General features: G+C 69.6%; 336 protein-coding genes, 6 tRNA genes, 2 pseudogenes and 1 riboswitch. Of the genes and pseudogenes, 92 read left to right on the top strand and 252 right to left on the bottom strand.

Annotated features, from left to right (window positions below):
* The coding region (locus JKG67_RS18515; RefSeq protein ID WP_238998260.1) for a hypothetical protein at positions 1–180 on the bottom strand (180 nt) is incomplete at its 3' end.
* An 84-nt stretch (positions 181–264) separates the two neighbouring features.
* Between JKG67_RS18515 and JKG67_RS11190 the strand changes: the two genes are divergently transcribed.
* Positions 265–954 carry an aspartate/glutamate racemase family protein gene (locus JKG67_RS11190; RefSeq protein WP_203337372.1) on the top strand — a complete coding sequence of 230 codons (690 nt, stop codon included), beginning with the start codon at positions 265–267 and terminating at the stop codon, positions 952–954.
* A gap of 73 nt (positions 955–1,027) precedes the next feature.
* On the opposite strand, the gene JKG67_RS11185 is transcribed toward JKG67_RS11190, so the two are convergent.
* From JKG67_RS11185 to rsmI, 9 genes and pseudogenes are all read right to left on the bottom strand, one after another.
* Positions 1,028–1,804, bottom strand: coding sequence for a formate dehydrogenase accessory sulfurtransferase FdhD (locus tag JKG67_RS11185; protein ID WP_203337371.1), 777 nt, complete (start codon positions 1,802–1,804; stop codon positions 1,028–1,030).
* Positions 1,795–4,095 carry an FdhF/YdeP family oxidoreductase gene (locus JKG67_RS11180; protein WP_203337408.1) on the bottom strand — a complete coding sequence of 767 codons (2,301 nt, stop codon included), beginning with the start codon at positions 4,093–4,095 and terminating at the stop codon, positions 1,795–1,797. The genes JKG67_RS11185 and JKG67_RS11180 overlap by 10 nt, the downstream gene beginning before the upstream one ends.
* 127 nt (positions 4,096–4,222) lie before the next feature.
* Positions 4,223–4,675: pseudogene (locus JKG67_RS11175) on the bottom strand (ribonuclease H family protein); the annotation flags it as partial.
* Positions 4,676–4,696: 21 nt separating this feature from the next.
* Entirely contained in the window at positions 4,697–5,731 is a 1,035-nt protein-coding gene (locus JKG67_RS11170) for an ABC transporter ATP-binding protein (protein ID WP_203337369.1), read from the bottom strand.
* Positions 5,728–7,359: an ABC transporter permease gene (locus JKG67_RS11165; RefSeq protein ID WP_203337368.1), complete on the bottom strand. Its 1,632-nt coding sequence runs from the start codon at positions 7,357–7,359 to the stop codon at positions 5,728–5,730. Before JKG67_RS11165 ends, JKG67_RS11170 begins: the two co-directional genes overlap by 4 nt.
* A 136-nt stretch (positions 7,360–7,495) precedes the next feature.
* A complete protein-coding gene (locus JKG67_RS11160; RefSeq protein ID WP_203337367.1) occupies positions 7,496–8,392 on the bottom strand; it encodes a TatD family hydrolase in 897 nt (298 codons plus the stop codon).
* Positions 8,393–8,491: 99 nt separating this feature from the next.
* A complete protein-coding gene (locus JKG67_RS11155) occupies positions 8,492–8,863 on the bottom strand; it encodes a VOC family protein (protein ID WP_203337366.1) in 372 nt (123 codons plus the stop codon).
* Between the two features lie 19 nt (positions 8,864–8,882).
* The gene (locus JKG67_RS11150; RefSeq protein ID WP_203337365.1) at positions 8,883–9,179 is read right to left on the bottom strand and encodes a DUF1905 domain-containing protein; all 297 of its coding nucleotides are present in this window, start codon (positions 9,177–9,179) and stop codon (positions 8,883–8,885) included.
* Positions 9,180–9,271: 92 nt separating this feature from the next.
* Complete coding sequence (gene rsmI / locus JKG67_RS11145) at positions 9,272–10,108, bottom strand: 16S rRNA (cytidine(1402)-2'-O)-methyltransferase (protein WP_203337364.1); 837 nt, start codon at positions 10,106–10,108, stop codon at positions 9,272–9,274.
* A 32-nt stretch (positions 10,109–10,140) separates the two neighbouring features.
* Between rsmI and JKG67_RS11140 the strand changes: the two genes are divergently transcribed.
* Positions 10,141–11,724 (top strand): dolichyl-phosphate-mannose--protein mannosyltransferase, encoded by a 1,584-nt coding sequence (locus JKG67_RS11140; RefSeq protein WP_307816523.1) that lies wholly within the window; start codon positions 10,141–10,143, stop codon positions 11,722–11,724.
* A gap of 80 nt (positions 11,725–11,804) precedes the next feature.
* On the opposite strand, the gene JKG67_RS11135 is transcribed toward JKG67_RS11140, so the two are convergent.
* The 9 genes from JKG67_RS11135 to JKG67_RS11095 form a co-directional block, all read right to left on the bottom strand.
* Positions 11,805–12,653: a metal-dependent hydrolase gene (locus JKG67_RS11135; RefSeq protein ID WP_203337362.1), complete on the bottom strand. Its 849-nt coding sequence runs from the start codon at positions 12,651–12,653 to the stop codon at positions 11,805–11,807.
* 38 nt (positions 12,654–12,691) lie between these two features.
* A complete protein-coding gene (locus tag JKG67_RS11130) occupies positions 12,692–13,096 on the bottom strand; it encodes a homing endonuclease associated repeat-containing protein (RefSeq protein ID WP_203337361.1) in 405 nt (134 codons plus the stop codon).
* Positions 13,097–13,106: 10 nt separating this feature from the next.
* Entirely contained in the window at positions 13,107–14,186 is a 1,080-nt protein-coding gene (cds1, locus tag JKG67_RS11125) for an L-cysteine desulfhydrase Cds1 (RefSeq protein WP_203337360.1), read from the bottom strand.
* A 38-nt stretch (positions 14,187–14,224) separates the two neighbouring features.
* Positions 14,225–14,890 (bottom strand): (2Fe-2S) ferredoxin domain-containing protein, encoded by a 666-nt coding sequence (locus tag JKG67_RS11120; RefSeq protein ID WP_203337359.1) that lies wholly within the window; start codon positions 14,888–14,890, stop codon positions 14,225–14,227.
* Positions 14,883–15,659 (bottom strand): ABC transporter ATP-binding protein, encoded by a 777-nt coding sequence (locus JKG67_RS11115; protein WP_203337358.1) that lies wholly within the window; start codon positions 15,657–15,659, stop codon positions 14,883–14,885. Before JKG67_RS11115 ends, JKG67_RS11120 begins: the two co-directional genes overlap by 8 nt.
* Positions 15,656–16,633, bottom strand: coding sequence for an iron chelate uptake ABC transporter family permease subunit (locus tag JKG67_RS11110; protein ID WP_372442072.1), 978 nt, complete (start codon positions 16,631–16,633; stop codon positions 15,656–15,658). The genes JKG67_RS11115 and JKG67_RS11110 overlap by 4 nt, the downstream gene beginning before the upstream one ends.
* Positions 16,634–16,719: 86 nt before the next feature.
* Positions 16,720–17,706 (bottom strand): ABC transporter substrate-binding protein, encoded by a 987-nt coding sequence (locus tag JKG67_RS11105; RefSeq protein WP_203337356.1) that lies wholly within the window; start codon positions 17,704–17,706, stop codon positions 16,720–16,722.
* Between the two features lie 21 nt (positions 17,707–17,727).
* Positions 17,728–17,917: riboswitch (cobalamin riboswitch) on the bottom strand.
* A gap of 205 nt (positions 17,918–18,122) precedes the next feature.
* On the bottom strand, positions 18,123–20,336 hold the full coding sequence (gene katG / locus JKG67_RS11100; protein WP_203337355.1) for a catalase/peroxidase HPI: 2,214 nt from the start codon (positions 20,334–20,336) through the stop codon (positions 18,123–18,125).
* A gap of 42 nt (positions 20,337–20,378) precedes the next feature.
* Entirely contained in the window at positions 20,379–20,810 is a 432-nt protein-coding gene (locus JKG67_RS11095) for a Fur family transcriptional regulator (RefSeq protein ID WP_203337354.1), read from the bottom strand.
* Between the two features lie 119 nt (positions 20,811–20,929).
* On the opposite strand from JKG67_RS11095, the gene JKG67_RS11090 reads away from it, so the two are divergent.
* Entirely contained in the window at positions 20,930–21,598 is a 669-nt protein-coding gene (locus tag JKG67_RS11090; RefSeq protein ID WP_307816522.1) for a lysophospholipid acyltransferase family protein, read from the top strand.
* A gap of 32 nt (positions 21,599–21,630) precedes the next feature.
* Here the strand turns inward: JKG67_RS11090 and JKG67_RS11085 are convergent, their stop codons facing one another.
* Positions 21,631–22,083, bottom strand: coding sequence for an Rv1443c family protein (locus JKG67_RS11085; RefSeq protein WP_203337353.1), 453 nt, complete (start codon positions 22,081–22,083; stop codon positions 21,631–21,633).
* A 139-nt stretch (positions 22,084–22,222) separates the two neighbouring features.
* Between JKG67_RS11085 and JKG67_RS18885 the strand changes: the two genes are divergently transcribed.
* Entirely contained in the window at positions 22,223–23,455 is a 1,233-nt protein-coding gene (locus tag JKG67_RS18885) for a PucR family transcriptional regulator (RefSeq protein WP_203337352.1), read from the top strand.
* Between the two features lie 4 nt (positions 23,456–23,459).
* Here the strand turns inward: JKG67_RS18885 and JKG67_RS19215 are convergent, their stop codons facing one another.
* Together JKG67_RS19215 and JKG67_RS11070 are read right to left on the bottom strand one after the other, a co-directional pair.
* Positions 23,460–24,869, bottom strand: a complete 1,410-nt coding sequence (locus JKG67_RS19215; protein WP_203337351.1) for a fatty acid desaturase — start codon at positions 24,867–24,869, stop codon at positions 23,460–23,462.
* A 136-nt stretch (positions 24,870–25,005) separates the two neighbouring features.
* Complete coding sequence (locus JKG67_RS11070) at positions 25,006–26,121, bottom strand: FUSC family protein (RefSeq protein WP_203337350.1); 1,116 nt, start codon at positions 26,119–26,121, stop codon at positions 25,006–25,008.
* A 156-nt stretch (positions 26,122–26,277) separates the two neighbouring features.
* Here JKG67_RS11070 and trxA point away from each other — a divergent pair, with 156 nt between their 5' ends.
* On the top strand, positions 26,278–26,649 hold the full coding sequence (trxA, locus tag JKG67_RS11065; RefSeq protein WP_203337349.1) for a thioredoxin: 372 nt from the start codon (positions 26,278–26,280) through the stop codon (positions 26,647–26,649).
* Position 26,650: 1 nt separating this feature from the next.
* Here trxA and JKG67_RS11060 read toward each other — a convergent pair whose 3' ends face one another.
* A complete protein-coding gene (locus JKG67_RS11060; RefSeq protein WP_203337348.1) occupies positions 26,651–26,935 on the bottom strand; it encodes a hypothetical protein in 285 nt (94 codons plus the stop codon).
* Between the two features lie 91 nt (positions 26,936–27,026).
* Here JKG67_RS11060 and JKG67_RS11055 point away from each other — a divergent pair, with 91 nt between their 5' ends.
* Together JKG67_RS11055 and JKG67_RS11050 are read left to right on the top strand one after the other, a co-directional pair.
* Positions 27,027–27,758, top strand: a complete 732-nt coding sequence (locus JKG67_RS11055; RefSeq protein ID WP_203337347.1) for a helix-turn-helix transcriptional regulator — start codon at positions 27,027–27,029, stop codon at positions 27,756–27,758.
* A gap of 79 nt (positions 27,759–27,837) precedes the next feature.
* On the top strand, positions 27,838–29,139 hold the full coding sequence (locus JKG67_RS11050; protein WP_203337346.1) for a lipase family protein: 1,302 nt from the start codon (positions 27,838–27,840) through the stop codon (positions 29,137–29,139).
* Between the two features lie 55 nt (positions 29,140–29,194).
* Here the strand turns inward: JKG67_RS11050 and JKG67_RS11045 are convergent, their stop codons facing one another.
* From JKG67_RS11045 to JKG67_RS11020, 6 genes are all read right to left on the bottom strand, one after another.
* Positions 29,195–30,148, bottom strand: a complete 954-nt coding sequence (locus JKG67_RS11045) for an acyl-ACP desaturase (RefSeq protein ID WP_203337345.1) — start codon at positions 30,146–30,148, stop codon at positions 29,195–29,197.
* 119 nt (positions 30,149–30,267) lie between these two features.
* The gene (locus JKG67_RS11040; RefSeq protein ID WP_101523180.1) at positions 30,268–30,471 is read right to left on the bottom strand and encodes a cold-shock protein; all 204 of its coding nucleotides are present in this window, start codon (positions 30,469–30,471) and stop codon (positions 30,268–30,270) included.
* A 280-nt stretch (positions 30,472–30,751) separates the two neighbouring features.
* Complete coding sequence (locus tag JKG67_RS11035; RefSeq protein ID WP_203337344.1) at positions 30,752–31,249, bottom strand: VOC family protein; 498 nt, start codon at positions 31,247–31,249, stop codon at positions 30,752–30,754.
* On the bottom strand, positions 31,246–31,923 hold the full coding sequence (locus tag JKG67_RS11030; protein ID WP_203337343.1) for a nitroreductase family protein: 678 nt from the start codon (positions 31,921–31,923) through the stop codon (positions 31,246–31,248). The genes JKG67_RS11035 and JKG67_RS11030 overlap by 4 nt, the downstream gene beginning before the upstream one ends.
* Before the next feature lie 47 nt (positions 31,924–31,970).
* Complete coding sequence (locus JKG67_RS11025) at positions 31,971–32,627, bottom strand: hypothetical protein (protein WP_203337342.1); 657 nt, start codon at positions 32,625–32,627, stop codon at positions 31,971–31,973.
* Positions 32,628–32,643: 16 nt separating this feature from the next.
* Entirely contained in the window at positions 32,644–33,054 is a 411-nt protein-coding gene (locus tag JKG67_RS11020; protein WP_307816521.1) for a MarR family winged helix-turn-helix transcriptional regulator, read from the bottom strand.
* Between the two features lie 102 nt (positions 33,055–33,156).
* Here JKG67_RS11020 and JKG67_RS11015 point away from each other — a divergent pair, with 102 nt between their 5' ends.
* The 3 genes from JKG67_RS11015 (at position 33,157) to JKG67_RS11005 (ending at position 35,792) form a co-directional block, all read left to right on the top strand.
* Entirely contained in the window at positions 33,157–33,591 is a 435-nt protein-coding gene (locus tag JKG67_RS11015; RefSeq protein WP_203337341.1) for a DUF6069 family protein, read from the top strand.
* A 124-nt stretch (positions 33,592–33,715) separates the two neighbouring features.
* Positions 33,716–34,516 (top strand): SDR family NAD(P)-dependent oxidoreductase, encoded by an 801-nt coding sequence (locus JKG67_RS11010; protein ID WP_203337340.1) that lies wholly within the window; start codon positions 33,716–33,718, stop codon positions 34,514–34,516.
* A 577-nt stretch (positions 34,517–35,093) separates the two neighbouring features.
* Positions 35,094–35,792 (top strand): hypothetical protein, encoded by a 699-nt coding sequence (locus tag JKG67_RS11005; protein ID WP_203337339.1) that lies wholly within the window; start codon positions 35,094–35,096, stop codon positions 35,790–35,792.
* A gap of 58 nt (positions 35,793–35,850) precedes the next feature.
* Here JKG67_RS11005 and JKG67_RS11000 read toward each other — a convergent pair whose 3' ends face one another.
* The 3 genes from JKG67_RS11000 to JKG67_RS10990 all read right to left on the bottom strand — a co-directional run bounded on the left by JKG67_RS11000 (position 35,851) and on the right by JKG67_RS10990 (position 38,845).
* A complete protein-coding gene (locus JKG67_RS11000) occupies positions 35,851–36,741 on the bottom strand; it encodes a Gfo/Idh/MocA family protein (RefSeq protein WP_203337338.1) in 891 nt (296 codons plus the stop codon).
* A 48-nt stretch (positions 36,742–36,789) separates the two neighbouring features.
* Positions 36,790–36,942 (bottom strand): GYD domain-containing protein, encoded by a 153-nt coding sequence (locus JKG67_RS10995; protein ID WP_203337337.1) that lies wholly within the window; start codon positions 36,940–36,942, stop codon positions 36,790–36,792.
* Between the two features lie 82 nt (positions 36,943–37,024).
* Positions 37,025–38,845 carry a hydroxysqualene dehydroxylase gene (locus JKG67_RS10990; RefSeq protein WP_203337336.1) on the bottom strand — a complete coding sequence of 607 codons (1,821 nt, stop codon included), beginning with the start codon at positions 38,843–38,845 and terminating at the stop codon, positions 37,025–37,027.
* 106 nt (positions 38,846–38,951) lie between these two features.
* Between JKG67_RS10990 and JKG67_RS10985 the strand changes: the two genes are divergently transcribed.
* From JKG67_RS10985 to JKG67_RS10970, 4 genes are all read left to right on the top strand, one after another.
* Entirely contained in the window at positions 38,952–39,587 is a 636-nt protein-coding gene (locus tag JKG67_RS10985) for a TetR/AcrR family transcriptional regulator (protein WP_203337335.1), read from the top strand.
* 173 nt (positions 39,588–39,760) lie between these two features.
* Positions 39,761–40,339, top strand: coding sequence for a TetR/AcrR family transcriptional regulator (locus tag JKG67_RS10980; protein WP_203337334.1), 579 nt, complete (start codon positions 39,761–39,763; stop codon positions 40,337–40,339).
* Positions 40,340–40,371: 32 nt separating this feature from the next.
* Positions 40,372–40,659 carry a YciI family protein gene (locus tag JKG67_RS10975; RefSeq protein ID WP_203337333.1) on the top strand — a complete coding sequence of 96 codons (288 nt, stop codon included), beginning with the start codon at positions 40,372–40,374 and terminating at the stop codon, positions 40,657–40,659.
* 17 nt (positions 40,660–40,676) lie between these two features.
* Positions 40,677–41,279 carry a DNA-3-methyladenine glycosylase I gene (locus JKG67_RS10970; RefSeq protein ID WP_203337332.1) on the top strand — a complete coding sequence of 201 codons (603 nt, stop codon included), beginning with the start codon at positions 40,677–40,679 and terminating at the stop codon, positions 41,277–41,279.
* Positions 41,280–41,513: 234 nt separating this feature from the next.
* Here the strand turns inward: JKG67_RS10970 and JKG67_RS10965 are convergent.
* The 7 genes from JKG67_RS10965 to JKG67_RS10935 all read right to left on the bottom strand — a co-directional run bounded on the left by JKG67_RS10965 (position 41,514) and on the right by JKG67_RS10935 (position 46,690).
* Positions 41,514–41,589 (bottom strand) — tRNA-Ala (locus tag JKG67_RS10965).
* A gap of 52 nt (positions 41,590–41,641) precedes the next feature.
* Positions 41,642–42,484, bottom strand: a complete 843-nt coding sequence (sepX, locus tag JKG67_RS10960; RefSeq protein ID WP_203337331.1) for a divisome protein SepX/GlpR — start codon at positions 42,482–42,484, stop codon at positions 41,642–41,644.
* A gap of 61 nt (positions 42,485–42,545) precedes the next feature.
* Positions 42,546–43,106: a GNAT family N-acetyltransferase gene (locus JKG67_RS10955; protein WP_307816520.1), complete on the bottom strand. Its 561-nt coding sequence runs from the start codon at positions 43,104–43,106 to the stop codon at positions 42,546–42,548.
* A 35-nt stretch (positions 43,107–43,141) separates the two neighbouring features.
* Complete coding sequence (locus tag JKG67_RS10950) at positions 43,142–43,612, bottom strand: MogA/MoaB family molybdenum cofactor biosynthesis protein (protein ID WP_203337329.1); 471 nt, start codon at positions 43,610–43,612, stop codon at positions 43,142–43,144.
* On the bottom strand, positions 43,609–44,079 hold the full coding sequence (gene moaC, locus JKG67_RS10945) for a cyclic pyranopterin monophosphate synthase MoaC (RefSeq protein WP_203337328.1): 471 nt from the start codon (positions 44,077–44,079) through the stop codon (positions 43,609–43,611). Before moaC ends, JKG67_RS10950 begins: the two co-directional genes overlap by 4 nt.
* Positions 44,079–45,308, bottom strand: coding sequence for a molybdotransferase-like divisome protein Glp (gene glp / locus JKG67_RS10940; RefSeq protein ID WP_307816519.1), 1,230 nt, complete (start codon positions 45,306–45,308; stop codon positions 44,079–44,081). The genes moaC and glp overlap by 1 nt, the downstream gene beginning before the upstream one ends.
* Complete coding sequence (locus tag JKG67_RS10935) at positions 45,308–46,690, bottom strand: UTP--glucose-1-phosphate uridylyltransferase (RefSeq protein WP_203337327.1); 1,383 nt, start codon at positions 46,688–46,690, stop codon at positions 45,308–45,310. Before JKG67_RS10935 ends, glp begins: the two co-directional genes overlap by 1 nt.
* 23 nt (positions 46,691–46,713) lie before the next feature.
* On the opposite strand from JKG67_RS10935, the gene JKG67_RS10930 reads away from it, so the two are divergent.
* Positions 46,714–47,325: a 5-formyltetrahydrofolate cyclo-ligase gene (locus JKG67_RS10930; RefSeq protein ID WP_307816518.1), complete on the top strand. Its 612-nt coding sequence runs from the start codon at positions 46,714–46,716 to the stop codon at positions 47,323–47,325.
* A gap of 9 nt (positions 47,326–47,334) precedes the next feature.
* Here the strand turns inward: JKG67_RS10930 and JKG67_RS10925 are convergent, their stop codons facing one another.
* Complete coding sequence (locus JKG67_RS10925) at positions 47,335–49,917, bottom strand: penicillin acylase family protein (protein ID WP_203337326.1); 2,583 nt, start codon at positions 49,915–49,917, stop codon at positions 47,335–47,337.
* Positions 49,918–50,024: 107 nt separating this feature from the next.
* On the opposite strand from JKG67_RS10925, the pseudogene JKG67_RS19080 reads away from it, so the two are divergent.
* Positions 50,025–50,117 (top strand): annotated as a pseudogene (locus JKG67_RS19080) (FmdB family zinc ribbon protein); the annotation flags it as partial.
* 62 nt (positions 50,118–50,179) lie between these two features.
* Here JKG67_RS19080 and JKG67_RS19075 read toward each other — a convergent pair.
* Positions 50,180–50,431 carry a hypothetical protein gene (locus JKG67_RS19075; RefSeq protein WP_307816527.1) on the bottom strand — a complete coding sequence of 84 codons (252 nt, stop codon included), beginning with the start codon at positions 50,429–50,431 and terminating at the stop codon, positions 50,180–50,182.
* Positions 50,432–50,501: 70 nt separating this feature from the next.
* Between JKG67_RS19075 and JKG67_RS10915 the strand changes: the two genes are divergently transcribed.
* Positions 50,502–51,194, top strand: a complete 693-nt coding sequence (locus JKG67_RS10915; RefSeq protein WP_203337324.1) for an SAF domain-containing protein — start codon at positions 50,502–50,504, stop codon at positions 51,192–51,194.
* On the opposite strand, the gene JKG67_RS10910 is transcribed toward JKG67_RS10915, so the two are convergent.
* Genes JKG67_RS10910 through JKG67_RS10900 form a run of 3 tightly spaced genes read right to left on the bottom strand, consistent with a single transcriptional unit; the run spans position 51,170 to position 54,453 of the window.
* On the bottom strand, positions 51,170–51,799 hold the full coding sequence (locus JKG67_RS10910) for a TetR/AcrR family transcriptional regulator (protein WP_203337323.1): 630 nt from the start codon (positions 51,797–51,799) through the stop codon (positions 51,170–51,172). The two genes, JKG67_RS10915 and JKG67_RS10910, sit on opposite strands and share 25 nt — an antisense overlap.
* A gap of 4 nt (positions 51,800–51,803) precedes the next feature.
* On the bottom strand, positions 51,804–52,937 hold the full coding sequence (locus JKG67_RS10905) for a hypothetical protein (protein ID WP_203337322.1): 1,134 nt from the start codon (positions 52,935–52,937) through the stop codon (positions 51,804–51,806).
* Positions 52,938–52,947: 10 nt separating this feature from the next.
* On the bottom strand, positions 52,948–54,453 hold the full coding sequence (locus tag JKG67_RS10900) for an FAD-dependent oxidoreductase (RefSeq protein ID WP_203337321.1): 1,506 nt from the start codon (positions 54,451–54,453) through the stop codon (positions 52,948–52,950).
* 180 nt (positions 54,454–54,633) lie between these two features.
* Between JKG67_RS10900 and JKG67_RS10895 the strand changes: the two genes are divergently transcribed.
* Positions 54,634–54,969 carry an MscL family protein gene (locus tag JKG67_RS10895; RefSeq protein WP_203337320.1) on the top strand — a complete coding sequence of 112 codons (336 nt, stop codon included), beginning with the start codon at positions 54,634–54,636 and terminating at the stop codon, positions 54,967–54,969.
* A 98-nt stretch (positions 54,970–55,067) separates the two neighbouring features.
* Here the strand turns inward: JKG67_RS10895 and JKG67_RS10890 are convergent, their stop codons facing one another.
* Together JKG67_RS10890 and JKG67_RS10885 are read right to left on the bottom strand one after the other, a co-directional pair.
* Positions 55,068–55,238 carry a hypothetical protein gene (locus JKG67_RS10890; RefSeq protein WP_203337319.1) on the bottom strand — a complete coding sequence of 57 codons (171 nt, stop codon included), beginning with the start codon at positions 55,236–55,238 and terminating at the stop codon, positions 55,068–55,070.
* Positions 55,235–56,422 carry an LCP family protein gene (locus JKG67_RS10885; protein ID WP_203337318.1) on the bottom strand — a complete coding sequence of 396 codons (1,188 nt, stop codon included), beginning with the start codon at positions 56,420–56,422 and terminating at the stop codon, positions 55,235–55,237. Before JKG67_RS10885 ends, JKG67_RS10890 begins: the two co-directional genes overlap by 4 nt.
* Before the next feature lie 213 nt (positions 56,423–56,635).
* Here JKG67_RS10885 and JKG67_RS10880 point away from each other — a divergent pair.
* The 3 genes from JKG67_RS10880 to JKG67_RS10870 all read left to right on the top strand — a co-directional run bounded on the left by JKG67_RS10880 (position 56,636) and on the right by JKG67_RS10870 (position 58,663).
* Positions 56,636–56,708, top strand: a tRNA-Arg gene (locus tag JKG67_RS10880).
* Between the two features lie 330 nt (positions 56,709–57,038).
* Positions 57,039–57,221: a hypothetical protein gene (locus JKG67_RS10875; protein WP_203337317.1), complete on the top strand. Its 183-nt coding sequence runs from the start codon at positions 57,039–57,041 to the stop codon at positions 57,219–57,221.
* Positions 57,218–58,663, top strand: a complete 1,446-nt coding sequence (locus JKG67_RS10870; protein ID WP_203337316.1) for a multicopper oxidase family protein — start codon at positions 57,218–57,220, stop codon at positions 58,661–58,663. Before JKG67_RS10875 ends, JKG67_RS10870 begins: the two co-directional genes overlap by 4 nt.
* On the opposite strand, the gene JKG67_RS10865 is transcribed toward JKG67_RS10870, so the two are convergent.
* The 3 genes from JKG67_RS10865 to JKG67_RS10855 all read right to left on the bottom strand — a co-directional run bounded on the left by JKG67_RS10865 (position 58,660) and on the right by JKG67_RS10855 (position 62,591).
* Complete coding sequence (locus JKG67_RS10865) at positions 58,660–60,750, bottom strand: heavy metal translocating P-type ATPase (RefSeq protein ID WP_203337315.1); 2,091 nt, start codon at positions 60,748–60,750, stop codon at positions 58,660–58,662. The two genes, JKG67_RS10870 and JKG67_RS10865, sit on opposite strands and share 4 nt — an antisense overlap.
* Before the next feature lie 52 nt (positions 60,751–60,802).
* Positions 60,803–61,975, bottom strand: a complete 1,173-nt coding sequence (locus tag JKG67_RS10860; protein WP_203337314.1) for a saccharopine dehydrogenase family protein — start codon at positions 61,973–61,975, stop codon at positions 60,803–60,805.
* 109 nt (positions 61,976–62,084) lie between these two features.
* Complete coding sequence (locus JKG67_RS10855; RefSeq protein ID WP_203337313.1) at positions 62,085–62,591, bottom strand: hypothetical protein; 507 nt, start codon at positions 62,589–62,591, stop codon at positions 62,085–62,087.
* A 276-nt stretch (positions 62,592–62,867) separates the two neighbouring features.
* On the opposite strand from JKG67_RS10855, the gene JKG67_RS10850 reads away from it, so the two are divergent.
* Together JKG67_RS10850 and JKG67_RS10845 are read left to right on the top strand one after the other, a co-directional pair.
* A complete protein-coding gene (locus tag JKG67_RS10850) occupies positions 62,868–63,623 on the top strand; it encodes a hypothetical protein (RefSeq protein ID WP_203337312.1) in 756 nt (251 codons plus the stop codon).
* Positions 63,624–63,744: 121 nt separating this feature from the next.
* Complete coding sequence (locus tag JKG67_RS10845) at positions 63,745–65,277, top strand: TetR/AcrR family transcriptional regulator (RefSeq protein WP_203337311.1); 1,533 nt, start codon at positions 63,745–63,747, stop codon at positions 65,275–65,277.
* A gap of 21 nt (positions 65,278–65,298) precedes the next feature.
* Here JKG67_RS10845 and JKG67_RS10840 read toward each other — a convergent pair whose 3' ends face one another.
* Positions 65,299–69,087 (bottom strand): DUF7927 domain-containing protein, encoded by a 3,789-nt coding sequence (locus tag JKG67_RS10840; RefSeq protein ID WP_203337310.1) that lies wholly within the window; start codon positions 69,085–69,087, stop codon positions 65,299–65,301.
* A 312-nt stretch (positions 69,088–69,399) separates the two neighbouring features.
* On the opposite strand from JKG67_RS10840, the gene JKG67_RS10835 reads away from it, so the two are divergent.
* The 3 genes from JKG67_RS10835 to JKG67_RS10825 all read left to right on the top strand — a co-directional run bounded on the left by JKG67_RS10835 (position 69,400) and on the right by JKG67_RS10825 (position 72,527).
* On the top strand, positions 69,400–71,340 hold the full coding sequence (locus JKG67_RS10835) for a beta-propeller domain-containing protein (protein ID WP_203337309.1): 1,941 nt from the start codon (positions 69,400–69,402) through the stop codon (positions 71,338–71,340).
* 75 nt (positions 71,341–71,415) lie between these two features.
* Positions 71,416–71,685: a DUF2277 domain-containing protein gene (locus JKG67_RS10830; protein ID WP_203337308.1), complete on the top strand. Its 270-nt coding sequence runs from the start codon at positions 71,416–71,418 to the stop codon at positions 71,683–71,685.
* Positions 71,682–72,527 carry a Sir2 family NAD-dependent protein deacetylase gene (locus JKG67_RS10825; protein WP_203337307.1) on the top strand — a complete coding sequence of 282 codons (846 nt, stop codon included), beginning with the start codon at positions 71,682–71,684 and terminating at the stop codon, positions 72,525–72,527. The genes JKG67_RS10830 and JKG67_RS10825 overlap by 4 nt, the downstream gene beginning before the upstream one ends.
* Positions 72,528–72,548: 21 nt before the next feature.
* Here the strand turns inward: JKG67_RS10825 and JKG67_RS10820 are convergent, their stop codons facing one another.
* Positions 72,549–73,232 carry an iron-dependent transcriptional repressor DtxR gene (locus JKG67_RS10820; RefSeq protein WP_203337306.1) on the bottom strand — a complete coding sequence of 228 codons (684 nt, stop codon included), beginning with the start codon at positions 73,230–73,232 and terminating at the stop codon, positions 72,549–72,551.
* A gap of 148 nt (positions 73,233–73,380) precedes the next feature.
* Here JKG67_RS10820 and JKG67_RS10815 point away from each other — a divergent pair, with 148 nt between their 5' ends.
* Positions 73,381–74,013 carry a response regulator gene (locus tag JKG67_RS10815; protein WP_203337305.1) on the top strand — a complete coding sequence of 211 codons (633 nt, stop codon included), beginning with the start codon at positions 73,381–73,383 and terminating at the stop codon, positions 74,011–74,013.
* A 4-nt stretch (positions 74,014–74,017) separates the two neighbouring features.
* Here the strand turns inward: JKG67_RS10815 and JKG67_RS19070 are convergent, their stop codons facing one another.
* Together JKG67_RS19070 and pdxH are read right to left on the bottom strand one after the other, a co-directional pair.
* The gene (locus JKG67_RS19070) at positions 74,018–75,484 is read right to left on the bottom strand and encodes a sensor histidine kinase (protein WP_203337304.1); all 1,467 of its coding nucleotides are present in this window, start codon (positions 75,482–75,484) and stop codon (positions 74,018–74,020) included.
* 405 nt (positions 75,485–75,889) lie between these two features.
* Positions 75,890–76,606: a pyridoxamine 5'-phosphate oxidase gene (gene pdxH, locus JKG67_RS10805; RefSeq protein WP_203337303.1), complete on the bottom strand. Its 717-nt coding sequence runs from the start codon at positions 76,604–76,606 to the stop codon at positions 75,890–75,892.
* Between the two features lie 152 nt (positions 76,607–76,758).
* Here pdxH and JKG67_RS10800 point away from each other — a divergent pair, with 152 nt between their 5' ends.
* From JKG67_RS10800 to JKG67_RS10790, 3 genes are read left to right on the top strand one after another with little or no spacing between them, the layout of a single operon-like run.
* The gene (locus tag JKG67_RS10800) at positions 76,759–77,865 is read left to right on the top strand and encodes a citrate synthase 2 (protein WP_203337302.1); all 1,107 of its coding nucleotides are present in this window, start codon (positions 76,759–76,761) and stop codon (positions 77,863–77,865) included.
* 26 nt (positions 77,866–77,891) lie between these two features.
* Positions 77,892–78,896: a permease gene (locus tag JKG67_RS10795; RefSeq protein ID WP_203337301.1), complete on the top strand. Its 1,005-nt coding sequence runs from the start codon at positions 77,892–77,894 to the stop codon at positions 78,894–78,896.
* Complete coding sequence (locus tag JKG67_RS10790) at positions 78,893–79,579, top strand: TIGR03943 family putative permease subunit (RefSeq protein WP_203337300.1); 687 nt, start codon at positions 78,893–78,895, stop codon at positions 79,577–79,579. Before JKG67_RS10795 ends, JKG67_RS10790 begins: the two co-directional genes overlap by 4 nt.
* Here JKG67_RS10790 and JKG67_RS10785 read toward each other — a convergent pair.
* Entirely contained in the window at positions 79,567–80,475 is a 909-nt protein-coding gene (locus JKG67_RS10785; protein WP_238998258.1) for a GNAT family N-acetyltransferase, read from the bottom strand. The two genes, JKG67_RS10790 and JKG67_RS10785, sit on opposite strands and share 13 nt — an antisense overlap.
* Before the next feature lie 94 nt (positions 80,476–80,569).
* Here JKG67_RS10785 and serC point away from each other — a divergent pair, with 94 nt between their 5' ends.
* Entirely contained in the window at positions 80,570–81,691 is a 1,122-nt protein-coding gene (serC, locus tag JKG67_RS10780) for a phosphoserine transaminase (protein ID WP_203337299.1), read from the top strand.
* Between the two features lie 9 nt (positions 81,692–81,700).
* Here the strand turns inward: serC and JKG67_RS10775 are convergent, their stop codons facing one another.
* From JKG67_RS10775 to JKG67_RS10690, 18 genes are all read right to left on the bottom strand, one after another.
* Positions 81,701–82,201, bottom strand: a complete 501-nt coding sequence (locus JKG67_RS10775) for an O-acetyl-ADP-ribose deacetylase (RefSeq protein WP_203337298.1) — start codon at positions 82,199–82,201, stop codon at positions 81,701–81,703.
* Between the two features lie 20 nt (positions 82,202–82,221).
* Positions 82,222–82,938 carry a cation diffusion facilitator family transporter gene (locus tag JKG67_RS10770; protein ID WP_203337297.1) on the bottom strand — a complete coding sequence of 239 codons (717 nt, stop codon included), beginning with the start codon at positions 82,936–82,938 and terminating at the stop codon, positions 82,222–82,224.
* The gene (locus tag JKG67_RS10765) at positions 82,935–83,303 is read right to left on the bottom strand and encodes an ArsR/SmtB family transcription factor (protein ID WP_203337296.1); all 369 of its coding nucleotides are present in this window, start codon (positions 83,301–83,303) and stop codon (positions 82,935–82,937) included. The genes JKG67_RS10770 and JKG67_RS10765 overlap by 4 nt, the downstream gene beginning before the upstream one ends.
* 57 nt (positions 83,304–83,360) lie before the next feature.
* Positions 83,361–84,422 carry a hypothetical protein gene (locus JKG67_RS10760; RefSeq protein ID WP_203337295.1) on the bottom strand — a complete coding sequence of 354 codons (1,062 nt, stop codon included), beginning with the start codon at positions 84,420–84,422 and terminating at the stop codon, positions 83,361–83,363.
* On the bottom strand, positions 84,422–85,651 hold the full coding sequence (locus JKG67_RS10755; protein ID WP_203337294.1) for a class I SAM-dependent methyltransferase: 1,230 nt from the start codon (positions 85,649–85,651) through the stop codon (positions 84,422–84,424). Before JKG67_RS10755 ends, JKG67_RS10760 begins: the two co-directional genes overlap by 1 nt.
* Before the next feature lie 146 nt (positions 85,652–85,797).
* A complete protein-coding gene (locus JKG67_RS10750) occupies positions 85,798–86,880 on the bottom strand; it encodes an ABC transporter ATP-binding protein (RefSeq protein WP_203337402.1) in 1,083 nt (360 codons plus the stop codon).
* Positions 86,877–87,890, bottom strand: coding sequence for an ABC transporter ATP-binding protein (locus JKG67_RS10745; protein WP_203337293.1), 1,014 nt, complete (start codon positions 87,888–87,890; stop codon positions 86,877–86,879). Before JKG67_RS10745 ends, JKG67_RS10750 begins: the two co-directional genes overlap by 4 nt.
* A gap of 7 nt (positions 87,891–87,897) precedes the next feature.
* The gene (locus JKG67_RS10740; RefSeq protein WP_203337292.1) at positions 87,898–88,866 is read right to left on the bottom strand and encodes an ABC transporter permease; all 969 of its coding nucleotides are present in this window, start codon (positions 88,864–88,866) and stop codon (positions 87,898–87,900) included.
* A complete protein-coding gene (locus JKG67_RS10735; protein WP_203337291.1) occupies positions 88,863–89,867 on the bottom strand; it encodes an ABC transporter permease in 1,005 nt (334 codons plus the stop codon). Before JKG67_RS10735 ends, JKG67_RS10740 begins: the two co-directional genes overlap by 4 nt.
* A gap of 70 nt (positions 89,868–89,937) precedes the next feature.
* Positions 89,938–91,563, bottom strand: a complete 1,626-nt coding sequence (locus tag JKG67_RS10730; protein ID WP_203337290.1) for an ABC transporter substrate-binding protein — start codon at positions 91,561–91,563, stop codon at positions 89,938–89,940.
* A 220-nt stretch (positions 91,564–91,783) separates the two neighbouring features.
* Positions 91,784–94,054 (bottom strand): leucine-rich repeat domain-containing protein, encoded by a 2,271-nt coding sequence (locus JKG67_RS10725; RefSeq protein ID WP_203337289.1) that lies wholly within the window; start codon positions 94,052–94,054, stop codon positions 91,784–91,786.
* Positions 94,055–94,210: 156 nt separating this feature from the next.
* Entirely contained in the window at positions 94,211–94,462 is a 252-nt protein-coding gene (locus JKG67_RS10720; RefSeq protein WP_203337288.1) for a hypothetical protein, read from the bottom strand.
* A 22-nt stretch (positions 94,463–94,484) separates the two neighbouring features.
* The gene (locus tag JKG67_RS10715) at positions 94,485–95,138 is read right to left on the bottom strand and encodes a response regulator (RefSeq protein WP_203337287.1); all 654 of its coding nucleotides are present in this window, start codon (positions 95,136–95,138) and stop codon (positions 94,485–94,487) included.
* A complete protein-coding gene (locus JKG67_RS10710; protein WP_203337286.1) occupies positions 95,135–97,162 on the bottom strand; it encodes a sensor histidine kinase in 2,028 nt (675 codons plus the stop codon). Before JKG67_RS10710 ends, JKG67_RS10715 begins: the two co-directional genes overlap by 4 nt.
* A complete protein-coding gene (locus tag JKG67_RS10705; RefSeq protein ID WP_203337285.1) occupies positions 97,159–97,827 on the bottom strand; it encodes a hypothetical protein in 669 nt (222 codons plus the stop codon). The genes JKG67_RS10710 and JKG67_RS10705 overlap by 4 nt, the downstream gene beginning before the upstream one ends.
* Positions 97,828–97,940: 113 nt before the next feature.
* Entirely contained in the window at positions 97,941–100,718 is a 2,778-nt protein-coding gene (locus JKG67_RS10700; RefSeq protein ID WP_203337284.1) for an FAD-binding and (Fe-S)-binding domain-containing protein, read from the bottom strand.
* On the bottom strand, positions 100,715–101,602 hold the full coding sequence (locus JKG67_RS10695) for an NUDIX hydrolase (protein WP_203337283.1): 888 nt from the start codon (positions 101,600–101,602) through the stop codon (positions 100,715–100,717). Before JKG67_RS10695 ends, JKG67_RS10700 begins: the two co-directional genes overlap by 4 nt.
* A 116-nt stretch (positions 101,603–101,718) precedes the next feature.
* Positions 101,719–102,981 carry a geranylgeranyl reductase family protein gene (locus tag JKG67_RS10690; RefSeq protein WP_203337282.1) on the bottom strand — a complete coding sequence of 421 codons (1,263 nt, stop codon included), beginning with the start codon at positions 102,979–102,981 and terminating at the stop codon, positions 101,719–101,721.
* Between the two features lie 146 nt (positions 102,982–103,127).
* Between JKG67_RS10690 and JKG67_RS10685 the strand changes: the two genes are divergently transcribed.
* From JKG67_RS10685 to JKG67_RS10675, 3 genes are all read left to right on the top strand, one after another.
* Complete coding sequence (locus JKG67_RS10685; protein ID WP_203337281.1) at positions 103,128–103,421, top strand: ArsR/SmtB family transcription factor; 294 nt, start codon at positions 103,128–103,130, stop codon at positions 103,419–103,421.
* Positions 103,418–103,735, top strand: coding sequence for a hypothetical protein (locus JKG67_RS10680; RefSeq protein ID WP_203337280.1), 318 nt, complete (start codon positions 103,418–103,420; stop codon positions 103,733–103,735). Before JKG67_RS10685 ends, JKG67_RS10680 begins: the two co-directional genes overlap by 4 nt.
* Before the next feature lie 211 nt (positions 103,736–103,946).
* Positions 103,947–104,954 carry a CobW family GTP-binding protein gene (locus tag JKG67_RS10675; protein ID WP_203337279.1) on the top strand — a complete coding sequence of 336 codons (1,008 nt, stop codon included), beginning with the start codon at positions 103,947–103,949 and terminating at the stop codon, positions 104,952–104,954.
* On the opposite strand, the gene JKG67_RS10670 is transcribed toward JKG67_RS10675, so the two are convergent.
* The 21 genes from JKG67_RS10670 to JKG67_RS10570 all read right to left on the bottom strand — a co-directional run bounded on the left by JKG67_RS10670 (position 104,925) and on the right by JKG67_RS10570 (position 128,899).
* On the bottom strand, positions 104,925–105,728 hold the full coding sequence (locus tag JKG67_RS10670) for a methyltransferase domain-containing protein (RefSeq protein ID WP_203337278.1): 804 nt from the start codon (positions 105,726–105,728) through the stop codon (positions 104,925–104,927). The genes JKG67_RS10675 and JKG67_RS10670 overlap by 30 nt on opposite strands.
* 166 nt (positions 105,729–105,894) lie before the next feature.
* Positions 105,895–109,779 carry a DNA-directed RNA polymerase subunit beta' gene (locus JKG67_RS10665; protein WP_203337277.1) on the bottom strand — a complete coding sequence of 1,295 codons (3,885 nt, stop codon included), beginning with the start codon at positions 109,777–109,779 and terminating at the stop codon, positions 105,895–105,897.
* Between the two features lie 20 nt (positions 109,780–109,799).
* Entirely contained in the window at positions 109,800–113,291 is a 3,492-nt protein-coding gene (rpoB, locus tag JKG67_RS10660; RefSeq protein ID WP_238998257.1) for a DNA-directed RNA polymerase subunit beta, read from the bottom strand.
* Between the two features lie 232 nt (positions 113,292–113,523).
* On the bottom strand, positions 113,524–114,309 hold the full coding sequence (locus JKG67_RS10655; RefSeq protein ID WP_203337275.1) for a J domain-containing protein: 786 nt from the start codon (positions 114,307–114,309) through the stop codon (positions 113,524–113,526).
* Complete coding sequence (locus JKG67_RS10650) at positions 114,306–115,040, bottom strand: hypothetical protein (RefSeq protein WP_203337274.1); 735 nt, start codon at positions 115,038–115,040, stop codon at positions 114,306–114,308. The genes JKG67_RS10655 and JKG67_RS10650 overlap by 4 nt, the downstream gene beginning before the upstream one ends.
* A complete protein-coding gene (locus tag JKG67_RS10645) occupies positions 115,037–116,299 on the bottom strand; it encodes an MCE family protein (protein ID WP_203337273.1) in 1,263 nt (420 codons plus the stop codon). Before JKG67_RS10645 ends, JKG67_RS10650 begins: the two co-directional genes overlap by 4 nt.
* Positions 116,296–117,729: an MCE family protein gene (locus tag JKG67_RS10640; RefSeq protein WP_203337272.1), complete on the bottom strand. Its 1,434-nt coding sequence runs from the start codon at positions 117,727–117,729 to the stop codon at positions 116,296–116,298. Before JKG67_RS10640 ends, JKG67_RS10645 begins: the two co-directional genes overlap by 4 nt.
* 1 nt (position 117,730) lies before the next feature.
* A complete protein-coding gene (locus JKG67_RS10635) occupies positions 117,731–118,861 on the bottom strand; it encodes an MCE family protein (protein ID WP_238998256.1) in 1,131 nt (376 codons plus the stop codon).
* Positions 118,862–118,863: 2 nt separating this feature from the next.
* Positions 118,864–119,826 carry an MCE family protein gene (locus JKG67_RS10630; protein ID WP_203337271.1) on the bottom strand — a complete coding sequence of 321 codons (963 nt, stop codon included), beginning with the start codon at positions 119,824–119,826 and terminating at the stop codon, positions 118,864–118,866.
* Positions 119,823–120,854, bottom strand: a complete 1,032-nt coding sequence (locus tag JKG67_RS10625) for an MCE family protein (RefSeq protein ID WP_203337270.1) — start codon at positions 120,852–120,854, stop codon at positions 119,823–119,825. The genes JKG67_RS10630 and JKG67_RS10625 overlap by 4 nt, the downstream gene beginning before the upstream one ends.
* Positions 120,851–122,143: an MCE family protein gene (locus tag JKG67_RS10620; RefSeq protein WP_203337269.1), complete on the bottom strand. Its 1,293-nt coding sequence runs from the start codon at positions 122,141–122,143 to the stop codon at positions 120,851–120,853. Before JKG67_RS10620 ends, JKG67_RS10625 begins: the two co-directional genes overlap by 4 nt.
* A 4-nt stretch (positions 122,144–122,147) precedes the next feature.
* The gene (locus tag JKG67_RS10615; RefSeq protein ID WP_238998303.1) at positions 122,148–122,975 is read right to left on the bottom strand and encodes an MlaE family ABC transporter permease; all 828 of its coding nucleotides are present in this window, start codon (positions 122,973–122,975) and stop codon (positions 122,148–122,150) included.
* 13 nt (positions 122,976–122,988) lie between these two features.
* Positions 122,989–123,777, bottom strand: a complete 789-nt coding sequence (locus tag JKG67_RS10610; protein WP_203337267.1) for an MlaE family ABC transporter permease — start codon at positions 123,775–123,777, stop codon at positions 122,989–122,991.
* Between the two features lie 8 nt (positions 123,778–123,785).
* Entirely contained in the window at positions 123,786–124,742 is a 957-nt protein-coding gene (locus tag JKG67_RS10605; protein ID WP_203337266.1) for an ABC transporter ATP-binding protein, read from the bottom strand.
* A 275-nt stretch (positions 124,743–125,017) separates the two neighbouring features.
* Positions 125,018–125,407, bottom strand: a complete 390-nt coding sequence (gene rplL / locus JKG67_RS10600) for a 50S ribosomal protein L7/L12 (protein ID WP_203337265.1) — start codon at positions 125,405–125,407, stop codon at positions 125,018–125,020.
* Between the two features lie 78 nt (positions 125,408–125,485).
* Positions 125,486–126,019 (bottom strand): 50S ribosomal protein L10, encoded by a 534-nt coding sequence (rplJ, locus tag JKG67_RS10595; protein ID WP_203337264.1) that lies wholly within the window; start codon positions 126,017–126,019, stop codon positions 125,486–125,488.
* Between the two features lie 286 nt (positions 126,020–126,305).
* Positions 126,306–127,019 carry a 50S ribosomal protein L1 gene (gene rplA / locus JKG67_RS10590; RefSeq protein ID WP_203337263.1) on the bottom strand — a complete coding sequence of 238 codons (714 nt, stop codon included), beginning with the start codon at positions 127,017–127,019 and terminating at the stop codon, positions 126,306–126,308.
* A gap of 85 nt (positions 127,020–127,104) precedes the next feature.
* Entirely contained in the window at positions 127,105–127,533 is a 429-nt protein-coding gene (rplK, locus tag JKG67_RS10585) for a 50S ribosomal protein L11 (protein ID WP_203337262.1), read from the bottom strand.
* A gap of 172 nt (positions 127,534–127,705) precedes the next feature.
* Complete coding sequence (gene nusG / locus JKG67_RS10580) at positions 127,706–128,491, bottom strand: transcription termination/antitermination protein NusG (RefSeq protein ID WP_203337261.1); 786 nt, start codon at positions 128,489–128,491, stop codon at positions 127,706–127,708.
* A gap of 34 nt (positions 128,492–128,525) precedes the next feature.
* Positions 128,526–128,786, bottom strand: a complete 261-nt coding sequence (secE, locus tag JKG67_RS10575; protein ID WP_203337260.1) for a preprotein translocase subunit SecE — start codon at positions 128,784–128,786, stop codon at positions 128,526–128,528.
* Positions 128,787–128,826: 40 nt separating this feature from the next.
* Positions 128,827–128,899 (bottom strand) — tRNA-Trp (locus JKG67_RS10570).
* Between the two features lie 180 nt (positions 128,900–129,079).
* On the opposite strand from JKG67_RS10570, the gene JKG67_RS10565 reads away from it, so the two are divergent.
* The 5 genes from JKG67_RS10565 (at position 129,080) to JKG67_RS10545 (ending at position 132,951) form a co-directional block, all read left to right on the top strand.
* Entirely contained in the window at positions 129,080–130,381 is a 1,302-nt protein-coding gene (locus JKG67_RS10565; RefSeq protein WP_203337259.1) for an aspartate aminotransferase type Ic, read from the top strand.
* Positions 130,382–130,390: 9 nt separating this feature from the next.
* Positions 130,391–131,416 (top strand): adenosine deaminase, encoded by a 1,026-nt coding sequence (locus JKG67_RS10560; protein ID WP_203337258.1) that lies wholly within the window; start codon positions 130,391–130,393, stop codon positions 131,414–131,416.
* A 22-nt stretch (positions 131,417–131,438) separates the two neighbouring features.
* On the top strand, positions 131,439–131,756 hold the full coding sequence (locus JKG67_RS10555; RefSeq protein WP_203337257.1) for a DUF4190 domain-containing protein: 318 nt from the start codon (positions 131,439–131,441) through the stop codon (positions 131,754–131,756).
* A gap of 11 nt (positions 131,757–131,767) precedes the next feature.
* Positions 131,768–132,244, top strand: coding sequence for a DUF4190 domain-containing protein (locus JKG67_RS10550; protein ID WP_203337256.1), 477 nt, complete (start codon positions 131,768–131,770; stop codon positions 132,242–132,244).
* A gap of 74 nt (positions 132,245–132,318) precedes the next feature.
* Entirely contained in the window at positions 132,319–132,951 is a 633-nt protein-coding gene (locus JKG67_RS10545; protein WP_203337255.1) for a PaaI family thioesterase, read from the top strand.
* Positions 132,952–132,955: 4 nt separating this feature from the next.
* Here the strand turns inward: JKG67_RS10545 and JKG67_RS10540 are convergent, their stop codons facing one another.
* Genes JKG67_RS10540 through JKG67_RS10530 form a run of 3 tightly spaced genes read right to left on the bottom strand, consistent with a single transcriptional unit; the run spans position 132,956 to position 134,776 of the window.
* Positions 132,956–133,978 (bottom strand): UDP-N-acetylmuramate dehydrogenase, encoded by a 1,023-nt coding sequence (locus tag JKG67_RS10540; protein ID WP_203337254.1) that lies wholly within the window; start codon positions 133,976–133,978, stop codon positions 132,956–132,958.
* Entirely contained in the window at positions 133,971–134,372 is a 402-nt protein-coding gene (locus JKG67_RS10535) for a MaoC/PaaZ C-terminal domain-containing protein (protein WP_203337253.1), read from the bottom strand. Before JKG67_RS10535 ends, JKG67_RS10540 begins: the two co-directional genes overlap by 8 nt.
* On the bottom strand, positions 134,369–134,776 hold the full coding sequence (locus JKG67_RS10530) for an FAS1-like dehydratase domain-containing protein (RefSeq protein ID WP_307816516.1): 408 nt from the start codon (positions 134,774–134,776) through the stop codon (positions 134,369–134,371). Before JKG67_RS10530 ends, JKG67_RS10535 begins: the two co-directional genes overlap by 4 nt.
* 33 nt (positions 134,777–134,809) lie before the next feature.
* On the opposite strand from JKG67_RS10530, the gene JKG67_RS10525 reads away from it, so the two are divergent.
* Positions 134,810–135,148 carry a hypothetical protein gene (locus tag JKG67_RS10525; protein ID WP_203337252.1) on the top strand — a complete coding sequence of 113 codons (339 nt, stop codon included), beginning with the start codon at positions 134,810–134,812 and terminating at the stop codon, positions 135,146–135,148.
* Between the two features lie 57 nt (positions 135,149–135,205).
* Here JKG67_RS10525 and rpmG read toward each other — a convergent pair whose 3' ends face one another.
* The 11 genes from rpmG to JKG67_RS10470 all read right to left on the bottom strand — a co-directional run bounded on the left by rpmG (position 135,206) and on the right by JKG67_RS10470 (position 141,563).
* Complete coding sequence (gene rpmG, locus JKG67_RS10520; protein WP_203337251.1) at positions 135,206–135,376, bottom strand: 50S ribosomal protein L33; 171 nt, start codon at positions 135,374–135,376, stop codon at positions 135,206–135,208.
* Between the two features lie 31 nt (positions 135,377–135,407).
* Positions 135,408–135,484: transfer RNA gene (locus JKG67_RS10515), tRNA-Met, on the bottom strand.
* 57 nt (positions 135,485–135,541) lie between these two features.
* A tRNA-Thr gene (locus JKG67_RS10510) sits at positions 135,542–135,614 on the bottom strand.
* Positions 135,615–135,708: 94 nt separating this feature from the next.
* On the bottom strand, positions 135,709–137,112 hold the full coding sequence (locus JKG67_RS10505; RefSeq protein ID WP_203337250.1) for an amidase: 1,404 nt from the start codon (positions 137,110–137,112) through the stop codon (positions 135,709–135,711).
* A 33-nt stretch (positions 137,113–137,145) separates the two neighbouring features.
* A complete protein-coding gene (locus JKG67_RS10500) occupies positions 137,146–137,874 on the bottom strand; it encodes an LrgB family protein (RefSeq protein WP_203337249.1) in 729 nt (242 codons plus the stop codon).
* Complete coding sequence (locus JKG67_RS10495; RefSeq protein ID WP_307816515.1) at positions 137,871–138,242, bottom strand: CidA/LrgA family protein; 372 nt, start codon at positions 138,240–138,242, stop codon at positions 137,871–137,873. The genes JKG67_RS10500 and JKG67_RS10495 overlap by 4 nt, the downstream gene beginning before the upstream one ends.
* Entirely contained in the window at positions 138,239–138,802 is a 564-nt protein-coding gene (locus tag JKG67_RS10490) for a DNA-3-methyladenine glycosylase I (protein WP_307816514.1), read from the bottom strand. The genes JKG67_RS10495 and JKG67_RS10490 overlap by 4 nt, the downstream gene beginning before the upstream one ends.
* A gap of 16 nt (positions 138,803–138,818) precedes the next feature.
* The gene (locus JKG67_RS10485; RefSeq protein ID WP_203337248.1) at positions 138,819–139,832 is read right to left on the bottom strand and encodes a pirin family protein; all 1,014 of its coding nucleotides are present in this window, start codon (positions 139,830–139,832) and stop codon (positions 138,819–138,821) included.
* 56 nt (positions 139,833–139,888) lie between these two features.
* Positions 139,889–140,626 (bottom strand): sterol desaturase family protein, encoded by a 738-nt coding sequence (locus JKG67_RS10480; protein ID WP_203337247.1) that lies wholly within the window; start codon positions 140,624–140,626, stop codon positions 139,889–139,891.
* Complete coding sequence (locus tag JKG67_RS10475) at positions 140,623–141,345, bottom strand: FadR/GntR family transcriptional regulator (protein WP_203337246.1); 723 nt, start codon at positions 141,343–141,345, stop codon at positions 140,623–140,625. The genes JKG67_RS10480 and JKG67_RS10475 overlap by 4 nt, the downstream gene beginning before the upstream one ends.
* A gap of 136 nt (positions 141,346–141,481) precedes the next feature.
* Positions 141,482–141,563 (bottom strand) — tRNA-Tyr (locus JKG67_RS10470).
* A 100-nt stretch (positions 141,564–141,663) separates the two neighbouring features.
* On the opposite strand from JKG67_RS10470, the gene JKG67_RS10465 reads away from it, so the two are divergent.
* The 3 genes from JKG67_RS10465 to JKG67_RS10455 all read left to right on the top strand — a co-directional run bounded on the left by JKG67_RS10465 (position 141,664) and on the right by JKG67_RS10455 (position 145,361).
* Positions 141,664–142,155 (top strand): YajQ family cyclic di-GMP-binding protein, encoded by a 492-nt coding sequence (locus JKG67_RS10465; protein ID WP_203337245.1) that lies wholly within the window; start codon positions 141,664–141,666, stop codon positions 142,153–142,155.
* Between the two features lie 174 nt (positions 142,156–142,329).
* Positions 142,330–144,270 carry a 2-oxoacid:acceptor oxidoreductase subunit alpha gene (locus JKG67_RS10460; RefSeq protein ID WP_203337244.1) on the top strand — a complete coding sequence of 647 codons (1,941 nt, stop codon included), beginning with the start codon at positions 142,330–142,332 and terminating at the stop codon, positions 144,268–144,270.
* Positions 144,267–145,361 carry a 2-oxoacid:ferredoxin oxidoreductase subunit beta gene (locus JKG67_RS10455; RefSeq protein ID WP_203337243.1) on the top strand — a complete coding sequence of 365 codons (1,095 nt, stop codon included), beginning with the start codon at positions 144,267–144,269 and terminating at the stop codon, positions 145,359–145,361. The genes JKG67_RS10460 and JKG67_RS10455 overlap by 4 nt, the downstream gene beginning before the upstream one ends.
* A 9-nt stretch (positions 145,362–145,370) precedes the next feature.
* On the opposite strand, the gene JKG67_RS10450 is transcribed toward JKG67_RS10455, so the two are convergent.
* From JKG67_RS10450 to JKG67_RS10420, 7 genes are all read right to left on the bottom strand, one after another.
* Positions 145,371–146,378: a LacI family DNA-binding transcriptional regulator gene (locus JKG67_RS10450; protein WP_203337242.1), complete on the bottom strand. Its 1,008-nt coding sequence runs from the start codon at positions 146,376–146,378 to the stop codon at positions 145,371–145,373.
* A 47-nt stretch (positions 146,379–146,425) separates the two neighbouring features.
* A complete protein-coding gene (locus tag JKG67_RS10445) occupies positions 146,426–147,871 on the bottom strand; it encodes a GH1 family beta-glucosidase (protein WP_203337241.1) in 1,446 nt (481 codons plus the stop codon).
* Positions 147,868–148,740, bottom strand: a complete 873-nt coding sequence (locus JKG67_RS10440) for a carbohydrate ABC transporter permease (protein ID WP_203337240.1) — start codon at positions 148,738–148,740, stop codon at positions 147,868–147,870. Before JKG67_RS10440 ends, JKG67_RS10445 begins: the two co-directional genes overlap by 4 nt.
* Complete coding sequence (locus tag JKG67_RS10435; protein ID WP_203337239.1) at positions 148,737–149,696, bottom strand: carbohydrate ABC transporter permease; 960 nt, start codon at positions 149,694–149,696, stop codon at positions 148,737–148,739. Before JKG67_RS10435 ends, JKG67_RS10440 begins: the two co-directional genes overlap by 4 nt.
* Complete coding sequence (locus JKG67_RS10430) at positions 149,693–150,973, bottom strand: ABC transporter substrate-binding protein (protein ID WP_203337238.1); 1,281 nt, start codon at positions 150,971–150,973, stop codon at positions 149,693–149,695. The genes JKG67_RS10435 and JKG67_RS10430 overlap by 4 nt, the downstream gene beginning before the upstream one ends.
* A 130-nt stretch (positions 150,974–151,103) precedes the next feature.
* Positions 151,104–151,583 (bottom strand): hypothetical protein, encoded by a 480-nt coding sequence (locus JKG67_RS10425; protein WP_203337237.1) that lies wholly within the window; start codon positions 151,581–151,583, stop codon positions 151,104–151,106.
* A 79-nt stretch (positions 151,584–151,662) separates the two neighbouring features.
* Positions 151,663–152,409, bottom strand: coding sequence for a hypothetical protein (locus JKG67_RS10420; protein WP_203337236.1), 747 nt, complete (start codon positions 152,407–152,409; stop codon positions 151,663–151,665).
* Between the two features lie 184 nt (positions 152,410–152,593).
* Here JKG67_RS10420 and rarD point away from each other — a divergent pair, with 184 nt between their 5' ends.
* Positions 152,594–153,499, top strand: coding sequence for an EamA family transporter RarD (gene rarD, locus JKG67_RS10415; RefSeq protein WP_307816513.1), 906 nt, complete (start codon positions 152,594–152,596; stop codon positions 153,497–153,499).
* A gap of 6 nt (positions 153,500–153,505) precedes the next feature.
* Here the strand turns inward: rarD and JKG67_RS10410 are convergent, their stop codons facing one another.
* The 16 genes from JKG67_RS10410 to soxR form a co-directional block, all read right to left on the bottom strand.
* Positions 153,506–154,513, bottom strand: coding sequence for a polyprenyl synthetase family protein (locus JKG67_RS10410; protein WP_307816512.1), 1,008 nt, complete (start codon positions 154,511–154,513; stop codon positions 153,506–153,508).
* Positions 154,510–156,105 (bottom strand): NADH-quinone oxidoreductase subunit NuoN, encoded by a 1,596-nt coding sequence (gene nuoN / locus JKG67_RS10405; RefSeq protein ID WP_203337235.1) that lies wholly within the window; start codon positions 156,103–156,105, stop codon positions 154,510–154,512. The genes JKG67_RS10410 and nuoN overlap by 4 nt, the downstream gene beginning before the upstream one ends.
* The gene (locus tag JKG67_RS10400; protein WP_203337234.1) at positions 156,102–157,622 is read right to left on the bottom strand and encodes an NADH-quinone oxidoreductase subunit M; all 1,521 of its coding nucleotides are present in this window, start codon (positions 157,620–157,622) and stop codon (positions 156,102–156,104) included. Before JKG67_RS10400 ends, nuoN begins: the two co-directional genes overlap by 4 nt.
* Positions 157,619–159,550: an NADH-quinone oxidoreductase subunit L gene (gene nuoL / locus JKG67_RS10395; RefSeq protein WP_203337233.1), complete on the bottom strand. Its 1,932-nt coding sequence runs from the start codon at positions 159,548–159,550 to the stop codon at positions 157,619–157,621. The genes JKG67_RS10400 and nuoL overlap by 4 nt, the downstream gene beginning before the upstream one ends.
* Before the next feature lie 13 nt (positions 159,551–159,563).
* Positions 159,564–159,857, bottom strand: coding sequence for an NADH-quinone oxidoreductase subunit NuoK (nuoK, locus tag JKG67_RS10390; protein ID WP_203337232.1), 294 nt, complete (start codon positions 159,855–159,857; stop codon positions 159,564–159,566).
* Positions 159,854–160,600 carry an NADH-quinone oxidoreductase subunit J gene (locus JKG67_RS10385; protein ID WP_203337231.1) on the bottom strand — a complete coding sequence of 249 codons (747 nt, stop codon included), beginning with the start codon at positions 160,598–160,600 and terminating at the stop codon, positions 159,854–159,856. Before JKG67_RS10385 ends, nuoK begins: the two co-directional genes overlap by 4 nt.
* Positions 160,597–161,124 (bottom strand): NADH-quinone oxidoreductase subunit NuoI, encoded by a 528-nt coding sequence (gene nuoI, locus JKG67_RS10380; RefSeq protein WP_203337230.1) that lies wholly within the window; start codon positions 161,122–161,124, stop codon positions 160,597–160,599. Before nuoI ends, JKG67_RS10385 begins: the two co-directional genes overlap by 4 nt.
* Complete coding sequence (gene nuoH, locus JKG67_RS10375; RefSeq protein WP_203337229.1) at positions 161,117–162,427, bottom strand: NADH-quinone oxidoreductase subunit NuoH; 1,311 nt, start codon at positions 162,425–162,427, stop codon at positions 161,117–161,119. The genes nuoI and nuoH overlap by 8 nt, the downstream gene beginning before the upstream one ends.
* On the bottom strand, positions 162,424–164,841 hold the full coding sequence (locus JKG67_RS10370) for an NADH-quinone oxidoreductase subunit G (protein WP_203337228.1): 2,418 nt from the start codon (positions 164,839–164,841) through the stop codon (positions 162,424–162,426). Before JKG67_RS10370 ends, nuoH begins: the two co-directional genes overlap by 4 nt.
* Positions 164,838–166,148: an NADH-quinone oxidoreductase subunit NuoF gene (gene nuoF, locus JKG67_RS10365; RefSeq protein WP_203337227.1), complete on the bottom strand. Its 1,311-nt coding sequence runs from the start codon at positions 166,146–166,148 to the stop codon at positions 164,838–164,840. Before nuoF ends, JKG67_RS10370 begins: the two co-directional genes overlap by 4 nt.
* Positions 166,148–167,017 (bottom strand): NADH-quinone oxidoreductase subunit NuoE, encoded by an 870-nt coding sequence (gene nuoE, locus JKG67_RS10360; RefSeq protein ID WP_372442071.1) that lies wholly within the window; start codon positions 167,015–167,017, stop codon positions 166,148–166,150. The genes nuoF and nuoE overlap by 1 nt, the downstream gene beginning before the upstream one ends.
* Positions 167,018–167,041: 24 nt before the next feature.
* The gene (locus JKG67_RS10355; RefSeq protein WP_203337225.1) at positions 167,042–168,406 is read right to left on the bottom strand and encodes an NADH-quinone oxidoreductase subunit D; all 1,365 of its coding nucleotides are present in this window, start codon (positions 168,404–168,406) and stop codon (positions 167,042–167,044) included.
* On the bottom strand, positions 168,406–169,098 hold the full coding sequence (locus JKG67_RS10350; RefSeq protein ID WP_307816511.1) for an NADH-quinone oxidoreductase subunit C: 693 nt from the start codon (positions 169,096–169,098) through the stop codon (positions 168,406–168,408). Before JKG67_RS10350 ends, JKG67_RS10355 begins: the two co-directional genes overlap by 1 nt.
* Entirely contained in the window at positions 169,095–169,649 is a 555-nt protein-coding gene (locus tag JKG67_RS10345) for a NuoB/complex I 20 kDa subunit family protein (protein ID WP_203337224.1), read from the bottom strand. Before JKG67_RS10345 ends, JKG67_RS10350 begins: the two co-directional genes overlap by 4 nt.
* 9 nt (positions 169,650–169,658) lie before the next feature.
* Entirely contained in the window at positions 169,659–170,018 is a 360-nt protein-coding gene (locus JKG67_RS10340) for an NADH-quinone oxidoreductase subunit A (RefSeq protein ID WP_203337223.1), read from the bottom strand.
* 141 nt (positions 170,019–170,159) lie between these two features.
* Entirely contained in the window at positions 170,160–170,600 is a 441-nt protein-coding gene (gene soxR, locus JKG67_RS10335; protein ID WP_203337222.1) for a redox-sensitive transcriptional activator SoxR, read from the bottom strand.
* A 51-nt stretch (positions 170,601–170,651) separates the two neighbouring features.
* Here soxR and JKG67_RS10330 point away from each other — a divergent pair, with 51 nt between their 5' ends.
* Positions 170,652–171,227 carry an NADPH-dependent FMN reductase gene (locus JKG67_RS10330; RefSeq protein ID WP_203337221.1) on the top strand — a complete coding sequence of 192 codons (576 nt, stop codon included), beginning with the start codon at positions 170,652–170,654 and terminating at the stop codon, positions 171,225–171,227.
* 140 nt (positions 171,228–171,367) lie between these two features.
* On the opposite strand, the gene JKG67_RS10325 is transcribed toward JKG67_RS10330, so the two are convergent.
* Both JKG67_RS10325 and JKG67_RS10320 read right to left on the bottom strand, forming a co-directional pair.
* The gene (locus JKG67_RS10325) at positions 171,368–171,697 is read right to left on the bottom strand and encodes an HPF/RaiA family ribosome-associated protein (protein WP_203337220.1); all 330 of its coding nucleotides are present in this window, start codon (positions 171,695–171,697) and stop codon (positions 171,368–171,370) included.
* Positions 171,698–171,712: 15 nt separating this feature from the next.
* A complete protein-coding gene (locus JKG67_RS10320; RefSeq protein WP_372442070.1) occupies positions 171,713–172,414 on the bottom strand; it encodes a demethylmenaquinone methyltransferase in 702 nt (233 codons plus the stop codon).
* A 58-nt stretch (positions 172,415–172,472) separates the two neighbouring features.
* Between JKG67_RS10320 and JKG67_RS10315 the strand changes: the two genes are divergently transcribed.
* Positions 172,473–173,729, top strand: a complete 1,257-nt coding sequence (locus JKG67_RS10315; RefSeq protein ID WP_203337218.1) for an isochorismate synthase — start codon at positions 172,473–172,475, stop codon at positions 173,727–173,729.
* 54 nt (positions 173,730–173,783) lie between these two features.
* On the top strand, positions 173,784–175,301 hold the full coding sequence (locus JKG67_RS10310; RefSeq protein ID WP_203337217.1) for a flavin-containing monooxygenase: 1,518 nt from the start codon (positions 173,784–173,786) through the stop codon (positions 175,299–175,301).
* On the opposite strand, the gene JKG67_RS10305 is transcribed toward JKG67_RS10310, so the two are convergent.
* Positions 175,265–175,897: an MBL fold metallo-hydrolase gene (locus JKG67_RS10305; protein ID WP_203337216.1), complete on the bottom strand. Its 633-nt coding sequence runs from the start codon at positions 175,895–175,897 to the stop codon at positions 175,265–175,267. The two genes, JKG67_RS10310 and JKG67_RS10305, sit on opposite strands and share 37 nt — an antisense overlap.
* 61 nt (positions 175,898–175,958) lie before the next feature.
* Here JKG67_RS10305 and JKG67_RS10300 point away from each other — a divergent pair, with 61 nt between their 5' ends.
* The gene (locus JKG67_RS10300; protein ID WP_203337215.1) at positions 175,959–176,441 is read left to right on the top strand and encodes a GNAT family N-acetyltransferase; all 483 of its coding nucleotides are present in this window, start codon (positions 175,959–175,961) and stop codon (positions 176,439–176,441) included.
* Positions 176,442–176,454: 13 nt separating this feature from the next.
* Here the strand turns inward: JKG67_RS10300 and menD are convergent, their stop codons facing one another.
* From menD to JKG67_RS10285, 3 genes are read right to left on the bottom strand one after another with little or no spacing between them, the layout of a single operon-like run.
* The gene (gene menD / locus JKG67_RS10295; protein ID WP_203337214.1) at positions 176,455–178,101 is read right to left on the bottom strand and encodes a 2-succinyl-5-enolpyruvyl-6-hydroxy-3-cyclohexene-1-carboxylic-acid synthase; all 1,647 of its coding nucleotides are present in this window, start codon (positions 178,099–178,101) and stop codon (positions 176,455–176,457) included.
* Complete coding sequence (locus JKG67_RS10290; RefSeq protein WP_203337213.1) at positions 178,098–179,054, bottom strand: o-succinylbenzoate synthase; 957 nt, start codon at positions 179,052–179,054, stop codon at positions 178,098–178,100. Before JKG67_RS10290 ends, menD begins: the two co-directional genes overlap by 4 nt.
* Positions 179,051–180,082, bottom strand: coding sequence for an AMP-binding protein (locus JKG67_RS10285; protein WP_307816510.1), 1,032 nt, complete (start codon positions 180,080–180,082; stop codon positions 179,051–179,053). The genes JKG67_RS10290 and JKG67_RS10285 overlap by 4 nt, the downstream gene beginning before the upstream one ends.
* Before the next feature lie 64 nt (positions 180,083–180,146).
* On the opposite strand from JKG67_RS10285, the gene JKG67_RS10280 reads away from it, so the two are divergent.
* Both JKG67_RS10280 and JKG67_RS10275 read left to right on the top strand, forming a co-directional pair.
* The gene (locus JKG67_RS10280; protein ID WP_203337211.1) at positions 180,147–180,632 is read left to right on the top strand and encodes a GNAT family N-acetyltransferase; all 486 of its coding nucleotides are present in this window, start codon (positions 180,147–180,149) and stop codon (positions 180,630–180,632) included.
* A gap of 9 nt (positions 180,633–180,641) precedes the next feature.
* Complete coding sequence (locus JKG67_RS10275) at positions 180,642–181,520, top strand: 1,4-dihydroxy-2-naphthoate polyprenyltransferase (RefSeq protein WP_203337210.1); 879 nt, start codon at positions 180,642–180,644, stop codon at positions 181,518–181,520.
* 24 nt (positions 181,521–181,544) lie between these two features.
* Here JKG67_RS10275 and JKG67_RS10270 read toward each other — a convergent pair whose 3' ends face one another.
* Positions 181,545–182,912, bottom strand: coding sequence for an FAD-binding oxidoreductase (locus tag JKG67_RS10270; RefSeq protein WP_203337209.1), 1,368 nt, complete (start codon positions 182,910–182,912; stop codon positions 181,545–181,547).
* Positions 182,913–183,088: 176 nt separating this feature from the next.
* On the opposite strand from JKG67_RS10270, the gene JKG67_RS10265 reads away from it, so the two are divergent.
* Positions 183,089–184,267 (top strand): helix-turn-helix transcriptional regulator, encoded by a 1,179-nt coding sequence (locus JKG67_RS10265; RefSeq protein ID WP_203337208.1) that lies wholly within the window; start codon positions 183,089–183,091, stop codon positions 184,265–184,267.
* A gap of 49 nt (positions 184,268–184,316) precedes the next feature.
* On the opposite strand, the gene JKG67_RS10260 is transcribed toward JKG67_RS10265, so the two are convergent.
* Positions 184,317–185,597 carry a GNAT family N-acetyltransferase gene (locus JKG67_RS10260; protein WP_203337207.1) on the bottom strand — a complete coding sequence of 427 codons (1,281 nt, stop codon included), beginning with the start codon at positions 185,595–185,597 and terminating at the stop codon, positions 184,317–184,319.
* 86 nt (positions 185,598–185,683) lie between these two features.
* The gene (locus JKG67_RS10255; RefSeq protein WP_203337206.1) at positions 185,684–185,941 is read right to left on the bottom strand and encodes a DUF4229 domain-containing protein; all 258 of its coding nucleotides are present in this window, start codon (positions 185,939–185,941) and stop codon (positions 185,684–185,686) included.
* Between the two features lie 64 nt (positions 185,942–186,005).
* Here JKG67_RS10255 and JKG67_RS10250 point away from each other — a divergent pair, with 64 nt between their 5' ends.
* Positions 186,006–186,245 (top strand): hypothetical protein, encoded by a 240-nt coding sequence (locus tag JKG67_RS10250; protein WP_203337205.1) that lies wholly within the window; start codon positions 186,006–186,008, stop codon positions 186,243–186,245.
* Between the two features lie 39 nt (positions 186,246–186,284).
* Here JKG67_RS10250 and ccsB read toward each other — a convergent pair whose 3' ends face one another.
* From ccsB to hemL, 6 genes are read right to left on the bottom strand one after another with little or no spacing between them, the layout of a single operon-like run.
* A complete protein-coding gene (ccsB, locus tag JKG67_RS10245; RefSeq protein WP_203337204.1) occupies positions 186,285–187,229 on the bottom strand; it encodes a c-type cytochrome biogenesis protein CcsB in 945 nt (314 codons plus the stop codon).
* Positions 187,229–188,788: a cytochrome c biogenesis protein ResB gene (gene resB / locus JKG67_RS10240; protein ID WP_307816509.1), complete on the bottom strand. Its 1,560-nt coding sequence runs from the start codon at positions 188,786–188,788 to the stop codon at positions 187,229–187,231. The genes ccsB and resB overlap by 1 nt, the downstream gene beginning before the upstream one ends.
* A complete protein-coding gene (locus tag JKG67_RS10235) occupies positions 188,785–189,549 on the bottom strand; it encodes a cytochrome c biogenesis CcdA family protein (RefSeq protein ID WP_203337203.1) in 765 nt (254 codons plus the stop codon). The genes resB and JKG67_RS10235 overlap by 4 nt, the downstream gene beginning before the upstream one ends.
* Complete coding sequence (locus JKG67_RS10230; protein WP_203337202.1) at positions 189,542–190,114, bottom strand: TlpA family protein disulfide reductase; 573 nt, start codon at positions 190,112–190,114, stop codon at positions 189,542–189,544. Before JKG67_RS10230 ends, JKG67_RS10235 begins: the two co-directional genes overlap by 8 nt.
* Entirely contained in the window at positions 190,111–190,782 is a 672-nt protein-coding gene (locus JKG67_RS10225) for a histidine phosphatase family protein (RefSeq protein ID WP_203337201.1), read from the bottom strand. The genes JKG67_RS10230 and JKG67_RS10225 overlap by 4 nt, the downstream gene beginning before the upstream one ends.
* A gap of 1 nt (position 190,783) precedes the next feature.
* Positions 190,784–192,091 carry a glutamate-1-semialdehyde 2,1-aminomutase gene (gene hemL / locus JKG67_RS10220; RefSeq protein ID WP_307816508.1) on the bottom strand — a complete coding sequence of 436 codons (1,308 nt, stop codon included), beginning with the start codon at positions 192,089–192,091 and terminating at the stop codon, positions 190,784–190,786.
* A gap of 299 nt (positions 192,092–192,390) precedes the next feature.
* On the opposite strand from hemL, the gene JKG67_RS18880 reads away from it, so the two are divergent.
* Complete coding sequence (locus JKG67_RS18880) at positions 192,391–193,644, top strand: lytic transglycosylase domain-containing protein (protein ID WP_203337200.1); 1,254 nt, start codon at positions 192,391–192,393, stop codon at positions 193,642–193,644.
* A gap of 227 nt (positions 193,645–193,871) precedes the next feature.
* Here JKG67_RS18880 and hemB read toward each other — a convergent pair whose 3' ends face one another.
* The 6 genes from hemB to JKG67_RS10185 all read right to left on the bottom strand — a co-directional run bounded on the left by hemB (position 193,872) and on the right by JKG67_RS10185 (position 199,769).
* Complete coding sequence (gene hemB / locus JKG67_RS10210) at positions 193,872–194,867, bottom strand: porphobilinogen synthase (protein ID WP_203337199.1); 996 nt, start codon at positions 194,865–194,867, stop codon at positions 193,872–193,874.
* A 7-nt stretch (positions 194,868–194,874) separates the two neighbouring features.
* On the bottom strand, positions 194,875–196,479 hold the full coding sequence (locus JKG67_RS10205; protein WP_203337198.1) for a bifunctional uroporphyrinogen-III C-methyltransferase/uroporphyrinogen-III synthase: 1,605 nt from the start codon (positions 196,477–196,479) through the stop codon (positions 194,875–194,877).
* Positions 196,476–197,420, bottom strand: a complete 945-nt coding sequence (gene hemC, locus JKG67_RS10200; RefSeq protein WP_203337197.1) for a hydroxymethylbilane synthase — start codon at positions 197,418–197,420, stop codon at positions 196,476–196,478. Before hemC ends, JKG67_RS10205 begins: the two co-directional genes overlap by 4 nt.
* Entirely contained in the window at positions 197,417–198,706 is a 1,290-nt protein-coding gene (locus tag JKG67_RS10195; protein WP_203337196.1) for a glutamyl-tRNA reductase, read from the bottom strand. Before JKG67_RS10195 ends, hemC begins: the two co-directional genes overlap by 4 nt.
* Positions 198,703–199,365 (bottom strand): redox-sensing transcriptional repressor Rex, encoded by a 663-nt coding sequence (locus JKG67_RS10190; protein WP_203337195.1) that lies wholly within the window; start codon positions 199,363–199,365, stop codon positions 198,703–198,705. The genes JKG67_RS10195 and JKG67_RS10190 overlap by 4 nt, the downstream gene beginning before the upstream one ends.
* 164 nt (positions 199,366–199,529) lie before the next feature.
* A complete protein-coding gene (locus JKG67_RS10185; protein WP_203337194.1) occupies positions 199,530–199,769 on the bottom strand; it encodes a glutaredoxin family protein in 240 nt (79 codons plus the stop codon).
* 107 nt (positions 199,770–199,876) lie between these two features.
* Between JKG67_RS10185 and JKG67_RS10180 the strand changes: the two genes are divergently transcribed.
* The 3 genes from JKG67_RS10180 (at position 199,877) to JKG67_RS10170 (ending at position 202,914) form a co-directional block, all read left to right on the top strand.
* Positions 199,877–200,758 carry an HAD family hydrolase gene (locus tag JKG67_RS10180; RefSeq protein ID WP_203337193.1) on the top strand — a complete coding sequence of 294 codons (882 nt, stop codon included), beginning with the start codon at positions 199,877–199,879 and terminating at the stop codon, positions 200,756–200,758.
* A gap of 76 nt (positions 200,759–200,834) precedes the next feature.
* On the top strand, positions 200,835–201,641 hold the full coding sequence (locus tag JKG67_RS10175; protein WP_307816507.1) for a sigma-70 family RNA polymerase sigma factor: 807 nt from the start codon (positions 200,835–200,837) through the stop codon (positions 201,639–201,641).
* A gap of 115 nt (positions 201,642–201,756) precedes the next feature.
* Entirely contained in the window at positions 201,757–202,914 is a 1,158-nt protein-coding gene (locus JKG67_RS10170) for a DUF5667 domain-containing protein (protein ID WP_203337192.1), read from the top strand.
* Between the two features lie 37 nt (positions 202,915–202,951).
* Here the strand turns inward: JKG67_RS10170 and JKG67_RS10165 are convergent, their stop codons facing one another.
* The 12 genes from JKG67_RS10165 to JKG67_RS10110 form a co-directional block, all read right to left on the bottom strand.
* Complete coding sequence (locus tag JKG67_RS10165; protein WP_203337191.1) at positions 202,952–204,115, bottom strand: lysophospholipid acyltransferase family protein; 1,164 nt, start codon at positions 204,113–204,115, stop codon at positions 202,952–202,954.
* On the bottom strand, positions 204,112–205,179 hold the full coding sequence (locus tag JKG67_RS10160) for an NAD-dependent epimerase/dehydratase family protein (protein WP_203337190.1): 1,068 nt from the start codon (positions 205,177–205,179) through the stop codon (positions 204,112–204,114). The genes JKG67_RS10165 and JKG67_RS10160 overlap by 4 nt, the downstream gene beginning before the upstream one ends.
* 16 nt (positions 205,180–205,195) lie before the next feature.
* On the bottom strand, positions 205,196–205,297 hold the full coding sequence (locus JKG67_RS10155) for a 30S ribosomal protein bS22 (protein WP_203337189.1): 102 nt from the start codon (positions 205,295–205,297) through the stop codon (positions 205,196–205,198).
* Positions 205,298–205,457: 160 nt separating this feature from the next.
* Positions 205,458–205,661 (bottom strand): helix-turn-helix domain-containing protein, encoded by a 204-nt coding sequence (locus JKG67_RS10150; protein ID WP_203337188.1) that lies wholly within the window; start codon positions 205,659–205,661, stop codon positions 205,458–205,460.
* Between the two features lie 157 nt (positions 205,662–205,818).
* Positions 205,819–207,018: an acetoin utilization protein AcuC gene (locus JKG67_RS10145; protein WP_307816506.1), complete on the bottom strand. Its 1,200-nt coding sequence runs from the start codon at positions 207,016–207,018 to the stop codon at positions 205,819–205,821.
* 7 nt (positions 207,019–207,025) lie between these two features.
* Positions 207,026–207,853: a pyrroline-5-carboxylate reductase gene (proC, locus tag JKG67_RS10140; protein ID WP_203337390.1), complete on the bottom strand. Its 828-nt coding sequence runs from the start codon at positions 207,851–207,853 to the stop codon at positions 207,026–207,028.
* A 26-nt stretch (positions 207,854–207,879) separates the two neighbouring features.
* Positions 207,880–208,809 (bottom strand): proline dehydrogenase family protein, encoded by a 930-nt coding sequence (locus JKG67_RS10135; protein ID WP_238998255.1) that lies wholly within the window; start codon positions 208,807–208,809, stop codon positions 207,880–207,882.
* 166 nt (positions 208,810–208,975) lie between these two features.
* The gene (locus JKG67_RS10130; RefSeq protein WP_203337187.1) at positions 208,976–209,713 is read right to left on the bottom strand and encodes an ABC transporter permease; all 738 of its coding nucleotides are present in this window, start codon (positions 209,711–209,713) and stop codon (positions 208,976–208,978) included.
* Positions 209,710–210,423, bottom strand: coding sequence for an ABC transporter ATP-binding protein (locus tag JKG67_RS10125; protein WP_203337186.1), 714 nt, complete (start codon positions 210,421–210,423; stop codon positions 209,710–209,712). Before JKG67_RS10125 ends, JKG67_RS10130 begins: the two co-directional genes overlap by 4 nt.
* 49 nt (positions 210,424–210,472) lie before the next feature.
* Complete coding sequence (locus JKG67_RS10120) at positions 210,473–211,072, bottom strand: TetR/AcrR family transcriptional regulator (protein WP_203337185.1); 600 nt, start codon at positions 211,070–211,072, stop codon at positions 210,473–210,475.
* The gene (locus JKG67_RS10115) at positions 211,069–211,893 is read right to left on the bottom strand and encodes a sugar phosphate isomerase/epimerase family protein (RefSeq protein WP_238998254.1); all 825 of its coding nucleotides are present in this window, start codon (positions 211,891–211,893) and stop codon (positions 211,069–211,071) included. The genes JKG67_RS10120 and JKG67_RS10115 overlap by 4 nt, the downstream gene beginning before the upstream one ends.
* A 1-nt stretch (position 211,894) precedes the next feature.
* On the bottom strand, positions 211,895–212,848 hold the full coding sequence (locus tag JKG67_RS10110; RefSeq protein WP_203337184.1) for a Ppx/GppA family phosphatase: 954 nt from the start codon (positions 212,846–212,848) through the stop codon (positions 211,895–211,897).
* A 42-nt stretch (positions 212,849–212,890) separates the two neighbouring features.
* Between JKG67_RS10110 and JKG67_RS10105 the strand changes: the two genes are divergently transcribed.
* The 3 genes from JKG67_RS10105 to JKG67_RS10095 all read left to right on the top strand — a co-directional run bounded on the left by JKG67_RS10105 (position 212,891) and on the right by JKG67_RS10095 (position 215,101).
* Entirely contained in the window at positions 212,891–213,652 is a 762-nt protein-coding gene (locus tag JKG67_RS10105; RefSeq protein ID WP_203337183.1) for a DUF3109 family protein, read from the top strand.
* 100 nt (positions 213,653–213,752) lie between these two features.
* On the top strand, positions 213,753–214,391 hold the full coding sequence (locus tag JKG67_RS10100) for a VOC family protein (protein ID WP_203337182.1): 639 nt from the start codon (positions 213,753–213,755) through the stop codon (positions 214,389–214,391).
* Positions 214,392–214,396: 5 nt separating this feature from the next.
* Positions 214,397–215,101 (top strand): class I SAM-dependent methyltransferase, encoded by a 705-nt coding sequence (locus JKG67_RS10095; RefSeq protein ID WP_203337181.1) that lies wholly within the window; start codon positions 214,397–214,399, stop codon positions 215,099–215,101.
* Positions 215,102–215,152: 51 nt separating this feature from the next.
* On the opposite strand, the gene JKG67_RS10090 is transcribed toward JKG67_RS10095, so the two are convergent.
* Positions 215,153–216,109, bottom strand: coding sequence for a type IV toxin-antitoxin system AbiEi family antitoxin domain-containing protein (locus JKG67_RS10090; protein ID WP_203337180.1), 957 nt, complete (start codon positions 216,107–216,109; stop codon positions 215,153–215,155).
* 140 nt (positions 216,110–216,249) lie between these two features.
* On the opposite strand from JKG67_RS10090, the gene radA reads away from it, so the two are divergent.
* Positions 216,250–217,626 carry a DNA repair protein RadA gene (gene radA / locus JKG67_RS10085; RefSeq protein WP_203337179.1) on the top strand — a complete coding sequence of 459 codons (1,377 nt, stop codon included), beginning with the start codon at positions 216,250–216,252 and terminating at the stop codon, positions 217,624–217,626.
* Here the strand turns inward: radA and JKG67_RS10080 are convergent, their stop codons facing one another.
* The gene (locus JKG67_RS10080; RefSeq protein ID WP_203337178.1) at positions 217,627–218,334 is read right to left on the bottom strand and encodes a 5'-methylthioadenosine/adenosylhomocysteine nucleosidase; all 708 of its coding nucleotides are present in this window, start codon (positions 218,332–218,334) and stop codon (positions 217,627–217,629) included.
* A gap of 155 nt (positions 218,335–218,489) precedes the next feature.
* Between JKG67_RS10080 and disA the strand changes: the two genes are divergently transcribed.
* Positions 218,490–219,563: a DNA integrity scanning diadenylate cyclase DisA gene (disA, locus tag JKG67_RS10075; RefSeq protein WP_203337177.1), complete on the top strand. Its 1,074-nt coding sequence runs from the start codon at positions 218,490–218,492 to the stop codon at positions 219,561–219,563.
* Positions 219,564–219,569: 6 nt separating this feature from the next.
* On the opposite strand, the gene JKG67_RS10070 is transcribed toward disA, so the two are convergent.
* The gene (locus tag JKG67_RS10070) at positions 219,570–220,328 is read right to left on the bottom strand and encodes a hypothetical protein (protein WP_203337176.1); all 759 of its coding nucleotides are present in this window, start codon (positions 220,326–220,328) and stop codon (positions 219,570–219,572) included.
* Between the two features lie 123 nt (positions 220,329–220,451).
* Positions 220,452–222,179, bottom strand: coding sequence for a S8 family peptidase (locus JKG67_RS10065; protein WP_203337175.1), 1,728 nt, complete (start codon positions 222,177–222,179; stop codon positions 220,452–220,454).
* A gap of 149 nt (positions 222,180–222,328) precedes the next feature.
* Here JKG67_RS10065 and JKG67_RS10060 point away from each other — a divergent pair, with 149 nt between their 5' ends.
* Positions 222,329–223,201: an HhH-GPD family protein gene (locus JKG67_RS10060; RefSeq protein ID WP_307816505.1), complete on the top strand. Its 873-nt coding sequence runs from the start codon at positions 222,329–222,331 to the stop codon at positions 223,199–223,201.
* A gap of 334 nt (positions 223,202–223,535) precedes the next feature.
* Positions 223,536–224,162, top strand: coding sequence for a hypothetical protein (locus tag JKG67_RS10055; protein ID WP_203337174.1), 627 nt, complete (start codon positions 223,536–223,538; stop codon positions 224,160–224,162).
* A 115-nt stretch (positions 224,163–224,277) separates the two neighbouring features.
* Here the strand turns inward: JKG67_RS10055 and JKG67_RS10050 are convergent, their stop codons facing one another.
* The 10 genes from JKG67_RS10050 to JKG67_RS10005 all read right to left on the bottom strand — a co-directional run bounded on the left by JKG67_RS10050 (position 224,278) and on the right by JKG67_RS10005 (position 238,297).
* Positions 224,278–225,330 carry a glycosyltransferase family 2 protein gene (locus JKG67_RS10050; protein WP_203337173.1) on the bottom strand — a complete coding sequence of 351 codons (1,053 nt, stop codon included), beginning with the start codon at positions 225,328–225,330 and terminating at the stop codon, positions 224,278–224,280.
* Positions 225,330–227,882, bottom strand: coding sequence for an ATP-dependent Clp protease ATP-binding subunit (locus JKG67_RS10045; RefSeq protein WP_203337172.1), 2,553 nt, complete (start codon positions 227,880–227,882; stop codon positions 225,330–225,332). The genes JKG67_RS10050 and JKG67_RS10045 overlap by 1 nt, the downstream gene beginning before the upstream one ends.
* A 121-nt stretch (positions 227,883–228,003) precedes the next feature.
* The gene (locus tag JKG67_RS10040; protein WP_203337171.1) at positions 228,004–228,333 is read right to left on the bottom strand and encodes a histone-like nucleoid-structuring protein Lsr2; all 330 of its coding nucleotides are present in this window, start codon (positions 228,331–228,333) and stop codon (positions 228,004–228,006) included.
* Positions 228,334–228,520: 187 nt separating this feature from the next.
* The gene (locus tag JKG67_RS10035) at positions 228,521–232,336 is read right to left on the bottom strand and encodes a hypothetical protein (protein WP_203337170.1); all 3,816 of its coding nucleotides are present in this window, start codon (positions 232,334–232,336) and stop codon (positions 228,521–228,523) included.
* 180 nt (positions 232,337–232,516) lie between these two features.
* Positions 232,517–233,335 (bottom strand): type III pantothenate kinase, encoded by an 819-nt coding sequence (locus JKG67_RS10030; RefSeq protein WP_203337169.1) that lies wholly within the window; start codon positions 233,333–233,335, stop codon positions 232,517–232,519.
* On the bottom strand, positions 233,335–234,252 hold the full coding sequence (gene nadC / locus JKG67_RS10025) for a carboxylating nicotinate-nucleotide diphosphorylase (RefSeq protein WP_203337168.1): 918 nt from the start codon (positions 234,250–234,252) through the stop codon (positions 233,335–233,337). The genes JKG67_RS10030 and nadC overlap by 1 nt, the downstream gene beginning before the upstream one ends.
* Entirely contained in the window at positions 234,252–235,964 is a 1,713-nt protein-coding gene (locus JKG67_RS10020; RefSeq protein WP_238998253.1) for an L-aspartate oxidase, read from the bottom strand. The genes nadC and JKG67_RS10020 overlap by 1 nt, the downstream gene beginning before the upstream one ends.
* Positions 235,961–236,377: an aspartate 1-decarboxylase gene (gene panD, locus JKG67_RS10015; protein ID WP_203337167.1), complete on the bottom strand. Its 417-nt coding sequence runs from the start codon at positions 236,375–236,377 to the stop codon at positions 235,961–235,963. Before panD ends, JKG67_RS10020 begins: the two co-directional genes overlap by 4 nt.
* Positions 236,378–236,382: 5 nt before the next feature.
* Positions 236,383–237,300, bottom strand: a complete 918-nt coding sequence (panC, locus tag JKG67_RS10010; protein ID WP_203337166.1) for a pantoate--beta-alanine ligase — start codon at positions 237,298–237,300, stop codon at positions 236,383–236,385.
* Positions 237,293–238,297 (bottom strand): Rossmann-like and DUF2520 domain-containing protein, encoded by a 1,005-nt coding sequence (locus JKG67_RS10005; RefSeq protein ID WP_203337165.1) that lies wholly within the window; start codon positions 238,295–238,297, stop codon positions 237,293–237,295. Before JKG67_RS10005 ends, panC begins: the two co-directional genes overlap by 8 nt.
* 217 nt (positions 238,298–238,514) lie before the next feature.
* Between JKG67_RS10005 and JKG67_RS10000 the strand changes: the two genes are divergently transcribed.
* Positions 238,515–239,903 (top strand): bifunctional cytidylyltransferase/SDR family oxidoreductase, encoded by a 1,389-nt coding sequence (locus JKG67_RS10000; protein WP_238998252.1) that lies wholly within the window; start codon positions 238,515–238,517, stop codon positions 239,901–239,903.
* A 26-nt stretch (positions 239,904–239,929) separates the two neighbouring features.
* On the opposite strand, the gene JKG67_RS09995 is transcribed toward JKG67_RS10000, so the two are convergent.
* From JKG67_RS09995 to JKG67_RS09975, 5 genes are all read right to left on the bottom strand, one after another.
* Positions 239,930–242,107 carry an acyltransferase family protein gene (locus JKG67_RS09995; RefSeq protein ID WP_203337163.1) on the bottom strand — a complete coding sequence of 726 codons (2,178 nt, stop codon included), beginning with the start codon at positions 242,105–242,107 and terminating at the stop codon, positions 239,930–239,932.
* 75 nt (positions 242,108–242,182) lie between these two features.
* Entirely contained in the window at positions 242,183–243,331 is a 1,149-nt protein-coding gene (locus JKG67_RS09990) for a hypothetical protein (protein ID WP_203337162.1), read from the bottom strand.
* A 69-nt stretch (positions 243,332–243,400) separates the two neighbouring features.
* On the bottom strand, positions 243,401–244,660 hold the full coding sequence (locus JKG67_RS09985; RefSeq protein WP_203337161.1) for a hypothetical protein: 1,260 nt from the start codon (positions 244,658–244,660) through the stop codon (positions 243,401–243,403).
* Positions 244,657–245,352: a hypothetical protein gene (locus JKG67_RS09980; protein WP_203337160.1), complete on the bottom strand. Its 696-nt coding sequence runs from the start codon at positions 245,350–245,352 to the stop codon at positions 244,657–244,659. Before JKG67_RS09980 ends, JKG67_RS09985 begins: the two co-directional genes overlap by 4 nt.
* 197 nt (positions 245,353–245,549) lie before the next feature.
* The gene (locus JKG67_RS09975; protein ID WP_203337159.1) at positions 245,550–249,089 is read right to left on the bottom strand and encodes a bifunctional glycosyltransferase/CDP-glycerol:glycerophosphate glycerophosphotransferase; all 3,540 of its coding nucleotides are present in this window, start codon (positions 249,087–249,089) and stop codon (positions 245,550–245,552) included.
* A 378-nt stretch (positions 249,090–249,467) separates the two neighbouring features.
* Here JKG67_RS09975 and pseB point away from each other — a divergent pair, with 378 nt between their 5' ends.
* Together pseB and JKG67_RS09965 are read left to right on the top strand one after the other, a co-directional pair.
* Entirely contained in the window at positions 249,468–250,457 is a 990-nt protein-coding gene (pseB, locus tag JKG67_RS09970) for a UDP-N-acetylglucosamine 4,6-dehydratase (inverting) (RefSeq protein WP_203337158.1), read from the top strand.
* Between the two features lies 1 nt (position 250,458).
* Complete coding sequence (locus JKG67_RS09965; RefSeq protein WP_203337157.1) at positions 250,459–251,625, top strand: DegT/DnrJ/EryC1/StrS family aminotransferase; 1,167 nt, start codon at positions 250,459–250,461, stop codon at positions 251,623–251,625.
* A 27-nt stretch (positions 251,626–251,652) separates the two neighbouring features.
* Here the strand turns inward: JKG67_RS09965 and JKG67_RS09960 are convergent, their stop codons facing one another.
* Complete coding sequence (locus JKG67_RS09960; RefSeq protein WP_203337156.1) at positions 251,653–251,952, bottom strand: hypothetical protein; 300 nt, start codon at positions 251,950–251,952, stop codon at positions 251,653–251,655.
* On the opposite strand from JKG67_RS09960, the gene JKG67_RS09955 reads away from it, so the two are divergent.
* Positions 251,947–254,229 (top strand): hypothetical protein, encoded by a 2,283-nt coding sequence (locus tag JKG67_RS09955; protein ID WP_203337155.1) that lies wholly within the window; start codon positions 251,947–251,949, stop codon positions 254,227–254,229. The genes JKG67_RS09960 and JKG67_RS09955 overlap by 6 nt on opposite strands.
* 36 nt (positions 254,230–254,265) lie before the next feature.
* Here the strand turns inward: JKG67_RS09955 and JKG67_RS09950 are convergent, their stop codons facing one another.
* The 10 genes from JKG67_RS09950 to JKG67_RS09910 form a co-directional block, all read right to left on the bottom strand.
* Positions 254,266–255,222 carry a putative sugar O-methyltransferase gene (locus tag JKG67_RS09950; RefSeq protein ID WP_203337154.1) on the bottom strand — a complete coding sequence of 319 codons (957 nt, stop codon included), beginning with the start codon at positions 255,220–255,222 and terminating at the stop codon, positions 254,266–254,268.
* 37 nt (positions 255,223–255,259) lie between these two features.
* Positions 255,260–256,306, bottom strand: coding sequence for a pseudaminic acid synthase (gene pseI / locus JKG67_RS09945; protein ID WP_203337153.1), 1,047 nt, complete (start codon positions 256,304–256,306; stop codon positions 255,260–255,262).
* Positions 256,303–256,560: a hypothetical protein gene (locus JKG67_RS09940; RefSeq protein ID WP_203337152.1), complete on the bottom strand. Its 258-nt coding sequence runs from the start codon at positions 256,558–256,560 to the stop codon at positions 256,303–256,305. Before JKG67_RS09940 ends, pseI (JKG67_RS09945) begins: the two co-directional genes overlap by 4 nt.
* 49 nt (positions 256,561–256,609) lie before the next feature.
* Positions 256,610–257,467 carry an NAD-dependent epimerase/dehydratase family protein gene (locus JKG67_RS09935; protein ID WP_203337151.1) on the bottom strand — a complete coding sequence of 286 codons (858 nt, stop codon included), beginning with the start codon at positions 257,465–257,467 and terminating at the stop codon, positions 256,610–256,612.
* Positions 257,464–258,591 (bottom strand): ATP-grasp domain-containing protein, encoded by a 1,128-nt coding sequence (locus JKG67_RS09930; protein WP_203337150.1) that lies wholly within the window; start codon positions 258,589–258,591, stop codon positions 257,464–257,466. Before JKG67_RS09930 ends, JKG67_RS09935 begins: the two co-directional genes overlap by 4 nt.
* A 26-nt stretch (positions 258,592–258,617) precedes the next feature.
* Entirely contained in the window at positions 258,618–260,048 is a 1,431-nt protein-coding gene (gene pseG, locus JKG67_RS09925; protein ID WP_307816525.1) for a UDP-2,4-diacetamido-2,4,6-trideoxy-beta-L-altropyranose hydrolase, read from the bottom strand.
* A gap of 14 nt (positions 260,049–260,062) precedes the next feature.
* Positions 260,063–260,185, bottom strand: a complete 123-nt coding sequence (locus tag JKG67_RS18875) for a hypothetical protein (RefSeq protein WP_275403331.1) — start codon at positions 260,183–260,185, stop codon at positions 260,063–260,065.
* Between the two features lie 170 nt (positions 260,186–260,355).
* Positions 260,356–261,204 (bottom strand): GNAT family N-acetyltransferase, encoded by an 849-nt coding sequence (locus tag JKG67_RS09920; RefSeq protein ID WP_203337148.1) that lies wholly within the window; start codon positions 261,202–261,204, stop codon positions 260,356–260,358.
* A 16-nt stretch (positions 261,205–261,220) separates the two neighbouring features.
* Entirely contained in the window at positions 261,221–262,369 is a 1,149-nt protein-coding gene (gene pseI, locus JKG67_RS09915) for a pseudaminic acid synthase (protein WP_307816504.1), read from the bottom strand.
* Entirely contained in the window at positions 262,312–263,322 is a 1,011-nt protein-coding gene (locus JKG67_RS09910) for a PseG/SpsG family protein (RefSeq protein WP_203337147.1), read from the bottom strand. The genes pseI (JKG67_RS09915) and JKG67_RS09910 overlap by 58 nt, the downstream gene beginning before the upstream one ends.
* A gap of 121 nt (positions 263,323–263,443) precedes the next feature.
* Here JKG67_RS09910 and pseF point away from each other — a divergent pair, with 121 nt between their 5' ends.
* On the top strand, positions 263,444–264,175 hold the full coding sequence (pseF, locus tag JKG67_RS09905; protein WP_203337146.1) for a pseudaminic acid cytidylyltransferase: 732 nt from the start codon (positions 263,444–263,446) through the stop codon (positions 264,173–264,175).
* Here the strand turns inward: pseF and JKG67_RS09900 are convergent.
* The 13 genes from JKG67_RS09900 to JKG67_RS09840 all read right to left on the bottom strand — a co-directional run bounded on the left by JKG67_RS09900 (position 264,151) and on the right by JKG67_RS09840 (position 277,757).
* A complete protein-coding gene (locus JKG67_RS09900; protein ID WP_203337145.1) occupies positions 264,151–266,682 on the bottom strand; it encodes a tetratricopeptide repeat protein in 2,532 nt (843 codons plus the stop codon). The two genes, pseF and JKG67_RS09900, sit on opposite strands and share 25 nt — an antisense overlap.
* Before the next feature lie 321 nt (positions 266,683–267,003).
* On the bottom strand, positions 267,004–268,068 hold the full coding sequence (locus JKG67_RS09895) for a hypothetical protein (RefSeq protein ID WP_203337144.1): 1,065 nt from the start codon (positions 268,066–268,068) through the stop codon (positions 267,004–267,006).
* A gap of 169 nt (positions 268,069–268,237) precedes the next feature.
* A complete protein-coding gene (locus JKG67_RS09890) occupies positions 268,238–269,467 on the bottom strand; it encodes a GNAT family N-acetyltransferase (RefSeq protein WP_307816503.1) in 1,230 nt (409 codons plus the stop codon).
* A gap of 48 nt (positions 269,468–269,515) precedes the next feature.
* Positions 269,516–270,088, bottom strand: a complete 573-nt coding sequence (locus tag JKG67_RS09885; RefSeq protein ID WP_203337143.1) for a hypothetical protein — start codon at positions 270,086–270,088, stop codon at positions 269,516–269,518.
* 96 nt (positions 270,089–270,184) lie between these two features.
* The gene (locus JKG67_RS09880) at positions 270,185–270,685 is read right to left on the bottom strand and encodes a DUF3180 domain-containing protein (RefSeq protein WP_307816502.1); all 501 of its coding nucleotides are present in this window, start codon (positions 270,683–270,685) and stop codon (positions 270,185–270,187) included.
* Positions 270,682–271,251: a 2-amino-4-hydroxy-6-hydroxymethyldihydropteridine diphosphokinase gene (gene folK / locus JKG67_RS09875; RefSeq protein WP_203337142.1), complete on the bottom strand. Its 570-nt coding sequence runs from the start codon at positions 271,249–271,251 to the stop codon at positions 270,682–270,684. Before folK ends, JKG67_RS09880 begins: the two co-directional genes overlap by 4 nt.
* Positions 271,248–271,628, bottom strand: coding sequence for a dihydroneopterin aldolase (folB, locus tag JKG67_RS09870; RefSeq protein ID WP_203337141.1), 381 nt, complete (start codon positions 271,626–271,628; stop codon positions 271,248–271,250). The genes folK and folB overlap by 4 nt, the downstream gene beginning before the upstream one ends.
* A gap of 11 nt (positions 271,629–271,639) precedes the next feature.
* A complete protein-coding gene (folP, locus tag JKG67_RS09865; RefSeq protein ID WP_203337140.1) occupies positions 271,640–272,440 on the bottom strand; it encodes a dihydropteroate synthase in 801 nt (266 codons plus the stop codon).
* Positions 272,437–273,009: a GTP cyclohydrolase I FolE gene (gene folE, locus JKG67_RS09860; protein ID WP_307816524.1), complete on the bottom strand. Its 573-nt coding sequence runs from the start codon at positions 273,007–273,009 to the stop codon at positions 272,437–272,439. Before folE ends, folP begins: the two co-directional genes overlap by 4 nt.
* 38 nt (positions 273,010–273,047) lie before the next feature.
* Positions 273,048–275,117, bottom strand: a complete 2,070-nt coding sequence (gene ftsH / locus JKG67_RS09855) for an ATP-dependent zinc metalloprotease FtsH (RefSeq protein WP_203337139.1) — start codon at positions 275,115–275,117, stop codon at positions 273,048–273,050.
* A gap of 90 nt (positions 275,118–275,207) precedes the next feature.
* A complete protein-coding gene (gene hpt, locus JKG67_RS09850) occupies positions 275,208–275,762 on the bottom strand; it encodes a hypoxanthine phosphoribosyltransferase (RefSeq protein ID WP_203337138.1) in 555 nt (184 codons plus the stop codon).
* A complete protein-coding gene (tilS, locus tag JKG67_RS09845; RefSeq protein ID WP_307816501.1) occupies positions 275,749–276,729 on the bottom strand; it encodes a tRNA lysidine(34) synthetase TilS in 981 nt (326 codons plus the stop codon). Before tilS ends, hpt begins: the two co-directional genes overlap by 14 nt.
* Positions 276,726–277,757 (bottom strand): Rv3626c family coenzyme F420 biosynthesis-associated protein, encoded by a 1,032-nt coding sequence (locus JKG67_RS09840; RefSeq protein ID WP_307816500.1) that lies wholly within the window; start codon positions 277,755–277,757, stop codon positions 276,726–276,728. Before JKG67_RS09840 ends, tilS begins: the two co-directional genes overlap by 4 nt.
* Before the next feature lie 319 nt (positions 277,758–278,076).
* Here JKG67_RS09840 and JKG67_RS09835 point away from each other — a divergent pair, with 319 nt between their 5' ends.
* Positions 278,077–278,925: a putative endonuclease domain-containing protein gene (locus JKG67_RS09835; RefSeq protein ID WP_203337137.1), complete on the top strand. Its 849-nt coding sequence runs from the start codon at positions 278,077–278,079 to the stop codon at positions 278,923–278,925.
* A gap of 98 nt (positions 278,926–279,023) precedes the next feature.
* Entirely contained in the window at positions 279,024–279,962 is a 939-nt protein-coding gene (locus JKG67_RS09830) for an oxidoreductase (protein ID WP_307816499.1), read from the top strand.
* 4 nt (positions 279,963–279,966) lie between these two features.
* Here the strand turns inward: JKG67_RS09830 and JKG67_RS09825 are convergent, their stop codons facing one another.
* The gene (locus JKG67_RS09825; RefSeq protein ID WP_203337136.1) at positions 279,967–280,113 is read right to left on the bottom strand and encodes a DUF1059 domain-containing protein; all 147 of its coding nucleotides are present in this window, start codon (positions 280,111–280,113) and stop codon (positions 279,967–279,969) included.
* A 48-nt stretch (positions 280,114–280,161) separates the two neighbouring features.
* On the opposite strand from JKG67_RS09825, the gene JKG67_RS09820 reads away from it, so the two are divergent.
* Positions 280,162–281,232, top strand: coding sequence for an NAD-dependent epimerase/dehydratase family protein (locus JKG67_RS09820; protein ID WP_203337135.1), 1,071 nt, complete (start codon positions 280,162–280,164; stop codon positions 281,230–281,232).
* 39 nt (positions 281,233–281,271) lie between these two features.
* Here JKG67_RS09820 and JKG67_RS09815 read toward each other — a convergent pair whose 3' ends face one another.
* From JKG67_RS09815 to JKG67_RS09805, 3 genes are read right to left on the bottom strand one after another with little or no spacing between them, the layout of a single operon-like run.
* Entirely contained in the window at positions 281,272–282,297 is a 1,026-nt protein-coding gene (locus tag JKG67_RS09815) for a phosphotransferase family protein (protein ID WP_203337134.1), read from the bottom strand.
* The gene (locus JKG67_RS09810) at positions 282,294–283,379 is read right to left on the bottom strand and encodes a TIGR03857 family LLM class F420-dependent oxidoreductase (RefSeq protein WP_203337133.1); all 1,086 of its coding nucleotides are present in this window, start codon (positions 283,377–283,379) and stop codon (positions 282,294–282,296) included. The genes JKG67_RS09815 and JKG67_RS09810 overlap by 4 nt, the downstream gene beginning before the upstream one ends.
* Positions 283,376–284,104 carry an SDR family NAD(P)-dependent oxidoreductase gene (locus JKG67_RS09805; RefSeq protein ID WP_203337132.1) on the bottom strand — a complete coding sequence of 243 codons (729 nt, stop codon included), beginning with the start codon at positions 284,102–284,104 and terminating at the stop codon, positions 283,376–283,378. The genes JKG67_RS09810 and JKG67_RS09805 overlap by 4 nt, the downstream gene beginning before the upstream one ends.
* Before the next feature lie 84 nt (positions 284,105–284,188).
* Between JKG67_RS09805 and JKG67_RS09800 the strand changes: the two genes are divergently transcribed.
* The 4 genes from JKG67_RS09800 to JKG67_RS09785 all read left to right on the top strand — a co-directional run bounded on the left by JKG67_RS09800 (position 284,189) and on the right by JKG67_RS09785 (position 288,478).
* Positions 284,189–285,547 carry a flavin-containing monooxygenase gene (locus JKG67_RS09800; RefSeq protein ID WP_203337131.1) on the top strand — a complete coding sequence of 453 codons (1,359 nt, stop codon included), beginning with the start codon at positions 284,189–284,191 and terminating at the stop codon, positions 285,545–285,547.
* Positions 285,544–286,155: a TetR/AcrR family transcriptional regulator gene (locus JKG67_RS09795; protein WP_203337130.1), complete on the top strand. Its 612-nt coding sequence runs from the start codon at positions 285,544–285,546 to the stop codon at positions 286,153–286,155. Before JKG67_RS09800 ends, JKG67_RS09795 begins: the two co-directional genes overlap by 4 nt.
* The gene (locus JKG67_RS09790; protein WP_203337129.1) at positions 286,152–287,108 is read left to right on the top strand and encodes an alpha/beta hydrolase; all 957 of its coding nucleotides are present in this window, start codon (positions 286,152–286,154) and stop codon (positions 287,106–287,108) included. The genes JKG67_RS09795 and JKG67_RS09790 overlap by 4 nt, the downstream gene beginning before the upstream one ends.
* 149 nt (positions 287,109–287,257) lie before the next feature.
* Positions 287,258–288,478 carry a hypothetical protein gene (locus tag JKG67_RS09785; RefSeq protein WP_203337128.1) on the top strand — a complete coding sequence of 407 codons (1,221 nt, stop codon included), beginning with the start codon at positions 287,258–287,260 and terminating at the stop codon, positions 288,476–288,478.
* A gap of 79 nt (positions 288,479–288,557) precedes the next feature.
* On the opposite strand, the gene JKG67_RS09780 is transcribed toward JKG67_RS09785, so the two are convergent.
* The 10 genes from JKG67_RS09780 to JKG67_RS09735 all read right to left on the bottom strand — a co-directional run bounded on the left by JKG67_RS09780 (position 288,558) and on the right by JKG67_RS09735 (position 297,105).
* Entirely contained in the window at positions 288,558–288,926 is a 369-nt protein-coding gene (locus tag JKG67_RS09780; protein WP_203337127.1) for a carboxymuconolactone decarboxylase family protein, read from the bottom strand.
* Complete coding sequence (locus tag JKG67_RS09775; protein ID WP_203337126.1) at positions 288,923–289,813, bottom strand: NAD(P)-dependent oxidoreductase; 891 nt, start codon at positions 289,811–289,813, stop codon at positions 288,923–288,925. Before JKG67_RS09775 ends, JKG67_RS09780 begins: the two co-directional genes overlap by 4 nt.
* On the bottom strand, positions 289,810–290,559 hold the full coding sequence (locus JKG67_RS09770; protein ID WP_203337125.1) for an SDR family oxidoreductase: 750 nt from the start codon (positions 290,557–290,559) through the stop codon (positions 289,810–289,812). Before JKG67_RS09770 ends, JKG67_RS09775 begins: the two co-directional genes overlap by 4 nt.
* 154 nt (positions 290,560–290,713) lie before the next feature.
* Positions 290,714–292,240 carry an aldehyde dehydrogenase gene (locus JKG67_RS09765; protein ID WP_238998249.1) on the bottom strand — a complete coding sequence of 509 codons (1,527 nt, stop codon included), beginning with the start codon at positions 292,238–292,240 and terminating at the stop codon, positions 290,714–290,716.
* The gene (locus tag JKG67_RS09760) at positions 292,237–292,887 is read right to left on the bottom strand and encodes a nuclear transport factor 2 family protein (RefSeq protein ID WP_203337124.1); all 651 of its coding nucleotides are present in this window, start codon (positions 292,885–292,887) and stop codon (positions 292,237–292,239) included. The genes JKG67_RS09765 and JKG67_RS09760 overlap by 4 nt, the downstream gene beginning before the upstream one ends.
* A 1-nt stretch (position 292,888) precedes the next feature.
* Positions 292,889–293,089, bottom strand: a complete 201-nt coding sequence (locus JKG67_RS09755) for a ferredoxin (protein WP_203337123.1) — start codon at positions 293,087–293,089, stop codon at positions 292,889–292,891.
* Between the two features lie 5 nt (positions 293,090–293,094).
* Positions 293,095–294,501 (bottom strand): cytochrome P450, encoded by a 1,407-nt coding sequence (locus JKG67_RS09750; protein WP_307816498.1) that lies wholly within the window; start codon positions 294,499–294,501, stop codon positions 293,095–293,097.
* Positions 294,498–295,274 (bottom strand): SDR family oxidoreductase, encoded by a 777-nt coding sequence (locus JKG67_RS09745; protein ID WP_238998248.1) that lies wholly within the window; start codon positions 295,272–295,274, stop codon positions 294,498–294,500. Before JKG67_RS09745 ends, JKG67_RS09750 begins: the two co-directional genes overlap by 4 nt.
* Positions 295,274–296,518 (bottom strand): cytochrome P450, encoded by a 1,245-nt coding sequence (locus JKG67_RS09740; protein WP_203337121.1) that lies wholly within the window; start codon positions 296,516–296,518, stop codon positions 295,274–295,276. The genes JKG67_RS09745 and JKG67_RS09740 overlap by 1 nt, the downstream gene beginning before the upstream one ends.
* Positions 296,515–297,105 (bottom strand): TetR/AcrR family transcriptional regulator, encoded by a 591-nt coding sequence (locus JKG67_RS09735; protein WP_203337120.1) that lies wholly within the window; start codon positions 297,103–297,105, stop codon positions 296,515–296,517. The genes JKG67_RS09740 and JKG67_RS09735 overlap by 4 nt, the downstream gene beginning before the upstream one ends.
* A 79-nt stretch (positions 297,106–297,184) precedes the next feature.
* Here JKG67_RS09735 and JKG67_RS09730 point away from each other — a divergent pair, with 79 nt between their 5' ends.
* Positions 297,185–298,171: an LLM class flavin-dependent oxidoreductase gene (locus JKG67_RS09730; protein ID WP_203337119.1), complete on the top strand. Its 987-nt coding sequence runs from the start codon at positions 297,185–297,187 to the stop codon at positions 298,169–298,171.
* 4 nt (positions 298,172–298,175) lie between these two features.
* Here JKG67_RS09730 and JKG67_RS09725 read toward each other — a convergent pair whose 3' ends face one another.
* On the bottom strand, positions 298,176–298,973 hold the full coding sequence (locus JKG67_RS09725) for a crotonase/enoyl-CoA hydratase family protein (protein ID WP_203337118.1): 798 nt from the start codon (positions 298,971–298,973) through the stop codon (positions 298,176–298,178).
* 119 nt (positions 298,974–299,092) lie between these two features.
* Here JKG67_RS09725 and JKG67_RS09720 point away from each other — a divergent pair, with 119 nt between their 5' ends.
* Both JKG67_RS09720 and JKG67_RS09715 read left to right on the top strand, forming a co-directional pair.
* A complete protein-coding gene (locus JKG67_RS09720; RefSeq protein WP_203337117.1) occupies positions 299,093–299,464 on the top strand; it encodes a hypothetical protein in 372 nt (123 codons plus the stop codon).
* Positions 299,465–299,581: 117 nt separating this feature from the next.
* Positions 299,582–301,513 (top strand): acyl-CoA dehydrogenase family protein, encoded by a 1,932-nt coding sequence (locus JKG67_RS09715; protein WP_203337116.1) that lies wholly within the window; start codon positions 299,582–299,584, stop codon positions 301,511–301,513.
* A gap of 32 nt (positions 301,514–301,545) precedes the next feature.
* Here JKG67_RS09715 and JKG67_RS09710 read toward each other — a convergent pair whose 3' ends face one another.
* Together JKG67_RS09710 and JKG67_RS09705 are read right to left on the bottom strand one after the other, a co-directional pair.
* Positions 301,546–302,790 (bottom strand): fatty acid desaturase family protein, encoded by a 1,245-nt coding sequence (locus tag JKG67_RS09710; protein ID WP_203337115.1) that lies wholly within the window; start codon positions 302,788–302,790, stop codon positions 301,546–301,548.
* 61 nt (positions 302,791–302,851) lie between these two features.
* Positions 302,852–303,958, bottom strand: a complete 1,107-nt coding sequence (locus JKG67_RS09705; protein WP_203337114.1) for a ferredoxin reductase — start codon at positions 303,956–303,958, stop codon at positions 302,852–302,854.
* A gap of 96 nt (positions 303,959–304,054) precedes the next feature.
* On the opposite strand from JKG67_RS09705, the gene JKG67_RS09700 reads away from it, so the two are divergent.
* Genes JKG67_RS09700 through JKG67_RS09690 form a run of 3 tightly spaced genes read left to right on the top strand, consistent with a single transcriptional unit; the run spans position 304,055 to position 307,311 of the window.
* The gene (locus JKG67_RS09700; protein WP_307816497.1) at positions 304,055–305,248 is read left to right on the top strand and encodes a PucR family transcriptional regulator; all 1,194 of its coding nucleotides are present in this window, start codon (positions 304,055–304,057) and stop codon (positions 305,246–305,248) included.
* Between the two features lie 10 nt (positions 305,249–305,258).
* Positions 305,259–306,545: an MFS transporter gene (locus JKG67_RS09695; protein WP_307816496.1), complete on the top strand. Its 1,287-nt coding sequence runs from the start codon at positions 305,259–305,261 to the stop codon at positions 306,543–306,545.
* A 31-nt stretch (positions 306,546–306,576) separates the two neighbouring features.
* Complete coding sequence (locus tag JKG67_RS09690; protein WP_203337113.1) at positions 306,577–307,311, top strand: glutamine amidotransferase; 735 nt, start codon at positions 306,577–306,579, stop codon at positions 307,309–307,311.
* 51 nt (positions 307,312–307,362) lie between these two features.
* Here JKG67_RS09690 and JKG67_RS09685 read toward each other — a convergent pair whose 3' ends face one another.
* The gene (locus tag JKG67_RS09685; protein WP_203337112.1) at positions 307,363–308,868 is read right to left on the bottom strand and encodes an amidohydrolase; all 1,506 of its coding nucleotides are present in this window, start codon (positions 308,866–308,868) and stop codon (positions 307,363–307,365) included.
* Between the two features lie 10 nt (positions 308,869–308,878).
* Complete coding sequence (locus JKG67_RS09680) at positions 308,879–309,598, bottom strand: hypothetical protein (protein ID WP_203337111.1); 720 nt, start codon at positions 309,596–309,598, stop codon at positions 308,879–308,881.
* A 164-nt stretch (positions 309,599–309,762) separates the two neighbouring features.
* Between JKG67_RS09680 and JKG67_RS09675 the strand changes: the two genes are divergently transcribed.
* On the top strand, positions 309,763–311,244 hold the full coding sequence (locus JKG67_RS09675; protein WP_203337110.1) for a carboxyl transferase domain-containing protein: 1,482 nt from the start codon (positions 309,763–309,765) through the stop codon (positions 311,242–311,244).
* Positions 311,245–311,295: 51 nt separating this feature from the next.
* A complete protein-coding gene (locus JKG67_RS09670) occupies positions 311,296–312,861 on the top strand; it encodes an NHL repeat-containing protein (protein WP_203337109.1) in 1,566 nt (521 codons plus the stop codon).
* On the opposite strand, the gene JKG67_RS09665 is transcribed toward JKG67_RS09670, so the two are convergent.
* The 16 genes from JKG67_RS09665 to JKG67_RS09590 form a co-directional block, all read right to left on the bottom strand.
* Positions 312,847–313,446, bottom strand: a complete 600-nt coding sequence (locus JKG67_RS09665) for a DUF998 domain-containing protein (RefSeq protein WP_203337108.1) — start codon at positions 313,444–313,446, stop codon at positions 312,847–312,849. The genes JKG67_RS09670 and JKG67_RS09665 overlap by 15 nt on opposite strands.
* A gap of 33 nt (positions 313,447–313,479) precedes the next feature.
* On the bottom strand, positions 313,480–314,244 hold the full coding sequence (locus JKG67_RS09660) for a hypothetical protein (protein WP_203337107.1): 765 nt from the start codon (positions 314,242–314,244) through the stop codon (positions 313,480–313,482).
* Positions 314,245–314,495: 251 nt separating this feature from the next.
* On the bottom strand, positions 314,496–315,260 hold the full coding sequence (locus JKG67_RS09655; RefSeq protein ID WP_203337106.1) for a hypothetical protein: 765 nt from the start codon (positions 315,258–315,260) through the stop codon (positions 314,496–314,498).
* Positions 315,261–315,508: 248 nt separating this feature from the next.
* Positions 315,509–316,306 carry a hypothetical protein gene (locus JKG67_RS09650; protein WP_203337105.1) on the bottom strand — a complete coding sequence of 266 codons (798 nt, stop codon included), beginning with the start codon at positions 316,304–316,306 and terminating at the stop codon, positions 315,509–315,511.
* A 212-nt stretch (positions 316,307–316,518) separates the two neighbouring features.
* Positions 316,519–317,283, bottom strand: coding sequence for a hypothetical protein (locus JKG67_RS09645; RefSeq protein WP_203337104.1), 765 nt, complete (start codon positions 317,281–317,283; stop codon positions 316,519–316,521).
* A gap of 257 nt (positions 317,284–317,540) precedes the next feature.
* Positions 317,541–318,335, bottom strand: a complete 795-nt coding sequence (locus JKG67_RS09640) for a hypothetical protein (RefSeq protein ID WP_203337103.1) — start codon at positions 318,333–318,335, stop codon at positions 317,541–317,543.
* A gap of 212 nt (positions 318,336–318,547) precedes the next feature.
* Positions 318,548–319,309: a hypothetical protein gene (locus JKG67_RS09635; protein ID WP_203337102.1), complete on the bottom strand. Its 762-nt coding sequence runs from the start codon at positions 319,307–319,309 to the stop codon at positions 318,548–318,550.
* 1,666 nt (positions 319,310–320,975) lie between these two features.
* Positions 320,976–321,503: a hypothetical protein gene (locus tag JKG67_RS09630; RefSeq protein WP_203337101.1), complete on the bottom strand. Its 528-nt coding sequence runs from the start codon at positions 321,501–321,503 to the stop codon at positions 320,976–320,978.
* Between the two features lie 88 nt (positions 321,504–321,591).
* Positions 321,592–321,888: a WXG100 family type VII secretion target gene (locus tag JKG67_RS09625; protein WP_238998265.1), complete on the bottom strand. Its 297-nt coding sequence runs from the start codon at positions 321,886–321,888 to the stop codon at positions 321,592–321,594.
* A gap of 34 nt (positions 321,889–321,922) precedes the next feature.
* Positions 321,923–322,234 (bottom strand): WXG100 family type VII secretion target, encoded by a 312-nt coding sequence (locus JKG67_RS09620; protein ID WP_203337099.1) that lies wholly within the window; start codon positions 322,232–322,234, stop codon positions 321,923–321,925.
* Positions 322,235–322,444: 210 nt separating this feature from the next.
* Positions 322,445–323,845, bottom strand: coding sequence for a dihydrolipoamide acetyltransferase family protein (locus tag JKG67_RS09615; RefSeq protein ID WP_203337098.1), 1,401 nt, complete (start codon positions 323,843–323,845; stop codon positions 322,445–322,447).
* Positions 323,846–323,855: 10 nt separating this feature from the next.
* Positions 323,856–324,878 carry an alpha-ketoacid dehydrogenase subunit beta gene (locus JKG67_RS09610; RefSeq protein ID WP_203337097.1) on the bottom strand — a complete coding sequence of 341 codons (1,023 nt, stop codon included), beginning with the start codon at positions 324,876–324,878 and terminating at the stop codon, positions 323,856–323,858.
* Positions 324,875–326,068: a pyruvate dehydrogenase (acetyl-transferring) E1 component subunit alpha gene (pdhA, locus tag JKG67_RS09605; protein WP_372442064.1), complete on the bottom strand. Its 1,194-nt coding sequence runs from the start codon at positions 326,066–326,068 to the stop codon at positions 324,875–324,877. Before pdhA ends, JKG67_RS09610 begins: the two co-directional genes overlap by 4 nt.
* Positions 326,069–326,237: 169 nt before the next feature.
* Positions 326,238–327,206: a glutathione S-transferase C-terminal domain-containing protein gene (locus JKG67_RS09600; protein ID WP_203337096.1), complete on the bottom strand. Its 969-nt coding sequence runs from the start codon at positions 327,204–327,206 to the stop codon at positions 326,238–326,240.
* A 38-nt stretch (positions 327,207–327,244) separates the two neighbouring features.
* Complete coding sequence (gene hisC, locus JKG67_RS09595; RefSeq protein WP_238998247.1) at positions 327,245–328,336, bottom strand: histidinol-phosphate transaminase; 1,092 nt, start codon at positions 328,334–328,336, stop codon at positions 327,245–327,247.
* An 11-nt stretch (positions 328,337–328,347) separates the two neighbouring features.
* Positions 328,348–329,232 carry a dimethylarginine dimethylaminohydrolase family protein gene (locus tag JKG67_RS09590; RefSeq protein WP_203337095.1) on the bottom strand — a complete coding sequence of 295 codons (885 nt, stop codon included), beginning with the start codon at positions 329,230–329,232 and terminating at the stop codon, positions 328,348–328,350.
* Between the two features lie 100 nt (positions 329,233–329,332).
* Between JKG67_RS09590 and JKG67_RS09585 the strand changes: the two genes are divergently transcribed.
* The 6 genes from JKG67_RS09585 to JKG67_RS09560 all read left to right on the top strand — a co-directional run bounded on the left by JKG67_RS09585 (position 329,333) and on the right by JKG67_RS09560 (position 334,083).
* Positions 329,333–330,022: a GntR family transcriptional regulator gene (locus JKG67_RS09585; RefSeq protein ID WP_203337094.1), complete on the top strand. Its 690-nt coding sequence runs from the start codon at positions 329,333–329,335 to the stop codon at positions 330,020–330,022.
* Complete coding sequence (locus JKG67_RS09580) at positions 330,019–330,417, top strand: phage holin family protein (protein WP_203337093.1); 399 nt, start codon at positions 330,019–330,021, stop codon at positions 330,415–330,417. The genes JKG67_RS09585 and JKG67_RS09580 overlap by 4 nt, the downstream gene beginning before the upstream one ends.
* Complete coding sequence (locus JKG67_RS09575; protein WP_203337092.1) at positions 330,417–330,929, top strand: low molecular weight protein-tyrosine-phosphatase; 513 nt, start codon at positions 330,417–330,419, stop codon at positions 330,927–330,929. Before JKG67_RS09580 ends, JKG67_RS09575 begins: the two co-directional genes overlap by 1 nt.
* Positions 330,926–331,789, top strand: coding sequence for a fructosamine kinase family protein (locus tag JKG67_RS09570; protein WP_203337091.1), 864 nt, complete (start codon positions 330,926–330,928; stop codon positions 331,787–331,789). The genes JKG67_RS09575 and JKG67_RS09570 overlap by 4 nt, the downstream gene beginning before the upstream one ends.
* 210 nt (positions 331,790–331,999) lie before the next feature.
* Positions 332,000–332,695, top strand: coding sequence for a response regulator transcription factor (locus JKG67_RS09565; protein ID WP_203337090.1), 696 nt, complete (start codon positions 332,000–332,002; stop codon positions 332,693–332,695).
* Complete coding sequence (locus JKG67_RS09560; RefSeq protein ID WP_203337089.1) at positions 332,692–334,083, top strand: HAMP domain-containing sensor histidine kinase; 1,392 nt, start codon at positions 332,692–332,694, stop codon at positions 334,081–334,083. Before JKG67_RS09565 ends, JKG67_RS09560 begins: the two co-directional genes overlap by 4 nt.
* 77 nt (positions 334,084–334,160) lie before the next feature.
* Here the strand turns inward: JKG67_RS09560 and JKG67_RS09555 are convergent, their stop codons facing one another.
* From JKG67_RS09555 to JKG67_RS09535, 5 genes are all read right to left on the bottom strand, one after another.
* Positions 334,161–335,399, bottom strand: coding sequence for an anthranilate synthase component I family protein (locus JKG67_RS09555; protein WP_203337088.1), 1,239 nt, complete (start codon positions 335,397–335,399; stop codon positions 334,161–334,163).
* Entirely contained in the window at positions 335,393–335,962 is a 570-nt protein-coding gene (locus JKG67_RS09550; protein ID WP_203337087.1) for an anthranilate synthase component II, read from the bottom strand. Before JKG67_RS09550 ends, JKG67_RS09555 begins: the two co-directional genes overlap by 7 nt.
* 23 nt (positions 335,963–335,985) lie before the next feature.
* Positions 335,986–336,639, bottom strand: coding sequence for a hypothetical protein (locus tag JKG67_RS09545; RefSeq protein WP_203337086.1), 654 nt, complete (start codon positions 336,637–336,639; stop codon positions 335,986–335,988).
* A gap of 57 nt (positions 336,640–336,696) precedes the next feature.
* Positions 336,697–338,412, bottom strand: a complete 1,716-nt coding sequence (locus JKG67_RS09540; protein WP_203337085.1) for a sulfatase-like hydrolase/transferase — start codon at positions 338,410–338,412, stop codon at positions 336,697–336,699.
* Positions 338,413–338,634: 222 nt separating this feature from the next.
* Positions 338,635–340,548 (bottom strand): anthranilate synthase family protein, encoded by a 1,914-nt coding sequence (locus tag JKG67_RS09535; RefSeq protein WP_203337084.1) that lies wholly within the window; start codon positions 340,546–340,548, stop codon positions 338,635–338,637.
* Between the two features lie 312 nt (positions 340,549–340,860).
* Here JKG67_RS09535 and JKG67_RS18490 point away from each other — a divergent pair, with 312 nt between their 5' ends.
* Entirely contained in the window at positions 340,861–341,103 is a 243-nt protein-coding gene (locus tag JKG67_RS18490; RefSeq protein WP_238998246.1) for a nucleotidyltransferase family protein, read from the top strand.
* 89 nt (positions 341,104–341,192) lie between these two features.
* Entirely contained in the window at positions 341,193–341,420 is a 228-nt protein-coding gene (locus tag JKG67_RS09525; protein ID WP_203337083.1) for a ribonuclease HepT family protein, read from the top strand.
* Between the two features lie 21 nt (positions 341,421–341,441).
* On the opposite strand, the gene JKG67_RS09520 is transcribed toward JKG67_RS09525, so the two are convergent.
* Positions 341,442–343,667, bottom strand: a complete 2,226-nt coding sequence (locus JKG67_RS09520; RefSeq protein WP_203337082.1) for a HelD family protein — start codon at positions 343,665–343,667, stop codon at positions 341,442–341,444.
* Between the two features lie 63 nt (positions 343,668–343,730).
* Between JKG67_RS09520 and JKG67_RS19210 the strand changes: the two genes are divergently transcribed.
* On the top strand, positions 343,731–344,063 hold the full coding sequence (locus tag JKG67_RS19210) for a helix-turn-helix domain-containing protein (RefSeq protein WP_372442062.1): 333 nt from the start codon (positions 343,731–343,733) through the stop codon (positions 344,061–344,063).
* Here JKG67_RS19210 and JKG67_RS09510 read toward each other — a convergent pair.
* From JKG67_RS09510 to JKG67_RS09490, 5 genes are read right to left on the bottom strand one after another with little or no spacing between them, the layout of a single operon-like run.
* Positions 344,009–344,242 carry a hypothetical protein gene (locus tag JKG67_RS09510; protein WP_203337080.1) on the bottom strand — a complete coding sequence of 78 codons (234 nt, stop codon included), beginning with the start codon at positions 344,240–344,242 and terminating at the stop codon, positions 344,009–344,011. The genes JKG67_RS19210 and JKG67_RS09510 overlap by 55 nt on opposite strands.
* Positions 344,239–344,529 carry a hypothetical protein gene (locus JKG67_RS09505; protein WP_203337079.1) on the bottom strand — a complete coding sequence of 97 codons (291 nt, stop codon included), beginning with the start codon at positions 344,527–344,529 and terminating at the stop codon, positions 344,239–344,241. Before JKG67_RS09505 ends, JKG67_RS09510 begins: the two co-directional genes overlap by 4 nt.
* A gap of 35 nt (positions 344,530–344,564) precedes the next feature.
* Positions 344,565–345,323, bottom strand: a complete 759-nt coding sequence (locus tag JKG67_RS09500; RefSeq protein WP_203337078.1) for a polymorphic toxin type 50 domain-containing protein — start codon at positions 345,321–345,323, stop codon at positions 344,565–344,567.
* Positions 345,302–345,598 (bottom strand): hypothetical protein, encoded by a 297-nt coding sequence (locus JKG67_RS09495; RefSeq protein ID WP_203337077.1) that lies wholly within the window; start codon positions 345,596–345,598, stop codon positions 345,302–345,304. The genes JKG67_RS09500 and JKG67_RS09495 overlap by 22 nt, the downstream gene beginning before the upstream one ends.
* Positions 345,599–345,625: 27 nt before the next feature.
* The gene (locus JKG67_RS09490; protein WP_203337076.1) at positions 345,626–345,886 is read right to left on the bottom strand and encodes a hypothetical protein; all 261 of its coding nucleotides are present in this window, start codon (positions 345,884–345,886) and stop codon (positions 345,626–345,628) included.
* Positions 345,887–346,160: the final 274 nt, after the last annotated feature.

The raw sequence follows: 346,160 nt of genomic DNA, 5'->3' as shown, positions 1-346,160 counted from the left end.
GATCGGGGCCCCGGCGACCAGGGTCAAACCGGTCAGCGCCGCAGCGACCAGCACCAGCCCGAGCCCGGTCCAGGTGAGCGCAATGACAGCGAGGTGGTCGCGATCCAAGCCCACCCGCGCCGCGACGAACGCGGCAAGCCAACAGAGGCCTCCGAGGAGGCCGCACCAGACTGCTGGCAATCGAGGACTCAACGTCATCACTCCCGGGACACGGCACTAGGCAACCGTCTGTGAGTATGCCGTAGGACGTGCAAGACTGCTCAGATGCAGACGATCGGGCTCATCGGCGGGATGAGTTGGGAAAGCAGCGCCGAGTACTACCGTCTCCTCAACCAGCGGGTGGAGAGTCGCCTGGGAGGTCTCTCCTCGGCCCGCACCGCGATGGTGTCGGTGGACTTCGCCGAGGTCACCGCCCTCCAGGAGGAGGAGCGCTGGGACGAGGTGGCCGAGATCCTGGCCGCCGCCGGCCGCTCGGTGGAGCAAGCCGGGGCCGACTTCCTGATGTTGTGCACGACCACCTTCCACCGGGTCGCGGAGCAGGTGGCGGACGCGGTCCAGATCCCGCTCCTGCACCTGGGCGACGTGGTGGCCGAGGCCGCCACCGAGCATCGGATCGACACCGTCGCCCTGATCGGCACCACCTTCGCGATGAGCCGCCGGTTCTTCACCGACCGGATCGCCTCCCACGGACTCAAGGTGGTGGTCCCCGAGGAGCAGGAGCACCCGGAGATCAACCGGATCATCTACGACGAACTGGTCCACGGGCACGTCACCGATGCCTCCCGGCGCACCGTGGTCAAGCTGATCGAGCGACTGTGGGAGGGCGGCGCCGGCGGCGTGATCCTCGGCTGCACCGAGTTGGAGTTGCTGGTCGGACAGTCCGACGTGGAGGTCCCGGTGTTCCCCTGCACCACCTTGCACGTCGAAGCAGCGTTGGACCGGGCGCTGGGCTGACGAGGACGCGCTACGCGTCGGGCGCAGTCGCGCTTGTGACTGAGCACGAGGCGAGCTGTCCCTGCCAGCCGCCTCAGTTGACCCGGTCGGTGCCGGCGTACAGGTTCAGGTCGCCGTCACGGACCATGCCGGCCAGCAGCAGCCCGTGTTCGCGAGCCAGGTCCACCGCCAGCGACGACGGCGCCGAGACCGCGACGATGCCGGCGACCCCGGCGGCGACCGCCTTCTGCACGATCTCGAACGAGACCCGGCCGCTGGTCACCAGCAGCAGATCCGAGCCTGGCAGTCGGCCGTCCAGGAGGGCCCGGCCGACGACCTTGTCCACGGCGTTGTGGCGCCCCACATCCTCGAAGACCCCGATCAACTCCCCGCCGAAGGTCGCCAACGCCGCCGCGTGCACACCGCCGGTGCGGTCGAACGTCCGCTGCCGGGCCCGCAGCGCGTCCGGCAGCCCGGTGAGTACGTCGGCGGGCACCGTCCAGTCCGGCGTCGGCGCCGCCCCCCGCAACGGGGCAAGATCCAGCAGGTCCGCCGAGCACACCCCACAGGCGGCCGTCGTCAGATAGGCGCGCGGCCGAGGCGGCCGCACCCCCGCAGCAAGGGTGAGGTGCACCCGGTCCAAGTCGTCCTCACGGCAGGCCCGCAGTTCGACGATGTCGGTGGCGCGGCGTACCCCCGACTCGACACAGAGCCAGCCCGCAGCCAACTCGAGGTCATGTCCCGGAGTGCGCATCAAGGTGGCGACCGTGACCCCGTCCAGGGCCAACAGCAGGGGCGCCTCCACGGCCAGGTCGTCGGTGGTCGGCCGACCCCGCCGCACGATCGCCCGCCGGGTGCTCGTCACGGCCATCGCTGCACCAGCGGGGTCTGATCGGCGGCTGCGGTGAGCCGGATGATCACCGACTTCGACGTCGGCGTCTGACTGCCCAACGCCACCGACTCCAGGGGCACCAACGGGTTGGTCTCGGGGTAGTAGGCGGCCGCGCAGCCGCGGGGCTGCTGGTAGGAGACGATCCGGAAGGACGGCGCGCTGCGTTCGCTGCCGTCGAGCCACTCCGAGGTGAGGTCGACCAGGTCGCCGTCGGCGAAGCCGAGGGCGGTGACGTCGTCGGGGTGCACGAAGATCACCCGGCGGCCGCCCTTGACGCCGCGGTAACGGTCGTCGAGACCATAGATGGTGGTGTTGAACTGGTCGTGGGAACGCAGCGTCTGCAGCAGCAGCCGCCCCTCGGGCACGTCCAGGATCTCCACCGGGCTGGCGGTGAAGACCGCCTTGCCGAGCGCGGTCGGGAAGGTGCGGGTGTCCCGCGGCGGATGCGGCATCACGAAGCCACCGGGGACGTCCACCTTCTCCGCGTACGCCGCAGCGCCCGGGACCACCCGGCCGATGCTCTGCCGGATCCGGGAGTAGTCGGCACGGAACTGTGACCACGGCAGCGACGAGTCGTCGCCCAGGGTCGCCTCGGCGATCGAGCAGACGATGTCGACCTCGGACCGCAGGTGCGGCGAGGCCGGCGTCAGCGGACCCCTGGACGCGTGCACCGCCGACATCGAATCCTCGACGGTGACCCGCTGCTCCCGACCTCCGGTGAGGTCCCGCTCGCTGCGCCCCAGGGCGGGCAGGATCAGCGCGGTCCGGCCGGTGACCACGTGCGACCGGTTCAGCTTGGTCGAGACATGCACGGTCAGGTCGGCCCGAGCCATCGCGGCCTCGGTGGCGACGGTGTCCGGGGCGGCGGCGACGAAGTTGCCGCCCATCCCGATGAAGACGCGCGCCCGGTCGTCACGCAGCGCCGCGATCGCCTCCACGGTCGAGTACCCATGCTCGCGCGGGGGCTCGATGCCGAACTCGGCGGCCAACGCGTCCAGGAACGCGGCCGGTGGCCGCTCCCAGATGCCCATCGTCCGATCCCCCTGGACGTTGGAATGGCCACGCACCGGGCAGAGCCCGGCACCGGGCTTGCCGATGTTGCCCTGCAGCAGCGCCAGATTCACCACCTCGGCGATCACCGCCACCGAGTTGCGGTGCTGGGTCAGCCCCATCGCCCAGCACAGCACCGTGGCCTTGGAGTCGCGGAAGAACTCGGCCACCTCGGTGATCTGCTCGACGCTCAACCCCGAGCCACGCTCCAGCTCGGCCCAGTCCACGGCCCGCAGCAACTCGGCGTACTCGTCGAAACCGTGGGTGTGGGTGTCGATGAACGCACGGTCCAGCGCGTCCCACTCCAGCAGTCGGGCCGCGATGCCCCGGAACAGTGCCAGATCCCCGTTGACCCGGACCGGCACGTGCAGATCCGCCAGCACGGTGCCCCGACCGACGACGCCGCGGGGGTGCTGCGGGTTCTTGAACCGGACCAGTCCGGCTTCGCGGAGCGGGTTGATCGAGACGATCCGGGCGCCGTTGCGTTTGGCCTGCTCCAGCGCGCTGAGCATCCGCGGATGGTTGGTGCCGGGGTTCTGGCCGGCGACCACGATCAGTTCGGCGGTGTGCACGTCCTCCAGGCTCACCGACCCCTTGCCGATGCCGATCGTCTCGCCGAGGGCGACCGAGGTGGACTCATGACACATGTTCGAGCAGTCGGGGAGGTTGTTGGTGCCGAAGGCCCGGGCGAAGAGCTGATAGCAGAAGGCCGCCTCGTTGGATGTCTTGCCGGAGGTGTAGAAGATCGCCTCGTCCGGCGAGGCCAGCCCGCGCAACTCCTCCCCGATCAACGCGAAGGCGTCGTCCCAGGTGATCGGCGTGTAGTGGCTCTCCCCCGGCCGCAGCACCATCGGCTCGGCCACCCGGCCCTGCTGTCCGAGCCAGTGGTCGGTGCGGGTGCGCAGCGACTCCAGCGGATGTGCGGCGAAGAACTCGGCGCCGATCAAGCGCCCGGTGGCCTCCTCGGCCACCGCCTTGGCGCCGTTCTCGCAGAACTCGGCCTTGTGCCGGTGCTCGGGGTCGGGCCAGGCGCAGCCCTGGCAGTCGAACCCGTCGACCTGGTTCAGCGCGGTCAGCGCCCTCGTGGCCCGAGCCGGACCCATCTGGGTAGCGGCCCGTTTCAGAGCGATGGCCACCGCCTTCGGACCGGCCACGTGGTCGGTCGGCTGGCCCACCACCAGGTCGGCCTCGTCGATGTCGGTCTCCGGCGCTCCGGTCACTGCTGACTCCTGTGTGTGGAGGCGGCGCTCAGAAGAGTGCCGGCTCGTCCTCGAACGGCCCCGGCTCGGGGGTACGGCCGGCCTGAGCAGGGTGGGACCGGGGCTGTGCGGGCCGGGCTCCCGGCCAGCCCGGTCCAGCGAGCAGGGCGGCGCCGTCGCGGAACGAGACGGCGGCGGCATTGGCCAGTCGGTCGGCGGCCTCGTTCAGCGGATGCCCGGCGTGCCCCTTGACCCACTCGAAGCTGACCCGACGGCCGACCATCGCGGCATCCAGCGCCTGGACGATGTCGAGGTTGGCCACCGGCTTCTTGTCCGCCTTGCGCCAGCCACGGCGCTTCCAGCCCGGCATCCACTCGGTGATCGTCTTGATCGCATAGGTGCTGTCGCAGATGACGTGCAGGTCCTCGTCCAGGTGCGCGGTCTGCTGCAACAGGTCGAGTACGCCGGTCAGCTCACCCATGTTGTTGGTGCCGTGTGGCCAGCCACCGGCAGCCCACCGCTCGTCGTCGGCGTACCAGGCCCATCCGGCCGGGCCGGGGTTGCCGAGAGCGGATCCGTCAGCAGCAGCGATGATCGTCACCCGACCATCCTGCCACCCGCCTCAGCGAGGGAACCAGGCCACCGCTCCGTCGACCCGGATCGCCACCTCACTGGCCTCGGGGAGCGCACCCTGGATCCGGCACACCAACTCCACCGCGTCCACCATCGGCGGCGAGACGCTCAGGTGCACGGTGGTGTCGTGGCCGTGGAAGACCGCGCGCTGCACCGTGGCCGGGATGCCGTCACCGACCTTGACGAGGTGCACCTGCTCGGGGCGGATCATCACCTGACCGGTGGCCCCCCGTTCGGCGCTGCCGCGCAGCTTCAGCTCACCCAACGCCGTCGAGGCCATCGACGCGTCGCCGCGCGCCTCCAGCACGATCGCCTCGCCGACGAAGCGGGCCACCGCCAGGTCTGCGGGCTCGAGATACACCTGCTCGGGGGTGCCGTGCTGGACCACCAGCCCGTCCCGCATCACCGCCACCTCGTCGGCGATGCTCAGCGCCTCCTCCTGGTCGTGGGTGACCAGCAGGGCGGTGGCGCCGACCTCGTGCAGGGCGTCGCGCACGTCGTCGCGGACGGCGTGCCGCAACCCGGCATCCAGGGCGCTGAACGGTTCGTCCAGGAGCACCACCTCCGGGCCGGGGAGCAGGGCCCGGGCCAGCGCGACCCGCTGCTGCTGGCCGCCGGAGAGTTCATGGGGGCGGCGCTGCTCGAAGCCGGCCAGACCGACCAGCTCGAGCAGTGTGCTGATCCGGGTGGCCCGTCCCGGCGCCCTGCGGGACGCCCCGAAGCCGACGTTCTCGGCCACACTCAGGTGCGGGAAGAGGCTGCCCTCCTGCGGCACCACACCCACCCGGCGCTTCTCCGGGGGCACCGTGCGGCCCCTGCCGCACACCTCGACGTCGCCGAGCCGGACCGACCCGGCATCCGGTCGTTCGAAGCCCGCGATCACCCGCAGCAGAGTGGTCTTGCCGCACCCGGACGGGCCCAGCACCGCGGTCAGCGACCCCTGGGCGACCGACAGGTCGACACCGCGCAGCACCGGAGTGTCGCCGAAGGCCTTGTACAGGCCGGTGACACGCAGTTCGCTCACGTGGATGCCTCCTCGGGACGGGGGGCGCGGGGCCCTCGGACGGGGCGCAGGCCGATCTGCTCCCGGGCCAGCATCAACGTCGGGATCACCGCAAGCACCACCAGCACGGCAGCGTACGGTGCCGCTGCGGCGTACTCGGCAACGGCCGTGTGCGTCCACAGCCGGGTGGCCAGGGTGTCCATCCCGGTGGGCCGCAGCAGCAGCGTCGCCGGCAGCTCCTTCATGCAGGTCAGCATCACCAACGCAGCGCCGGCGCCGATGCCGGGCGCGGCCAGCGGGATGGTGACGCTGCGCAGCACCCCGAGTTGGGACTTGCCCAGCGATCGGGCCATCTCCTCGGTGCGCGGGCTGGACAGGGCCACCGAGGCGCGGACCACCCCGACGGCCGCCGGCAGGAAGAGGATCGCGTAGGTGATCACCAGCAGCGGCACCTGCTGATAGATGCCCGGCACCACCCGGATGCCGAAGAAGACCATCGCCAGCGCCACCACCAGGCCGGGCAGCGCGTGGCCGGCATAGGTCGCGTGCTCGGTGACCCGCACCAGCCGGTGCCGGGACCGGGCCGCGAGGATGCCGACCGGCAGCGCCATCAGCACCGCGACCAGCGCCCCGAGCGCGGAGACGTAGAGCGTCGACCCGGCGGCCGGCACCAGTCGCCCGACGTCGATGCCGGCACTCTGGCCGCGCAACAGCCAGCCGGTCAGCACCACCGCGGGGAAGCCGAGCGCCAGCCCGGCCACCACACCGACTCCGGCGAGCGCGGCGACCCGTTGCCTCAACGACAGCGTGGCCATGGTCGGTGGTCGGTTCACGCCGGCCCCGACCCGAGCCTGCTCGGCACGGCCACGGCTGCGGGACTCGGCCACCGTGATGGCGACGGTGATCACCACCAGCAGCAGGGCCAGCACGGCGGCGGGGGTGCGATCGAAGCTTGCCCGGTAGGAGGTGTAGATCACCCGGGTGAACACGTCGTACCGCAGCAGCGAGACGGCACCGAAGTCACTGAGGGTGTAGAGCGCGACCAGCAGTGAACCGGCGGCCATCGCCGGCCGGGCCTGGCGCAGGGTGACGGTGAAGAAGGTGCGCGGCCCCGACCGGCCGAGCGAACGGGCCACCTCCTCCAGGCCGGTGTCGGTGCGGCGGAGCACCGCCGCGACCGGGAGGAACACGTAGGGGTAGGTGCACAGGGTGAGCACCAGCAGCGCCCCCCAGTAGCCGGCGCTCTGACTGAAGGTGGAGATCCAGGCATAGGCGGCGACGTAGCTGGGGACGGCCAGCGGCAGCGCGGCCAGGACGGTGATGCTGCGACGGAACGGCAGGTCGGTGCGGGTGACCAGGGCGGCCAGGCCGACCCCGATCACCAGGCAGCAGAAGGTCACCGAGAAGGTCAGCCACAGGCTGCGCAGCACCAGGTCCAGCGTCCGTTCCCGCCACAGGATCTCGAAGGCCCGGGCCCAGCCGGCGTCGCCGGCGCGGATCACCAGGTAGGCGACCGGGATCAGCGCGAACAGCGCCACCAGCACCGCGGGCAGCACCAGGATCGGGTGTGGGAGCGGGGCACGACGGCCACGGCGGCTCGGCGGGGCCGTCGCGGCCGGCACTGCCGAGAGCTCGGGGGTCGCAGACATCGTGACTCCATACTAAGGCCAGCCTTGCCTCAGCCCACATCCCGCCCAGGGGCGGGCGGGTGCCGGGGCCGGTGTCAGGTGGGTGCCGGGGCCGGTGTCAGGTCGGTGCCGGGCCGGCGACAGGCCCGGCGTCAGGTCACCAGGCGCCGCCGAAGGCGGCGAAGGTGTTCGCCTCCACGGCCGCGCAGAGCTCGGTCAGATCCTGGGTGCGCAGGTCGGCGAGGAGCCGCAGCGTGTGCGGCATCAGGTACGACGCGTTGGGGCGGCCGCGGTAGGGCATCGGCGTCAGGAACGGCGCGTCCGTCTCCACCAGGAGCCGATCTCCGGGCGTCACCGCGGCGGCCTCACGCAGGTCGGGGGCGTTCTTGAAGGTGACCGTGCCGGCGAAGCTGAGGTACGCGCCCGCATCGAGGCAGCGTCGGGCGAAGTCCGCGTCCCCGGAGAAGCAGTGCATCACCCACCGGTCGGGAGCTCCCTCCTCGTTGACCACCCGGAGCACGTCCTCGTGGGCGTCGCGGTCGTGGATGACCAGGGTCTTGTCGAGGCGCTTGGCCAGCTCGATGTGCCGCCGGAAGCTCTCCTCCTGGGCGGCGCGTCCGTCCTCGCCGGTGCGGAAGGTGTCCAGGCCGGTCTCCCCGACTGCCCGGACCCCGGCGGCGGTGGCGAGCTGCTCGATCTCGGCGAACGCCTCCTCGAAGTCGCCGGCGGCGGCATGCTTGGGCGCTTCGTTGGGGTGCAGAGCGACGCCGGCGACGATCTCCGGGTGGGCCTGGGCAGCAGTCACCGACCAGCGGGAGGAGACCAGGTCGTAGCCGATCTGGACCACCCGGGTGACGTTGACCCGGGCAGCCTCGTCCAGGGCGGCGCGAGTGTCCAGCCACCCGTCGGCCGGACCGTCGGCGATGTCGAGGTGGCAATGGTTGTCGATCACCGGGTGCGGCAGCGGCTCGGGAGCCGGCGGTCGGGACCGATCCCGGCTGCTGCCGCTCTTCTCCTCAGTGGCCGCGCGGGCTCGGGTGGGCTGGTCGTTCACCCACCCACCGTATCCACCGACTTGGGCCCCATCCGCGCCGACATGGGCCCCATCCGCGCCGACTTGGGCCGTATCCGCGCCGAGTTGGGCCGTAACGGTTCAGTCCTCGAAGCAGCAGAAGGGATGCCCTGCCGGATCGATGAGCACCCTGACTCCGGCTTGAGGCTGCCACCGCGCCAACCGGGCCCCACAGGCCACCGCGTGCGCCACCGCTGCTTCGAGGTCGTCGACGAGGAGGTCCAGGTGCATCTGCATCTGGGGTTCGCCGGCCGCTGCCGGCCACACCGGGGGAACGTAATCCGCCTCAGCCTGACAGGAGATGCCGGTGTGACCCTCGGGATCTCGCAGCAGCACCCAGTGCGGCTCGGTGCGGGTGATCGGCCAGCCGAGGAACGCGGACCAGAACCTCCCCAACTCGTGCGCATCGGCGCAGTTGAGGCACACAGTGGCCAGCGAGACTCGGGGCCGCATGAGAGCACGGTACGACGGGTCAGGCGGAGTCGACCACCGTCAGGGCGACTTCGACCCGATCGCCGACATCGATCCCCTCGGCACGGCGTACCGCCTTCTTGACCGGGAGCAGAAAGCCGTGCTCCTTGTCCGGAAAGACCGAGGTCCGCCAACTGGTCGCGCCTACGTTCACCTCAACCCGCACCGATCCGAATCCGCGGGGTGGCCCGGCGAGCATCCGGATCTCCTCACCGACGTCACCTGGCACGGTGAGGAACACCCAGGCCGCTTCGCCGTCCCAGAGCCAGAGGTCTGCGTCGAAGATGAGGGGTTCCACGGCTGCGATCCTGCCGCACAAGGCCCAACTCGACACGTTCAAGGCCCAACTCGACGCGGATACGGCCCAATTCGACGCGGATGGGGCCCAACTCAGCGGTGGACGGCGTCGTACACCTCACGCTTGGGCAGCCCGGCCCGCCTCGCCACGTCCCTGATCGCCTGCTTCCGCTCCACTCCGGTCGCCTCCAACGCGGCCACCGCGGCCCGCAACGAGTCCGGGTCGGAGTCGACCGTCGGCGCCCCGTCGGCCCCGGCGACCACCAAGGTCACCTCACCGCGGACCCCCTCGGACGCCCAGGCCACCAACTCCGCCAAGCCGCCGCGGCGCACCTCTTCGTGGGTCTTGGTCAGCTCCCGGCACACGGCCGCGGCCCGATCGGCTCCGAACGCCTCGACCATCGCCGTCAACGCCGCCTCCGTCCGGTGCGGCGCCTCGAAGAAGACCATCGTGCGGGCTTCGTTCGCCAGGTCGGCCAACCGCCGCGACCGCTCACCGGCCTTGCGCGGCAGGAACCCCTCGAAGCAGAACCGGTCCGAGGCCAGCCCGGAGACAGCCAACGCGGTCAGCACCGCTGAGGGGCCCGGCACCGCGGTCACCCGGATCCCGGCCGCCACCGCAGCCGCCACGATCCGGTACCCCGGGTCCGAGACGCTCGGCATCCCGGCGTCGGTCACCAGCAGCACCCGCTCCCCCGCCTGCAGCGCCGCCAGCAGGTCCGGTGTCCGGGCCTCCTCGTTGCCCTCGAAGTACGACACCACCCGCCCAGACAAGGTGACGCCCAGGTCACCGAGCAACCGCCGGAGCCGCCGGGTGTCCTCGGCCGCCACCACGTCCGCCGTCGCCAACTCATCGGCGAGCCGGGCCGGCGCATCGGCGGTCCGTCCGATCGGAGTGGCCGCCAGCACCAGGACACCGGTTGTCTGCATGGGCCGATCATCGCAGTCGTAGGGTGGCGCTCGTGAGCGCCGTACGCAGTTGGTCCGCCGCCGCGGCAGTGGGCCTGCTCGCGTTGGCGCTGCGTCTGAAGGACCTCGGCACGCCGGCGTCGTTCTCGTTCGACGAGACGTACTACGCCAAGGACGCCTGGTCGATGCTCAACCACGGCTGGTCACGCCGGTACGTCGACGACGCCAACGAGCTGATCCTGCACGGGATCACCACCGGCACCGGGCCGGACGGGGTCTGGACGGACACGCCGACGATGGTGGTGCACCCCGAGGTCGGCAAGTGGATGATCGCGTGGGGCGAGTGGGCCTTCGGGATGACGCCCTTCGGCTGGCGGATCAGCGCGGCGATCACTGGGGCGCTGATGGTGGTGGTGATGGTCCGGCTGGCCCGCCGCCTCACCGGGTCGGACTGGTTCGGGGTCTTCGCCGGGCTGCTGCTCTGCTTCGACGGACTCCATCTGGTGCTGTCCCGGCTCGCGCTGCTGGACATCTTCGCGGCGTTCTGGCTGCTGTGCGGCGTGCACTGTGTGGTCGCGGACCGGCAACGCACCCGGGCCCGACTCGCCGTCCGGGTGGCCGCCCGCGAGCTCGACACCCCCTGGCGGATGGGTCCGCTGGCCGGCGAGTGGTTCCGCCCCTGGCTGCTCCTCGGTGGCGTCGCCTTCGGTCTGGCGGTGGGCACCAAGTGGAGCGCGTTGGTGCCGTTGGCCGGCTTCGGCCTCCTGGTCTGGGCATGGGACTCGGGTGCTCAGCGTGCGATCGGAGTGCGATGGGCGATCTGGAAGAGCGCGGTGGTCGGCGGCGTACCCGCGTTCGTCCAACTCGTCGGCGTCGCCTTCGTCGTGTACGTCGCGTCCTGGGGTGGCTGGTTGGCGCACGCGGAGAAGTACGAGGACGCCTATTCGGCGACCCAGTACGCCACCTTCCAGGACCGGGAGCCCTGGCCGACCGCCGACCTGCCGCCGGCTGAGGGCGTCGAGCGGCTGGCCAGGTCGCTACGCTCGCTGGCCTACTACCACCGGGACGTGTACACGTTCCATGCGCACTTCCTCGACGACTCCGAGCACACCTACCAGTCCCATCCGGCGGGGTGGTTGATCCTGGAGCGGCCGGTGGGCGTGGAGGTGCATCTCGACATCCAGCCCGGCGAGCAGGGCTGCTCGGCAGCGGCCGAATCGACCTGCCTGCGCCAAGTGCTGCTGATCGGCACACCGGTGCTGTGGTGGGTGGGGGTGGGGGCTCTGCTCTTCGCCGTGGTCTGGTGGGCGGCGCGCCGCGATTGGCGGTTCGCGGTGCCGGTGGTGGGGCTGGCCACCACCTGGCTGCCCTGGTTCGGGTACGACGACCGGCCGATCTTCTACTTCTACGCCATCACGATCCTGCCGTTCACCGTGATCGCATTGACGCTCGCGGCAGGGGTGCTCATCGGGCCCGCCCGGGGGCCGAGTCTTCGACGTACGGCGGGCACGGTCGCGGTCGGCACGTTCTTGGTGCTGGTGGTGATCAACTTCGCGTGGTTCTGGCCGATCTGGACCAACGGACTGCTCACCCACAGCCAGTGGCTGGAGCGGATCTGGTTCCGGGGCTGGATCTGAATTCTCACACCTCGACCGCCCAGATGTGACACCTCGGCGGACAAGATCTCACACCTCGACCGACCAGATGTGAGACCTCGTCAGGTGAGGTGATCGCGGAGGCGGCCGTCGGGGCCGAAGAGTTCAGTGCGCCACCGCTCCACCAGTTCGGTGTTGTCGAAGTCGTCGGGGTGGAAGCCGTCACGGGTGTAGGCCCGCAACTGCTCCCGCACATCCCTGGCCAGGAACGGTGAGCGCCGCAGCGCCCACAGGCTCCGCAACAACCGGACCGGGTTGTAGGAAGCACGGTCGGTGAACGCCATGGACAACTTGGTGGCCCCGATCACCAGCCCGATCAGCCCCACGGACATGATCCGGAAGCCCCACCGGCGCATCCGCTCGGTGCCGCCGACCGCCCGGTAGACGTCGAAGGCGACCGCCTTGTGCTCGGACTCCTCCAGGGCGTGCCAGAGCAGGATGTTGCGGACCTCGGTGTCGCCGAGCAGCCGCTGCGCCTCGGGCTTGCTGAGCAGGCACTCGGCGATCGTTGCGGTGTAGTGCTCCAAGGCGGCGGTGTAGGCCAGGCAGAGCCGGCCCGGCACCCGCTTCTCGGCATCCTCGAGCGCCCACTTCACGAACGCGGAGACCTTCCGGGTGGGGTAGCCCATCTCCTGCAGCCGCTCGTTGAGCTCCACATGCTCGCGGCCGTGGGTGACCTCCTGGCCGATGAAGCCGCGCACCTGCGCCTGCAGTTCCGGGTCGGTGACCCGGTCGGCGTACCGGCGTACCGACCGGACGAAGAAGTCCTCCCCCGGCGGGAAGGTCGCTGACAGCACTGCCACCACGTGGCTCATCACCAGGTCACCGTCGACGTAGTGACGGCGCAGCGAACCGGCCGGATAGGTGAACCGGATCCGGCGGGTGTGTACGTCGCGGTGTGGGACCTCCATGGATCGAATCTAGGCTGCCGAGTCCCGCCGCGCCAGCCTCAGTCGGACAAGCCCTGGGCGCGCGCCTTGATCTCGCTCCACTTCGGGAAGCGTTGCCGCAGGGTGGCGCCACTGGGCACGCCTTCGCGGCCCTTCGCCCAGGCGGAGTAGCCCGCGAAGCTGCCACTGCCTTCTGACCAGGCCAGGTACTCCGCCACCAGGTCGACCAGGTCCTCGTCGGACCAGCGCCGCGTGGTGGAGCGGGTCTTGTTGGTGGCCACACCGGCAGCGGCGCAGGCGGCGTTCCAGGAGCCGAAGCGGCGGATCAGCAGCGCCGGCGAGGCGGCTGCCCGCGGCCGCTGCCACGCGTCGTACGCCGTGCTGGTGAGCGGTTCTCCCAGCTCGGCGGCGGCTGCGCTGAGCCCGTCGAGCAGTTGTTGTTCGCTGAAGTCCGGCGTCCGCACGGCCACCACGCTACGCCCAGCGGCCGGTGTCGTCGTACTCGGCCAACTGCGCCAGGTGAGGGCCGATGTCGATGCCGTGCGCCCGCAGCCAGTCGTCGTCGTAGTAGGTGGAGGCGTAGCGCTCTCCCCCGTCGCAGATCAGGCTGATCACGCTGCCGCTCTCGCCACGGCTGCGCATCTGCTCGATCACCCCGAGCGCGGCCCACACGTTGGTGCCGGTGGAGCCGCCGACACTGCGACCGAGCCGGCCGCTCACCCAGCGCATGGTGGCGATCGAGGCGGCGTCGGGGACGCGGACCATGTCGTCGACCACGCCGGCAACGAAGGACGGTTCGACCCGTGGCCGGCCGATCCCCTCGATCCTGGAGTCGGTGTCGAGGTGGACGTCGGTCGAGTCGGTCAGCCAGCCGTCCAGGAACGCCGATCCCTCCGGGTCGGCGACCAGCAGCCGGGTGGGGTGCCGGCGGTAGCGCAGGTAGCGGCCGATGGTGGCGGCGGTGCCGCCGGTGCCTGCCGAGACCACGATCCAGGTGGGCACCGGGTGCGGTTCGGCGCGCAACTGTTCGAAGATGGACTCGGCGATGTTGTTGTTGCCCCGCCAGTCGGTGGCCCGCTCGGCGTAGGTGAACTGGTCCAGGTAGTGCCCGCCGCAGTCGGCGGCGAGTCGGCGGGCCTCGTCGTACACCTGCCCGGCGTGGTCGACGAAGTGGCAGCGGCCGCCGTGCCACTCGATGAGCGCCACCTTCTCCGGGCTGGTGGTGCGCGGCATCACCGCCACGAAGGGCAGCCCGATCAGTCGGGCGAAGTAGGCCTCGGAGACTGCCGTGGAGCCGCTGGAGGCCTCGACCACCACCGAGTCCGCGTGCAACCAGCCGTTGCACAGGGAGTAGAGGAAGAGCGAGCGGGCGAGCCGGTGTTTGAGGCTGCCGGTGGGGTGCACCGACTCGTCCTTGAGATAGAGCTGGACGCCCGGCTCGCCGGGCAGGGGTACGACGTGCAGGTGCGTGTCGGCGGACCGTTGCGCGTCCGCCTCCACCCGGCGTACCGCCTCGTCGATCCAGGCCCGGTGGGCTGCGCTCTGGTGCGGCATGCCGCAAGAGTAGGCGCTGCGCACCCGTGGGGCGTTGCTCAGCGGATCCGCCGGTCGGCCAATCGACCGCCGGCGATCAGGTGCCCGGTGACGAGCCGGTCGGTCTCGGCCGCCTCCATCCGGCCGTACCAGGTGTCGTCGGGGTGCACGCTGACCACCGGCGCGTGGTTGCAGGGGAACTGGCAGCCCGTCTGGGTGACCAGCACGTCGTCGTCGCCGAGGCCGTGGCGGATCAGGGCCGACGTCAACGCGGCGGCCGTCTCCCCGGCCCCGCGGGCGGCACACCGGGGCCCTCGACAGACGAAGACCTGATGCCGGAAGCCGGGCACCTCCTCCCAGGCGGGGTTGGTCAGTCCGGGCGCGTCGTCGGTCAGTGGCCGGGTCCGGGTGAGCGCCGCGGCGAGCTGTTCGGGGTCGGCGTCGGTGAGCACATCCACGGCCATCGCGACTTCGGGGAGCGGGCCGTCGTACTCACGCAGCCAGTGGCTGGCCACCCGCCGCAGCCACGACCGCAACGACTGCCCGGACGCGGTGAACCCGACCAGCACGACCCGCTCGGCGCCGGTGTCCGCGAGCTCGGTGAGCACGTCGACCAGCGCGGGTCTGGCCAGTTGCAGGAACGCGACGTGCCCGTCGAGTCGCCGCAACGCCGACGCGTGCACCGGGTCCGAGACGGCGAGCCCGACCACGACCACCTCAGTCATCGACGCCTCCGGGGTGCCAGCAGATCTGCGGCCTGCCGGTGTGCGGATGCGCCTGCACGGTGGCTCGTACGCCGTAGACGTCGGCGAGCAGCTCCGGGGTGAGCACCGCGGCGACGTCACCGTCGGCGACGATCCGGCCGGCCTGGAGCACCACCAGCCGGTCGCAGTAGGCCGCAGCCAGATCCAGATCGTGGAGCGCGGCGATGGTGGTGATGCCGAGCCCGCGGACACAGGCCAGGAAGTCGAGCTGGTGACCCAGATCGAGGTGGTTGGTGGGTTCGTCGAGCAGCAGCACCTGCGGCTGCTGGGCCAGCGCCCGGGCCAGGTGGGTCCGTTGCCGTTCGCCGCCGCTGAGGGTCTGCCAGCTCCGGTCCGCCAACTCGCCGACCCGGGCCAACTTCATCGCTTCGGCGACGATGCCGGCGTTGTCGATCCCGCGACCCGCGTGCGGCACCCGGCCGAGCTCGACGACCTGCCGCACCGTCAACTCCAGGCCGGTGGCGGCGTGCTGCTCGACGAGGGCGATCCGGCGGGCACGCTCGCGGGGTCGCAGCCGGTGCAGGTCGTCGTCGCCGAGGCGCACCGTGCCGCGGGTGGGGCGGCGTAGCCCGCTGACCACGCTGAGCAGGCTGGACTTCCCCGATCCGTTGGGGCCGAGCAGGCCGGTGAACGAGCCCGGCGCGACGTCCAGGTCGACCCCGTCGATGATCATCCGGCCGCCGTGACGGCCCGGGAGTTGCCAGCTGAGGCTGCTGGCTCGGAGCCTCATGAGAGCCTCGCCTGGCGACGCAGCAGGATCGCGAAGATCGGCGCTCCGACTGCGGCGGTGACGACGCCGATCGGGATCTCCTGGCCGGCGACGACGCTGCGGGCGAGCGTGTCCGCCCAGACCAGCAGCACCGCACCGGCCAGTGCGGCGACCGGGATCAGCCGCTGGTGCAGCGGTCCGCAGATGATCCGGACCACGTGCGGCACCACCAGTCCGACGAAGCCGATGGCGCCGGTGTAGGCGACCAGGCAGGCGGTGACCAGGGCGGTGCCGACCAGCAGCAGCCAGCGCAGCCGCTCGGTGGCGACCCCCAGTGACCGGGCCGAGGAGTCCCCGAACGCGAACGCGTCCAACTGTCGGGCACTGGACCGGATCACCAGCACCGCGAGCACCGCGACGACGGCCAGGAAGATCGCCGAGGGCCAGCGCAGGCCGGCCATGGAGCCCAGCGTCCAGGAGAGCACGCGGCGTGCTGCGTCGCCCTGGCCGGAGGCGATCACGATGAATGCGGTGGCGGCGGCGCAGATCTGGCCGACCACCACGCCGGCGAGCACCGTCCGGGTCGGCGGCAGCGATCCGGACCGTCCGGTCGCGAGCGCGACCACCACGACCAGCGCGGCGATCGCGCCGATGAAGGCACCCACGGTCAGCATCGCGCCACCGGCCAGCCCGGCGATCGAGAAGCCGAGGATGAGCACTGCCACCGCTCCGACGGTCGCTCCGCTGGAGACGCCGAGCAGGAACGGGTCGGCCAGGTCGTTGCGGGTCAGGGACTGCAGCACCGCACCGACCACCGCGAGCCCGGCGCCGGTCGCGGCCGCGCCGAGCACCCGCGGCATCCGCAACTGCCAGACGATCTGGTCCTCGAGCACGGTGACGGCGTCGAAGGAGCCGAGCCCGAGCCGGCGGGCCACGACCGAGAAGACGGTGTCGAGGGGGATCGAGACTGCGCCGACTCCGGCGGCGACGGCCATGCTGAGCAGCAACGCGCCGGTGAGGACGACCACGGCTGCCGTCGTACTCACCTCGCGACGAGCCCGGCGTACCTGGGCGAGGGAGGTCATCGGCCCAGGTCGGCCAGTTGCGCGGCGACTCGCTCGACGCCTTGCAGCATCCGGGCGCCCGGGACCGTCTCGGAGAACGGCACGATCACGAAGGCACCCGCCTCGACGGCCCGCAACTGGGAGAGCACCGGGTCGTTCCCGAGGTGCGTGATCTTGTCCTGCGCCGAGGACCAACCGGCGTCGGCGAGCACGATCACATCGGGGTCGGCGGCGACGACCCGCTCCCAGGAGACGTCGGCCCAACTGCCGGGCACGTCGGCGAAGATGTTGGTCCCTCCGACGGCGTCGATGATGATCTGCGGGCCGCCGTCGCCGGTGCCGGCGTACGCCGACTTGTCCCCGGAGTCGTACCAGAACATGTTGAGGCCCGCGCCCGGCGCCTGGTCGGCCAGTCGTGCCAGGGCGTCCTGCTGGTCGGCCTTGAGCTGCTCCGCCCGCTCGGGTACCCCGAGGGCGGTGGCGATGTCGGCGATCTCGGCCCAGACGCTGTCGAAGTTCACTGCGGCCCGGGCGTCGGGGTCCTCGCAGCTGAACGGGGACAGGTAGGAGGCGATCCCGCTGTCGCGCAGCGCCTCGCGGCTGCCGGCCGCCTCGTCGCTGAAGGCACTGATCCAGGAGCCGATGACCAGGTCGGCGCCGGCGGCAAGGATGGTCTCGGAGTCGGCGTACTGGTCCGCGAGCACCGGCACCGCGTCGTAGGCCTCCTGCCACTGCTCGGCGATCTCGTCGTCGAGGTAGGCGGTGCCGGCCAGTTGATCGGCGGCGTCGAGGGCCAGGACGATCTCGGTGGCGGTCTGATTCATCGTGACCACCGCGGTGGGCGGGCTCGGCAGCGTCACGGTGAAGCCGCACGAACTCAGCTCGTGCGGGAACCCGCTGGCCTCGATGCTAGCCGCGGCGGGGCGCTCGGGCGCTCCTGCGCATCCGGCCAGCACGGCGGCGACGGTGACCGAGACGACGGCATGCAGGGGTCGACTGCGCAATTTCTTCTCCAAACCCTCGTGGATGTGCATTCCGTCGTGATCGGTCTCCTGGCTCCCGCGTCATCACCCTCCGACCGGCCTTCCCAGGTCTGCACCCAGTGGCCCCGCTGCCTTTTCAGCACCGGTGAGGTCGTCGGACTCGGCGGTCACAGTGGCGAGGGCCGCGCCGGCTTTGCACCGGCTTCCCGTCACCACGACGTGCGGGGAGGCTATCAGCACCCTCCCCGACCTGCCCGGCGAGGACGGAGCACTCGGCGCCCTGGAGAAGAAGCCTGCCTACCCCCCCGGGTGGCGACGCCACCCAACTCGATGCGAACAAGACCCAACTCGGCGCGGATAAGGCCCAACTCGGCGGGGAAATGGGGAAGGGCCCGTGACGCGTGCTGGCGCACGCGTCACGGGCCCTTCCCCATTTCTCAGGTGAGGTCGTAGCGGTCCAGGTCCATCACCTTGGCCCAGGCGGCGACGAAGTCGGCCACGAACTTCTCGGAGGCGTCGTCGCTGGCGTAGACCTCGGCGAGTGCCCGCAGCTCGGAGTTCGAGCCGAAGACCAGGTCGACCCGGCTGCCGGTCCACAGGGTGGCGCCGGTGGCGTCGTCGGTGCACTCGTAACGGGTCGCGTCAGACCCTGCACCGTCGACCGGCTTCCAGGTGCGCCCCAGGTCGAGCAGGTTCACGAAGAAGTCGTTGGTCAACGTGCCCGGACGGTCGGTCAGTACGCCGGTGTCGGAGCCGTCGTAGTTGGCCCCGAGCACCCGCAGCCCGCCGACCAGGGCGGTCATCTCCGGGGCGCTCAGCGACAACAGGTTGGCCCGGTCGACGAGGTGGTACTCGGCCGGCAGGTCGGCGTGCTTGCCGACGTAGTTGCGGAACCCGTCGGCCACCGGCTCCAGGTAGGCGAACGACTCCACGTCGGTCTGCTCCTGGCTGGCGTCGACCCGGCCCGGGGTGAACGGGACGGTGACGGCGTGGCCGGCGTCACCGGCAGCCTTCTCGATGGCCGCAGCACCGCCGAGGACGATCAGGTCCGCCAGCGACACCGGCTTGCCGAAGCCCTCCTGGATGCCCGTGAGGGCGTTCAGCACGGTGGCGAGCTGGGCCGGGTTGTTGACCTCCCAGCCCCGCTGCGGCTCGAGGGCGATCCGAGCGCCGTTGGCACCGCCACGCATGTCGCTGACCCGGTGCGTGGACGCGGAGGCCCAGGCGACCGAGACCAGCTGCGACACCGTCAGGCCCGAAGCCAGGATCTGCTCCTTGAGGGCAGCCACGTCGGCGTCGGTGAGCGTGTAGTCGCCGGCCTCGGGGAGCGGGTCCTGCCACAGCAGCACCTCGTCGGGCACCTCGGGGCCGAGGTAGCGCTGGATCGGGCCCATGTCGCGGTGGGTCAGCTTGAACCAGGCCCGGGCGAACGCGTCGGCGAGCTCTTCGGGGTGGTCGAGCCAGCGTCGGGTGATCTCGCCGTAGGCGGGGTCGAACCGCAGCGACAGGTCGGTGGTCAGCATCGTCGGCAGGTTCATCTTGCCGGGCACGTGGGCGTCCGGGATGGTCGCCTCGGCGTCCTTGGCCACCCACTGGTTGGCGCCGGCCGGGCTCTCGGTGAGCTCCCACTCGTAGCCGTAGAGGTTCTCCAGGAAGCCGTTGCTCCACTGGGTCGGCGTAGTGGTCCAGGTGACCTCCAGCCCGCTGCTCACCGTGTCCGCGCCGTGGCCGGTGCCGTAGCCGTTGGCCCACCCGAAGCCCTGGGCCTCCAGGGGTGCGCCCTCCGGCTCGACGCCGACCTTGTCGTCGGGGTGCGCGCCGTGCGCCTTGCCGAAGGTGTGGCCGCCGACGATGAGTGCCGCGGTCTCCTCGTCGTTCATCGCCATCCGGGCGAAGGCGGTGCGGATGTCGTGGGCTGCGGCGAGCGGGTCCGGGTTGCCCTCGGGGCCCTCGGGGTTCACGTAGATGAGACCCATGTGGTGGGCGCCGAGCGGCGCCTCCAGGTCGCGCTCCTCGTTGAGGATGCGCTTGCCGCTGCCGAGCCATTCGGTCTCGGCACCCCAGTAGACGCCCTCGGGCTCCCAGACGTCCTCGCGACCACCGGCGAAGCCGAACGTCTCGAAGCCCATCGACTCCAGGGCCACGTTGCCGGCGAGGATGAACAGGTCGGCCCAGGAGAGCTTCTTGCCGTACTTCTTCTTGACCGGCCACAGCAGTCGGCGGGCCTTGTCGAGGTTGACGTTGTCGGGCCAGGAGTTCAGCGGCGCGAAGCGCTGCTGGCCGGTGTTGCCGCCGCCGCGACCATCGGTGACTCGGTAGGTGCCGGCGGCGTGCCAGGTCATCCGGATCATGAACGGGCCGTAGTGGCCGAAGTCGGCGGGCCACCAGTCCTGGGAGGTGGTGAGCACCTCCTCGATGTCCTGCTTCACCGCCGCCAGGTCCAGGCTGCTGAACTCGGCGGCGTAGTCGAAGTCCTCGCCCATCGGGTCGCCCACCGCGGGGTTGGCGGCCAGCGGCTTCAGGTTGAGTCGGTTCGGCCACCAGTGGCTGTTGGCGTCACCCTGGGTCGGGTGCGGCAGGGCATGGGCGACGGGGCAGCCGCCGCCCGCGTTGGGCTCGTTGACCTCGAGGGCTTCTGTGTTCTCGGACATGGTTCCTTCCGGTTGGGCGCTGATCGGTTCGGACGATGGGGGTCAGGTGGGCGGGTGTGTCGCACAGCGGGGGCACAGCCCCCAATAGACGACCTCGGCCTCGTCGAGGCTGAAGCCGTGGTCGTCGGAGGCGGTCAGGCAGGGGGCATGACCGACGGCGCAGTCGACGTCGGCGATCGCACCGCAGGCGCGGCAGACCACGTGGTGGTGGTTGTCACCGGTCCGCGACTCGTAGCGGGCCACCGACCCGGACGGCTGGATCCGGCGTACCAGACCAGCCGCGGTCAGCGTGCGCAACGAGTCGTAGACGGCCTGGTGGGAGACCTCGGGGAGGTCGGCCCGGACCACTTTGATGATCGCGTCGGTGTCGGCGTGTGGGTGACTGTGTACGGCGGTCAGCACCGCGACCCGGGGCCTCGTCACCCGCAGCGCGGCACCGCGCAGCATCTCGGTGAGGTCGGGGGTCTCGGCCATGCCCCCACCCTAGCCCTTTTCTTGAACGAGTCAAGAAAAGCCTTAGGCGTGTCGTGGCCGGCCAGCGCGACACCCGCGTCGAATAGGCCGACCCATCGGTAACCCCTAACGTCCTCGACGTGATCTACCGTGCCCTGCACTCCGTGGTTCCACCCGTGGCCAAGGCTCTCTGGCGGCCGCGGGTCACTGGCCTGCACCACCTGCCGCGGACGGGTCCGGTGATCCTGGCCAGCAACCACCTCAGCTTCGTCGACTCGGTGGTGATCCCGATCGTGGTGCCACGCAAGGTGGCCTTCCTGGCCAAGTCCGACTACTTCACCGGAACCGGAGTCAAGGGAGCCCTGTCGCGCGCCTGGTTCGAGGGACTGGGCATGCTGCCGGTCGATAGGGCGGACTCGGCGGCGGCGATGGAGTCGCTGCAGACCGCGTTGCAGGTGCTCGACCGCGGCGAGGCGTTCGGCATCTACCCCGAGGGCACCCGCTCCCGAGACGGCCGGCTCTACCGGGGCCGCACCGGCGTCGGGCACCTCGCGCTGACCTCGGGCGCACCCGTCGTCCCCGTCGGCCTGGTCGGCACCGAGAAGCTGCAGCCGATCGGTTCGCGGCTGCCGCGCCTGGTCAAGGTGTCGATCAGCTTCGGTGCGCCGATCACGGTCAGCGAGGAGCACCGCGCCCTCCCGCGTGGCCGGGCCCGCCGCGAGCTCACCGACCAGATCATGGCCTCGATCCACGAACTCACCGGGCAGGAGTGGGCCGGGGTCTACAACGACCTCCCGATGGAGGTGTAGCCCACCGGTGCCGTGTCGTCACCGGTGGCTGGTCAGCTGAAGAACCTGCGCAGCCGGCGATGCCGGTGACCGAACAGCGCGCTGATCACCCGAGCCATCAAGGCCCCCGTGCCGGGGATCCGTGGCGCGAAGGTGAGCCGGTCACTGACCAGCGTTACGGGACCCTCGGGAGCCAGGCTCCGCTCATGCTCCCAATGCCGCATGCTGAGCATCGTCGACCGCTCGTGGAAACTGCGGCCCGGCTCGATGGCGACGATGGTCAGGTCGTCGTAGTCGAAGGGGATCAGCCCGAAGAGCCGAAGCCAGGCGCGGCCCAGGGGCCGGCCCACTACGACGGTGTCGATGTTGACCCCTTCGGAACCACGGGGCATGCCCATCGTCATCACCGGCCGGAGTTCGTCGTTGATCCCCTCCGGAGTCACCACCCGGGCCCAGACCGCCTCGATCGGAGCATCGACCCGGGTCTGCCTTTCGACGACCCTCATCGCCACTCCCCCGGCAACCTCGGTCCACGTCGCACGCCCCTCATGGCGGCGACGATAGCGCCTCGTCCTCCCGCCACGACGTTGACGTTGTCGGCCGACTCTCCCCTGACTGTTGTACGTTGCGCCCAAGGAGGTCGCCGTGGCGGAGACGACGGAGTTGAGCCGACGGGTGCAGGAGTTCGTGGCCCGGGAGTCGCAGGCAGGCTCAGTGGACTCGTGGGTCGACGGCATCGCCACCGCAGTGCTGGCACAGAGCCCGGAGGTGGCCGACGACGCGGCGTTGGCCCAAGCGGTGCACGCCGCGGTCCGGGCGCACTGGGTGGCCTTCCTGAACAGCCTGGGCGAACCGCCCCGCGAGGTGCACCTGGTCCAGGCGGCGATCGACCTGGCCTCGGAGCTGGCGCATCGGGGGCACGAACTGACCCTGCTGTTCCGGGTGTACCGGATCGCACAGCAGGCCGTCTGGGACTACATCGCCTCGAACGTGGGTCGGGCCGGGGAGCAGAGTCAGGACGATGCGAGATTCCTGGTCCTCTTCTGGAGTCGCGCCAGCGCGTGGCTCGACGCCTCGATCGAGGCTTCGGTGGGGGTGTTCCAGACCGAACGGGACCGGATCCGCCAGGGCGCGGCCGCCCAACGCCTCGACGCGGTGCGCGCGATCCTCGCCGGCAGTGACAAGGAGCCGCGTGAACTCTCGGCGATGCTCGGCGGGCACCCGCTCTCGTCCTACAACACCGCGCTGCTGCTCCACGTCGAGCACGTGGAGCACATCGCCGACCTTCGCGAATCAGCGAACCGGGTGGCCCGCGCCGTGGGCGCCAAGAACCCGCTGATCGTGAGCCCGGGCGGCCGCGACCTGTGGTGTTGGCTGGCCACCAGGTCCGCCCCGGATCTCTCCCGGGTGCACGGGTGTGCCTCCTGGTTGGCCGAGGCGGGCATGAGCGTGGCGGTCGGCACGCCACTGGCCGGAATCGACGGCTTCCGGGTCAGCCATCAGGAGGCCCAGCAGGCGCAGAAGGTCGCGTTCCGGGCCGCGAGCATCCGGTCCGTGGCGTTGTACTCGGAGGTGGAGCTGCTGTGTCTGCTGGCCGAGTCGGGAGAGGAGACGCGCCGATTCGTGCTGCGCACCCTGGGCGACCTCGCCGGCGAAGGTGAGGGACCCGCCCGGTTGAGGCAGACCCTGCACGCCCTGCTGTCCACCGGCAGCGTCGACGGGGCCTCGAAGTTGCTGATGGTGCACAAGAACACGGTGCGGTACCGGGTGAACCAGGCCGAGGAACTCCTCGGCCACCCGGCCGGCCGCGCGCCGACGGAGCTGGAGTTGGCGTTGCGGTACTACGACGCGTTCCTGGCTCCGCCGACGGGCGGGTGAGGCGTCACACGGCTGCGCTGGACAGCGGGACGAAGTCGACCTTCTCCCGCACTCCGCAGTCGGGGCAGCACCAGTCGCCGGGGATCTCGGCCCAGGCGGTGCCGGCCGCGAATCCCTCCAACTCGTTGCCGACCTCGACCTGGTAGGTGTAGCCGCAGCCGGGGCAGCGGGCGGCAAGCACCTCACTGGTGAAGGTGTGTGCGGTCGGGTCGTCGGTGAGGTCGAGTTCGCGGTGCCGGGCGGGCGGAGGGAACCTCCGCTGCAACTTCTCCAGCTTGCCGGGCTGCACGTTGGCCAGCGTCAGGTCGCCGTCGTAGTGGGCGACCACCCGCTTGTCCATGATCCGGCGGAACCAGAACGGGAAGAGCGCGACCACGATCATGCCGGTGTAGCCGGTGGGCAGCACAGGGGCCTCGGGGAAGTCACGCAGCGTCTGGTAGCGCCTCGTGGGATTGGCGTGGTGGTCGCTGTGCCGCTGCAGGTGGTAGAGCAACACGTTGGTGGCCACGTTGTTGGAGTTCCAGCTGTGGCTGGGGTTCACCCGCTCGTAGCGCTGCCGGCCCTCGGGGCCGACCTTCTGCCGGAGCATCCCGTAGTGCTCCATGTAGTTGACCACTTCGAGCAGGGAGAAGCCGACGAACGCCTGGATCAGCAGGTAGGGCAGCACCCCGGGGCCCAGCCAGACCACCAGCGCACCCCACAGCAGCACCGACATCAGCCAGGCATTCAGCACGTTGTTGCCGAACCGGAACGGGTGTTGGCCAGCCCGCTTGAAGCGCTTGGCCTCCGACTCCCAGGCGCTGACCAGGGAGCCCTTCACGGTGCGCGGCCAGAACCGGTAGAGGCTCTCCCCGATCCGGGACGAGGCCGGGTCCTCGGGGGTGGCCACCCGGACATGGTGGCCGCGGTTGTGCTCGATGTAGAAGTGCCCGTAGAAGCTCTGCGCCAACGCGATCTTGGAGAACCAGCGCTCGTGACTCTCCCTCTTGTGTCCGAGTTCGTGGGCGGTGTTGATGGCGACGCCGGCCACGGTGCCGATGGAGACGGCCAGGCCCACCTTGGCCACCAGACTCAGGTCGGCGGTGGCCAGGTACCACATCGCGACCACGAAACCGCCGTACTGGACCGGCAGGTAGGCGTAGGTCACCCAGCGGTAGTAGCGGTCCTGCTCGAGGGCGTCGATGACCTCGTCCGGCGGGTTGGTGTCGTCGTACCCGGCGATCAGGTCGAGCAGCGGGATCAGGCCGAGGAAGACGACCGGTGTGAGCCACAGCCACACGCTCAGTCCCGTGCCCTGGTGGAGCGCCATCCCGGTCAGCGGAAGCAATGGGACCACCAGTCCCAGCACCCACAGGTAGCGCTTCTTGTCCCTCCACCTCGGTGCGGCGTGTGCCGCCTCACGCACTGTCTCCATGGCTCCTCCTGATGATGGGAACGGGCCACCGGCTCATGGCCACCCCTAGAGGTTCCTCCAAACGAAGGCACCGAATCTTGCCCTCGTGGGCCAACATCGGCCGAGAGTGTTGTGCGATCATCCAGTCCGGAACTGGTCAGCTCGGCGGCGGAGGCAGCGAGTCGGTGGATTCGAGCTGATCCATCCCGGTGAGCAGCAGCAGATCGACGACCACCGACCGCAGTTGTGCCAACACCACCTCGGCGCTCATCTCCTCGGCTCGCTCCACCGACCCGGTGGCCTCGCCGACGGTGAGCAGCACGGTTCGGGCCGCGGTGGCCATCCGTTCGGGGGATGACTCGGCGACCACGAGCTCGGCGGCGACCAGGTCGGCAGCGTCCGCGAGGTCCCGGGCCAACCGGGCGTAGCTGGCCGGCACCTCGCGGTGGTGGTAGGCCGCGACCGCGGTCTGCCGGACCAGCACCCGAGTGCTGCGCAGCGCCCGGTCCAGCGGTTCGATCAGGTCGCCCATCCGCCTGATCGCGGGCGCGTGCCGGATCCGGAACGGGGACGAACGAACCACCGCCATGCCTTCGGCGGCAGCGTCCTGGAGTTCGCGGATCAGCGGGTCGGTGGCCCGCGCCTCGGCGAGCAGATCCAACCCCTGCTCGGCCTCCGCCTCGACCATCACCTCGGCCGCGCCCCGCAGCAGCGCAGCGATCTTGCGGACCACCACGGCGGCCTGCTCCCGTGGCCGACGCAACGGGGCGGCGGGCACCACGGTCGCCGCGACCAGGGCCACCGCCCCACCGATCACCGCGTCGGTCCACCGGATCAACGCATCACCGGGCGCGGGCACCAGCGCGGCGACCACGATCGACTGGACCGCCGCCTGGATGACGAAGAGCTGGCCGCCGTTGAGCAGGAAGGCGGCCGACATCGCCAGCCCCACGATCAGGCCGAGCTGCCACCATCCCGACCCGAGTTGCAGCACCAGCAGGTCGGCACAGAAGACACCGATCGCCACCCCACACGTCACTTCCAGCACCCGGCGCAGCCGCTGGCCGTACGACGTACCCAGGCTGACCACTGCTGCCACCGGCGCGAAGAACGGCGTCGGGTGACCGAGCAGGTCCGCGGCGATGAGCCAGGCCACGCCGGCCGCGACCGCGCACTGGAGGATCAGCCACCCCTTCGACCGCAGCCGGGTCACCCGGGTGTGGAGCGAGTCGCGCCCCCGTGCCCGGGCCTGCTCCAGCGAGCTCAGGTCCATGGCCTGATCCTCTCAGAGCGAGGCGGCGAGTGACCGCGGCCGGGGTCGAGGGTGCCGAGCGGGTCGACACGCGTGCACGTGGCGCCCCAGTGGCCGGAATAGTCGATCCCCCTAGGGGGTTATGTCGTCACCCGATCGTCGAACCAGGAGGACCGCATGACCCTCAACCTGACCTCAGAGAACTTCGAGCAGACCATCGCCGAGCACGAACTGGTGCTGGTGGACTTCTGGGCCGCGTGGTGTGGCCCCTGCCGCGCCTTCGCCCCGATCTTCGAGGCAGCCGCGGAGCGACACCCCTCGATCGTCTTCGGCAAGGTCGACACCGAGGCCGAGCGTTCGCTCGCCGCAGCGGCCCAGATCACGTCGATCCCGACCCTGATGGCCTTCAAGAAGGGTCACCTGGTGTTCAGTCAGCCCGGCGCCCTGCCCCCGGCCGCACTCGAGCAGCTCGTCAACGGTCTGGTCGATCTCGACATCGACGCGGCGCTGGCCGAGGCGACCGGAGCAGGCGACGCCGTGAGGGGCTGACTCAGGCGCCGACGATCTCTGCATGCTCCATCGAGACGAACTCGGTGATCAGGGCGAGGTAGGCGGCCGCTTCGGGCATCTGCGGCAGCCCCTCGGCGGCAGCCCCTGCCTCCTCCATCGAGGCCCAGACAACCTCGTCGGCCAGGACATCCCCGTCGAAGCGGACGAGTCGACTCGACAGGAAGCCGGGGTAGGTCCTCGCAACGGCCGCCATCGCCTGGGTGCGGGCCGCAATGAACTCCGCGGTCACCTCGGCCTTGAACTTGGCGATCTCCAGCACGGTCATGCTCACTCCTTCGGTGGTGGGTTCCTCTGTAGCTCCGACCCTAGAGACGAATACGACACTATTCGTCGTATTCGTGTGCCAGGGTGTGCGCATGGGCCGGAGCACCGTCGACCGCGTCGGGCGGCTCGATGCGCTCAAGGCACTCCTCGCCGAGCGGGACTCCGTCACGGCGGCAGACCTGGCGCGCGAGCTCGACGTGAGCATTCGCACCATCGGGCGCGACCTTGTCGCGCTGCGCTCTCTCGGCGTACCGATCGAGGGGGACCGCGGCGCAGGCGGAGGACTCCGCCTGGAGCAGGGCTGGTCCCTGGGACGGGTGCACCTGACCGAGAGCGAGGCGATCGGGATGCTGCTGAGCCTCGCGATCGCCGAGAAGGTCGGCTCACCCCTGCTGCTCGGCGACATCCGCTCCATCACCCGGAAGGTGCAGGCTGCCTTCGCACCTGCCCAGGCCAGACGCATCCGCACTCTCAGGAACCGCATCCTGATCGGGGATGCCGCCGCCGGACCAGCACCCTCCGACCATCAGAAGGCAGCCGACAGCATCACGGATCACACCCTCCAAGGGTTCGCGCAACAGCGCCTCCTGCAGATCCACTATCGGGATCGCGCGGGAACCAGCACCGACCGCCGGATCGAACCCCACTACCTCTTCTACAGCCTGCCGGTGTGGTACGTGCTCGCCTGGGACCACCTGCGCGTCGGTGCCCGCGCGTTCCGACTCGACCGGATCACCGCGGTCGAGGTCCTCGACGACAGGTTCCGCCTCAGACCGGCGAAGCACTTCATGACCGACGGCACCCCGACCGCTCGACTCCTCTAGGCGCGATGCGCAGCCGGGTAGGGGGCCCACCCTTCGACCCTCGGCCCCGGCACGGCCCGGCACCTGCTTCTATGGACAGGTGCGCCCCCTGCCCGAACAACCCGCGGCCCCTGCGGCCGACGCGAATCCGGCACGCCCGCTGCTCCCCCGCGAGGACCCGTTCCTGGAGGCTCCGAAGAAGCTCCGCCTGCTGGCCCCGGGCACGATCATCCGATCCCGCGAGGTGGAGTTGGCCTTCCTCGGCCTGATCCCGCAACAGGTGTCGGCCTGGCAGGTGGTCTACCGAAGCACCGATCTCAACGGGGAACCCGAAGCAGCCACCACCACCGTGGTGCTGCCCTCTGGCGCCGACCCCTCCGAGCCACGACCGTTGCTGGCCTACCAGTGCGCCATCGACTCCCTCTCCGACCGGGCGTTCCCGTCGTACGCCCTGCGCCGCGGGTCCCGCTCGTGGGGCTCCATCCCATCCCTGGAGTTCGCGTTGCTGGCCGGGATGCTGCGCAAGGGGTGGGCGCTCTCGATCGCCGACCACGAGGGCCTGCTCGGCCGGTTCGGTGCCGCGCGCGAACCCGGCCACCGGGTGCTGGACGGCATCCGGGCCGCGCTGGCCTTCGAGCCGCTGGGACTCCGACCTTCGACCCCCGTCGGGATCATGGGCTATTCCGGCGGCGGGATGGCCTCGTCCTGGGCCGCCGAGATGGCGCCCGGCTACGCCCCCGAACTGAACATCGTGGGCGCTGCCCTCGGTGCGCCGGTCGGCGACCCCGGGGAGACCTTCATCCGGCTCAACGGCACCTTCTTCGCCGGCCTGCCGGCGATGGTGGTCAGCGGACTGCGCAGCGGCTACCCCGGGCTGGCCCGCGTCGTCCACGAGCACGCATCCTTCGAGGGCAGGAGGCGACTGGAGCGCCTGGAGGAGTTCAGCACGGTGATGGCCGTCATCCGGCACCGCGGCGACGACTTCGACGACTTCCTGGACGCCCCACTCGCCGACGTGCTGGCCACCCCCGAGATCCTCCACGTCTTCGAGGACCTACGTCTGGGGCAGCATGTGCCGACCTGCCCGATCCTGATGACCCAGGCCACCCACGACCAGATCATCCACATCGAGGACGTCGACGCCCAGCATCGTCGCTACCTCGAGGGCGGGGCAACGGTCCACTACATCCGGGACCGGACCAGCGAGCACCTCACCCTGCACCCGCTGGCACTCCCGGTGATGATCGACTGGATGGCCGACCGCTTCGCCGGCCGACCCGCCCCCAGCGGCACCCACACAGTGACCTCGGTGGCGTTGTCACTGCGCACCCTGTGGGGGTACGTCTCGATGGCGACCGCCGCCGCCCGCACCGTCGCCGGCCGAGCGCTGACCGAGCGCTGACCGGCCTCGCCCAGGACGCCGCCGAGTTGACGGCGTACGACGAATTGATGCTGGTTCAGGAGGCTATGTCCGGCGTCTCGCCACTGTCGGACCGGGCGGCTGAGCGCGCGCGGTGCTCCGCGCGGCGCTCGACGAAGCGGGACGCCTGGGCGTCGAGCCCCTCGAGGAAGGTCGCGAGTTCGTCGCGGGCCTGGTCGCCGACCCCACCGAAGTTGGTGCGATCGAAGACGTCCCAATGCCGCAGGATCGGCATGATCACGTCATCGTGGTGAAGCCGCAGGTCATAGATGCCTGCCTTGGCGATCATCATTGAGTTGCGACGGAAGCCGGCCATCGTGGCGCCGGGCATCTCGAAGCCGATGACCTCATCGGCGATCGCACGCATGGTCTCGTCGGGGGCGATCTCCAGCGCAGCCGCCACGATGTTGCGGTAGAAGACCATGTGCAGGTTCTCGTCCTTGGAGATCCGGGCGAGCATCCGATCGGCGATGGGGTCATGGGTGACCTTGCCCGTGTTGCGGTGCGAGACGCGGGTGGCGAGCTCCTGGAAGGACACATACGTGACCGCCTCCAGCGATGTCTTGTCGCCGGAGTCGTAGCCGGACGTCATGTAGTCCATCCGGGCACGCTCGAGCTCGACCGGGTCCACCCCGCGGGTGACGACCAGATAGTCGCGCATCGCGATGCCGTGGCGATTCTCCTCGGCGGTCCAGCGCCCCACCCAGGTGCCCCAGGCGCCGTCACGACCGAACCGGGTGGCGATCTCGCGGTGGTAGGACGGCAGGTTGTCCTCGGTCAGCAGGTTGGTGATCATCGCTGCCTTGGCGGTCTCAGAGAGCCGTGACTGCTCGGGAGACCAGTCCTCGCCGCCCAACAACGCGAAGTCTCGGCCCTCGCTCCACGGGATGTAGTCGTGGGGATGCCACTCCTGCGCCAGCCCGAGGTGGCGATCGAGGTTCTCGGCAACAACCGGCTCCAGCTCTTCCAGCAGATGGTTCGCAGTACTCACGGGTACTCCCTTGCTCGGTTGTTAGCGAGCGTACGCCTCCGTCCGGAACAGTCACTTCCGTCCCCGAAATGCCGATGAGCCCCGGCCGCGTGTGCGGCCGGGGCTCATCGAAAGTCACATCAGGAGACGCGGACGTTCTCTGCCTGGGGACCCTTGGGGCCCTGGGCGAGGTCGAACTCGACCTTCTGGTTCTCGTCGAGCGACTTGTAGCCGCCGGACTGGATAGCGGAGAAGTGCACGAACACGTCCTCACCGCCACCATCCTGCGCGATGAAGCCGAAGCCCTTGTCAGCGTTGAACCACTTGACGGTGCCCTGAGCCATGATCTGTTCCTTTGTTCGGTGCTGAGAGCACTGTGCCCTCACACTGCTGAAGACATCCACCTGTGCTGATGTCCAGCGAACCGAAAACCAGGAGTACGAGATACAAGCCGCAACTTCTTGTGCGGCGAGGACGGCTTACAGAGCCGTCCCTTCAACACCACTACGGTAGCGCATCAATGCCGCAGACGCCGCTTCGCCGAGCCTGCGCCGGCGTGCATGACCCCCCGACAGCGTCTCCGCGACCCGTCCGGGACAGCCCCTCGACCCGACCGGAACACCCTTAGAGCACCTTGGTGCCGTACATCTCTCCCAGCTGGTCGGCGATCAGTTCGACCCTGGCGCCGTTGGGGTCCCTGAAGTACATCGACGTGCCACTCTCGAGCTGGTACTCCACGCCTGCCTCGTCGAGTCGACCCTTGAGTCGCTGCCACTGCTGCGGCTCCACCGAGATCGCGATGTGGTGCAGCCCGCCCACCACCTCGGCGTACTCGGCCAGCTCCAGACCGGGGAAGTCGAAGAAGGCCAGCAGGTTGCCGTGGCCGATGTCGAAGAAGAAGTGGCTCGACCCCTGGTAGTCGCGGTTCTCGAAGATCTCCGTCAGCGGGAACTCGAGCACCCCCTGATAGAACCTGACCGTCTCCTCGACATCCCGGGCGACCACCGCGACGTGGTGCAGGCCGCGGGCGCTCGACGGCGGGCGGCCCTCGTCGGACTGCAGGTACGTCGTACGGATGCGCTCACGGTCGGCTGCCAACGCGGCCTGGTCGATCGGTGTCATGCTCGCCTCAGTTCCTGAAGGGGACCACCCTCCCAGTGTTCCAGGTGGGTCAGCTCCGCGACCTCGGCCCGCCCCAGCCTGGTCAGTTGTTTCACCGGCTTGCCCAGTGGCACCACCGCCGCCACGGCGTACTGGTCGGGGATGCCGAGCAACTCCTTCAACGCCGGCTCCTGCGCGACGGCCATCGTGGTGATCGTCCCGCCGAACCCTTCGTTGCGTGCCGCAAGCAGGACGTTCCACACGAACGGATAGACCGAGGCTCCGGCAACGACCCCGACCCGGTCCAGGTCCTTGTCCAAAGCGGCCACCGCGCTGAGGTCGACGCACATCACCAGCACCACCGCGGCCTTGCGGATCGGCTCGGTGACCGCGGCCGGGACCGGGGTCACCGCAACCTCCTCGTCGGTGACGCGGCTGGGGACCAGAGCACTCCAGGGCGTCTCGCCGACACGCTTCTGCGCGTGATAGCGACGCGCACCCGGCTCGGTGATCTCCACGAGCCGCGCCCGGGTCGCGGCGTCGCGGACGATCACCACCCGGGTGCCCTGCCGGTTGCCGCCGCTGGGGGCGAAACGGGCGTTGTCGAGGATGGTGTGCAGCACGCTGTCGGGCAGTGGGTCGTCAGTGAACTCACGCACTGCCGCAGTGGTCCGCATGACGTCGTACAGGTCCATGACCTGACCCTACGCGCGGGATCTCCGAGGGACCGGCGTCGAACGCCTCACGGGCAGCTCCCCGGCTGACGCCGCGGAGGCACAACAGGGCCACCTCCGCTGTCACCAGGGTGTGCCTGGACCCGTCGGTCGACGAGGTGACGCGGGAGTCGGCTACCGACAACGGAGTCGTCGCCCTCGACCAGCAGATCGATCACGATCGTCGTACCACTCTCGTCGACGACGGTCACTTCCCCACCGCCGAACTCCATCGCGACGGCCGCACCCAGCGCCCGCAGGCTGTCCTGAGGGCCGACGCCGGACACGTCGGCGGTCCGATCCTCCGCCTCACCGAGGTAGGCGAGGTAGGCGGTGTTCACCCACCCCGAGACTTCCTGGTGCTCGATCTCCACCCAGATACCGGAGTCGACCGCCCGACTGTGGCCGGTCGAGACGACCCCCTCGGCCAGCGGCAGAGAGATCGAGCCGCGCGTGTCGGCCCCCGGGTCGGGCAGACGCCGCACATTGAGAACGTCGCCTGCGGCGACGCCGACCACGACCAGTTCAGCGCCCTGGGGCCAGAAGAGGTCGAGCCGCTCACCAGGAACCTCGGACTCATCGACGGCGCCGGCCGGAACCCAGGGAGAGGACCAGGAGCGCGGCAGCGGAGACGAGCGGGGTACGACGAAGCGTGCTGGATCACCATCGAGTGCGCGTACTGCCACCGCCGGCCGGCGGCTCCTACCCCAAGAGTTTGTCGAGCAGCCCCTTGAGTTGGCCACGTTCGGAGGGCGTGAGCCTGGCGACAAGCATCGAACCTTCAACCAGCGCCTCGGCCAAGCGCTCTCGGCGGCGACGGCCCTCGTCGGTGAGTTCGAGCAGCGTGACCCGCCGGTCGCGTGGGTCGGGGACTCGAACGATCAGGCCGAGTCGTTCGAGGCGGTCGGCGAGGCCGGTGACGTTCGAGGGTCCACAGGTCATCGCCCCGGCGACCTCGCTCATGCTCTGGGGTTCGGCCAGCGTCAACAGGGTCCTCGCCTGGAGGTCGGTGAGGCCGTGCTGACCGGCAACGGTGTCGAAGTCAGCCCGCAACTGCTCGCTGACACCCATCACCTTGCCGGCCAGATCACCGACGTCTTCTACGCGGACCACAGTCCCGATGATAGTCCTCGAACTCAATAGTTGAGGAGCTGGAATATCTGGCAAGGCCTGGACGATTACTTCATATCATCAACTATTGAGGAGCCCGAACACATGACGACATCCATCGCCACCCCGACCACCACCTTGACTGCCCGCCGCGCGCTACGCACCGGCGGCATCGTCCTCGCCATCTCCGTCCTGGCCAACGTGACAGCCTGGGGGATCGCCCGGATGGCCGGCGTCAGCCTCCTCGTCACCGAGCCCGGAGCTACCTCGCCCACCGCCATCGGTCTCCCGGCTGTCGTCGCCGCCACCGTCATCCCACTCATCTTCGGCACGCTCGCACTGACCATCGCCTCCCGATGGGGCCACACCGCCTGGTCGGCATTGGCCTGGCTCGGACTCGCACTCGGCGTAGTCACCGTGTTCATGCCGTTCACGGTCGACACCGACTCCGCGACCGCCGCCGTTCTGGCCGCCATGCACGTCGTACTCGGCGTGGTCTGGTTCACCACGATCCGACGCGAAGTCACCGAGGCCGCCTGAGTCGAAACTCCACACCCGGCCTGGGACCGGTCCCGGTCAACCAGTGACCTTCTCCCGTGGGAGCACGGCGCGATTCCGCCTAGCGTTGACCACGTTCCCTCGCACGTCCCACTCCGAGGCCCCGATGACATTGCTGCCACCGACCGTCGATGACCTGCTCGATCTCACCGGACGGACCGCGATCGTCACCGGGGGCGCTCTGGGGATCGGACGGGGCATCGTCGAACGTCTCGCCGCCGGCGGCGCCTCCGTGGTCATCGCCGACACCGACCTTGCCACCGCCCAGGCGTTGGCAGACACAGTGATGGCCGAGGGCCATCAGGCGCTGGCCAGCCACTGTGACGTGAGCGACGAGGACGACGTACACCGACTGATCGCCGATGCGATCGGCTGGCGCGGCCGAATCGACATCCTGGTCAACAATGCCGGCATCTTCCCCGTCGTGAACGTCTTGGAGATGAGCGCAGCCGACTTCGACCGGGTGATCGCGGTGAACCTGCGCGGCGCCTTCCTATGCAGTCGGGAGGCTGCCAAGCGGATGCGCGACGGCGGGGGCGGCCGGATCATCAACATCACCTCGATCGACGCCCTGCACCCCTCGATGACCGGTCTCGCCCACTACGACGCGTCCAAGCACGGCCTGTGGGGATTCACCAAGAACCTCGCGCTGGAGTTGGCGCCGCACCGTATCTGGGTCAACGCGATCGCGCCCGGGGCCATCGCCACCCCCGGGGTGGCCGCCATGCAGGAGCCGGGCAACGAGCAACCGAATGACACGCTCGAGCAGTTCGTCAACAGCATCCCGATGCACCGGATCGGCACACCCGACGACATCGCCCGGGTGGCTCTCTTCCTGGCCAGCGACCTGTCGTCGTACCTGACCGGATCCCAGATCGTCGTCGACGGCGGCGCGCTGCTCACCTAGGAGGACGCATGCACGACCTGATCCGCTATCACAGTCAGCGCCGCGCCCTGATCGAGGAGCGACTGCCCGCCTGCGAACGGCTGGCGCACCGTCGGCTGGACGCCCTGATCGACGCGTGACCACCGGGTGACACCCCCAGACCAAGGCAAAGTGGAGCGGTTCCACCAGACCCAGACCACCCACCGGCAACGACATCGTCGAGCACCACCGCCTGCGTCTCGCCTGCCGCAGCAGACGGTAGACGTCGTGGGCATCCTTGTTGTCCTGCCTCGACGGGGTCTCAAGCCGGTCGTGGATCTTGTGAAGCTTGGCCCTACGCCCTTCAAGTACTCACATCATCAGGCCACTGCGCAATCGCAAGGCGAACACCCCGGAACTGTCACCGATGTCCTGACACAGAACTGTCACCAATGTCCTGCGAGATAACAAGATCAGTCTGGGACACCCCTCGAACTGCACATGGGCACCGCTTCCGGCTTCGGGGGCCAGGCCCTCAACATCACCGCCACTCGGGGTGTGTGCGCTTGGGTGACCTGTCAGGATGCGTCGCAGACACCCGATCCGAAGGAACTCGTCGATGCACCGTCGCCTCGCCCACCTGATCACGGCGCCACTTCTGGTGATCGCCGCGGCCTGCACCGGCGAAGGGCCGGGCGGCACGCCATCGCGCGCCGATGGGGACGCTTCAGGTGGAGGTTCTCTCGACGATGCGCTAGGTATGACTGGGGGCGGCAGCCGGATCGCCGGCATCGGGGCGTGCTCCGAGATCGAGCAGGCGGTCAGGCCGCTCCTGACCGCCGAGCACACTTTGTACGGCGAGGAGGTCAACGATCTCTCCTATCCCCCGGGTCCCTACTCGTTCACCTGTTCGTGGGGCGTCGAGGATGCCACCGACACGATCACCGTGAATGCCCACGCCGACTGGGAACAGGAAACACCCCAGCAGATCCGAGCACAGTGGGCCGAGGAGCGTGAACTCGAGGCCGCCGCGTTCGCCCAGGGCAACGCGACGAACACGCTGGTGTTCGAGAACAGCCACAACACCGCATTGAACGGCTCCTACACACTGGTGATCATCTCGCCCAACCTGCCGAACAGCGGCCTTACCGGACAGATCCATGTCGGCTACTCGTACGGCGGTGGCTCCTTCAACAGCGACGGGACACCCGCGAACGGCATCACTCAGCAACAGGTCGACGCCTCACGGGGTGTCCCATCCGACAACGCCGTTCTCGAGACGTTGTACGGACTCCTCGAGGACGCCGACGAACGCTGACGCCTCTGGGCTCGACGTGCGCGACGTGGAGTGCCGGAGGCACTGGGTGCACTGGGCCTCAACGGGATCGCTCACCTGCCAGGACTGCCTCGCAGCGAGCCAGCACCTCGACCACGTCACGGCCAAGGCGTACGTCGCATCGGTGCTGGGTGACCCCGGCGCGGATGCAGTCGGCGAACTCCGACACCGCCTGCGCATAGGCGGCCCCGGCCGGCCGGCCGGGAACCTCCGGGCGAGCCCAGGTGCGGTGGCCGTCCCCGAACTCGACGGCCTCGTCTCGGGCCCCGTCGGCGGCGGTCAGGCTGAGTGACATCCGGCTGGTTGAGCCGTCGGCGTGGGTGAGGTCAAGATCAACGAAATCCCCCTCCCCCGCACGTCCGGAGACGTCACGGACGGGGCCGAGCACCGGCAGCAGGGAGGCGAGCGCATGCGGCCCGAGGTCCCACAACGCGCCTCGCTGCTGACGCCACAACGAATCGCCGTTGGGACCGTCGGGGTCGAGGTAGGCGAGCCAGTCGACCCGGCCGCTGCGGGGACGGTGGTCAGGCATGCCCATCAACCAGTCCTCCCACTGCGGGATGAACCGGTCGGTGAAGAAGACCAGACTGGTCACCCCGGCCGCTGCCTCAGCCAGCTCGGTCGCAGCGGCGAGATCCGTCGCGATCGGCTTCTCCAGCAGCAGGTGCTTCCCGGCAGCGGCGGCTCGCAACGCCAGCGGCGCCTGGACGTCGGGTGGCACCGCGAAGGTGAGGGCGTCCACCCGCTCCATCAGGTCGTCGACGTCGTCGTACGCCGGGATCCCGAACTCGGCGGCCACCCCCGCGGTCCGCGCCGTGTCCCTGCCCCAGACACCGGCGAGTTCGACGCCGTCGTGGGCCAGCACACCGGGTCCGTGCACGGTGCGGGCCCAGTGACCGGTGCCGACCAGGCCGATCCGGATCGCGCCCATCTCTCCCCCTTCGTGGTGCTGTTCAGACTGACGGAAGGCGAGGCCGCACTACTCGCCGGCCGGCGGTAGTCCACGTCCTTGCCGGCCGCCCACGCTCTCGATCATCTCCTCGATCGCGGCGCGACGGCCCGATCCACCTTCGGTCGCGAGGCCCTGGGCCCCCTCGACGGTGTAGCTGACCTGCCACAGGAACTTCTGCATCACGCCTCCATGCGCTGGGGTGCCTGCGGCCACTCTGCCGCAGCCGGGAGGTCAGGTAAAGCAACAGCCCGATGACGCGAAGTCAGATCCCGAGCCCCTCGGGGACGATGTCCAGGGTGTTAGGCAACCCCAGGCGGTACTGGGCCTGGTCCAACTGTCGGGCGAGCATGAGCTCCTTCGGCTTCCACAGTTCGTGGATGACGGCCGGGCTCTGCAACGACCATGACGCCTCCAGGATGCCGTTGACTGCGGCCCGGCCGGCCTCGTTCGCACCCTCCATCGTGGCCAGGTCGATGCCGGTGCGCACGTAGTCCGAGGCGAGGAACAGGTTGCCGATGCCGGTGACCGCCTCGGGCCGATCGACCCAGGAGTTGGCGGTGTTGATCAGCAGTGGCTCACTGTTGGCGGCGCGACGGTGCGGTCCGTCGGGCCAGTGGATGGCCGGGTCCAGGAAGTACCGCACCAGCATGTCGTCGGTGAGGATCTCCTGATCGACGTTGAGGCCGAGCTTCATCTGCTCCCAGGTCTCCCGGGCGATCTCCTCGGGCGTGCAGTCGGCCGCGGGCTTGCCGTAGAGGATGCCGGGGGTGAACCAGTCTGAGATGTCGACGGAGTAGACGTCGGCGACCCCGCCATCGCCGTAGGTGCTGGCGATCTCGGTGCGCCAGAAGGCGCCCTGGTCGATCGCGGTGATGGCCCAAGGGCTGTCCAGGAAGGCGACATGTCCGGGGATGACGATGTTGGGCGGACGGTTGAGGAAGTACTGGATGCCGTTCATCCAGTCGGTCTGCAGCTTGCCGATCCGGCCCAACTGCGGGTCGGCGCCGACCACGTCCGGCGTCAGGAGCTTGGTCATCTGCTCGGCCGGCATCGCGCAGATGAACCAGTCCGAGGTGACGTTGAGAGTCCCCTGACCGTTGGGGAAGCCGCCGTCGCCAGTGGTCTCCAGGACGACGGACTCGATCGACTTGTTCCGGACCCGCAGTTGCTTCGCCCGATAGCCGGAGACGAACCTGACCCCCCTGGCTCGCAGGTAGTCCAACCACGGGTCGATCCAGGCCTCGTTCGTCGGCAGGTCGAGAAGCCGGTCGGCGGCCCCGTAGCCGCTCTCGTGCCGGATGTAGCCGTTGTTCTCACCGAGCAGGGCATAGATGAAGTGCTCCCCCATCAAGGCCACCGTCCGAGCCGAGGCGTACTCCCCCTTGGCCGCGACCAGGGTCTTGGTGAGCCCGGAGCCCAGCACCTGCTGGTACATCGGCGAGAAGTTGTCGGCGTTGGTGAACTGCGTCCACGACATCTTCTCCCATTGGCCGAGGCGGCGCTCGTCGCAACTGGTGATGAAGACCAGCATCTTGCGGACGAAGTACTCGATCTCGTTGGGCGGGATCCCGGCGGCGATCCCCATCAGCGTGAGCAGGCTGCGGAAGCCCTGGATGAGCCCATCTTCGTTCGGCGACGGCAGGTACCACAACTGTCCTTGCCCGGGCATGCACAGCAGTTGCTGATGGGCGTCGACGAGGTGGTCCATCACGCTGCTGGAACCGCCGACGGTCGGGATCCGGGAGAAGGTGTCCGGACTGCTCTTGTAGAAGCCCGGGAAGAAGCGGAAGCCGTGCTCGCCGGGCAGATCCTGACGTCCGCCATGGCCGGTGCCGGCGACCGGGATGCTGCGCGCCTTCCCACCCCAGGCCTTGGGCTCGATCACGGTGACCTCGAAGCCCCGCTCGATCAGTTCGTGGGCTGCGGTCAGACCTCCCACGCCACCACCGAGGATGGTGACCCGTCGACGTTGGCGCAACAACGCGGCTGCGGGCGCCGAGGATGCCAACACCAGGCCGCTCGCCGCGGTGGCACCCGCTGCGAGCCCGAGGAAGCCACGCCTACTGGTCGGCAGATCGCTCACGTCAGCACATCCTTAACTTTGACACCGCTCGGGGTCACATTTGACACAGCCGACCGTAGAATATGACCCTGATCAGTGTCAACAACGAGTCCGCGAGGAGGCCAGCATGACCACCCGGCCCTATCGCGGCGTACCCGCGGACGAACGTCGTACGGCGCGACGCGAGCAGTTCCTCGAAGCCGGCCTCGAACTCTTCGGCACCCGGGGCCCGGCCGGCACCCGGCTCGACGACCTCTGTGCGGAGGCCGGCCTGACCAAGCGCTACTTCTACGAGAGCTTCGCCTCGATGGACGACCTGCTGGAGGCCGTCTTCGACCAGGCGATCGCAGACCTGGCCGAAGCCTGCCTGCCCGCGATCGCCGCCGGCGGCTGGCGCAATCCCGGCCCCGCGCTTGACATCATCACCAGGCGGATCGTTGCCGACCCGCGGCTGGTGCATCTGCTGCTGATCGAGACCCAGGCCCCGCCGCTGCTCACCAAACGCCGCCAACTCCTCGACCTCGCCGTCGACACCTGGCTCGGCGTCGACCCGCACGTCGAGAAGGACCCCCGCTTCATCGCCGAGCAGCGATTCCTGGCCCACGCGATGGCCGGCGCGTGGGGCGAGACGGTGGCTGCGTGGACCACCGGCCGGATCGAGTTCAGCGTCGACGACCTGGTCGGGCAACTGGTCCGGATCTTCGAGCGGATCACGCCACGAAGGCGCTACTCCGCAGGGGAGAGCGCCGAGCCGCGGTCCTGAATCACAGTGGACGACTGACGAGCACTCTCGCACAACACTTGAGAACACCAGACCGCCTTCACCGCTCCCAACCCCGGCATCCGCCCCCTTGCAATCAGTAGGACGCCAGTCCTAAAGTACGGCCCTAGGACGATTGTCCTACCTAGTCACTGACCACCAGTAAGAGGTTCTTCGTGGGCACTCGTGAGCGCATCATCGATACGGCCAACCGGTTGTTCTATGAACAGGGGTACGAGCAGACGTCGTTCGCATCGATCGCTCAGGCCGTGGGTATCTCGCGGGGGAACTTCTACTACCACTTCAAGACCAAGGACGAGATCCTCGACGCGGTGATCGAGGCCCGGCTCTCCAGTACACGCGAGATGCTCACCACCTGGAGCGACGAGTCTCCGGACCCGCTGGAGCGGGTGCGCCGATTCGTCGAGATCGTGATCACGAACCAGCGCGATATCGAGAACTACGGATGCCCGGTCGGGACGCTCACGAACGAGCTGGCCAAGTTGGATCATCCTTCCCGCGAGCACGCGGTGGGCGTCTTCGACGTGTTCCGCACCTGGCTGGGAGGGCAGTTCGAACTGCTTGGGGCACCAGATGAGGCCGACGCGCTCGCCATGCATGTGCTGTCGTTCAGCCAAGGAGTGGCGGCCGTCTCGAATGCGTTCCATGACCGCGACTTCGTGGAGCGAGAGGTCGCCCGCATGAACACCTGGCTCACCGAGCAACTGCGGCAGAGCAGCTCTCCCACCCGATGACTTCTACCCACCCGACCGATCGGAGAGTCCCGTTGTACGTCATCCTGCTCCGCTTCTCGTCGAACAAGGCCCGCGCCGCCGACCACATGGCCGGCCATCAAGAGTGGATCAGCGCAGGCGTCGATGAAGGAGTCTTCCACCTCGTCGGCAGTATTCGACCCGACCTCGGTGGCGCCGTGATCGCTTCCGGCGTCAGTCCTGAAGACCTCCAGGCACGAGTCGACGCGGACCCCTTCGTCGTCCATGACGTCGTCACCGCCGAGATCATCGATATCGCTCCGAACCTGACCGATTCACACATGTCCTTCCTCACCCACTGACACCCGCGGAGGCACCAGTGCAGACGTTCATCGCCCCCGACGGCCAACCTCGCTGCCACTGGGCAGGCGCAGCCCCCGAGTTCCTCAACTACCACGACACCGAGTGGGGCTTCCCCGTCACCGACGACCAGAGACTCTTCGAGAAGCTCAGCCTGGAAGGGTTCCAATCCGGGCTCAGCTGGCGCACCATCCTGGCCAAGCGAGACAACTTCCGGAATGCCTTCGCCGGATTCGACTTCCACGCCGTCGCCGCGTACGACGACAGCGACATCGAACGCCTACTCACCGACACCGGCATCGTCCGGCACCGCGGCAAGATCGAGGCGGTCGTCAACAACGCCCGTCGAGCGATCGAGATGCAGCACACCGAGGGGTCACTCGCCGCCTTCTTCTGGCGCTACGAACCACCCAGCGACCAACTGGATCCACCACAATCCGTGTCCACCTCCCCCGCCTCGGCAGCGATGTCGAAGGAACTGAAGAGGCGCGGCTGGCGATTCGTCGGCCCCACCACCGCGTTCGCGTTCATGCAAGCGATGGGCCTCATCAACGACCATGTCTATGGCTGTACCACTCGTCCCGAGGTTGCGGCCAGCCGCGAAGCATTCACGAGGCCCTAGACACACCCGTACGGGAGCCGACGAATGCGCGGGGCCGCGCCGAACACGCATGAACCAGCCGGGGGGTACCGGCAGCCCGCAAAACGCACACATGCACCGCTCGCAGGGGCGGATCAGGCTGGGGCACCCCTCGAACTGCACATGTGCACCGTTTCGGGCGGCGGGCGACCCCCAGAAACACGCTGAGGCGGGCCGATTGGGCCCGCCTCAGGAGTGGTTCGAACATCGAACCTTTGGTGGAGCTGAGGGGACTCGAACCCCTGGCCTTCTCATTGCGAACGAGACGCGCTACCAACTGCGCCACAGCCCCAAGCGTGCGTGGAAACGTTAGCACCCGCCGCCGGGCGGGTCGTAATCGAGGTTCAGGCCCCGGTCGCGCGGGAGCGGCGCTCGTCGGCGTCGCGGCGGGCCTTGCGGTCGGCCTCCGCCTGCCGAGCCAGGTCGGCGTCCTCGTCGGTGCGTGCCGAACTCCACACCCCGGTGGCATCCAGGTCGATGGTGCGCACCGTGCGCGACGCCTGATCCTTCGTGACGTACGTCGGCAGGGTGGTCGGCACCGGGTCCCAGCCACCGACAGCGGTCTCGGCCATCGGCGACGGCTCGTCGAAGCCCTGCGGGTTCCGGACGACGTCGTACTCGTCGGGGGCCTCGACCGGCGAACGGTCAGGGGTCCCGAGCGGACCGTCGACGGGCTCGGCCTCGGAAGGGGCAACCGACTCAGCCAACGAGGACGGGGAGCCGAGCAGGCGAGCATCGTCGCGCAACTCGCCCTTGACCATCACCCGGCAGAGCACCAGCCAGACGACGACCAGGCCGGCGGGGATGGCGAGGTACCACCAGGAGAAACTCCAGTACGCGGCCGCGCCGGCGGTGGCGCCCACCGCGGTGAGCAGCGTGAGCAGCACCCGACGTCGCCGCCGGGCAGCCACCCGGGCTGCGGCGCGGCGCGCCCGGATCTGAGCCGGAGTCGGGCCGGGACGCTTGCCGGTCACCACCGGGGCGCTCGCCTCGCGGGCGGGCGTCAGCACCACCCGCTCGTCCAGCCGGGCCCCCGGCTCGCGCCGGGAGAGCACCCGCATGGTGTGCGAGAAGCGGTCTACCGAGCGGCTCTTGGCGACCTCTTCGTGATGCTTGACCGCCTTGGGAAGCAGATAGGCCGCCCACGCGATCGCAAGAGCGGCGAAGATCAGCCCAGACACGTCCACGAGTCAGAGCCTAGGATCCGGCACCGCTCCCGTGGCGCATGTCGTCTGGTGTGTCGCAGAACTACTCGTGTGACTGAAGGAGTCGGTCGACCATCGACACCGGGCACTCCTCGACGGTGACCGCGAAGAGGCGGTGGTCGCGCCACGCCCCATCGATGTGCAGGAACCGCGGCGCCAGCCCGATCTCCCGCATCCCCAGCTTCTCCACCACCCGCAGCGAGTTCGAGTTCTCCGGCCGGATGGCGATCTCGATCCGATGCAGCCCCACCGTCGAGAAGCAGTGGTCGATCACCATCGCCACCGCCAGCGGCACCACGCCACGGCCGGCATGCCGCTGATCCAGCCAGTAGCCGATGGACCCGAACTGCGCCGATCCCCGCACCACGTTGCTGACCGTCACCTGGCCGGCGAACTCGCCGTCGACCTCGATCACGAACGGCAGCGCCTCACCCCGACGCGCCGCCCTGACCAGTCGCCTGGCCAACTGCCGCAACGTGGTCGGCGAGTACGTCGACTCACTCGCCGGCAGCGACGCCTCCCAAGGGCTGAGCCAGAGCCGGTTCTGCTCCCGGACCCGATCCCAGGTCGGCGCATCCCGGGTGGTCAACGGCCGCAGACGCACGTTCCCGTGACTGAGCCGGGCCGGCCAGCCCGGTCTCAATGGTCGCTCCCCACGATCTGCTCCACCGCATGCACCAGCAGCGGCTCCAGCACCGCCAGCCCGTCCTTCACCCCACCACCGGACCCGGGCAGATTCACCACCAGTGCCTCACCGCACACCCCGGCCAGCCCACGCGACAGCGCCGCGGTCGGCACCCCCTTCGCGGCGCCGTGGGCGCGGATCGCCTCGGCGATGCCGGGCACCTCCCGGTCCAACAGTGGCCGGGTCACCTCCGGGGTGCGGTCGGTGGGGGTGAGCCCGGTGCCGCCGGTGGTGAGCACCACCCGGGCGCCGTCGCCCACCGCCGCCCGGATCGCCTCGGCCACCGGGTCACCGTCGGGGACGACCATCGGCGCGGGGGTGTCGAAGCCGAGCCGGGTCAGCGCGGCGACCATCAGCGGGCCACAGGTGTCGTCGTACACACCGGCCGCGGCCCGGTTGGAGGCGACCACCACCGCGGCCTTCATCGGGTCCAGTCCCCCGACTTGCCCCCGGACTTGGCCTGCACGCAGATGTCGCTGATCACCGCGCGCTTGTCGACGGCCTTGACCATGTCCACCACGGTCAGCGCCGCCACCGACACCGCGGTGAGTGCTTCCATCTCCACGCCGGTCCGGTCCGCGGTGCGCACTGTCGCGGTGATCTCCACGGCGTCATCGAGCACTGTCAGGTCGACCTCGACCCCGGACACCGCCAGCGGGTGGCACAGCGGGATCAGCGCCGGGGTCTGCTTGGCACCCATGATCCCGGCGATCCGGGCCACCGCGAGGGCATCCCCCTTGGGCACCCCCTCGCCGCGCAGCAGCGCGACCACCTCGGCCGAGACCAGCACCCGGCCGGTCGCGGTCGCGGTCCGGGCGGTGACCTCCTTGCCGGTGACATCGACCATCCGGGCCGCCCCGGACTCGTCCACATGGGTCAACCTGTCCGCCATCAGAACTCCTCGTCCAGCGCCAGCACCGCGACCCGGTCACCGGCAGCGAGTGCGGCCGTCTCCTCGGCGACCACGATCAGCGCGTTCGCCGCCGCCAGGTCACCGAGCAGGTGCGACCCGACGCCGCCGACGGGCCGCACCGTCGGACCGTCCAGGCCCAGCTCGTAGTGGCCACGCAGGAACTGCCGCCGTCCCACCGCGGAGCTGATCGGCTCCGTCAGCCGGGCCCGGCGCACCGGCCGGGTGTGCGGTGTCTTGCCCATCATCTTCCGCAGCGCCGGCAGCACGAACGTCTCGAAGGAGACGTACGACGACACCGGGTTGCCGGGCAGCGTGAAGATCGGGATCCGGTCGTCGCCGACCAGGCCGAACCCCTGCGGCTTGCCGGGCTGCATCGCCACCGGCCCGAACCAGACCGAGCCGAGTCCGCTCAGCGTCTCCTTGACGACGTCGTAGTCGCCCTGGCTGACGCCGCCGCTGGTGACCACCAGATCGGCCCGCACCAGCTGGTCCTCCAGCGTCTCGGCGAACTGCCGCGGGTCATCGGGCACCACGCCGACCCGATAGACCACCGCCCCGGCCCGGCGGGCAGCCGCGGCGAGCAGGTGCGAGTTGGCGTCATAGATCGAGTCCCGGCCCAGCGGGGTGCCGGGCTCCCGCAGCTCGGTGCCGGTGGAGATCACCACCACCCGCGGGCGCGGCCGGATCAGCACCGTCGCCCGGCCGACACCGGCGAGCAGACCGATCTGTCGCGGGCCGAGCACGGTCCCCGCGGCGATCACCCGCTCCCCTGCGGCGACGTCCTCGCCGGCGCGGCGGATGTGCTGCCCCTGGCTCGGCTGGCCCTCGACCCGGACCCGGGCCACCCCACGGTCGGTCCACTCGTAGGGCACCACCGCGTCGGCCCCCTGGGGCACCGGCGCGCCGGTCATGATCTTGGTGGCCGTCCCCGGCGACAGCGCCAGGTGGTGGGACCGGCCGGCGCTGATCTCGCCGACCACCGGCAGCGTCACCGGCGCCTCGGCGGTGGCACCGGCCAGATCGGCGCGGTGTACGGCGTACCCGTCCATCGCGGAGTTGTCGAAGCCGGGCAGCGAGATCGTCGCGGTGACGTCCTCGGCCACCGCCTGGCCGAGCGCCTCAGCGAGCGGCTGCGGCAGTGGGGCCAGCGGGGTGACGGTGTCGAGGATCCGGGCCAGGTGCTCGTCGACGCTGATCGGGTCGGCCACTAGTCGGCTCCCAGCACCGTGCCCGGAGCGACCCGCTCGGCGGCCGCGGCCGGGTCGAGTTCGACGTCGCCGACCACGGCGACGTCCCGGCCGAAGGTCCAGTCACCGTTGACCCGCAACGACCGGGCCCGGCGCATCGACGGGACCCCCTCGGGGAACCGCTGATCGAAGTCGTTGACCAGTTTGAAGTGGCTGGTGTCCAGGTCGACGAACGGGATCTCGTCGGTGGTCTGGCCGAGCCTGAAGTCCTCGGCCAGGTCGTACACGTCCGAGCGGAGCACCAGCAGGTCGTTGGTGGTCTTCACCGGGATGAACCGGTCCCGGTCCACCTCGATGGTGGTGGCCTCCTCGAAGAGCTCGATCGCCGCACCCATCGCGCACTCGATCTGCACCACCTCGGGGGTGCTCGGATCGGTCGGGTCCACAGTCTTGACGTTGCGGATCAGGGGCAGGCCGAGGATGCCGCGGCGGGCCTCGAGCACCTCGGCCATCGCCACCAGGTCGAACCAGAGGTTATTGGTGGAGGTGTAGCGGTGCCGGTCCAGGTCGGCCAGCGCCGCCAGGTCCTCCGGCGGGGTCTGCGCGGTCTCCCGGAGCACGATCCGGCCGTCGGACCTGCGCCGGGCGAAGTGCCCGCCCTTGCGGTCGGAGGGGGTACGCCGGACCGCCTCGATCGCGAACGGGGCACCGGAGCCGGCGAACCAGCCGGCCACCCGCGGCGTCGGCACGGCACCGAGGTTGTCGGCGTTGGAGACGAACGCGTACCGGAAGCCGGCATCGATCAGTTGCCGCAGCAGCCCGGAGGCGTGCAGCACCGTGTAGAGGTCGCCGTGTCCGGGCGGGCACCACTCCAACTCCGGGTCGGCGGGGTGGCTGATCGGCTCCAGGGTGGTCGCGTCGAGCTTGGGCTCCTTGTTCTGCAGGAACTCCAACGGCAGCCCGTCGACCGGCAGGTCGGCGTACCGCTGCAGCGCGGCCATCGTGTCCGCGGAGGTGCGGAAACTGTTCATGAACAGCAGCGGCAGGCGCACCTGATGGGTCTGCCGCAGGTGCAGCACCTGCCGGGCGATCACGTCCAGGAAGGAGAGCCCGCGGCGGACGCAGAGCAGCGACTTGGCCCGCTCCATCCCCATCGACGTGCCCAGGCCACCGTTGAGCTTGATCGCCACCGTGGCGGCGAGCGCCCGGCTCGCCACCTCGTCATCGACGTCGACGGCGGCCAGTGACTCCATGTCGTGCGGATCGATGCTCTCCTCGCCGATCATCCCGGTCTCGCCGTGCTCGACCTGGCGGTAGTAGTGGGCGAACACCTCGATCGCGGTGGCGTCGACATCGGCGTCGACCATCTTCTGGCGTGCCTTGGCAAGTCCCTCAGCAGACATGCAAGTGATCGTAGGCTGGACCGGTGACGTCGGCACAGCACCCCCCGTCCCCGGACATCCCAGGGGGCCCGACTGCGGCCAAGCAGGCGCTGCGGCGTCGGCTGCTCGACCAGCGGCGGCAGATGGGCGTCGCCCAACGCAGACAGGGGAACGACTCCTTGGCCGCGGCGTTGCTCGCCGCCGAGGAGGTACGCCGGGCGGCCCAGGTCGCGGCGTACGTGCCGGTGGGTGGGGAGCCGGGCAGCCTGGACCTGCTCGCCGCGCTGACCACGCCCAGCCGCCGGGTGCTGCTGCCGGTGCTGCTGCCCGACGACGACCTGGACTGGGCGGAGTTCACCGGGCTCGCGTCGCTGGCACGGACCGGTCGTGGCCTGTGGGAGCCGACCGGACCGCGTCTCGGCCCGGGGGCGGTCGCCGCCGCGGAGGTGGTGCTGGCGCCGGGGCTGGCCGTGGACCGGACCGGTGCCCGGCTGGGTCGCGGCGGCGGCTCGTACGACCGGACCCTGGCCCGGGTCACCGGCTGGACCTGCCTGCTGCTGTGGGAGCACGAGGTGCTCGACGAGGTGCCCACCGAGCCTCACGACCTGGCCGTGGCGGCGGTCGCGACGCCGTCGGGCGTGCAGCGCTTCGGGTGACCGCCGTACTCAGTCGGCCGGCAGCAGCCGCAGCTCAGCGGCGGCAGCCTCATGGACCGCCTCGGCGGTGAACGGCCACGGCAGTGTCTCCCCGGCCAGCCACAGGTCGATCTGGTCGTCGTAGTGCGGGGAGGCGGGGTGTCCCGACACCCCGGTCAGGTTGATCCACCGGGACGAGTCCCAGTCGCCGGGGGCGACCACCATCCGCATCGACGGTGCCGCGGTGACCCGGTAGGACTCGGCGGCGTTCCAGCTGGTGGCGTTGACCAGCGAGGTGCCGCCGGCTGCCCAGAACGGGCCACGGTTCAGCAGCCACTCGGCGACCGGGTTGCCCGAGGAGCCCAGCGTGGAGTCCTGGAGTTCCAGCCGGTGCAGCCGCCCCCACTGCCACTCGGCCGGGTCGACCGAGAGCCGTCGGGTGAGCTCGTCGCGGGCCAGCCGCAGCGCCTCGGCCAGCACCTCGTCGCGGGTCTCGATGTGGTCGACGGTCTCCGGGTCGTCCCACCAGGCGTTGGCCGGCTCGCCGAGGAGTCGCTCCATCACTGCGAACCAGCGTTGGCCACCGTCGGGCTGCTGCCCCTCGGGGAGCCGGTCACCGAAGACCAGTTCCAGCAGGTTGCTCCAGACGGCGTTGAAGTAGGCCGCCGCAGCCGAATCGGCCGGCTGCCGGAAGTCCCAGTCGGCGAGGAGCTCCTGCCCGGCCGCGTAGTAGCCGCCCGGGAGCCGGATGTCGAGCAGGTGCGGCACCAGCACCGGGGCGAACGGATGGAAGTCGTCGGTCTGCATGGCGGCCAGGTCGTCGATGCTGAACCGCACCCCGGACTCGATCAGGTTCCGGATCCGCTGCGAGCGGTAGCCCCGGTCCCAGTCGTCGGTCAGGTGCTCGACGTAGTCGGGGCCGATCACCGCCTGGTTCGCGGTCACGATGAACCCGGACTCGGGGTTGTAGGCCCACGGCATCGCGTCGAACCCGATCACGTCGGGGGTCCAGTCGTTCTCCGACTGCCAGCCCGCGGCCGGCATCCGGCCGTCGTTCCCCGACTTGCGGATCGGGATCCGGCCGGGCGCCTGGTAGCCGATGTTGCCGTCGACGTCGGCATAGATGAGGTTCTGGGCGGGCACTGCGAAAAGCCGCGCCGCCCGACGGAACTCGGCGAAGTCCGACGCGGTGTTCAGCGCCATGATCGCGTCCGCGGTGGGGGCCGGTTCGAGCGCGGTCCAGGCCAGCGACACGCCGTACTGCTCCCCCGATCCGGACGTCTCCGGGTCGAGGACGTCGGCCCCGAAGTCGGCGTACCGGTCGGCGGCGTCGGAGAGCAGCGGCCCGTGGCTGGTCTCCCGGACCCGGATCGTCACGTCGTCGCCGCCGTGCACCCGGATCGTCTCCTCACGGATCTCGAGGTCGAGCCATTCGCCGTCGTAGAGCCACTGGTCGCCCTCGACCCGCTCCAGGTAGAGGTCGGTGACGTCGGCGCCGAGGTTGGTGAATCCCCAGGCGATGTCGGCGTTGTGGCCGATCACCACGCCGGGGAGGCCGGCGAAGGTGAAGCCGGAGACGTGCAGTGGGCAGTCCTCGTCGACGGTCCGGCACTGCAGACCCATCTGCATCCAGATGCCGGGCATCGACACCCCCAGGTGCGGGTCGTTGGCCAGCAGCGCCGCCCCGGTGGCGGAGTGCTCGGCCGAGATCACCCAACTGTTGGAGCCGATCCCGTCCCCGCGGCGGCCGCTGCCGGCGCCGAGGAACTCCGGCGTCGCGTGCAACGCGTCGCGGACCCGGCTGAGTGCGGCGACCTGGTCCGCGGTGTACGGCGCCCGAGTGGGGCGCCGGGTGCCCGCCTCACTGGCGAGTGGCTCGAAGGCGCCGTCGATCACGGCGCCCTCCTCGACGATCGGGGCGCGCCGGTCGAACTCGTACGCCGGGTGCAGTTGGTCGACGAAACCGGGGCCGATCTCGGCGGCGATCAACGCCCGGTCGATCTCCTCCTCGAGGTTCGCCCGCAGGTCCCAGGCCATCGCCTTGAGCCAGGCGAGTGAGTCGACCGGGGTCCACGGCTCGGGGTGGTACTCCAGGCCGGTGAGCCGCAGCAGCGTGTACTGGACCCCGAGGTCGGCGCCGTCGTGGGTGTCCAGCCAGGCGTTCACCCCGTCGGCGTACGCCTCCAGGGCGGCACGGGTGGCGGGCGTCAGCAGTGCCAGCTCCCGCTCGGCGACCCGTCGCCAGCCCAGGGTCCGGACGAAGGTGTCGGTCTCGACGGCCGCCTCGCCGAACAGTTCGGCCAGCCGGCCGGCGGTGACGTGCCGACGTACGTCCATCTCGAAGAACCGCTCCTGGGCGTGCACGTAGCCCTGGGCGCGGAGCAGGTCGGTCTGGGAGTCCCCGATCAGGGTGGGGATGCCGTGGGCGTCGCGGATCACGTGCACGGCGGCGTCGAGTCCCGGCACCTGCACCTCGCCGGCGGTCTGCGGCAGGGGTTGGCGAGCGATCCGGGTGGCGGTGATCGCGCCGGCCATCACCAGCAGCACCACCAGGACAAGCGTGTACGCCGTGAACCGGGCGAAGCGGTGGGACGGGGCGGCGGGGGCGGTCATGGTCCGCCCATTGTGCCGTAGAATTGGCAGTCGTCCCCGACGAGTGCCAGCGCGAGTCGCAGCGCGAGTCGGGACCAGAGTCACTTCGATCATGACGGAGGAGCCGCGTGCCCACGTATCAGTACGCCTGCACCGAATGCGGCCATGGGTTCGAGCAGGTGCAGAGTTTCCATGACGACGCGCTGACCCACTGCCCCGAGTGCGACGGTCGACTGCGCAAGGTGTTCAACGCCGTCGGTGTGGTGTTCAAGGGTTCGGGGTTCTATCGGACCGACAACCGGGCGTCGTCCGGGGCGAAGTCGGCCGACTCGTCCGGGACCAAGTCCGCCGACTCATCGAGTTCGAGCACCTCCTCGGACTCGGGCGCCGCGTCGTCGGGCTCGAAGTCAGGCTCCTCGTCGTCGGGCTCGTCGTCGGGGTCCTCATCCTCGGGCTCGAAGTCTGGCTCCTCCTCGTCGGGCTCGAAGTCCTCGGGGTCCCCCACCCCCGCCTGACCGGGCCGGTTGTCGCCCACACCTCGATCGCGGGTGGGCGGCTGTGGAGAGACCGGGCGGGCCACGACTCCCGCAGCTAACGTCGCCGAGGTGCATCAGCGTGCGGCGGGCTCGGGGCCCGGGTCGGGGGCAGCGCCCAGGGTCGGTCAGTGGCGACGACGCCTGCGAGCCGCGCGTCGTACCGTCCTGCTGCGCCGTCGCTGGCTGGCGGCGCTGCTGGCCGGGGTCGCTGCCTGGGCGGCGGTGCAGGCGGCCGGGCCTGGACCGGGCGTACAGATCTGGGTGGCCGCGACCGACCTGCCGGCCGGCGCGGAGGTCGGCCCGGACGACCTGCGCGCCGTCCATTGGCCATCGCCGCTGGTGCCAGCGGGCGCCCTGTCGGCCGAGGAGATCGGCGATCGTCGACTGGCCTCGGCGATCCGGGCAGGGGAGCCGCTCACCGACGTACGACTGGTCTCTCCGGCGCTGCTGGAGGGCCGAGCGGGGGAGGTCGCGGTGCCGGTCCGGATCCCCGATGGTGCGGTGGTGGCACTGCTGCGGCCCGGGGACCTGATCGACCTGATCGCCGCCGACCCGACCGGCGCCGCACCGGCCCGGCGGCTGGCTGCCGGGGTGGTGGTGCTGGCCGTGCCGCCGCCCGACGCCTCGGGCGCTTCGGCGATCGGTGGTCGACTCGTGCTGCTGGCGTTGTCACCCGACGCCGCCCGCTCGGTCGCCGAGACGGCCGTGACCAGCGTCATCTCGGTGACTCTCGCAGCTCAGCCGGCAGCGGCGGATCCCTGACCCGCCCCGGTCGGTCGCAGTGCCGGGACCAGCCATCGGTGCAGGAAGCGCCGCACGTCCGCCTCGGCACGCGGCGGTTCGGCAGGGTTCTGCAGCATCGAGATCAACAGCCGCATGATCACCTCCGCGAGCCCGTCCAGGTCCTCGTCGCCGATCCCGGCGCTGGCCCAGTCCACCGGGAAGCGGCGCAGCATCAACGCGCCGTACTCCAAGGTGGCGTGTGAGGTGGCTGCCCGGCCGAAGGTGCCGGTGTCGCCGGTCTGCAGCAGCAGGCTCAGCCGGGGATCCCCGGGCACGGTGCTCAGGCAGAACAGGAAGCCTTCGACCACCGCGTCGGCGGGGGTGTCGATGCCGTCGAGGTGGGCGACCAGCCGATCCACGAACGCCTCGGCGCCCTGGGCGGCGACCTCGCTGACGATGTCGCCGACCCGGTCGAAGTGCCGGTACACCGTCTGCCTGGTCACGCCCAACTCGGTGGCGACGTCGGACAGGGTGGTCTTGGCGGCGCCGTACCGGTCGATGCAGCGGGCCGCCGCGTCGACGATCCGCTGGCGTGCCTGCTCGTCGGAGGTCGGCGGATCCCCCGCCCAGCCGTGCTTCGCCATGGGCTCAGGTTGTCACAGTCACCGCGGCCCCGCTGGCCACCCGGGTGGCCCGGCGGGCCGCGACCACGAACCAGGCGGAACCGAGGATGCAGGCGATCGCGTACCACCCGCTGCCGATCGGCGCCCCGTCCGCGGTGACCCCGTCGGTGGCAGCCCGGAACGCCGGCAGTGCCGCCAACCAGAGCAGCACGTGCACCCCGAGATAGATGCCCGGGTAGACACGCACGAAGCCGGGTGACGGCACCCCCTCGCGGCGTCCGTGCCAGGTGGCCCTGGTCGCCTCGGCGAGCAGGGCCAGGCCGACCAGCCAGAGCGCGGCGAGCAGCACGATCACCAGGGTGCGCTGCACGGTGATGTCCCCGCCGGCTTCGACGCCGACCCGGGTGGGCGCCGCAAGCACGACCATCAGGATCGGGGTGAGCACCCCGGCGATCACGGTGCGTACGGCGACCTGCCTGCCGGACAGCGGTCCCCGGCCGGGGCGATCGCCGACCAGCCGGACCACCAGCCAGGCCAGGACGCCGAACGAGACCGAGGCGAAGACCCACATGCTGTTCATCGGGACGGAGGCGAACATCGGCTGGTTCACGGTGTTGTCGGGATTCCACGCCCACCACCGCAGTTGCGGGCCCAGGTGATCGAAGGTCTCGTAGAAGACCTGGCTGGCGAAGGCGACCGCGACCGCGCCGACGAACGCGCCGCGTCGCTCGAAGATGCCCAGAGCCCGCACCACCTCGTAGCTGACCTGGGTGATCACCGTGTAGAAGGCGACGATGTAGAGCGGCAGCCGGTCGAACATCAGCTGCACCGTGAACACGTTGTGGGAGAAGATGAAGCCGACGTGCTCCTCCAGGCCGAACCAGCCGGGGAAGTAGAGCGGCGGCTCGATCACCGCGAGGTAGACGATCGCCCCGACCCACAGGGTGAGGTTGATGGGGTCGCCGTCGCGTCGCCAACGACGCCAGGCGTGCACGAACGCGAAGACGGCACCGGCGATGATCAACAGCTCCAGGATCGGGAGCGTCCAGTTCTCCAGGCCCAGTGGGTTCCGGAGCGTGATGATCGGGTTGGCCCCGTCGCAGGTGAAGCCGAGGTCCTCGGCGACCTTGCGGGCCTCGGGGTCACAGGTGTAGCTCATCTGACGCTCCTCACGCTTCGGCCGGCGCGGCGGTCGTGGCCGGCTCGCGGGGCTGGTCGGGATCGGTGTAGTCGGTGGCCGGCGGCAGTTGGTCGATGTCGAAGCCGGAAGGAACCTTGGTGCGGCCCAGCATTGAGCGGACCCGGTGCCGCGCGAGCCCGTAGAGGAAGCGCGGGTCGGTCATCATCTCCTTCAGCGACCGGTCCAGGTTGAAGACCGCGGTGAAGAGTTCGTCGACGTAGGGGTCCTCGGCGGCCGCGGCGGTGATCGCGTTGAAGACCGGCCAGCTCGCCTTCGCGGCCAGCTTGCGGCGCCACGGCGCGACGACCTCGGTGCCGGTGGCGAAGTCGTAGGCCTGATCACGGGCCATCGCCAGCATCCAGGGGACGTCGAGGGACTCCTTCTGGCCGGCCAGGAAGTCTCGATGGAAGGCGGCGTCGAGGCTGTCGTGGCGCTCCAGCATCGCCGCCAACACCAGCGCCGAACGCGCCGCCGAACTCATTCCCTGCGCGTAGAAGGGGTTGAACGCGCAGATCGAGTCACCGATGGCCACCAGGCCGAGCGGCGGCTGGGCCAGTTCGTCGTACCGTCGCCACTTGTTGCCGGTGGAGCGGGTCAGGTGAACCTCCGACAACGGAGTGCAGGCCCGCGTCGCCTCGCCGAACACGGGGGTCCGCACCCGATCCGCGGCAGCCTCGAACTCCTGCGGCTTGCGCGGCATCTCCAGCCCCCACGAGCCCATGCAGACGATGACCCGATTGCCTTCGATGGGGAAGAAGTTGCTGAGGTAGTCGTGCTCGTCGGGATGCGGACCGGTGTCCTGGGTGGGGGTGATCACCAGGTGCTGCCACCACCACGAGGCGGGGCGGTCCTCGGCGGAGGGGAGGTCGTACCAACGCGACGTGTAGGTCACCTTCGCGTCCAGGGTCCGCTCGGAGGGGGCCTCCCAGCCGGCCGCGGCGAGCCAGTCGGCGACCGAGGAGCCGCGACCCAGGGCGTCGACCACGAAGCCGGCCGCGAGCGTCCCACTCTCCTCGCCGTCGCGGTACTCGACGCCGGTGACCCGGCCGGTCGGCGTACCACCACCGTCGGTAACCAGGCCGGTGACGGTGACGCCCTCGCGGATGACGATGTTGTCGACCTCGCGCACCTTGTCCCGCAGCACCCGTTCGATGAGCACTCGGGAGCTGTAGATCATGGTCATGCTGCTGGACTTGCGCGCCGCCCAGCCGGCCTTCTCGCAGTAGGCCGCATCCATCGAGGGCATCAACAGCATCCCGCCGGCGGCGAGCAGGGCCTCCTCGAAGCCCGGGAAGATCTCGCCGATCGCCCGGCGGCCCGAGTTGAGGACGAAGTGTGGGTGCTTGCTCTGCGGCACCCCGCGGCGGTGCTCGGCTCCGGGCGGGAGCTGGTCACGCTCGAGCACGATGACTTCCTCGAAGTGCCGGGCCAGCACGCCGGCCGCACACAACCCGGCCACGCTGCCCCCGAGGACCACCGCTGTCGATCTCCGCATCACCACTCCATTCATTCATACATTGCTCGGATGAATGTATGGTTTGGCGGGTGAGTGCGTCAAGGGATCGGCGGCCGAAACGTCCGCGGCGAGCCCCTGTCCAGGGCCTTCTGCGTTCTAGACTCCCGACTCGACAACGAAATCCATCGGTCTTCGGGGACCGGGAGAAGGAGAGTGCTCATGAGCGGTTTCAAGGCGTTCCTGCTGCGTGGGAACCTGATCGAGATCGCAGTGGCCTTCATCATGGCCGCCGCCTTCGCCAAGGTCGTCGACACCTTCGTCGCCTGGCTGACCGACTACCTGCCACTGCCCGAGGCGGATGAGGGTGCGGCCCTGTCGACCCAGTTCATCAACGCCGTCATCGCCTTCGTGATCCTGGCCGCGGTCGTCTACTTCTTCATCGTGGTGCCCTACACCAAGGCCCGGGACCGCTACTTCCCCGCTCCCGAGGCCGGTGAGGACGCGCAGGTCGTGCTGCTCCGCGAGATCCGCGACGCCGTCTCCGCGAGGAACTGACCCTCACCTCACGCCGTCACGTCCCCATTCCCGTGCGTTCGGCACCCAAATTTCGCGTTTCGGGTGCCGAATGCACGGGAATCGGGGTACGACGTCGGTCAGGAGCCGTGGTGGGGCGGGACCTGGGCCTTGAGCCACTCGTCAGTCCCGGAGCCGCGCTCGTCCTCGTCGCTCTCGCCGCGCTCGTCCGAGGTGGTCTCGGGCAGCACCTCCCCGAACACCTTGGCCAAGCGCGCACGACGCTGAGCGGGAGTCTCGGGTCCAGTCATGCACAGAGTCCGTATCTCCGGGCGAGTTCCTCGGGCGAGACCTCATCGAACTCCTCCTCGACCTGAGCCGGGTCGGTGGCCTGGGTGGCCCCGGCAGTCGGTGTCGGTGTCGGTGTCACGGTGGGCGAGGGGGTCCCGGTGGCGTCGGCCTCTGCCGGGGCAGAGCTGCCCGGCGGCTTCGCCGGAGTGAGCCGCTCCCGGGTCAGCGCCCGCGGCAACGGGGTGTCGTTGCGCATCGCCTCCCAGACCAGTTCTGCGTCCTCGGTCCAGATCACCCGGTTGCGGTTGACCGACCACAACTCCATCGGCACAGTGATGAACGAGACGTTCTCGAGGCCGATGCCTCGGACCTCCAGGCCCAACTCGGCCAGCTTGGTCAGAGATCCCAGGCCAGGGTCCAGGGTGAGCGACTTGGTGGCCGCATCGAGGAACTTGAACAGGCGCTCGGGGCGGGCCAGGGTGCCGGCCGAGACGACCTTGTTGGCCATCGAGGAGATGAACGCCTGCTGCCGCTTCATCCGGCCGATGTCACCGTTGGGGGACAGTTTGTGTCGCTCCCGGACGTAGTTCAGCGCCTCCCGACCGCGGACCTCCCGGGTGCCGGCCTTGAGTGCGATGCCGTGCCGGGGGTCGATGGCGTCGAAGGGGATGCAGACCTCGACCCCGCCGATGGCGTCCACCATGTCGACGAAGCCGCGGAAGTCGACCACCACGAAATGGTCGATCCGGACATCGGTGTTGTGTTCGACGGTGGCGATCGTGCAGGCGGGTCCGCCGACGGTGTAGGCGTTGTTGAACATCTCCAGGCCGGAACTGGCCGGGATCACGGTGCCGTCCTCGCGGCGGCACTCGGGCCGCTCGACCATCGAGTCGCGCGGGATGCTGACTCCGAAGGCACGGGTCCGATCTGCGGACAGGTGCACCAAGATGGCGGTGTCGGAGCGCTCACCGCCCCCAGTGAGGCCGTCGATGTTGTTGCCGTCCCCGTCACGGGCGTCCGAGCCGAGGGCCAGCACTGTCAACGGCTCCCGGGGCCCGTCTACGGCCACCTTGTCCGGTCGGTCCCCGAGTAGCCCGGTGAGGTCGCGGATGTTCAGGTTGGCGTTGAGGTGCCGGAAGGTGTAGATCGCACCCAGGCCGGTCACCAGCGCGAGCACCACCATCGACGAGGTGATCACGCGCATCACGGTGTGCTTACGCGAGGTACGCCGACGTGCGCCGGTGCGGCGAGCACTGCTGCGGGACACGACCTGACGACTTCCTCTCACCCGGCCACTTGCCTTGGCGTGGACGAAACTACGGGCAACCCTCAAATTGTGCGACCTCAGTCACTCTCCGCCAAACTGGCGACCGGTTCCCTGGCCCCTCCGCCCCGGTGAGAGGATGGCCGCGACTCGGCCCCAGTAGCTCAGCGGATAGAGCAGCCGCCTCCTAAGCGAAAGGTCGCAGGTTCGACTCCTGCCTGGGGCACCCATCGATCACCGGGGTCATGCGGATGGGCGTGCCGTCCGTGAGCGCGTCGTGCCTGAACGTGGCCTGGTCCCCGGCGGGACCCACATCCCCGCCGGCAACGCGGTGTCGCTCCTGCTGAGCGCACGGCCAACCCTGCACTCAGCGACCATCTGAATCCCTCAGCGTCAGCACCAAGCAAAGTCATCCGACCGTGGTGATCCCCCTCGAAGGCCCTGGTCACACGATGACGTTGGCCCCTGGGTCGCCCCCCATGGACAGGGCGAGGATGAGGTGACTGATCGGAGGTGAACGATGTGGTGGAACGGTGAGTACACATGGATGTGGCCGATGATGATCGGCATGCTCGGGTTCTGGCTGCTGGCACTGGCCGTGGTGATCGTCGGAGTCCGCAGCGTGCAGCGCCCTGAATCCCGCCCGAGTGCCCGCCAGATCCTGGATACTCGACTGGCCAGTGGCGACATCGACCAGCAGCAACACCGAGAGTTAGTCGCCGCGCTGACGAAGCAATGATCAGCCGACGTGGCGTCGTACTCGGGTCACTGCTCTCGGTGGCCGCGGTTGGCTGCACCCGGCGCTCAGAGAGCCCGCGCTTGATAGGCCCCGACTCAAGCGAGGTCTTCGCCCGCGAACGGGCCCGTCAACCCGCCCGCCAGGCAGTCGTCAATGCCCGGCTCCAAGCAACTCCGGCGACCGTCGACCTTGGTGAACGGGTCGTCGAGACGTGGACCTACAACGGCGATCTGCCCGGCCCGACGATCCGGGCAACGGCCGGGGACCTGCTCCGGGTCGACGTCACCAACGACCTCCCCGCCCAGACCAGCATCCACTGGCATGGCATCGCGCTGCGCAACGACATGGACGGCGTGCCGGGGCTGACTCAGGACCCGATCGACCCCGAAGAGTCGTTCCGCTACGAGTTCACCGTCCCCGACGCCGGCACCTACTTCTTCCACTCGCACAGCGGCGTCCAACTCGACCGCGGCCTGTACGGCACCCTGATCGTGGAGGATCCAGACGAGCCCGGCGGGTATGACGACGAGTGGGTGGTCGTCCTCGATGACTGGCTCGACGGGACCGGCCGCACCCCCGATGACACCCTGGCGACATTGCTGGCTCAGGGCGATCACGCGCACCGGATGCCGGGAATGGGCGGGGCCCGTACGTCGGTCTTGGGACCAGGCGGGGATGTCGACTATCCGTACTACCTGATCAACGGCCGCACCTCTGGGACCCCGGCCACCTTCACCGGCAAGCCAGGCGCCCGCATTCGACTTCGGATCGTCAATGCCGCCGCGGACACCGCCTTCCGGGTGGCCCTGGGCGGGCACCGACTCACCGTGACCCACTCCGACGGCTTTCCGGTCAGCCCGGTGACCACAGAGGCACTGGTGGTGGGGATGGGAGAGCGCTTCGACGCTCTGGTTGATCTCGGCGACGGGCAGTTCCCACTGGTGGCGGCCGCGGAAGGGAAGACCGGGGCCGCACGGGCGGTCGTGTCCACCGCCGCCGGGGACGCCTCGGATGGGCCCGTGAACGAACTGTCCGGACGCGTGCTGCTGGGCACCGGTCTCGTCGGCACCGAGGGCTCACGGCTTGCCAGCCGTGCCATCGACAGGACTCTCGACATCCGTCTGGGGGGCGGGATGCACGACTACCGCTGGACGCTCAACGGAGCCTCCTTTCCCGACTCCGAGCCGCTGCTGATCACCGCAGGGGAACGGGTCCGCCTCAGGTTCCGTAACCAGACGATGATGTTCCACCCGATGCATCTGCACGGCCATACGGTCGGGCTGGCGTCCACCGGCGCCCGCAAGGACACTGTGACGATGGGGCCGATGAGCACCCTGGAGGTGGACGTCGAGGCCGACAACCCTGGCCAGTGGGCACTGCACTGCCACAACGCCTACCATGCCGAAGCAGGCATGATGATGGTTCTCGGCTATCGCCGCTAGGGTGCGGCGGAGGACCCCGCGAGCATCCGTTCGGTCACCACGCCAGGCCGCAGATCGAGCCGCCGGAGCAGTTGGGCGTTGAGCGCGACCACCACGGTGGAGGCTGACATCAGCAGCGCCCCCACGCTCATCGGCAGCACGAACCCGGCGGGCGCCAGGATCCCCGCAGCGAGCGGGACTGCGACCATGTTGTAGCCGGCCGCCCACCACAGGTTCTGCTTCATCTTGCGGAACCCTGACCGCGACAACTCGATCACCGACAGCACCGACCGCGGGTCCGAACTTGCCAGGATGACGCCCGCGGACCCGATCGCCACGTCAGTGCCGGCGCCGATGGCGATACCGACGTCGGCCTGAGCAAGAGCCGGCGCATCGTTGACCCCGTCACCCACCATCGCGACCGTCCGCCCCTCTGCCTGGAGCTCGGCGACCTTGGCCGCCTTGTCCTCGGGACGTACGCCGGCGAACACCCGGTCGATGCCCAGTTCGCCGGCAACCGTGTCAGCCACGGCCTGGGCGTCACCGGTGATCATCACCACCTGCACTCCGAGCGCGTGCAGCGCCTGGACCGCTGCCGTCGATTCCGGGCGGATCTCGTCGGCGAGTCGCAGCGCCCCGATCACCTCGCCGCCCCTCATCACATGCAGGATGATGGCCCCTTCGGCGCGCCACTCCTCGGCGACCGTCAACTCGTCGACCTGATGCTCACTGAGCAGGTGCGGCCCGCCGACGCGGATCACCTCACCATCGACGGTCGCCTGCACACCCACTGCCGGTGACGAACTGAACGCGGAAGGCTCGCCCACCCGCAGCCCTCGCTCCCGGGCAGCTTCCACGATCGCTCGGGCCAGCGGATGCTCGCTCATCGACTCCGCAGCGGCAGCGAGTGCAAGCACCTGATCCGGTGTCCGGTTGCCCACCGGGTGCACTCCGGTGACCGTGGGTTCACCCTTGGTCAGAGTTCCGGTCTTGTCGAACAGCACCGAATCCACGCCTCGCATCGACTCCAGCGCGAGCCGGTCCTTGATCAGCACGCCACCCCGAGCTGCCCGCTCGGTCGCGATCGACACGACCAGCGGGATCGCCAGTCCGAGTGCGTGCGGGCAGGCGATCACGAGCACGGTCACGGACCTCACCACCGCGGCAGCCGGGAAGCCCAGCAGTATCCACACCAGCATGGTGACTGCGGCGGCGGCCAGGGCGAACCAGAACAGCAGCGCTGCGGCACGGTCAGCGATCCGCTGGGCTCGGGAGGAGGAGGCCTGCGCCTCGGCGACCAGGCGCTGGATCCCGGCGAGCGCGGTGTCGTCCCCGGTCGCCGTCACCCGCACCCGCAGCCCGGAGTCGGCAGCCACGGTGCCGGCGACCACCTGATCCCCGACCGTGCGCGACACCAGAACCGACTCGCCGGTGATCATCGACTCGTCCATGCTCGTGGTGCCGTCGATGACCTCGCCGTCCGCGGGCACCGAGGCTCCGGGACGGACGATCACCACGTCTCCGACCTGCAACTGGCCCGGCGGCACAGTGACGACCTGGCCGTCGACCAACTTCTCCGCCTCGTCGGGGAGCAGGGCCGCCAAGGAGTCCAGGGCAGAGGTGGTGCGGGCGAGGGACCGCATCTCGATCCAGTGCCCCAGCAGCATCACGGCCACCAGCAGGGCCAGTTCCCACCAGAAGTTGAGTTCGGGATCGAGCACTCCCAGGCTGGCACCCCAGGAGGCGAAGAACGCCACCGTGATCGCGAGTCCGATCAGGAGCATCATGCCCGGCTGCCGGGTGCGGATCTCCTGCACCGCTCCGGTCAGGAACGGCCACCCTCCCCACAGATAGATGACCGAGCCGAGCACCGGGGAGATCGTCCACAGCCAGGCCACGTCGGGGAGGTGGTACCCGATGAGGTGGGCGAACATCTCGTTGAAACCCACCACCGGTATGGCCAGCGCGAGAACCACGAGGAATCGGTCACGGAACTGCGCCTCGTGGCCGCCGTGCCCGCCACCATGACCACCTGCTCCAGGGTCACCCGTCGGCGTGTGGCCGGGCGCATGCGTGTCGTGGTGTGCGTGTGCGTGTGCGTCACCCATGTGCGCGATAATATACCCCCAGGGGGTATCTGTCGAGGGTAGAGCAGACCCCTCAGTCGCGGGTCTCGAACCGGATACCGGCGGCCTGCAACCGAGGCAGCAGCGCATCACCCATCGCCGCCGCGGGCGTCAGCACACCGGCCAGCGGCGGGTTGTCGTCCGAGGCCAGGCACATGGCCGCCTCGGCGAGCATCTTGGCGGTCTCGGTGTAGCCGGGGTCACCCCCACTGACCCGGGTGCGCACCGTCTGATCGCCGGCCTCGGCGACGAAGTCGACGGTGAACCACGACTTGGCGCGGCGGGCCTCGTCCGGCCCCTCGCCCTGCGGAACCTTCGAGGCCAGGAAGCGGCGCAGCGGACCTACTTGGGCGGCCGCGCCGATCGCGGCCACCCCGGCCACGCCCATTCCGGCGTACCGCAGGGTCTTGGTGCCGGCGAAGTGCGAGTAGCGGAACTTCGGGCCGTACGCCGGCAGGGCGGCGCCGCTGCGGGCCACCACCATCGGGTCGCAGGTGGGCAGCGGGAGCAGCCAGTAGCCGAGCAGCCGGTCCCGGTGCGGTTTGCCTGCCACGGCACGGGAACTGCGCCCCTGCGGCCTTGGCTCGGCCTGACGGCGGGCCACCATCGCCTCACGCATCTGCTTGGGCCGCGACATCGCGTGCAGCGTGGACGCGAACGTGCCCCCCGAGGGGGTGCCGCCGGCGCGGACCACACCGCGCACTGTGATCGGCACGTCGTCGGGCAACTGGGTCACGGTGAAGTAGACACCCAGGTCGTGCGGGATCGAGTCGAAGCCGCAGGCGTGCACGATCCGGGCACCCGACTCCACAGCGGTCTGGTGGTGAGCGACGTACATCCGGTCCATGAACTCGGGCTCGCCGGTGATGTCGAGGTAGTCGGTGCCGGCCTTGGCGCAGGCAGCGACCACCGGTTCGCCGTACTCGAGATAGGGGCCCACCGTGGTGGCCAACACCCGCGTCGAGGCGGCCAACGTCTCGGCCTGGGCGGGGTCGGAGATGTCGGCGACCAGCAGCGGCAGATCGGTGTACATCGGGTGGATCTCGACCAACCGGGCCCGGACCCGCTCGAGCTTGACGAGGGACCTGCCCGCCAGCGCCCAACGCAGATCGGTGGGCGCGTGACGAGCCAGATACTCGGCGGTCAGTCCGCCGGTGAAGCCGGTGGCACCCAGGAGCACCAGGTCGTGATCGCGATCAGTGGCCATGACCCCCACTCTTCCATGCCGTCCGCGGTGATTGCAGCCGGCAGGCACCCCACCTGCGTGAGGTGCCTGCCGGCGTGCGGAGACGGAGGCCGGGGCCGCCGCCGTGGCTTCAGTCGAGCAGGTAGCTCTGCCCGTCGAAGATGGCGAACAGCCCGCCGCTGGCCTCGAGGAGTTCGAGCCCGATCATCTCGGCGCTGCCACCACCCTGCGGGCAGTTGATCGCGCCCCCGGTCACCACCGGGTCACCGACGTAGCCGGTCAGGTTGAAGCCGGTGAACTGCTTCTGTCCCTTCACCTGGCGCGGGTCTCCGGCAACGCTGCCGGCCACCCCCTGGGACTTCTTGTTCGTCACCGTGTGCTTGATGATGTTGCCCTGCCCGGTGGTCGTCTCCCAGTAGCAGGTGACCTCGTAGGTCTCGGAGGAGTCATAGGAGAAGCCGACGGCGGCAGCGTTGGCCTGCAACTGCGCGTTGCTCCACCCCAAAGCAAGCTGCACATCGCCCTTGCCCACGAACCCGGTGCCGTCATCGGCGTTGAAGGTGACCGCGGCCAGGGCCTGACCGGCCGAGGAGAGCATCAGACCTGTGACCACCAGCGCAAGCAAAGACTTCTTCATGTGAACCTCCATCGATGATCACGTACCCCGTAGTTCACGTGTACGCCGGTAACCCCGCGACAAGAACGCTAGTGCTCCGGGCGCGCGGGCACCCGGAGCGAAGGACCCCTCATGACTGGTCCGTTCGGCCTAGGGAGCCCGGCCTGGGACGAGGCGGCACGGGCACCGGGAAACTTATCCAACCGTGCCTCTCAAAGCGCTGCGCGCCAGGACCTTGGTCCCTACCGTGGGCAGGTGGGAGCGGGGAGGGGCATCACGGCCAACAGGAGACCTGCAATGACACACATCAAACGGGGCGGACGGACGACCGGAGTGCTGGTCGCCATCGTGGCGCTCTTCGGATTCATGGCAGCGGGAGCATTCGCGGCGGATGACTTCGTCCCCGATGAGGATCAGGTGGAGATCGCTCAGGCGGCCACCTATGACGTCCCCATCACGCTGGTCGCCGGTGTCTTCAACCCCGGGCAGGACGACCAGTGTCAACTCCAGGGAGGCGGCCACTACGTCGAGGCCTCGGTGACCTCGTCCGACGAGGGCGTGGCCACGGTCTCGCCGTCCGCACTGAAATTCGACAACTGCGGGGACACTCGCACCATCACTATCACTGCGGTCGACTGCGGCGAAGCCGTGATCACCATCAAGGCCGTGAAATGGACCGCCCGTACCGGCTTCAACGCTGAGTTCAGTGACGGCGAGATCCGCGTCACCGTCACCAACTGCGACAACGGTGGCGGCGACCTCGAGGTCTGCGCCAAGCCAGCCGCACCGGCCTGGGCCAACGCGATCCTGCAGGCACACAACGGCTCCGTGCCGAAGAACCAGCAGATCAAGGCCAAGGCCTACGGAGACGCGGTCTCCGCCGTCGCCAAGGCCATGGAGAACGGTGCCACGTTCAACGGTGTGGCCAAGTCCGACCAGGACAACTACGCCCACGAGGTGTGGGAGTTCCTCGAGGACTACACCGGCAAGTCCCTGCCGCACCCGAGCGACCCCGGCGTCGCTCGACCGGGCTGGGCCTGCGTCAACGGCTGACCGATCGCACCTGAGGTGGCCCGTCCCGCAAGGGGCGGGCCGCCTCGCATCTGCGAACCGCCCCCTCGCATGACGGGACCTTGGTCCCAAGGTAGTTGTCTTTGCAATAGTCTTTACTTTCGTGGAGCGGGAGGGCAGCGAGCGAGAGGCCACGGCGTTCGTCCCCGGCCAGCGTGAGGCCCGATCCACGGCCCAGCCCGCACCGGCCGGCGGGAGGCGCTCGGCCCGCAGCAGGGAGCACTACCTCGACGTCGCGGTAGGACTCGCCAACCGATTCGCACAGCGCGGCCCCGGCACGGTCGCCGCGTTGGAGCACGTGTCCATCTCGTCAGTCGCCCAGGCAGCGGGGGTCACCCGCAGTGCGATCTATCACCTGTGGCCCTCACGGCAGGACTACTACGACGAGCTGCTGCGGTTCATGGTCGACTCAGACTGGACACTCCCCGGGGGCCCTACCTCGCCCGACTCGGGGAGCTTCGACGGGGACCTTGCCGCAGCCGTCAGCTGCCCCGCCACGATCTACGACGGCGTCCACACCGTGCTGCTCTCGGACCGCTCGTGCCTGCTGGAAACGGCCCTGGTCGGCCACGCCGGGCAGAAGAGGCCCCGACGGCAACTGGCTGCACGCCGACGCCGGCGGCAGCTGCGCTTCGCCTCACAGCTGCGCGACCTGCTCTCCACCACCGGACACCGCTGTGTGGACGGAATCGGCATCGGATCCCTCGCCGCCGCGCTGACGATCGCCGGCCAAGGCATCGGGGTCACCGGGCGTCTGGTCGACCGTCGCCATCTCCACTTCGACAGCGCCGCCTATGAGTCAGCCGACGACGCCGGACGGACCATGTTCGGACTCCACCAGTTCGCCATCGGCCGACTGCTCCTCCAAGACGGCGCCGGCAGCACCAGCGACGAGCACGCCTGGATCGCCCTGCCCGACCCGAGCACCCCGGCAGTCAGCCCGACCGGACGGCGCCGGCACTACCTTGAGCTCGGCGCCGCCGCGGCACACCGGACTGGCTATGACCACGCCGGCATCGGGCAAGCGCTCGGCTACGTCACCGCGGAGAGTCTCGCCAGGGCTGCGGGGGTCTCCCGCCGGACACTGGCCAACCACTGGCCCGACCAGGCCAGCCTGCGACTCGACCTGCTCCTCCACCTCCTCCGTCAGGATCGCCGAGGGCTGATCCAGGCGATCCGCGCCTGTCCGGACCGGGTGGACCCTCACCAGGCGCACACGCTGCTGCTTGATCTCGGCGACCGCCTCCACGCCCACCTGCTCAGACACCGCAACCAGGTCAGCTTCCTGGCCTTCGCCCCGCACTTCGACGAGTGCCGGGTCACCGAGCCGTTGCACCGCGAGCACGAGTCGCTCTTGCACCACCTGCACAGGGCGCTCGACTCGGTGCTGTGGAGGATCGGTCGCCGCCGGCGGCCAGGTGTCTCCGGCGAGCAACTGGCCACCGCGGTGCTGATCCTGGTCGACGGAGCGAACCGGATGCTGCGCACCGATCCGTCGCTGCTGCGGCCCTTGGTGACCTGGGGTGGTCGACGGCGTTCGCTCACCGCCGTGAGCCTGATGGCGATCATCGAGGCCCTGTGCGACACGGTGGATGTCGGACCCCCGGTGGCCGGCTATGCGGCGCTGATCAGCTGAGCCCAGCCGGCCACCGTGGGACTACCCCAACGACGGGCGCCGCCTCGAACCACCAGCGAACCCCACCATCAGCAGACCCAGGCCGACGAGGGCGGCAGCCAGCAGGGCCGGCAGCCACGAAGGGCCACCGACGTCCGGCAGTGCCCCAGCCGCGGCGACTCTGTCGGTGAGGTCGTGGGTGGTCGCGCACCCGGTGTTGCCGTCCTCGGCCGGCGCACAGACAGACCGTTCATCGGCACTGGTCACCACGTTCCGCAACTCTCGGTCGCCCCCCTCGGTGACCGTCACCGAATAGGTGAGTGTGACCACCTCGCCGACGCCCAGGTCGCCCGTCCACGTCAACGAGGTCCCGGCGAGCGTGGCAGACCCATTCGTCGCGTCGACGTCGTCATTCCAGACAGCGTCGTCGAGAACCTCGGTCAGGTCGTCGGTGATCGTCGCGCCCGGTACTGCACCGACGGTCGCGGCGATGCGGACCGTGTAGGTGATCACGTCGCCGACGTGCACCTCGCTCCCGGGGGCGGGGTCAGCGGTTTTGGAGAACTCATACCGCCCCGCCGAATGGGTCGTCGTACAGTGCTCGGGCATCCGGCAACCCGGCGAGGCCACCACGTTGGTGAGCACAGCGTCGCCGTCGGCCTGCAGGTCCTCCAACTCCTTGACGGTGACCGAGTACGTGATCGTCGCGGTGCCACCTACCGGCACCTCCCCTTCCCAGGTGAGCATGTCGCCGGAGAGAGCCACCGTGCCGAGATCGGCAGCCACGTCGTCGTTGTAGACCGCGTCGTCCAAGACCGCCGACAGGTCATCGGAGAGCACCGCTCCCGCCGGTACGTCGCCGACCTGGGTCACCGTGATCGTGTAGGTGATGACGTCGCCGGGGTTGACCACCGAACCCGATTCGGGGTCGGAGCTCTTCACCACGTGATAGTCGGTGACCACCAGCGGTGCCGAGGTCCGCATCACCAGTTCGGTGTGCTCGGCCCGGGCCTGGGCCCGGTTCCAGTAGACGTCCTGAGGCTGGGCACCCTCGGTGGTGATGACCACCCCGAAGGCGAACGACTCACCCGGAGCCAACTCGGCGCCGATCACCCTGATCGCCGTCGGTGAGGCAGGGGGCGTCGTGGTCCAGCCCACCGTGTTCCCGGACGGGTCGCCGGCGGAGCCGTTGGCAGGATCGGCCGGATCGTCGGTCAGGGTCGCCGGGTCGGCGTCGGTGTAGTAGACGATCCCCCCATCCGGCAGCACCACCTCGTCGAGTGCGTAGCTTCCGGAGAACGACGTCCCCCGACCGTCACCGTTGTACGGCAGGATGTCGATGGTGTCGGTGAACGCCTGCGGGAGCGGATCGAACGAATCGATGCGGATCGTCCACGAGCCGGTCCCGACCCCGTCGCCCATCCGGTTGGGGATGTAGTCGACGTCGGCGGTCTTCAGGATCAGCGTGTGCCCGTTGGTGGTCAAGGAAACCGTGGCGCTCGCCAGCCGGGAGTCCGCACCGTCGTAGCTCGCGTAGGCCACGTTGGTCAGGCGGCTGCCCGGCTCGACGCTGCTGTCGGCCACCGCCGCATAGGTCAGGGAGAGTCCGGAGACGTTGGTCGGCACGCCGTCGAGGGTCCAGGTCAGCACCTGCTGGCCCATGCTCTCCGACACCACCGGCTCGGGGTCGGCCGAGCCCGGCTCGTAGGTCATGCCGAGCGGCAGCGTGTCGATGATCTGGAAGCCGTCGACGGTGGGCGGGAGCATGGCCGAGCCGGTGGCGGCATAGGTCAGCGTGAACTCGGCCGGAACGCCCGGTGTCACCGTCGCCTGCGCAGCCGACTTGACGATCGTCGGCTGGACGCTGACCGTGCGCAGGATGTCGCGGCGCCCGGTCGTGTTCGGATAGCGGGCGTCCGGAGTCGAGGTGATCGCATTCCCGGAGGCGGGCCCGGCCCACTGACCGTCGCCCTGAAGCACCCCGCCGAACATCCACACGTCCTGACCGGTCGGCAGGGTCGGGTCGACCTCGAACTGGACCCACACCCCGAGCCGGACGAAGCTGTCGATCGAGTACCGGGAGTAGTCCCAGGTGGCGCGAACCGCGTGCACGGTGGTCGGGTCGGCCGGCTCGGCACTCACCCATCCAGCGGCGCCCTGGCAACTGAACTGGTCGGGGTCAGCGGGTTGCGGCCCGACGTACCACTGCATCGTGTCGTACGGGGCGGTGTCGAGTTCGTGGAAGGCGTGCGGAGCTGCGGCATCCTGGCCCATCACCACGGCGGAGCCGGGCACGTACGTGCCGAATGCGGTGTCGAGGGTGACGCAGGAGCCGTAGGCGCCGCTCTCGGTCCCACCACGGAACGTATTGAGGGACTGCGCCTGGACTACGGTGCCCGACGGCACCCGGTAGGTGTCGTCCCACTGCGTGCCTCCGGAGCCGGTGAACCCCCGGCGCCACGAGGCCGCCCAACTGCCCGGCAGTGTGTAGGACTTGTTCGTGGTGTTGTTGGCGGCGATATCGGTGAACTCCAGCCCGGTGACCGAGGTGTAGGTCGGCGCGCTCGACACCAGGTTGATCGAGCCCGCTGCATCGGTGTCGACCTCGAAGAAGAGGGAACCTGCGGCCACGTACACCCAATCGGGGTCGAGCGAGGTGTTGGCCGAATCCCGCGCAAGGGCGGGCAGGAGCGAGTAGTCGATGCCGGTCAGGGTGAGCGCGAAGGTGCTCGGGCCGGTCTGGGTGAGCGTGCACGTGTCGACGAAGTTGGCGTTGCGGGCAGGGAGGTCCGGACGAGCGGAGAACGGGTGGCCCTCTGCGCCCCCGAAAGCGTGCGGGGTGCAGCCGCCGGTGAAGTCACCCTCCAGGCCGAGGTCATCGACGATGTCCTGTCGCCACTCCGAGCCGATACTCACCGGGGATCCGTCCGCGGCGGTCACGTTCAGCGAGTAGGTCACTGAGTCCGGCCCGACGTCCGAGCCGGTCCCGAGCCTCAGCGTCCACTGGATGTCCACGGTCGACGCCGTCGGGTCGACGATGTCGGGGGTCCAGTTCTGTCGGTTGGTGTTCTGGCCGTAGTAGATGTCCATCCGGAAGTCGTTCAGGATCTCGATCGGCGGCAGTGCCACCGTCTGGCCGTCGATGGTGCCGTCGTGGGTGATCTGGTCACCGGTAGCACCGTCGGCGACGACCGGGGTCTGCACCACCACGGCAGTGCCCATGGCGACGGTGCCGAGGTTGCACACCAGCGTCCGACCGTCGTTGGTGATCGAGGAGACCGGTTCGACGTCCGTGGTACGGCAGATGTCCGGGATGCTGTCGAACAGGGCGTGGGTGAGGGTGAACTCGACCGTGACGTTCTCGACCGGCTCGTTGGCGGGCGGCTCCGCCGAGTCGTTCACGTTGACACGCCACTCGGCGACGACGGGCTCACCCCGACCGATGGTGGTCGGCGCGTTCAGCCAACTACCAGTGATCTCGTAGACCGGCGGCCCAGCCTGCTGGGCGGCCAACTCCAGAGCTCTCGCGTCGGCATCGGCCTCGGCCGTGGCGTCGGTATCAACGGCCGCCTCACCGGTGGAGGTCTCGACCTCTGCGATCACGGCTGCACCCTCGACCTCGGCCTCGATCGCAGCTTCGTCTTCGGCCCCGATCTGGGCATCGGCTTCGGAGACGGCTTCCTCACCTGCGGCATCGGCGACCTCAGTGGGGTCGACCTCAGCTCCGGCGGCAGCCAACTCGACGGAGGCCTCGGTGGGCTCCTCGGCCGCATTGGCCGTCCCCGCGGGCAGCAGTGCAGCCAGGAGCAGCAATGACAGCAGCCAGAGCACCGACTGCGGCGCCTTCCGCCTCGTTCGCGTTGACGTGTGTCGTCGGTGGGTCTGGGTCACCATGCCGGTTGCCTCCGTCGTGTCCGCACCACCCGTCCGAGCCCAGGCGCCGCGCAACCGAGCCGAGATCCGGGAGTGGCAATGTCGAATCAGCGCGACCTGAGAACTCCGCGCCACTCGGAATCTCCCAGAGCCTCGACCACCACCGCTAGCGGACACCATGGGAAAAGAACCCGGACAGGGGTGTTGGTCGCCCACTCGGGAACCGAACACGCATCGCGCGCGTCCCACCCCTGACCACGGGAGGCACCGATGTCCAAGATCACCGTCGCCACGGCGACCACACTCGCCGTTGCGGCCGCGTTCACGGCCGGGATGGTCATCGGCGGGCAGCCGCAGGAGGAACCGGGTGCGTCCGGCCCAACCAGTCCCGGGGTGGCTGGGCCGGACGTCTCCTCCGATCCGATCCGGCTCACCGGCAGCGGCCGCGTGCTGGCCCCGACCGGCGACTGCGACCACCTGCTCGCGGTGTACGTGGACAAGGGGGTCGAACAGGTCGGCCCTGCGGGGTGGGGGAACTACTGGGGGCCGGCGTGGGGGCTGAGATCGGGCATGCCCGCCACCAACCTGGTGGAGGACTCCCGCGCCGTCGCCGCCGACAGGGCCCAGCCGTTGATGAGCGGGCAGTCCAACAGCGCGACCGGCACCAACGTGCAGGAGGCCGGCGTCGACGAGCCCGACCACGTCAAGACCGACGGGGAGCGACTCTTCCGCATCACCCGTGGCCGGATCACGGCGTACGACGTCACCGGCGCGGCGCCCGTCGAGGTCGGCGAACTGAAGGTCACAGCGCTTCCGGCGGCCGAACTGTTGCTGGTCGGCGACCGGCTGGTGGTCATCGGCGAGGCCAGCGGGAACCGCTGGGAGAGGCAGGGCACCGCGGTCACGGTGCTCGACGTGACCGATCCGGCCTCGATGACGGTGATCTCCGAGCAGACCTGGTCGGCGACCCTGGTCACCGCCCGACAACACGGCCACAGCGTCCGACTGCTGGCCCAGGCCGGCTTGCCGGAGCTGGACTTCCGGCAGCCACGCCGCCAGCGCGGCTATGCCGCAGCACTGGAGCACAACCGGGACCTGATCCGGGCAACCACCATCGACGACTGGTTGCCCACCGTCACCACCCGGCACCCCGACGGCACCGAGACCACCGAACGACTCGTCGACTGCGACGAGGTGTCAGTGCCCGACGACGACTCCGGCCTGGACACCCTCGTGGTCGCCGCCTTCGACGCCCTGGACCCCGACACCGTCACACGGTCCGGGCTGGTCACCGGCTCGGATCTGGCCTACTTCTCGCACGACCGGATGTACCTGGCCACCGGCGGATGGTGGCGAGCACCCGTATGGCCGATCGACGTGGTCGGGCGCGGCCGGATCGCCCCACAGTTCTGGGACGACCACGGCCGCACCTACCTGCACGCCTTCACCCTGGATGGTCTGTCCACCCGCTACCTGGCCAGCGGCGAGGTGAAGGGCCGAGTCGCCGACCGCTGGTCGATGGATGCCGCCGACGGGGTGCTGCGGGTGGCTGTGGGAGCCACCGAGGAGACCGGCAACTTCAACTCGGTGATCACCTTGACCGAGGACGGAGCCGAACTGGTCGAGGTCGGTCGGGTGGACAAACTCGGCGTCAACGAGGACATCAAGTCGGTGCGCTGGTTCGACGAGATGGCGGTGCTGGTGACCTTCCGCACCGTGGACCCGCTCTACGTCATCGACCTGCGCGACGCCACGGCACCGGTGCTGCTGGGTGAGCTGAAGATCCCCGGCTTCTCCGAGTACCTGCACCCCCTCGGTGGGCGACGGATCATCGGCGTCGGCCAGGACGCCAACGAGCGCAACGGCCGACTGCGCGGCGCCCAGGTGGCGCTCTTCGACCTCGCCGACATGACCGACCCCAAGCGGGTCTCCACGATCAAGTACGACCGGGGCACCCAGGCCGGAGCGGGACGCGATCCGCGCCAGTTCACCTGGCTGCCCGGCCGGCGTACCGCGCTGACGGTGATCTCCGACGGGTGGCGGGGTCGCACCGGCTGGGTGTCGGTGCTCGAGGTGCGCGGCGGCCGGTTGCACGACCGGCTGGTCGAGGTCGAGTACGGCCGCGACATCGACCGCGTCCGGCTGATGCCGGTCAACAACGGCCAGGTGGTGCTGGTGACCGGCGACGAGGTGGCCTTCCTGGACCTGTGAGAGCGGCCGAGCCTCAGCGCCAACGACGAAGGCGCTGCACCTGCGGGAGCGCCACACGCTGCGTACCCTGAAGGCATGTGCCGCAACATCCGCCCGCTCCACAACTTCGAACCCCCGGCCACCGACGACGAGGTCGCCGCCGCGGCGCTGCAGTTCGTCCGCAAGGTCAGCGGCAGCACCAAACCCTCGCTGGCCAACCAGGCGGCCTTCGATGCCGCCGTCGCCGAGATCACCGCCGCCACCCGACGGCTGGTCGACTCCCTGGTGACCAGCGCACCACCGAAGGACCGGGAGGTCGAGGCCGAGAAGGCGCGCGCCCGGGCCGCGGTGCGCTACGCCCGATGACCACGGCCGCGTCGACGTCGCTGACCACTACCCTGGCGGCGTTGGCCGACCGCCGGCTGGTGGTGCTGACCGGCGCCGGAGTGAGCACCGACTCCGGGATCCCCGACTACCGCGGCCCCGGGGCGCCGGATCGACGACCGATGACCTTCCAGGAGTTCGTCTCCTCACCGGCCGCCCAGCAGCGGTACTGGGCGCGCAGCCACCTGGGCTACCAGCGGATCGGGCACGCCACACCCAACGCCGGCCACCGGGCGCTGGCCGCGACCCCGGCGATCGACCTCCTGATCACCCAGAACGTCGACGGCCTGCACGAGGCCAGTGGGCAGCAGCCGATGGTCGCCCTGCACGGCCGGGTCTCCGACGTGGTCTGCCTCGACTGCCGGGCCTCCTCCCCGCGGGCCCGACTTCAGGACCGGCTCACCGCAGCCAACCCCGACTTCCTCACCATTCACGCGGCGGCACCCGCGCGACCCGACGGGGACGTGGAGCTGGCCGCCACCGCGAGCTTCGTCGTACCCGGCTGTGAGGCGTGTGGAGGGCGCCTCAAACCCGATGTGGTCTTCTTCGGTGAGAACGTCCCCCGTGGCCGGGTGCAGCGTTGCCTGGAGGCCGTCGATGCGCTCGCCACCAACGGCGGTGCGCTGCTGGTGGTCGGCTCGTCGTTGACGGTGATGAGCGGGCTGCGCTTCGTGAAACGGGCCGCCGCCGCCGGTGTGGACGTGGTCATCGTCAACCGTGGCGCCACCCGGGGCGACGCCGCCGCCACCCTGCGGCTGGGGGCAGGATGCAGCGAGTTCCTCACCCTGCTGGCCGCGCATCGGCGGGCACCGGCCCGCGTCTGAGAACGCGCGCGTGCGAACGCCTCAGGTACGGCGTACGAAGATGTGCTCGGCCGCCTCGGGGACGATCTCGGCGGTCTCGCCGCCCGAGCCGACCAGGACGCCCTCGTCGGTGGCCACCACGGTCACCGACTTGTCCGGCGTGGCACCGACGCGGTGCAGCGCGCTCATCAGGTCCTCGTCCTTCTGCATCTCCTCGGAGATGCGCCGGACCCGGACCCTGGCCTCGGTGGGCCCGGCCACCTGAGCGAGCGACTCAACGCCCTCCATGAAGTCCTCGCCGCGGTCCTGACCCAGCTCCTCCAGACCCGGGATCGGGTTGCCGTACGGCGACTCGGTGGGGTGGTCGAGCAACTCGATCAGGCGGCGTTCCACCGCCTCACTCATCACGTGCTCCCAGCGGCACGCCTCCGCGTGCACGTGCTCCCAGTCCAGGCCGATGACATCGGTCAGCAGCCGCTCGGCGAGCCGGTGCTTGCGCATCACCCGAGTGGCCAGCCGGCGACCCTCCTCGGTGAACTCCAGGTGCCGGTCGCCCTCGACCGTCAGCAAGCCGTCGCGCTCCATCCGGGCCACCGTCTGGGAGACGGTCGGCCCCGATTGGTGCAGGCGCTCGGCGATCCGCGCCCGCAACGGGACGATTCCCTCCTCGACCAGTTCATAGATGGTCCGGAGGTACATCTCGGTGGTGTCGATGAGATCGCTCACGCCCCCATTGTGTCCCATCGTCCCTCCCGGCACGGCCGGTGGGCCGAAGGTCCCGGAACGTTGTCCGTTCGGCTCACTTTGACAGGGAACGATGCCGGTCCGACCCAACGTCGCGACGGAGCGTCGCTGGATCAGACACAATGGCCGGATGATCCGCATCTTCCTGCTCGACGACCACGAGGTCGTGCGACGTGGCCTGCGCGACCTGATGGAGTCCGAGGACGACATCGAGGTGGTCGGCGAGGCCGGGGTGGTCGAGGGCACTGCCGAGCAGATCCTCGCCCTGGCCCCGGACGTGGCGGTCCTCGACGGGCGCCTGCCCGACGGCAGCGGTGTCGACGTGTGTCGCGACGTACGCTCGGCCAACCCCGACATCCGGGCGCTGATCCTCACCTCCTACGACGACGACGAGGCACTCTTCGCGGCGATCCTGGCTGGTGCGGCCGGCTACCTGCTCAAGCAGATCGACGGTCCGGCGCTGCTGGACTCGGTCCGCCGGGTGGCCGCGGGCCAGTCCACCATCGACCCCTCACTCACCGCGCGGGTGATCGCCCGGGTCCGCGACGGGGAGCCTGAGCAGCCGGCCGAACTGGCCGCCCTGAACCAGCGTGAGCGGCAGATCCTCGAGCTGATCGCCGAGGGGCTGACCAACCGCCAGATCGGCGAGAAACTGTTCCTGGCCGAGAAGACGGTCAAGAACAACGTGTCCGGCCTGCTGGCGAAGTTGGGCCTACAGCGACGCACCCAGGCCGCGGTGCTGGCCTCCAAACTGCTCAGCTGAACGCTCAGGCATCCACCGGGATCCGCCAGGTCAGGCGAGCCCCGCCACTGGTCCCGGCCCCCAGAGTCAAGGTGCCACCCGCCTCGACGGCACGGGTCCGAGCGTTGCGCAGCCCGCTCTCCTGACGCTCCGGAGGCAGCCCGACCCCGTCGTCGGTGACCAGCAACTGCAACCAGTGCTCGTCGGCCGAGACCTCGATCTCGCAACTGCCCGCACGAGCGTGCCGGGCCACGTTGGACAGCGCCTCGCGCAGCACCGTCATCAACTGCGCCGCCGCGGTCGGGGTCACGTTGAGGTCCAGCGGACCCACGGTGCGCAGGGTGGGCACGAAACCCAGGGTCGCGGCGTACTCACGGGCCAGCGAGGTGAGGTCGGTGCGCAGCGACGCCTGCTGCCGGTTCTGCAACTCGAAGATGCTGGCCCGGATCTCCCGGATGGTCACATCGAGCTCGTTGACCGCGCCGTCGAGTCGGCTGATCACGTCCGGGTCGGCGGTGAGCCGGCGGGCCCCCTGGAGTTGCAGTCCGGTGGCGAAGAGCCGCTGGATCACCACATCGTGAAGGTCGCGGGCGATCCGCTCCCGATCGGCGGTCAGCAGCAACTCGCGGCGGTCCACCAGGGCCTGGGCGCGGTCCAGGGACAGCGACGCCTGATCGCCGTACGCGGTGAGCACCTCCAGTTCACCGTCGTCGATCCGGTGTGTCGGGTCGACGGCCAGGACCAGAACTCCGGGGTGGGCCAGGTGGGCGCGCAGCGGCACCAGCACCCAGGTGTCACGACCCCGGACCACGATGCGCGCGCCGGAGCCCGGCTCGCGCAGTTGGGCCTCGTCGGCGTCGAGCAGTGCCCTGATCTGCTGCATCGCGGGCCCGCCACCGGCAGCGATCTGGACACCGTCGGGGAGCAGGTGCACGACTGCGGCGGCTATGGCGCCGGTGAGCACTCGGGCGCCGAGCACCACCTGGCCGAAGGCCTCGTCGAGGCGGACCGGCGGTTGCAGCGCTTCGGCGACCAGCGTGGTCGCCTCGAGCAGTCGGCGGCGCTGCTCGCTCAGCGCATAGGCGCGGGCGTGGCCGAGAATGACGCCGGCAGTCCCGGCGAGCGTGTCCAGGACCACCCGGTCGTGGTCGGTGAAGCCGGTCGACCTGCCCCAGACCCGGAGCTCACCCTGGACGGCGCCGCGCACCCGCACGTCGGCCACTGACCCGGCGGCCTCGGTGCCGTGTGACCGTAGGCCACGCCGGTGTTTCGGGTCAGCGGTGACGGTGCGGTGGGTGATCGCCCCGCTCAGGGCCCCGTCGGCGTGGTGGAGCGCCAACTCGCCGGCGCTGGCCCCGGTCAGGGTGCAGGCAGACACCACGATCCCGCGGAGCACCTCACGCAGCTCGGAGTCGGCGTCCCCCACCCCACTGGACTCCCCCACCCCACTGGACTCCCCCACCCCGCCGCTCGTCGACCCGCTCCCTGCCACCCCGGCACCGTACCCCGCCGAAGTGGGGTTTGTGGCCGGCCGAGGTGGGGTTTCTGGACGCGCGACGTGGGGTTTGTGGCCAGCCGAGGTGGGGTTTCTGGCCACGCCGGAAAAGCCGTTGATCCAGCCGCTCGCCACCTCTACCGTGGGAGTCCACACGGGAAAGGAGGTGGTCCGAAGCGTGAATTTCTATCGGACGCGTGAGGTGGTTGCCCGCTGACGCGCAACTGCGCCAGCAGCAATCCAAGGGCGACTACCCGGCCCGCAGGTGCTCCGCCGACGTCCAGCGGAGAGCGTCGTACGACGCACACCTGCGGGTTGTCCCATTTCCGGGGCCGTGGCGGCCACAAACCACACCTCGGCTGGCCACAAACCCCACTTCGCGCGGCCACAAACCCCACTTCGTCAGGGGGCGAGGCGTTCGATGGTCCAGGTGGGGGTGGGGGGCGTGTGGGTGGGGGGCGTGTGGGTGGGGGGCGTGTGGGTGGGGGTCGTGGGGGTGGGGGGCGTGCGGAGGTAGCGGAGTCGGTCGTGCATCCGACCGGGGCGGCCCTGCCAGAACTCGACGGCGTGCGGCTCCACGACGTACCCGCCCCAGTGGTCGGGCACCGGCAGCGGCTCGACGCCCGCGAACCGCTCCGCGACCGCCTGGTACGACGTGTCCAACGCCGCCCGGTCGGCGACCACGTCGCTCTGGGGAGACGCCCACGCCCCCACCTGGGCGCCCCTGGGACGACCGGCGAAGTAGTCCGCGACCTCCTCGCGCGACAGCTGGCTGGCGGTGCCGGTGATCCGCACCTGCCGTTCCAACGGATGCCACGGGAACAGCAGCGCGCAGGCAGGGTTGCCGGCCAGGTCGTGACCCTTCGCTGACTCCAGGTTGGTGAAGAAGCCCCAGCCGCGCTCGTCGAAGACCTTCAACAACACCATCCGCGAGGAGGGCTCCCCGGTGGCTGAGACGGTGGACACCACCATCGCGTTGGGCTCATGAAGACCGGCGGCGCGGGCCTCGTCGAACCAGCGTCGGAACATCACGAACGGGTCGCCGGCCAGCGCGGTCTCATCCAGCCCGGCGTCGGCGTACTCGCGCCGCAGCGCGGCGATCTCCTCGGCCCTCGACATGGTGGCGACCCTAGCCCTGGTATGTCCGGTGGCTGAACCCCTGCATGTGCGCCCGGGCCGATCTCGGGGCAGAATGCCGGGGGCGGCGAGGTTGCCGCCAGCCGGTCCGACAACCCCCGGGCTGGTGACCGGAGTGCAAAGGAGCCCCACCCATGGCCGAGATCCAGCACGGTTTGGAAGGCGTAGTCGCGTTCGAGACCCAGATCGCGGAGCCCGACAAGGAAGGGTCAGCGCTGCGTTACCGCGGCGTCGACATCGAGGAGTTGGCCGGCCGGGTCCCGTTCGAGAAGGTCTGGGGGCTGCTGATCGACGGCGGCTATGACCCCGGGCTGCCGCCCGCCGAGGCGGTCACCCTCCCCGTGCACACCGGTGACGTCCGTGTCGACGTCCAGGCCGCGATCGCGATGCTGGCCCCGATGCTCGGCTTCGGTCAGACCTATGACATCAGCGACGAGCAGGCCCGCGAGGACCTGTCCCGGGTCGCGGTGATGGTGCTCTCCTATGCCGCCCAGTCCGCGCGCGGCATCGACAAGCCGGTGGTGTCGCAGAAGGTCGTCGACGAGGGCAGCACGCTGGCCGAGAAGTTCTTGATCCGCTGGAAGGGCGAGTCCGACCCCAAGCACGCGCACGCCATCGACGCCTACTGGTCCAGCGCTGCCGAGCACGGCATGAACGCCTCCACCTTCACCGCCCGGGTGATCACCTCCACCGGCGCCGACGTGGCTGCTGCCTTCTCCGGAGCCATCGGCGCGATGAGTGGCCCGCTGCACGGCGGCGCCCCGTCCCGGGTGCTGGGCATGATCGAAGACGTGGAGAAGTCCGGCGACGCGACCGGCTACGTCAAGCAGCTCCTGGACTCCGGTGAGCGGCTGATGGGCTTCGGGCACCGCGTCTACCGCGCCGAGGACCCCCGCGCGCGGGTGCTGCGTCGTACCGCCAAGGAGCTCGGTGCCCCCCGCTACGAGGTCGCCGAGGCGCTGGAGAAGGCCGCCTTGGAGGAACTGCGGGCCCGCCGCCCTGACCGGGTCCTGGAGACCAACGTCGAGTTCTGGGCGGCGATCGTGCTGGACTTCGCCGAGGTCCCGGCCCACATGTTCACCTCGATGTTCACCTGCGCCCGTACCGGGGGCTGGTCGGCGCACATCCTGGAGCAGAAGAAGACCGGCCGCCTGATCCGCCCCTCGGCGATCTATACCGGACCGGGCACCCGACCCGCCTCCGAGATCGCCGGCTGGAACCCCGACTGGGCTACCGTCTGAGTCCCACCCCACACCAAGGCAGGCGGATGGACGGCACCGAGACCAGCAGCGGTCGGTCGACTGCTGCGCCGGCGACCCGCCGCCGGCTGCTCGGGCAGACCGAGCTCGTCGCCATCATCCTGATGGGGACGCTGCTGTCCCAGCGCTGGCTGATCGACCTGCTGGACTTCCGTCCGCTGCAGGCCTGGAGCACCATGTTCGTCGCGATCGTGGTGCAGGCGCTGCCGTTCCTGGTCGGTGGGGTGTTGCTGGCCAGCTTCATCTCCGTGCTGCTGTCCGAGCGGGTGCTGGCCGCCGTGGTCCCCAAACGTTCCGGGCTGGCAGTGCCGGTGGCCGGCCTCTCCGGGATGGCGCTGCCCGGCTGCGAGTGCGCCTCGGTGCCGATCTCGGGCAGCCTGATCCGCCGTGGCGTCCCCCCGGCGGCGGCGCTCACCTTCCTGCTGTCCGCGCCCGCCATCAACCCGATCGTGCTTGTCTCCACTGCGGTCGCCTTCCCGGGTCAGCCGGAGATGGTGCTGGCCCGCTTCGTCGCCTCACTCTCGGTGGCCCTGGTGATGGGGTGGCTGTGGCTGACGTTGGGCGGCAAGGTGCCGATGCGACTGCCGAAACTCCCCCCGGACGCCGGCCAACCGAAGCTGGTCCGGTTCCTCGGCTCGGCGCAGCACGACTTCCTCCATGCCGGTGGCTTCCTGGTGCTGGGCGCGATGATCGCCGCCAGCATCAACGTGCTGGTCCCCCGCCAGGTGGTCGACAGCGTCGCCGAGTCGTTCTGGCTCGGCATCTTGGTGATGGCGCTCTTCGCGTTCCTGATCGCGATCTGCTCCGAGGCCGACGCCTTCGTCGCGGCGAGCATGTCGAGTTTCTCCCCCACCGCACAGTTGGCCTTCATGGTGGTCGGGCCGGCCATCGACGTGAAGCTGGCGGCGATGCAGTCGGGCACCTTCGGCCGTGCCTTCGCGGTCCGGTTCGCGCCGCTGACGTTCGCGGTGGCTGTCATCTCTGCCGTGCTGGTGGGATGGTGGTTGCTGTGAACCGGACAACACAGACGCTGGTGGTCACGGTGATCGGCGCGTTCGTGCTCAAGATCTGTCTGGAGGGCGCGCACGTCCGTTTCGTCAAGGATTGGATGTTCTGGCCGCTGCTGGTCTGCGGCACCTTCCTGCTGGTCGTTCCGCTGCTGCTGGCCTGGGCGCAACGACGCAACCAGGAGGAGCACCACCAGCACGGGGTGCCGGCCGCGACCTGGCTGATGCTGGCCCCGGTGGCGGTCGCGTTCGCGATCAGCCCGCCGGCGCTGGGCTCGTACGTCGCGGAGCGTTCCGGCGGGCAGACACCGCAGGCCAGCGGAGTGATGGCTCCGCTGCTCGACGAGGACCCGCTGCCGTTGACGCTGGGGATGTTCCTCAGCTACGCCGACTACGACCCGGATCGGTCACTGGCGGACCGCCGAGTGCTGCTGGAGGGCTTCGTCAGCCACCGCGAGGACGGCTGGTCGGTCAGCCGGATCACGATGAGCTGCTGCGCCGCCGACGCGTATGCGCTCACCGTGCAGGTGCACGCCGACGGCCCCCGCCCCGCCCGGGACACCTGGGTCCAGGTGATCGGCACCTGGGTCGAGCCCGACCCCGCCCAGGACCCGCTCACCGTGGTGCAGGCGGTGCGCGCCGAACGAGTCTCCGAGATCGCCGAGCCGCCGCAGCCCTACGAGTACTGAGGGTCCCCCGCAGCGCTCTGCTGGTCCCCCGCCGCGCTCTGCTGATCCTCGGCCACGCTCTGCTGGTCCTCGGCCGGACGTGGCGCCGGCACCTGCGGCAGCAGTCGCTTGCCGAAGCAGCGCGACTCCGGTGAGTCCCGGTAGTGGCCGTAGCCGTCGATCGGGACATAGCCGCTGGCCGTGTACAGCCCGATCGCCTCGGGTTGACGGATGCCGGTCTCCAGGATCACCACGTCGCCGCCGGCGGTGCGGATCTCCTGCTCCAGCAGCGCCAGCATCCGTCGGCCGAAGCCTCGCCGCTGGACGTCGGGGACGACATACATCCGCTTGATCTCACCGGCGGTGCGACCCTCCAGCGCGGTCACGTCGTCACGCAGCCGCCACCCTCCGGTGGCCACCGGCACCCCGTCGCAGTAGCCCAGGTGGAAGCCACCGCGCGGGCCGACGAACTCCGCCTCGTCGATGGGGCTCTCGTCGGGTCCGCCGTAGCGCCGGGTGTACTCCTCCTGCACCTGCGCGATCAGCCGCTGCGCGTCGCGGTGGCCGATCGGCACCGCAACCACCTGCCAGTCCGTCGGCGCCGCTGCCGGTGCGTCCGTCGGCGCCGCTGCCGCTGCCGCCGCCGCCCCCAGTGCCGCCCCCAGTGCCGTCGGCGGCGCAGGTGGCGACGCGATCCGGCCGGCCAGCAACAGGCCCAGAGTCAGCGCCACCAGACCCGAAGCGGCGGGCACCAGCCCGACCCGCGCGGCGCCCGGCGCCTGGTCGAGGTGACCGACGTACTCACCCAATCCGAGGCCGAGCAGCAGCAACCCGGCAGCAGCCAGCAGTACGCCGGCAAGCCGGGCGGTGGCGCGGAGCCAGGAGGGGGTCATCGTCAGCGTCGTCTCGTCGTACATGCGGTTCGGTCGTGTGTGCCCCCGGGTGACACAATAGGCCCCGGCTGACAGCGGCGTCACCGTCCCACCCACCTCGACACTCGAGAGGTTCCACGTGACCGACCAGCTCACCATCCCCACCGACCTGCTTCCCGCCGACGGCCGGTTCGGCGCCGGCCCGTCGAAGATCCAGACCTCCCACCTCGACGCGCTGGCCGCGACCGGCGACTCGCTGATGGGCACCTCGCACCGGCAGGCGCCGGTGAAGGAGACGGTCGGCCGGGTCCGCGAGGGGCTGCGGGAGTTGTTCGCGATCCCCGAGGGGCATCAGGTCGTGCTGGGCAACGGCGGCGCGACCGCGTTCTGGGACATCGCCACCTTCGGCCTCATCCGCTCCAAGAGCCAGCACCTGAGCTTCGGCGAGTTCTCGTCGAAGTTCGCCAAGGCCGCCCAAGCGGCGCCGTTCCTGGCCGACCCCAGCGTGATCACCAGCGAGCCCGGCAGCCGGCCCACTCCGGTCGCCGAGGCCGATGTGGACGTCTATGCCTGGGCCCAGAACGAGACCTCGACCGCGGTGATGGCGCCGGTGCAGCGGGTCGACGGAGCCGCAGCCGACGCCCTGGTCCTTGTCGACGCCACCTCAGGCGCCGGCGGTCTGCCGGTGGACCTCACCCAGGTGGACGCCTACTACTTCGCTCCGCAGAAGTGCTTCGCCTCCGACGGCGGCCTGTGGATCTCGATCATGTCGCCGGCCGCGCTGGAGCGCGCCGCGGAGATCGCCGCCAGCGGACGCTGGGTGCCGGCCTTCTTCGACCTGCCGACCGCGATCGACAACTCGGCGAAGAACCAGACCTACAACACCCCGTCGGTGGCCACCCTGTTCCTGATGGCCGAGCAGTTGGACTGGATGAACTCCCTGGGCGGCATCGACGCGATGGTGGCCCGCACCACCGCGTCCTCGGACGCCCTCTACGGCTGGGCCGAGAAGACGTCGTACACCACCCCGTACGTCGTCGATGCGGCGCACCGTTCGCTGGTGATCGGCACCATCGACTTCGATGACAGCATCGACGCTGCCGCGATCGCGAAGACACTGCGGGCCAACGGGATCGTGGACACCGAGCCGTACCGCAAGCTCGGCCGCAACCAGCTGCGGATCGCCATGTACCCCGCGATCGACCCGGCCGACGTGGAGGCCCTCACCGGCTGCATCGACTACATCGTCGAACGCCTCTGAGCCGAGCGGTCAGACGTCGTCGAGGGCGGCCCTCAGGGCCGTCTCGGCGGCGTGATTGAAGGCGACCAGGCGCGTCTCGACGACGTCGCTCGGGGTCCGGCGCAGCGTCTCCACCGCCGCGCGCGCGGCGTCGTCGATCGGCCACCCGTAGACACCGGCGCTGATCAGGGGCACGGCCAGGGTGGCCACCTCGAGCTGGTCCGCGACGGCGAGCGCGTTGGCGTAGCACGAGGTCAACAGTCCGCGGTCGGTCTGCCCGGCATGCCGGTTGGGGCCGACCACATGGATCACCCAGCGCGCCGGCAGCTCCCCGGCGGTGGTCCAGCCCGCCTGCCCGGTCGGCAGCCCGTCGGGGAAACGAGCGACGCAGTCGGCCAGGATCGCCGGCCCACCCGCGGCGTGGATGGCTCCGTCGACGCCGCCACCGCCGCGCATCCGCGAGTTGGCGGCGTTGACCACCGCGTCGACCCGCTGCACGGTGATGTCCCCGGTGATCAGAGTGATCTGCACGGCGCCTCTCCCCTCGGCGATCAGCCCTCGGCGGCGGAGGTGCAGCAGGTGTCGGCGCTGCTCGCGGCCACCGCCTCCGCGCCATCGTACGCCGGGGCTCCGGCGCAGCCGCAGCCCTCGCCGCGCCACGCCCCGAGCCCTTCGCGCACGGCGACCGCGGCGATCACCAGGCCCGCGACCGGGTCCGCCCAGGTCCACCCCAACGTGGCATTGAGCACCAGGCCGAGCAGGAGCACAGCCGACAGGTAGGTGCACAGCAGGGTCTGCGTGGAGTCCGCGACGACGGCGTCGGAGCCGAGGCTGCGACCGGTGCGGCGCTGTGCCCAGGAGAGGAACGGCATGATCAGCAGCGAGGCCGTTGCCAGCCCGATCCCGACCCCGGACGGTTCCGGCTCATGTCCCGAAGCCAGGCCGCGCACGGCCTCGAAGGCCACATAGCCGGCGAGCGCGAAGAAGGAGAGTGCCATCAGCCGCAGCGCCCGGCGTTCACGCGACTCGGGAATCGGATGGCGGAACTGCCAGAGGATGATCAGGCCGCTGCTGACCTCGACGATGGAGTCGAGACCGAACCCGACCAGTGCGATCGACCCGGCCACCAGGCCGGCGCTGATGGCGACCACGGCCTCGACCGCGTTGTAGGACACCGAGGCCGCCGCCAGCAGTTGAGCACGCCGGCCGAGTTGCCGACGGCGCGCGGGCGTGAGCGTCGGTGCGGCAGCGGTGGTCCGCGAGCTCACCGGGCTCCGTCGCCGTAGGTGGCGCACAGGACCACGGCGTCCCCGGTGGCGGCGAGGAGCCCCTCGGCGGCGGCGAACACCTGCTGCACCGCCGCCGGGTGCGTCACGGAGAAGACCGAGGAGCGCCCGAGAGGACGGGAGTCCACGAGTCCGCAGTCACGCAGGCAGGCCAGGTGCTTCGAGACCGTCGACTGGGCCAGGCCGAGGTGCGTGGTCAGCTCGACCACGTTGTGCTCGCCGAGCAGCAGCTGCTGCAGGATCGCCACCCGCGAGGGGTCGCTCATCCCCCGGAACAGGCAGGCCGCCGCTCTGCTCGCGGCCTGCTCATCGATTCCCGCGTCCAGCCCCTGGAGTTTCATCGCCATATGACGATGATATCGCTATCTCGGAGTGATTGCGCAAGGCTATGTGGGCAGCCGCCGTCAACGCGGGCGCAGGGAGCGGATCAGGATCAACAGCGCGACGAGCCCGACCAGTCCCCCGGCGATCCAGGGCCAGATCTCGGGACGCCACGGGTTGCCGTCGGCGTCGACGAACCCATCGCCGGGTGGCTCGGTCGGCGCTGGGTCGGTCGGCGCCGGCTCGGTGGGCGCTGGGTCGGTCGGCGTCACCGGCGCGCCCACGTCCGGTGCGCCCACGTCCGGCGTGGTCTCGACCGGAGGGTTGGGCTCGGCACCGGTCAGCCCGGAGACCCGGACCCGCAGGGCGCCCGGCAGCACGATCCGCAGCAGTGGCTGCCGCAGCCCTTCCGAGGAGAGGTACACCTCCCCGTCCGGCGCGACCGCGATCCCCTCGCCCTGCTGCTGGTCAGGCAGCACCAGCGACCCGACCGCCTGGAACTCGGGGTAGGCATAGACGACGGCCCGCCCGTAGTTGCGGATGATCAGATGCCGCCCATCGGGGAAGAACGCCGCGTCGGTGGCCAGCCCGATCACCCGCCCGACCTCGGTGAGCTCGTTGGGCCAGCGCGGGTCGAGCCGCTCCGGGAGCGCCAGCACCCGGCTGCCGAAGACCTCCTTGGTGACCACGTAGAGCTGCCCCGACACGGGGTGGGCGAGCAGGCTCTCGGCGTCGACGGCCGCCCCCGGGTGGACGACCTGGTAGCGCTCCGGGGTGACCGTGCGATCCCCGCGCCCGAACGGCACCCGGAGCAGTTCCAGCGAGCTCCGCACCCCCCGGTTGTCGCCGATGTCGGCGACCCACACATGCCGCGGCCCGGCCGGGGCCAGCGCCTCCACGTCGCGGGGGTCGGGGCTCCAGCGGGTCACACCGACGGTCTGACCGGTGGCCAGGTCGACGGTGAAGATCCGACCACTGTCGCCGGAGTCGTTGACGGTCACCACCAGGTCGTCGGTGACCACCAGCCCGGAGGACTCGACGATCTCGGTGTCGGCGAAGCGCCACACCTCGTCGTACTCCACGTCGACGGCAGGCCCGGCCGCCAGCGCGAGAACGCCGGCCAGCAGCACTGCCGCCGCGGGCATCACGGACCCGCCGACCCGGCGACATCCCCCAACAGTTCGGCGAGCCGGGGCCGGACCTGCCAACTGCCGACCAGGTCGTCGTACTCCCGGCGGGCGGCCTCGTCCCCGACCGCGCCGGAGGTGCGCACCGCACGCAGCATCGTGTTGCGCGGCGTGTGCTCACTGCCGACGAACTCGACCACGTCCACGCGGAAACCCCGCAGTCGCAGCAGCGATGCCCGGAACGCGTCGGTGAGGGTGTCGGCGAAGCGTTCCCGGAGGATGCCGTGCCGGGTCAGCATCGCGTACGGCGCCGGGGTCGGCGCGCGGCGCAGTTGCGCGGCGACGTCGTGGTGGCAGCAGGGCGCGGCCAGCACCACCGTCGCCCCCCAGTCGACCGCCCGGGCCAGGGCGTCGTCGGTGGCGGTGTCGCAGGCATGCAGCGCCAGCACCACCTCGGGCGGCTCGTCGAGTTGGACGTCGGCGATGCTCCCGACGACGAAGTCGGCGGCGATGCCCAGGTCCGCGGCGACCGACTCGTTGTGCCGCCGGGACTGCTCCTTCACATCGACACCGACCAGGTGCACGGGCAGGCCGCGGGTCCCACTGAGGTGGCGATGGGCCGCGAAGGTGAGGTAGGCGTTGCCGCAGCCCAGGTCAACGATCCGCAGCGGCTCCTCGGCGCTCGGGCGGCGCAGGTGCCCAGTGTCCAGGGCGTCGGTGAGGGTGGCGTCGAGCAGCCGCAGGAACTCCTCGACCTGGCGGTACTTGGCCCGCCGGGTGGGTTTCACCCGGCCCTGGGCGTCGGAGATCCCCAGCACGGTCAGCACCGGGTCGTCCTCGGCGAGCAGTCGCGCCTTGTCCCGGTCGTGCCCACGGTCGGGGGCGAGCTCCTCGGTGCGTTCGCTCTGGTGCAGCAGCGCCGCGCCCTTCTTGGTGACGCGCAGCTGCAGTTGGCTGCCGGCGGTGTCGACGTGCCAGTTCCCGAACGGCAGGTCCAGCAGTTCGGCCACGGCCGCGCGGGCGGGGTCGCCGACCCGGTGGTTGGCGGTGTGCGCCTGAGTGTCGTCGTACGACGTGACCTGGAGGTGTCGTCCGGCCTTGAGGTCGACGTAGCGGCACTCCAGCCGTCGCCAGGGGGGTGCCTCCTGGCCCTTGCGGCGGCCGGACGCGACCGCGCGGACCAGGGTGGCGTCGTCGAGCAGCATGGCCCGGACCTTGTCCAGGGCGCCCGGCAGCGGCTCGGCCATCAGCGCACGGCGGCGATGAGGACGATGAGCAGCAGCCCCACCAGCGCGACGGGGATGATCAGTCGGCGGTGGCGGGGGTTCATGGTGACGATTCTACGGAGGTGTCGGCCACCGCAGCATCATCGCCGGTGGGTGCCTGCCCCTGGTCAGGGGACCGCGGGCGGCTCGACCGTCGGGATCTCGACCCCGATCTCGCTGGCTGGCACCATCTCCGCCTCCACCTCGTGGGGGCGGATCTCGCCGGACTCGATCTCCTCGACCCAGTGGCAGGCCACCCGATGTCCCGGCCGCACCTCGATCAGGGCGGGGATCTCGTCGTGGCAGCGGGTCGACTGAGCCCACGGGCAGCGACTGCTGAAGCGGCAGCCGGCCGGCGGGTTCGCCGGTGAGGGCAGGTCGCCGGTGAGCAGGATCCGCTCCCGCTGCGCCTCGACCTCGGGGTCGGGCACCGGGATCGCCGACATCAGTGCCTTCGTGTAGGGGTGCAGCGGCTCGGCGTAGAGATCGTCGGCTGCCGCCTCCTCCATGATGTGTCCCAGATACATCACACCCACGGTGTCGCTGATGTGACGCACCACCGCCAGGTCGTGGGCGATCACCACGTAGGCCACTCCGGTCTGTTCCTGGATCTCCTCCAACAGGTTGAGCACCTGGGCCTGCACCGAGACGTCCAGCGCCGAGACCGGCTCGTCGCAGATGATCACGTCCGGCTGCAGCACCAGCGCCCTGGCAATGCCGATGCGCTGGCGCTGACCGCCGGAGAACTCGTGCGGGTAGCGGGCGAGGGCATTGGCGGAGAGACCGACCGCGTCGAGCGCGTCGATCAACGTCTTCCGTCGCTCCCTGCGGGACCCGCCCATGCCGTGGGCGGCCAGTCCTTCACCGAGGATGCTCTCGATGTTCTGACGCGGGTCCAGGGAGCCCATCGGATCCTGGAAGATCATCTGCAGCCGGTGCCGCTGCCGGCGCATCGCGCCGGTGCTGAGGCCGGCCAGGTCGGTGCCGTCGAGCCTCACCTCCCCGGCGGTGATGTCGTTGAGTCGCAGGATCGCCCGCCCCACCGTCGACTTGCCGCAGCCGGACTCACCGACCAGTCCATAGGTCTGGCCGCGATCCACCGACAGCGAGACCCCGTCGACGGCCTGCACATAGCCGACGATGCGGCGCAGCAGGATCCCCTTCCGGATCGGGAAGTGGACCTTCAGGTCACGGACCTCCAACAGGCTCATCGGACCACCGCCGGCGTCCCGGGCGGGTTGACGCACCGGTGCTCGTGGTCGACGCCGGGCAGCTCGGTGACCGCCGGCGTCCCGGCCAGGCATTCGAGTTCGTAGCGGTCGCACCGCGGCGCGAAGGCACAACCGTCGGCCCAGGCGACCAGGTCGTTCACCGAACCGCGGATCGGGTTCAACGGCACTCCTCGGTCGCCGTCCATCCGCGGAATCGACCGCAGCAGGCCGGTGGTGTAGGGGTGGACGGGGTTGCCGAAGAGTTCGTGGCGCGGGGCCGCCTCCACCACCCGGCCGGCGTAGAGCACGTTGACCCGGTCGCAGAGCCCGGCGACCACCCCCAGGTCGTGGGTGATCATCAGCAGCGCGGTGCCCTCGGTCTCGACGAGGTCCTTGAGCAGCTCCAACACCTGGGCCTGGATGGTGACGTCGAGGGCGGTGGTGGGCTCGTCGGCGATCAGCAGCCGCGGCCCGCAGGAGACCGCCATCGCGATCATCGCCCGCTGCCGCATCCCGCCAGACATCTGGTGTGGGTACTCCTTGAGCCGCCGCTCGGGATCGGGGATCCCGACCCTGCCCAGCAACTGCACGGCCTCCGCGTCGGCGTCGCGGCCCCGCAGCCCCCGGTGCCGGGACAGCATCTCGGTGATCTGGCGACCCACCGGGACCACCGGGTTCAGCGCCGAGAGCGGGTCCTGGAAGATCATCGCGAGGTCGGCGCCACGCAGGTCACGCATCCGTTTGCGTGGCAGCCCGAGCAGCTCGGTGCCGGCGTAGGCGATGCGGCCGCCGATCTCGACGTTGCGGTCCGCGAGCAGGCCCATCACCGCCAACGCGGTGACGGACTTCCCGCACCCGGATTCACCGACTAGGCCGACCACCTCGCCGGCTCCGATCTCGAAGGAGACCCGGTCGACCGCGCGCGTCGGCGCCGCACCGCGCTGGGTGAAGGTGATCGAGAGATCCTCCACCGTCAGCACCGGTGTCGCGGGCTCACGCCGCACAGTCATCGCGACCTCACTTCTTCAGCTTCGGGTCGAGGGCTTCCCGCATCGCCTCGCCCAACAGGGTGAAGCCGAGCGCGGTGATGATGATCGCCACCGCCGGGAAGAGGGCCATGTGCGGCGCCGAACCGAGGAACCGCTGCGCATCGGCGAGCATGCCGCCCCACTCGGGACGGGAGATGTCGGGTGAGCCGAGACCGAGGTAGGAGAGGGCAGCCGCTTCGATGATCGCGGTCGCCAGCGTCAACGTTCCCTGCACCAGGACCGGTCCGAGCGAGTTGGGCAGCACGTGGCTGACCACGACCTTGGGGCGTCGTACCCCCAGGGCGATCGAGGCGGTCACGAAGTCGCTGCGTGACTGGGCGAGCATCGAACCTCGCAGCAGCCGGGCGAAGATCGGCACCTGGGCGGCCCCTACGGCGATCATCAGCGTGGTCAGGCTGGGTCCCAGCAGCGCCGCCACCGAGATCGCGATCAGCAACGCCGGGATCGAGAGCAGCATGTCGACGAAGCGCATCAGCACGCTGTCCACGGCGCGGCCCAGTCGGCGGCCCATGCCGGCCGCCGCACCCGAGACGCCACCGATCAGGGCGCCCACCGACAGGCCGATCAGGGTGGCGACCACACCCACCATCAGCGACTGGCGCGCCCCCACCAGCATCCGGGAGAGCAGGTCGCGCCCGGCGTGGTCGAGGCCGAGCGGGTTCTCCGCGCGGGGTCCGACGAAGATGCTGCGGTTGGGGAAGACGTCTCCGCGCCACAGTTGCGCGGTGGGGTCGTGGGGGGCCAGCAGCGGCGCCGCCACCGCCACGATCACGAAGGCTGACACGATGACGGCGCCGACGATCGCCATCGGGCTGCGCCGCAGGCGGCTGAAGGCCTCCAGCCACAGGCTCCGACCGCGTACGTCGGAGGAGGAGACGCTCAGCTCGGCGAGACGGTCGATCTTCGCCGCCTTGGTGGCGGTTCCCGGCAGATTCATCGGTCCACCGTCACTCTCGGGTCGAGGACGGTGTAGAGCAGGTCCACCACCAGGTTGACCACCACGAAGACGGTGGCGATCAGCAGCACGGTGCCCATGATCGCGGCATAGTCCCGGCTCTGCGTCGCCTGGAAGAGGAACGAGCCGATGCCGCCGAAGGCGAAGACCGATTCGGTCAACACCGCCCCCGCCAGCAGCGCCCCGGTGAGCAGTCCGATCGCCGTCACCACCGGGAGCATCGCGTTGCGCAGCACGTGGCGGAACTGGATCACCCGTGCGGTCAGGCCCTTGGACTCGGCGGTGCGCACGAAGTCCTCGCCCAGGGTCTCCATCACGCTGGCGCGGGTCATCCGGGTGACCACCGCCAACGGGATCGAGGCCAGCGCGAGCGCGGGCAGGATGAGATGGACGACGGCATCCCAGGCGACGTGGAACTCACCGGTGATGATCCCGTCGACCACCCGGAGTCCGGTGATGTCGGTGTACGACGTGCCCGGGGTAAGCCGGGAGCTCGACGGGAGCCAGCCGAGACGGACCGCGAAGATCTCCTTGAGGATGAAGGCCAGGAAGAAGACCGGCGTGCAGATGCCGATCAGGGATCCGCCCACCGCGGACACGTCCAGGAAGCGGCCGCGGTTGCGGGCGGCGAGGTAGCCGAGCGGGATGCCGACCACGACCGCGATCAGCATCGCCACGAAGGCGAGTTCGATGGTGGCCGGGAAGCGTTCGGCCAACTCGGTGCTGACTGCCCGGCCGCGCAGCGTGTGGCCGAAGTCGAGCTGCGCGAGCCGGGCCAGGAAGGCGGCGTACTGGACCCAGATCGGGTCGTTGAGGCCGAGATCCTGGCGCAGCCGCTCCCGGTCGGCGGCGGTGGCGTTCTCGGGAAGCAGCGCGGTGTCGGGTCCACCCGGCAGCGCGCGGACCCAGATGAACAGCAGCACCGACAGCCCGAACAGGGTCGGGATCAGCTGCAGGAGCCGTGTGACGACGTAACGAACCATGACCCCATCCGCCGGTCAGGAGGTCGCCCGGGGAACACTGGGGTCCACCCGGGCGACCTGGGAGCGAGGACTACCGGAAGGAGACCTCGTCGAACTTCTCCTGCGTCAACGGCGAGACGTTGGGCGGGTTCACCTCGGCCGAGAAGACGATCGACGGCGGGCTGGAGGAGATCGGCAGGCCCGGCAGTTCGTCCATGATCATCTCGCTCGCCTCGGCCAGCAGCGCTGCCCGGGCGTCGGGGTCACCCTCACGGGCGGCCCGCTGCATCACCGCGAAGATGTCGTCGCGGTTCATGCCGAACTCATCGGTGTGGTTGGCGAACCAGGTGCCGAGGAAGTTGTAGCCCTCGTTGAAGTCACCGGTCCAGCCGAGGATGTAGAGCGGGCATTCTCCACTGGCTGCCGCCGGGATGTAGTTGGCCCACTCCATCGGCTTCTCCTGCACCGTGACGCCGACGGCCTCCAGGTCGGCCTTGATCGACTCGAAGATGTCCCGCGGTGAGGGCATGTAGGGCCGGGAGACGTTGGTCGGCCAGCAGAACTCCATCGTCCTGCCCTCGAGGACCGGGCGGGCGGCGTCCGGGTCGTAGCTGTAGGTGGTCACGTTGTCGGAGTGCCCGGCGACGGTGTCGGGCATGAACTGGGTGGCCACCACGCCGCCCTCGGGCAGCAGCGAGTCGACGATGTTCTGCCGGTCGACGGCTGCCGCGAGCGCCTGACGGACCTCCAGGTCGGCCAACTGTTCGTCGGTCTCCTGCTGGAAGGCGAGGTAGAGGATGTTGAAGACGCCTCGGGTCGGCACCTGGAAGCCAGCCGCCTCGAGTTCGGCGACGTGCGCCGGCGCGACCAGGTCGTAGCCGTGGATCTCACTGGCCTCGAGGGCCTGCTTGAGTGCGGTCTCGTCGTCGTACGCCTTGAAGACGATCCGGGAAACCCCGGCGGGGTCACCCCAGTAGTCGTCGAAGCGGGTGAGCGTCAACTCGTCCTGGGCGTGGTTCCAACTGTCCAACTGGAAGGGGCCGGTGCCCGCGAGGATGCCGGTGACGTCCTGGGTGTAGTCGGGCAGCCCGTCGTCGATCCCGGTGAAGGCGCCGTCGTCGATCTGCTCGAGCGAGCCGGGGCTGAGGATCGCCGTGGTGGCCATCGAGAAGGCGCCGGGGAAGTTCGCCGACGTCTCCTTGAGTTGGATCGTCACGGTGAGCCCGTCCGCCGAGCACCCCACGAGGAAGTCATTGCCGGTGGAGCTCTCACCGTCGGTGAAGCTGCCGAACAGGTTGTTGTAGTAGTAGGCGACCGTGGTGTTGTGGAACGGCTCGGGCAGGTTCATCCACCGGTCGAAGTTCGCGCAGACGGCGGCTGCGTCCAGCGTCTCACCGTCGTGGAACTCGACCCCGTCGCGCAGGTTGAAGGTCCAGGTCAGGCCATCGTCACTGACGTCCCAGGTCTCCGCCAGGCCGCCGACCATCTCGTTGCCACCGGACTCGTGGTCCAACAGGGTGTCGAAGACCTGGCGGGTCACCCGGAAGGTCTCGCCGTCGTTGGCGAAGATCGGGTCCAGGGACCGTGGCAGGTTGGGTACGCCGAAGATGAAGGTCTGGTCGTCGCCACCGTCGTCTCCGACCCCGCCGCAGGCGGTGAGCAGGAGTGCTGCCGTGGCGGCCAGCGCAGTGGTTGTCCTGAATCGTCGCAGTTGCATCGCTGGTCCTTCCTGACCGCAGCGGACCGCCCGGGAAGCCGGCCCTGCCTTGCGACGCTAGACCCGGCCCACATCGATGACCATGGAGGAACGGTTCCACTGCGGTAACGATCCGGTCACGAGCAACCGGTGGCTGAGGAGCGCGCCGGGCAGGCGCCGCCGACGCGGGTCCTTCGTGCTGGTTCCGCGTGCGGGTGCGCCGTGCTGAGCCGGCTCAGGGTCAGGGGAAGAGGATGCCGATCAGGTCGCCGATCAGGCCGCCCGAACTGCAGCCGGACTTCCACTTGTCGTCGTGCCCGGTCAGCCAGTCGTCCAACTCCTGGTCACCCCCGGCGTTCAGGCAGCCGTTGGGCGCCACTGCGAGCGCCTCCAGGTTGTCGGCCACCGAGAGCGGCTTCGCCCAGCCGGACAGGTCACCACTGAGCTGGTTGCCGCCGAGGGTGAGCTCGACGAGCGTGTCCAGGTCTCCCAGTGTGTCCGGGACCGACGTCAGCTGGTTGTAGTACAGGTGCAGGGTGTCCAGCACGGGCAGGTCACCGATCTGTTCCGGCACGCCGGTCAGCTCGTTGCCGCCCATCGAGAGGATCTCCAGCTCGCTCAGGTCGCCGAGCTGGGCGGGCAGGTCGCCGGCGAGCCCGTTCCAGTCCAGGGAGAGGGCCCATACGCTGCGGCTCTCGGGGTCCCCCTGACACCACACGCCGTACCAGGCGCAGACAGCGGCGCCCTCGAGCCAGCCGTCGTTGACCCGCCAGTCGGGGCCATTGGTGGCGTCGTACAGCGCGACCAGCGCCTCACACTCGGCTTCGGAGACGTCCACGACGTCCACGCAGTCTTCGAAGGGGATCGGGTCCGGCCCGGGGGCCGGCTCGGAGCCGTCACACTCGTCCCAGCCCTCGTCATGGCCGTCGAGCCAGTCCTGCAGGTCAGTGTCCTCCCCGACGGTGAGGCAGTCGTTGAAGCCGGGGCCGTCGGCCAGGACCAGCCAGTCCACCGCGTCGATGACCGACAGTGGCTCCGCCCAGCCGGAGATGTCGCCGGTGAGCTGGTTCCCGGCCAGGATCAGCTCCTTGAGGTTCGCCAGATCACCCACCTCGTCGGGTAGTTCGGTGAGGTCGTTCCAGTAGAGATGCAGCCACACCAGCTGGGCCAGTTCGCCGATCTCGGCCGGCACCGTGGTGAGCGCGTTGCCGCTCGCCTGCAGCAGCATCAGGTGCGGCAGATCCGCGATCTGCGCCGGCAGCGACCCGGTCAGTCCGTTGCCGTCCAGGTACAGCCCACGGACCAATATCTGCTCGGCGTCCTCGTCGAAGTGGCACCAGACGCCGTACCAGGTGCAGACCTCGGGGCTGTCGGCCCAGCCGGTGTTGTCGGTCCAGTCGGCGCCCCCGGTGGCGGCGAAGATGGCCAGCAGAGCCTCGCACTCGGCCTCGGCCACGTCGGTCTGCTCCTGGCAGAAGGTGGGGTCGGGGTCCGGGTCAGGTCCGGGGCCGGGGTCCGGGTCGGTCTCGCATTCGTTCCAGTCGGGGTCGTGCCCGGTCAGCCACGCCTCCAGCGCGGCGTCGTCGGCCACGGTAAGGCAGTTGTTGAAGCCGGGACCGTCGGCGAGGCCCAGGGTCTTGATCGTGTCGGTCACCGAGAGTGGCTTGGCCCAACCGGTGATGTCGCCGGTCAGTTGGTTGCCACCAAGGACCAGTTGCTCAACGCTGGCCAGGTTGCCCAACTCAGCCGGCAGTTCGGTGAGGTTGTTCCAGTACAGGTGCAGCAGCCGCAGCTCGGCCAAGGCGCCGATCTCGGCCGGCACAGCCGTGAGGTCGTTGCTGCTGAGTTGCAGCGTCAGCAGGCGGGGCAGATCAGCAATCTCGGTCGGCAGCGCGCCAGTCAGACCGTTGCCATCCAGGAAGAGTCCCCGGACCAGGTTCCGAGCTGCATCGTCGTCCGGGTGACACCAGACCCCGTACCACGCGCACACGTTCGGGTCGGTGCCCCAACCCCTCCGGTCGGTCCAGGCCGGGCCGTTGGTGGCGGCGTACACGGCGAGCAGCGCGCCACACTCGCTGGCCGACACCGCGACCTGATCGGCACACGTGGTGAAGGTCGGGGCTGGGGCGGGGGCCGCACAGACCGAGGCAGCGTGCGCGTTGGCGGCATCGCGAGCGGCCGTGGCCTCGGCCAACCGGTCGCGCGCCGTGGCCAGGCGTGCCCGCACCTTCCGCAGCGTGCCGCGCACCTTCTTCAGCCGCTTGCGCAGCTCCTGGACCCGGGTGGTGTTGCCGGCGGCCTTGGCCCGCTCGATCTTGGCTCGGAACGACTTGACCCGCTTCTTGAGCTTCTTGACCCGCTCGCGCAGCTCGCGCACCCGCTCCTGGGCCTGCGCCCGGCGCTCGTCGGCCACGGCGGCCGCCACCCGGGCGTCAGCGCACTCCTGGGTGACGGTCTGCTGGACGAACTGGGTCGCAGCGGCCGACGACGGCACCCCCGCGAGCAGGGACACCCCCAACACCCAGGCAGCAGCGAGCGCAACAGAGCGGAACAACAAGACGAGCACCCCCGTCAATCGGGACCAAAGTCCCGCTCACCGTAGAGTAGGTAAAGCCTTCAGCGCCAGGGTTTCGGTGAACTGTGTTTCCACATCGGTTTCCACGCCGACTCACTCAGAACCCGGGGCCGCCTCCTCCAGCGGGATCATCGCCCGCACCATCATCCGGCGTACCACCGGTCGAGCGAGGTAGTAGCCGCCGACGATCCCGGTCAGGTGCAGCGCCAGCGCGAGCGCGAAGTGGAGCTCGAGAATGTAGGCCACACCGACCGCGAGCGACACCGGAGGCACCCACAGACCCAGGGCCACGAACCCCACTCCGACCGGGAACCGGGCGAAATGTGGGGGTCGGTAGCGCTCCATATCCTCACTATTCCATCTGTGGTCAGTCTCGGGTGGCGTACCCCGCCTCCCGCGCCTTGACGATCAGCTGGGCACGGTCTCGAGCATGCAACTTGACCAGGATGGTGGCCAGATAGTTGCGCACCGTCTTCTCGGTGAGGCCGAGGTTGAGCGCAATCTCACGGTTGTTGCGGCCTTGGGTCACCTCGGCAAGCAGATCGTGTTCGCGAGCCGTGAGCTCGGGGAAGGGAGGGTCGTGCATCGAGCCCGGTCTGGTCAACTGCCGGTGCACTCGCTCGGCCGCCTCGGGAGCCAGTACCGATTGCCCATGAGCGACAGCCACAATCGCGCGGACCACGTCGTCGACCTGTGCGTCCTTGAGCAGGTAGCCGCGCGCGCCCGCGCGCAGCGCCGCCAGCACCGAGTCGTCATCGATCATGGTCAGCACCAGCACTGCTACCGCGGGACAGGCCGCCGCCAACTGTCTGGTGGCTGCGATCCCACCGATGCCCGGCATCCGCAGATCCATCAGCACCACGTCAGGATCCAACTCGGCAGCCATCGATACCGCCTGTTCGCCGCTGCATGCCTCGCCCACCACCGTGACCTCGTCCGAGCGCACCGCCAGCAGCGTTTTGATGCCCTCGCGGTAGAAGACGTGATCGTCGACGACCAGCACCCGCACCGGCGCACTCATCCGGCCAGCCCCCATGGCAGCACGGCATGGACCCGGGTGCCGCCCCCTGGAAGGCGACTCACCCGGCAACTGCCGCCCAGGTCATCCGCCCGTTCGCGCATCGATCGCAGACCCGTCCCCGCTTCCGCAGTGGCGGAGACGCCGCAGCCGTCGTCGGTCACCGTGACGCTCAAGTGGTGATCGCTGGCCTCGATGCGCACCGTCGCCGCCTGGGCGCCGGCGTGACGGGCCACGTTGGTCAGCGCTTCGGTGGCGATCCGGTAGGCGGCGATCTCGGTCACGGCCGGGACCGTGACCGGGTCGGCCACCACTCGGACCATGAGGTTCGGGAACCGACCGGCCGCCGCCTCGACGGCCCCGGCGAGTCCCAGTTCGTCCAACTCCGGGGGATGCAGCGCCCGGACCAGGTCGCGGATCTGATCGATCACAGCTCTGGTCTGCGTCCCTACGTCATCGAGGAGTCTGGCCGCTGCGCTCGGATCTCGATCGAGCAACGAGCGGGCGGTGTCGACGCGCTGGTAGAGGCTCGCCAGTGTCGGCGCGAGACCGTCGTGGAGGTCCCGCTGCAGCCGTCGCCGTTCGTCTTCACGGGCGACCAGGATGCGTTCTCGGGAACGGCGCAGTTCATCGTTGAGGCTGGCGGCCTTGACTGCGGCGCCCGCCCGACGGGCCAGCGTGTCCAACAGGTCTCGATCAGCCGCGCGCAGACCGTCACCACGAGCAGCGACCACGGTGAGTTCGCCGAACACCTCCTCACCCGAGCGCAGCGGGAAGACCTCGCGGCGCCCCGGCGGCATCTCGGCACCCGGCGGATGCACCACCGTCGTCGCGGAGTGGCTGGCAGCGGCGTACGGGAGTCTGAGGACCGTGCCCACCTGGCGCACCAGCGTCGCGAGCACCCGGTCCGGCGGAAGCACCGACTCGAACTGGCGGCCGAGCGCGGTCAGTACGGCGTACGGCTCCCGGCGCCGCCCGTAGACGACCCGGTCCACAGTGCGCTGTACCCGGAGGCGGAGCGGGTGGAACACGACCGCGACCACGATCACCGCCAACACCGCGCTGGCCTGACTGTCACCCGGCCAGACCACGCCGCCCAGGGCCGCGACCATGCCGTACACCAGGACCACCAGCCCGGTCAGCAACCCATAGACCAGCGCCCGGTTGACCCAGACATCCACGTCGTACAGGCGGTAGCGGAGGACGGCCACGGCGACCGCCGCGGGAACCAGAGTGACGATCGCATGGGAGACGAGCGCCGTCGCCGCGCCGACAAGCAGACCACGAGCTCCGACCTCCGCAGTCAGCGCCAGCAACGGCGACCCGAGCAGCACCGCGATGTAGGTGAGCCAGAGCACCAGCGCAGCGACCACACCTCGCAGTTGCCGCCGTTGCTCGGGGTCCGCCTTCCAGTAGCGGTGAACGGCCGCGTAGGCGGCGGTGGCCCACAGCAGCACCAACGGCACGACGGCGGCGGGGCTGTCCTGGTCCGAGAACCCCCACTGCGCTATCAGCCAGGAGTACGGCAGGTAGGCCGCCCACGCGACCACCGCCCACCGGGTCCACCGAGGGACGAAGCGTCCGTCGGGGAAGACGTAGACCAGCGCGAACAGACCGACCCAGGCGACCCCCTGCAGTCCGGCGACAGCCTGTCCGAGGACCCCACCGGCCACCTCGTCGTACACCGTCGGGATGGCGCTGTTGAGCGTCCCGAACAGGGCCAGCGCCACCGCCAGGTAGCAGCGGAACCACTCGGTGGCGCCGCGGAGGACGAGCAGAGCCGCCACGAGGCCGACAGCCGCCGGGGCCACGGTGAGCGCCATGAAGTACGCCGTCACCGTGGACAGTGGCACACCCAGTTCCGCGGCGGCCCGTTCCAACCCCTGATCCGACCAGGAGTCCGGCAGCAGCCACAGCGCAACGACGCTCTGCCCGTCCCGTGCCCAGAGCAGCAGGCCGCCGAGGTAGATGCCCGCGCACGCGAGCACCATGCCTCGTGCGACCATCCGGCCGACCGGCCAGCTCATACCTCTGAAGGTACGCGCCTGAGCAGGCCGCCACCGAGGATCGCCCAGAACACGGCCACGACGATGGGAGGCAGCCCGATCGCCTCGTCAAGCCTCGTCTCGCTGACCATCGCGGGCAGGTAGGCAACCAGGTCGAATACCAGGTAGAGACCGCACAGGGCCGCCACCACCCCGGCAACCCTGGGGACGACCCGGTGACGGATCAACTCGACACAGGTCGCGATCGTCGCCAGGACCGCGGCCCAGAACCCGACCAGGCTGAGCGCCAGACCCACGGTGTACACCGAACTGTCCCCCACCGTGGGACCGTCGGCGCCGAGCAACGCCACCTGGGCGAGGAGGTAGCCGACCATCACCACAACCGCGACCGGCGCAAGCACCCTCGCGATACCCGCGAACCTCCCCGGCGCCCCTCCGGCCAGGACGAACACCCCGAGGGCGCCCAGGACGACCGGGGCCGCCCAGAGCAGATGCATCAGGATCCAGGCCGGCCGCATCTGGGCGAGTTGCGCGGTCGCCAGGGCCGCGCTCGACGACTCCGAGTCGGGAAGTCGTGGGACCAATGACGTCACCGTGACGATGACGAATCCGACAACCGGGGGCAGCGAAGCCAGCAGCAGCCAGGCGGGCCGCCTCCGGGTGCGAGGTTGGGTGATGGGAGACATGGTGGGCGTCCTTTCCTCGGGAACCATCCCCACCCTCGGCCACCCGGAGTCCCGGGCACCAGGGACATCGGCGAGGGGAACCGAGGCAACTGCCTCCGCTGTGCGCCGGGAGCTCAGCCCCGGGTGGAGTAGCGCTGCGGCTCACCGGGGTCGAAGAGCTCGGCCAGATGCAGCGCCCGCACGTCGGCCAGGTCCGCGAGCTGGTGTCGGCAGGAGAACCCGTCGGCCAGCACGACACCATCGACCAGGTCCCGGACCGCCGGCAGCAGGGAGGTCTCCGCGACCGCCACCGACACCTCGTAATGACCCGCTTCCATCCCGAACGCGCCGGCCAGGCCGCAGCAGCCATCGACCTTGCGGACCTCGGCGCCGGCGGCCTTCAGCAACGCCTCGTCGGCGGCCCACCCGAGCACCGACGCGTGGTGGCAATGCGGTTGGGCCACGACTGTCTCGCCGGTCAGGTCCGGCGGCGACCACGCCCCCGCCTCGAGCCGCTCGGTCAGCACCTCGGCCAGGGTCCGCACCCCCGCCGCCACCTCAGCGGCCCGCGGATCGTCGAGGAGCCGGACCGCGTCCTCCCGCATCGTCGCGGTGCACGACGGCTCCAGCCCGACCACCGGGGTGCCGGCGGCGACCAGCGGGTGCAGGTCGTCGACCGCCGCCCTCATCCGGGCCCGTGCCTGGTCGAGCTGCCCGGTGGCCACCCAGGTCAGCCCACAGCATGCCTGCGGCCCGACCACGCCGACCCGCAGCCCGGCCGAACGCAGCACCCGCACCGCGGCATGCACGGCCTGCGGGGTCATCCCGGCAGTGATCGAGTCGGCCCACACCCAGACCTCGGGGTCGGAATCGCCCACCGGCAGCCGTCCGCGACCCAGCGCCGGCAGTCCACGCTGGGGGTCGATGCCGGCCGACGCCTTCGCCACCCGGGCCAGGAACGGCACCCGGATCGCCGCGTTGACCAGCGGCGCCACCGGCCTGGCCAGGCGCAGCCAGCGCGGCAGCGCGCCGAGGGTGCGGTGGGTGCGTGGTCGCCGTACCCCGGCCACGTCGTGGACCTGATGCAGCACCTCGGACTTCCAGGTGGCCACATCGACGCCCGTCGGGCAGTCGCTGGCGCACCCCTTGCAGGCCAGACACAGATCCAGCGCCTCGGTCACCGCCGGGTCGGTCAGCCCGTCGACCAGCGAGCCGTCCAGCGCCTCCTGGAGGACCCGGGCCCGGCCGCGCGTGGAGTCCTTCTCCTGCCCCGTGGCCAGGTACGACGGACACATCACCCCACGAGGGTCCGGGGCCACGCACTTGCCGACGCCGGTGCACCGATGCGCCTGGTCGGTCAGCGGCTCCATCCGCAGGCCCAGCGCCGGCTCCTGCCGGGGCCGAGGCGCACGCAGGTCCTCGTCGAACGGATCGGGATCGACCAGCACCCCCGGGTTGAGCAGGTTGTCCGGATCGCAGATCGCCTTCACCCGGCCGAACAGCGACAGCGAGGTGTCGTCGTACATCAGCGGCAGCAGGGAGGAGCGGGCTCGGCCGTCGCCGTGCTCACCGGAGAGACTGCCCCCGTAGTCGGCCAGCCGTTCCGCGCAGGCGCGCATGAAGTCACCGAAGAGTTCGACGCCACCGGGGTCGCGCAGCGGGAAGTCGATCCGGGCGTGCACGCAGCCGTCGCCGAAGTGGCCGTACGGCAGCCCTCGCAGTCCATGGTCGGCGAGCAGGGAGTCGAAGTCCCGCAACCAGGCGCCCAGGTTCTCCGGCGGCACCGCGGCGTCCTCCCAGCCCGAGTACGCCGGCGAGTCCAGGCTGACCGCGGCCAGGCCGGCGCCGTCCTCGCGCACCCGCCACAGGGCGGCCTGAGCGGCCCGATCGGTGATGACCCGCTGGTCCAGGGCGCCGGCCGCGGCAGCGACCCGCGTCAGCACGTCGGAGGCGTCGGCGCCGGCTGCCTCGACATAGAGGTAGCCCTCGCCGCGAGGCAGCTCCGGCACCGCCGATCGGCGCCGGGCCAGGTCCACGATCGCGGCGTCCAGGCCCTCACAGGCGACCAGCCGACCCTCGCCGGCGGCCAGGATCGCGGGCACCGCGTCGGCGGCCTCCGGCATCGTCGGATACCCCAGCACCAGCAGGTGTCGCACGGGTTCGTCGGGCACCAGTCGCACGCGTGCGCCCAGGACGATCCCGAGCGTGCCCTCGGAGCCGACCAGGAACCGGTCCAGCCGCTGCTGCTCCGGCAGCAGGTGCTCCAGGGAGTAGCCGCTGACCTGCCGGGAGAACCGGCCGAAGCCGGTGCGGATGTGGGCCAGGTGCTCGGCCGCGAGGCCGGTGAGCGCGGCCCCGGCCGGACCGTCGTACGACGCGTCGAGAACCGCCCGCTCGCCGGTGCCGAAGAGCACGTCGAGCCGCTCCACGTTGTCGCTGGTGCGGCCGTAGCCGAGCGCCCGCGAGCCGCAGGCGTTGTTGCCGATCATCCCCCCGATCGTGCACCGGGTGTGGGTGGAGGGGTCCGGGCCGAAGCGCAGTCCGTGCGCGGCGGCGGCCTTCTGGAGTCGGGCGTGCACGACCCCGGGCTCCACCTGGGCGGTGCGGCTGTCGGGATCGATGGTGAACCGGGCCAGGTCACGGGTGTCCACGACGATGCCCGGGCCGATGGCGTTGCCGGCGATCGAGGTGCCGGCGCCGCGCATGGTGACCGGCACGCCGAGGACGGTGGCGGCGTCCAGGATGACCGGCAGTTCGTCGACGTGCGCCGGTCGGGCCACCACCTGGGGGAGCACCCGGTGCAGGGAGGCGTCGGCGGAGTAGAGCGCCCGGGCCAGCGTCGAGTCGTCGACGCCGCTGACTCCGCGGCGGGTCAGTTCGGCGGCGAGGTCGCTCGCATCGTGGGGGCTCACGGCTGTCCTGCACTCTCGTTCGCGAGGCCGAGGGCGAACTCGACCAACGGCACTATCGGGCGTTGGCCCACCTCGGAGATCGGCACCCACTCGACGGCGTCGGTGGTCCCGTCGGACTCCACCACACGGGGTGTAGCGCCGTCGACGGTGGCGGCGAAGATCAGGCCGATGCCGTGGAAGTCCTCCTCCCGGCCGGTGGGCGCGACGCCGGTGAAATGATGATGGTGCACCCCGAGCAGGCCGGTCGGGGACCCGGTCAGCCCGGTCTCCTCCGCGATCTCACGGATCAGCGCGGCCTCGGGCGGCTCGCCATGGTCGATGCCACCGCCGGGCAACGTCCAGGCGCCACGACCCGGGCCCTTGCTGGAGATCCGGGTGAGCAGCACCCGGCCGTCGCGTTCGATCCAGGCGTAGACGGCGAGTCGTTGCCGCTGGGCGATACGGTGCTCGGCCAGGGCGCGTCGTACCAGCGGAACGGTCGGCACCTCGCCCGAAAGCACCTCGGCCACCGGGATCCAGCGGGACTCGACGGTCGACCCGTCGACCTCCTGCACCTGCGGCTCGGGCGCGTCCGGGGCCACCCAGCCCTCGTAGACGATGCGCAGCGCGTGCGCGTCGACCTGCCTGCCGTCACGCCAGGTCTCGGGCATGTGCACCGAATGCAGGTGGGCGGAGTCGGTCACCGTGACCCGCAGCCCGGTCTCCTCCCGCACCTCCCGGACCACGGCGTCGCGGGGGTGTTCACCGTGCTCGAGGCCACCACCGGGCAGGGTCCATCGCTCGGTCGGAGTGACCCGTGGAGCCAGCCTGGACAGCAGGATCCGGTCGCCGCGCAGGATGACGGCGTACGCCGCGACCCGTTGGAAGCGAGGCAGGTGGCTCATGGCTGACGAGCCTAGCCTCCCGGCCGCTGACTCCACCCGCCGCCGGTACCAGACCCAACTCGATGCGGATGGGGCCCAACTCGATGCGGATGGGGCCCAACTCGGCGGGGCAGGGGTCAGGCGAACGGGGGCCGGGCGTCGCGGGCGACCGACCGGCGGCCCGCCCAGCGCCACACCCGGGCCGCACGGTCCCGGTCCTCGTCGGTGACCAGGTTGCCCATCCAGCGCAGCGCCAGCGTCATCAACCACTCCGAACGCATCCCGGCCGGGCCCAGCGCAGCCACGATCTTGGGGTTGGTGGCGATGCCGGCCACCCGGCGGGCGATCGAGAACGACTCGCCGTAGTGATCGCGCAACAGTGCCGGCCAGACCCGGTCCAGCTCGGTCTGCTCGGTCAGCAGTTCCGCAACCAGTCGGCCGGTCTCGAGTCCGTAGTCGATGCCTTCCCCGTTGAGGGGGTTCACGCAGGCGGCGGCGTCGCCGATCAGCGCCCAGTTGGGGCCGGCGACGTTCGACACCGCACCGCCCATCGGCAGCAGCGCGGAGGTGGGGGCGCGCAACTCCTCACCGAGGCCGAACTCGGCCCGGCGCTGATCCGCGTAGAGGCTCATCAGGGGGCGCACCGCCAGGTCGGCGGGACGCTTGGCCGAGGCCAGGGTGCCGACGCCGAGGTTGACCTCACCGGAGTCCGCGCCGAGCGGGAAGATCCAGCCGTAGCCGCTCAACACCGCACCCTCGGCGTCACGGAGCTCCAGGTGTGAGCTGATCCACGGGTCGTCGGCGCGGGTGGAGGTCACATAGCTGCGTCCGGCGACGCCGTACACGGTGTCGCGGTGCCACTCACGACCCAGGACCTTGCCCAACGGTGAGCGGACGCCGTCGGCGACCACCAGCCGCTGGCAGCCGATCTCGACGGTCTCGGTATCGCCGTCCGCGTTGGTACGCCGGAACCGGACCGCCCGCACCCGGCCGTCGACGAGCACCGCGTCGACGGCCCGCAGCCCGTCCAGCGCGGCAGCACCGGACTTGATCGCACCCGAGCGGAGGTGGTCGTCGAGTTCGGTGCGCGCGACCGCCGACCCCCAGGACGGCAGGTGGCCGCCCGGCCAGGGCAACTCGAGGGTCTGACCGAAACCTTGCGCCCGTAGCCCCTGGTTGACCGCATGGGCTCGCAACCAGTCCGCCAGTCCGAGCCGGTCCAGCTCACCGATCGCGCGAGGCGTGAGCCCGTCGCCGCAGGTCTTGTCGCGAGGGAAGACCGCGGCGTCCACCAGCAGCACCTCGATGCCCAGCCGCGCCGCCCACGCCGCCGCTGCGGAGCCGGCGGGGCCGGCGCCGACGACGAGCAGGTCGGTCTGGGTCAGGGTCGCCTCGGTCACCCGCCGATTCTCTCAGGCACCCCCGCTCCCCCGACTTGGGCCCCATCCGCGCCGACTTGGGCCCCATCGACATCGACTTGGGCCCCATCCGGGCGGAATGGTGACTCCGACTTGACATGCGAAGTTTCTTATATAAGAATCTTCGCATGAGTGGCGACGTCGACTATGGGCCCGTCACCGAGTTCTTCAAGGCCCTCGCATCGCCAGTGCGAGCCGCCATCGTCCATCTACTCACCCAGCGACCGCACACGGTGACCGAGCTCAGCGACACTCTCGCGCTCTCCCAGCCGCTGGTCTCCCAACACCTCAAGGTGCTCCGCGATCACGCCTTGGTGATCACCGAACGGCAAGGCCGGCACACCGCCTATCGACTCGCCGACGAGCACGTCAGCCACGTCTTCCTCGACGCCCTACAGCACTCCCAGGAGGCACCACGATGAGCACGCACACGATGGCCGAAGGCCACGCCCACACCCACGGACCCGGCTGCGGGCACCTTGCCGTGGTGCACGGCGACCACGTCGACTACCTGCACGACGGCCACGTCCACCGTGAGCACGACGGCCACTACGACGAATGCGACACCTGCGCCTGCGCCGACTGCAACGACAGTTGCGCGGTCTGCGAATGCAACGACTGCACCTGTCCCACCTGCAACCACAATCTCTGCACGTGCGCCCACTGCGGCGGCGAGCCCTGCCGCTCCTGCGTGTGCAGCGACTGCACCTGCAGCACCTGCACGCACGCCGCCTGACCAGCCCCGCCCGCCAACGCGCCCCTTCGCCCGACGTACCCCTTCACCCAATGCGCCCAGCGCGCCGGCCGAACACCCTGATATCAGGGACTGCCGAACGTTGTCAGGGGTTGCAACACCTGACAACGTGACGAACACCCTGACATCAGGGTGTTCCGCCCAGGCGAGGGGCGCGACGGGCGGGCGATGACGGGCTGGGCATGATGGGCCCGTGACACGAGTACCGGTGGTGGCGCTGACGGGGCATCTGGGCGCCGGCAAGACGACACTGCTCAACCACCTGCTCCGCCAGCCCGGAGCCCGGGTGGGGGTCGTCGTCAACGACTTCGGCGAGATCAACGTCGACGCCGGCCTGGTGACCGGTCAGGTCGACGAGCCAGCCTCGATCGCCGGCGGCTGCATCTGCTGCCTCCCGGACGCCGGCGGCCTCGACGAGGCACTGGAGAAACTCACCCACCCCCGACTGGGACTGGACGTCGTCCTGGTGGAAGCCAGCGGGATCGCCGAGCCGGTGACCCTGGCCAGGCTGATCCGGTTCTCCGGGGTCGAACGGGTCCGCCCCGGCGGCGTGATCGAGGTGATCGATGCGGTGCAGTACTTCGACACCCTCGACACCGGCTCCGGCGACCCGCCAGCCCGCTTCGAGGTCACCACCCTGGTGATCCTCAACAAGTGCGACCTGCTGCCGGCCGACAGCCGGGAGCAGACGCTGACCGCCATCGAGGAGCGGATCCGGCTCCGCAACCCCTACGTCACCGTGCTGCGCACTTCGGGCTGCCGGATCGACCCCACTCTGGTGTACGACGCTGCCCTCACCGAGGACCCACCGGACCAGTTGCCGATCGGTGCGCTGCTGCGTGAGGCCGCGCCCGCGCACCACGTGCACGCCCAGGCTGTGTCCGCCCGGAGCCCCGGGCCGGTCGACCCGGGGCGACTGCTGGACCTGCTCGAGGATCCACCGACCGGCGCGTACCGGATCAAGGGCACCGTCGCGGTCCGCAGCGCCGGTCGGGTCCGCGGCTATCTGGTCAACGTGGTCGGTCGCTCGATCCATGTCAGCAGCCATCCCACGGTCGACGCCAGTGAACTGGTCGCGATCGGAACCCACCTGGACGGCGATGCTGTCCGGGCCCGCCTCGATCAGACCCTCCGCCCGGCCGGCGACGCCAACCCCGACGGCTTCCGGCGACTACAGCGGCGCCGCCGCCTCAGCCTCTGATCCTCCTCGCCGGCGAGCGTGGACCACGAGGTACGCCGCGTCCACGTACACCCTGCCCGTGGCATCGGCGTACCGCGCCAGGAACTCCTCAACCGCATCCATCATCGCCTCGGCCTGCTCCCCCGCCACGGCTTTCGCGGCGATGTGGGCCGGGGACACCCGCTCCAGCCACGCCCGGCCCCTGGCAGCCGACGGGAACGCCCAGGGCAGGGACACCTCCACGATGTCCACCTCGGCGAACACCGGCGCGAGCGTCTCCCGGAGGAACGCGGCAGATCCCCAGGGATTGTTCGGACGGCCCTCGACAGGCGGCAGGAAGGGCGCCATGGCCCGGGCCATCCCATCGATGTAGCCGCCCTCGGGCCAGGCCGTGAGTACGAGCTCACCGTCGGAGCGGAGCACCCGTGCGACCTCGGCCATCAGGGCAGGCACATCGGGGGCGAAGATCATCCCGAACGACGACGCGACCAGATCGATCGAGCCCGCATCCACCGGCTGGTCAGCCAGGTCGGCGACCGCCCACTCCACATCGTGACCGGCCGCAGCGGTGCCGGCCTGACCACGTGCCACCATCTGCTCGGCACCATCCGTGGCGGTGACCTGCCAGCCGCGCTCAGCCAGGCACAGTGCGACCGACCCGGTGCCGGCCGCGATGTCGAGGGCGCGGCGACTGCGGCCCGGACCCGCCGCGGCCGCCAGGGCTGCGGCAGCGGGCTGCAGCTTGCCGGCCAGCGCCGCATAGTCGCCCTGGTCCCACGGGTTCGACTGGCTCATGAGTCACTCCTCGCTGTGGCGGTCACCGCTGGAGCCGGACGTGGTGGTGGTCCCGGCTCGCTTCACCTGCGGGTCATCACGGTAGACCACCCAAGCTCGTGTGATCCGCGGCCCCAAATGCACGACGGGCCCCGGTCTCCCGGGGCCCGTCGTGTCAGCTTCTGCGTCAGTTCGAGAACGTGCCGCCGAAGTCGTAGTCGTCCAGGGCGACCGCCTCACCCGAGGGGGTGCCGAACTCGTACGAGTCGTAGGAGTCGTAGCCGGTGACCGAGTACGCCGCAGCGCGGGCCTCCTCGGTCGGCTCCACCCGGATGTTGCGGTACCGCTCCAGGCCGGTGCCGGCCGGGATCAGCTTGCCGATGATCACGTTCTCCTTCAGACCACGCAGCGAGTCCGAACGGCCGTTGATGGCCGCATCGGTCAGCACCCGGGTGGTCTCCTGGAACGAGGCGGCCGACAGCCACGAGTCGGTGGCCAGCGACGCCTTGGTGATGCCCATCAGCACCGGCCGACCCGAAGCGGGGGTGCCGCCCTCGGAGACGACCCGACGGTTCTCCTCCTCGAAGCGACCCCGGTCCACCAGGTCCGACGGCAGCAGGTTCGTGTCGCCCGACTCGATCACCGTGACCCGGCGCAGCATCTGCCGGACGATGATCTCGATGTGCTTGTCGTGGATGGCCACACCCTGGCTGCGGTACACCGCCTGGACCTCGTCCACCAGGTGCTCCTGGGCCCGACGCACACCGAGAACCCGGAGCACGTCCTGCGGGTCCGGCGTACCGACGGTGAGCAGGTGCCCCACCCCGATGTGGTCGCCGTCGGCGACGTTGAGCCGGGACCGCTTGGAGACCGGGTACTCGACCACGTCGGAACCGTCGTCCGGGGTGACCAGGACGGTCCGGGCCTTGTCGGTCTCATCGATCTCGACCCGACCGGCGACCTCACAGATCGGCGCCATGCCCTTGGGCGTGCGAGCCTCGAAGAGCTCCACCACACGAGGCAGACCCTGGGTGATGTCATCCGCGGAGGCGACACCACCGGTGTGGAAGGTACGCATCGTCAGCTGGGTGCCGGGCTCACCGATCGACTGCGCCGCGATGATGCCCACCGCCTCGCCGATGTCGACCAACTTGCCGGTGGCCAGCGAACGGCCGTAGCACTTGGCACACGTGCCGGTCTTGGCCTCACAGGTCAGGACCGAACGGACCTTGACCTCTTCGATCCCGGCGCTGATGAGCTCCTCAATCTTGACGTCGCCGATGTCATCACCAGCGCCGACCAGCCGCTCACCCGTGTCCGGGTGCTCGATGTCGACCGCCGCAGCCCGCGCGTACGCCGCGCTCTCGGCGTTCTCGTACTTGGTGACGAGGCCGGAGGCGTCCCGGACACCGATCCGCTTCGGCAGACCGCGCTCGGTGCCGCAGTCGTCCTCGCGGATGATGACGTCCTGGGACACGTCCACCAGACGACGGGTCAGGTACCCCGAGTCGGCGGTACGCAGCGCGGTGTCGGCCAGACCCTTGCGGGCACCGTGGGTGGCGATGAAGTACTCCAGGACGGTCAGGCCCTCCCGGAAGTTCGACTTGATCGGCCGCGGGATGATCTCGCCCTTCGGGTTGGCCACCAGACCACGCATCGCAGCAACCTGCCGGATCTGGTTCATGTTGCCCGACGCACCGGAGTCGACCATCAGGTAGATCGAGTTGGCGCGGTCGAAGGTCTCTTCCATCGCCTTCCCGACCTCGCTGGCGGCCTGGGTCCAGATCTCGATGAGCTCCTGGCGCCGCTCGTCGTCGGTCACCAGACCTCGCTCGAACTGCTTCTGGACCTTCTCCGCCTGCTTCTCGTAGCCGGCGAGGATCTCCGCCTTGGCCGGCGGCGTGGTGACGTCATCGATGGAGACGGTGACCCCGGACCAGGTGGCCCAGTGGAAACCGGCGTCCTTGAGGGCGTCCAGCGAGGTGGCCACGTCGACCTTGGAGTACCGCTCCGCGAGGTCGTTGATGATCGCGCCGAGGCGCTTCTTGCCGACCTCCTCGTTGACGTAGCGGAAGTTCGCCGGCAGCGCGTCGTTGAAGTGCACCCGACCGAGCGTGGTGTTCAGCAGCAGCGGGTCGCCCGGCTGCCAACCTTCGGGCAGTACGGCGTCCTTGGGAGGCACGATGTCGGCGAACCGGATGTTCACCTTCGACTGCACACTGATCTCGCCACGGTCGAAGGCCATGATCGCCTCGGCCGCCGAGGAGAACGTGCGACCCTCGCCGGGCTCACCCTCACGGTCGGTGGTGAGGAAGAACAGACCCACGATCATGTCCTGCGACGGCATCGTCACCGGACGGCCGTCGGACGGCTTCAGGATGTTGTTCGTCGACAGCATCAGGATCCGCGCCTCGGCCTGGGCCTCGGCGGACAGCGGCAGGTGCACCGCCATCTGGTCACCGTCGAAGTCGGCGTTGAAGGCGCCACACACCAACGGGTGGATCTGGATCGCCTTGCCCTCGATCAGCTGCGGCTCGAAGGCCTGGATGCCGAGTCGGTGCAGCGTGGGGGCACGGTTCAGCAGCACCGGGTGCTCGGTGATGACCTCTTCGAGGACATCCCACACGACCGGTCGAGCGCGCTCCACCATCCGCTTGGCGGACTTGATGTTCTGCGCGTGCGACAGGTCGACGAGGCGCTTCATCACGAACGGCTTGAAGAGCTCCAAGGCCATCTGCTTGGGCAGACCACACTGGTGCAGCTTCAACTGCGGGCCGGAGATGATGACCGAACGTCCCGAGTAGTCGACGCGCTTGCCGAGCAGGTTCTGACGGAACCGGCCCTGCTTGCCCTTGAGCATGTCGGAGATCGACTTCAGCGGGCGGTTGCCCGGACCGGTGACCGGTCGACCACGACGACCGTTGTCGAACAGCGAGTCGACGGCCTCCTGGAGCATCCGCTTCTCGTTGTTGACGATGATCTCCGGGGCGCCGAGGTCGAGCAGTCGCTTGAGTCGGTTGTTCCGGTTGATCACCCGTCGGTACAGGTCGTTCAGGTCGGAGGTGGCGAACCGGCCACCGTCGAGCTGGACCATCGGGCGCAGCTCGGGCGGGATGACCGGGACAGCGTCCAGGACCATGCCGATCGGCTGGTTGCCGGTCTTGCGGAACGCGTCCACGACCTTGAGGCGCTTCAGGGCCCGGACCTTGCGCTGACCCTTGCCGGTGGCGATGGTCTCGCGCAGGCTCTCGACCTCGGCGTCCACGTCGAAGTCCTGCAGGCGCTTCTGGATCGCGGTGGCGCCCATGTGGCCTTCGAAATACTTGCCGAACCACATCTTCATGTCGCGGTAGAGCAGTTCGTCGCCCATCAGGTCCTGGACCTTCAGGTTCTTGAACGTGTCCCAGACCTCGTCCAGGCGCGCGATCTCGTTCTCCGAGCGCTTGCGCAGCTGCGCCATCTCACGCTCGGCGCCGTCCTTGACCTTGCGCTTGGCGTCGGCCTTGGCGCCCTCGGCCTCGAGTGCCGCGACGTCCTCTTCGAGCTTCTTCGCACGCTCTTCGATCTGTCCGTCGCGACGCTTCTCCAGGCGCTCCCGCTCCATGCCGACCTTCGCCTCGAGCGAGGACAGGTCCCGGTGCCGGGCGTCCTCGTCGACGGAGGTGATCATGTGCGCCGCGAAGTAGATGACCTTCTCCAGGTCCTTCGGGGCCAGGTCGAGCAGGTAGCCGAGCCGGCTCGGCACGCCCTTGAAGTACCAGATGTGGGTGACCGGAGCCGCGAGCTCGATGTGGCCCATCCGGTCCCGACGCACCTTGGAACGGGTCACCTCGACGCCGCAGCGCTCACAGATGATGCCCTTGAACCGGACGCGCTTGTACTTGCCGCAGTAGCACTCCCAGTCCCGGGTGGGGCCGAAGATCTTCTCGCAGAAGAGGCCGTCACGTTCGGGCTTGAGGGTTCGGTAGTTGATGGTCTCCGGCTTCTTGACCTCGCCGTGGCTCCAGTTGCGGATCTCGTCCGCGGTGGCCAGGCCGATCTTGAGCTGGTCGAAGAAGTTGACGTCGAGCACTTCTATGTTCCTCTTCCTTCTCAGACTTCTTCGACGGTGTTGGGCTCACGGCGGGACAGGTCGATGCCCAGCTCTTCAGCGGCACGGAACACGTCCTCCTCCGCATCGCGCATCTCGATGGTGGAGCCGTCAGCCGACAGCACCTCCACGTTGAGGCTCAAGGACTGCATCTCCTTGACCAACACCTTGAACGACTCGGGAATCCCGGAGTCGGGGATGTTCTCGCCCTTCACGATCGCCTCGTAGACCTTCACCCGGCCCGACACATCGTCGGACTTGATGGTGAGCAGTTCCTGGAGTGCGTAGGCGGCGCCGTACGCCTCCATGGCCCACACCTCCATCTCACCGAACCGCTGGCCACCGAACTGGGCCTTACCGCCCAGGGGCTGCTGCGTGATCATCGAGTACGGGCCAGTGCTGCGCGCGTGGATCTTGTCGTCCACCAGGTGGTGCAGCTTGAGGATGTACATGTACCCGACCGAGACCGGCGCCGGGAACGGCTCACCGGAACGGCCGTCGTACAGGTTCGCCTTGCCGTCGGAACCGACCATCCGGTTGCCGTCGCGGTTGGGCAGGCTGGCACCCAGCAGGCCGGTGATCTCGTCCTCGCGGGCACCGTCGAACACCGGGGTGGCGATCCGGGTGTTCGGCTCGGCGGTCTCCGCGTGGATCTTGATCAGCCGCTGCTTCCACTCCGAGCTCTCGGGGTCGCCGGAGAGGTTGAGGTCCCAACCCTGCTTGGCCAACCAGCCGGTGTGCAGCTCCAGCACCTGACCGATGTTCATCCGTCGCGGCACACCGAGCGGGTTCAGGATCACGTCGACCGGGGTGCCGTCCTCCATGAACGGCATGTCCTCGATCGGCAGGATCTTGGCGATGACACCCTTGTTGCCGTGCCGGCCGGCGAGCTTGTCACCGATCGAGATCTTGCGCTTCTGGGCCACGTAGACCCGGACCAGCTGGTTCACGCCGGGCGGCAGTTCGTCGCCGTCCTCGCGGTTGAACTCGCGGACCCCGATCACGGTCCCGGTCTCGCCGTGCGGCACCTTCATCGAGGTGTCGCGGACCTCGCGGGCCTTCTCACCGAAGATCGCGCGGAGCAGCCGCTCCTCGGGCGTCAACTCGGTCTCCCCCTTGGGGGTCACCTTGCCGACCAGGATGTCGCCGGTGGTCACCTCGGCGCCGACGCGGATGATGCCGCGCTCGTCGAGGTTGGCGAGCAGTTCGTCACCGACGTTGGGAATGTCCCGAGTGATCTCCTCGGGGCCCAACTTGGTGTCGCGCGCGTCGACCTCGTGCTCCTCGATGTGGATCGAGGTGAGCACGTCCTCCTGCACCAGGCGCTGGGACAGGATGATCGCGTCCTCGTAGTTGTGGCCCTGCCACGACATGAAGGCGACGAGCAGGTTGGTGCCCAGGGCCATCTCGGCCTGGTCGGTGGACGGGCCGTCGGCGATCGGCGTACCGACCTCGACCCGGTCACCGGTGTTCACCAGCGGGCGCTGGTTGATGCAGGTGCCTTGGTTGGAGCGACGGAACTTGGCCAGCCGGTAGGTCTGGTAGGTGCCGTCGTCGTTCATCACGTCGACCGAGTCCGCAGTCACCTGCTGGACGACGCCGGCGTTCTTGGCCAGCACCACATCTCCGGCGTCCACCGCGGCGCGGTACTCGATGCCGGTGCCGACCAGCGGCGAGTCGGGCCGCACCAGCGGCACCGCCTGACGCTGCATGTTGGCACCCATCAGGGCGCGGTTGGCGTCGTCGTGCTCCAGGAACGGGATCAGCGCGGTCGCCACCGACACCATCTGGCGCGGCGAGACGTCCATGTAGTCGACCTCGTCGCCGGGGACCTCGGAGACCTCGCCGTCGCGCTGCCGGACCAGGACCCGGTCCTCAGAGAAGCGGCCGGTCTCGTCGAGCAGCGCGTTCGCCTGGGCGATGACGAAGCGGTCCTCGTCGTCAGCGGTCAGGTAGTCGACCTGGGTGGTGACGACACCGTCGACGACCTTGCGGTACGGCGTCTCCACGAAGCCGAACGGGTTGATCCGTCCGTACGACGCGAGCGAACCGATCAGGCCGATGTTCGGGCCTTCCGGGGTCTCGATCGGGCACATCCGGCCGTAGTGCGACGGGTGGACGTCACGGACCTCCATGCCGGCGCGGTCACGGGACAGACCACCGGGACCCAGTGCCGAGAGCCGCCGCTTGTGGGTCAGACCGGCGATCGGGTTGGTCTGGTCCATGAACTGCGACAGTTGCGAGGTGCCGAAGAACTCCTTCAGCGCCGCGACCACGGGTCGGATGTTGATCAGGGTCTGCGGCGTGATCGCCTCGACGTCCTGAGTGGTCATCCGCTCGCGGACGACGCGCTCCATCCGGGCCAGACCGGTGCGCAGCTGGTTCTGGATCAGCTCGCCCACGGTGCGCAGGCGACGGTTGCCGAAGTGGTCGATGTCATCGGCGGAGAGCTGGATCGTGCCGACCGGCGCCTCGAGCTCGGTGCGGCCGTCGTGCAGCGCGACCACGTAACGGATGGTGGCGACCACGTCGGCGATGGTCAGCGTTTGCTGGTCGAACGCCTCGTTCAGGCCGAGCTTCTTGTTCACCTTGTAGCGACCGACCTTGGCCAGGTCGTAGCGCTTGGGGTTGAAGTAGTAGTTCTTCAACAGGGTGAGCGCGGCCTCGCGGGTGGGCGGTTCGCCGGGACGGAGCTTGCGGTAGATGTCCAGCAGCGCCTCGTCGGGGCCGGCGGTGTGGTCCTTCTCCTCGGTCAGCTGGATCGACTCGTACTCACGGAACTCGGCCATCACGGCCTCGTAGTCGTAGTCCTCGCCCAGGTCCTCGGCGACGGCGGCGAGCGCCTTGAGCAGCACGGTGACGTTCTGCTTGCGCTTGCGGTCGAGACGAACGCCGACCAGGTCGCGCTTGTCGATCTCGAACTCCAGCCACGCACCGCGCGACGGGATCACCTTGGTGGTGTAGATGTCCTTGTCGGAGGTCTTGTCCGGGGTGCGCTCGAAGTAGACGCCCGGGGAGCGGACCAGCTGCGAGACGACGACGCGCTCGGTGCCGTTGATGATGAAGGTGCCCTTGGTGGTCATCATCGGGAAGTCACCCATGAAGACCGTCTGACCCTTGATCTCACCGGTCTCGTTGTTGGTGAACTCCGCGGTCACGTAGAGCGGCCGGGAGAAGGTGAAGTCCTTCTCCTTGCACTCGTCCTCGGTGTACTTGGGGTCGACGAAGACCGGGTTCTCGAAGGCCAGAGACATGGTCTCGGAGAAGTCCTCGATCGGAGAGATCTCTTCGAAGATCTCCTCGAGGCCGGACTTGGGACTGACGTCCTCGCCTGCCTCGATTCGGGACTGGACCTGGGCGTCCCACTCATCTCCACCGACGAGCCACTCGAAACTCCGCGTCTGGAGGTCGAGCAACTGGGGGATTTCGAGTGGTTCTTCGATCTTTGCAAAGGAAATTCGGCGGGAGTTGCCAGAATTGGTGGGCGAGGCCAAGACCTGTCCTTGTCGATGATCGTGCGAACGGCAGGCGACTGCCAACCACCGCATCGATCATCCGGGCAGGCCGACGGGCATCTGAGGACAGGCGCAAAGATGCACGATAGCCCACATCCGGGCAGCACGCAAACTGCGGGTCTGAACCGCCCCATGATCATGAACGGCCAGGCCGCTCAGGTCAAGCGTCAGGGCCGCTTCAGCGGGCAGCGACCTGCTCGGCGCAGTGCCCTCACTCGCTCCCGGTGCTCATCTGGTCGACCCGCCAGGCGTCGCCAACCCGCTCCAGGGAGACCGTCACGTGGTCACGGAAGATCCGCGGCTCCGGGTCGCTCCGACTGGTCACCGCACGATCGAGGAGCACGAAGACCTGCGCCGTGGTCGAGGAGATGCGGATCAGCCCTGAGCCGAGCACCACCGACTCCACCCTCGCCCCCAGCTCCGGCGCGTTCTGGGCGACGATCCCGTCGAAGAGTCGGTCGTACTCGCGCGCGAAATCCTCGGTCAGGTACTCCTTCGCCGCGGCCCGATCGTCGTCGAGGCGGGTGGCGTCGTAGGAGAGGACCACGGCCATCGCCTGCTCGGCGGAGCGCTGCGCCTCCGCAGCAGCGGTGTCCGGGTCGCCCCCGTCGCGGGTGAACCAGAGCGCCGCAGCCGCAATGAACATCACCGCGGCCGCCGCGAACAGCCCGACCACCAGCCACCGGGGAAGCGTCCTTCCAGTCCTCGCCGCGGCGACGGCTGCGTCCTGGTCGGCCTCAGCCGCAGCGGCGTCTGCGGCCATGAGGGGGCCGTCAGCCGGGGACTCGGGTGCTGGCTCGGGTTCGCTGGGGACCAGGGTGGCGTCGTACGCAGCCCGGCGATCGGGGTCCAGCAGCACCTCGGCGGCCGCGTTGGCGGCACGGAAGCGGCCGTCGGTCGGCTCCAGGTCCGCGATCATGGCCTTCCACGCGTCCCGGATGGTCTGGGCGTCGGCGTCGGCGTCGACTCCCAGTACGTCGTACCAGCTCGGGGTCACGGCTGCTCCCCCTCGTCCTCGGGGGCCTCGTCCTCGGGTGCCTCGTCCTCGGGGGCCTCGTCCTCAGGCGCCTCATCCTCGGGAGTCTCGTCGTCAGGGTCCTCGGGGTCGCCGTCCGGCTCGTCGCCCGGTCCCGGCTCCTCGGGCTGCTCGGGCGCGGGGCGGCGCCATGTCGACCCGGTGATCGGCTCGAAGTCGTCCACCAGCCACACGCCGCCGATCTTGACCAGAGTCACCTGCAGCCGGAACGCGGACGGGGCCAACGCCTCGCCGTCGCCGTAGGAGTCGGTGAAGGCGCCGGCGACCACGGCCACTGCGGTGTCCTCATCCAGCCGGGAGACACCGGCACCGAAGACCTCGGCGGTGCGCGACTGCTCGGCCTGGACGACCAACTGCTCCACCACGGCCGCCTGCTCGGCGAACTCGGCGGCGAACTTGGAGGTGAGGAGTTCGGAGACGGCGCGACGGTACTCCGGCATCTCGCCGGCCTCGTTGACCTGGTCGGGTCCGTAACTGCCCATCAGCAGCAGGAACTCTTCGGCGCGGGCGATGACGGCATCGCGCTCATCCTGGAGCTCGACCGCAGCACTGCCGCGAGAGGCATCGACGACTCGCACCGTGGTCACCCCGATCAGGGTGGCCAAGGCCAGCCCGAAGGTGGCCACGGCGACGACCACGAGGGTGGCGGCGCCGCGGGCACTACGGGTCGGCGTGGTGGGGTCCTCACTCACTCCTGCGCGCTGAGCAGGGGCTGGAGGTACAACCACTTCCACGACTCCTCTCCCAGTGACCGTGGGGCCAACCTAGCGGAAGGGTCCTGAGCCGACTCGTGGATGGTCACCTCGCCGGTGATCGGGTCGTAGTGTCCGAAGACCGGAGCTCGGGGGGCGTGCTGGGCGCCACGCGGGTTCGACTTCGAGGCCGGCTCGGTGCAGCGCGCGTCCTCGTTCATCGGCCGGTTCCCGCCGTTCTGCGGAGGCCGCCGGTCGGTGCCCTCATAGCCTTCGTGGCAGATGTGCGGGTTCTCGGTGAGGATCATTCCGAAGTTCGCGTTCATCAAGCCGGTGTCCACCTCGGGGTCCACCACTGAGAAGCTGCCCTCGACCACCATCGGGTAGAGGATCAGGATCTGCTGGATGCCGTCGAGGTGCCGAACCACGACCTCGCCGGTGGTGACCAGGTTGTGGATGAGTTCGCCGAGGTTCTCCTCGTTGTCCTCGATCAGGGCGTTCAGCGCATTCGCCATGCCGCTGCCGCGGTTGATCACCCGGCGCAGGTCGTCGTCGGAGGCGACCAAGGAGCCGGTGAACAGGTTGAGGTCGCGGGCGAAGCTGCGGATCGCGCTGGCCGAGTCGACCTGGCCGCGAAGCACCACGTTGCTGTCCCGGATCAGGTCGCGGGTCAGCTCGAAGTTGTCGTTCGCCGTCTCGATGAACGAGTTGCCGGTGGTGATGATCTGTCGCAGCGACTCGCCGGCACCGCCGAACGCCAGGCCCAGTTCGCTGACGCTGGTGCGCAACGCGTCCTGGTCGACCGAGCTGACCGTGGTGGAGATGTTGGTGAGCAAGGTGGTGGTGCTGATCGGGATCTGCGTGTTGGCCCGGGCGATCGTGGACCCGTTCTCGAGGTACGGGCCGGTGTCGACACGAGGCTGCAGCTCCACGTAGTGCTCACCGACGGCCGACCTGTTGCCGACCAGGGCACGGGTGTCTGCGGGGATGTCGCGGTACTTCTTCTCGATGTCGAGGCGCACGTCGACCCCGTCGGCGGTCAGCTCCATGTGGCCGACCTTGCCGATCCGGACGCCGCGGTAGGTCACTTCGGCGTTCGGGAAGATGCCGCCGGAGTCGGCGAAGTGGGCGGTGACGCGGTAGTCGCTGTCGTAGAAGTACCGGTCCAACTTGGCGTAGCGAGCTCCGACGAAGCTGACACCGAGCAACGTGATGGCCACGAAGATCAGCAGTTGGATCTTGGTGCGTCGGCTGATCATCGGACCGCCTCCTCAGTGACCAGGGTGGGCACGAACAGACTGACCAGACCGGGGTGGTAGTGGCTCATCAGTTGTCCGTACGTCGGTCCGCGTTCGGGATGGATCGCACCGAAGCCGGCCCGTGGCAAGAGGTTCAGGATCGGATCGAGCAGTCCTCCCCCGGTGTCCCCGTTGCTGCTGCCGCCCAGGATCGGGTCGAGCAGACCACCGTTGCCGCCCGTGGGGCAGAGCCCGGGCAGCGGCACCGAGGCGCAGACCTGGTTGATCACCGCGTTGGGCAGGCCGGCGCAGGCGTCGACGGTGCGTTGCTGCAGGCAGGCGCTGATGGCGTTGAGGGCGTCCTCGCAGAGTTCTTCGAGGTTGGGCAGCGGTCCGTCGCTGGGGAGGTCGGCCAACTGGTGGCACTCGTCGGTGGGCAGTCCCGGCAGCGTCGGCAGGCCGTTGCGGAAGTCGAGGTCCAGCTGCACCGAGAGGTTGGTGTAGTCACCCATGTGCAGGTTGCGCGCCACCTGCGGGTCGCGGCCGACCACCTCGTCCACGAACGGATAGGCGTAGAAGACGTGGAAGACGTCGATGAAGTCGTCTCCCGCCTTGGCGAACTGACTCAGCACGGGGGTGAGCAACTCCAAGCTGCGCACCGTGTCCTGCTTGGTCACCTGGATGACCTCGACGCCGACATCGCTGAGCTCGTTGAGGGCGTCCAACATCTGGATGAGCGCCTCGCGCTGGGAGTCCAGGGAGCGCAGCGCGCTCGGCAACTCGGCCAGCGCCGCATCGATGGTGTCGACCTGGCTGCTCACCTGCAGCGAGAGGCGGTTCAGCGCCTCGATGGCGTGCACGATGTCGTCCTTGTTGCGGTCCAGGGTGCCCATGAACTCGTCGATCTGTCGGAGCACCGAACGCACCGAACCCTCGCGGCCCTCCAGGGCCAGGTTCAACTCGTGGGAGATCGTCTTCAGTTGGGCGACCCCGCCACCGTTGAGCAGCAGGCTCAGCGCGCCGAAGACCTCTTCGACCTCGGGGTTGCGGCCGCTGCGGTCGAGCGGAATGTGGTCACCGTCGGCCAACTCCCCGCTGGGCGCGGTCACCGGCGCCCCGAGGGAGACGAACTTCTCACCGAGCAGGCTGGTCATCCGGATCTCAGCGATGGCGTTCGCGGGCAGGCCGACATCGTTGCGGAGGGTCAACTCCAGTTCGGCGGTGTTGCCGACCAGGCGTACGTCGCTGACCCGACCCACCGAGATGTCGTTGACCTTGACCGAGGACTGCGGCACCAGGTCCAGCACGTCCGCGAACTCGACGGTGATCACCATCGGGTCCTTGCCGACGTCGGCTCCACCGGGCAGCGGCATCTTGTAGACATCGAAGCCACAGGCGCCCAGCAGCATGGCCAGCAGCGGCAGCAGGGCCAACTTGCGGAGGTTCGTCATCTCAGTTCCCCTCCACGAATCCGCCGAGCGTCAGGTCGAACGGCTGCTCGGGCTCCCAGCGGTACTCGCCGAAGGATCCGTCCCGGGGCAGGATCTGCTGGAGCAGGTCGCAAGCGGCTCCACTGGTGTCGGCCTGGTTGACCAGACCGCACAGGAAGATCCCCGGGTTGCTGGTGATCTCGTGGACCAGGTTGCCGACGTTGGCCCGGGTGTCCAGGGTGCCGGTCATCGGGTTGTAGGTGTGCGCCAGGTTGGTCAGCGCCAACGGTGCCACATGCAGGGTCTCGTCGAGGGCGTCGCGCTGCTTGACCAGGATCCTGGCGATCTTGTTGATCCCGTCGATGTTCTTTCCGAGGAGTTCACGGTTCTCTGCGACGAAGTCGGTCACGTGTCGCATAGCGACCGACAGGTTCCGCAGCGCCTGGGAGAGTTCATCGCGTTCTCCGGCCAGCATCGCCGACACCTGGGCAAGCGAAGTGTTGAAGTCCCGCACCGTCTGGTCGTTCTCCGCGAGGGTGGCGATGAACTGGTGCAGTTCGCTGGCCGCCCCGAAGAGCTCGTCCTTGTTGTTGTCAAGGGTGCCGCTGAAGGTGCCGAGGTCGTGGAGCATCTGGTTGAACTTCTCGCCCTCGCCCTCGAAGTTCGCTGCCGTGGTCTCCAGCAGCCGGGTGAGGGAACCGTCGCGGTTGGCGCCGTCGGGACCGAGGGCCACGACCAGGTGGTCGAGGCTCTGGTAGATCTCGTCGAGCTCCAGGGGGGTCCCGGTCCGGCTGGTGTCGAGCACCGCGCCGTCGGGGAGCACGTCCCCGCCGGTGTAGGGCGGAATCAGCTGCACGTACCGGTCACCGACGATCGACGGAGCGACGATGATCGCCTCGGCGTCGGCCGGGATCTGCACGTCGGCGTCGTACCGCATGGTCACCTCGACGGTGGTCCCGCTGGGCACCACCTTCTCCACGGTGCCAATGGCCACACCGAGCACCGCCACGTCGGATCCCTCGTAGACCGAGACGGTCCGGGGGAAGCTGGCGGTGACGGTCTTGGATTTGCTGCCGCCCAGGATCAGGATCCCGGCGGTGACCACCAGGACCAGCAGCACGCCGGGGACGAGTAGCTTCTTGAAGGTCTCCATCATCATCCGATCTGCGGCACGAATGGCCAGTTCTGGATGTAGGTGTCGAACCACGGCCCGTTGCCCAGCGTGTTGGCGAAGACCCGGTAGAAGGGACCCATCAACCTGAGGCTGTTGTCCAGGTTGTCCTGGTTCTTGAGCAGCACCTCGACCACGTTGTCCAGGTGGGTCAGTGCGGGCTTGAGATCCTCACGGCTGTCACGCACCAGCGAGGTGAGCTCACGGGAGAGTTGGCTGGTGGCGACCAGCAGGTTGTGGATGGAGTCGCGCCGAGCCACCAGGGCCCGGAACAGCACGTCCGCGTCCTCCATCAGGCCGATGATGTCCTGGTCGCGCTCGTGCAGGACCCCGGACACGATCCGCAGGTTCTTCAGCAGCGTGTTGATCTCGGCATCCTTGGCGGCGATGTTCTGGGAGAGCCGGGAGACGCCGTCCAGGGCCGCTCGGAACTCGGCCGGGGTGTTCTCGGTCAGATCGGCCAGCGTGTGTAGTGCCGCCGCCAACTGGTCGGTGTCGATCTCCTCGGCCACCTCGGCGAAACCGGTGAACGCCTGCACCACGTCGTAGGACGAGGTGGTCCTCTCCACCGGGATCACCGCGCCCTTGGCGAGCTGACCGTCACCGGCCGGCTCCAGCGCCATGTACATCTGACCGAGGATCGTGTTCACCTTGATCGCGGCGCGGGACTCGGTGCCGAAGTCGGACTTGGTGCGGATCCGGAAGCCGACCATCACCTGGTCGCCGTCGAGTTCGATCTCGGAGACCTTGCCGACCCGGACGCCGGCGATGCGGACCGTGTCGTCGACTTTGAGCCCGCCGGCCTCGGAGAACGCGGCGTAGTAGGTGTCGCCGCCGCCGATCACCGGCAGATCGTCAGCACGGAAGGCGGCCAGCATCAAGGTGCTCAGGACGGCGATGCTGGCCGCGCCGACCAGGATCGGGTTGCGTTCGCGGAAGGGTTTCATCCCAGATCACACCTGTCCGAGCCCGTGGCGTAGTCGACCGGAACGGTCAGTCCGGGCAACCTCACGCGGCCCTTGAAGTCGCAGAGGTAGAAGTTGAAGTAGGAGCCGTAGATCGCCGTGCGACCGACCTTCTCCAACTTGATCGGCATCACCTGCAGGGCCCGGTCCAGCTCGTCGGACTTGCGGTCGATGTTGCCGGCCAGCTTCCGCAACTCCCGGATGTCGTTGATGAACGGGTCCTTGATCTCGGTGACCAGATCGGCGGTCTCCACGGCGAGGATGCTGATGTCGTCGAGGGCGCCGAGGATGGCCTCCCGGTCATCCTTCAGGCCACTGACCAGTTCCCGGAAGGCGAGGATCAGATCGGTGAGCTCCTCGTCCCGGTCGGCGACGATGATCAGCACCTCGTTCAGGTTCACGATCAGGTCCGAGATGATCTGGTCACGGTCGGCCAGGGTCGAGGTCACCGACGCCGTGTGCCCGAGCAGCGACTGCAGGGTGCCGCCCTCGCCCTGGAAGACCTGGACGATCTCGTAGGACAGCTTGTTGATGTCGGCCGGCGACAGAGCCTCGAAGAGCGGCTTGAAGCCGTTGAAGAGGAGGGTCAGGTCGAGCGCCGGCTGGGTCTGGGTGATCGGGATCGTGTCGCCCTCCACCAACTCGGTGGTCTCGCCGGTCCCTGGGTTCAGGGAGATGTAGCGCTGACCGACCAGGTTGCGGTACCTGATCTGGGCCTCGGTGGCCCGGGTCACCGGTGCGTGCTCGGCGGCGGTGAATGTCACCAGCGCCCGGTTGCGCTCGTGGATCTCGATGTCCCTGACCACACCGACCTTGACCCCGGCCACCCGGACGTCGTCGCCCTTGACCACTCCGGTGGCGTCGGAGAACACGGCCTGATAGGTGCGGGTCCGCTCGAACGTCAGGTTGCCGATGACGATCACCAGCAGGCTGGTGGCCAGCACGGTGACGGTGATGAAGGCGACCAGGCGGACCAGGTCGCCGACGGTGCGCTTGTCGAGAACCCTCATCGCAGGTTCACCTCCGCTCCGCGAGCCATCGGGGCGAGCAGCAGCAGGCCCAGGTCAGGAACGTCCGCCGAGCCGACCCCGAGCACCGGGGAGAGGATGCTGCGGAGCAGTTCCGCCTCGGCCTCGCTGCCGACGAAGCCGGCCGCACTGTCCAGCAGCGCCGCGTCGAAGCCGGTGGGAACGCGGATGCTCCCCTTGCCGGTCGGCCGGTCGATGCCGTCGTCGAAGTTGCCGGGCCACGGAGCCTTGTTCTGCTGGTTGTACGGCGGGTTGGGCAGCGTGAGGCAGTCCGGTCCGTTCCGGGCTCCGTAGCGGGGAGCGTCATCGGGGGTGTAGCCGCGCGGCTGGACGGGCAACAGTTGCAGGTTGATGTGCAAGGTGTAGTTCCGGAAGGCCTCGGCGTTGTTGGCGGCGGAGGTCACCAGACCCTCCAGCAGGCAGGGGTAGATGGGCGAGTAGCGCTCCAGCAACCGAAGTTGCTGGACGCCGAGCCGGCCCAGCCGCACCATGTTGTCCCGGTTGTCGTCCAGGAACCTCTCCGCGGTGCCGGAGAAGGCGGCCACGTCGGTGAACAGCGTGTTGAGGCGCTGTTCACGCTCCTCGAGGGTGCCGAGGGTGACGATCTGGTTGCGCAGGATCTGGGCGATCTCGGGGAAGACGTCGGCGTACAGGTCAGCCATCTCGGCGGTGAGCCGAAGGTCCTCCACGAGCGGGTCGACCTGGGGGTTCATCCGCTTGAGGTAGCTGTCCAGCGTCTCCAGGTTGTCGCCGAGGTCGTTGCCCTGGCCCTCAAGAGCGGTGGCGATGGCGTTGAGCATCAGGTTGAGGTCGGCGGGCTGCACCGCGCGCAGCAGGGGGAAGAGGTCGTTGAGGACCTGCTCCACCTCGATCGCCACCTCGGTCCTGGTGATCACGTCGCCATCCTGCAACGCGGAACTGCTGGGGTCGCTGGGGATCACCAGGTTGACGTACTTCTCACCGAAGAGCGTCTTCGGTTCGATGGAGCCGGTGACGTTGCTCGGGATGGTGTCGATGTGCTCGGGGAAGATGCCGAGGCCGATCACGGCGCCGTTCTCCTCGGTGGTGACATCGAGGACCTCGCCCACGATCACCCCGCGCACCTTGATGTCGGCTCGCGAGGGCAACTGGAGGCCGACCTTGGAGGTCTCCAGGCTGACCCGTTCGAACGAGGCGAACTTGTTTGTGAACTGGGCCCAGACCAAGCCGCCGCCGATCAGCAGCAGCGCACAGAAGACCAGTCCGAGGGCATGGTGTTTGTTGAGTTTCATCGCGTCATCCCGCCAACCGCACCGTGGTGCTGGTGCCCCAGATCGCCATGGACAGGAAGAGGTCGATCACGTTGATCGCCACGATGCTGGTCCGCACCGCGTGACCGACGGCCACACCCACGCCGGCTGGTCCGCCGGAGGCCGTGTAGCCGTGGTAGCAGTGGATCAGGATCACCGTGACAGCGAAGACCAGCACCTTGCCGAAGGACCACAGCACGTCCTCGGGCAGCAGGAACTGGTTGAAGTAGTGGTCATAGGTGCCGGTGCTCTGTCCGAACGCCTGGGTGACCACGAGTCTGGTGGCGAAGTACGACGACAGCAGGCCGACGACGTAGAGCGGCACGATGGCGATCAGGCCACCGATGATCCGGGTGGTGACCAGGAACGGCAGTGACGGGATCGCCATCACCTCGAGGGCGTCGATCTCCTCGGAGATCCGCATCGCGCCCAGTTGGGCGGTGAAGCCACAGCCGACGGTCGCGGCGAGTGCGATGCCGGCCACCAGCGGGGCGATCTCGCGGGTGTTGAAGTAGGCCGAGACGAAGCCGGAGAACGCGGCGGTGCCGAGCTGGTCGAGGGCCGCGTAGCCCTGCAGCCCCACCTCGGTGCCGGTGAAGAAGCACATGGCGGTGATCACGCCGACCGTGCCACCGATGATCGCCAGGGAGCCGGAGCCGAGGGTGACCTCGGCCAGGATCCTCAGGATCTCCTTCTTGTAGCGGCGCAGCGTCCGCGGCGTCCAGGCGAGCGCCTTGACGTAGAAGGCGAGCTCCTCGCCGAGCCGGTCCAGGAGGCCGAGGGGCTTCTCGTAGACGCCCTTCATCGAGTTCATCGTCGACATGGCGTCAACCCCCTGTCTTCTGTGGCACGAGCTGGAAGTACAGGGCACTCATCACGAAATTGACCACGAACAGCAACAAGAACGTGATGACGACGGACTGGTTCACCGCATCACCGACACCCTTGGGTCCACCTCCGGCGTTCATCCCCATATAACAGGCCACGATCGCCGCGATCATGCCGAACACCAGGGCTTTCAGTAGCCCTTGCCAGATATCGGCCAGTTGCGCGAGCGCGGTGAAACTGGCCAGATAGGCGCCCGGTGTGCCGTCCTGGAGGACCACGTTGAAGAAGTAGCCGCCGGCGACGCCGACCACCGAGACCAAGCCGTTGAGGAAGACCGCCACCAGCATGCAGGCGAGCACCCGGGGCACCACCAACCGCTGGATCGGGTCGATGCCGAGCACCATCATGGCGTCCAGCTCTTCACGGATCTTGCGGGCACCGAGGTCAGCAGCGATCGCCGAACCGCCGGCACCGGCAACCAGCAGCGCGGTCGCGATCGGGCCGGCGTTGCGGACCACCGCGAGCACGGAGGCAGAGCCGGTGAACGACTCGGCGCCGAACTGCTTGATCAGTCCTCCGACCTGGAGGGCGATCACCGCACCGAAGGGGATTGCCACCAGGGCGGTGGGGATGATCGTCACCGAGGCGATGAACCAGGACTGCTGGAGGAACTCACGCAGCTGGAACGGACGCTTGAAGAGCGCGCGGATGACGTCGAGTGCGAAGGCAAAGAGCTTCCCGGCGGTGCCGATCGGTGCCAGTGCCTTGGCGGGGGTGAGGGTAGCCATTGTGGCAGTCAGGACCCCGGAGCCAGTCCGGCGTTCTGGCTCATGAAGGAGCCCGGGGGCGGCGTGATCCCGTTGAGGCGGCACCACTCACCCGGCGGACGCTGGGCGCGACGCGGAATGCCGTTCGACGGGGCGAGCTGGAGCGGGATCGGCGGCAGCGGCGGCAGTTCCTGGTCGGACTCGGCGGCGAGCTCGTCGGCGTCCTTCTCCTCCGACATGCCGATCGGGCCGACCCGCTGCGCGTTGAGGAACTGGCGGACCACCGGCTCCTCGGAGCTGAGCAGCATCTCCCGGGGACCGAACATGGCGAGGTGCTTGTGGTACAGCAGGCCAATGTTGTCCGGCACGGTGCGGCAGCTGTTCACGTCGTGGGTGACGATCACGAAGGTGGCGTCGATCTGCGCGTTCAGGTCGACGATGAGCTGGTTCAGGAACGACGTACGCACCGGGTCGAGGCCCGAGTCCGGCTCGTCGAAGAGGACGATCTCGGGGTCCAGCACCAGGGCCCGGGCCAGACCGGCGCGCTTGCGCATACCGCCGGAGATCTCACCGGGGAGCTTGTACTCCGCACCGATCAGACCGACCAGGTCCATCTTCTCCATGACGATCTTGCGGATGTCGGACTCAGACTTCTTGGTGTGCTCGCGCAGCGGGAAGGCGACGTTGTCGTAGAGGTTCATCGAGCCGAACATGGCGCCGTCCTGGAACAGCACACCGAACAGCTTGCGGATCTCGTAGAGGTCCTTCTCCGAACAGTTGGCGATGTCGACACCCTCGATGATGACCGACCCCTCGTTGGGCTTGAGCAGCCCGATCAGGGTCTTGAGGAGGACCGACTTGCCGGTGCCCGAGGGACCGAGCATCACACAGATCTCACCGGCGGGCACGGTGAGCGTCACGCCCTTCCAGATCAGATCCTTGCCGAAGCTCTTCGTCAGGTTCTCGATCTTGATCTCAACGCCCATGGCGCGGACTCCCTACCTTCGCTGTTGCGCGGTTGCGTACGCGGCTCGTGCTGGCCGTCCGAACACCGATCCGGAGCACCGGGAGTGTCGACAGGCAGCACCGCTACCACTGGGTAAACGGCTGGCCATGGGTGAGGTTACGCACAAATGCGGCGTACGTCACGCCCCGTCCCACGATCGTGTCGCCCCAGGAAATGCGAACGGGCGGCCCATCCCACTCGGGGATGGACCGCCCGTCGGCCGACGGATCGGCGTACTGCCTCAGGCAGTAGGGGTCACTTGACGCTGACGCTGGCGCCGGCGCCCTCGAGGGCTTCCTTGGCCTTCTCGGCAGCTTCCTTGTTGACCTTCTCCAGGATCGCCTTCGGAGCGGACTCCACCAGCTCCTTGGCCTCCTTGAGGCCCAGCGAGGTGAGAGCGCGCACCTCCTTGATCACGTTGATCTTCTTGTCGCCGGCCGACTCGAGAACGACGTCGAACTCGTCCTGCTCGGCAGCAGCAGCGTCGCCGCCGCCACCAGCGGGAGCAGCGGCAGCTGCCACGGCAACCGGAGCCGCGGCGGTGACGCCGAAGGTCTCCTCGAACTGCTTCACGAACTCGCTGAGCTCGATCAGGGTCATCTCCTTGAACGCGTCAAGGAGCTCGTCGGTGCTGAGCTTCGCCATGGTGGCGTGTCCTTCCTAGTGTGGTCGTCGTCTGCGTCAAGCCGACGACCGGGTTGTGGGTGTCTCGTCTCGGCCCGCTCAGGCCTCGGCGGGTGCTTCCTGCTCGAGCTTCGCCGCCAGCGCGCCGGCGAGCCGGGCGGTCTGGGAGGCGGGGGCGTTGAACAGCTGGGCGGCTTGGGTGAGCGTCGCGAGCATGCCGCCCGCGAGCTTGCCCAGCAGCACCTCGCGCGACTCGAGGTCGGCCAGCTTGGCCACCTCGGACGCGTCCAATGCCGCACCGTCCAGGAGACCGCCCTTGATCACGAGGGCGGGGTTTGCCTTGGCAAAGTCACGCAGCCCCTTGGCCGCCTCGACCACGTCGCCCGAGATGAAGGCGATAGCGGTCGGCCCCGTCAGCAGGTCGTCGAATCCTTCGACACCCGCCTCCTGGGCAGCGATCTTGGTAAGCGTGTTCTTGACCACGGCGTAGGTGGCGTGCTCGCCGAGGGAGCGCCGCAGGTCCTGCAGCTGCTTCACGGTGAGACCGCGGTACTCGGTCAGCACCGCGCCGGAGGACTCGTTGAACTGGTCAACGAGCTCCGCGACGGCTGCTGCCTTGTCTGGCCGCGCCATGGGTCTCCTTCCGGGTCATCCGGCATACGCCGGCTGGTCGGACCACCGGTGCCCGGCCCCGGAACGACGAACGCCCCGAGCACAAGTGCTCAGGGCGTAGTACCGCTCTGGTCACCTGCGCAGGCCGTCCGCTGTCGCGGAACCTTCGGTCGGTGCGCCGGGGCGCAGCCGATAAACCGGCGGTCTTTGGTTCTGGACGACGATAGGCCACGGAGTGGCGTGCGACCAAATTGCCGAACGGCGCCCGCCACCGTGTGGCGGGCGCCGTTGTCGGCGACGGCGAGGCTCAGGCCTCGTCGGTCTCCGCCACGTTCTTGGTGCGGTTCGGGTCCACCTGAATGCCGGGGCCCATCGTGGTCGAGACGGTGATCTTCTTGATGTAGCGACCCTTCGAGCTGGCCGGCTTCAACCGGAGCACCTCGTCGAGGGCGGCGGCGTAGTTCTCCGCGAGCTGAACCTCGGCGAAGGAGGCCTTGCCGATGATGAAGTGCAGGTTGGCGTGCCGGTCGACCCGGAACTCGATCTTGCCGCCCTTGATGTCGGTGACGGCCTTGGCCGGGTCCGGGGTGACGGTGCCGGTCTTCGGGTTCGGCATCAGACCGCGGGGGCCGAGGACGCGGCCGAGGCGACCGACCTTGCCCATCATGTCCGGGGTGGCCACCACGGCGTCGAAGTCGAGCCAGCCGCCGGCCACCTTGTCGATCAGCTCGTCGCCACCGACGATGTCGGCGCCGGCCTCACGGGCGGCGTCGGCCTTCTCGGCGTTCGCGAACACGAGGACCCGGGCCGTCTTGCCGGTGCCGTGCGGGAGGTTGACGGTGCCGCGGACCATCTGGTCGGCCTTGCGCGGGTCGACACCCAGGCGCATCACGACGTCGAGGGTCTCGTCGAACTTCTTCTTGCTGGACTCCTTGGCGAGCTTGATCGCCGCCAGCGGGGCGTAGAGCTCGTCGGCGTTGATCTTCTCGGCTGCCGCCCGGTAGGTCTTGCTGCGCTGCATGTCTGGTTCTCGTTTCTCTTAGTCTGCCAGTTGTGGTCGGACGGGCCAGCGCGGCCCTGCCACAGGGGATGGGTCTGCGAAGGGGTCAGTCGGTGGTGACGCCCATGGAGCGGGCGGTGCCTTCGACGATCTTCATGGCCGACTCGACGTCGTTGGCGTTGAGGTCGGGCATCTTGGTCTCGGCGATCTCGCGGATCTGGTCCTTGGTCAGCTTGCCGACCTTGTCCTTGTGCGGGACCGAGGAGCCCTTCTGCAGACCGGCGGCCTTCTTGATCAGCTCAGCGGCCGGCGGGGTCTTGGTGATGAAGGTGAAGCTGCGGTCCTCGTAGATGGTGATCTCGACGGGGATCACGTTGCCGCGCATGGACTCGGTCTGCGCGTTGTACGCCTTGCAGAACTCCATGATGTTGACACCGTGCGGACCGAGGGCGGTACCGACCGGCGGGGCCGGGGTGGCGGCACCGGCCTGCAACTGCACCTTGACCAGGGCAGCGATCTTCTTCTTCGGGGGCATCTCGTTGTCTCTTTCTCTGTTGTGGTCATGACGGGGCGGACCCCTGCCACTCTGCTTCCCCCCGGGCACCGCCCGGAGGTCTCGATGCGCCCGGCTCCGACCTCGCACGCTCGGTCGGACGGGCTACTCGACCTTTGATCCTTTCACGGCCTCGCGAACTCGGCCGTGAGGATCAAACCTTCTGGATCTGGTTGAACGACAGCTCGACCGGAGTCTCCCGGCCGAAGATCTCGACGAGGGCCTTGACCCTCTGGGACTCGGCGTTGATCTCGGTGATCGTCGCGTGCAGCGTCGCGAACGGGCCGTCCACCACCATCACCGAGTCGCTCACCGAGAAGTCCACGACCTCGACCGGGCGCGACGCGGCGGCGCCCGAGCTCGGCTTGCTTGCCGAGGCCTCACCCTCGCCGGCGGCGGCAGCAGCAGCGGCCATCGACGGCGCGAGCATGCCCTCCACCTCATCCAAGGTGAGCGGGATCGGCTGGTGACTGTGGCCGATGAAGCCGGTCACTGAGGGCGTGTGCCGCACCGCGGACCAGGACTCGTCGGTGAGGTCCATCCGGACCAGGACGTAACCGGGGAGGACGGTGCGCTCGACGAGCTTGCGCTGACCGTTCTTGATCTCGGCGACCTGCTCGGTGGGGACCACGATCTCGTGGATGTAGTCCTCCATGTTCAGCGAGACGATCCGGTTCTCCAGGTTCGCCTTGACCCGCTTCTCCATGCCGGAGTAGGTGTGCACGACGAACCACTCACCGAACTGGGACTCGAGCTCGCGACGGAACTCCGTTCGCGGGTCGAGGACCTCGTCCTCGACGGCCTCGTCCTCGACGGCCTCGTCCTCGGGTGTCTCGTCGGCGGTCGGCTCGTCCGACCCCTCGACCGGCGCCTCGGGGTCGACGGCAGGGTCGACCTCCGCTTCGAGGTCGACCGACTCGGTCTCGAACTGATCCGACACGTGGTGCTCCGATTCTTGCTGGTGGTTGCAGGCGTCAGGCGTTGCCGCCGGTGAAGATCCAATACGCCAAGCGCCCGAACCCGAGGTCCAGGGCGGAGATGATCGCCATCATGATCAGCACGAACACCATCACCACGATGAAGTACGTGATCAGCTGCTGCTGGGTGGGCCAGACCACCTTGCGCAGCTCGGCGACCACCTGACGCAGGAAGGCGATCGGGTTGGCCCATCCGGCCGACCCCGTCGTCGGGGTGGCAGGGCGACCGCCATCATCGGCGGTGTTGGTGTCCGACACCCGACTTCTCCTTCACAATCTAGATCCGCGTCCGGCTTTGCAGGGCACGAGGGACTTGAACCCCCAACCTTCGGTTTTGGAGACCGATGCTCTGCCAGTTGAGCTAGTGCCCTCCGGGTGATCCATCACCGATCCGGCCCCCGTGAGGGCATGCCAAAACAGACTGATGATTCACCGGTGGAGCAAGTCTAGGGGGTAGGCGGTCGCCATGCCTAACCGGCCGTGGCTGCGTACCCCCCGGAGCCGTGACGCCGGGAGGCGCGGTTGACCGGCGTGACCCCCCAGGTGGGAGCATGGTCGCTGTGACCGACCAGAGCACCCACCCGCAACCCCTGGCCGACCGCTCCCCGGCGGAGCTCGACACGTTCCTCGCCGAGCAGCGCAGCGCCTACGAAGCGCTGGCAGCCCGGGGACTCACGCTGGATCTGACCCGCGGCAAGCCCGCCACCGAACAGCTGGATCTGGCCGACCGGCTGCTCCAGCTGCCCGGCAGGGCCACCGACTCCTCCGGCGCCGACACCCGCAACTACGGCGGGCTGCACGGCGGCGCCGACCTGCGCGCCATCTTCGGCGAACTGCTCGGCGTGCCGACGAACCAGATCGTCGCGCAGGGCAACTCCAGCCTGATGATGATGCGCGAGGTGCTCAGCTACCTCTGGCTCAAGGGCGGTGTGACCAGCGAGCGCCCGTGGGCCGCCGAGGAGAGGGTCACCTTCATCTGCCCGGTGCCCGGCTATGACCGGCACTTCACCCTCACCGACTGGTTCGGCATCGAGATGGTGACCGTGCCGATGCACGCCGACGGCCCGGACGCCGACGCGATCGCCGAACTCGTGGCCACCGACGCCTCGATCAAGGGCATGTGGCTGGTGCCGACGTACGCGAACCCCACCGGGTCGGTGACCTCCACCGAGGTGGCCCGCAAGCTCGCCAGCATGCCCACCGCGGCTCCGGACTTCACGATCATGTGGGACAACGCCTACGCCTGGCACCACCTGACCGCGACCGAGACCCCCAGCGCCGACATCATCGGGCTGTGCGCGGAGGCCGGCAACCCCCACCGCGCCGTGGTCTTCGCGTCCACCTCCAAGATCACCTATGCCGGCGCCGGTGTCGGCTTCCTGGCCGGCTCGAGCGAGACCGTCGACTGGTACGTCGACCACCTGGGTCAGGGCGCGATCGGCCCCGACAAGGTCAACCACCTGCGGCACGCGGAGTTCTTCGGCTCGGCGCAGGGCGTCCGGGACCACATGGCGCGGCACCGCGAGGTGCTGGCACCGAAGTTCGCGGCCGTCCAGGAGGTGCTCACCGGTCGCCTCGGCGGGCTCGGTGTCGCCGAATGGTCCGAACCCGCGGGCGGCTACTTCGTCAACCTCGACGTGCTCGACGGCACCGCCTCGCGGGTGGTGCAGTTGGCCAAGGAGGCGGGCATCGCCCTGACGCCGGCCGGCTCGTCGTTCCCGCACCGCGACGACCCCCGGGACCGGAACATCCGACTGGCTCCGTCCTTCCCGGTGCTCGACGAGGTGACCGAGGCGATGGAGGCGGTGGCCACCTGCGTGCTGCTGGCGGCCGCGGAGAAGCTGCACGGCTGACCGCCCGCGATGCACCGCCCGCTGACGGAGCTGCCCAAGGCGCACCTGCACCTGCACTTCACCGGGGCGATGCGGCACTCGACGCTGCTTGAGCTCGCGGCCCGCGACGGCATCCACCTGCCCGAGGCACTGGTGTCGGCATGGCCGCCGAAACTGACGGCGGCCGACGAGAAGGGCTGGTTCCGGTTCCAGCGGTTGTACGACGTGGCCCGCTCGGTGCTGCGGACCGAGGGTGACATCCGGCGCCTGGTCCGAGAGGCAGCCGAGGACGACGTCATCGACGGCGGCCGGTGGTTGGAGATCCAGGTCGGCCCGGACGGCTACGCGGCCCGGTTCGGCGGCATCACCGCCTTCACCGACCTGGTCCTCGACGCCGCCCGTGAGGCGACGGCGAACACCGGACTGCCGATCGCGGTGGTGATCGCCGCGAACCGGACCCGGCATCCCCTCGACGCCCGGATGCTGGCCCGACTGGCCGCCCAGTACGCCGGTCGGGGGGTGGTCGGCTTCGGCCTCTCCAACGACGAGCGGCGAGGGGTGACCGAGGAGTTCGGGCCCGCCTTCCGGATCGCCCGGCGGGCGGATCTGCTGCTGGTCCCGCACGGCGGCGAACTGGTCGGCCCGGCCAACATCGAGGCTTGTCTGGACCTGTTGCATGCGGACCGTCTCGGGCACGGCGTACGCGTGGTGGAGGATCCTGCGCTGCTGGACCGGGTCGCCGCTGCCGGGACCACGTTGGAGGTCTGTCCGACGTCCAACGTGGCGCTCGGGGTCTACTCCGACCTCACCTCGGTGCCACTCCCCCAACTGCTGGCAGCCGGCGTCAACGTCGCCCTCGGCGCCGACGACCCGCTGCTCTTCGGCTCCCGGCTGGCCAGCCAGTACGCCACCATGCGGGCCGCCCATGACCTGTCCGACGCCCAGTTGGCCGAACTGGCCCGGATGTCGGTGCGCGGCTCCCGAGCCCCGGAGTCGGTGCGGGCCCAGATCCTGACCGACATCGACACCTGGCTGGCCGCCCCGCCCTCCGAGTGAACAGCGTGTCAGGATGTCGCCCATGACCACCACGCCGCCACCAGGACAGCCGTCCTGGGCGGGTGTCCCCAGTCAACGCGCACACCCGAAGTCGAACCTCGCGCTACTGCTCGGCATCGGGTCGATGTTCGGCAGCTGCCTCGGCGGTCTCCCTGGCCTGCTGGGCATCGTGGCCGTGCTGCTCGGTCTCCGTGCCATCCGTGAGATCGATGCCGACCCGGCCACCTGGACGGGGCGCGAGTCGGCGGTCGCCGGGATGATCACCGGCGTCATCGGCACGGTGTTGGCCGTGGCTGCACTCGGATTCCTCGCCGTCCTACTCTCGCTACGCCTGACCTGAATGGAGCTCTCGTGACCACCCCTCCCCCCGAATCCCCCGACGAGTACCTGCGCAGGCTCCAGGAGGGCAGTGCTGCCCCCGGCAGCCAGCCCGGCGGCCAACCCGAGAGCCAGCCCGGCTGGGGTGCGCCGCAGCCGAACCCGTACCAGCCCGCTGGTCAGCAGCAGCCGGGGTGGGCCGGCCAGCAGGGCTGGGCCGCCGCACCCCCACCGCACCCGCAGGCGAACACCGCACTGATCCTCGGCCTGGTCTCCCTGATCGGAGGCTGGATGTGTCTGCTTCCGTTCGCGCTCGGCCCGTTCGCCTGGGTGACCGGTCGCCGGGTGATGCGTGAGATCGATGCGGCGCCCGGGCAGTACGGCGGTCGGGGCAACGCCCAGGCCGGGATGATCACCGGCATCATCAGCACCGTTCTGCTGGTGCTGGGTCTGTTCGCGATGGTCGCTTTCGTCGGGATCTTCGTGATCGCCGCGAGCACCGGCTACTGAAATCAACTAGAACCTGTTTCAGTTTCCGCGATCTTCTGGGAGACTGAGGGTCCCCGCACGCCCAGGAGGATCCGTTGCCCGGATTCGAGTTGACCGACATCCCCACCGCCGAGATCGACCGCGCCGAGGCAGAGATCCAGCCGCTGGTGGACACCCTGCGCGAGGTCGTCGACGCGACCATCCGCACCTGCGTCGGCGCCGACCAGCTCCAGTTGGCCCAGCAGGAACTGGAGTCGGCGCTCGCCCGGCTGCAGGCCGATCAGTTCGACGGACCGGCCGGGGTCAAGTTCAACTCCGAGGGCCGCTCCTGGAACTGGGGCAACACGGTGGTGGGTCAACGCAACGCGATGGCGCCGCCGTTGCGGATCACCCATGTCCGGCCGGGGCTGGCCCACGCCAAGGCTGACCTGGGTGCGGTGTACGAGGGTCCGCCGGGCCTGGTGCATGGCGGGGTGACCGCGCTGTTGCTGGATCACCTGATGGGTGAGACCGCCTCCGCCGGCCACACCCGAGTGACGCTGACCGGCACGCTGAGCCTGCGCTACGTCAAGGGAGCAAGACTCGGGCCGGTCCGCCTCGACGCGCACATCGACCGCGAGGACGGCCGCAAGGTCTACGTGCTCGCCAGGCTCTCGGACGCCGAGGGCGTCTGCACCGAGGCCGACGGCGTCTTCATCGTGCCTCGCTGGTTCGCCGAGAGCCAGTAGCGGCTCAGAGCTCGACGCCGACCAGCACCGGCTCGTTCACCAGCCGCACCCCGAACCGGGCCTCGACCCCGTCCCTGACCTCCCGCGCCAGCGCCACCAGGTCCTCGGTGGTCGCGTCGCCGCGATTGGTCAGCGCCAGCGTGTGCTTGGTGGAGAGGCCGACCCGGCCCCCCGGGCCGGGGTGACCCTTGCCGAACCCGGCCTGCTCGATCAGCCAGGCCGCGCTGGTCTTCACGGTGCCATCCCCCTGCGGCCACCGGGGAGCGTCGTCGGGGAGCAGGTCGGCGTCGGCCAGGATCGGGTTGGTGAAGAACGAGCCCGCGCTCCAGGTGTCGTGGTCGGCCGCGTCCAGGACCATCCCCTTGCCGGCCCGCAACCCCAGGACGGTACGACGGACCTCGGCCAGAGGCGCGGGAGTCCCGACCTCGACCCCCAGATGCCGGGCGAGCTCGGCGTACCGGATCGGTTCCCCGAGCTCACCGCGGCCCAGCCGGAAGGTCACCGACAGCACCACATGCCGGCCCGGGTCGGCCTTGAACCGGCTGTGCCGATAGCCGAACCCGCACTCGTCCCCGGCGAAGGTCCGCACCCCTCGCAGCACCCGGTCGAAGACCCGCACGGCGACCACGGTGTCGGCGACCTCCTGGCCGTAGGCGCCGACGTTCTGGATCGGCGTGGCCCCCACCGAGCCGGGGATCCCCGACAGTGCCTCGATGCCGACCCAGCCGGCCGACACCGCGGTGGCCACCAGGTCGTCCCACGGCTCGCCGGCGGCGACCGTGACCTCGACCCGGTCACCGGCCTCGGCCGCGTCGATCCCGGTGGTGGCGACCTTGACCACGGTGCCCTCGACACCGGCGTCGGCGATCACCAGGTTGCTGCCGCCGCCGAGCACCAGCACCGATCGTCGGGCGGTGTCGGCCTCGGCCACCGCCGCGACCAGCTCCTCCTCGGTGGCGGCGGTGCGGAAGTCGGCAGCCGGGCCGCCGAGCCGCAGCGTCGTGTGGTCGGCGAGCCGTTCAGCCACGGACCACTGCCGTGGGGCGGCCGAGCACCTTGGTCCCGCCGCAGGTGACGGTGAGTTCGATCCGGGTCCGCCCCTCGGCGCTCTCGCCCACGGTGCCGGCGACCGCGACCTCCACCCCGGTGTCGTCGTCAGGCACCGGCACCGGGTTGGTGAACTTCGCGGCCAGTTCGAGCACCTCCGCACCCTCGGTCCACTCCGCGACCGCGCGGGCCGCCAGGGCCAGCGTGTACATCCCATGGGCGATCACGCCGGGCAGCCCCACCGAGGTCGCGACCCGATCCGACCAGTGGATCGGGTTGAAGTCACCACTGGCGCCGGCGTACCGGACCAGGTCGGCGCGGGTGATCCGGTAGTGGCGGGTCGGCAGTTCGGTGCCGGCGGTCAGCGCGGTCATGCCGCACCGCCCCGGTGCACCAGGGTCGCCGACGTCGCGCACACCTCGACGCCGTCGGCATCGGTGATCGCGCTGCGGGTGCCGATGATGTCGTTGCCGCCGATGCTGCGCACCGAGACCACCTCCAGGGCTGCGGTGAGCCGATCGCCGATGCGCACCGGGCGCGCGTACTCGAAACGCTGGTCACCGTGCACGATCCGGAACAGGTCGATGCCGGCCACGGCCAGGAAGCGTTGCATGGCATCCATCGCCAGCACGATCGGGAAGGTCGCCGGCACTGATCCGGCGTACGGCGTGCCGGTCGCGGCGGCGAACTCGGCCACCCGATCCTCGCTGACCAGATAGGGGTCGGTGGGGGGGAACTCCCGGCCGACCAGGTCGGCCACGGACGCGTCATTGCTCACGCGGCTGACGCTAGCAGCCTAGGGTGAGGTCCCATGAAGGCGACTTTCCGGAACCCGGCGGCCGTGCTCGGCCGCGCAGACGACACCTTGAAGACCGTGGACGGCGTCCTGGGCCGGGTGGACGGCACCCTCGGCAACGTGGACACGACACTGTCGACGGTCAGCGGCACCTTGACCAGCGTCGAGGAGCTCCTCGGCGAGACCCGGACCACCCTGGTCACCACTCAGGAGACGCTGACCGAGACCCAGACCGCGCTGGCCGAGGTGAAGGGCCTGCTCTCGGAGCTCGAGGAGGAGATGGCGCTGCTCAAGCAGCTGCCGGCGCTGGCCCAGCAGGTCGCCGAGATCCACGCCGCGGTGACGAAGGGCTGAGCCCGGAAATGGCGACGCCACCGGCCGATGGCCGGTGGCGTGTCAGGCCCGCTGGGGTCAGCGGGTTTCCTTGTGCCCGGTGTGCGACTTGCAGCGCGGGCAGAACTTCTTCATCTCGAGCCGGTCGGGGTGGTTCCGCCGGTTCTTCTTGGTGATGTAGTTGCGCTCCTTGCACTCGGTGCACTCGAGCGTGATCTTGGGGCGAACGTCTGAGCTCTTGGAAGCCATCGCTGTGTCCTTCGTGTTTGTCGTCAGGTCTTGGTAGCGGGGGCGGGACTCGAACCCGCGACACCACGATTATGAGCCGTGTGCTCTAACCACCTGAGCTACCCCGCCACTGGACGGAGGCGGCCCGGTGGTCGCCACCTGGCGACCACCGGAACCCCAACCCAGAGCCCCTTTACGGAATCGAACCGTAGACCTTCTCCTTACCATGGAGACGCTCTGCCGACTGAGCTAAAGGGGCAAGCGACAACGAAGAATACACAGCCACGTGCCCGTTCACGAAATCGCCTGGGCGCCGCTCGACGAAGGCGACCGATCGGCTGCCCACAGCCACCTCAGACCTGGCTGATGCGGACCGGTGGTGAGGCCTCCTCAAGCTCGTAGGCCAGCTCCAGCAGGGTCGCTTCACGGCCCTGCGCAGCTGCGAACATCATCCCCAGCGGCATCCCGTCCGCACTCTGGGCCAGCGGCAGCGAGATGGCCGGATCGCCGGTGGCGTTCTGCAGGGGGGTGAAGGCCACCCACGCCATCAGCTTCTCCATCAGGGTGTCGAAGTCCTGGGTCGGATCGAGGTGGCCCAGTCGGGGAGTGGCGCCGGCCAGAGTCGGGGTGAGCACCACGTCGTAGTTCCGGAAGAACCGGGCACTCACGTGCCGGGACGCGGCCAGTCGGGTGGTGGCCAACGGCAACTTGTGGAGTTGCCGGCGGACGTGCTGGTCGAGTCCGAGGGTGAGGTTGTCGCACTTGTCGCGGTCCCAGCTCCGCCCGTGGGTACGACGACCGGTACGCACCGTCACCATCGCCAGGAAGCCCCAGTAGAGCAGGAAGTCGTCGGGGAAGTAGGACGGCACCGGCGGATCCACCTCCTCGACCTGATGCCCCAGCTCCTCCATCAGCGCGGCGACCCGCAGAGTCTCGTCGCGGACCTCGGGGTCGCATTCGGTGTCCACCGAGCGGGTGACCACGGCGACCTTGAGTCGGGCCTTGGTGCTGCGGGTGATGTCCCCGATCGGAGGCAGCTTCACGTTCCGGTAGACCTTCTCCGCCTCCCGGAAGAAGGCGGCCGTGTCCCGGACGCTGCGGGTGACCACGCCGTCGGCGACGATCCGCACCGGCATCTGCCGCAGCAGCGCGTCCTGGGGCAGTCGGCCACGGGTCGGCTTGAGCCCGACCAACCCGTTCACCGCGGCCGGGATCCGGATCGACCCGCCGCCGTCGTTGGCGTGCGCGATCGGCACCGCTCCCGCCGCCACCAGTGCGGCGGAGCCCGACGACGACGCGCCGGCCGAGTACTCGATGTGCCAGGGGTTGCGCACCGGCCCCAGGCGCGGGTGCTCGGCGGAGGCGCTGAAGCCGAACTCCGAGAGTTGGGTCTTGCCCAGCGGGACCAGGCCGGTGGCCCGGTACATCCGGACGAAGTCTCCGTCGGCCTTGGCCGGCTTGCTCACGAAGGCGTCGCAGCCCTGCTGGGTGGGCAGCCCGGCGACGGCGACGTTGTCCTTGATGAACGTCGGGATCCCGGCGAACCAGCCGGGGCTCGGCTCAGCGGCCAGGTCACGCGCGGCCTGGAAGGTCTCCATCGCCACGGCACCCAGATCGGCGGCGACCCGCTCGGTCCGGGTGATCGCGGCGTCCACCACCTCGGGGATGGAGACGTGGCCCGAAGCCAGGCGACGGTTCAGGTCGACGGCGTCGGAGTCACCGAGCGCGTCGTCGGAGTAGGCATGCACACGGGTCATGACGTCAACCTACCCAGCCGCACCCGGAGGCGTTCAGAGGACGAGCAGAAGCAGGGGCACCAGCACGCTGATGGCCAGTGCGGTGAGACCCATCGACAACCCGGCGAAGGCCCCTTCGACCGGGTGGTCGGCGAGCGCCCGAGCGGTGCCGATCCCGTGCGAGACCGCACCGATGGCCAGCCCTCGGGCCCGCCGGTCCCGGATCCGCAGCAGGGTGAGCACGCCCGGTCCCGCCACCGCGCCGAACACCCCGATAGTGACCGCCAACGCCGCGGCCAGCGGGCCGATGCCGCCGATCTGCTCGGCCAGCGCGATCGCGACCGGGGTGGTGGCGGCCTTGGGGGCCATGGACAGGGCCAGTTCCTCGCTGCCGCCGAGCCAACGCACCAGTAGCAGTCCGAGGGTGATCGACACCGCGGCGGCCAGCGGGAGGGCGACCAGGATCGGGACGGCCAGCCGGCGCAGATGGTGGACCTGGCGATACAGCGGCACCGCCAGCGCCACCGTGGCCGGCCCGAGCAGGAAGACGATCAGCGAGGCGCCGACCAGGTAGTCGGCGTAGTCGATGTCGAACACGAGCAGCACCGCCCCCACCACGACCATCGCCACCAGCACGGGTTGAGTGACCGCCTTCAGCCACGGCCGGGCCACTCGCTGCTGCAGCTCCCGACCGATCCGGTAGCCGATCAGGGTCAGCAACAGGCCGAAGGCGGGCGAGCTCTGCACCCAGTCCCAGGTCTCGACGATCCGGTCGGCGCTCACCGCGCCGGCTCCCCTCGACCGAGCAGGGTGACCAGACCGCCCACCAGGGCCAGGGCCACGAACCAGCTCACCAGTGTGGCCACCAGCAACGGCACCGCCTCCTCCCGCAGCAGCGCGAGGAAGGTGATCAGGCCGACTCCGGCGGGCACGAAGAAGAGCTGCAGGTGTCGTAGCAGCGCGTCCGCGGCCCGGAGCACCGAGGCGGTCTCGGGTGGGCGTCGCCAGCACAGCAGCGCTAACAGGATCACCATGCCGAGCACCGCGCCCGGCACCGGCAGCCCCAGCAGCCGCACCACCAGTTCGCCGGCGAGCTGGCAGACCAGCAGCCAGGTGAGCCCGCTGATCAGCCCGGGCCGGACACCGGTCACCGGCCGCATCCCCGCCGGTGACAGCCGACCAGGTGGGTGTCGACCAGGCCGATCGCCTCCATCAGCGCATGCATGGTGGTCGGGCCGACGAAGCGGAACCCGTGCCGCTTCAGCTCCTTGCTCAACGCGGTCGATTCGACACTGCTGGTCGGCACCTCCTCGGGCCGGGTCGGCTCCGGGTCGCTGGCCGGCCGGAAGCGTGCCACCAACTCCTCCAGGCCGCCGGACCCGCGGAGCTCGATCACGGCCCGGGCGTTCCCGATCGTGGCGTCGATCTTGGCGGCGTTGCGGACGATCCGGACGTCGGCGAGCAGATCGGCACGCCGGGTGGCGTCGTACTCGGCGACCAGGTCGGGCACGAAGCCGTCGAACGCCTCCCGGAACGCCGGGCGTTTGGCCAGGATCGTCGCCCAGCTCAGGCCCGACTGGAACGCCTCCAGGCTGAGTCGTTCGAAGAGCGCGGCCTCGCCGGTGACCGGCACCCCCCACTCCCGGTCGTGGTAGTCCTGCATCGGGCCCGGGGTGGTGGCCCAGGCACAGCGCGCCAGCTCCGGCGTCACCGGCACTCCTCCAGGGTCACCGGCGTTCCTTGAGACGCGCGTTCGGCAACCGCGGTGCGGGGATCGGCCGGTCGTGGTCGTCGAGGACGATGCCGAAGCGCCCGGGGGCGACCTGCTGGCCGTCGCCGACCACCTCACCGTCGCGGGTGATCTGGGCCTGCCACTCGTCCCGGAAGCCGGCGATCTCGTCGTGGCTGCGACCGACGAAGTTCCACCACATCACGATCGACTCGCCGAAGGGCGGCCCGCCGAGCAGCAGCGCGCGGACCGGTTCGGCGCCGGCGACCAGGGTGAGCTGCCCACGGCCGGGGGCCAGGTAGGCCAGCTCGCCGGGCTTGACCTGTCGCCCGGGGACGTCCCCGGGCCGGACGTCGAGGACGCCGGCGTCGACCAGGACACCGTGCTCGAACCCGCCGTCCACGTCGAAGGTCGCCTCGGCGCCGGCGTCGAGGAGGAACTCCACCCCCAACAGGGGCGTGAACGTGTGCACCGGTGAGGTGTCGCCGAGCAGCGTGCCGAGGAACACCCGGGCCTGCCAGCCCTCCCCGGAGACCGGAGCGGGGGCATGGTGTTCGAACCCGGGGTCTGCGAACCGATGCTCGTCGGGCAGCGCCACCCACAACTGGGCCCCGTGCAGCACGTCGGTGGCGGCGGTGGAGTTCTCCGAGTGGCTGATCCCGCGGCCGCCGGTCATCAGGTTCACCTCGCCGGGGCGGACCATCGCCACGTTGCCTGCGCTGTCGCGGTGCTCGACCTCCCCGGTGAAGAGCCAACTCACCGTCTGCAGGCCGGTGTGTGGGTGCGGCGGCACCCGCATCCCACCGGAGTCGGAGACATCGTTGGGGCCGTAGTGGTCCAGGAAGCACCAGGCGCCGATCAGCGACCGGTGCCGCTGCGGGAGGGTACGTCGTACCGTCATCGCCCGGGGGCCACCCAGCGGCACCTCGCGCGGCGTGAGCAGTTCGACCTCGGGCACCTGGTCACCGGCGACGCAGTGCAGCTCGGTGGGCGCGGTCTCGGGATTGGTCACGGCACCATCCTGCCCGGTGACCCCGACGCTGGCGACCCCCGGCGACCCCCGGCGCGTCAGCCGAGGCCGGCCGGGCGGCGGGGCTCGGTGCTGCCGTGCAGGTTCTTCGCCGTCGGCGAGGTGGTGACGGTGGCCGGATCCGGGTAGGTGCCGAAGAGCCGGTCACTGGTGCCGGCGCTGGTCACGCTGAACCAGTAGTGCTCGTTCTTGTAGTGGTGCAGCCGGTGGTTGCGCCAGACCGCCTTATAGAACCGGCCGCGGGGCCGGTAGTCGCTGTGGATCAGGTAGTGGGTCCACTCGTAGCACAGGCCCAGCACGGTCACCGACAACAGCCAGGTCAGGCCGAGGCCGGTGCGCGGGAAGGCGACCAGCGCGATCGCGACCAGCGCCGGCAGCAGCCAGTAGAACGTCTGCCAGGGGATGAAGACCAGCGGCACGTCGCGCGGGTCCCCGTGGTGCTCGCGGTGCTTGCGGGCCAGCAGCGAGTCCACGGTGACCGGCCCCAGCCGGCGCGGTCGCCAGTGCAGGATCATCACGTGGATCACCCACTCGACCACCGGGAAGGCGGCCACCAGAAGCACCGGGACCAGCAGGTCGGTGAGACGCCAGTCGCCGACCGCGACCCGGGCGACCAGGCCGCCGACCAGGGCGGTGGCGATCAGCCACGGGGACGGGTGCCGCCAGAAGGCGGCACCGGCGGCGCGGAGGGTCACCGGCGTACGACGGGAGGCGGCGGCCTCGTCGGCGGCGAGCCGGGTGCGGGCCTGCTCCTCGATCGGGTCTGTCTGCTTCATCGGGGGTCCTCCAGGGTGTTCAGGGCGTCCTGCACGGCCTGCGAGGTGGGAGCGAGCAGGGCGGCAGCCAGGCGGGGGGCGTTCTCGGAGTCGCCGGCGATGACCGCGTCGGCGAGTGCGGCGTAGGTCTCGTCCTGCTCCACCTCGGCGCGCATCACCTCCGCGAGCGCTTCGACGGCGGGCAGGTAGGCGGCAAGCATCCCGTTGAACATCAGCCGGAAGGTGATCGAGTCGGCCGCGTCGACGAGCAGCTGCCAGAAGTCCACCGCCCGGTGCTGCCGTGACACCGGGTCGTTGGTCGAGCGCAGCGCGGTCAACGCGGCGCTCAGCGCCGGGGCCAGGTCGGGCCCGCCGCGACGGGCCGCCAGTTCGGCGATCTTGGGGCCGATGTGGGCACGGGCCTCGAGGATGCTGCGGGCCACCGCCACGTCCAGGCCGTGCGCGGTGAGCAACAGCCGCGGCAACAGGTCGAGGCCGCCGTGGCGGCGGAAGTCCCTCACCGTGGTGGTGTCCCCCTGGCGGATGTCGACCAGCCCGGCCTGGGCGAGCCGCTGCAGGGCCTCGCGTACGGCGGGGCGGGAGACGCCGAGCGCCTCGGCCAGCCGACGTTCGCTGGGGAGCGGGGCACCAGGCCCGAGGTCACCGACGACGACCTGGGCCTGCAGCTGCTCGAAGACGTCGTCGGCGACCGAGCGTCGTACCACCGGGGTGAGTTCCATGGCAGCACCGTACGCACAACCATGGTCGATGGTCAAGTGGTCTTACCAGTACGACCGTCGCTGTGCACGACTGCCCGACTGCTCTGCGGGGGAAATGCACGAGGACCCGGCTCGATATCGAGCCGGGTCCTTCCGGTGGCAGGTAGTGGATTCGAACCACTGTAGGCATTGCCGGCTGATTTACAGTCAGCTCCCTTTGGCCGCTCGGGCAACCTGCCCCGAAGCACACCCCGGATAGGCTCCGAGCGTGCGGCGGCATGAGAATAGCGCAGCCGTCCCGGCGTGACCGAATCAGCATCGAGCACCAGGAGATCACCCATGGCCGACTCATCGTTCGACATCGTCAGCAAGATCGACCGCCAGGAGGTCGACAACGCGCTCGGCCAGGCGGCCCGCGAGGTCGCCACCCGTTTCGACTTCAAGGGCACCGACGCCAAGATCGAGTGGAAGGGCGACCAGGCCATCGAGATCTCGGCCTCCGCCGACGACCGGGCCTCCGCGGTCCTGGACGTCTTCCAGCAGAAGCTGATCAAGCGTCAGGTCTCACTCAAGGTGCTGGACGCGAGCGAGCCACGCCCGTCCGGCCAGCGCAGCATCATCTCGATCACCCTCAAGGAGGGGATCAGTTCCGAGAACGCCAAGAAGATCTCCAAGCTGATCCGCGACGAGGGCCCCAAGGGCGTGAAGGCGCAGATCCAGGGCGACGAACTCCGCGTCTCCAGCAAGAAGCGCGACGACCTGCAGACCGTGATCTCCCTGGTCAAGGAGCAGGACTACGACTTCGCGGTGCAGTTCACCAACTACCGCTGACTCCGCGCGGCCCGGGTCCAGCCTCCGGGAGGCGTGCACCACGACTGGCGCGGGCGTCTATCGTGGGGTGGTGCTGCGCTGCGCCGCAGTCAAAATCTAGAACACGTTTCATTTTCTCCCGTACTCTCGGTATCATGCGAGTGCCGATGTTGGCTTCGAGGAAGTAGGACGGCCGTGGGCTCCAAGCAGGTCAAGCAGCTGGACCGAGTGATCATCCGGTTCGCCGGCGACTCCGGCGACGGCATGCAGCTGACCGGTGACCGGTTCACCCAGGAGTCGGCAGCGTTCGGCAACGACCTGGTGACGCTGCCGAACTTCCCTGCCGAGATCCGCGCCCCTCAGGGCACGATCCCCGGGGTGTCGTCGTTCCAGGTGCACTTCGCCGATCACGACATCCTCACCGCAGGCGACTCCCCCGACGTACTGGTGGCGATGAACCCGGCCGCCCTCAAGGCGAACCTGGCCGATCTGCACAAGGGTGCGGCGATCATCGTGGACACCCACGACTTCACCGCCCGGAACCTGGCCAAGGCCGGGTACGACGTGAACCCCCTCGAGCAGGAGGGTGCCCTCTCCGACTTCGCCGTACACCCGGTGGACCTGACCGGGATGACGGTGGCGGCGGTCAAGGAGTTCGGCCTCTCGCGCAAGGACGCGGCCCGCGCGAAGAACATGTTCGCACTCGGACTGCTGTCGTGGATGTACGGCCGCCCGACCGAGTCCACGGTGGCTTTCCTGAGCAAGAAGTTCGCCAAGGTCCCCGACATCCGGGACGCGAACATCACCGCCTTCAAGGCGGGCTGGAACTTCGGCGAGACCACCGAGACGTTCGTGGTCCAGTACGAGGTGAAGCCGGCCAAGCTGCCCGCCGGGACGTACCGGAACATCACCGGGAACCTGGCTCTGGCCTACGGATTGGTCGCCTCCGGCGTCCAGTCCGGGCTGCCGGTCTTCCTCGGCTCCTACCCGATCACCCCCGCCAGCGACATCCTGCACGAGCTCAGCAAGCACAAGGGCTTCGGCGTCACCACGCTGCAGGCCGAGGACGAGATCGCCGGCATCGGCGCGGCCATCGGTGCCTCGTACGCCGGCCACCTCGGCGTCACCACCACGTCCGGCCCCGGCGTGGCCCTGAAGTCCGAGGCCATCGGCCTGGCCGTGATGACCGAACTGCCGCTGGTCGTCGTCGACGTCCAGCGCGGTGGCCCGTCCACCGGCCTGCCCACCAAGACCGAGCAGGCCGACCTGCTCCAGGCGATGTTCGGCCGCAACGGTGAGGCACCGGTCCCGATCGTCGCCCCCCAGTCGCCGGGCGACTGCTTCGACGCCGCCCTGGAGGCCTCCCGGATCGCCATCACCTACCGCACCCCGGTGATGCTGCTCTCCGACGGCTACCTGGCCAACGGCTCCGAACCCTGGCGGATCCCCGACGTCGACGAACTCCCGGCCATCGATCCGGCGTTCGCCACCGAACCCAACAAGGTGGTCTCGACAGCCGCCGACGGCGAGGAGACCAAGGAGTTCTGGCCCTACCTGCGCGACGAGGAGACCCTCGCCCGCCCCTGGGCCATCCCCGGCACCCCCGGACTGGAGCACCGGATCGGTGGCCTGGAGAAGGGCGACGGTCACGGCAACATCTCCTACGAGTCGGCCAACCACGATCTGATGGTCCGCACCCGCCAGGCCAAGATCGACCGGATCGCCGACTCGCTGCCCCCACTGGAGGTCGACGACCCGTCCGGGCAGGCCAAGGTCCTGGTCATCGGCTGGGGCTCCACCTACGGCCCGATCGGCGCTGGATGCCGACGCGTCCGCAAGGCCGGCTTCCACGTCGCCCAGGCGCACCTGCGCCACCTCAACCCGTTCCCGAAGGACCTCGGCGACGTCCTGCGCCGCTACGACAAGGTGCTGGTCCCCGAGATGAACCTCGGCCAGCTCTCCCTGCTGCTGCGCGCCAAGTACCTCGTCGACGCGATCGGCTACAACGAGGTGCGCGGCCTGCCACTGAAGGCCGCCGTACTCGCCGAGGTCATCGGCGGTCTGGTCGCCGACGCCGAGGGCGTCGACGCTGAACTCGTCGCCGCCGGCCTGGCCAACAAGGAGGACAACGCATGAGCACCACCGAACTCGGCCTGCCCGCGCTGCGCTCCGGTGTGGAACTGGTCCCCGCCCTCGCCGCGGACGCGCCCGCCCAGACCGGCAAGGACTTCACCAGCGACCAGGAGGTCCGCTGGTGCCCCGGCTGCGGTGACTACGCCGTGCTCAAGGCCGTCCAGTCCTTCCTGCCCGACCTGGGCCTGCGCCGCGAGAACATCGTCTTCGTCTCCGGCATCGGCTGCTCCAGCCGCTTCCCCTACTACCTCGACACCTACGGGATGCACTCCATCCACGGACGCGCCCCGACCATCGCCACCGGCATCGCCACCGCCCGCGAAGACCTCTCCGTGTGGGTCGTCACCGGCGACGGCGACGCCCTCTCCATCGGCGGCAACCACCTCATCCACACGCTGCGCCGCAACGTGAACATGACCATCCTGTTGTTCAACAACCGGATCTACGGCCTCACCAAGGGCCAGTACTCCCCCACCTCCGAGGCGGGCAAGGTCACCAAGTCCACCCCGATGGGGTCGGTCGACCAACCCTTCAACCCCATCTCGCTGGCCCTGGGCGCCGAGGGCACCTTCGTCGCCCGCACCATCGACTCGGACCGCAAGCACCTCACCGGCGTACTCGCCGCCGCCGCCGCGCACCGGGGCACCTCGTTGGTGGAGATCTACCAGAACTGCCCGATCTTCAACGACGGCGCCTTCGACTCCATCAAGGACCGCGACACCAAGGACGACGCGATCATCCCCCTCGTCCACGGCGAACCCATCCGGTTCGGCACCGACGGCGCCAAGGGCCTGATCCGTGACTCCGAGACCGGCGGCGTCAAGGTCGCCCTGGTCGCCGACGTGGGCGAGGAACGACTCCTGGTCCACGACGCCCACAACCCCGACCCGGCCACCGCGTTCGCGATCAGCCGACTCACCGACGCGGGCATCCTGCACCAGGCGCCCATCGGCATCTTCCGGCAGGTCGAACGACCCACCTACGACGACCAGGCCCGCGCCCAGATCAACACCGCCATCGAGGCCAGCTCCGGCTCACCGACCCAGCGGCTGGCAGGCCTCATCGGCGGCGGCGACACCTGGTCCGTGGTCTAGGACCACCCGTCACGCCGTTCCGCGCACCACCAGCCGGGGGTCGAGGATGTACGGCGTCTCCACCGGCTGCCCGGCCAGCAGGTCGAGCAGCATCGCGACCGCGCGTTCGGCCATCGCCGAGATCGGGTTGACCACGGTGGTCAGCGGCGGCTGGGTGCGGCGGGCCAACTCGAGGTCGTCGAAGCCGACCACGGCGACATCCTCGGGGACCCGCCGGCCTGCCGCGGCCAGCACCTGCAGCGCCTCCTCGGCCATCTGGTCCGAGGCCACGAAGAGCCCGTCCAGGTCGGGATGGTCGGCGAACAGGCGCCGGGTCGCCGCCTGACCGCCGTCCCGGGTGAAGTCGGCCGCGGCGACGGCGGTGTCCGGCAGGCCGGCGGCGGCCAGCGCCCGACGCCAGCCGGCCAGCCGGTCCTGCCCGGCGCTCATGTCCTGCGAGCCGGTGACCGTCCCGATCCTGGTGCAGCCCCGCTCGATCAGATGCCGGGTGGCGAGCTCGGCCCCGGCGACGTTGTCGACGTCGACGAAGGGGACGGCAGCGTCCGGGGAGTACGGCCGGCCGAGGAAGACGCACGGCAGTTGGGTGTCCTCGAGGACCCGCCACAGTTGGTCGCCCTGATGGTGTGAGACCACGATCGCGCCGTCGGTGTGCCCGCCGCGCAGGTACTGCTCCATCCGGCCGTCCACGCCCTCGCCGGGCTGGCCCATCACCAGCACCATCTGGAGTCGCGTTCCCGAGAGGGCCAGGTTCACCCCGTGCAGGGTGCCCGCGAAGAAGGGGTCGGTGAAGACCATAGCGTCACTCTCGGGGACCACCACGGCGATCGATTCGGTCCGCCGGGTGACCAGGGTCCGCGCCGCCAGATTCGGGCTGTAGCCCAGGGCGGCGATCGCCGCCTGCACCGCCTCCCGGGCGTCGGCGCCGACCCGCGGGTCGGCGTTGACCACCCGGGACGCGGTCGCCCGGGACACGCCGGCCTGCCGTGCCACGTCCTCGAGCGTGGGTGCCCTGCTCATGCTCCTCGCCTCCTCCGCTCCTGGTGCCGCCTCCGATAGTGGCGGAGTCAGTCGAGCCGACCCGATCGTGCCACGCCGGCGTACCAGCGCGCGCTCGCTTTCGGGGTCCGGTCCAATGTCGCGTAGTCGACCCGCACGATGCCGAACCGCTTGGCATATCCCCACGCCCATTCGAAGTTGTCGAGCAGCGACCACACGAAGTAGCCGCGTACGTCGACCCCGGCCCGGATCGCGGCGAGCACGGCGTGCAGGTGGGCTCGGATGTACGCCGTCCGGTCGGTGTCGTCGACGAACCCGAGCGCGTCGGGCGCGTCGTCGTAGGCGGCACCGTTCTCGGTGACGTAGAGCTGCACTCCGGCCGGGGCGGCGTACTCGTGGAGGCGCTGAAGCAGGGCGGTGAGCCCGGCCGGGTAGACCTCCCAGCCCTGGGCGGTGGCGGGCAGGCCGCGGGGCACGCTGCGCACGTGCTCCGAGCCGACCCGGGCGCTCGGCCCGGCGGCTCGGGCGGCCGCGGCTGCCTGGCGGGCGGTGGCCGGGTCCGGGCCGGTGACCGACTCGCAGCTGTAGTAGTTGACGCCCAGCACGTCGATCGGGGTGGCGATGGTGGCGAGATCGCCGTCGTGGACGAGGTCTGCGGGCCAGAGGTCCGTCAGGTCCTCGAGCACGTCGGTGGGGTAGGCGCCGTGGAAGACCGGGTCGAGGAAGAGCCGGTTCATCATTCCGTCGGCGCGCCGGGCGGCGTCGAGGTCGGCGGCCGAGTCCGGGTCGGCCGGGGCGATGTCGTTGAAGTTGAGGGTCAGCCCGAGCGAGAGGGTGGGGTCCTCGGCCCGCAGCGCCTGCACCCCCAGGCCGTGCGCCAGGAGCAGGTGGTGGGTGGCGCGCAGAGCGGCCACGGGTTCGGTGCGCCCCGGGGCGTGCTCCCCCGCGGCGTAGCCCAGCATCGCCGAGCACCACGGCTCGTTGAGGGTGGTCCAGTGCCGGACCCGATCGCCGAGGACGTCGTGGACGGCACGCGCATAGTCGGCGAAGCGGTACGCCGTGTCCCGCGCCGCCCAGCCACCTGCGTCCTCCAGCGCCTGGGGAAGGTCCCAGTGATAGAGCGTCAGCCACGGCAGGATGTTGCGGTCGAGCAACTCGTCGACGAGGCGGGAGTAGAAGTCCAGGCCGGCGGCATTGGGCGGGCCGCCGTCGGGGCAGACCCGGGCCCACGACGTGGAGAAGCGGTAGGCGCCGAGGTTGAGGTCGGCCATCAGCGCGACGTCGGCGGCGTACCGGTGGTAGTGATCGACGGCGACGGAGCCGTCGTGGCCGCCGAAGACGGCGCCGGGTCTGCGAGCGAACGCATCCCAGATCGAGTCGGTGCGTCCGTCCTGCCAGGCGGCCCCTTCGATCTGGTAGGCCGCAGTGGCCGAGCCCCAGAGGAAGTCCGACCCGAAGGTGGCCCGGTCGGAGTGGGAGGGGTGGACCCCGGTCAGCGAGTGAGGGGTGGTCATTGTTTGACGGCTCCTTGCATGATTCCCGAGACGAGTTGGCGGCCGGCCACGAAGAACAGTGCGAGCAGCGGGATCGTGGCCAGGCAGGCGCCAGTCAGCACCAGGGAGTAGTTGACGAAGTGGGCGGCCTGCAGTTGCTGGAGGGCGACCGGCAGAGTGGGGTTGCCGGCACCCAGGACGATGAACGGCCAGAAGAAGTCGGTCCAGGTGGCGACGAAGGTGAACAGCCCCAGCATCCACATCGCCGGCAGCGCGGCCGGGACGGCGATGCTCCAGAAGGTCCGGAACTGTGAGCAGCCGTCGACCTGGGCCGCCTCGATCAACTCGTCGGGCAACGCGGAGCGGATGTACTGGGTCATCCAGAAGACTCCGAAGGCCTTGACCAGTCCGGGCACGATGACGGCGTGCAGCTGGCCGGTCCAGCCGAGTTGGGCCATCACCTGGAACAGCGGCACGACACCGAGCTGGGTGGGGATCGCCATCGTCGCGATCACGAAGACCAGCAGCGGCCCCGAACCCCGGAAGCGGAGCTTGGCGAACGCATAGCCGGCGAGGGTGGAGAAGAAGACCACCGACAGCGACACGGACGTGGAGACCAGGATCGAGTTGCCCACCGCTCTCCAGAACGGCACCGAGTCCATCACCTCGCGGGCGTTGGACCAGAAGTTGCCGCCGGGGATCATCGGGAACGAGTTGCGGGCCAGGATCGTCGAGTCGTGGCTGGCGATCAGGAAGGACCACCAGATCGGGAAGGCGCTGCCGAGCAGGACCGCGGCCAGGCAGCCGTAGACGATCCAGCTCGGCCGGTCGATGCCGGCATTGCGCCGCGCTTGACGGTCCTCGCGGGTGAGGGGCACGTAGGTCTTCATCGGTGACCTCCCGCGGTCGCGATCCTGCGGGTGATGGTGAAGTTGACCAACCCGATGGCCACGATCAGCAGGAAGAGCAGGACGGCCACCGCGGAGGCCCGGCCGAAGTCGGACTGGGTCCAGCCGAGTTCGTAGAGGTGGATGGTGAGGGTCCGCCACTGGCCGTCCGCGCCACCGCGGCCGTACTGGTCGTAGAGCCGTGGCTCGTCGAAGATCTGCAGGCCGCCGATGGTGGAGGTGATGACCACGAAGATGATCGTCGGCCGCAGCATCGGCACGGTCACGGAGAAGAACTGCCGGACCCTGTTCGCCCCGTCGACCGCCGCCGCCTCGTAGAGGTCGCGTGGGATCGCCTGCATGGCGGCCAGGAAGATCAGCGTGTTGTAGCCGGTCCAGCGGAAGTTGACCATGGTGGCGATCGCCAGATGGCTGGGCAGCACCTCGGAGTGCCATCGGACCGGGGCGATGCCGACCAGGTCGAGCAGGCTGTTGATGACACCGAAGCGGTCGGCGAAGAGGTTGGAGAAGATCAGTACGACGGCCACCGGGGCAACGACGTACGGGAGCAGCACACCCATCCGCCAGAACGTCCGGCCGCGGAGGTTGAAGTTGAGGAGGGCCGCGATGGTGATCGCCAGGATCACCTGCGGCACCGAGGAGAGCAGGAAGATCGAGAAGGTGTTGCGGGTCGACTTCCAGAAGTCCGGGCTGCCGAGGACGCGGCGGAAGTTGTCCAGGCCGACGAACTCACCCTGCCCCATGATCAGGTCCCAGCGGTGCACGGCGACCCAGCCGGTGAAGAGCAGCGGGAACAGCCCGGTGATCAGGAAGAGCAGGAAGAACGGCGAGATGTACAGGTAGGGCGTGCACCGCCGGTTCGCCGCGGTGAGGCGTTGGCGCAGGGTCGGGGGCGTGGCCGGCCGCTGCGGCGGCAGCGGCCGGCCACGGGCCTTCATCCGAGGGCCTCGACGTCCCTGACGAACTTCGCCCATGAGGAGGCGGCGTCGTCGGTGCCGTCGACATCGACACGGGTCAGCGCGTCGACGAGGGCCGTGTTGATCAGGAAGTAGTTCGGACCCTTGTAGGGCTGCATGGTGACGGCGGTGGCCCGGTCGACGAGGATCTGCCCGGTGGGCGCGTCGTTGAAGAACGCGTGGGTGGAGTCGAGCAGTTCGGGGCTGTCCAATGCGTCGACCTGGCTCGGGAAGGTGCCCTTGGCCGCGAACGCCTTGAGCTGCTGCTCGGGGGCGGTCAGCCACGCTGCGAGCGCCTTGGCCTCCTCGATGTGGTCACCCTGGGCGGGCACCGTCAGGTAGGAGCCGCCCCAGTTGCCGCCGCCGCCCGGGAAGACGTTGGCGACGTCCCAGCCGTCGACGCCGGCGGCGTTGCCCTCGATGACACCGAGCATCCAGCCGGGGCAGAGCATGGTGGCGAACGAGTCCCGTTGGAAGGATTCGGACCAGTCCTGACTCCACTGGCCCAGCCCGGCCGAGAGCCCATCGGCGGTGGAGGCCTGCAGGACCTGCTCGTAGAGGTCCTTGATCTGGGGGTTGGTGGTGGCGATGACGGTGCCGTCGGGCTCCTCGAAGGGGACCTCCACCTGGTTGATCATCCCCTGCCACAGTGCGCTGGCGGAGTCGAACCAGGCGGCGTCGGAGTTCGCGACGAACTCCTTGCCGGCAGCGAAGTAGGAGTCCCAGGTGTCTCCGATGAACTCGGCGAAGCCCTCCCGGTCGGCCGGAAGGCCCGCAGCGCCGACGAGGTCGGCGCGGTAGCAGACGGCTTCGGGTCCGATGTCGGTGCCGTAGCCGATCAGTTGGCCGTCCTCGGTGGTGGCCGCCTCGGTCTTCCAGTCCAGCCAACGGCCCTCGACGGCGGGGTCGGCGAGGTCGACGAACTTGTCCGGGTACTGCATGAACTCGGTGAGCCAGTCCACCTCGACGGCTTCGATGTCTGCGGCTCCGGCGTTCGCGCCCAGGCTGCTGCGCAGCGCGTTGCGGGCGTTGTCGGCGGTGTCGGCCTTGGTGTGCCGGACGGTGATGTTGTCGTGCAGCGCGTCGTACTCCTTGAGCAGCTCCTCGTAGCCGAACTCGTTGAAGGTGGCCACGGTGAGCGTGATCGGCCCGTCGCTGTCGCGGTCGCTGCTCTCGGCGTCACCGCCGCAGGCGACGAGGGCCAGTGAGAGCACGGAGAGTGCCGAGACGGCGGTGAAGGTTGTCCTGGTAGGTCGCACGTCGACTCCTGGTCGGGGTGAGCGGGTGGTGGGTCAACTCTGTGAGAGCGCTCTCACGAATGGAATGGACACAAGAGTGAGCCAGGTCACGCCGATTGTCAACAGGTCGGGAGAAACTTCTCCCACTGGCCTACTGCGAGGCGGCCTCGGCCCAGACCTCGGCCACGGTCCGCTTGAAGGTCGTGTCGCGCTTCATCACCGCGCGGTAGGTCCAGGTCACGCCGGCTCGCTGGGGGAACTCGGGGGTGACCCGCCAGACAGCACGCTTGTTGGTGCGGACCACCTGATAGCGAGACCACTTGCAGGTCCGGTCCGCCGCGCACCGCTTGCGCTGGATGATCACTCGCTTGTGCCTGTTAGCGCGGCGCGGCTGCACGTAGCCGCGGTAGCGATTCGTGGTCGTCACCACCGAGGCGTGGATCCAGCGGTCCCGCAAGGCGCGATCGTTCTCGACCTGAGCCACGCTCATCGAGGTGACCGCCGGCGCAGCGGCGGTGGCCGTGGGCACCGAGGCGACCGGGACCAGCAGTGCCAGCGCGGCAGAAGCGACGACGATGCGTGAGTACATGGGTTCTCCGGGGTCGTAGGGCAGCCAGACGTCAGGGGTCATGAAACCACGGATCGCGGCGCCTCACGTCCAGATCCGGCCGGACGCCACCGGCAATGAGCCGGTGGCGACCGACGACGGATCAGTACCGGACCGTCGAGAAGGCGTGCTTGGTCTTGAGGAACTTCTTGTTCCCCCTGACCACCAGACGGAACTTCGCCGGCGCGGCGAGGTCCCGGAAGGTGACGACACTCTTGCGGTTGGTCCTGGCCTTCCGGACGGTCACCCACCGCTTGCCCTGCTTGCGCTGCAGCACGACGACCTTGCGCTTGTAGGCGGGCTTCACCTTGAGTCGGACGTCGGCCTTGCGGTTGGCGAACGGGTCGCTGATCGACGTCAGCCGGAATCCCCGCAGCAGCCCGGAGCTCTCCGTGGCCGACGGGTAGGTGAGGTCGTAGTGGCTGTTGGACCCGCCTGGGAAGCGAGCCCGGTACTCGGCGTTCCCCTTCCACTGCCCGCTGTAGTACAGGGAGTTCCCGTTGTTCGTGGCGAGGGTCTGCCACGTGCTGGACCCGTTGAAGCGACGCTCCAGGATCAACTGCTGGTTCCCCATGTAGGTCGGCGGCGAGCACCACCCGTCGGCAGCGTGGCTGCAACCCCCGGAGGGGTCGTAGACCTCCAGCCGGTACGACGCGCTGATCCGGTCGTTGAACCGGTAGCGCTTCTGGAACGCGGTGGTCCGCACCACTCGGCTGGGCAGCGTGGTGGCCCTGGCGTCGGCGGACTGCCAGGCGTCCTCCGCGGCCTGGGCCGGGGCGGTGACGAGCGCCACCGGCGTGACTCCGAGCAGGGCCGCCGCGACCGCCCCCGTGATGATTCTCTTCAGCATCTTCTCTCCCCCTGTCAGTGGCGGGCGCCGATCGCCCGCCGCATGGGTCACTGGGGTCCTACCCCCGTGTCGAGACAATCAAACCTCATCCGAGCGATTTCTTCCTCACCTACAACAAATTGTTGGATCAGGGTTGCCAAAAAGAGCTGGACAGGGTCTGGCAGGGGTGCCCTATCCTCGGCTGGTGGAGGGTCGGCGGGGTCTTGGCTACGGCGCAGCCGCCTATTTCATCTGGGGCCTCTTCCCCCTCTACTGGCCCCTCCTGGAACCAGCCGGCGCGGTCGAGGTGCTGGCGCACCGGATCGTCTGGTCGGCGCTCACCATGGCGCTGGTGGTGCTGCTGCTGCGCCGCACCGGGCAGGTCCGCAGCAGCCTCGCCGACCGGCGCGTCCTCGCCTACCTGGTGTTGGCCGCGGCGGTGATCAGCATCAACTGGGGGACCTACATCTGGGGTGTCTCCAACGGTCGAGTCACCGAGGCCGCGTTGGGCTACTTCATCACTCCCCTGGTGACCGTGTTGATGGGGGTGCTCTTCATCGGTGAACGGCTCCGGCCCGCCCAATGGGCGGCGCTGGGGTTGGCGGCGGTGGCGGTGCTGGTGCTGGCCGTCGACTACGGCGGGATCCCCTGGGTGGCCGCCGCCCTCGCCCTGTCGTTCGGCACCTACGGCCTGGCGAAGAAGAAGGCGAACACCGGGGCGGTGGAGTCGCTGGCCATCGAGACGGTCGTGGCCGCACCGTTCGCAGCGGCATACCTCGGTTTCCTGGCCTGGCAGGGGAGTGCCGTCTTCGGGACCGTGAGCAGCGGCCACACGCTGCTCTTCCTCACCACCGGCATCGTCACTGCGATCCCATTGGTGCTCTTCGGCGCCTCCGCGACCCGGGTGTCGATGGTCGCGATCGGGATCCTGCAGTACCTGGCCCCGATCCTGCAGTTCGCCCTCGGGGTGCTGTGGTTCCACGAGGAGATGCCGGCAGCACGCTGGGCCGGCTTCGGGTTGGTCTGGCTGGCGTTGGTGATCTTCACCTTCGAGGCGATCGGCCACCGGCGCCGTCAGTTGCGGCTGGCCGCCGAGGCCACCGCCGTCTGAGTCGCCTCAGGCGGTGCGGGTGGCGACCACGTCGGCGAACGCCTCCAGGGCGGTGCGCACCGGGCCGGCCGGGACGACCGAGAGTCGTTCCTTGGCCTCGTTCGCCCGGGCGATCACATACTCCCTGGCGCTGTCCATGGCCGGATGCTTGCGCAGCAGATCCAGCGCTTCGGCGTGCCGTTGGTCGTCGGTCAGATCGGCGTCGAGCAACTCCAGCAGTCGCGCATCCTCGGGGCGGGCGGCCGCCCTGGCCATCAGCACCGGTAGCGTCGGCACCCCCTCGCGCAGATCGGTGCCCGGGGTCTTCCCGGACTCCGCGGTCTCCGAGGCGATGTCCAAGATGTCGTCGGAGAGTTGGAACGCGCAGCCGACGATCTCGCCGTAGCTGGTCAACGCCTCCTCGACCTCCCGGCTGGCGCCGCCGAACCGGGCGCCGTAGCGGGCCGAGGTGGCGATCAGCGATCCGGTCTTGCCGGCCACCACGTCCAGGTAGTGCGCCAAAGGGTCCTCGCCCGGGCCGGGCGGCACCGTCTCCATGATCTGCCCCTCCACCAGCCGGGTGAAGGTCTCAGCCTGGATGCGGACCGCGTCCGGACCCAGGTCCGCGGTCAGCTCGGAGGACCGGGAGAAGAGGAAGTCGCCGGTGAGGATCGCCACCAGGTTGTCCCACCGGGAGTTGGCCGACTCGGCCCCCCGCCGCAGATCCGCCTCGTCCATCACGTCGTCGTGGTAGAGCGATGCCAGGTGTGTCAGCTCCACCACGCAGGCGGCGGTGATCACCTCATCGGAGTCGGCCCCGTCGCCGGTCTCGGCGGCCAGCAGCACCAGCAGCGGCCGGAACCGCTTGCCGCCCGCGTCGAGCAGATGGCTGGCCGCCTCGGTGACGAACGCCGCCCGGCTCTGGACGTGGCCGGTCAATGCTCGCTCGACCAGTTCCAGGCGGGTGCGCAGTCGATCGGCGAGGGCCTCGTCGAGCACCGGCAGGGCCAGCGCGGCGGCAGGGTTGGCGGTCACCTGAGGAATTCTCCCGCATGGGCCGCCAACTCCAGCACCGGCCCTGGCAGCACACCGAGTACGACGGTCACCGCAACGCCGGCGGAGATCGCCGCGGTCGTGGCCCAGGACGGCCGGACGACCGCGGCGGTGCCGGTCGGCTCGGTGAAGAACATCAGCATGATGACCCGGACGTAGAAGAAGGCCGCGACCACACTGAACAGCACACCGGCGACCACGATCGGCCAGGCACCGGCAGCGCCGGCCACACTGAACACGGCCCACTTGCCGATGAAGCCCGAGGTGAGCGGGATCCCCGCCATCGCCAGCAGCAGGAAGGCGAACGCTCCGGCCAGCAGCGGCGACTCCTTGCCGATCCCTGCCCAACGAGCCAGCTCGGTGACCTCACCGGACGCGTCCCGGACCAACCCCACCAGCGCGAAGGCGGCCAGCACCGCGAACCCGTAGGCGACCAGATAGAACAGCACCGCCTGGGTGGCGCTCAGCTGCCCCGGGGCCAGATCGGCGGCCGACTGGAATCCCAGCACGCCGGCGAGCATGAAGCCCGCATGCGCGATCGAGGAGTAGGCGAGCATCCGCTTCACATCGGTCTGTGCGATCGCGAGCACCGCGCCGGCAGCCATCGTGGCCAACGCGATCACCCACAGCATCGGCTGCCAACTCCACGCGGCCGACCCGAAGGCGACGTGCAGCAACCGCAGCAGGGCGCCGATCGCCGCCACCTTGGTGCCGGCGGCCATCCAGGCGGTCACCGCCGTCGGGGCCCCCTGGTAGACGTCCGGCGTCCACTGGTGGAACGGCACCGCGCCGACCTTGAACAGCAGCCCGACGCAGAGCAGACCGATGCCCAACAGCAGCAGGCCGTTGCCCTCGGAGTTCCGGACCGCCTCGTTGATCTGCGCGAACTTCATCGAGCCGGCGTACCCGTAGGTCAGCGCGGCCCCGTAGAGGAAGAACCCGGAGGCGAAGGCGCCGAGCAGGAAGTACTTCATCGCCGCTTCCTGGCTGAGCATCCGACGGCGGCGGGCCAGCCCGGTGAGCAGGTAGAGCGGCAGTGACAGGACCTCGAGGGCGACGAACATGACCAGCAGGTCGTTGGCGGCCGGGAACATCATCATCCCGGCGACCGCGAAGAGCATCAGCGGATAGACCTCGGTGTGCTCGAGCCCGAGCGCGTCGGCCTCCCGTTCGGCGCGGCTGCCCGGCGTCGCCGCCGCCTGTCCGGCGAAGGCCGGCAGACCGGCGCTGACCTTCCGCTCGGCGAAGAGCAGCACACCGGCCAGCGAGATCAGCAGCACCAGGCCCCACAGGAAGACGGTGGGCCCGTCGATGGCCAGGGTGTCCCCGGCGGTGAGCAGCCCGCGAGCCGTCGCGGTGCCGCCGTGCTCGACGACCGGCAGTCGGCCGCCGACCCAGATGCAGGCCACCAGGGCCGCGACCAGGGTGGCCGAGGTGAGGGCGATCTCCACCGTCCGACGGGCGCTGCGGCCGACGAACGCCTCCACGCCCACGCCGACGATGGCGCCGCCGAAGACGATCAGCAGCGGCAGCAGTTCCAGATAGGCGATCTCCGGGATGGTGAACTCGTTCACTCCGCGCCTCCCAGGCTCATCGGGTCAGTGGAATCCTCGACGTGCACCAAGGTGTCCTCCACCGCCGGGTTGATCACATCGGTCAGCGGTTTCGGGAAGAAGCCGAAGACCACCAGCGCGACCACCAGCGGCACCACGGCGCTCAACTCCCGCCGGGAGAGGTCGGCGAACCCCTCGGTGGCCGGCCGTACCGGCCCGGTCATCATCCGCTGGTACATCCACAACACGTAGATCGCCGCCAGCACGATGCCGGTGACCGCGATCGCGCCCGCCCACCACGCGTAGGCGAACGCCGCCACCAACACCAGGAACTCGGAGATGAAGGTGGACAGGCCGGGCAGCCCGGCGGTGGCCAGCGCGCCGATCAGCAGCATCCCGGCCATCACCGGGGCCACCTTCTCGACGCCGCCGAAGTCGCGGATCAACGCCGAACCCCGCCTCCGGATCAGGTAGCCGGCGACCAGGAACAACGCCGCCGTGGCCAAGCCGTGGTTGACCATGTAGAGGACCGCCCCGGTGCCGCCCTGCAGGTTGAACACGAAGATGCCGAGCACGATGAACCCGAAGTGCGACAGCGAGGTGAGGCCGATCAGCCGGAGCATGTTCTCCTGACCGATCGCCAGGAACGCGCCGTACACGATCGAGATCAGGGCCAGCACCACCACCAGCGGAGTGGCCCACAGCGACGCCTCGGGGAAGAGTTCGAGGCAGAACCGCAGCATCCCGTAGGTGCCGATCTTGTCCAGCACGCAGACCAGCAGCACGCTGGTCCCCGGCGTCGCCGCCGCGGTGGTGTCCGGCAGCCAGGTGTGCACCGGGAAGAGCGGCGCCTTCACCGCGAAGGCGAAGAAGAAGCCGACGAAGAGCCAGCGGCCGGCCTCACCGCTGATGCCCAGCGCCGAGAGTTCGGCGATCAGGTACGTCGGCTCACCGGCTCGGGCGGTCAGCACGTACAAGCCGATCACCGCCGCCAGCATCACCAGACCGCCGGCGAGCATGAAGATCAGGAACTTGACCGCCGCCCGGGCACGTTCGGGGCGGGAGGCGATCCCGTAGCCGCCGATCAGGAAGTACGCCGGGATCAGTGTCGCCTCGAACAGCACGTAGAACAAGAAGACGTCGGTGGCGGAGAAGACACCGATGGCCAGGCCCTGCAGGGCCAGCATCAGCGCGAAGTACGCCGCGGTGTTGCGGTCGTCGGCGTCGTGCCAGGAGGCGGCGATCACCACCGGCACCAGGAACGCGGTGAGCAGCACCATCACCAGTCCGAGGCCGTCGACGCCCACTGCGTAGTGGATGCCCAGGCTCGGGATCCAGTCGCGCTGCTCGGTGAACTGCATGCCGCTGCCGACGTTGTACTGCGCCGCCATCGCGAGCGCGGCGGCCAGGGTGACCAGCGAGGTGCCCAGGGCCACCATCTTGGCGATCGCCCGCGGGTCGCCGGCGACCCGCGGCACCAGCACGGTGAGCGCGGCGCCGAGCAGCGGGATCAGGATCAGGACGGTCAACACGCTCATGCCCAGTTCACCACCAGCAGTGCGAGGACGACGACGATGACGCCGACCAGGATGGACAGGGCGTAGGAGCGGACGTAGCCGGTCTGCAGCATTCGCAGTGCACCGGACAGGCCGCCGATGCCGCGGGCTCCGCCTTCGATGGCTCCGTCGACGACCCCACTGTCGAAGCCGACCAGGCCACGGGTGAGCGCGGCCCCGGGACGGACCACCAGGGTGTCGTTGATCGCGTCACCGTAGAGGTCGGCGCGCGCCGCCCGGGTGGCGAAGGAGACGTCCTGCGGTGCGGTCCGCGGCACCTCCTGGCGGCCGACGAGCAGCCACGCCAGGGCCACCCCGACCGCCACCACCGCGGTGATGATGAGGGTGAGCACGATCGCCGGCACCGGGAGCTCGGGGTGCGGCGCGTGGCCGACCACCGGCTCCAGGAAGTCTCCGATCCAGCCACCGATCACCAGCACACCACCGAGCAGCGACAGTGCCGCGAGCACGATCAGCGGGATCGTCATCACCTTGGGTGATTCGTGCGGGTGCACGTCGGGTTCCCAGCGGCGATCGGTGAAGAAGGTCATCAGCATCAGCCGGGTCATGTAGAAGGCGGTGATCCCGGCGCCGAGCAGCGCGGCGAGACCGACCAGGGTGCTGTGCCCGAAGGCCACTTCGATGATCAGGTCCTTGGACCAGAAGCCGGAGAAGCCGGGGAAGCCGATGATCGCCAGATAGCCGAACGCGAACGTGAGGAAGGTGACCGGCAGCAGTTTGCGCAGCCCCCCGTAGTGCCGCATGTCGACGTCGTCGTCCATGGCGTGCATCACCGAACCGGCGCCGAGGAACATGTTGGCCTTGAAGAAGCCGTGGGTGATCAGGTGGAAGATCGCGAAGGCGTAGCCGGCCACGCCCAGCCCGGCGGCCAGCATCATGTAGCCGATCTGGCTCATCGTGGAGCCGGCCAGCGCCTTCTTGATGTCGTCCTTGGCGCAACCGATGATGGCGCCCCACAGCAGGGTGACCACGGCGACCACGACCACCACGGTCTGCGCGGTGGGAGCGAGCTCGTAGATGAAGTTGGAGCGGACGATCAGGTAGACGCCGGCGGTGACCATGGTGGCGGCGTGGATCAGCGCCGAGACCGGCGTCGGACCCTCCATCGCATCCAGCAGCCAGCCCTGCAGAGGCACTTGGGCCGACTTGCCGCAGGCACCGACCAGCAGCAGGATGCCGATCGCGGTGAGGGTGGCTTCGCTGGCGCCGGACGCGGCCTCGCTGACACCGGCGTACGCCGTGGTGCCGAACGCCACGAACATCGTCATGATCGCCAGCGAGAGGCCCATGTCGCCGACCCGGTTCATCACGAACGCCTTCTTGGCCGCGGCGGCTGCGGACGGCTTGTGCTGCCAGAAGCCGATCAGCAGGTACGACGCCAGGCCGACGCCCTCCCAGCCGAGGAACAGTCCGACGTAGTCACCGGCCAGCACCAGCATCAGCATCGCGGCGACGAAGAGGTTCAGGTAGCCGAAGAACCGTCGGCGACGGGGGTCGTGAGCCATGTAGCCCACCGAGTAGAGGTGGATCAGTGATCCGACTCCGGTGATCAGCAGCACGAAGAGCAGCGACAGCGGGTCGACGAGCAGCTCCATCGACACCTGGAAGTCGCCGACGTCGAACCAGGTCCACAGGTGCTGGCTGATGCTGCGGTCATCGGCGGGGCGGCCGAGCAGCGCCACGAAGATCGTCACGCCGAGCACGAAGGAGGCGGCCGCGGTGGCGGTGCCGAGCCAGTGCCCGAAGGAGTCGGTGAACCGGCCACCGACCAGCAGGATCACCGACCCGGCCAACGGCAGTGCGACCAGCAGCCAGGCCCAGGCCAGCACGCCGTCGGCGGCCACCGGGGCGACCACCGGGATCTCGGCAGCGGCGAGCAGGGGTGTCATCACTTGTCTCCCCTCAGTACCTGAGCAGGCTGGCGTCGTCGACCGAGGCCGAACGGCGGGCACGGAAAATGGTCATGATGATCGCGAGTCCGACCACGACCTCGGCAGCGGCGACCACCATCACGAAGAAGGCGGCCACCTGACCGTCGAGGTTGCCGTGCTGACGGGCGAAGGCGACGAACGCGAGGTTGCAGGCGTTGAGCATCAGCTCCACACACATGAAAACCACCAACGCGTTGCGGCGGACCAGCACCCCGACGGCGCCGATCGTGAACAGGATCGCGGAGAGGATGACGTACTCGGTCACTGCGGACCCTCCTCGTCCTCGTCGGCGGCCAGTTCGGGCAGGTCCGGCTCATCGGCCGGCCGGGGTGGCACCAGGGTGCGGTTGATGGAGGCCTCGATGACGCTGCCGTCGGGCGCCAGCGCCGGAGTGGCCACCGAGTTGTGCCGGGCGTAGACCCCGGGGGCCGGCAGCGGACCCAGGTGGCGGCCGTGTTCGGCGTACTCCCGGACCCGGCGTGCGGCCATCTCCTGCTGGGACTCCTTGGGGGTGAGCCGCTCCGGGTGAGCCAGCACCATCGCGCCCAGGGCCGCGGTGATCAGCAGCGCGGCGGTGGCCTCGAAGGCGAACACGTACGTCGAGAACAAGACGTCGGCCAGCCCCTCGACGTTGCCGCCACTGTTGGCGGCCTCCAGGCCCACCGGGCTGGCCAGGGTGACCTGGCCGATCGCGATCACCAGCAGCGAGCCGAGCACCAGCCCACCGAGGACGGCGAGCACCCGCTGCCCCTTGATCGTCTCCACCAGCGACAGCCTGGACTCGGCGCCGATCAGCATCAGCACGAACAGGAAGAGCATCAAGATGGCGCCGGTGTAGACGATGATCTGCACCGCGAACAGGAACGGCGCCTCGAGCACCAGGTAGAGCACCGCCAGGCTCATCATCACCGTCGCCAACAGCAGCGCTGCATGCACCGCCTTGCGGACGAAGAGCAGCCCGAGCGCGGCGGCGACCATCACCGGGGCGAGCACCCAGAAGGCAGTCACGAGTTCTCTCCTTGGTTCTCGCCGCGGTAGTAGGCGCCCTCGTCGTCACCGAGTCGCATCGGATGCGGCGGCTGCTCCATGCCGGGCAGCAGCGGCGCCAGCAGGTCGGACTTCTCGTAGATCAGGTCGGCCCGGTTGTCGTCGGCGAGCTCGTACTCGTTGGTCATCGTCAACGCCCGGGTCGGGCAGGCTTCGATGCACAGACCGCACAGGATGCAGCGCAGGTAGTTGATCTGGTAGACGCGGCCGTACCGCTCACCGGGCGAGAACCGCTCGTCGTCGGTGTTGGAGGCACCCTCGACGTAGATCGCGTCCGCGGGACAGGCCCAGGCGCAGAGTTCGCAGCCGATGCACTTCTCCAGCCCGTCGGGCCAGCGATTCAGCTGGTGCCGGCCGTGGAACCGGGGGGCGGTCGGCTGCTTGTCGAACGGGTACTGCTCGGTGACCACCTTGCGGAACATGGTCCGGAAGGTGACCCCGAACCCGGCGATCGGGTCCCAGTACGTCTCTTTGAGGCTAGACATCCGCGTCCTCCTTGTCAGTGCTGGACGGGGGCGAGAAGCGAGGCAGTCCCAGGTCGCCGGCGGCGCCCTGCACCGGGCCGCCAGCGGGCATCGGGGGCACCGGGAATCCGCCGGTCGGCGGCGGCTGGGGGGCCGGTTGTTCCGCCTCCGGCTGCTGCCGCGCCTCGACCAGGTAGGAGATGCCGATCCCGACGATCAGCAGGCCGATGAGCACGGCCAGCGCGATGACGACGCCCTGCCGCTCGAGACCACCGGTCAGCATCACCACCTTCACCAGCGCGACCATCGCCGTCCAGGCCAGCGCGGCCGGGATCAGCCGCTTCCAGCCGAACATCATGAACTGGTCGTAGCGCAGCCGCGGCAGCGAGCCCCGCAGCCAGATGAACAAGAAGATGAAGCCGAGCAGTTTGAGCAGGAACCACATCGCCGGCCAGTAGCCCTCGTTGGCGCCGGGCCACACGTGCACAACGCCCCACGGCGCCTGCCAGCCCCCCAGGAACAGAGTGACTGCGAGCGCGGAGACGGTGGCCATGTTGATGTACTCGGCGAGGAAGAAGAGCGCGAACTTCAGCGACGAGTACTCGGTGTGGAAGCCGCCGACCAGTTCACCCTCGGCCTCGGGCAGGTCGAAGGGGGCCCGGTTCACCTCGCCCACCATCGCGATCACGTAGATCACGAAACTGGGCGCCAGGATCAGCGCGTACCAGAAGTCCTGCTGGGCGGCGACGATGCCCGAGGTGGACATGGTGCCGGCGTACAGGAAGACGGTGATGAAGGCCAGCCCCATCGCGACCTCGTAGGAGATCATCTGGGCGCTGGAGCGCAGCCCGCCGAGCAGTGAGTACGTCGACCCGCTGGCCCAGCCGCCGAGCACGATGCCGTAGATGCCGATCGAGGCGACCGCCAGCACGAACAGCACCGCCACCGGCATGTCGGTCAGTTGCAGCGGGGTGAGGGTGTCGGTGAACGGGATCCGCACCTCGGGACCGAACGGGATCACCGCGAAGGTGACGAAGGCCGCGATCACCGAGATCACCGGGGCCAGGATGAAGACCACCTTGTCGGCGGCCCTGGGCAGCAGGTCCTCCTTGAGGGCGAGCTTCACTCCGTCGGCCAGCGACTGCAGCAGCCCGAACGGGCCGTGCACGTTGGGGCCGATCCGGTGCTGCATCCGGGCCACCACACGGCGCTCCGCCCAGATGTTGAAGAGGGTGAGCACCACCAGGAAGGCGAAGATCAGCAGTGCCTTGAGGCCGATCACCCACAGCGGGTCGTGGCCGAAGGCGGCAAGGGGATCGTTCACCGGAGTTCTCCCTTCACGCTCACCATGCCGTCCGGCGACGAGAGGCCGGCCAGCACCCCCCGCCCGAACGAGTTTGCGGGCACCCAGACCACGCCCTCGGGAAGGTCGGCGACCTCGACCGGGAGAGTGACCTGGCCCCGGTCACCGGTGAGGGTGACCTCCGGGGACCTCTTGAGGAGTTGGTGGGTCTCGGCATTGATGCGAGCGACCGGCCGGCGGGCGGTGGCCCGCATCTCGTCCTGACCGTCCTGCAGGGACCCGAGGTCGATGAGCTGCTTCCAGGTGGCCAGCGTCAACTTGGTCTTCAGCAGCCGCCGCTTGGCCGGAGCCGGAGCCGGGCCCATCGTCGGCCGTGCTCCGTCCCAGGGGCCGAGCTGGTCGAGCTCGTCACGCACCTCGTCCACGGTCCGCCACCCCAGCGGCGTACCGAGCTCGTCGGCGATGCCGGCCAACACCCGGAGGTCCGGCAGCGAGGTGGGCACGTCGAAGACCCTCGGGAACGGTCGCGGCCGTCCTTCCCAGGTGAGGAAGGTGCCGGCCTTGTCGGTGACCGGGGCAGCCGGGAACACCACGTCCGCCAGTTCGGTGACCGCAGTCCGGCGCAGTTCGATGCTGACCAGGAAGCCGACCGACTCCAGGGCAGCCCGTGCTGCGGCGGGGTCGGCCAGGTCGTCGGGGTCGACGCCACCGACGACCAGCGCACCGATCGCACCGGCAGCGGTCGCGGCCAGGATCGCGTCCCCGTCGCGTCCGGGCTGCTCGGGCAGCGTGTCGACACCCCAGGCCGCGGCGACGTCGACGCGGGCTGCCGGGTCGGCGACCGGACGGCCACCGGGCAGCAGGTTCGGCAGACAGCCGGCCTCGACCGCGCCACGATCCCCGGCCCGGCGCGGCACCCAGGCCAGTCGCGCTCCGGTCCGCTCGGCCAACGCGACGGCGGCGCTGAGCGCACCCGGGACGCCGGCGAGCCGTTCACCGACGAGGATCACCGAGCTCGCGTCCAACGCAGCGCCGAGCAACTCCTCAGCGTTGTCGGGGAGGTCGTGCAGGAGTTGGGTCTCGTCCCCGGGGCCGGCGGGCAGCAGGGTGCCGGCGAGCTTGTCCAGCCCCCGGCTCCGGAAGGGCGCGATCGAGGCGACCTTCGTCCGGCCGGTGAGGACCGCCTTGCGCAGCCGCAGGAAGATGGTGCCGGCCTCGTCCTCGGGCTCCAGGCCGACGAGCAGCACCAGCGGTGCGGAGAGGTCGGCGTAGCTGACGTCGCGGACGGTGGCGACCTGGGCGGCCAGGAAGTCGGCCTCCTCGGCGGACTGCACCCGGGCCCGGAAGTCCACGTCGTTGCTGCCCAGTGCCACCCGGGTGAACTTGCTCCACGCGTAGGCGTCCTCGAGGGTGACCCGACCGCCGGTGAGCGTGGCGGCACCGCGCCCCGCGTCCCGCTGCGCGGCGATGCCGCGGGCGGCCACCGCGAAGGCCTCGGGCCAGGAGGCGGGCCGCAGCTCGCCGGTGTCAGCGTCCCGGACCCACGGATGGGTGAGCCGGTCCGGCTGACGTGCGTAGGAGAACGCGAACCGGTCCTTGTCGGTGATCCACTCCTCGTTGACCTCGGGATCGTTGCCGGCCAGTCGCCGCATCACCTTGCCGCGCCGGTGGTCGACGCGGATCGCCGCACCGCAGGCGTCGTGCTCGGCCACACCGGGGGTGGAGACAAGGTCGAAGGGGCGACTGCGGAACCGGTAGTCGGCGCTGGTCAGTGCGCCGACCGGGCAGATCTGGATGGTGTTGCCGGAGAAGTAGGACTCGAACGGCTCGTGCTCGTAGATGCCGACCTGCTGCAGCGCGCCGCGCTCCACCAGGGCGATGAACGGGTCACCGGCGATCTGGTCGGAGAACCGGGTGCACCGGGCACAGAGCACGCACCGCTCCCGGTCGAGGAGCACCTGGGCGGAGATGTTGATCGGCTTCTCGAAGGTCCGCTTGACGCCGCCACCGGCAGCGAACCGGGACTCGCCGCGACCGTTGCTCATCGCCTGGTTCTGCAGCGGGCACTCGCCGCCCTTGTCGCAGACCGGGCAGTCGAGTGGGTGGTTGATGAGCAGGAACTCCATCACCCCCGCCTGGGCCTTCTCGGCGACCCCGGAGGTGGCCTGGGTGTTGACCACCATCCCGTCGGCCACCGTCAACGTGCAGGAGGCCTGCGGCTTGGGGATGCCCCGGCCGTTGCCGGCGTCGGGGACGTCGACCAGGCACTGCCGGCAGGCGCCGACCGGCTCCAGCAGCGGGTGGTCACAGAAGCGGGGGATCTGGACGCCGATCTGCTCCGCGGCCCGGATCACCAGGCTGCCCTGGGGGACGCTCACCTGGACCCCGTCGATGGTCACGGTGACCAGGCTCTCGCTCGCCAACTGGTCGGTCATGCCGGCGCTCCTTCCGTCGCGAAGACCGTCGCCGCGGCGGGGTCGAAGGGACAACCGCCGTGTCGCAGGTGCTCGAGGAACTCCTCGCGGAAGTACTGGATGGCCGAGGTGATCGGGCTGGTCGCGCCGTCACCGAGGGCGCAGAACGACCGGCCCAGGATGTTGTCGCACTGGTCCAGCAGCAGGTCCAGGTCGGATTCGGCACCCTGGCCGGCCTCCAACTTGGCCAGCGTCTGCACCAGCCACCAGGTGCCTTCCCGGCAGGGGGTGCACTTGCCGCAGGACTCGTGCTTGTAGAACTCGGTCCAGCGCAGCACCGCCCGGACCACGCAGGTGGTGTCGTCGAAGATCTGCAGCGCCCGGGTGCCGAGCATCGACCCGGCGGCGCCGACGGCCTCATAGTCCAGCGGCATGTCGAGGTGCTCGGCGGTGAGCATCGGCGTACTGGAGCCACCGGGGGTCCAGAACTTCAACTCGTGACCGTCCCGCATCCCGCCACCCAGGTCGAGCAGCTCGCGCAGCGTGATGCCCAACGGTGCTTCGTACTGCCCGGGTCGCTTGACGTGGCCCGACAGCGAGTAGATGACGTAGCCCTTGGACTTCTCGGTGCCCATCGAGGCGAACCACGCTCCGCCGCGGTCGATGATCGAGGGCACCGACGCGATCGACTCGACGTTGTTGATCACCGTCGGACACGCGTAGAGACCGGCCACTGCCGGGAACGGCGGGCGCAACCGAGGTTGCCCGCGGCGACCCTCGAGGGAGTCGAGCAACGCGGTCTCCTCGCCACAGATGTAGGCGCCGGCGCCGGCATGCACCACTAGGTCCAGGTCGTAGCCGGAGCCATGGATGTCGGTGCCGAGGTGTCCGGCTGCGTACGCTTCGGCGACCGCGGCCCGCAGCCGTCGGATCACGTGCAGCACCTCACCGCGCACGTAGATGAACGCGTGGTTGGCGCCGATCGCGTAGGAACTGATGATCACGCCCTCGACGAGGGTGTGCGGGCTGGCCATCATCAGCGGGATGTCCTTGCAGGTGCCCGGCTCGGACTCGTCGGCGTTGACGACCAGGTAGTGCGGCTTGGGGTTGTCGGGGTCCTTGGCGGGGATGAAGGACCACTTCATCCCGGTCGGGAACCCGGCGCCACCACGGCCCCGCAGCCCCGACTCCTTGACCTCGTCGACGACCGCCTCGGGCGTCATCGCCAGCGCCTTGCGGAGGGCGGCGTATCCGCCCGTCGACTCGTACGACGACAGCGTCCAGGCGCGCTCGGCGTCCCAGTTGTCGGTGAGCACCGGTGTCAGCATCAGTCGTCACCCTCCCCAGTGGCAGCACCCTCGGTGGTCGAGTGCCCGGCGAGGGACGAGCCGTGGGCACCCTCGGTGGTCGAGTGCCCGGCGAGGGACGAGCCGGGAGCACCCTCGGTGGTCGAGTGCCCGGCGAGGGACGAGCCGGGAGCACCCTCGGTGGTCGAGTGCCCGGCGAGGGACGAGCCGGGTGTATCGAGACCCGGCGCCGACCAGCCACGCTCCCGGGCGATCTGCAGCCCGACCAGTGACGCGGGGCCGGCCGCGGGACCGGCGTCGGTCAGTCCGTCGTCGAAGCCGGCCAGCACCCGCTCGGCCTGCCGCCACGTGCACAGCGTCGGGCCGCGGGTGGAGCTGACCTCCTTGCCGGCGCGCAGGTCATCGACCAACTGGCGGGCGGAGGCAGGGGTCTGGTTGTCCATGAACTCCCAGTTCACGGTCATCACCGGCGCATAGTCGCAGGCGGCGTTGCACTCGATGTGCTCCAGGGAGACGGTGGCACGGTCGCCCTCCCGCTTGGCGGCGGTCTCGTCGTTGCCGACCTCGAGGTGCTCCTTGAGAGCGGCGAAGATCTCGTCGCCACCCATCACCGCACACAGGGTGTTGGTGCAGACCCCGACGTGGTAGTCACCCACCGGCCGGCGCTTGTACATCGTGTAGAAGGTCGCCACGCCGCTGACCTCGGCGGCGGTGATCCCGAGGACCTCCGCACAGGCCTCGATCCCGGCCGGGGTGATCATCCCGTCCTGGCTCTGCACCAGGTGCAGCATCGGCAACAGACCCGACCTGGCCTGCGGATAGCGGCCGGCGATCTCCCTGAGTTCCGCCTCGTAGGGCACGGGCACCTCAGCCCACCTCCTTGACTGCACGACGCGGTGACGTCGGACGACGGTTCATCGGTCCACCCCACCCATCACCGGGTCCACCGAGGCGATCGCGACGATGACATCGGCGACCATGCCTCCCTCACTCATCACCGAGGTGGCCTGGAGGTTGGTGAAACTCGGATCCCGGAAGTGGGCCCGGAACGGCTTGGTGCCGCCGTCGGAGACGACGTGGGCGCCGAGCTCGCCGCGCGGCGACTCGACCGGCACATAGGCCTGGCCGGCAGGCACCCGGAACCCCTCGGTCACCAGCTTGAAGTGGTGGATCAACGCCTCCATCGACTCACCCATGATGTGCCGGATGTGGTCGAGGCTGTTGCCCAGCCCGTCCGAGCCGATGGCGAGCTGGCTGGGCCAGGCGATCTTCTTGTCGGCGATCATCACCGGGGCGCCTTCGAGACCGGCCAACCGGTCCACGCACTGCTCCACCAGGCGAAGGCTCTCGTGCATCTCGTTGAGCCGCACCCGGAAGCGACCGTAGGAGTCGGCCGTGTCCCAGGTCTGCACGTCGAACTCGTAGTCCTCGTAGCCGCAGTAGGGCTGGGTCTTGCGCAGGTCCCACGGATAGCCGGTCGACCGCAGCACCGGGCCGGTGATGCCCAGCGCCAGGCAGCCCTCGAGGTCCAGGTGGCCCACTCCCTCGAGTCGGGCCTTGAAGATGGGGTTGGCGTTGCAGAGCGCGGCGTACTCCGGCAGCCGCTTCCTCATCAGCGCCACGAAGCCACGGATCTCGTCCAGGGCACCGGGGGGCAGGTCCTGGGCGACCCCGCCGGGTCGGATGAACGCGTGGTTCATCCGGAGTCCGGTGATGAGTTCGAAGAGGTCCAGCACCAGCTCCCGCTCCCGGAAGCCGATCGTCATCACGGTCAGTGCGCCGATCTCCATGCCGCCGGTGGCGATCGCGACCAGGTGCGAGGAGATCCGGTTGAGCTCCATCAGCAGGACCCGCATCACCTGCGCCTTCTCCGGGATGTCGTCCTCGATGTCGAGCAACCGCTCGGTGCCGAGCACGTAGGTGACCTCGTTGAAGAACGGCGACAGGTAGTCCATCCGGGTGCAGAAGGTGACGCCCTGGGTCCAGGTGCGGAACTCCATGTTCTTCTCGATGCCCGTGTGCAGGTAGCCGATGCCGCACCGGGCCTCGGTGACCGTCTCACCCTCGAGTTCGAGGATCAGCCGGAGCACGCCATGGGTGGACGGATGCTGGGGGCCCATGTTGACCACGAGCCGCTCCTCACCGATCACCTCGTCGGCGAGCGAGGCGGTGAGCTCGTCCCAGTCCTGTCCGGTGACGGTGAAGACCCTGCCCTCGGACGTCTGGGAGGTGCCGGCGTACGGGTCGGGGCCGGTCGTCGGGTTGGTCGAGGTGTCCATCAGCTGTAGGACCTCCGCTGGTCCGGCGGCGGAATGGTGCCGCCCTTGTACTCCACATCGATGCCGCCCAGCGGGTAGTCCTTGCGCTGGGGGTGGCCCGGCCAGTCGTCGGGCATCAGGATCCGGGCCAGGCCCGGGTGTCCGTCGAAGATGATCCCGAACATGTCCCAGGTCTCCCGTTCGTGCCAGTCCAGGGTCGGATAGGTGGCCACCAGCGACGGCAGGTGCGGGTCGGCGTCGGGACAGGAGACCTCGAGCCGGATCCGGCGGTTGTGGGTCATCGAGGTCAGGTGATAGACGGCGTGCAGCTCGCGGCCGGTGTCGTCGGGGTAGTGCACCCCGCTGACTCCGGAGCAGAACTCGAAGCGCAGCTCGGGGGCGTCGCGCAACTGCCGGGCGACGGCCGCCAACGCGGTGCGCTGCACGTGGAAGGTGATCTCGCCACGGTGCACCACCACCTTCTCGATGGCGTTCTCGACGCCGGCATGGTCGAGCCTGGCGTCCAGGGCCTCGGCGACGGTGTCGAACCAGCCTCCGTACGGCGGTTGGCTGGCGCCGGGGTAGTTGATCGGCTGCACCAGCCCGCCGTACCCGGAGGTGTCCCCGGAGCCGGCGGCACCGAACATGCCGCGCCGTTCGCCGATCTGCTCGACCTCACCGGACGGGGCCGGGAGGTTGGTCTCGTCGCTCACCGCAGCAGGCCCTTCATTTCCGAGGTCGGCAGCGCGTTGAGCGCGTCGGTCTCCAGCTGCTCGATCTGGGCGGCGCGCTGGGCGCCGAACTTGGTGTGCTGGACCTGGTCGTGCAGCTTCAGGATCGCGTCGATCAGCATCTCCGGACGCGGTGGACAGCCGGGCAGGTACATGTCGACCGGCACGATGTGGTCGACGCCTTGGACGATCGCGTAGTTGTTGAACATGCCGCCGGAGCTGGCACAGACGCCCATCGCCAGCACCCACTTGGGTTCAGCCATCTGGTCGTAGATCTGTCGCAGCACCGGCGCCATCTTCTGGCTCACCCGGCCGGCGACGATCATCAGGTCCGCCTGACGAGGGCTGGCCCGGAAGACCTCCATGCCGAACCGGGCCAGGTCGTACTTCGGACCGCCGGTGGTCATCATCTCGATGGCACAGCAGGCCAGTCCGAACGTGGCCGGCCAGAACGACGCCTTGCGGAAGTAGCCGGCGACTCCCTCGACGCTGGTCAGCAGCACGCCGCTGGGGAGTTTCTCCTCCACACCCATGGTTCCTCCTCAGTCCCAGTCGAGTCCGCCGCGGCGCCATTCATAGACGTAGGCGAGGGTGATGTTGAACAAGAACAGGAAGACCGCCAGCACACCGAACCAGGCCAGCTCGTCGAAGTAGATCGCCCACGGGACCAGGAACATGATCTCGACGTCGAAGATGATGAAGGTCATCGCGATCGTGTAGTACTTGACCGGGATCCGGCCGCCGCCGTAGGGCTGGGGGGCCGGCTCGATGCCGCACTCATAGGCGTCCAGCCGGGCGCGGTTGGCCCGCGCGGGGCCGGTCACGGCGCTCATCGCCACCGAGAAGATCGCGAAGCCCGCTGCCAACGCCAGCAGTGCGAGGACTGGTGTGTACAGCTCCACCTGAGGCTCCTTCCTGGCCGCTCCCGTTGCCTTGTGCACCTTTGTGAAGAACTTCACAACGTGGTGTGCGACACAAGTGTAGGGGGAGCTCGACCGGTCCGTTCACCGGGTGGGGGGATGCCCTGCCGGGGCCCGGCAGCCTCAGTCGAAGCGCCGGGCACCGGGCCCGCGGGCCGCCTGAATGTCACCCGGATTGGCCAGCGCACAGGTGGTCAGCGACAGGCACCCGCACCCGATACAGCCGGCCAGGTCGTCGCGCAGCGCCTGCAGGTGGTCGATCCGCGCATCGAGATCGTCGCGCCAACTGTCAGCGAGGTGTCGCCAGTCCTCAGGCGTCGGGGCGTGGTCCGAGGGCAGCGTCCCCAGGGCCTCCCGGATCCGGCCGAGCGGGATGCCCAGGTGCTGCGACACCCGGATGAACGCCACCCGGCGCAGCATCTCGCGTGCGAAGCGGCGCTGGTTGCCCGTCGTACGACGTGAGCCGATCAGTCCCTCGGCCTCGTAGAAGCGCAGCGCCGAGGTGCTCACCCCGCTGCGCTCGGCGAGCTGTCCGATGGTGAGTTCCCGAGGAATCGTGGCCATGTCTCGACAATAGCTTGACTTCAAGTGAACTTGAAGTAGCAGGCTGGGGTCATGGAACCCACACAGTTGCCCCGAATCCTCATCGTCACCGCCAGCACCCGACCCCACCGCCTCGGACCGGCGGTGGCCGACTGGTTCAGCGGACTGGCCGAGACCCGTGGCGGGCTCAACGTCTGGCTGGCCGACCTCGCCGACGCCGACCTGCCTGCCGTCCTCGGGGGTCGACCCACCCAGGGCCTGACCCGGCTACAGCGCCAACTCGACGAGGCGGACGGGATCGTGGTGGTCACCCCGGAGTACAACCACAGCTTCCCGGCGTCCCTCAAGCAGGCGATCGACCTGACCGGCGCCCACTGGCGGACCAAGCCGGTCGGCTTCGTCTCCTACGGCGGTCGCAGTGGCGGGATCCGGGCCACCGAACAGCTGCGGCAGGTGCTGCCGGAGCTTCACGCCACCTCGATCCGGGAGAACGTCTCGATCCCGCAGGTCTGGGAGCTGGTCGACACCGACGGCGCCCTGGTCAGCAACAAAGCCCTGGACGAGGCCGCGCACCGACTGCTGGACCAGCTCAGCTGGTGGGCGCTCGCCCTCCGCGACGCCCGGGCGACCCGCCCCTACGCCGCCTGACCCCTCCCCCGCACCAGCGGCAGCGGGCTGGCGGAACACCCTGATGTCAGGGACTGCTGACTGTTGTCAGGTGTTGCAACCCCTGACAACAGTCCGAACACCCTGACATCAGGGTGTTCTGTCCGCTCGGTCCCGGCGGGTCAGCGCTTGCGGCGGGACTCGGCCTTGGTGAGGTGCTTGTTGATCTGGGTGACCAGGTCGTCGCGCACCTCGAGTACGGCGGCGTCCAGGTCGGGGCGTGTCGAGGTGGCGACGAACTTGGTGCGTGCACCCTGGGCGAGCCAGGCCTCGAGCACCACCCGCTGCTTGTCGGTGTCCCGGTCCTTCACGGACAGTTCCATCTCGACCTGATCCGGGGTGTACCGCGTCAGCCGCGCCTCCAGCGAGGGCGTCAACAGCGCAGCCAGGTGGTCGAACTCAGCGGGCGCGAACCCCGGCACGATCCTCAGGCTCTGGGCAACAGTGGTCATGGCTCCTCGTTCCTTTCAGGACGCGACAGCGCGGTGCAAGGCCACGATGCCGCTGGACAGGTTCTTCCACTCCACCGGCGAGTCGTGACTCCCCCAGCCGGCCCGGCCGATCATCGTGGCCAGACCCTGCTGGTCGGGCCAGGCCCGGATCGACTCGGCCAGATAGACATAGGCGTCCGGGGCGGACGACACCGTCCGGGCGATCCCGGGCAGCGCCTTCATCAGGTACTCGACGTACAGAGTGCGGAACGGCGGCCAGCTGGGGTGGCTGAACTCGCAGACCACCAGCCGGCCACCCGGTCGGGTGACCCGGCGCAACTCGGTCAACCCGGCCACCGGATCCACGATGTTGCGCAGCCCGAACGAGATCGTCACCGCATCGAAGCTGGCGTCGGCGAACGGCAGCCGCGTCCCGTCGCCCGCCGTGAACGGCAGATGCGGCCGGTTGCGCTTGCCGACCTTGAGCATGCCGAGGGAGAAGTCGCAGGGCACCACGGTCGCGCCCGCGTCGGCGAACGGCTGGCTGGAGGTCCCGGTGCCGGCGGCCAGATCGAGCACCCGCTCGCCCGGCTGGGGCGCCACCGCCTTGATCACCTCGTGCCGCCAGCGGCGGTCCTGACCCAGCGACAGCACGTCGTTGGTGAGGTCGTACCTCTTCGCGACGGCATCGAACATCGCGGCGACGTCGGTCGGCTTCTTGTCCAGCTGGGCTCGCACGGCATTCAGCCTATGCCGGAGGCCGAGCGGTGGGTACGGCGGCGTAGGCTGACACGTCATGACGAGTGCGCGACCCGACCCCATCGAGGGCCCGCTCGTCGTCCGTACCCAGACACTGGAGCTGGACGCGGCGACCGCGCTGCTGGACCTGCTCCCCGCCGAGCGCCCGGTCTCCTGGCTGCACCACGGCGAGGGCCTGGTCGGCTGGGGCGTGGCCGCCGAGGTCCGCACCCGTGGCGCCGATCGATTCGAGGCCGCCCAGCAGTGGTGGACCCAGACCTGCGAGCGTGCGGTGGTCCGGGACCAGGTGCAGCAGCCGGGCAGCGGCCTGCTCTGCTTCGGCTCCTTCGGCTTCGCTGAGGACTCCGGCGACTCCGTGCTGGTGGTCCCGGAAGTGCTGATCGGCAGACGCGGCGACCAGGCGTGGGTCACCACGGTGGGCCGGGACGCGATCGTGCCCCCCACCCTGCGCCCGGCCGACCCGGCCACCGCACCGGCTGACGTGGTCTTCACCGACGGTTCCCGCGACGGTGAGGCCTGGATGCTCGTCGTGGCCGAGGCGGTCTCCCGGATCGCTGCCGGCGACCTGGAGAAGGTGGTGCTGGCCCGCGACCTGGTGGCCACCGCCTCCGCCCCCGTCGACGTGCGCTGGCCACTGAGCCGGCTCGCCGCCGACTACCCGACGTGCTGGACCTTCCACGTGGACGGGCTCTTCGGCGCCACCCCGGAGATGCTGGTCCGCCGGGAACGCGGCCTGGTCACCTCCCGAGTGCTGGCCGGCACCATCCGGCGTACCGGGGACGACACCCGCGATCTGGCGCTGGCAGCAACCTTGGCGCGCTCCTCCAAGGACCTCGAGGAGCACGAGTACGCCGTCCGCTCGGTCGCGGACGCACTCGACCAGCACTGCTCGTCGATGAGCGTTCCCGAAGCCCCGTTCGTGCTGCACCTGCCGAACGTGATGCATCTGGCCACCGACGTCAACGGGGTCGTGCATGACGCCGAGCAGGTCTCGTCACTGCAACTGGCCGCCTCGCTGCACCCCTCCGCAGCCGTCGGCGGGACCCCCACCCCCACGGCCTTGGCGCTGATCACCGAACTCGAAGGCATGGATCGGGGCCGGTACGCCGGTCCGGTCGGCTGGATGGACGCCGACGGCGACGGCGAGTGGGGCATCGCGCTGCGCTCGGCCGAGGTGTCCGGGGCGAAGGTCCGCCTCTTCGCCGGCTGCGGCATCGTCGCCGACTCCGACCCCGAGGCCGAACTGGCCGAGTCGCAGGCGAAGTTCCTCCCGGTCCGCGACTCCCTCACCTGAGACCAGGCACGCTCAGCCACTGCTCCGCCGACCCGGCTGCGTTACGTTGGCCCCATGACCGAGCACGTCACGGCAGCCATCATCGGCGCCGGTTTCGGCGGAATGGGCGCCGGGATCAGCCTGGACCGCACCGGGATCGACGACTGGGTGATCCTGGAGCGCGAACCCGACCTGGGCGGCACCTGGCAGGTCAACCGCTATCCCGGGCTGGCCGTCGACATCCCCAGCCTCTCCTACTCCTTCTCCTTCGAGCCGAACCCCGACTGGTCCCGACTCTTCGCCCCCGGCGCCGAACTCAAGTCCTACTGCGACCATGTGGCCGACCGCTACGACCTGCGACGCCGGATGCGGTTCGAGCACACGGTCACCGAGGCGCATTGGGACGAAGCCGAGGAACGCTGGGTGATCGAACTGTCCGACCGTGAGCCAATCACGGCGACGTACCTGATCGCCGCGACCGGCTTCCTGTCCCAGCCGCGGGTGCCGGACATCGACGGGATCGACACCTTCGCCGGCACCGTGATCCACTCCACCGACTGGGACGCGACCGCCGACCTGACCGGCACCCGGGCAGCGGTGATCGGCACCGGCGCCACCGCCGTGCAGTTGATCCCCGAAGTGGCCCGCCAGGCCGAAAGCCTGACCGTCTTCCAGCGCACCCCGATCTGGGTGGTGCCGCGGATCGACATGGAGATGCCCGGCTGGCTGCGCGCCCTCTTCCGCCGCGCGCCACTGACCCAGAAGGTGGCGCGCAAAGGCAACGACCTGCTGCTGGAGTCGCTGATCTTCGGAGTGGTCCACCACCGCCAGGCCGGCTTCGCCAGCCGGCTGGTGCAGCGCGGCGCCCAGCGCTTCCTGCACTCGCAGGTCCGCGACCCCGCGCTGCGCCGCCAACTCACCCCCGGCTACTCGTTCGGGTGCAAGCGGCCGACCTTCTCCAACTCCTACTTCCGCACCTTCACCAAGCCGCACGTCACGCTCGAGACGGACCCGATCGCCCGCGTCGAGCCGGACGCGATCGTCACCGAGTCCGGCACCCGCCACCAGATCGACACGTTGCTGCTGGCCACCGGCTTCAACCTCTGGGACGTGAACTTCCCGGCCATCACCGTGGTCGGCCGGGACGGCCGGGACCTGGGCAAGTGGTGGCGGGAGAACCGGTTCGGCAGCTTCCAGGGAGTGTCCGTCCCGGCGTTCCCGAACTTCTTCTCCCTCGCCAGCCCGTTCGGCTACACCGGCCTCAACTACTTCACCACCATCGAGGCGGAGATGGTGCACCTGAGCCGGGTTCTGGGTGAGGCGCGTCGGCGCGGGGCGCCGACGGTGGAGGTCACCGAGACGGCGTACGACGAGTTCTGCGCCAGGATGCGGCGGCTCGTCGAGGACACCGTGTTCACCCTGGGTGACTGCGCGACCGCTCGCAGCTACTACTTCAACCAGCACGGTGAGGCGACCCTACTGCGGCCGACCGCCAGTTGGCGGGCCCATCGGGAGCAGCAGCGGTTCGACCTGGCGGCCTATCGGTTCAGCCCGGCTCAGAGCAGGTCGGAGCCGTCCGCGATCCGCGCGTAGTCCAGGTCGGGCACCAGCCGCGCCAGGTGGCCGTCGACGATGCCGAGCCCTGCCTCGGAGTAGACGAGGTCATGGATGGCGAGGGCACGTCCGGGGTTGGCGGCGCGGGCGTAGTCGACGACCTCGCTGGCCTTGAGCCACGGCGCGGAGACCGGCAGGCACAGCACGTCCACCTGCCCGTCGGGCACGGTGAGCGCGTCACCGGGGTGGAAGAGCCGGGTGCCGCCGGCGGTGATCAGATAGCCGGAGTTGTCGAAGTGCGGCAGGTCGGGATGGATCTCCGCGTGCTTCTCGCCCACCACCTGCACGTGCAACCCGAGGTCGAGTTCGTCGCCGGGATCGACCACGGTCACCCGCTCGGTGAGGTCGGGCGCATCGGCCGCGATCCGGGCGGCCACCGCATCGATGGTGAAGATCGGCGCCTCGGCCCGGCGCAACCGGTCGGGGTGGTAGTGGTCCGGGTGCTCGTGGGTGATCAACACCGCAGCCACCCCGTCGACCGCGTCGGGTTGTGTCCAGGCGCCCGGGTCGATGGCCAGGGCCTGACCGTCGTACTCGACGCGCACGCAGGCATGCCCGAACTTGGTGATCCTCATGCCCGCCAGCCTAGGCGGAAATCGAGTGGCGCCCCCGGCGCGCGCCGGACACGATGGGGAGATGCCGGAGGTGACCTACCGCGAAGCGACCCTTGCCGAGGCCGAGGCGGGTGCCCGACTGCACCTGACCTGCTGGCGCGAGGGCTATGCGCCGTACGTCGATCCGGGGCTGTTGGAGGCGCGGCTGGCTGACCCGCTGCCCTGGATCGAGGGCTGGCGGCGCAGCATCGAGCACGGCACCGGCCGGCTGCTGGCGTTCGCGGATCGGGAGCCGATCGGCTTCATCGCGGTCGGCCGGCCGCGCGACATCGACACCGAGCATGAGTTGTACGCCCTCTATGTGCGGCGGGCCTGGTGGGGCACCGGTGTCGGCCAGGAGTTGCTGGAGCGTCGCCTGTTCCCGGGGTCGTGCGCCCTGTGGGTGCTGGAGAGCAACGCCCGGGCGCGTGCCTTCTATGCGCGCAACGGGTTCGTCGCGCAGGGGGACCGGGAGTTCTACGACCTGCTGGACGTGTGGCAGGTCCGGATGGTGCGGCCGGACTGAGCTCCGGCTCGCCTCACTTGACCAGTGCCCGGATCCGGGCGTCCAGCTCGCGCCGGTTGTCGCGTCGGACCCGCACCTCGACGACGTCCACACCACCGTTGGGGGAGGCGAGCGCCTGCTCGAGCTCGGGCAGCGACTCGACCTTCCAGTGCGGCGTGCGGGTGGCCGCGCAGAGCGCACCGAGGTCGACGCCGTGCGGGGTCGCGAAGAGCCGTTCGTGGACCTCGGCGAACTCCGGCGCCCCCTGCTCCAGCATCGAGAAGATCGAGCCGCCGTCGTCGTTGACCACCACGATCGTGAGGTCGGGGTGGGGTTCGTCGGGGCCCAGCACCAGCGCGTTGGCGTCGTGCAGGAACGTGACGTCGCCCATCAGGGCGAGGTTCCGGCTGCCGTGCCTGCGGCCGAGTGCGGCTCCGATGGCCGAGGAGACGGTGCCGTCGATGCCGGCCAGGCCGCGGTTGGCGATCACCTTGCGGCGCTCACCGACCGGGTAGGGACGTGCCATCAGGTCCAGGTCGCGGATCGGGCTCGAGGCGCCGACGAAGAGCAGTCCGCCGGGGGGCACCGCGGCCGCGACCGCGCCGGCGACCTGGTGCGGGGTGAGGTCGGGTTCGGCGCCGAGCAGCCGGTCCAGGGCGGCGCTGGTGTGCCGGTCGGCCTGCTGCCATTCGTGCAGCCAGTCGGGGTCGCCCGGGTCGGCGACGAGCGCGTCGTACTCACCGGCGATGGGGAACGGGCGCTGCGCCCAGCGGCCGCGGTGCCGCAGCGAGATCACCTCGACGTCGGCGCGCTCCAGCAGTGCGGTGACCGGGCGGGAGAGGGTGGGGTGACCGGCGACCACCACGCGTTCGATCCGGGCACCGAGGTCACCGGCGAGCAGCAGTCGGTAGCTGCGGATCGCATGATCACCGGTGCGGCAGCCGGCGGTGGGTTCGGCCAGCAGTGGCCAGCCGGCCTGCTCGGCCAGCACTCGTGCCGGCGGGCCGGCGTCGTCCCCAGCCACCACCACCGTGCGCACCCCCCCACGAAGGGGGGTTTGTGGCCCGACGAGGTGGGGTTTGTGGCCCGTCGAGGTGTCATCGGTGCGGCCACAATCCCCACCTCGGCCGGCCACAAACCCCACTTCGGCGAGGGGTGGGGTGAACTGGACGTTCAGGTGGGTGGGGAGGGGGGTGGGGATGGGGATGGGGGTGGGGATGGGGATGGGGGTGGGGGCTCCGAGCAGGGCGCGGTACGACGTGGGGTCGGTGTCGGCGTCGATGTCCAGGCAGCGGGCCGCGTCGCCGAAGATCTCCGGCTGCTGGGTGGTCTGGTTGGCGCCGGTGCCCCGCAACCGGGCCGGCCGGTCGGCGGTGACCACTACCAGCGGCACCCCCGCATGCGCGGCCTCCAGCACGGCGGGATGCAGGTTGGCCACAGCGGTGCCCGAGGTGCAGATCACCGCCGCCCGGGATCCCACCTTGCTCAGCCCTAGGGCCAGGAAGCCGGCGGTCCGCTCATCGATCCGGGTGTGCAGCCGCAACCGGCCGGCAACCGCGGCGGCGTGGACGGCGAAGGCGAGCGGCGCGTTCCGGGAGCCGGGAGCGAGCACCACCTCACCCACCCCGGCAGCGACCAGGGCGTCGACGAGGTCGCGGGCGAGCCGGGTGGAGTCGTTCACGAGGGATGATCCTGCCGCACCCGGGCCAGCCGCGTCTCCCAGTGGGCCCGCCGGTCGGGTGCCGCGGCCAGCCGAGCCAGCGCTGCGCCCGACACCTGCGGCATCCGCACCGGGAGTTCACCGGCCACCGGCACCAGCGGCTCGGTGACCAGATCGTCGGTAAGCAACCGGACGGTGGCCAGCCCGCAGGCGTAGGGCAACTCCGGCAGCGCCGCCGCCAACGCCACCCCGGCAGCGATGCCCACCGAACTCTCCAACGCCGAGGAGACCACCACCGGCATCCCGATCTCCTCCGCGATCCGCAGGCAGGCACGCACTCCACCCAGCGGCTGCACCTTGAGCACCGCGATGTCGGCCGCGGCCAGGTCCCGGACCCGGTACGGGTCCTCGGCCCGCCGGATCGACTCGTCCGCCGCGATCGGCACCCCTATCCGGCGCCGCAGGGCGGCGAGTTCCTCCACCGACGCGCACGGCTGTTCCGCGTACTCCAGCCCATCGGCCGCCCGGTCCAGCACCCGCAGCGCGGCCATCGCGGCGTCGACCTCCCAGGCCCCGTTCGCGTCCACCCGGATCCGCCCGGACGGGCCGAGCGCGTCGCGGACCGCCTCCAGCCGGGCCTGGTCGTCACCGAGCTGCTGGCCGGGCTCGGCGACCTTGACCTTCGCGGTCAGGCAGCCGGAGTCGGCGACGATCCGGTGGGCGACGTCGGCGTCCACCGCCGGCACCGTCACGTTGACCGGCACCGTGGCCCGGACCGGCGTCGGCCACCCCGAGTCGGCCGCCTCTACGGCGCAGGCCAGCCATGGCGCGGCGACCGTGTCGTCGTACTCCAGGAACGGGCTCCACTCCCCCCATCCCGCGTCGCCGCGCAGCAGCATCCCCTCGCGGACGGTGATGCCTCGGAACCGGGTCCGCATCCCGATCGACCAGACCGCGCTCGTCGGACCGCTCATCGGGCCGCGCTCGCCAGCGCAAGCAGCGCCTGCCGGTCCACCTTGCCGTTGCCCAGCAGCGGCAGCCGGTCCAGGACGACCAGTTCCCGGGGAGCCCAGGAGCGCGGGTGCTCGTCGGCCACGAAGTCGCGGATCTGGGCCAGGGTCGGTGGCGTCCCGGCCGGGACCACCAGGGCCACCACCCGCTGACCCCATTCCCCGTCGGCGACGCCGACCACCTCGACGTCGGTGATCGACGGATGTCCACGAAGGAGGCGGGCGACCACCGGGGCAGGCACCTTGACGCCGCCGCTGATCAGCATGTCGTCGAGTCGGCCGAGCACCTGCAGCCGGCCGTCGAGGTCGAAGCGGCCGGCATCGGCGGTCAGGTACCAGCCGTCGACCAAATGGGCGGCGGTCGAGCCGGGGTCGCCGTCGTAGCCATGGAAGAGTATCGGCCCGGCGATCCGGATCCGCCCGTCGTCGCCGAGCGCGACCCCGACCCCGTCCAGCGGGAGCCCGTCGTACACGCAGCCTCCGGCGGTCTCGGCGGCCCCGTAGGTGGCCACCACCCGGATCCCGGCGGCGGCCGCGCGCTCCCGCAGCGCGGGGTCGATCGGACCGCCACCCAGCAGCACCGTGTGACAGGTCGCCAGCGCCGCCGCCTCATCGGGGTCGTCGAGGAGTCGGCCGAGCTGGGTGGGCACCAACGAGACGAAGCGGTCCCCCGCCGGCATCGCGGCCACCGCGGCCGCCACCGACGGGTGCTCGTCGAGCAGGGTGGGCCGATGCCCGGCCAGCAGCGACCGGACCAGCACCTGCACCCCCGCCACGTAGGAGACCGGCAGCGCCAGCAACCAGGGCCCGGTGGCGCCGAGGCGTCGGGCGCTGGCCTGGGCCGAGGCCTTCACCGCGTCCCGGGAGAGCAGCACCCGTTTCGGGGCGCCCGTGGAGCCGGAGGTCTCGACCAGCAACGGTCGGTCGTCCTCGGCGGCCAGCCAGTCGCTCAGGGCGGCGACATCGGGCGACCTCAACTGCAGTGGCTCCACGGTCGCCCACCCTAGCGAGCGGCCCGGTCCCGCCGACGCGGGCAGCCGCGGGCAGGATGAGCCCATGGAGTGGCAGCTACGACACCAGCGGGATCTCAGCACCCAGGAGTTGTACGACGTGCTGGCGCTGCGCGCCGCGGTCTTCGTGGTGGAGCAGGACTGCAGCTACCTGGACCCCGACGGGCAGGACCTGGTCGACGACGTGCACCACCTGCTCGGCTTCGATGACGGCCAGCTGGTGGCCGCCGCCCGGCTGCTTCCGCCGGAGCATCCGGTGCCGGGGCATCGACCCGACGCCACCGAGACCCGGCACGTGCATCTGGGCCGGATCGTGGTCGCCGGCACCCACCGCGGCACAGGCCTGGGCCGCGAACTCGTCGCCCGCAGCGTCGCCGCCGGCGAGCAGCTGTGGCCCGGCGTACCTCAGGAGATGGCCGCCCAGGCGCACCTGGCCGACTTCTACGGCCGGTTCGGTTTCGCGTCCGTGTCGGGTGTCTACGACTGGGACGGCATCGACCACGTGGATCTGGTCCGCACCACGGGTGCTTGAATCCCTGTCATGGCAACCGCTTCGGAGTGGCTCGATGGAGCCCGACTGCGCACCCTCCCGGCCGCCGTCGCCCCGGTCCTGGTCGGCACCGGCATCGCCGCGCACCTCGACGCCGCGGTCTGGTGGAAGGCCGCACTGGCGCTGATCGTCGCGGTCGGGCTGCAGATCGGTGTCAACTACGCCAACGACTACTCCGACGGGATCCGCGGCACCGACGACGACCGGGTGGGCCCGCAGCGCCTGGTCGGCTCCGGCCGGGCGCGTCCGGACGCGGTGAAGGCAGCGGCCTTCGGCAGCTTCGCCGCCGCAGCCTGCGCCGGCCTGCTGCTGGCCGCCACCACCGCCTGGTGGCTGGTCGCGGTGGGCGTCGTCTGCATCGCCGCGGCCTGGTACTACACCGGCGGCAAGAAGCCCTACGGGTACGCCGGCCTCGGGGAGCTGATGGTCTTCGTCTTCTTCGGCCTGGTGGCGGTGGCCGGCACCACGTTCGTGCAGACCGGCACCGCCGCCGGCCTGGGCGCGGCGCTGGTCGGGGGCGTCGGCGTGGGAGCGCTGGCCTGCGCGATCCTGGTCGCCAACAACCTCCGCGACATCGCCGGCGACACCGCGGTCGGCAAGCGCACCCTGGCGGTCCGGATCGGGGATGAACGGACCCGGGTGCTGTTCCTCAGCCTGGTGCTGGCGGCCGGGATGGCGCTGGTCGCGCTCGCCGCACAGACCTCGCCGTGGGCGCTCCTGGGTGGCCTCTACATCGTGCCGGCGACGATGGCGGTGGCCAAGGTCGGCCGCGGCGCCACGGGCCCGGCGCTGATCGGCGTGCTGCAGCGCACCGGGATCAGCGAACTGCTCTGGGGCCTCGGGGTGTTCGTGGGACTGACCCTGCGCTGAGGCGGGTCCGGCCGTGGGCCGGCCTCACCCGTGGCCGACGCCGTTGCTGAACATGCCCAGCGGATCGACGGACGCCTTCACGGCGGCCAGCCTGTGCCGGGTGTCGCTGGTGTACGCCGTCGCCGCGACCGTCTGCCGCTCGGCACCTTCGGCGAAGTTCAGGTAGCCCGACAGCGAGGGCAGGTGGCCGGCGAGCCGCTGCCAGGTGGCGCTGATGCGACGCTCCGCCTCCACGCCGGCCTCGGGGGCCATCACCAACGCGATCAGTTCCAGCATCCGGTCCGCGCCGCGAGCCTCGAAGCAGGCCGACGGCACCGGCCCCGTCACCGCTCCGCCCGCATGCCGGGTCTCGGCCATCAACAACGGGGATGGCCCGGGCCCACCCGTCACGGCCTCCAGCATGGCCGCCAGCACGTCGTCGTCGAGGTGGGTCAGCCAGCGTCCGGAGGCGATCGCGGGCACCGGATCGACGGGGTCGGCGGAGATCTCGCCGCACTCGGCGTACGGCATCGGGCCGAACATGTCCAGCGCCGGCTCCCGCCAGGCACGCCACTCGTCCACGGCGGCCTTCCCGTCGGCACCGTCGCCGCTGTGGCAGCCGCGCAGGAGTGCGAACGAGCGGCCTCGGATCGGGGCCGGCACCATCTCCAGTGGCGGGAAGTTCATCAGCGTGAAGGCGCTGGTGAAGTCCGCCGACTGCCGCTCGGACCACTCCCGGTAGAAGTCGAAGACCGCGGCGGCGTCCTCGATCGGATAGAAGAGGTTCCCGGCATAGACCTCGCCCACCGGCACCAGGCCGATCTCCATCTCCACGACCACCCCGAGCGAGCCTCCCCCGCCGCCGCACAGCGCCCAGAACAGCTCCGGGTGGCTGCTCCGGGACGCGGTCACCACCCAGCCGTCGGCGCGCACCACCCGCAGCGACCGGACGTGATCGACCGCCAGCCCGTATCGCCGGGCCAGCCACCCGAAACCACCCCCCAGGGTGTAGCCGACGGCACCGACGTGCGGCGCCGACCCCAGCAGCGGCGCCAACCCGTGCCGCTGCGCCTGGGCCAGCACCGGCGCCCAGGTGGCACCGCCGCCGATCCGCGCCACCTGGTTGCCGGCGTCGATCTCGACCGAGGCCAACCCCGCCACCACCAGGAGCATCGTCTCCGCATCCGCCGGCACGGTGACCCCGTGGCCGGTGCTCTGCACCGCCACCTTCAGTCCGTTCCGGCGGGCGTGGCTCAGCGCCACCACCACGTCGTTGACCGACGCCGCCTCCACCACCACTGCCGGCTGATGGACCCACAGCACGTTCCAGCAGCCCTTCGCCGCGTCGTACCCGGCCTCTCCCGGGTAGTGCACTCGGCCCTCGATCGCCGCGGTCAGTACGTCGTCGCTCATCGTTCGTCTCCCGTGTCCGGTGGTGCGAGCGCGATGCTCGCTCACCCCAGAGTCCTCACCCGGGCACCCTTGGACCATCCCGCATTTGAGGGGATCGCGGTGCCGGCTGCCGGGAAGGCAAAATCTCCCTCAACTGCGGGATACCGCGACATCGGTCATGCTTCGATGCTGGGACTATGACCGCACTGGTGGACTCCCTCGCCCTCCGTCGGGCGCGGGAGCGCGTCCGCGAGGCCTGCACCGAAGCGGCCACCACCGCCGAACTGCTGCAGAGCCTGCTCGAGGCGCTGCGTACGCCGTTGCGGATCGACGCGGCCTTCCTGGGCGCCACCGACCCGGAGACCACCGTCTTCTCGTCGGCAGCAGTGATCGAGAACATGCCCGAGACGATGTGCGCCCCCTGGATGGACAACGAGTTCCTCCAGCCCGACGTGAACAAGTTCATCGAGCTGCACCGGTCCGGCGAGCCGGCCACCACGCTGCATCGGGCCACCGGCAACCAGCCGACGCTCAGCCACCGGCATGTGCACATCAACTCGGCGATGGGGTTCGCCCCGGAGCTGCGCACCACGTTCTCGCTGGCCGGCTCCTGCTGGGGGGTGGCGCACCTGCTCCGCAGCGCCGAGTGTGCCGACTTCGATGACGCCGAGGTGCGGCTGATGGACGAGATCCGCGAGGACGTGGCCGATGCGCTGCGCCGGATCGTGTTGGCGGGGCCGGAGGTGGACGACGCGTTGTGCGCGCCCGGGGTGGTGACTCTGGACGCGCAGGGGCGGGTGGTGTCGATGACCGACTCGGCCATCGGCCTGCTGGCCGAGTTGCAGCACAGCCCGGTGCGGGTGGAGCACCACGGGGACCTGCCCGGGGAGGCGTTCATGGTCGCCACCGTGGCCCGAGCGCGAGCCCGTGACGTGCCCTATGGGGTGGTGCCGGCCGTCCCTGCGGTGAATGCCGCCGTCCGGGCGATGGCCTCGCCGGGCGCCTCGGTGCCGGCGGTGACCCGGCTTCGTGGCCGCTCGGGTCGCTGGCTGACCGTGCGGGGTGACTGCACCAGGACCGCTGATGGCGAGATCGCCGCTACGGTCTTGGTGATCGAGCCGTCCCGGCCCCACGAGATCATGCCGCTGGCGGTGGCGGCGTACGGCCTGACCGCGCGTGAGCAGGACGTGCTCACCGAACTGGCTGCGGGCCGGGCCACCGCCGAGATCGGCCGGCGCCTCTTCATCTCCGAGCACACGGTCCGCGACCACATCAAGGCGATCTTCACCAAGACCGGGGCCACCTCCCGGGGGGAGCTGCTGCACGCACTGTTCTTCTCGCACGCCTACCCGGTCACCGAGTTCCGCCACACCTGAGCGCCCGCCGGCCGCACGGGGGGCCGGCCGGGCGCTCGGGGTGTGAGGCTCAGAACGAGGTGACGCTGTACGGGGCGATGGCCAGGTCCGCCATCGCCGAGAGCGCGGCGACGGCGGCCGGCTCCCCGGCGATCCGTCCCGACCGTCGCAGGGCGGGCACCGAGGCGCCGCCGGCCGACAGCGTCGCCAGCGCCTCCACGCCCAGGGTCACGTCCGGCTCCCGGTCGGTGCGGCGCACCTCGGCGCGGCCGTTGCTCACTTCGACCTGCCACCGCCCGTCGGCGTAGCCGAGCTTGTCGGCGACGCCCAGCACCACGGCGCCGTCCGCGGCCCACTCCCTGGCCCCGAGCGCCGCCCGAACATCGAGGACCCGCACCCAGATGTGCTCCCACTGACCCTTCACCACGTAGGCGAAGGCATCGGCCAGCGCCCACCGCAGTGGATGGTCCACCGGCGCGCCGCCCCATTTGATCTTGTCGACGAGGTCGATCTCGGCGAGGAACCGCCACAGCGCGAGTTGGACGCCCGGTTCCGCTGCCACCAGGTCGTGCACGGTGAGCACGGTCTCCTCGTCCCCCCACTTGACCTCGTAGGTCACATGACCGGCGGGCGCTCCGTCCGGGCCGAGCCAGACAGCGGCGCGGAGCTGGTCGTTGCCGGCGGTCCAGCCCCGGCCGAGCTCGGCCGTCAGCATCGACCGGTACGCCGCCGGCCGGGCCACCGAGCCTCGGGTGCTGGCGTGGAAGTGATCGAAGGTCGCCTCGGCGGCCGGCCACAGTGCGGCCGGCTCGATCAACTCGGCTCGCCCGGCGGCCACCTCGGCGTCGTCGCGCAGTCGGAACTGCCCGGTTCGAGCGGACGCCACCTCGACCCGGTGCCTGAAGGTGGCCGGCGCGAACCCGTATCGGCCATAGATGGTCGCCTCGGAGACGGTCAGCGCCGCCACCGGGACGCCCTGCTCGACGGCGTCGGCCAGGTCCGCGGTCATCAGCCGGCTCAGCCAGCCCTGCCTGCGGTGTGCCGGGCTGACGGTGATGTCGGTGATCATCCGCAGCGGCACCAGCCCGTGGTCGCCCGGGCCGAGTCGCATCGTCTTGTCGAAGGAGAGGAAGGTGGCGATCGGCATCGGACCGGCGCCGTAACTGCCGCCGGTCAGCCAGCCGCCGCGCACCGTGGCCTCGTCGGCCTGCCATCCGCCCCGGATGATGGCGGCGACCTCGGGCTTGACCCGACTGTCGTGGAACCCGCGGGCCACGGCCTGGAGGAAGCCGTCGACGAACTCGTCCGGCTCGGCGTGGGTGATCGGGATGGTTCTCAGTTCGGCGCTCACCGATTCAACATAGAGGGCTGCCGGTAGGCGCGACGAACGGTTTTCGGCCGCGGGTCATCCCCGGCCGATCCCCGGCCGATCCCCGGTCAGTCCTCGCGGGCGCGCCGCTCCTCGAGCTTGGCGGCGGCCCGGTCGGCGCGGGCCTGGATCTTGCGCGCGAACTCCTCGCGGCGGCGGTCGAGCATCGTCAACGCGATCAACCCGGAGACGAGGAAGGCGGCAACCACCGCGAAGACGAGGTTGAACGACGACGGGTGGACCAGCAGCCACACCCCGGCGATCACCACGAAGGTGGTGAGCATCAGACCGAGCCGCAGGGCGCTGTAGATCGCGAACTCCTTCACCTCGCCAAGGGTACGAGACCCGGGTCCGGCAGCGGGCATTGGGGCGATGGCTTAGGCTGGAGGGGTGCTGAAGTTCGTCGTCGTAGTGGTGGTGATCGCCGTGGCGATCTATCTGCTGGTGCGCATGTCCGAGCGCGGGTCGTCAGGCGGCGGAGGCACCCGCCGACCACTGTTCCCCCGCGGGCCGAAGTCGCCGCAGCGGCCGATGGGCCCCGATGACGACCCGGAGTTCCTGCGCGACCTCAACGAGCGCACCTGGCGCCAGCGGCGACGTCAGTCGCCCGACGATCCGCCCGCCACCTGACGCTGTCCGCCTCACGCCTTCGGCGTGACGCCGTCCGCCTCACGCCCGGTCGACCAGCTCCACCACCGACGTGACCTCGGGCAGCGCGTAGGAGTGCTGGCTGGTGGTGGAGAAGAAGTTCACTCCGATGAAGCTCCACCACAGGGTGGCCAGGCCGATCAGTGCGATCCAGGCTGCTCGGCGGCCCTGCCAGCCAGCGGTGGTGCGGGCGTGCAGGTAGGCGGCGTAGACCACCCAGGTGATGAACGCCCACACCTCCTTGGGGTCCCAGCTCCAGTACGACGACCACGCCTGGTGCGCCCAGATGGGACCACTGATCAGCACCCCGAACGTCCAGATCGGGAAGGCGAACGCGTGCAGCCGGTAGGCCACCCGGTCCAGCACCGCCGGTTCGGGCACCCGGGCCAGGTAGCCGGAGTTGCGCGCACCGAGGCGCGACTTGATCAGGAAGAGCACCAGGATGATGCCGGCCAGGGAGAAGATCGCACTGGCCATCACCGCGGAGACCACGTGGATCACCAGCCACGGCGAGTTGAGCGCCTCGGTCAGCGGGGAGACGGGGTCGTAGAGCCAGATCACCGCGAGCATCAGGCAGGTGAGGGTGAAGCCGAGCATCAGCGGCGCCATCCAGTCCAGCCGGTAGCGGCGTCGCAACAGCAGGTAGAAGAGGACAACGAAGAAGGTGCCGGAGAGGGCGAACTCGTACATGTTGCTCCACGGCACCCGGGGCGGGTCCGCGGACATCCCCCGGCCCACCAGCGCGACCAGGTGCACCGCGCAGCCGAGACTGGTCAGCAGCAGACCGAGCCGACCGAACATCGCGGCCCGTTGCGGGGTCTCCTCCGGGACGGGGGCACCACCGGCCGGCACCGCGACCGGCACCTTGCGCAGGGCCGCCCACTCCACCGAATGGCTCACCAGGGCGAGGAAGTAGACCACCCCGCACACCGCGACCGCCTGGTCTCCCAGGATCTCCCACTCCATCACGTGGTCTCCTTCTCCTCGGGCCGCAGCAACGCGACGAGTGCGTCGAGTTCCTCGGTCACGTCGCCGCCGCTGGACCGGTCCAGGCCGGCCACCTCCACGACGGTGCTGTCATTCTCACGGCGTACCCGCACCCAGACGCGTCGCGGCCTGATGAACAGCGACATCATCAGCCCGAGCAGGGCCAGGCTGACCCCGCCGAGCGCCACGAACTTGCCCGGGGAGCGGCTGATCTGGATCCGGTTCCAGCGCTCGACCCCGTCGAAGCTGACGGTGCCGAGCCCGTTGGGCAGGTCGATCGAGTCACCCATCGCCAGGTCCACCCGGAACATCGACCCGTCCTCTGCCGTCACCTGGTCGACCCCGGCCTTGTCCAGCACATAGACGGACTGGGCGAGGCCGGTGTCCATGCCCAGGTCACCGGTCCAGACCAGCATCGAGATCACCGGGTTCAACATCTCCCCGAACGCCGAGAAGGGTCCGGTCTCCATGGTGAACGCGTAGGTGGGGTAGAACTCGCCCTCGAGCCCGATCTGGGCCGGGCTGGCGTCCGGCGCCTTCACCACCCCGATCGACCGGAAGTGCTGATCGGTGGGCAGGAAGACGGTGGGCCCGGAGTAGGCGACCTGCCCGTCACCGTCGGTGACGGTGATCACCGGGGCATAGCCGTGCCCGATCAGGAAGATCTCGGTGCCGCCGATGGCGAGCGGGTGGTTGACCTTGAGGTCGTAGCGGATCGGCTCCGCGTCGGGGTCGGTCCGGTACTCCAGGTCGGCGACGAACCCGCGAGCCTGGCCGGCCGCCGGGCCGGACCGGATCCACTCGGCCTGGAAGTCGTCGACGGTGAACGAGAACGGCTCCATCCAGTCGGTGTCGAAGAGGCTGCCGGGGGCGAAGTCGTCGTACTGGGTGAGGTTGTTCGCGAAGCCACCACCGACCAGCACGATCACGCCGGCTCGGTAGCCGAAGAGGTTGCCGGCGGCGAAGCCGGCCAGCACCACCAGGATCGCCAGGTGGAAGATGAGGTTGCCGACCTCGCGCATGTGCCCGCGCTCGGCCGCCACTTCGACGGCCTCGGCCTCGGCCGGGCTGGGGCGCACCCGGTAGCGCCGCTTCCGCAGCACCGCCGCCGCCTGCGCCTGGACCTCGCGCGGCTCCTGCGCGCAGGTGTACGACGTGTGGCCGGGCATCCGGGTGAGCAGTCGCGGCGCCGGGGGTGGCGGCGCCCCGAAGGCGCGGGCGTACTTCCACGTCCGCGGCACGATGCAGCCGACCAGCGAGATCACCAGCAGCAGATAGATCGCCGAGAACCACACCGAGTTGTAGACCGAGAACAGCCCCAGCCACTCATAGATCGGCGTCAGCCGTGGATGCTCGGCCTGCCACCGGGTGGTGGCCAGCGCGTCCACGTTGCGTTGCGGCACCACCGATCCGGGGATGGCGGCGACCGCGAGCAGGAAGAGCAGGATCAGCGCGGTCCGCATCGAAGTGAGCTGGCGCCACCACCAGCGGGCCAGTTCCAGGGCGTTCAGTTCGCCGGGGCGGCGTTCCTGACTCACAGGAGCACCTCGTTGTAGTCGGCGAGCCGGATCTGCATCCAGGTGACTGCGTGGTCCCACCAGCCGCTGACCAGCAGCAGGCCAACGATGATCAGCAGCACGCCGCCGGTGACGTTGAGGAGTCGCTGGTGCCGCCGGATCACGCCGATGGCTCCGAGCATCCGCCGGTAGGCGAGGCCGAGCAGGATGAACGGCAGCCCGATGCCGAGCGCGAAGACCCCGGACAGCAGCGCGCCGCGGGCGGCGGTGCCCTCGTTGATCGCGAGCGTGGAGATGACGCCCAGGGTGGGGCTGATGCAGGGGGTCCAGCCGACGCCGAACAGGAAGCCGAGCAGTGGCGCCGCGCCGACGCCGACGGCGGGCACCTTATGCACCCGCCAGTCGCGCTGCAGCAGCGGCAGGAAGCCGGCGAAGATCAGGCCGAGGACGATGGCGAGCAGACCGAGCACGATCGCCAACTCGCGCCGGTAGCTGATCAGCCAGGCCCCCAACGCCCCTGAGGCGGTGCCGATCAGCACGAAGACCACCGAGAAGCCGAGCACGAACAGCACCGACCCGGCCAGCATCCGGCCACGCCGGGCCCCGGACAGGTCACCGGTGGCCAGGTCCGCGCCGGAGAGCCCGGTGGCGTAGGAGAAGTACGCCGGCAGCAGCGGCAGCACGCACGGGGAGAAGAAGGCGACCAGCCCGGCGATCAGCGCGACCGGGATCGCCAGCACCAACGACCCTGAGCCGGCGGTGCTGGTGAACCACTCAACCATCCTGGCCCACCTCGTCGACGACGGTGTCGATCAACGCGTTCAGGGTGCCGATGCTGGGGAGCGGCCCGATGATGCTGGCGGCGACCCGCCCGGAGGCGTCCAGGACGACGGTGGAGGGGATCGAGTTCGGGGTCAACGTGCCCCGGAAGGCCAGCAGCGCCTCGCCGGTGGGCGAGAAGAAGCTCGGGTAGTCGATCCCGAAGCGGCGGTTGAAGCTCAGGCCGTTGGCTTCGGAGGGGTCGCGGATGTTGATGCCGACGAAGGCGACGTCGTCGCGGGCGTGCGCCAGTTCGGCGAGCTCGGGGGCCTCGGCGCGGCACGGCGGGCACCAGGACCCCCAGACGATGACGACCACGGGGGTGCCGCGCAGGTCCGCCACCGAGAGGGGTTCGCCGGCCAGGTCGACGCCGTCGAGCCGCACCGGGGTGCCCCGGTCGGCGACCGGCAACTCCCGGACCGTGCCGTCACCGGTGATGTAGCCCTTGTCGCCGGTCCCCTGCCCACCGCCGCAGCCGGTGAGGGCGAGCAGGGCGACGGTCAGCAGCGCAGCGATCCGTGCGGTCACGGCGCATCCGGGGAGTCGTTGCTCCCCGAGGAGAACGGGGCCGACCGGTCCGCGTCCGGGATCAGGTCGCCCGCAGGCTCGGAGTAGGTGACGTGGGTGAGCCCGTGGTCGTCGAAGTGCAGCGAGGTGAGTGAGCAGAGCGTGCATTCGCGTCGGCGGGGATCGTGCAGCACCGAGCGGCCCTCGGCGGAGAGGCGGGTCATCCAGATCGGCAGCTGGTGCGAGACCAGCACCGCCTCATGCCCGTGGGCGGCGGCGCGGGCGTCGAGGATCGCCGCCATCATCCGGGCCACCACCTGCTTGTAGGGCTCGCCCCAGGACGGTCGGAACGGGTTCCACAGATGCCGCCAGACGGCCGGGTTGCGCAGCACCCGGCCCGGGTGGGCGAACGAGGTCCCCTCGAACACGTTGGTGGACTCGATGATCCGCGGGTCCGGGTGGATCTCCAGCTCGCGCAACTGCGCGAGCGGGGCGGCGGTCTCCTGGGCGCGTTCCAGCGGCGAGGCGCGCAGGTGGACGACGTCTCGGTCGCCGAGGACCTTCGCCACCCGTTCGGCCATCGCCTGGCCTCGGGTGGACAGGTGGAAACCGTCCCGGCGGCCGTAGAGGACACCCTCGGGGTTGTGCACCTCGCCGTGCCGGAGCAGGTGGACGATCGTGGTGGCCATCTCAGTTCCCTCCCGCCGCGGCGGCTGCGGAGGCTGCCGCGGGCAGCGCGTCCAGCACCGTCTGCAGCGCTTCGTCGTCGTGGGCGGCGGAGAGGAACCAGGCCTCGAACGCCGACGGGGGCAGGTGCACCCCGCGGTCGAGCATCGCGTGGAAGAACGCCCCGAACGCGGCGACGTCCTGGGTCTGCGCGTCGTCGAAGTGGCGGACGGGCGCCGCGGTGAAGAAGATCGAGAACATGGTGCCGCTGCGTTGCACCCGGTGCGGGACGCCGGCTGCGGTGAGGGCGTCGATGGCGGCGGCGGTGAGGGTGTCCGCGGCAGCGTTGAGGCCGGCGTACACACTGTCGTCGGCGAGCCGCAGGGTGGCCAGCCCGGCGGTGGTGGCGATCGGGTTCCCGGCCAGGGTGCCGGCCTGGTAGACGGGGCCCTCGGGGGCCAGGTGGGCCATCACGTCGGCCCGTCCCCCGAAGGCGGCGGCCGGGAAGCCGCCTCCCATCACCTTGCCGAAGGTGATCAGGTCGGGCGTCCAGCCCTCCTGTTTGCCGTCCAGGCCCCATTGGCCCTCTCGGCTGGCCCGGAAGCCGGTCATCACCTCGTCGGAGATGAACAGTGCCCCGTGGGCGCGGCAGGTGTCGGCGAGGAACTGGTTGAAGCCCGGCTCGGGGGGGACGACCCCCATGTTGCCCGGAGCCGCCTCGGTGATCAGTGCGGCGATCTGCGGGCCGTGCTCGGCGAACGCCTGGGCGACGGCCGCCCGGTCGCCGTAGCGGAGCACGATCGTCTCGCCGGTGGCCGAGGCCGGCACCCCGGGTGTCCCCGGGACACCCAGCGTGGCCAGCCCGGAGCCGGCGGCGGCCAGCAGCGCGTCCACGTGACCGTGGTAGCAGCCGGCGAACTTCACCACCATGTCCCGGCCGGTGACGCCGCGCGCCAGCCGGATCGCGGACATGGTCGCCTCGGTGCCCGAGGAGACGAAGCGGACTCGCTCGATCGGCGTACGGGCGACGAGCTCCTCGGCCAGTTCGACCTCCGGCACCGTCGGGGTGCCGTACGACGTGCCCCGGGCCACCGCAGCGGTCACCGCGGCCACCACCTCGGGGTGGGCGTGGCCGAGCAGCATCGGTCCCCAGGAGCAGACCAGGTCGACGAGCCGGTTGCCGTCGGCGTCGGTGAGCCAGGCGCCTTGGGCGGAGGTGATGAAGCGTGGGGTGCCCCCGACCGCGGCGAACGCGCGCACCGGGGAGTTGACGCCACCGGGGGTGACGGCGCTGGCCCGGTCGAAGAGTGCGGCGGAGGCGGTGACAGTCACCGGCCCATTGTCACCCAGCCCCCAAGTCCGGCGGCGGTCAGGTCCGCAGGCTGGCAGAGGAGTTGAGAAATCCCGGTGATCTGCGTCATGGTCGGCGTGTCGGATCGTTCCGCTGGTGTCGCATCCTCACCACCGCGACCGTGGAACCTGTTCCACATAACGGACGCACAACAGTGAAAGTGGTCACGTAACTCACTGTGACCGCTATCGTTGGTCAAGTGTCTGTCGTGAGGGAGTGACAGGCACCAGCAATCGCGCAGGGCCCCGGGGGGTCAGGCCAGACAGGGAGAACTGCAGCAATGACCGCATCACGCTTCAGCCGCACACAGAAGGCCACGGCTCTTCTGCCGCTGGCCCTGCTCTCGACCGCGTGGACGGCGAGCCTCGCCGGCTTCGGCGCCATGGGCACGGTAGCGGCCGCCAGTGACTCGTCGTTGCTGCCTGACGGCACCTCGGTGCCCGGCGAGGCGATCCAGGCCCCGGCCAGCGTCACCGGCGACGGTGTGGTGGCTCCGAGTGTGCCCGCCGGCCAGGAGGCCAACGCGGTTCGCACCGCCTCCACCTCCGGCATCCCGTCTGTCGCTCTGGCCGCCTACCAGCGGGCCGAGGCGATCATCAACTCCGCCGACGAGGCGTGCAACCTGTCCTGGCACCTGCTCGCCGCGATCGGTCGCGTCGAGTCCGACCACGGTCGATTCGGCGGCAACTCGCTCGACGAGGACGGCGTGGCCCGCCCCGGCATCTACGGCATCGCGCTGGACGGCACCAACGGCACCCGGGCGATCCCGGACACCGACGCCGGTCAGTACGACAACGACACCGTCTGGGACCGAGCGGTCGGACCGATGCAGTTCATCCCGTCGACCTGGTCGGTCGTCGGCGTGGACGCCGACGGTGACGGCGTCCGTGACCCGCAGAACATCCACGACGCAGCCCTGGCTGCCGCGGTCTACCTGTGCTCCGGCACCGATGACCTGAGCACCGAGGCCGGGCAGCGCAGCGCGGTGTTCCGCTACAACCGCAGCACCCGCTACGTGGACCTGGTCCTGTCGATCGCCGAGGCGTACAAGCAGGGCAACTTCTCCTCGGTGCCGAACAGCACCACCTCGGCCGCGTTCTTCACCCCGGACCCGCAGTACGTCGGCCCGTCGGCCGGCAACAAGGGCAAGCTGTCCGCGAAGAACAAGGGTGGCAAGAACACCACCGCGGCGGCCCCCGCCAACCCGAACCCGACCCCGACCAGCGGCGCGAGCCCGGCACCGGGCGGCGGCACTGAGGGCGGCTCCACCGGTGGTAGCACGAGCCCGCTGCCGGGTACCGGCGGCAGCGGTGGCACCAAGACCGGTGGCACCCTGGGCAGTCTGGCTGAGAACCCGCAGGCCACGCTGGAGGAGATCGTGAAGGACCCGGTCAAGGTCGTGACGGACCTGGTCGAGGACATCACAACCCCGCTCACCCAGGCCGAGGCACTGGCCAAGTGCCTGGAGACCATCTCAGCCCTCCAGTTGGCCAAGCTTGAGAAGTGTGTCTCCGACCTTCTCGGCCTCAACTGATTCACAACCTGGACTCCAGCCGCTAGGCTGGTAACTCGTGATGGATCGAATCCCCCCGTATCGGTCCATCACGACCCCCTAAGGTGGCCGGATCGCTTCCCCCGTGGCGGTCCGGCCACCGCCTTATTCACCTGGCGGTCCCTCGTGAGCGGGCGTTCACCCGCGATTCCCGTGCATTGCGCACGCGCAGAGGCCCCACAACCAGCCAGAGTGCACGGGAATGGGCGTCAGTGGCGGCGCAGCAGGGCAGCGGCCTCGGCCGCCCAGTAGCTGAGCACGATCTGGGCGCCGGCTCGCCGGATCGAGGTGAGCGTCTCCAGGATCGCCGGCTCCCGGTCGATCCAGCCGGCAGCGGCCGCCGCCTCCAGCATCGCGTACTCGCCGGAGACGTTGTAGGCAGCCACCGGCACCGGCACCGCGTCAGCGACCCGGCGCACCACGTCGAGGTACCCCAGCGCCGGCTTCACCATCACCAGGTCGGCGCCCTGGTCGACGTCCAGGAGGGCCTCACGGACACCCTCGGAGCCGTTGGCGGGATCCTGCTGGTAGGTACGCCGGTCCCCCGTCAGTGAGGAGTCCACGGCCTCCCGGAAGGGGCCGTACCAGGCCGAGGCGTACTTCGCGGAGTAGGCCAGGATGGCCACGTCGATGGCGCCGGCGGCATCCAGGGCCTCCCGGATCACCGCGACCTGGCCGTCCATCATCCCGCTCGGGCCGACCACGTCGGCGCCGGCCGCTGCCTGGGCACGGGCCATCTCGGCATAAACGGCCAGGGTGGCGTCGTTGTCCACGTCGCCCTCGGCAGTGAGCAGCCCGCAGTGGCCGTGGTCGGTGAACTCGTCCAGGCACAGGTCCGCCATCACCGGCAGCGCGTCGCCGACCTCGGCGACGGCGTCGGCGATCGCGACATTGAGGATCCCGCCCGGGTCCAGTGCCCCGGAGCCGGTGGCGTCCTTGGCTGCGGGGATGCCGAAGAGCATCACCCCGCCCAGGCCCAGTTCGGCCGCCTCGACGACCGCGGCGCGCAGCGTGTCCCGGGTGTGCTGGACCACGCCGGGCATCGACCCGATCGGCACCGGCGCATCGATCCCCTCCCGGACGAACAGCGGCAGCACCAGGTGCGCGGGCGCCAGCGACGTCTCGGCGACGCTGCGTCGCAGCGACGGAGTACGCCGCAACCGCCGCGGCCGTTGCCGCGGTCCGGTCACCGGTTCGGGGGTCATCCGGGCCTCAGCGCGACGACGCCCGGCGGCGACCCGACGACTTGCGGTCCGAAGGCTTGGTGACCGGCTGGCCGGCGTCGAGCAGCGCCATCCTCCGGGAGGCACCGAAGTCGGCGAGCGCCTCGACGACGTCCTCCACGGACGGCTTCGCCGCCATCACGTCCACCCGGAGTCCGTGCTCCTCGCAGGTCTTGGCGGTGGCCGGTCCGATCACCGCGATCACCGTCGAGGGGTGCGGCTTGCCGGCGATGCCGACCAGGTTCCGCACCGTCGAGGACGAGGTGAACACCACGGCGTCGAACCTGCCGGTCTTGATCGCGTCCCGGGTCGGCGCCGGCGGCGGGGCCGCCCGGACGGTGCGGTAGGCGGTCACGTCGTCGCACTCCCAGCCCAGGTCGATCAGACCGGCGACCAGGTTCTCGGTGGCGATGTCGGCGCGCGGCAGGAAGACCCGGTTGATCGGGTCCAGCAGCTCGTCGTACGGCGGCCAGTCCTCCAGCAGCCCGGCGGCGGACTGCTCACCCGAGGGGACCAGGTCGGCACGAAGCCCCCAGTCCGCGATCGCGGCGGCGGTCTTCTCACCGACGGCGGCGATCTTCAGCCCGGAGAACGCGCGCGCGTCGAGGCCGTACTCCTCGAACTTCTCCCGGACCGCCTTGACGGCGTTCACCGAGGTGAAGGCGATCCACTCGTAGCGGCCCTCGACCAGACCACGGACGGCCTTGTCCATCTGCTGCGGGTTCCGCGGCGGCTCGACCGAGATGGTGGGCACCTCGTCGGGCACCGCGCCGTAGCTGCGCAGCCCGTCGGTGAGGCTGGCCGACTGCTCCTTGGTGCGCGGCACCAGCACCCGCCAGCCGAAGAGCGGCTTGGTCTCGAACCACGACAGGGTCTCGCGCAGGTCGACGACGTCGCCGATGACCACCACCGCGGGCGGCGCGATGCCGGCGGCGCGGGCGTCGACCCCGACCTCGGCCAGGGTGGAGATGACCGTGGACTGCTCGGTGGTGGTGCCGACCCGGGTGACCGCCACCGGGGTCTGCGGAGACCGGCCGGCGGCGAGCAGCTCCTCGGCGACCTCGTCGAGCTTGGAGACGGCCGAGAGCAGCACCAGGGTGCGCTTGTCGGCGTACTGACGCCAGTCCACCGCGTGCTCGCAGGTGACCACGGTGACCTCGCGGTGGCGCTTCGTGGTCAGCGGGATACCGGCATAGGCGGGCACCGCGGTGGCCGCGGAGACGCCGGGCACGATCTCGAAACCGAGGCCGGCCTTCGCGCACGCCTGCGCCTCCTCGGGGCCGGACGCGTAGAGGAACGGGTCCCCCACCATCAGCCGGACCACGTGCAGGTCCTTCTTGGCGTGCCTGACGACGACCTTGGCGCGGGCCGCGTGGGTCAGCGGCTGGCCGTCCTCACCGAACCCGCCGTCGACGATCAGCGGCGGCTCCTGCTCGGCCCGGACCAGGCGGACCAGGTCGGCGTGGTCGGGGACCTCGGTCACCACGACGTCGCAGGAGCGCAGCAACTCGGCGGCGCGCACGGTGAGCAGACCGGGGTCGCCCGGTCCAGCACCGACGAACGAGACCCAGCTTCGGGTGGAGTTCATGGTCATGCCAACTGCTTTCCATCTTGAGGGGTGATCAGACGTGCGGCGCCCTCGTCGAGCATGCCGCTCGCCAAGGACGCTCCGAGCCCGGCCGCATCGGCCGGTGATCCTGTCGCGGACCGACGGATGCTGACGGAGCCGTCGGGGGCACAGGCCACCGCTCGGATCCACACCTCGTCGGGGTCCTCCACGACTTCGGCCAGCGCGCCCACCGGGGTGGAGCAACCGGCCTCGAGAGTGGCCAGCAGAGCCCGCTCGCACTCCACCGCGGCTCGGGTGGGAGCGTGGTCGAGGGCGGCGAGCACAGCGAGTACGTCGGTATCGGCGCTGCGGCACTCCACTGCCAACGCTCCCTGGCCGGGGGCGGGCAGCATCTGCAGCGGGTCCAGGGTCTCGGTGACCCGGTCCAGGAGCCCGAGGCGGGCCAACCCGGCCCGCGCCAGCACCACGGCGTCGAGTTCACCGTCGCTGACCTTGGCCAGCCGAGTGTCGACGTTGCCGCGTAGGTCCACGATCTGCAGTCCCAGCCCGAGTGCCGCCAACTGGGCCGCTCGGCGGGGTGATCCGGTGCCGACCCGACTGCCCGCGGGCAACTCGCCCAGGGTGAGGCCGTCCCGGGCGACGATCACGTCGCGGGGGTCCTCACGCACCGGCATCGCGGCGAGGGTGATGCCCTCGGCCGGGGCGGTGGGCAGGTCCTTGGCCGAGTGCACCGCCAGGTCCACGTCACCGGCCAGCAAGGCCTCGCGGAGCGCGCTCACGAAGATCCCGGTGCCGCCGAGGGTGTCGGCCATCGTGGCCAGCGTCGTGCTGCGGTCCCGATCGCCGGCGGTACTGACGGTGACGATCTCCACCTGGTGCCCCAGGGCGCGGATCATCTCGGCCACCGTCGCGGACTGGGTGGTGGCCAGTTTGCTCGCCCGGGTGCCGAGCCGAAGGGTGCTCATGGCATCTCCGGTCGGGTCACGGCGTCGACCGCGTCGGGGTCGAGGGCGAAGAGTTCGGCGAGCGCGGCGGCGTAGGAGACGGCACCGGACTCGTTGGCCAGCTCCTTGACCCGCACGGTGGGCTGGTGCAGCAGCTTGTCCGCCACCCGCTGGATGGCCTGGAGCACCTCGTCCCGGGTCGCACCGTCCAACTCCGGGATCCGGGCGTCCAGGCGGGCGATCTCGGCGTCGACGACCTCGGTGGCCATCGAGCGCAGCGCGACCACGGTGGGGGTGACGCTCGCCTGCCGGCGGGCGGAGAGGAAGGCGGCCACCTCCTGGCCGACGATGCCGCGTACGCCGTCGACCTCACGGCCGGCGTCGGAGTCCTTGAGCTCGTCGGCGAGCCTGCTGAGGCCGACCAGGGTCACGCCGGGCAGGTCGGCCACGGCCGGTTCGACGTCGTGGGGCAGGGCCAGGTCGATGATGGCCAGCGGCCGCTGGTCCGGACGAGCCGCGGCCAGTCGCTCGGCGCTGATCACGGTGCCGGTGGCGCCCGTGCAGGAGATGACGATGTCGGCGACGGCCAGTTCGGCGTCCAGGTCGGCGAGGCGCACGGCCCGCGCGTCGTACTCGCCGGCGAGTCGTTCGGCACGTTCCACCGAGCGGTTCACCACGGCGACGTCGGCGGCGCCGCGGCGGCTCACCGTGGCAGTGGCCAGGCCGGCCATCGCGCCGGCGCCGACGACCACCACCCGGTTGCCGGCCACGTCACCGACCGCCGGGAACGCGCGCTCCAGGCCGGCGCTGACCAGTGAGGGAGCGGTGCGGTCGATGTCGGTCTCCGCGCGGGACCGCTTGCCGACCCGCAGCGCCTGCTGGAAGAGGACGTTGAGGGCCGGTCCGACGGCGCCCATCTCCTGACCCAGCCGCAGTGCCTCCCGGGTCTGGCCGAGGATCTGGCCCTCGCCCACCACCATCGAGTCGAGGCCGGCAGCGACGTGGAAGAGGTGCGAGACGGCGCCGTCGTCGTAGTGCACGTAGAGGTGCGGCAGCAGCTTCTCCACCGGCTCCCCGGACCGCTCACAGAGCAGCCGGGAGAGCTCCTCGATGCTGCCGTGGAAGCGCTCGACGTCGGCGTAGACCTCGAGCCGGTTGCAGGTGGCGATCACCGTCGATTCGGTGACGTGGGTGCAGCCGAGCACGTCGGTGACCAACTTGCGCACGCCTTCACCGTCCAGCGCCAACTGCTCCAGCAGCGCCACCGGTGCGGACCGGTGCGAGACCCCGACGACCAGGACACTCATGCCGACGCCCCTTCCGCTTCGGTGGCCCGACGCTGCTGGTGGTAGGCCAGGATCTGCAGTTCGATGGCCAGGTCCACCTTCCGCACCGCGACGTGGTCGGGTACGGCGAGCACGGCGGGTGCGAAGTTCAAGATGCTGGTCACGCCGACGGCGACCAGCCGGTCGGCGACGTTCTGGGCGGCGTCGGCGGGCACCGCGATCACGCCGATGGCCAGGTCCACCCGCTCGGCGATACTGCTCAGCTCCCGGAACGGGCGCACCTCGAGGCCGGCCACCTGGCGGCCGTGCAGCTCCGGTGCGTCATCGAGCAGGGCCACCACCCGGAAGCCGCGGGAGCGGAACCCGGAGTAGTTGGCGAGCGCCTGGCCCAGGTTGCCGATGCCGACCACGACGACCGGCCAGTCCTGGGTGAGCCCGATCTCCCGGCCGATCTGGTACCGCAGGTAGGCGACGTCGTAGCCGACCCCCCGCGTGCCGTACGAGCCCAGGTAGGAGAGGTCCTTGCGGAGTTTGGCGCTGCCCACGCCGGCGGCTGCGGCCAACGCTTCGCTCGAGCAGGTCTCGGTGCCCTGCTCGGCCAGCGTCGTGAGCGCGCGCAGGTATACCGGGAGCCGGGCGACCGTGGCCTCCGGGATGCCGGTCGGCGTCGAGTGGGTCACTGCAGTTCTTTCTCCGGTTGGCGGCCGGTGCGGGGGGTTCTGATCACCCCGGGGAGGCACCGGCAGCGCAGTTCACTTTATGAGTTTGTGAACGAGAGAACAAACTGGCGCGAACGGCCGCGAGAGGGTATGGCAGGCCGCCAGGCCCGCGCCGGGCGGGGCTCTCAGCCGGTCAGCGCCTTCCGGAGCCGCGTCTCGTCGACCCGCCAGAAGTCATGGCGACGCCCATCCACCGCAGTCACCGGCACATCGTCGCCGTAGTCGTAGCAGAGCGCGGGGTCGGAATCGACGTCGATCTCCTCGAAGGACTCCCCCAGGTCGGCACAGACCCGGGCCACCACCTCGCGGGCCTGGTCACACAGGTGACACCCTGCTCGCGTGTAGAAAGTCACCCGGGCGGCCATGAGAACAGCCTAGCGGCCGACGGATCCGCCCCGCGGTCCGAACCCGGGTGGCCATCCACGTCTCGGGCTCGCGACACCGGAGCCCGTGAACGACTAGGGTTGCCCCCGTGAGCCGCTCCGACAAGCGCAAGCCGGTCAATCTCAAGCAGCGCTCGGCGCTGGCCGGCGAAGCCGCCGCGGCCATCGCCGAGGTGGAGCACGCACTGTCCACCCCCGCCGATCCAACGGCCGCCGCCTTCTTCGACGTGGACAACACGGTGATGCAGGGAGCGAGCATCTTCCACCTCGCCCGAGGACTGCACCGCCGCAAGTTCTTCACCACCCGCGACATCCTCGGGGCCGCCTACAAGCAGGCCTACTTCCGAGTCGTGGGCGTCGAGGATCCTGATCATCTGGAGGAGGCCCGCAACTCGGCCCTCGGCTTCATCGCCGGACACACGGTGACCGAGTTGGAGGAGCTCGGCGAGGAGATCTTCGACGAAGCGATGGCCCACCGGATCTGGCCGGGCACCCGGGCTCTGGCGCAACTGCATCTGGACGCGGGTCAGCGGGTCTGGCTGGTCACCGCCGCCCCGATCGAGATCGCGGCGATCATCGCCCGCCGACTGGGTCTGACCGGGGCGATGGGCACCGTCTCCGAGCACGTCGACGGCGTCTACACCGGCAAGCTGGTCGGTGACATGTTGCACGGACCGGCCAAGGCCGAGGCGGTCAAGGCCATCGCCGCCCGGGAGGGTCTGGACCTGAGCCGCTGCTCGGCGTACTCCGACTCCGTCAACGACCTGCCGATGCTGTCCCTGGTCGGCGACCCGGTGGCGATCAACCCCGACGCCAAGCTTCGGGAGCACGCCAAGGCCAACGGCTGGCGGATCCGGGACTACCGGACCGGGCGCAAGGCGGCCAGGGTCGGACTGCTCGCCGGCGCCACCCTGGGCGCGGTCTCGGGGAGCGTGGCAGCAGGGTTGGCGATGCGTCGCCGGCGCGGCTGAAAGCCCGGATCTGGCGGTTTCGGTTCCCAACACCGCCGACTTGCCCTAGCCTGTAGGTCAGGCCAGGGGAGGGCCGGTGGAGGGAACTACCGTGATGCATGCACAACGCGCCCGCGTCGAGCGGGGACTCGCGGAGTTGCGTCATGCCCTGATGGAGGTCCTGGGCCCCACCCCGAACACTCTCGTCCCGGCGCTGGCCTGCAGTGCGCCACTGGTGCGGCAGCCCCGGCGAGTCACGGGCCTGCTGCTCAGCGAGGCCGCGGTCTCCGGCCCGGACCGGGCACCCTCCGATGCCGACCAGGCCACCTCGTCGGAGGACAGCCCCGAGGAGCGGCAGCGCCTGATCGCGCTGGTCGAGCTCGCCCGCAGCGGCGACAAGGAGGCCTTCGGGCTGCTGTACGACCACTACCACGTGTCGGTGTACCGGTTCCTCTTCTACCGGACCCGCTCGGTGACGCTGGCCGAGGACCTCACCGCGGAGACGTTCTTCCGCGCACTCCGCTCGATGGACCGCTTCAAGTGGCAGGGCCGCGACTTCGGCGCCTGGTTGATGACCATCGCCCGGAACCTGACCACCGATCACTTCAAGGCCGGCCGTACCCGGCTGGAGCAGACCACCGAGGACATGGGGGCCCACGACTCCACGACCGAGTCGCCGGAGTCGACGGTGCTGGCCACGCTCACCAACGAGGCGCTGATGGGAGCCCTCAAGAAGCTGCCCACCGAACAGCAGGAATGCATCGTGATGCGGTTCCTGCAGGGGATGAGCATCGCCGAGACCGCGCAGGCTCTGGGGCGCAGCGACGGGGCCGTGAAGCAGTTGCAGTTGCGCGGCGTACGGAACCTGGCCAAGTTGATGCCGGAAGGCTGGCGAGGGCTATGAGTCCCACGATCGTGAGGACCATGGTCCACGTAACCCCGGCCCTCGCTGGGTCGTTGAACAGTGTGAACCTGTGGCAGACGCCACATGGACCGACAGGGTGGTCACGATGAGTCCGGTGAGGCCGACACGGCGGCGCGCGGAGGAGTTCGCGCGCCTCGTTGACGCGCCCGCGTCCCGGCTCACCGACTCCGAGTACGCCGACCTGATCCGCTTCGTGGGTGAGTTGCGCAGCGTGCCGACCCCGACGCCGGACCCGGCGTTCGTCGGCCAACTGCGCAGCGACCTGCTCGAGGTGGCCGACAACGCACTGCGAAGCCATTCGCCGACGGCGATGGAACAGAAGCTCAGCCTGCCCCGCAACACTCCCTCCCTGCGGCCGCAGGTGCGATTGGCGGTCGGTGCCGGTGCACTGGCGCTGATTGGCGCTTCGACCTCCATGGCGGTGGCTTCGCAGTCGGCACTCCCCGGCGACGCCCTGTACCCGATCAAGCGGGCGATGGAGAGTGCCCAGGCGGGGGTCGCGTTGAGCGACACCGGCAAGGGCACCCAGTACCTGTCCGCAGCCAGTTCCCGCCTCGACGAGGTCGAATCCCTCGCCCAGCAGCGCGACGCGAAGATTCCCGCCATCGACGCCACGTTGGCCTCCTTCGACGACCAGGCACTCACCGGCGGCGACCTCCTGCTCACCAGTGAAGGGGCCGGCGTTGCCGACGCCCAGGCGGTGCGTGACTTCGCGGCCGCCAGCATGCAGCGCCTCGGCCAGCTGTCGGTGATGGTGCCCTCCAGCAACACCGACAGCCTGCTCAACTCCGCACGGGTGGTGGCCGATCTCGACGAGCGCGCCGCCACAGCCTGCCCGGCCTGCACCGGCGGGGTCACCGAGATCCCGCAACTGCTGTTGCTGCTGGCCGGTCAGAGCCCCACCGACACGCTCACCCCTCCCGGCGTACTGGTCGCGGTGCCGATCCTGCCGTCCACTCCGGGTGAGGTCGAACTGCCTGACCTGAGCGCCCCCATCACCGAGCCGGCCAGCCCCACCGAGGTCGACCCCGAGGCGGTGGTCGAGGCCGAGGCACCCGTGGCCGAGACGCCCAAGGCGCCCGGCAAGGTCCGCACCCGCCTTGACAAGGTGCTGGACCGCCTCGACGGGGATGACCCCGACGCCACCAGCGTGTCCGACGTGCTCGCCCCGATCGTGGACCCGGTGGCCGACCTGCTCGACGGGACGATCAACATCGTCGGCAACACCGTCGGCGGCCTGCTCGGCGACTGACCCGCCGCAACCCGGTTCGGCTCCGAGCAGTCCAGGATCAGCGGGCGAAGACGCCTTGACGGTCCATCAGCAGTTGATAGAGCGACTGCTGGATGCTCTCGCGCACCTGGTCGGTGATGTTGAAGACCAGCATCGGGTCGTCGGCGGCACCCTCATCGAGCTCGTCGGTCCGGATCGGCTCACCGAACTCCAGGATCCACTTCGACGGCAACGGCACCAGCCCGAGCGGGCCCAGCGCCGGGAAGAACGGGGTGATCGGGATGTAGGGCACCCCGAGCAGCCGCGCCAACGCCGGGATGTTGCCGACCAGCGGATAGATCTCCTCGGCACCCACCACCGACAGCGGGATGATCGGTACGCCGGTCCGGATCGCCGCAGAGACGAAGCCGCCCCGGCCGAAGCGCTGCAGCTTGTAGCGATCGGCGAACGGCTTGCCGATGCCCTTGAAGCCTTCCGGCCAGACGGCCACCAGTTCGCCCCCGCGCAGCATCCGCTCGGCGTCCTCGTTGCAGGCCAGGGTGGCGCCGCCCTTGCGGGCCAGGCTGCTCACCACCGGAAGCCGGAGCACCAGGTCCGCGGCCAGCGGCCGCAGCGGGCGGCCGACCCGGTCGTGCATGGTGACCATGGTCATCAGGCCGTCGACCGGGATGGTGCCGGAGTGGTTCGAGACCACCAGCGCTCCCCCGGTCTCGGGGACGTTCTCGGTGCCGCGCACCTCGATCCGGAACCACTTGTTCGCGATCGGTCGGAGCACGGCCATGAAGAACCGCTCCGTGACCTCGGCGTCGAAGCCGTACTCGTCGACCGTGTAGTCACCGGTGACGCGGCGGCGCAGGAAGGCCAGGAACTGGGCCAGCCGGGGCTCCCAGTTCTCCCCGAAGGTCTCGACCGCCGCCTGCTGGAAGGCGGTCATCCACTCCCCGGCCGGGATGCCGGCGAGCGGGTGCCGCTCCTTGGCGGAGGTGGCGCTGGTGCCGAACGGCGACTCGGCGACCTCGTCGGGCACCACCGGGTCCGGCGTCTCCGGCTCCGGCATCGACTCGGGTTCGCGCTGCTTGGGCGGCTTCGGCTCGACCGCCTTCTTCGCCGCCGAACGGGCGCCCCCGGCAAGGTTGCGGGCGGCGTTGGAAGGCTTGCCCTTCCCGGTGCCGCGGCCCGGTCGGCCACGGGTGCCGATCGGAATGATCTCTGCGTCGTTCATCGAGTCCTCCCCGTCTCGCCGACCACGCTGAGCTGGCCTCGGCGGGCCTGGGACCCGGCACCCTCCAGGGTGCGCTCGAGTCGCTCGATCGCCTGAGCGCGCAGATGCGTGCCGGCAGGCATGTTGGAGCTGAAGTCGGTGAAGGCGGTGTCGGTGGTGTACTGCGGCTGGAAGCCGAACTCCTCGCGCATCCGGGTGGTGTCCACCCCACGTCCGAAGGTCAGGAACCCCAACTGCTCCGGCGAGAAGTCGGCGATCCGGGTCTGCCGGATCAGCGAGCCGAACCCGCTGACCGCGAAGCTGGGCATGGGCACCGTGGGCCGACCAAGTCGGCGCAGCGCCTGGGAGAGCATCAGGATGCCGTCCCCGGCGATGTTGAAGGTGCCTTCGGCGTCGGTGAAGACCGCGTGGCGCAGCGCGCCGAGGAGATCGTCGGCGTGCAGGAACTGCAACCGCGGATCGAAGCCCAGCGCGGTGGGGATCACCGGCATCCGGAAGTACGAAGCGACCGGGCTCTGTACGTCGGGTCCGATCACGTTCGCGCAGCGCAGCGTGACCACCCGGGTGTCCGGGCGCCGACGCGCGAAGCCACGCACGTAGCCCTCGACCTCGGCGGCGTCCTTGGCATAGCCGGTGCGCGGCTGCCGCTTGGGACCCATCTCCTCGGTGAACATGGCCGGGTCGCGGCTGGAGGCGCCGTACACGGTGGTGGTCGACTTCACCACCAGGTGCTTGACCAGCTCCGCCTTCTGGCAGGCAGCGAGCAACTGCATCGTGCCGATGACGTTGAGGTCCTTCATCGTCGACCGGCCGCCGGCCGAGCCGGGGGTGGCGATGACGCTCATGTGGACGACGGTGTCGACGTCCTCCTTGGCGAGCACCTTCGCGATGACCGGTGTCCGGATGTCGGCGCGGATGAAGGAGACGTCGCCGATGTCGCCGCGGGGCGGCACCACGTCGACGCCGATGACCCGATCCACGGAGGGATCGGCGGCGATGGTGCGCGCGAACTTGCGACCGAGGTCTCGAGAGACCCCGGTGACGAGAACGACCCTGCGTCCCATCGCTGAGGCCAAGCCTTTACTTGCCGAGCTTGCGACGCTGAACGCGAGTCTTCTTGAGCAGCTTGCGGTGCTTCTTCTTCGACATCCGCTTACGGCGCTTCTTGACGACTGAACCCACGGAACAACCTTTCGGAGACCGCCCAGGGCGGCCAAGTGCGGTGTTTCACCGCCGGGAAGAACTCCCGGCGTCGCCGCACAGCCTACCGGGTGAGGGCCGAATCCCCCGCGTCGGCGGGGGATTCCGGACAGTTCCGGCAGCAGTCGGGTGGGGCCAGCGCTCAGCCGGCGTCGTAGAAGCTCTTGCGAAGGTAGGCGTTCACGTCGTCCTCGGTGACCCGGAAGGATCGGCCGACGCGCAGCGCGGGCAGTTCACCGTTGTGGACCAGTCGGTAGACGGTCATCTTGGAGACGCGCATCATCTCGGCCACTTCAGCGACCGTCAGGAACTTGGCACCGGAGACATCGCCCGAATTGGCTGTCATGTGCACACCGCTCTCTTGTCATTGCGCCTCAGCCCGCCCCGCGGCGGTTGCGCTGGTGTACGTGAGAATAGAGCCTGATGTGACTGGTGGGGAAGGGTTTGCGAGAAGTTTTTCCTGAGCAGCACGGCGTGTCGAGTTGCTCGAGAGGCGGCATGGGTCACGGCCAGGGGTCCAGGCCATGCATCGGGAAGACCGCCGATCGGGTCGCGTGCACGGCCCGGTCGAGCCAGGTGTCGGGGTCGAACCCCTCCCGCCAGTCCCGGTAGGCCGGCGTCCGCCCGTCCGTCATCCGCATCGGCGCCACCCGACCCATCCGGGTGCGCACATGCTCCCGCCAGTCCTGCGGGACCGCCGTACCCGGGTCGATCGCACCGCCGCCGACGATCGCCAGCAGGTGCGTCCACGCGCGCGGCACCACGTCGACCAGTGCGTAGCCGCCACCCCCGGTGACCACCCACTTCCCGCCGCAGACCTCGTGGGCCAACTCATGCAGGGCCTGGTACGCCGCCCGCTGCCCGTCGATGGTGAGCATCAGGTGGGCGAGCGGGTCGTCCAGGTGTGAATCGCAGCCGTGCTGGGTGACCAGCACCTGCGGCTCGAACCCCCGCACCAGCGGCGGCACCACCGCATGGAAGGCCCGCAACCACCCGGCGTCCGAGGTGCCCGGCGGCAGTGCCACGTTGACCGCCGTCCCCTGGGCGTCCGGTCCGCCCAGGTCCTCGGGGAAGCCGGTGCCGGGGAAGAGCATCTGGCCGGTCTCGTGCAGCGAGATGGTGAGCACCCGGGGGTCGTCCCAGAAGATCCGCTCCACCCCGTCACCGTGGTGCACGTCGACATCGACGTAGGCGACCCGCTCCACCCCCTGGTCGAGGAGCCACCGGATGCCGACCGCGATGTCGTTGTAGACACAGAAGCCGGAGGCCCGATCCGGCATCGCGTGGTGCAGTCCCCCGGTGATGTTCACCGCGTGCAGAGCGCTGCCGCTGCCGACCCTTCGGAACGCCTCCAAGGAGGCGCCGACGACGTGCGCGGCGGCCAGATGCATGCCGTCGAAGACCGGGTTGTCCTCGCTGCCCAGGCCGCGGCCGAGGTCGGCGCCGCCACGGCGGCCCAGGCGCTCCACGCTCTCGATCAGGGCGCCGTCGTGCACGGTGGCGATCTCGTCCAGGCTCGCCATCGGTGCCGGGACCAGTTCGAGGCCCCCCGGACCAGTGACACCGAGAGCGGCGGCGAGCCGCATCGTCAGGTCGATCCGGACCGGGGCCATCGGATGTTGGGGGCCGAAGTCGTACTCGGTCAGCGAGGAGTCGAAGACACCCACCGCATGCTGGTGACACTCCCTCTCGACGTCGCTCACAGGCCGCTCACAGACCCTCGGCGAGTTCCCTGGACCGGTTCCGGGCCGCTTCCATGGCCGCCAGGAAGGCGGCACGCACCTTGTGCACCTCGAGTTCACGCAGGGCCGCTGCGGTGGTGCCGCCCGGCGAGGTGACCTGCTCGCGCAGCACCGCCGGATGGGTGCCGGTCTCGCGGAGCATCTTGGCCGACCCGACCAGCGTCTGCACCACCAGTTCCGACGCGGTGGCCCGCGGCAGCCCCAGGTGGACACCGGCCTCGATCATCGACTCCACGACGAAGAAGAGGTACGCCGGCCCGGAGCCGCTGATCGCGGTCACCGCGTCCTGCTGCTGCTCGGGCACCCGGAGCACGTGACCGGTCGAGCTGAGCAGCGCCTCGGCCTCCGCCAGATGCGCCTCGTCACAGTGTGAGCCCGGCGAGATGGCCGCCATCCCCTCGTCGACCAGCGCCGGGGTGTTCGGCATCACCCGGACCACCGCGACCCCCTCGGGCACCCGGGCCTCGATGAACCCGGTGGTGATCCCGGCCGCCAGGCTGACCAGCAGTTGGCCCGGGCGCAGCCCACCGGCGATCTCGTCGAGGACGGCCGCCATGTCCTGGGGTTTGACGACCAGGGCGACGGTGTCCGCCTTGGCGGCGGCCTCGACGTTGCCGACCACCTCCACGCCATAGCGCTCGACCAGTTCGGCGGCGCGTTCGGCCCGCTTCTCGCCGACCATCAGGTGGTCGACCCGGCGCCCGGCCCGGATCAACCCGGAGAGCAGGGTCTCCCCCATCACTCCGGCGCCGATGATCGCGGTCAGGCCGGCCGGCTCGTGGGCGGTGCTGCTCATCTGGTCCTCGCTGGTGTCGATGGTGGTCATCGGTGCGACACCAAGGACCGGGCCAGGAGAGCGAGGTTCTGCGGGCGCTCCGCCAGCCGGCGCATCAGGTAGCCGTACCACTGCTCACCGTAGGGCAGGTACACCCGCATCGTCTCACCCGTTTCAGCCAGCCGCCGCTGCTCGTCCGTGCGGACGCCGTGCAGCATCTGGAACTCGTACTCCCCCGGGCGGAGTCCGTAGCGGTCCACCAGCACTTCGCAGATGCCGAGGATCGTCGGGTCGTGACTGGCGATCATCGGGGTGGCGCCGCCCTCGAGCAGGATCCGCAGGCAGCGGAGGAACGCCCGGTCGACATCCACCCGACGCCGGTGCGCGATCGCCGCGGGTGCGTCGTACGCGCCCTTGCAGAGCCGCACCCGGGACCCCGGCATGGCCAGTGCCCGGCAGTCCCGCTCGGTGCGCAGCAGTTGCGACTGCACGGCGACCCCGGTGGCCGGGAAGTCCTGGCGCAACTCCCGGACGAGATCGAGGGTGGCCTCGGTGGTGGTGTGGTCCTCCATGTCGACGGTGACGGTGGTGCCGGCGTTGTGGGCGGCGCGACAGATCCGGCGGGCGTGTTCGAGGGCGACCCGGGGGCCGGTGCCGTCGCGGAGCCCGAGGCCGAGGGCGGAGAGCTTCACCGAAACCTCGACGTCCCGGGTCAGGTCGCGGGCCCGGATCCGGTCCAGCAGGGTCAGGTACTCCAGGCTCGCCGCCTCCGCCGCCGACCGGTCCCGGGTGTCCTCACCGAGCACGTCGACGGTCACCGCCATCCCCGCCTCGACCAGCCCGGCAGCCACCTCGAGGGCGTCCGCGACGTCGGCCCCCGCGACGTACCTCCCGACCAGGCCCGGCACCGACTCGACCAGCCCGCGGGCCGCCTCGCTGCGCGCCGCCGCGAGCAGGGGGCGACAAAGCAGGGGCATGAGGCTCAGGCTAGCCGGGGCCCCCGCGGCGTGCCCCCCGGTTCGCGCCGAACACCCTGATGTCAGGGTGTGCTGACTGTTGTCAGGGGTTGCAACCCCTGACAACAGTCGGGAGTGCCTGACATCAGGGAGTTCCGCCAGCAGCGTTCGCGGCGTGGGCGACGGGTCAGGCGGTACGCCGGCGCAGGGTGGCGGCGCCCAGCGCCAGGCCGCCGACGACGAAGCCACCGACCACGGCCAGATCGAGCCACACCTCGGTGGTGGTGGCGGACCGGGTCAGGTGCAGCATCGCGTCCACGGCGTACGACAGCGGCAGCACGTCGCTGATCACCTTCAGCACCGTCGGCAACAGGTCGCGAGGCACCAGCAGGCCGCAGAGCAGCAGTTGCGGTACCACGACGGCCGGGATGAACTGGACCGCCTGGAACTCGGTGCGGGCGAATGCGGAGACGAAGAGCCCGAGCACCGTGCCGAGCACCGCATCGACGACCGCGACCAGGCTCAGCAGCCACAGCGGCCCGACCACCTCCAGGCCGAGCAGGCCGACGCTGAGTCCGACGGCCAGCAGCGACTGGACCACCGCCACCGCACCGAACGCGAGCGCGTAGCCCAGCACCAGGTCCAACTTCCCCATCGGCATCGCCAGCAGCCGCTCCAAGGTCCCCGACGTCCGCTCCCGCAGCGTGGTGACGCTGGTGACCAGGAACATCACGAAGAACGGGAAGATCGCCAGGAAGGCCGGGCCGAGCCGGCTGAAGATCCCCGGGTCGACGGCGTCGAACATCCACCAGAGCAGCGAGATGAGCAGGCAGGGCAGCAACAGCAGCATCGCCAGGGTCCGGTGATCGCGGCGCAACTGGGTGAGCACCCGGCCGGCCACCGCAAGGGTGCGGGAGAGCTTCATGCCGCCCTCCTCACCAGCGCCAGGAAGGCGTGCTCGATGTCGTCGGTGCCGGCCTGCTCCTTGATCGCCGCCGGTGTGCCGTCAGCCAGGATCCGCCCCTCGCGCATCAGCAGCAACCGATCACACCGCTCCGCCTCATCCATCACGTGGCTCGACACCAGCACCGCCGCACCCGCCTCAGCCAGCCGGTGGAAGCTCGCCCACAACTGCTCGCGGAGCACCGGGTCGAGCCCGACGGTGGGCTCGTCGAGGATCAGCAGTTCCGGCGTTCCCAGCAGGGCGACCGCCAGGCTCACCCGGGAACGCTGGCCGCCGCTGAGGGTGCTGACCAGTTGGGAGTCCTGATCCGCCAGGTCGACCAGGGCCAGGCACTCGGCGACCCGGTCGGGTCCGACTCCGAGGATCCGGGCGAAGAAGGTCAGGTTCTCGGTGACGGAGAGGTCGTCGTACACACTGGCCGCCTGGGTGACGTAGCCGATCCGGGACCGCAGTTCGGCGGCTCCGGCCCGGGCATCGAGCACCGTCACGGTGCCGGAGACGCCTCCCTGTACGCCGACCAGCGTCCGCATCAGGGTGGTCTTGCCGCAGCCGGACGGGCCCAGCAGACCGGTCACTTCACCGCGGGCGAGGGTGAGGTCGATGCCCCGCAGCACCTCCCGTCCCGATCTGACCACATGCAGGTCGGTGGCAGAGACAGCGTTATTCATCATGCGTTGAATTATAAGCAATCACTTCTGCTGATGACAAGGGTCGGGTCGGTCAGGCCAGCGGGCCGGTCAGGTACCGCTGCAGGGTGGGGGCATAGATGGCCACCACCTCATCGGCCGGCATCGAGGCCAGCGGCTCCACCTCGAGCAGGTAGCGCATCATGATCAGGCCGATCACCTGGCTGGCCGCCACCGGCATCCGCCGCTCCGGCTCGTCGATCCCCAACTGCCGGCCGATCGGCAGCACCACCACGGCCAGGAACCCGTCCCGGATGAGCGTGCGCCCACTCGGTTCGAAGACGCCCCGGATCATCGCCAGCAGCGGCGCCCGCATCTCCGGGTCGTCCCACACCGTCAGGAAGACCCGGAGCATCCGCTCGGCCGCGCCCTCGGCGCCCCCGGCCACCGCCTCGGCGAGGAGGATGCGCGGGTCGGCAGGCAACTCCAACGCGGCCACGAACAGATCCGCCTTGCTGCCGAAGTAGTGGTGGATCAGCGCCGCGTCCACCCCCGCATCGGCAGCGATGCCGCGGACCGTGCTGCCCGCGAAACCGCCGGAGGCGAACGCCGCTCGTGCGGCACTGAGGATCGCCGCCCGGGTGTCCGGGGAGCCGGGGCGGCGACCTCGCCGGCCGGGCGCTGCCGACGTCATCGCTCGTCGAGCCCCAAGTGGGTGCGCGCGAACTCCAGCGACTCGACCAGGTCGGCGACCCGAGCGTCGCGGTCCTCGGCCCGCCGGGTGTTGATCTCGACCACCACGTGACCGGCGAACCCGCGCGCCGCCAGCAGTTGCAGCAACTCGGCCGCCCGGGTGTCACCCCGGCCCGGCACCATGTGCTCGTCGCGCGCGGAGACGGTGCCGTCGGTGAGATGGATGTGACGCAGCCGGGAGTCCAGCCGCTTGGCCATCTCCACCACGTCGTCCAACGCGATGGCCGCATGGGAGAGATCGAGGGTGGTGTTGGCGTAGTTCTCCGTCGAGGGATCCCAGCCGGGCAGGTACATCTCCATCCCGCGCCGGTTGGAGGCCCGCCAGGGGTACATGTTCTCCACCGCGAAGGCGATCCCGGTCGACTCCTCCAGGGCGGCGATGCCGTCCACGAACTCACGGGCGTACTGCTTCTGCCACCTGAACGGTGGGTGTACGACGACCACGTCGGCGCCGACCGCCTGCGCCATCTCCGCGGACCGCTCCAACTTCCCCCACGGCTCCAGCCCCCACACCCGTTGGGTGAACAGCAGGCAGGGTGCGTGCACGGCACAGACCGGCACCTGGTGGTGGTCGATCAGCTGCTGGACCGCGCTCACCTGCTGGCTGAGGGCGTCGATGCCGACCATCACCTCGACCGCGTCGTAGCCGACCTCGGCCGCATAGGAGAACCCGTGTGCCGTCGACTCGGGGAAGATCGACGACGTGGACAGACCGACCATGGGGCGTTCCCGCTGGTCGATCGGCTCCGGGGGGAGGACCATCTCAGACCCCGGTGTCCAGCACGCTGATCTGGTCGAAGCGCTCCAGGATCACGCCCTCACGCAGCGCCCACGGACAGACCTCCAGGGCGGGCAGGTCGAAGATGTCCATCACCGCCTCGGCCACCAGCGCACCCGGCACGATCTGGTGGGTTCGGCTCGGGGACACCCCGGGCAGTCGCCGCAACTCCTCGCGATCCATCTCGATCAACTTCGGCAACCAGTGCGTCAACGCCGCCGCCTCGAGTGAACGCGGCACCAGCGGCCCCTCCGACGACGGGGCGGCACCGGTGATCCGGGCCAGCGACCGGAAGGTCTTCGAGGTGGCCGCGGCCCGGTCCGGAGCGCCGGCCCGGAGCAGGTTGCCGGCATCGCGGGCGATCTCGGCCCGGATCGACCGGCGCAGCTTCTTCAGCCGGTCCTCGTCGATGCCGGCCTCGCCGGCGTCGGAGAACCAGTCGCGGGCCAACCGGGCGGCGCCCAGCGGCAGCGACCAGGCCACGTCCGGCGACTCGTCGGCCCCGGCGGCGATCTCCAGGGAGCCACCGCCGATGTCGAAGACGGCCAGGCGCCCGGCCGACCACCCGAACCAGCGGCGTACCGCCAGGAAGGTCAGTCGCGCCTCGTCCTCGCCGGGGAGCACCTGGATCCGCACCCCGGAGCGCTTGTGCACCTTCTCCAGCACCGCGTCCGCGTTCGCCGAGTCGCGCACCGCGGAGGTGGCGAAGGCCAGCATCTCCACGCAGCCCTTGTCCTCGGCGACCTTGACCGCCGCCCGGGTGAACGCGATCAGCGCGTCCACGCCGTCCTTGCTGACCGCTCCCTCGCCGTCGAGGTGCTCGGCCAGCCGCAGCGGCTCCTTGTACGAGTAGGCGGGCAGGGGCGCAGCACCACCGTGCGCATCCACCACCAGCAGATGCCCGGTGTTGGATCCGATGTCGAGCACACCCAGCCGCATGGGACCCACGCTATCTGCTGGACCCCGTCGTAGGCTGTGCGGATGCCTGAAGTCACACCGGGATTCCCCCGTGTCCACGTGGAATTCGTCGACCCCGACGACGCCAGCCAGGTCTTCCGCTGCGACCTCACCTGGCTCACCTCCAACTTCACCTGCATCTTCGGCCAGGGCTGCCACGGGATCTACAAGTCCTCTCCCGACACCGGCTGCTGCACCCTCGGCGCGCACTTCTCCGGGAAGAAGGACGAGAAGCGGGTGGCCGTCGAGGTGGCCCGACTGACCCCGGAGTTGTGGCAGTTCCACCCCGGTCGCGCGGTCAAGCGCAAGGACTGGGTCGAGTTGGACGACGAGGGTGAGCGGAAGACCCGCACCCACGAGGTGGACGGTCAGCAGGCCTGCGTCTTCGCGAACCGCCCCGGCTTCGCCGGCGGTGCCGGCTGCGCGCTGCACGCACTGGCGCTGAGCAAGGGGATGGAGCCGCTGGAGACCAAGCCGGACGTGTGCTGGCAGCTGCCGATCCGGCGTACCTTCCGGGTGGTGGAGGGACCCGACGGCAGCCAGCACACCGAGATCTCCATCGGTGAGTACGACCGGCCCGGCTGGGGGGCCGGCGGTCACGATCTGGACTGGTACTGCTCCTCGAACACCGAGGCGCACGTGGCTGTGGAGCCCGTCTATGTCACCAACCGTCCCGAGCTGATCGCCCTGATGGGCGCCAAGGCGTACGACGTGCTGGCGCAGATGTGTGAGGCGCACCTGCGGTCCCGGTCACAGCTGGCGCTGCATCCGGCCAGCCCGCGCTGACCCGCTCCGGGGCCGCCGCCACCGACCACAGATCGTCTCGACGTCGAGAGACCGGACCCCACCTGTCGGCACGATTCGCGCTCGGGTCAGAATGCTTGACATGCGCCTGGACCACCTCTCCTTCGCAGCCGGACCTGACGGCCTCGCCAGCACCGCCGAACGCATCGGCGGACTGCTGGGACGGGAGTTCACCGACGGCGGAGTGCACCCTCGCTTCGGCACCCGGAACATGATCCTGCCGCTCGCCGACGACACCTATCTGGAGATCGTCGAGGCGCTCGATCATCCGGCCTCGGACAAGGCCCCGTTCGGCCAGGCGGTCAAGGCCCGCTCCGAACTGGGCGGCGGCTGGCTCGGCTGGGTCGTCGCCGTCAAGGACATGTCCGTGGTCGAGGCCAGGCTCGGCCGCGCGGCGGTGGCCGGCAATCGGCACCGCCCCGACGGGGTGGAGTTGACCTGGAAGCAGATCGGCGTCAACGGCCTGATCGCCGACCCCCAGTTGCCGTTCTTCGTGGAGTGGACCTGCCCGGCCAGCGAGCACCCGAGTGCGGGTGCCGACCCGGCGTACTCGCTGGCGCAGCTCGACATCGCCGGTGACCCGCAGCGGGTCAGCGAGTGGCTCGGCGAGCCGGTCGAGGCGCCGCTCGAGGACGTGAAGCTGGAGTGGGTGGCCCCGAACGGCACCCCCGGACTGCAGGCAGCTGTCTTCCAGACCCCGAGCGGCCTGGTCCGGATCTGACCCGGATGCAGCCGCTGGACGGCGCGCGTCCGAGCCCGAACATCTGGCACAACACGGCGATCTACGAGATCGAGAACGCCGCCGTCGACCCTGAGCGACGCATCGAGGCCGCGATGGCGGCCGTGGCCCCGTGGGCCGATCGGGACCTTCTCGACCTGGGCTGTGGCAGTGGCTTCCATCTGCCCCGGTGGTCGGAGTCGGCGCGGACGGTGACCGGCATCGAGCCGCACCCCTCGCTGGCCGCGATCGCGCGGCGCCGGGTCCGGCGAATCGCGCACGTGCGGGTGCTGGACGGGACCGCTCAGCGACTGCCGGTCCCGGATTCCTCGGTGGATGTGGTGCAGGCCCGGTGGGCGTACTTCTTCGGGCCGGGCTGCGAGCCGGGTCTGGCCGAACTCGACCGGGTGCTGCGCCGCGGCGGCACCGCGTTCGTGATCGACAACGACCCGACCAGATCGACCTTCGGCGGCTGGTTCCGGCGCGGCTACCCCGAGGTGGACTCGGCCGAGGTGGAGCGGTTCTGGTCGGTGCACGGCTGGTCGCGGACACCGGTGGACATGGTGTGGCGTTTCCAGAACCGCGCCGACTTCGAGGCCGTGGTGCGGATCGAGTTCCCCGTGGAGGTCGCCGAGCAGATCGTCACCGAGTACGTCGCCGCCGGCCACCTCGAGGTCGACTACGCCGTGAACCTGTGGTGGCGACACTTCTGATCGGGCGATCACGACCTAAGTGGTGATCTGTGGACGCCATCTGGCCACGGATCACCATTCAGGGAGTTGGCAACCCGGCCCACACCGAGTGGCCGGCCCGGCCCAGCCTCGCTGGATCAACAGCGCGGCAATCCGCCCGGCTGTAGCACAAGAACGGTCGAACACCTGGCCGTACGACAACCGCACGCTCAACTGACCACTGAGAGCCACTTCCAGGTCCCGGTCGAGGTCACGGTCCCGCTGTCGGGCGGTGTCATGGAAGAGCCGGCCGTCGAGTTCGACGACCAGATCGGCGTAACTCACGTCCCGATACACCATCCCCAGGGTGGTCCCGACCTGCCGCTGCCGGTGCGCCCGAGGCAGCCCGTGCGCGCGCTCCACGTGGTTGAGGTAGCCGTGCTCAAGGACCGAACATGCTCCTTCGGCGACATCATCGAGTACGCCCGCGAGCCAGCGTCCACGCCGAGTGCGGCCGCGCTCGGCCAGTGCTGCGGCGAGTCGCGCAGCAGTAGTCCGGCGGCCCTGCACGAGACCAGCAACCACCGCGATAGCTTCGAGGTCGCTGCTGGCGCGTGCCGCCACCGTGATCGCGGCATCCTCGAGTCGTTGCCGGGGCGGCTGACGCACACCGTGGACCCTCTCGTAGAACCGCGTCACTCGGGTGGCGACCACGCCGAGCGGAGGACGCACGTTCCGCTCGCGAGGCACGATGATCTCGATGGGTCCTGCCTCCTCCCATCCGGCTCCCGGGCCCTCCCACGCACGCAACGCCGAGCGACCACCGAGCGCAGCCGGTGACACCGCGAGCACAGCCGCCCAGGCACGCTGCTGCCACGTGAGCGGGCCGGTGTGGTTGACGTACACGCCCGGGTGCACGCTGACCCACTCACGGCGCCGGCGCAGCCGTTTGATGCCCGGGTCATCGAAGCCCGCGGCGAGGGCTTGGCTGCGGCTGATCACGCCATCCTGTTGCGCGAGCAGGTGGGCCGCCGCGGTGGGTATCTCCATGCAGGAAGCCTCACCCCAGACGAGCCCGGGTGGCCGGCACGCTGTGGACAACAGCGCTGGGTGGTGATCTGTGGACGCCATCTGGCCACGGATCACCACTCGAGCCGCACTTGTCGGGGCCGTCGCCTACGGTGTGGCTCATGGCGAAGGCGACGCGACCCTCCTACACCTGCACTGAGTGCGGCTGGCAGACAGCGAAGTGGGTGGGCCGCTGCGGCGAATGCCAGACCTGGGGCACCGTCGAGGAGACCGCAGCCCGAGCCAGCACGGTGGCAGCCGGCCCGGTGAGCAGCCCGGCGGTCCCGATCGGTCAGGTGTCGGTGGCCGAGGCAGCGTTCCGGACCAGCGGCGTCGCCGAACTCGACCGGGTGCTCGGCGGCGGCCTGGTGCCCGGAGCCGCCATCTTGTTGGCGGGTGAGCCGGGGGTGGGCAAGAGCACCCTGCTCCTGGAGGTTGCCGCGCGCACCGCGGGCGCCGCCCTGCGGACCCTGTATGTGACCGGCGAGGAGTCGGCCTCTCAGGTGCGGCTGCGCGCCGACCGCACCGACGCCGTCCGCGACGAGCTCTACCTGGCCGCGGAGAACGATCTCGCCGCGGTGCTCGGCCATATCGACGATGTGAAGCCGCAGCTGCTCGTCGTCGACTCCATCCAGACCATCGGGTCGACCGACCTGGACGGGGTGCCGGGTGGGGTCACCCAGGTCAAGGAGGTCGCCGCCGCACTGATCCGGATGGCCAAGACCCGCAACATCACCACCGTGATCGTCGGCCACGTGACCAAGGACGGGTCGATCGCCGGCCCACGAGTGCTGGAGCATCTCGTCGACGTGGTGCTGCACTTCGAGGGGGACAGCAACTCCAGGTTCCGGATGGTGCGTGCCTTCAAGAACCGGTTCGGCCCGATCGACGAGGTCGGCTGTTTCGAGCTCAACCCGGACGGCATCAGCGCGGTCACCGACCCGAGCGGCATCTTCGTGGAGCACCACTCCCAGCAGGTGCCGGGCACCTGTGTCGCGGTGACCATGGAGGGCCGGCGACCGTTGCTCGCCGAGGTGCAGGCGCTGGTGTCGCGCACCCAGGGCGAGCGGCCCCGCCGCACCACCTCGGGTCTGGACTCCTCGCGGGTGGCGCTGGTGCTCGCCGTACTGCAGGAGCACTGCGGCATCACCCTCTCCGACGCCGACGTGTTCGCCTCCACCGTCGGCGGCGCCAAGCTCTCCGACCCGGCCAGTGACCTCGCGGTGGCGGTCGCGATCGCCTCCGCCCAGTACCGTCGCGCGATCCCCGGCGGGGTGATCGCGATGGGCGAGATCGGGCTCGCCGGTGAGCTGCGGCGGGTGCGGGAGCTCCCGCAGCGCCTCGCCGAAGCCGCCCGCCTCGGGTTCGGCACCGCCGTGGTCCCCAGCGAGCGGGGAGCCACCCCACCAGAGCGGCCCCGGACCGTGGACGGGATGCGGGTGCTGGAGGTCGGCGACATCGCCTCAGCGCTACGGCTGCTGGCTCTCCACGTGACCTGATCAGGGCAGTCGCTGCAGCGCACCGATCACCAGGTCGTGGGCGTAGGGCGCGGCCACCCCGGCCAGGAACGTCGCGAAGTCGAGGTGAGCGTCCTCGTCGGCGCGATCAGAGATGGTCCGGCCCACCGCGAACGCCACGCCGGCCTGGGCGCAGACCTGCGCCAGCGCCGCGCCCTCCATCTCCACGGCCAAGGCGTCCGGCAGGTCGGCACGCAGTTGCCGGACCGCGGCCGCGGAGCCGACGAACACGTCACCGCTGACCACCAGCCCGGTGTGTACGCCGGCACCCAGGTCGTCTGCCGCCTCCTGGAGCGCCGCGGTCAGTCGGTGGTCGGTGGCGAATCGGGACCGCCCGGTCTCCGGCACCTGCCAGCGCGGGAAGAGCGGCGAGGCGTCCAGGTCGTGCTGCAACAACTCCGCGGCGATCACCACGTCGCCGGGGTGGACGGCCTCGCCGATGCCGCCGGCGGTGCCCACCATCAGCATCGCCTCCGCCCGCTCGACGAGCAGGGTGGCGGTCGAGGCCGCCGCCACCTTGCCGATCCCGCTGCGCGCCAGCACCACCTCGTGGCCGGCCAGCCGACCGTGCACCAGGGTCCGCCCGACCACCTGCTCGGCGACCGGCGTCTGTCGCCCCGCGGGTGCCTCGACTGCCTCGAGGAGGGCGGCGAGCTCTTCGGCCATGGCGGCGACGACAGCGATCCTCACCGCCCCAGCGTAGGAGGCGGTCCCGGTGGTCCGCGGCGACGCCTCAACCTCTGGAACGCCCTAAGTCGGTCGGCACCACGCTCACCCGGCCCTACACTGATTCTTGAGAAGTGACCACGCGCTCCGGCGCCGCAACCTGCCACCAGGGGACAGCAATGATCGACCGCACCGAGGCCGGCGGCGCACTGCGCGCCACCCTCGCCTCGATCGCGCCCGGAACGGCGATGCGCGACGGCCTGGAGCGGATCCTCCGTGGCCGCACCGGTGCGTTGATCGTGCTCGGCTACGACGAGACGGTCGAGGCGATCTCCTCGGGTGGTTTCCAGTTGGATGTCCCGTTCACCGCCACCGGTCTCCGTGAGCTGGCGAAGATGGACGGTGCGATCATCCTCACCGCCGACCTGCACACCATCCACCGAGCTGCAGTGCATCTGATGCCGGACATGAGGATCCCCTCCGACGAGACCGGCACCCGGCATCGGACAGCGTCGCGGGTGGCCCGGCAGACGGGTCTGCCGGTGGTGTCGGTGTCACAGTCGATGCAGCTGATCGCGGCGTACGTCGGCGAGAACCGGCACGTGATCGAGGAGTCCGGACAGATCCTGTCCCGGGCCAATCAGGCACTGGCCACCCTGGAGCGCTATCGGGCCAGGCTCGACGAGGTCGCCTCCTCGCTGTCGGCGTTGGAGATCGAGGATCTGGTCACCGTCCGGGATGTCGCAACCGTCGCGCAGCGGTTGGAGATGGTCACCCGGATCGCTCAGGAGATCGAGGACTACGTGCTGGAGCTCGGTAGCGACGGCCGGCTGCTGTCGCTGCAACTGGACGAACTCATCACCGGTGTCGACGCCGACCGGGAGTTGGTGCTGCGCGACTACCTGCCCTCCGACAGCGAGGACGACGTGGCCGCCACGCTGGCGAGGATCGGCGCCCTGTCACCGACCGACCTGGTCGACCCGAGTCAGATGGCCAAGACCCTCGGCCTGGCGACGGCGATCGACCTGGACAGCCCGGTTTCTCCCCGCGGCCACCGGTTGCTGGCCCGGGTGCCGCGGCTTCCGCAGCAGGTCGGTGACCGGCTCGTCGAGCACTTCGGGGGCCTGCAGAAGCTGCTGTCGGCCAGCATCGAGGACCTGCTCCAGGTCGAGGGCGTCGGCGAGCAGCGGGCTCGCGGGGTCCGCGAGGGGCTCTCCCGGCTGGCCGAGTCGAGCATCGTCGAGCGCTACTGAGGTTCCTCAGCCGTTCTTGGGCTTGGGCGCCGTGGTCTTGGTGACCACCTTGGGCTGCGGCTTGCGCAACTGGAACTGCACCTTGGCGGGTTCGCCACCGAAGGCGGCCACCTCGAGGTGGTACCAGCCCGGCAACGCCCAACTGGTCCGGTTGCTGCATTCGGCGTCGGAGCGGCGCGCCGACCAACGCATGGTGGCCACCCCGGGCACCTCCTGCCGGGCGATCACGGTCTGTGGCTTCGCCAGCCCGCCGGGGCAGTGCCGGGTCGTCCAGATGTCGTCGCTCCCGGAGGTCAGCTTGGCGATCACGCTGGCCCGGTCGACCACGAAGGTGCAGGCGAGCGCCTCACGGGTGGTGAACTCCAGATCGATCCGGACCGTGGAGCCGGCGGTGGGGTTGTCGAAGACCGGGGTGACGACGAGGTCCCGGGGCGCGCACGCACCCTCGGGTTCGGGGAGCGGCTCCTCCTCCGGTTCAGGCTGCTTCTTTTTCTTCTTCTTGTTCGGCTTGGCCTGGGGCTCTTCCTGGGCGTCCGGATCGGTGCCCGCCTCGGCGTCCGTCTCGCCGCCGGAGTCCAGCTCACCGCCCGGAGCGGGCTGGAGCTGCTGCCCGCTGAGCACCGCAGCGGGGTTGTCCTCGCCGGCGCCACCGGCGAGCTTGGCCACTCCGACCACCAGGGCCACCACCGTGAGCAGCAGCAGACCCCGGCGGAACCAGTACACGCGGGCCGGCAACGGGCCCCGAGGACGGGCGAGGGCAGTCATGCGGCCACGTTATCCACCGGCGAGTCCGTCCTGTGGCTGCCACACCGGGGGTGCGGCGAACTCACTGACGCCGGCCCGGTCACACTCCCCGAGGAGTGCGACCGGGCCGGCGGGTCGGTGCGGTCAGGAGACGTTGATGGCGACGTCGTCGATGACGAAGCTGGTCTGCAGCGTCGCGTCCTCGGTGCCCACGAACCGCAGTGTCACCACCTGCCCGGCGTACCCGGACAGATTGAACTGCTTCTGCACATAGGTGCCGGTGGCGTCCAGGTTGGAGTACGTGGCCAGGGTGGTGGTGGAGCCACCTGCCACCATCTGCACCTGCAACCGGTCATAGGCGAACCAACCGGTCGTCTCCGCGGTGTCGATGCGGATCCAGAAGGAGAGCTGCGCGGTGCCGCCCGACGGGATCGTCACGGTCTGCTCGACGGTGTCGGTGTGACTCCTGCCGTAGCCGTTGAGCCACGCCTTCCACGATCCCGTCCGGGCCGGCCGGGCCGTCGAGTTGGTGATCACTCCCGAGGTCGCGTTCCACCCGGTGTTGCCGGACTCGAAGCCGGGGTTCTGGAGCAGGTTCCCGGGCGCCGGCGGCGGCGGTGGCGGGGGTGTCGTCCCGGAGTCGGACAGCGAGAACAGCAGCCGGTTCGGGGAGCCGGAGCCGGGGTTGGTGACCTTGCTGGGGGTGGCGTTGTCGAGGATCGCCGCGGAGATGGCGCCCGGCGTCCCTCCCTGACCAGCCTCGAGGTGCAGTGCGGCGACCCCGGCCACGTGCGGTGCCGCCATCGAGGTGCCGCTGATGGTGTTGGTGGCTGTGGTCGAGGTGTGCCAGGCCGAGGTGATCGACGAACCGGGCGCGAAGATGTCCAGGCAGGAGCCGTAGTTGGAGTACGACGCCCGTGCATCGCTGCTGGTCGTCGCGCCCACCGTGAGCGCCGCGGCGACCCGCGCCGGCGAGTAGTTGCAGGCGTTCCGGTTGTCGTTGCCTGCGGCGACCACGTAGGTCACGCCGCTCTGGATCGAGTTGGTGACCGCGGTGTCCAGGGCCGACGAGGCACCGCCACCGAGGCTCATGTTGGCGACCGCGGGACGGCCGTCGTGGTGCGCGGTGACCCAGTCGACGCCGGCGATCACACCGGCGTTGGTCCCCGAACCCTGACAGTTGAGCACCCGGACCGGGACGATGGTGACCGATTTGGCCACCCCGTAGGTGGAGCCGCCGACGGTGCCGGCGACGTGGGTGCCGTGCCCGTTGCAGTCGGACGTGCCGCGGCCGTCGTTGATGGCCGTGTAGCCGCTGGTCAGTCGCCCGGTGAACTCACTGTGGCCGGCCACGCCGGTGTCGATGACGTACGCCGTCACTCCGGCACCGGTGCGCTCGTAGCGGTAGACCGAGTCCAGCGGCAGGTTCCGCTGGTCGATCCGGTCCAGGCCCCAGGTGGGGTTCGACTGTTCGGCGATCGCGGTGACCTGCCGGTCCGCCTCCACGTAGGCGACGTGCGGGTTCCGCTGCAGGGCGCGGACCGCGGCCGGCGGCAGTTCGGCGGCGAAGCCGCGCAGTGCGGTGCCGTAGCTGTGGCTGACCCGCCCGCCGCGAGCCCGCGCCTGGTCCTGGGCTCGGCTGTTGTCGGCTGCCTTGGCGTTCCCGGACAGCACCACGATGTAGCGGTCCTTGAGTGCGCCTGGGGCGTCGGCTCCGATCAGCGGCGCGGTCTGCTCGGGTTTGGCGGCCGGTCCGGACGGACCTTTGCCTGGGCTCGCCGCGGCGTGTGTGGCCGCCAGAGCCAACGCTGCGGCGGAGACGCCGAGCGTGGTGAGTATCCGCCGGGTTCGGCGGGGTTGGACGTGGGACATGGGATGGTGTCCTTTCTCCGAGAGTGCGGCCCGGGGTGGGGGCCGCTGGGCCTGAGTGGCCGCCCTTGGCACACTAGGAGCGTCGACATCGCCGCGGAACCCGCCGACTCCTGCAGGTGCACAAACGTGAGGCCCTTAGGATCACGGCCGTGACGTCGCAGCCCCTGCTCGAGCCGCTCCTTGAGTGGTACGACCGGCACGCCCGCGATCTGCCGTGGCGCGACGGGTCGGCGACTCCGTGGGCGGTGATGGTCAGCGAGTTCATGCTGCAGCAGACGCCGGTGGCCAGGGTGCTGCCGGTCTACCTGGAGTGGCTGGAGCGCTGGCCGACGCCGGCCGACCTGGCCGCGGAGACCAGCGGCGAGGCGGTCCGAGCGTGGGGTCGACTCGGGTATCCGCGTCGCGCCCAACGGCTGCACGCCGCGGCCGGCGAGATCGTCGCCGGTCACGGTGGCGAGGTGCCTGCGTCGTACCAGGAGTTGCGGGCGCTTCCCGGCGTCGGCGACTACACCGCCGCAGCGATCGCGTCGTTCGCGTTCGGTCAGCGCCACGTGGTGCTGGACACCAACGTGCGTCGGGTGCTGGCCCGGGCCGGAGCCGGGCAGGAGTTGCCCCGGCCGTCACCGACCCGGGCCGAGCGGGAGTTGGCCGAGGCGCTGCTGCCCCTCGACGGCAGCACCGCAGCGGCCTGGAGCGTGGCGGCGATGGAGTTGGGGGCACTGGTGTGCACCAGCAGGGAGCCGGCCTGTCACCGCTGCCCGGTGCGTGACCGGTGTGCGTGGCTGGCCGCGGGGCGACCGGCCTACGACGGCCCGGCCCACCGCGGGCAGGCGTGGGCGGGCACCGACCGCCAGGTGCGCGGCAGACTGATGGCGGTGCTGCGGGAGGCCGAGGGGCCGGTGCACCTGAGCCGCCTGGAGGCGGTGTGGTCCGACGCGGCGCAGCGGGATCGGTGTCTGAGCTCGCTGCTGGCCGACGGTCTGGTGGTCAGGACCGGCGAGCGAACCTATGCCCTCGACTGACCGGGGCGGCGAACGTCACCATCAGTGAAGCTCACGGAGCTCCTTGAGCTCATCGCTTGAATCGGCCTGGGCTTCTATCCATATGGGATTCCTGCCCTTCCAGATCGCAGGCACTCGGCGCAGCACTATGCTGTAGCCACCCGCGGCATTGATGCTGACGGGATGTCTCGGGTGGCGAGTTGGAGCCCGGGTGGGGCGGAGGATCCGGGTGTGGTGAGCGATGAGTAGCCGCGGAAGCGGGCGCCAGGCGTACGTCGACGCCGTCACATGGGCATCGCGGGTCCAACGATCGGACCCACATGACCTCGTTGCTCTGGAGAATGTCGTCCTCAGTATGGCTCCGGACAACCGGGGGCGGCTTTCGTTCGACTATGTCCCGTCGAAGCTGAATCTCACCTGGCATCTTGTGCGGTACCTTGTGATGGCCTGCGTCGTTGCTGCCCCGGTGTTTGGGTACGTTGGATTTGTCCAGTCGCCGATCGGGTTACCTTCGTACCGGCCGTTCAGCCTGGATGTTGCGTATCCCATGGCGGCTGCAACCTCCGGCGTTGGCTTGGTCTTCGTGTTGTGGTTCTTCGCAGCTTGGCTGCGTCGGGGCAGGTGCCGTGATGGCGCGGCGATCGGCATTTCTAGTTGGTATCTGGTTCTCGGGTCGCTGACGTTGCTGTTGGAGCGAGGTCGACGTGACGAGTTCCATGGATCGGCCACCGCGATGCTGCTCCTCACAGGGCTCCTCGTGGTGTTCTCTGTTCTCACGGTGGTCTATCAACTGCTGAGCAGGCCGGGAGCGCACAGTCCGCGCGGCGTGCGGATCTTTGTGAACGAACTCAGCGAGGCGTCACGTTCCCAACTGCTGCAGGAGCGCAACGAAGCTTTGGGAGTTCTCGCCGAACGCGGACTGCTATCGGGCCACGAGGTGGACCACCTGCGGCTGCGTCCTTTGGGCGAACTGGAGAAGTGAACCGCACTGGGTTCTTTGGAAGCTCGTAGCCTTGTGAACGAGGATGAGCACACGCTGAAGGAGCAGGTGCCCGGGTAGCCGCAGACGCGAGCCCTCGTTGCCTGGACGAACGTGGTCAGGACCGGCGAGCGAACCTTCGCCCTCGACTGACCGGGGCGGCGAGGCCGAGCGCGGCGGCCACGGCCCCGGTGTCCCCACCGGGGCGGAAGTGCTTCTTGGGGGCCGAGCGGGCCCGCTCGATCAGGTCGCCCAGCCGCGCGGCCGCGTCGGCGGTGAGCGACTCGGGTCGGTGGGTGCCCGAGGCCGGGTCCACCTCCACGGCCAGGCCGAGGTCGCGCAACGTGGCCAGGTCGTCGGCGGTGGTCCGCTCGAAGATTCGGAGCAGGTACTTCCGGGTGGTGTCGGGGTCCAGTCCGCGGCCGATCAGGGTGCGCAGCGCGATCGCGGTGGGCTCCCGGCCGGCCCGGAAGTTGGCCATCGGACCGGCCTCGAGCAGGGCGGTCCACTTGCGGACGAACTCCTCCCCGGACCAGGACTCGTAGTGCAGCACTTGCAGGCCGGCGCCGGTGACCGCGTCCAGCGGGTTCCGGTCCGCATCGACCACCTGGTGCAACGCCAGCCACGGCTCGAGGCCGGGCCGCATCCCCACCTTGCCGTCGACGTGGCCGTGGAAGTAGGCGCCGTTGTGGGGTCGGTCGATCACCCCGAGCGTGTGCAGCAGGGTGAGTTCGTCGTCGGAGGCGAGCCGCTTGAACCAGCGCGGCTCCCCGGCCGGCGCCGACTCGCTGACCACCTCCATCGGGGTCAGCCGCACCGCTGCGGCCTCGGCCGGCACCCCGGCCAACTCCGCCCGGTCGATCTGGGCCACCTCGTCGGCGTCGATGTGGAAGACCCAGTCGACGCCACCCAGGGCCGCGCACACAGCCTTGGCGACGTTGGCGTTGAGCCGCTGTCGCTCGTTGAGCTTCGCCGGCCGCTCCCCCGCCCACCAGCTCGTGTCGGTGCGGATGCAGGTGACGTGCGGATGCTCGCCCAACCACGCGGCCACTTCGGGCTGGTCGGCGTCGAGGAACACCATCAGGTGGTCGACGCCGCCAGCCGTGTTGCCGGCGACGAACCGGCGTACCGAAGTGAGGTCGTCCTTGAGCGTGGTCGCGGTGACGATCATCAGTCGGTTTCGGACTTCTCGCCCTCCGCCGGGGCGTCGACGACGCCCTCGATCACCGCAGCCTCGAGAGGCAGGGCGTCGGGAAGCGCCGACACCTTGTGTCCCTCGAAGGTGAACTTCGCGCCCGGACCGTCGCCCTCGACGTCGACCTTGACGATCTGTCCCGGTCCGACCTCTCCGTAGAGCATCTTCTCGGCGAGCACGTCCTCGATCTCGCGCTGCAGGGTGCGCCGCAGTGGGCGGGCACCGAGCACCGGATCGAAGCCGCGGTGGGCGAGCAGTTCCTTCGCGGCCGTGGTCAACTCCAGCGACATGTCGCGGTCCTTGAGCCGCAGCTCCACCGCATCGATCATGTTGTCGACCATCGCGACGATCTGCGTCTCCGTCAATGGCGGGAACACAATGATCTCGTCGACCCGGTTGAGGAACTCCGGCCGGAAGTGCTGCTTGAGCTCTTCGGACACCTTGCTCTTCATCCGCTCGTAGGAGCCGACCGTGTCAGCGCCCTGCTGGAATCCGAGGCTGACGCCCTTGCTGATGTCGCGGGAACCCAGGTTGGTGGTCATGATGATGACGGTGTTCTTGAAGTCGATCACCCGGCCCTGGGAATCGGTGAGGCGACCCTCTTCCAGAATCTGCAACAACGAGTTGAAGATGTCCGGGTGAGCCTTCTCGACCTCGTCGAAAAGCACCACCGAGAACGGCTTGCGGCGCACCTTCTCGGTGAGCTGGCCGCCCTCTTCGTAGCCGACGTAGCCCGGAGGTGAACCGAAGAGCCGGGAGACGGTGTGCTTCTCGCCGTATTCGCTCATGTCCAGCTGGATCAGCGCGTCCTCGTCACCGAACAGGAACTCGGCCAGCGACTTGGAGAGCCAGGTCTTGCCGACACCGGAGGGGCCGGCGAAGATGAATGAGCCGCCGGGACGCTTGGGGTCCTTCAGGCCGGCGCGGGTACGCCGGATCGCCCGGGAGAGCGCCTTGACGGCCTCCTCCTGACCGATGACCCGCTTGTGGAGCTCGTCCTCCATCTTCAGCAGACGGGTGGACTCCTCCTCGCTGAGCTTGACGATCGGGATGCCGGTCGCCACGGCGAGCACCTCGGCGATCAGTTCCTCGTCGACCTCGGCGACCTGGTCCATGTCACCGGCGCGCCACTGCTTCTCGCGCTCGGCCTTGCGCAGGATGAGCTGCTTCTCCTCGTCCCGCAGCCGGGCTGCGGCCTCGAAGTCCTGGCCGTCGATGGCGCCTTCCTTGCGCTGCCGCACGTCGGCGATCTTCTCGTCGTACTCGCGCAGGTCCGGCGGTGCGGTCATCCGGCGGATCCGCAGCCGGGAGCCGGCCTCGTCGATCAGGTCGATGGCCTTGTCCGGCAGGAACCGGTCGGAGATGTAGCGGTCGGCCAGGGTGGCGGCGGAGACCAGCGCCTCGTCGGTGATCGTCACCCGGTGGTGCGCCTCGTACCGGTCGCGGAGCCCCTTGAGCATCTCGATGGTGTGCGCGATGGACGGCTCGGCGACCTGGATCGGCTGGAAGCGGCGCTCCAGCGCAGCGTCCTTCTCCAGGTACTTGCGGTACTCGTCGAGGGTGGTGGCGCCGATGGTCTGCAGTTCGCCGCGAGCCAGCATCGGCTTGAGGATGCTGGCGGCGTCGATGGCGCCCTCGGCGGCACCCGCACCCACCAGGGTGTGGATCTCGTCGATGAACAGGACGATGTCGCCGCGGGTGCGGATCTCCTTGAGCACCTTCTTGAGGCGCTCCTCGAAGTCGCCGCGGTAGCGGGAACCGGCCACCAGAGCACCGAGGTCGAGGGTGTAGATGTGCTTGTCCTTAAGCGTCTCGGGCACGTTGCCCTTGACGATGTCCTGCGCCAGGCCCTCGACGATGGTGGTCTTGCCGACGCCGGGCTCGCCGATCAGCACCGGGTTGTTCTTGGTACGCCGGGACAGGATCTGCATGACCCGCTCGATCTCGGTCTCGCGGCCGATCACCGGGTCCAACTTGCCCTCGCGGGCTGCCTGGGTCAGGTTGCGACCGAACTGGTCGAGCACCAGCGACGAGCTGGGCGCCTCCCCCTGGCCGCCGCTGGGGGCGCCCGCAGCGGCGCTCTCCTTGCCCTGGAAGCCACTGAGCAGCTGGATCACCTGCTGGCGGACCCGGTTCAGGTCGGCGCCGAGCTTCTGCAGCACCTGGGCGGCGACGCCCTCACCTTCACGGATCAAGCCGAGCAGGATGTGCTCGGTGCCGATGTAGGAGTGGCCGAGCTGCAGCGCCTCGCGCAGTGACAGCTCGAGCACCTTCTTGGCGCGCGGGGTGAACGGGATGTGGCCGCTCGGCGCCTGCTGGCCCTGGCCGATGATCTCCTCGACCTGAGCTCGGACCGCCTCCAAGGAGATGTCCAGGCTCTCCAGGGCCTTGGCGGCGACACCCTCCCCCTCGTGGATCAGCCCGAGCAGGATGTGCTCGGTGCCGATGTAGTTGTGGGAGAGCATGCGGGCTTCTTCCTGGGCGAGCACAACGACTCGCCTGGCCCGGTCGGTGAACCGCTCGAACATGTGGGCACCCTTCTGTCGCCGAATCCCGGTGTGGCTTCGACTTCTTCAACGTCTGGGACCAGCCTACGTGTTCCCGGAACCCCACAAGTGCGCTGTCAGCGAACAAGAGCCTCCCGAGGGGTCAGTTGGCTGCCGCCCAGGCGGCCCGAACCTCCTCGGAGATGCGGCCGCGGTCGGAGACCTCGAAGCCGTTGGCCCGCGCCCACTCCCGGATCTCGGCGGTGCTGCCGGCCGACGTGGCGGCAGCGCCACGGCCGCGTCGGGTACGCCGGGTCGCGGAGACCTTGCGGGCGTGGCCGATGTACGGCGCCAGCGCCTCGCGCAATGCCGCTGCATTCTTCTCGTTCAGGTCAATCTCATAGGTGGTCCCGTCCAGACCGAACGTCACGGTGCTATCCGCCTCCGTGCCGTCAATGTCGTCGACGAGGAGAATCTGCACTTTCTGAGCCATGATGAATCATTCCCTTTTGGTTGAAGTCGCTCCCATGAGCATGACAGAAGCCCGTTCATTTCTACAATTCTGTGACTTTTCAAGGGCCCTTGGTCCCGACAGCATTCGACGCGGCCCCTGCGCGTGAGGGCGCAGGGGCCGCGTCGGCCGATTCATTCGAGCGGAATCAACCGCTCGTCAATACTCCTCAGCCGGTCCGATTCACATTGCAGAGCGCATCGCGCACATTGAGGGTGATGTTGCCCAGGATCGGCACCCGGACGGTCACGTCCAGCCGGGTGGCCGGGACACAGATCACCTGGCCGGTGCCACCGGTGCCGCTCAGCCCGATCGGTTGACCGAAGAGCTTGTCGACCTTCAGGTGCGTGATCGCGTCGACCGCTTCGAAGCCCACCCCGGGCACGAAGGTCAGCGCCGCACCGCCCAGGTCAGCGAAGACCCGGCCACCCTGGATCGGGTAGCGGCAGCCGGCGGCGCCGCAGTCGCCACCGAACTCGGTGGTGTTGAGGTAGACGTCACCACCGTCGTCGGCGTCGAGTTCACCGGTCAACTCCAGCACCCGGACCCGCAGGTTCTCCGCGGACAGGCCGCCGGAGTCATCGTCGAGGTTGATGGTGGTGTAGTCGCTGCCGGCGAACCTGATCGACCCCAACGACGGGTCCTCGATCCCCACCTGCGGCAGGCAGGCCTCGTCGTCGGCCATGCAGACCAGCAGTTCGGTGGGCAGTGGGTTGCCGATCGAACCGGAGAGACCCCCCATCTCGAAGCTGAGGCTGGTGGTGGGCTCGTCGGCGGAGTAGTTCAGCAGCAGCGCCCCTTCGACATCGGAGAGCGCCAACCGCATGTTCGGCACCAGCCGGTCCAGGGTGGCCAGCGTTTCGTTGGTCACCGTGCCGGCACCGTCCACGTCCTGGAGCAGGACCGTGAAGATGTTCCCGGCCACCGTGTCGAGCAGCACGTCCGGCGTGTCGCCGAGGGAGGCCTCGATGCCGCGCAGGCCCTCGATCCGGCCGGCCAGGGTGAGTGCCTCGGGGCCGGACCGCAGGAACAGCCCGTCGCCGCCGCCGGGGACGGTGACCGGGTCACCGGAGTGTGCGTGCAGCTCCAGTAGCCCGATCGGGTCACCGCCGGTCTCGAAGACCACTCCGGACTCCTCGATGCCCACGCGCAGCAGCGACGGGATCTGCTCCAGCCGCAGGTCAACGTCGGTGGCGCCGCTGAACAGGCCGTCGTCGTTCCTGGCCTGGACGGTCACCAACTCGATCGGGGCCGAGCCACTGACCTCGATCTCGCCGTCCGCGGAGAGGCCGATGCCCAACTGTCGCGGAGCGTCGAGGATGTGGGCGTCGAGCAGCAGCCCGTCCTGGTCGACCAGGGCCCGCAACGGGGTGGGCGCCATGGTCAGCGCCACGCCGATCTGGTCTCCCAGGCTCAGCGCCATCCCTTCGAAGCCCGGCAGCCGCAGCGCGATCGACTGGGTGTCGGCGTCGGCGATCAGGTGCAGGTAGGACTCGTCCTCGAGCAGGGCGATCTCTCGTCCGGACGCGTACCCGGCCTCGAAGATGCCGATCGGCGCACTGGTGGTCAGCTCACCGCTGCCGTCCGCGCCGAGCACGAAGGAGATCGTGTCCGGCACGTCGAACAGGCCGAGCCGGATGTCGTCGACGACCGCTCCGGCCTCCAGGGTGCGCGCCCGCAGCGAGATCGCGTCGAGCGGCTTGTCGCTGCGCAGTTCGGCGGCGAGGCCGTCGTCGGCGCTGCCGGCGAGGGAGACGCCCAGGGTGCCGTCCACGCTGTCCAGGAGCCCGTCGGCGATGAAGGTCCGGTCGCCGCCGGTGTCGTCAACGAACTCGAGTCCGATCAGGGTCGGTTCCTCGGTGGAGAGTGCGGCCGCCAACTGCTGGTCGGCTGCCCCGGAGCCGAGGTCGATGGCGATCCGGGCCGACGACGGTGCCGTGCTGAACCCGACGGCGAACCGCTGCTCGGCCGGGGCCGACGTGTCCGGGCTGGGCTCGTCGTCCAGGCCGGTAGGCTCGTCGGGCCCGGCGCCCGGCTCGTCGTCACCGGCGGCCGAGGGCACCAGCGCACCGGTGACCTTCAGCGCGTCCTCACCTCGGGAAGCCACCTGCAGGGCGGCGCCACCGTCGCCGAGAAGCACCTCGGCGCGGAATCCCTCGGGGGCGTTGCTGGCACGGGTGTCGTAGCCGAAGCGGTACTCGTGGTCGTCGCCGGGGAGCGTCAGGATCGCCTGCAGGCTCAGCGGCAGGTCGGCCGGCGCACCGGGCAGTCGAGCGATCTCCAGTCGGGGCACCACGGCGGTCGGGTCGCCGCCGAGGTCGAGGACCAACTCGATCGCGTCGTCGACGTTGCTGAACCCGAGCGAGGCGACGCCGGTGGCGAAGGTCAGGTTGGCCAGCACGTCGGGGTTGCCATCACCGGTGACGTCCAACGGTTGCGGGATGCCGATGATCGAGTTGAACTGCCGGGTCACCCGGCCGCCGTCGGCGTCCACGTGCACCGAGCGCCAGTCGAAGGTGGCCGTGTCGACGTACTCGCCCCACTGCGGGTGGGCGATCAGACCGGCGAAGATGCCGTCGAGCGCCATGTCGACGACCTGTCCGGAGCTGCCGATCTGGGCGGTCAGCGGGTCCAGGAGTGCCCCGAGGATCTGGGTCAGTGACTCCTCGCCGAGCAGGTGCAGCGCACTGTCCAGAGTGGCGACCAGGTCATCGAGCGCGTCCTCGTCACCGAGGCCGAGCGCGGCGAGCAGGTCGTCGATCGAGTCGACGGTGTCCAGGACGGCGACGGCGAGGTCGTCGACGACGGAGCCGAGTAGGCCGCCGAGCAGGCTTCCCAGCCCGAGGGAGTTGACCGTGGACTCGATCGCGCCGGTGAGGCTGCCGCCGGGTCCGGACTCGATCGGCGCCGGCTCGGCGGCGTCATCGCCGATGAAGAACCAGGCTGCGGCTCCGCTGGCGGCGTACACGTCGTCGCCGTCGAAGTCGGCTTCGACCCTCACGGTGCGGGACTCCCCGGTGACGGCCACGGTGCGTACGGCGCGGCCGGTCAGGTTGGTGGTGGCCTGCCCCGGGTCGCCCTCGAAGGTGAGCGTCATCGGCTGGTTCGGCACGGCGTCGCCGAACCGGGTGCTGCCCGGGGTGACGTCGATCAGCTGGCCGATCAGCCGGGCGGTGCGTCCGGGCTGTTGCCGGGTGTCACCGCGATAGAAGGTGGCGGTGGGGCGGTGGGTCAGCGTGGTGCTGGCCGTCCCGTCGAGTCCGGTGTAGAAGGGATCGGTGGTCACGGCTGCGGTGACCTGGAGCGGTCCGGCCGGCAGGTCGGGCAGCGGCACGGTGGTCTGGGCGTTGCCGCCGGCGTCGGTGGTGACGACGACGTCGCCGACCCCGTCGACGGTGACAGTGACCTGCCGGTCGCCGAGCGGCTGGCCGGTCACGCCGGTGCCGACCACGGTGCTTCGCAGTTCGATCGGCAGCGACTCGCCGGTGGTCACCGCGCTGGGCAGGTGCACCGAGACCGCCGCGGCGTTGTCGAGGTTGACGACGATGTTCGAGAGTTCCGCCTCCGACTGGAGGGTGCAGCCGGCGTTGGCGAAGCCCGACGCCACCGCCCGCCGGGCGAAGGACTGGATCCGGAACTGGCCGCGGGGCTGCCCCAGCGACGGCCAGGTGGTGCTCAACGACCCGGTGCCGGACTTGCTGGCGGTGTGCACCACTGCTCCGTCGACAAGCCGGGTGACCTGGATCCGGGAGGTGACGTTGGGGCTGTGCAGGAAGTTGCAACCGTTGGTGGCGCCGGTGGCTTCGGTGATGGCCACGTTGCCGGAGACGGTGCTGCCGTTGCTGGGGACGGTGATCGCAGCCTGCGCAGGGGCGGGCAGGGCGACCAGAGCGGCGGCGGCCAGTGCGGCGGCCAGGGCGGCGGCGACCGTGGTGCGCAGCGTGGCGGCACGCCCACGCGCAGGACCGGGACGGGAGTGGGACACAAGATCCTCCTGAATTGCCGAGACGCCCCAGGACCGGGGCGACGACTCACCCGTCCGAGTTTTGTGCACCGAAGGTCCCGAGGGAATGGCTCGATGTGATCTTGTGGACTATGCAATCAATCTGGTAAGAGATGTTTACGCGCGCCGTTCTTGAACGCGCCGCGTCCACACGCGCCGGGTTCAGCAGTTGCGCGCGAACACCATCGCCAGGCCGTGCAGCGTCAACCACGGCGACCGGTCGGTGAAGCAGGTGCACTCGTCGTACACCAGCGGCGCCAGGTAGCCGGTGGCGATCACGTGCGCCTGCTCCGGGGCCGCGTCGAGCTCGCGCAGCATCCGGGCGACTAGGCCGTCCACCATGCTGGCGACCCCGAAGAGCAGCCCCGACTGCAGCGCTTCCACGGTGTTCTTGGCGATCGCCGTCCGAGGAGTCAGCAGCTCCACCTTGCGCAACTGCGCACCGCGCCGGCCCAGGGCCTCCAGCGACACCTCGATGCCGGGCGCGATGGCCCCGCCGACGTACTGGCCCTTGCTGTTGATGACGTCGAAGGTGGTGGCGGTGCCGCCGAAGTCGACGACCACCGCCGGTCCGCCGAAGAACTCCGCCGCGGCACCGGCGTTCACGATCCGATCGGCGCCGACCTCGCGGGGGTTGTCGGTGAGCACCGGCACCCCGGTGCGGACACCGGGTTCCACGACCACCGCCGGCACCGAACCGAAGTGGTTGACCAGCATGTCCCGCCACTCGTGCAGGACCGCGGGCACGGTGGCGCAGACCGAGATGCCGTGGATGCCGCTGGCGGCGCCGGCCCGCACCGCGTCGCGGAGCAGGCCCCGGACCAGGACGGCCCACTCATCGGCGGTACGACGCTCATTGGTGCCGACCCGCCAGGTGGCCACCACCTCGCCCGCGCGGAGCAGGCCGAGCACGGTGTGGCTGTTGCCGATGTCCACGCACAGCAGCGCGGACTGTGCGTCGTCGGTGAACCGAGGACTCATCACGCCTCCCCCACCGCACGCAGCTCCATCGCCAGGTCGAGGACGGGCGCGGAGTGGGTGAGCGCCCCGACGGCCAGGTAGTCGACCCCGGTCTCGGCGACCGCCCGAGCCACCTCGAGGCTGAGTCCACCCGAGGCCTCGAGCTCGGCGCGGCCGGCCGTGATCGCCACCGCCTCGCGGAGCAACTCCGGGCCCATGTTGTCGAGCAGGATCTGCCCGATGCCCGCATCGAGGGCCTCCCGCAGCTCGTCGAGGCTCTCCACCTCGACCTGCACCTCCACGTCGGGGTAGTGCTCGCGCACCAGGTGGTACGCCGGCACCACGCCGCCCGCAGCCAGCACATGGTTGTCCTTGACCAGGCCCATGTCCGAGAGGGAGTGGCGGTGGTTGTTGCCGCCGCCGCAGCGCACGGCGTACTTGTGCAGGTCCCGGAAGCCGGGCAGCGTCTTGCGGGTGTCCCGCACCCGCGCACCGGTGCCCTTCAGCGCCGCCACCCAGGCGGCGGTGGCCGAGGCCACCCCGGACAGGTGGCAGGCGTAGTTCAGGGCGGTCCGTTCGGCGGTGAGCAGCAGCGCGGTCGGGCCGGTGACCCGCAGCACGATGTCGCCGCGGTCGACGACGGTGCCGTCCGGGACCCGGTCGACCTGCACGTCACCGAGGACGTAGCGGAACACCATCTCCGCGATCGCCAGCCCGGCGACCACCCCCGGTCCGCGGGCTTCGAACTCGGCGGTCTGCACCTGGGTCGCCGGGATCGTCGCCCAACTCGTCACGTCGTCGCCGGGCAGGTCCTCGGCGATGGCCGCGACCACGTCGTCGTAGACCCGGACCGGGTCCAGGCCGGCCGCGGCGAGCGTGCCGGTGAGCGCGGCCGGGAGCTCGGTGTACTCACAGGCGACGATGCCGGTCACCCTCATCAGCGTTCCTCCTGCTCGTCGGGCGTATCTCCCGGCCGGTCGGTGGCCGGAGCCGGGCTGAACCCGAACTTCAGCTCACCGAAGGCCAGGAACACGTCCACATGGCCGGCGAAGCCGGCGTCGTCACGGTCCGCGAAGTCCTCACGCCAGTGCGATCCCCGGGTCTCCTGCCGGTACGCCGCCGCGGTGGTCAGCGCCGCGGAGATGGTCAACAGGTTGGTGGTCTCCCAGTCGTCCTTGTCGATCGCCCGCGGCCCGGTCTCCAGCAGCTTGGCCAGCCGCTCGGCCGCCTCGGCCAGCCCGGCCGCGCTGCGGAGCACCCCCACCTTGCTGGTCATCACGTGCTGCATCTCGTCCCGGACCGAGCCCGAGACCAGGCCCCCGGTCCGCTCGTCCTCGACCGGATCCGACCAGGGCCGCATCTCCCCGGGCAGGACGTCGGCGATCCGCCGGGAGAAGACCAACCCCTCGAGCAGTGAGTTCGACGCCAACCTGTTGGCGCCGTGCACACCGGAGCAGGCGACCTCGCCGGTGGCATAGAGACCGGGCACGCCGGTGCGTCCCCACAGGTCGGTGCGCACGCCACCGGAGGCGTAGTGCTGGGCGGGCGCCACCGGGATCAGTTCGGTGACCGGGTCGACGCCGTGGCTGCGGCAGGTGGCCAGGATGGTGGGGAACCGGCGCTCCCAGAACTCACTGCCGAGGTGACGGGCATCCAGCCACATGTGCGGCCGGCCGGACTCCTCCATCCGCCGGGTGATCGCCTTGGCGACGACGTCACGGGGCGCGAGGTCGGCCAACTCGTGGACCCCGGCCATGATCCGCCGGCCCTCGAAATCGACCAGGAAGGCGCCCTCGCCGCGGACCGCTTCGGAGATCAGCGGTTGTCGGCCCCGGGAGTCCTCCCCCAGCCACATCACCGTCGGGTGGAACTGCACGAACTCCAGGTCCCGGAGGGTTGCTCCGGCACGCAGCGCCAGCGCCATCCCGTCGCCGGTGGAGACCGGCGGGTTGGTCGAGGCGGAGAAGACCTGGCCGATGCCTCCGGCGGCGAGCACCACCGCCCGGCACAGCACCGCACCGACGCCGTCATTGCGCCCCTCACCGAGCACGTGCACCGTGACTCCGGCGACACCGCCGTCGGCCGCGGGCAGCGTGTCGACGGCGAGCGCGTGCTCGATGACCTCGATGTCGGGTTTCGCGTCCACGGCCGCGATCAGCGCACGCTGGATCTCGGCGCCAGTGGCATCGCCGCCGGCGTGCGCGATCCGGTCCCGCAGGTGCCCTCCCTCGCGGGTCAGCGACAGTTCGCCGGCCGGGGTGTGGTCGAACTCGGTGCCCAGGGCGATCAGCTCCAGCACCGCGTCGGGCCCCTCGGTGACCAGCGCCCGGACCGCGTCCACGTCACAGGCGCCGGCGCCCGCGACCAGGGTGTCGGTGAGATGTTCGTCGGGGGTGTCGCCCGGCCCCAGGGCGGCCGCGATGCCACCTTGGGCCCACTGCGTGGACCCGGCGTTGAGGACGTCCTTGGTGATCACCAGCACCCGCATCCCCGCGGGCAGCGCGGCATGCAGTCGCAGCGCGGCGGTGAGGCCGGCGATGCCGGAGCCGATCACCACCACGTCTGCGGCTGTGGTCCAGCCCGGCCGTGGCGACGTGAGCCGGGCGGGCAGCCGGACGGGGAAACCGCCGGGTGCTGGGGCGGCGTTCAACGGGCGATGCTGTCGCCGCGCACCAGCCCGGGGCCGTCGAAGGTCTCGGCGGGGTCGAATCCGGTGGCCATCAGCTTGTTGTCCGCGTCCACGAAGACCACGTGGGGCTGGAACTCCTTGGCCTCCTCGGTGGTCATCTGGGCGTAGGCGATCAGGATCACCAGGTCCCCGGGGTGCACCAGCCGGGCGGCGGCGCCGTTGATGCCGAGCACGCCGGTGCCCCGCTCGCCGGCGATCGTGTAGGTCTCCAGTCGGGCACCGTTGTCGATGTCGACGATGTGGACCAGTTCGCCCGGCAGGATGTCGGCCGCCTCGAGGAGGTCCTCGTCGACGGTGACCGACCCGACGTAGTGGAGGTCCGCCTGGGTGACGGTGGCCCGGTGGATCTTGCTCTTCATCATGGTGCGCAGCATGGTGACTACTCCTTCTCGGATGTGGGGTCCCCGCCGCCGGAGGGTTCCCTGGCGGTCGCGGCCCCGAGGGTGAGGGGCATGTTGTCGATGAGGCGGGTGGTGCCGACCCGGGCGGCGATCAGGATCCGGGCCGGTGTGCCCGGCTCCGGTTCCGCGGGCAGTTCGGTGAGGTCCGGGCTGAGGATCTCGAGGTAGTCCAGGTCCACACCGTGCGCCGAGCGCAGTTCGGCGCGGGCATTGGCCCAGGCGGCGTCCAGGCCGTACGGCGCGGCACGCTGGGCGGCGTACAGGGCCTGGCTGAGCGCGACGGCGCGGCGACGGCGCTCGGGGCCGAGGTAGCGGTTGCGGGAGCTCAACGCCAGCCCGTCGGGCTCGCGCACGGTCTCGGCACCGACGATCTCGACGCCGGTGCACAGGTCGGCCGCCATCGCGGTGATCAGCGCCAGCTGCTGGTAGTCCTTCTCGCCGAAGACGGCGACGTCGGGGCGGACCAGGCCGAACAGTTTGGCGACCACGGTGAGCACGCCGCGGAAGTGGGTGGGTCGGCTGGCGCCTTCGAGGATCTCCGCTGCGGGTCCGGGGTCGACGGTGATCACGCCCGGGGCGGGGTACATCTCGTCGGTCGTCGGCGCGAAGAGCACGTCGACGCCGGCGGCGGCGCAGAGCTCCAGGTCGGCGTCCAGGGTGCGGGGGTAGCGGTCCAGGTCCTCGCCGGCGGCGAACTGGGTGGGGTTGACGAAGATCGACACCACCACGGGACCGTCGTGGACGTGCTCGCGGGCGACCCGCATCAGCGAGGCGTGGCCTTGGTGCAGCGCTCCCATGGTGGGCACGAAGCCGACCCGCTGACCGCTGCTGCGGGCGGGCGCGAGCGCGTCGGCGAGTTCGGTGCGGGTGTGCACCAGCAGCGGCTGGTCACTCATCGGTGCCCAGCCCGGTCCGCTGGTCGAAGCCGTCCGCTCGGCGGTCGAACCCGTCCGCTTGGTCGTCGAGCGTGTCCGCTCGGCGGTCGAGCGTGTCGAGACCCAGCGCCGCCAGCTCCGCGGCGTGCAGCGCCTGATAGATCTTCCCGGCCCGGATCGGCAACAGCCGCCCGTCGGTGACCGCCCGCGACGCCGTCGCGCGGGCCAGGGTGAGATAGCTGGGCAGCGCCTGGGGGGCGTGCTCGGCGAGCTCGGTCAAGTGGTCCCGGACGGTCTGCACGTCGCCTCGCACGATCGGCCCGGTGAGCGCAGCGTCACCGTGGTTGAGGGCGTTGTCGAGAGCGGCACTCAGCAGTGGCCGGAGGGTGCCGGACGGGTCGTCGGCACCGGCGGCGGCGAGCATCTCGCGGGCTTCAGCGACCAGGGTGACCAGGTGGTTGGCGCCGTGCGCGAGGCCGGCGTGGTAGAGGGCCCGCTTGTCCTCCGACACCCACAGCGGGCGGCCGCCGAGGTCGGCGACGAGCCGGGTGGCGAGCTCCCGCTCGGAGTCGGCGACGGTGATCCCGAAGACACAGCCGGCCAGCCGGGGCAGATCCAGGGCGGTGCCGGTGAAGGTCATCGCCGGGTGCACGGCCAGCGGCCGGGCGCCGAGCGCGGCGGCGGGCGCGAGCACGGCGAGGCCATGCTTGCCGGAGGTGTGCAGGACGCACTGTCCGGCCCGGATCGCGCCGGCTCCGACCAGGCTGGTGACCACGTTGCCGAGCATGTCGTCGGGGACGGTCAGCAGCAGCAGGTCGCAGTCGCGGGCCACGGCCGTCGGCTTGTCACGTCGTACGCCGGGCAGCAGCGCGTCGATCCGGCCCACCGAAGCGTCGGACTCACCGGCGGCGGCGACGATCTCGTGCCCGGCGGCACGCAGTGCGGAGGCGAGCACCGCGCCGACACGGCCGGCACCGATGACACCGATACGCAGGCCCGAGACAGGCGTGTGCTGCATGGTCAGATCCTTTCGTTCCAGTCCCGCCGACCACCCTCGCTGCGAGGGCCGGTGTGGGTACCAGACTTGGGTTCGTGGGCACCACGGTACGCCTGCGGACCGGTGTGTGGAAATCAGTCGGATGGGTGAGGACGATCACACCGGCCCAGCAGGCGCCCATGCTCATGTGGGCAACGTGTCCGGTATCTGAGAGAGTGCAGCCATGGATGCGCCTGCCTTGAGGAACGTTGCTGTGCTACTGGCTGGTGGAGTCGGCACCCGGATCGGGCTGGAGATCCCCAAGCAGCTGCTCAAGATCGCCGGCCGCACCATCCTCGAGCACACTTTGGCAGCCCTCGACTCACATCCCTCGGTGGACGAGGTGATCGTGATGATGGCCCCCGGACACCTGGACGCGGTCCGGGCGATCGTTGATACCGGTGGCTACACCAAGGTCAGCGCCATCCTGGAGGGGCGTGGCACTCGCAATGACACCACCCAGGCTGCGCTGGCTGCGATCGGCGAGACCGAGTGTCACGTGCTCTTCCACGACGCAGTACGCCCACTCGTCTCGCCGCGGATCATCACCGAGTGCTTCCAGGCGCTGGAGGAGTTCGACGCCGTGGACGTGGCCATCCCGTCCGCGGACACGATCATCGAGGTGACCGAGCAGAACACCATCGCAGAGATTCCGCCGCGGGCGATGCTGCGCCGCGGCCAGACCCCGCAGGCGTTCAAGAACTCGACCATCCGCGCGGCGTACGAGGTGGCCAATGCGGACCCGGACTTCGTCGCGACCGATGACTGCACCGTGGTGTTGCGGTACACCCCCGACGTGCCGATCACGGTGGTCGCCGGTGACGAACGGAACATGAAGGTCACCGAGCCGATCGACGTGTACCTGGCCGACAAGCTCTTCCAGTTGACCGTCAAGGACCGTCCTGACCCGCACACCGACGAGGAGTACGCCGAGCTGCTGACCGGCAAGACGGTGGTGGTCTTCGGCGGCAGCTACGGCATCGGCGCCGATATCGCTCGCATCGCGGAGGCCGCTGGCGCGAGGGTCTTCACGTTCAGCCGCTCGGGGACGGGGACTCACGTGGAGCGGCGTGCCGACATCGCCGCCGCCGCCGCTCAGGTGCTGGCCGCGGCCGGCAGCGTCGACTACGTGGTGAACACCGCCGGGGTGCTGCCACGCGGTGAACTCGTCGAGACCACCGAGGAGACCGTCTACGCGGCCACCGAGATCAACTATCTGGCTCCGGTCTTCATCGCCCAGGAGTTCTTCCCGGCACTTCGCGACTCAAAGGGGTCGCTGCTGCTCTTCACATCAAGCTCCTACACGCGTGGCCGAGGGGGCTACAGCCTCTACTCCTCAGCCAAGGCAGCGGTGGTGAACCTTACCCAAGCTCTGGCCGACGAGTGGGCCGCCGATGGGGTCCGGGTGAACTGCGTCAACCCGGAACGGACCGGGACACCGATGCGGACGAAGGCGTTCGGTCAGGAACCCGAAGGCACCCTTCTCGACTCTGACACGGTCGCTCGCACGTCGCTCGATGTGCTGGTGTCCAACCAGACCGGCCACATCATCGACGTCCGCAAGGACGACCCGCTCAGCCTGACCTGAGGTCGGGCCGACCTCAGGTCGGCCGGTCAGCCCTCGGCCGGGAGCGGACCGCTCCACCAACCGGTGACGTTGCCGAGTTGACGGTCGATCTCGGGCGCGAGGGTCCGCGCGTAGGTGGCCGTGACGTGGTGTCGGTCCCGGTAGATGAGCATGTTCCCCTCGACCACGTTGCAGTAGTCCTTGCGGCAGTAGAGGTCCGACAGGTCGATCCAGTGGCTCCCGGGGAGGTCGATCGTCGGTGCCGGATCGGTCAGGACGAGGCTTCGCTCCACGCCGCATTCGCGGTTGACCAGAGCGACTCCTCCGTCGAGATGCCTTTCGACGCAGAGTGGGATGTCCTCGCTGCGCCAGGGATTGTCACGGATCAGGACCAGCTCCAGGCCACCGGCAACTGCCTGCTCCCACACAGACAGGTAGGAGGACGGCACCCGATCCCCGCCTGAGCCGATCGGCTGGCCGGGGCGAGTCGCAGTGGTGATGACCAGGTCGGGCTGCAGGTCGAGCAACTGCTGCGTCAGCAACTCGGAGTAGCGCACACAGCCTCGCTCCTCGTCCACCTCGTACCCGGTTTCGCCCGGAGCCCACTTGCCGCCCCATGGGCAACCGAGGGAGATGTATCCGACGACGGTGACACCCCGCGCTTCAGCGACGTGACGGATCGCCGGCAGCAGTTGGCTGGCGTGCGAGCCTCCCACCAGCGCGATCACCGGCGCCCTGACACGCGGGGCCCCGGGCTCCTCGTGGAAGACGCACGGTGTGGGCACATCGAAGGACTTCCTGGCGACGCAGGCTTCCTTCTGCTGGGGCGGCCGATCACCTCGGGCCAGCAGTGTCGGCGGCAGGATGGGCGCCTCGCCGATGTGCCCGGCGGCGAGGGCATCGCTCAGGGCCAACGCCCCGATGTGATCCGGCGACGGGTAGAGCTCAGTCGACGTGAGCAGCCCCTGCATCCTCTCTACATCGGCGATGTAGGCCTGGGCGCCGCCAACGGTGAGGACCGAGGCGCTGAGGCAGGCGACCACGGCTGCGCTGATCCGGAGGCGGTGCGTGCGCGAGCTGGGCGCGCGAAGACTGCGGATGAACGGCTCACGCATGGGGTCCTCGATCAGCCGCTTGGTGACCACAGCCAGGATGAGGGACGTGGCCAGGACTGCCGATCCCCCTGGCCAAGCCAGCCCCTGTTGCCCCCGGTACTCGAGATAGATGATGAGCACCGGCCAGTGCCACAGGTAGAGCGAGTAGGCGTGATCGCCCAGCCATCGGGCTGGCCGTGTGGCCAACAGTCGGTCAGCCCCGAACCGCGTGGGCTCCGAGCCGGCCCAGATGAGCAACAGGGTGGCACCCACCGGCCACCAGGTCATCCAGCCGGGGAACAGGCTCCCTCCATCGATCAGGAACCCACAGGTCACGATGGCGAGCAGGGCCAGGAGACCGACAACGACTCGGATCGTCTCCCCGACAGCCACGGCTGCCCGAGTGAGCCAAGGCAGACAGAGTGCGAGCAGCCCGCCAGCCAGGATCTCCCAGCCTCGGGCGAGCGTGTGGTAGTAGGCGACCTGCTGCGCCTGCTCCACCAGGACCAGCGCGAATCCGAACGAGGCTGCGGCCATCGAGCCGAGCAGCACCAGCAATGGCACCCGCGGGTCAGCAGTCGGACGGATCCGCCGCAGGATCCACAAGAACGTCAGCACCAGAACCGGGATGACCAGGAAGAACTGACCCTGCACCGACAGCGACCAGAAATGCTGCATCGGTGAGACCGCCAGACCCGCTGCCTCATAGTCGGTCTCGTTGGCGATCAGATGCCAGTTCTCCACGTAGAACAACGACGCGAGCGCCTGTCGCGCGGCCTCTTCCCACTGCTGCTTGGGGAGGAAGAGTCGACCCGCCACCAAGACCCCGGCCAGCGTGACCACGGCGGCAGGGAGCAGCCGCCGGCCGATCCTGAGGAGGGCGCTCCCGATTGACCGAGCGGTAGCCCGGAACCGGGGGTCCGTGACCCGCGCGCCCCGGGAGGTGACCGAGAGGACCAGGAAGAACCCTGAGAGGGTCAAGAAGACGTCGACGCCACCCGAGACCCGGCCGGCGAACACGTGGTAGAGCGCCACCAGCAGGATGGCCAGGCCACGAAGACCGTCCAGATCGTGGCGATGCCGTCGAACGGAACCATCGCCTGGGCTGGGAGCAGCAGGCGAAACGGGCATCGGGACGACTCCGGGATCAACAGCGATGGTGCAGAACGATCACTGAGGCTAGCAGCGGACCGTCCGCACCCGAAGTCAACGAGTGAGGCGCCGCTTGACCCGGCGACGCAGTTCCCGGACCAACTCCTTGGCTGGAACTGTGGTCACAGCCGGGGCGGGCGGCGGCACCGACTTGGTGGGCACGGACCGTGCGTTGTAGCGCAGTGCGGCGTCGTAGACGACCTCCATGAACCGTCCGGCGGTGTCGATGGAGACCTGGGAAGGTGGAACAGGTGCCTCGGCGAACGTCTCCGGGTCCACCAGCAGGTCCTCCAGGCTGCCGGCAACGGTGGCCTGGGTGGCCTCGAGTTCGGGTAGCCACGCCTCGACGTACGCATTGGCGCGCTCCGCGGCCCAGCGGGGCATGGCGATGGATGCCGGTTGAGCCATCTGGGCCACCTCACGCATTCCGACCAGGCCCAGTGTTGAGATCGATCGGCCACGGACGATCGGATCGCCGCCTTGTGCTTGGTTGGCCTGGTTGAACGAGCGGAGCAGTTCAGCCTCGGGGTAAGGCAGCGACCGGTTGGTCTCGGCCGCTGGTTTCAGCATCTCCGGAACCCCCATCAGTGCCTCGAAGGCTCGCAACGACCGCAGCGGATCGTCGCGGTCGGCGACGATGAAGGTGATCCGGTCCTCGCCGAAGACCGCCCCCCACTCCCGGGCAAGCCTCGGCAGGTTGTAGCGGCGCAGCGCGTTGGGGTCTGATCCGACTTCGGGCAGCCGACCGACCAGGAACTCCTCCAGGGACTCGGTGCGGCCTCTGCGCAACCCCTGTTGCCATCCCGAACGCACCATGCTGGCGATCGGGCGGACCGTGATCACGATGTGCAGGTCCTCGCCCAGCACCCGAGCAAGGTTGGCGATGGCCTCGGGCTTGGCGGCGCTGAGCGGCTCACTGGACCAGACGGTGCACCGAGCCTGGGAGTTCCGGAAATCGGTGGCCAGGACCGGCCAGCGCTTCTTCCCTGCCTCGGTCTGAAAGGCCTCCAGCACCCCGACGGCCCGTCGACCGACGGCCAGTTCGTTCCGTCGACGCGACACGTTGTGTACGCCGAGATCTGCCAGCTGCGCACGCGCGTCGTGCAGCGCTCCCTGCACGGCGGTGGTGCCTGACTTCGGCAGCCCGATGTGAAGGAACTTGGCACCCTCTGGCAACGGTGACGGCAGTTCGACGACGCGCATCGGTGCAACACTCCTTAACCTCATCAGAGGCATTGGTACGGGGGGTGGATCTGGGGGAATGGGACAAATCTAGCGGCCGAGGCGTCTGCGGAGACGCCGCGTGAGCTCCATGAGCACTCGGCTCCGACCCGGCTGACCTTCGGCAGCACGTTGCGCAAGTGCCTCACGCAGCTGCTGCAATCGCGACTCGAGTCGCTGGAGGTCATCGGCGATGAGCTCCGGTTCCGAGCTTCGACGCCTGGCCCACGCGGCGCGCTCCACCGCGCCGGCCGCCGGTCGCGGGGACGGGGTGTTGCGGACGTCGTCCATGCGGTTGATCAGGCCGGAAGCGAATCCAGCCAGCACGTCGGGTCGAACGGTGCCTATCGGGGTGTTCTCCCCTGCCGGCGGTGCGAAGGCTGGGTCATAGAGCTGGGCAAGCGACCCGACCACGGTGACGCCGCTGGCTGCGATGTCGGCGGCCATCATCTCGCCGATCTCAAGCGCCCGGTCGATCGCCCACTGGGGGGTGAGCACCGGCTGATCCAGCGGATTCGCGGGACGGGCCTGGACCCCCCGTGCGGCACCGAACCGGATGAAGCGGTTGTAGTCCGCCTGATCCCAGCCGACGTCACGGTGACGCTTGTTGAACTCGAGCATCAACGTCACCTCGTCGAAGGTCAACGAGCGGTTCAGCCGCTCCTTGGGCGCTTCCAGGGACCCTGGGGCAACGCCGAGGAGCTCTTCGAAGGCTTCGGGCAGGGAGCGGTGATCTCGTTCGTCAGCCACGACCACCACCAGGCGGTCGGTTCCGACGTCCGCGGCCCAACGGCGCACCAGGAGGTCATGGCGGTGACGGCGCCAGAACGAGGGAGACAGGGAGCTTCCCTCGGGGTTGTTGACCACGTCACGAAGCCATTCCAGGTACGGGATCGTGAGTTGGTTCTGGGTGTACTGCTGCCACTGGGAGGCGATGAGTCGAACGATGGGTCGCAGGGTCACGATCACGTAGGTGTGGGGGCCCAGTCGTTCCAGGACTTCCCGCCGGCGCGCGGCGTCGGCCTCGCAGTAGAACTCGCTGCTGAACACACTCAGCCGTGCCTCACGAGCCTGCATCTGCTCAACCAGTGAGTACCAGTGGTCGCGGTGGGCCGCGAGCTTCTTCCCGGGATCGACCTTCCCCAGCGCCACCGCCATCGTGGCGTCCATCTCGTGACGGCGCACCCCGGGGTAGTCGACGCCCTGTTCAGCCAGCAGGTGCCGGTTCGCCCACAGGGCCGCCTGCATCGTGGTGGTACCGGTCTTGTGCGGACCGATGTGCAACGCCACCGAGCCATCGGGAAGCCTCATCGGATCCGCCAGAGTCTGGCCAGGAGTTCCCGGCCCGGCAGTGCTGCGAGCGGGGGATCCTTCTCATCCAGCGCTGCCAGCCGCTCACGATGGGCGGCGACGTCGGCCGCCAACTGGGCGACCCGCTCCACGTCTGCCGCGGTCTCTGAAGCACCCTCAAGCTCACTCTGCAGGATCTCGGCCATGGCATCGACCGCTACCGGCATCGGGATCGCACCGTCAACCGAGGGCAACGGCCACTGCAACAGGTCTTTGGCCCCACTGACCGAGGCTCCTGAGGCGACCAGGGCAGCGACCACCTCACGGCCAGCAGCTCGGAGTTGTTCGGCCTCGGCAACGTCAAGGGCCGGCGTCGGGTCGATGCCGCGTCTCAGGACGTGCACCGCATCGTTGACCGCAGTCTGGCTGGCAGCCTGACCGGTTGCCGACAAGCTGGCCAGCGTGGCGTTCATGAAGTCCCGAAGGGGGCCCTCACTGTCAGTCAGGGTCGGCGACGGTTGGGGCAGCCGGAACCCGGAGGCGAGGGCGAGCAACTCTGTCTCGTCTCGCGGCTCTGGGCCGCCCAACACGATCTGAACCCGATCCACCTCGGTCGCTGCGACGAGATCACAGAGTCGGCTCCCCCACGTCAGGAGTTCCGCCACCATGTCGGCCACGGGAGCCCGGGGCAGCCACTCCGCAACCGCCGACACCAGGACCAGAGTGGTCCGATCTGCCAGCCCCTCCAGGTCTACGGTCCAGCACGCTACGCCCTGCTCCAGGACTTCTTCGGAGACACGCGAGCCGTGGCCAGGCAACGTCTGCCACCACGTCTGCGTGGCGAAGGAATTCACCCCAGGGTAGCCAGCCGGGACCGAAAGTATGGGCATCGCAAGGGAGCCTAGCGCTGTCATTTGAAGAAGGTCTCGACGACCCGGCTGGCGGCCGCGCCGTCCTGCAAGTAGTTGTACTTGCGGTTGAAGCGCTCGATGTCGTCGGCCACGTCGCGACGCAGCGCCTCGAGATCGGCCAACAGTTCCACGGCCTCGACCGCGTCATTGACCAACGGGCCCGGCGCCGAATCGGCGTAGTCGTAGAGGAAGCCACGGACTCCGCCGACATAGTCGGCCAGGTCGGGCACCAGGAAGATCATCGGCCGCTGTGTCAGCGCGAAGTCGAAACGCAAGGAGGAGTAGTCGAGTACGGCGGCATCGGAGGCCAGGATCAAGTGGTTGATCTCCGGATAGTCGGTGACATCCAGAATCTGAGCCACCGCACCCGGCGCTTCGCGACGGGAACCGGAGTTGAATCGATGCCCACGCCTGAGCAGCACGTACTCCGGACCCAACGCCCGGCTGGCTGCCTCCAGGTCGAGATGCTGCACCATCTCCGCGGCCCGCCAGTTCGTGGCCAGGTCGTCTCGCCAGGTGGGCGCGTACAGGATCACCTTCTGCTCCTCGCCGATCCCCAGCCTGCGGCGGGTATCGATCCGGATCGCGTCCGCGGCACCCGAGACGAGCACGTCGTCGCGGGGGTATCCCTGGCTCAGAATCGGGCCATCGTAGGCATACTCGCGGCGGTAGTGCTCGTCCATCTCTGGGGCAGGAGTGAGGATCAGGTCCCAGTTGCCCGAGGTGCGGGCCAACTCCAGCGCGATTCGCTTCGGAGTGTGGTGCTTGGCGCGCCACATCCTCAGCCCCATCGACTTGGCCGGATAGCCATGGAACGTCTGCAACACGCGCTGGCCGGGGCGGGGCGTGAACCACCGCTCTGGGTCGATGTTGAAGCACAGGTACTTCGACGCGGCAAGAGCCCGGTACCACTCCCGGGTGTTCATCACCACCGGCACTGCACCCTCAGGCACCCAGGATGACGGCCCTGCTACGCCCCAGTGGACGGTGAGGTCGGGACGGGTACGGCGCAGCTCCTCGTGGATCGCGAGCTGACTGTCGGTGGCCGAGGCCCCGACGTACGACTGGAGGTAGACGGATCGCTCATCGAGTTCGATGTCCCCAGTGCGGCACCACTCCTGGAGCTGGGTCTGTGCGTACGGCCCCCGTTCGTCGTTGGCCAAGGGGGGTTGGAGTTCGATCCCGCAATCGAGGAATCGTGCCACGACCCTGGTGGCATAGCGGTCGACGCTGAATCCGGCCATCCGCTCACCCAGGCTCTCGCCGATCAGGGCCTGACAAGCGAATCCGTCGGCGCGGACCTTCAACCAGTAGGCTCCGGGAACGACCGGAGTGGGCCCTAGCCCCCAGGTGTCGGGGGCCAGATCGAAGCGCACTTCGACAGCCCCGTCGTGATCGACCGAGCGCCCAGTGACGGTCGCTAGGTCCCCGGCCAACTCGAAGACGGGCCCAGGCGGTGGGGTGCCGAGCCAGCGCCCGGTAGCCGTGAGGGCCACGTCGTCGACATCGATCGCATCGACCACGAAGCCAGATGTCGCGTGGAACTCGGTGGCGCCCGTGGCGCTGCGCGAGGCCACCACGGCTCCGCCGCCAACCCCCAGCCACTGGGGCCCGTCAGCCGGCCAACAGACGCTGTGGCGGGTGCCGTCGGTCGACAGCACGACCAGCTGCCACGGAGTGCGGGAGCCGGTGTCGCGAAGCCTGACGGTGAACCGCGCTCCGTCCGCGTCGGGGGCGACCACTGCGGCAACGGCCTGGGTCCCCGATTCGCACCGCACCTCGGTCACGATCAGGCCGCGGGTGTCCAGCGTGCCGGTCACCTCACGCCCAACCACCTGCACAGTGCGCAGCATCGGTCGCCGGTCAGCGCTGACCAGGACACCGGGGGTCGTGGCGCGTGCGGTGAGGCCGACGCGGGCACCAGCGACCAGTCGCGGCGCCAGGTGCGGGGAGCCAAGGAGGCCTGCCGTACCCCGATCATCAATGCTGGTGAAGCCGCCGGACCGGGTGAGCTCACCGACGGTCACACTCGCCTCGAAGGTCCACAGCCGGTCGGCGACCTCACCCGGTCCCGAGGCTTCGACCAGGGCGGCGAGATCGACGACGGTGGTGAACGCTCCAAGCGAGAAGTCCTGGTGGCGTCGGCCCCGGAGGTTGGCGAGCGGGTCACGGAACTGCGTCACCGGCAGGTCAATACGGTCCCCGGAATCACGATGCACCAGAGCACAGGTGAGCTCCGGTGGTTCTGCGAAATGAACGTGATCGATCGCGGCGTGCACGGTGAGCTCGAGGTGTTCGGGGTCGTTCCAGCGAATCTGGCGCACGGTCGCCAGCAGTCGGGTCTCGGCCTCGGCCATCTCGTACAGTTCCGGGGGCACGCCGACGTCCGGGTCATCGTGGAAGGGCAGTTGCGCCCACACGCTGCCGTCGCGGACCTCGGTGGGCCGGTGGCCACTGGTGAAGAGGCGGGCGGCCGCGAACTCCTCGAGTTCACGGCGGCGATCGTGCTGGAGCAACCACAGTTTCACCCGTGACTCCGCGCTCAGCATCGACCAGAGTGAGTCGTCGGCAACGTCCAGGAGCTGGCCGACGTGGTCGCGCAGGGTCTGCCATTGGGCGTCATCGGCCCGCTCCACATCGGCGATCAGGGGCTGAACGGCCGCGTCCAACACCCCCCACAACCACCAGGCCCGAACGGGGGCACTGCACGGCTCGACGAACTTCCAGAGCCGTTCATGCTGTTCCAGCCACGCGTCCAGCCCGCTGAGGACGTCCGGCATGGTGCCGACGCCGACACCGTCCTTGCGTCCGGTGGGCACGTAGACCGGCTCCCGAAGCAGATCGAAGGTGTCAGCCTTCCGGTACGACGCGATCGCGACGTCGGCACCTGAGGGCACCTCGTCGGTGAACCGAAAGCCCGAGCGCCAGAAGTCGCGGGTGAACAGCCTGTTGCCGATCCCCAGATCTGTGATGGCGACCGGGCTCCGCTCCAGCGTGGCGCGACGAGCCTCGGTGCGATGGGCAGCGTCGTACGGCGAGTGCGCCATGAAGCCCGCGACGTCAGGCTCCTTCATCTCTCCCACGACCAACGGCGACCCGGTGGCCTGGTGCGAAGCGACGAGGCGGCGGATCCCCCGCGGCAGCAGTTCGTCGCCACCAGAGACGAACATCAGCAGCTCACCCCGGGCGGCCTCAGCTCCGGCATTGCGTGCAGCCGCGAGGCTCGCCTCCGGGCGGCGGAGCCGGATGCGCCAGTCCTCGGTGTGGCTCCGGGCGATCTCGAGCACCCGCTCATGGCGCCCGAACGGCACCACCAGCACGTCGAGGTTGGTGTGCAACTGCTCCCGAAGCCAGTCCAGGCAGGGACCGATCCGCGTAGTGTCGTCGTCGCTGATCGGCAGCACCACACTGACCAGGGGACCCTGATAGGTGCCACGGAAGCGGCGTACTGCCCGGGCTCCGGGCGCTTTCACCCATGGCGGCGCTGCCTTGGCACGGCGGATCAGCGCGCGGCGCACGCGGTCGCGGCCTACGGGCACGGGGATTCCCTTCGGTGGCAACTCGGACGATCCGCGATCATAGCCGCCGTGCGGCCCGTGCCAGCCTTGGGCGGCGGCGCATGATGCCGCCCCATGGCGTTCTATCCGCACGTCGGGATTGTTGAGTGCAAGTGCCATGAGCGCCCGCCCGATCATGACACCCCGGCGTTGCAACTCGATCGTGCCACTGCTGACGGGCGAGTCGAGTTCCCACACACGGGCGCGCAGGGCAAGCCGCACTCCGGGCAGGGCGCCAACCTGCCCAACCCGGTCGTCAAATCTGGGGACTGGCCGGCCCGGCACGCCTGCCAGACGGCACCTGCCCACGCGATACCATCACCTCGGCCCGCCCACGCCAAGCGAAGAGAGAGTGTCACAGTGTCCGTACTCAGCGGATCCAGCATCCTGATCACCGGCGGGACCGGATCGTTCGGGAAGGCGTTTATCACCAGCGCGCTCAAGCACCTCGACCCGCGCCGGCTGGTGATCTTCTCCCGTGACGAGCTGAAGCAGTACGAGGTCCGTCAACAGTTTGCAGACGACCCGCGCCTACGATGGTTCATCGGAGACGTTCGCGACGAGAAGCGACTGTTCAGGGCCATGCACGGCGTCGACTACGTCGTGCACGCCGCAGCCCTGAAGCAGGTCGACACCGCTGAGTACAACCCGTTCGAGTTCGTCCGCACCAACGTGCTCGGCTCCCAGAACGTCATCGAGGCCGCCATCGACGCTGGGGTGAAGAAGGTCGTCGCGCTGTCGACGGACAAGGCCTCGAGCCCGATCAACCTCTACGGCGCCACCAAACTCACCGCGGACAAGCTCTTCGTGACCGGCAACCACTATGCGGCCCAGTACGAGACGCGCTTCGCCGTCGTTCGCTACGGCAACGTCATGGGCAGCCGCGGCTCGGTGATCCCCTTCTTCCGCCGTCTCGCAGAGGCCGGCGAATCGCTGCCGATCACCGACCTGCGCTGCACGCGGTTCTTCATCACGCTGCCGCAGGCCGTCGAGATGGTGGTGGACACCTTCGACTCGATGCAGGGCGGGGAGTTGCTGGTGCCGCGCATCCCGTCGATGAAGGTCGTCGACCTGGCGCAGGCCATCGCACCCGGCGCGCGGATGCACGACGTCGGCCTGCGCCCGGGCGAGAAGCTGCACGAGGAGATGATCAGCCCCGAGGAGGGCCGCCGCGCAGTCATCGTCCAGGGCGGCAAGTACTTCGTGATCCAGCCCGACCTCGCGACCTGGGGCTACCGGCCGCCTGCGGACGGCGTCCCGGTCGACGACGGTTTCTACTTCCGCTCCGACAGCAACGATCAGTGGTACTCCACCGAGGAGATCCGGGGCATCATCGAGAGCGGTCTGTGACATGCTCCCCTACGGTCGCCAGACGATCGAGGACGATGACATCGACGCAGTGGTCCGGGTCCTCCGCGGCGACTGGCTGACGACCGGGCCGACCGTCGCCGAGCTCGAACAGCAGTTGTCGCTGCTCAGCGGCGGCCACGACGCCGTCACCTGCACCTCCGGCACGGCGGCCCTGCACATCGCCTATGCGATGGCAGGCGTCGGCCCCGGCGACCAGGTCATCACGACTCCGATGACCTTCGTCGCCACCGCGTCCTCCGCATCACTTCTCGGCGCGGAGGTGGTCTTCGCCGACGTCGAGGAGGACACCGCGCTGCTCGATCCCGCCGCCGTGGCCTCGGCGGTGACCGACCGGACGCGCGTCATCGCCGCCGTCGACTACGCCGGGCACACTGCCGACTACAAACGGCTGGGCAAGATCGCCGCCGACGCAGGAGCACTCACGCTGGCTGACGCCGCCCACTCCATCGGAGGCCTCCACCACGGGCGACCCGTGGGCGACCTCGCCGACATCACGACCTTCAGCTTCTTCCCCACCAAGAACGTCACCACCGGCGAGGGCGGCGCCGCCATCTTCAAGGATGCTGATCTGGCTCGCCAGGCACGGGAGTTCCGTGGCGTCGGGGTCGTCCGCGACCCCTCTCGCCTCCGGATCTCAGACGAGGGCCCGTGGCACCAGGAGGTCCACGCCTTCGGGTTGAACTACCGGCTCAACGACATCGGGTGCGCGCTCGGCCTGTCTCAACTGGCCAGGCTCAGTGACTTCAAAGCGCGGCGTGCAGCCATCGTGGAGCGCTACAACCAGGCGTTCTCGGGAGTGGAGGGGATCCGGACACCGACCCGACGGGAGGGCGTCGACCCAATGTGGCACCTCTACCCCGCCCGCATCCTCGGCGGGCGACGGCGCGAGGTGTTCGAGCGGATGCGGGAGGCCGGGATCGGCGTCCAGGTCAACTACATCCCGGCCTATTGGCACCCGGCGTACGAGGACCTCGGCTATCGCCGCGGGATGTGCCCCAACGCGGAGGCCTTCTACGCCGAGGAGCTCTCGCTGCCGCTCTACCCGACCCTTGCCGACGCGGACGTCGACCGGATCATCGAGACCCTGATCGACATCCTCGACCGACCGCGCCGCGCGGAGGGGGCACCGAGACGTGCTACTCACTGACCAGACCTTCGGCTCGGGACGGAATCGTCAGTCGTGAAATGGACCCGCAGGAAGAACCGCAGCGCCGGCGATCAGCCTGGCGACGGCGCAGCGGCCGATTTCGCCGACGTCATCGCCGAGATCAAGGAAATGCTGGCCAACGGTGACGTCAGCGCGGCCTCGGCAGCAATGGATGCGGCCGTCACCGCCGCACCCGGCAACCTCGAACTCCTCGTGCTCAAAGCGCACGTGATCGAGCGCACGGAGGGATGGGCACAGGCCGCAGACCACCTCGATCGTCTGATATTCGATAGAGATCAGGCGCTCCCGCGTAGCGCCTTCATGCATGCCTCACTGTGTCATCGCCGGCTGCGGCGCCTGGACCGAGCCGAGCAGGTCGTGGCCCATGGACTCGCGCGGTACCCGAAGGCACGGGGGCTGCTCAGAGAGGCTGCCGAGATCGCGATGGCACGCAGTGACTGGCCGGCCGCTGCCGAGCGCTGGACGCTCTACGCAGAGCGGTGCCTCAAGGCTGGCAACCGAGCCGGCGCCGAGCCGGCGTTCCCTGTCCGTGGCAGGGCCGGCGACTGGTTCGCGAGGGCATGGTCGGCTGTGGTGGACCAACTCGCCAGCTCGACTTGGCCGGAGGAAGCACCACGGGCAGGCTTCGTCTGCATGGTGGCCCGCACCCTCCTCGCAGCGGACCTCGACGAGGATGCCCTCCGCGTGCTGGAGCGCGGCGTGGACGCGTTCGCGGACGATTCCGAGTTGCAGTACCTCCACGCGATCGCGCAACTCGGCCGAGGCCTGGAACCCACGCAGCTCGCTCCGGAGGTCGGCGAGGCTGTGGTCGCCTTGTTCTCGCTCCCGCATCTGGAGCACGATCCGGGCACCGGGCTCGGGCCGATTCGCGTGGTGCGGGTGCCGGCACGATCCTCCCTCGAGCTGGCCCTGCGCGCCGGATACTACGTCGACCGTCGCTACCTGCGGCGACGAGTCCGCGAGGTTAGCACGCGGGATGCCTGGCCCGAGGCGACCAGTGAGACCAACCTGCTGCTGGCCAGGGCACACGAGACCGCGAAGAAGTTCGCATCGACGTGCGCGGAGCCGCCCCATCTCCCGGAGGAGACGCTCGCTGATGCGGTGTACGACACCATCCAGAAGGAGTTGGCCTTCCAACTCCCCATGGCGCGGCTGGCGAAGGACATCGCGGCAATGGCCGGCGCCGACCCCGTTGCGATCGAGATCCCCACGACCGAGTTCGCCTACCTCGGCGGCTACACCGCGGGCGAGTTCGACCTGATCTACCTCTACTTCGAACTGCTCGCGATCGGTTGCAACGCGTTCCTCTGCGAGCTCACCGACGCGGTTGACGCCGAGTCGGCCGGAATGGACCGGACATTCCGGTTCCCGCCCGGCTGGCACACCAGCATTCCCAAGATCCCGGTGCGCGACAATGACCGCCACAGCGACGTGGGCCTTGTGCCGGCCGGGATCCGTTCGGTCGCATGGGTTGCCGCTCAGTTGCCCGGGGCCTCGATCCTTCAAACTGGCCGGGTCATCAAGGAGTTCGCCTACGACCGATCGATCCGGCAGGGACAACCGGTGCGGGCCGACGTCCGGCTCTACCCCGAGGACAGTCTCCTCCCCACCTTCACCTTCGACCTGCGCCCTCATGCGCCACTGAGGGGACACGATCTGACCACCCCACGTCGCACACCTGTCCACGGCGAGGTCCTCGTCAGCGACGCGGTCGGGGGGACCTGGCTGGAATGGCTCCGGCGAGCCACCATTCCCCTGCTCCGCCATCTGGCGATCAAGGCGCAGGAGGAAGTGGAGGTCCACGGCCTCCGCGAGGCACACGTCGCCGACCACTTCTATCCGGAAGGGATCATCGTCGGCGACGCCGTGCGCCGCGCTGGTGGCTCGGTGGTCCTCCACCCACACTCGTCCAACCCGGTGCATGTCACCATGCGGCGACCCGAGTCCTTCACCACCGTGCATGCGGTGACCCGAACCGGTGCCGGCATCTGGCGGGCCGCCTTCCCCGACAAGGAGGTACGCCACACAACGGAGGGCATGCTCGGAGCATCTGCTGCCCACGCCTACCTAGCGGGAGCTCCCGTATCAGTGGTCCTGTTCGGAGGTCGCCCCATGCTGGGACACCTGCCCATCCTCGACCTGAACGCCCACGAGGCCCTTTACCGCTCCTTCTTCGAGCACGTAGAGGCATTGCAGGAGAACCATCGGGTATCTCTGTACTTCAAGCCGCGTGGTCTCAGCGGAGAACACGAGGACTGGCTGCACCAGGTCGTGGGCCGGACGGCGACCTGGGAGCCGGTCTACGAGCATCCACTGCGCCTGGAGTTGCCGAACATGGTCTACAGCTCCGTCTCGATGGGCACGTCGGCACTGATCGAGGGCCTCGGTCGGGGGATCCCCGGGCTCATCGTCCGGGAGTTCCCCGTGAGGGATTACACCACCCTGGATGCCGAGACCTTTCCCATCGTGTCGGCAGTCACTGCGGCCGAGCTCATCGCATCCTGTGCCACCGAGGCGGGCTACCTAGATCTCGCCCAACGGGAACTCAGCCACTACCGCGAGGAGCTCGGGCTCAAGGACTGATCACAGATCCGCCGGGCCAGCCAGCCTTGCCAAACGTCAGAGGTCTGACCGCTTCCAGAAACTGTCGTAGTAGGGCCAGTCGCGGTTGTTGCAGTGGCGTGCGTGGGTCCGGTCGATCTCATCGAACCCGGCCATGGCCTTCGACCCAATCACCTTGCGCCGACCGGGCACACCCATGTCGGGCTCGCTCCGCAGCATGTGCATGAGAAACATGTGCCGAACCGAGGATGTCACCCTCAGATAGTGCTTCGCCGTATCCGGTGCCATCTCCTGCAGGCTCGCGGCGTTCCAGAACAGGTCGATGTCCCGGCCCTGCAGCATGTCGAACTGCCAGTTGCCGAGCACATTGATCTTGCCTCGCACGACGTCGTCCAAGGACGTGAACTCGCGTGCCACCTGGTACGGAACGACGCCGTGGTCATCTTCGAAGACCTTCGTGAGGTACTGGTTCGCAACGTAGAGCTGGGTCGGAAGGTCGAAGAGCACGATCGTGGAGTGCGGATGCGCCTTCCTGAGCAACTCGGCCTGCTTGCCGCTACCGGAGCCGAGTTCGACGATGACGTTGTCGCCGTTGAAGTCGAAGTACTTGCTGACGTAGGCGTAGCGATGAAAGAAGTTCAACCAAGAGAGGGTGTAGAAGCGACCCTGCACCTCGAACCCGTTGGGGTTGCCGACCCGCGAAACGGCCAGCTGGTCGATTGTCCGGGCGCCCGCGGGGACGAAGGCGTTGGCGGCGGTGCCGTAGACCTTCCAGATATCGGTGCCTGCCGACAGCCCGTCCACCGCGCCGAAGGAGTGCAGTACGTATCCGGGGGATCCCTTCGGGTGAGAGTGCTTGCGAAAGTCCCGCAAGCCCACGTCACGGAGGAAGTCCGCGAAGATGCGCGAGTAGCCGTCCCAGCGCGCGGTGGCACCGTACCGCTCCCCGCATCGCGCCTGATCCGTCAACATCAGATCGAGCAGTTCGATGTCGTCATCGGCCTGGATGGTCATCCGTGCGCCTCCCGACTTGCTGCAGAGTTGGTTGGTGTCAGTCCAGCAGGTCCCAAGTCAGCGGCGTCCCGCGGGGTGCGTCGCGGGCTACCCGGCGACCAAGGACTTCGTCCAGGTGCTTCGGGGGGAGGCCCGAACCTGGGCGGATGCTGCGGACGTTGGCGTGAGTCAACGCGTCGCCCGCCATCACGTCGGCTGTCAGGTAGAGCGATCGCCGGCGTCCCCGGGCGCCTTGCTCGGCCGCCGTCGGGGAGTACCGGACCTCGCCGAGTGCAGCGCGCGCCGCGGCCGTCTCTGTGGCCAGCTGAGCGAACTCGCTCGGCTCGAGCGAGAAGGCGCTGTCGACGCCGCCGTCCGCTCGATCGAGTGTGATGTGCTTCTCCAGGACGACCGCGCCCACTGCCACCGCCGCCACCGCCACGCCCACGCCGAGACTGTGATCGGACAGCCCCACCTGGCAGCCGTACCGCTCCCGCAGATCCGGGATGGTGCGCAGGTTCGAGTCCTCCGGGCGTGCCGGATAGCTGGTCGTGCACTTGAGGAGGATGAGGTCCTCACAACCTCCGGCACGCGCTGCCGCCACCGCGTCGTCGATCTCGTCCAGCGTGGCCATCCCGGTGGAGATGATGAGTGGCTTGCCCTTGCTGGCGGTGTAGCGGATGAGCGGCGTGTCGACGATCTCCGAGGAGGCGATCTTGTAGCAGGGCACCCCGAGATCGTCGAGGAAGTCGACCGCCGTCGGGTCGAACGGGGACGAGAAGCACACCATGCCGTGCTCCCTGGCTCGCTCCATGATCGGAGCGTGCCACTCCCAGGGGGTCATGGCCTCGGTATAGAGGTCGTACAGGGTGCGTCCGTGCCACAGCGACCCGGGCGTGGTGATGCGGAACTCGCCCTCGTCGAGATCGAGCGTCATGGTGTCGGCTGTGTAGGTCTGCAGCTTCACTGCCTGAACGCCGGATCCCGCGAGCGAGTCCACGATGGCGATAGCACGATCGAAGGACCCGTTGTGGTTGCCGGACAGCTCAGCGATCACGAACGGGTCGGCGTCTGGACCGACCGGAAACCTGCCGATACGCATCATGCGGCACCGCCACGGCGGAGAACGACCAGCTCGCCTGCCGAGTGAATGAGTGGGGGACCGTAGCGGCCGACGGGCTCGAACCCGTGGCGGGCATAGGAGTCGACGATGAACTGCGAAGTGACCGGCTCCATCACGAGCCGCTCCACTCCGGGGTTCCAGAAGTTGGTCGGCCGGTACATCGGATCGCACCTCGCCATCCCGGCGAGGATCTCGTCGGTCATGGCGCCCCAGCGCAGGTCGTCAGTGTTGGTCATGAGGTCCTTCGGCGGTGGCGGCAGGTGCTCGATAGTCTTCCATGCGGGTTCAGGCGTCAAACCGCTCACGCACCAGGTCGGCGAGTCCGTGCTCAGGTCGCCAACTGAGCTGGTCGGCAGCCACGGTGCAGTCGAGCCGGTAGACCGACCGATCCTCGTCCTCGACAGGGCGGCGTACCACGGCTTCGGGACCAAGACCCCCCTGGCGAGCGACCTCCTGGGCCATCTCCAGCACGGAGAATCCTCCCGTGCCAATGTTGGCGACCAGGGATCCGGACGATCGGTCGAGGCTGAGCTCGATCGCCCGCACCAGATCAGTCACGGCAACGAAGTCGCGGACCGCGGCGCCGCTGCCCGAGATCGTGATCCTCCCGTCGGTGCGGGCCTGTTCGACCATACGTGGCAAGGCGCCTCGCCCACCGTCTCCGGGCCCGGCGACCTGGGCGACGCGCAGGGCCACCGACGCGATCCCGGATCGTCGCGCATGCAGCGCGATGATCTCCTCGGCGAAGAGCTTGCTCAGCCCGTAGAAGGAGTCGGGCGGTTCGGCGCAGTCCTCGCGCAAAGGCTCGGTGAGCCACGAGGGGTAGACCATTCGGGAGGAGGTGAAGACCAGCCGCGGTACGTCGGCCGCGATCGCGGCACGTGTCACCTGCTCGGTCAGCTCCACATTCGGCCCGAGATACGCAGACACCGGTGTGTCGAGGCTGTCGACGCTGCGGCCCGCCAGGTGCACCACGCTGTCCGCGCCGACCAAGGCGGCTGCCAGCGGCGCGCCGTCCTCGAGCCGCTGTTGAGTGCCGTCACTTCCCCGGCCGATCTCGACGACATCGTGGCCACGCTCGCGCAGGTGGCGGACGGTGTGCTGACCGATGAACCCCCGGGACCCCGTGACGGCGACCCTCATTCGAAGTCCCTCGTTATCCCGTACCCGAGCCGAGCCACCAAGCCGTTCGTGTCACGTGCGAGTTCTCCGGGCTCGAGGTGAAACTCCTCGAAGACGACGTCACCGAACCCGGTCAGGCTCCACGCGGTCGGGTCGAAGGGCACCTTGGGATCGGTCAGATGGAACCGGAGCGTGTGGTGGACGTCATCGGACCGAGGCATTGGGCCGCCCGGCCACGGCTCGCCGGTGAGCATGGCGAAGCAGGTGGTCAGGAGGTCGAACCCCGTGTGCACCTCGATCAGCCGCCACAGGTGGCACCCGTCCAGACGCGGCGCCACCTCGACGATCCGGGGACCGGCCTCGGTGATGATGAGCTGGAAGTAGAGCGGTCCGGTGACGACGCCCAACGCCCCGATGAAGTGTTCAGCGAGCCGGTGGATCTCCGCGGTGTCGTGCTCGCCCAGGATGCGGGACGGCATGGTGTGCGCGGAGGGGATGCCCGTCAGCGGGCCATCCCACACGTGCCGGTCCGACGGCAGAAACAGCTCGATCCGCCCGTCGACGACAAAAACGTGCACCGAGACCTCGGGGCCGACCAGCAGTTCCTCGATCACTGCCGCGCCATTGCGGGAGGCAGCCCAGGCAGCCGGCAGCGCTGAGCGCGCCTGGCTCCCATTCTCGACGATAGTGATGCCGCGTTGGCCCTGGCTGTCGACCGGCTTCACGATGGCCGGATAGCTCTCGAACCCCGCGAGCTGGCTCTCATCGCGAACCACGCGGTGCGCAACCGGGCTCACCCCCCGGTCGGCGAGGAAGGCTCGCAGCAGATCCTTCCGGTGCAACGTCTCGGTGATCTCGCTGGAGTGGAAAAGCGGTAGCCCGAGGCGTTCGCTGACGGCAGCAACGGTCGGCATCGCGATGTCGGATCCGACGGAGTAGACGACGTCGACCTCGAGTCGGCCGCACAGTGCAGCGACGGCGTCGACGTCGACGATGTCGACGACGAAGAACTCGTTGGCAGCCGCGACGCCGGGTCCGTCGGCCACATGACCACAGGCGTAGACCGTCCAACCCGCCGAGCGGAGTCGGTGCATGGCGTCGGCCTGCCCAGGGAGGGCACCCAGGACCAGGGCGGAGCGTGACATGTGACCCTCTCGTGCGTCCGGCGTGGTCATGTCTGGAGCGGGACCATCCACCCGCCCTGTCGGGTCAGGTCTCCGGCGGAGGACCCGACGGAGTCGAAGTCTAGGTGATGGACTCCAGCTGGTTCGAAGTCCAGGTGGCCCCGACTCCTGCGCCACCGACCCGACGATGACAGCGCAGCGAGCACACCCTGGTCGAGGCCCGCTGCCGGATCCACTCCCCCGGTCACTCGCACCGCATCTCCCCGGATGCTGCCGCGTATCCATCCTGTGGGGACTCCGTCGACGAGGAGGGTGAGTCGGTGGACATCGGGGTCACTCAGGTCGGACCCGAAGGCCGCCTCGTCACGGCGCCAGTCCTGGGGCTGATCACTGTCGGACAGATGAGCGGGGGCAGATCGGGCGTCTGCTGCAACGAGGGCGACCTGTGGCTGACCGGATGGGCAGATCAGGGCCGCGACTCGATCAGTGCCCCACCCGTCGACGAGGTCGGGGGGACGCGGCGGCCCGTGCTCGAGCAGTCGGGCGAAGGTCTCGATGTACCGTTCGTGGGGGACCTGGCCGACCAGGCCGGCCCAGACGACGAGGCCGGCGTCGTCCAGTGCCCGCGTGACGCCGGACTGGTCGGGCGCGGTGGTGGTGACCACGCTCGGCACTCGCAAGCACATTCGTTCCCACGTCGCCGCGCCGCTGGCACCGACGGAGAGATCCGCCTCTGCCAACAGCGGAGCGAGCGTCGGCACCGCCACGTGGAGCTCGACTCTGGTGTCGGCCGCCACCAGCTCCCTCAGCCTCCCTGTCACGGCGCCGGGATTCCCTACCACCACATCGATGGCCGCATCCACCTCGGTGGCCGAGAGCGCCGCCACCGCCCGCGCCGTCTCGCCACCCGGATCGGTGCCACCGAAGGACACCAGGACTCGCTGGGGCGGCCACTGCACGCTGGGCCGGTGCGCGCGTAGGTCACGGTAGGCGCGCTGCAGGAGGGCGTAGCGAGGGCCGATGTGGGTGCGGCAGTGATCGGGCAGCAGCTCGTCGTAGCGGGTAGCGGATCCGGTGCCGTACCAGTTGTGGTCGACGAGTCGGTCGACGTCGCGGGCCGTGGTGGCGAGGTCACTGACCGCGACGAGCTGCCCCGCGATCGGTCGTACGCGCGAGTCCCACAGCCGGTCCAGGCCGTAGTGGTCCACGATGACAGCGTCGACCGACCCGCCGGCCGCGGCGATGGTCGCGTCGGCATCAGCGAGCTGACGGTCCAGCGACCATGGTCGCTCGAACGATGGGAGCTCGTCGGACAACGCGATGCTCTCGAAGCCAGCTTCGGCGATGAGCGGATCCGCACGCCCGGCTGAGATGAACCGCACCTCAGCGGAACAGCCGGCGAGTGCGCGGGCGAGCGAGATCTGTCTGACCACGTGGCCCCTGCCGATCCGTGGGCCTGCATCAGCGCGGATGAGCACAGTGCGCGACGCCGTCACGCCTCACGCGCCTCGATCAGTCGGTGCAGCAACTCGGCACGCTCCCGATCCCCAGGGGTGTCGATGTCCTGGACCCGCCCGTGCGGCAGCACGTGCAGCTGGGTGCGCGCCTGCAGCACCGGCGGACCATGCAGCCACGCGGCGCGAGTGCCCCGAGTTCGAACTTGGCTCACAAGGATGTTCCGCCCCTTGAGTGTCGGTGTGGGCGACTGGCTGATGCGGGCCAAACTAGCACCCGGTTCTACACTGTTCCGTGGTAGAACCTCACACGAGAATCACGTCGGCGTGATCACAGCAACGCTGTGTCGTGAATGTACGGCGCCGGCGGCGCCATCCCGCGAACCGCGAGATAGTTCTGGGTCCGCAAGGACAGCCTCGCTTGCATACCCACGTCGATCGCCCACCGGTTCGAGCTGGTGATGTTGGGAATCCTGACGTCATCCGATGAGGAGGCCAGGCACTCCCACAGTAGCGATTTGGCCGTGGCGACCCGGCTGGCAGCAACCACCTTCACGTACCCCGGCGAGACGTACGCGTACCCAGTTCGGTCATCTGCGACCACGAGTCGCGCACCGGGCGCCAGGAGTGCGTGATCCGGGCCATGCGCACCGCCGCGCAGGCTGCGATCGAGGTCATCGATCCACTCCCGGTCCTCGGCCGCCCCGTCACGCAGGCCCCTCACGGCGGGGAGAGCCGAGCGGTCCGGGCACCCACCGAATTCGAACTGGGGGTGAAGGTCGAATCCTGAGAGGTGGTACCGCCTCAGGGCGCGGGGATCGTTCGTGGAAGCGAGGAGAGCTCGGTCGCAGTCCGCGCCGTACGACTCTGCCGCGTCAAGCACCAGTTTGCCGATGCCGCGGCCTTGTGCCCCCCGCCGGGTGGCATACGCGGCCAAGATCCACAACCGTTCCCGAACCACCGCGGTCGCGACGCCGACGACGCCAACGTCCCCCTCGGCCACCCAGCAGCCGCCGGGGTCGGACTCCAGGAATGCGCGCGTGCGCTGGATCCAACGATTCTTCCGCTCGGCGCTGCGCTGTGCCGGCTCCGGGTCTCCCCGAAACGACGTCGCCGCGGCGACATCGTCGAGCGCGGTGTCGCAGACCTCTTCCGCGGCGACCAGATCCTCGTGCCGCATCGGACGGAGAACGGCGTCACTCACGAGGCGAGCCTACGGCAGGGTCGCCCATGACGAGATCGAGAGACATCGGCGTGCCGGCAACCGCGTCCCTGCAGAAGCGGCGCCCGACGATCTCGTCGAATCGGTCCGTCCGCAGGCCGGCGGCCGGACGGACCGACCGCACATTCTCGGGTGATACGACGTCTCCGGCCCTGACGTCGCGGGTGACATACAGGGAGCGCCGCAGGCCCAGGACCTCCGACTCCACGCGCTTGGGGCCGACCACAGGTTCTCCGAGTGACTGCCAGGCCGTGTATGCCTCCGACACGAGCAACCGGAACTCGTGGGGCTCCAGCGAGAAGCCCGCGTCCACGCCCCCGTCATCACGGGAGAGCGTCAGGTGCTTCTCGATGACGCAGGCCCCGAGGGCTACAGCCGCGACGGATGCCCCGATCCCCATCGTGTGATCAGACAATCCCACCGGAACGTCGAGCGCATCTCGGATCACCGGCAACGCGCGGACGTTGGAGGCATCCGGGGGGGCGGGATACGACGCCGTGCACCCGAGCACGATGACATCCTCGTTACCCGTGGATCGCGCTGTCCGCACGGCAGCGTCGATCTCTCCCATGGTGGCGGTCCCGGTCGAGATGATGATCGGACGGCCAGTCGCAGCGACGGCGTGGATCAATGGCAGGTCGGTGATCTCTGACGAGGCGACCTTCATCATCGGAACATCGAGCTGGTCGAGGAACTCGATCGCCGTCGGGTCGAACGGGGCGGAGAACGCCAACATGCCAAGCTCGCCGGCGAGGTCGAAGATGTCCTTGTGCCACGCCCACGGGGTGTGCGCCTCCAGGTACAGGTCATAGAGCCTGCGATGGGGCCACAACGGGTGATCGGCGCTGAGCCGGAACTCCGGCCGATCGACATCCAGGGTGATCGTGTCGGCCGTGTAGGTCTGGATCTTGAGCGCATCCGCACCGGCCGCCGCAGCGGCCCGCACGATTTCCAGTGCGCGCGCCTTGTCCCCGTTGTGATTGCCCGACATCTCCGCAATCAGGAGCGGCGGGTGTCCGTCACCGATCTTGCGACCATTGACCTCGATCGTCCTCATACCCATCCTCACAACCCCATCACATCCACCACTCTTTGCCGACCACGACCATCGACGAGCGCCCACGCGCGTTCTCTGAGCCTGTCTCGCAATCCGCCGTCGATCATGAGTCGCGCCAAGGCGGGCTCCGCAGTTCGACGTTCGCGCAGTTCGGCCAGGCGGCCGATCCCGACCGCCACCTGCTCACCCACCACTCGGTCGTAGCCGTCCCGTTGATTGTCCGCCACGCATACCAGTCCGGCGGCTACGCCCACGCACGCGAGTTCCCAGATCGAGGTACCGGCCGCACTGATGACCAGGTCGGCGCGCGCCATCCTGGCGGCAAGGTCGTCGGTCGGCTCGATCACGCTCAATGACTGCCCGGTCCCGATCGGGACCCGAGCCACATCATCGTGCTGATCGGGACGGGCAACAAAGGTCGCCGAGAACGGCGCACGGGTGCGGGCAAGCGCTCGCGCCACGACCGGGGCGGCGCCGTACGCGTCCGTGCCACCGAAGAATGCGAACACCTCCGGAGGGTCTCGATCTCCCCCTCGACGAGGTGTTGCCGGCCGCTGGGCGATGATGTCGTCGCGCATCAACGCGAACTTCGAACCGGCCATCCGGCGCGAGCCGGGAGCGAGCACCCATGTCTCATCCTCCGAACCGAAGTTCTGATCTACGTAGATGTCCGCATCACGATCACGCGGATCGCCATCGACGATCGCTACCAGATCGACCCGTTCCCGGACCGCGGAGTAGACCGCGGCCGGAAGAGCGTAGGAGTCGATCACGACAACACGTGGCTGGAGTCCCTTCAGCAGTTCGAGATGGTCGGCCGCATCAACTGCTGCAGGGACCGAACGAATGCCCCTGGCTCGAAGCTGCTCGGCAGCGAACGGAACGGACTCCACATCGGCCGCGACCACCACCCCACGCCCGCGGGCCAGCAACTCCTCGGCCAGAGCCAGACAGCGCATCAAATGACCCACGCCCACCCTCGGGCCGAGGTCACAGCAGATGAGGGCATCGACAGCCACGCGGACCTCCCGGTGTCATCGATCGACCAAGAGACTCGGTCGATGTCTCCCGGCGGCGAACGCTACAGTCGCAGCGTACGGGCATGGGCCCCGAGGACACGAAGAAGGGAACGGATTGCACGTGGCAGGAGACCGGATTGCCCTGATTCCCGCACGTGGGGGCAGCAAGCGCATCCCCCGAAAGAACATCAAACCTTTCCGTGGCACTCCGCTTCTCGCTCGTACGATCGAGATGCTCAGCGAGGTCGAGGCGATCGACCGAGTCGTCGTGTCGACCGACGACGATGAGATCGCCGAGGTGGCACTGAGCGCTGGAGCCGAGGTTCCGTTCCGGCGACCGGCCGACCTCGCGAATGATCACGCCGCGACCCGCCCCGTCGTCCGCCACGCCATCGAAGCCCTCGAAACTCTGACCGGTGGCACAGTCGGCGAGGTGTGCGTCGCGTACCCCGCGGCCGTCTTCGTCACTCCAGCAGACGTCGACGAGGCCTTCCACCGGCTGATCGACGGGGGGTGCCAGTTCGTGATGTCCGCGACTGCCTTTCCGGCACCGGTCCAACGGGGCATGACGATTGACAAGGAGGGCCGTGTGGCGATGCTCTGGCCCGAGCACGTCAACACGCGCAGCCAGGACCTGGCACAGGCCTACCACGATGCCGGTCAGTTCTACTGGGGAACTCGATCGGCGTGGCTCCACGGCCCCCACCCTATGCAGGCGAACACGCTATTGCATCTGCTGCCACATTGGCGAGTCCAAGACATCGACACCCCCGACGACTGGGAACGTGCCGAGATGATCCACCGACTGGTGGAGGAGCGGGCGACCGATCAGACACCGAACTCTGACTCGTAGAAGACGCGTTCGCGCTCGATCAGGTCCCGGTAGCCTGCAGCGGTGACTGCTCGACCGATCTGGTCGATGGCTGCTGTTCGGGAGAGGATCGGGAACGTCCGCGGATCGACGGTGGTGTAGTCCATCCAAGCCGGTATCGCGAAGTCCCGAACGATCATGCCAGGGATGTCCCGACTGAGCCCCTCGAGCAGGGCCGACGAACCGCTGGAGATGGAGACGAACAGTGGATTCGGCAACTCCAGTTGAAGGGCGTGGTCATAGACCGGGCGCCAGCCTCCGGTCGACCCGACTTGGCGTTCCAACCACTGCTCGTGTTCACCGGTTCGGCCGCGAGGTTTGAACCACAGGTCCACGTCGAACTGTCGCTGCAGATCCGCGATGCCTGCGAAGAAGGACCGGTAGAGCTCGACGTGCGCGGCGACATCGAGCATCGGCATGTCACCCATGGCGGGACGGCCACCGAACACGACGACTGACAGCGGTGCGCCATCCGCAGGCGACACTTTGTGGTCCGGCCGGATCATGAGCTCCGGGGTGTGGTGGACCGGCTTCTCCGGGAACGCATGCCGCCAGATACGCACGCCGGACCGAGTGACGGCATGGACCTCATCGAAGGAGTCGGCCCTCCGCAAGCCAGTGTGCACCGGATTTGTCGAGTGTGGCCAGAGCACAACACGTCCTCCGGCCCGCCTCACCGCATCGGCCAGGATGACCGGTTCGGTGTACATATGATCGGCCACGTGGGCTTCGACGATGCCTCGCTCCTCCACCATCACGTCGGCGGCCTCCTTGAGATGGCGAAGGCGGGCGCCGGTGGCCCGCAACAGCCAGTCCGACCAAGTGCCCACGATGCTCTCGCTCTGCTGGAAGGTCGCGCTGCCTGGCTGCTCATCGTCGTAGTCGGGGTCCAGGTCGGTGCCCTCGACGTCCGCGACATAGAAGAGTGGGAAGGTGAAGGTCGGCAGGTCCTCCTCACCGCCGCAGAGGCGGGCGCCTGCGGTGATCGGCAACGTTTCAGAGTTGTTGGAGTAGGCGAACTCCTGGATCACCGACCCAGTCGCAAGGATCAGGCAATCAGGGAGTTGGGCAGCGACCCGGGCCACCGAGCGAATGCCAGCGGGCGCCAACACGCGGGTGTGCCGGGCGCTGTCGGGCACCACCTCGAGCCGGGATCGCACGGTGCGCCAGCCCGGCCGAAGAGTGAAGCCGGTGGCGTCACGAGACCCGAGATCGTCGGCGCGGCGAAGGAACGCGTTGCAACCGAGTTCCAGCAGTGCGAAGTACAGGTACAGGACGTCGAAGTCACTGGCCGCGTATCCATCCAGCCAGAGGTACTCCAAGCCCGGGCACTCGATGATCACGGGGTCTTCACCAGCCGCCGCCGCGATCTCGCGGGCACAACGGGACGCCGGCACGAAGAGCGCCAACTCCTGGTACAGCGTCAGGATCAGCGCATCAGCGATGACGTCAGGGGCGAGCCCCAAACCGGAACTGACCTCGGAGCCGAACTGGCGGGCGAACTGTCGCGCCCTGGCAAGGAGCAGATCAACGTCACTGTCCAACTCCGGCCACCTGTCGCGAGCAGAGAGTTCTTGCACCAACCCTGTCAGGCGCCCGTGATCGAAGTAGTGACCGTGACGCACCGCCAGGTCTGCGGAGGATCCCGGTCGGACCGTGATCAGCCGAAGTGGACCAATGACTCCTTCCGTGATGGGAGGAGGCGGCGGAAACTGACGAAGGAAGGCAGCTGTGGCGTCTCCGTCCAGCGGCCACACTTCGGGCTGCTCACCACGCCGCAGGCGCAGCAGCGCCAGTTCATGGGCGAAGCTGGGAAAGTCGGGAAACAGGCCCGTGCTGTGTCGTAGGACATCGAGCTCACACTCATCAAGCTCGGCTCGGCGCACCACGTCGAGCAGGGCCAGGTAGAAGTCGGGAGTCGGCGGAAGCGGCATCTGAGCGGCCTCGCCGAGATGCGCGACCACCCCCTCCCAGGCTGACTGACTCCAGTCGCCGATCGCGGACCGCAGCGGAAGGGCAATGGAGTCGTTGGGCTCGAGGTCACGCTGAGCCTGCCGATGCCTGGCCCGATGCCAGCGCACCCAACGCACCAGTGCGGTGGACCAGCGCTCGTTGGCCATCGCCACGTGCGCTCCCTCACCGAGAACTCGGAAGTTGCGCGGGAAGCGATCTATGGCTGTCTCGGCGAGATCCGCCGCTGCCGCCTGCTCACCGTTGTGCCGCAATGCGCGGATCGCCTGGGTGTGCGCGCGGACGCCAATGGTGTCGCCGTGTCGGTCCAGGGTGGCGCGCCATCTCTTCGCCGCCAACTCCCACGTCTCGCTGCGAGTGGCCAGCCGCGCGCGGGCCACCATCACCATCGGATTCTCCGGGTATCGGCCGATCGCTTCTGCGAGAACGGCTTCCGCACCGGGGTAGTCCTCAGCAGCAGTCAGGCGAGCAGCACTGTCGAGGTACCCGGCGACGGAAGGGTCCTGTTGGACGGGCAACAGACTCGGTCCTCTCTGGTCATCGCCGCCTGGCAAGGCGTCCGGCGGTCAGACTACTGGCTGAGCAACCCGGCCGGCCCCGCGTTCGGTGTCGTCAGGTTCTCCCGAACCGATCGAGGTTCGCGCGGACCATCACTCCTCGACCTGACCATGTCGGCCGGACAGATGACATACGATCTGCGCCTCCTCCGAGCGCACGGTCTGATCACCCGCCTGCTGCAGACCGCCAGCCGCGCCTACCATAAGGAGCTTCCGGCAAGCTCACAAAGGAATCCGGACTGGCATTCTGAAGCTCGACCCGCAGTTCCGGCTTCGCCGGTTCTAGCTTTCGCGGGCCGCCGTCAGATCCTCGTGACGCTCCTGCAGTATCTCGGCCAAGGCCAGTGTTGCCACCTCAAGGAGCTCGGCGTCGGTGGGCTCGGGGAGGTCACCGAAGGCGCTCTCCGGCGGAACGAGATCACCGAGATCACCCACGACCTGACACCCAGACTGCCGGATCTCAGTGATCCACTCAGAACTCAACTCCGTGCACCACGCGCGCATCGACTCGGGCAGTCGGGCGGGGACACCCGACTGACGCTGAAGGATCTCCTCGGCGAGCCACTTCTTGCCAACGCGGCCGTATCCGTGTCGAACCGATGGGAGCCGGTCGCCGAGCGCCTCGTTGACTCGCCGTAGCAACTCGGCCTGGGCGTAGCCGATCGAGGCGTTGCGGACTTCGCCCTCGAGGTCGAGACGGGCTGCGTCCGCACCTAGGACCCCGCAGAACCGTTCGAGAAGTGTCCCCTGGGTGCCCGGCCGCGGCGAGGTCACAAGGTGGACGCGCTCGGCAGGCACGATCGAGCACCAGTTCGCAACGATCTGCGGCAGATCCTGATTGCTCCACAGGTCCAGAGCAGGCTCCGCCCTGTGACGGATCGCCGTCAGGAGCTCGGGGAACGAGTAGGTGTGCCGGTCCTTGATCCGCTGTTGCCATGCCGACGACAACTGTCGAGCGAAGTCCCGGGCAGTGATGACGACATGGACCTCGCGACCACCAGCGCGCGCCAAGAGCGCCTCGGCCTGCTCCGGCGTGGTCGGCGCGAGGGCCTCCTGGGTCAGCAGCGCCGTTGGTGCAGCACACTGGCGCAACTTTCGCTCGAACCGGTCGAGGGCCTGATGGGCCCTGGGGTCGTCCTGCTCCCGAATCAGGCCGCGAACCTGCAACGTGATCTGGAACGTACCGGCACGGCGCGGGGGAACCAACGCGACGCCGTCGGCGGCCAACACATCAACGTTGTTCCGCAACACCGACTGGAGGTGCGACGTACCACTCTTGGGGAGCCCGACGTGCAGAAGCAAACGTCCTGGCTCGGCCATCGTCGATGCTCCTTGTTCTGCAGCCATGCGAGAACCCTACGACCCCAGACGATCTGGGGATCTGGTCAGTCCGATTCGCCTCGACCCACGCCGTGGGTCACAGTCCCACTGCAATCAGCCGGAATGCAGCGCCATCGGATCGGGTGGCCCGGGCGCTGAGGGTGCTCCAGCGACCCTTGCCCCAGTTCAGCCAACGTCATTGCACCGGGACGTCGCGATGCCAGGACTCGGTGACGTACGACGTGGCCCAGCCCATCCCCGTGTAGAGCGACTGCGCGCCGGTCGGGGAGTCGGCGTCCACCTCGAGGGTGACCCGGTTGCGGCCGCGTGCCGCAGCGTCGGCGACGACCGTCTGCAGGAGCTTGGTGGCCACACCGCGACCACGCGCGGTGCCCAGCACGCCGATGTAGGCGACGTACGACCCGTCCGGGCCCTCGGGCGACTCCGAGGCGGTGGCGACGAGGGCGCCGACGGGGTCTCGATACACCGCCTCGTCCCTCGGCGGCACTCGACCACCGGACTCAGCCTCGTCCCTCGGCGGGGTCTCGACAGGCTCGACCAACGAGGAGCCGGATTCAGCATGCTCGACCGACGAGGGGGCGGACTCAGCAGGTTCGATCAACGAGGGGGCGGCTTCGGCTGCTCGGTCGATCTCGGCGAGCCACCAGTGGTCCCAGCGGTGCCCGGGGTCCTCGCGGAGCCGGTGCACGAACTCGGCGAACGTCTCCTCGCGGTGGTTGAAGTGGTCGGTGAACGAGCCCTCGATCACCTGATGCACCTCTTCGAGGTCCCCGCGGTCGGGCATCCCCGACCCCTCCCGGCGCACCAGTCGCACGGTGACCCCGTCGGCCTCCCAGAAGTCCGGGTCCGGCACCAGGTCCGACTCGTCCAGGGTCACCGGACGGGTCATCTGCCACCAGGTGCGGACCCGGGCGAAGCCACCGCCCTCCAACCACTTGTGCTGGCGTTCGTCCGCGGCGAAGGCGCCCGTGTCGATCTGCTGGGTCGCCAATCCCCGGGCCGCGCCGACCTCCCGGGCCTGGGCCTCGGCCCATTCGAACAGCACCGTCGAGCACTTGTCGGCCACCGGCTCCGGCAGATCCCGGGCCACGATGTGCACGAAGAGCATCCGGCCGGCCGCACGGTCATGGACACTCCCCCAGGCGCGGATCACCCCGCCCGGGTCGCGGACCACCACGTTCTCCCGCATCCGGGTGCCCTCGATCTCGACCAGCACGTCGTCGCGCCCCGACGAGGCCCAACCCCGGGCGCCCTCCTCGTGACGCTGCAGCAGGGTGGTGAGCTGCTCGACATCGGCCTCGACGGTCGCGTCGACGCCCCCGATCTCCCAGCCTGGAGGCAGCGGGGGCTCCTCGGACAGGGCCTGCTCGGGGTCGCTCTCGAATCGGTTGTCGTCGGGGATCACGTGACAACACCCTGCCACATGAGGCTCGGCGACCGAGCCGAGGTGCGATCAGGCGTGCTTGCGGACCGGCGTCGAGGTCCAGACGTCCAGTTCTGCCTTCAGTGCCTGCTGCTCCAACTCAAGCTCGGCGAGCCGGACGATGGCCTCGGCGGCCCGCTGGTCGGCCTCCTCGAGGCGGGCGCGGATCTCGGTCGCCTCGCCCTCGGCGAGGTCGGCGCGGCGCGCCTCCGCCGACATCTTCCGCGCCAACTGGGCGGCCCGGCCCTGGGCCTCTGTGACCGCGACCTCCAGCTCCCCGATCGCGCTCTCCTTGGCGGCGATCCGGGCTTGCAGGGTCGCGAGCACCTCCGTGTGTTCCTTGGTACGCCGTTCACTCAGGTCGGCGTAGGCCTGCGCCTGCTGCGCCCGGTCCCGCGCCCAGTCGCGGCGGGTCTGCAGCAGCTCCGCATGGGTGATCTTGGTGGCTGCCGCGCCGAGCGCGACACCGCCGAGGGCAGCGATCGTGGTGACGAGGGACGAACCGCTGATGACCGCACCCAGGACGAGCAGCGCGGCAGACACGAGGAGGGTGACAGCGACCATCAGACGGACGCTGCGCTGACGACGACGGGGGGAAGACATGTGATCAGGCTAGGTCCGACACCCCTGTGATCCCGGCAGACACGCGCGGCACGGGCGTCACTCCTGTCACAGGAGGCTGCGTGACCGGCCTCAGCCTCAGCCTGGGGAGGGTTCCGCGGAGTCGTCGGGTGCGTCGCCGCCGTCCACCCGGCAGGTCCGCTCCAGCAGCAGCGCGACCACCACGATCACCACTCCGGCCAGCGACGCCAGCGCCGACCGGCCGATCCGCTCCCCGACCAGCGGCGACGCGGAGCCGAGCCAGCTCAGCGCGTGGCCGGCGTACCCGCCCGCGACCAGAGCGCCGACCAGGGCACAGGCCCTCGCCAGCAGCAGCCGGTTCACGCCCTCATGGGCCTCCAGCAGCGGTCGGCGGTCACGGACGGTGCGCCAGGTGTGCCAGGCGACCACCGCCAACACCGCGGCCGCGAACCAGAGCACGACCACCTGCTGCCAGGTGACCAGTGGAGTGAGCCCGGGCAGTCGGCGCAGCCCCCAGCCGCAGACCAGCCCGACCACCAGGAAGAGCGTCAGCGGTCCGGGGCCCAGGGGCCGGATGGAGCCGCGGGGTTCGGGTGTCGGGGCACCCGAACCGGTCACTGGACCTCGAACTCCAGGTCATCTCGGCGAGCGATACCGGACACGTCGAGCTCGGCCAGCAACTCAGAGATCGGGCCGCGGCCGGGGATCACCGCGTCCGGCTCGATGTCGTGCCACGGCTGCAGCACGAAGCTCCTCAGATGGGCCTGGGGATGCGGCAGCTTGAGGTGCTCGGTGTCGCTGAGCCGATCGCCGACCACGATCAGGTCCACGTCCAGGGTCCGGGGGGCGTGCGGGACGTCGCTGCGCTCGCGCTCCAGCGCATCCTCGATGGCCAGCGCGCGGTCCATCAGCCGGGCCGCCGGCAGGGTGGTGTCGAAGGCCACCACGGCGTTGAGGAAGTCCCCGGAGTGCTCGGGGGCGTCGACCGGCTTGGTCTCATAGACCGGCGAGGCGGCGGTGATCCACACATCGGGGGTGTCCATCAGCGTGTCCAGCCCACCCTGCAGGTTCGCCATCCGGTCTCCCAGATTCGACCCGAAGGCGATCACGCAGCGGCGGATCGGGTGCATCTCACCGGTGAGCGAGTCGGCGTCAATGACTGCTGGGTTGGGAGTCTCGGTCACGGTGTCCTCATTCTCCTCGATCGGTCAGGTCGGGTGATCGTCAGGGCAACGTCGGTGAAGGTCGCCGGGATGGGTGCGTCCGGCTTGTGCACCGTGACCCGCACCCATTCAACCCCATGCACCAACAGGCACACATCGGCCACCCGTTGGGCGAGCGTCTCGATCAGGTCGACCGGGTCACGCTCCACGGCGTCCTTCACCGTGGTCACGAGACTCCCGTAGTCCACGGTCGCCCGCAAATCATCGGTCGCGGCTGCTCGGGTGGTGTCCAGGCCCAGGGACAGGTCGATGACGAACCGCTGGCCATCCTCGCGCTCGTGGTCGAAGACCCCGTGGTGCGCGAAGCACTCAACCCCGGTGATCGTCAGCTCGTCCATCGGCGCCGACGTTACCCCAGCGCCCGAGCCACCGCGACGGCGTCCGCGCTGGGGCGCACCCGGTGCACCCGGACGCACCAGGTGCCGCGCCGGGCCAGCAGGGCGGTGAGCGCGGTGGTGGCGTCCTCCCGCTCGTCCACCGGCCGTGGCTGGCCGTCGGCGGCGAGCAGCACGCCCAGGAACGACTTGCGGCTGGCCCCGGCCAGCAGCCGGTGCCCCAGCCCGTCGAGCTCGTCCAGACCGGCGAGCAGCTCCCAGTTGTGCTGGGGCGTCTTGGCGAATCCCAGCCCGGGATCGAGGATGATCCGCTCGGGCGTCACTCCGGCCGCCACTGCGGCGTCCACCCGGGCCGCGAGCTCGTCCCGGACCTCGGCCACCACGCCGCGCGGGTACGACGCATGCCGCTGCATCTGGTCCGCGTGCGCCCGCCAATGCATGGCCACGTACTCGACACCGGCGTCGGCGACCACATCGAGGATCCCCGGATCGGCCAGACCCCCGGAGACGTCGTTGACCAGGGTCGCGCCCGCAGCGATCGCCGCTGCCGCCACCTCGGCCCGCATCGTGTCCACCGACACCCGGGCGCCGGCGGCGACCAGCCCGGTGATCACCGGGATCACCCGGCCCAGCTCCTCGGTGACCACCGGCCGAGTGGCCCCGGGCCGGGTCGACTCCCCGCCCACGTCCAGGATGTCGGCACCCTCGGCAAGCAGGGCCAGGCCGTGCTCGATGGCGGCGTCGGCTGCCACGAACCGACCGCCGTCGGAGAACGAGTCGGGGGTCACGTTGACGACCCCCATCAGCAAGGTCATCGTCGGCCGTGGATCAACGCCATCGCCTCGGCCCGGGTGGCGGCCTGCAACATCTGGCCACGGACCGCGGAGGTGATGGTCCGGGCGCCACCCTTGCGCACCCCACGCATCGTCATGCACAGGTGCTCGGCCTCCATCACCACGATCACCCCACGCGCTTCGAGCAACTCCATCAACGCGTCCGCGACCTGGCTGGTGAGGCGCTCCTGCACCTGAGGGCGCTTGGCATACAGGTCGACCAGCCGAGCGAGCTTGCTCAGGCCGGTGATCTTGCCGGAGTGAGCCGGGATGTAGCCCACATGAGCCACCCCGGTGAACGGCACCAGGTGGTGCTCACACATCGACCACAACTCGATGTCCCGGACCAGCACCATCTCGTCGTGACCCAGGTCGAAGGTGGTGGTCAGCACCTCCTCGGCCCGCATCCGCATCCCCGAGGTCAACTCCTCGTAGGCGCGGGCGACCCGGGCCGGGGTCTCCAGGAGTCCCTCCCGCTCAGGGTCCTCACCGATCGCGAGCAGCAGTTCCCGGACCGCCGCCTCCGCCCGGGCATGGTCGAAGGCGGGCACCTCGTCCGGGTCCCGTTCGGGCAGCTGGATCGGGTCGGTCACGGCCGGGGTTCCTCCGGGTCGGGGGCCGGGGTCTCGACAGGCTCGACCGTCGAGTCGGACGGGTCCGTCGGCTGGACCGTGGGGTCGGTCGGCTCGCCGGACGGGTCCGTCGGCTCGGCCGCCGAGGTCGGGGGCTCGGGCAGGGCCCGGCGCCGTACCTCGTCGGGGATCTCCACCGGCGGGATGGCGGAGGGCACCCGGGTCGGCGACCCGGTCCAGGCCGGCCGCCGGTCCCGACGGCGCAGTGCCTCGAAGACCTCGGCGATCTCCGCCTTGTCCAGGGTTTCGCGGTCCAGCAGCGCGAGCACCAGCGCGTCCAGCACGTCGCGGTTCTCGGTGAGGATGTCGAAGGCCTCCTGGTGCGCCGCCACCAGCAGCTTCTTGGTCTCCTCGTCGACGATCGCGGCGACCTCTTCGGAGTAGTTCTTGGAGTGGCCCAGGTCGCGGCCCAGGAACGGCTCCGAGTTGGACTCGCCCAGCTTGATGGCGCCGAGCCGTTCGGTCATCCCGTACTGGGTGACCATCGCCCGGGCCAGGCTGGTGGCCTTCTCGATGTCGTTGCCGGCTCCGGTGGTGGGGTCGTGGAAGACCATCTCCTCGGCCGCCCGGCCGCCGAGCATGTAGGCGAGCTTGTCGAGCATCTCACTGCGGGTCTGGGAGTACTTGTCCTCATCCGGCAGCACCATCGTGTAGCCCAGCGCCCGGCCGCGCGGCAGGATCGTCACCTTGTGCACCGGGTCGGTGCCCGGCAGCGCCGCAGCCACCAGGGCGTGTCCGCCCTCGTGGTAGGCGGTGATCAGCTTCTCCTTCTCACTCATCAACCGGGTGGACCGCTGCGGGCCGGCGATCACCCGGTCGATGGCCTCGTCGAGGGCCGCGTTGGTGATCAGCAGCTCGTTGTTGCGGGCGGTGAGCAGGGCACCCTCGTTGAGCACGTTCGCGAGGTCGGCGCCGGTGAATCCCGGCGTACGACGGGCCACCGCGAGCAGGTCGATGTCCTCGGCGATCGGCTTGCCGCGCGAGTGCACCTGGAGGATCTTGTGCCGACCGGCCAGGTCCGGGGCGTCCACGCCGATCTGCCGGTCGAAACGACCGGGGCGCAGCAACGCCGGGTCGAGTACGTCGGGCCGGTTGGTCGCCGCGATCAGGATCACGCCACCGCGGACGTCGAAGCCGTCCATCTCCACCAGCAACTGGTTCAGGGTCTGCTCACGCTCGTCGTGACCGCCGCCCATGCCGGCGCCGCGGTGTCGGCCGACCGCGTCGATCTCGTCGATGAAGACGATCGCGGGGGCGTTCTCCTTGGCCTGCTCGAAGAGGTCCCGCACCCGACTGGCGCCGACGCCGACGAACATCTCCACGAAGTCCGACCCGGAGATCGAGTAGAACGGCACCCCGGCCTCGCCGGCCACGGCGCGGGCCAGCAGCGTCTTGCCGGTGCCCGGCGGACCGTAGAGCAGCACACCCTTGGGGATCTTCGCGCCGACGGCCTGGAACTTGGCCGGTTCGGCGAGGAACTCCTTGATCTCGCCGAGCTCCTCGATCGCCTCGTTGCAGCCGGCCACATCGGCGAAGGTGGTCTTCGGCATGTCCTTGGTGATCAGCTTGGCCTTGGACTTGCCGAACTGCATCACCCCGCCCCCGCCGCCCTGCATCCGGTTCAGCAGGAACAGGAAGATCAAGATGATCAGCGCGAACGGCAACAGCGTCGCCATCAAGGTGCCGAAGAAGTTGGGCTGGGGGTTGGAGGAGTTCGACTGCTCGATCGTGCCGGCAGCGACCTGGGCGTCCACCGCGTCCAGGAGTCGCTCCTGTTGACCGGTGACCCAGTAGGCGGCGATCTGGTCGCCGTCCTCACGGACACCCTCGGCCAGGGTGGCCTGGATCTTCTGTTCGTTGTCGATGAACTCGATCTCGACCACTTCACCGGCCGCGATGTGGGCCTCGAGTTCGGAGGTGGTGACCTCGTCGTACCCGTCCCCGGGCGCGACGAACTGCAACAACAGCAGGACCCCGACCACTGCGACGACGATCCACAGCCACGGGCCCTTGACGATTCGCTTCACACCGGTGCTTTCACTCTGAGTGGTTGTCGACGCCCGACGTTACAGGCGCCGACCCAGTGGGCCCATTCTCGCATCGGCACCTCAGCGAGGTCAGCCGCCGTACACGTGGGGGGCGAGCGTGGCGATATCGCGCAGGTTCCGGAACCGCTCGTCGTAGTCCAATCCGTAGCCGACCACGAACTCGTTGGCGATGTCCCACCCGATGTACTTCGGCTCCACCGGCATCGCCAGGGCGTCCGGCTTGCGCAACAGAGTGGCGATCTCGACGCTGGCCGGCCTTCGGCTGGACAGGTTGGAGATCAGCCAGCTCAGCGTCAGCCCGGTGTCGATGATCTCGTCGACCACCAGCACATGCCGGCCGGAGATATCGGTGTCGAGGTCCTTGAGGATCCGCACCACGCCCGACGACTTGGTGCCCGACCCGTAGGAGGAGACCGCCATCCAGTCCATCTCCACGTGCCGGCCGAGGCCGCGGGCCAGGTCCGCCATCACCATCACCGCACCACGGAGGACGCCGACCATCAACAGGTCCCTGCCCTCGTAGTCGGCCTCGATCTGGGCGGCCATCTCACCCAACTTGGCCTGGATCTGGGCCTCGGTGAAGAGGACACCGGTCAGATCCTTCTCGACGTCAGCCGCTTCCATGGGCGTCAGCCTGCCACATCACGATCCGCCCCTCGCGCCGAGCCGCCCGGACTGGACCGGGCAGGTCGATCCATCGCTGGCCGTGCCAGTCGGTCACCAGTGCGTCGAGGTGCGACAGATGCCCGTGGGTGAGGTCCGCGGGGATCGCTCCGGCTTTCAGGGCGGCCCGACGCAGCACCCGGCTGCGCAGTGCCCCCGGGAGCTTCTCGAGCGCCTCGGTGTCGAGGCCGGCGTCGTCCTCGACCTGGTGGTACGCCTCCTCGGCCAACTCATCGAGCAGGTCGTTGTCGGCCCGGAACTGGTCCGCGGTGCGGGCCAGCGCGGCGGCCACGCCCGGCCCCAGTTCGGCTTCCAGGAGCGGCAGCACCCGCTGCCGCACCCGGGCTCGGGTGTACGCCGGGTCGGCGTTGTGGGGGTCGTGCCAGGGCTGCACCCCCAGGGCCACGCAGGCGGCCTCCGTCTGCGCGCGGGACAGCCCGAGCAGCGGCCGGACGTAGCGGCCGTGCCGTGGTCGCATCCCGGCCAGCGACCTGGAACCGGAGCCGCGGGCCAGCCCGAGCAGCACCGTCTCGGCCTGATCGTCGCGGGTGTGACCCAGCAGCACCACCGCAGCCCGGTGTCGGTCCGCGGCCTCGTCGAGTGCGTCGTACCGGGCCCGTCGGGCGGCCGCCTCAGGGCCCTGCCCGACACCCACCTGCACCGGGATCGCCTCCGCGACCTGGGCGCCGAGCGTTCGGGCGAGCGCCACCACCTCCTCGGCCCGGGTCGCCGACCCCTCCTGCAGACCGTGGTCCACGGTCACTGCGACCACCACCAGCGCTCCCTCACGCGCCTCGGCGACGGCCGCTGCGAGCAGGGCGGTGGAGTCGGCACCGCCGGAGCAGGCGACCAGCACCGTGCTGCCCGGGTCGAGCTCCGCCAGGGCAGCGCGGACCGCAGTGCGCACCGCGGCCAGCGGCTGGGTCACAAGACCCGGTCCATCCAGGCGCGGGGTTCGTGGATCTCGGCCAGGTCGGGCAGGTGATCGGGCGCCGCCCAGACGCTGTTGAACCGGTCCATGCCCACCTCGTCGACCACGGCCCTCACGAACGTGGCACCGTCGCGGTACTGCGCCATCTTGGCGTCCAGTCCGAGCAGTCGACGCAGGATCCGGTCCAAGGTGCCGACGCCCTGACGTCGGCGGGTGAAGGCCTTACGGATGCTGGCCACGCTCGGGATCACACCGGGGCCGACCCCGTCCATCACCACGTCCGCGTGCCCCTCGAGCAGGCTCATCATCCCGGTGATCCGGTCGATCACCCGGCGTTGTTCGGGGCTGCTCACCATCTCCAGGATGCTCATCCCCTTGGTGCCTTCGCGCAGCGCCTCCAGGGCTCGGGCGAAGCCGACGTCGAGCGCGCTGCCCGGGTCGACGGCGTCCACCAGGTCGCCGACCTGGGCGAGCAGGTGATCACGCAGCCAGGGCACGGAGGTGAACTGGACCCGGTGAGTCTCCTCGTGCAGGCACACCCAGAGCCGGAAGTCGTCCGGGTCGGCGTTGATCTGTTGCTCGGTGTGCACGATGTTGGGGGCGACCAGCAACAGCCTGCCGGTGTCGGCGTACATGGGGTCGAACTGACCGAGCACCTTGCTGCCGAGGAAGCCCAGCAGCAGACCGACCTCGGTGCCGGTGACCCGCGAGCCCACCGCACGGATCGCACTGGTCCCGGGCAGGGTCCGGGCCGCCTCGAGCTTGTCGGTCAACGGCGCGATCACCCCAGCGAAGGCATCGGCGTTGGCCCGCACCCAACCGGCCCGGTCCACGACCAGGAGCGGCGCTCCGTTCGGGGGCGCGTCCAGGCCGGTGAACTCTCTGACCAGGTCCCGGGAGCGGTCCGCATCGACCCGGAGCTGCGCGACCGTCGAGGCGGCCTCGGCAGGCGACACCTGCGGCCCATCGCCGGCCAGGCGGGCGCCGAGTCGGACCGCCAACTCCCAGTCGACCATGTCAGTCATGCCCCGACCCTATGCCGGGGTCACACATGTCCGCGGTCCGGTTCCTTGCGGGGCCTCGGGACAGCAGTTGCGCGGACATGTGTGCCCTGTGGATGAGGTCGGGCGCCGCCGCGCGCTTCCGGGCAGGCTGTCGCCCATGGCTGGCCACCGTTGGGACCCCAGGGCACCCCATCCGGGAACGTTGGTGCGGCCGGTGCGGATCGACCCCACCGGCCGCACGGGACCGACCCCCGGTCAAGCGCGTGGTCCTGCGTGGCGACGGACATCCCATGGCTGGTACGTGCCCAGCGACACGGGAGGGTCCCCCGAGCAAAGGGCCATGGAGCACTCGGTGCTGCTGCCCGCTGGCGGTGCCGTGACCGGTTGGGCGGCCTGTCGACTGCACGGGGTGAACCTGCTCGACGGGTTGGCCACCGACGGCCGGACCCCACTCCCGGTGCCGTTGCTGGTGGGCAGGGCCGGCACCGGGCACAAGGGCCACGACGGGGTGAGGTTGCTCTACGCCGACCCAGGTGAGGTGGAGCATCGTCATGGGATCCCGGTCGTGTCCATCGAGCGCGCGGTGTGCGACGCGATGTGGCTGACCCACGACCTGCGGGAGGCGGTGGTGGTCATGGACATGGCAGCGGCTGCGCGACTGACCAGCATCACCCGGGTGCGCGATGCGGTTGCGGCCAGACCCCGCGCGACGGGGGTCATCCTGGCCCGCCAGGCGCTGACGCTCGCCAACGAGCGGTCCGCCTCGCCCAACGAGACACGCACCAGGCTGATCTGGGTGCTTGACGCCGGGCTGCCTTCCCCACTGGCCAACTGTGCGGTGCACGGAGCTCGCGGGCAGTTGCTGGGCATCGCCGACCTGCTGGACGTCGAGGCCGGCCTGGCCGTGGAGTACGACGGCGCCGATCATCGCGACGTACGCAGGCACAGCCGCGATGTGCGCAAGGAGTCCGCGTTCCGCGAGCACGGGATAGAGGTGGTCCGGGTCACCGGGCCCGATCTGGCCGATCGGGGTGCCGTGGCGGCGAGATTGATCGCGGCCCGGGCCAGGGCCAGGTTCGAGCCGGTCGCGCGCCGATCGTGGCGGGCAGCCCTCCCCGCAGTGTCACTCGATCAGCAGCTGGCCGAGGCCGAGGTGCTCGCTGAGCTCCGGCGGGAGTGGAGCGCCTGAGAGATGTCCGCGATGCGGTCGTGGGCGGGGTCCCGGGACAGCAGTTGCGCGGACATCTGTGCCCGGGCAGGTCCGTACGACGCGTAGAGTCGCCGATCGTGAGTGAATTCGCCACCTGGTCCTTGGCCGACATGCCCGACCTGTCCGGACGCACCGTCCTGGTCACCGGAGTGACCAGCGGCATCGGCACCCCCACCGCGCGGGAGCTGCTACGGGCCGGCGCACGAGTGATCCTGGCCGCCCGTTCGGAGACCAAGCTCGATCAGACCGCCGGCGAACTGGTCGCGGCGGTGCCCAAGGCCGACACCGAGCGGCTGATCGTCGACCTCTCCGACCTGACCTCGGTCCGCGAGGCCGCAGGTCGGGCCGCCGCGTTCGGCCCGATCGACGTACTGATCAACAACGCCGGCGTGATGGCGACGCCGTACCGGCGCACCAACGACGGCCTGGAACTGCAGATGGCCACCAACCACTTCGGGCCGTTCCTCCTCACCGGACTGCTGCTGCCGCAACTGGTGGCCAGTGGTGACGGACGGATCGTGTCGGTGGCCTCGAACGGGCACCGGATGGCCAGGCGGGCGCCACTGGAGGACCCGCGGAAGGCAGAGGGTCGCTACGACCGGTGGCCGACGTACGCGCGAACCAAACTGGCCAACCTGCTGTTCATCGCCGAGGCCCAGCGTCGGCTGACCGCAGCCGGGCTGCCCGTCAAGGCGATGGCCGCTCACCCCGGCTACGCCTCCACCAAGCTGATGTCGACCGGGATGGCCGGGGGCGAGACCGGTCGCCGGGCCCGCATGTCGATCTTCGACGTGGCGATGAGCATCGCGTCCCAGTCCGCCGACGACGGCGCGCTGCCGACCCTGATGGCGGCCACCGCGGACCTGGCGGGCAACACCTACTGCGGGCCCAGCAACTTCGGGCAGATGCGTGGCCTGCCGCGCAGGGTGGGGCGTTCGGCGCTGGCCAAGGACACCGCCGCGGCGATGCGTCTGTGGCAGCTCAGCGAGGAGATCGTCGGGCTGCGCTGGCCGTGACTCCTCAGTAGGCGATGAAGAGGATCTGCTCGCGGTCGTACTCCATGCCGGGGTGGGACTCGGTCAGGTGCGTCTGGGTCTGCTCGACCAGGTCGTCCTCGTCCTTGCCCACGATGTAGGTGCCACAGGGGCAGTTGAGTCGGGTCTTCATGGCGGCCTCCAGAGTCGGGGTGCAACGAGAACAGGGTATCGTTGATTCATGGTTGCATCTACCAAGAAGATCCTGGTGACCGGAGCGTTCGGCCTCGTCGGCCGGGCGGTCCTGGACCGACTGACGGCCGACGGGTTCGACGTCGTGGCCACCGATCTGGACACCCCGGGCAACCGCAAGCTCGCCAAGCGCCGGTCCGGTGCGGAGTCGGCGGGGCGGCTGCACACGACGTACGCCGACCTGACCGATGCGACCGCCGTCCGGGCGCTGCTCACCGAGCACGCCCCCGACGTGATCGTGCACCTCGCCGCGGTCATCCCGCCGGCCTGCTACGCCCACCCGGCGCTGGCGCAGCGGGTCAACGTGGATGCCGTCGCGCACCTGGTCGAGGTGGCCGAGGAACTGCCCAGCCCACCACGGCTGGTCTTCGCCTCCAGCGTCGCCACCTACGGCTCCCGCAACCCACACCGCGACGCCGGTCCGGTCACCGCCGCGACCCCGGTCGCGCCCAGCGACCTCTACGGCCGGCAGAAGGTGGCCGCCGAGGGACTGATCCGGGAATCGTCGCTGGACTGGGCGATCCTGCGGCTCGGCGGCGTGATGACCGCCGACGTGGGCGGCACCGACGCCGACACCAGTTGGTTCTCCTCGTTGCTGCCCGACGACGGCCGGATCCACACCGTCGACGTGCGAGACGTGGCCCGCGCCTTCGCCGCCGCGTCGGTGCGTCCGGTGACCGGCGAGACGTTCCTCATCGGCGGCGACAAGACCCATCGGCTCGCCCAACGTGAGATCGGCCTCGGCTACACCGCGGCGATGGGTCTGGACGGGGCCGTGCCGGCGGGCCGCAACGGCGACCCGGCCGACGACTCGAGCTGGTTCGCCACCGACTGGATGGATACCGACGCCGCGCAGGCGGCCCTGGAGTTCCAGACCGTCTCCTGGCCGGACCTGCTCGCCGAGATCCGGGAGCGCACCGGGGCCAAGCGCTACCTGCTTCGCCTGCTCGCCCCGATCCTGGCCGAGGTCGCCCGCCGCAAGTCGCCGTACCGCCACCACCCGCGCGAGTACGCCGACCCGTGGACGCTGATCGCCCAGCGCTACCCCGACCTGCCCTGAACCTCCGCCCCGGGCCGACCCCAGCCCGCACACCAGCCCTCACACCAGGGTCAGCGACCCCAGGTCGGTGATCGCCGCGCAGGTCCGCTCCACCATCGCCGTGAACATGGCGTCCCCCCGCTCGGTCCGGGTGCCGTAGGCGCACCCGAAGACCGACAGCAGCACCCCCTGCAGCATCGCGTAGCGGTAGTCCTCCCAGCACTCCTCGAGCGAGTGGTCGGTGACGCCGTGACCGACCAGCGCCGCGTGGTATCCCGCCACCAGTTCCCGCTCGGCGCTGCGCCGGTCCTCGACGAGCAGCCCGGTGCCGAGCAGGAACGCCAGGTCCCGGGCGGGCAGGCCCACCGACAGGGTCTGCCAGTCGACCGCAGTCACCGACCCGTCCGGGTCGAACATCAGGTTGTCCAGGCGATAGTCGCCATGCACCGGCCCGAACCGCTCGGCGCGGCCCAGCGACCAGTCCCCCATCACCTCGACACAGTCCCGCACCACCGCCGCGGCGCCGGCGGAGAGTCGCCCCTGCACGATCTCGAGGAAGGCGTCGACCGCGTCCGGGAAGACGCTCATCATCAGGTCCGCGTCCGCCTGCTCGTGCCGGGTCAGCCAGCCGTCGCCGAAGAGGGTCTCGTCACACCACCGCGGCCCGTGCAGGCCGGCCAGGTTCACCGCCGCCGCTCGCGCCTGCTCCGGCGTACAGCCGTGCACCTGATCACCTTGGCGGGCCGGGGCCAGGTCCTCCAGTACCAGCGTGAACCGGCCCTGCTCGTCGACCTCGGTGGCGGCGTAACAGTGCGGCACCGCGATCGCCACCGTCGACGCGAGCCGGGTGTAGAAGTTGATCTCGCTGCGGTAGGCACCGGCCAGCATCGCCCGGGCACCCGGGTCCTCGCCAGGCAGTTTCACCAGCACCGACGCCGGTACGTCGACGCCACTCACCCGCACCCGGTGACAGGTGCCGATCTGACCCGAACCGACCCGCTCGACCGCCACCGCCTCCACCGGGCCACCGAGTACCTCGCTCAGCCACACCGGGGTGATCTGGTCGGCTGAGTCGATCGGTCTCATCGCATCCTCCCCGGGTTGACCGGCAGACTCGCGAACGCCCCGGGATCGCGGACCTGCCGCCAGGCGTCGAGCACCGGAGCCAGTTCGTCGGGGGTGGCGCCGTGCAGGATCACGCTGTCGGCGCCCGCCGCGAACTGGTCCGCGACCCGCCCGGCACAGTCGGCGGGGGTGCCGGAGGCGCTGGCCGCCAGCCAGTCCGCAGGCAGGAACCGGTCGGCGATATCGGCCAGCTGTGCGGGGGTGCCGATCGCGTCCAGGGCACCGCCGGCACCGGTCACCGCCGGGTCGGCCCGGAACCGGTCCAGCACTGCGGCGTCCCAGCCGTTGGCCCGGACCAGCACCTCGCCGTACCCCTGCAGGTAGGTGGCCAGCCGGCCGACGAGCTTGCGCAGCCGCAGCTCCTCGGGCAGGGCGTCAGGGACGGTGGCCAGCACCGACCAGATCCGCACCGAGGCCGGGTCGCGGCCGGCACGTTCGGCCGCGGCGCGGACCCGGCGTACGGCCCGGGTCAGGGTGGCGTCGGTGAAGAAGGTGTGCAGCACCACCCCGTCCGCGATCTCGCCGGCCAGATCCAGGGAGCGGTCGCCGATGGCCATCATCAGGATCGGGATCTGCTCGTCGAAGCCGGCGTCCTGGTGCAGGAACCCGAACCTGCCGGCTGGGCCGTCGTGGCCGGCCACCGCGCCGCCGGACCACAGGGTCCGATAGATCCCGACCACGTCACGCAGTTGGGAGGAGGTCACCTGCGGCAGCCCCATCACCTCCATCAGGGGTGCGAAGCCGCGGCCCAGTCCCAGGGCGTAGCGGCCGCCGGAGAGCCGGTGCAGGGTGGTCGCCATCGTGGCGGTGACCAAGGGATGCCGGGTGTTGTGGTTCGTGGCCGCGGTGCCGATGCCGATCCCGGAGCTGGTCGCGGCCACCGCACCGGCGAGCACGGCCGCGTCCTTGACGTTGAACCGCTCGGAGAGGAACACCGAGCCGAGGCCGAGCTGCTCGGCCCGGGCGACCTCGTCGAGCAGGTCCCGCGGGGAGTCGCTGTGCCCGGCCAGCCCGTAGCAGCCCAGCTCGGGGAACTCGCTCATCCGAACGCCGCCTCGATGTGGCGGAGCAGATCCGGGTACCGCTGCAGATGCGCACCGCCGTTGAGGTCGAGCACCTCACCGGTCAGCCACTCGGCGGCAGCCAGATAGCCGATCGCCTCGGCCACTTCCTCGGGGGTGCCGCTGCGGCCCAGTGGCGTGTTCGCCAGGTAGTCCTCCCGGATCCCCGGGATGTCCATCGCCGGCGCGGTCAGCGGAGTCACGACCAGTCCGGGCGAGACGGCGTTGACCCGGATGCCGCGCGGCCCCAGCTCGAGGGCGGCGACCTCGGTGAGCATCGCCAGGCCCGCCTTCGCCGAGCAGTACGGCGACATCCCCGCGCCCGGCTGTCGCGCGTTGAGCGAGGCCACCGAGACGATCGAACCACCCGCCTCCATCACCCGGGCGGCGTGCTTGATCACCAGGAAGGAGCCGGTCAGGCAGACATCGACCACCCGCTGCCACTCGGCCAACTCCAGGTCCGCGATCCGGCCCACGGTGCTGGTGCCGGCGCTGTTGACCACCACGTCGAGGCGTCCGTGCCGGTCCAGCACGCCGGCCATCAGGGCCTCGACACTGGCCTCGTCGGTGACATCGACGACTGCGTCGCCGGTCAGGTCCGCGACCACCACCTGGTGTCCGGTCCGGGTCAGCTGCTCGGCGGTGGCTTCACCGATGCCCGAGGCGCCACCGACGACGACCGCGACCTTGCTGTGCGTCGTACTCATCAGATCTCCATCCGTTGTTGACGCGTGTCAACTTAGGGCATAACGTCGCCCCTGACCAGCCTCACTTCTGCCCGGGAGTCGCCCATGCCCAGCACCGCCACCCCTCGCACCGCCATCATCGGGGCCGGCATCAGCGGCCTGACCGCCTCCAAGATGCTCGGCGACTACGGCGTGGACCGGGTCTGCTTCGAGTCCTCGGACCGGATCGGTGGCAACTGGGCGTTCGGCAACCCGAACGGACACAGCAGCGCCTACCGGTCCCTGCACATCGACACCTCGCGACACCAGCTCTCGTTCCGGGACTTCCCGATGCCCGAGCACTACCCGCACTTCCCGCACCACACCCAGATCAAGGACTACCTGGAGTCCTACGCCGAGGCGTTCGACCTGACGTCGGCGATCGAGTTCGAGAACGGCGTCGAGCACGCCCGACGGCTCCCCGACGGCGGCTGGGAGCTGACCACCACCGGCAGTGGCACCCGTCGGTTCGACCTGCTCGTGGTCGCCAACGGACACCACTGGGATCCCCGCTATCCGCAGTTCCCCGGCGAGTTCACCGGCCAGACCCTGCACTCGCACCACTACATCGACCCGGAGACGCCGCTGAACTTCCGCGACAAGCGGATCCTGGTCGTCGGGCTGGGCAACAGCGCCGCCGACATCAGCGTGGAACTCTCCACCAAGGCGCTCGGCAACGAGGTGATGATCTCGACCCGGTCCGGCGCCTGGATCGTGCCCAAGTACTTCGCCGGCACCCCCGCGGACAAGTACTACAAGACCTCCCCGCACATTCCGCTCTCCTGGCAGCGCAAGGCGATGCAGCTCCTGCAGCCGCTGTCGGCCGGTCACCCCACCGACTACGGGTTGCCCGAACCCAACCACAAGTTCTTCGAGGCCCACCCGACCCAGTCGGTGGAGCTGCCGCTGCGGCTCGGCTCCGGCGACCTGACCGCCAAGCCCAACGTGGCGCGCCTGGACGGCGAGACGGTGCACTTCACCGACGGCACCAGCGCCGACTTCGACGTGATCATCTACGCCACCGGCTACAACATCACCTTCCCGTTCTTCGCCGACGACTTCATCTCGGCGCCGGAGAACAAGATCCGGCTCTTCAAGCGGATGTTCAAGCCCGGGATCGACGACCTGGTCTTCGCCGGGTTCGCCCAGGCCACGCCGACGCTGTTCCCGTTCGTCGAGGCGCAGGCCCGGCTGTTGGCGGCGTACGCGACCGGGCACTACCAACTGCCGTCGCTGCCGCAGATGGAGGACGCCATCGACGCCGACCACGCGAAGTTCCTCGGCCACATGCACCCCAGCGCCCGGCACACCCAACAGCTGGATCACTACCTCTACGAGCACGACCTGAGGGTCCGGGAGCTGCCGGCCGGCCGGGCGCGCGCCGCGCGGTTCGGCGCGACATCGCTGGCCGGGAGAGTGGCATGAACCGGGCCGCCACCACGACGCCGCAGCAACGCGGCGACAAACGGCGGGCGGCCCTGCTGGAGGCACTCGAGGAGCACCTCCAGGGCGGGTCGCTGGAGTCGATCAACATCGCCGACATCTCCAGGCGCGCCGGCGTGACCCGGTCGGCGTTCTACTTCTACTTCGAGAACAAGGCGGTCGCGGTCGCGGCGCTGGTCGAGACGATGTACGAGGCGGCCTTCGCGGCCACCGACGTCCTGGTCGGCGAGGGCGACCCGCGCACCCGGATCGAATCCACGATCCGGCAGCTCTTCGCCGCCTGGGACGCCCACGAACACATCTTCCGGGCGATGCTGGAGGCCCGCGCCACCAGCGAGGCGGTGCGGCAGATGTGGGACTCCGACCGGCTCTCCTTCGTGCCCGCGGTCGCCGACATGATCACCGCCGAACGGGCCGCCGGCCGCGCCCCCGACGGCCCGCCGGCCACCGCGCTGGCCACCGTGCTGCTGGAGCTCAACGACCGCGCCCTGGAACGACTCGCGCTCGGCGGGACGCTGAGCCGCGAGGAGCACGTGGAGGCCGTGGTCACCGTCTGGCTGCGCACCATCTATGGAAGGACCGATCAATGACCGTCACCGACCTGCCCGACACCGACGCCGCCACGGTGCGCTTCGACTCGGCTGGCGTCACCTGCGAGGCGTGGCACTTCACCGGCATCGGCGACACGTTCGCTTCGGCTGCGGGGCGCCCGTGCGTGGTGATGGCCCACGGGCTCGCCGGCACCAAGGACAGCGGGCTGGCGTCGTTCGCGCGTGGCCTGGCGGCCGCCGGGATCGACGTACTCGCCTTCGACTACCGCGGCTTCGGCGGCAGCGGCGGCAACCCTCGTCAGACGGTGTCGGTGGCCGGCCAGGTGGCCGACTACCGGGCGGCGCTGGCCGCGGCGGGTCGCCTGCCCGGCGTGGACCCGGATCGGCTGGTGCTGTGGGGGGTGTCCCTGGCCGGCGGGCACGTGTTGGAGGTGGCCGCGGACCGCGACGACATCGCCGCCGTGGTCTCGCTGACGCCGCTGGTCGACGGGCTCGCTGCCGGCCGGCACGCGATGGCCAGCCACCGGCCGTCGTCGATGCTGCGCGCGACCGCGGCCGGGGGCGCCTCCCGGGTGTCCCGGCTGGTGCGTCGGCAAGGCCTGATGATGCCGGTGGTGGGCAGGCCCGGGGAGCCGGCGGCGCTGACACTGCCCGGCAACCTCGAGGACTACCTGGCGATCGCCGGGCCGACCTGGCGCAACGAGATCGACGCCGCGGTGGCGCTCGAGCTCGGGTCGTACCGACCCGGACGCCGGGCCGACCGGGTGCGGGCACCTCTACTGGTGCAGATCGCCGACTTCGACCGGGCCGCGCCGCCGTACGCCGCCGCCAAGGCCGCGTTCCGCGGGCGCGCCGAGGTCCGCCACTACCCGTGCGACCACTTCGACGTGTGGCCGGGCAAGGAGTGGCACTCCGCCGCCATCGCCCACCAGGTCTCGTTCCTCACCCGCCACCTCACCCGCCACCTCACCCCCACCCCCGACGAAGTGTGAGTTCTGGCCCGCCGAAGTGTGAGTTCTGGCCCGCCGAAGTGTGAGTTCTGGCCCGCCGAAGTGGGGTTTGTGGCCGCCCGACGTGGGGTTTGTGGCTAATGGATGAGCATCATGGACAGGAAACTAGAACGTGTTCTAGACTGGTGTCCATGAGCCGCTACGACGCCCTGAGCCGTGACGAACTCGCCCGACTGGTCCCCGAACTCCTGCTCATCGGTCAACTCATCGACCGCTCCGGGATGGCCTGGTGCATCCAAGCCTTCGGCCGCGAGCAGATGGCGCAGGTCGCGATTGAAGAGTGGGCCGGCGCAAGCCCGATCTACACGCGCAGGATGCAGCGCGCGTTGAACTATGTCGGCGACGATGTGATCACGATCTTCAAGGGCCTGCAGCTCGACATCGGGGCGCCACCGCAGTTCATGGACTTCAGGTACGCCGTCGAGGACCGCTGGAACGGCGAGTTCTGGCTCGACCACTGCGGCGCCCTGATGGACGTGGAACCGATGGGCGAGGCCTACGTGAAGTCGATGTGCCACGACATTGAGGACCCCACCTTCGACGCCACCGCTGTGGCCACAAACCCGCGCGCCCAGGTTCGCCCGATCCATCGGCCACCTCGGTCACCTGCCGACCGGCACCCGCACTGCCGCTGGACCGTGCGGATCGACGAAGCTCATCCACCGGCGCAGGCGCTGCCGGCCTTCCACGTCATCTCCAAGTCGAAGGCCGCAGCGGTTGAACTCGCGGCGATCGATCCGACCGACGAGGGGCGGGCCGACTACGCGGGCCCCTTGCTCTCCGACGTCGACTTCGCCACGTTCTCCCGGTCCGCGCTGGTGCGGATCGCCGACGAGGTCTGCCTGCAGATGCACCTGCTCTACCTGTCGTTCTCGCATGCGGTGCGGCAACGCGCCGAGCCGGACGCAGCCGAGGAGATCTGCGAGAAGCAGCTCGTCGGGATAGCCGGGATCGCCGCCGAACGGATCGCCCGGTGCCTCAACCTGGGCACCGCCGAGGTCGACGTGGTGCGGCTGATGGCGTGGCATCCCCTGCTGAACCCGGCGGCATACGTGACCGCGTCCGTCGTGGACCACTCGGTGCAGGTGGCCGGTTCCTCGCCGGCCCAGGACGACCGCGCGTGGATCGCGCTGTGCGGACCCGGCCGCGAGCGTGCCCTGCAGGCGATCGCGCGTGCCGTTGACCCGTCGTACGACGTGACAGTGACGGCCTCCACCGCGGGTTGGTCAGCGACTGTGGTTCGCGGTGAGACTCCCGCCAAGGAGTTCGACGAGGTGGCGGTCACCCGGTTCAGCAGTGGCTCGAACTTCGCCTTCGAGTCCCGCCGGTCACTCCCGATCACCCCGGTCTGACGACGGAGCATCCGGCGGCCACGAACCCCACCTCGGCCGGCCACGAACCCCACCTCGCGCGGCCACAAACCCCACCTCGTCAGGATTTGGCGATGGTGTCCTCGACGATGGAGTTGAGGCGAGCAGCGTTGGGCCAGCCAGCGTAGTGGCATAGGAAGACCACGATCTCGCGCAACGCCTCGGCGTCGAACTCACCGTTGGCATAGGCCGCCGGGATCTGGATGCCCAGGACATCGGCCGCGCCGGCCCCGGTGAGCATGCCGATCAGCAACAACCTACGGTCCCGGTCCGAGAGGCCGGGGCGGGTCCAGATGTCGCCGAACAGGTGGTCGGCCGTGTAGCGGAAGAAGTCGCCGGTGCCGTCGGTCATGTCGAAGCCGTAGACCTCCTCCATCTTCAACAGCCCGCGGCGGCGCTGCTCGGGAAGGTCAGCGAACTTGTCGGTCATGACTGCTCCTGGTGGTGGGATGCGTGGCGTGGCGGTGAGTCCGACAATCCCAACCCCGGACCGAGGCGGTCCAGGGCGAGTCTGGCCAGAGGGACGTCGACGCCGAGCTGGTCGGCGAGCTCAGTGGCGAACCGGAGGTCCTTCTCGCCCAGTGCCCGGACATGGCTGAAGACACCGTGCCAGAAGTCGTCCGGATCCAGGGTCGCCGCACTGTCACGGTGCATGATCGCGCCCGGTCCGCCGGTGATGGCGTCGGTGTGGCGGACGACGTCACCGAGCGCGACCAGGTCCAGCCCGGCCGCCTCGGCCAGCCGCTGAGCCTCGGTCGCCGCGGTGAACGCGACGAAGTGCATCAGATTGCGGGCCAGCTTGAACTGGGTGCCGGCACCGACCGGACCGGCATGGATCACCTTCGAACCCAGCACGGACAACGCCGGCCGGGCCGCCGCGAAGGCCTCCTCGCTGCCCCCGACCAGGATCGCCAGGGTCCCCTCGGCGGCACCCATCGGCCCACCGGAGACCGGCGCGTCCACGACCAGTACGTCGTGTCGAGCAGCGGTCTCGGCCAGCGTCGCTGGGGTGCCCGGCGCGATCGTGGAGTGCACGGCCACCACCAGCGGGCGCGGGGAGGTTCGCCGGCCCACGTGCGCGAGCACCTCGCCGAGTACGTCGCGCACCTGGTCGTCGTCGCGCACCATCACGCAGAGGACATCCACGGAGGCGGCCAGATCACCCACGCTGTCGGCCACCGACGCGCCGGCCGCCGCAAGCTCGTCCAACGGCTCCGGCATCACGTCGTACACGGCCAACGCGACGTTCTCGGCAGCAGCAAGGCGCTGCGCCATCGGCTTGCCGATGTTGCCGAGCCCCACGAATCCGACGTTCATAGCCGGAAGGTCTGTCCGCCGTCGACGGCAAGGATCTGCCCGGTGATCCACGAGGAGTCGTCCGAGAGCAGGAAGAGGCAGGCACCGACCATGTCGTCGACCTGGCCCATCCGCTTGAGGGCGAGTCCCTTGACCAGGTCCTTGGCGGCGTCGCCGGCCTGGGTGCGGGTGGCCTCGGTGTCGGTGGGGCCGGGGGCGATCGCGTTGACCCGGATGCCCATCCCGCCGAGTTCGTGGGCGAGCTGCTGGGTGAGTCCGTTGATACCGACCTTGGCCAGCCCGTAGAAGCCGGAGTAGAGGTAGGCCGCAGTCGAGCTCTGGTTGACGATCGAACCGCCGCCGCGCTTCTGCATCGACGGATAGAGGGCACGCGTCATCACCAGGGCCCCGTCCATGTTGACGCTCATGAACTTGCGGTAGTAGTCCCAGTCGACGCTGATCAGCAGGTCGAACTGCATGTCGCCGTAGATGGCCGCGTTGTTGACCAGCGCATCGATCCCGCCGTACGCCGCCTCGACGGTCGCCGCGAGGGCAGTGGCGGAGTCGTGGGAGGAGACGTCGCAGCGGACGAAGAGTGCCGAGCCGCCGCCGGCCTCGATCTCCTTGGCGACCCGTTCGCCGCCGTCGACGTTGAGGTCGGCGACGACGACGGTGGCCCCTTCGCTGGCGAGCGCCTTCGCGTAGGCCTCGCCGATGCCCTGGGCGGCGCCGGTGACGACGACGACCTTGCCGGTGAATCTGCTCATGGTGTCCTTCTTCTGATCAGTGGATGGGTGCGAGGCCCAACTCGATGCGGATAGGGCCCAACTCGGCGCGGATGGGGCCCAACTCGGCGCGGATGGGGCCCAACTCGGCGCGGATGGGGCCCAACTCGGCGCGGATGGGGCCCAACTCGGCGGGTCAGGCGGGTTCGGCGATGGTCTTGGTCTCGAGGTACTCCTCGAAGCCGGCCACCCCCATCTCCCGGCCCAGGCCGGACTGCTTGTAGCCGCCGAAGGGTGCATCCGGGCTGAACCAGACACCCCCGTTGACGGCCAGAGTGCCGGTGCGGATCCGGGCCGCGACGGCCTTGGCCCGCTCCAGCGAGCCGGAGTCCACCGAGCCGGAGAGTCCGTACGCCGAGTCGTTGGCGATCCGGACCGCGTCGTCGTCGCCGTCGTGGGGGATCACCACCAGCACCGGCCCGAAGATCTCCTCCTGGGCAAGGCGTGAGGAGTTGTCAAGGCCGGCGACCACGGTCGGCTCGACCCAGAACCCGTCGCCCTCGATGATCCGGCCCCCGGTCGCGAACCGGCCACCCTCGGCCTCGGCGAGCGCCAGGTACGCGGCGATCCGGTCCCGCTGGACGGCCGAGATCACCGGCCCACAGATGGCGTCGGGTTCGCTGGGGTCCTTGGCCCCGATCATCTCCATCGTCGACGCCGCGGACTCGACCGCCTCGTCGTACTTGGCCCGGGGCACCACCAGCCGGGTGGTCAGCGCGCACCCCTGGCCGGCGTGGATGCAGGCGGCGAACGCGGTGGCGGCCGCGGCCCCGGCGACGTCGGCGTCGTCCAGCACGATCGCCGCGGACTTGCCGCCGAGCTCGAGGAAGACCCGCTTCAACGTCGGCGCGGCAGCGGCCATGATCGCCTTGCCGGTGGCGGTGGAGCCGGTGAACGACACCATGTCGACCCGCGGGTCGCTGGAGAGTTGGGCGGCGACCGCGTTGTCGGCGGGCATCACCACGTTGAACACCCCGGCCGGGATGTCGGTCTGTTCGGCGACCAGGCGGCCGAGCTCGGCGGCCACCCACGGGGTGTCCGGAGCCGGCTTGAGCACCACGGTGCAGCCGGCGGCCAGCGCCGGACCGATCTTGGCCAGATTGATCTGGGTGGGCACGTTCCACGGCGTGATCGCGGCGACCACGCCGACCGGCTCGCGGCGTACCGTCCGGCGCGATGCGATCCCCATCGGGGAGGCCACGCCGAGGTCGGTCTCGAACTCGTAGCTCTCGGCCAGCTCGGTGACCCAGGCCAGCCCCTCCAACGGCACGTCGAAGCCGGCCGCGGTCATCATGAAACTCGGCATCCCCACCTCGGCGGTGGTCAACGCCCGGAACTCATCCGCCTCGGCGAGCAGCGCCGCGTGCAACTGCCGCAGGCACCGGACCCGCAGCGCGCGGTCGGTGGACCAGTCGGTCTCGTCGAAGGCCCGTCGGGCCGCCGCGATCGCCGCGTCGACATCCTCGGCGGTGCTGTCCGGCGCGGTGCCGATCACGGCACCGGTGGCCGGATTGAGGATCGGGTACGACGACTCCGCGCCGCGCAGCTTGCCGTCGATGAGTTGCTGGGCGGGCGGGAGGGTGATCGCGTTCTGATCGCTGATCGCGTTCGCGTCGCTGATCGAGCTCGCGTCGCTGATCGAGCTCGTCGAGATCTCGCTCATCCGACACCGCCCGGGGTCTCGACAGGCTCGACGACCGACCCCTGGGTGACGTAGTCCCCACGCTCGACCGGCGGCGGCCACACGGTCGAGGGAAGGTCCTCGTAGCGGTAGTGGCCGGGGACGTCGTGGCCGGTGACCGACATCCGCTTCAGCAACGTCTCGGGGGCCTTGTTGGCCTTGATGATCTCGAGGAACGTGTGTGCGGTCGAGGGCATGTCGAACCAGTCGCGCTGCCAGTCGATCTTCACCTGACCCGCGTCGGCTCCCTCGGTGACCCGCTTGAGCCCGAACCACGACCCGCCGAGTCCGAGGATCTCGTACTCCCGCTGCGTCTCGTCGTTGATGATCCCCGAGCGCTGCTTCCAGAAGCCGATGACCATCGCCTTCTGCTCGTCGATGACCGAGCAGACGTAGTCGTAGTGCCAGCCGTCGAGACCGTCCATCTCGATGCCGATCGCCCAGTCCCGGATCTGGTCGCGGCCGACCGCCATGAAGTGCTCGTCGGGGGCGTACATCCAGCCGTAGGTGGCGTCCTCGGCGTACCACTCGGCCAGCGGCCGCCAGTCGCCGGACGCCTCGACCACACGGTTGATGTCGAGCCAGGAGTCCCAGAACTCCTCGATCTCGGCGCGGGTGAGTTGGCTCATCTCAGTCCTCTTCTTCGATGGAAAGGGCGAATGCGGGGCAGTACTTCACGGCCGTCACGACGGCGGGGCGCAGCGAGGCGTCGGGGTGTTCGTCGAGTACGACGACGACGTCGGCGTCCTCGTCGAATCCGAAGACGGTGGGGGCCTCGCCCTGGCAGAGCTGGTGCCCCTGGCATACGCCGGTGTCGGCGACGACCTTCATCGCGGTCACCGTCCGCTACGGCGCCGGTAGGTGACCCGGCAGGGTTGCTGGAGCTGGATCACCATCTTGGTGAAGTCGTCGGCGTAGGAGTCGAGCGGCTGGGCCGGCGCGAACTCGAAGTCGCGCAGGATGACGGAGAAGATCGCCTTCATCTGCATCATCGCGAAGGCGTTGCCGACGCACCGGTGCTTGCCGGCTCCGAACGGGATCCAGGTCCACCGGTTCTGCAGGTCCTCCTGGCGCGGGTCGATGTAGCGGCTCGGGTCGAAGGATTCGGCGCGGGGAAAGTCCTCCTCGATCCGGTTCGACACCCGGGGGCTGGCCGCGATCAAGGTGCCCGCGGGCAGCGTGTGCCCGAGCAGCTCGAAGTCGGACTGGACCAGCCGCATCAGGATGATCAACGGCGGGTGCAGGCGCAGGGTCTCCTTCAGCGTGGCCTCGAGCATCGGGATCGAGCGCAACGCCTGGAACGACACCTCGCTCCCGTCGGCGTACAGCTCATCGAGCTCGGCGACGACCTCGTCCATCACCGACGGGTTCCGCATCATCTCGATCATCGCCCAGGAGGCGGTGCCCGAGGAGGTGTGGTGGCCGGCGAACATCATCGAGATGAAGATGCCGGTGACCATCTCCGCGTCGTAGCCCACCGCGATCAGGACGTCGAGCAGGTCCCGGTCCTCCTTGGGGATCTCTCCGCCCAGGGACTCGGCCTTCTCGACCCGGGCGGCGATGATCGCCTGCACCTTCTCGACCAGTTCCTCCCGGGCGGTGTCGCGGATCCGGAAGTTCTCGATGTCGGCGTACGCGTCGACGTAGGCGATCGCGTCGGTGCCGTGCTCGAGCCGGTGGTAGATCTCGGCGAACGAGCCGTCGAGCTGGTCGCGGAACGGCTTGCCGATCAGGCAGGAGCTGGTGGTGTAGATGGTGAGCTCGGCGAAGAAGTCCAGCAGGTCGATCTCGCCCTCGTCGCCCCAGTCGGCGACCATCCGCCGGATCTCGGCCTCGATGGTGGCCGCGTGGCCGCGCATCATGTCGCCGCGCAGGGCCTGGTTCTTCAGCATCTGCTGGCGCTCCTCGGGGGAGGCGTCGAAGACGACGCCCTTGCCGAAGATCGGCGTCATGAAGGGGTACGCCGCCGCCTGGTCGAGCACCTCCTCGGGCGCTCGGAAGAACGCCTCGTTGGCTTCCGCGCCGGTGACCAGGACCACGTCGGAGTCGGCCAGCCGGAACCGGCCGACGTCGCCGCACTCCTCGCGGACCCGGTGGAAGAGGGCGATCGGGTCGACCCGCATCTCCGGCAGGTGGCCGGTGCCGCGGATGATCTGCGGAACCTGCTCGCCGTGGTCGTCGACCACGGTGGAGACCTCACGGATCCCGGCGAGCGTCGCTGCGCTGGTGGGGCTCGTGGTCACAGTTCCTCCAAGGGGGCTTCGGGGTTGACGTCGACGGGTGAGATGTGGACGCCGCGGGGCGCGCTGACCACCACGGTGATCGCGTCCGCGATGGCGCGGGCCTTGAGGAAGTGCGAGTGCCGGGCGTGGCCCCACTTGACCCACTCGTTGAGGACCTTGGCGGCCGCCTCGGCGTCCCAGTCCATGCCCATCTCGCTCCAGGTGGGTCCGGGTCGCACCACCGACGCGCGCACTCCGGTGCCTTCGAGCTCCATCTGCAGCGAGGCGACCAGGCCTTCGAGCCCGGATTTGCTGGCGCTGTAGCCGCCCATGAACGGCCGGGCTCGGACGGCGACGTCGGAGGAGACGAAGACGATGTCGCCGCGTTGTCGCTCCACCATGCCGGGCACGAAGGTCCTGGTCAGCCGGTGCGGTCCGAGCAGGTTGACGTCGAGCTCCCGCTCGAGTCGTGCGGGGGTGGTCTGCAACAGGGCGCCGGGTCCGATCAGGGCGGCGTTGCTGATCACCACCTCGACCTCGCCGAGGTCGGCGGCGACCTTGGCGGCGAACTCGGCCACCGAGTCGTCGTCGGAGACGTCGAGTCGGTGGGCGACCGCCTCACCGCCGGCGGAGCGGATCTCGGCGGCCACCTCCTCGCACTGCTCCACCCTGCGGGCTCCCAGGGCGACCGGGAAGCCGGCGGCGGCGAGCGCCCGGGCGGTCTCGGCGCCGATGCCCGAGGAGGCGCCGGCGATCACCGCGGGGCGGCGGTCGGGTTGGGCGTACTTGCTCATCACGCACCTCCGAGACGGGGGGTGAAGCTGACCGGCAGTTCGGCGAAGCCCCGAACACTGGTGGAGTGCACCCGCACCGCGCGGTCGTGGTGCACGGTGAAGTCGGCGACCCGGCGGACCAGTCCGTTGAGGACCACCCGGGCCTCCAGCCGGGCCAGGTTGGCGCCGAGGCAGAAGTGTCGGCCGGTGCCGAAGGAGAGGATCTGGCTGAGCTCGTCCTTGCCGCGCCCGACGTCGAAGCGGGTCGGGTCGGAGAAGACTCGTTCGTCGCGGTTGGCGGACCCGAGCAGCAGCAGCGCCTTCGCGCCGGCGGGGATGGTGACGCCGCGCAGGTCGACGTCACGGGTGACGTAACGGGCGATCATCTGGCTGGAGGTGTCGTGACGCAGCGTCTCCTCGATCCACGGCACCACCAGCGGCTCCGGGTCGTCGGCCGCGGCGAGCACCCGGGCACGCTGCTCGGGGTGGGCGCCGAGGTGGAAGAGCGAGTTGCCGAGCAGTTTGGTGGTGGTCTCGTTCCCGGCGACCACCATCAGGAAGAGGAACGCGATCACCTCGTGGTCCTCGAGCCGGTCGCCGTCGATCTCGGCGAGGGTCAGCGCGGTGGTGAGGTCGTCGGTCTGCTGCCGTTGTCGCTGGGCGACCATCTCGGCGTAGTAGCTGATCAGCTCCAGGGCGGCTTCCATGCCGGCCGGCGGCACGTCCCGCAGGCCCGCCTCGCGGTGTACGACGAGGTCGGCGAGACGGCGTACCTCGTCCCGGTCGGCGTCGGGGACGCCCATCATCTCGGAGATCACGTCCATCGGCAGTTTGCCGGCGAGCTCGGCGATCCAGTCGGCCTCGCCGTCGGCGGCGTTCCTGGCCAGGGTCGCGTCGAGGTACCGGTCGGTGAGCAGCTGCACGCTCGGCTCCAGCTCCCGGACCCGGCGGGGGGTGAAGGCGGCCGACACGAGTTTGCGGATCCGGGTCTGGCGGTCACCGTCGAGGGCGAGGAAGGACATCACCCGGTGGGCGTGCGGGTTCCAGGCGCTCTTGTCGAGCGAGACGCCCATCTGGTTGGAGAAGGTGACATCGTCGCGCAGCGCCGCGAAGACGTCGGCGTGCCGGGAGATCACCCACAGGTCGTCGGTCTCGGCATGGTGCACCGGCGCCTCGTCGCGCAGCCGACGGTAGAGCGGGTACGGGTCCTCGTGCAGGTCGTAGTCGTAGGGGTCGAAGCGCAGCGCCTCGGTGGCGGTGGTCATGCCCGGCCCTCCAGGATGGTGGCGACGACGACGTCGAGTCGGTCGCCGAGGTCGTCGTAGGTGCTCAGCCCCATGCCGGCCTGGAGCAGGGCTCCGGAGAAGGCCAGGGTGAGTGCGTCGACGACGGCGTCGTCGGCGAGGGGTCCCAGCGCGGCGGAGAACCGGCTCACGAACTCGGCGCCGATCCGCAGCCGGAGCCGCTCCACGTCGGGGTCGTGGCTGAGCAGGCTGCCGGTGACCGCCGCGGCCATCTCCGGGCGGGCGGCCAGGAAGCTCGACAGGTGCCGGGTGACGGCCTGGACGCCGGCCACCACGCTTGCAGAGTCCTCGGCCGCGGGGGCGGGATTGTCGACCAGGGCTCGCCAGAAGAGTTCGGCGAAGAGGTGGTTCTTGCTGGCGAAGTAGGTGTAGGCGGTGGCCGGGGAGACGTCGGCCCGCTTGGCGACGGTGCGCATCGTCATCGCTTCGTGCCCGACCTCGCGGAGCTCGACCTCGCCGGCGGCGAGCAACCGTTCGACGGTCTCGACCTGCCGGGCGCTGACTCCGCGGCGGGGCAGCTGACTCAGTGCAGACAATTGGTTGGACACGTGTCTAAGTTAGAACACGTTCCATTCGTGCGTCAAGGAAATGTCGAAACTCGTTCCACTTCTCTGGTTGAGTCTGGCCATGGCCATGTTCGTCACCCGGTACGACTTCCGCGCCCCCGGCGCCGACCCGCAACAACGGCAGGAGCTGTTCGACCGCTCCCTCGAGCAGGCCGCCTACGTCGACCAGCTCGGCCAGGACGCGCTGATGCTCTCGGAGCACCACGGCTCCGACGACGGCTACCTGCCCAGTCCGCTGCTGGTCGCCTCGGCGTTCGCCGCCCTGACCCGCCGGATCCCGATCTCGATCTCCGCACTGCTGGTCAACCTGCACGACCCGGTCCGGCTGGCCGAGGAGATCGCCATCCTGGACCACCTCACCGGCGGCCGGGTGACCTACACCCTCGGGCTGGGCTACCGCCGCGAGGAGTACCAGATGTTCGGCCGGGACTGGGCCGACCGGGGTGCACTGATGGAGCGGAACCTGGCGGTACTGCTGGCCGCCTGGCGCGGCGAGGAGGTCGACGTCGACGGAGTGCCGGTGCGGGTCACGCCCACCCCGTTCTCGCAACCGCACCCGTTCCTCTTCTACGGCGGCGGGTCGGTGGCCGCGGCCCGGCGGGCCGCGGCGTTCGGCCTGCACTTCCAGCCCCAGAACGCCGACGCCGCCCTGGCCGAGGCCTACCGAGAGGCCTGCCGGTCACACGGACGGGAGCCCGGCATCGTCATGCAGCCACCCGCCGGACCGGCGAACGTCTTCTGCGCCGCGGCCCCCGACGAGTTCTGGGAACGATGGGGCCAGCACCTGCTGGCCGACGCCCAGGGCTATCAGGCCTGGCGCGCCGAGGGAGCGGTGCACCATGTCTCCGACGAGTCCACGACCGTCGAGGAGATGCGGGCCGCCGGCGTGTACGTCGTACTGACTCCGGACGAGCTGATCGCCCGGATCGAGACCGGCGAGATCTCCCTGGTCGCCTCACATCCGGCCTGCGGCGGCCTGCCCACCGAACCCTCCTGGACGTCGCTGCGGCTGATCTGCGAGACGGTGATGCCGGCCGTCCGCGGCTGAGGGGTCAGCGGGAGCGGGGGCCGAACTCCGGGGCGATCTTGGCGAAGGCAGCCTCGCGCGCGACCTTGGTGTTGCGGATGAACAGCAGGTACAGCTGCTCCACCCGCTCCCGGGAGAAGGTACGCCGGGCACTGGAGGTCCGGGCGCCGTCGAAGAGTCGCTTCGCGGCAGCGAGCGCGTCGGGAGACTTGGTGGCCAACTCCTCGGCGAACCGCTGAGCGGCCGCCACCGGGTCGGAGTCGAGCCAGGTGACCAGGCCCAGGTCGGCGGCCTCCTTGCCGGACAGCATCTCGGCGGTCATGGTGAGCCGCTTGGCGGTGTCCACGCCGACCAGTTCGGAGAGGCTGCGCACTCCGCTCATGTCCGGGATCAGGCCCCACTTGCCCTCCAGCACCGACCAGGTCGAGTCGGGGGTGGCCACCCGGAAGTCCGCAGCCAGCGCGATCTGCAGGCCGCCGCCGAGGCAGTGTCCGTGCACCGCGGCGATCACCGGCACCGGCACCCGGCGCCACGCCCAGCAGGCCTCCTGGAAGGCGTTGGTGCCGCGAAGCGGGTTCGGGATGAAGGCGCGCAGGACACCGCGGGGGTTCTTCAGCACGGTGGCGAAGTCGAGGCCGGCACAGAAGGAGTCGCCCTCGCCGGAGATGACGACCGCGCGCAGCGACTTGTCGCCGCGCAGCATCCGCGCGGTGGCGATCAGCTCGTCCAGCGTCTGCAGGGTCAGCGCGTTGAACTTGTCCGGCCGAGTGAGCCGGACGTGGGCGATCTTGTCCTCGATGACGCAGGTGACGAGTCGGGTCATGGGACAAGAGTAGGGCGGGATCCCCTGGGGTGCCGCATCGACGTTACTGCCCAGTAGTAATCGGCTAGGTACGAAGTGCTCAGTGCACGGCCATGGCCCTGGCCACCACCATGGGGCGCATGAAGCGTGCCCTTCTCGGCGTACTGCCGCTGCTGCTGCTCACCGCCTGCGGATCCGACGATCCGGTCGACCCCGCGCCCGCGCCCGCGCCGGTCTCCGGGTCGACCGACGACACCGACCCCGGCCTCGACCAGTTCAACGAGGTCCTCGGCGAGGAGGGCCTGGCCAATGCACTCGGCGAGGGTCTGGTCTATGCACTGGAGGCGGCCACGGCGTACACCTACGCCGACGGAGTCCTGGAGCTGACCATGACCGGCAGCAACTCCGAGTCGGTGATGCACTGCATCGTCGCCAAGGGTGCGGGTGATCTGGCCGAGTCGGGGACCACCCTGCGACTGGTCTACCCCGACGGCACCATCGACTGCAACTGAGCGTCGCCGCTGCCTGCCCGCCTGCTCACCTGCCAAGGAGTCAACCCCGCCAGCCCTTCCGTTGTGCACCGCTTCGGAGTATGACTGATCAGTAGGGTCTACTGAGAGGCACTGGCGATGAGCGACACAGGCGTCCGCATCGAAGCGACCGAGACCGAGGCGCGTGAGCTGGCCGAGGCCGCCCGCGAGGCCGAGTGGGTCAGACCCAGTTTCGCCAAGGGGCTCTATCTGGGGCGCTTCGACCTGGCGCTGATCCATCCGCACCCGCAGGGTTCCGCCGATGATCTCGAGCGCGGCGAGAAGTACCTCACCCGGTTGCGGGCGGTCTGCGAGTCGATCGACGGTCGGCGGATCGAGCGCGACGACCAGATCCCCAATGACGCGATCGCTGCCCTGGCCGAGATCGGCGCCTTCGGGATGAAGATCCCCCAGGAGTACGGCGGGCTCGGGCTCAGCACCACCTACTACGGCAGGGCGTTGATGCTGATCGGGTCGGTGCACCCGAGCCTGGGTGCGCTGATCTCCGCGCACCAGTCGATCGGCGTACCCGAGCCGGTCAAGATGTTCGGCACCGACGCCCAGAAGGCGAAGTTCCTGCCTCCCTGCGCCGCCGGCGCCATAACCGCGTTCCTCCTCACCGAGCCCGACGTCGGCTCCGACCCGGCCCGGATGACCTCCACGGCCACACCCACCGAGGACGGCTCGGGCTACCTCCTGGACGGGGTGAAACTCTGGACCACCAACGGCGTCATCGCCGAACTGGTGGTGGTGATGGCCCGGGTGCCCGAGCATGCCGGTGGCCGCGGCGGGATCACCGCGTTCGTGGTGGACACCGACTCCGAGGGCGTCACCGTTGAGAAGCGCAACGCCTTCATGGGCCTGCGTGGCCTGGAGAACGGAGTCACTCGGTTCCACCAGGTCCAGGTGCCGGTCGAGAACCGGTTGGGCCGCGAGGGCGAGGGGCTCAAGATCGCGCTGACCACCCTGAACACCGGCCGCCTCTCCATCCCGGCGCTGTGCGCGGCGGCCGGCAAGTGGTCGCTGAAGATCGCCCGCGAGTGGGCCGGCGAACGGGTGCAGTGGGGCCGCCCGGTCGGCAGGCACGGCGCGGTCGCGGAGAAGATCTCCTTCATCGCCGCCACCACCTTCGCCCTGGAGGCGGTCCTGGAGCTCTCCACCGAGTTGGCCGATGCCGGGTCCAAGGACATCCGGATCGAGGCCGCGCTGGCCAAGCTGTGGGCCAGCGAGATGGGCTGGCGGGTCGTCGACGAACTGGTGCAGATCCGCGGCGGACGCGGCTATGAGACCGCCGACTCCCTCGCCGCCCGCGGCGAACGCGCCGTCCCCGCCGAACAGATCCTCCGCGACCTGAGGATCAACCGGATCTTCGAGGGATCCACCGAGATCATGCACCTGCTGATCGCCCGCGAGGCCGTCGACGCGCACCTGGCCGCGGCCGGCGACCTGGCTGTCGCCGACGCCGACCTGCGCAGCAAGGTGAAGGCGGCCGGGCATGCCAGCGGCTTCTACGCCAAGTGGCTGCCCCAGTTGGCTGCCGGCAAGGGCACCGTGCCCACGTCGTACGGCGAGTTCGGGCCGCTGGCGCGGCACCTCCGGTTCGTGGAGCGGTCCTCACGGAAGCTGGCCCGTCAGACGTTCTACGGGATGACCCGCTGGCAGGCAGGGCTGGAGCACCGGCAGGGGTTCCTGGGCCGGATCGTCGACATCGGCGCGGAACTGTTCGCCATGTCGGCCTCCTGCTCGCGGGCCGCGATGATCCAGGAACGGGACCCCGCGCAGGGCGCCGAGGCAGTGGCCCTGGCCGACGCCTTCTGCGACCAGGCCCGGCTGCGGACCGAGCACCTCTTCGAGCGGTTGTGGACCAACACCGACGACATCGATCGCGACCTCGCCGGACGGGTGCTCGACGGCGACCTCACCTGGCTGGAGGCCGGTGTCCTCGACCAGTCCGAGGGCACCGGGCCGTGGATCGCCCACTGGACTCCCGGTCCCAGCGAGCACGAGACGGTACGCCGGCGCTACCGCTGAGCGGGCGCCGGCACCGGGTCACCTGGTGACGCTCAGGCGGCCTTCGCCATCCGATCCTTGGCCATCCGAGCGTCCCGCTCGAGACGGGCCTGCAGCGCCCGGCGTACCTTGCGACCGCCGGTGGTCATCTTGTAGAGCTTCGCCAGCTGCATGGGGGCGTTCTTCGGGGTGGTGGTCGCCAGCCAACCGTTCGGCAGCGACAGCCGAACCACCTTGTGCCAGGCCGAGTACACCTGCTTGGGGAAGCTGCCGGTGACGTAGTTCAGCCCGTACTTCTCGAACAGCGCCTGGACCTGCGGCGCCACCTCGGCGTACCGGTTCGACGGCAGGTCGGGGAACAGGTGGTGCTCGATCTGGTGGGACAGGTTGCCGCTCATCAGGTGCAGCGCCTTGCCGCCGGAGATGTTCGCCGAGCCGAGCATCTGGCGCACGTACCACTCGCCGCGGGTCTCGCCCTCGATCGACTTCCGCTCGAAGGTCTCCACGCCCTCGGGGAAGTGGCCGCACATGATGATCGAGTGTGACCAGACGTTGCGGACCACGTTGGCGACGAAGTTCGCGGCCAGGGTGGTGACGAACGAGCCGGTCGGCAGCGACATCAGCGGGTGCACCAGGTAGTCCTTGGTCGCCTGCTTGCGGATCTTGGTGCGCACCGCCGCGGCGGCGGCCTTGAACTCCTCGCTGCGCTTCTCCTTGGGGATCTTCAGGTTCTTGCCGAGCTCGAGGTCGTAGGCGGCGATGCCGTACTCGAAGAAGCAGGCGTTGACCGCGTTCCACAACGGCTGGGCGAGGAAGAACGGGTGCCAGCGCTGGTCCTCATCGACGCGCATGATGCCGTAGCCGAGGTCGTTGTCCTTGCCGACCACGTTGGTGTAGGTGTGGTGCAGCTCGTTGTGGCTGTGCTTCCACGCGGACGCCGGCGTGGCCATGTCCCACTCCCAGGTGGTGGAGTGGATCTTCGGGTCGCGCATCCAGTCCCACTGGCCGTGCAGGATGTTGTGGCCGATCTCCATGTTCTCGAGGATCTTGGCGACCGACAGGCCGGCGGTGCCGACGATCCAGGCCGGCGGGAAGATGCTGGCCAGCAGCACTGCGCGGCTGCCCAACTCGAGCTTGCGCTGGACGTCGATGAGCTTGCGGATGTACGCCGCGTCGCGCTCGCCGCGAGTGTCGAGCACGGACTGGCGGATCGCGTCGAGTTCGATGCCGATCTGCTCGATGTCCTCGGGGGTGAGGTGCGCGATCGGGTTGTCGGGCTTCTTGGTGATGGTGGTCATGATTTCCTCCCGGTGGTCGAGCTTCGTTGAGATCCCTGATCTCGGCGGGCTCAACAGCGGACTAGTGGTCGAGGCGGCAGGGTCCGGCCGCAGCGGAGATGCAGGTCTGGATCTTGACGGGCCCGGACATGGCGTCGGCGGTGGTGATCGCGCCGTTGCGCAGGTCCCGGACGGCGCCGTCGGTCATCGGCAGCACGCAGCCGAAGCAGATGCCCATCCGGCAGCCACTGGGCATCAGTACGCCGGCGGACTCGGCGGCGGTGAGGATCGGGGTGGCGCCATCGGCGATCACCTCGACACCGGAGTTGAAGGCGACGCTGCCGCCGGCCCCGGGCTCCACGGTGCTGATCTTGAACTGCTCGACGTGCAGCGGCAGACCCAGCGCCTCATGGTGCGCGGCCAGCGCATCCAGCAGCCCACCCGGGCCGCAGGCGTAGGTGATCCGCTCGTGCAGGTCGGGCACCAGGTCGACGAGCCGGTTGATGTCCAGGACACCGTGGGTGTCGTCGTACCGAGCGACCAGGTTGATCGCCCCGGCGGCGTGCAGCGCCACCAGGTCGGCCCCGAAGATCGAGTCGGGCTCGGACGGCGCCACGTGCACGACGGTGATGTCCAGGCCGGCGGCGTTGGTCGCCGCGCTGCGCGACTTCGGGTCGATGACACCGGACTCGGTGACCGGGAAGAGGTTGCGCAGCATGCCGACCACCGGGGTGACCCCGGAGCCGGCGGTGACGAAGAGGAACTTCGGCGGGTCCACGTCGAGGTCGGGCAGCACGAAGTCGCCGGTGGCCTGCTCCAGGTGGACCAGGGTGCCGGGGCGGGACCGGTGCACCAGGTAGGGGCTGACCGTGCCGTCGGCCACGGCCTTGACGGTGATCGAGATGTGTCCGTCACGGCGGGGGCCGTGGGTGAGCGAGTAGGCGCGCCACTGGCGGACGCCGTCGACGTCGACACCGATCCGCACGTACTGACCGGGGACGTGGCCGGCCCAGTCGGCGCCGGGCTTGATCACCAGGGTGGCTGCGTCGGCGGTCTCGGGGTGCACTGAGACGATCCGGCCGCGCAGCTCTGCGCCGGGGCGCAACGGGTTGAAGAGGTCCAGGTAGTCGTCGGGAACCAGCGGGGTAGCCGCGAGTTCGGCGAATCGACGGAGCAGGGCGGTGGCCATGTCTCCATAATGCTGCCTTCAGGGCGTAAACTCCTAGGCCATGAGGCGTGAATCGATCCTACTCTTTTGTTCGTTGCGAACAATATCGGTGGGCCAGTGACCACCGGGCTTCGCCTGCCCGGCGATGTCGTCGAGGCGATGCGGGCCGACCTGCCCGAAACGGCCGAACAGGTCGTGGTCGCAGTGATCAGCGAGGTCCCGTCCTACTCCGAGCCGTTCCGGGGGCGGATGGGCCGCACCATCGAGACCGCGGTCGGGATCGCACTCGGCGGCTTCCTCGATCTGGCTGCTACCGGGATCGACAAGCTGGACGGCACCGACGGCGCCCTGGGCGAGCGCGTCCAGACCGTCCTCGAGGCCGCCTACGCGCTGGGCCGCGGTGAGGCTCGCAGCGGCCGGTCGATGGATGCCCTCAACAACGCCTACCGGGTGGGCGCCCGAACGGCGTGGCGCCGGATGAGCGCGGTGGCGGTCGGACAGGGACTGCCGGCGGCCGAGACCGCCCGCTTCGCCGAGCTGGTCTTCGACTACATCGACCAGATCTCCACCGTCAGCATGAGCGGCCACGCCGATGAACTCAGCACCGCGGGCCGGGTCCGTGAACGTCGCCTGGAGCGACTGGCCGAGGAACTGCTGGCCGGCGCCGACGACGTGGACGGGTACGCCGAACGCGCCGAGTGGGCGCCGCCCCGCTCCCTGACCACCGTGCTCCTCAACCGCTCGGCGGTCAGCAGCCTGCTCAGTCAGCTCGACGAGCGGACGCTGAGCGTCACCGACTCGCTGCCCGAGGCCGACGACGACGATCTGGCGGCGCTGCTGGTGCCCGACGTACGGTCCCGCAGTGCGCTGCTGCGCACCCTGGGCGACCGGGCCGCCGTGATCGGTCCGGCCCGGGGCTGGCAGCAGGTGCGGTCGTCGTACCTGCGCGCCCTGCGGGTCCACCAGCTGACCCCGGATCGAAGCGGACCGGTCGACTCCGACGACCACCTGGTCGGACTCGTCATCCAGGCCGACCCCGAGGCCATCGCCGACCTCCGCACCCGGGTGCTGGCGCCACTGGCCGAGCTGCGGCCGGCGACCGCCGAGAAGCTGGTCGAGACGCTGCGGTCGTGGCTGCTGAACCGCGGGCGCCGCGAGGCGGTGGCAGGGGAGCTCTTCGTGCACCCGCAGACGGTGCGCTACCGGATGGGCCAACTGCGTGAGGTCTTCGGTGACGCGTTGGACGACCCGCAGACCATCCTCGAGCTGACCGTGGCGCTCGCGGTGCCACCGATTGGAGACAACGCCTAGGCTCAGGTCCGTGAGCAATCCCACCCGCACCGCCGTGGTGGTCTGGCTGGTGGCACTGCTCGTCTATCTGCTGGCCGTCTTCCACCGGTCCTCGATGGCGGTGGCCGGGCTGGCGGCCACCGACCGGTTCGGGATCAGCGCCGCCCAGTTGGCGACGTTCACGATGCTGCAACTGTTGGTGTACGCCGCGATGCAGGTGCCGGTCGGGTTGCTGCTGGATCGGTTCGGCTCCCGCCGGGTTATGCTGGCCGGTCTGATCACACTGACGCTGGCCCAGTCGGGCTTCGCGTTCGCCACCAGCTACCCGCTCGCCCTGACGGCGCGGATCTTCGTGGGCATGGGCGACGCGATGATCTTCATCTGCGTGCTGCGGCTGGTGCACTCGTGGTTCCTGGAGCGGCGGATCCCGTTCGTCACCCAGATGACCGGCATCCTCGGTCAGTTCGGGGCGATCATCGCTGCCGTCCCGATGACTCTGGGATTGCGTCACTTCGGGTGGACCCCCACCTATCTGGCGGCCGCCGGCGTGGGTGTGGTGCTGGCCATCGCCTTGCTCGCCGTCATCCACGACACCCCCGAGGAGCGGTCGATCTCCGGGCCGCCGCTGTCGTGGACCGAGGTCCGGCTCGGGCTCGGCGAGGCGTGGTCCCATCCGGGCACCCGGCTGGGCCTGTGGACCCACTTCACCACCCAGTTCAGCGCCACCACGCTCGGCCTGCTGTGGGGGTACCCGTTCTTCGTCCGTGGTCAGGGGCTCACCTCGGAGACGGCCGGGCTGCTGCTGACCGTGCTGGTGGTGGCGGTGATGGCGGCCGGGCCGGGGTTGGCCTGGGTGACGTCGCACCACCCGTTCCACCGCTCCACCATGGTGCTCACCATCGTCGTCGTCATCGTGGTCGTGTGGACCGCGGTGCTGCTCTGGCCGGGCCATGCGCCGATGTGGTTGCTGGTGCTGCTGGTCGTTGTGGTCGGCGTCGGTGGCCCGGCGTCGATGGTCGGCTTCGACTTCGGCCGCACCTCCAACCCACCGCACCGACTCGGCAGCGCCACCGGGATCATCAACCAGGGCGGCTTCGTGGCCAGCCTGCTGCTGGTGGTGATGATCGGCCTGGTGCTGGACTGGCGCACCCCCACCGGCAGCGACTACACGCCCGAGGCGTTCCGCTGGGCGATGGCCACCCAGTACCTGCTCTGGGGCCTCGGGCTGGTGCAGATCTGGCGCTATCGGGTGAAGACCCGGGCCCGGTTGAAGGCCGACGACCCGGAGGGGTATGCCCGAATGGCCAGACTGGCCTGAGCAAGGGCGCTGCGGGCGTTACCGTGGCGGGGTGCTCCCGTTCGTACTGCTCGCCACCCGCGCCGAGGACGCCGCGGCCGAGGACGAGTACGCCGCGATGCTCCGGTTCAGCGGCCTGTCGCCGGCGGACCTGATCCGGGTCCGGTTGGAGCGGGAGCCGCTGCCGATGCTGGACCTGGACGCCTGCTCCGGGGTCATCCTCGGAGGCAGTCCCTACAACGCCTCCGACCCGGCCACCGCCAAGTCCGCCGCCCAGATGCGGGTGGAGAAGGACCTGGCCGTGCTGCTCGACGAGGTGGTCGCCCGCGACATCCCGTTCCTCGGCTGCTGCTACGGGATCGGCGCGCTGGGGACCCACCAGGGCGCGGTGGTGGACCGGCAGTACGGCGAGCCGGTGGGGCCGGTGACCGTCCGCCTCTCCGAGGCTGGCCGCGGCGATCCGCTGACCGGCGTACTGCCGGATGAGTTCACCGCGTTCGTCGGGCACAAGGAGGCGATCTCGTCGCTGCCGGCGCACGCGGTGAACCTGGCCGCATCGCCGAGTTGCCCGGTGCAGGCGTTCCGGGTCGGCCGCAATGTCTATGCCACCCAGTTCCATCCCGAGTTGGATGCCCAGGGTCTGGCCACCCGGGTCGAGGCGTACAAGCACTACGGGTACTTCGCGCCCGAGGAGGCCGAGCGACTCAAAGAGGTGGCCCGGTCCGCGGAGGTCGTCCATCCCCCGGAACTGTTGCGGCGGTTCGTCCAGTTGTACGCCCGGAACTGACACCTCGCCCGACCAAAGCTGAAACCTCGCCCGACCAGAACTGACACTTCGTCAGTCGTCGTCGTAGATGACCTCGCCGGCGACGACGGTGGCGGCCACGGTCATCGCCCTCAGGTGAGCAGCCGCATCCGGGCCGCTGTTGCCGCAGGCGTAGGGGTCGGCGTCCAGGAGGGCCAGGTCGGCGATCGAGCCGACCGCCACCGGTGACTGGCCCGCCATTGAGGCCGCCAGTGATTCACCGACGGTCAGTGACTGCTCGGGATGCCACCCGGGCCGTTCGTCGGCGCTGCGGTGCACGGCCGCCGCCATCGCCAGCCACGGATCCAGCGGCGAGACCGGCGCGTCGGAACCGAACCGGACGTCCGCACCACCATCGGTCAACCAACGCAGCGGGAAGCAGCGTTCGCCACGGCCGGGCCACAGCCGGTCGGCCACGTCACGGTCGTCGAGCAGGTGCGCCGGCTGAACGCTGGCGCGCAGCCCCAGCTCGGCAAGCCGGGAGACGTCGGCGCGGTGCATCAGCTGCGCGTGCTCGATCGATCCGGTCGCCCCGGTCTGCGCGAACGCATCCAGCGCATCGGTGACCGCCCGGTCACCGATGGCATGCACAGCCACCTCCAGACCGTGCGCGGAGGCACGGCGGAGCAGGTCGCGCAACTCCTCCGGCGTCTGGTTCGGCTGGCCGTAGGGGTGCCCGAGCGTCGCCTCCTCGGCGTACGGCTCACAGCACCAGGCGGTGCGAGTGTTCAGCGAACCGTCACTGATGATCTTCAGCGGCCCCATCACCAGTCGGTCGTCACCTCCGGGCAGCGGGTCGCCGGTGCGCAACCCGGCCGCGATCACCGCGTCCAGGCCGTCGGCGTAGGTCGCCATCCGGACCCGCACCAGATCGGCGCCGGCGTGCCACCGTTCCGTCCACTCGGGGACGCCGCCGGAGAACTCGAAGTCGACCAGGCCGACCACCCCGTGGGCGGCGGCCGCGGCCATCGTGCGGGCGTACGCGTCCGGGCCGGTGCCGTCGTCACCGAGCACGGCGCTGAGGCGTCCGTACGCCGCGAACCACTCCCCCTCCGCGACCATCCCCTCCCGCAGCGGGAGCGCCAGGCTCATCAACGCCACCGAGTTGAGCCAGGCATGGTGCCCGTCGCCGGAGATCAGCACGATCGGCTGGTCGGTGTCGAGGGCGTCGAGCTGGGAGACCAGGGGCGTGTCCGGCCAGCGGGTGACCCTGTGTCCCCAGCCGATCACCGGCACCTCGGGCCACTCCTCGAGCCGCTCGGCGACCAACTGGACGGCCCCTTCGGCTGACCTGACGCCCGCCAGGTCGAGTCGTTGCGAGGCCAACGTCCACTGGCCCAGGTGCACGTGCTCGTCCCACAGGCCGGGGATAAGCCATCTTCCGGCGCCGCCGATCACCTGCACGGTGCCGGCGGGGAAGGGGAGGCTTTCGCCGATCGCGACCACCACTCCGTCGGTGACCAGTACGTCGACCGGCTCGCTGCTGCCAGGGTCGGGGAACGGGACCAGCCGGACGTCACGGATCAGCAGCGAACTCACGAGCCCGAGCCTAGGCGTCGAGTGGGCGCCCCTTCCACCGGTCCAGTGCCGCAGCGGAGGCGAGTTGAGCCCTAGCACCGGCATGTCGGGAGTAGAAGGTGATCGCGGCCGCCAGTTCGTCACCTGGCCAAGCGAAGGCACCGAGAGGGATTCGCAGCGATGCAGGGCCGCGCTCCACGAACGGCTTCCGAGTCGCCAGCAGCACCTGAGATGCATCCACCTCGACCCGGTCGATGTCGCGCCAGGCGATGGAGGAACTGGCAAACCTGGCCAGGCCTCGCACCGAAATGCCACCGGGATCCAGGCGCAGCCCCGGCGCCCCGCGCAGAGTGGACCCGATCACCGCGATCAGGAGGGCGAGCAGCCCCAACGAGATGACCGGGAGGAGCCGAGCGAACCGGAGCCCCGGCTCGTCTCCCATCACGATCGGCGTCAGGAGCCCGACACCGACAAGTCCCGACAACAGGGTCACTCGCAGAGGCAGGTACCCCGCGCGGCGGGCGAACTCGAGACCACCGCCGACTTCCATCACCCGCGCCTGCCCGGCGTACGAACGTCCGTGGGCCAGCCCCACCACGATCCCCGCCCCGACCGCGACCAGCGAGACCCCCAACCCCCGCTCGGCGACCCCAGGTCCGAGAACCGTCAGCACCGCACCACCCACCGCGACGCTCGCCCCAGTCACCGCGCCCGCCGCGCGGAAGGTGCCTGTGAGGCGAGTCAGAACCACGACTTGACCTTATTCCAACCACTCTTGAGCTTTTCGTTGTCGGTCATAGAGTCATCATTCCCATCTGACAGTGGTTTGAAACATCGAATCTCCTGCCGGTCGCTGCGAGTTCGGACTGGACTACGAGTCCTCACGTGAGCCTCCAGGTCACATACCCTGCCTCGGTGACCACGAAGCGCCTCAACGCCCGCGAGCTGATCGAGCTCGTCTTCGACCAGGATTCCTGGGTCTCCTGGGACACCCCACCGGCCCGGGTCGGATTCAACGGCGAGTACGCCGCCGAGCTGGCCGCAGCACAGGAGAGGTCCGGAGCCGACGAGTCGGTGCTGACCGGGGAGGGACGGATCCGTGGCCGGCGGGTGGCGGTGCTGGCCAGCGAGTTCGGCTTCCTCGCCGGGTCCATCGGGCGTGACGCCGCGGACCGGCTGGTCACCGGCATCGAACGGGCCACCGCTGAAGGTCTGCCGCTGGTGGCGGCGCCGTGCAGTGGCGGCACCCGGATGCAGGAGGGTACGCCGGCGTTCGTGCAGATGGTGCGGATCTCCGCGGCGGTGGCCGCTCACAAGGCCGCCGCGCTGCCCTACCTGGTCTATCTGCGCCACCCCACCACCGGCGGGGTGATGGCTTCGTGGGGATCGCTGGGTCACGTCACGGTCGCGGAGCCGGGGGCACTCACCGGGTTCCTGGGGCCGAGGGTCTATGAGGCGCTGTATGGCCGGCCGTTCCCCGAAGGAGTGCAGACAGCGGAGAACCTGCATGCGCACGGGATCGTGGACGCGGTGGTGCCGGCCACGGAGATCGGCGACCTGCTCGACCGGGCGCTGCGGATCCTCTGCTCACGGCCAGCGGCCACCGCGACCACACCGCCCGACACGGTCGGAACAGAGATCCCCGAGGTGGACAGTTGGGATGCGGTCACCCGGTCCCGGCGTGAGGAGCGCCCCGGCGTACGACGGCTGTTGAGGTACGCCGCCGCCGACGTGATCCCGCTCAACGGCACCGGCGAGGGCGAGTGGGATCCCGGGTTGTTGATCGCCCTGGCGCGCTTCGGGGACGCGCCGTGCGTGTTCCTGGGTCAGGACCGGCGCGGCCAGACCGCCGACCATCCGATGGGGCCCGAGGCCTTGCGTGAGGCCCGGCGCGGGATGCGGCTTGCCTCGGAACTCGGGTTGCCGCTGCTCACTGTGATCGACACCCAGGGCGCCGCGCTGTCGGTGGCGGCCGAGGAGGGCGGGCTGGCCGGCGAGATCGCTCGCTGCCTCTCCGACCTGGTCACCCTCGACGCACCGACCCTGTGCCTGATGCTCGGCGAGGGCAACGGCGGCGGGGCGCTGGCGTTGTTGCCGGCCGACCGGGTGGTCGCCGCCCAGCATGCCTGGCTCTCTCCGCTTCCCCCCGAGGGGGCCAGCGCGATCGTGCACCGCGACCTCGATCACGCCCCCGAGATGGCGCGCGCCCAACGGGTGCGGGCAACCGAACTGGCCGAGCTCGGGATCGTGGACCGCATCGTGCCCGAGCTGCCCGATGCCGCCGACGAGCCGGAGGCGTTCTGCCGACGGGTCGGGGCGGTGCTCAGCGAGGAGCTGACCACGTTGCTGGCTGCTGGGGCCGGCCCGGTGCAGCGTCGGACACAGCGCTACCAGTGAGGCGGGAAGCGAACCCGTGACAGAAAAAGTGAAACACGTTACAGTCAGCGGATGTTGCGCCGTACAACCACACGCCTGATCGCGCTCACCAGCAGCCTCGCCCTGACCGTGGGCCTGGGCACTCTCGGCAGCCCGACACCCCCAGCCAGCGCCCTGGAGATTCCGCCGATCCCCGCGATTCCCGGGCTCCCGATCCCGGCACTGCCGACCGATCTGCTGGTGCCGAGGTTCGTCGGCGCCCCGGCGACCGCTCAGCCGATCGCCAACCCGCCGATCTGGCAGAACCCGCACAAGTCACCCAACGGCACCAACAGCATGCACAACGACTCCTACAGCAGCGACGCCTATCTGGTGAGTGGCCCGCTGGGCCGCAACCTGCAGATGACCACCGCCAGCTACGGCATCCGCGAGTGCGCCACCATCACCTTCGACTCCGCGGGCCGGATCCAGGCCCTGTGCGGGGGGCTGGAGGGCTTCGTGATGATGCTCATCGACCCGGTGACTCTGCACCCGATCGCCGAGTTGGCGATGCCCGGCCGGGACCTGACCAAACTCAGCAACCCGTTCACCGACATCTGCGGCGGCAGCTACTTCTACCTGACTGCAGACGACCGGGCGATCGCCACCACGACCACCAGTGCGATCTGGGAGGTCACCCAGACCAGTAGTGGGCTGAAGCGGAACCGGTCCTGGGAGTTGGCCGGACACATCGGCGCCGACGACTGCCTGATCGCGGTCACCCCGGATGCCGCAGGCCGGGTCTGGTTCTTCACCCAACAGGGCCAGGCAGGCACGCTGGACCGCCGCACCGGCGCCGTCCGACTGATCCGGCTCACTGGGCCGGCCGGACGTCCTGAGGGCAACTTCAACTCGGTCTCCGCCGATGCAGACGGCGCCGTCTACACCGTGACCACGCATGCGATGTACCGGCTCGACGCCCGCCGCGACGGCACCCCCGAGATCACCTGGCGCCGTCGCTACGACCGTGGCTCCACGGTGAAGCCGGGGATGCTGTCCCAGGGATCGGGCACCTCACCGACGCTGATCGGGAAGCGCTGGGTGGTGATCGCCGACAACGCCGATCCACGGATGAACATCGTCACCTTCGACCGGCGCACCACTCGGCCGAACGGGAAGCCGATCCGCAAGCGGCGGCACTGCACGGTGCCGGTCTTCGCTGCGGGCACATCCACCACCGAGAACAGCCTGGTGGCGGCTGGCCGCTCGGTCATGGTGGAGAACAACTACGGGTACGCCGGCCCGCAGTCGACGCTCTTCGGCCAGACCACCTCCCCCGGTTTTGCGCGGGTGTCGGTGCGACCGCGGGGCGACTGCAAGGTGCTCTGGAGCAACAACCGGGTGTCCGCGCCGACCTCGGTGCCGAAGGCGTCGCTGGGCAACGGCCTCGTCTACGCGTACACGAAGCCGGCGCGCTCCGACGGGATCGACGCGTGGTACTTCACCGCCCTGGACATCCGCACCGGCAAGGTCGCCTGGAGCCGCCTCACCGGCACCGGAATCCAGTGGAACAACCACTACGCGTCGATCTACCTCGGGCCGGACGGGACGGCGTACGTCGCGACGGTGGCGGGCCTGATCCGGCTAGCTGACGGATGAGGAATCGGCCGGGCCGGTGTCGACCGTCTCTGCGGCGAACCACAGGTAGCTGATCGCGAACATCGCGCGTTGCCATAGGCCGGCCTGATGGCTGGCGAGGAGCATCATCGTCGGCATCGCCACGGACGCGAGGATGGCGACAAGGTCGCGGACCCTGGTCAGCACCGGCACGCGCCGACGACGCAGACCCACGGCGACCACGCCGAAGGCGAACGCGAATCCCATCGCTGTCGCGGCGACTGAATGCAGCACGTCTTCGACGACGTCGAAAGTGGTGCCTGGCGTCCAGGGGCGGCTGGAGAAGACTGCTGCCGACGCCATCATCGCGGCGAAGACGACGAACAGGCTCGTGCCCACTCGACCCCATCTGGGTCTGCGGGCCAGGGCGAGCCACAACACTCCGCAGCCGTACCCGAAGAACCCGAGCCGCGCCAGCCACGCCCCTTCGACGCCTTGGCCGGCGGCTTCGCTGGTGGTGTGGGCGATCCAGTCGTAGTCGTCGGTCAGCACCCAAGGCACTGCGGCGAGGCAGACCGCCGAGCCGATCAACAGAAGCAGCACGCCACAGCGCTGGGTCCTGGTCATGGTGTCAATCATCCGCCAGGTCGAGGTGGGTCGTCAGCCGATGGCGTCCCGCCAGGCCTCGATCAACACATCCATCAACTCATCGAAGTCGGCCTCCGACACCCCCGCTGGACGCGACCCCGACCCCGCATCCCGGAAGTTCAACTGCAGCATCTGCCGGGTGGCATCGCGGGTCACGTAGTCCCTCCAGATGCTGTCGTCGGTCGATCGGAGTCGCGACATCCCCTCCCGCGTCGGTAACTGTCGCAGTGTTCCCTGTGCCAGTGAACGGTCACTGCTCACGTCCTCCTCTTTCAGCGCCTCCGGACTCAGTGCGTAACTAGATGCCCGTAAGACCCAGCCTCGGGAGGAGATGTAGGAACACTCCCATCCCGCATCACCCCGGGCGTACTCAACCTCACCGAACACACGCGCGAGCACCGGATGATCCGGCGCCGGGCACTCATCGGGCAACACGATCGGATGCTCATGCATCGCCGGGGAGACCCGCTCGACCACCTTCTCCAACAACGGCCGCACCTCCTCCAACGGCACCAGACTCCGATTCACCTGCACCCATACCGTGTGCTCCCCTACCCGAGCCCACCCCTTCGTGTGACCAGCCGGAGTGTGATACGCCACCCGCACCGGCAACCGCTCGGTGTACCCGAACGCCGCATCACCGATCCCATCCCAGGCCACCAACTCAGCGAAACTGAGGTTCTCCTCCAGGTACTCCCGCTCCCGCTCGAACGCCTCACTCGGGGCCAGCGTGTACCCGATCACCACGTTCCATCCGATCCCCAACTCCGATGTCACCAAACACATCGCCGAGGCAGGAGGCCCAAACATCGACACCATGGGTGCCTGGTCCCCGGTCCGCCACTGCTCGTAGTCCTCGGGATCCAACAGGTCGCACGGATCCACCGGGGCCTCGACCGGCGAGGCCGTCGGAGCTGGCTCAGTCGTGGGAGCCGGGGAACCCGTCGGCTCCGACACCGACGTCCCGCCACCCGTGCAGCCAGCCAACAACACGCCGACCACCACCGCCATCCCGAGAAGACCCCGCATCAACCCACCGCATCCCGCCACGCCTGGATCAACACATCCATCAACTCATCAAAGTCCGCCTCCGACACCCCCACCGGACGCGACCCCGACTCCGCATCCCGGAAGTTCACCTGCAACCTCTGGCGGGTGGCATCGACCGTCACGAAGTCCAACCAGTCACGATCATCGGTGGATCTGAGGCGTCGCATCTTCGCCGGCGCCGGCAACGTACGCATCGTTCCCTCTGCGACGTTGTCAGCGCCGATCTCGTTCTCTTCTCGGAGTGCCTCCGGGCTCAAGGTGAACCCCGCCGCCCGCAAGGACCACCCCTGGGACGAGATGTAGGCACACTCCCACCCCGCATCACCCCGGGCGTACTCGACCTCTCCCAACACCCGAGCGATCACCGGATGATCCGGTGCGGGGCACGCATCCGGCAACACGATCGGATGCTCATGCATCGCCGGGGAAACCCCCGCGACCACCTTCTCCAACAACGGCCGCACATCCTCCAACGGCACCAGACTCCGATTCACCCGCACCCACACCGTGTGCTCCCCCACCCGCGCCGCGCCCATCGTGTGACCAGCCGGAGTGTGGTAGGCCACCCGCACCGGCAACCGCTCGGTATGCCCGAACGCCGCATCACCGATCCCATCCCAGGAAACCAACTCAGCGAAACTGAGGTTCTCCGCCAGCCGCTCACGCTCGTCCTCGAACTGGTCACCGGGCACCATCGTGTATCCGATCAGGACCTCCCAGCCGATCCCCCACTGCGACGGCATCAGACACACCGCCGAGGCAGGAGGACCGAACATCGAGACACGCGGTTCCTGGTCCCCGGTCCGCCACTGCTCGTAATCCTCAGGATCCAACAGATCGCACGGATCCACCGGGGCCTCGACCGGCGAGGCCGTCGGAGCTGGCTCCGTCGTGGGAGCCGGGGAACCCGTCGGCTCCGCTACCCCACCACCAGTACAGCCAGCCATCACCAACACCAGCCCGCCCAGCACCCCGAGAACCCTGCGATGCATCAACCCACCGCATCCCGCCACGCTTGGATCAACACATCCATCAACTCATCAAAGTCAGCCTCCGACACACCCACCGGACGCGACCCCGACCCCGCATCCCGGAAGTTCAACTGCAGCATCTGCCGGGTGGCATCGATCGTCAGGTAGTCAGCCCAATCGCGAGCATCGGTGCCCCGCAGCCGCGACGTCCCCGCTGGCGCCGACAGTTGGCGCAGTGTCCCTTGCGCCAGGGAACGATCGCTGCTCTCGTTCTCCTGCTGCAGGGCCTCCGGGCTCAACGTCACGCCCCCCGCCCGCATCACCCAGCCCCGGGAGGAGATGTAGGTACACTCCCAGCCCGCATCACCGCGGGCGTACTCCACCTCACCGAACACTCGGGCGAGGACCGGATGATCCGGTGCCGGGCACTCCGCCGGTAACACGATCGGATGCTCATGCATCGCCGGAGAAACCCGCTCGACCACCTTCTCCAGCAACGGCCGCACCTCCTCCAACGGCACCATGCTCCGGTTCACCCGCACCCACACCGTGTGATCCCCCACCCGAGCCCAACCCTTCGTGTGACCAGCCGGAGTGTGGTAGGCCACCCGCACCGGCAACCGCTCCGTGTACCCGAACGCCGCATCACCGATCCCATCCCAAGCCACCAACTCACCAAAGTTGGTGTTCTCCCCCAGCCGCTCACGCTCCCGCTCAAACGACTCATGCGGAGCCATCGAGTAGGCGATCAGCACATCCGCCCCGATCCCCCACTGCGAGGTCAGCCAACACACCGCCGTCGCAGACGGACCGCTCATCGACACCCGCGGTTCCTGGTCCCCGGTCCGCCATTGCGCGTAGTCCTCAGGATCCAACAGCCCACACGGATCCACCGGCACCGATGGCTCAGCTGTGGGCTTCGGCTCAACGGTGGGGGTCGGGGCACCCGTCGGCTCCGACGTTCCGCCACCAGTGCAGCCAGCCAACACCAACACCAGCCCGCCCAGCACCCCGAGAACCCTGCGATGCATCAACCCACCGCATCCCGCCACGCCTCGATCATGAGGTCCATCAGCTCATCAAAGTCCGCCTCCGACACCCCCACCGGACGCGACCGCGACTCAGCATCCCGGAAGTTGACCTGCAGCATCTGGCGGGTGGCATCGACCGTCACGTAGTCCCTCCAGATGCTGTCGTCGGCACCACGGAGCCGCCTCATCCCCGCTGGCGCCGGAAACTGCCGCACCGTCCCCTGCGCCAGGGAACGGCCAAAGCTCTCGTTCTCCTCCTGGAGCGCCTCCGGGGTCAACGACATTCCCCCCGCGATCAACGTCCACCCCCGCGACGACAAGTAGGAGCAGTCCCAGCCCGCATCACCCCGGGCGTACTCGACCTCACCGAACACACGCGCGAGCACCGGATGATCCGGCGCCGGGCACTCCTGCGGCAGCACGATCGGATGCTCATGCATCGCCGGAGAAACCCCCGCGGCCACCTTCTCCAGCAACGGCCGCACATCCTCCAACGGCACCAGACTCCGGTTCACCCGCACCTGCACCGTGTGCTCCCCCACCCGCGCCCAACCCTTCGTATGACCAGCCGGCGTGTGATACGCCACCCGCACCGGCAACCGCTCCGTATACCCGAACGCCGCATCACCGACCCCATCCCACGCCACCAACTCACCAAAGTGGGTGTTGTCCGCAAGTCGCTCCCGCTCCCGCTCGAACGCCTCACTCGGCGCCAGCGAGTACCCGATCGTCACATCCGAACCGATCCCCCACTGCGACGGCATCAGACAAACCGCAGTCGGGCGCGGCCCAGTCATCGAGACACGCGGTTCCTGGTCCCCGGTCCGCCACTGCGCGTAGTCCTCAGGATCAAGCAACCCACACGGATCCACGGGGGCCTCGACAGGCTCGACCGTCGGGGCGGGCTCAGTGGTGGGCTCAGTGGTGGGGGCCGGAGCACCCGTCGGCTCCGACGACCCGCCACCCGTACAGCCAGCCAACAACAGCCCGACCACCACTACCCCGAGAACACTGCGACGCATCAACCCACCGCATCCCGCCACGCCTCGATCAACACATCCATCAACTCATCAAAGTCCGCCTCCGACACCCCCACCGGACGCGACCCCGACTCCGCATCCCGAAGACGTACCTCCAGCATCTGCCGGGTGGCATCGACGAGGATGAAGTCCAACCAGGCACGATCGTCGGTGCCCCGAGTTCGCACCATCCCCGCCGGCGCCGGCACCCGGCGTGTCGTTCCGTCCCCGGTATTGCGCTCGCCGATCTCGCTCTCCTCCTGGAGTGCCTCCGGACTCAACATCATCCCCACCGCCCGCAACACCCATCCTCGGGAGGAGATGTAGGAACACACCCACCCCGCATCACCCCGGGCGTACTCAACCTCACCGAACACACGCGCGAGCACCGGATGATCCGGCGCCAGGCACTCATCGGGCAACACGATCTGATGCTCATGCATCGCCGGAGAAACCCGCTCGACCACCTTCTCCAGCAACGGCCGCACCTCCTCCAACGGCACCATGCTCCGGTTCACCCGCACCCACACCGTGTGCTCCCCCACCCGCACCCAGCCTTCTGTATGGCCTGCCGGAGTGTGATACGCCACCCGCACCGGCAACCGCTCCGTGTACCCGAACGCCGCATCACCGATCCCATCCCAAGCCACAAACTCCCCGAAGGAATCGCCAGCCAGCCGTTCCCGCTCCTCCTCGAACGACTCACCGGGCACCATCGAGTACCCGATCAGCACATCAGACCCGATCCCCCACTGCGACCGAACCAGGCACACCGCCGTCGCTGGGGGACCGCTCATCGACACCCGCGGTTCCTGGTCCCCGGTCCGCCACTGCGCGTAATCCTCAGGATCCAACAGCCCACACGGATCCACCGGGGCCTCGACAGGCTCGACCGTCGGGGAGGGCTCAGCGGTGGGGGCCGGGGAACCCGTCGGCTCCGACACCCCACCACCCGTACAGCCCGCCAACAACAGGCCGGCCACCACTACTACCCCGAGAAGACCCCGCATCAACCCACCGCATCCCGCCACGCCTGGATCAACACATCCATCAACTCATCAAAGTCCGCCTCCGACACACCTGTAGGACGCGACCCCGACTCCGCATCTCGGAAGTTCACCTCTAACTTCTGCCGGGTGGCGTCGCGTGTCACGAGGTCCCTCCAGACACGATCATTGGCGGATCGGGTCCACCTGATCCCCGGCGGGGACGGCAACCGACGCGTCGTCCCGTCCCTGAGGTTGCGGTCACTGATGTCGTTCTCTTCCTTCAATGCCTCCGAACTCAACGACACTCCCCCCGCCCGCAGTACCCACCCTCGGGAGGAGATATAGGAGCACCCCCACCCCGCATCACCGCGGGCGTACTCCACCTCACCGAACACCCGAGCGATCACCGGATGATCCACCGCAGGGCACTCCTCGGGCAGCACGATCGGATGCTCATGCATCGCCGGGGAAACCCGCTCGACCACCTTCTCCAGCAACGGCCGCACATCCTCCAACGGCACCAGACTCCGATTCACCCGCACCCACACCGTGTGATCCCCCACCCGCACCCACCCTTCGGTATGACCAGCCGGGGTGTGATAAAAGGCCCGCATCGGCAGCCGCTCGGAGAACCCGAACGCCGCATCACCGATCCCATCCCACTCCACGAACTCACCAAACTGCTCACCCGCAAGCCGGACCCGCTCCCGCTCGAACGATTCACTCGGCGCCAGCGAGTACCCGATCGATACATCCGAACCGATCCCCCACTGCGAGGGCATGAGGCACACCGCCGTCGCAGGAGGACCACCCATCGACACCATCGGCGTCTGGTCCCCGGTCCGCCACTGCTCGTAGTCCTCGGGATCCAACAAGTCGCACGGATCCACCGGGGCCTCGACCGGCGAGGCCGTCGGAGCTGGCTCCGTCGTGGGAGCCGGGGAACCCGTCGGCTCCGCCACCCCACCACCAGTGCAGGCAGCCAACACCAACATCAGACCAGCCAGCGCGACCGCACCACGTACCCGCATCAACACTCCCGAGGAGAGAAGGGAAACAAGAACCCGAAGTCTGCCACCCCCCACCCCGGGGCTCACTTCAACACCGGCGGACCACCCTTGTCGTCATAGTCCTCGAACCACTCATCCCAAGCCCCACCAGACCCAGCATCCTTGCGATCCCGACCCCGCTTCCCACCCGCAGCGCCGCCACGGCCACCCGCAGCCCCCGCCGCGCCACCACGACCACCCGCACCACCGCTACGACCCCCCGCGCCACCCGCGGCACCGGAACGTCCCGCACCCGCCGCACCCACACCCCCACGCACACCACCCGAACCAGCCCCACGACCCGCAGCAGGCGCATTCGTCAACAACCCCCGCGGCGACGCACCACCAGCACCCTTCGACGCCCCAGCCCCAGCCCCACGCACACCCTGACCGCCCGCAGCCACCCCACCCTTCAACGCAGCCGCACCACCAGCCAACGCAGCCGCGCCACCCACCAAACCACCAATCAACCCCGCAGCAGAACCCCCCACACCACCAGGCGCCGGCACCGCCCCACCCAACACCGGCGGCCCATACGAACCCGGCTCATCACCATTCCACGACCCATCAGGCAACGACGCCACCGGCGGCAACCCACCCACCGGCACCACACCAGGACCAGCCACCGGCGCACCAGCACCCGGCCCGGCACCCGGACCAGACACCCCAGGACCAGTACCCGATCCAAGCCCGGGACCCGCAGACACCGGCCCAGCCACACCCCCAGGCACCGAACCCCCCACACCACCAGGGACACCACCGGCACCCCCACTCACAGGCGTCGCAGGAAGATCCTCCTCATCAGCAAGCAACGCAAGCTTGTCCGCAGACTCCTGCAACCCCTCATCCATCTCACCAAGAATCTCCGCACACAGCGCCTCCCGCTCAGCAGCCCGCTCCGCCTCCAACGCGGCCACCCGCTGCTCCCACCGCTCCACCGCCAACCGATGCTCCCGCTGCACCGTCCCCACCGGATCCTCATCCCGCGGATCCAACCAATCCCGCATCACCGGCCGCGGACCCGACATCGCCTCAGACACCGACCAATCCCGATCAGTCACCTCCTGCTTGTAACGCGACTCCGCACCACGCACCGCACCCCGCGCCTCCCCCACCGCCACACGCGCCGCATCCATATCCTCAACCCGCCGCGCCAACGCCTCCTGCAACGCCTTGAACCGCGGATATGCCGCGTCGGGGGTGTCCCCGGTGAAGGCGACGCCACTCGACTGGGCGCCGCTGCTGTCAGCTTCCAGGGACTTGGCCATCCTCTCCAGCCGATTCACCACCGACTGCAACCGCGACCGCCGCTGCTGCCAGTCATACGACGCACTCGCCGTGTCGGAGGAATCAAACTCATCCAGACTGGCCCGCAACCGCTGCTCGTTCGGCCCCTGACTCACCACGACTCCTCACCCTCAGACCCAGACTCCCCAGACCCAGTCCCAGACTCCACCGGCGGACCCGACTCCACCGGCCCAGGCACGACCACCGGCTCGACCGGGTCAGCCGAACGCGGCTGATCCGGCAACTTCGCATCAAACCGATTCATATCGAACTCCAGACGCTCATCAACCTCACGCGTCTCCCGAACCAACAACTCAAACGCCTCCGCAAACGACTCCAGATCCAACGCCGCATCCCCCAACCGCCGATCCGACGACCGCTGCGCCGCCGCCAACATCGACACCACCCGCTGACCCCCACCCGTCAACCCAAACGCCGTCGACCGACCCACCACACCCCAATCCGGGCCCCGCATCCCAGTCAACTCCCCCGACTTCTCCTCACACTCACCCGCAAGCTTCTCCACCCCATCGAAGTCGACCACAAACTCCCCACCAGAGCCCGACCCCGACCCCGCCGGCACCACAAACAACCCATCCGGACCGAACAGCTCCGTGAACAACCGCTCAAACCCACTCACCACGCCACCCCCTCACAACAACGGCCAATGCCGGGCCCGCCCCCACAGGGGACGACCCGGCACCAGCACACCAACACACAGCAACCCTTCAGCCACCGAAACGGCCAGCACCCCGCTGATCAGCAGCCCGATACTCATCATTGGACGACGACACCGCCCGAGACACATCCTGGAGCAGCAACATCATGTCCTTCATCGCCCCATCCCACTCAGTCTTCGCCACCTGATACTGAGCCTTCGCGTTACCGTCCCAATCACTCTTCAACGGCGCCAACTCACCATCAAGCTGATCCAACCGGCCACCAATCTTCTGCGCCGTCGACATCAACTGAGCCGCAGCACCCTCAAGACCACCGTGATCAACCCTGATCCCATCAAACGACATCACACACACCCCTTCACAGAACCGTCAAAGACCGTCACGACAACCGCGACGAGATATTGGTCATCACCGCAGAAGCCGCCTCATCAGTGGCCACGTTGTCCTTCTCCGTCTCAATCAACGACGACTCAAACCCATCCAACGCAGCCGTGATCCGCCGCTGGTTCTCCAACCACGCCGTCTTCAACCGCTGAAACGCCACCGCACCCTGCCCACCCCAACGAGCACGCAACGCCTCCATCTCCCCATCCATCTGCTTCGCCAAACCATCCAGGTCACCCTTGCAACCCGCCACCTTCTCAGCGGCCCTGGTCAAAGCCCGATCCGCTGCAGAGAAGCCCTGAGACATCCCCCAACTCCCTTCACTCGGAACCGGACACCATGCCCGGCACTCTGAGTCCTACCCGAATCGGCGGCGTTGAAACCTCGGGAGCACAAGTTTCTTTCCCTGCTCTCTCCCACACCCGTGCCGGGCACTGTGCGCACGAGTTGCACCATGGTGCGAGGGCGGGTCAGCAGATCCCCAACCGTCTTGGCTGACCGGTGTCGGTGTGCCCGCTCAGTAGAGCAACGCAGTGGCAGGGTCGACGAGGATCCCGGCCACGTCGGCCAGGTACCGCGATCCAGCGGCGCCGTCGATATGGCGGTGATCGAAGCTCAACGCCAGCGTGGCCACCTGACGGACCGCGATCTGGTCCTCGCCGTCCACCTCAACCACCCAGGGCCGCTTGGTGATCGCGCCGATGGCCAGGATCGCGGACTCGCCAGGGTTGATGATCGGAGTGCCCGCGTCGACCCCGAAGACTCCGACGTTGGTCAGCGTGAAGGTGCCCTGTGCCATCTCCGCGGGCTGGGTGCGCCCGGCCCGGGCCGTTTCGACGAGTTCGTCCAGCGCACCGGCAAGCTCGCGCAGCGTGAGCCGCTCGGCACCCTTGATGTTCGGCACCACCAACCCCCTCGGCGTGTCAGCCGCGACGCCGAGGTTCACGTACTGCTTGTGCACCACCTCCTGGGAGGCCTCGTCCCACCAGGAGTTGAGCGCCGGGTGGCGACGCATCGCCAGCACCGCCGCCCTGGCCACCACCAGCAGCGGCGAGACCTTGACGTCAGCGAACTCGCGCATCCGCCGCAACCGGTCGCAGAACTCCACCGTCCGAGTGACGTCGACGGTGATCCACTCGGTGACGTGCGGGATGGTGAAGGCGGACTCCACCATCGCTGCGCCCATCATCTTGCGGACACCCTTGATCGGCTCCCGCCACTCGGCGGCGTCCGGGTCCGTCGCCGGGACACTGCCCGTCGCCGGCTGGGCCGGCTCGGCGACGACCGCGTACTGCTCGAGGTCGGCCCGGGTCACCTGCCCCTGGTCGCCGGTGGCCGGTACCGCCCGAAGGTCGATGCCCAGGTCGCGGGCCAGCTTGCGCACCGGCGGTGCCGCCAGCACTCGCGCCTCCGACTGCTCCGGGGTGCCAGCGTCGGGCGGCGCAGCCTCAAGGCTCTCCGGCTCGGCGGTCTCGGTCGGCCGGTCCAGCAGCGCCGTCGCCGCAGCCGCAGCGGGGACGGTGGCACCGCGACGCGCCCGGCGTCGTCCCGAGGTCTCCCGGGGTCCGTAGCCGACCAGCGTGGGCATCGGGGCCTCGACAGCCTCCGGCGCCGGCGAGTCCTGAGCAGCCGGCGAGTCCTGAGCGGCCGGGGCAGCGGGGGCCTCGGCTCCTGCGTCGGCTCCCGCCTCGGTGATCCGGATCATCGGGGTGCCGACCTCGATGGTCACCCCCTCCTCGACGAGCAGTTCGGCCACCACACCGGCGTAGGGCGACGGCAGCTCCACGATCGACTTGGCGGTCTCGATCTCCACCACGATGTCGTTGATGGCCACGGTGTCCCCGACGGCGACCCGCCAGGTGACGATCTCGGCCTCGGTCAGTCCCTCGCCCACGTCGGGCAGCAGGTAGTCAGCCATGAGTGTCCCCTCAGAAGGCGAGCGTGCGGTCGACGGCGTCCAGCACCCGGTCCAGGTCGGGCAGCCACTGATGCTCGATCCGCGACGGTGGGTACGGCGTGTCGAATCCGGTCACCCGGTGCACCGGCGCCTCCAGGGAGAAGAAGCACTCCTCGGTGATCCGGGCCGCCACCTCGGCTCCCGGGCCGAGGGTCCGGTGCGCCTCGTGGACGACCACGGCGCGACCGGTGCGGCGTACCGACTCAAAGATCGGCTCCAGGTCGAACGGCGACAGGGTGCGCAGGTCGAAGACGTCCAGCGACGGCCCGTCCTCGCCGGCCGACGCCTCGGCGGCGGTCAGGCAGGTCTTCACCTGCGGTCCGTAGCTGATCACGGTCACGTCATCGCCGGCCCGGACCCGGCGGGTGGCGAAGAGCGGCAGCGGATCTGCGGACGGGTCGAGCTCGGCCTTGCCGGAGTGGTACTGGCGCTTCGGCTCGAGGAAGATCACCGGGTCGTCGCAGGCGATCGCCTGCTGCAGCATCCAATAGCCGTCGACCGGGTTGCTGCATGCGACCACCTTGAGTCCCGGCGTGTGGATGAACTGGGCCTCCGGCGACTCCGAGTGGTGCTCGACGGCACCGATGCCGCCGCCGAACGGGATCCGGATCACCATCGGCATCGGCACCCGGCCGTGGCTGCGGGTGTGCATCTTCGCCACCTGGCAGACGATCTGGTCGTAGGCGGGATAGACGAAACCGTCGAACTGGATCTCCACCACCGGCCGGTAGCCACGCATCGCCAACCCGACCGCGGTGCCGACGATTCCGGACTCGGCCAGCGGGGTGTCGACCACCCGGTCGGCGCCGAACTCGGCCTTGAGGCCGTCGGTGACCCGGAAGACGCCGCCCAGGGTGCCGACGTCCTCACCCATCAACAGCACCTTGTCGTCGGCAGCCATCGCCTCGCGGAGCCCCAGGTTCAGCGCCTTGGCCAGGGTCACGTTCTGCGTCGTGGCCTCGGGGCGGACCGCGGTCAGCGCCGCGGCGTTCATCGGGCGTCCTCGAAGCTCGCCAGGTACGCCGCGTACTCGTCGCGTTGCGCCGCGAGCTCGGCAGGCAACTCGGCGTGCACGTAGCCGAACGGGCTCAACGGATCCGGGTCGGGCAGCGCCTTGCAGGCGGTGCGCAACCGGCTGCCCAGCTCGTCGGCTTCCTCGGCCAGCTCGGCGAGCCAGGAGTCGTCGATCAGGTCCTCCGAGCGCAGGTAGCTCTCCAGCCGGGCGATCGGGTCCCGGCGCTGCCACTCCTCGACCTCCGCGGCGGTGCGGTAGCGGGTCGGGTCGTCGGTGGTGGTGTGCGCGCCCATCCGGTAGGTGAACGCCTCGATCAGCATCGGGCCCTCCCCGGAGCGGGCGCGCTGCAGCGCAGCCTTGGTGACGGCGTACGAGGCGAGCACGTCGTTGCCGTCCACCCGGACGCCGGGGAACCCGAAACCGGCGGAGCGCTGGTAGAGCGGGACGGTGGACTGGGTGGTGGTGGGCACCGAGATCGCCCACTGGTTGTTCTGGCAGAAGAAGACCACCGGGGCGTTGAAGGAGGCGGCGAACACCATCGCCTCGTTGACGTCACCCTGGGCCGAGGCGCCGTCGCCGAAGTGTGCGAGCACTGCAGCGTCGACGTCCGGGTCCCCGGTGCCGACGACCCCGTCACGCTGCATCCCCATCGCGTAGCCGCAGGCGTGCAGCACCTGGGCGCCGATGACGATCGTGTAGAGGGCGATGTTGTGGTCGTGGGGGTCCCAGTCGCCGCCGTCGACACCACGGAAGAGGCCGAGGAGATTGACCGGGTCGACGCCGCGACACCAGGCGACGCCGTGTTCGCGATAGGTGGGCAGCACGAAGTCCTGGGGCTTCAACGCATGACCGGCGCCGATCTGGGCGGCCTCCTGGCCGAGCACCTGCGCCCAGATGCCCAACTCGCCGTGGCGCTGCAGGGCGGTGGCCTCGGTGTCGAAGCGACGGACCAGGACCATGTCCCGGTGGAAGGCGAGCAACTCCTCGACGGTGAACTCGAGGTCGTACTCGGAGTCGTGGACCCGCGTGCCCGCAGGGGTGAGGAGCTGCACCATCGGTGCGCCGCCGGAGCCGCGGTCGTCCGGATCAGTGGGTGTCGGCACCCCGCGCACCGGACTCGGGGTCCGGCTGGTGGGGACGTTCACAGCACTCAGGGCTCGTTCGGACACTGCGGGCTCCTCTCACCCGTGGGATCGCCACGGCTCTTGGGACACCGCGGCCAGCCCGGCGCGGGGATGGTGCGTCGGTGCCTGACCGCGTTGTCATGTGTCCCACACCACATTAGCCGCTACCGACGAGTAGACCAGTCGCAGCGAGTTGCTATCTGCACACGTTCGTTCAGGCGTCGTACCAGAGGGAGAGGTCCGGGCCCCGAGGGATGATCCGGGACGGGTTGATGTCGGTGTGGCACACGTAGTAGTGAGCCTTGATCTGATCGAAGTCGATCGTCTCCCCGAAGCCGGGCGTGCGGAAGAGATCCCGGGTGTAGGCGTGCAGCACCGGCATCTCGGTGAGCTTGTTGCGGTTGCACTTGAAGTGGCCGTGATAGACCGCATCGAAGCGGACCAGGGTGGTGAAGAGCCGGATGTCGGCCTCGGTGATCGCGTCGCCCATCAGGTAGCGGCGGTCGGCCAGCCGCTCCTCGAGCCAGTCGAGAGCCGCGAAGAGGCGGTCGTGCGCCTCCGCATAGGACTCCTGGGTGCCGGCGAAGCCGCAGCGGTAGACGCCGTTGTTCACGTCGGTGAAGACCCGCTGCATCACCTCCTCCATCTCCTCGCGACAGTCGTCGGGCCACAGATCCGGCGGGTCCGGGCGCTGGTGGTCGCGCCACTCGAAGAAGAGGTCGTGGGTGATCCACGGGAAGTCGTTGGTGACCAGCTTCCCGGAGGGCACGTCCACGATCGCGGGCACGGTGATGCCGCGCGGGTAGTCGGGGAAGCGGGCGAAGTAGGCCTGCTGGACCCGCTCGATACCGAGCACCGGGTCCACTCCGCCGGGGTCGAGGTGGAAGTTCCAACTCGACTCGTCGTGCACCGGACCGGGCTTGCCCAGCGAGATCACGTCCTCGAGCCCGAGCAGCCCTCGGACGATGATCGACCTGTTGGCCCACGGGCAGGCGGGCGCCGCGACCAGCCGGTAGCGGCCGGGTTCGACCGGCCAGGTGGGCGCCTCGATCGCACCGCCGCGGTGGTACCCCTCACCGCGGTACGGGTCGGCGGAGACCCCGGGCTCGGCGGTGATCCGGTCCGGGACGTAGCGCATGTCCCGGTCGTACTCCTCGCCGGAGTTCACGTACGACGCACTCATGACGCCCATGCTAGTGAAGCGTCAATCAACTGCCGTGGTCAGTCGAGGCGGCGGGCCAGGTCCAGGAAGCGCGTGTTGGCGTCGGTCTCGCCGATGGTGACCCGGCAGCCCCGGTTGGTGCCGGGGGCTGTGAAGGGACGCACCATCAGCCCGACCTCGTCGGCGGCCGTCGCGAACCCCGCGGTCGTGTCACCCAGCTCCAGCCAGACGAAATTGCCCTGCGGGTCGGGCACGTCGTACCCCGCGGCCGCCAGGCCGGCGACCACCCGGTCCCGTTCGGCCACCACCCGGTCGACGCGTTCGGCGAGCGCCACCTCCGCGGCCAGCGAGGCCACCGCCGCCGCCTGTGCCGGGGCCGAGACCCCGAACGGCAGCCCGACCGCGCGCACCGCCGCCGCGATCGGTTCCGCGGCCACCGCATACCCGACCCGCAGCCCCGCCAGCCCGTAGGCCTTGGAGAAGGTCCGGGTCAGGGTCAGGTTCGGGTGCTTGCCCAGCAACGCGACGCCGTCGACGGGGTCGTCACTGCGGACGAACTCGCGGTAGGCCTCGTCGAGGATGACCAGCACCCGGCCGGGGATCCGGTCGAGGACCGCGGCGACCTCGGTGTGGCTCAGCGCCGGGCCGGTCGGGTTGTTCGGGGTGCACAGGATGAGCACTGCGGTGCGGTCGGTCACCGCAGCCAGCATCGCGTCCAGGTCATGCCGACCGTCCGCGGTCAGTGGCACGCCGACCGCGGTGGCGCCGGCCGCGGCGATCGCGATCGGGTAGGCCTCGAAGGACCGCCACGGGTGCACCACCTCGGCGCCCGGGCCGCAGTAGGCACTGAGCAGCTGATAGATCACCGCGGTCGAGCCGGTGCCCGCGGCCAGGTTGGCCACCTCGACGCCGAGCCGGTCCGCGAGTGCGGCGTACAGCTCGGTGTTGCCCATGTCGGGGTAGCGGTTCATCGCCGCGGCGGCCGCCGTCGCCGCCTCCAGGACGCCAGGCAGCGGCGGGTAGGGCAACTCGTTGGAACTGAGCTTGAAGGTGGTCACACCCTCGCGCGGGGTCGGCGGGCGGCCGGCGACGTACGCCGGGATGCCGGCGACGGACGGGCGGGGTTGCGGCAGGTCGGCCATACGCTCCATCGTGGCACGCCTCAGGCTGCGAGTCGGCCACCCGGCAGCGGCGCCAGGTCACGGCCGACGGTCACGTCGAGCGGGTTGGTCAGGCAGCGGACCGAGCCGCCGGCGAGGTGGAACTCGCTGACGTCGACCAGGACCACGTCGAAGCCCCACTCCTCGAGTTGGGCGCGGACCCGGTCCGGACACGCCGGCATCACCACGGTCCGGCCGACCACGATCGAGTTGGCGCAGAAGGTGGCCGCCTCGTCCTCGCTGAGCAGCAGCGGCTCGGGCACCAGTTGCTCGAGCAGGTGTGCCGAGGCCGGCGCGAAGGCGCCCGGGAAGATCATCGCCCGCGCCTCGTCGAGGGGGCAGAACGCCAGGTCGAGGTGGTACATGCCCGGCCTGGTCAGCCGCACCCCGAGCACCCGGGCACCGACCTCCTCGGCGAGTGGCTGCAGGGCGCTGGCCTCGGTACGGGGGCCGTGGCCGACCACCAGATCGCCACGCCAGCAGAAGGCGTCGCCTGCCTCGAAGTGCGGACCGAGGCCGTCGCTGCCGAGCCGGGTCGCCGTCCAGCCGTCCGCCACCAGCCGGGCCTCGGCCTCGGGTGTCTCGATCCGGCGCTGCGGGTGCCTCATGTGGCTGAGCACGATCCGGCGGCTGCCGTCGGGGTCGACCAGCGGCAGACCGAGGTTCATCGCGAACACCATGTCGGGGGCCTCGGCCACCTGCGGCAGCACCTCGACCTGGCCGCCGAGCCGCTCGATGGTCTCCTTCAACTGCTGCCACTGGTCGCGAGCCCGGGACGGGTCGGGCTGGCGGGCGGGATCCATGTACGGGTTGATCGCGTAATCGATCCGGTAGTGATCGGGGGAGACCATCAGGTACCGCCCACCCCACGCCAACGCGTCGTACATTCGCCACCCTCCACAGTCGTTCGGCTCATTGTCTGACAATCTGACGATCTCAGTGTGCAGGATGGCCCGGGCGCCGGGCAAGTCGGGGCAGAATGGCCCCATGACGCACGCCTACCCGTCGCTCACGGTGGAGGTCGCCTCCACCGTTGACCGGGTGGCCGAGGAGTTGCGTCGCGCCCTCTTCGACGGAGAGCTCGCCGCCGGCACACCGCTGCGCGAGGTGGCGCTGGCCGAGTCCCTGGGCGTCAGCCGACCCACCGTGCGCGAGGCACTCGGCGTCCTGGTCGCTGACGGGCTCGCGGTCCGGGAGCCGCACCGTGGCGTCAGCGTGGTCACCCCCGACCTGGCCGCGATCAGCGACCTGTCCCGCGCCCGGCTGGTGCTGGAGTCGGCCGGCGTACGCCGTTGGGCCGAGGCCGGCGACGAGGCCCGGGACGCCGTACGCAGCACCCTCGCCGCCTACACCCGGGCAGTCACCGAACAGCGCTCCTACGCGGTGCTCAACGAACTGCACCTGCGCTTCCACCTCTCCCTGGTCGCACTGGCCGGATCGGAACGCCTCGTCGCCGCCGCCGAGACCGTCTATGCCGAGCTGCGGCTGGCGCTCGCCCAGGTCGACCGAGTCCGCCGCGACGCGCACGCCCAGCCCGAGTCGCATCTGCGCATCCTGACCCCCCTCGAGGCCGGTGACCTGGAGGCAGCCGAAGCCCAGCTGTGCACCCACCTGGCCGACGCCGAGGCAGCGATCCGGGGGGCGCTCTCGGAGGTTGCCCCTAAACTCGGGCCATGAGATTCCTCGTCTGGCTCGCCACCACCGCGATCGCCCTGACCGTGGCCGCCTGGCTCATCGACGGCATCAGCTTCGGGCCGAGCGCCGGCAGCTTCACCGACGACGTCGCCGACAAGTGGCTCACCGTGGTCATCGTGGCGCTGATCCTCGGCGCCGTCTCCGCCATCGTGAAGCCACTGGTCAAGTTGCTGTCGCTGCCGGTGATCATCCTCACCGTCGGACTGTTCCTGCTGGTGATCAACGCGCTGATGCTGATGCTCACCGGCTGGATCGCCGGCGAGCTCGACGTCAGCTTCAGCGTCGACGGCTTCTGGAGCGCGCTCTTCGGCTCCATCATCATCACCCTGGTCACCTGGCTCCTGGACAACCTGATCAAGGACAAGAAGGACGCCTGATGCCGGGCCTGCCGCCGCCACGGCACTCCGGGGAGTACTCGGTGGTGCTCGTCTGCCTGGGCAACATCTGCCGCTCCCCGGTGGCCGATGTGGTGCTCACCGCGCGCGTGGCCGAGGCGGGCCTGGACGACGTGGTCCGGGTCGACAGCGGCGGCACCGGATCGTGGCACGTCGGTGACGTGATGGACACCCGCTCGGCCGCCACCTTGGTGGCGGCCGGCTACGACCCGGACCGGCACCGGGCCCGGCACTTCGACGGCGACTGGCTGCGCCGCGCCGACCTGGTGCTGACCATGGACCGCAGCAACCACGCCGACGTGCTGGCGCTCGCCGCACCCGAGGACGTCGCCCGGGTGCGGCTGTTCGGCGACTTCGACCCGACCGATGTCGGCGGTGAGGTGCCGGACCCCTACTACGGCGGCCCCTCCGGGTTCACCGACGTACTGGCCCGGGTCGAGCGGACCTGCGACAGGCTGGTCGCTCATCTGGCCGCGGAACTGGTCAGGTCATGACCCGGTCACCGGGACTCGCCCGCCGCGCCGAGGCGCTGCTCGACGTCGCGGTGGTCGCCACCGCCCCGGTGGCCGGAGGTGACATCTGCGCCGCCACCAAACTGCGGCTCTCCGACGGCACGATGGCGCTGATGAAGACCCGGTCCGGGGCGCCACCGGGGTTCTTCGCCACCGAGGCGCGCGGGCTCGCCTGGCTCGCTGCGGCCACTGCGGACGGCGGGGTCGCGGTCCCCGACGTGCTCGCCGTCGACGTGGACTGTCTGGTGCTGCGCTGGGTGGAGCCGGGCAAGGTCACCGGCGAGGCGGCGGCCGACTTCGGGCGCGCGTTGGCGCGCACCCACGCCGCCGGTGCTCCGTCGTACGGCTCGGAGACGGACGGGTGGATCGGCAAGGTGCCGATGCGCAACACCCCGGCGCCGACGTGGGCGGAGTTCTACGCCACCCGGCGGGTGCTGCCGTACCTGAAGCTGGCCCGGGACCGGTCGGTGATCACCGCCGAGGAGTCCGCCTCGATCGAGGCGGTGCTCGGCCGGATCGGCGAACTGGTGCCCGACGAGCCGCCGGCCCGGGTGCACGGTGACCTGTGGACCGGCAACGTGATCTGGGGACTGGACGGAGTGCCCTGGGTCGTCGACCCGGCGGCGTACGGCGGTCACCGTGAGGTGGATCTGGCGATGCTGACCCTCTTCGGCCTGCCGAACCTGTCGCGGGTCACCGAGGCCTACCACGAGGAGGCTCCCCTGGCCGAGGGCTGGCAGGACCGGGTCGGCCTCCACCAGCTCTTCCCCCTCCTCGTCCACGCCGTCATGTTCGGTGGCGGTTACGGCTCCCGCGCTGCTTCCGCCATCTCCTCCCTCTAACCCTCCCTCCGCCGAAGTGGGGTTTGTGGCCGCGCGAAGTGGGGTTTGTGGCCGCGCGACGTGGGCGTTCTGGCCGCACGACGTAGGCGTGGCGACCACCGCAGGACCACAACCCACACCTCGGCCGGCCACAAACCCCACCTCGGCGGGCCACAAACCCCACTTCGGCGTTCTCAGGAGGCGCTCAGCAGGGGGTGGCAAACTCGAGTGGTGACCACCAGCCGCCCGCACGTGCTCGTCGTCGACGACGACCGGGCCGTCCGCGACTCGCTGCGCCGGTCCCTGGAGTTCAACGGCTACCAGGTCAGCACCGCCAATGACGGCGCCGAGGCCCTGGCCGGGATCGCCCAACAGACCCCGGACGCCATCGTGATGGACGTGATGATGCCCCGCCTCGACGGCATCGAGGCGACCCGGGCACTGCGGCAGGCCGGCAACGACGTACCCGTCCTGGTGCTCACCGCCCGCGACGCCGTCAGCGACCGGGTCGAGGGGCTGGACGCGGGCGCCGACGACTACCTGACCAAGCCGTTCGCCCTCGAGGAGCTGCTGGCCCGGCTGCGCGCGCTGCTACGCCGCATCGTGCCCGCCGACGACGCCACCGACGAGGTGCTCGAGTTCGCCGACCTGCGGATGGAGATCGCCAGTCGAGAGGTACGCCGCGGCGACCGCCGGATCGACCTGACCCGCACCGAGTTCGCGCTTCTGGAGATGTTCCTCCGCCGGCCCCGACGGGTGCTGGAGCGCTCCTTCATCCTGGAGGAGGTGTGGGGCTACGACTTCCCGACCACCGCCAACTCCCTGGAGGTGTACGTCGGGTACCTGCGCCGCAAGACCGAGGCCGAGGACGAGCCACGACTGCTGCACACCGTGCGTGGCGTCGGCTATGTGCTGAAGGAGTCATGAGCACGCCCGCCGCGGCGTACCGTCGCACCCTCGCGGGCCGACTCACCTGGCTGACCACCTGCGCGGTCGCGGTGACCGTGGCGGTGCTGACCCTGGGCGCCTACGTGACGGTGCGGGTGCAGTTGACCAGCACCATGGACAACGCGTTGCTGGAGCGGGCCCAGGGCGTCGCCCAGGCCAGCGCCGGATCCACACCGAGGACGGTGCTGATCCCGCGCTGGGCGCTGGGCGCCTCAGACGTACGCATCGCGTTCGTGAACGCCGACCGCCGGGTCCGGATGACCGACCACATGGAGCCGCTGGCGATCGGCGACCCGGAGGTGCAGGTCGCTGCCGGCCTGGAGCCGCACGCGATCCGCACCGTCACCACCGACGAAGGCACCCGCTACCGGATGGTGGCGGTCGGGCTCCCCTCGCAGCCGGAGGCGGTGGTGCTGGCCCAGTCGCTGGCCCCCCAGGATCGGGTGCTGCAGCGACTCGGGATCGTGATGCTGCTCTTCGGCCTGGCCGGGGTGCTCGCCGCGGCGGTGGCCGGCTGGGCGGTCACCGAAGGAGGCCTCCGGCCGGTACGCCGGCTGTCCGCGGCCGCCGAGCACATCGCTCGCACCGAGGACCTGACCCCGCTGCCGGTCGAGGGCGACGACGAGATCGCCAAGCTCGCGTCCTCGTTCAACGTGATGTTGGCTGCGCTGGCGGCCTCGCGTGACCGGCAACGCCAACTGGTCGCCGACGCCGGCCACGAGTTGCGCACCCCCCTCACGTCGCTGCGCACCAACCTCGACCTGCTCAGCCAGTCCGATGACCCGGCCACTGCCGGCCAGTTGACCGCCGAGGCGCGCGCGGAACTGATCAGCGATGTCCGCGGCCAGATCGAGGAGATGACCACCCTCATCGGCGACCTGGTCGAGCTCGCCCGGGACCATGCACCGGGCGCGGTGGTGGGCACCGTCGACCTGGCCGACGTCCTGGACCGGGCGCTGACCCGGGTGCGGCGCCGCGCTCCGGGAGTCGACTTCGCCGTCGAGGCCGACTCGTGGTGGCTGGTCGGCGACTCCTCCGCGCTCGAGCGTGCGTTCACCAACGTGCTCGACAACGCTGCCAAGTGGTCGCCTGCCGCTGCCACCGTGCGGGTGCGCCTGGCCGACGGGGTGCTGACCGTCGACGACGAGGGCCCGGGCATCGCCGCGGAGGACCGGCCGCACGTCTTCGAGCGCTTCTACCGCTCCACCAGGGCCCGAAGCATGCCCGGCTCGGGGCTCGGGCTGGCGATCGTGCGCCAGGTCATGGACCGGCACGCAGGCACCGTGATCGCCGAGGAGTCCCCCACCGGCCGCGGCACCCGCGTCCGGCTCACGCTGCCCGGGTCGTCCAGCCCCGACCAGGACTGACTCCTGGCGCCGGCAACGCTCGGTGGCGGCTGCCGAACGCGTCGCCGGTCCGGGACCGGAGCAGCAGGGGCGCCGGGCTACCCCTCGAAGACGCGCCTCAGCCGTTCGGCCTTCCACGCCGACTCGGCGTACTCCTCGGCGACCTCGGAGTCGACGGTGATCCCGCCCCCGGTGCCGAGTCGCCACCGACCGTCCCCGGTGGTGGTCAGCGACCGGATCACCACCCCCAGATCGGCACGTCCGTCGCCGGCGATCCAGCCGAAGGCGCCGGCGTACACGCCGCGGGGCGTGCTCTCCACGTCGTCGATGACCTCCATCGTGCGTCGCTTGGGGGCGCCGGTCATCGACCCCGCCGGGAACAGCGCGCGCAGCGCCGCGACCGTCGACACGTCGGTGCGCAGCCTGCCCTGCACCGTGGAGACGAGCTGATGCACCGACGGATAGGACTCGACGGCCATCAGCGTGGGGACGGTCACGCTGCCGGGCTGGCACACCATCGCCAGGTCGTTGCGGAGCAGGTCGACGATCATCAGGTTCTCGGCGCGGAACTTGGGCTCGGTCGCCAACGCCGTGCGCCGCCGCTCGTCCTGCTCGGGCGTCGCGCCGCGCGCGGTGGTGCCCTTGATGGGCTTGGTCTCGATCACCCGGCCGACCTCGTCGCGGGTGATCAGCGCATAGCGCTCCGGGGATGAGCTGAGCAGCCAGCCGCGGGCGCCCGGGACGTCGTGCTGCAGGAATCCGGCGTACGGGGCGGGGTTGAGGTGGCGCAGCCGCTGGTACGCCGTCACCGGGGCGAGGTCGTCGGCGATCTCGACCCGGTGCGTGAGGTTGACCTCGTAGGAGTCGCCGGCGTGCAGCGCCTCCTGGACGCGGGCGAAGGCGTCGGCGTACCAGCCGGGGACCTGAGGGGGGTTCGGGTCCGATCCGGGGTGGGCGCTGGAGGCGTCGAGCTCGTGGTCGAAGAGCCGCACCCGTGAGGGTCGCATCCACAAGGCGTCCGGCGGCCCGTCACCGTGGGTCGCGGTCAGGTCGGGTCGGGCGGCGTACCCGAAGTAGCCGAACCACTGGTCGCCGGGCTCGATGGCGGTGTCGAGGACGGTGAAGATGTCGTCGCCGACGACCTCGGCGCCGGCGCCGGAGTGCCGGGTGACCAGGCCGGTGGCCGCCGAGTAGGTCAACGACACATCGTCGGGTTCCAGCCAGCCGATCAACGACCGCCGCCCCGACCACTCTCGGGCGCCTCCGCCGTCGAGCCAGAAGCAACGCGGGTGATCGGCTGCGATGGTGCGGAACAGTTCCTCGGGGTCGGTCACCATGCCTCCAGGAAGTGTCTGATCATCGCCGAGCCGTGCTCGCTGAGGATCGACTCGGGGTGGAACTGGACGCCGTACTGGGGCAGCTCCCGGTGCTGCACTCCCATCACCACCCCGTCCTCGGCACGGGCGGTGACGCGCAGCGCGTCGGGGATGGTGATCGCGGCCAGCGAGTGATAGCGGACCGCGGCGAATCCTTGCGGCAGTCCCGTGAAGAGGCCGGCTCCGTCGTGGGTGATGGCGGCGACTCGGCCATGGGCGGGCGGGTGCCGGTCGACCACCCCGTCGTAGGCGATCACCAGCCCCTGCATGCCGAGACAGACGCCGAGCACCGGCCTGGTGGCCCGGGCGATCACCTCGGCGCCGACGGTGAAGTCACTCGGGTTGCCCGGGTGCCCCGGCCCGGGCGAGAGCACCACGTGCGTGTGTGCCAGCACGTCGGCCGCACTGACCTGGTCGTGCTCGACGACCCGCGGCACCACCCCGGTGACTCCGGCGATCAGGTGCACCAGGTTGAAGGTGTAGGAGTCGTAGTGGTCGACGACCACGACGTCGGGGGTGGGCACAGGGCAAACCTAAGCCCTGACGCTCACTCCTCGCCGACGGAGTCGGACACCTCGATCCGCTGCCGTCGCCGCACGTGCACCGAGCCTCGGTGGCCGCCCACGAAGCCGACGACCGCGTCGAACCAGTCGCCGTTGGGGTTCCGCAGGGAGAGGGTCCACGAGCCGGCGGCCGGGTGGTGCTCCTCCGCACCCAGTCCGAGTGCGTCGGCGTCGAGGTCGTACGCCGAGGCGATCGCGGCGCGGGCCCGGACCAGCGCGCTGTCGCGGGAGACCGGGGCGCCGCCGTTGACATGGGGGGTCTGTTCGAGCAGTTCGGTGAAGGCGGCCTGCACGGCTGCGTGCGACGCGGTGATCGACTCGGGTGTGGTGGGCCCGGTGGTCACCAGCAGGCCGATCTCGAGCGCGCCGGCGGCAGCACCCCAGCTGGTGTGCCACTGGTGACGGTGGATCGAATGGTGTCGGCGTACGTCGGTGCCGGCGAAGAGCAGCGGCTCCAGGGCGGTCAGGACCGTGTCCTCGCCGATCTGCGGCTCCTCGCCGAGGCCGAGGTCGAGCAGGAAGTGCTCATGGGCGGGCTCGTCGGGGCGTCGGCGGTGCCCGACCTGGACCCGGATCCGGTCGATCCGTCCCCGGGCGAGGAGTGGTACGGCGGGCTCGGTCTCGATCTCGGCAGCCATACTCCACCCTCCGACCAGGTGGGGGCCCGGGTCAAGACGGCCGCATCGACCGCCGGGTCAGGGGCGGGTGATCCGGCGGCAGGAGGCCGGCACCCGATCGTTGCGGGTGTGGTCTGTGCAGGCATCGAACTGCCGCATCACCCGCCGCAGTTCACGGATCTTCTTGGCGTGGCGGGGGCGGTGGTAGGAGTTGCGGGACTCCCACGTCGACTCGGTGTAGTCGTAGAACTCCCAGCCGTAGCGGGTCCGTGCCCACCGGTTGTCCAGGTCGAAGCGGGCGAGCAGCCCATGCCGTGACCGGACTGCCACATAGGAGGGGATGTCGTCGATGGTGCCGCCGGAGTAGAACTTGTCCGGGTCCATGCCCAGCGACTTGGCCCAGGTGTGCTCGAAGATCACATAGTCGCGGCGGCTCAGGTCCGGGTCGGTGAAGGTCGGCACCAGCGACACTCCGGAGCGGAAGCGCGCTGGCCGCAGTCCGGCCATGTCCTCGAAGGTGGGGGCCAGGTCGATGTTGCTGATCACCTCGGCGCGCTCGCCGGGGACCACTCCCGGCCCGACCACGTAGAACGGCACCCGGACGTCGGTGTCGTAGGGCGCGCCCTTGCCCTGGCCGAGGCCGTGCTGGCCGAGGTGGTACCCGTTGTCGGAGGTGAGGATGACGTAGGTGTTGTCGTCGACTGCGTCGAGGATGTCGAGCACCATCCGGTCGATCGACTGCGACATCATCGCCCGGTCCCGCAGCGTGTTGACGGCGTGCCGCTGGCTGGGGGCGACGTCGGGGCGCCAGGCCTTGAGCCGTTTGCCGTCGCGGGACCGCGGGTTGGTCGCCGGGCCGAGTTGTCCGAACCCGACCAGGTCGTCGACGGTGAGGTCGCGGCAGTCGACCAGGCCGCAGTTGCCGTGCTTCTTGGTGCCGCCTGGCCGGTCCCGGAACGCTGCCGGGTACGCCGGATCGCCGGGGTAGTGGCCGCGCGGGCCGACTCGGCTGTGCGGGGCGAAGGTGGAGACCTTGAGGAAGTACGGCGCGTCGTCGGCTCCGTGGGTATCGATGAAGTCCAGCGCCAGGTCGTGGGTGATGGTGCCGACGTACGCCGCGTCCTTGGCCCGCCGGGACGCGCTCGCCGGTGGGGCCGGGTGGTTGACCAGCCGAACCTTGCCGTCGCGGCCGGTCTGGGCGCGCTGGAAGTCCCAGCCGTCGTAGGCGGATCCGAACATCGCCTGCCACTGGGTCCAGCCGGGCGGAGTGGGCGGCAGTTTCCCGCCGACGGGCTCGTACTGGTTGAGGTACTTGCCGATGAAGCCGGTGGTGTAGCCGGCCTGTTGGAGACGCACGTTGAAACTGCGCCGGGCGTTGCCGTAGTCGCGGAACGCCGCCCAGCCGCCGATCGGGCCGACCCGGTTCGGGGTGTTCGCGGTGTTGGTGAGTACGCCGGTCTGGTGCGGGTACTGCCCGGTGAACAGCGACGCCCGGGAGACGCAGCACAGCGAGTCCACGACGAAGGACCATGGATAGGAGGCACCGCGTCGGGTCATCCGCTTGGCGCTGCGCAGCGTCGGCGCCAGATCCATCGAGAAGTCGTCCATCAGCACCAGCACGATGTTGGGCTGGCCGGCGGGGGTCGGGCTGATCGTCCGCCCGGGTGCGCTCGGCTTGCCGGGCCTGTCCTGGGTGGGCTCGGTCGCCACCGGCGCCGGCTCGTCGCCGGGCTCGGCCGAGCTACCGCTGCACGCCGTGAGCAGCAGGCAACTGACCAGCAGTGCGCTGAACACCCCGCGCAATCGTCTTCTCCCTCGACTCGGACCCCGAAGCGCCCATTCTCCCTGATCCACCCAGCCGGACCCCAGTCGCCGCGCCCAGTCTCGATTGGGGTCGTCCCGGGTGGGCGGAACAGCCTGATGTCAGGGACTGTCGACTGTTGTCAGGGGTTGCAACCCCTGACAACAGTCAGAACCCCCTGACATCAGGGTGTTCTGGCAGCAGGGCCCGCAGGGTCAGGTGAGCAGACCCGCGACCAAGTCGTGCACGAGGTCGTAGCCGCGCTCGGTGAGGATCGACTCCGCGTGGAACTGGATGCCCCGGTAGTGCGGGCCACGAACGAGGTGGATGTCGCCGCTGGCGGGGTCGGCCTCGATCGTGACTCCCTCGGGCAGCGCGTCCGTGGCCCGGGCCACGAACGTGTTGTAGAACCCGACCCGCTCGGTGCGCCCGTCGATCCGTACCGGCGACTGGGTGCCCTGGAAGACGATGTCCTTGTAGTGCAGCCCCAGTCCGAGGGAGTGGCAGAGCGCCTGGTGTCCCAGGCAGATGGCCAGGAATGGCTTCTCATCGGCGAGCAGTCGGTCCACCGCGGACCGCAGTGCCACCATCTTCGGGTCGTGGTCATCGCGGGGGTCGCCGGGGCCGGGGCCGACGATCACCAGGTCCCAGGCGTCGAAGCCGGCCGTGACGACCGGGCCGACGTCTTCGTGCCGGACCACCTCAGAGGTCATCCCCAGCACCGACAACAGGTGCCGCAGCATGTTGACGAAGTCGTCCTCGCCGTCGATGACCAGCACCTTCTTGCCGCGCAGGCCGGGGTCGGGCGGGCTGCCTGCCTGGTCGGTCAGCCAGAACGTCGACAGTCTGCGGTTGCGGGCGTTCAACGCGATCAGCACGTCCTCGTCCACGGCCAGGTCGGCGACGGAGATCTCGGGCACCGGCGCCAGCGGCACCAACCCGAACGCGGACAGGATCCCGCCGGCTTTGGCATGCGTCTCGGCCACTTCGTACGCCGGGTCGGAGTCACGAACCAGGGTGGCGCCGGCGGTGATCTTGAGGTGGCCGGCCAGGTCGACGTCGGCGGTGCGGATCACGATCGGTGAGTCGAGCACGGGTTCGCCGGCGCTGTCCCGGCCGAGGATGGCCAGTGCGGAGGCGTAGTAGCCGCGGCCCTCGGTCTCGTACTCCTTGATCAGCCGGCAGGCGTTCTCCACCGGCGAGCCGGTGACGGTGGCGGCGTACATGGTGTCGCGGAGGATGTCGCGCACGTCGCGGCTGGACCGGCCGGCGAGCAGGTACTCGGTGTGCACCAGGTGTGTCATCGGCTTGAGGAACGGGCCGAGCACCTGGCCGCCCTCGTGGCAGATGTCGCACATCATCTTGAGCTCTTCGTCGACGACCATGAAGAGCTCGTAGATCTCCTTCTCGTCGGCGAGGAAGTCCAGCAGCGCGCCACGCACGTCCGCACCGGGCTCGCGGGGGATCCGGAAGGTGCCGGAGATCGGGTTCATCCGCACGTCGCCGCCGTGCACGGAGACGTGCCGTTCGGGGGAGGCGCCGATCAGGTACCGGTCACCGGTGAAGAAGAGGAAGGTCCAGTAGGCGCCGCGCTCCCGCTGCAGCAGCCGGCGGTAGACGGTGAGCGCCTTGGCTGCGTCCCAGTCGGCGACCACGGCCCGGTAGTGGCGGCCGATCACCAGGTTGGCGCCCTCGCCCTGGCCGATCTCCTCGGCGATGATCTGCTCGACGATCTTGGCGTAGTCGGCGTCGTCGATGTCGAAGCCGCCGGTGTCGGCGAATTCGACCGGCTCGTCGGGCAGCGCCGCGATCACCTCGTCGACGGAGAACTCCCACTCGGTCTCGACGTCGACGACGACCAGGGGGGTGCCGTCGTCGTGGGCGTCGAAGCCGCGCTCGGTGACCTGCCGGAAGGGTACGGCGACCAGCCGGTCGCAGCTGCGTCCCGGCTCGGGGATGCCGGTCTCCAGGGGGATGTCGCCGATCGATTCGGCGACCCACCGGGGTCCGCCGAGGATGCCGACGGTGTCGCGGTCACCGGCTCGGGTGGAGCGTCGGATGATCGCCCACGCCTGGTGCCCCTGGATCGCGTCGATGGCGTCCTTGGCTGAGGCGGGCGTGGCATTCATGGGAGAACCCTATGCGGGGCAGGGACGCGGCCTCACTCCCGTTCTGCCATTCGAGGCAGAGGATTATAGGTTTTGCTATTGCTGCGCCATGTCTCAGTTGTCCAGGATTGCCCGCCGCAGCGACAACGCCATCGTTCGCGCGCGCAACGAACTGGTGGCTGCGGTCCGCAGAGCCTCCGCCCAGGGACTGACTCAAGCGCAGATCGCCACGGAGATCGGGCGAAGCCAGCCAGAGGTGCATCGCCTCCTCCACTTCCACGGGACGACGCCGCGCGGCGGGCGTTGCGCGGACACCGCAAGGCCGTCTGCCGATTGATCCGCGAGGCAGGGGGGACGAATGTTCGGGTCTTTGGATCGGTTGCCCGCGAGGCCGATGGCGATGGGTCTGACATCGATCTGCTCTTCACGATGGAGCGGCCGATGAGCCTCTTTGAGATCGGCCGCCTCGAACAGCGGCTCGCCGATCTGATCGGGGTGCCGGTCGACCTGGTGCCCGAGTCGGCTCTACGTCCTGATCTGGCCGATCAGGTGACGCGTGAAGCGGTGCCAATTTGAGCCGCCCGTCGACCGAGGCACTGCGGGGCACACTCGCTCACCTCACCGTGCTGCAACAGCACGCAACGGGCGACCTCTCGGAGCAACTCGTGATCGACGCGGTCTGCATGCGACTCTCAGCTGCTATTGAGGCGCTGTCCCAGTTGGAGGTCGCGGATCGTGACCGAATCTTCGGTGAGACATGGCCCCTCATGTGGGCCACCCACAATCGAATCGCCCATGGCGACCTCCTCATCGACTCCGACATCATCACGGCCACCCTTGATGCCGATGTCCCCATGGTGATCCGCACGATCACCCGTGCCCTCAACGAGTGATCGCAGCCACCGGGCGCTGCGTCAGCTCACCGTGCTGAGCAGCTGCGTGGCCCGGGTGAGTACGACGTACAGGGTGGCCCGACCGGTGGCCGACTCGGCCTCGATCTCCCCGGGCCGGACCACCACGATGCCGTCGAACTCCAGGCCCTTGGTGTCCAGGCCGGTGAGCACCACGATCCGGTCGGTGCCGGAGGGGGGCGCGTCGGAGTCGACGGCGGCCCGGGCGCCGGGGGCGTCGGCCGCGAACTCCGGCCAGGCGGCCAGCCAGGCGTTGACCTCGGAACGGCGGGCCACCGGCACCACGATGCCGACGGTGCCCCCCACCGCGGCCGCGATCCGGGCCACCTCGGCGCGCACGGACGCCTCGAGGTCACCCTCGCGGGGGACGTGGACGGTCGCGTCGCCGGGGACGGTCCAGTCGCCGAGGGTGACCGGCTGCTCCCCGGTACGCCGGATCGCGTCCGGCAGGTCGGCGCCAAGCCCGACGGCTTGCGCGTAGCCGGCGGCGGCGGCGTAGATCTCCGCGGAGTTGCGGTAGTTGGTGGACAGGTGGAAGGAGTGGATCTCCTTGCCCTCCAGGGCTGCGGCGCGAGCGGCGTCGGCCTCGGCCGGGATCGGCCAGGACGACTGCGCCGGGTCGCCGACGATGGTCCACGAGGCGGCGCGGCCGCGGCGGCCCACCATCCGCCACTGCATCGGGGTGAGGTCCTGGGCCTCGTCGATGAGCACGTGCGCATACCCGTCGTCCTCGAGGCGGTGGGTGGGCGGCGCCCAGGCCCGGCCGGCGGGGGCGTACTCCCGCTCGGAGGCGGTGGTCACCTCGGCCAGGTCGACGCCGCCCTCCTCGGCGGCCAGGGTGTCGGAGAGCAACTGGTCGCCCTCGTGCTTCTCGGGGACGTCACCGAGCGCGTAGCGCAGCTCGTCGAGCAGCGGCACGTCGGCGATGCTGAGCCCCTCGCGGCTCCAGGACTTGCTGAGCAGCCGTTGCTCCTCGCCGGTGAGCACTCCTTCGGCGACCCGGGCCAGGAACTCGGGGTCCCGCACCCAGTCGAAGACCTCGCGGGCGGTCAGCGGCGGCCACCAGGCGAGCGCGAACTCGACGAAGTCGGGCACCGAGAGCATGTCGTCGACGAACTTCTCCTTGCCGCGCTCCCGGCCGCGTTCGGACGACACCTGCCGCCACATGGCGTCGAGCAGGGTGGTCGCCACCCGGGGCAGTTGCCGGTTGCGGCGGCCGTGGCCGAGCAGGTTCTTGCGCAGCGTGCCGAGCACCCGGCGGTCGAGCACGATGGCGTTGTCGCGCCAGAAGATCCGGAACTCGCGCGGGCTGCCGGGCGCCTGTTGGCGGGCGGTACGCCGCATCACCTCGGCCATCCGCTCCGACCCCTTGAGGTCGGCGACCGCGGGTTCGTCGTGCCGGTTGGCGCGCACGCCTTCGACGACCTCGCCCAAGGAGCGCAGGGCCATCGCGGTCTCGCCGAGGGAGGGCAGCACCCGCTCGATGTAGCGCATGAACACCCCGGACGGGCCGATGATCAGCACGCCACCGCTCTCGTAGCGGCGCCGCTCGGTGTAGAGCAGGTACGCCGCCCGGTGCAGCGCGACCACCGTCTTGCCGGTGCCGGGTCCGCCGGAGATGGTGACCACGCCGCGGGAGGGGGCGCGGATGGCCTTGTCCTGCTCGGCCTGGATGGTGGCCACGATCGAGTGCATGGATCGGTCCCGGGCGCGGGACAGTTGCGCCATCAGCGCGCCCTCGCCGATCACCGGCAGGTCGGCGGCGCGGGGGTCGTCGGGGTCGAGGAGTTCGTCCTCCACGCCGATCACCTGAGGGCCGCGGCAGCTCAGCACCCGACGGCGTACGACGCCGTGCGGCTCGGCGGCGGTGGCCTGGTAGAAGTCGGCCGCGGCCGGGGCCCGCCAGTCGATGAGCATCGAGTCGCGGTTCTCGTCGCGCAGGCCGATGCGGCCGATGTAGCGGGGTTCGGTGTCCACGTCGGCGGTCAGGTCGAGTCGACCGAAGACCAGTCCTTCGTGGGCGGCGTCGAGTTGGGCGATCCGGCGGGCCGCCTGGAAGACCATCGCGTCCCGCTCCACCAGGCCACCCTCGTGGCCGAGCCGGGCCCGGTTGTGGCCCTCCTTGGCGAGCTCGCGGGCAGCGGTCGCCGACGTCTCGAGCCGGGCATAGACCCGGTCCACCACCGTCTGCTCAGCGGCGATCTCGCCTGCAGCGGAGTCCTGCGCCATCCAACCCCCTCAAAGGAAACAAGCACCCAAGACTAGCCCGATCCGCCGGGCTCGTCTCGCGGGATGGTCAAGGAAGCGGCGACCCGGGCATGGGTTCCTTCTCTCAGCCGCTGGGGTGATGGACGGGGTGACGTTCCAGTTTGGGCTCAGCGGTGCCACGGATCCATGCCACCCGGATGGTCCCAAGCTGACCTCGCCACCAAGATCAACGGCGATGGCGGCCAGATCAGCCGCTACGAGAACGGCAAGATCACGCCCTCGGTCGAAGCAATCGTGACATCCTCGACGGCCTACTCGCCAACACCCGCATCCGAGCAGCCCTCGACAACGCCGGCTGAGGATCACTCCTCGACGTCGCGGACCCGGCCGCGCGCAGCCTCCAGCAACTCGCGGTAGTCGCTCTTGAACGGCTCGGTCAAGTGCTTCTCCAGCGCCGCCTCAAGATCCCACAGCACCCGCTGCTCAGCCTGATCCGCGAACGCCGCCGGCTGCTCGCCAGCGGCCGTGCGGGCCAGCCACTCGAAGAGAACCAGCGCCCGATCGTGGGACAGCTCGATCGAGATCTCCTCGCTCACTCAGTCACCCTCGCGAGGAAGATCCAGCACACGCCGTCAGTCGTCGAAATCTCACGCTGGTCCCGCAACTCGTAGAAGGACTCCACCTCGACGTCGTTGCCCACCAGTCCCTCGAGTTCGCTGACGATGTCGTCCATGTCGGCTCTGTCTTCTTCGGTGACCTCAGAGAGCTGGAATCGAAGCCGCAGGCGCGGCCCATCCACCTCGACACCGAAGGTGAGAGCATGCGCAGGAATCTGCCCTCGCGAAGCCGCCACCGTCTGCGCGATGACGTAGTTCTCCCACACCGGAGCGCGACCTGGATTCTCTGGCGTCGGGAGGCTCACGGTGTCCACCCAGGGCTGTCGGGAATGACGCTGGGAGACGACGAGCCCTTGATGAAGAAGACGTTCGTCGCCTGATTCGGGAAGCCAGCACCTGGGTTGTGATTGAAGCCAGTGACATTCGGGGCCCGCACAACGATGTCGTTGCCCTTGACGCCGAGGACCTGAGCCGCGCCGCTGTGGAAGTCGTCTAGCACGCTCTGTGCGTCATCAGCCGAGTTGAAGTAGCTGCCTCCCTTGTACTGACGAGCGCCCAGCACATGACGGCCCTGCCGCTGCGCACTGATCGAAGAGTTGATCGCGAGGCGATCGATCGTTGTCCCAGCACCCGTCGTGATGAACCTGGGCGGTACGCCGTTTGCGGCAACACCGGCCGGCGTGAGCAACGGCAAATCCCCCACGAGCGCCCGGGCTGGCTCCCGGGTCGTACCCAAAGCGTGCGCGACCTGCGCAAGCAGCGCGTGGCGGTCGTAGTCGAAGGTGGCGCGCGGTGTAGTCGCATCCAGCCACGCCGAAGCGCCACCCGACCAGCGGTCGGCGGCGTTGCAGTTGGTGGCGCAGTCATGCGTCGAAGGCGGACCGCGCTCAGTTGCAGTCACAGCAGCGAGCGACGGTAGGTGCTGGCTGTCGTAGGAGTAGATCTGAATTCCGGGAGTGGGGGCGGAGGACGCCTGGGCAGGATTGGCCACGCAGAGCCACCCGATGAGCGCAAAGAGGACGCTCGCGAGCGCACACATCAGGAGGTCCGGGCGAGCCACGCCACCTCCCCGATGTTCGGGACGCGGCCGAGGGCACGCCACGCTGACATAGCGGACTCAACCGCCTCACCGGCCACCCATGGTTCGAATGAACCGGTGTACTCGTTGAGGGTTCCGAGTGCCGTGTCGCCAGCGACCAGCGCCTCCAGAACAGCCGCCGCAACTGTCCTCACTTGATCGTCAGACGCGTCGGGAAGCGCGCGCCGAATGTGCCACGGAAGCTTCCACAGCCCCACGTAGTCGTCTTCGAGTTCTCGGTGGATCAGCATTGCCACCGCAAGCTGCCACGGCCAGGTCATCCGTCATGGGTTGTACTTCAGTTTCGTGATGTCGAAGCCTGGGACGTTGACGTCGATCGTGGCGGCCGTATTCGGACTGCGCGACAATTCCCTGCGCAGTTGGACGAACCCTCCTCCGCGGGGCAACTCCACGCGCGTCAGTTTCGGTGTCCGAGCGACGACCGTGCCGCCTTGGCTGAGCTGTTGGAACATCGTCTGAGCTTCGGGGAGGCTACCGGATATCTCGCGGATTGTGTCGTCGGTTCCGGCCTTGCCGATCGTCACCCCACCTGGTCGGAGTAGATCATCAACCGATCGCGTACCGGCGTTTGCGGCAACACCGCCTGACTGAATCGCGGTCACGCCGCCTGGGGTTGAGCTGAGGGTCTCGCGAGTGTCAACCGACGCCGTGTCGGATGCAGCGGGCAGGCAAGCACCGTCGTATGCATAAGTGTGGCTCCACGGCGCCCCAACCGAACAAGCCGCGTCAGCGCATGCCCCAAGACTGGCGGCTCGCTGACCTGCAGAAACGTCCAGATGAGAGACCGCATCCGGCGGT

The organism is Nocardioides limicola (assembly GCF_016827675.1).
Classification (GTDB): domain Bacteria; phylum Actinomycetota; class Actinomycetes; order Propionibacteriales; family Nocardioidaceae; genus Nocardioides; species Nocardioides limicola.
This window is presented reverse-complemented; position numbering and strand designations above follow the sequence as displayed.

Excerpts from the sequence above, each read along its gene's own strand:
- hpt (WP_203337138.1), bottom strand. The coding sequence starts at position 275,762 with ATGGAAGCGGCTGACGTCGAGAAGGATCTGACCGGTGTCCTCTTCACC.
- JKG67_RS09725 (WP_203337118.1), bottom strand. The coding sequence starts at position 298,973 with ATGACCCGACTCGTCACCTGCGTCATCGAGGACAAGATCGCCCACGTC.
- trxA (WP_203337349.1), top strand. The coding sequence starts at position 26,278 with ATGACCCTCAACCTGACCTCAGAGAACTTCGAGCAGACCATCGCCGAG.
- JKG67_RS10150 (WP_203337188.1), bottom strand. The coding sequence starts at position 205,661 with ATGACAGCCAATTCGGGCGATGTCTCCGGTGCCAAGTTCCTGACGGTC.
- JKG67_RS10985 (WP_203337335.1), top strand. The coding sequence starts at position 38,952 with ATGACCACCCGGCCCTATCGCGGCGTACCCGCGGACGAACGTCGTACG.
- JKG67_RS09720 (WP_203337117.1), top strand. The coding sequence starts at position 299,093 with ATGAAGCGTGCCCTTCTCGGCGTACTGCCGCTGCTGCTGCTCACCGCC.
- JKG67_RS09645 (WP_203337104.1), bottom strand. The coding sequence starts at position 317,283 with ATGCCGTCGCAGTGGGGGATCGGTTCGGATGTGACGATCGGGTACTCG.
- JKG67_RS10265 (WP_203337208.1), top strand. The coding sequence starts at position 183,089 with ATGACCGCACTGGTGGACTCCCTCGCCCTCCGTCGGGCGCGGGAGCGC.
- JKG67_RS10685 (WP_203337281.1), top strand. The coding sequence starts at position 103,128 with ATGAGTGGCGACGTCGACTATGGGCCCGTCACCGAGTTCTTCAAGGCC.
- JKG67_RS10535 (WP_203337253.1), bottom strand. The coding sequence starts at position 134,372 with ATGACCGCGCTGACCGCCGGCACCGAACTGCCGACCCGCCACTACCGG.
- JKG67_RS10645 (WP_203337273.1), bottom strand. The coding sequence starts at position 116,299 with ATGATCAGCCGACGCACCAAGATCCAACTGCTGATCTTCGTGGCCATC.
- JKG67_RS09820 (WP_203337135.1), top strand. The coding sequence starts at position 280,162 with ATGGTTGCATCTACCAAGAAGATCCTGGTGACCGGAGCGTTCGGCCTC.
- JKG67_RS09995 (WP_203337163.1), bottom strand. The coding sequence starts at position 242,107 with ATGCCCGTTTCGCCTGCTGCTCCCAGCCCAGGCGATGGTTCCGTTCGA.
- JKG67_RS09600 (WP_203337096.1), bottom strand. The coding sequence starts at position 327,206 with ATGAGTGCGTCGTACGTGAACTCCGGCGAGGAGTACGACCGGGACATG.
- JKG67_RS10480 (WP_203337247.1), bottom strand. The coding sequence starts at position 140,626 with ATGAAGCAGACAGACCCGATCGAGGAGCAGGCCCGCACCCGGCTCGCC.
- JKG67_RS10910 (WP_203337323.1), bottom strand. The coding sequence starts at position 51,799 with ATGGCGAAGCACGGCTGGGCGGGGGATCCGCCGACCTCCGACGAGCAG.
- JKG67_RS10815 (WP_203337305.1), top strand. The coding sequence starts at position 73,381 with ATGATCCGCATCTTCCTGCTCGACGACCACGAGGTCGTGCGACGTGGC.
- JKG67_RS10615 (WP_238998303.1), bottom strand. The coding sequence starts at position 122,975 with ATGAACTCGATGAAGGGCGTCTACGAGAAGCCCCTCGGCCTCCTGGAC.
- JKG67_RS10400 (WP_203337234.1), bottom strand. The coding sequence starts at position 157,622 with ATGAGCGTGTTGACCGTCCTGATCCTGATCCCGCTGCTCGGCGCCGCG.
- JKG67_RS10745 (WP_203337293.1), bottom strand. The coding sequence starts at position 87,890 with ATGACTGTGCGGCGTGAGCCCGCGACACCGGTGCTGACGGTGGAGGAT.
- JKG67_RS10610 (WP_203337267.1), bottom strand. The coding sequence starts at position 123,777 with ATGGCTACCCTCACCCCCGCCAAGGCACTGGCACCGATCGGCACCGCC.
- JKG67_RS10895 (WP_203337320.1), top strand. The coding sequence starts at position 54,634 with ATGAGCGGTTTCAAGGCGTTCCTGCTGCGTGGGAACCTGATCGAGATC.
- JKG67_RS10235 (WP_203337203.1), bottom strand. The coding sequence starts at position 189,549 with ATGGTTGAGTGGTTCACCAGCACCGCCGGCTCAGGGTCGTTGGTGCTG.
- JKG67_RS10045 (WP_203337172.1), bottom strand. The coding sequence starts at position 227,882 with ATGTTCGAGCGGTTCACCGACCGGGCCAGGCGAGTCGTTGTGCTCGCC.
- hemB (WP_203337199.1), bottom strand. The coding sequence starts at position 194,867 with ATGACCCCCGAACCGGTGACCGGACCGCGGCAACGGCCGCGGCGGTTG.
- JKG67_RS18880 (WP_203337200.1), top strand. The coding sequence starts at position 192,391 with ATGACCGCATCACGCTTCAGCCGCACACAGAAGGCCACGGCTCTTCTG.
- JKG67_RS09790 (WP_203337129.1), top strand. The coding sequence starts at position 286,152 with ATGACCGTCACCGACCTGCCCGACACCGACGCCGCCACGGTGCGCTTC.
- JKG67_RS09520 (WP_203337082.1), bottom strand. The coding sequence starts at position 343,667 with ATGGCGCAGGACTCCGCTGCAGGCGAGATCGCCGCTGAGCAGACGGTG.
- JKG67_RS09965 (WP_203337157.1), top strand. The coding sequence starts at position 250,459 with ATGCTCCCCTACGGTCGCCAGACGATCGAGGACGATGACATCGACGCA.
- JKG67_RS10900 (WP_203337321.1), bottom strand. The coding sequence starts at position 54,453 with ATGCGGAGATCGACAGCGGTGGTCCTCGGGGGCAGCGTGGCCGGGTTG.
- JKG67_RS10755 (WP_203337294.1), bottom strand. The coding sequence starts at position 85,651 with ATGGCCGAGCCGCTGCCGGGCGCCCTGGACAAGGTCCGGGCCATGCTG.
- JKG67_RS10370 (WP_203337228.1), bottom strand. The coding sequence starts at position 164,841 with ATGACCGACCAGTTGGCGAGCGAGAGCCTGGTCACCGTGACCATCGAC.
- JKG67_RS10560 (WP_203337258.1), top strand. The coding sequence starts at position 130,391 with ATGCACCGCCCGCTGACGGAGCTGCCCAAGGCGCACCTGCACCTGCAC.
- nuoL (WP_203337233.1), bottom strand. The coding sequence starts at position 159,550 with ATGACACCCCTGCTCGCCGCTGCCGAGATCCCGGTGGTCGCCCCGGTG.
- JKG67_RS10225 (WP_203337201.1), bottom strand. The coding sequence starts at position 190,782 with ATGGCCACCACGATCGTCCACCTGCTCCGGCACGGCGAGGTGCACAAC.
- pseI (WP_203337153.1), bottom strand. The coding sequence starts at position 256,306 with ATGATGCGTATCGGCAGGTTTCCGGTCGGTCCAGACGCCGACCCGTTC.
- JKG67_RS11010 (WP_203337340.1), top strand. The coding sequence starts at position 33,716 with ATGACATTGCTGCCACCGACCGTCGATGACCTGCTCGATCTCACCGGA.
- JKG67_RS10695 (WP_203337283.1), bottom strand. The coding sequence starts at position 101,602 with ATGAGCCACCTGCCTCGCTTCCAACGGGTCGCGGCGTACGCCGTCATC.
- JKG67_RS10105 (WP_203337183.1), top strand. The coding sequence starts at position 212,891 with ATGCCTGAAGTCACACCGGGATTCCCCCGTGTCCACGTGGAATTCGTC.
- JKG67_RS09635 (WP_203337102.1), bottom strand. The coding sequence starts at position 319,309 with ATGCCCTCGCAGTGGGGGATCGGTTCGGATGTATCGATCGGGTACTCG.
- JKG67_RS10130 (WP_203337187.1), bottom strand. The coding sequence starts at position 209,713 with ATGAAGCTCTCCCGCACCCTTGCGGTGGCCGGCCGGGTGCTCACCCAG.
- JKG67_RS11015 (WP_203337341.1), top strand. The coding sequence starts at position 33,157 with ATGACGACATCCATCGCCACCCCGACCACCACCTTGACTGCCCGCCGC.
- JKG67_RS10905 (WP_203337322.1), bottom strand. The coding sequence starts at position 52,937 with ATGAGCTACACCTGTGACCCCGAGGCCCGCAAGGTCGCCGAGGACCTC.
- JKG67_RS10345 (WP_203337224.1), bottom strand. The coding sequence starts at position 169,649 with ATGGGTGTGGAGGAGAAACTCCCCAGCGGCGTGCTGCTGACCAGCGTC.
- JKG67_RS10160 (WP_203337190.1), bottom strand. The coding sequence starts at position 205,179 with ATGGGACGCAGGGTCGTTCTCGTCACCGGGGTCTCTCGAGACCTCGGT.
- JKG67_RS11165 (WP_203337368.1), bottom strand. The coding sequence starts at position 7,359 with ATGTCTGCGACCCCCGAGCTCTCGGCAGTGCCGGCCGCGACGGCCCCG.
- JKG67_RS09780 (WP_203337127.1), bottom strand. The coding sequence starts at position 288,926 with ATGACCGACAAGTTCGCTGACCTTCCCGAGCAGCGCCGCCGCGGGCTG.
- JKG67_RS09740 (WP_203337121.1), bottom strand. The coding sequence starts at position 296,518 with ATGACCACCGCCACCGAGGCGCTGCGCTTCGACCCCTACGACTACGAC.
- rplJ (WP_203337264.1), bottom strand. The coding sequence starts at position 126,019 with ATGGCGCGGCCAGACAAGGCAGCAGCCGTCGCGGAGCTCGTTGACCAG.
- nadC (WP_203337168.1), bottom strand. The coding sequence starts at position 234,252 with ATGAGGGTGACCGGCATCGTCGCCTGTGAGTACACCGAGCTCCCGGCC.
- JKG67_RS10435 (WP_203337239.1), bottom strand. The coding sequence starts at position 149,696 with ATGAAGGCCCGTGGCCGGCCGCTGCCGCCGCAGCGGCCGGCCACGCCC.
- JKG67_RS10785 (WP_238998258.1), bottom strand. The coding sequence starts at position 80,475 with ATGTACGACGAGACGACGCTGACGATGACCCCCTCCTGGCTCCGCGCC.
- JKG67_RS10715 (WP_203337287.1), bottom strand. The coding sequence starts at position 95,138 with ATGAGTGCGCCGGTGCGGGTGCTGGTCGTCGACGATCACGTCTTCTAC.
- JKG67_RS10125 (WP_203337186.1), bottom strand. The coding sequence starts at position 210,423 with ATGATGAATAACGCTGTCTCTGCCACCGACCTGCATGTGGTCAGATCG.
- JKG67_RS10450 (WP_203337242.1), bottom strand. The coding sequence starts at position 146,378 with ATGAGCAGGGCACCCACGCTCGAGGACGTGGCACGGCAGGCCGGCGTG.
- JKG67_RS11190 (WP_203337372.1), top strand. The coding sequence starts at position 265 with ATGCAGACGATCGGGCTCATCGGCGGGATGAGTTGGGAAAGCAGCGCC.
- JKG67_RS09920 (WP_203337148.1), bottom strand. The coding sequence starts at position 261,204 with ATGCGGCACGAGGATCTGGTCGCCGCGGAAGAGGTCTGCGACACCGCG.
- JKG67_RS09655 (WP_203337106.1), bottom strand. The coding sequence starts at position 315,260 with ATGCCGTCGCAGTGGGGGATCGGCTGGGAGGTCCTGATCGGATACACG.
- JKG67_RS10740 (WP_203337292.1), bottom strand. The coding sequence starts at position 88,866 with ATGAATCTGCCGGGAACCGCCACCAAGGCGGCGAAGATCGACCGTCTC.
- JKG67_RS10065 (WP_203337175.1), bottom strand. The coding sequence starts at position 222,179 with ATGTCCCACGTCCAACCCCGCCGAACCCGGCGGATACTCACCACGCTC.
- JKG67_RS10030 (WP_203337169.1), bottom strand. The coding sequence starts at position 233,335 with ATGAGTCCTCGGTTCACCGACGACGCACAGTCCGCGCTGCTGTGCGTG.
- JKG67_RS10830 (WP_203337308.1), top strand. The coding sequence starts at position 71,416 with ATGTGCCGCAACATCCGCCCGCTCCACAACTTCGAACCCCCGGCCACC.
- JKG67_RS10425 (WP_203337237.1), bottom strand. The coding sequence starts at position 151,583 with ATGACCCCTGACGTCTGGCTGCCCTACGACCCCGGAGAACCCATGTAC.
- JKG67_RS11110 (WP_372442072.1), bottom strand. The coding sequence starts at position 16,633 with ATGGCCGTCGCCGCCGGAGTCGGCGCAGTCTCGATCCCCCTCGACACC.
- radA (WP_203337179.1), top strand. The coding sequence starts at position 216,250 with ATGGCGAAGGCGACGCGACCCTCCTACACCTGCACTGAGTGCGGCTGG.
- JKG67_RS10860 (WP_203337314.1), bottom strand. The coding sequence starts at position 61,975 with ATGGCCACTGATCGCGATCACGACCTGGTGCTCCTGGGTGCCACCGGC.
- JKG67_RS10110 (WP_203337184.1), bottom strand. The coding sequence starts at position 212,848 with ATGCGGCTGGGTGTGCTCGACATCGGATCCAACACCGGGCATCTGCTG.
- JKG67_RS10050 (WP_203337173.1), bottom strand. The coding sequence starts at position 225,330 with ATGATCGTCACCGCGACCACGCTCAAGGACGACCTCACTTCGGTACGC.
- JKG67_RS10855 (WP_203337313.1), bottom strand. The coding sequence starts at position 62,591 with ATGAAGAAGTCTTTGCTTGCGCTGGTGGTCACAGGTCTGATGCTCTCC.
- JKG67_RS09795 (WP_203337130.1), top strand. The coding sequence starts at position 285,544 with ATGAACCGGGCCGCCACCACGACGCCGCAGCAACGCGGCGACAAACGG.
- JKG67_RS09805 (WP_203337132.1), bottom strand. The coding sequence starts at position 284,104 with ATGAGTACGACGCACAGCAAGGTCGCGGTCGTCGTCGGTGGCGCCTCG.
- JKG67_RS09815 (WP_203337134.1), bottom strand. The coding sequence starts at position 282,297 with ATGAGACCGATCGACTCAGCCGACCAGATCACCCCGGTGTGGCTGAGC.
- JKG67_RS10505 (WP_203337250.1), bottom strand. The coding sequence starts at position 137,112 with ATGACCCGTGTGCATGCCTACTCCGACGACGCGCTCGGTGACTCCGAC.
- JKG67_RS10635 (WP_238998256.1), bottom strand. The coding sequence starts at position 118,861 with ATGGAGACCTTCAAGAAGCTACTCGTCCCCGGCGTGCTGCTGGTCCTG.
- JKG67_RS10870 (WP_203337316.1), top strand. The coding sequence starts at position 57,218 with ATGATCAGCCGACGTGGCGTCGTACTCGGGTCACTGCTCTCGGTGGCC.
- JKG67_RS10195 (WP_203337196.1), bottom strand. The coding sequence starts at position 198,706 with ATGAGTGTCCTGGTCGTCGGGGTCTCGCACCGGTCCGCACCGGTGGCG.
- JKG67_RS10705 (WP_203337285.1), bottom strand. The coding sequence starts at position 97,827 with ATGTCTCCCATCACCCAACCTCGCACCCGGAGGCGGCCCGCCTGGCTG.
- JKG67_RS11095 (WP_203337354.1), bottom strand. The coding sequence starts at position 20,810 with ATGGCCGAGACCCCCGACCTCACCGAGATGCTGCGCGGTGCCGCGCTG.
- rpmG (WP_203337251.1), bottom strand. The coding sequence starts at position 135,376 with ATGGCTTCCAAGAGCTCAGACGTTCGCCCCAAGATCACGCTCGAGTGC.
- JKG67_RS10710 (WP_203337286.1), bottom strand. The coding sequence starts at position 97,162 with ATGAGCTGGCCGGTCGGCCGGATGGTCGCACGAGGCATGGTGCTCGCG.
- JKG67_RS11070 (WP_203337350.1), bottom strand. The coding sequence starts at position 26,121 with ATGGACCTGAGCTCGCTGGAGCAGGCCCGGGCACGGGGGCGCGACTCG.
- JKG67_RS10605 (WP_203337266.1), bottom strand. The coding sequence starts at position 124,742 with ATGGGCGTTGAGATCAAGATCGAGAACCTGACGAAGAGCTTCGGCAAG.
- JKG67_RS09745 (WP_238998248.1), bottom strand. The coding sequence starts at position 295,274 with ATGAGCAAGTACGCCCAACCCGACCGCCGCCCCGCGGTGATCGCCGGC.
- JKG67_RS10475 (WP_203337246.1), bottom strand. The coding sequence starts at position 141,345 with ATGGAACTCACCCCGGTGGTACGACGCTCGGTCGCCGACGACGTCTTC.
- JKG67_RS10555 (WP_203337257.1), top strand. The coding sequence starts at position 131,439 with ATGACCACCACGCCGCCACCAGGACAGCCGTCCTGGGCGGGTGTCCCC.
- JKG67_RS10120 (WP_203337185.1), bottom strand. The coding sequence starts at position 211,072 with ATGACGTCGGCAGCGCCCGGCCGGCGAGGTCGCCGCCCCGGCTCCCCG.
- JKG67_RS10935 (WP_203337327.1), bottom strand. The coding sequence starts at position 46,690 with ATGTCTGCTGAGGGACTTGCCAAGGCACGCCAGAAGATGGTCGACGCC.
- JKG67_RS09930 (WP_203337150.1), bottom strand. The coding sequence starts at position 258,591 with ATGTCACGCTCCGCCCTGGTCCTGGGTGCCCTCCCTGGGCAGGCCGAC.
- JKG67_RS10465 (WP_203337245.1), top strand. The coding sequence starts at position 141,664 with ATGGCCGACTCATCGTTCGACATCGTCAGCAAGATCGACCGCCAGGAG.
- JKG67_RS10355 (WP_203337225.1), bottom strand. The coding sequence starts at position 168,406 with ATGGACACCTCGACCAACCCGACGACCGGCCCCGACCCGTACGCCGGC.
- JKG67_RS10865 (WP_203337315.1), bottom strand. The coding sequence starts at position 60,750 with ATGGGTGACGCACACGCACACGCACACCACGACACGCATGCGCCCGGC.
- JKG67_RS11030 (WP_203337343.1), bottom strand. The coding sequence starts at position 31,923 with ATGGACCTGTACGACGTCATGCGGACCACTGCGGCAGTGCGTGAGTTC.
- rplK (WP_203337262.1), bottom strand. The coding sequence starts at position 127,533 with ATGCCCCCGAAGAAGAAGATCGCTGCCCTGGTCAAGGTGCAGTTGCAG.
- folB (WP_203337141.1), bottom strand. The coding sequence starts at position 271,628 with ATGGACGAGCTGACGATCACCGGGGTTGAGTGCTTCGCGCACCACGGG.
- JKG67_RS10850 (WP_203337312.1), top strand. The coding sequence starts at position 62,868 with ATGACACACATCAAACGGGGCGGACGGACGACCGGAGTGCTGGTCGCC.
- JKG67_RS11120 (WP_203337359.1), bottom strand. The coding sequence starts at position 14,890 with ATGACTGAGGTGGTCGTGGTCGGGCTCGCCGTCTCGGACCCGGTGCAC.
- JKG67_RS09985 (WP_203337161.1), bottom strand. The coding sequence starts at position 244,660 with ATGAGGCTTCCCGATGGCTCGGTGGCGTTGCACATCGGTCCGCACAAG.
- JKG67_RS09955 (WP_203337155.1), top strand. The coding sequence starts at position 251,947 with ATGCATGCCTCACTGTGTCATCGCCGGCTGCGGCGCCTGGACCGAGCC.
- JKG67_RS09590 (WP_203337095.1), bottom strand. The coding sequence starts at position 329,232 with ATGTACGACGCGTTGGCGTGGGGTGGGCGGTACCTGATGGTCTCCCCC.
- JKG67_RS11040 (WP_101523180.1), bottom strand. The coding sequence starts at position 30,471 with ATGGCTCAGGGCACCGTCAAGTGGTTCAACGCTGACAAGGGCTTCGGC.
- JKG67_RS10735 (WP_203337291.1), bottom strand. The coding sequence starts at position 89,867 with ATGGTTCGTTACGTCGTCACACGGCTCCTGCAGCTGATCCCGACCCTG.
- nuoI (WP_203337230.1), bottom strand. The coding sequence starts at position 161,124 with ATGTCTAGCCTCAAAGAGACGTACTGGGACCCGATCGCCGGGTTCGGG.
- JKG67_RS10135 (WP_238998255.1), bottom strand. The coding sequence starts at position 208,809 with ATGCCCCTGCTTTGTCGCCCCCTGCTCGCGGCGGCGCGCAGCGAGGCG.
- JKG67_RS10300 (WP_203337215.1), top strand. The coding sequence starts at position 175,959 with ATGCCGGAGGTGACCTACCGCGAAGCGACCCTTGCCGAGGCCGAGGCG.
- JKG67_RS11060 (WP_203337348.1), bottom strand. The coding sequence starts at position 26,935 with ATGACCGTGCTGGAGATCGCCAAGTTCAAGGCCGAGGTGACCGCGGAG.
- JKG67_RS10680 (WP_203337280.1), top strand. The coding sequence starts at position 103,418 with ATGAGCACGCACACGATGGCCGAAGGCCACGCCCACACCCACGGACCC.
- JKG67_RS09610 (WP_203337097.1), bottom strand. The coding sequence starts at position 324,878 with ATGAACGCCGCGGCGCTGACCGCGGTCCGCCCCGAGGCCACGACGCAG.
- JKG67_RS10630 (WP_203337271.1), bottom strand. The coding sequence starts at position 119,826 with ATGAAACCCTTCCGCGAACGCAACCCGATCCTGGTCGGCGCGGCCAGC.
- JKG67_RS10290 (WP_203337213.1), bottom strand. The coding sequence starts at position 179,054 with ATGAGCGGTCCGACGAGCGCGGTCTGGTCGATCGGGATGCGGACCCGG.
- JKG67_RS10800 (WP_203337302.1), top strand. The coding sequence starts at position 76,759 with ATGGCCGAGATCCAGCACGGTTTGGAAGGCGTAGTCGCGTTCGAGACC.
- JKG67_RS10070 (WP_203337176.1), bottom strand. The coding sequence starts at position 220,328 with ATGACTGCCCTCGCCCGTCCTCGGGGCCCGTTGCCGGCCCGCGTGTAC.
- JKG67_RS09560 (WP_203337089.1), top strand. The coding sequence starts at position 332,692 with ATGAGCACGCCCGCCGCGGCGTACCGTCGCACCCTCGCGGGCCGACTC.
- rplL (WP_203337265.1), bottom strand. The coding sequence starts at position 125,407 with ATGGCGAAGCTCAGCACCGACGAGCTCCTTGACGCGTTCAAGGAGATG.
- JKG67_RS09570 (WP_203337091.1), top strand. The coding sequence starts at position 330,926 with ATGACCCGGTCACCGGGACTCGCCCGCCGCGCCGAGGCGCTGCTCGAC.
- proC (WP_203337390.1), bottom strand. The coding sequence starts at position 207,853 with ATGAGCAGCACCGCCCACGAGCCGGCCGGCCTGACCGCGATCATCGGC.
- JKG67_RS11085 (WP_203337353.1), bottom strand. The coding sequence starts at position 22,083 with ATGAGGGTCGTCGAAAGGCAGACCCGGGTCGATGCTCCGATCGAGGCG.
- JKG67_RS10730 (WP_203337290.1), bottom strand. The coding sequence starts at position 91,563 with ATGCAACTGCGACGATTCAGGACAACCACTGCGCTGGCCGCCACGGCA.
- JKG67_RS09840 (WP_307816500.1), bottom strand. The coding sequence starts at position 277,757 with ATGACTGACATGGTCGACTGGGAGTTGGCGGTCCGACTCGGCGCCCGC.
- JKG67_RS09710 (WP_203337115.1), bottom strand. The coding sequence starts at position 302,790 with ATGACCACCATCACCAAGAAGCCCGACAACCCGATCGCGCACCTCACC.
- JKG67_RS09940 (WP_203337152.1), bottom strand. The coding sequence starts at position 256,560 with ATGACCAACACTGACGACCTGCGCTGGGGCGCCATGACCGACGAGATC.
- JKG67_RS10440 (WP_203337240.1), bottom strand. The coding sequence starts at position 148,740 with ATGAAGACCTACGTGCCCCTCACCCGCGAGGACCGTCAAGCGCGGCGC.
- JKG67_RS09625 (WP_238998265.1), bottom strand. The coding sequence starts at position 321,888 with ATGTCGTTTGATGGGATCAGGGTTGATCACGGTGGTCTTGAGGGTGCT.
- panD (WP_203337167.1), bottom strand. The coding sequence starts at position 236,377 with ATGCTGCGCACCATGATGAAGAGCAAGATCCACCGGGCCACCGTCACC.
- JKG67_RS10055 (WP_203337174.1), top strand. The coding sequence starts at position 223,536 with ATGGCTCCGGACAACCGGGGGCGGCTTTCGTTCGACTATGTCCCGTCG.
- panC (WP_203337166.1), bottom strand. The coding sequence starts at position 237,300 with ATGAGTGACCAGCCGCTGCTGGTGCACACCCGCACCGAACTCGCCGAC.
- JKG67_RS09650 (WP_203337105.1), bottom strand. The coding sequence starts at position 316,306 with ATGAGCGGTCCGTCTGCGACGGCGGTGTGTTGGCTGACCTCGCAGTGG.
- JKG67_RS09825 (WP_203337136.1), bottom strand. The coding sequence starts at position 280,113 with ATGAAGACCCGACTCAACTGCCCCTGTGGCACCTACATCGTGGGCAAG.
- JKG67_RS09670 (WP_203337109.1), top strand. The coding sequence starts at position 311,296 with ATGTTGCGCCGTACAACCACACGCCTGATCGCGCTCACCAGCAGCCTC.
- JKG67_RS11005 (WP_203337339.1), top strand. The coding sequence starts at position 35,094 with ATGCACCGTCGCCTCGCCCACCTGATCACGGCGCCACTTCTGGTGATC.
- JKG67_RS10825 (WP_203337307.1), top strand. The coding sequence starts at position 71,682 with ATGACCACGGCCGCGTCGACGTCGCTGACCACTACCCTGGCGGCGTTG.
- JKG67_RS10950 (WP_203337329.1), bottom strand. The coding sequence starts at position 43,612 with ATGAAGGCCGCGGTGGTGGTCGCCTCCAACCGGGCCGCGGCCGGTGTG.
- JKG67_RS11135 (WP_203337362.1), bottom strand. The coding sequence starts at position 12,653 with ATGGAGGTCCCACACCGCGACGTACACACCCGCCGGATCCGGTTCACC.
- JKG67_RS10640 (WP_203337272.1), bottom strand. The coding sequence starts at position 117,729 with ATGACGAACCTCCGCAAGTTGGCCCTGCTGCCGCTGCTGGCCATGCTG.
- JKG67_RS09665 (WP_203337108.1), bottom strand. The coding sequence starts at position 313,446 with ATGACCAGGACCCAGCGCTGTGGCGTGCTGCTTCTGTTGATCGGCTCG.
- JKG67_RS10165 (WP_203337191.1), bottom strand. The coding sequence starts at position 204,115 with ATGAACGACGCAGAGATCATTCCGATCGGCACCCGTGGCCGACCGGGC.
- JKG67_RS10835 (WP_203337309.1), top strand. The coding sequence starts at position 69,400 with ATGTCCAAGATCACCGTCGCCACGGCGACCACACTCGCCGTTGCGGCC.
- JKG67_RS10670 (WP_203337278.1), bottom strand. The coding sequence starts at position 105,728 with ATGAGCCAGTCGAACCCGTGGGACCAGGGCGACTATGCGGCGCTGGCC.
- JKG67_RS09715 (WP_203337116.1), top strand. The coding sequence starts at position 299,582 with ATGAGCGACACAGGCGTCCGCATCGAAGCGACCGAGACCGAGGCGCGT.
- JKG67_RS10620 (WP_203337269.1), bottom strand. The coding sequence starts at position 122,143 with ATGAAACTCAACAAACACCATGCCCTCGGACTGGTCTTCTGTGCGCTG.
- JKG67_RS09895 (WP_203337144.1), bottom strand. The coding sequence starts at position 268,068 with ATGGCTGCAGAACAAGGAGCATCGACGATGGCCGAGCCAGGACGTTTG.
- JKG67_RS09640 (WP_203337103.1), bottom strand. The coding sequence starts at position 318,335 with ATGAGCGGTCCCCCAGCGACGGCGGTGTGCCTGGTTCGGTCGCAGTGG.
- JKG67_RS10115 (WP_238998254.1), bottom strand. The coding sequence starts at position 211,893 with ATGGTCCTCCCCCCGGAGCCGATCGACCAGCGGGAACGCCCCATGGTC.
- JKG67_RS09935 (WP_203337151.1), bottom strand. The coding sequence starts at position 257,467 with ATGAGGGTCGCCGTCACGGGGTCCCGGGGGTTCATCGGTCAGCACACC.
- JKG67_RS10205 (WP_203337198.1), bottom strand. The coding sequence starts at position 196,479 with ATGACCATGAACTCCACCCGAAGCTGGGTCTCGTTCGTCGGTGCTGGA.
- folP (WP_203337140.1), bottom strand. The coding sequence starts at position 272,440 with ATGACCTTGCTGATGGGGGTCGTCAACGTGACCCCCGACTCGTTCTCC.
- JKG67_RS09555 (WP_203337088.1), bottom strand. The coding sequence starts at position 335,399 with ATGGTGACCGACCCCGAGGAACTGTTCCGCACCATCGCAGCCGATCAC.
- JKG67_RS11035 (WP_203337344.1), bottom strand. The coding sequence starts at position 31,249 with ATGACACCGATCGACCAGGCCGCGTTGGCAGCCGACCGTGAGCGCATC.
- JKG67_RS09580 (WP_203337093.1), top strand. The coding sequence starts at position 330,019 with ATGAGATTCCTCGTCTGGCTCGCCACCACCGCGATCGCCCTGACCGTG.
- JKG67_RS09755 (WP_203337123.1), bottom strand. The coding sequence starts at position 293,089 with ATGAAGGTCGTCGCCGACACCGGCGTATGCCAGGGGCACCAGCTCTGC.
- JKG67_RS09885 (WP_203337143.1), bottom strand. The coding sequence starts at position 270,088 with ATGTCTTCCCCCCGTCGTCGTCAGCGCAGCGTCCGTCTGATGGTCGCT.
- JKG67_RS10445 (WP_203337241.1), bottom strand. The coding sequence starts at position 147,871 with ATGACCACCCCTCACTCGCTGACCGGGGTCCACCCCTCCCACTCCGAC.
- JKG67_RS10995 (WP_203337337.1), bottom strand. The coding sequence starts at position 36,942 with ATGCAGAAGTTCCTGTGGCAGGTCAGCTACACCGTCGAGGGGGCCCAG.
- JKG67_RS10420 (WP_203337236.1), bottom strand. The coding sequence starts at position 152,409 with ATGCTGAAGAGAATCATCACGGGGGCGGTCGCGGCGGCCCTGCTCGGA.
- JKG67_RS10625 (WP_203337270.1), bottom strand. The coding sequence starts at position 120,854 with ATGAGGGTTCTCGACAAGCGCACCGTCGGCGACCTGGTCCGCCTGGTC.
- JKG67_RS10720 (WP_203337288.1), bottom strand. The coding sequence starts at position 94,462 with ATGGAGCGCTACCGACCCCCACATTTCGCCCGGTTCCCGGTCGGAGTG.
- JKG67_RS10760 (WP_203337295.1), bottom strand. The coding sequence starts at position 84,422 with ATGCCCGCGGCGGCAGTGCTGCTGGCCGGCGTTCTCGCGCTGGCGGCC.
- JKG67_RS10270 (WP_203337209.1), bottom strand. The coding sequence starts at position 182,912 with ATGAGCGACGACGTACTGACCGCGGCGATCGAGGGCCGAGTGCACTAC.
- hemC (WP_203337197.1), bottom strand. The coding sequence starts at position 197,420 with ATGAGCACCCTTCGGCTCGGCACCCGGGCGAGCAAACTGGCCACCACC.
- JKG67_RS10890 (WP_203337319.1), bottom strand. The coding sequence starts at position 55,238 with ATGACTGGACCCGAGACTCCCGCTCAGCGTCGTGCGCGCTTGGCCAAG.
- JKG67_RS09960 (WP_203337156.1), bottom strand. The coding sequence starts at position 251,952 with ATGCATGAAGGCGCTACGCGGGAGCGCCTGATCTCTATCGAATATCAG.
- JKG67_RS09545 (WP_203337086.1), bottom strand. The coding sequence starts at position 336,639 with ATGGCTGCCGAGATCGAGACCGAGCCCGCCGTACCACTCCTCGCCCGG.
- cds1 (WP_203337360.1), bottom strand. The coding sequence starts at position 14,186 with ATGCCGCACCAGAGCGCAGCCCACCGGGCCTGGATCGACGAGGCGGTA.
- ccsB (WP_203337204.1), bottom strand. The coding sequence starts at position 187,229 with ATGGAGTGGGAGATCCTGGGAGACCAGGCGGTCGCGGTGTGCGGGGTG.
- JKG67_RS09990 (WP_203337162.1), bottom strand. The coding sequence starts at position 243,331 with ATGCGCGTCGTCGAACTGCCGTCACCGTTGCCAGAGGGTGCCAAGTTC.
- JKG67_RS10875 (WP_203337317.1), top strand. The coding sequence starts at position 57,039 with ATGATGATCGGCATGCTCGGGTTCTGGCTGCTGGCACTGGCCGTGGTG.
- JKG67_RS09835 (WP_203337137.1), top strand. The coding sequence starts at position 278,077 with ATGGAGCACTCGGTGCTGCTGCCCGCTGGCGGTGCCGTGACCGGTTGG.
- JKG67_RS10765 (WP_203337296.1), bottom strand. The coding sequence starts at position 83,303 with ATGGCGATGAAACTCCAGGGGCTGGACGCGGGAATCGATGAGCAGGCC.
- JKG67_RS10005 (WP_203337165.1), bottom strand. The coding sequence starts at position 238,297 with ATGCAGCACACGCCTGTCTCGGGCCTGCGTATCGGTGTCATCGGTGCC.
- JKG67_RS09620 (WP_203337099.1), bottom strand. The coding sequence starts at position 322,234 with ATGTCTCAGGGCTTCTCTGCAGCGGATCGGGCTTTGACCAGGGCCGCT.
- JKG67_RS09775 (WP_203337126.1), bottom strand. The coding sequence starts at position 289,813 with ATGAACGTCGGATTCGTGGGGCTCGGCAACATCGGCAAGCCGATGGCG.
- JKG67_RS10280 (WP_203337211.1), top strand. The coding sequence starts at position 180,147 with ATGGAGTGGCAGCTACGACACCAGCGGGATCTCAGCACCCAGGAGTTG.
- rsmI (WP_203337364.1), bottom strand. The coding sequence starts at position 10,108 with ATGCAGACAACCGGTGTCCTGGTGCTGGCGGCCACTCCGATCGGACGG.
- JKG67_RS09730 (WP_203337119.1), top strand. The coding sequence starts at position 297,185 with ATGGCCATGTTCGTCACCCGGTACGACTTCCGCGCCCCCGGCGCCGAC.
- JKG67_RS09950 (WP_203337154.1), bottom strand. The coding sequence starts at position 255,222 with ATGACCATCCAGGCCGATGACGACATCGAACTGCTCGATCTGATGTTG.
- JKG67_RS09760 (WP_203337124.1), bottom strand. The coding sequence starts at position 292,887 with ATGAGCCAACTCACCCGCGCCGAGATCGAGGAGTTCTGGGACTCCTGG.
- JKG67_RS10330 (WP_203337221.1), top strand. The coding sequence starts at position 170,652 with ATGGAACCCACACAGTTGCCCCGAATCCTCATCGTCACCGCCAGCACC.
- rplA (WP_203337263.1), bottom strand. The coding sequence starts at position 127,019 with ATGCAGCGCAGCAAGACCTACCGGGCGGCAGCCGAGAAGATCAACGCC.
- soxR (WP_203337222.1), bottom strand. The coding sequence starts at position 170,600 with ATGGCCACGATTCCTCGGGAACTCACCATCGGACAGCTCGCCGAGCGC.
- JKG67_RS10325 (WP_203337220.1), bottom strand. The coding sequence starts at position 171,697 with ATGACCACTGTTGCCCAGAGCCTGAGGATCGTGCCGGGGTTCGCGCCC.
- JKG67_RS10795 (WP_203337301.1), top strand. The coding sequence starts at position 77,892 with ATGGACGGCACCGAGACCAGCAGCGGTCGGTCGACTGCTGCGCCGGCG.
- JKG67_RS19215 (WP_203337351.1), bottom strand. The coding sequence starts at position 24,869 with ATGGAGACAGTGCGTGAGGCGGCACACGCCGCACCGAGGTGGAGGGAC.
- nuoF (WP_203337227.1), bottom strand. The coding sequence starts at position 166,148 with ATGCTGACACCGGTGCTCACCGACAACTGGGACGCCGAGCGCGCCTGG.
- JKG67_RS11055 (WP_203337347.1), top strand. The coding sequence starts at position 27,027 with ATGGGCCGGAGCACCGTCGACCGCGTCGGGCGGCTCGATGCGCTCAAG.
- JKG67_RS09575 (WP_203337092.1), top strand. The coding sequence starts at position 330,417 with ATGCCGGGCCTGCCGCCGCCACGGCACTCCGGGGAGTACTCGGTGGTG.
- JKG67_RS10315 (WP_203337218.1), top strand. The coding sequence starts at position 172,473 with ATGACGAGTGCGCGACCCGACCCCATCGAGGGCCCGCTCGTCGTCCGT.
- JKG67_RS10275 (WP_203337210.1), top strand. The coding sequence starts at position 180,642 with ATGGCAACCGCTTCGGAGTGGCTCGATGGAGCCCGACTGCGCACCCTC.
- JKG67_RS09585 (WP_203337094.1), top strand. The coding sequence starts at position 329,333 with ATGACGCACGCCTACCCGTCGCTCACGGTGGAGGTCGCCTCCACCGTT.
- JKG67_RS10925 (WP_203337326.1), bottom strand. The coding sequence starts at position 49,917 with ATGACCGCCCCCGCCGCCCCGTCCCACCGCTTCGCCCGGTTCACGGCG.
- JKG67_RS11155 (WP_203337366.1), bottom strand. The coding sequence starts at position 8,863 with ATGCGGCCCCGAGTCTCGCTGGCCACTGTGTGCCTCAACTGCGCCGAT.
- JKG67_RS09705 (WP_203337114.1), bottom strand. The coding sequence starts at position 303,958 with ATGGCCACCGCCCTGCTCCGTCGATTCGCCGAACTCGCGGCTACCCCG.
- JKG67_RS11000 (WP_203337338.1), bottom strand. The coding sequence starts at position 36,741 with ATGGGCGCGATCCGGATCGGCCTGGTCGGCACCGGTCACTGGGCCCGC.
- JKG67_RS11115 (WP_203337358.1), bottom strand. The coding sequence starts at position 15,659 with ATGAGGCTCCGAGCCAGCAGCCTCAGCTGGCAACTCCCGGGCCGTCAC.
- JKG67_RS11185 (WP_203337371.1), bottom strand. The coding sequence starts at position 1,804 with ATGGCCGTGACGAGCACCCGGCGGGCGATCGTGCGGCGGGGTCGGCCG.
- JKG67_RS09800 (WP_203337131.1), top strand. The coding sequence starts at position 284,189 with ATGCCCAGCACCGCCACCCCTCGCACCGCCATCATCGGGGCCGGCATC.
- JKG67_RS09770 (WP_203337125.1), bottom strand. The coding sequence starts at position 290,559 with ATGAGCAGATTCACCGGCAAGGTCGTCGTCGTCACCGGCGCCGCCCAG.
- hisC (WP_238998247.1), bottom strand. The coding sequence starts at position 328,336 with ATGGAGCGTATGGCCGACCTGCCGCAACCCCGCCCGTCCGTCGCCGGC.
- JKG67_RS10525 (WP_203337252.1), top strand. The coding sequence starts at position 134,810 with ATGAAGGCGACTTTCCGGAACCCGGCGGCCGTGCTCGGCCGCGCAGAC.
- JKG67_RS09535 (WP_203337084.1), bottom strand. The coding sequence starts at position 340,548 with ATGAATGCCACGCCCGCCTCAGCCAAGGACGCCATCGACGCGATCCAG.
- JKG67_RS10100 (WP_203337182.1), top strand. The coding sequence starts at position 213,753 with ATGCGCCTGGACCACCTCTCCTTCGCAGCCGGACCTGACGGCCTCGCC.
- pdxH (WP_203337303.1), bottom strand. The coding sequence starts at position 76,606 with ATGTCGAGGGCCGAGGAGATCGCCGCGCTGCGGCGCGAGTACGCCGAC.
- JKG67_RS10090 (WP_203337180.1), bottom strand. The coding sequence starts at position 216,109 with ATGGAGATACCCACCGCGGCGGCCCACCTGCTCGCGCAACAGGATGGC.
- JKG67_RS10750 (WP_203337402.1), bottom strand. The coding sequence starts at position 86,880 with ATGAGCCTGTTGGAGGTCCGTGACCTGAAGGTCCACTTCCCGATCCGG.
- JKG67_RS10455 (WP_203337243.1), top strand. The coding sequence starts at position 144,267 with ATGAGCACCACCGAACTCGGCCTGCCCGCGCTGCGCTCCGGTGTGGAA.
- JKG67_RS10185 (WP_203337194.1), bottom strand. The coding sequence starts at position 199,769 with ATGGCCGCCCGGGTGACTTTCTACACGCGAGCAGGGTGTCACCTGTGT.
- katG (WP_203337355.1), bottom strand. The coding sequence starts at position 20,336 with ATGTCCGAGAACACAGAAGCCCTCGAGGTCAACGAGCCCAACGCGGGC.
- JKG67_RS10310 (WP_203337217.1), top strand. The coding sequence starts at position 173,784 with ATGACCGAGCACGTCACGGCAGCCATCATCGGCGCCGGTTTCGGCGGA.
- JKG67_RS19210 (WP_372442062.1), top strand. The coding sequence starts at position 343,731 with ATGGTCAAGGAAGCGGCGACCCGGGCATGGGTTCCTTCTCTCAGCCGC.
- disA (WP_203337177.1), top strand. The coding sequence starts at position 218,490 with ATGATCGACCGCACCGAGGCCGGCGGCGCACTGCGCGCCACCCTCGCC.
- JKG67_RS10040 (WP_203337171.1), bottom strand. The coding sequence starts at position 228,333 with ATGGCTCAGAAAGTGCAGATTCTCCTCGTCGACGACATTGACGGCACG.
- moaC (WP_203337328.1), bottom strand. The coding sequence starts at position 44,079 with ATGGCGGACAGGTTGACCCATGTGGACGAGTCCGGGGCGGCCCGGATG.
- JKG67_RS10305 (WP_203337216.1), bottom strand. The coding sequence starts at position 175,897 with ATGAGGATCACCAAGTTCGGGCATGCCTGCGTGCGCGTCGAGTACGAC.
- JKG67_RS09810 (WP_203337133.1), bottom strand. The coding sequence starts at position 283,379 with ATGAGCGAGTTCCCCGAGCTGGGCTGCTACGGGCTGGCCGGGCACAGC.
- JKG67_RS10885 (WP_203337318.1), bottom strand. The coding sequence starts at position 56,422 with ATGCGCGTGATCACCTCGTCGATGGTGGTGCTCGCGCTGGTGACCGGC.
- JKG67_RS10565 (WP_203337259.1), top strand. The coding sequence starts at position 129,080 with ATGGTCGCTGTGACCGACCAGAGCACCCACCCGCAACCCCTGGCCGAC.
- JKG67_RS09785 (WP_203337128.1), top strand. The coding sequence starts at position 287,258 with ATGAGCCGCTACGACGCCCTGAGCCGTGACGAACTCGCCCGACTGGTC.
- JKG67_RS09765 (WP_238998249.1), bottom strand. The coding sequence starts at position 292,240 with ATGAGCGAGATCTCGACGAGCTCGATCAGCGACGCGAGCTCGATCAGC.
- JKG67_RS09615 (WP_203337098.1), bottom strand. The coding sequence starts at position 323,845 with ATGGCTGACTACCTGCTGCCCGACGTGGGCGAGGGACTGACCGAGGCC.
- JKG67_RS10095 (WP_203337181.1), top strand. The coding sequence starts at position 214,397 with ATGCAGCCGCTGGACGGCGCGCGTCCGAGCCCGAACATCTGGCACAAC.